Here is a 390,088-nt window from a genome sequence, read left to right as displayed (position 1 = left end):
GGCGGCGGCTCAGGTAGCTCGGGGGATATCGTCCAAATCCGCAAGGACGCGAACGGCTTCTTCGTTTTCCAGTGCTACTGCGCGGGCGTGAACTATCAAACGATCAACACGGCCATTCCGGTTCCTGCTGCCTCGTTCAACCTGGAGGTGATCAAAACCGGCGTTTGGTTAGCTATTAGCGTTGACGGACAGCAGGACACGACGCGCACGACGATAAAGTTGCTGGCGCACGGCGGCGAGTTCTTGCCAATGACCCGCTACTACGCTTTGGAAACCGGGCCCTGGACGCGGGTTAACCATGTCAATCTGGGCGAGCCAGCTGCGTATCGTCCGCAGCTGACATCAATCCAAGCATGGGGTGCGCCAAACCCGACCGCGACAACCTCGCTGCCTTACGGCGGCAACGGGCTGAACCACTTCTCGTCGCTGGGCTCGACACTCATTTATGGGCCGCTTCTGGATGGGGAGAATCTGCGGGCAACCTTCTACGGAAGCGGGCTCTATACGCCGGTCATGAGCAACCTGCAAAACCTCACTGCCGCAGTGCCGCGAGACCAGTTGATCTACAACCGAGTCGGAAACATGGTCACGGTAGCCGGCTGCATCACCCTGACGCCGGCGGTGGAATCCACGTTGACGCAGCTGCAGCTGTCTATCCCGATCCCTTCGGACTTCACCGCTGTGACGGACGCCGCTGGGTTCTGTGTCGGTGTTCAGGAACCGCTCATGACGGGTGTGATCTGGAGTGATGCAACCGCCGACAATGTGCTGATTCAGTTCAAGTCCACTGTGAAGGTCACGGTGCAGGTACGCATCAGCTTCAGCTACCAGATTAAATGAGGGTGATTTAGCTCTCGCCCACTTCGTCTTCTGACGGGATTAAGGGAAGTCCTGACTCTCTCAGTAGTCGGGTTAGATAATTCTCAATATCGGGGGTAATTCCTAAAAGCTCGGCTTCTAGTTTGCTCAAGTCAACGTCACTTTTTAGTGGGTTTGGATTTAGGTGTCCGACAGTGCTATCCGGACGTTCTACAAAGAAACCGCCTATGTGAGCGAAGGTGTTCCGAATTGAGAAAACTCGTCTGATCTTGTTATCCATAGCGCTCGTCGTGCCCGGATAACACTTCATGAACACACTTCGCTTGTAGTTAGCGCTCGCTGCCTCGTCGTTGAACAACTTGCTCATGAAATCCATGTTGATGGCTTTTCGATCTGGGAAGAAATAGACCGTTATCAAAATGGATACCATAGTTTCAATGTTAATGGCTTTGCTAAGTACATTGTTTCTATCAAATTCGCGCATTGGAAATCTCACCTTAATTTGGTTGGCTAGCGTAGTCCAAGATTCATGGCGTGACCACGCCGCCATACCGAGCTACTTCAAATACCACCACCCCGACAGTTTCGGGGTTTTTTACGGCTGGAGAAAAGTAATGACCGTGACTGAAAAAGACCGCGACGTCCTCGCGCGTACGCTGTGGGGTGAAGCTCGCGGGGAGGGGTTGGCCGGGATGGTGGCTGTGGCCTGGACGATCCGCAATCGCGTGGACGACGGCAAGGACAGGTCCTGGTGGGGCGAAGGTTATGCCGGCGTTTGCCAGAAGCCCTACCAGTTCAGCTGCTGGAACCGAAACGACCCAAACTATCAGTTCCTGAGCGGCGCGTGCGCGATCCCGTTCCGCGAGCTGGCGCAGTGCCGGATTGCCGCTGACCAGGTAATCGACAGCAAGGTACCGGACCCCACCGGCGGCGCGACTCACTACTACGCGATAACCATGCCAAAGGCGCCGGACTGGGCCGCCAAGGCGAAGCGGACGCTGAAGCTGGGCAACCATTTTTTCTTCCGCGACGTTCCGTAACTCCACCGCACCCCAGGGTGCTCCCAGCTGATTCAAAATTAGGAGATGAAGATGCAGTCTCAGCAATATATTGCCCCGGCGAGCCTGGCGCCGGTAACGCTTGCCGTCAAAGCGAACGGCGGAAGCGTGAAGGTGGAAAAGCAGGTGGGAACCGACTGGGTCGTATCTGATGTGTTCGCGCAGGACGGCGCCTGGCGTCTCGATCTTGGGTATTCGCAAACACGCTTTACGCCAGTTAGCGGCGCGGTATTCGAGATCTCGTCGTGAGTCTTCTCATCAGCACTGCGGTGCGTCGCCGCCGCATCCGTCGCGGTTTGGGCTTGCTAGGTGACAGTTTCAGCGCGAACTGCCACACGGTCGACCCCAAAGCGTACAGCACCGAAGCTTACGGCTACGCTGGCGCGATCGCGGCCAAGACCGGTCTGTTCCCGAACTACTTGGACAATCAGGGAAAGGTTGGCGACCACACTGGGCAGTTTATGGCGCGGCTTCCGGCTTGTCTGACTTCTGCCACTGCCGATTTGTGGATGCTGCTATCGCGCACCAACGACAGCACGACGCCAGGCATGACGCTGGCTGACAGCAAGGCCAACGTGATGAAGGCGATCACCGCATTCCAGAACACGCCCGGCAAGTACCTGATCGTCGGGACCGGCACGCCGCGATTCGGCACCAAGGCGCTGTCCGGCCAGGCGCTGACGGACGCGATCGCCTACAAGGATTGGGTGTTGAATTATGTCAGTCAGTTCGTGCCGGTGGTCAACGTCTGGGATGGGTTCACCGAGGACATGACGGTGGAGGGTCTGCACCCGAACCTGATCGGTGCAGACTTCATCCAGTCGCGGTGCGTGCCAGTGATCAATGCCAACTTCGAATTCTTCGGCGTGCCATTGCCTACGGATGCCGCCGATCTGTACTCGGCAATTCGCCCATTCGGCTGTCTCAACGCCAACCCTCTGATGATCGGCGTGGGCGGTACGCTGCCAGCCGGCGTCAATGCGGTGGCCGGTTCGGTGCTGGCGGACAACTACAAGGCGGCCGGCTCTGGCCTGGCTGGCGTCACCACTCGCTGGTACAAAGAGCAAGGCCAATACGGCGAGGTGCAATGCATTGAACTGAACGGCAGCATGACAGCCGCAGGCGGCTATATTTACCTGCAGCCGAACGCCAACGTCACGCTCGACAGCTTGCTGGCTGGTGACCTGGTCGAGATGGTATCGGCAGTTGAAATCGCCGGGACATCGCGCGCGATACTTGGCTGGGAGGCCGAACTGATCTTCACGAAGCCGGTGAACGGCGCCTCAACGGCGATCTACTACCGCTCGATGGACAAGTACCAGGAGCCTTTCACCTTGCCAGCTGTGTTCGCGGGAGCTCTTGAGACCCAGCGAGCCACGGTCGACAAATCGGAGACACTGGTGACCGCCCGGATGGGGTTGTATCTGGCGACCGGCGTCAATCTGGAGGGTGTTCGTGTGAAAGCTGGCCAGTTCGGAATCAGGAAGGTGTAGGGGGTTTGTACTCTATCCGGTGAGTCGAATGCGCGGAACAGATCCCGGCAGCAGGAGCCCGCCAGAGGAGGCAGGCGGGCCTGGCGGGCTAGGCCTCGTACTGCTGAAGCCCCTTTGAGAATAGACAAGGGGTCGGGAAAAGCCAGGTTCGGATATCACCAAGCTCGCTGGAGCGGATTGCTACTGACCGAGCGTCGGCGGCATGGTGCCGAACCGTACCGCGGCGCCCCACACAATTACGCGACCGCAGTGCCGAAGCGGGACTGAAGCGCCAAGGCTAAGCGGATGCTGGGTCTAGGTGATACATTTTCTTCTGCGATGTGCCCTGACCCCCTCCTGGTATCGAATACCCGGCCATCGGCAATGGCGGAGAGGCAGGGACAGATTGGTGTGTAGCTTTACGTTCTCTATGGCTTAGGCGAAGAGGTCAACGCAAACTGACTTAAGCAGATCTGCTCAGATTGAATCTGCTATGCCGAGTTCGGGGCGACTCTTTGTACCTCGAGCCATCGGGCGTAAAGTTGAAAGGTATTTCAAGTTCAGCGCCCGTCAGCCGCTATGCTCCTCATAGAACGGAATTTCTAATCCCTTTTGACCTATGAATGAGTACTCTATATGTCTTGGCTGAGAAAGCTGAAGTTGAAGTCCAAGCTGCTAATTGCATTTGGTTTGTGCGCGTTGATCACCCTTGTCGTGGCCGCGCTTGGCCAGTCCGGCATCGCGACTATCTATGGCCAGCTGGAAGATACCGTAACCAACAATCTGGTCTCGATCCAAAAAACTGATGCGATCAAAGGAAACGCCATTGCCACCAACCGTGACTTCTTCAAAGCCATCGTATTGTCTGCTTCGAATGCTGGCGCCGATGATATCAATGCCGTTCTCCAGTCATATCATGAGAATCAGTCCGAAGCTCAAAGCGCATTCCAAATCTACCGCGCCACACCCTTGCAGGCCGACGAAAAAGCAGCGGGCGACGATTTTGAACGCGACTGGCCTGCATACATCTCGGCGGTTGATACCGGCCTTGCTGCACTGAAAAATGGCGATATTGACCAGGCTAGAAAAATTGCCGCATTAAGCGTGACGCCCGCTTACCTAAAAGTCGTATCCGAAATCAAGATTATGGTCGAAGCTAACACTCGGCAAGCCGGGGAGGTGATGCAGGCCGGTCAGAGCACCAGCAGTCAAGTGACCTGGGTTCTGATTATTGGTTGTCTCATCGCCATGGTCTGCGCAGGTGCGCTTGGAGTTATTGTCACTGGCATGATAACCAGACCAATCCATCTATCGGTGCAAGGGGCTGCGCGAGTCGCTAAGGGCGATCTGACACAGGCCATAGAAGTTCGAGGCACCGATGAAACGGGCCAACTTCTTCAGTCCCTTTCCAATATGCAGAGCAATCTCAAGGGTACCGTGCAGCAAATTGCAGATGCCTCAAACCAGTTGGCTTCAGCAGCCGAAGAGTTGACTGCCGTTACAGAGGACAGCACTCGTGGACTGGTTCGGCAAAACGATGAAATTCAACAAGCGGCCACTGCAGTTAACGAAATGACGGCTGCGGTGGAAGAAGTGGCACGTAACGCTGTCAGCACATCTCAAATCTCCACTCAAACCGCTGAAGACGCGTCGAAAGGCCAGAAACAGGTGCAGCAGGCTGTGACGGCCATCAATACGGTGACTGAGGAAATTACTGACTCGACGCAGCGGGTAGAAGCGCTGGCCGGACAGATCCACGAAATTACAAAGGTTCTGGACGTCATTCGGGGCATTGCTGAGCAGACAAACCTCCTCGCGCTCAACGCGGCAATTGAGGCAGCGCGCGCGGGCGAGCAAGGTCGTGGTTTCGCAGTAGTGGCCGATGAAGTTCGTGCCTTGGCACACCGCACCCAGACCTCGACTGGCGAGATTGAAGCCATGATCAGCCGGGTTCGTAGCGGCGCCGACGATGCAGTGCAGGCTATGGGGAAAAGCCAAAATCTCGTGAGAAGTACTCAGCAGCTGGCGACTGAGGCCGGCTTGGCTTTGGAAAGGATTAACCAGGGCGTCAGCCAGATCAATGAACGAAACCTCGTGATAGCCAGCGCGGCAGAGGAGCAAGCCCAAGTAGCGCGCGAGGTTGACCGAAATCTCGTAAACATTCAGGACCTTTCCACTCAAACGGCGGCAGGCGCCAATCAAACGAGCGCTTCGAGTCAGGAGCTGTCGAGGCTGGCAATTTCGTTCAACACGTTGGTGGCACAATTCCGACTTTAACTCAGCTCCCAACAGCTCCATGATTTTCCAGCTGTAAAGTCGGCACGTCCTGCTGATGAATGCTTGCGCTCTTGGAGTAGGATTAGGCGGGTCCGAGCTACGTAGCTAGTTCGGTTTTCCAGCGGGCTTGGCGGTGACTAATATCATCGCCCTCGCCGTTGTTTAGGTTCGCTATCCCAAGGCTCCAAGAGCAAGCCCCGGATTGCTTGTCCTTCGATGTATGGCCTAAAATCGAGCGAAACGGCGATCAGCTGGCGACCGGGCCGGAGTTTGAGTCTCGGGTCGCGCCTGACTCTCTGGCGGATCTGTCAAATTTGGGATTGGGACAGTTTGAACTTTCGTCAACTGCTGATTTAGGGGACGTTGACTGGCAGTAATCCTGAGACGGTATGAGCGCCTTCGAACTCAACCGGCAGAGAAGAGCTGTATGGCGTACCGCTTGCTTAATTCGTCATCTGATCCGCTCCGCGTTATACGCGCGTTGCGGTTGGGCCACGATCTCCAATGGGGGCTGGAGTCTGGCCTCGAGCGTATTTGGAACGCGGAAACCGTCGCCGGTCTGAGCCATGCTCATGGCCGCGCGCTTGGTCTCGGCGTAGGGCTCGGGCTGGTGAAAGCCGTCACCCCGCAGCAGTTCAATATATTGGCTGAGGCGTACACTCGAGCTTTCGAAGAGCGCCTCGCAGTATTGACCGGGCAACCCCCGCCTTCATCCATCTCCATTTCGACCGAAAAAAAGCGCTCGGCCAGCTAGCGGCCCCTTACCTGATGCCTAGAGACGTTCAATTCGCCTTCGGTCGAATTGATTATCTCGACATGAGTCATCGCAGATCGTTGTAGCGCCCGATCGGCGAAGGGTGATATCCATTGATGACCAACTGCTCTGGGACAAGCTCCTTGAGGTAAGGGTTCATCGGCTCGTAGATCGAGCAGCGTCCGCAATGAGGTCACCTGTCGCAAATTGGCTTACACAGTGTTGACCGCATTCGTCCCGCTTAGTTAACTGTACGCATATACAGTATCACTAAGCGAAGCATTCCCATGTACGTCCTTATTACTCTGCGCCGCCAAATGGGCGTCGCCATATCGAAAGACCAGCTCAGCAAGCTCCCGCCCTTCAAAGGCGACGTGCAGATCGTTGAGTCTCAATGCTCCGCCCTCGGCCGCATTACCCGAGAAGCCTTCATTTTGAACTGCGTCGGGCACGCGCGGGATGCTTTGCCAAGGCTTATCGATGCCAGCGTGACGAGCATGGGTACCCAGGGCCTGATTATTTCCGGCATCGAGCAGATCGAAGAGGCGTTCTACTTCCAGTCGTGGTGGTGCCGCTTTGAATGACTATATATCCCTAGACCACCTGGATATCTCACTGGACCAGCTCCTGAACATCCGCGCGCCGGGCACTTACCTGGTGAAGGTTGAGGGCGAGAGTATGGAGGGGGCTGGCATCTTTTGTGGTGATCTGCTGATAGTCGACAAGGGGATCGATGCCAAGGCCGGGCAGGTCATCATCGGCGTGGTCAACCAACAACCGCTGGTCAAGTACCTCGCCTTTGTGGGTTGCCACGTGGTGCTGCGCTCCGCGAACCGGAAATACCACGACCGCTTCATCATGGAAGGGGACGACTTCGATATCTGGGGCGTGGTTACTCACAGCATCCGTGATCATGGGAGGAATTGAGCATGAGCCTGGAGGCGCGCGGAATTGAAATTCGGGATGACCTGATCGATATCGCGGCGCGGCGACAGATCGCCCGCAACCACTGGTCAGGCCACGCTGTAGCATTACACCGGATAGGCCTCATTGATGAGGAGGAGTTACGGGAGATGTTGTTGCACGCCGATGCAGCGTACGGCCATGTGGCAGAAGAGTGATTAGTAATCGTTGGCAGAACGCCGGGAAGGGGATGTAGCCCGCTGTGAGGCAACGGCGGGACTAAGGATCTCGTACCATCTTTTTGCGTATCAAACGGTCAAGGCGGGTAGATCCGGGTAAGTAAATTCCCGGAATTATTGCCCTAGTTTTCTGGGATCAACGCTCTCAGAATTATGTCGCATGCGCCGGTATCGCTTTCGAGACTGAAGCGCGTTCGGAGTCCCGACTAATCTCGTTTTTGACAAAGGGGCGTATGTTGACAATGCGCCCACATAGTTGCTTGGCTCGGTAGAGATAGGCTTAGCGAGCATAGTCGATTTCACGGGTCTGGCTTTGGGGATGTTCCTGCTGGTGGGCGAAATCAGTTCCGAAACTCAACGCACGCTCCGCGTTCATGCCGTCGGTAGCTCGGGGGATTTTAAAAAGTATCGGAACGCTAATAACGGCGCATGGGCCTCGAGCCACGCTTCAGTTACGTTAACTCGGGGGCGTCGCGGCAGGCTTCAATAGGTTTGCTCGAATTAAATGGATGCGTGCCTGATCGAACTTGCCGGAGCGCTCCAACTCAGCGGCCATCTCAAGATGCCAGTCCACCATCGCCTGAAGTTTCGTTATTTGATTCAGGCTTCGTCCGTTCACTTGGGGCATCCTGCCCTCCTTTATAGTGTGTGATCTTGTTGTCTGAAGCATAGCCGACCGCTCGCAAAGCTGGGATGAGACCTTGGTCTTAGGCGAAAAAACTTCTCACACATGACGTTACAGCGGCCAGAAAATAGGTCACCACCTCACCTCTTAACGTCAAATCAGTGACCGAGGCTGAAGGACGGCAGAGCTTTGGAAAAGGGGAGAAGAGGGTATACAGAACTCCTCGCGAGTGCGCAAAACCTACTCTGGAAGCCGCGTGTTTTCGTTTGCAAATCCACAAGAAGGGCCATCTTTTGCGACGCCGGTTAGGTGGGTATTTCCTTATTAAACAAAGTCTTGCTGGACTATGGTCCCCAGCATGGGGTGCTAGGGGTCGAGTGTTCGAATCACTCCGTCCCGACCATATTTTTCAATGACTTAGCCCAATCTTCTCAGGTTGGGCTTTTTCATGTCTGGAGATTTTCGGGGCTCATCCTGACTTCATTGTTGCAGACACGTCCCATCTCTGAGCTCACGGAACTGGCAATTCAGTCGATGCTCGGCGAGGCGTTTTTGCAGCCCCGGCCATGATTTTCTGATGCGCAGGTTTCAGGCTCACCAGGCAGCATCTTCCCGGAGGCCTCGACGATTTGCTTCCGAAGGGCCGGTGGCGATAGGGGCTGGATTCAGGTAGTAAGCGGCCTGCTTACTGAAAGGATTCGAGCTATGCGCTACTGGATTGGTTGTATGTTGCTCGCGGCCTCTGCCGCTGCATGGGCTGATGAAGCACAGATGAAACAATGGGCAAAAATGGATCGCTGCTCAAACGCAGCGTCCGTCGTCGTTTCGATAATCGAAGAAACCTCCGATACGTTCAAGCAAGCGCTGGCTCTTCAAGGCGCGATAAAACGACTTAGAACCAATTCGAAGTTGGGTGAGGCGACCCCTACACCCACTGAGGTGTCGGGCTCCTACAATATGGCGCTTCGGATATCTGCGGGGATGCCGCGGCCATTCGGAAAACGGGACCATGACTGGTTGATAGCACAATCTGCATCAGCGTGCTCATTGTGGATACCGGACGCCAAGCCTGAGTAGGTAGCCGATGATTGTTTCCGACGGTGGCGGATAGCTTGACGTGTGATGGGGTTTGGTGCGCGATAAGGTGCGAGTCGCTTTGGCTGCTAACGTGCGGGCTGAAGTTTCTATCAATAGGGAGTTTTTGAATGGTGTCGATCAGAATGTCTGCTCTGCCGCTTTGTCTGGCTCTGTTGGGCTATGCCGGCAACTCTTTCGCGAGTCCGGAAGAGGAAAAGCAGCAAGGCCTTGTAGTGCTGGTTGCAATGGAACAGGTCTGCGATAACGCGAATCCTGGCATGAAGAGCGATGTTGAGAACGTCATGGCGTCGGATTCCACCATTGATGAGGCAACCAAGGCGGAAGTGAGAAAAATCAAATCTGACCCTGCCTATAAATTCAAGGTTAGCAGCATGGCTGACAACTTGATGCACTCCCCAATGGGGGCGTATGTCGCCAAAGACATGTGCAAGAATTACGGCTCGAAATAGTCGGTTCCACCGCAGCGTACCCGAATACCGCCGGTATCATTGCTCAGTATTCGAGGCTGACGCTCAGTATTTCGTATGGAGGTGCTGTGCGTGATCTCGCTTCATGGCGCTGATGCGACCGAGCGTCCAGAAGGAAATTCCGAAGAAGAGCAGCGAAATCAGTACGCCGCCGCTCATGATGTAAAAACCCGGCCGAAAGCTACGGACGTTGGCTGCGACGGCGCTGTACTCCGGAAACCAACGCGAATAGATCAGGGTGATGTCTTCGTCTACTCCGCAGTTTTCCCTCTCGCCGCATCCAGTGTCCAGGTATTGCCCTTCGTGAGGTCGGTTATCTTGGTCCACGTAACGGTAGTGGACGATGTCAGCAAGTCGGTTTCTCGGGATTTCCTCCAGCTGCGTCACCGTGCCGGTCACTTGGGCCCCATTCCACTGAAGGGCTGCATAGGTGAAACCTTCATGTCTCGCCATCGCGGCAAATGCTAATAAAACACAGCATGCGATAGTTAGCAGGACGACCCGGTTGTACAGATGGTCTATTTCTGCCTCACGTGGATTAAACATCCAATGCTCCATGGCTTACGGGGGAATGTGTACCTATCGGCGAGGGACACAAGAACTTTATCGTCATGGCCAGCCAGGGCCAGGCCGCTTCTCTTCTGCTTCATGGCCCGCGCAGTGCACCTGAACCGCCAGCAAGTTGGAAACTGGGACCAGCCTGTTGCACCGACTGCTTGCAATGGTTCAGAGGGCGATGTACCCCATACAGAGAGTTGGTACTTACCGGACACCCCCTTTTCGATGCGCGGACGGGCAGGGGGGATCGCACCTTATATGAGCAGTAAGAGAAATGTAGCATTAGGCCATCTATGGGCGATTTAAGTGTGTACAATGCGCGGCGCTCAGTTCCAGCTCTGGCTGAGCATTATTTATATAGGAAATTCAGATGTACGCTCTTCGCAACTTGTCAGCCGCCGCTTTGTTAGTTTTGACTGCTGGCTGCGCCTCCGGTTTGGATCGCACACAAGAAGCTGAACTGGCTGGCTATCGTGCCAACCATCTTGACGTTCAAGAAAAAAGTCCAGGCTTGGCCGCAGGGCTGGGCCTCCTGCCTGGCGGTGGATCGTTCTACGGGCGCGCCTACGGCTACGGTGTTGTCAACCTGTTGCTGTGGCCGTTGTCCATTATCTGGGATCCTGTCAGTGGCTATGACGCAGCTGAGTCCATCAACTATCAGGCATCAAAAGCTCACGTAGCCAGCTTGAAGCGCCGGGACATGGATCGTCTTGACGCCAAGCTTTCAGCTAACGAGATTGATCTGAAAACCTACACCCTTGAAAAGCGAAAAGTCGACAATCTGTACTAGTCATCCTGAACAGGGGGAGAGTCTGCTGTGATGAGCTGAACTTCAGGCTCGGTACTCATCTTGGCCGAAATTGCCTTATCCTTTCCCAGCGGCAGGCTATTTGTTCTGCCGAGCTGGGTATAGCCTCCCCGATGAAAGCGCCGAGGCTCGTCGAAACGATATTGCAGTAAACCCTCGACGAGCTCGTCGACATGAGTTGCATGAGCCGGTTGAATGCATTCATCTTGCTGTGAATGAAGGCACCACGTATGCCTTCAATAACATCCTGGCTGATTCGGCGGTGTGCCATTGCAAGGAATGGTTCCGGCTCTGTGTATGCCCCGATAATCGCCCTGGCTAAAGTGGTTACACCCCGACAGCGTAGCGACTGCAATGACCAGTAAAGCCAGCATCCCAGATTTCATCGTGTTCTCCCTATAGGTGTAAGTTTGACTTGCATTTGCAACCCCTGATTCCTCACATTTCCCACTTCCGTCACACTTCGAACCCAGCGAATTGCTCCGCCGGCGTGCCGCACATCGTCATACCCTCAACACGAGCCGCCGGCGCAACGTCGTAAGCTTGATCAGCCAAAACTCGTGTCCATTAACGACCAACTGCTCTGGCGCAAGCTCCTCGGGGTAGTGATCCATCATCTCGTCGATCGAGTAGCGTCCGCGCCTGCGGTCACCCGTCGAAATTCCCTGCGCAGAACATTGACCTCCGGCGGGCTAAAACGTTAACTGTATATACATACAGTTTCTTACGGCAAGGCTTGCATCATGAGCGTCACTATTCTCGGCCCACTCTCGGCCTGCGGCGAAAAGCTGCGTTTCAACGCCTATCACGTACCGGCCGAGCGGGTGATCTGGGCCGTGGCGAAATACAGCGTTCGCGATCATGACCAAGCCTGAGCCCGTCTTTGCGTTGATCGACTGCAACAGCTTTTATGCCAGTTGCGAGCGTGTCTTTCGGCCTGACCTCGCCAAAACGCCCATCGTGGTGCTATCGAATAACGACGGCTGCGTGATTGCCCGAAGTTATGACGCGAAGCCCTTCGTGAAAATGGGTGCGCCTTACTTTCAGATCAAGGACCAGTTGCGCCGCGACGGTGTGATCGCTTTTAGCAGCAATTACGCACTGTATGGCGACATGAGCGAACGGGTCATGAGCATCATCGAATCGATGGTTCCCGCGCTGGAGGTGTACAGCATCGACGAGGCCTTCGCTGACCTGTCTGGCATCTCCGGCGACCTGACGGCGTTCGGCAGGCAGATTCGGGCGACGATCTACAAGCGTACCGGCATTCCGGTGGGCGTGGGCATAGCCCGCACCAAAACACTGGCAAAGCTCGCCAATCACACGGCAAAACGCTTGCTGGCGAAGACCGGCGGGGTAGTCGATATCTGCGATCCGTTCAACCGTGACTGGACGTTGCGCAACACCGACGTCGGCGAGGTGTGGGGCGTGGGCAAGCGTATGAAGGCCCATCTTGACGTCATGGGGATCAAGACCGCGATGGATCTGGCGAAGGCCGATCCCTGGACGCTGCGACAGAAATTCAGCGTTGTGATCGAGAAGACTGCGCGCGAGTTGTCCGGCACTCCATGCCTGGAGTTGGGGGAGGCCGATCCGCCGAAGCAGGAGATCTGCTGCAGCCGAATGTTTGGCAGCCGTTTGACAACGATTGAGCCCATCAGAGAAGCCGTCGCCACCTACACCCAGCGCGCTGCGGAAAAGCTCCGGGCACAGAACTCGCTGTGCAAGAGAATCCGGGTCAGCATTCGTACGGGGATGTTCAATCCCGAGGAGGCCAAATACGCCAACGGGGCCATGGTCGAATTGCCGTATCCCACCAATGACGTGCGCCTGATGACGAAGGCTGCGACAGAGGCGGTCAACCGCCTGTTCCGGGCAGGCTTCAAATACAGCAAGGCCGAAGTCCTTCTGATGGATCTGCGCAAGCCCGGCGAATTTACCGACGACCTGTTTGCCCATTCGCAACCTGTGGAAGCCGAGAAGGTGATGAACGTGCTGGATGAGATCAATGCCAAGTGGGGGCGTGGAACGTTGCGCGCGGCAAGTGTGCCAGCTGCCCCTGAGTGGGCCATGCGGCGGGATCTGATGAGTCACAGCTTCACGACGAAAATCGGCCAGCTGTGGATCGTGAGGTGCAATTAGGATCTACGCAGCCGAAGTCTGTCGCAAGCGCAGACTTGCTTTGAATATATGGATATTCGTATATTCGGTTGCCCGCATATGACAGTGCCCACCATGATCACTCCACCCGAATTATTTAAAAGCCTGGCCGATGAGACACGCGCCCGCGCCACCCTTCTGATCGCCAGCCAGGGCGAACTCTGTGTGTGCGAACTGATGTGTGCTCTCCAGGACAGCCAGCCAAAGATCAGCCGTCACCTAGCCCAACTGCGCAGCGGCGGGGTGTTGCTGGATCGCCGCCAGGGGCAGTGGGTTTATTACCGCCTGAATCCGCACCTTCCCGCGTGGGTGACAGAGATGTTGCAGTTAACGCTGAACGCCAATACCGAATGGCTGCACCACAGCGCGCACCGCCTGCTGAGCATGGAAGGGCGGCCCATTCGGGACGTTTCCTGTTGCTGACGTTTCGCCGTTCACCCTCGGTGCCTGGGCATTACGCCGGCATCGGTTTATCGCTAACGCCGGAGGAAAAAATCCATGCGAGTACTCTTCATGTGCACGGCCAATAGCTGCCGTAGCATTCTGTCGGAAGCCATGTTCAATCACCTTGCGCCGCCAGGGCTTGAGGCAGTGAGTTCCGGAAGCTTTCCGAAAGGACAGGTGTTGCCGCGCAGCCTCACCACGCTTCAGCAAGCTGGTATTGCCATAGACGGCTTGAGCAGCAAGGGCAACGAAGCCTTCGCGGACAACCTGCCAGATATCGTCATTACCGTCTGTGATAAAGCGGCGAACGAGAGCTGCCCGGTGTATTTTGGTTCGGCGCTCAAGTCCCACTGGGGCCTGGAAGATCCATCCGACGTGAAGGGGGATGACGCGACAGTTGAGGCGGCTTTCCGCGCAACGCTCGCCCGGATCGAGGAACGCTGCAGAGCGTTTATCACGCTTCCTTTCAGCACCCTCAGTCGCGATGAGCTCAAGCGCGAGCTTGATCGTATCGGCGGTCTTTGACAGGAGGACATATGCAAGAGCAAGTCCCCAACCTCGACCTCTCACTCTTCGACGGCATGCAGGCCGCGTCCCGCCTGAGTGATGACAAACCACGCATCCTCCTACTTTACGGGTCGACCCGGGAGCGCTCGTTCAGCCGTCTGTTGACCGAGGAAGCTGCTCGTCTGCTGGAGTATCTCGGTGCAGAGACGCGCTTGTTCAATCCCTCTGGATTGCCTCTGCCGGATGACGCTACGGTGGATCATCCCAAGGTCGAGGAACTGCGCGAACTGGTGCTGTGGTCTGAGGGCCAGGTCTGGTGTTCACCCGAGCGGCACGGTGCGATGTCGGCTGTGTTCAAGGCTCAGATCGACTGGATTCCACTCGAACTCGGAGCCGTTCGCCCCACGCAGGGTAAAACCCTGGCGGTCATGCAGGTGTGTGGCGGCTCACAGTCCTTCAATGTGGTTAATCAGCTGCGCGTACTGGGGCGCTGGATGCGGATGTTCACCATCCCCAATCAGTCCTCGGTGCCGAAGGCCTACATGGAGTTCGACGAGGCCGGCCGGATGAAGCCTTCCGCGTATTACGACCGTGTCGTTGACGTGATGGAAGAGCTGGTCAAGTTCACCGTCCTTTTGCGTGACCGCCAGGTTGAGCTGGTGGACCGCTATTCTGAACGCAAGGAAACGGCGGAACAGCTCATGGCTCGCGTGAATCAGCGCTCGATTTGAGGTCCTGATGGCGATTGAAACTGAAATTGAAATCCGAACGGCGCGACGGGAAGATGCGGCATCGATCCAGGCTATTTATGCACCGGTGGTAGCCGGGACTGCGATCTCGTTCGAAGATACGCCGCCCGGCGTCGAAGAGATGCAGCTGCGCATGGCCGCAACGTTGCAAACCTACCCCTATCTGGTTGCGGTTCGGGATGGCCGCGTGGTCGGGTACGCCTATGCCAGCCAGCACAGGGCCCGCGCAGCTTATCGTTGGGCGGTCGATGTTACGGTCTACATCGGCGAGCGCGAACGTAGAACCGGCGTGGGCCTTGCGCTGTATGAAGCGTTGCTGCCGATTCTGGCCCGCCAGGGCTTCCGTTCCGCCTATGCCGGTATATCTCAGCCTAATCCCGGCAGCGTTGCGCTGCATGAACTGCTCGGTTTCCGGCACATCGGCACTTACCCGAATGTCGGTTATAAACTCGGTCGATGGCACGACGTTGGCTATTGGCACCGTGAGCTGAGCACGAGCCCATCCCCGCCAGGCGAAATCAGCCCGTACCCGGAACTGAAGATCTGCTTGTCCGCTATGGGTCGCACTTGGATCGATAGATAAATTCGAACTCAATCATCAGTTTTAACGATGATCCTTTTGATTAACTTTTCAACTAAGGAGTCGATAACAGAGCATTACGAAAAAATCAAAGGTTAAAGGCGATGAAATCCAACTGGTTGGATAATTTGAAAGTAGGCAAGAAGCTCGGCTTGGGCTTCGGTGCCATTCTGCTGGGCGTTCTGGTGGTGACCGGGATTGGTTATGGCAGCGCGGACCTGCTGATCAAGCGACTGGAGAAAGCAGCCAGGGTCGCTGAAGTGAAAGCCGATATGCTCGACGTTAAAGTGGCGTCGCAAGCTTATGCCGCCAGCCCCAGTGCCAGCGCTGCAGAGGCTTATAGCGCAGCCCTTGCGTCATTGAACGGCACCATCGATAAAGGCTTGCAGATCCTGACCGTCCCCAAAAACGTGGAGATGCTCAAGGCGATCGATAATCAGGCAGCAGAACTCAAGAAAACCTTCGATCAGCTGGTCAGTAACAACCAGAAGATCGATGAGGCGATGAAGCCGTTGATCAAGGTCTCCGATGAAGTGAGCGCGACCTTCGAGAGCCTGCTGCAGAAGACGCTGGACGATGCTTCGAACTCGCCAGACCAGGCCGTATCGACCATGTAAAAATTGCAGGCGACCTGCGCAATGGTATGACCAACTTCCGCCTGGTATTCCGTCGTTACTTGAGCATTCCTACCGCAGACAATCGCCAGGCCACTTTCGCGACAGCCGACGCGCTGCTTAGCCAGGTGGCTGCGGCCCGAAGCCAGCTCCCCGCGCAGTCAAATGCAGCAGTCGATACCTCGCTTGTTGCGCTTCGCCAGTACAAAGAGAACATGGCGACCATCTCGCAGATGCTGCAACAAAATGACCAGATACGCGACGCGTTACAAAAGCTGACAACCGACACCGTTAAGAGGGTCGATGACTTGATGGCCTCCCAGGTGGTTGCAGCAAACAATGAAAAGAGCAATGCGATCATCCAGTTGTTCAGTGTCGCGTTAGTGGTGCTGTTACTGGGTGTTCTCGCCGCGGCACTGATCACTCGCCAGATCACTCGTCCACTGAATGACAGCGTCATCGCTGCCCGTCGCATCGCCGATGGCGACCTGACCTACGACATCGGCACAGACCGGAAGGACGAACTGGGCCTGCTGCAAAACACCATGCAGCACATGACGTCTTCCTTGCGTGAACTGATTGGCGGTATCGGAAAGGGTGTTACCCAGATCGCAACCGCTGCCGAAGAATTGTCGGCCGCGACCGAACAGACCAGCGCTGGCGTCACTCAGCAGAAACTGGAAGTGGATCAGGTGGCAACGGCCATGAATGAAATGGCTTCAACCGTGCAGGAGGTTGCGCAAAACACCGAGGACGCTTCGCGTGCAGCCCGGCAAGCCACCGAGCGCGCGGTCCATGGCAGCACCGTCGTGCAGCATGCAACCAGGGAAATCAGTCAGCTGTCTGGAGAAGTCGGGCAGTTGGGCGTGGCGATGCAGCGTCTGACCCATGACAGCGACAAGATCGGCAGTGTCATCGACGTGATCAAAGCCGTTGCGGAGCAGACCAATCTGCTCGCACTCAACGCCGCCATCGAAGCTGCACGTGCCGGCGAACAGGGTCGCGGTTTTGCGGTGGTGGCCGACGAGGTCCGGTCACTGGCCCAGCGCACACAAAGCTCGACCACTGAAATCGAAGCGCTGATCCAGGCCCTCCAGCACGGCAGCGTGGAGGCGTCGAGCTTGATGGACGCCAGCATGCGGCGGACAGAGGGCACCGTCGAGCTGGCGCGTCAGGCCGAGCAAGCGCTCGTAGAGATTACGCATTCCATTGGCACGATTGAGCAGATGAGCCAGCAAATCTCGGCCGCGGCTGAGGAGCAGAGCGCGGTGACCGACGAAATCAATCGCAGCGTCATCAGTGTGCGTGACGTCGCCGACCAGTCCGCCACCGCGACGGAGCAGAGCGCTGCCTCGACATTGGAACTGGCACGCCTGGGCAACACCCTGCAGAACATGGTGGCTCGCTTCAAGGTCTGACACCACCGGTGTCGGCTGTACAAAAGAAACCGCTTCGGCGGTTTTTTTGTGCGCAGCATTCAGTGCGTCGCTCAGTGTTCACGCGCCATTCATCTTCCACCGGGCACTAATCCTTCCTGATGCACCTCTGTCCTGTAAGCGCAGATTTCCTGCGACTCGTACTGGAGGTCATCATGGGTATCGAAGACAACGGGCCGGATAACGCGTATCAGGGTCCTGCCGAGCCGGGCAGCGAAGAAGAGATTTATCCCGACACCCACGCGGATACCGAGTCAGCCCGGCAAGGTGAAGACGCGGCAAGCGAAGCCCGAAACAAGGGGCTGGATGACATGGAGATTACTGACAATCCTCCCGTCGATGAAGACGAGGCGTCCTCTTCGGGCAACCGCTAAACCTGTCCGGTTTCATCAGACCCCACCATTGTGTGGGGTTTTTCTTACAGCTCGAACGGTTTATTACACAAAATAGCCACTCGTCGGAACGCGCGCACTATCAAGGGGTTGGGCACTCTATTCATTAATCAAAAAATAAGGTGCCCCGGATGAGACCTCAGATCCACGACATTCCCAACGCACTCGACCTGATCAGCGAGCTGGATCAGGCGACCGAGCAGATGATGTCTATCCCCGTCGAGCACATCGGCGGCGTGCAATGGGAAGAGGCTTTCGTCCGGCAGCAGAGCGCCTTTAGAAAATGGCGCGATTATTTGTACTGCAAAGCCGATGAACGCCCTGCGGTTCGGCTGTTGAACATCGCCTGATCTGCATCTGCGAAGACCTGATCTGCACACTGCGCTAACGACGCCCCGCAATTCGTTCCACCGCGGCCAGCACCCTGGGCCGCTGCGCCTGCCACTCACGTTTGGTGATACCCAGCAGCACCGCGCCGATCCGCTTGCCATCGCGCACGATGTGCTCCCGCCTTACTCCCTCAACCACGAAGCCGAATTTCTGATGCATCTTGATCACCGCCGGGTTGATCTCGAGCACTTCGCAGTTGAGTTTCTCCAGCCCTGCGGCACCGAACGCGTGATCGAGCAGCCATAACTCCACCTGACTGCCAAGGCCTTTGCCCTGCAGCGTGGTGTCGAGGTAGAAGGCCCACTCTGCCGTGCCGTGGGTGCGGTTGATGGCACTCAGCGACACAACCCCCACCGGTGCGGCTTCAAGCACAACGACAAAGACCTGCTGCCGGGAGCTTGAGCGCAGTGCCTCAAGCCAGTTCAGGTGCTCGGCTTCGCTGATTTCATGGTCCGTGTACATGAACTTGCGCACGTCGGGCTGATTGCGCAGTTGCCGCACACGGGCTTGCTGCTCGACGGGCAGCTCAAGGATCGGCACTACTTTCATGGATTCACTTTTGAACGCGTCATACGGCTGTTGAGTCCCTGCTCGGTCTGCGCGGCCAGCGGTGCTTGATCACGTGCCGTGCCGCATGGAGGGGTTTTTTCAAACTGGCTGGAACGAATCGATTGGCGTTTCAGTCAACCTTTCTCACACCCAGGAGGCAAAATATTATGGCAAGCGATATCACCGAAAAACTGCGTGACGATCTTTATCAGAAAACCCGTTCCGAGCTGAACACTTTTCTCGACGAGACCAATGCCTTGCTGGCGGCAGGGGATGCCTTGAATGAGGACCGCACCACTCAGGCCCGTGAGCGGCTGAAGGATTTTCTGGCCCGCGGTACCAGTGCGGTCACCGAGATCGAGATGGACGCCCAACCTGCGCTGACCCGTGCGGTGGGTAATGCGAAATCCTACGTCACCACCCATCCGTGGGCGGCCGTCGGTGTTGCAGCGGGCCTGGGCCTGGTGGCCAGCCTGTTGCTCAAACGCAACAGGGATTGAGGGGGCCATCGTGGTTCGCCGTCGATTTCCGGTGGATCCGTTAAGTCCGACCAGCGGCCGGCTTGCGTTCGCCGGCGCGTGCACGCCCGTCATTTACCCTCGTTATCGGCTGGTACTGTTCATGGCGGGTACCGTAGCTGACGATGGATTCGGCACCGCTCTGGCGCCGGCCAATGTCTTGCGAAAGCATAAATGGGGGATACGCATGAATGTCGACGAAGAAACTGTTCGTCAGTTGGCCCAGTTGATCTGGGAGACCGAAGGCAAGCCTGAAGGGCAGGAGTCCCGTCACTGGGAAATGGCCACACGCCTGGCGGAGTCCGCTGCCATGGCGCCGGTCCGCACTTCAAGCAAGCACAAGGTCGATACGTTGTTCCCGTCGCCCGATGAGGCTGACCCCAACCCGTGACAGGTCGAGAGCTCGCCCAGGCGCAGTGCCGGGGCGAAGCTCGGATCGACCTCGTATCAAACAGCTACCCGCTTCAGACCGACCCTGAGGCTTGCCGTGCAACACGGCGATCCGCCTGCCGCGCATCCATCAGCGCCCAATACCACATGCCCAGACCGCCCAGCGTCAATGCCGCTGCGGCATAGCCCGTGGCCGGCAGACCGTAGCCCGCCGCAATGACCACCCCGCCCACCAACGGGCCGATGGCGTTGGCGACATTGAACGCGCTTTGCACCAGCGCACCCGCCAGGGATTGCGCATGGGGCGCAACGTCCATCAGGCGGGTTTGCAGGATGGCCGCCAGGCCCACGCCGCAACCAATGAAGAACACCAGCGGAATGAGCAGCCAGAGGTTGTCGGTGGCCGAGGGATAGAGCGCCAGCACCAGTGCGGTGAAGCCCAGCGAGACACCGGCGGCGAGCATCGTGGCGCGGTCGGCGGCCCAGCCGCAGATCAGGTTGCCCACCGTGGTACCCAGGCCAAACACGGCCATCACCACCGGAATCATGAAATCGGACGCGTGGGTGACCTCGATCAGCGTGGCGGCCAGATAGGTGTACACGCAAAAGATCCCGCCAAAGCCGATGCCGGCGATACCCAGGGTCAGCCACACCTGTCGCGAGCGCAGTGCGTTAAGTTCGCGCAACGGGCTGGCGTCGGTATCCGCAGGGGAAGCGGGCGCAAGGCAGCGAATCAGCACCGCGGTGATCGCGGCGAGGCCGGCGACGATGGCCATGCCCCAGCGCCAGCCGATGGTCTGGCCGATCCAGGTGGCGAACGGCACGCCGATGATGGTGGCGATGGTCAGCCCCATGAACACGCGGGAGACCGCCTGGGCGCGGCGATTCTTCGGCACCAGCGACGCGGCCAGCAGCATGGCCACGCCGAAGTACGCGCCATGGGGAAACCCGCTGAGAAAGCGGAAAAACACCAGCCATGGCAGCGACGGCGCGACGGCGCTCAACGCGTTGGCGATTCCGATGAAAGCGGCGAGGGCCACCAGCAAGGCCCGGCGGGGCAGTCTGACGCCCAGGACCATGATCACTGGCGAGCCGATGACCACGCCCAGGGCGTAGGCACTGATGGCATGCCCGGCCAGCGGCTGGGTGACCTGAAAGTCACCGGCAATGAACGGCAGCAGGGTCATTGAGGCGAATTCGGTCGTGCCGATGGCGAAGGCGCCCATGGCGAGGGCGAACAGCAGCCAGCCCATGTTGAAATCATGCGGGGTGTGGGAGGTATTCATGGGGGATCGAGAAGGGTTTCCGGGAAGAAGCATGCTGTGATACTTGAAACCGATTTCAGTTCAACCCGGGAATGACTCAACACTGAAGTGACGCCGGCTGACGCGGGTGGCGCATCAGTCGGCGGTTCAGTTCGATCAGTCTTTGGGTTTGGTGTCGGGCAGGGCGGCGCCCTTGGGCCACAGCATCCAGATCTGGCCTTGCTGCTTCATGTTGCCGGCCAGTTCGCCCGCCGCGTCACCGGTACCCCAGAACATGTCGGCGCGGACTTCGCCGGCAATGGCGCCGCCGGTGTCCTGCGCCGCCACCGGGCGCACCAGCGGCGTGCCGTCGGGGCGGGTCGAGGACAGCCACAACAGGCTGCCGAGGGGGATCACCTTGCGATCGATCGCCACGCTGTAGCCGGCGGTCAGCGGCACATTCAGCGAACCGCGCGGGCCTTCGGTGCTGTCCGGGCGCAGGGTGAAGAACACGTAGCTCGGGTTGCTGCCCAGCAGTTCATTGACGCGTTCGGGGTGCGCAATCGCCCAATCGCGGATGCGGCCCATGGACACTTCGTCCTTGGTCAACTGGCCTTGCTCCACCAGCCAGCGGCCAATCGGCTTGTACGGGTAGCCGTTCTGATCGGCGTAGGCGATGCGCAGCTGGCGGCCGCTTTCCAGCTGAACCCGACCCGATCCCTGGATCTGCAGGAACTGCAGGTCGATGGGGTTTTCCAGCCAGGCCAGCACTGGGGCACTGGCGCCTTTGGTGCCAATGGTGGCGGCGTCGTCATAGGGACGCAGCACTCGTCCATCCAGGCGCCCGCGCAGGCGCTTGCCCTTGAGCTCGGGATAGATACTGTCGAGATTGACGATGATCAGGTCATCGGGCACGCCATACACCGCCACCGGGTGCGCGTCATTGCGCTGCTCGCTGCCTTTATAGATCGGCTCGTAATAGCCGGTGATCAGCCCGTTGGCGCCGTGCTCGGAGGAACGCAGGCTGTAGACCTGCAGCTGATTCTTGAGAAAGTCGCGCACCGCCGCAGGATTCTGCGGCACTTGGGCGGCGAGGGCGCATGTGCCGCCCCAGACCGGGTCCTTGGCCAGGCGTTTGCACGCCGAGAACCAACTGTTGTAACCCGCCATCAGGTCGGTGTCGTTCACCGCCGGCAGTTTGTCCCACTCGACGCTGACGTAGGTCGTCGCTTCGGAGGGCTTGGTCTTCGGCGCGCCGCCGTCGCAGGCAGCGAGCAGGGCGATCAGTGGGGCGAGGCAGAATACGAAACGGCGCCAGTGCAGGCTTGTGGTCATCACGCGGGGTGTTTCCTGAAAATCATGCGAAGGCGGCTAGCTTGGTGAAAGCGAAGGGCTGCGTCAAATGGATGAGGGAATCATTTGCATGAAAGCTCACATGGCGGCCCAATCGCCCTGGACGCGCTGCGAATTTGCCGCCGATATTGCACTTTTTCGCCGTGGGCCGTTCTGACCATGGCCAGGACGCGGCGATAGACGCGGCGTCCCGTTCGTTAAAGCTTGGGATTGATGCTCGCCGTGTTTTCTGTTTTATCCGTTTGCCGACGCCTGCGCCCGCTGTTTGCCCTGTGCATGCTTGGGCTCGGCGCTGCCGGGTGTACGCGCCAGGACGGCCAGGATGTCGCCACGCAGTTCAGCGAGACGCGGCCCCAGGAGTTCTTCCAGACCAGCGTAGACCGCATGGCGACGCTGGCGATGGCCGACAACCTCGACAGCCTTTACCTGCTGATGAACAAACTCTACCTGCGCAACCCTGGGGAGTGGCGCAAGTCCGGCTTCGTCGATGCCGCGGCGGCCGAACGCAACGTGCGGCAGGCCATCGAGCAGAAGAAGCCGTTGCCGCAGTTGGGCACGCGACGTGACCTGGCAGCGCTGAGCTACGCCCTGAGCCCTGAATTCCTTGGCGATCGCGTCGGCGCATTCATTTATGCCATCGGCAGCATGCTGGTCACGGCCCACGGCGGGCGCCTCGAATTCTTCATGACCGACCAGATCAACCCGACGTTCGTCAACAATGCTGCGCGCAATATCGAAAAGGCCACCTGGCTGCTGAGCCAGCGGCAGAACGCCAATGGCGAGTTGCTGCTGTTCTCCAACGAGATTTCGGAGGAGGGCAGCAACCTCAGTTTCGCCACCGAGTTCGGCAAGATCGTGGCGCGCCTGGACCTGCTCACCCAGATGCTCGACGAGCGATATAGACGCATCGGTTTGAATTACGCCCAGAGCCTGCTGTTCCTGAATTTCCTTCCGGTGCAATGACGCCCCGCTGTGCCGGAAAAAACCTTTGCGCTATCCCTCATCCTTGTCGGCTTACGGTCGATAGCTCCTCAGGAGTCTGCAAAAAACAACTATAAAATTCATGGCATGGGGTCGACGATGTTTAAAACAGTGCAGGCGCGCTATACGGTCATATTTGTGACCTTGATTGTGGTCATCGCAGTGATCACCGAGCAGGGCATCGTACATTTCGTCACGCCCAAGGTGCGAGAGACCCAGGAAAAAGTGGTGCTGAGCCAGGTGGACCAGATCGGCACGCGAGTTCTTTCGGACCTGGCGCGCGTAGAGGCTCAGTCCCGGGCGATCACCCAGGCGGTTCCGCTGCTGGACAGTGATGGCATCGACACTGTGCTGCCAGGCCTGGTCGATCAGTACGGCGATCAGAAAGTCTTCGGCGGCGGCGTCTGGCCGATGCCGGACAAGCGCACCCCGGGGCGCAACAAACACAGCTCGTTTTTCCACCGTGACGGCAGTGGCCAGTTGGTGGTGAGCACGTTCTGGAACTCCGACCCTGCGCCCAACTACTGGGAACAGCCATGGCACCGCGCCGGGCAGAACGCACCCAAGGGCAAATGCGCCTGGGCGGCGGCCTATCAGGACGAAGCCAGCCCGCAACCGCGCACCAACTGCGCGATGGGCATCTACAAAGATGGCGCGCTCTACGGCGTTTCGACCATCGACGTCACCCTGGGCTTCTTCAACGGCCTGATCCAGGACAAGGAAAAAGACATTCAGGGTCAGGTGATGATCGTCGAGCGCGACGGCAAGATCCTGACCAACCAGAGCCGCATTCCCGGCGAAATCATCCTTAAGAACGTCGCCGGCTTCAGCGGCCAGTCGATGTTCGCCAAGGCCATTCAGGACGGCCTGGGCAAGGTCTCTGGCGACGCTGTGTATTCCCGGGAATACATCGACCCGCAACTGGGTGACCTGACCTTCTTCCTGCGCCCTGTGGTGGGCACGCCGTGGATGATCGCCACCTCGTTGCCAACCGCCATGCTCACCGCCAGCAGCACCGAAGTGCTGAAGACCCTGGGCTGGCTGCAGATTCCCCTGGTCGTTCTGTTGCTGGTGGTGCTGGGCTTTGCCTTCCATCGCTTGCTGGCACGGCTGACCGTTCTGCGCACCAACATCGACGCGCTGTCTTCGGGTGAGGCCGACCTGACTCGTCGCATTCCGATCAAGGGCGAGGATGAACTGGACGCTGTCGGCCACTCGGTCAACAAGTTCATCGCCTTCCAGCAAGCGATGATTGTCGAGGTGCGCAGCGGCACCGAGCAGATCTCTGCCGGGCTGGTGCAGTTGCAGGATCAGTCGCGCAACATCAACCAGATCCTCAACCGCCACGCCTCGGAAACCGATCAGGCGGTGACCGCGATCAACGAGATGAGCGCCACCGCCGACAGCGTCGCCGAGAACGCTACGCAGACGGCGAGCTTTACCCAATCGGCGAACGATGCCGCGCAGCGCTCCCGGGACGTCGTCGACGAAGCGTCGGTCAGCGTGCGGGCGCTGGTGGCCGAGGTCGAAGAAGCGACGAAGTACGTTCAGGAAATGCAGGTCGATGCCAAACGCATCACCGATGTGCTCGGTGTCATCGGCGGCATCGCCCAGCAAACCAACCTGCTGGCGCTGAACGCGGCCATCGAAGCGGCGCGGGCGGGTGAGCAGGGCCGAGGCTTTGCGGTGGTGGCCGACGAAGTGCGGGCGCTGGCCGGTCGTACCCAGCAGAGCACATCGGAGATCAACGAGATGCTCGCGCGGCTGGAACAGGGCGTGAGCACTGCGGTGGGCGCGATGGAGAAAACCAAGGTCAGTTGCCAGTCGACGGCCGACCGTACGTCCCGCGTCAACGAAGGCCTGGACGGGATGGCCGGTTCGGTGCTGCGCATCCATGACCTGAGCGCGCACATTGCAACGGCGGCAGAGGAGCAGAGCGCGGTCACCGAGGAGATCAACCAGAACATGATCGCCATTCGGCACATGGTGGGTGAACTGGTGGGTTGTGGTCAGCAGACCGACACCAGCGTCGAGGCGCTGATGGCGTCCAACGAGCGGCTGGTGGCGATGATCGATCGCTTCAAGGTTCGCTAACCGGCGATCCATTCACTCGCGCAAAACAAAGCCGGAGCCCAAAAAGCGCCGGCTTTTTTGTGGGGCGCAGAAGGTGTCTGAGCTCAGTAACTTTCGCCGCGAATGTATTCCTGCATTTTTTCGATCAGCCTGGCCTGTTCGGCAATGGCCGCCTTGACCAGGTCGCCGATGGACAGCAAACCGATCAGTCGGCCTTCGTCCACCACCGGCAAATGGCGCAGGCGGCGGTCGGTCATGATGTTCATGCAGTGCTCGACCGTGTGCTGCGAACCCACGGTCTGTACGTCGTGGGTCATGATGTCGCTGACCGGGGTCCCGGCCGAAGCGCGGCCCTTGAGCTCCATCTTGCGGGCGTAATCTCGCTCGCTGACGATGCCGATCACCTTGCCATCTCGCACCACCGGGACAGCACCGATGTTCTTTTCGGACATCAGCTTGATCGCCTCGAGGACCATCTCCCCGGGCCCGACGGTGTGGACGTCAGCGTGGTGCGGGTCTTTCAACTTCAGTAGTTCGGCTACGGTCGTCATGCTGGCCTCTCCGGCGCGTTTCTTGTGAGCACGGCCAATCCGGCCGTGCATAGAGAATCGTCGAGAGATGGCATTCCGGCAAGTTTGAAAGCGCCATGCCCGGCCCTGAAAGCGTCACCGACCCGATTTCCCGTTGCCGCGTCGGTGGGCTGGCGCGAGCTTAGCCGATCCGCCGCGACAGGCCGCCCTGTCCCTGCCCATGCATCGGTGCTTTTGCCGGCGATGCCGCGCGCTGCTGCAGCAGACCGGCAACGTCACGGGTCTGCAGCACGAACCCTTGCACCCAGTCCACGAAGGTCATCTCGTCCAGTGCCTTGAGCGGCAGTTGCGTGCACAGGCGAACCGCCTGTTGCTCATCCAGGGCCAGCCAGCAGCCACTCATGGCGCCGCTGTCGAAGTTGAGCCGCATCAGCCGCTCATACAGGCTCGGGTCGGGGCGCAGCGACAGTTTGCAATGCAGAATCGCGACGTCGCCCGCCGTCGGCACCTCGATGATCACCACTTCGCGGCCCTCATCGAACAGCGCGCACACGCCGTTTTCGAGTTGCAAGGCGGTGCCCAGTCGTTTGCCCAGTGCCTGAATGCAGCCGTCTGCGTGTGTCGTTGTGTTCATCATTTGCGGTGTCCTGTCCGGGGTTTCGATTCGATCAATAGAGGGGCGGGCGCGGCGGCCTAGCGCGGCCGGAAAGCGCCATTGCCGGCCTGGCCCAGCTCGTGGGCGGGCTGCGAGTCGCCACGGTCGGCGATGGCGCCGTCGGCGGTGGCCTTTTTCGGGTTCCTCTGGTCAGGGCCGTAGTCGAAGGTGACTTCACCCATGAGGCGTTCGATGCTCAGCGCGCTGCCGCTCTTGAAGCTGACAAAGGGGAACGGCGTGCCGAACGCGTCTTCTTTCGCGGCGGTCCTGAAGACCGCGATGCTCTTGATGCGCAGATTGTTCTTGTCGCCGAGTATGTCCTTGAGCATCGCGTCGGTCAGCCGTCCACTCAATGCGCCGTCCTCGATGCGTTCTTTGACGTCGTCACGGACCTCAAGCTTGATTTCGGCGCGAGTGGTGCCCTTGCTGTCCTTCATCGCATCGAGCAGGCCTTTGAGCTGCGGGTCGGCGCTCATCATTTCGTGAATCCGCTCGGCGTTGCCCGGGTTGCAGTCACGGCCGAGCATCTGTTTGACGCGGTCGATCTGCCGCTTGGAAGGCGCGGCCTGATCCAGCCGGTTGACGTTGTTGTGTTTGACCACCATGTCCATCAGCGACATCAGGCTGGAGCCCTGGCTGGCAGCGGTGTTCTGCCGGTCGAGCTGGCGCAGGCTCTGGCGCGCGGCGTATTGCGCGTCGTTCTCGTCTGACGTGGCCTTCAGGTATTTGTCCTTGAGGTCCTGCAGCATTTTCTCAGGAGCCTTGCCGGCGGGCGACGGATTCTTGCTCATGCCGGGGAAGGCCTTCTCCAGTGTGTCACCCAGGGTTTTGACGTCGGCGGTTCGCAGCGGCAGGGCGTTCTTGAAGCGCACTTCGTAGCTCTTGCCGGTCTTGTTGTCGAACGCCAGTGTCGCGCTGACCCCCAAGGGTGCGCCGCCGGCCACGAACAGGTTGCTGGGGCGCGACGTAAAGACGGTGCTGAACATCCGCGCGTAGCCGGTCACCGAGCCTTTTTCGAGGAAGCGCGCGCGGTTGCTGCTATAGACGTCGGCGTGCAGGCCGTCGCTGCCGTGGCCCTCAGTGCGTTCCCGTTCGGCGCTGAGCAATGACACGGTTCCCAGCAGGCCGGCGCCGAAGCGCATGAAGCCGGCAACGGGTTCGGCATCGGTGCGGCCCTTGTTGGTCCGGGATTCAAGGTTGACCCCGGCATCCAGGTCGAACGCGTGCTTGCCCGTGGTGCGCACTTCCTTCTCGACGCCGCGATCCATCAACGCCATGGGTTTGAGGCCTCCCTGCGCCGGACGCTTGCTGCTGGCCAGTTGCGTCTGCATCAGGTCAATCATGAAATCATCGATTTCGTCGTCGCGAATGAAAAAGCTCAGCGCCGTGCTGTTGGCATACTTGTACTTGGCGTCCAGGCTGCCGCCGAACCAGCCGCCGTTGGTCTGGAGGTTGGCGTGGCTGTCGCCGGGCGTGGTTTTGGTGTCACTTTTGCCGCCACCAAAACCGAAGCTTCCTGTGCCGCTGATCGCGCCTTCGCGACTCATCGACACCTTCAGGCCGCGGTCGAATCGGGTGAAGGTCAGGCCGTAGGTCCGCTCTGGATCGATATTGCCGCGAAAACCCAGGAACGCGGGCTCGGCCGGCCCCGCGACGCCGCCGGTGACGCCGCCGCCGTAATTGCGGTTCAGCTTGAGGCTTTCTCGAGGCTCCAGATTCTGGAGCGCCTCGGTCAGGGCGAGCATGACAGCGGCGTTATTCGGGCCGGCAGGGGTCTGCAGCCCTTGCAGCACGTTGCGCTTGAGCGGGTGGTTGTCCTTGCGCAAGTGCTTGAGCAGGTTCTTGGTGGCGTCGTAACTGGCTTCGAGGGAGGCATGGTCACGGAAGCCGGCATCGGTGTAGCGCTTCACCGGGCTGCCTTCGTAGGCGTCGTTGTGCAAGGTGGCCAGCGCTGTGGCGATGGTGTCGAAATCCTTCGCCCCCGGTTTCTTCACTTCATTGGCGAACCCGTCGAGGGCGGCGCTGATGTCGTTGAGCACCTTGACGTCCAGCGCCAGGCGAGCGCGCAGCAGGGCCTGGTTATCGCCTTGGGTGCGAGAGCCATCCAGCGGCGATTGGGTGTTGCGCCGCTCCAGCGTGAAATGCGCGTTCTTCAGCTTGGTGAGCAGCTGCCCCAGTTCGTGAGCGTTGTCGATGCCGCTGTCACGAAGGACGCTGGCCACTTGCGGCAGCATGTCATTGTTGCGCGGCTTGCCCTGGAAGGCCGGATTGATCGCGCCATTTTTCAGCAACGCGCCTTCGTCCTGGGCCAGTTCGCGCAGCGTCTTCTGCAGGTCTTCGGTGACGCTGGTCTGGAACCAGTTGAATAGCTCCGCCAGCTCGCTCGATTCAGGTGACAGGCGAGGCGCCAGCTCATTGATACGCGCAGCCATGGGTCGCGGCGGCGTGCCGGTCGCCGCGCCAGTCGCCGCAGCCGCGCGGGTGCTCAGCTCGCGCAGCAGCGCGGTTTCTTCGGTGTAGATCGGCTTCAGGCCTTCGCGGCCTTTCCAGGCGTGCTGGAGGCTGTCGGCAGGCACTTTTACCGCGCCGGTCAGCGAAAGATGGGAGGTAAGGTAATTCTGCCGGAGGGAGGCAGGGGCGTACTGCTTGGCCTTCATGCTCTCGATGTTGTTACTGCCCATCACGTTGACGGTGACCTTGGCCGAGCCTCTGCGCAGGGTTTCCGGCTCGGCCGCCGCCAGCCGATTGAAGGCCGCATGGTCATTGCTCAGGCGCGCCGGTGCGGGTGTGGCGGCTTCCCACCCGGTTGCGGTTTTGACGAATTCTCCGGCGCTGGTGGTAGCCAGCAAACGTCCGTCGTGATTGGGGCGCAGGTCCTGAAGAACGGTCCCCGGTGGGGTGGTCGGGCCCTGAACCGCTTGCCAGGTCCGCTGAGGATTGAGCCTTCGAGCGTTGGCCTCGTCGCCGCTCAGCTGGAATACTGCGCCGCCGCGCAGGGCGAACCAGTGCTTGCCGCCGGTGCTGATCGCCTGGATATCGCCCGTTCCGGGCGGCTGTGGCAGCACCGCGCGTTCACCGTTCTGGTCGTGGAGGCGCAGCTTACCGCCGCTCAGGGTCATGAAATTCTGATCGTTCTGCACGGCCAGTTTGTCGGCGACCACACCCTCGGCACCGCGCAGGGCGGTGCCCTTGGCTTCAGTCCCGCGACCTTGCAGGGCCAGGTCGGCGCCGCGCCCCATTTCATGGGCGGCGGCCTGGGGCGCCACTTTCAGCTGTTTGAGCTTGCCATCCTTGTCGATGAGGTAAGCGAAGCCGTCCTGGCCAGCCTGCAGCGCTTTGATGTCCTTTTCGCTGGTCTTCTTCCATTCGTCGGTGCGCGGGTCTTGCACCAACAGCGTCTTTTCGATGGTTTCTTTCAATTCTTCAACGGGCGGGTTGTGCACTAACCGCTTGTCGAGAGGACGGACGTATTCGCCGCGCGGTGCCTGGACCCGCGATGAGCGCTTCTGCTCGTAGAGGGCGATTTTGCCGCGCGGCAGCTGAATCTGTGTGGCGGCGTCAGGGGTCAGGACAGGCAAGCCGTGCTGACGATCCATGACCAGCGGCGCCATGACCCAGCCAGGCACGAAGTCCTGTTTTGCCTGATCCCACGATGCGCTGTGCTCTACGCCTCGCTGGTCCTTGACGGTGGCGTGCAGCAGGTTTTTTTCGTCATGAAAAAAGCCGCTGACGGTATGGTGACCAAAGGCCGTCTGCAGGGCGGGCGAGGGGCGCACTTTCTGCAGTGTGAGCTCATTCACGAAGAGGTTGTTTTGTTGCGCTTCAGCGGTCGGCAAATGCGCCTCCAGGAGTTCGCCCGAGGCTGTCGTCGCCAGCAGACGATCACCGATGAGCGCCACGGATTTGGCTTTCATGGCCGCATCGTTATCCGTGCCGGTGGGGGTAATGAGCGGGAACGCATCATGGCGGTCGGCGCCAAGCCCGTTGCGCAGTTGGAGTAACTGGTTGCCTGAGGCGTTTTCGCTAAGCGCCATCAGTGCACCGGCGGTGGAGCGTCCGAGGGCCGTGACCTTTTCTGTGAAATCCAGCGGCTTGGTCAGATCACTCAGCTCGTACACCTTGCCTTCGTCGTTGAGCCCCAACAGGTTGCCGCCGCCAATGTTGTGCAAGGTTTTCAGCGTTGCTCCCTGGGTGTTCTCCTGCCATTGGCCCCCATGCAACGCGTACAACTTATTTTCGTGAATACGCCAGGCGGTGTTGTTCGCGTCCTTGTGCACGCCGGTGATCTGCGCGCGATGGGCATCGGTGGGCATCGCCATTTTTTTGCCGTCGCTGGCGGAGGCGACGCGGTTCTCGCTGCTCTTGAACAGTGAAATGGCGATATCGCTGGCATGGGCGTGGAGCAGCCGGTTCTGGCTGTCGACCATCAGGTATTCGGCTTTCTGCGCGTCCTGATTGAGCGGCGCGAGGTCCTGATAACGCTGATCGTGTTTGCTCAGAATGCCTTCGAGCAACCGCTCGGTGGGGTTGGGCTGGTCGGTGCCGCCAAAGGTCAGTCGTTGATTGTGCAGCGCCATGCTCAGCCGGGGTGTCAGGGCGTTGGCTGGTGGCTGGGCTGCCGTCGGAGCGCTGGGTATCGGGCCGATTGGCGGCACGGGCGCGTTCGCTTGTGGCGTGGCTGATGCAGCTGCCGTTGTTGAAGCCGGCGCCGCATGGGGGGCGAGCGCGGTCTGCGGGGGGGTTGCAGCGGCTGTGCTGCGGGGAATTGACGAGGCATCCCCCGGTCGGGCCTTGAACAGACCGCCTGCGAAGTGGCGGCTTTTCTGCAGCGTTGACCGGCTGGCAGTGGCCATGCGCGCCAGCACGTTTTTGCGCTGCGTGGGGCCGGTTCCGGGTGCTGCAGCTGGGTTCAGGTGGGTGGTGCCGACACTGGTGGTATGACCACGGAACACTGGAGGTAAAGCCATGCTGACGCCGTCCATGCAAGTGAGTGCTTGGTGGGGTGAGTGGCGTCAGGGCGGAGGGTGGTTCCCGATTTTCTGAAAAGATCAGGCGGGCCCGTCAGAGGGCTTGCGCCGTGGGCGGGAGATGACCGATTCGATGTTCTTGCGGCCGATCAGCAACGGGCTCTTGGCTTTGCGCGAGGCCGGCATGTCGGCCAGCCATTTGTACATCACCAGGCAGTCCACCAGCCCGAGCCGGGCATGGCGGTAAGCGCGAGGCAGACGGCCGACGGTCTCAAACCCGAGTTTCTGCCAGAGCGCGACGGCGACTTCATTGGTGGCCACCACGGAGTTGAACTGCATGGCCGAGAAGCCGCTGTCCAGCGCCAGTTGCTGGGAGTGCTCGCACATCAGGCGCGCGACGCCACGACCCCGCGCGGCCGGGGTGACCATGTAGCCGCAGTTGCTGACATGGCTGCCGGGGCCTGCCGCGTTGGCCTTGAGGTAATAGCTGCCGAGCAGCACGCCGTCTTCTTCGGCGATCAGCGTGTGCATCGGGTATTCCAGCCACAGGTGCCGGGCCTGCTCGCAGGTCAGGTCGGGGGCGTAGGCGTAGGTTTCCTGGGCCCGGACGACGGCCTGAAAGGTGGGCCAGAAGACCTCGAAATCATCGGTGGTCATAAGGCGGATGTGGATCATGGGTCGGTTCCGGAATTCGGGGAGGGGCAGGTTTTGCGCGTGATGACTTACCTGTGGGAGTGACCGGGGTGGCGCTCCACCTTGCTCACGAAGAGGCCCGTTCGGCCTGCGCATCTCTGGCGGCAGTGATGCCGCCTTCGCGAGCAAGCTCGCTCCCACAATTGGGCTCCCACAAGGGTGATGCAGTGTCATGCCTGAAGGGTGGCCTCAGGCCATGCTCCGTTAAGACACTACCCGATAACACGGCACATACGCCGCGCCGCCCGGCAGCTTCATCCGGTGCTGCTCGACGAAGGCTTGCAACAGCTTGTCCAGCGGCTGCATCACTTCAGCGTCGCCGTGGATTTCATACGGGCCGTGTTCTTCGATCAGGCGAATGCCCTTGTCCTTGACGTTGCCCGCCACGATCCCGGAGAACGCCCGGCGCAGGTTCGCGGCCAGTTCGTGGGGCGGCAGGTCGCGGCGCAGTTGCAGGCTGGCCATGTTGGCGTGGGTCGGGTCGAATGGACGCTGGAAGCTCTCTTCGATCTTCAGCAGCCAGTTGAAGTGGAACGCGTCGGCACGGTCGCGGCGGAACTGGCGCACCGAAGCCAGGCCAAGGGTCATCTGCCGTGCCACTTCCGACGGGTTATCGATGATGATCTGGTAATGCTTGTGCGCTTCTTCGCCCAGGGTGGCGCTGACGAACGCGTGCAGCTGCTCCAGGTACGGCGCGGTACTTTTCGGGCCGGTCAGAATGACCGGGAACGGCAGGTCCTGGTTGTCCGGGTGCATGAGGATGCCGAGCAGGTAGAGGAATTCCTCCGCCGTGCCTGCGCCCCCCGGGAAAATGATGATGCCGTGACCAACCCGCACGAAGGCTTCCAGGCGCTTCTCGATGTCCGGCAGGATCACCAGCTCATTGACGATCGGGTTCGGCGCTTCGGCCGCGATAATGCCCGGCTCGGTCAGGCCCAGGTAACGGCCGCCGGTGATGCGCTGCTTGGCGTGGGCAATGGTCGCGCCTTTCATCGGGCCTTTCATCACGCCAGGGCCGCAACCGGTGCAGATGTCCAGTTTGCGCAGGCCCAGCTCGTGGCCAACTTTCTTGGTGTATTTGTATTCTTCTGTGTTGATCGAGTGGCCGCCCCAGCACACCACCATCTTCGGTTCGACGCCGGGGCGCAGGGTGCGGGCATTGCGCAGCAGGTGGAATACGTAATCGGTGATGCCCTGGGAGCTGCTCAGGTCGATGCGCTGGCTGTCGAGCTCGCTCTCGGTGTAGACGATGTCGCGCAGGGCGCTGAAGAGCATTTCCCGAGTGCTGGCAATCATCTCGCCGTCGACGAAGGCGTCGGCCGGGGCGTTCAGCAGTTCGAGGCGCACGCCACGGTCTTGCTGGTGGATGCGCACTTCGAAGTCCTGGTAAGCCTCCAGGATGGTCTTGGCGTTATCGACATGGGCGCCGGTGTTGAGGATGGCCAGGGCGCACTGGCGGAACAGGGTGTAAATGCTGCCGGAGCCTGCGGCGCTGAGCTGCTGGACTTCACGTTGGGACAGTGTTTCCAGGCTGCCCTTGGGGCTGACCGAAGCGTTGATGACGTGTCTTGGAGCCATTCTTGATTCCTTGAAAGCGGTGCCGGCCGCCGCGAGGGGGCAGGGCACAAATACAGTAAGCGTTCGAGACGCTCACCCATGGGGCCATTTTTTACATCGGTTGGTCAGGAAAGCAAACGTTGTGAGCGCGAATCTGGAAATTTCCCGTGACCCCGGTATGCTGCTCCTCGACGCCCAGACCCATCGGCCCTCCCGACGCTATGATCTTCAACTTCATCATTTTTCTCCTGACCCTTGTCGCCATGGAAGGGGTCGGCTTCCTCGCCCACAAGTACGTGATGCACGGCTGGGGCTGGTTCCTGCACAAGTCCCACCACGAAGAACAGCTCGGCGCGTTCGAAACCAACGACCTCTATCTGCTGGCCCTGGCCCTGGTGGCGATCGCGCTGATCGTTGCCGGCAACAGCGGCCATGACCCGCTGCAATGGGTGGGCGCCGGCGTGGCGGCATTCGGTGTGCTCTACGTGTTTATTCACGATGGCATGGTCCATCGTCATTGGCCTGCGCGACCACGGCCGCGCAGCCGCTACCTCAAACGCCTCTACCACGCGCATCTCATGCATCACGCGGTGAAAGGCCGACGCAACAGCGTGTCCTTCGGCTTCCTTTATGCGCCCTCGGCGGCGACGCTGCAACACCAGCTGCGCGATCATCGTTCTGCCCCCCGTGACGAGCGTTGTCGAGACAGCGCCGGCGCGGCCATGGGCACGGATCTGCAGAACGGCTGAACGGACTCCACGCCGGACCGGTCATTAGTTTCACGTGCGTCACGCTGTTGCGCGTCGTGTTGCTGTCGTAGCACTGACGGTCAGTCGTCTCACGCTGTTAATCAACGCGAATTCCTTCTCCGGAGAACCCCATGACTCAAGCATCGACACAGGCAACGGGCAAGACCGTCACCTTCAAACGCCCCGACGGCAAAGAGTTGAGTGGCTACCTGGCCAGCCCGGCCAAGACCGACGGCGCACCGGCCGTGGTGGTGATTCAGGAATGGTGGGGCCTGAACGACCAGATCCGTGGCGTGGCCGATCGGCTTGCCGCCTCGGGCTATCTGGCGCTGGTGCCTGATCTGTACCGTGGCGAAATGACGGTCGAGGAAGAAGAAGCCCATCACCTGATGGACAAACTCGACTTCGCCGACGCCGCCACCCAGGACATCCGCGGCGCCGTGCAATACCTCAAGGGCCACAGCCAGAAAGTCGGCGTCACCGGCTTTTGCATGGGCGGCGCGCTGACCCTGTTGGCGCTGAACTTCATCCCCGAACTGTCTGCCGGCGTGGTGTTCTACGGCATGCCGCCGCTGGAATTCCTCGACCCTGCGGCGATCAAGGTGCCGGTACTGGCGCATTGGGGCACCCAGGATGAGTTCTTCCCGGCGGACGGCGTCGATCAGCTCGAAGCCAAACTCAGCGAAGGCGGCGTGGACCTGGAATTCCACCGCTACCTGGCCCACCACGCCTTTGCCAACGAAGAAGCCGTAGGACCTGGCCGGATTCCGGGCACGCAATACGACCCGGTGTGGGCGCAGCTGGCCATGGACCGCACGCTGACGTTCTTCGGCCGCACGCTGTGGGGTTGAAGAGAGCGGCGCTTGAGTAGCTGCTAGCGTTACTGCACCCCGAACAGCGCCGTCCAGTAAATACCGGCGTCGCTTTTCGGGTCGGTGGCGTACGCAGCGCCCAGGTCATGAAACTGCGGGTTCATGAGGTTGGCGCAATGGCCGGGGCTGGCAAGCCAGCCTTCGACCACCTTGCGCGCGTTGTCCTGGCCGGCGGCAATGTTCTCGCCGATCTGCTGGCCGATGTACCCGGCCAGCTCCGCACGGTCCCCCGGCGTCCCGCCGTTGCGACCCTTGTGGTCAAAATAATTGTTGTTGGCCATGGAACGCGAGTGGCTCTCGGCTGCGCTCATCAGAGTGTCGTTCCACACCAGCGGCGCGGCCGCAGGAAACGACTGGGCGCCACATTGCTGCGGCTGCTTGCGCGCTTCATTGATCAGCCCCAGCAGTTTCTGGCCCTCGGCCTGCGCATTACCCAACCCGCCCGCCAGCAGCGGACGTGCCAGCACGATGCGCCAGTCGCGGTCGTTGCGGCTGACGCCGATGTCGACGAACTGCGGATTGAGCACCACCTGACAAAAACTTTCCTGAATGGCGGCCATCGCCGCTTGCGCGTCGCGCGGGCCCGAAAGTGTGATCGCCTGGACGCTGACCATCGGATACGACGCCCGGGCCAGCATCGGCTGCAGGTCCACCGTGCCACTGGCCGGCAGGTTCAGGCGCGGGTCGCTGTTGAGTGGCGGCAGCTCGGTCGACGCCACATTGGCGCAAGGCTGGGCCTGGCTGCGGTAGGTATTGATTGACTGGATCAGCTGCGTTTCTTCGCCGGCCACGGCTGTCCCTGCCATCAGCAGCGCCAGGGGCACAACAGCGAGACACTGGATGAATGATCTGAAACGCATGGAAATCTCCCTCGAACTGACGCGCCCACGGTGCGCGATTTTACCTGTCGCGATTAGTCTGAGCTGCACAAACCGTGGAGGTTGCAGCGATGAGCAGGGTTTTTGCAATAGCCGGCGTGAAAACCCGGTGTTTCGCCGCATGCTGCACGCCGATGCGTGACTGAACGGGCGCGAAGGAAGAGGGCGTTTGTTTATTCCGGGCCCGGGCGGTAGTCGTCACACCGGCTGAGCCACATAATCAGCGCTCGACCCTGCGGTGCGACCTCGATGACCACGACCATTCAGCGACTGACCCCGGAATATGCCTCGGCGTATCGAGCCCTGATGCTTGAAGCGTACGCCCTCCATCCTGATGCGTTTACCTCCGACGTCGCCGAGCGCGAAGCCTTGCCGATCAGTTGGTGGGAAAAGCGGCTTGTGGTCGGGCGTGACGCGAAAGAGGTGGTGTTTGGCGCCGTTGAATCAGGCAGTTTGCTGGGGGTTGCCGGCCTGTCCCTGGAAACCAGAAGGAAAGCCCGCCACAAATCCACGCTGTTCGGGATGTACGTTCCCCACGCCCATCGCGGCAAAGGCATTGGCCACGACCTGATCAGCAGCGTGTTGGCCTACGCCCGTAGCCAGCCACCGCTGTTGCTGGTCCAGTTGACCGTCACCGACGGCAACCGCGGCGCGCAGGGCTTATACGAACGGATGGGCTTTGTCCCGTTTGGGGTGGAGCCGTATGCGGTGGCGGTGGGAGAGCAGTACGTGTCGAAGGTGCACATGTGGTCTGATTTGCGGCGTTCCGGGCCTGAGATCGGCTGAAGCCGGGCGCACTGTTGGATCACGGTCGATTAGTGGGACCGGCTTTAGCCGGGAAGAGGCCAGTGCGTGCGCCATCCAATTTGCGGTATGGCCTCCGACGCCTTCCCGGCTGAAGCCGGTCCCACTGTTGGATCGCGGTCTGTCAGGGGGACTGGCTTTAGCCGGGAAGAGGCCAGTGCGTACGCCATCCAATTTGCGGCGCGGCCTCCGACGCCGTCCCGGCTGAAGCCGGTCCTACTGTTGGATCGCGGTCGGTTAGTGGAACTGGCTTTAGCCGGGAAGAGGCCAGTGTGTGCGCCATCCAATTTGTGGCGTGGCCTCCGACGCCTTCCCGGCTGAAGCCGGTCCCACTGTTGGATCGCGGTCGGTTAGTGGGACTGGCTTTAGCCGGGAAGAGGCCAGTGTGTGCGCCATCCATTTTGCGGTATGGCCTACCGACGCTTTCCCGGCTGAAGCCGGTCCCACTATTGGATCACGGTCCTGCTTTAACCATCTAGCGCTCGATCGTGCGGCTCCAGCGGGCGTTCCATTCCGGGCGGACCTGGTTGACCTGATCCCAGTCGATGGTCACGGCGGTTTCCAGGTATTTGTTCATGGCTTCGACCTGGCCACGGGTCTTGTCCGTGGTCGGGGTTTTCGGGTTGGACGGGATCTGGTCGCCCATTTCCAGGGCCGGCGCCTGGGCTTCCGGGGTCAGCAGGAAGGCCGCGAGTTTCTGCGCCAGTTCCGGCTGGTCGTTGTTGGCGATGGTGCACTCGGCCACGTTCAACACCACACCGCCTTCCTTCGGCGGCGCGTATTCCACCGGCACGCCCTTGAGCTTGAGCGCGGTGACCTGGGTCGGCGTCAGCGGGAACAGCGCCGCTTCCCCGGTCTGCACCATCTCCGATATCTTCGCGGAACTGGCGATGTACTCCAGCACGTTCGGCCCCACCTTCTTTGGCCACGCCTTGAAACCCGGCTCGACGTTGGTTTCGTTGCCGCCCTGCAACCGGTTGAACATCAGAAAACCGTGCAGCCCAAAGGTGGAGGAGGCGAGCGACTGGAACACCAGCTTCTCTTTATATTTAGGGTCCGCCATGTCGGACCAGGACGTCGGCGCGCTCCAGCCATTGTCCTTGAACATCTTGGTGTTGTACGCCAGCCCCGTGACACCGAGGCTGACGGCCACCGCTTCGTCCTTGATCTTGCCCTTAGCCGGGATGTCCGCCAGGCTCGCGCTCGGATTCAGCTTGCCGCACAGGCCCATGGAGATGGCGCGGTACATGATCCCGTCGTCGAGGAACATCACGTGCATCTGCGGATTGTCCTTGCTGGCCTGAACCTTGGCGAGGATGTCCGAGGAGGTGCCCGGCACGATCACCACCTTGACGTTGTTCGCCTTCTCGAACGCTGGCAGCACGTTGTCGGCGTACAAGCGCTCCATGGTGCCGCCGTTCATGCCCAGGTACAGCGTCGGTTCGGCCTGTACGGGCATCGAAGCAACAAACACGGCAAACGGCAGGCAAGACAAGCCAGTCAGGGCAACACGTTTCATATGAGTCATGGGTTCGACCTTCCTCTGAGCAATGGAATGACGTTATCGGTGCCGGACGGCACGACGATGGCAGGCGATGAAGTGTGCGGTTGCGATTGAAAGCGTGTGATCGAGAACGGCGTCAGGTCGATGTTCGACGCCCCGGCACAGACCATTTGCGCCAGCGCCTCGCCCGCCGCCGGACCGATCTGAAAGCCCGATCCCGCAAAGCCGAAGCCGTGCAGTAAACCGGGTTGCGTGGAACTGGCACCCAGGACCGGTTCGCGGTCGGGCAGATAGCCTTCGGTGCCGCTCCAGGTACGAATGGCCTGGGCACCGGCCAGCGGCGGGTACAGCTCAACGGCGTTGCGCAGGATCTCCAGAATCGCCGCCTGACCGGGGCGCGCGGTGGCCGGGTCCAGCGGGAAACCCTGGCCGCCGCCCAGCACGCAATTGCCCCGCGCCACCTGACGGGCATAGATTCCGCCGCCCTCGACGCCGGTACTGACGTCCATGAACATCGGCAGCGGTTCGGTCACCAGCATCGCCGGGTGACCCGCGCGCATCGGCACCGGTTCACCGAACTGCTGGGCCAGTTGAGCCGCCCAGGCGCCGGCGCAATTGAGCAGCCAAGGTCCACGAAAGCACTGATCATCGGCGGTCCGCACGACAAACGCCTGACCGTCATGGCTGACCTCGCTGACGTGGGCTTGCTCGAACGTCTGCGCACCGGCCCGGCGCGCAGCAAAGGCAAACGCCGGAGAAACGAGGCGCGGATTGGCATGGCCGTCCTCAGCACACAGCGAGGCGCCCACCGCCACATCCCCGGCCCAGGGAAAGCGGGCGCGCAACTGGGCGTGGTCGAGCAACTGCAGCTGCATCCCAAATCCCCGGGACGCCTCTTCATAGGCGACCAGCGCGGCCATGTCCTTGTCACTGCGGGCCAGCTTGAGATGCCCCGAGCGTACGTATTCGCCGTCGGTGCCGATGAACGCGCGCAGGTCACCCCAGATTTCATGGGCGCGCCGGGACAGCGGCAGTTGCGACAGCGGACGGCCCTGACGGCGCACGCCGCCGTAGTTCACACCGCTTGAGTGAGAGCCGAAAAAGTCCCTTTCCAGCAGCGCCACGCGTTTGCCGCTCAGGGCGAGAAACAGCGCCGCCGAGGCGCCGACAATCCCGCCGCCAATCACCACCGCATCCACCTCGACGGGCTGGCTCATTGTTCTGCCTCCACGCCAAATGGCAGCGGCTTGATCGGTGCCTGCCCACGCAATCGACCAACGCAGGCAACCTCGCGGCCCGACGCGTGAGCGACGATTTCCGTCGCGGCCAGCCCACACATGCGCCCCTGACAGCGGCCCATGCCGACCCGGCACATGGCCTTGACCCGGTTGATTTCCCAGTGACCCTCGGCCACGGTCTGGCGGATCTCGCCGGCGCTGACTTCCTCGCAACGGCAGACGATCAGGCTGTCCGGCGCCTTGGCCGCCCAGTCCTCGGGGAACGGGAATGCGGTTTCCAGCCCCTGGCGAAACCGCTGGATGGCTGCCAGTTGGCGCTGTAATTCGATGCTGCGGGCGCGGTCGATACGGTAGCCGAGGTCGCCGAGCAAGGTCAGGGCCGCCAGTTCGCCGGCCATTTCGGCGGCGTCGGCGCCCATGATGCCCGCGCCATCACCGGCCAGATACACGCCCTCGACGCTGCTGCGTCCGGCGGCGTCGCGGGTCGGCAGCCAGGCACGGTTCAACGCGCTCCAGGCGAAGTCGCAGCCGAGCAGATCGGCCAGCTGGGTTTCGCTGCGCAGGGCATGGGCGAACGCGAGGGCATCACAGACGAGGTTTTTCCGTTGATTCCCCTGTTGCCAGCTGACCCCGCTGACCCGTCGCTCGCCCTGAATGTCCTGCAGATGAACGCCCTGATGCACCGGGATGCCGTGGGCCGTCAGCCAGGCGCGGTAATAAAGCCCTTTGGCCAGCGTCGACGGTTGCCCGAGCAGCGCGGGCAGGGCGCGGGTCTGGGCGGAGAAGGGCGAGCTGTCGAGCACCGCCGCCACCGTCGCACCGGCTTTGGCGTATTGATACGCCACCAGATACAACAGCGGTCCGCTGCCGGCGAAGACCACCCGCTGACCGATGGCGCAGCCCTGAAACTTCAGCGCGATCTGCGCCGCGCCGAGGCTGTAGACGCCGGGCAATGTCCAGCCCGGTAACGGCAGGATGCGGTCGGTGGCCCCGGTGGCCACGATCAGATGCTTGAACGGGACCTGCGCCGCGCGGCCATTGTGCAGGGTATCGAGGGTGCGCGATTCGGCGTTCCACACCAACGTCTCGGGACGGTAGTCGATCTCAGCCTGCAACTGATCGAGGGTGGTGTGAACCGACTCGGCCTTGCCCGCTTCGAAACCGTACAGCGCCTTCGCCGACCGTTTGAAATGCTCCGGCTGGCGTCGATAGACCTGACCGCCGCCGCGCAGGCTTTCATCCAGCAGACAAGGGCGCAGACCGTGGGCAAGCAGCGTCTGCGCCGCGCGAATTCCGGCGGGGCCGGCGCCGACGATGACCGTGCTCGCACCCGAGGTCGCTGGCGCGTTGACGGCCTCGCTGACGGCTCCGTTTTTCGCCCCGTTCATAGGCTGCGCCCCGGATCGCGGGTCACGCAGACATTGGCTTCGAGCAGCGTCGAGCAGGCCCGCACCCGGCGGCCGTCGCCCAGTTTCACCCAGCAATCCTGGCACGCGCCCATCAGGCAGAAACCGGCCCGGGGTTCGCCGCTGAAGTCGCTGCCGCGCAATGAGTCTTCTGCCGTCAGCACCGCCGTGAGCACTGTATCGCCCTGCAAGCCGCTGGCCGGCTGACCGTCGAGGGTGAAGGGCAGCACGGCGCGGTCGCGTTCGGCCAGTCGTTTCAGCAAGGCCATGGCGTGCGCTCCATCGGGCAAAGGTGGGTAAACCGAACAGTCATCAATGCCTCCCTACCAGTACACGGTCCAGCCCATACACCCGGTCGAGAATGATCATGGTCGCCGCCGTCAGGGCGATCACCAGCGCAGACACCGCCGCCATCATCGGATCGATGGATTCGGTGGCGTACACGTACATGCGCACCGGCAGGGTCTGGGTCGACGGCGAGGTGACGAAGATCGACAGCGTCACTTCATCGAAGCTGTTGATGAACGCGAGCAGCCAGCCACCGGCCACGCCGGGCAGGATCATCGGCAGGGTGATCAGGCGGAACAGCGTGAAGCGGCTGGCACCGAGGGATTCGGCGGCCTGCTCGGCGCTGCGGTCCATGCCGATGGAGGCGGCAATCACCAGGCGCAGCACGTACGGCGTGATCACCACCACGTGGGCGAACATCAGCCAGACGAAACTGCCGTTCACGCCCATCAGCGCGAACAGGCGCAGCATCGCCACCCCCAGCACCAGATGGGGAATGATGATCGGCGACAGGAACAGGCCGTTGAGGAAGTCGCGGCCGGGAAAGCGGTAGCGGGTGATCGCCAGTGCCGCCGGCACGGCGATCAACGTCGCCAGGGTGGCCGCGACCACCGCCAGAATCAGGCTGTTGTAGAAGGACTGAATGAAATCAGCGCGCTCGAATACCGCCCTGAACCAGCGCAGGGAAAACCCGTGCCACGGCAGGCTGAGCGTGTTCTCCGGGGTGAAGGCCACCAGGCACACCACCACCAGCGGCGCCAGCATGAACACCACCACCAGGGCGTGAAACGACAGGGCCAGAGGACCGTTCTTGGACATCGCTCATTCCCCCAGGGATTTTTTATAGCGGCCTTCGACCAGCCGGTTCCACGACAGCATGACCAACAGGTTGATCAGCAGCAGCGCCACGGCAATCGCCGCGCCCATGGGTCAGTTGAGTTCCGAGAGGTATTGGTCGTAGACGACGGTGGCGACCATCTTCAGGCGCCTCCCGCCGAGCAGTCCGGGGATGGCAAACGAGCTGGCGGACAGGCCGAAGACGATCAACGTCCCCGACAGCACGCCGGGCATGACCTGCGGCAGCACCACCATCCTCATCACTTGCGCTTGGGTGGCGCCGAGGGACAGCGCGGCCTGTTCAGCGGAGGCGTCGAGCTTTTGCAGGGATGTCCACACCGGGATGATCATGAACGGCAGCATCACGTGGACCAGCGCCAGAATCACCGCGAACGGCGTGTAGAGCATCTTGATCGGCCGCCCGCCGAGGGCCTGGATCGCTTGATTGATCAAGCCGTCGGCGCCCAGCAACAGACTCCAGCCAAACGCCCGCACCACCACCGAAATCAGCAGCGGCGTGAGGATCAGGATCAGAAAAATCGACCGCCACGGGGTGCCCATGCGGCTGAGGATATAGGCCTCGGGCACGCCGATCACCACGCACAGCAGGGTCACCAGCGCGCTGATCCAGAAGGTGCGCAGGAAGATCTCGTAGAAGTACGAATCGGTGAGCAGATTGGTGTACTGCGCCAGCGTCCACTCACCGCCCTTGACCCCGACTTCGTAGTCGAACACGTTGAACGACAGCACCAGCGTCAGCAGCAACGGCAGCACCAGCAGGCCGAAGAACAGCGCCAGTGCCGGCGCCGATAGCAGGTACCCGCGTCCGGTGTCGCGCAGCACACTCATGCCGGCACCTCGTCGACGCTCAACACCCGCAACAGGTCCGACGGCCAGTCCAGCCCCACCGCGAAGCCTTCGTTCATCGGCGCGTCGCCATCGTTGCGGCGCACCACAGTGATTTCGCCGATGGGCGTTTCGATGCGGTACAGCCACTGGCTGCCGAGGAAGTAGCGCATGGCCACGCGCCCTTGCAGGCGGCCAGTCCCCGCAGGCACCAGGTCGATTTTTTCGGGGCGCAGGCTTAACACCAGCTCGCCGTCGCCAGGCTGATGACGGACCTGGGCCGCGCCGCTGGCATCGCGATCACCGCGCAGCAGATTGGCCTTGCCGACGAAGCCCGAGATGAAACGCGTACGGGGGTGTTCGTAGAGGTGGTAGGGCTCGTCGATCTGGGTGATGCGCCCGGCCTGCATCACCACGACGCGGTCGCTGATGGACAGCGCTTCGGCCTGGTCGTGGGTGACCATCAGGGTGGTGATGCCGACTTCGCGCTGGATGCGGCGGATCTCGAACTGCATTTCTTCCCGCAGGTTGGCGTCGAGGTTGGACAGCGGTTCGTCCAGCAGCAACACCGGCGGCTCGATCACCAGCGCCCGGGCCAAAGCCACCCGCTGACGCTGCCCGCCGGACAGCTCGCGAGGGTAACGCTCGGCATGGGGCGTGAGGCGCACCAGTTCCAGCACCCGGGAGACGCGGCGCTCGATGTCGGCGGCGGAGACTTTGCGCATTTTCAGGCCGAAGGCGACGTTGTCGCGCACGCTCATGTGCGGGAACAGCGCGTAGGACTGGAACACCACGCCCAGGCCGCGACTGGCCGGTTTGGCGTGGGTGATGTCGCGGCCGTCCAGCAGGATGCGGCCGGCGCTGACGTCAACGAAGCCGGCGATCATTTGCAGGGTGGTGGTTTTGCCGCAGCCGGAGGGGCCGAGCAGGGAGACGAATTCGCCTTGCTCCACCGAAAGGTCAGTGGCCACGACCGCATCGATGGGGCCGTAGCGTTTGCACAGTGCCTGGAGTTGAAGAAAAGCCATGGCTGCGTTCCACCTTTTTTCGTGCACACCGAAGGCGTGCGTTTTTTATGGGCAGATGCGAAGAGAAGTGATGCGTGTGGCCGTGGACGCTGGCGCTCGATCAATGTCGGCTGCCGCTGTTATTCAAATCGCCCTGTGGACCGATCCTAGGCCCAAGACTAGGATGCGCTCAACGAGCAATTTCATTGAGTGAGTAGTTTTTGCAAATTCATTCATTCAGCGAAAAGAAACAAGGATTGGGGTGCTATGGATTCCACTGAGCGGAAGAGTGCTGAGAAAGAAACAGGGGTTGGTGCGGTCTCTCGCCTGTTTGCCGTGCTGCGGGCGCTGGGCAATTGTCCCGATGGCAGTGAACGGGTCACACAACTGGCGCAGCAGGTGGGTCTGTCGCAACCGACCACCCACCGTTTGCTGCGCAGCCTGATGGACGAGGGCATGGTCGAGCAGGACCTGCGCAGCAAGCGTTACCGCCTGAGCCTGGAATTTTTCGCCCTTGCCGCGCGCGCCGGACAGTCCGGCAACCTGCGCGACGTGGTGCGGCCGAGTTTGCTGCGCCTGTCGGCCTCGTTGGGGGACTCGTTGTTTCTGCTGGCCCGCAGTGGTTTCGATGCGGTGTGTCTGGACCGCAGCGAAGGGCCGTACCCGATCCGCACCTTCACCGGCGACATCGGCGGTCGCGTGGCACTGGGCGTGGGGCAGGGCAGTCTGGCGATCCTGGCGTTTCTGCCGGAAGAAGAACGCGAGACCGTCATCCGCTACAACTTGCCGCGCCTGCGGGATTTCCACCTCTACGACGAAGTAATGCTGCGCTCGGAAATCGACACAGTGCGGCGAACCGGCTACGCCGCGCGCAACACCGGCGTGCTGGAAGGCATGGCGGGTCTGGCGGTGCCGATTCTCGACCGCGATGGCCGGGCCGTGGCGGCGTTGAGCGTGGCCACCCTCAGCGACCGCCTCAGTGCCGACCGCATGCCCACGGTGGTGGACATGCTCAAGCGCGAGGCAACGGCGATCAGCCAAAAGATCAATCCCTTCGATCCGGTGCTGCGCCGCCCCTCTCAGGTGTTCGGTCAGCGAGAATGACTGCCGCAGCTGACACACTCATCTGAATGCCTTTCAGTACATTTAGATAGCCGTTTGATTGGGCTGCAGGCCTTGCTCTTGGGGCTTCTCAGCCGTTCGTCGGATCTGCCGGGCCGGCCTTCAAGAAGCCCTGCGCAGGGTCGAAGCACTCTGTGCAGGCGCCTCGTTTTCGGACCGCTCCGACGCGATGGCACAGGGATGTGGCAAGCCGCAAAAACTCCGGGTGATCCTCGGAGCAGGTTGTCCTCCCTTTTGAGATCCTCCTATGTCGAAATCCCTGAGATTGCAGATCCTCGCGCTGCTCAGCGGCAGCCTCGTGCTGGTCGTGCTGATTGCCCTGGCGTGTTTCCAGTTCCTGTCCAGCAACGTCCACGCCTATCGCGGTCTGCTCGAGGGGCCGTTGCACGCCTCGCAACTGGTCGATCAGGCCAACCTGCAGTTCAAGGTTCAGGTGCAGGAATGGAAAAACGTGCTGTTGCGCGGCAAGCAACCGGCTGATCGCGATAAATTCTGGGCGCAGTTTGAAGACCAGGAGCGTCAGGTGCAGGACACCCTCGGCAGCCTGAGTGCAATGGACGGGCTGGACCCCGCGACCAAAACCCAGGTCGACGCGCTGCGCAACGAGCACCGCACCCTCGGCGTGGCCTACCGCAAAGGCCGTGACGCTTACATTGCCTCCGGTGGCGATCCGGTTGCCGGTGACATGGCCGTCAAAGGCGTTGACCGTGCCGCCAGTGAGCAGATGACCGGCCTGGTGGTTGGCCTGCGCAAGCAAAGTGACGAGCAGTCGACGATCCTCAGCAGCACCGCCGACCGGACCATCCTTATCGGCACGCTGGTCATGCTCGCCTCGGCGTTGCTGGTCGGCGTGCTTACCCTGTGGATGGTCAACCGCAACATCGTCGGCCCGATCCGCATGTTGATCGAATACGTCGCGCAACTGAGTCAGGGCAAGTTCAGCGACCGCGTCAGCATCACCCGTCAGGATGAGCTGGGACGTCTGGCCGTTGCGGCGAACACGCTGCGGGATTTCCTTGCCGACACATTTACCCGCCTCAAGCGCAGCACCACCGACCTGGACAGTGCCGGCGGCGAGCTGAAAGCCATTGCCGCGCTGATGGCCCAGGGCACCCACGAGCAGTTCGAGCGCACCGATCAGGTCGCGACGGCGATGACCGAAATGTCCGCCACCGCCCAGGAAGTCGCCCGCCACGCGGCTCAAGCCGCCCAGGCCGCTGACGAAGCGGATCGCAGTTCCCAGGAAGGCAGCAAGGTGATGGGCGCGACCATCACAGCAATCACCCAGATGCGCACCGAGATCAGCAACACCGCCAATGTCATTCGCCGTCTGGAAACCGACAGCGGGCGCATCGGCAAGGTGCTGGAAGTGATTCGCGGCATCGCCGAGCAGACCAATCTGCTGGCGCTGAACGCGGCCATCGAAGCAGCCCGTGCCGGCGATGCCGGGCGCGGTTTTGCGGTGGTTGCCGACGAAGTGCGCACGCTGGCCCAGCGCACCGCGGCCTCGACGGCGGAAATCAACCAGATCATCAGCTCGGTGCAGACCGGCGCCGTCGATGCTGCCCAAGCCATTGAAAGCGGGCAGGCCCGCAGCCAGGAAAGCGTCGATCAGGTGGCGCTGGCAGGCTCCTCGCTGGAACGCATTACCAGTGCCGTGGAAGCCATCCGTGACATGAACCGCCAGATTGCGACGGCTGCGGAAGAGCAGACGTCCGTGGCCGAAGACATCTCCCGCAACCTGACGGAAATCACTGCGATTGCCACCACCAACCAGGACAACGTCCAGCGCACGCAAACCGCGAGTCAGGATCTCCATGTGTTGTCGGTGGGGTTGAATGACGTGATCTCGCGGTTGAGTGCCTAGAACTCGGATGTTCATAAGCCGGTCCCACTGACGCACTGCGATCACTCAGTGATGATCGTTCCCACGCTCCGCGTGGGCATGCAGACCTAGACGCTCCGCGTCCTTGTCGGACCGGCTTTAGCCGGGAAGGCGTCGGGCGTCACACCGCAGAATTGATGGCGTACTCAAGGGCCTCTTCCCGGCTGAAGCCGGTCCCACTGACACAGCGCGGTCACTTGGTAGGACCGGCTTAAGCCGGGAAGAGGTCGGAAGTCACAGCGCAGAATTGATAATGTACTCAAGGGCCCATTCCCGGCTGAAGCCTGTCCTACCAAGCCGCGCGCGTTGCGATTAGCCCTGGCGGAACACCAACGCTTTCAACCCACCCCCTTCCTCGGCATCGGCGAATTCAGGCGGGTTTTCCAACCGCTCGACAAACCGCAACCCCGGCGCTTCCCGGGTCACGCCTTCGATGAGAAAGTCCGCGCCCAGCAGCGGGTCGTTCATGCACGCCAGCACCGTGCCGTCCGGGGTCAACAGTTCCGGCAGTTTGCGCAGCACCCGCTGATAATCCTTGGTCAGCAAAAAGCTGCCTTTCTGAAACGACGGCGGGTCGATGATCACCAGATCATAGGGCCCCGTACTTTTTACCTTGCCCCAGGACTTGAACAGCTCGTGGCCGAGAAATGTGACCTTGCTCAGGTCATGGCCATTCAACCGATGATTGTCGCGGCCGCGACTCAGTGCAGCCCGGGACATGTCCAGATTGACCACACACTCCGCGCCACCCTCGATCGCTGCCACCGAAAACCCGCAGGTGTAGGCAAACAGATTCAGCACCCGCTTGCCCGCTGCATTGGCCCGCACCCAGTCGCGGCCGTAGCGCATGTCGAGGAACAGCCCGGTGTTCTGTTTTTTGCCGAAATCCACGAGATAACGCAGGCCGCCCTCGGTCAGCGTCCATTCCTCCAGCACCTCGCCCGACAGCGCCTCGGTGTGGCTGTCCGGCAGATAGCGGTGCTGCAACAACAGCGTATGGGCGCTGGATTGCTGCCACGCCGGTGACTCGATCAGCCTGGACAGCCGCTGCTTCAGGGCTTCCAGCTCATCGGCGCCTGGCGCCTTGAACAGCGACACCAGCACCACGCCCTGCATCCAGTCGACGGTCAGTTGCTCGAGCCCCGGCCAGCGTCGGCCACGGCCGTGAAACAGGCGGCGAGTCTCGGCGGGCGGGGCGGCGAGGGCGGTCTCGAGGTGGGAGTCGAGCAGGTCGAGGGCGTCGGCATTCATCGGTGGGCGGCAGGTCGGAAGTGGGAAAGGGGCGGCATTCTAAACCCATTTCCCGGCGAACGACGGCGCCATGCCGTCGAACGCCGTTCCCCCGACCTTCAACTCCGTGGATCAGGTAGCCGGCGCGCCCTCGGGTTGATCATGGGCCACGGCTTCGCCGGTTTCCGGCACCGCCAGCCACAGCAGCACGAACGCCACGGCCGCAATCGCCGCCAATGTCAGAAACGCCGCGCTGTAGCCCGCCTCGCGGACGACCAGTCCGGCCAGGCCGTTGCTCAGCGCTGCGCCCAGGCCAAACACTGTCGAGATCGCCCCCAGGCTGACGTTGAAGCGCCCGGTGCCGCGTGTCAGGTCCTTGACCACCAGCGGCAGCAGCGCGCCAAACGCCCCGGCGCCGATGCCGTCCAGCAACTGCACGCCCACCAGCCAGTACGGGTTATCCGACATCACATACAACACGCCCCGCAGCGGCAGAAAAATGAAGCCGGCGAGCAACAAGGGTTTGCGCCCCCAGACGTCGGCTTTCGCCCCCACCAGCCAGGCCACTGGCACCATCACCAACTGCGCGGCGACGATGCAGGCGGAGGTCAGCGGCGTGGCGAGGTTGACGTCGATCTGCGAAAGCTTCTGACTCACCAGCGGCAGCATCGCCGCATTGGCCAGGTGAAACAGCCCGCAGCAGATGGCGAATACCAGCAACGGTCGGTTGTGCAGCAATACCGCCCAGCCGCTGGGCTGGTCCTTACCCTGGTCATGGTTGGGGTCAAAGCCGCGGGCGACGTCGTGGTCAATCGCCGAGGCATCGACAAATGAGACGGCGACGATGCTCGCCAGCGCCATGAACGCCATCAGGTAAAACACCGCAATCGGCCCGAACATCCATGAAAAAATGCCGGCCAGCAGGGCTGCGCAGGCGTTGCCGGCGTGGTTCCAGGTTTCGTTGCGTCCGGTCCGGCGGGTGAAGGCTTTCGGCCCGGTGATGCCCAGGGAGATGGCGGCGATGGCGGGGGCGAACACCGAGCCTGCGATGGCGCTGATGCTCTGGGTGATCGCCACCCAAGTGAACGAGTGAATGAACGGCAGCACCAGACACCCGGCGGTCACCAGCAAGGCCGCCACGATCACCACCATCCGCTTGCTGCGGGTGCGGTCAATCAGCGCACCCGCCGGGGTTTGTGTGACCAGCGCGGCGATGCCGGCGAGGGTCATGACCAGTCCGATACTTGCCGGATCCCACTTGTGCACGGCCAGCAGGTAGATCGCGAGGTAGGGCCCGAGCCCATCGCGCACATCCGCCAGAAAGAAGTTAATACCGTCCAGAGAACGGTTGTTGCGCTGATCGGAAGGGTTGCTCAAGGTCGGCCTCATTCTGGCGATGCGCAGGCGGAACGGCTGCGGCATTGCTAAATGACCTGCCGCCGTTGCGTTGGTTCTCCACGCCGTTTCTGCACGCTGTTTCTGAACACTGTTGCGGCCGACGTAAGGGACTTTCTTGTCACGGCGTTTGAATCAAGGGCGGCGCAGGCATAAGCTTCGCGCCATTGATAGTGCCGGACCTCTCGGGCCCGGCAATCTTCCGGATATTTTTAGCTCAGGAACCGCCATGTCCAGTCTGTTTCCCGCTGCCCGTCCACGCCGTTTGCGCAGCAACGAGAGCTTGCGCTCGCTGTTTCAGGAGAACGAATTCACCCTGAACGATCTGGTGCTGCCGATCTTCGTCGAAGAAGAAATCGACGACTTCGTGCCGATCAACAGCATGCCTGGGGTGCAGCGCATTCCCGAGTCGAAGCTGGCGCAGGAAGTCGAGCGCTACGCCCGTGCGGGCATCAAGTCGGTGATGACCTTCGGCGTGTCCCACCATCTGGACGCCACCGGCAGCGACACCTGGCAGGAAAACGGCCTGGTCTCGCGGATCTCGCGGACGATCAAGGCCGCCGTGCCGGAAATGATCGTGATGTCTGACACCTGCTTCTGCGAGTACACCGACCACGGCCACTGCGGCGTGATGCATGGCGGCCATGTCGATAACGACGCGACCATTGAAAACCTCGGCAAGCAGGCCGTCATGGCGGCGCGTGCCGGTGCTGACGTGATTGCCCCCTCGGCGGCCATGGACGGCCAGGTGAAAGCGATTCGTGCCGCCCTCGACGCCGCCGGTTTCACCCAGACGCCGATCATGGCGTACTCGACCAAGTTCGCCTCGGCGCTGTACGGCCCGTTCCGCGAAGCCGGCGGCTCGGCGCTCAAGGGCGACCGCAAAACCTATCAGATGAACCCGATGAACCGTCGTGAAGCCCTGCGCGAATCGCTGCTGGACGAGGCCGAAGGCGCCGATGCGCTGATGGTCAAGCCGGCCGGCGCGTACCTGGACATCATCCGCGACATCCGCGAAGCCTCGAACCTTCCCCTGGCGGCTTATCAGGTCAGCGGCGAGTACGCGATGATCAAGTTCGGCGCCCAGGCCGGCGCCATCGACGAACACCGCGTCGTGCGCGAAACCCTCGGCGCCATCAAGCGCGCGGGCGCGGATTTGATCTTCACGTACTTCGCGATGGACCTGGCGTTGAGCGGGATCTGATTTCCACTCACTAGAGGTTTTGGGGGAGCAGACCGCGGTTTCAAAACATGCCGCAGACCTGTGGCAGTGACCGGGGTGGCGCTCCACCTTACTCACGAAGTCGGACTGTCATTCCCCAGAGAAAGTGGCCGGCGGTCCTGGCCTCTTCGTGAGCAAGCTCACTCCCACAAGTCCCACGAACCGGCCGAAACCCGGGGCGATCCACGATTTTGTGGGCGTGAGCTTGTTCGCGAATGGCTGCTGTTGTTTCAACGCCGATTGTCGTTGGGCGACGGCGTTTCATAGGCCGTGTCGATGGCAGCGATTGGCAGCGGTGATTTCAGTTAACAGGGCGTGCTCTCTAGAATCGACCCCTCAGCAATCAACAGACCTTAGGGAGCAACTCATGGCTATTGAAATCGGAATCAACGAGCAAGACCGTGCAGAGATCGTTGAAGGACTGTCCCGGCTGCTCTCCGACACCTACGTGCTGTACCTGAAAACCCACAACTTCCACTGGAACGTCACCGGCCCGATGTTCCGCACGCTGCACCTGCTGTTCGAGGAGCAGTACACCGAACTGGCGACCGCAGTGGACTCCATTGCCGAACGCATCAGAGCCCTGGGCTTCCCGGCACCGGGCACCTATTCCACCTACGCACGGCTGTCGTCGATCAAGGAAGAACCGGGCGTGCCCGCTGCGACCGACATGATCCAGCAACTGGTTGAAGGGCAGGAAGCGGTGGTACGCACCGCCCGCGACCTGTTCCCGTTGCTGGAGAAGGTCAGCGACGAACCCACTGCCGACCTGCTGACCCAGCGCATGCAAGTCCACGAAAAAGCCGCCTGGATGCTGCGCTCGCTGCTGGAAGGTGACGGTTTCGTTGGCTGACACCTTCATCTCGGCGTGAGACCTATTCCCGGCTAAAGCCAGTCCCACCAAGGCATCGCGGTCACTTGTAGGACCGGCTTCAGCCGGGAAGCTGTTGATTCATTCTTTTGATCTTCCTGCGCAACAAGCCCAGCCACCGCCAATCGTGACTGGGGTGCAGGCGTGACCGGACGAACCCCGAGAAACGAGGGGCCACGCCAGGCGCAAGCAGATCATCATCGCCGGTAGGGTGACTGATGTTTGCGGCGCTCACCCTCCCGAAACAGCGGCAATCGTGACAAGATTGCTCGCGGTTACCGCTTATTTAGAGAGGGCGCGGTCCCGCCACGCGATCCAGCGCTGGCTGACCGGCCGCTGCCCGCATTTCTGGAGAACATCATGGCTCAAGCATCTGCATCCATTCGCATCCCGGTGTCGGCCGAAAAGGTCTGGGCACTCACCGGTGGCTTCCACTCGCTGCACGAGTGGCTGCCGTTCATCAAGAGCAGCGAAGCAAAAGAGGGCGGACGCGTCCGTCACCTGACCACCGACGACGGTGCTGAAATCACCGAGCGCCTGCAGACCTACGATAATTCGGCTCGCACGTACAGCTACTCCATCGACAAAGGACCGTTTCCGATCAAGGACTATCTGGCGACGTTCAAAGTCAAAGAGGATGGCGATGAGGGGGCGTGGGTGGAATGGTCAGGCGTGTTCACCGCCGACGGTGTGACCGATGCGGACGTCGAGGAATTATTCAAGGGGATTTACGTGGGTGGGCTTGAAGCGCTGCAGGCCAATTTCTAAGTCATTGAACAGGTCTGCCGCCGATAATCGCGGTACCGCCAGGCCATTGCGGCCTGGCATTTCGGTGCCTTGCTTGAATCGTCGTGCGTCGGGCTGTCAGGCCCTCAGTGATGCTCTGACACCGTCGCTGCATTGATCAGGTCGTACAAGGCGAACGCGCGGTTGACCAGGAAAACGGTCACGGCGGTGAGGGCAAGGGCATTGATGATGTGCAGGGTCATGGTGGCAAGTCCGTGTCGTGTCTGGGATGACGCGATGTTACGCGAGCCCTGCCGAAGCTGAAGACAATAGCCTTCATGGTCTACATCACCGGCAATGATGGGCAGCAGGTTGTGAAGGCCAAGTCGAGTGACGGGGTGAACTATTGCCGCGGGATCCGGGTCGGCTCTACACACTTATCAGCCTGGAGTCTGCCATGCAGCCTTATGTCATTTGCCACATGATGTCCTCCCTCGACGGCCACGCCCTTACCGATGGCTGGGATCGCACGTTCAAGAAAGACGCCGGAGATTTATACGAAAAGCTCGCCCAGACGTTCGAGTTTGACGCCTGGATCTGCGGGCGCGTGACGATGCAGGAAATCGCCCACGACGAGGGCTATCCAAAGGGCCTCGCCAAAGGCCCCATCGAGCGCAGTCATTACTTCGCTGATCGCAGCGCCAAGGCCTATGCCGTGTCCATCGACCCCCAGGGCAAGGTGGGCTGGAAAAAGAATCAGGCGCTGGATTCCCACGTCGTCGAAGTCCTGACCGAAGGGGCGTCGGATGACTACCTGGCGTACCTGCAGTCGATTCAGGTCTCTTACATTTTTGCCGGGAAGACCGAGATCGACCTGCAGCAGGTGGTGCAGATCCTGTCGAGCGAGCTGGGCTGCAAGCGCCTGATTGTCGAGGGCGGCCCCCATGTCAGTGGCTCGTTCGTCAGCGCCGGGCTGGTCGATGAAGTCAGTGTGCTGATTCTGCCGCTGATCGACGGGCGAGGCGAGCATCCGGCGTCGTTCGAGGTGCCGACCGAGGCGTGGAAACAACCAACGCATTTGAAGTTGACGTCGGCGGATGTGCAGGACGGCGGCGCGGTGTGGCTGCGCTACACCAAGGCCTGACGATAAGGGCGCAGCGGGGCTGATGCAGTCCCGCTTCAGGCTGGGAGCGCCCGGGAAAAGCGATCGGAAACGAAAAAGGCCAGCTAAGCGCTGGCCTTTTCGTTTGCTTCTGTCTGGCTCCACGACCTGGACTCGAACCAGGGACCCAGTGATTAACAGTCACTTGCTCTACCAACTGAGCTATCGCGGAATGCGCGCTATCTTACTGATTGGAAAAGGGAAGTCAAGCGACCGTGATAAAAAATTTCGGGTTGGTCAGTACCGCCACGTCAACGATGCCGTCAGGTTGCGCGGCGCGCCGTAGTTGCTCGCCGTGCCGCTGTACAGCGAGGTCAGGTATTTGCGGTCGGTGACGTTGTTGAAGTTCAGCGCCGTGCTCCAGTTGCTGTCGATGTCGTAGCTGGTCATCAGGTCGACCAGCGCGTACGCGTTCTGGCGGATGACGCTGTAGTGGTCGTTCTGAATCCCGCTCTGCCAGCTCACCCGAGTGCCGATCCTGGCTTGGGGCAGACTTGGCAACCGGTAGCTGGCCATGCCGCGAAAAGCATGGGTCGGCACATAACGGCGGGCCTTGTCGCCGTCATCGTTTTCGATGTGCACGTAGGTGTAACCCGCCAGCAGATCGAGGCCCGGCAGCGCTTCACCCGACGCTTCCAGCTCGATGCCGTGGCTCTTGTAATCGTCGGTGAAATAGCGGAACTGCGAGCCCACCTCGATGAAGTCCGCCGACTGGACGTTGCTCTGTTTGGTCTTGAACACCGCAGCCGTCAGGTTCAGGCGATCGTCCATCACGCTGCCTTTGACGCCGGCTTCCAGGCTCTTGCCTTCCAGCGGCGCCAGCACTTTCCCGTCAACGCCGACCGTGCCGTACTGCGGATTGAAGATTTGAGTCCAGCTGGTGTAGACGCTCCACTGCGGGGTCAGGTCGTACACCAGACCGGTGTAGGGCGTGACCTTGCCGTGCTCGCGCTGGGAGTGATCGGTGCCATAGCTCTCCCCCGTGCCGTCGACGCTGAGCATGCGTGCACCGGCGATCCAGTGCAGGTCATCCGCCAGGCTGAAGCGCGCACCGGCGAACAGGCTCTTCTGGCGGTCCTCGAAGTTCTGCGTGTTGGTGACGTCACTGGTGTAGTCAAACTGCGGCGAAGGGGTATTGCCGGCGAGAATGCCGGCGAACGAGGTGTCGAAGTAGGTGCCCCCGCCAGCATCGTATTCACGGGCTTTCTGGTGCGTGCGGCCATAGGCGGCGCCGAAGGTCAACTCATGGTCGCGGCCGAACAGGCTGAAGGGCCCGGAGACTTTGGCTTCCCCCAGCAACTGGTGCGCCTTGCTGGAGGTATCAGCGGCGAACACCGAGGCGTCGTCATCGGTGACGCTCGACACGTACAGCATGTTGGTGTCCTGGTATTCCGTAATACCGGTGCCGGTGACCGTGGCATTCCAGCCGTTGCCGAAGTCATGCTTCCATTCGGCAAACGCGCGCTGGGTGTGCATGTTCCAGTAGGTCCACGGTTGGCCCACATTGGACGAGCGGCTGCTGTAGTGGATCGGGTTATTGTTGATGTCAACCAGCGGCAGGTTGCCCCAGGTGCTGCCGTTGGAATCGCTGTTGTGCTGGGTAAAACCCACGGTCAGGGTGTCGGCGTCGGACAGGTCGAATGCCAGCAGGCCGGCGGCGACGTTTTTCTCGTGGCTGTAGCGGTCCATCCACGAGTTGCCCTTGTCGTGGGCATAGATGAAGCGGCCGCGCACATTGCCGCTGTCGGTCAACGGCCCCGACACGTCGACGTCGATGCGTCGGTTGTCCCACGAGCCCACGCTGGTGTCGATCTGCGCCTGGAAATCACGGGTGGGTCGTTTGCGGATGAAGTTGACCGTGGCCGACGGATTGCCGGTGCCGCTCATCAACCCGTTGGCGCCGTGGAGCACGTCGATCTGCTCGAACTCGGCCATGTCCAGATCACCGATCATGATCGTCTGGGCGAAGGGCATGCCCATGCCGTCGTACTCGAAACTGCCGATGTCGAACCCGCGGGAGGTGAATTCGGTGCGATCGCTTTCGCTTTGCTCGACCGTCACCGACGGTGCCGAGCGCAGGGCATCCTTCACGCCGTTCATTTTGAAATCGTTCATCTGCGCGCGGGTGATGGTGGTGATCGCCTGTGGCGTCTGCTTGTTGGTCAGCCCCAGCTTGGTGGTGCTCGAAGACGGCTTGCCCTGATAGCCCACGCTTTGCCCGTCGTCCTGGGGAACGGTGTCCTGGATTTGCATCGCCGGCAAAGTGAGGTCGTCTGCTGCGTTGGCGGCAGACATGGCGGTGACGACACCAGCCAGAAGAAAGGAGGCGGGGAGGCGAGGGATCACAATGGGCGTTCCTGAGAGGGCGGTGAGGAGCGCGATTCTGAATCAAGATGCGAATCATTACCAGATGTGACTAATGTCATTTTCACATTTTTTTCACGCGATTAAAGGCTCTGGGACGAGCGTTTTGGGGGCGTGTGTTTCAGTGGGCTGGATATCACCTCGACCTTAGGATGGTTGTGAATACGTCAGGTGTCATACCGCAAATGTGAGGGTGCTCGCGCAGGCCGCTTCCCGGCTAAAGCCGGTCCTACTCGGGATCGCGTTCATTCAGGGAGGCGGTGATGGCCTCAAATGTAGGACCGGCTTTGGCCGGGAAACGTCAGGTGTCATACCGCAGAGGTGAGGGTGCTCGCGCAGGCCTCTTCCCGGCTAAAGCCGGTCCTACTCGGGATCGCGTGCATTCAGGGAGGCGGTGATGGCCTCGAATGTAGGACCGGCTTTAGCCGGGAAAGCGTCGGATGTCGCGCTATAAGTCCATGCTGCTGCAACTTGACATTGCGTCCATGGATGCAGATGGATTAAGGTTGCGTCTACAGAAATGACATCTGCCGTGATCAAGAGGTAATTCCATGACCATCGCCATTCCAGCGCGGCAACTGTCGAAGTCCGAGTGCGTGGTGGGTTTGCGGGCGGCGTTGCGGGTTCTGGACAAATGGAAGGCCAACAGCGAGCAGGCCTGTCAGATTCTGCGCATTTCCCGAAGCACCTATACCCGCGCCCGCCAGGACGACGCACAGTGGTCGGTGGCGCTGGATCAGGACCAGATGCAGCGCGTCAGCTTCGTGCTGAACATCCACGCCGCCCTGCGAACCCTGTTCGACAATCCCGACAACGCCTACGGCTTCCCGTCGATGGAAAACCACAACGAGTTTTTCAACGGCAGAAAGCCTCTGGACGTCATGGCCCAGGGCGACATGATCTCGCTCTACGAAACTTTCCGACGCATCGACACGCTCCGGGGCGCCCAATGGTGACGCCGGACTTGCTTCCCGCGCTCGCCGGTGAGGCGCAGCAGGGCTATCGCCTGGTCAATTCCAAATTCCCGCCGATCGATCTGTTCAGCGACGTCGCCGACGCCGCCGAGTTCGAGACCCTGTACCGGATTCAGGCGCTCACCAACCCGCGCCTGCAGAACGAAGTCGGCCGCATCGAGCTGATTCCCCTGGCCGAAATCCCTTTCGGCATTCCCGGTTGTTCCTACGCGGTCGCGCCGTTCACCCACGTCAATCCTGCGGGCTCGCGCTTCAGCAGCGGCGAGTTCGGCGCGCTGTACCTGGCCGACACGGTCGACACGGCCATCGCCGAGGTGCGTCATCATCAACAGCTGTACTGGTCACGGGTTGCGGCGCTGAAGTACGAGCGTTTTGTGTTCCGCTGCCTGAGTTGCAGTTTCACCGAGGCGGGCTGCGTCGACGCCACCGCCATCCCGTTCTCCGACCCCATTTACGCACCCGACGACTATGCGCAATCCCGTGTGCTGGGCAAGGCCGCGAAGCAGGCCGGGATTGCCGGGCTGCGGTACCAATCGGTGCGCTCGCCGGGCAATCATTGCTGGGCACTCCTGACTCCGCGGCACGTCACGTCCATCGTGCAGAGCGCCCACTACGAAATGATCTGGAGCGGTGAAGTCATAGGCATCAACCAGCTATCCAACGCCTGAGGGCTGTCGATCCAGACACCGCCCAAAAGATCGAACTCATCCGCCCCCTGAGAAGTCACTCCAGCAATGGAAATCGAGGAGCGGCCATGGGCAAGCACATTACCGCGCAAGAATTGGGTATCGACCTTGTGCAGGGCGGTGAACTGGCGCTGTTCAAATGGTTGCTGGCCAGTTTCCTGATGGGCAAGCGGATTCGGGCGCAGGCGGCGGTGCAGACCTACCACGTCATCGTCGACAGGCACGGGTGCGACACCCCGCGAAAGCTGGCAGCCTGCACCCACCGGGAACGGGTGAGGATGCTGGGCGAGGGCGGTTACGCGCGTTACGACCAATCCACCGCCGTGCGCCTGCTGGCACTGGCGAACAAGCTGACGGATGAATATGGCGGTGCGGTCAGTGCAATGGCCGCCGCCAGCGCTGACCGTCACGACTTCGAAAAGCGCCTGCTGGCGTTCGACGGCATCGGGCCCAAGACCGCAGAGATCTTCATGGGCGAAGCCTTGGAGATGCTGTTTTGAACAATGCCCTTTTGGACGGCGCTCTTTCGAAGGAGCCTGGCAGAATCTTCGTGGGCTGCGCCGGCTGGAGTCTGGGCCGCGAGCATGGGCCGGCGTTTCCGGGGGACGGCACCCACTTGCAACGCTACGCCCGGCACTTCAATACCGCTGAAATCAACAGCTCGTTCTACCGGCCCCATCGTCCGCAGACCTATGCGCGCTGGGCTGAATCGGTGCCGGCGGATTTCCGCTTTTCGGTGAAAGTCCCCAAGCTCATTTCCCATGAACACCGCTTGCAGCACTGCGCACCGGCACTGGATGAATTCCTCGCGCAATGCGGTGAACTGGGCGAGCGGTTGGGCTGCCTGCTGCTGCAACTGCCTCCGTCGCTAGCGTTCGAGCCAGGCGTGGCAGAGGTGTTTTTCACCGGGTTGCGCGAGCGCTTTGCGGGGCAGGTGGTCATTGAGCCGCGCCATGAAACCTGGGTGCAGGCCGAATCGCTGTTGACTCACTGGCGCATTACGCAAGCAACGGTCGACCCGTCGAGGCTCAGCAACGACAGTCAGCCGGCAGGTTGGCCGGGGTTGCGCTACTGGCGACTGCACGGGGCGCCGCGCCTCTATTACAGCGCCTATGAAGAAGACTATCTGGCGCGTCTGGCCGCCGCGCTGAAGGCCGAGGCCCAAGGCGGCGCGACGTCCTGGTGTATTTTTGACAACACTGCCAGCGGCGCCGCTACCGGCAACGCGCTTAGGCTGATCGAGCTGCTCGGTCCGCAGTCATGGCCCTCGCCCGAAACCCCCGTTTCAGAGGGGTTGGAGCCCTGACAGGCAACGATCGGCGACGCTGCTTTTCGTTAGGTGTGAGTTAATTGGCGCGCGAGTTGTTAAGCGTCATAGCACGATGCCACAATCGGCCCGTTTCCAGTGCCAGGGTCGGGCGAACTCGATGTACCTCCATGATTCTCAACCGGCGCGTGAGGCCCTGATACGAGCCCATGTGCGCAACGATCGATTGCAGCTGCTCCTGCGCCAGAGTTTTTTCTCGGTGTTCGGCAGCGCGCTGGCGGCTGTGATCCTCTCGTGGATCTGCTGGGAGCGCCTGGAACACTCGCTTATTGTCTGGTGGCTAGGGCTGCTGGGCGCGTCGACCGTCTTGCGCCTGGTGATGTTGGCCATTTATTTCCGGATGCCGGAAACCGCCCGGACCCCCGAGCGCTGGGAAAGCACTTACTGGATCACGCTGGTGTTGTCGGCCGGTATATGGGGCGGTGGCGCGCTGGCGCTGATGCAGGCCGGGGATCTGCTGATCCAGACGCTGGTGCTGCTGTTCGCCGTGGGCATGTCAGTGAGTGCGGTGTCCTGCTATTCCGCATACCGCTCGATGACCCTGGTGTCGATTGCGCTGGTGCTGCTGCCGTGCACGATCTGGCTGTTGGTTCAGCCCCAGACCGCGCAGCAGGGGATGGCGGCTGCGTCGCTGATCTTTGCCGGCTTTGTGGTCAGCGCGACGCGCAAACTGTCTCAGGCCATGGAGAAGGCCTTTCGCCTGAGTCGTGAAATGGAACACGCCCATCGTATCGCCGCCCACGCCGCGCAGACAGACGAGCTGACTGGACTGCAAAACCGCCGTGCCTTCTTCCATCGGGCCGAAGCCGTGTACGAGACCTGCAAGCAGGCCGATCTGCCGCTCTGCGCCCTGATGCTGGACATCGACCATTTCAAACGCATAAACGACGGCCACGGCCATCAGGCAGGTGACGAGGTCTTGCGGCAGATCGGCAGGGTCATCCGCCAATCCGTGCGCGACGCAGATGTCAGCGGCCGCCTGGGCGGAGAGGAATTCGCGCTGCTGTTGGCCAACACGCCGATCGACGCGGCGCAGATCATTGCCGAGAGACTGCGCTCGGCCATCGCCGACATCATCTGCCAGCACGACGAAGGGGTGACCGCGAGTCTCGGCGTCGCCGAGTGGGACCACGACGATCAGGATTTGCATGGGCTACTGGCCCTCGCGGACAAGGCGCTGTTCCGGGCCAAAGCATCCGGTCGCAACCAGACCGCGGTGGCCTGAACGCCAACTCTGGCACGGGTGGCAGACGGTTTTCGTGTCACCCGGACGTGACATTTATCTCGACGCTTTTCATTCGGCGGCGGCTGTGGCGTAGTGTGTCCAGCCTGTTTGGCACGATGACCGACTGGAAGAGGTAAATGAGATGACCCTGCAAAACCGCCTGGACAACCTGTACCCGCGCGCCGACGAGATCCCTGAGCAGTTTCGCGCAGGCCCCGCCATCGAGCAGCGCGATTACCTGGTCAATGGCGAACTGCATCAATGGCACGGGCCGTTGGCGCCGGTGTTGAGCCCGGTCTCGCTGAAGACCGACGCGGGCCTGGAATCCGTGGTGCTGGGTAGCACGCCGCTGATGGATGCCGACACTGCGATGACCGCGCTGGACGCCGCCGTCAACGCCTACGACCGTGGCCAGGGCGCCTGGCCCACCATGCGTGTCGCTGATCGTATTCATCACGTCGAGACCTTTCTCAAGCTGATGCGCGAGCAGCGCGACGCGGTGGTGACGCTGCTGATGTGGGAAATCGGCAAGAACCTCAAGGACTCGCAGAAAGAGTTCGACCGCACCTGCGATTACATCGTCGACACCATCAACGCCCTCAAGGAGCTCGACCGTCGCTCCAGCCGCTTCGAGCTGGAGCAGGACACCCTCGGCCAGATTCGCCGCGTCCCGCTGGGTGTGACCCTGTGCATGGGCCCTTACAACTACCCGTTGAACGAGACCTTCACCACGCTGATTCCGGCGCTGATCATGGGCAATACCGTGGTCTTCAAACCGGCCAAGTTCGGCGTGCTGCTGATTCGTCCGCTGCTCGAAGCGTTCCGCGACAGCTTCCCGGCCGGGGTCATCAACGTGATCTACGGCAGCGGCCGCGAGACCGTCAGTGCGCTGATGGCCAGCGGCAAGATCGACGTGTTCGCGTTCATCGGCACCAACAAGGCCGCCAGCGCCCTGAAAAAGCTCCACCCCAAGCCGCACCGTCTGCGCGCCGCACTGGGTCTGGATGCCAAGAACCCGGGAATCGTGCTGCCGGATGTCAACCTGGACAACGCCGTGACGGAAGCCATTACCGGCTCGCTGTCGTTCAACGGCCAGCGCTGCACGGCGTTGAAGATCCTCTTCGTGCATGAAAACGTGGTCGGCAGTTTCCTTGAAAAGTTCGAGGAGAAACTCGCACAGCTCAAGCCGGGCATGCCGTGGGAACCGGGCGTCTCGCTGACGCCACTGCCGGAGCCGGGCAAGACCGATTACCTGCAAGGGCTGGTGGACGATGCCGTGAGCAAAGGCGCCAAAGTGATGAACGAAGGTGGCGGCACGACCCACGGGCAGTTTTTCTACCCGGCGGTGCTGTACCCGGTCACCCCGGACATGCGCGTTTATTACGAAGAACAGTTCGGCCCCGTGGTACCGGTGGTGGCGTACCGCGATCTGGAAACGGTGATCGAGTACGTGCTGGATTCCGATTTCGGTCAGCAGTTGAGCATCTTCGGCAACGACTCCAAGCAGGTCGGGCGTCTGGTCGATGCGTTCGCCAATCAGGTGGGCCGGATCAACATCAACGCGCAGTGCCAGCGCGGCCCGGACAGCTTCCCGTTCAACGGCCGCAAGAATTCGGCCGAAGGCACGCTGTCGGTGGACGATGCGCTGCGGGTGTTCTCGATCCGCACCCTGGTGGCGACCAAGTTCCAGGAGAGCAACAAGGCGCTGATCAGCGACATCATTCACAACCGTGAGTCGACGTTCCTGACCACGGATTATATTTTCTGATTCATTTGCTCCAACCGGCCGCAGGCGTGTTGCACAGCGGATGCTGTTCAACCGCCTGCGGTTTTTTTATAGCTGTACTTTAAAACCCGCCGCCACTGTATTGCGCTGGCTGTTTAATTCTGCAGCCCTTCCTCTGTCTGAGATTATTTTGTAGGAAGGATTCTAGACTTCCGTAGGACACCTCTCTTCCTCTCTTTGGTGGGTAGAGTTTTTATTCGTAGGGAATTAGCCTTGCCGTTTCCCGAACTCGATGAAAACTTCATCAGCCCATTCGCTGCTCACACTTGTTAAAACTTGACCGCTTGGGGCGCGGGCGTTCGGCTGATACAAAGGCCCTGCGATCCGGATATTCCCCTTTGTGATGTGTTGCATTTTCGACGGAGGAGTTATGGCTTCAAACAGCTTTCAAAATGAAGTGCCCAAGGCGCGGGTCAATATAAAACTCGATTTGCACACTGGCGGTGCGCAGAAAAAAGTCGAATTGCCGCTTAAATTAATGGTGCTCGGGGACTACAGCAATGGCCGGGAAGACCGGCCCTTGTCCGAGCGCACCAAGATTAATATCAATAAAAACAATGTCGACAGTGTGCTGGCAGAATTTTCCCCTGCCTTGAAACTCACCGTTGAGAACACCTTCGCCGACGACGGTTCCGACGCTTCAGTGGATTTGAATTTCGAAAGAATGAAAGACTTCGAGCCGGAACACGTGGCCAGACAAATACCCTCATTGCGCGCGCTGCTGGCGACTCGCAATCTGTTGCGTGACCTCAAATCAAATCTGCTCGACAACGCCACCTTCCGGCACGAACTTGAACGCATCGTCAAAGACGAAACGCTGAGCGATGAATTGCGCGCCGAACTGGCGATGCTCGCCGCACCCACAGAGCGTTAATCACCCGGGTCTCTGATAGCAGGTATCAAACATGTCCTCGAAACACTCTTCCGCAGTCTCAGGCGGTGGCACCGTTTTGTCCGAAGAAAGCACGGGCGTTTATAGCGCGCTGTTTTCCAAAATCAACCTCAACCCGGTGTCAGCCCTGGGCGACATCGAGGCGTTCCAGAACAACGAGGCGCTGTCGGAGATCTCCGCCGATGAGCGCGTGACCGCGGCCGTCAGCGTGTTCCTCAACCTGCTCAAGGGTTCGTCGCGCAAGGTTCAGCGCCTCGACAAGACCCTGCTCGACGAACACATCGCCTCGCTGGACGCGCAGATCAGCCGTCAGCTTGATGCCGTCATGCATCACCCGGACTTCCAGCGGGTCGAGTCGACGTGGCGCGGAGTGAAGTCGCTGATCGATCAGACCGACTTCCGCCAGAACGTGCGCATCGAGTTGCTGGACATCAGCAAGGACCATCTGGTCCAGGATTTCGAAGACGCCCCCGAGATCGCCCAGAGCGGTCTGTATATGCACACCTATACCCAGGAATACGACACGCCCGGCGGTGAGCCCATTGCGGCGGCTGTTTCCAGTTACGAGTTTGATCGCAGTCCGCAAGATATCGCGCTGCTTCGCAATATATCGAAAGTCGCAGCGGCGGCGCATATGCCGTTCATTGGTTCAGTCGGCCCGGCCTTCTTCGGCAAGGAAACCATGGAGGAAGTGGCTGCCATCAAAGACATCGGCAATTACTTTGATCGCGCGGAATACATCAAGTGGAAGTCATTCCGAGACACCGATGATTCCCGTTATATCGGGCTGACCATGCCCCGGGTATTGGGGCGGTTGCCCTATGGCCCGGACACCATTCCGGTGCGCAGTTTCAATTATGTGGAAAGTGTCAAAGGCACCGACCACAGCAAATACCTGTGGACCAATGCTTCTTTTGCCTTCGCTGCAAACATGGTGAAGAGTTTCGTCAATAACGGCTGGTGTGTGCAAATTCGCGGGCCACAGTCCGGTGGGGCAGTCACGGACCTGCCGATTCATTTATATGACCTGGGCACCGGCAGTCAGGTGAAGATCCCGTCGGAAGTGATGATTCCGGAAACCCGGGAGTTTGAATTCGCCAATCTGGGGTTTATTCCGCTCTCGTATTACAAGAATCGCGACTACGCCTGTTTCTTCTCCGCCAACTCGACGCAAAAGCCTGCGCTGTATGACACCGCCGATGCCACGGCCAACAGCCGGATCAATTCGCGGCTGCCTTATATCTTTCTGCTGTCGCGCATTGCGCATTATTTGAAATTGATTCAGCGCGAAAACATCGGCACCACCAAGGACCGGCGTTTGCTGGAACTGGAATTGAATAAGTGGATCAGCGGGCTGGTCACCGAAATGACCGACCCGGGGGACGATTTGCAGGCCTCGCATCCGCTGCGTGACGCGCGGGTGACGGTGGAGGACATTGAGGACAACCCCGGTTTCTTCCGCGTGAAGTTGTACGCCGTGCCGCATTTCCAGGTGGAAGGCATGGACGTGAATCTGTCGCTGGTTTCCCAGATGCCCAAAGCCAAAACCTGACGTCGGCCATAGGTGAGCACAACATGAAAATCGACCGACCTCTCTGGGCTGCCGGGGCGCTGCTGTCCCAGCAGCAATTCCAGCAGCAAGCGCGCTGGGAAGCCTGGACCAACGAATGCATAGCCCATCTGTCGCGGGTCCATCCGTGGGGCGTGCAGACAGCGACGTTTGATCTTGAAGCGTTGCGGCTGGGCAAACTCAAGGCGTCCACGCTGCGCGTGCGGCTGCCGGATGGCACGCTGATCGACACCGACAGCGTTGATCGGCTGCCCGCCGCGCTGGCCCTGGAACACATCCTGATCGAACCGGGGCAGGGCGCCACAGTGATGTTGTGTTTGCCCCTGGAGCAGGCCAATGGCGGCAACTGCCTGTTCGAGGGGGCTCGCGCTGACCGACCGGTGCGCTACCGGCAGGAGTGGCGTGAGGTGCAGGATCTGTACGGCGACGATCAACAGTCGATCGGCGTGCTCGAGCACCTGCTCAGCCTGCGTCTGGCCAGCGATGACAATGCCGATTACCTGACCTGTCCGGTCGCCCGGCTGGTGCGGGACGGGCAAGGGCGCGCGTGCCTGGACGAGGCGTTCGTGCCACCGCTGTTGAGCTTTGCAGGGCACGCGGGTTTGCTGGTGCAACTGGACAATCTGCTGACCCAACTGGCGTCCAAGCGCCAGCGCTTGATGGGCATGCGCCGTGAGAGCAACCAGCGCATGGCCGACTTCGCAGTGGCCGATGTCTCGCTGTTCTGGCTGCTCAATGCGCTCAACACTTACCAGCCCGTGCTCGCCGATTTCAAGGCCTGCCCGGCGCGCCATCCCGAGCAGGTCTATCAGGAGTTGGTGAAGCTGGCGGGGGCGTTGCTGACGTTTTCCCTCGAACACGACGTTGAGGCGATTCCGGCCTACCGTCACGAAGCGCTTGAAACGGTGTTCCCGCCCTTGATGCAGATGATTTCGACGTTGCTCGAAGCCAGTCTGCCGTCGCGGGTGATCGCTCTGGCGCTGGAGCGGGTGCTCCCGGGGCGCTGGCAAGTGACGTTCAACGACCCACGGCTGCGTGAGGCCGACGCCGCTGACTTTTACCTGTCGGTGCGCTGCCGCGAGGCACCGGCGCAACTGCAGGCGCAGTTCCCGCGGCTGTGCAAGGTCGGCACGCCGGACGACGTCGATCGGTTGATCAACGCAGCCTTGGACGGCGTTCCGCTGCAGCCCCTCAGCCACGTGCCGGCGGCGATCCCGCTGCGTCTTGAAAACCAGTATTTCGCTCTGGACTTCGCTCATCCAAGCGGCCAAGCCGTGCTCGCCGAAGGGGTCTGTGCGTTCTACGTCCCGGCCACGCTGCCGGACGTCAAGCTTGAGCTGTTTGCGGTATTGCGCTCATGAGCCGGCCGATGAAAAGCCAAACGGCTGTGCCGCCCGTCAATGTCGATCAACTGCTGCAGGACAGTTACCTGCTGGTCGTCGAGTTGCGCCATGGCGCGGGCGCCCCGGACAGCGATGCGCTCTGGAACCTGTGCACCCGCCAGGTGGTAGAGGTTCGCGATGCCCTCAAGCAAGCCGGCGTCAGCCAGCGCAGTGTCGACTTCATCAGCCACGCTCAATGCGCGCTGCTGGATGAAACCGTACTGGCCCACGCCGATGCCAGTGCCCGCGCCAAATGGACCCACGAACCGCTTCAGGCGCATTACTTCGGACGTCATCAGGCGGGGCAGTTTCTGTACGAAGAAATGCGTGAGGTGCTGCACGAGCCGTCCCCGGACCCGAGCGTGTTGAGGGTGTATCACCGCGTTCTGATGCTGGGGTTTCTCGGACGCTACAAGGAACCGAACCACCCCGAGCGGCGACAGTTGATGGCCGAGTTGACCGCCCGGGTAGCGCCGCTGACCCTGGATCAGCCGCTGCCCACCTGGATCGACGCCAGGGGACGCAAACCCTTGCCGGCCTGGTTGCGCGCACCGCTGTTGCATCTGCTGGCGGCCGGATTATTGCTGGCGGGCATCTGGTGGTTGCTGGATTCGCACCTGGCGGCGCTGGTCGCTTCCCTTGTGACCGAGCGGGTGTGACGCGCCCATGACACTCAAGTTGATGCGCGCGCTTGCCCTGTGGTCGGGATGCCTGGCGCTGATGGTGATCAGCGTTTTGCCGCTGAGCCTGGTCGCTCAAGCGGTCGCTGTCTTTGGCGCCGTGATTCTGGTGGTCGTTGGATGGCTGCTGGCGGGGCGGAGGTCGGCGCGTGTCGGTGGTTCGCTAAGTCTGGATGAGTTCAGAGCCTTGCCCGGCAGCGAACATCGGCTGCCAGTGGTGCTGGTGTGTGGCGAGGGGGCGGCGGGGCTTTTTGCTGTTGAGGCCGATGCCGATATCGCCGGGCAAACCGTCGTACGGAAGACGGCTAGCGGGTGTTACGTCTGGGTGCCGAGCCTTGAACGATTGCCCGGTGTGGCCGCTGCGCTGCTGGCCGCCCGTCCGCAATGGCGTGCGCAGATAAGCGTCATGTTCGTCATCAACCCATCTCAACACGCTGACAGTTCGGAGCTGGATGGCCAGCTTCGTGCGCTGACGCATCAGCTGTTCGTGGTCCGCCAGCGCGCGCTGGTGTTGCCGCTGTGGGTCGTGAGTTATCAGCACATGTCCCAAGGGCCACCGTGACGCCGGTGCGTGGCTGGATGGGGATGTGGATCAGACGCGCGGTGATACCACGACTTATGGGGAGGCTTATCACTATGCCGAGCCGTACAAAGCGCTGGGTGACAAGCTCGATCAGGATGAAGATCTAGAGGGTGAAAGCGGGTTTTTCTTTGCCCGGTTGCGGCATGAGCGGTATCTCAATAACCAGACTCGGCTGACCGGGATTAGCAGCAGTGCATCTCTGGGACTGGCCCAGGTGCTGGCGATTTCCGGTGGGGCGCCGCAGGCGTTTGAGCCGGGAGCGGTGCTCACAAGGCTACGGTTGCGTGCGGCGCGGGATCGCAGTTTTGAGTTGAGCTTTGAAGCGATTCCTTATTCGGAGAACGTGTGTTTTCGGCCGCCGTTGCTGGCAAAACCGCAAATTGCCGGGACCGTTCCGGCGCGGGTCACCAGCTCGCTGGCCAACGATCCCTACAGCCACATCGACCGCGAAGGCCGCTACAAGGTCAGCTTTCTGTTTGACCGAGACAGCTGGGAAATCGGTCAGGAAAGCCTGTGGCTCAGATTGGCCCGTCCGTATGCCGGGGATACCCACGGCCTGCACTTGCCACTGATCTGCGGCACCGAAGTAGCCATCGCGTTTGAGCAAGGCGATCCGGATCGACCCTACATCGCCCATGCGCTTCATGACAGTCGCCATCCCGATCATGTGACGTTGCTGCGCAGTGATTACAAACGCAACGTGCTGCGGACCCCGGCGAACAACAAGCTGCGCATGGAAGATGATCGCGGCAAAGAGCACATCAAACTCAGCACCGAACACAGCGGCAAGAGTCAGCTGAACCTTGGGCATCTGGTCGACAACGAGAAGGATAAGCGCGGCGAAGGGTTTGAACTGCGCACCGATGGCTGGGGCGCGATTCGAGCGGGTCGCGGGCTGTTTATCAGTGCGGATGAACAGACCAGAGCCCACGGTCAGCAGCTCGACATGGACGCTGCAATCGAGCAGCTTGAAAGCGCGTTGTCGTTGGCCAGGTCCATGGCTCAAGCCGCGCGGAGTGCCCAGACCATTGCCGCCGATACCAGCGGCCACGAACAACTCACCGCGGCCCTGACCAACCTGACCGAGCCCGGGCTTTTGCTGCATGCGCCGGCCGGCATCGGCGTGGTCAGCCCCGAGGCTGTTTTGCTGTCCTCCGGCCGTGAAAGCGTCGCCATCGCGTCGTCGCGCTCGACCAACATCAGCGCGGGACATGACATCACCGGCACCGCCGAGGGTGCGATCAGCCTGTGCGCTGTGACCAAAGGCCTCGACCTAAAAGCCGTGGACGGGGATATGCAGCTCCACGCCTACGGCGGCGCGATGCACGCGCTGGCGAATGACCAGATAAAAATTGAAAGCCTGGCCGGCCGTGTCGAGATCAGTGCGCCCGAAGAAATCGTCTTCAGCTGCGGCGGCGCATTCATCCGCATTAAAGATGGCGATATCGAGCTGGGCGCGCCAGGGAACATCCATCACCGGGCCGCTTACGTCCTCAAGGGCGGTGCCACCACGCTGACCACCCCGGCGACACCGATACCGCCGGGCTATGCCGCGGGCTACACCCTCAGCGACCCGGTCAAGGGTTACGCCCCCTTCGTCCGTTACCTGATCACCACCCAGGAAGGCGAGCGGTTCCCCGGCGTGACCGATAAGGACGGCAAGACCATTCCGGTCCACACACTGTTGCCCGGGAAGGTAGTGATCGAGTTCCCCAATGACAAGCCCGATGAGCAGTGAGCACCGCTCAGGGGCCCCGTCGCCCAAATGGTTTGCGATCTGCATCGCAACGGCTACCGACACCGTGCCTGCCGCCAAGCAATCGGCCGCGACAATTTATCACCGCATCAAATCTTCAATCAGGAAGGACCCGGCATGAAAGACAGACAGCACCAGACGGACATTTTTTGCACCTACAAGCCTGTGGCCATCGGCCCCCAGAAAACCCATTGGGTTGAATTTCAACTGGTGGACGAGCGCGGCGAGCCGCTGGCTAATCTACCGTGGCGAGCGACTAATCAGGCAGTGCGGGATGGCTGCGTTGCTGAGTACTCGGGGATCACCGATGCCCAGGGTGTCATTCGAGTTGAGGATCTTCATCCGCTCGACGTAACACTGCTAATGCCGGCGGCGCCGTTGGCTGAAGTCCTGCAACAGCGGCGGTTGCGGGCGGTGAGGCCTGAGCCCGAACGGCCAGGTGCAAGCGACAGCAAGCCTCTGTACGGAAAGCAGCGGCCCGGGTTTTCGCCGGTGGAACAACAGGCACTTGAGCAGGGGCATGCCTATCACTACCTGCGAATAGGGCAACTGTGTGATGAGCTGCCGGCGTTCAACCCGCCGTGGCCAGAGCTGGATCCACCACCGGCTTATCATTTCCCGGACGCTGAGTTTTCAGGGTTTACGGTGCAATACGAAGCGCTGAACTGCCGGCATGTCTTGGAAGTTTGCCCACTGCGGGCTTGGTCGTTGGTGTTGCATCATCAGCCTGAGTACAGCCTGGCGAATGCCTACAACTTGGGGCTGATGAGCATCTTGTCGTACAGCAACCGCGCGGAGACTTTGTACGGTTCGCCTCAGGAATTTTTCGCGCAGCAGTGCCTTGATCTGTCGCGAACTCCCAAGGTATGGGACGGGGGGGAAAATTGGCCCTGTCTGGTGACTGACGTACTGTTCGATGATCGTTACCAGCGGTGCGAAGTATTTAACACCGCAACAGCAGACGTCCCTGAAGGCGATACCCAACTTTTCTACGTCAGAAATTCCACTCAGATGATGGTCGCGTGGCGGGGGACTGACTTTGATCGGATAAGCGTCCCTGACCTACGCACGGACCTGACCTTCCGCCCCGTCAAGCCTGAGCTAACGCCTGCATGCGCGCCTTCGGTTCCATGCGCGGATCTCGCACTTGACGGTCGTATGCATCTCGGATTCAGTGAGGCATACAGGGTCGTGCCGAGACTCTTTCCCTTCCGCTTTAAGGAAGATCTCCCGAGCCGTCTCGAAGGACGGAAGTTATACGTTTGTGGGCATAGTCTTGGCGGCGCTTTGGGATTGATCCACTCAGCGACACTTAAGGACCAGAATCCGCTGTTGTACACCTACGGAATGCCCCGTACGTTCACCCTCAATGCGATACGTGGTTTAAACGAACTCTGGCACTACCGTCATGTAAATGACACTGACACCATTCCCAGTGTTCCACCTGAGGCGGACCTCGATAACCAACTTTACAAACTATATGGCCCCTTAGGTACAACGTTGGGTTTTACATGGTCGATGGGCCAGACCCTCATGAACAATCTCATCAAATCCGGCGATCCGTACGGCCACCACGGCGAGATTGCCATGCTTTATCGCGTAGAACAGCACACGCAGAGGCGTGGCTCTTCCTACCCCGCATATCGAAGCAAAGATGGTCTCGGAGCGCCTTATTACAACACCATAAAAACGCGACTACCCGAGCGGCCAACCTTGTATCTAGTGCCAAGTCTCGACATGACAGCAAGTGAAAATAGCGAACAGTCACAGCTCCAGTTCATGAAAAGTATGAATGCCGAAATGCGTGAACAATATTTTCCACCTTACAAAAACCCCAAGCCGGGAGGGCTGCTGGGTATAGGTAACCACATGATGGGCGAATATATGGCGCACATAACCCGCCGACTACTTACAGCGATTAAACCTAATTGGAAACCGCTGCCTGCTGCACCGTCCGAGTTCGAGCGTTTCAAGAAACAGATGGAAGAGCATGGCAGCACTTCGCCGAAAGATGAACATAAGCGTAATCGCTGGTTCCTGCTGATGCACGAGGAAGTCGATGCGGCATTGAAGGAGACACGGCAGTTGGATGGTGGAGTCGAAGCGCTCGAACGCCTTGATTCCATTGCACGTGTGCGGGGATGAGCTAATGAACCATTTAGCGGTTCAATTTAAAGCTTCTCTGCTGTGTAGTGCGCTGTCAATCTCGGTGAGCGGCTGTGCAACGGACCGTAGCCTGTCACCACTACCAGACGGGGAAAAGGTGACGTTTACGATCAAGGTTCCAGCAGAATTAAAACCATACGATATCCGTGTTATGTATCGATCGGCTAAATGCCAGCGTGATGGTCATGATGCAAGCGGCAAACCTGAAATGCTGGACGGGCACAGTTCTTTTGAGACCGTCTTCCAGCCAGGTCAACCAGAAAATATGTATAAAGCGACGCTTTTTGTTAATGGTGGCGGGCCGTGCGAATGGCGTTTAAGTAATGTGATGTTCGGAGTGACCTACCGTGACCCCGGTCGCTTTGGCGAAAATGTTCTAGTTGGCGGGGGAGGCGGAGTAATAGTCGTATTCGATCATAACAATCCACAGCTTAGTTTGGGGGGGCGTGTGGCAGTTGAGGGTTCAGAGTTGAAAATCGTCAAGGATTACTATCTTTGGCTAAACGAGAGATATACCGGAGGATATGTAAAGCGTGCCAGCTTGTCGGGATACGGAAGCGGTTATCTTACATATGAAGCGAGGCAAGCAAGAAATATTTATTTTGAACCGGTGTTTCATCCAGAGTTTGTGGTGACGTCTGTAGCGCCCAAAAAACACGCAGTCGGAGATTTCATTAAGTTTTTTTATCCGGATGGGACAGTCGAGTCCGATCCGGAAGGAAGGCCCAACTTTAAAAAAATGCAGGAAATCCGCCTGAAGGCGGAAGCGAAGAGATGATGGGGCACACGGTAAACAGGCGCTTGGAGGGTGTCATGAAGGCCGTAACGGGATCCGTAAGGCCTTCAGCTTTGTTCTTTTTGTTGCTAACTGTGATTGGCGGATGCTCAAAGGACTACACAATGGCTCCATCGCCGGATGGCGAGAAAGTCACGATTACGATAAATGCTCCGCAGGAGTTAGCGCCTGAGGTGCTGCGTGTGATGTATCGATCGGCCAAATGCCAACGTGTAACCCATGACGCACATGGTCAGCCACAAATGCTTGACGGCAACAACTCTTATGAGGGGAGGTTTGAGCGTAGTGGTGAAACAGGTATGTATCATACAGAGCTATTCGTGAACGGAGGAGGGGCTTGCGAATGGCGCCTAAGTAATGTGGTATTCAGCGTTGTTTACCGCACGCCCGAAAGATTTGGAGAAGGCGTAGTGTCCGGTGTGGGCGCAGAAGTAATCGTGGTTTTCGATCACAACAGCCCCCAGCTCAGAGTTTCGGCGCCAATGGCGGTAACCGGTTCAGAGTTAAATGTCGTGAAAGATTTTTACCCTTGGATTAAGGAGAGTTACATTCGGGGGTATATAAAACGTGTGGGTCTTTCTGGAGGGGGTGGTGGTGATTATACCTATTACGCGCGTCAGGCTAGGACCGTATATTTCGAACCCATTCTGCATTCAGATTTTGTGGTGTCTTCTGTGGCACCCAAAAAACACATCGTTGGGGATTTCATAAAGTTTAAATACCCTGACGGAACAGTAGAGTCTGATGGGAGGTCAGAGCCTAACTTTGAAAAAATGCAGAAAATCCGCGCTGAAAGCGGAAACAAAAGAGTGAAGTCGCCCGCTGCCCCACCGCCTGTATTGAGAAATCTTCCATGAATCATGCTAAGTCATATTTGAAGACTTCGGTTTTGTGCTTCGTATTGCTCACCTTCCTCGGCGGCTGCGCGAAAGACTACAGTATGAATCCACAGCCGAATGGTGAGAAGGTCGAAATCGTTATAAAGATGCCTGAGGAACTGGAGCTGACACCTCTGCGAGTCATGTATCGCTCGGCTATATGCCGCAAAGTTGTCCATGACGGTGACGGGAGGCCTGAGTCCCTTGAATCATATAACGTTTATGGTTCGAAGCTAACGAAGCGTGGGGCCACAGAGTTCTATGAGGCGAGGTTGTTCATCGATGGAGGCGGTCGCTGCAAGTGGCGGCTTAGTAATGTCGTATTTAGCATCAACTACCGTATTCCTAGTCGCTTCGGGGAAAGTGTAACGCAGGGCATAGGCGGCACGGTCATCATAGAGTTTGATGATAACGATGCGCAGCTCAGTTTCGGAAGAACAAGGAATGTGGTGGGTCCAGACTTAATAATGGTCAAAGATTACTATCCATGGCTAAGCGAAAAATTTATCGGCGGTTATGCCAGGCGTGCAAATCTCTCTAGCGAAGGTAGTGGTTATCTTACTTATAAGGCTCGGGAGGCGAGGCGCATATATTTTGAGCCAGTTTTGCATTCGGACGTGGTCGTGATATCCGTGTCGCCAAAGAAGCACATCATTGGAGATTTCATACAGTTTTACTACCCAGATGGGACAGTAGAGTCCAATGGGCAGTCGGTACCCAATTTTACTAAAATGCAAAAAATACGCTTGGCAGCTGAAGCAAACAAATGAAGTCGCTCGGTATGCTGCACCCGTTTTTTAAGGAGCCTTATATGAGTAACGCGACGCTATACGCAAAAACTCCACTCTTATGCCTTACGCTGCTCGCACTCTTAAGCGGTTGTGTAAAAGACTATAAAGTTCTGACTCCGCCGCCCGACAGCGAAAAGGTAAAAATTGTTATAAAAGTGCCTGCAGAGCTTGAGCCCAAAACGTTGCGTGCCAGGTACGAGTCGACCAGATGCCGAATGTTCGTCGACTTGCCCACTGTGAGCCGTATGCAGTTTCCAGGATCAAACTTTAAAAATTTGAAGTTCACGAGGCGGGGAGAAACAGATCTGTACGAGGCGGAGGTATTCGTTGATGGCGGCGGTGAATGTGAATGGCAACTAGATAGCATCGAGTTTGGAGTCGTGTATCGTATGCCTAATCGTTTTGCAAAAGAAGTAATGGCTTATTTTGGCGGGACGGTTATAGTCAAGTTCGACGGGCAGCATGCGCCCTTTAATAGGGTTGATCAGTTTATCGAAGGGCCGGACCTGAAAATCGTAAAGGATTACTACCCATGGGTAGGGGAAGCCTATGAACTCGGTTACTATGATAAGAGTGTAAATCTGGCCAAAGACTATGAAAGTTATCGTACCTACAGGGCTCGGGACGCAAGAAACATATTTTTTGAGCCAGTGCTGCATTCAGATCTTGTAGTGACGTCGACTTCCCCGAAGAAGCGCAGCGTTGACGAAGTCGAAATTACAACATTTCGCTACCCCGATGGAACGGAAGAATCCAACTCTGGGTTAGAGCCAGACTTTGAAAAAATGCAGAAAATCCGCTTGAAGACGGAGGCGAAATAATGAAATTTATCAGCGCCGCGAGATATCTTCAGGACGATCAACCGAATCAGAAAGCATCAAGCTTCAGCGCTTTACTCATAAGTATCACGTTGTTGGCATCGCTCAGTGGTTGCGCACTTGACTACGAACTCCATCCGGACACGGAGGGGGAGAGAATTACGATGACGATTAAAGCATCGGAAGGGTTAGTCCCGCCGCCCATGGCCGTGGGTTATCTATCGACGATCTGCGAAAACGTTTATGAGGGGCCTGATGTATTCGGCAATATCAGGGAGCAGCGTGTAGCGTTCAAACGGCGCGGGGAGGGCAATGTCTATGACGCCGATTTCGCCGTTGACGGTGGCGGGATGTGTAGGTGGCGCGTGGCTTACGTGAAGTTTGGGGTACGTCCTCAATGGCCTGAGCGCATTGGCGAAGGTGCGGTAGTGGGAACGGGAGGTGATGTCCTGGTCGTGTTTCAGCATAACAATCCGGATTTTCCGTCTGAAGGGGTTAAAAACGTGGTGGGCACCCATCTTGATATAAAAAATAATTACTACCCATGGTTAAAAGATGTCCTAAAGAAGGATTACGTCAAGAGGCTTAATCTGGTGGGTGAAGCGGTGCCTTACCAGACTTACCTGGCTCCCCAGGTGCGAAACATAAACGCTGAGGCAGTGCTTCACGCCAAGTATGTCGTGACGTCAGAACAGCCAGAGTTCAAAGGCATCGGACTTCACCCTGCCTTTATTTATCCAGACGGGACTTCGGGCCCAGATGACAGCGATACGCCAGATTTTCCCACGCTTGAGGCCATTCGTTTAAACGCTGAAGCCAGACTATGAGGACAGGTAATAACTTAACGTGTCACGCCTGATCTTTATATCGGTCATCAAGTCGGTGAGTTCAGGCCCGCACCGTTAAAACCCGGCACGTATGACACGCACGCGCAACCCATGAGCTCGCCCAGGCATCCGCTCGCGCGGAATAAATACACGGCTTCATCAATTCATTGACAAAGGATCTTTCAATGTCACAAGGATTCGTATTGTTGGGTGACAAGACCACCCACGGAGGAGCGGTAATTTCCGCGTCGTCCACTCATATCACTCAGGGCAAAGCAGTCGCTCTGGTGGGGGATAGGGTCATGTGTCCCATACCCGGACATGGCGTTAATCCCATTATTGAGGGTTGTGCCGACTGTTTAGAGGATGGCCGTGCGCTGGTGGTCGATGGTTGCCACTCGCTGTGCGGTTGCCAGGTCATTTCCAGCGCACCTGACTGGGCGGTGGATTGAAGATGGCGTGGCAACGTGAATACGTGCAAGCAGGGCTCGCACCCAAACCGCCTTCACCGGTTCGCTGGCTGCTGATCGTGGTTTTAGCGGGGGCAGCGGCTGTGCTGATGTTCCTGCTCTACGTCGTGGTGCCTGAATTGCAGGCGTTAAACGTATGGGCGCTCACCGCCTCGCCGTTGGTGGTGGCGATTCTCGCGCTGGCGGCTCGGGTGCACGCCTACGGTGGCGCTCTGGATGAGTACAGGCTGCTGCAGGAGCGGTCCCGGCTGGCACAGGTCGCCTGGGGGGAATGGGGGCAGCGTTACATGGCGGCCATGGCCGGTCTGGTTCTTTTGCCCGAGCATTTGTCTGCGGTGGCGATGATGAAACCGCCCCACACGCCTGTCCCACACTCAGGCAAAGCCCGCCGCATCGTTGGCCTGCCGAAGGGCCAAAAGGGCCGGGCCTTGGCAGGTCTTGCCCAATTGATGGGTTCGCTGTCGACAGTGCTGGCGCCGCTGCCACCGAGTGAAAGTCTCAGTGTCACTGTCCTGACCGATGCGCCACAGGATGAGCATCCAGCACTGGCCGTCGCCTGCCAGCAGCACCTGTCCGATCTCACCCCGTCATCCACCCTCACCGGCGTCCACGTAACAAGCCAGCTCTCCTTCGCCTGGATGGAAGAAACACTTAAAACCCCACGCGACGCCGTCGAGCTCATCATCATCGTCCAGGCCCACGGCAAAGACGCTTACTCCGACGGACTGGCCGCCATCCTGCTCTGTCCTGACACAGTCGCCAAAGCCCACAAGCTGCCCATCGCCGCGCGCCTGTTGCGCCCGATGCCCCTCGACGTCGATTCCCTGGAAACCGACTTCACCACTTTCCTGCAGATTCAGGCCAAAGCTCGCGATGCAACAGGCGTTCTGGCCGACGGCGCCGACTGGCATCCGCAAACCACCCCATTACTGGCGGCAGCCGCGCGAGAGGGTGCAGCGCTGTCGGTGGACCACCGCTGGATTCTGGAACCCGTAAATGGCGTGCCGGGCCCCTGCGGTCCTTGGCTGCTGGCAGCCCTCGGCATCGAGATGGCCAAGCTTGCGAAGCAACCCTTGTTGTTACTGAGCAGCGAAGACAAAGGCCGCTGGATCAACACCGTCACACCGGGAGACATCGCATGAAATCCATGATCGGCAATGGCTGGCGTCGCGCGGGTGGCGCGGTATGGCTTGTCGCCTTCGCAGCGGCGCTGGGCTGGCTTGTTTACACCTATGGCGCAACGGTCGGACTGACGGAGAGACATCAGCAAATCACGGCGTTCCTGTTGCTGATGGTGATCGTCCTGTTGGTACAGACCCTTCCTCGTGCGCTGGCGCTCATGAAGGCCCGCCGCAGCGTCGAGCGGCGGCAGGGTGACGGCGTGTTCCCACCGGAGGAGTCGTCATCCACGTCTGACACGAAAAAACTCCCGGGCGTCGCTGAACTCCAGGAGCACCTCGACCACCAGTACAGCGCCTTCCAGCGCACCCGCACCCGGTTCATTCTGGTCGTCGGCGAGCCCAAACAGATCGAGGCCATCGCACCAGGCCTTGCCGACGCCCAGTGGCTCGAAGGCCAGAACACCGTGCTGCTCTGGGGCGGCAGCCCGCAAACCCAGCTCTGCAAAACCGCCACCCGCTGGCACGCGGTAACCCAGCGGCGCGGTCTGGACGGCGTGGTCTGGGCCCTTGATAAGCAGCAAAGCGCGAACGCCGCGACCATGGGCAGTGGCGTCGCCGGTCTGCAGCAACTGGCGCGAACCCTGGGCTGGCAGTTGCCGCTGCACCTGTGGGAGGTCTGCGAGAGCAATCGGACGCAGCAAAAGCACCCACGGGGGCCCGCCGGGTCGCTGCTGCCCCCGCGCTTCAGCGGCTCGCAACTGCAGACGATATTGGCCCCGATTGACGACTCTTTGCACCAGATGGGCCTGGCCGAGCTGGCGGTCTACCCCGACCATGACTTTCTCTCACGGTTGTCTTCCAACCTGAAAGCAGAGGGCATCTCGCGCTGGCGGCAGGCCCTGACGCCGTTGCTGGGCAAGTTCGCGCGGGGCGTGCCATTGCGCGGGCTGTGGTTCAGTTTGCCGGCCCCATCGACCGAGTCCAATGGCAATCAATGGCTGGCGGGTCCGGCGTGGGCCGGCGTGCTCGCGGACACACCTCGCGACGTCCGGCGCTTGAATTGGCCCGTCACGCGCATCAGCTACGCCCTTGCCCTCGGCGCCATGCTGATCTGGGCAGCAGGCCTGCTGCTGTCGTTCTCCACCCACCGCGCCCAGATCATCGACATTCAGTCGTCCCTCGCGGCCGTGCAGCCTTCAGGCAACGGCGATGAGCCGTTGCTCGCCCTCAACGCGCTGATCCTGGAAATGGGCAGGCTGAAGGACCGAGCCCGGCGTGGCGAGCCGTGGTACCAGCGGTTCGGGCTGAGCCAGAACGATGCGCTGCTCGCGGCGATGTGGCCGCGCTATGTGGAGGCCAACAACCGGCTGATGCGCGACCCGGCGGCGGAGAATCTGAAGCGCCAACTGGCATCGCTGGTGGCGTCGCCCGCCGACAGTTCGCGGCGGGCGAAAGGCGCCCACAACGCTTACGTACAGCTCAAGGCCTACCTGATGATGGCCCGGCCGGAGAAAGTCGATGCGGCGTTTCTGGTGACCGCACTGGGTCATGCCGAGCCAACGAGAATGGGCGTGGCGCCAAGGTTGTGGAAAGGGCTGTCGCCCACGCTGTGGCAGTTTTACGCCGAGCAACTGGCGGCCAATCCGCAGTGGCGCATCGAGCCGGATAACGCACTGGTGGCCCAAGCGCGGCAGGTCTTGCTGGTGCAATTGGGCCAGCGCAATGGCGAAGCCAGCCTTTATCGGCAGGTGCTCGAGGCCGCCGCGACCCAGGCTCCCGATCTCGGGGTTGAGCAGATGGTCGATGACAAGGAGGCGTGGCCGCTGTTTTTCACCGAGGCGAGTGTGCCGGGGGTATTTACGCGGCAGGCGTGGGACGGGCAGGTGCGTCAGGCGATCGATGACATCGTCGCAGCCCGACGCGAGCAGATCGACTGGGTGCTCAGCGATCGGGAAAGCAGCGCCTTTGCCGACACCTCGCCCGAGCAGCTCAGAGCGCGCCTGACCGAGCGCTATTTCCATGATTACTCCGGTGCCTGGCTTGAGTTTCTCAACAGTGTGCAGTGGCGACGGGCCGACAGCCTGGCCGACGTCATCGACCAACTGACGCTGATGAGCGACGTCCGTCAGTCACCGTTGATTGCCTTCATGAACACCCTGGCCTGGCAGGGGCAGGCCGGCAATCGCAGTCAGGGGCTGAAGGACTCGCTGGTGCAGTCGGCGCAGAAGCTGATGGGCAGCGAACGCTCGACCCGGGTGTCTGCCATCAGCCAGCAGCTCGACACGACGGCCGGGCCGCTGGATCCGACCTTCGGCCCGCTGCTGGGGTTGTTGGGCAAGGACCCGGAAGGCAAGGGCGGCGATGACGACCTCAGCCTGCAAGCGTTCCTGACCCGCGTGACCCGGGTGCGCCTGAAGTTGCAGCAGGTCAGTCACGCCGCCGATCCCCAAGGGATGACCCAGGCCATGGCGCAGACCGTCTTCCAGGGCAAGAACATCGACCTCACCGACACCCGCGCCTACGGCGAGCTGCTCGCGGCCAGTCTCGGCGAGGAGTGGGACGGCGTGGCCCACGCACTGTTTGTCCAGCCGCTGGATCAGGCTTGGCGCAAGGTGCTCGAGCCATCAACGGTGGCCCTCAACCGGCAATGGCAGCAAGGCGTTGTGGATGAATGGGACCAGGCGTTCCTCGGTCGCTACCCCTTTGCCGCCACCGGCAGCGACGCCTCGTTGCCGATGCTGGGCAAGATGATTCGGGCGGATTCAGGGCGTATCGAGCAGTTCCTCCAGCGGGAGCTGACCGGGGTGTTGCGCAAGGACGGCGGTCGCTGGGGGGTGGACCCGGCCCACGGTCAGGGCCTGCTGATCAACCCGAAATTTCTCGCGGCCGTCAATCAGCTCAGCCACTTGGCCGACGTGCTCTACACCGACGGGGGCATGGGCATCAGCTTCGAGCTGCAGGGCAAGGCGGTGCGCGACGTGGTGCAGACCACCTTCGTGCTCAACGGCGCGCGGCATCAGTACTTCAATCAGAAAGAGAGTTGGCAGCGATTTGCCTGGCCCGGCAGCAGCGATTACCCCGGCGCCAGCCTGACCTGGACCAGCGTGCGCAGCGGCGAGCGTTTGTATGGCGACTTTCAGGGCGCCTGGGGGCTGATCCGTTTGCTGGACACTACCACCGTCAACGCACTGGACGACAGTGACAGCCGCTACCGCATCACGGTGCCGGCGCCGGATGGCCTGGACCTGACCTGGCACATGCGCACCGAGCTGGGCGCGGGGCCGATGAGCCTGCTGGCGCTGCGCAATTTCAAACTGCCGCGACAGATCTTCCTCAACGGGATCGCCAGCGCACCAACGTCATCGCGCGCCGAGGTGATCGAATGAGCCTGCAACGGTTGATTACCACCACCCTGGGCGATCGCGACGCGGTTGAGATGGCCAGGGCCCACGCTGCGGAGTGGGCGTCATGGCTGAAACCGATCAGCGATCAGTCTCCCGCTGGCCAGGACCCGGGCTATGACGATGATTTCCAGAGCATGCGCGAGGAGGTCAACAAACTGTCCGGCGCGGACGCCGAGCGGGTGATCGTGCTGGCCGAGAAGCTACTGAAAGGCACGTGCAAGGACCTGCGCGTGCTCACCTATTACCTGTGGGCGCGTCTGCAGCGGGACGGCGAAGCCGGATTGGCGGCAGGCTTGAATCTGCTGGCCGCCATGGTTGATCGCTACAGCGCCGAGGTGCTGCCGGCGCGGCCAAACAGTCGCAAGGTGGCGCTGGAATGGCTGGCCAGCGCCAAGGTGCTCGACAGCCTAACGCTGTACCCGGAAGTGGTGAAGGCCGAGGCCGAACGCACGGTCGCCGCGCTCGCCTGGCTGGATCAGGTGCTGGAAGGCTGGCCTGCGCAGCAACGCCCGGAACTGGGCGCGCTGTACGCGGCGCTGTCGGCACGGCTGGCCCAGGCCGGCGGACTCGACGCCGTGGTGCCGCAGTTCAGCGCCAGCCATGACGCTGCGAATCCTCAGGCCACCCAACACGCCGCCACCCATGGCGTCGGCCCCGCGCCAAATACCATCCGCTCTGGCCGTGATCTGCTGGACAACGGCCGCACGCTGGCCAGCTATCTGCGCGAACAACCCCAGGGCTGGCTGGCGGCCCATCGGCTGATGAAAAGCCTGCGCTGGGACACCGTGCACCAGTCGCCGCCCCACGACGCGAGTGGCCGAACACGATTGGCACCGCCCCGGGGCGAATACCGCGCGCAGCTCAAACGGCTGTACCTGCAACAGAGCTGGAACGAGTTGCTCGATCAGGTGGAGCGCATGTTCGCCGAGGGCGTAAACCATTTCTGGCTCGACCTGCAGTGGTTTCTGTATCAGGCGCTGAGCCGGCAACCTGCGCCATTCGAGGGCTGGGCACGCATCGTCAAGGAGGACCTGGGCCTGCTCCTCGAGCGCCTGCCGAGCCTCGAAACATTGTGCTGGGACGACGGCTCGGCCTTTGCCGATGAGACCACCCGCGAGTGGATCGAACAGCACGTCAGCACCCAGGGCGCTGCTGCCTGGTTGCCCGCGCCGGCCGCGTCCAACCCAGACGACGCCGACATTCTGGCCCTCGAAAGCGAGGCGCTGGCCCAGGCCGACCGCGACGGCGTCGAGGTGGCGCTGGCCTGGCTCGACACGCGCCCCGACATTCACAGCGGCCGGCAGCGCTGGCTGCTGCGCCTGCTGATGGCGCGGGTCGCCGAGCAGTACGGCAAAAGCGAGCTGGCATTGCACCTGCTCGGCGAACTGGACGCCACGGCCCAGCGCCATGTCCTCGCCCAGTGGGAGCCTGCGCGTGTGTTTGAAGTCAAGGCGCGCTTGCTCAAGCTGCTGCGCCTCAAAGCCCAGCGCAGCGACGTCGACAAGGCTGCGCTGAGCAAACGCATGGAGCCGCTGCTGGCGGCTCTGGTGGCCATGGACCCGGTCCGCGCAGCAGTGCTGTGCGGCTGACACTTTCAACCAGGAGGTTTCTTTGAACACGGACAATCTGACCCTGCGCTATTTCGATGCCGAAATGCGCTACCTGCGCGAGGCCGGCAACCGGTTCTTCGCGCTGTACGCCGACATCCACCTGTTCACCCAGATCACCCTGATCCTGCAACCGACCGGGAGGAGCCTGCGATGGAGCGAAAACCACAGCCAGCGGATTCCCGGTTAAGACTCGTCGAATGGCTCGATGCCGTGCAGGGGCGGGTGGCAGAGGCGAGCGTCTACCGTTTCTGCCAGTTGCTGGAAAGCGCTGCGCCCGGCCAGCCGTCGTTGGGCAGCACGGAAAACCCGAAGGATGATCTGGTGCGTTTCCGGCCTGACCCCGGCATGGGCTTTCCGGCCAGTGAGCTCAAAGCCGTGGAGTGGTCGTCTGAGGATCAGCCACTGCCCGCGACCGTGCGCACCCGCTTGCTCGGCCTCTATGGCGTGGATTCGCCGCTGCCGACGCGCTACCTCGACGACATCGCGCAAAAGCGGGAAGGCCACGAGGCGCTGGAGGGGTTTCTCGACATCTTCAACCATCGGGTCTTCACCCAGTTTTACCGGATCTGGCGCAAGTATTCGTACCCGGCGTCGTTCTCGCCCGCGGGCGCCGACCCGACCTCGCAATGCCTGTTCGGGCTGATCGGGCTGGGCATCCCCGGCACGGCAAAACGTATCGCCACGCCGCTGTCGCGCTTTCTGGCGCTGCTCGGGGTGATGCGTTTGCCGACCCGCAACGCCGAGACCAGTACGTGCTCTCGGTGCTGGACAACCTGCAGCGTATTTTCAACAGCCGCGCGGGCACCCTCGCGCACCTGCCCGATTACGGCCTGCCGGACATGGGCACCGTGCTCGAAGGCTTGCCGTCTGCCGCCCATGGACTGATGCGGACCATCGCCGACACGCTGCTCAAATACGAGCCGCGCCTGCTGTCGCTGCACATCGAGCTGTTGCCGCAGACCGAACCGGGCCATCTGGTCTACGCCCTCGACGCGACGCTGGAAGGCGAGCGCATCGCGACGTTCGGCACGACGTTGAGCCCGGAGGGAAGGGCGGTGGTGCGTCATCTCAAGCGCCATGATGTGCGGGCCCTCCCGTGAGGCTGACAGCGCGCGCGATGACCCAGGGCTTCGCCATGGAGATCAAAGCCGGCGGCGATCCGCGGGAATTGCCGGACTACCGGAGGTTGTGCATTGAAATGGCCCGAATGGGTCATCCGGCCTGCCCTGATGTGGACTGGCAATCCATCGAGCAGTGCTGCCTGGCCTTGTTTGCCAGCCATGGCGCGGACCTGCAAACAGCGGCGGCTTATGCCCTGGCGCGCAGTCACCTGGCCGGAGTGGACGGGATGTTCGAAGGCGTGGCGGTGCTGGAGAGCCTTTTGCGGGCAGACGCCAAACCCTGGCCCCGAGGGGTATCGGCGCGGGCGGAAATCCTCGGCGGAGTGTTCGGCTCGTGGCAAGCGGTGCTGCGGGAACTGGACATCAACCCTTGCGATCGGGCAGGCCTTAACCTGCTGAGCACGCGGGTTGGGTCGCTGCGCCAGACGCTGGTTCAGCAACATCCGCAATCCCTCATCGCGCTGGATCGGTTGCACGAGCAGATCGGACAGCGGGTTTCACGTCTGGAGCGCGATGCCCAAGCCCTTGGCGTTGTCGGGCAGCAAACAGCGCGAGCTTCAACGCTGCCCACCTCAGCGGACTCCCCCGTGCAGCGCGCAGTGCAAGGCTCAACGCAGCGCAACCGGCCCGGCACGCAAAGGAAGGCCACGCCCCCCAATCCGCCCCTCCAGCAGCGTCGAGCGCTCCGTATCGGATGGCTCGCTGCCGCGCTGTTCGGCTGTCTCATCGTTCTGGCCGCAGGCTATTGAGGTGCGTTGACCTCACACTTTCCGCGGGGTCGGTCGCGCACGGAATGTACCGCCCGGCTGAACCTTGGCATTTACCCGTCGGCCATATTTACAGCCGGGCACTGACTCCATTAGTGTGCGCGCATCATCTGCCTCAACACCGCGGCTGCCGCATGTTCAGGCACGTCCGCTCAGACCGGACACTTTCGCCCTTGGTTGAAATCACCCCTGCGTTGCGCGACCCTTGCGTCCCGGCCCCCGTTGCCAGCGTCCTTCAGCAATTGCGAACGGCGACCGCTGTCCAGCACACGGCACTCGAAGCCCGATTGCCACTGACCCACCCACAGCTTGATCTCGACACCTACAAACGGATCATCGCTGCCTATTACGGTTTTCATCTGCCCCTGCAACAGTCGATTGAGCGTTTTCTGGCGCCCCAGGCCGTTGATCCTGCGCGGCAGAAAATCCCGGCGCTGATCAAGGATCTGCACGCCCTTGGCCTGGACGACCTGCAGATTGAGGCGCTGCCGCTGTGCACCGAGCTGCCCGCCATCGACAGCGTCGCGCAGTTACTCGGCGTGATGTACGTCATGGAAGGGGCGACCCTGGGCGGGCAGGTGTTGCGCCGCATCATCGCCGACAGACTGGGCGTGGACGCCGACAGCGGCGGCGAGTTTCTGGACGTCTACGGCCGCAACACCGGTCATCTGTGGAAAGCTTTCCTGAAACAACTGGCCGAGTTCGACACCCCGCTGTACAACACCGAGGTGGTGCAATCGGCCCGCCTCACCTTTGAATCCTTTCAAACCTGGCTGGAGCGAGCGGGAGTGCTGAACAATGCTTAACAACATGCAGACCATGGACGACCTGCTGGACACCTGCGCCAACGAACCGATTCGTATCCCGGGCGCCATTCAGCCCCACGGCGCTCTGCTCACGCTGCTCGAAGCCGACTGGTCCGTGCAACAGGCCAGTGCCAATGCCTGGCAGATGCTGGGCATTCCCGGCGACGTGCAGGCCGGCGACTCGCTGGCACGCTGGCTGGGCGAGGCGCAGGCCGACGCCTTGCGCGACGCCGTTCGGGACGCGGATCTGCACAGCCTCGATCCGTTGCCGATGCAGTTTGCCGGGCAGGCATTCGATGGCCTGTTGCATCGCCATGACGGCCTGCTGTTTCTGGAGGTGGAGCCCGTCGCCACCCAGGCATCGATGCAGCACTTGGGCCCGCGCCTCACGCGCACCTTGCGTCGCCTGCAATCGGCCAAATCACTGGACGATCTGTACGCCATCAGCGTCGCGGAAATCCGCGCACTGACCGGCTACGACCGGGTGATGATCTATCGCTTTGAAGAGGAGGGCCACGGGCAGGTCATTGCCGAGTCGGCGACGGCCGAACTGGACGCCTACCTGGGGCTGTTTTTCCCCGCCACTGACATTCCGCAACAGGCCCGCGAGCTGTATCGCCTGAACTGGCTGCGCATCATCCCCGACGCCGCGTATGTGCCTGCGCCTATGGTCCCGGCCCTGCGCCCGGATACCGGCGAACCGCTGGACATGAGCCACGCGGTGCTGCGCAGCGTGTCGCCGATCCATTGTCAGTACATGCATAACATGGGCGTGCGCTCGTCGATGAGCATCTCCCTGCTCAAGGATGAACGCCTCTGGGGCCTGATCAGTTGCGGCAATCGCGAGCCGCTGCAGGTTCCCCACACCCTGCGCTCAGCCTGCCAGACCATCGGACAAGTGCTGTCGATGCAGATCAGCCTGCTGGAAGATCAGCACACTCAGCGCCAGCGACTGGCCAAACATCACATGCTGGACCGGCTGTCCAGGGCGATGAACGAGTCCGCCGCCGACGTCTACAACGGGCTGCTTGAACATTCCCAGGCGCTGCTGACACTGGTCGACGCCAACGGTGTGGCGGTGATCATCGACGGTCAGGTGCACCTGATCGGCCAGTGCCCGAGCACCGAGCAAGTGAGCGCGTTGCAGCAATGGCTGCAGAACCGGCCCGGAGCGGTGTTCGAGACGTCCAACCTCGGCGCCGTGTTCCCCGACGCGCAAGGGTATCCACACGTGGCCAGCGGACTGCTGGCGTTCAGCTTGCCCAAGCCGGTGGCCAACGCGGTGCTGTGGTTTCGCGCAGAGGTCAGGGGCAGCGTGGAGTGGAGCGGTAACCCACAGGAGGCCAAACGGGTCGTCAATGACCGCCTGCAGCCACGGGAATCCTTTGCCCTGTGGGAACAGCAGGTCGAGGGCAAGGCCAGGGCCTGGAGCGCCGGCGAGGTCTACGCGGTGTCCGACCTGCGTCGCTCGGCGCTGGAGGCGGACCTGTCACGGCAGGTGCTGCGCGAAAAAGAGGCCGTGCGTGCCCGCGATGAGCTGGTGGCCGTGGTGTCCCACGACCTGCGCAGCCCGCTGACCGTCATCGTCATGCAGTGCGCCATGATGCAGCGGGTGATCAACGCCGACGCCACGGCGTCTACCAAACGGCTCAATTCGGCCATCGACATCCTGCAGCGCGCGTCCACGCGAATGACCAACCTGCTGGAGGATTTGCTCGATACCTCAAAGATCGAAGCCGGCCGCTACTTCATCGACGCCGAGCCGCTGGAAGTCAGTCAGTTGTTCGAAGACGCCTGGTCACTGCTCACGCCACTGGCGCTGAACAAATTCATCGACCTGACGTTCGACGCTGATCCCGACCTGACGATTTTCGCTGACCCGGAGCGCATGTTCCAGGTGCTCTCCAATCTGGTGGGCAATGCCATCAAATTCACGCCCAAGTCCGGCAGTGTGAAGGTGACGGCGTCAGCCGCGGGCGACAAGGTGGTGTTCGCCGTGGTGGACAGCGGGGATGGCATTCGTGGCGATCAGTTGCCCCACGTGTTCGAGCGCTATTGGCGCAGGCGTGAAGGCAATCCGAGCGGCACGGGCTTGGGGCTCTACATCTCGCAGGGCATCGTCAGGGCCCACGGCGGCGAACTGACCGCCGCCAGTGAAGAGGGCGTCGGCAGCGAATTCCGCTTCACGGTGCCGCGCGCGCCCATGGCGTCCTGACCCGGACGCGAGCGCCCCAGTGGCCGGGGGTTATTCCTGACTGGAATCCCCCGCGTGAAAAACATGAATTTTATTTATGCCTGTCAGCCCTCTACCGTGAGCGTGTTCCGTTCACGGTAGAGCCATCATGACCGCACACCCCCAATCCCAGGCTGAGCCCCTGCCATCCATCGTCGAAGAGCACTGGAAGCGCAATCTGGCCGTCTGTGTGTTCGGCGCGTTCACCACCATCGTGGCCATGACGCTGCTGCTGCCGTTTCTGCCGCTGTATGTCGAACACTTGGGCGTCAGCGATCAGGCCGCCATCGTGCAGTGGTCGGGGGTGGCGTTTGGCGCGACCTTTCTGTCTGCCGCGCTGACGGCACCGCTGTGGGGGCGGCTGGGCGACCGCTACGGGCGCAAGCTCATGCTGATTCGCGCCAGCCTGGGCATGGCGGTGGCGATGTCGCTGATCGGGCTGGCGGAGAACATTTACCAGTTGGTCGGGCTGCGTTTGCTGGCAGGGTTGCTCGGCGGCTATGCCTCCGGCGCGACCATTCTGGTGGCGACGCAGACGCCCAGGGCGCGCACCGGCTGGGCACTGGGCATGCTCTCTTCGGGGATCATGGCCGGTAATCTCGCCGGGCCGTTGATTGGCGGACTGTTGCCGCCGCTGATCGGCATCCGTCACACGTTCTTCTTGGCCGGGGGGGTGATCTTTCTGACCTTCCTTGCGACGCTGTTTCTGATGAAGGAAGCGCCTCGGCCCCGACGTCAGGCGGGTGCGGCGAAGGCGCCGGCTGTGCGGGCGTGGGACGTCATCGCGGACAAAAAACCGGTGCTGACCATGCTGGTTGTGGCCTGTCTGGTGATGTTTTCGATCATGTCCATCGAGCCGATCATCACCGTGTACCTGACCCAGTTGCACAGCGAAAACGTCACGCTGATGGCCGGGCTGGTGATGTCGGCTACCGCTCTGGCCAGCGTGTTGTCGGCGTCCCGCATCGGCAAGCTGGCCGACCGCACCGGCCACTGGAAAGTGGTCATCGGCTGCCTGACGGCGGCCGCTCTGTTGCTCATCCCCCAGGCGTTCGTCAGCCATGCCTGGCAATTGGTGCTGCTGCGTTTTCTCATGGGCATTGCCCTGGGCGGCCTGTTGCCGTGCATTGCGGCGATCATCCGTCATTCGGTGCCCGACGCCGTGGCGGGGCGCATGCTGGGCTATTCCACGTCTTGCCAGTACATCGGCCAGGTGCTGGGGCCGCTGACCGGGGGGTACCTGGGCGGGCATTTCGGGATGCCGGTGGTCTTCATCGCCACCTGCCTGCTGATGGGCGGGTGCGCGGTCGGGATGTTGCTGATGCGGCCTCTGATGTCCAGCGGGACCGGCGCCAGCCGGGCGGAGCGCGGCATTTGACAAAACCATGACATCCCGCACCCGATAATCGCCGCAGGAGGGGCGACGCCCCGGATTCGAGTACCGCCATGCACGGACCTTCATGGACATCAAACACAGCCTCAAGCAACGGATTGTCATCGTATTCGCCTTGATGAGCACCCTGGTCGCCGGGGTATTCGCCGCCGGTATCATTGCCACCGTGCACGTGGTCGAAAAGCGCCTGTCGATCATGAGCCTGAAGGGCAACATGCACCGTCTGCTGGCGGTGGACAGCATCAACGACTGGCGCCACCGGCCTGAAAAAGACGAATTGTTCTACGCCGAAGAGGGCGTTGGCGACCTCGCCATGAGCGATGACCTCAAGGGCCTGCCCCTGGGATTTCAGGAGTTCTTTCGCGGCAAGAAAGCCTATTACGCCATGGTCTCGGAAGTGAACGGGCGCCATTACGTGTTGTTGCGGGATCAGCGCAAATTCCAGAAACGTGAACGAATTCTGTTCGGGGTCGTGCTGGTCGGCTTCGTCCTCAGCGTGCTGTTGGCGGTGTTGCTGGGGCGGCTGCTGGCGTCCCGGGTGATCACGCCGGTGTCGCGCCTGGCCGGTCAGGTGCGCCATCGCGATCAGTTGCTGGAACTGGCGCCGGTGCTCGCCAGCGATTACGCCAATGACGAAGTCGGCGCACTGGCCCGATCCTTCGACGAAACCCTGGGCCGGCTGCGGGCCGCGCTGAGTCGCGAAAAGCTGTTCACCAGCGACGTCAGCCATGAGCTGCGCACGCCCCTCATGGTGCTGGCGACGTCCTGCGAACTGCTGATGGAATACCCGGCGCTGGACGACCGTTCCCGCACGCAGGTCAAGCGCATCGGCAAGGCCACCGCGGGTATGAACCAACTGGTCGAAACCTTCCTGCTGCTGGCCCGTACCGAAGGCAAGAACACGCCTCATGGCCAGCGGTCGTCTCTGGTGCTGATCGCCGACGAGCTGGCTGACACCTGGCGCACGCCCATCGAAGCCAAAGGCTTGCGCTTCAGCTATCAGCGCCTGGACGGCGACGACGAGGCCTACAACGCGCCCTTGCTGCGCTCGGTGATGGGCAATCTCTTGCGCAACGCCTGGCACTACACCGATCAGGGATTCATCCAGTTGACCCTGCGCAGCGACGGGTTCAGCGTCGAGGACAGCGGCATCGGCATTCCGCTGGAAAAACAGCAGGCCATGTTCCAGCCCTTCGTGCGCGGCGACGAACAGCGCGGGGAGGGCCTGGGCCTGGGGTTGTCGCTGGTCCAGCGCATCTGCGCCAATCAGCACTGGACAGTCAACCTGACCAGCCGTGATGACGGGGGATGCTGTTTTACCGTGTCGCTGAAGCCGACCCATGAGATGTTGGTGGCCACAAGCCCCAGCGCCGACATCAGCGATTAATCCGACGCTTTCCCGGCTGACGCGGGTCCTGCAGCCGGTCCTGCAGTCGAGGTCAAACCAATCCAACCGCGCCCGGTCCACAGGGCGCAGGCGACACCGCGCACGCCACTGGTCCGGTGCACCGCACGAGGGCTCGACAGTGCGCTCCAAGGGTTGTCTCCCTTATGGACCCGCGACCATGCATCCTTTCAGCCCATCACTCATTTGCATGCCTGCCGACGATCCCGCGGTAGGTACGGATGACACCCCTGAATACCCGCTGTCTGCCCCCATCAAACCCGACGATCCCGAGCGGCGCAGCGAGCAGTCCCAGGCCGAGACCGATGGGTGCACCCCCGAAGCCGGTGCCGATCCGGCCGAGTGATTATCATTCGTTCGGATGGGTGAATCGCTGCGTCTGTCGGCAAATGCGTGTGCATCTGTCATTGAAATTGATGATTGCGCTTGGAAAGCTTCTTCAAAAACGGAAGAATGCGCGATTATTCGCGCACCTAACTCGCAATATTCACCACGCCAATACCGTGGCGGAGGAAGCAAATTTGAATCAGCTAAAACGCCTTCAGAGCGGAATTGAAGGGCTTGATGAGCTGCTAATGGGCGGCTTCGTTGCCGGGTCCTCGTACATCATTCAGGGTCGACCGGGCTCCGGAAAAACCATTCTGGCTAACCAGATCGGTTTCAATCACATCCGCAATGGCGGCCGCGTGCTGTTCGCGACCCTGCTCGCCGAGCCCCACGAACGGCTGTTTCAGTTCCTCTCCACCATGAGCTTCTTCGACAAAGACCGGGTCGGCGACCAGATCCAGTTCGTCAGCGCGTTCGACACCATGGAAAACGACGGCCTTGATGAAGTCGTCAAGCTGCTGCGCCGGGAGATCGTCCGCCAGAAGTCCACGGTGATGATCCTTGACGGGCTGCTCAATGCCCGCTCCAAAGCCGAATCCACCCTCAACACCAAACGCTTCATCTCCGAACTGCAGGGCCACGCCGCTTTCGCCGGGTGCACGGTGTTCTTCCTGACCAGTTCGCAGCTGGACGACGGCAGCCCCGAACACACCATGGTCGACGGCGTGCTGGAAATGGGCGAAGAGCTGGTCGGCAACCGGTCCGTGCGCCGTATCAAGGCGCGCAAGACCCGTGGCAGCGGCGCCATCCCCGGCGCCCACGAATGCGAAATCACCGAAAACGGGCTGGTCGTCTACCCGCGCCTTGAAAGCACCATCACCCACTCGGCGCTGCGCGACAGTGCTGAGTTCAGTGTCGTCGCCAGCGGCATTGACACGCTGGACCCGCTGATCGGTGGTGGCCTGGTGGAATCGTCGGTGACCTTGCTCCTCGGCCCGTCGGGCACGGGCAAGACCACGTTCGGCCTTAACTTTCTCGCGCGCTCGACGCCCGACGAACCGGGGCTGCTGTTCGGCTTCTACGAGTCGCCACAGCGCCTTCGGGTGAAGGCGGCGGCGCTCGGCCTGGACTTTGAAGCGCTGGAACGCGCCGGTGCGCTGCACATCGCCTGGAAATCACCGACCGCCGAGTTGATCGACAAACTCGCCCTCGACCTGCTGCGGATCGTCGAGCAGCACGGCATCAAGCGCGTGTTCCTCGACAGTCTCGGCGGCATGGCCAGGGCGTCGTGCGATCAATCGCGGATTCTCGACCTCTTCAGCGCCCTGATGAGCGAGCTTCGCGCCCGTGGCGTCACGGTGGTCTCGAGCTGGGAAATCCGCGGCCTGATCGGTGGCAAGATCGACGCACCGGCCCCTGACATGTCGGGCATCGTCGACAACCTCATGCTGATCCGCTTCGCGCAATCGACGGCGGGGCTGACCCGTCAACTGTCGATCCTCAAAATCCGCGATAACCCCTACGACCCGGCCCTGCTGGACGTCTTGATCGGCGAGCAGGGTCTGACTGTGAAAAAGGCTGCGTTCCATGCCCTCGACGATTCAGGCAATGCAACGGCGTAGAAGTCGTCATCGAGCCGATGATCGCTCATTGGCGCGGAGGGCTGCATGACCACGATTCTGATCGTCGACGATGAATACCTCATCGCTGACATCCTCAGCTTCGCGCTGGAAGACGAAGGCTACCTGACGGTCACCGCCGGCAGCGGACTGAAGGCCCTCGGCATTCTCGAACGCGAGCGCCCGCAGCTGATCATTACGGATTACATGATGCCCGGGATGAACGGCATCGAGCTGGCGGAAGCGGTGCGCGTGAATCAGAGCCTGGGGCAGATCCCGATTGTGCTCATGAGCGGTGCGCAGTCGCATCTGGGCATCGCCCGGCCAGACCTGTTCAGTAAAGTGTTCGACAAGCCGTTCGAAATCAGCGCAGTGCTGGAAGCGGTACGGTCGCTGCTGGGCACGTAGGACCGGCTTCAGCCGGGAAGAGGCCGGTGTTGACGCCAGCAATTTTGCGGCGCGGCAGGTGATGGCGGGCGTGGATTAAAACTCAGGAAGGCAGGGCGGCCATGACGCCGCCCTGGGTGAATTAACGTCCGTCAGCGACCTTGCGTTCGATCTCAGCTGACTTTTTGTTCAGCTCCTCGGCGTCCTGTTCCTTTTCCCGAATGGAGGTCGGGGTGATGATTTCGTCCACCGCGCGGGTGTCGTTGTCAGGGTCATTGAGGTCTCGCTGTACCACGTTGACGGGTTTGCCAGCGCTGTCCAGGGTTGGCGCGTCCGGCTGGGTGACGTTGCGTGGGTCGACCGGGGTGTCGTTGCTCATGGGTTCATCCTCGCTGTGGGGTATGAGGGTTGGATGTGTCGACGGTCGCCGAGTTCGGGTTTTTTTCGGCCGCGTGCCAGGCGGGGCCGGAGCCGCTCAACGCTGCTCCACCAGATTAAGGAAGCGCCGCGTGCGCTCGTTGTCCGGGTCGACCAGCACCTCGGTCGGCGAGCCATCGGCGACGATGCGCCCGCCCTCCATGAACAGCACGCGGTCAGCGATGTCCTGGGCGAACTTCATTTCGTGGGTCACCAGCAGCATGGTCATCTGCTGCTCGTGGGCGATGGCCCGAATTACCGCCAGCACTTCACCGACCAGCTCGGGGTCCAGCGCAGAGGTGACCTCGTCGAACAGCATCACTTGGGGCCGCATGGCCAGCGCCCGGGCAATGGCCACGCGCTGTTGCTGGCCGCCGGACAGCTGCGCGGGATAGGCATCGGCCTTGTGGCTCAAACCGACCAGCCCGAGGTATTGATGGGCGCGCTCCAGAGCCTCTTCGCGGCCCAGCTTGAGCACCTGAAGCGGGGCTTCGGTGACGTTCTGTTGCACGGTCAGGTGCGGAAACAGGTTGAACTGCTGAAAGACCATGCCCACCCGATGCACCACCGGCGGCTTCTTCGCACCCGGCCAGTGCCAGCCGCCGGATTTGGCCGGCACCGGCGAGCCGGCCACCTCGATACTGCCGTGCTGATAGGCCTCCAGGCCCTTGATCAGGCGCAGCACCGTGGATTTGCCCGAACCGCTGGGGCCGATCAGGGCGACTTTCTGACCGGCGGGGATGCTCAGGTCGAGGTGATCGATGACCCGGGTCGCGCCAAAGTTTTTCACCACTTGCTTGAGGATGATCTGCGGCGATGCGCCGGGCAGAGCGTGTGCGAGATCAGACATGGCTGCGCCTCTCGAAATATTTGAACAACAGGGAGGTCGGCACGCTGATCGCCAGGAACATCAGCGCCATCACCGTGTAGGGCTCGTTGTAGCGGTACGTCATGCCGGCGATCTGCTTGGCCGCCTGGAACAGCTCGGGAATCGTGATCACCGCCAGCAGCGGGGTTTCCTTGAACATGCCGATCAGGTAATTGCCCAGCACTGGCAGCATCGGTTTGAGGGCCTGGGGCAATACGATCCGCCGCCACGTGGTGGCGCCGTCGAAATCCAGGGCCTTGGCCGCTTCCCATTGTCCGGCCGGCACGCCTTCGATGGCCCCGCGAAAGGCTTCGGCAATGTAGGCCGCGTAATACAGGCCGAGCCCGATCACCCCGGTGGAAATCGCCGGCAGGGTCAGGCCGGCCAGCGGCAGGGCGAAGAACAGTACGTACAGCTGGACCATCAGCGGCGTGTGCCGAAAGAAGCTCAGGTAGCCGGCGCTCAATCGTTGCACCAGCGCGTTTTTCGAGCGCTGGGCAATGGCCAGCAGCAGGCCGAGCAGCACGGCCAGCAGAAACCCCAGGATCACCACTTGCAGCGTCACCAGCAGGCCCTGAAACAGATCGGGGACGATGGACCAGGCGAAGGCGTAATCGAAGTTCATGGGGCCACCCCGCGACGCCAGTGGGTGACCCGCCGCTCATAGCGCTTGACCAGCCAACTGAGCGGCCAGGCCATGACGAAATAACACACCAGCACGATGCTCCAGATCAGCGTCTGCTGGCCCAGGGTGGTAATCAGCTGACCGCCGGAAAACGTCAGGTCGCTGAGGGTGATCAGTGACACCAGCGACGTGGTCTTCAGCAGCTCGACCAGTTGATTGCCCATGGGCGGCAGCATGAAGGGCAGGGCCTGGGGCAGGATGATTCGGCGAAATGCCGTGATCGCGTCGAAGTCCAGGGCCTTGATCGCGTCCCGCTGGCCCCGGGCGACATTGCTCAGGGCTGAGCGGACGATTTCCGAACCATAGGCGGAGAAGGTCAGGCCCAGGCCGAGAATGCCGGTGGTCATCGGCGCCAGGGTGATGCCAAACAGCGGCAGGATGAAGAACAGGTAGAACAGCAGCACCAGGGCGGAGATGCCCCGCAGGATTTCGACGTAGACCGTCGCGATCCAGCGCAGCGCGCGCCATGGCGACAGGCGCATCAGCGCGATGACAAACGACATCACCACCACAACGACTTGGGCGAAGAAGGTGATTTCCAGGGTGACCAGTGCGCCGTTGGCCAACTGGCGAGCGATGAAGCGCGCGGTGTCCAGGGTGGAAGCATCAAAAAGCATGGGCCGTACTCGTATGGGCTGGGGCCGTCATGTCGCGGGTGAAGGATCGAGAAGCTTCCCGGCTGAAGCCGGTCTCACTGGATGCGTGCGGTCTGTAGGACCGGCTTCAGCCGGGAACAGGGCCGTGGCGGCACCCCCGATTTCCAGTGTGCTCACCGACGCCTTCCCGGCTGAAGCCGGTCCTACAATGGCGCAGGCATCAGCGCAGGCATCATCATCGGCATCGGCATCGGCATCGGCATCGGCACCGGGATCAGCATCAGCGGTTGCAGCGTTGCTCGGCGGTGACGTCGGCGGGCGGCAGTTCGTTTTCGGTGTAGCCGTACTTCTGCAGGATCTTCAGCAGGTCACCGGACGCGCGCAGTTTCGCCAGTTGCTCGTTGAACGCCTGGGTGAACGCCGGATCGTTTTTCGGCAGGCCGTAGGCGTGGTAATTCCAGGTCGGTTTGCCATCGGCGTCCGGGATCTGCTCGAACGGCAGCGCGCGTTCAACCGGCGTGCCCTCGGCTTTTTTCAGCAGGCCGATGATTTCGGCATCGGGGAAGTACACCACGTCGACGCGATCGGCCTGCAGCGCGGCGAGGGCTTCGGTGTCTTTGTCGAAGAGCACCACGTTGCCATTGCTGATGCCGCTGTCCTTGGCTTCCTGCACCTGATTGCTGCCGGGCTGGGTCGCCAGCCGCGCCTTGCCGTTGGCCGCGACGTCCTTGAGGCTGTGCAGCTTCAGCGGGTTGCCGGCCTTGACCAGAAACGCGCCACCGGAGCGGGTGACCGGGTTGGAATAGCCAATCACTTTGCAGCGTGCCGGGTTGATGAACAGGCCGGCACCGATCAGATCGAAACGACCTGCCGCGAGGCCCGGCACCAGCGAGCCGAACTCGGTGATGGGCAGTTCAACCTTGCTGATGCCCAGCGGTTCGAGAATGGCCCGGAGGATCTCGACGTTGGCGCCGACGATGTTCCCGTCGGTGCCCACGTAGGCATAGGGCTGCTCGTTGGCGATGCCGGCGGTCAGGCCCTGAGTGCGGCCCTTTTCCAGCAGGTCGGCGACGGCGGAGAACGAAACCACGGCATTCAGCAGCAGGGCGGAGCCGAGTGCGGCTGACAATGACAGGGATTTTCCAGCGATTGTGCGAGGGAAGGGCATGGCGGACTCGTGGCGTCAGTGGGGGCAGGAGAGCGGAAGCCGCGAATCATAAGAGTCTAAAAAAGATTAGATAAATATCGTTTAGTTATTAGTTTATGCACTTGGGTCCGATGGATTCGGGCCGTGCCACGGCAACCGTATCCCCCTTGGACCGCTCTGGCAAGGCGGTCCGGGGGAACAGTCCGCGTCGATCAGGCCGTGGTTGAGGTTTCGCGGTGCGGCAGTTTCCAGCCAGCGCGAATAAAGTGGCAGGTGTAGCCGTTGGGAATGCGCTCTAGGTAGTCCTGATGCTCAGGCTCGGCTTCCCAGAACGGTCCGGCCGGGGCGATTTCGGTGACGACTTTGCCCGGCCACAGGCCCGACGCATCGACATCGGCCACGGTGTCCAGCGCCACGGCTTTTTGCTGGTCGTTGAGGTAGAAAATCGCCGAGCGATAGCTCACGCCCCGGTCATTGCCCTGGCGATTCGGGGTCGACGGGTCATGAATCTGGAAGAAGAATTCCAGGATCTGACGGTAGGAAATCTGTTCGGGATCGAAGACGATTTCGATGGCTTCGGCGTGGGTGCCGTGGTTGCGATAGGTGGCGTTGTCGACGTCGCCACCGGAGTAGCCGACGCGGGTCGAGACGACGCCGGGGTAGCGGCGCAGCAAGTCCTGCATGCCCCAGAAGCAGCCTCCGGCAAGCAGCGCGGTTTCGGTGTGGGTGGTCATGGGCAAGTCCTTCCAGCTGTTGAGCGGTGTGTGTCAGACAAGCGCCGCAGTGTGCGTGTCTGCGAGCTTGTTGGCGAGCGGGCGGCGCAACGGCCGCCCTTGAAGATCAGAGGATGGAGACGCGCACTCGTTCAGTCGCCGCCGAACTGCTGACGGTATTGGCCGGGCGTCACGCCGATGCGCTCATTGAATGCCTTGCGCATGTGCCGCGCGCTGCCGAAGCCGCAGCGACTGGCCACCACCTTGAGCGGCAGGTCACTGCCTTCGAGCAGTTTGCGTGAATGATCGATGCGGGCGTTGAGCAAGAATTGCATGGGCGTCAGACTGGCTTCGCGCTGAAACGCCCGGGCGAAATTGCGCGGACTCATCGCTGCCAGGTCGGCCATGCGCTGCACGGTGTACGCCTCATCAATGTGATCGACGACGTAGGCCTGCACCCGGGCGATCGCGCTGTCATCCCGGGGCACCGCCGCCAGCAGCGGGCCGTAGGGCGTTTGCCCGCCCTGACGCTTCATCACCACCAGCAGCACTTTGGCGACTTCGAGGGCGATCTCCTTGCCATGGTCTTCGGCGACGATGGCCAGGGCCATGTCGATCCCGGCGGTAATGCCACCGGAGGTGATCAGGTTGCGGTCGACGACGTAGATTTGCTCGGTTTCGACCCGGGTGGCGGGGAAGCGCCGGGCGAGTCGCTCGACGTAGTTCCAGTGGGTGGTGCAGCGATAGCCGTCCAGCAGGCCAGCGTCCCCCAGCAGAAACGCACCGGTGCAGATCGCCCCGAAACGCCGGGCGCCCTGGACGGCGGCGGGTAGCCAGGCGGTGAGCCGAGGATGGCCGACGCCGTACGCGCCCGGCCCGCCGGGGACCAGCAGCAGATCGATGTCGGCCGGCAGATCGTCCAGCGCCACATCCGCCTGGACCTTGAGTCCGCAGGAGCTGCGGATGAGCAGCGGGCGCTCGGCCACCGTGATCAATCGGTACTGTTCTTCCGGTGCCAGCAGTCGATTGGAAATCGAAAAGACGTCCATGGGGCCGGTCACGTCGAGCATGAGCACGTCGGTGAACAGCACCACTGCCACTGTTCTTTGCCTGGAAATGTCGCGCATGCCTTGATCGCCTTTCTGTTACCGCCACTGCCAGCGCAGGGGGCACGAGCCTGAAACCAGGCGGCATTCTAGGGGATTGTGCGGACGGATGTGAATGATGGGCGTTGGTTGACGTGCTGCCTGTTCAGTGCGGGCGATCGTCCCACTGAATGCGCGCGGTGTTTTTAGTGGGACTGGCTTTAGCCGGGAAGGGGCCGGTGCGAGCAGCCTCGATTTTGCGGTGTGGCTTCTGGCGCTTTCCCGGCTGAAGCCGGTCCTACAGTCGATGTCAGCGCCGGTCCCACCGGGGATACGCAAAGCGCAAGATTCTGCGAGTCCGCCAGTCCGTAATCAATGTCCGGAATCATTGCGGATCTGACATTGCCGGCTCTGCGGGTGCGCTTTAGACTCCCGGCCATCCACTAGACGACTGGTCTACGCCAGTTGATCCGGTCACCCTCTTCAACGCCTTGAACGGAGTTTCACCCATGGCTACGCAACCCCTGCTCACTCACGTCAACCTCGGGCGGCACGTGCTGAAAAACCGCATTGCCTTCCCGCCCTTGACCCGCCAGAGAAGCCTGCAACCGGGCGATATCGCGTCGGACCTGATGGCGACGTACTACCAGCAGCGTGCGTCCGCCGGTTTCATGATCACCGAAGGCACCCAGATCGAGCCGCGCGGCCAAGGCTATGCATGGACCCCGGGCATGTATACCGCCGAGCAGGTCGAAGGCTGGCGCAAAGTGACCGACGCGGTGCACGCGGAAGAGGGCGTCATCTTCGCCCAGCTCTGGCATGTGGGGCGCGTGTCCGACCACGCGTTGCAGCCAAACGGCGAAGCGCCGGTTGCCCCATCGGCGATCCCGGCGGCCAACGCCAAGGCGTTCATCGAAACCGCGCCGGGCGCAGGGCAACTGGTGGTGCCGCCGACGCCTCGCGCACTGACCGTGGAAGAAATCCGCGAGTTGGTGAAGCTGTACGCCCAGGCGGCAAAAAACGCGATCGAAGCGGGTTTTGACGGCGTGGAAATCCACGCGGCGAACGGTTACCTGGTCAACCAGTTCATCTCCGAGCACGCCAACCACCGCGACGACGAATACGGCGGCTCGCTGGAGAACCGCTTGCGCTTCCTGCGCGAGATCGTCACTGCCGTCGCCGAAGCCGTTGGCGGGGATCGTCTGGGCGTGCGCTTCTCACCGCTGTTCGCCAGCACCGACGAAGAACGCGTCTACATCGGCCTGGTGGAAAGCGATCCGCATCACACCTACGTCGAAGCCATCAAGGTTCTGGAAAACGCCGGCGTCGCCTACGTCTCCATCGCCGAAGCCGACTGGGACAACGCCCCTGAACTGCCGGAGACCTTCCGCAAAGCCATCCGCGACGCCTTCAGCGGACGCATCATGTACGCCGGCCGCTACACCGCCGAACGCGGCAACCGCCTGATCGACGCCGGCCTCGCCGACCTCATCGCCTTCGGCCGCCCCTTCATCGCCAACCCCGACCTGCCCGCACGCATCGCCAACGGCTGGCCCCTCAACCCCGTCAACCCGGCCACGTTGTATGGCGGGACTGAAGTGGGCTATATCGACTATCCGGTTTATAAGGCTGGCGAATAAAACCCCTCGCCTTATCCCGGATCGAGTACAGACGCGGACGCGGAGCGATCAGTGGAGGCAAAAGACGTTAGCGTTGTCCCGGGGACAGATTAATTTACGGTGAAGCGCTGTAAATAAATCAGTCCCCTATGCGCTATGGTGCACTCACTGGCCTCTTCCCGGCTAAAGCCGGTCCCACTAAAAGCGATGCGTTCAGTCAGTGGGACCGGCTTTAGCCGGGAAGCTGTTGATCTGACTTTGATCTTGATCTTCGTACACAAAAGGCCCAGTCACCGCCAATCGCGACTTGGGTGCAGGCTGAACGCAGGTCTCGCGCAGTGGGCCGAGCGGCATGGATGCCGCGAGAGCCGCCCCCCGCCATGGATGGCGGATGGCGGCGGGCCCACGGAGCGAGACCGGAGTGAAGGAACCCGACGAAGTCGGGCCCAACCAGGAGCAGGCACTTTTGCTTACTTTTGGTGCTTTTCAAAAGTAAGTCGCCGAAGGCGAAACAGTCTGCCCCCAGGCAGACGCTCTTGATCTTGACGTTCTAGCGATTTCCAGCGCGACTATTCGCGCGTAGCGATCTCATCCAGATGGTTAAGCAACGCCAGCGGATCCTCATACACCCGCAACGCCCCGGCGCGCTCCAGCTCGCTCACGTCATACCCGCCCGACAACAGCCCGATCCCCGTCGCCTTGCACCGCCGCGCCGCCAACATATCCCAGATCGCATCACCCACCACCAGACAATCCTCGATCCTCGCCTCAATCTTCTTCGCCGCCGTCACAAACAAATCCGGGTCCGGCTTGCCATTCTTCACATCATCCCGCGTGATCAGATTGATCTGCTCCGGCTCCAGCCCCAACGCCTTCAGATTGATCCGCGCCGTCGACATCTCCCCACTGGTCGCGATGCACCAGGGAAAACCCTCATCGTCCAGCGTCTTCAACAACTCCACGGCCCCCGGCAGCGCAATGATCTGATCCTGGGTTCTCTCGTACGCCTCAGCGTGCCTTTCACTCAACCGCTCAGCCTGCGCCTCAGTGATCTCCATCCCGGTTTCACGGGACAGCATCTTCAGCATCAAGCCGCCGCTCATGCCGATCTTGCGGTGGATGCGCCACATCGCCAGTGGAATGTTCTCTGAATCAAGGGCTTCCTTCCACGCCGTGACGTTTTGATAAACGCTATCGGTCAGGGTGCCGTCGAGGTCGAAAAGGAAGGAGGTATTGGATCGCATGGTGAGGCTCCGTTGGTCAACAGGTCATCCGCTGACAATGACTAAAAATAAAAGGGGAAGCGCCCGGCGTTCAGGCCGGGGCATAAAAGCGGTTCAGGACAACCCGAGTGTCAGCCGCTTCAACCGGCATTCCACGACCTTGTCGTAGAACTCGGAAAGCGCATCGGCCTGCTGCGCGTCAATGCCGCCGCAGCACCGCAGCCCGAGCACGAAGCCGTTCTTGACCGCGTCGATGGTCGAGCCCGACGCATGGATATCAGCCAGGATGCGCTCGCTTTGCGGTCGCAGTACGGGGGGCAGGTGGTCGAGGATGTCAGTCATGGGGAAGGCTGCCTTTCAGTTCTCTGTCCGGCTGTCTGTGTCTGCACAGCAGCGGTTGAATGCTCATGCAAGACCTGACCGGGAGAGGGGCGCAGCGGTTCCGACAAATTCTTCAAATGACCGCGAACGGCAGGGGTCGTGGGACTGGCTTTAGCCGGGAAGGGGTCGTGTGTTACACCACAACACTGATGGTGTACAAACCGGCCTCTTCCCGGCTGAAGCCGGTCCCACCAGAATCAATCTATACGCGGGTGCTGCTGAACCAGCGTCTCGCGCTTGGCTTGCAACTCGGCAATCTGCGTGTCGATGTCTTCAATCTTCTGCTCAATGTTGTCGTGATGCTCCTGCAGCAGCTCACGGGCTTCGTTGAGGTCCGACGCCGCCGGCGCGGCGCCACGCAAAGGCTTGTTCGCGGTTTCTTTCATAGTCAGGCCGGTGATCAGGCCCACTACCGCCACCACCATCAGGTAGTACGCCGGCATGTACAGGTCCTGGGTGGTTTCAACCAGCCAGGCGACCACGGTCGGGGTCAGGCCGGCAATCAGCACCGAGACGTTGAAGGCACTGGCCAGCGCGCTGTAGCGGATGTGGGTGGGGAACATCGCCGGCAGCGTCGACGCCATGACACCGATGAAAAAGTTGAGGATCACCGCGATCAATAGCAGACCGGCGAAGATCAGGCCCAACTGGCCGCTGTTGATCAGCTTGAACGCCGGAATCGACAGCACCAGCAGCGCGATGCTGCCAGCGATGATGAAGGGGCGACGGCCGATCTTGTCACTGAGGAAACCGATCAGCGGCTGCACGAACAGCATGCCGACCATGATCGCCACGATGATCAGGACGCCGCGGTTTTCGCTGTAATGCAGGTTGTGGGACAGGTAGCTCGGCATGTACGTGAGCAGCATGTAGTACGTGACGTTGGTCGCCGCGACCACACCGATGCAGGTCAGCAGGCTGCGCCAATGCTTGGTCGCGACTTCCTTGAACGAGACTTTCGGGCCGTGTGCCAGGCCTTCGCGGTCACCCTGTTCGAGCTTTTCAACGTGCTGCTGGAACGCCGGGGTTTCTTCCAGCGCGTTACGCAGGTAGAGGCCGATCATGCCCAGGGGCAGGGCGAGGAAGAACGGCAGACGCCAGCCCCATTCGAGGAACTTCTCCTCGCCGACCACGGACGAGATGAGCACCACCACGCCGGCACCCAGCACAAAACCGGCGATCGAGCCGAAATCCAGCCAGCTGCCAAGGAACCCGCGTTTGCGGTCCGGCGCGTATTCAGCGACGAAGATCGAGGCGCCGGTGTATTCGCCTCCGACCGAAAAGCCCTGGGCCATCTTCGCCAGCAGCAAAAGGATCGGCGCCCAGATGCCAATCGATTCATACGAGGGAATCAGTCCGATGGCAAAGGTACTCAAGGACATGATGACGATGGTCGCGGCGAGGACTTTCTGTCGCCCGTACTTGTCACCGATGGCGCCGAAAAACACGCCGCCGATGGGGCGAATCAGGAAGGGCACGGAAAAGGTCGCGAGGGCCGCGATCATCTGCACGCTGGGGTCGGCGCCGGGGAAGAAGATCTTGCCCAGTGCGTAGGCCACGAAGCCGTAGACGCCGAAGTCGAACCATTCCATTGCGTTACCCAGCGCGGCGGCGGTGATGGCCTTCCGCATCTTGGCATCGTCGACAATAGTGATGTCTTGCAACCCGATCGGGTTGACGGTTTTCTTGCGTGATCTCATAAAAGTCCCGGCAGCTAGAAGTGTGACGTTGCGACGTTGTGGCGATCGGCGTTGCGACCCACTGCAGCGCATCCACCCGAAAGAGGTGGTGTGCTGTCGTAATAGTGGCAGGCCGATCTGAATCAGATAGGACCCTGACACAATTAATTCAGAAAAATCCCTGGTTTTTTGAAGTTTATTCAAATGAGTGATTAATCGAGCGGCTCTATCGACCGATAAAGTCAAACAGGTTGGATCCAATGAATTAAATGCATCAGAACAAGACAGGCGGTAGTCTTAGCCTATTGATTAAGTGATGGCTCAATGACATATTCACTGCGCCTTCAACTCATGCCCACGGAAAAAAATGCGCCCCTTCAAGTCACTTGTTGCAGCCTCGGTGCTGATCAGCGGGTGCAACGGAATGCCCACCGCTTTCACCCAGGATCCTGTCTTTGACCAAGCCTTCGTCGTCCATTCCGGTGCGCCGCTGCCCTATCTGTTGATGGGCACCGCGATCCAGTGGAATGAAGATTACGCCGTCACCGTCAAGCACATCCCTTACATCTCCGGCGCGGTATTCCAGGGGCAAGGCGACGTACAGTTCTTCAAGCACAAGGCCGATTCCGTTCCGATGTGGCGCTCGTACCAGCCGGGTGAAGAACTCACCTCAGTGGGCTACAACTCCGCCTACATGTCGGTGAAAGGCACAGGCCGCGCCCTGCCGGCGATGATTCGCCTGGACGCCAAAGAAGGCAACGTAATGTATGGCACCCATGATGGCCCGGTGGCCAAGGGCATGTCGGGCGGCCCGGTGTTCGCGGCAGACGGCAAGGTGGTGGGGATCACCGTGGCATTGCTGACCTCCAGCGACCTGGCCAAGATCAAGCGCCCGGACCTGGCCAACCAGCCACGGATCAGTATTTTCATGCCGTACAACGAAATCAACCGCGAGTGGACCCGTTACATGGCTCAGGCCAAACCGGCCACGCCAGCGCCGACCCACCTCGCGGTCAACTGATCAACGCTCACGCAACGCTTCGCGGGCGCGGTTGAGGGGCTTGATGAGGTAATCCAGCACGGTTTTTTCACCGGTGCGGATGTCCACCGTGGCGATCATTCCGGGGACGATGGCAAAGCTCTTGCCGGCCTTGTTGCGCAGTACGTCCGAGTCCGTGCGGATGTACACGCGGTAGTAGAAGATTTCCGGCTTCACCTCATCCTGAATCGTGTCCGGCGAGATGGTCACCACCTTGCCGTCGAGGCTGCCGTAGATCGAATAGTCATAGGCCGTGATTTTCACCTTGGCCTGCTGCTCGGGGTGGATGAACGCGATGTCCCGGGGCGAGATGCGCGTTTCGATCAGCAGTTGCTCATCCAGCGGGACGATCTGCATCAGCTGTCCGTTGGGCGGCACGACCCCGCCGATGGTGCTGACTTCGATGTCCTTGACGATGCCGCGCACCGGCGAGCGCAAGGTCAGGCGAGACAGCGAATCGCTGCGGCCGCGGATCACCGCTGACAGCATCTGCGCCTCGGCATTGGCTTTGGCCAGGTCCTCGCGGGCATGCACCATGTATTCGGAACGCGCCTCGGTGGCCTTGAGCTCAAGCTCGGAGCGCTGGCGGTTCAGGCGCAGCACTTCGACCCGGCTCGACGCTCCGATTTTCGCCAGATTCTCGGTGATCGCCAGTTCGCTGCGCACCAGCTTCAGCGAGCTCTCGATGCCGGTGAGGGTTTCGCCGAGGCCCCTGCGCCGGGCGTTGAACAAGTCGGTTTCGGCGCGACGCAGCTCCGGGTACTTGTCCAGCGACGCATCGAACGTCAGCGGCTTCTCGCTCACTTCGGCCTGCAGCCGGTTGACGCTGGCCAGCGCCGCCCGGTACTTCGCCTCGCTCTCGCCGACGTTCGACTCACTCTTCACCGCATCGAGCTGCGCCAGCACCTGGCCGCGCTCCACCAGCGTGCCTTCGCTGACGTTCAGCTCCTTGATGATCCCGCCCTCCATGGACTGAATCAGCTGCTCCCTGGAACTGGGCACCACCTTGCCGGTGCCGGTGGACACTTCCACCACCTGAAACCAGGCCGCCCAGGCAAGGAAACACGCGAGCATCAGCGCGCACGTCCAGATCACCCGTACGCTCCCGGTGATGCTGCGTTCATCCTGGCCGTCGAGGTACGTGACTTGATCGCCAAGCCGTGGGGTTTGCTCCGTGGTCAGTGCGTTCATGCCTGCGCTCCTTGCGGCTGTCTGAGTCGGGTGAGGGCGGCGTCGCGGTGGTCATCGATGACGATGCGGCCGTTGTCCAGCACGATGATCCGTTCCACCAGTTGCAGCAGGCTGACCCGGTGGGTGGCGACGATCAGGGTGCGGCCCTGACACCAGGTCGAGAGTTTTTCCAGCAACTGGCGTTCGGTGATGTCGTCCAGCGAGGCGGTGGGTTCGTCCAGCAGCAGCACCTGGGGCTGACGAATCAGCAGGCGTGAGAGCAGCAGGCTCTGACGCTGACCACCGGACAACCCCAGGCCGCCTTCAAGAATCAGGTGGTCCATGCCCTTGGGCAACTGTCGGACAAATTCCAGCGCGCCGGTCACCGACAGGGCGGCGATGATCTCCTGATCGCTGGCCTGGCCGGCGCCGAGGGTGAGGTTGTCCCGCAGCGTGCCGTGAAACAGCCGCGCCTGCTGGGACATCAGCCCGACGTCCCGGCGCAGGTCGGCCGGATCAAGGTGGGCCAGCGCAATGCCGTCCAGTGTGGTTTCGCCACTGGACAAATCCATCGAGCCTGCCAGCGCCTGCAGCAGCGTGGACTTGCCTGCGCCATTGCGCCCGAGAATGGCGACGCGCTCGCCCGGCCGAATGTTCAGGTTGATGCCGCTCAGGGCAGGCGCGGCCTCTTCGCTGTGCTTGAAGCCGGCCTGACGCAACACGTAGTCACCACGAATGGCGGGCACATGCACGCGCTGACTGCCTTCGGGGTGATCGACCGGCATCTGCATCAGCCGGTTGAGCCCTTGCAGCGCAACCTTCGCCTGCTGCCAGCGGGTCAGCACGTGGGTCAGCTGCGCCATTGGCGCCATCATCCGCGAGGCCAGCATCGAGGCGGCCACCAGGCTGCCGGTGGTGAGGTCGCCGGCAATCACCATGGGCGCACCGAACACGATGACCACGGCAAACACCGCGCCCTGCACGTTCTGGGTCCAGGCCACCAGGCTGTTGGTCAGCGAGCGCAGTTTCAGGCTGCTGTCGGCCGACGCGGCGTTGTAGTGATTCCACTGCTGCTGGAAACGTTGCTCGGCCTGCAGCGCCTTGATGTCGTCCATGCCCTGCACGGTTTCCACCAGCATGGCGTTGCGCAGTGCGGCTTCGCGCATTGAGGCATTGGCCAGCCGCGCCAGCTTGCGTTGGGCAAGGACGCCGGGCAGCACCATCGCCACCAGCGCGACCAAAGGGATCAACACCAGTGGCCCGCCAATCAGGTAGAACACCAGCAAAAACAGAAAGAAAAACGGCATGTCCGCCAGCGCCGTCGCGGTGCTGGAGGTGATCAGGTCGCGGATCTGCTCCAGCTCGCGCAGCTGCGAAATGAACGAGCCGGTGGATTTCGGCCGCGCCGAGTTACGCAAGCGCAGGGCGTGGCCGAAGATCAGGTCCGAGACCCGCAGATCGGCGCGCTTGCCCATCACGTCGGTGATGCGCAGACGCATGATGCGCATGACGAAGTCGAACACCAGCGCCAGCATCACGCCGCCAAACAGCACGTACAGGGTCGGCAGGGATTCGGCCGGAATCACCCGGTCGTAGACCTGCATGGAGAACAGCACGCCCGCCATGCCCAGCAGGTTGGCGACCAGCGACGCCAGCATGACCTGGCGGTAGGGGCGCAGGTCGCTGAGGACGATGCGCCGGAACCAATGCTCGTCGTAGGGCTTGATGTAGTCGTCGGTGCGCACGTCGCTCAGGGGCTGAATCGGCCGCAGGACAACCGTGCGCAGGGCGTGCTCGGCGAGGACGGCCGGGTCGATGCGGCTCTGCAGGCCCTGGTCGCCGCTGTAGGCGATGCCCAGTTCGCCTTGCTCGCTGACGCTTTCGATCACGCCGACCTGGCCGTCGCGCAGTTGCACCAGCAGCGGCGTGCGCCAGCGGGACAGGCTTTTGCGGTCGTAACGGGCGAACTTGACGCTCAAGCCCGCCTGCCGCGCCATGTAGCGGACCACTTCTTCGACTCGGCCCTCGCTATTGGCCGAGGCCAGGCGGATGCTTTCCGGTGACACGTCGAGGCGGTAATGCCGGGCGACGGTGAGGATGGCCTCCAGCCACGGCGCGTAGTCCGGACGATCAGGGCCTGCCGCGGGGGCTTCAGGAATGACGACGGTCTCGGTCATGGCAGGATCTCCACGTGCTGGATGGTGCTGTGATCGATGCCGAACGCGCGGCGCAGCGCACCGCTGTTGTACAGGCAATCGATCTGCAGACGGCGCAGGTCAGCCTGGGTGTTGGCCAGGTCGAAGCGCGACTGGTGGATTTCCTGCTCGGCGTTGAGCAGGTCGAGCAGCGGCCGGGTGCCCAGTTCCAGGTACTGCCGCCCGTACAGCTCGCGGGCTTCGGTGATGCTGGTCTGCCGGGATTCCAGCGAGCTGAGCCGGCGCGTCAGGCCGGACGTCTGCGCCTGCGCCTCGCCCAGCCCTTGCCGCGCCTGCAGGCGTGCGGCGTCCTCGGCGGAATCGGCGGCGGTCAGGGCGTAGTTGGCGGCGCGGCTGCGGGCACTGGTGGCGCCACCCTGATAGATCGGCACTTCCAGGTTGAGAAAGATCCCCGCCTGGGTGCGATTGATCGTCGAGTTCTGGTCGTCGTAATGATCGTCCAGAAACTGGTTGACCGAGGGCTGCAACGACAGCGTCGGGTAGGCTTCCGCCTTGGCCTGGGCCAGTTCGGCCTGGGCCTGGGTGCGCTGGGCGGCGGCTTGCAGCACGGCGGGGAGGGCGTCTGTGCTGATGGGGGCGGTGCAGGCGTCGGTCATCGAGGCGCTGAAGGTGCTGCTGACCTGGGGCGGGGTCTGCCGACCGAGCAGATTGGTCAGCGTCGACTGCCAGCGTGCATACAACGCTTTGTACTCTTGCAGCGTCGCCATGCCGCCCTCGGCGCGGGACTGCGCCTGAACCACGTCGGAACGGGTGCTCGCGCCCATGTCGCTGCGCTGCCTGGCCAGCTCGACGATATCGCCGATGCCGCGAATCTGCTCCCGGGCGATGTCCACCAGACGCTGATAGCGCTGGACTTCGATGTAGGCAAACGCGGTGTCGCGGCTGACCTGATCGATCGCCAGCAGAATGCTCGCCTGACTGCGGGCGGCCTTGGCACGGGCCGCCTCGACTGCGTTCGAGACCTTGCCGAAATCGTAGAGCATCTGTTTGAGGGAGATGCTCACCGACTGGCTGCCGTCGTCGCTGCCATAGCCGCTGGTGTAGCCGCCTTTTATCCCGCCGGAGATCTGCGGGTAGTAACCGGCTTCGGCCACGTTGATGCCCTCGGCCTGTTGATACAAGGTGCCGATCGCTTCGCTGATGCTGGGGTGCCAGTCAACGGCGAGCCGGACGGCCTGTTCGAGGCCCAGGGTCTGACTGTCTTCCTTGACCCCGACCGCTCCGGGCCCGGAACTGCCTTTGGCATTGCTTTTGTGACTGCCTTCACGACCATCGCCCTTGCTCCGCTGATCCGCGGGCTTCGCCTGCAGGCGGGAAGGGCTGATGCTGCGCAGGCCGGGATCGATTTGATCCTCTGCCAGCGCAACGGAAAAAATCGGGTGACTCAGGCCGACGGTCAGGACGACCGCCGTCCATTTCTGCTTGCGAACGCGCTCCACATGGCTTCCTTACTGTACGAATACAGAGCTTCCCTTTTGTTGAATCAACCGGCCGAGCGCATTGATCGGCCGGTTGAACCCCGCCTCCGGCAGCGCCAGAGGGCGGGCTGATCAGACGACGTGAATACCGTTCTGCACCCACAGATGATGGGTTGGATCTTCTTGCGGCGTGTACTGGGTGTAATCGACGCCATCGGCCTGTTGCGCGCCGCCGGCGACCCAGGTGTTGGTCATGTGCACGCTGTCTCCACTGCCTCCCTTGATGATCAATGTGTTGCTGTCGGCCGAGGTAATGGACACCAGGTCCGCCAGGCTGATGGTCAGCGCGACGGCGCTGGTGTGGTTCAGGTCCAGCACCTCGATGTTGTGGATCCGGCGCTGCAGATCGCCCAGGTTAATGGTCGCGTCGCCCCCGGCCCACAGCAGGGTGTCGGTGCCCGTGCCGCCATCGACCGAGGCGAAATGCTGGTCGGCGATGATCAGCGTGTCGTTGCCGGCGCCGCCCTGCAGGGTGACCGCCCCACCATGGGACCCGTCCAGCGTGTCATTGCCGGCGGTGCCCTGGATCAGCGCGGCACCGGTGGTGGCGATGGCCGTGGCGCTGTGATCATCGCCGCTCGCTACGGTGGACAGCGCGGCAAACGAGGTAGTGGCGACGGCACCGGCCTGTTCCAGATCAATGGTCAGCGTCGCCGTGTCGGTGGTGCCGTTGGGGTGCTTGAGTTGGTAGGTAAAGACCTCCTCACGGCCGATGACCGCATCGGTCTGGCCCGGCGTCAGGGTGTAGGTGTAGCGCCCGTCGGCCTGCACCAGCAGCGAACCGTAGGTGCCGACAATGGTGGTGCCGTTGTAGCCCGGCGTCACGTAACTGCCGGCCGCCAGCACGTTGAGCACGGTGTACGCCGAGCCCAGCACATCAGCGCCGCCGCCGGCTGTGTCGGTGAGCAGATTGCCCGCCACCGGGGTGTAGCTGCCCACCACGAACTGATTGGTGTAGGTGGCGTCGTTGGTCAGGCTGATGTTGACCGTACTGGCGACACCGACGCCCCCGGCGGCGAGTTTGACCTGATAGCTGCCAGGTCCCTGGTCATCGAAGCGCGCGGCGTAATTGCCGCCGCCCAGATTGGCGAGCGAAGCACCACTGTAGTTCTTGACCAGCACGTACTGGCCGGTGGCGGTGTTGAGCTTGTACAGGCCCAGGGTCAGGGACCCGAGCAGGCTGAGCAGGTTGGAGGAGTTGACCACTACCGTCAGGTCACTGATCGCACCGGCCGCCACGCTGGTGGTCCATGAACCACTGCCGCCCAGCACCGGCACGATGAACGGGCCCAGCGCCGTGGTAGCGATGACCTCCTTGTTGACCAGCGTGATGTCACTGACTGCGACGTCGTTGGTGGCATCGACCACCAGGGCCGGGCTGGCCAGGCTGGTATCGCTCCACACCTCGGTGGCCTGTGGGCTGTCGATGCGCACGTACAGATTGGCGGTGTCGCTGAGGCCATTGGGGTGCACCAGCTGATAGCTGAAGACATCCACTTTGCCGACGCTGGTGACCGCGCCGTCGGGCCGGTAGCTGTAGTTGCCGCTGGCGTCGATGGTCAACGTGCCGTACAGGCCTTGCACTGTGGTGCCCGAGCTGGCGGTGACGTAGCTGCCGTTTTTCAGCACCTGCAACACAGCGCCGTTGTCCGGGCCGGTCACGTCTGCCTGGCCATCAATCCCAGGGTTGGTGATGACGTTGCCGGTCACGGGGGCATCGGCCACCCCGTTGAACTGGGTCAGGCTGGTGACGTCCAGCTGCAGCTGGGTGGTGACGTTGGTCACCACGCCAATCCCGGTGCTCGACACGACCAGCCGGTAATCGCCGCCCAGCAGATCGCCGATGTTCACCCGCACGCCCTGGCCGGTCAGCGCCACCAGATCGAGCAGGCCGCCGTTGCCATTGACGTCCAGGGTCACCCAGTTGCCGCTGGCGTTCTTCACCTGCAGCGTATAGACCACGCCGTCGAGCAAGGACACGGCACTACCGGTGGTCAGTGTCAGGGTCGGATCAAGGGTGGTGCCGCTGTTGACCGTAAACACGAACGCCTTGGAGAAACCGGCCAACAAGGTGGTGAAGGAGTCCGCAACGTTCTGCGTGGTCTTCACCGGCACGAGGCTGACGGTGGCGGTGGCCAGGTTATCGCTGGCGATCACCGGCGTGTTGACGTCGATGTCCGGCGCGGTGACGTTGGCCACCACCGACAGGTTGCCCTTGATGTCAGTGAGGCTGACCAGCAGGGTTTCGCCGTTGATTTGCGCGGGGGCGAGGGTGACGCTGAAGATTCCCGTGGCCCCGACGGTGCCCGTCCCGAGCACCGCGCCGCCGGTGGATTTGATTTGCACCGTCGAACCGATTTCGCCCGTGCCGCTGACGGTCAGGCCATCGACGCTGACCAGCAGCGCAGTGGGTGCAGCGGGGGGTGTCAGGTCAGGCGCAATGGCGCTCGCCGAAAGCGACACGTTACCCGCGGCATCGGCCTGGGTGATGCTCAGCACCTGGTTGTTGATCTGCGCGGCGTTCAGCGCCACCGAGAAGCTGCCGTTGGCGGCGACTGTCGCGCTGCCGAGGACGACCCCGAGTGCGTTGCGCACGGTCACCGTCGACCCCGCAACACCGGTGCCCGTGACCACCGAGCCACTGGCGTTGATGCTCACCGCCGTCGGTGCGACGGGGGCCGTGGTATCAGGTGCCACCAGGCTGCCGGCGGCCGACACGTTACCGGCAACGTCGACCTGACGCACCGTCAACGCCTGGCCATCCAGCTGAGCGGCATTGAGGGTGAGGCTGAACGTTCCGCCCGCGCCGACCGTGGTTGTGCCCAGCAGCGTGCCGCCGGCATTGACCACGTTGACCGTCGCGCCCACTTCACCGCTGCCGCTGAGGGTCAGTCCGTTGGCGGCCAGCACCAGGGCGGAAGGGGGATTAGGCGCCTGAATATCCGCAGCGGTGACCGTCGCCACGGCCGAGGCGTTGCCCGTCACGTCCGCTTGCTGGACGCTCAACACCTGACCGTTCAACTGGGCTGTGGAGAGCAAGACGACAAACCCGCCCGCGGCATTGACCACTGCGCTGCCGAGCACTGCGCCGGCCGCATTGGTCACACGTACGGTCGCGCCTGCCTCGCCGTTACCGCTGACTTGCAGGCCCGCGCCATTCAGGGCGACGTTGGTCAGCGCGGCGGGTGGCGTGGTATCGACGGCGCTGAGGTTTGCCAGCAACGAGACGTTGCCGGCGACATCACGCTGGCTTACCGACAGCAACTGACCGTTGAGCTGGGCCGCCGAGAGATTGGCGCTGAACGTGCCGTCCAGTGCAACGGTTGCCGTGCCGAGTACGACGCCGAGGCTACTGCGCACAGTGACCGTCGCACCGGCTTCGCCAATCCCGGTCAGGACTGTGCCGGCGCCATTAAGCACCAGCGCTGCGGGTGCATTCGGCGCGGTGATGTCGGGTGCGGTGACCGGCAATATGCCGGACTGCAAACCCACGCTGTCGGTCTGATACGCGTTGAGCACCTGACCGTTGGCTTGCGCCGGGTTCAACAAGACGCCAAACGTACCGCCGGCATTGACCACGGCGGTGCCGAGCGTAACGCCCGCGGCGGTGGTAACGGTCACCGTCGCCCCGGCTTCGCCACGTCCCGTCACCAGCGTACCGGTGGCGCTGACCGCGAGGTCGCTGAGCGCAGCCGGTGGCGTTGTGTCAGCCGCCACCACCGCAGCCGGCAAAGAAGCGCCACCTGCTCCGGTACTCGCCGTCACGCCAAGGCTTTCGCCGTTGGTTTGTGCGGTGTTGAGGGTCACCGTGAACGTACCGCCAGCATTGGTGGCCGCCGTCCCGAGCACGGCGCCTGTTGCGCTGTACACCGTGATGGTGGTGCCCGTTGCGGCGCTGCCGGTCACGCTCAGACCGTCGGCGCTGACCTGCAGATTGGTCGGCGCATTCGGTGGCGGGGTCACGGGCACGGTGAGGTTGAGCGTCCCGGACACATTGTTGCTGGCGTCCACCTGACCGACCGTGAGCACGTTGTTGGCCGTGACGCCGGGGGCCAGGGTGACCACGAAGGTGCCGTTGGCCGCCACTTGCCCGGTGCCGAGCGTGACGCCGAGGGAGTCTTTGACGGTCACGATCGCGCCCGCTTCACCGCGGCCTGCCAACAGCAGGTAATCGGCGCTGATGGTCAGGTTGCTGACAGGATCAGGCGCCTGAGTGTCCGGCACTGTGTAAACCAGCGGCGCGGAAGCGTTGTTGGCCGCGTCCGTTGCAGTCACGGAAATGACTTGCCCGTTGGCCTGCGCAGGATTCAGCCCGACTTCGTAACGGCCCCCGGCGTCGGTCCGCGTGGAGCCCAGCAACGTGCCGTCGGCGGACCTTACGGTCACCGTGCTGTTGGCTTCGGCAGTTCCTTGCAGAATCGTGCCATTGCCGGTCAGCGAGATGAACGTCGGAATCACTGGCGGCGTGATGTCCGGTGCGGTGACCGCCACCGGCGTCGAATCGTTAAGTGCTGCATCAACCTGCACCACCGACAGCGACTGGCCATCAAGCTGCGCGGGCGCCAGCGCAAAGCTGAACGTGCCGTCCGCGCGCACGATGGCGGTGCCGGGCAACGGCGTGCCCGCCACCGACACCGAGACCGTGGCCCCGGGTTCCCCGCGACCGCTGAGGGTCAGGCCGTCCTGGCTGACGGAGAGGTTGGTCACGGCGAGCGGATCGGTGACGTCGTCGGCCCGGTAAACCACCGTGCCGGACACGTTGTTGGCCGCATCGGTCTGGGTGACGTTGAGCGTCTCGCCGTTGAGCTGGGCAGATGACAGCGTGACGCTGAACGAGCCGTCGGCCAACACCGTGGTGGTGCCGAGGCTGGCGCCGGTGGCACTGGTCACTTTGACCGTGGCGCCTGCTTCACCGGTGCCGGTCAGGATCAGGCCGTCGCCACTCAGCGGCGCCAGGACCGGCAGCGCGGGCGGGGTGTTGTCGGGCGCGGTAACGGGCGCGCCAACGGACGGATTGCCCGCAGCATCACGTTGCACGATCGACAGCAGTTCGCCGTTGATTTGCGGCACCGACAGCGAGACCGCGAAATTACCATCCACACCCACCACGCCGGTGCCGACGAGGTTACCTGCCCCATCGGTGATCAACAGGCTGGCACCTGCCTCACCGCGGCCGCTGACCACTGCGCCGGTGTCATCGATTTGCACGTTGGTGACGGGTGCGGGCGGCGTCAGGTCGGGTGAAGCCAGGGAGCCCGCAGCCGACGCGTTGTTGGCGGCGTCGGTGAGCACGACAAACACCGGCTGACCGGCGTTTTGCGTCTGTGACAGGTTGATCAGGAACGTGCCATCGACGCCCACGGTGCCGGTGCCGACTAGCGTGCCATCTGCCAAGGTGATGCGCACCCCCGCACCGACTTCGCCGCTCCCACTGAGCACGCTGCCGGAAGCATTGAACTGCAGATCGGTGGCGACGGCTGGCGGGGTCAAATCCGGCGCGGTGACCGTCGCTGGCACGCTGACATTCCCGGGTGGGTCGGCCTGCTGAACGCTCAGCACTTGGCTGTTGATCTGCGGGGTGGTGAGGGTGACGCTGAACGTGCCGTCGGCCAGAACCAGGGTGGTGCCGAGCAGCGTACCGCCGGCGTCGCGGACGGTGACGGTGGCGCCGGCTTCACCGGTCCCGGTGACCACCGCACCGGCGGCGTTGATGCGCACGTTGTCCAGCGGGTCGGGCGGGGTGAAGTCCGGGGTGGTCAGGCTGGCTTGGGGTGACACGTTGCCGACGGCATCGCGTTGCACCAGCGTCAGCACTTCGGCGTTGGACAGCGCCGGGACCAGCACCAGGGTAAACGCCCCGGTGCTGCCCACCGTTGCCGTGCCGAGCACGGTGCCGAGGTCGTTGGTCACTGTGACAATTGCCCCGGCTTCACCGCGGCCGGTCAGCGTTGCGCCATCGCTGGAAATGCTCAGCTGGGTCAGGGCCAGCGGCGCCGTGGTGTCGACCGAGGTCAGGCTGGCAGGCAGGGAAATATTCCCGGCCGCGTCAGTCAGGGTCACCGCCAGCAATTCGCCGTTGGCTTGCGGGGTGGTGAGGGCGAGCTGGAAGGTGCCATCGATGCGCACGCTGCCGGAGCCCACCAGCGCGCCGCTGGCGTTGAACACATTGACCGTGGCGCCAGGCTCGCCGGTGCCCGATAGCATCGCGCCGTCTGCCGTCACCGACAGGGCGAGCGGCGCATTCGGGGCGATCAGGTCTCTGGCGGTCAGCGCGAGGCTGGCCGATTCATTACCGGCGAGGTCGGTCTGGCTGATGCTCAGGGACTGGCCGGCAATCTGCGGCGGGTTCAGCGTCAGCGAGAAGTTGCCGTCGAGGCCCACTTGCCCGGTACCCAGGATGACCCCGCCAGCGCCGAGCACCGTCACCGTTGCGCCCGCTTCGCCGTGGCCGGTCAGGGTGACACCGTTGGTATTGAGCACCAGATCGGTGAGCTGCCCGGGCGCGGTGACATCCGCCGCCAGGTAACCGGTGGCCAGCGAGTTGATGCCGTCGCTGGACGTGGCGATGGCCGCAAGCGATTCACCGTTGAGCTGCGCGGCATTGAGGGGCGCGCTGAACGTGCCGTCGCCGTTGACCAGCGCCGTGCCCAGCAGCACACCCGAGGCGGTGCGGACGCTGACGGTGCTGCCGGCGTTGGCGGTACCGGTCAGCGTCAGGCCGTCTGCGCTGAGGGCGAGATTCACCGGCGCCGGTTCGGCGAGATTGCCGGGCGCAACCACCGTGCTGGCGTCGGAAGCATTGCCGGCGGCGTCGGTCTGGACCACGGTCAACGTGCCGCCGGCCACTGCCGCCGGGGTCAGACCGAGGGTGAAGCTGCCATTGGCGGCCACGGTCGCGGTGCCCAGCGCGTTGCCATTGGCATCGCGCACCACCACTGTCGCACCGGGCTCGCCGATACCGCCCAGGGTCAGGCCATCGGCGCTGACCGCGAGGTTGCTGACGGCGGCGGGCGCGACGGTGTCGGCGGCTTGGTAGGGCGCCGCCACCGAGACATTGCCGGCCGCATCAGTGGCCGTGACACTGAGGCTCTGGCCGTTGAGTTGGGGGCTGGACAGGGTGACCTGGAACACACCATTGGCCCCGGCGACGCCTGAACCCAGCACGTTGCCGGCCGCATCGCGCACGGTGACGGTGCTGCCGGCTTCGGCGTTACCTGCCAGTTGCGCGCCGCTGCCGCTCAGCAGCAGAGCGGTCGGACTGTCCGGTGCCGTGAGGTCGACGGACGTCACGTTGACCGCCGTCGAGACGTTGCCGGGCGGGTCTTCCTGGGTGACGGTCAGCACTTCGGCATTGAGCTGCGCGGTCGTCAGCGTGACGCTGAACGCGCCATTCGCGGCCACCAGCGCCGTGCCCAACAGGGCACCGCCGGCCGTGCGCACCGACACCGTTGCGCCAGGTTCGCCCCGGCCGGTCACGGTCAGGCCGTCGGCGTTCACCGCCACTTGGGTGAGGGCGGCGGGCGGGCTGATGTCCGGCGCTGTGAGGTTGATCGACGGCGAGACATTGCCGCTCGGGTCGGTCTGGCTGATGTCCAGGGCCTGGCCGTTAGTCGGCGCAGGGGCGAGGGTCACGGTAAAGGTGCCGTCACTGGCCACAAGGGCGGTGCCAAGCAACGTGCCGGTGATGTCGAGGACGCTAACAGTCGCACCGGCCTCACCGGTGCCGGTCAGTGTGCTGCCGTTGGCGCTGATCAGCAGGTTCTGCAGCAGCGCCGGCGGGGTGGTGTCCACCGTGGTCAGGCTTGCGACGCCCGAGACGTTGCCCGCCACGTCGGTCAGGGTGACGGACAGCGGTTCACCGGTGGTCACGGCGTTCGGCAGCGTGACCTGGAACTGGCCGCTCTGGTTGACGATGCCGGTGGCGAGAACGTTGCCGGCGGCATCACGAATGGTCACGGTCGCGCCGGCTTCACCAACGCCGTTGACCACGGTGCCGACGTTGTTGATGGTCACACCGGTGGCGGCATCGGGCGCCTTCAGGTCCGGCGCACTGATGCTGCCCGATTGCGACACGTTGCCCGCCAGGTCGGTTTGCGTGGCGGTGAGCGGCTGGGCGTCCAGTTGGGGCGGCGTCAGTGCGATGGCGAACGTGCCATTGGGCGCAACCGTGCCGGCGCCCAGCACGGCGCCGCCACTGTTTGTAATGGTCACCGTCGCGCCGGCTTCACCGCGCCCGGTGACGGCGCTGCCATCGCCATTGATGGTCAGACCTGCCGGCGCGTCGGGTGCCGTGAGGTCATTGGCGACCACCAGCGCGGTGACCGAGGTGTGGCCAGCGTCATCGGTCGAGACGACGTGCAAGCTCTGCGCGTTCAATTGAGCGAAACGCATCAGGATGCTGAAGCGGCCGAAGCTGTTGACCCTGCCGCTGCCCAGGCTGACGCCGTTGCTGTCGAGGATGTTCACCGTGCTGCCCGGGGTTGCGGCGCCGGTGAGAATGAAGCCGTCGCTGCTGACGGCGAGGTCGCTGGGGGTCGCCAGCTGGGTGCCGTCCGGCCCTGGGAGGGTGACCGCGTTGGAGGCGTTGCCGATGGCGTCGGTGCTGATGACGTCGACGTTGGTGTTGTTTGCAGCAGGCGGAATGAGGCCGATAACAAACGTACCGTCCTGGCCAACCGTGCCGGTGCCGAGCACGACATTGCCCGGCCCGCGAACGGTGACGGTGGTGCCGGGTTCGCCGACCCCGGAAACGTTCGCGCCGTCCGGACTGATCGCCAGATTCGTCACATCGACCGGTGGTGTGGTGTCCGGTGCGAGCACCGGGGTCGCCAGCGAATCGTTGGCACCATCGGTGGCGACCACTTGCACCGTCTCGCCGTTGCTCAGGATCGGCGCAACGTTAAAGATGAAAATCCCGTCCGTCCCGGCAACGGCAGTGCCGATCTGAACGCCAGCGGCATCGAGAATTTTCACCGAGCCGCCGGGCACGGTGGTGCCGGTCAACAGCCCGGCGGCATCCAGCGTCAGGCCGCTTGGCACGGGCGGCGCGGTGAGGTCGGGTGCCGTGACCGAACCGGCCAGCGAGGGCAGGGTGCTGGCGTCGGTCTGGGTCACGCTCAACACCTGACCGTCCAGCTGCGGCGGGCTCAGGGTCACCGCGAAAATGCCGTTGGTTCCCACGATGGCCGAGCCCAGCAGGGTCCCGCTGACATCCCGCACTTGAACGGTATCGCCCGCAACGCCTGTTCCGGAAACGGTCAGGCCGTCGTTGCTGATGGTAATCCCGGCGGGCGCGCCCGGCGCAGTGGTGTCTGGCGCGTTGAGCGAGGAGGCGGGGGAGATGTTGCCGGCGGCGTCGGTCTGCTTGACCAGCAGCACCTGGCCGTCGGCCTGGATCGCGTTGAGGAGGACGTCGAAGCGGCCGTTCAGCGGGTCGGCCGTGGCGGTGCCCAGCACGTTGCCATTGACGTCGAGCACGTTGACGGTGGCGCCGGGCTCGCCCTGGCCGCTGAGCGTCAGGCCATCGGTGCCAAGAATGAGGCCGGTGGGGGCGTCGGGGGCCTGGATGTCCGCCGCCAGCAATGGCGTGGCGGGAGAGGCCAGGGCCGAGCCGTCGACTTGCGTGACGCTCAGGGGCTGATTGTTGATCTGCGCGCTGGAAAGCGTCACCTCAAAGCGCCCGTCACTGCCGACCACGGCGCTGCCCAGCGTTGCGCCGAGGTCATCCTTGACGGTGACGGTGGCGCCGCTCTGGCCGTTACCGGTGACGATCAAACCGTTGGCCGACAGATTGAGGTTGGTCACAGCTCCCGGTGCGATGACGTCGGGCGCCGTGACCGGAGCGGCTACCGACTGGTTGCCTGCAGCGTCGATCTGGGTGACTTGCAACAACTGGCCGTCGGTTTGAGCGGTCGTCAGGGTCAGGGAGAAGCTGCCGTCGGGCCCGGCCTGGCCGCTGCCAATGACGTTGCCGGCCGCATCTCGCACCGTGAGGCTTGCGCCGGCTTCACCGGTACCGGTGAGGACCAGACCCGTGCCGTCGAGGACAACGCCGGTCAGCGACGCAGGCGCCTGGGTGTCGGGGGTGATGAAGCTTACCGACGGTGCCAGGTTGCCGGTGCCGTCACTGGCGCCGATCAGCAGGGTCTGGCCGTTGTTCTGCGGGCTGTTCAGCGTCACGCTGAAGCGACCGTCGGCGGCAGCGATCGCCGTGCCGAGCACCGTGCCGTCGAGGGTGGTGACGGTGATCGTTGCCCCGGCCTCGCCGGTGCCGGTCAGCGTTGTGCCGCTGGCGTCGATGCTGATCGCAGCGGGCTGCAGCGGGCCGTCGAGGTCCGGCGCGCTGACGGCCGTGGCAAGGGACGGATTTCCGGCAGCGTCGCTCAGCACCACCTGCAATGCCTGGCCATTGGTTTGAGCAGAAGCGAGCGTGACGGTGAAGTTGCCGGTTGCGGACGTCACGCCGGTGCCGATGACAATGCCAAGGGCGTCCCGTACCGAAACGGTCGCACCGGGTTCGCCACGGCCGGTCAGGGTCAGGCCGTTATTGGCGACGCTGAGATCGGTGGCAGCGGAAGGACCGGTGACGTCGGGCGCGGTGACGGGAACGGTGACCGAGCTTTCGCCCTGACCGTCGACCGCGACCACGTCGAGCACTTCGCCGTTGGCCAGGCCCGGGTTGAGCACAACGGTGAAGCTGCCATTGCCGCCCACGGTCGCACTGCCGAGCAGCACGCCGTTGGCATCGCGCACCTGGACCACCGAACCGGCGCTCGCGGTGCCGGTCAGCTGGGTGCCGTCGCCATTGATGACCAGACCGGAAGGCGTGGTCGGGCCGATGGCGTCGGGCGCCGTGACCGCCAGCACGGTGGACGGCAGGCCTGCGCTGTCGGTCTGGATGACTTGCACCAGATCGCCGGGGTTGACCGGTGGAGTCAGGGTGGTGGCGAAGGTGCCATTGGCGCCGACGACCACCGTGCCGATTGGCGTGCCGTTGGCCACGAGGGTCACTGTCGCGCCGGCTTCTCCTTTACCCGAGACCTGCGTGCCGTCCGCGCTGATCACCACATCGGTGACCTGGTCGGGTGGCGTGGTGTCGGCAACGGTCAGCTCGGCGGAGGCGGAGTTGCCCGCCGAGTCCGTGGCGCTGACGTTGAGTTTTTCGCCATTGAGCTGCGCGATGTCGAGGGTCACGCTGAAGGTGCCGTCGAGACCGGCGCGGGCGACGCCAATGACTGCCCCCGACGCCGTGCGCACAAGGATTCGAGCGCCCGCTTCGGCAACACCTGTAAGGATCAGGCCGTCGGCCGACAGGACGAAATTCGAAGGCGTCACCGGCGCGGTGGTGTCCGGTGCTTGCAGTGCCACGTTGGCGGAGATGTTGCCGGCGGCATCGACCAGGGTGAGCTGCAGCAACTGACCGGCGATTTGTGACGCGTTCAGGGTGATGTTGAACAGCCCGTCAGTGCCCACGACGGCCGTGCCGAGTACGTTGCCGATTGCATCGATGACGCTGGCGATACTGCCGGCTTCGCCACGGCCACTGACGATCAAGCCATTGCCGCTGATCGCGATGCCGGTCGGCGCATCCGGCGGCGTCACGTCCCCGGTGGGGGGCGTGACGTCGATGTCCGGCGCCAGCGCTTGAGCCGGCGGGGAGACGTTGCCGGCGGCGTCGACCGCATTCACGGTCAGCGACTGGCCGTCGGTTTGCGCGGGGCTGAGCCCAAGGCTGAAAGTGCCGTCCGCTGCGACGATGCCGCTGCCCAGCAGGGTGCCGTCGGCGGCGCGCACCTGAATGGTGGCGCCGACTTCGCCGGAACCGGTAATGCGCGTGCCATCGGTGCTGACGGCAAGGTTGGCCGGCGCATCGGGTGGCGTGGTGTCGCCGGGCGGGGTGATATCGATGTCCGGTGCCAGCGCCTGAGCCGGCGTGGAGACGTTGCCGGCGGCGTCGACCGCATTCACGGTCAGCGACTGGCCGTCGGTTTGCGCAGGGTTGAGCCCGAGGCTGAAAGTGCCGTCCGCTGCGACGATGCCGCTGCCCAGCAGGGTGCCATCGGCGGCGCGCACTTGGATGGTGGCGCCGACTTCGCCGGAGCCTGTGATGCGCGTGCCATTAGCGCTGACGGCGAGGTTGGCCGGCGCATCGGGTGGCGTGGTGTCGCCAGGCGGGGTGATATCGATGTCCGGCGCCAGCGCTTGAGCCGGCGGGGAGACGTTGCCGGCGGCGTCGACCGCATTCACGGTCAGTGATTGGCCGTCGGTTTGCGGTGGGTTGAGCGACAGGCTGAATGTTCCGTCTGCCGCAACGATGCCGCTGTTCAGCAGGGTCCCGTCGGCGGCGCGCACTTGGATGGTGGCGCCGACTTCGCCGGAACCGGTAATGCGCGTGCCATCGGCGCTGACGGCAAGGTTGGCCGGCGCATCGGGTGGCGTGGTGTCGCCAGGCGGGGTGATATCGATGTCCGGTGCCAGCGCTTGAGCCGGCGGGGAGACGTTTCCAGCCGCGTCGACCGCATCAACGGTCAGTGATTGGCCGTCGGTTTGCGGTGGGTTGAGCGACAGGCTGAATGTTCCGTCTGCCGCCGCGGTACCGCTGCCGAGCAGGGTGCCAGCGTTGTTGCGAACCCGAACGGTCGCGCCGGCTTCACTGATGCCGGTCAGGGACGTCCCGTCTGCACTGACCAGCAGATTGCTCGGGGCCACGGGAGCTGACGTGTCAGCGGCATTTCCACCGCCGCCACCACCACCGCCACCTGCGACCCCGCCCGCTGCCGCCGCCGCACCGCCCGCGCCCAACAGACCCAGCCCGGCAATCGCAAAGGTGGGGGTCGTGCCCCCCACCACGCCGGCTCCGGCGATGAGCTCATCCAGAGAGCTGACTTCGTCGAAGGTAAAGCCGGTGAAGGACTGAGCGTCGTACTGCGCCTGCCACAGGGTGCCATCTTCGCCCTGAAACACCATGTCGCTGGTGGGGCCTTCCGGCGCGGTACTAAAGAAGTTGGCAACTTTGACCTGATCGCCATTCTTCAAATTAACCACCAGGTCTTGCCCATTGCGGGAGACCGAAGCGACTTGGCTGGGTGGAACGGGCATTTGAACAACGGAGGGTGAATTGAGTGAAAGATCGCCCCACGTGTTGGCAGTAAGTTCGGAGGTTGCTTTATTGGCTACAACAATATTGTCCATTCTGACAGTCCTTTTCTTCGCTTTTAGCACTACAACAACGCGGGTAATGGCGTGTCATACCAGCCACCTGATTCATCGAGTCAGGCGCAGCTTTGTTTCTTGTTAGGTGTGACGCTGTTTGCCAATAATTTAGATCGGATCTATTCGAGATCAATGGAAAATACTTTGACGTTTATCGATATGACGAAATGGATATGACGTAAGCCATTGCTACGTCAGCAAAAAATGTGAGTTAGATATCGATCTACCGATCGTCGGCGGTTTTACGCAAATGTGCTCGTACGAGTGGAGAACGTTTGCGCGTTACAGTCGATTAGTTGAAGCGCCACTGTGGCTGTCGGGACTGGGTGGATCTCGTTGCGCATATTCACCTGAATGTGCACACGCTGAAGGACGTGCTGCGTTTTATATTTCACGACGGCGGGCAGGGGGGCAGGCTCGGTCATCGGTACCCGATGATCGAGGTGCCGGCCAAATACTTGTTCGCTGATGTTGCAAAGGCTGTAAGGTGGTGAGTTAACACCGTACGAGGCTATTTCGCTCATTCAGGAAGCTCGCACTCCAGCCCCCCATTGCACCCACCGCTCCCTCGCGTGGCGTGAATTCAGCAGGAGTTTGCTCATGGAAAAGCTTGGATCGCGTTTGAGAAAAGAACGCAAACGGTTGGGGCTGACGCAAATCGCGTTCGCCAGAATTGGCGGCGTCGAACCCAACGCCCAGGGTCACTACGAAAGTGGCCATCGCTCACCCAAGGCCGATTACCTTCAGCGCGTCTGTGATGCTGGCGTCGACATGCATTATCTGTTCTCCGGCAACACCCTGCTGGGCACTGCGGACAGACTGGATGCCGAGGATCAGACGTCTTCAGGCAGAACGCTCCCCAGCAATAACCGCGAAGTGATCATTTCAAATCGCAATGCGGTGGGCATTCTGGGCACGCTGCACCAGACCCTCAACGACACGACCCAGGTCATCGCCGACGTCGCCACCTCTTTCAGCACGCGCCACGTTGACACCCGCGAAGAGCAATTTGCCGCCCAGGTGCGGGACTTCCAGGAAGACTCACGCCGCTTCATTGGCCTGGCCATGATGAAAGTCCAGCAAAGCGCTTGATCGGCAACGCCCGGTGCCCTCCTGTCAGCAGCGATGAGCGCCGCTGTTGCCCTCCCAGGCCGATTTCACAGAACAACCGCCGCCACGGGCATGCTCGGCGTTGAGCCGATCCACTCCAGCGTCTGCTCAAGGGGCATCGGCCTGGAGAACAGGTAGCCCTGAACCAGCGTGCAGCCGAGGGTCCGCAACGCCTCCAGCTCCGCCTCGGTTTCAACACCTTCGCTGACGCACTGCAATTCCATGTCCTGACTCAGGGCCAGCAATGATTTGACGATCTTGAAACTGGCGGCGTTCTGGTGAATGTCGGTGATGAACGAGCGATCGATTTTCAGCTTGGTCAGCGGCAAGGCGTGGAGCTGGCTCAGGCTTGAGTAGCCGGTGCCGAAGTCGTCCAGGGAAATGCCGCAACCCAGTTCACGAAACGCATTGATCGCCCGTTGCGCCTGAACGAGGTCTTTGATGACGGCGGTTTCAGTGATTTCCAGGTCCAGCCGCGAGGCGTCGAATCCGCTCTGGCGGATCACCTTGATCAACTGTTCGACAGCGTCCATCGACGAGCAATCGTGGGCCGACAGGTTGAACGCCAGCCGGACATCGGCCGGCCATAACTGCGCCGCGTGCAGCGCTTTTTCAAGCAGCGGCGGAGTTAGCCGGTTGATCAGGCCAATTCGCTCGGCCACGCCGATGAAGTGCCCCGGCGCGACGCTGCCCAGCTTTGGACTCACCCACCGGGCCAGCGCTTCGAACGCCACCGTTCTGGAGGTGCGGATGTCGACGATCGGCTGAAACACCAGGGTGAATTCTTCCGCAACATTGGCCTGGCGCAGGCCCTGCTCGGTCAGCATGTCGCGCTTGAGGCGCTGATGCTGACTCGGCGAGAAAATGCACAGCTCGCCAGGTGTTTCGCGCTTGCTGGTATAGAGCGCGTAATCGGCGAATTCATACGCCTCGGTCGAGTTGCTCGCCAGGTCCGGAAACACCACCAGACCCATGGAGGCGCTGATGCTGACGTGAATATCGCCGATCACGAAGGGCTGACGCATGGCGCGGCACAGCGACTCACCCTGTTTGATCAACTCACTTTCGTCACCGGCCCTGACGATGATGAGCCCGAACTCATCGCCGCCCAGTCGGGCCACGTGCAGTTGCTCGCTGGCAAACGCCCGCAATCGCTGGCCGACCTGACGCAACAGCTTGTCGCCTATGCCGTGGCCATAAGAGTCGTTGATCGGCTTGAAACCGTCCAGATCGATCATCCCCACCGCCAGCCGCGTGTCGCCGTGCCGCGCCTGTTTGAGCGCACGATCGAGCAAGGTGAAAAACTGCCGTCGGTTGGGCAGGCCGGTCAGGCTGTCTTCGTTGGCCAGCCGTTGATTGTCATCGCTGAGCTTTTCCGTGCGGATCTGCATGTTCACCAGCCGGGTGAACTCGCCGTAGTGGTTCTGCAGCACCACGATCATCGCCAGCGAGACGAGGAACACGTTGGCGGCCATGGCGGTGTAGGTAGCGTTGCCGGCATTGGCAAAAAACGCCACGAAGGCGATGTTGACCACCGCCGTGGTCATCATCGCCGAGGAGGGCAGGTGCATGAGGCAGAAGATGCAGACGATCACCGTGATCGCCATATAGAAGGCCACATGGGACTTGGTGTAGGTGTCACCGTAGGGAAACAGCAACAGCGCCCAGATCGTGAAGCCGAACGCAATGACCACCGTGACCTGATTGGTGCGGGTCAGTTTCTTGAAGATCTGCTCGGTGGTCAGGGTCTGACTGCGGCTCTGCCACCAGAGGACCGCGCGCACGGTACCCACCAGGGTCAGCAACAGCGGGATGTACACCGTCAGCCACAGCGGCGCGACGCCGTAATGGGTGGCGGCCAGGGCCAGGGTGTTGATCAGCAGAATGACGTACATCATCGGCAGCTGCCTGGACAGCGCGATGTATTGCGCTTCCATCAGTCGCGTGTTGTCTCGCTGGACGCAGACCAGCGCTTTCAATCGATCTAGAGACGGGAATTTCATAAATAGGGACCCAACGCGCGCAATTTCAAAAGAACGACCACCCCACAACTTGCAGCGCTGCAAAACGTTATGACTGTCCCGGGCTATCGGCGGCGCGGTGAGATTCTGTAACAGCGTGGTGCTTGCCACCCGGGCGTTTTATCACCGTGGGCTCTTGGCTGCCGGGCCTGCGTTGAAGAGTGGGGCGTAGGGGGAGGCATCTTGCTACGGGGCGAGTTGCGTTGCTACGGCCTACCCATTGGAACGGATGTCCGCGTGGATGGGTTCAGCCTGACCAGGGCTCGGCTGACGAACGGCGCAACGAACGAAGCGACGACAGGGCCTGTATCAACGGGGCGCCGATCTGACGGGGTCGCTGAATCATTCGCTGCCGCCCCAGTCAATGCTATTGACCATCTTCTATAACGATCAGGAAAAGGGACACGTTCATGTTTGCGCGCGGCGATGTTTATAACGAGTGGACGCAATCACCAGCGAGTGATGAGAACTATACCGAAGCGGCGGAGAATGGCTGTCAGCTGGAGGTCCGGGCGCGGGCCAATGGCGACACCCTTGACGTTATGGTTTGCGTTTATGCCGCTGATGGCGAAAGGGTGGTGGAACATCTGGAGAGTCTTCCGGCGTCCGGATGGACCGTCGAGCAAGGGCTTGTCAGGGGACGTGACCAGGCCGAGCGTATTGCCGCAGGTGACTCCGACGGCCTGCCGTTAATTGCTGATATCCGAAACTATTCGAATGAATGATTAGCGTCCGCCGACGCACTTAATACATCTTTTTGGTGGGTGCGCTAGATCAACTAACGCGTTGAAACAGCCATTAAACCGCTCGTCTCGAAATTTCAAATTCGCGATGAACATCCTTCAGCCAACTACGGTCAACTTTTTAACGGGCCGTTGTATGGCCTGTTTTATTGGCATTGAATCAATGTTCTTAGCGTCCCGGTTATAACGCGGCCTGCAGCCGCCCTTGAAAGCCTGAGGCCTCGATAATGGAGACTTTCAATGCGGTCATCCCCTTAGAAGAAGCTGCCACAGACTGATCCCTGGTCTGCAGCTCCACCCTGCGCGGTGAGTCAGTCGTCCACCCAGATGGAACCCAAACAACGAAATCGACCCTGTGAACGAGATCAAGACCATGCAACATACCCAACACTACCGCATTGAATACCTTTTCCATGGCAAGCCACGATGGTTCTACGTGTGCGCCAGGCAAATGGATAACGCTGAGGCGTGGCACTGGGCTGCAGTGGACGCTGGAGTGGCCGACATCCCCAAATACCGGAGTGACAGAGCCATCAAACTCTCCAAGCCCAAGGCCGAGCGATTGGGCATCGATGCGGTGAGTTGGAAGTCGGCTTGATTCAGACGTTTTCTCCATGGGGTACGTGTTGATTGAAGGGCGCGCGATCTAACTAAAGCCGCCCCTTGAACCTTGTTAGATCCCGTTAAAACTTGCCTGCCTGTTCCAGGCTAATAGCCGGTCCTCTGTGGAAAATTCCCGTGCATGACCGGCGTTAGTCGGGAAGAGATGAGGGGTCTGAATCTTTCACCGCTTTAAGATCACCGCTGATCGTTCCGACATTTGCACAGCCAAAACTTCCGGCGTCCAATCGGGTCAGCCTTAGACTCAAATCCCGAACCCCGCCACACCGCCGGAGCCAGCCCATGACATCGCAGCCGCCACAACCGAGCCCAGCACTGAAACGCGCGATTACCGGGCCGATGCTCTTGCTGTTCATCCTCGGCGACGTGCTGGGCGCCGGGGTGTACGCCCTGGCCGGGACCATCGCCGGTGAAGTGGGCGGGGCGATCTGGGTGCCGCTGCTCATCGCCCTGTGCTTCGCCATGCTCACCGCAGGCTCTTACGCCGAACTGGTCACCAAATACCCTCACGCCGGTGCTTCAGCCGTGTTTGCCGGCAAGGCGTTCAAATCGCCCTTGATCTCGTTTCTGGTGGGCTTCTGCATGCTGGCAGCGGGCGTGACCAGCGCCGCAGGGTTGTCTCTGGCGTTCGCCGGCGATTACATGGCGCCCTTCATCGACCTGCCACCCCATATTGTCGCGTTGATCTTCCTGGTGGTCATCGCCTTGCTCAACGCCCGCGGCATTAAAGAATCGCTGTCCGCCAACCTGGTGATGACGGTGATCGAAGTCTCGGGCCTGCTGTTGGTGATCATCGCGGCGGTCTGGTTCTTCCGCTCAGGCAACGGTGATTTGTCCCGCGCCGTGCAATTCAAGGAGGGCGTCAACCCCGCGTTTGCGGTGCTCGGCGCGGCGTTGCTGGCGTTTTATTCGTTCGTCGGCTTCGAGACCTCGGCCAATCTGGCGGAGGAAGTGCGCAACGTGCGCACGGTCTACCCCCGCGCGTTGTTCGGTGCGCTGCTGATCGCCGGCGCGATCTACATGGGCGTCGGCATCGCGGCCGCCACCGTCATGCCCATCGAGCAGTTGGTGCATTCTTCGGCACCGTTGCTGGAAGTGGTCAAAGCGTCGAACCTCGGCATTCCTCCGCGGCTGTTCGCCTTTATTGCGCTGGTGGCCGTGGCCAATGGCGCGTTGTTGACCATGATCATGTCCAGCCGCCTGGCATATGGCATGTCTCGCCAGGGCCTGCTGCCCAACGCGCTGTCGAATGTGCTGCCTGAGCGGCGGACGCCGTGGGTGGCCATCGTCGCGACGACAGTGGTCGCGATCATCCTCACCCTGACCGGCTCGCTGGCAACACTGGCGGAAACCGTGGTCCTGCTGCTGTTATTCGTGTTCATCAGTACCAACCTGGCCGTGCTGGTCCTGCGCAAGGACACCGTCGAGGCTGACCACTTCCGCGTGCCGACCTGGGTGCCGGTTCTGGCGATCGTGTCATGCCTGATTTTGCTGACCCAGCAAAGCGCCGAAACCTGGCTGCGCGCCGGGGCACTGATGCTGGTGGGGGTGGCGCTGTATTTCCTTGCGCGAGTGGGCGGGACACGGCCTGCGTTCAATACCCATACGGTGGACGCCGACGCCGAGTACTGATCTGGCGCCATGGGGATCGGCGGCGCAATGTTGCCGATCTCTGCCACATCTACGAACACCCTGTCGCACCTTGAACTTCCCGGTCATTCCCCATCGCCATCATGCGCAAGAAGTTGCGCAGTCGGCCGCCCCTGACTGCCTGCTTAGCGCCCTGCATGGCGCGTCGTTTGTCGCGTGCAGAGGAATGCGCAAGAAGTTGCGCAGGGGTGCGCAACTTATTGCGCACATTCCCCGGGACGTTTAACCCGACGTCACCCCAAGCCCGCAAAAATCCCCCGCAAACCCTTGTGGCATAAGGGCGGCGCTCCTTGTGGCACGGCCCTTGATATCTCCGTCGTCCTCTGGTTACGCGAACAACCCTGATTGATCGCGATTCCCAGACCGCGGAGAGCACCGCCGACCCCTGGCGGCTCGCTGTCCTTCCACGCATTCGCAGCCGCTGATCGCCTCCTTTGCATCGACGTCTGCCGCCTCAGCGCACAAGGAACAAGGGATGTTCGCACCGGCCAACCAAGCCCCATTCAGCCTGACCCTCAATGGGCAGGACACGCTGTTTCAAGTGCTGTCTTTCACCGGCCGGGAGCGCCTCAACCAACCGTTCGAATTCGAGCTGGAGCTGGTCAGCGAAAAGGCCGCGCTCGATCTTGAAAGCCTGCTTCACGGGCAGACGTTTCTGCAATTGGCCGACGACGGCACCGGGATTCACGGACTGGCGTACAGCATCGCCCAGGGTGCTGCCGGCAAGCGGCTGACCCGCTACCGGATTTCCCTGCGACCACAGTTGGCTTACCTGGCGCACCGGATCAACCAGCGCATTTTCCAGCAGATGACGGTGCAGCAGATCATCAGCCAGGTGCTGGAAGAGCACGGCATTCTCTCCATCGATTACCGGTTTCAGCTCGGTGCGACCTATCCCGAACGCGTCTACTGCGTGCAGTACGACGAGTCTGACCTGCATTTCATCCAGCGCCTGTGCGAAGAGGAAGGGATTCACTTTCATTTTCAGCACAGCGCCAAGGGCCATCTGCTGGTGTTCGGCGATGACCAGACGGTATTCCCGAAACTGGCGCCGGTGCTCTACCAGCAGGACACCGGACTGGTCGCCGACGCCCAGGTGATCAAGCGCTTCGGTCTGCGCATGAACACCCGCACCAGCCGCACTGCGCGGCGTGACTACGACTTCACCAAACCGAAGTTCCAGTTGGAAAGCAGCGCCAAAAGTGCAGCCATCCCGGACCTTGAAGATTACGACTACCCCGGCCGCTTCGCCGATCGCGAACGTGGCCGCCATCTGGCCCATCGCGCCCTGGAGCGCCACCGCAGCGACTATCGGGTGGCTGAGGGCAGCAGCGATCAGCCACGCCTGGTCAGCGGCCATTTTCTTGCCCTGACCGGGCACGCCAATCCGTTGTGGAATGACCTGTGGCTGCTCACCGAGATATTCCACGAGGGCAAACAGCCGCAGGTGCTGGAAGAAGTCATCACCAGCGACGTCACCGACCTGAAAAGTGACTTTCATCAGGGCTACCGCAACCGTTTCAGCGCGACGCCCTGGGACGTGCACTACCGGCCGCCGCTGGAGCACCCGAAACCGAAGGTGCTGGGCACCCAAAGCGCGGTTGTCACCGGCCCCGAAGGTGAAGAGATTTACTGCGATCAGCACGGCCGGGTGAAGGTGCAGTTTTTCTGGGACCGCGAAGGCCAGCACAACGACAAAACCAGCTGCTGGATGCGCGTCGCCTCGAACTGGGCCAGCCAGAACTTCGGCGCGATCAACCTGCCGCGGGTCGGCATGGAGGTCCTGATCACCTTCCTCGAAGGCGACCCCGACCAGCCCCTCATCACCGGTTGTCTGTACCACGGCGCTCACTTGCCGCCGTACAAGCTGCCCGATTTCAAGACCGTGGCCACGGTCAAGAGCAAGGAATACAAGGGCAGCCGCGCCAACGAATTGCGCATCGACGACACCACCAGCGAGATCAGCATTGCCCTGCGCAGCGATCACGGCGCCAGTGCCATCAACCTCGGCTACCTGACCCATCCACGGCCCGCCGGCGGCCAGCCCAGAGGCGAAGGTTTCGAGCTGCGCACCGACCGCCATGGTGCGGTCCGGGCCGCTGCGGGCTTGTTGATCACCACCGAGCCGCGTCCCAACGAATCCAGGCACCACAAGGACTTGCCGGAAACCGCGGAACGCCTGGCCACTGCCGCCGATCAGCAGGACGGCTTCGCGCTGCAAGCCAAGGCGGTGCAGGCCCAGGAACCCGGCGACCAGGATGACGTCGCCAAAGCCCTGCACGCCCAGCACCAGGGCGTGCTCGGCAGCGGTCCGGCGAACACGAGTGCCAACGAGTTTCCCGAGTTCACCGAACCCCATCTGGTCCTCGCCAGCCCGGCCGGCATCGCCCTGACCACGCCGCGTTCAAGCCACATCGCCACTGGCGAACACCTGGCATTGAGCAGCACGGGGCACACCAGCTTTTCCGTGGGTAAACGCCTGCTGGCCAGCGCCAGCCAGGGCATGCGCCTGTTCGTGCAAAGCCTCGGCTGGCGTCTGGTGGCCGCCTCCGGTGACATCGACGTGCGCGCCCTTAAGGACAGCATCAACCTGCTGGCCAAACTCAACATCACCGCCAACGCCGAGCGCATCACCCTCACCGCCAAAACCGAGCTGGTGATTCAGGGCGGCGGCAGCGCCACCACTTACAATGCCGCCGGCATCACCCACGTCACCACCGGCCCGTACACCGCCCACGCCGCCAACTTTGCCTACACATCGGCGAAAAACCTCGCCGGCGTGTTCCCCGAGCCACCGAAGCCGGGCGAGGGCGACCTTCAGCTGTTCAACCAGTACGCGGGTCAGCAAGGCATTCAGGGTGGCGGCTTCGAGGTGATCGATGCTCTGGGCCAGCGGCTCAAAGGCTCGCTTGATGCCAAGGGTTTCGCGGCGGTTCCCGGCGCTGCACCCGGGCCTGGAAGGGTGGCCTTCGGCAAGGACCCGGCCGACACCTGGGCAGACGGCAGTTTTATCGGCACGCCCGAATGGCCGGTCATGCCGCCGAGTGCGGGCGAGGCTCCGGCGCCGTTAGACGCGGCGGTTGGTGAAGGACTGCCGACCAAGAACTGGGATGTTGCGCACGTCATGACGGCTGCAGTTGACGCCGGGGCGGCGGGATTGGGCTTGCCGCCGCTTGCGACCGCGGCTCTGCCGATCGCTTCAGGCCTTCTGAGCGGGGTGATCAAAAGCGGGAAGTTTCCGAGCCTGCCAGTGCCGACGGTGGATGAGGACTTGCTTGAAGTGTCGGGCCTGCTGGCCGGCGAGAAGTTGTCATGAGTACGGGCATTGGGGAGCGCGATGCTCAGGTGGCGATCGTTCCGCTTGATCTGATTCTGCTTGAGGACGTTGGGGCTGGCGCGGCCAATGTCGATGCCTGGCTGCAGGAGATCAGCGGCGGGGTGGTTTCGCTTGAGAGGATCAAGAGCGCTGCGGGCTTTCTGCCTGTGGTGGGCAACGTCATGGCGCTGGTCGATGCGCTGAATGACATCGTTCGGCTGGCGACGAGCGAGAAGCGTGATCCGCTGGATTGGGTGAGTCTGGGCATCAATCTGATTGGCGTCTTGCCGACGCCGCCGACCATGGCGGCAGCGCGGATGAGCCTGCGACCGACGCTGTTTCTGGTGCGTCAGGAGATGCGGCAGGCGGGGAAGTTGGTGCTTGGGGATTCGCTGGTTGAGGTGCTGATTGGGCACCTCAACGCCGACATCGTTGGGACGCTTGATGATTTTGTGACCCAGGCGCAGGCCAAACTTGCTGGCATTCTCGATGACGCGGGGAAGCTGGGCGAAGGGGTGCTTTTTGAGATCGCTTCTGGTCTTGAAAAGTTGGTTAACCCGGGGCTAAACGCCAAGGCCGATTTGCTTGAGGCGGAGCAGTTAGTTCAGGCCGCTGGGGATCTCTGGGCCTACGATCCTCAGGCGGCGATTGGCAATATTTTTGCGGCGGCTGCGGAGGTTTGCGTTGCTGCGGGCAAGGGTGCTGTCAACGGCGCCGTTGAACATCTGTTGCCTGAAGCCGTTAAAAAAGAGGTGGTCAGACAGGCCAAATTGTTGCGCGCCATGGCGCCGGAGCTTCGGACCCAGATTACTGGTCTGGCTGATCCTGGAGTTCAGAATTCCATTGGTTCGTTGCTGCTGACGCTGGGTGATGCGGTCGTCAGTTGGCGGTCGCGCAATGGGCATGGCCAGGCCTTTAACATCAAGCCGGGGGTGGTTAATCAGGCCAAGCGCCGGGCCGGCGAAGGCAAACTTGAGAAGGTTCAGCGGGAGACGCCTGCCAAGGGGCGGCCTAACGAGCTGAAGAATTGTGCCTGTGCGGCGACCATCAAGAGCATCAGCTTTTCGATGGGCTCAGAGTCGGTCAGTCATACCGATTTCAGTCTGCCGGGGCCGTTTCCGATTGAGTGGACGCGCACCTACTGCTCGAGTCTGGATGCCTACGATCAGGACGTTATTGGTGCGCGGTGGATTACGCCGTTTACCACGCGCTTTGATTGTGTGGATGAGGGCTTGGTGTTTCATGATGCCGATGGCCGCAGCCATGAATTCCCTCTGCCCAAGGTCAAGCTGTTCCACTTCAACGCCATTGAAAACCTGACCGTTATTCGCCTCAGCAAAGATCGGTTAGTGCTGATGCGCGGCCTGGAGCACAGGGAAACCTACATCAGGCGGGGTCTGCGTTTTGTTTTGATCAACAAGGTGCTGCCCAATGGTGCCGGGGTGATGCTGCATCACGAGCATCGGCATGATGGGCATTCGGTGCTCTCTGAATTGGTGACTTATCGGGAAAAGGACGCCCGTAAAGTCCACTTGCGAATCGGCACGTTGATTGATGATCAGGGACGGTTGACGGGGCTTTGGGAAGTTCGTAACGGCGACGTCAAACGGCAACTGTGCGCTTATCAGTACGATGATTTTGGTGACCTTGTTCTGGCTCAGGATGAGAATGGCGCTGCTTGGCGCTACGAGTATCAGAACCACCTAGTTACCCGCTACACCGACCGCACCAATCGTGGTTTGAATTTGCAGTGGCAGGGATCTGGCCCCGATGCCAAGGCTGTTCGCGAGTGGGCTGACGACGGCAGTTTTGATACTCGGCTGGCGTGGGATGAAAACATCCGTCTGACCTACGTCACGGATGCTTTGGGCCACGAAACCCGGCATTACTACGACAGCCTTGGTTATACCTATCGCATTTGCCATGCCGATGGTCGCTCGGAGTGGTTCTTCCGCGACGCCGCGAAGAACATCATTCGCCACGTTCACACCGACGGCAGCACCGACCGTTATCGCTACGACTAACTGAGCAATCTGACCGAGCACACCCGCGCTGATCACAGCGTCATCAATTACGCGTACGACGATAAAAGTCATCTGATCAAGATCAGCGATGGCGAGGGTGGGCTGTGGAAACGGGACTATGACCTTCGCGGAAACTTGGTTGAGGCGATCGATCCGCTAGAGAACGTTACCGAATACGCCTACAACGGCTTCGGTCTTCCTACCGCGATCAAGGACGCTAACGGCAATACAAAAGCGTTGGCCTACAACGACGCCGGACAACTGGTTGAGTACACCGACTGCTCGGGCAAGGTCAGTGTTTGGGAGTACGACGAACGCGGCCAAATGATCCGCTTTACCGATCCGGCCGGGCACAGCACGACCTTCGAGTACAAGTTAGGTCAGTTAGTGCTGATCAAGCATCCGGACAAAACCGAAGAACGTTTTAGCCGCGATGCCGAAGGTCGTTTGCTGGCCCATTCCGATGGCCTGGAGCGCTGCGCCACCTGGCGTTACACAGCTGCGGGATTTATCGCCGAACGCGTCGATGCCGCCGAACAGACGCTGCGCTACCGCTGGGACAAACTTGGCCGCCTCGTCGCGTTGGAAAACGAAAACGAACGCAGCGCGCATTTTCACTACGACCCGGTCGGCAGGCTGTTGGAAGAACGCGGCTTCGACAATCGCTGCACTCGCTATCAGTACGATCCCGAAACCGGGCGTCTTGCCGAGGTCATCAACGGCCAACGCACCATTGCGCTGTCCTTCGACCCGATGGGCCGCCTGACCGAACGCCGCGCCACGCTTGGAGAGAAATCCCAGAGCGAAACCTTTGCCTGCGACGGCAATGGCCATCTGATCATGGCTACCAACGCCATCAGCAAGTTGCAATGGTTTCACGACCCGGCCGGCAACCTGCTGCGCGAACATCAGCACTACACCAGCCTGATAGAGCCGCTGGTTGCGGTCTGGCAGCACGAGTACGACGCACTGAACAACCGCGTCGCGACTATCCGTCCTGACGGCCATCGCGTCAGTTGGCTGACCTATGGCAGCGGTCATCTGCTGGGGCTGAAACTGGACGAGCACGAACTCCTCAGTTACGAGCGCGATGATCTGCATCGCGAAGTCGCCCGCCACCAAGGCAATAAACTGCTGCAAACCCAACAATGGGACCCGGCGGGACGCCTGCAAGGGCAACTGCTAGGACGTCCCGACGACAAAGCCACACTCATTAAACGTGCGTACACCTACGATGCCGCCGGCCAACTCACTGACATCAAAGACAGTCGCCGCGGTCCTCTCGCTTATAAATATGATCCCGTTAGCCGCCTGCTCAGCGCCACCAGCCGCCTCGGCATCGAAACTTTCGCCTTCGACCCAGCGAGCAACCTGCTCAACGAAACCGCCGAGCCCGTCCGCCGTCCACTAGACCCCAAGCCGACTCAAAACAAACTCGTCGACAACCTGCTGCGCGACTACGCCGGCAACCACTACGAATACGACGAACGCGGTAACCAGACAGAACGCTGGACCAACGGCCTGCGCAGCGAACTGCACTGGGACCTCTTTGATCGCCTCGTGCATTTCCGAGATTCGCTCCTGGCTGTCGACTTCGGCTACGACCCTCTGGGGCGTCGCCTCTACAAACTCTCAAAAGCCCACTACCGCCCGCGCCCCGAAGCCGGCACCGGCTGGAACGAAAACGAACACGCCCGCAAAGAACGCGAACTCGGCTGCGGCTTCACCCTGTACGGCTGGGATGGCGACAACCTCGCCTGGGAAAGCAGTCCGCCGCCCTATGCCGGCGCGCTAGGCCGCACGGTGCATTACATCCACGAACCCGGCACCTTTGTGCCCGTGGCCCAGGCCATCCGCCACGAAACCATCCACCTCGTCAGCCAGCCGGCATACGAAGGTCGCTACAACTTCAAAGAAGACCCGCTGTGGAACTACAAACCGGTGGCGCTGCCGATTGATGCGTTGGCCTGGTACCAATGCGACCACCTCGGCACCCCCCAGGAAATCACCGACCAGAACGGCCACACCGCCTGGAGCGCGCAATACAAAGCCTGGGGCGAAGCGCAAGAAAACCGTTCGGAGTTCGCACAACAGATCGGTCTGACCAACCCAATCAGATTCCAAGGCCAGTATCACGACCACGAAACTGGCCTGCACTACAACCGGCATCGGTACTATGATCCAAGGGTCGGGCGCTTTATCAGCAAGGATCCGATTGGGTATTCGGGTGGGCTAAACCTCTATCAGTACGTACCGAATCCGACAGGGTGGTTTGACCCGCTGGGGTTGAAACGAAAAAAAGGAATAACACCAAACAATAAGGGGACTCGTGGAATCATGGAGTTGCAACCGCCTTCAGAGCCTACTACGGGTTATAGCACCCAAGCGGGCGGTGAAGGTGCTCGCCATCCAGTTGTTAAAGAACTCTACGACTCAGTGCCTCTTGATGATCAAAACAAATATTTCCACGGTCAGTGCGCGGAGGCAGACGTGCTGAGTCAGATTGCATACCAACATAATGTGCGCTGCGTGGCTCAATTGAAAAAAATTACCGCTGGAGCAACGTTCACGGCTGTTAGAAACGATGGTAAGCCATTGCCATTTTGCGACTCCTGTTTACATGTTATGAATCGGCTTGGGGTGAGGGACGGGATCTCAGATGATTGAACATCAAGAAGTGCTCGAAATAGAGGAACTTGAAGCGCAACTAGTAGCTCGGGGGGTGTCGTTCGACCAGCTAAGGCGCCAGTACGCGAGATTCTTATTGGAACTGCTGAATGACGGAAGAATATGGGCGATTTCTGAAGAAAGACGTTTAGAACTTGTTTTTTTTCTGAGGGATTCAGTCGGTCGTGTGAAGTTGGATGTGGACGATAGTATCGTGAAAGCTCAAGTCTCGAAGCTCTGCGCTATGGAGCGAACACGAGGCACGCAGGAATTAGAATTATCGATTTTTGCTCGCTGCGTGATCTTCTGTTTCAGGGACGGAAAACAATGGGCAGCTGAGGATTCCGGTGATCCGACACCTCTTTATTTATATTTCATAACTCTGAAGAGAGTTCTTCCAAAGGTGAGGCAGGAGTTTGTGACGTTTATACGTGAGCTTTTGCACCCCGTTGGGGGGTGATAGGTGAGTGCGCAAACCATAGATTATTCTCAGGTAGAAGCAAGTTGAAGGGGACGGACCCCTTTAACTCTCTGAATTCGCGGAAGAAGTCGGCTCGACCGAGCTAAAAGAGACGGATCCCTTGAATTCTCAGAAAACCGCACTTGCGAGATCGGTATGTGAAAGTTGATAACTTGGAAGTCCGAGGATGAGCCATAAGGTCGGGCTCAGTGTCCAAGGGAAAAAGGGAAAGCTTTCTATGTTGAAGGATGGTGCCAATGAATATTGATCCTTATAAAAGAGAATTGCTGTACAGGAAGGCTCATGGCAACAGTCTGCGTGAAAGCTATAAAAAAAGCTTAAATCTTTTCTCGGTATCGACCCGGAAGAAAGACATTTTTTGAGCTTGACTGAAACAGATAATATAATTAATAAGCTGGTAAAAAATGAAGAAATATCTTTGGAAAATGCTGAATTTTCCGTTCTGGATGAATGTCTGAAGCAGTTCTTATCGAAAGCAGTCGGTGACGATTATTATCTGCTGATTGACGAGGGTTGGCGATATTGCGGTGCATATACTGGTCGTGGTCTTATTTTAAATATGGAATTCGAATTTAATAAATGTCAAAGCGATGAAGTCAGACTAATAAGTGCTGACCTTAGTGCGGAAATTACTATCGACTACATTGAAAGTTACAATGAAAAACCTTTTGAGTTTCGTCTCAGAAAATACGAACTGACTTAAATAAAAGGATTAAAGGGGATAACCCCCTTCAACCTCGCCGCGCAGCATTCGGAACGCAAATGTCGACGGCCGCTTGGCCGTCGTCACAACACGTGAATACCTCTACACCGCAAACCCAGTCCCACGCGTATTCACAAACAGCGAATAAATCGAGTGACTGCTCGCCATAAACAACCGATTCCCTTCACGTCCGCCGAAGCAAAGATTGGGGCAGCGCTCCGGCAGTGATATGTGCCCAATAGCCTTGCCCTGGGGATTGAATACCCGCACGCCGTCGAGTTTTTCCAGGTCGGCCTTCGGGTCGCCATTCCCACCCCAGCCGCACCACAGGTTTCCCGCTTCGTCGCACTTGATACCGTCGATGGCGGCGTAGTCCAGGCCTTCGATGTGTTTGCGGCGTTCGCCCAGTGTGCCGTCGTCTTTGATCGCGATGGCCCAAATCAGGCGGTTGGGTTTGGCGCGGCCTTCGACGACGTACAGGGTCTTTTCGTCAGGGGAGAAGCACAGGCCGTTGGGACCGGCGAGGTCGTCGATCACTCGTGTGACTTTCTTGCTCTCACCGTCGATGCGGTAGACGGCGTGGGGCTGGGTCGGGGTGATTTTGTGGCCTTCGTAGTTGTTGCTGGTCTGGAAGGGCGGGTCGCTGAACCAGATCGAGCCGCCGCTTTTGCAGACGATGTCGTTGGGGGAGTTGAAGGGTTTGCCGTCGAAGCTGTCGGCCAGCACGGTGATGGTGCCGTTGTATTCCGTGCGGGTGATGCGCCGGCCTTCGCTGGTGGTGGTGGAACCTTCGCAGACGATGAGGCGGCCCTGGCGATCGCGGCACATGCCGTTGGAGAAGTTGGAATGCTCGCGGTACACCGTGAAGGTGTCGGTAATTTCATCCCAGCGCATGATGCGGTTGTTGGGGATGTCGCTGACCAGCAGATAGCGACCATCGCCGACCCAGACCGGCCCTTCGGCCCAACGCATGCCGGTGGCGAGTTTCTCCACGCTGGCGTTGAAGACGCGCAGATCGAGAAAGCTGTCGTCGAGAATGTGAATGAGCGGGTCCGGGTAACGCTGGCTCAGGGGTTCCGCAGCCGACGCGAGGCGAGGAAGTGCGGCGGTGCCGACGGCAGCAAACGTGGCGGACACGGCGAGGGACTTTTTCAGGAAGCTGCGGCGCGTGTTGCCGCTTGAGCGTTCAGCGGTTTCAGCGTGTTCGGGCAAGGCGGACAGGGATGAGTCCATGTAGCGATCTCCGTTCTATTATTTTTTTACGGGGATCTAGTAATACCTCGTGATAAGACATCGTACAAGTTAATGATGGGAGGTGTATCCAGCTCGCCGCCAAAAAATATCGGTGCCCCGACCTGCCCATTCCCGGCTAAAGCCGGTCCCACTAAAAGCAACGTATGCAGTCAGTGGGACCAGCTTTAGCCGGGAATGGACGCGGAGCGTCAAGGGCTGCATTCCCACGCGGAGCGGGGGAACGATCTAAGCGTTGAGCCGCAAGAGTGATGGCGCCCAAACCGGCCTCTTCCCGGCTAAAGCCAGTCCTACAAAAGCAGCGCGTGCATTCAGTGAGAATGGCAGCAACCTCGACCGTGGAATTGGGTTCAGCCGGGAAGCAGCGGAGCTGCACTTGATCTGCTTTTGATCTTCGTACCCAAAAAGTCCAGACGACACCTATCGCGACTTGGGTGCAGGCTGAACGGAGGTCTCGCTCCGTGGGCCGAGCGGCATGGATGCCGCGAGAGCCGCCCCCCGCCATGGATGGCGGATGGCGGCGGGCCCACGGAGCGAGACCGGAGTGAAGGAACCCGACGAAGTCGGGCCCAACCGAGAGCAAGCACCCTTGGTTACTTGGGGTGCTTTTCCAAGTAACTCGCCGAAGGCGAAACGTCTGCCCCTCGGCAGACGCCCTTGATCTTGATCTCCAACGTAAGGCAAACGAAAAACCTACTTCGCCCTCAACCCCTCGCGCACATCCTTCACCTCCGAAGCCGAGACCGCCGGCGCCGCATTGCCCCACGTATTACGCACATACGTCAGCACATCCGCGACATTCTCATCCGACAGATTCCAGCCAAACGCCGGCATCGCCGGAGCCGTCGGCGCAGCATCGGTCGCGCCCGCACGACTGCCCGCCAGCACCACACGAATCAACGACGACGGATCGTCGCTGTTCACCAACGGCGCCATCGCCAGTTTCGGGAACAGATTGGCCGCGCCTTCACCCGTCGGCGTATGACACGCCGAACAGCGATCCGCATAAATCGCCTTGCCCGTTACCATCGCCGCATCGCTTGCCGAAACCGGCGTGGCGGCCTCGACCGGCTTGGCGCCATCCTTCAAATACACCGCCACCGCCAGCAAATCCTCATCCTTCCAGTGTTGCGAAGAATGCTCGACTTCCTCGGCCATCGGCCCGGACGCAATGTCGAAACGGTTCGCACCGGTCTTCAGGTACTTGACGATGTCCGCCTCGCTCCACGCACCAATGCCATCGTGGCCAGTGGAGGTGATGTTCGGCGCGACCCAGTTCTGCAGATTGGCACCGGTGAGGAACTGATCGTTCTTGTCACCGCCAATCAGGTTCTTTGGCGTATGGCACGTGCCGCAGTGCCCGAGGCCTTCCACCAGATACGCGCCGCGGTTCCACTGCTCGGACTTCTGCGGATCGGCCTTGAATTCGCCTTCCTTGAAGTTGATCAGGTTCCAGCCGATCAGGCTGGTGCGCACGTTGAAGGGGAAGGGCAACTGGTTGGTTTCCACCTTGTTCTCCACCGGATCCACCGTCTTCAGGTACGCGAAGATCGCTAGGTTGTCCTCACGCAGCACCTTGGTGTACGCGGTGAACGGCATGGCGCCATACAAGCGCTTGCCGTCCAGCCCGTGGCCCTTGGACATGGCGTTCTGGAAATCCTCGAAACTCCAGCGGCCGATGCCGGTGGCCGGGTCCGGGGTGATGTTGGCGCCGGCCAGCTTGCCAAACGGCGTATCAAGGATCACGCCACCGGAGAACAGCGGCTTGCCCGGGATGGTGTGGCACGCGGTGCAGTCGCCCAGGGTCGTCAGGTAGCGGCCCTTTTCCACGATGTTGTAGGAATCGGCGCCGGTTGCCGCATGGGCCAGGGAAACAGACAGGCCGATAACGCCTGCGCAGACCGTCAGAAGAGTCTTCATACGCTGATCATCTCCCCTGGACGCTTGAGGTAGCGGGTGCGGATGGCATCCGCCGCTTTGAAAGCCAGCGCCGCGACGGTGCCGGTCGGGTTGTAGCCCGGGTTCTGCGGGAAAGCGGAGGAGCCGACCACGAACAGGTTCGGCACGCCCCACACTTGCAGGTGTTTGTTCACCGAGCTGTTCTTCGGATCGGCGCCCATGATGAAACCGCCAACGATGTGCGACGACTGATACGGCGCGCTGTTCCAGTGCCCTTGCTGGGAGCTGGGCACCATCTGCCGCGGGTTCATGCTCTTGGCGATCTCGCCGACCTTGCCGGTGACGTACGCAGCCATCTTCCGGTCGTTCTCTGGGAAGTCGAAGGTGATGCGCAGCAGCGGGCGACCCAGCGGATCTTTGTAGGTCGGGTCCAGCGACAGGTAGTTGGTTCGCGTTGCGTAGCTGCTCGCTTCACAGCCGATGGACATGGTCGCGGCGTAGTTCTTCACCGTGGCTTTCTTCCATTCCGAACCCCAGGCCGGGGTGCCGGGCGGGAGAGGGCGCGAGTCGATGGGCGCGGCGCCGATCGGGGTCACGCGGGTGCTGCCGCCGCCGACGAAGCCCAGACCCGAGTGGTCGAAGTTGTCGTTGTTGAATTCGTCGATGCCCATGCCGATGGCGCCGCCACCGATAAACGGGTTGAAGTTCTTGTCATCGAAGAACATGCGCACGCTGTTGGCGGTCTGGTAAGCGTAGTTGCGGCCCGTGGTGCCGGTGTTGGTCACCGGGTCGTAGGGCTGGCCGACGCCGGAGAGCAGCATCAGGCGCACGTTTTCGAAGATGAAGGCGCTGATCACCACCAGTTCGGCAGGCTGCTCCCACTCTTCGCCGTTGGCATCCATGTAGACGATGCCGGTGGCGCGTTTGCCGCTGCTGTCCATGGTCACGCGCAGCACTTCACAGTTGGTCATCGCGGTGAAGTTCGGCTTGCGCACCAGGACCGGCAGTACGGTAGTGATGGCGCTGGCCTTGGAGTAGTTGGCGCAGCCGTAGTTGGTGCAGAAACCGCAGAAGGTGCAGGCACCCATCGCCACGCCGAGGGAGTTCACATAGGGCCGTGATTGCAAGGCGGACGGCACTGGAAACGGCTTGTAGCCGAGGTTTCTCGCGGCTTCGGCGAACAGCGTCGGCGCGTAGGTCTGTGCCGTCGGCGGGTTCGGGTATTCCTCGGAGCGCGGCCCTTCGAAAGTATTGCCGCCTTCCTGAATCACGCCTTTGATGTTGCCGGCCTTGCCGGAGATGCCCGCCAGGCGATCGAACTTGGCGTAGAACGGCTCCATTTCGTCCCAGTCGGTGCCCCAGTCCTGCAGGGTCAGTTCGGGCGACAGCTCTTTCCCGTACCGCTCGCTCAGGTGGCTGTGCAGCCGGAATTCGTGTGGCTGGAAACGAAAGCTGATGCCGGCCCAGTGATTGCCGGCGCCGCCGGTGCCGTTGCCCGGGTGAAACGAGCCCCAGCTGCGCATGGGTAGCGCTGTCTCGGTCACGCTGTTACGAATGGTCGTGGTGTTTTGCCGGGTCCTCACCATCAGGTCCTGACGGCGGTTGTAGCGCAGTTCATCCGCCGCCGAGGCAACGTTGAAGTCCGCCGCGGTATCGCGCCATGGGCCGCGTTCGAAGCCGATGATCTTCAGATTTTCATCGGCCAGTTCATTGGCGATGATGGATCCGGCCCAGCCGAGCCCGACTACCACGACGTCCGTGGAAGGTAGTTTTTTGGCCATGTCGAATTAACCCTTCTTGGTCCAGGCGGAACTGCCGATGATGGAGAGCGGCACCAGATTGAGCTTCTGGTTGTACAGGCCGATGTACTCGCGGTAGTCGTAGCGGGCACCGGGGAAACCGATCATTTTCCACGACACCATGTCGCGGTTGCCGCCGTAGACCGGGTCGGCGAAGAAGCCTTCCATGGTGTTGCCCAGCACCTGCTGGAAGAACAATTTGGCGTCGATGCCGTCCAGCGTGATCTCGGCCTTGTCCAGACCGGTCAGGACCTTGTCCTGCTGTTCGGCGTTAAGCGCGCTGAAGCTTTTCTGAAACTGCTTCTGGCAGTAGCCTTCCAGGCCGGCGAGGCCAAGACGGTAGCGCTGGCGCGGCACCAGTTCCGACTGGTCACCCTGCATCGGCGTGCCCTGAACGAAGGGGCCCTGCATGTACAGACGGCTGAAGGTGCCGTACTCGCCGGCCAGTTGGCGGTCGATGAACACCGCGCAACCGGCGTCCTTGCCGCTGACGCTGAGGTCATCGGCGGGGATCAGTCGGGCGACAATGGCTTCCACCGCGAGGGCTTCGGCGTCGGTGAAGAATTGCCAGCCGGGGGTGTCGTAGTGCATCGGTCCGTTGTGGTCGAAGGGCACCCACTGCGGCACACCGACGACGGTGGCGGCCTGGGCCGTGGCAGCAGCACCGACGGCCAGCGTCGTGGCTGAACCTTTCAGCAACTGGCGGCGGGTGAGGCCTTTGGATTGTTCTGTCATTCAGGGCTCCTGCAAAACCACGCCCCCACAGGCCATTGGGGAATGGTCCGTGCCGGGGCTGTGCTCTGCGTTCTTTATCACGGGTATTGCCGCGCATACGATGTGCACGGCAAGTGGCTCTTGGCGGGGTGTGACATTGGGTCTCTGGCACGCCTGCGCGCGAATGGCGCACGCTAAGCGGGGAAATGCCGTAACTGATCCGCATCTTTTCACGCCAGCTGCCATGATAGATGTGTTACGCCGTGTTGCGGCTGATGAAATCGGTAAATGACTCTTACCGATTGCGTAACAGTCGATCTGCAATCGGGTAACAATGGGTCAGATCAGGGGGGCGTGTCCTCCCGCCGAAGCAGCCCACGGGTACAGCCGTTCAGGGCTGACGTCGGCACCAACCTGACAGAATCTTCATCAAGCCAAGTCCTTTGCCAGGGCCACTTCTTGCTATCGTGCACGCCATTTGCGTCCCGCCTGTCCCTGCGGGTTGCTGACTGTGCCGTTTATATATTCACCGAGTAGCTGCAGAAATGCCCGATCCAATACCTTTAAAAGACCACGAGAAGGAAACCCGGCTGGTCAACAAACGCTTGATCGCCTGCGCCGTTTTCGTGGCCATGCTCAGCGTCGCGCTGGTGTGCCGCATGTACTTCCTGCAAGTCACCGAATTCGCCTACCACTCGACCATCTCCGAAAACAACCGCGTCCACGTGCTGCCGATTCCGCCGGAACGCGGACTGATCTTCGACCGTAACGGCGTGATCCTCGCCGACAACCGCCCCAGCTTCAACCTGACCATGACCCGCGAGCGCGCAGGCGACTGGCATGCGGTGATCGACGAACTGATGCAAATCCTCAACCTGCCCGACGAAGACCGGATCATCTTCGACAAGGCGATGAAAAACTCGCCCCACCGCTTTGTGCCGGTGACGCTGTTGTATGAGCTGACCGAAGAGCAGATCGCCCTGTTGGCCGTCAATCAGTTCCGCCTGCCGGGGCTGGACGTCGAGGCGCAGTTCGTTCGCCACTACCCTCTGGCGGAGCATTTCGCGCACTCCATCGGCTACGTCGGGCGGATCAACGAGAAAGAGGCGACCCAGCTCGATCAGGTGGAGTACCGGGGCACCCAGTCCATCGGCAAGACCGGCGTCGAGCGCTTCTACGAAAGCGAGCTGCACGGCCATGTCGGCTACGAAGAAGTGGAAACCAACGCCCAGGGTCGGGTGTTGCGCGTGCTCAAGCACACCGATCCAGTGGCCGGCAAAAACATCACCCTGAGCCTGGAAATCAAGCTGCAGGAGGCGGCGGAACACGCGCTGGGGGATCGTCGCGGCTCGGTGGTGGCGATTGATCCGGCCACCGGCGAAGTGCTGGCGATGGTCAGCAAGCCGAGTTTCGACCCGAACCTGTTCGTCACCGGGATCAGCTTCAAGGAGTATTCGGCGCTGCGGGATTCGGTCGACCGGCCGCTGTTCAACCGCGTGCTGCGAGGCCTGTACGCCCCGGGTTCGACGATCAAACCGGAAGTAGCGATCGCCGGCCTGGACAGCGGGGTCATCACGCCATCGACCCGGGTCTTCGATCCGGGTTACTTCCAGCTGCCGGACTTCGATCACAAATACCGCAACTGGAACCACAGCGGCGATGGCTGGGTGGATTTGAATGCGGCAATCATGCGCTCCAACGACACCTATTTTTACGACCTGGCGCACAAGCTGGGCATCGACCGCATGCACGATTACCTGACCATGTTCGGCATCGGCCAGAAGGTCTCCCTCGACATGTTCGAAGAGTCGGCGGGCCTCATGCCCTCCAAAGAATGGAAGCGCATCACCCGGCGTCAGGCCTGGTTCCCTGGCGAAACCGTGATCCTCGGCATCGGCCAGGGCTACATGCAGGTGACGCCGCTGCAGCTGGCCCAGGCGACCACGCTGATCGCCAGCAAAGGCGTGTGGCACCGTCCGCACCTGGCCAGGGAAATCGGCGGTTCGCCGCCGGTGGACGAGCACCCGATGCCGAACATCGTCCTGCGTGATCCCCACGAGTGGGATCAGGTCAACAATGGCATGCAAGCGGTCATGCACGACCCGCGCGGCATTGCCCGTGCGGCGGCGCAAGGTGCGCAATACCGCATCGCCGGCAAAAGCGGTACCGCTCAAGTGGTGGCGATCAAGCAGGGCGAACGCTACAACCGCAACAAGACCCTGGAGCGGCACCGGGACAACGCGTTGTTCGTCGGTTTTGCGCCGGCCGCCAATCCGAAGATTGTCGTGGCGGTGATGATCGAGAACGGCGAGGCGGGCGGTCGTGTGGCCGGTCCCGTGGTGCGGGAAATTCTGGATGCCTGGCTGCTGGACCCGGACGGCCACCTGAAGCAGCAATACGCCACGCCAAGTGCCACGCCGGTCAATCCGAAAGTGCAGATCGCCGCGCCGAGCAAAGCGGCGGGCCAGCCGCCGGTGTGAGATCCGGCGCTTGCGCGCGGGGGCGTTTCCCCAAGATGCACTGAACTGTGCCCGGCGTGACAGGTCGATTTGAGACCACGCGTGAGGTCTGTTCCGGCCTCGCGCGCTCATTCGACTCGACAAGGAACTTGCCCCATGTCCAGCAGAACCATCGCCGACTACCTCGCCCAAACCCTCGCCGCAGCCGGCGTCTCGAAGATCTGGGGCGTCAGCGGCGACAGCCTGAACGGCCTGACCGACAGCCTCCAGCGCCTGGGCAAGATCAAGTGGATGCACACCCGTCACGAAGAAGTCGCGGCCTTCGCGGCAGGGGCGGAAGCAGCCTCCACCGGCAAGCTGGCGGTGTGCGCGGGCAGTTGCGGCCCGGGCAACCTGCACTTGATCAACGGCCTGTATGACTGCCACCGCAGCGGTGTGCCGGTCCTCGCCATTGCGGCGCAGATTCCGTCCTCCGAGATCGGCCTGAATTACTTCCAGGAAACCCACCCCACCGACCTGTTCAAAGAGTGCAGCCACTTCGTTGAAACCGTCAGCACCCCCGAGCAGTTCCCTCGGGTGCTGGAGCGGGCCATGCGCGCGGCCATCAGCCAGCGCGGCGTGGCGGTAATTGTCATCTCCGGCGACGTCGCCCTGAGCGCGGCCCCGGACATCAAACCCGTGTGGGTCGATCACGCGCCTGCGCGGATCATCCCGGCAGAAGCTGATCTGCAACGCCTGGTGGACATGCTGGACACGTCCAAAGCCGTGACCATTCTCGCCGGTGCCGGCTGTGCCGAGGCCCACGATCAGGTGGTTGCGCTGGCCGAGAAACTCTCCGCGCCAGTGGTTCACGCCCTGCGCGGCAAGCAGTACATTGAATACGCCAACCCCTTCGACGTGGGCATGACCGGCTTGATCGGCTTCAGCTCCGGCTACCACGCCATGATGGCCTGCGACACGCTGGTGATCCTCGGCAGCAGCTTGCCGTACCGCAATTTCTACCCGGAAAAAGCCAAGGTCATTCAGATCGACATCGACCCGACCGCCATTGGCCGTCGCGTGCCGGTCGCCCTCGGCCTGGCGGGGGATATCGGTGAAACCCTCGATGCCGTGTTGCCCCGCCTCAAGGCCCACGCGGACCGCAAGTTCCTCGACAAGGCACTGGATCACTACGCCAAGTCCCGCGAGGAACTCGACGAACTGGCTACGCCGTCGGGCCACGGCGAGCCGATTCACCCGCAATACCTGACGCGCCTGGTTGACGCCTACGCCGACCCGGACGCGATTTTCACCGTCGACGTCGGCACACCGACCCTGTGGGCCGCGCGCTACCTGACCATGAACGGCAAGCGCTCTCTGCTGGGTTCCTTCAACCACGGCTCCATGGCCAACGCGATGCCCCAGGCATTGGGTGCGAAAGCGGCATTTCCGCAGCGGCAAGTGGTGGCGCTGTGTGGCGACGGCGGCTTGTCGATGCTGATGGGCGACCTGCTGTCGATCCGCCAACTGAACCTGCCGATCAAGCTGGTGGTGTTCAACAACAGCTCGCTGGGCTTCGTGGCGATGGAAATGCAGGCGGGCGGCTATGTGCCCCATGACACCGATTTCGACAGCACCAATTTTGCCAACATCGCGATCGGCGCAGGGATTCTGGGGATTCGCGTGGAGAACTCGGCGGACCTGCCCAATGCGCTGAAGAAAGCCTTTGAACATCCGGGGCCTGTGGTGGTGGATGTCGTGACCGCGAAACAGGAGCTCGGCATGCCGCCAAAGATCAAGCTGGCCCAGGCGAAAGGCTTCAGCCTGTTCATGCTCAAGGCTGTAATGAACGGCAAGGCCGACATGGTGCTGGAACTGGCGAAGACCAATTTGCGTTAAGCACCTGCGGGTCGAGTGGGCGCTGTGTGCAATGCACAGCGCCTGTTTTTCAACCCGGGACAATGCGGGTAGAGCAATCGCTTAACACTCAAACACTATCGGGTGCCGGTTTCATATAACCCGTATTTCGCTTTTTATATTTATTCGAAATCAGATCAGTTCCAAATAGTTCTATCCGCACGCAACGCTTTGTTAGTAAGGGAATTATGAGCGCGCCTCGACATTCGGCGAATCTTGCTTATTTTTTTGGCACAGCCTTCGCTTGCCTATACTGAGCAATCCGGAGTTTAGTTCAGCAAGGATGAGTGATCATGGACAAAAACAAACGCAACGGTATTAAGGGTTCCAACGTGGAATCAATGGCTGGGGATCAGGACCCTGTTTTCGGTATCGACGGACAAGTACTGGGTCGAAGGGCGCGCGTATTTACCGAACTTGGGGCAGGAACAGATCAGAAGTTCTACCTGATCACCAACGGAGAACACCGCACGCGTTCACCTTTTCCAAGTTCCATCTCCCGCCACTTAGCCAACGGGAAACCCGATCCCGACTTTAATAATGGAGAAACGTTGATTCTGCCGGGGTTGACGGATCAGCCGGGTCTTGTGGGCGGGGATATACGTATCCAGGGACTGATTTTCGATCAGCGCGGCGCAGTGATGTGTGTCGGTGATACGACGCTGGAAGTGCGAGAGCTTAATTATCATTACCCCGCAGCAATCCGGCTGACGTCGTCCGGTGCCCTGGATGTTGACTTCGGGGATAGAGGGCGAGTAGTTTACCCCACCGGTCAGCCGTCCAAGAACGCCCCTGAGGTTCCTCCTTTTCCTTTCACTTCGATTCGGCGGAGTCAACAACAAGAGAACAAAGACATTTTGTTCGTGTCTCAGATCCTCGACTATGACACTCAAATGCGGTCGTGTTATTTGGTAAAGACTAAGCAGAATGGGTTGCCCGATGATCAGTTTGGCCATGACGGTCTTCTTCTGATTGGCTCGGACGCCGATGGCCCTATCTGGAACGACTATGGTGTGGACGGGGGCGGTAATCTCTTGCTGATTGGCGAGAGCGCTGCAGGCGCTCAAGCTTATGGGGTGATAGCCAAGTACACGACAGAGGGCGTCCTTGACTCAAACTACGGATCCGGGGGAATACAGAAGATCCAAGGTGGAGAGGAGCCTCCTTATCTGGTTCGGGTTCACGTCATGGCAGACGGTAGCGTGACGATGCTTGTGGCCGTGTCCAGGCAAAACATCACTGCCTTGGCCTTGATGAAGCGTCTGGAAAATGGAGCGCCGGACACTTCATTTAATAATGGAGAGCCGCGGATACTTGATACGGTGTTTGCCACCAGCGGACGCTGGCCGGAAATGCATATCGATGACAAGGGGCGCTATCTCCTCGCCTACTATTCGCAGGAAAACGGCTGCGAACTTAAAAGATTCACACCCGACGGTATTCCGGATATCAGCTTCGGCTCGAATGGCACAGCCGGGTATCCAGATCTCTTGGCTTTGAACAATACGGCCATTCACAGGGGGGCCGACCTGCTCGCGAAAATCTACCGGAAACAAGGCGACGGGAATTTTTACGTCGTTCGTTACCTTGGCGAAAGCGTGCCAGGGCACTGATGTATCAAAGCTTCAGTCTGTTCACGCTCAAGGCCTTCATGACCGGCAAGGCGGACATAGTGCTGGAATTGGCGAAGAACAACCTGCGCTGATCTCATGTAGGGCCGGCTTCAGCTGGGAAGGCGTCAGTGGATACACCGCAAAAGTCAGGGTGTTCACACAGGCCTCCTCCCGGGTAAAGCCGGTCCTGCTCAGATAGGGTATGTTGTCTGTAGGGGAGGCTTTAAGCTATTTCAAACTTGCTGGGACTCTGCACGCACTTCATAGGGCATGTGACGCATAGCAATACATAATTGGCTGACAGTTGGTTGTGTGTTAAATAACTCTGATTAGATTGGTCTACAGATCCTTGTATTATTTTTCCGGCGCATGATAAACAAGCGCCAGTTCGGCAGGCGTATGCGGGTCGAGTGGGCGCTGTGTGCAATGCACAGCGCCTGTAGATCAGCCGGCGTGCTTGTTGCGAGCAGTGGTACGTTGCAGGATAAAAGGGAGTAGTACGGTGATTCTTATTTCGGTTATTTATAAGTCTATAGATTTTTTGGAAGTAAGCTCAATTGCGAATCACACTATTAATTTCCAAGCTAATGTATTTAAAGGGGTTTTCTAATTCGCAATAAATCAGGTGGGTTTCATCCTATTTGAACGTGATCGGACCAGGCGCTAGGCTCTGGAAACCGCAAACACATTCAAAGGATGAAACGTCATGGGTAATGACAGTCGCAACGGAAGGACCTCTCCTGCCAACGCCGCGCATGTTGCTGGGGATCAGGATCTACAATTCGGCGGCAGTGGCTATGTCAGATATGTTCGTGATCCGTTTATCACTGATCCAACCACGGATACTGATCAAAGGATCTATGTCATCACTTACGGGACGAGTGGCAGTAACCCAAGTGTGATAGTTGGCCGGCTGCCGACTGGCGCTGTTGATCCTGCTTTTGGGAACTTGGCCCTTCCATTCGTCGATGACAGTCTAAGAGCCGTTATGGATGTTCAGGGGTTGATTTTTAATAACGACGGCAAAATTACCTGTGTTGGCATCACAGACGTTACTACCGAATCCGGTAGATATTTTTACCCTGCCGCAGTCCGTATTGAGACTTCAGGCACCCCTGCCGCAATTGATGAGGGTTTCGGGAATAAAGGGCGGATGATTTACGAGGTCGACTTGTCTAAAGACGCGGCCAGCTGCGGCGTTGATTTATCTCACCCTGACGACTCGCGGGCGCCACACATTCAAGCTGTTTCCCATGGATTCGGCTCTATCCGGCGGACTGTACAGTCAAGTGGAGACATACTTTTCTGTTGCCGTCTTTTCAACTCCAACACCCAGGTTGAATCCTACCACCTGGTAAAAATTGGTGAGAACGGCGACCCCGTGACCTCGTTTGGGACAAACGGCGTCTTGACGATACCTGCGGGAAGTCCAGAACGCGGGCTGCAATGTTTAGACTATGGAATCGATAGTAATAGGAGCATCACGCTTGCTGGCAGGGGGCAGGTTTCCAATGCTACAGAGGGGGTCCTGGCTCGATATACCTCGGACGGTAAACTCGATTCCGGCTTCGGCAATAGCGGTGAGCAGATCATCAAGATCGAAGGGGCCAATGTTTATATTAAACAAGTCACGGTCCTGGATGACGGCGAAGCTATTCTCTTGCTTGCTGTGGATTACCTACAATCGCAGGGACGCATGGAATTTGCTGTCATGAAGCTGGACAAGAACGGGAAGGAGGACGCAAGTTTCAATGGTGGTGAAGCACTTTTGTTGAGTGAGATGGGCGGCATTTCAGATGCGTTTGTGTTCATGGAGTTGGATAACCAAGAACGAATCATCGTGGCTGGACAGGATGCGGTATCGGAGCAGCATGCACGCATGACGCGGATAATGCCTGATGGGACTCTGGACAGCGAGTTTGGTATTAACGGCTCCAGAACTTATGACAATCTTAATGGGTTCCGCAAGCTGGGGATTCAAAGAGGCACGGATATACTCGCGGTTGCTCAGGATCCGAACACGCTTCCCACCGAAGTTTTGCTCTTCAGGTTTTTCGGGGAAGCAGGCAGTTAAAACCCTCCAGCCTCTCGGGCGGGTGGAGAACTGGACCCCTACTTCGTTTTTAGCGGTCCAGTCCCTTTGGGAGTATTCATCGACCCAAATCCGGATGCCGGTCAACGATTTTACGTGGTCGGTCAAGGGGATCTACCTAGAAAGAATATCGATCAAGGGGGAACAAAGTGTTGAGAGGAAACGGAGTGAAAGAAAAGGGGCGGGCAGTAGCTTCTTCCTGTCGAGGATCCCAAGCTATGACGACCGACCTGAGTTTTTATCGGCGAGCTATCTTGTCAAAATAACGTCGGGCGGATTACCGCATACGGGGTTTCACGGCAGCGGCTTTCTTAAGGTGGATACGAAAGCCATAGGTAGCAACCGGAGTACATCTGGCTGATAGTCTGATATTCAAAGATGAAAAGTCGTCCAGAGGAGGACGGTAAAAACACGCTGGTGCTTACGACGGTCTCCGTGGATCGGCTAGATATTCGCCCTGCGCGGTTTCCGTCGGAGCCGGTGGTCAAGTTTGGGGCTCAAGTCTGCAGATGGTTCCCTTGAAGTGGTCATTCCGCAGACCATTGCGCTCCCGTAAGGTCATCCTGTATCAGTGAATATCGCCCACAAAAAGGGCATTTCCTCTCTCGTCCGCACCACCCTGAATCACCAAAATCCCCTGCCTGAAATCTCTTGAAAAAATCGTTGTAAGGCCGTGAGACAGGATGTTAATTTGCTAACATACTGTTGCAAAATGACCGCCGGATAACATTATCCCGGTCCATGCAACCCGGCTCCATCATCGGAATTCCCATGGAAAAGCGTCCCTTCCTCGATGCACTGGAACAACGGTTTAGCGATTTGACGCCGACGGGCAAGCGCATCGCCGGTTACCTGTTGGCCAATCCGCAAAAGCTGCCGTTCGAGACCGCTGACAGCATCGCCCAGCAGACCGGCACCACCGGTATTTCGGTGGGGCGGTTCCTGCGCTCCCTGGGCTACCGCAACATTGACGACGTCAAACAGAGCCTGCGCGGCGACACCGCCAGTCCTTGGGTGATCACCGATCGGCTCGGCGCGTTTCGTGAAGAAAACACCCAGGGTGATGCACTGGAACGTTCGATGAACCGTGAGCTGGAAGCGATCCAGCGGGTCTATGCCCTGGCCCGTGGCGAAACCTTCGCCCGCATCGTTGAACGGCTGCACAGCGCCGACGCGGTGTTTATCGTCGGCATTCAGACCACCCGCGGCATCCTCAACGCGTTTTGCAGTCACCTGGAGTACATCCGGCCCAAGGTGTATTACGTCGACAGTTTGTCCGGCACCTATGCCGAATCGCTGAACTCGCAATTCGAAAATCCCTACGCCGTGATCGCCGACTTCCGCACCTATTCCGCTGTTACGCGGACCTTCTGCGAAGTCGCCCATCAGCAGAACGTCGGGCTGGCCTTCATCACCGATTTTCACTGCCCGTGGGCCAGGGATTACCCGAGCGACCTGCTGCAGCTCGACGCCGACGTGGGGCAATTCTGGGATTCCCTGGCGCCGCTGACGTGCCTGTTCAATTTGATGGTGTCGGCGGTGGCCGAGCGCTATGGCGATCGCCTCGACCAGAGGCTGGCGAAGAATCGTGAGCTGCAACAACTGTTTGGCCAGTTCGAATAAACCGGATTGCCCGGTTGAAGCCGGTTTCACAAGGGCAACAGCTTCCCGGCTAAAGCCGGTCCTACGGGAGGCAGCCGGGCCCGATGCATGACTCGCTTTTAGTAGGACCGGCTTCAGCCGGGAAGCTCTACCCCCTCAATACATGATGAATGAAGAAGCTGATCTGGAGTGTCGTTACGTGAATAGCCCCCTCGTCGAAGTCGACGCCCACGCGCTGCAGGTCGAGGTCGACTTGATCTACGCCGGCGTCGACAACCTCGCCGGCAAGCAGATTTACCAGGACCCGCGCTGCCTGTTGCACCGCGACGCCGAGCGTTGTCTGCGCAAGGCCAGCACCCTGGCGCGCCAAGCCGGTTTGCGCCTGCGCCTCTTCGATGCTTATCGCCCGGCTTACGCGCAGTACCTGCTCTGGCAGGCGCTGCCCAACCCGGAATACGTCCGTGACCCTACGCTGGGTTCCCACCACACCCGTGGCGTGGCGGTGGACCTGACCCTGATCGACGCGAGCGGCACGGCCCTGGACATGGGCACCGGTTTCGATGACATGCGCGAGCAGTCCCATCAGTTTTTCGCTGATCTGCCCGCCCACGTTCAGCGCAATCGTCTGCTCCTGCTGGGGATCATGCTGGCCGCAGGATTCACCTACATCGACAGCGAGTGGTGGCATTACGAACTGCCCGACGCCGAGGACTACTCGCTGATCGACGACGGCTCGATCCAGCCCGCTAACTGAACACCAAACACGCAGTACGCAGCACATAACAAGACACACGAACACACGACCGGGACGACCACGAATCCCGGCTGAATCTGGCATCACCCGACCTCGCAAGAGCAGGGCGCGCCATTTCCCAGGCCTGAGGCCTGTGAGCTTTAACTGCCCGGTATAGCTTCAATAACAACCCTGACGAACTTCCCTACATCGACGATCAAGGAACCGGCATGAAATCAATCTTCACCCCTCGCACCCTGGCGATGGCACTCCTCTGCACCGCCATGGGCCTCGGCGCCTGGCAATCGGCCAGCGCAGCCGTGCCCCAGGACACCCTGATGATCGGCAAACCGTCCGACCCGCAAACCCTCGACCCGGCCGTGACCATCGACAACAACGACTGGACCGTGACCTACCCGGCGTACCAGCGGCTGGTCACCTACAAGGTCGAAAACGGCAAGGGCAGCACCGAAGTGGCGGGGGAGCTGGCCAGCAGCTGGACCACCTCGGCGGACAACCTGACCTGGGAATTCAAGCTCAAGCCCGGCAACACATTCGATGACGGCGCCGAGGTCAACGCCGAGGCGGTGAAGTTCTCCTTCGACCGGGTGATGAAGCTCAAGCAAGGCCCGTCCGGTGCGTTTCCCGATGACATGGCGGTGTCGGTGGTTGATCCGCTGACCGTGCGCTTCACCCTGAAAGCACCGTACGCGCCGTTCCTCTCGACGCTGGCCCACAACGGCGCGGCGATCATCAACCCGGACGTGGCGAAGAAAGCCGAAGGCGCCGACGCCTACCTGTCGAACCACACCGCAGGTTCCGGTGCGTTCAAGCTGGTCAACTGGCAGAAAGGCCAGGCCCTGACCATGGAGCAGAACAGCTACTACGCCGGCCCCAAACCGACCCTGAAAAAAGTCGTGGTGAAGATCATCAGCGAGGCCTCGGTGCGTCGGCTGCAGCTTGAACACGGCGACCTGGACATCATCGAAGACATGCCCGAAGACCAGCTCGAAGCGCTGGCGAAGAAATCCGGCATTGTCGTCGGCGACTACCCGTCGCTGCGGGTGACGCTGCTGTACCTCAACACCCAGAAAGCGCCGATGAACAACCCCGATGCGCGGCGAGCGATCGTCGAATCTCTGGATTACGACGGCATCATCAACGGCATCCTGAAAGGCAAGGCCAAGCCGCTCAATGGCCCGATCCCCCAGGGCGTGTGGGCGTATGACGAGAAGCTGCCGGCGTTCAAGCAGGACATGGACAAGGCCAAGGCGGACCTGGCGAAAGTGTCACCCAAGGTCAGCAACCTGACATTCATGTACTCCGACAAAGACCCGAACTGGGAGCCCATCGGCCTGACCCTTCAAGCCGGCCTGCAACCCCTGGGCGTGAACCTCAAGCTGGAGAAGCTCGCCAACGCCAGCATGCGCGAGCGCCTGGGCACCGGGGACTTCGACATCGCCATCGGTTCGTGGAGCCCGGACTTCGCCGACCCCTACATGTTCATGAACTTCTTCTTCGACTCGAAGCTGAAAGGCCTGGCCGGCAACCGTTCGTTCTATGACAACCCGGCCGTGGACAAACTGATCCGCGAATCGGCGACCACCAATGACATGGCCAAGCGCACCGAGCTGTATCAGCAGGCGCAGAAGATCGTGCTCAACGACAGCGTCTACGCCTACCTCTACCAGAAGGCCTACACCTTGCCGATGAGCGAAAAGGTCAAGGGCTACGTGTTCAACCCGATGCTGGAACAGGTGTTCAACGTCGGCACGATCACCAAGTAAGCGCTGCATCCCGTCAATCGCTGTGACTCACAGGGCCCTGCAAGTGAGGCAGGGGCCTGTGAAGCAGCGCTGTGTCCGCGAGCAGTTTCGCGTTATTGATCGACTGCGTGACTGAGGTGCCCCATGGCCTTCCTGAATATGCTGCGCAAACGCCTGGGCGGCCTGCTGCTGGTGGTGTTCGGCGTTTCCCTGATTACCTTTTCCATCTCGCACCTGATTCCGGGCGACCCCGCGCGACTGATCGCCGGCGACCGCGCCACCGACGCCATCGTCGACAACATCCGCCACCAGTTGGGGCTGGACCTGCCGCTGTATCAACAATACGGCCGCTACATGCTCGACCTGCTGCACGGCGACCTGGGCACGTCGATTCGCACCCATCGCCCGGTGCTGGAAGACTTGCAGGCGTTCTTTCCGGCAACCCTGGAACTGGCGCTGGCGGCGCTGACCTTGTCGATTCTGGTGGGCGTGCCGTTGGGCGTGCTCTCGGCGGTGTACCACAACCGTTTTATCGATCAGGTCGCACGCACCCTGGCGGTGACCGGGATTTCGACCCCGGCGTTCTGGCTCGGGCTGGGCCTGATTGTGCTGTTTTACGGCCACCTCAACTGGCTGCCGGGCAGCGGGCGGCTTGACGAGGGGCTGGACCCGCCCCGAACCGTCACCGGTTTTTACCTGATCGATTCATTGCTGGCGGGCGACACCGGGCTGTTCTTCAACGCCCTGCAGCACCTGATTCTGCCCACCATCACCCTGGGCTTCGTCAACCTCGGCGTGGTGGCGCGGCAGATCCGCTCGGCGATGCTCGACCAGCTTGGCGAAGACTACATCCGTACCGCGCGCGCGTACGGCCTGTCGAAATGGGCGGTAATTCTGCGTCACGCCTTGCCCAACGCGCTGATTCCCTCGGTCACCGTTCTGGGCCTGACCCTGGGCGATCTGCTCTACGGCGCGGTGCTCACCGAAACCGTGTTCGCCTGGCCGGGCATGGGCGCTTACGTGGTCAAGTCGATCCAGTCGCTGGATTTCCCGGCGGTGATGGGCTTCGCGATCATGGTTTCCTTCATTTATGTGCTGCTGAACATGGCGATCGATCTGCTGTACCGCCTGATCGATCCGCGCATTGGCGAGGTCAACTGATATGACTACCCCGATCACCGCGCCCGCCGTGGCGCCACTGCCGGCCGCCTCGCGCTGGCAGGATAAATGGGCCTACCTGGCCCACCAGATCCGCCGCAGTCCGCTGACTATGGCCGGGCTGCTGATCACCGTGATGGTGCTGTTGGTGATGGCCTTCGCGCCGTGGCTCGCGTCCCATGATCCTAATGCACTGAACCTGACCCAGCGCCTGGCCGCGCCGTCCGCCGCCCACTGGTTCGGCACCGACGAAGTGGGCCGCGACCTGTTCAGCCGGGTGCTGTACGGCAGTCGGCAATCCGTCGGCGTTGGCCTGTTCGTGGCCTTCGCGTCGTGCTTTGCTGGCGGCTTGCTGGGTTGCATGTCCGGGATCATTGGCGGGCGCTTTGACGGCGTGATCATGCGCCTGATGGACATCATGCTCTCGGTGCCGTCGCTGGTCCTGATCATGGCCCTGGCCGCGGCGCTGGGCCCGAGCCTGTTTAATGCCATGCTGGCGATCACGCTGGTGCGGATTCCGTTTTACGTGCGCCTGGCCCGGGGGCAGGCCCTGAGCATTCGCCAGATGGGCTACGTCAAAGCCGCCGAAACCTTCGGCGCCGGGCGTTGGCACATGGTCATCTGGCACGTGGCGCGCAACGCCATGCCGCCGTTGCTGGTGCAGCTGAGCCTGGACATCGGCAGCGCCATCCTCATGGCCTCGGCCCTGGGCTTCATCGGCCTCGGCGCGCAACAGCCGACGGCGGAGTGGGGCGCGATGGTCGCGACCGGGCGCAACTACATCCTTGATCAATGGTGGTACTCGACCTTTCCCGGCGTGGCGATTCTGATCACCGCCACCGGTTTCAACCTTTTGGGCGACGGCGTGCGTGACTTGCTCGACCCACGGCAGCAGGGGAAATGACCATGCAGGCTTCTGTTCAAACACCCCTTGCCGAGCAGGCACCGGTGCTGGTCATCGACGACCTGCGCATCGAATTCCCGGCTTACAAAAGTACCGTCAAGGCGCTCAACGGCGTCTCGCTGCACGTCAATCCCGGTGAGATCGTCGGGGTGATCGGCGAGTCCGGCTCGGGCAAGTCGGTCACCGCGATGCTCAGCCTGCGCCTGCTGCCGGAGCGTTCTTACGACGTGAAAGCCGGCAGCCTGAGCATTTTGGGCCGCGACATGCTCACCGCCAAAGAGAAAGACCTGCTGAGTGTCCGTGGCCGCGACGCCGCGATGATCTTTCAGGAGCCCATGACCGCCCTCAATCCGACCCGCCGCATCGGCCGGCAGATGCTCGACGTGATCATCCATCACCAGCGCCTGAGCAAGGCCGACGCCAAGGCCAAAGCCATCGCGTTGCTGCGGGACATGCACATCGCCGACCCCGAGCAGGTGATGAACAGCTACCCCTTCGAGCTCTCCGGCGGCATGCGTCAGCGGGTGATGATCGCTCTGGCGTTTTCCTGCGACCCGCAATTGCTCATCGCCGACGAACCGACCACCGCGCTGGACGTCACGGTGCAGCGGCAAGTGCTGTTGCTGCTGCGTGAAAAGGCCCGCGCGCGGGGCACGGCGATTTTGCTGATCACCCACGACATGGCGCTGGTGTCGCAGTTCTGCGACCGGGTATACGTGATGTACACCGGCGCGGTGGTGGAGCAGGGCGTCACCGCCCAGGTGATGGCCGACCCCCGGCATCCTTACACCCAGGGCTTGCTCAGCGGATTGCCGGAGATGGTCGAACCGGGTCAGGACCTGATGACCATACCCGGGCAGGTGCCCAACCTTTCGGCGTTGCCGGAGGGCTGCACCTTCCTGGATCGCTGCGCCTTCGGCACGGCTCAATGCCTGCAGCGCCCGCCAATGCAGACCATCGACGCCGCCGCAGACCGCAAGAGCGCCTGCTGGTTGAGCGCGCCTTCACACGCCACCCCACAGGAGTCGCGGCCATGAACCGTTCAGCGCTGCAGACATTGCCCGGCGCAAGCCCGACCATCCTCGGCCTGCAGGACGTACGCGTGCATTACCCGATGGGCAAGGACTGGCTCGGTCGCCCGAAAGCCCTGGCCCACGCCCTGAACGGCATCGATCTGCAGGTCCGCTCCGGCGAGACTCTCGGTGTAGTGGGAGAGTCTGGCTGCGGCAAAAGCACCCTGGCGCAGTTGTTGATGGGCTTGATCAAGCCAACATCCGGCCGACTCGACTGGGTCTACAACAGCGGCAAGGAACGCAGCAGCAACGTGCAGATTGTGTTTCAGGACCCGCAATCGTCCCTCGACCCGAGGCTGCCGGTGTGGAAAATCATCACCGAGCCGCTGTTCGTGCAGCGTTCGGCGCCGCGCCACGAGATGCGTGCCATTGCCGCGAAGTTGGCGGCTCAGGTGGGCATTCGCACGGAATACCTTGATCGCTTTCCTCACCAGTTTTCCGGGGGGCAACGGCAGCGTATCGCCATCGCCCGCGCCTTGTCGTCGAACCCGGACATCATCGTGCTGGACGAGCCGACTTCGGCGCTGGATATTTCGGTGCAGGCGCAGATTCTCAATCTGCTGGCCGAGCTGCAGCGCAGCCGCGAACTGACCTACATCCTGATCTCCCACAACGTCTCGGTGGTGCGGCACATGGCCGACCGGGTGGCGGTGATGTACCTGGGGCAGATTGTGGAGTTGGGGACGGCGGCGGAGGTGCTTGAGCGGCCGCGTCATCCGTATACGCAGCTGTTGCTGGAGGCAGTGCCGAGGCTGGGGGTGGCGGTGGACGATGGGCAAGTGTCGGCGCCGACCGAGCTGCCGGGCAATCGAACGTTGCTGACGGGGTGTTTTTTCCGGGATCGCTGCCCGAAAGCCACCCACGGCTGCGAAAAGCCCCAGGCGTTACTACCGGCAAAAGGCGGTGAGGCGTCCGTGCGCTGTCATCTCGAGTCGTAAGTGAGGAGGGAACTCGACTGGGGAGCGACTGACTGGGAAGGGGACTGATTTATTTACTGACTGGGAAGGGGACTGATTTATTTACAGCGCTTCACCGTAAATTAATCTGTCTCCCGGCTCGCTTCTGCCATCGGGGACAGATTGATTTATCAAAAAAGCGCGATAAATAAATCAGTCCCCTATAAACATTACACGGTCGACTCGCTGGCTTGCCGTTCAGGGGGGAGGGGACTGATTTATTTACAGCGCTTCACCGTAAATTAATCTGTCTCCCGGCTCGCTTATGCCATCGGGGACAGATTGATTTATCAAAGAAGCGCGATAAATAAATCAGTCCCCTATAAACACCCTAAAGATCAATGGCTGATCATCCACGGTCGGCCCGCTGGCTTGCCTTTCAGGGCGTGGGGATTGGCTTTGGTGGGTTCGAGCCGTTTCGTCGGGCCGCAGCAACTGCAACCGCTGGGGTGGCCCCGGCTTTCCTTGTACTGGTCCATGGTTTTTGGCGCGTGGGCGCTTTGCTCATTGCGGGCGATGGCGCTGCGGGTGTTGCCGGCCATGGTGCTCAGCCCCGGCGCGGAGAGAATCACCCGCAGGCTCGATGCGCCGCACGCCGGGCACTCGCACGGCAGCGCGCTCTCGGCCATGGGTCGCAGCGAGGTGAAATCCCCGCATTCAGGGCAGTCGTATTCGTACATGGGCATGGCTCAAATCCTTTAGTCGGCGTGGGTTCTGCAGGCGCGAATTCCTTCGCGACTGCAGGTCAGGCGTCAGCCCAGCGTTACTTATCCTGCGCGATCGGCAAGTCCACGGTGCCGTCGATGAATTTTGTCGGGCCGTTGGCGTTGGGGTTGATGTCGAATTTGAAGATCTCGGTCGGCAGCCACAACGTCGCGCACGCGTTGGGGATGTCGACCACGCCGCTGATGTGACCCTGCACCGGTGCCGAGCCCAACAGCGAGTAACCCTGGGCCGGGGAGTAACCGAACTTGGTCATGTAGTTGATCGCGTTCAGGCACGCCTGGCGGTAGGCGATGTTGACGTCCAGGTAGTGTTGCTGGCCGGCTTCGTCGACCGAGATGCCTTCGAAGATCAGGTAGTTGTTGTAGTTCGGCACGATAGGACTTGGCTTGAAGACCGGGTTTTTGATCCCGTACTTGGCCATGCCGTCCTTGATCAGCTCGACGCGCATGTGCACCCAGCCGGCCATTTCGATGGCGCCGCAGAAGGTGATTTCGCCGTCGCCCTGGCTGAAGTGCAAGTCGCCCACGGACAAACCCGCGCCGTCGACGTAGACCGGGAAGAACACTTTCGAGCCCCGAGACAGGTCCTTGATGTCGCAGTTGCCACCGTGCTCACGGGGCGGCACGGTGCGGGCGCCCGTGGCGGCGGCGAGGTCCCGGGCCGGGCCTTTGAGTTTGCCCAGGTGCGCCGTGCTGGCGCAGGGTGGACAGGCCAGTGCCGGGACGCGGTCCGGGTCGGTGTCGATCAGTTCCTGCTCACGTCGGTTCCACTCGGCGAGCATCTTGTGGTCCGGCAGGCAGCCGATCAGGCCGGGGTGAATCAAACCTGCGAACTCGACGCCGGGAATGTGCCGGGAGCTGGTCATCATGCCTTTGAAATCCCAGATGGATTTCTGCGCCAGCGGGAAATGCTCGGTGAGGAAGCCGCCGCCGTTCTGCTTGGAGAAGAAGCCGTTGAAGCCCCATTGCGAATCGGCCCGGGCGCCGATGTCCAACAGCTCCACCACCAGCAGGTCGCCGGGCTGGGCGCCGTGCACACCCACCGGCCCGGAGAGGTAATGCACGGTGGTCAGGTCGACGTCGCGGACGTCGCTGGCATCGTCGTTGTTCTTGATCGCGCCAGCGGTCCAGTCGTAGGTTTCGAGGATGAAATCATCCCCCGGCTTGACCCAGCAGGCCATCGGGATGTCCGGGTGCCAGCGGTTGTGGATCTGCTCGTTTTCGGTGACAGGCTGGTTGAGGTCGACTTTGATCAAGGTATCGGTCATGGGGGGTTCTCCTTGGGTTTCGGGTCAATCAAATACGTCGTGAAAGTCCGGGCGGGCGCCATCGCGGGACAAGGTGGATCGCCACCCCGGTCGCTCCTACAGGTGGCCGCATTCCTCTGTAGGAGCGTGGCTTGTCCCGCGAGAGGCCGTTACAGGCGCTGCACATCTCTGGCTGTTGCTTACACCGACAAATACCGACTGATCGTCGCTTCATCGACGTTGCCCCGGGTTTCTTCGATGACGAAGCGGCCTTTCTCGATCACCAGCAACCGGTCGGCGATTTCCAGGGTGAAGGACAGCACCTGCTCGGAGACGATGATCGTCAGGTTGCGGAGGGTGCGGATCTCTTTGAGGGTGCGGGCGATGTCCTTGATGATCGACGGCTGGATGCCTTCGGTGGGCTCGTCGAGCAACAACACCTTGGGATTGGTCGCCAGGGCCCGGGCGATGGCCAGCTGCTGTTGCTGGCCGCCGGACAGGTTGCCGCCGCGTCGGCTGCGCATGTCGAACAGCACCGGGAACAGCGCGTACAGGTCTTCCGGCACCTGGCCGCCCGCTGAGGCGGGGAGGCCGGTCTGAATGTTTTCCAGCACGCTCATCGATGGAAAAATCATCCGGCCCTGGGGCACGTAGGCCATGCCGTGGGCGACCCTGTTGTGGGTTTCCAGGCCGGACACGTCCACGCCGTCCAGCTGAACCTGGCCGCTCCATTGCGGCAGGATGCCCATCAGGCTTTTGAACAGGGTCGTCTTGCCCATGCCGTTGCGGCCCATCACCGCCACGATTTCCTGTTTCTGCACCGAGAGGCTCAGGTCGTGGAGGACCTGACTCTGGCCATAGCCACACGCCAGCTGCTGAATGTTGAACATGCTGCGCTCCTTAATGGCCCAGATAGACTTCGATGACTTTCGGGTTGTTCTGCACCGACTCCATGCTGCCTTCGGCCAGCACCTTGCCCTGATGCAGCACCGTGACCTTGTGCGCGATGCTCTTGACGAACTCCATGTCGTGCTCGATCACCAGCACCGAGCGGCCCTGGCTGATGCGATTCAACAGGTCGGCGGTTTGCGCCCGCTCGCTGACACTCATGCCCGCCACCGGCTCGTCGAGCATCAGCAGTTCCGGGTCCTGCATCAGCAACATGCCGATCTCCAGCCACTGCTTCTGGCCGTGGGATAACAGGCCCGCCTGCTGCTGCAGCCAGTCACCGAGGAAGATCTCGGCGGCCACTTGATTGACCCGGTCCAGCACCTCCTGAGTGCGCTTGAAAAACAGCGCGCCGAACACTGACCGGCCCGCCGGAAACGACATCTCCAGGTTCTCGAACACGCTCAGGTTGTCGTAGATCGACGGCGTCTGGAACTTGCGCCCGACCCCTGCGCGGACGATGTCGTACTCGTTCATTTTGGTCAGCTCGCGGTCCTTGAACTGGATGCTGCCGCCCGTGGCCCGGGTCTTGCCGCAGATCAGGTCGAGGACCGTGGTCTTACCCGCACCGTTGGGGCCGATGACCACCCGCACTTCGTTGCGGTCGATGTACAGGTTGAGGTCGTCCACCGCCTTGAAGCCGTCGAACGAAACGGTCAGCCCTTCAATGGCCAGGACCGGTTTGTTCATCTGAAAGCCTGTGGCGCGGGTCATGGCTGAATCTCCATCGGGCTGGCAGCTTGCTTGTCAGCGGGGGCGGGGGTTGGCGTGATGACCGGGGCAGGGGAGGCAACCACCGGTGCCGGCGTGCGCGTCACGCCCGACAACCATTTGCGCCCGTGGCTTTCCCACAAACCGGCCAGGCCGTTGGGGAAATACATGACCACGGCGATGAACAGCCCGCCCATGAGGTACAGCCACAATTCGGGGAACGACTCGGAGAAATAGGTCTTGCCGTAGTTGACCAGCAGCGAGCCGTACACCGCGCCCAGCAGCGACATGCGCCCGCCGACGGCGGCGAAAATCACCATCTCGATGGACGGCACGATGCCCACGAACGAGGGCGACATGAACCCCACCTGCAAGGTGAACATCGCCCCGCCGATGGCCGAGAAACACGCCGCGACGCAGTACACGAAAACCTTGAACGCCGCCACGTCGTAACCGGAAAACCGTACCCGCTCTTCCTTGTCGCGCATGGCCATCAGCAGCCGGCCCAGCTTGGAGGCGAGGATGAACTTGCCAAACAGGATGCAGGCGAACAGCAGCCCTGCATTGACGAAGTACAACAGCAGCCTGGCGCTGTCGCTGCGGATGTCCCAGCCCAGCAGTGTCTTGAGGTCTGTGATGCCGTTGATCCCGCCGGTCAAGCCTTGCTGGCCGATGATCAGCACCGTGAGGATCAACGCGATGGCCTGGGTGACGATGGAAAAATACACATCGCCCACCCGGCGTCTGAACAGCGCGACGCCAATGATCAAGGCCAGCAGCACCGGCAACACGATGATCGCGATCAAGGTGAACGCGAAGCTGTGAAACGGCGCCCACAGCCCGGGCAGTTCGGTGATCTGGTTCCAGTCCATGAAGTCCGGAATCCCGGGCGTGGACTGGATCTTGGTGCTTTCCGGATCGGAGGCTTCGAGCTTGAGGAACATCGCCATGCAATACCCGCCCAGGCCGAAGAACACCCCTTGCCCCAGGCTGAGAATGCCGCCGTACCCCCAGCACAACACCAGGCCCACGGCGACGAACGCGTAGGTCAGGTATTTGCCCACCATGTTCAGGCGAAAGGCGTCCAGGGTCAGGGGGAAGACCACCAGAATCAGGGCCGCAAGGATCAGCAGGCCGATTACGCCCTGGCGTCCGCCGAGCATTTTGTTTAGCGCGTTCATGGGGCTACCTCTCTGGCGCACACTTATTTACGAACCTTGCTGGAGAACAACCCCTGGGGGCGCATCAACAGGATCAGGATCACGGCGGACAGGGTCAGGACCTTGGCCATCGAGCCACTCATGAAGAACTCCGACAGGGACTGGGTCTGGGCAATGGCAAACGCCGAGGCAATGGTGCCGAACAGGCTGGCCGCGCCGCCGAAAACCACCACCAGAAAGGTGTCGACGATGTACAGGGAACCTGCGGTGGGGCCGGTGGAACCGATGGTGGTGAACGCCGCCCCCGCAACCCCGGCAACACCGCAGCCCAGGGCGAAGGTCATGCGGTCGACCTTGCGGGTATTGATCCCCACGGCGCGGCTCATGATGCGGTTCTGCACCGTGGCGCGGACGTGCAGCCCCCAGCGGGTGCGGTACAGCATCAGAAAAATCCCGCCGGTCATCAGCACAGTCAGGCCCATGACGAACAGGCCGTTGCGCGGGATTTCGATGGCGTCGCTGAGGTTGACCGCGCCCATCAGCCATTCCGGCGGGTTGGCGCTGACTTCACGGGCGCCGAAGATGGAACGGAACGCTTGCTGCATGACCAGGGACAGGCCCCATGTCGCCAGCAGGGTGTCGAGCGGCCGGTGGTAGAGGCGACTGATCATCACCCACTCCACCACCCAACCCACTGCACCGGCCACCACGAACGACAACGCGATGGCGAAGAAGAAATAGTACGGCTGCATCCACGGGCACCAGGTCTGCACCAGGGTCGACAGCAGATAAGTCGTGTAGGCGCCGATGGTGAGGAATTCACCGTGGGCCATGTTGATCACGCCCATCTGACCAAAGATGATCGCCAGCCCCAGGGCCATCAACAACAGCACGCAGAACACGGAAAGCCCGTTGAACCCCTGCATGGCCGCGATGGCACCAAATTCCGATAGCCATTCCATGGTGGTCCCTCCTCGGGAAGCTGTGTCAGTTTAGGATTGGGGGTCGGGACCAGCTGCAAGCTGTAAGCTTCAAGCGGCAAGTAAAAGCGAGAGCAACTGCAACGCACACCGCTTCCACTTGCCGCTTGCAGCTAACCGCTTACAGCTACCGCGCAGCGGCCTACTGATAGCCCTTCGGAAACGGATTCGGCTCGATCAGCTCCGACTCGTAAACCACTTTGAACTGGCCGTCCGCCTGGACTTCACCGATGCGGGTCTTGCTCCACAGGTGATGGTTTTCGTGAATCTTCACGTAGCCTTCAGGCGCGGTGTTCAGCTCGATGCCGGGGGAGGCAGCGACCACTTTGTCGACGTCAAAGCTGCCGGCTTTCTCGACCGCCGCTTTCCACAACCACGGGCCGAGGTAGGCGGCCTGGGTCACGTCGCCCATCACCGAATCCTTGCCGTACTTGGCCTTGAACGCCTCAACGAACGCCTTGTTGTTGGGGTTATCCAGGCTCTGGAAATACTTCATCGACGCGAAGAAACCCTTCATGTTCTCGCCGCCAATGCCCAGCAGTTCGTCTTCGGTGACCGACAGGGTCAACAGCGTCTGCTTGGTGGAATCGACGCCTGCGGCTTTGAGCTGCTTGTAGAACGCCACGTTGGAGCCGCCCACGACTGCGGCGAAGACCACGTCAGGTTTCTTCAATTTGACTTTGTTGATCAGCGAGCCGAACTGGGTGTTGCCCAGCGGGTAGTAGTCTTCGCCGACGACCGTGCCGTGGAGCACGTTTTCGATGTGCTTGCGGGCGATCTTCATCGAGGTGCGCGGCCAGATGTAATCCGAACCGATCAGATAAAAGGTCTTGGCGCCCTTGGTCTTGGCGATCCAGTCCAGGCTGGCAAGGATCTGCTGGGTGGCTTCCTGCCCTGTGTAGATCACGTTTTTCGACTGTTCCAGGCCTTCGTAAAAGGTCGGGTAGTACAACAGGCCGTTTTCTTTCTCGAACACCGGCAACACCGCTTTACGCGACGCCGAGGTCCAGCAGCCGAACACCGTGGCCACCTTGTCGTTGACCAGCAGCTTGCGGGCTTTCTCGGCGAAGGTCGGCCAGTCGGACGCGCCGTCTTCCTGAATGATTTTGATCTGGCGGCCAAGAATGCCGCCCGACGCGTTGATCTGGTCGATGGCCAGGCGTTCGGCCTGGATCGAACCGGTTTCGGAGATCGCCATGGTGCCGGTGGCCGAGTGCAGCTGGCCGACGGTCACTTCGGTCGGCGTGACGGCGAGGCCGGTGGTGTTGGCGTCATCGGCCAGGGTCATCTGGCTGAATACGCTGGCGGCGATCAGCGAAAGCGCCGCCGCCCCCAATGCCAGGCGTCGGGGGAAAAAGCGCGTGGGGCCTGTCAGTCGTGAATCCATGTTCCCGCTCCTGTGCTGGTGATTCGCGGCGTCCGGGTGAGGGTCCGTCGCGAGCTGCGAGCAAGCATGAGGCGGGCGCGGGAATCGAGGTATACGCAGCGTGACGTATGCGCGTACGTCATTTGACGTAGGGCCGGAAGCGCCGGACCGGGGCATGATTGCGCCCGCGGCACAGAAGTTGCTGCTTGAATATTCGAGGTCTCAGTTTCGCGCCAGCAAGGAAGGTGAGTGGCGAATTCGCTCTCTCTCATCAGGAACTACTCCGTGCGACCTTCCGGCTCTCAACGCATCATCAAGGTGCGCCGCGATTACAACCGTCTGGTCGCCGACGAGACCATGGAAGACTACGCGTTGCGTTTCACACCCAAGTCCTTTCGCAAATGGTCGGAATTCCGCATCGCCAACACCGCTGTCGGGGCCGTGTCGTTCCTGGCGCTGGAAGCCATCGGCGGCGCGCTGGTCATGAGCTACGGCTTCACCAACACCTTATGGGCCATCATCGCCATGACGGTGGTGATCTTCCTCACCGGGCTGCCCATCAGCTACTACGCCGCGCGCTATGGCGTGGACATGGACCTGCTGACGCGAGGCGCCGGCTTCGGCTACATCGGCTCGACCATCACCTCGTTGATCTACGCCAGTTTCACCTTCCTGTTCTTCGCCCTGGAAGCGGCGATCATGGCCCTGGCGCTGGAGCTGTACACCCACATTCCGCTGGCGCTGGCGTACGTGATCTGCTCGATCATCGTCATCCCGCTGGTGGCCTACGGCATCACCCTGATCAGCCGCCTGCAGATGTGGTCGCAGCCGTTATGGCTGACGTTGCTGATCGTGCCGTACGTGTTCGTGATCTGGAAAAACCCCGACGCGCTGGCCGACCTCACCACCTTTGCCGGCCGGGAGGGCGAGGGCGGCACGTTCAATCTGCTGCTGTTCGGCGCCGCGTTCAGCGTGGCGTTGTCCCTGGTGACCCAGATCGGCGAGCAGGTGGACTACCTGCGCTTTCTGCCGGAAAAAACCCGCCGCAACCGCAAGCGCTGGTGGGCCGCGCTGCTGATGGCCGGGCCCGGCTGGGTCATCCCCGGCGGCCTGAAAATCATGGCCGGCGCCTTTCTTGCCTTTCTCGCCCTGCAACACCAAGTGCCCATCGAACGCGCGGCCGAGCCGACGCAGATGTACCTGGTGGCGTTCAACTACGTGTTTGCCTCCCCGGAATGGGCGCTGGCGGCCATGGTGCTGTTCGTTATCATTTCCCAGATCAAGATCAACATGACCAACGCCTACGCCGGGTCTCTCGCCTGGTCAAACTTCTTCGCCCGGGTCACCCACAGCCATCCGGGCCGGGTGGTCTGGCTGGTGTTCAACGTCGCTATCGCCTTGATCCTCATGGAGCTGAGTGTGTTCGACGCCATCGAGGAAGTGCTCGGCCTGTATGCCAACGTCGCCATCGCCTGGATCGGCGCGCTGGTGGCCGATCTGGTGATCAACAAACCCCTCGGCCTCTCGCCCAAGCACATCGAATTCAAGCGCGCGCACCTGTACGACATCAACCCGGTGGGCGTCGGTGCGATGTTTATTGCGTCACTGCTGTCGATGTGTGCCCATTTCGGTGCGCTGGGGGAGGTGGCCCGGGCTGCGCCGCCGCTGATTTCCCTGACCAGCGCCCTGATCGCGGCGCCGTTGATCGCCTGGCTGACCCAAGGCCGTTACTACATCGCCCGGGACAGCGACCCCGGTTTGCTGTTCCCCCTCGGCCGCCAGACCAGCCTGCGCTGTGGCGTGTGCAGCAATAGTTTCGAAACCCCGGACATGGCCTGGTGCCCGGCCTACGGTTCGCCCATCTGCTCGTTGTGCTGTTCGCTGGACGCCCGCTGCGGCGATCAATGCAAAACCCGCTCGCGGCTGTCGACCCAGTTCGAGGACCTGATCGCCCGCCTGCTACCCCGCTTGCCACGCCAATACCTGCACACCCGGCTGGCGCAATACCTGGGCCTGCTCACCGTGTTGGTACTGACCCTGACCGGGGCGCTGACGATGATTTACAGCCAGGTCTCACACGGCTTGATCGATCAATCGCCGCAGGTGCATCACACCCTGATGCTGGCGTTTCTCAAGGCTTTCCTGACCTTTTGCGTGTTCGCCGGCGTACTGGCCTGGTGGGTGGTGCTGACCCGGGAGAGCCGGCGCGTGGCCCTGGAAGAATCCGAGCGGCAGACGGCGTTGTTGATGCAGGAAATCGAGGCGCACCACAAAACCGATCAGGCGTTGCAGGAAGCCAAGGAAGCCTCGGAGGCCGCCAACGCCGCCAAGAGCCGCTATGTCACCGGGCTTTCCCACGAACTGCGCACGCCGCTCAACAGCATTCTGGGCTTCACCCAGATCTTGCAACGGGACAGCGCCACCCCGAGCAAACATCTGGATTCCCTGGCGACCATCATGCGCAGCAGTTCGCATTTGTTGTCGCTGATCGACGGCCTGCTGGACGTGGCCAAGATCGAAGCCGGCAAGCTGCGGCTGGAGCCGACGGAAATCCTGTTCCAGGAGTTTCTCGACGACCTGGAGAAAATGTTCGCCAGCCCGGCCCGGGAAAAAGGCCTGCACTTTCGCCTGGAGCTGATCGGGCGCATGCCGGAAGTGGTGCGCGGCGACGAGAAGCGGGTGCGGCAGATTCTGATCAACCTGCTGGGCAACGCGATCAACTTCACTGACAGCGGGGAAGTCTGCCTGCGGGTCAGTTACCGGCGCGAAACCGCGACCTTCGACATCATCGACACCGGAATCGGCATCGCGCCGGATCAGATCGAACGGATTTTTCAGCCGTTCGAACGGGGCGGGCTGGTACGCCAGGACAACGGCGTGGGCCTGGGGCTGACCATCACGCGGATGCTCACGGCGCTGATGGGCGGCGCCTTGTCCGTCAGCAGTCAGCCGGAGGAAGGCACGCGGTTTCAGGTGCGGCTGTTCCTGTCCGAAGTGCGGGTGCCCAAGGCGATCATCGACGTCAACCACGACGTCATCGGTTACGACGGTCCGCGCCGGCTGATTCTGGTGGTGGACGATCACATCGAGCACCGCAAGGTCATCAGCGGCATGCTCATGCCCCTGGGTTTTGACGTCGTGCAGGCGGCCAACGGGCAAGAGGCGGTCAGGCAGGTGTCGCTGTTGCACCCGGACCTGATCCTGATGGACCTGTCCATGCCGGACATGGACGGTTGGGCGACCAGCCGTATGATCCGCCGCAACGCGCTGTCCCTGGCGCCGATCATCGTGCTGTCGGCCAATGCCAATGCCTTCGCCGATGACAAGGAACGCAGCCTGCAGGTGTGCAATGACTACCTGGCCAAACCCCTGCATTTGCCGCAACTGCTGGACCGGATTCAGCACCATCTGCAACTGACCTGGCGGCGGCGTTTGCGCAGCGCCCCGTTGCTCGTGCAAACGCCGGTAGTGTTGCCTTCACGGGAGGATCTGGAAGAGCTCTATGAGCTGTGCGGCCTGGGCTATATCCGCGGCATCCAACAAAAACTCGACGCCATCGAGCGCGAGAACACCCACAGCACCGGTTTTGTCACCCGCCTGCGAACCCTGGCGTCAGGTTTTCGCCTGGATGAACTCAGTCTTCAATTGAAGGAGGCCCTTAATGGACGCCATGACCCGAGCCGCTGAAAACGGCGTCATTCTGATCGTCGATGACGTACCCGATAACCTGGCGCTGCTGTCCGATGCCCTGGACGAGGCGGGGTACATGGTGCTGGTGGCGCTGGACGGGCACAGCGCGTTGACTCGCATCCAGCGTCGGCGTCCGGACCTGATTCTGCTGGACGCGATGATGCCCGGCCTGAACGGCTTCGACACCTGCCGCCAGATCAAGGCACAACCGGACACCGCCAACATCCCCGTGCTGTTCATGACCGCGCTGACCGACAGTGAGCACGTGGTGCAGGGTTTCGAGGCTGGCGCCATCGACTACGTCACCAAGCCGATCGAGTGCGCTGAAATGCTGGCCCGGGTCGCGTCGCATTTGCGCACCGCGCGCATCCTGCACACCGCCCGCACGGCGTCGCAGCCGGTGACGTTCGAAGACAAATCCGCCTACGGCAAACTGTCCCGCCGCTTCCAGCTCACCGACCGGGAAATCGAAGTGCTGCGCTGGGTGTCCTTCGGCAAAACCAACAAAGACATCGCCGACATCCTGCAACTGAGCCCGCGAACGGTGAACAAACACCTGGAACACATCTACATCAAACTCGGCGTCGAAACCCGCACCGCCGCCACCTCCGTGGCCATGGCGGCGATGACCGAGCGGGTGTGATCCCCGGGATACGAAGATCAAAAGCAGATCAAGAGCTTCCCGGCTGAAGCCGGTCCTACAGTCGGAGCCGGTCGCAATGCACGCACCCGCTGCTGTCAGTGGGACCGGCTTTAGCCGGGAAGAGGCCGGTTTGTGATTAATGGGGACTGATTTATTTACAGCGCTTCACCGTAAATTAATCTGTCCCCGTGTCCCCGCGCGTCACAGGTCTCACTGACGGGATGAGGTGCTTGTGCAGGACCGGCTTCAGCCGGGAAGGGACCAGGCTGCACACCCTCAATCTTTGGATCCAGTCACCCCGTAAACGCCCCGCGTTTGGATAGAAGCTGAATCGCTTAACCCCTCAAATAACCACTCCCGATCTTCATTACTCACCGGCCCTAAATTCCCCGTCTTCCCAGCCGAAACATGTTCAGGCCGTGCCTTCTCGTTCTTGCAGCCCTCGTGCAAAGCGCAGCGCACCTATCGGCATCGCACTCTCGTCGCTGTCATCTCTGGTTATGGACACACGCATATGATCAAACGTCTGGGTTTCAGCAAAAAGATCCTGCTGGCCGCTGCACTCATCGTGGTAGTTGCCTTCTCGTGTTTCATTCTGGTGAACGACTTTCGCCAGCGCGAAACCCTGAAGAACAGCGTCGCCTCCGAACTTCAACAGATGGGCAGCCTGACCACGCAAAACATTCAAACCTGGCTCGACAGCCGCACGCAGTTGCTCAACTCCATGGCCCAGCAGATCGCGGTTGACGGTCCGGCGGTGAGCAGCCTGCAACGGGCGATCGGTCTGCCGGTTTACCCGGACAACTTCCAGCTCAGTTATTTCGGCAGCAAGGACGGCGTGATGTTTTCCGTGCCCACGGGCAACCGCCCGGCCGACTATGACCCCCGTGCCCGTGGCTGGTACAAGGCGGCCGATGCGGCGCAGGGCATCATCGTGACTGGGCCGTACATCGCCGCCTCGTCGGGCAAGCTGGTGGTGACACTGGCCACGCCGGTGCGCCAGCAGGGGCAGATGATCGGCGTCGCGGGCGCGGACATTTCCCTTGACGCCATCAGCAAGACCATCAACTCGCTGAACTTCGGCGGGCATGGTTATGCGTACATTGTCAGTGCCGACGGCAAGATTCTGATCCACCCGGACACCAAGCTGATCCTGAAGAATGTCAGCGAGGCCTACCCGAGCGGCGCACCGACCATCGCGCCGGGCGTGGCGGAAATCGAGTCCGGCGGCAAGGCGCAGATCATCTCGTTCACCAAGGTGGAAGGGCTCTCGTCGGCTAACTGGTACGTGGCGTTGGTGCTCGACCGCGACGCGGCCTACTCGATGCTCAGCGAATTCCGCTCGTCGGCGATTCTCGCCATGGTCATTGCCGTGGCGATCATCATGGTGCTGCTGGGGCTGTTGATCCGCGTGCTGATGCAGCCGTTGCACCAGATGGGCCGGGCGATGCAGGACATTGCCGACGGCGAGGGTGACCTGACCATGCGTCTGGCCATCGTGTCCCAGGATGAGTTCGGCGCGCTGGCGCAGTCGTTCAACCGTTTCGTGGAGCGTATTCACAGCTCGATCCGCGAAGTAGCGTCGACCGCCGGGCAACTGGGGGAAGTCGCGGCGCGCGTGGTCGGGGCCTCGAACTCGTCGATGGGCAATTCCGATCAGCAGACCAGCCGCACCAGCAGCGTGGCCGCGGCGATCAATCAGCTCGGCGCCGCCGCCCAGGAAATCGCTCAGAACGCCGCGCTGGCGTCGCAGCATTCCAGCGACGCCACGCAACTGGCCAGCGAAGGCCAGGGCGTTGTCAGTCAGACGATCAAGGCGATGAACCAGCTGTCCGAGAAGATCAGCGAGTCGTGTGCCAACATCGAGACGCTGAACAACAAGACCGCGAACATCGGGCAGATTCTGGAAGTGATCACCGGTATCTCTCAGCAGACCAACTTGCTGGCGCTCAACGCCGCCATCGAAGCGGCGCGGGCAGGGGAAGCGGGTCGTGGTTTTGCGGTGGTGGCGGACGAGGTGAGGAACCTGGCGCACCGCACCCAGGATTCGGCGCAGCAGGTGCAGGGGATGATTGAGGAATTGCAGGTGGGCGCGCGGGACGCGGTGATCAACATGACCGAGAGTCAGCGCCAGAGCGAGAACAGTGTGACGATCGCCAATCAGGCGGGCGAACGGCTCAATAGCGTGACCCGCCGGATCAGTGAGATCGATGGGATGAATCAGTCGGTGGCGACGGCGACCGAGGAGCAGACGGCGGTGGTTGAGGCGATCAACGTGGACATTACCGAGATCAATACGCTGAATCAGGAGGGGGTCGATAACCTGAAGTCCACTCTTGATGCTTGTGCGCACCTGGAGCATCAGACGGCGCGGCTGCAGCATTTGGTGGGGACTTTCAGGATCTAAACGCAAGATCAAGATCAAGATCTAGAGCGTCGGCCTAACGGCCTCGGTTTCGCCTTCGGCGAGTTACTTGGAAAAGCACCCCAAGTAACCAAGGGTGCTTGCTCCTGGCTTGGTTCCTCCTTCGTCGGAATACCCTCACTCCGACGACGCTCCGTGGGCCCGCGCCGAACGGACATCCATGTCCTGACGGCGCTCTCGCCGCATCCCTGCGGCTCGGCCCACTACGCGTCGTCTACGTTCAGCCTGCACCCAAGTCGCGATGGGCGTTGTCTGAACTATTTGTGTTTCAAGATCAAAAGCAGATCAAAGCACGCGTAGTAGGATCGGCTTTAGCCGGGAAGAGGTTAGCTCAGACGCCAACATTGGATCGTTCCCTACGCTCCGCGTGGGAATGCATTCCCTGACGCTCCGCGTCACAGGCCTCACTGACGGGATGCGGTGATCTTGTGGGACCGGCTTCAGCCGGGAAGGGGCCAGCCTTTACACCCTGGATCTTGCGGCGTGACACCCGACGTCTTCCCGGCTAAAGCCAGTCCTACGGTCGAAATGCATTTCCATAGTGGGACCGGCTTCAGCCGGAAAGAGGCCAGCCTTTACACCCTCAATCCCGCAGCGCGCCATCCGACGCCTTGCCCGCTAACGCTGGTATTGCTAACCCCATAGCGTTGTGCCAACGGACCAACGGCACGAATTATTTGTTTCAGTCTTGGCATTGACCCCGCTGTCCTGCCTTCAACATCCGCGCAACTTGTCTAGCCCGCACGGCGGCTAGACCGCCGTTGCACGTCGACCTGTCCACAAGTCCCGCGAAATATCTCCCCTCAAACCGTCTCCGAAGTGCAATCCCACAGTCATCGTCGGTTCATGGAACTGCCACAGGCTGCCCCTAATGTCACTCGCACCGAACGCGGCCATGGACGGTCGTGCGGCTGATCATTCACTCCCGGCAGGACGCTGGAATCACAAAACCAGAGAAGCCCATGACCGCAGCCATCCACGTCGACCGCCTCAACAAGACCTTCGCCCGAAAGACCGCTTTGGTTGACCTTGCATTGTCTATACAACACGGGGAGATGGTCGCGCTGATCGGCGCGTCCGGGTCCGGTAAATCCACGCTGTTGCGTCACCTGGCCGGGCTGGCCTGTTGCGACCGCAGCAATGGCGGCAGCGTCCAGGTGCTGGGCCGTGAAGTGCAGGCCTCGGGACGGCTCAACGGCAAGGTGCGTCGCCTGCGTGCGGACATCGGCTACATCTTTCAGCAATTCAATCTGGTCAATCGCCTCAGCGTGCTCGACAACGTCCTGCTCGGCTGCCTGGGTCGCATGCCGCGCTGGCGTGGAAGCCTCGGCCTGTTCAACGCCGAGGAGAAAGCCCGGGCCATGGCCAATCTTGACCGCGTCGGCCTTGCCGATCTGGCGCCGCAGCGGGCTTCGACCCTCTCCGGCGGCCAGCAGCAGCGGGTGGCCATTGCCCGCGCGCTGACCCAGCAGGCCGAGGTGATTCTTGCCGACGAACCCATTGCCTCCCTCGACCCCGAGTCCGCGCGCAAGGTCATGGAAATCCTCGCCGACATCAATCGCCGGGACGGCAAGACCGTCGTTGTCACCCTGCATCAGGTGGATTACGCCGTGCGCTATTGCCCGCGTGCCGTGGCACTCAAGGGCGGGCGCATTCACTTCGACGGCAACGGCGCCGAGCTCAACAGCCAGTTTCTCAACGACCTGTACGGCGCCGACGCTGACACCAGCCTGATGTTCGACGGCAGCGCGCGGGACACCGAACGACCCTCGCGACTGCTGATGGCCCGCGCCTGACTCAGTGGCGGCACCGGTAACCGAAACACTCAACCCACACCCAAAACCCAGCTCCGGGAGTTCCCCATGTTGAACCGTATCGGGCGCGTCTTCGCGTCTGCCGCTGTCGTCGCCGGTTGCCTGATGGGCACTGCGCAGGCCGATGACAACGTCATCAACTTCGGCATCATGTCCACTGAGTCGTCGCAGAACCTGAAGAGCGTCTGGCAGCCGTTCCTCGACGACATGACGAAAAAGACCGGGCTTAAAGTCAACGCCACCTTCGCCTCCGACTACGCCGGCCTGATCCAGGGCATGCGCTTCAACAAGGTCGATGTGGCCTGGCTCGGCAACAAGGCGGCTATGGAAGCGGTGGACCGTTCCGGCGGCGAGATCTTTGCCCAGACCGCTGCTGCCAACGGTGCGCCCGGCTACTGGAGCGTGATCATTGCGCGCAAGGACAGCCCGATCAATTCGGTCGAGGACATGCTCAAGCACGCCAAGGAACTGACCTTCGGCAACGGTGACCCGAACTCCACCTCGGGCTATCTGGTGCCGGGCTACTACGTCTTCGCGCAGAACCACGTCGACGCCGCCACCGCCTTCAAACGCACGCTGAACTCCAGCCATGAAGTCAATGCCCTGAGCGTGGCCAAAGGGCAACTGGACGTCGCGACCTTCAACACCGAAAGCTGGGACCGTCTGGCAGTCACCCAGCCGGACAAGGCCGCCATGCTCAAGCTCATCTGGAAATCGCCGCTGATCCCCGCCGACCCGATGGTCTGGCGCAAGGGCCTGTCGGACGCGGACAAGAACAAGATCCGCGATTTCTTCGCCAACTACGGCGACACCGACGAGGAAAAGGCCGTGTTGAAGAACATGCAGATGGGCAAGTTCCTCAAGTCCTCGGACGACCAGTTGCTGACCATCCGCCAGCTCGAGCTGTTCAAGCAGAAGACCGAAACCACGGCCAGCACCACCCTCAGCGCCGAAGAGAAGGCCACCCGCCTGAAAGACATCGACGCCGGGCTGACCAAGCTGCAGGACCGTATTTCCGAGCTGGAAAAACAAGGCACCGCCAAGGCGGGTTGATGCCCGGGGCGCGCCTGCCTGTGGGGACCAACCCGTGCAGGCACGGCGCGCCAGTCATGACGCTTCATCCGTTCGCAACCGGACTTTTTATGACCACTCACGCTGCTTACATCGAAGCCGCCGGCAAGCGCAGCTGGCCGCAATACCTGGGCTGGGGCTTGTTCCTGGCGATGATGGCCTGGGCCTGGCACGGCGCGGAAATGAACCCGCTGGCGCTGTACCGCGACTCCGGCAACATGGCGACCTTCGCCGCCGACTTCTTCCCGCCTGACTTCCACGAATGGCGCGCGTACCTCAAGGAAATGATCGTCACCGTGCAGATCGCCCTGTGGGGCACGCTGCTGGCGATCGTCTGCTCGGTACCGCTGGGCATTCTCTGCGCCGACAACATCACGCCGTGGTGGATTCACCAGCCATTGCGCCGGGTCATGGATGCGTTCCGCTCGATCAACGAAATGGTCTTCGCCATGCTCTTCGTGGTCGCTGTCGGCCTGGGCCCGTTTGCCGGTGTTCTGGCGTTGTGGATCAGCACCACCGGCGTGCTCGCCAAGCTGTTCGCCGAAGCGGTGGAAGCGATCGATCCCGGTCCCGTCGAAGGCGTGCGCGCCACCGGCGCCAGTGCCTTGCAGGAAGTGATCTTCGGGGTCATCCCCCAAGTCATGCCGCTGTGGATTTCCTACGCGCTGTACCGCTTCGAATCCAACGTGCGCTCGGCGACGGTGGTGGGAATGGTTGGTGCTGGCGGGATCGGCGTAATCCTCTGGGAAAACATCCGCGCCTTCCAGTTCACCCAGACCTGCTCGGTGCTGCTGGTGATCATCGTGGTGGTGAGCGTCATCGACATTTTCTCCCAGCGCCTGCGCAAGCAGTTCATCTAACGACCACGACAGGAGAGGGTGCGAACCCTTTTTTTAGCCATGCAGTTGTCTAGACAAACCGAAACGATGAACCGCGGGTCATTGCCCCGTGAATCCATGACCCGTGAGCCCCTGCAGCGTGAGCCCCTGCAGCGTGAGCCCCTGCACCGTGAACCCAGATACCGCGAACTGGCGCAGACCCTGCGCAGTGAACTCGACCGCTACACCGCCGGCGAATACCTGCCCGCCGAAGTCCAGCTGGCCGCGCGCTTCGAGGTCAACCGCCACACCGTGCGCCGGGCAATCGACGAACTGGTGCGCGAAGGCAGCCTGCTGCGCCGACAGGGCAAAGGCACCCAAGTGCTGGGCCGTCCGCTGGTGTACCCGGTCGCCGCTGGCAGTGCCTACAGCGAATCCCTCGCCGCGCTTGGCCACGGCGTCGAAGCGGTGCTGCTGCAACGCCGGCACTGCACGGCGACGATGGAGGAGGCCGCGCATCTGGGCCTTGAACCCCACGCGCCGCTGATCGAACTGCAAACCCTGCGCCGCCTCGACGGCCAGCCGGTCTGCCTGATTCGCCACCGTTACTGCGCCACCCGCGCGTCATTGATCGCCGACTACGTCAGCGGCTCGGTGCGCCAGTTCCTCACCGAACGGCAGTTGCCGTTGACCCGGACCTTCAGCCTGATCGGCGCGCGCCTGCCCAGTCGCGAAGAGGCCAGTGTGCTGCTGATGCCGCGCCACTTGCCGGCGCTGACGGTGCTGACCCTTTCCCACGATGCGCACGGAAACCCGGTGGAGATTGCCCATTCCACCAGCCGCTCCGACCGCTTCCAGTATCAGATCGTCACCTGATGGAGATGCCCTCGATGACTGCCACACCCGTTTCCTCCAACGCGGCCGACGCCCCGGCAACCGGCCATGCCGCTCGCCAGCACTGGATCGGCGTGCTGTCGCGCAGCCGCCGCGCCGAACTGCAGGCCCACGAAGCCGCCCTGCGTGACGCGGACTACCAACTGATCCGCGCGCCGGAAATCGGCATGACCCTGGTGCGGGGCCGCATGGGCGGCAGCGGCGCGCCGTTCAACGTCGGCGAGATGACCGTGACCCGCTGTGCGGTGCGCCTGGGCGACGGCCGCACCGGCTTCAGCTACCTGGCCGGGCGCGACAAGGCCCACGCCGAGCTTGCCGCCCTGGCCGACGCCCATTTGCAGGGCACGCAACAGGCCCACTGGATCAGCGACCTGATCGACCCGCTGGCCCGTGCGCAGGACCTGCGCCGGGCCCAACAACAAGCCGAAACCGCCGCGACCAAAGTGGACTTCTTCACCCTGGTCAGAGGAGAAAACTGATGAGCACCTCTCTCGCCACTCAATCCTTGCCCGCCTCGCTGTTGCAGCCGGCATTCACCGATCCGGTGCTGGATGCCCAGCGCAGTTTTCGCGCCGCGCTCAAGGCCCTGGCCGGCCCCGGTGTCGCGCAAAGCCTGCTCGCTACGCAAACCCCGCCGCACCTTGAAGGCCTCGCCGCGGCCAGTCACGCCCTGTGCCTGGCCTTGCTGGACATCGACACGCCGCTGTGGCTCGCGCCGAAGTTCGACACCCAGGCCATCCGCGCCAACCTGACCTTCCATTGTGGCTGCCCCATCGTCAGCGACCGGCAGAACGCCCGCTTCGCGCTGCTCGACGACAGCCAGTTGCACGACCTCAGCGGTTTCGACCTGGGCAACGATCGCTATCCCGACCAGTCCTGCACGCTGCTGGTCCAGTTGCCGAGTCTGCAGGGCGGCACGCAACTGTCCTGGCGCGGGCCGGGGATCGAAAGCAAAAACCACGTCAGCCTGCCGTTGCAGGAGGCGTTCTGGCAGGAGCGCGAAGCGCGCAATGATTTCCCCCGCGGGATCGACGTGTTTTTCGTCGCCGGCAGCGAATTGCTCGGCCTCCCGCGCAGCACCCAAGTGCTGTTCAAGCCGCAGCCGTCCAGTCTGCAACCGTCCAGCCCTCAACCGTCGACAGGAGCCGTCTGATGTACGTTGCCGTCAAGGGTGGCGAACAGGCCATCGACAATGCCCACAAACTGCTGGCGAAACGACGCCGGGGCGACACGTCCGTCGCCGAACTGGGCGTGGAACAAATCCGCCAGCAACTGCCCCTGGCCGTCGCCCGGGTGATGACCGAAGGCTCGCTGTACGACGCCGAACTCGCCGCGCTGGCGATCAAGCAATCGGCCGGCGATCTGGTCGAAGCGATCTTCCTGCTGCGCGCCTACCGCACCACGCTGACCCGCTTCAGCGCCAGTCTGCCCATCGACACCTCGGCCATGCAGCTCAACCGGCGTCTGTCGGCCACGTTCAAGGACGTCCCCGGCGGGCAACTACTGGGCCCGACCTTCGACTACACCCACCGCTTGCTGGATTTCACCTTGCTGGCCGAGGGCGAATTCCCTGGCCCTGAAGGGCAGGCCGACGCGGCCGTTCAGGATTGTCCGCGGGTGCTGGGGCTGCTCGCCAAAGAAGGCCTGATCAAGGAAGAACAGGACGCCGGCGCGCCGGTCGCTGACATCACCCGCGAGCCGCTGGAGTACCCGGCCAGCCGTGCCGAACGCCTGCAAGCGCTGGCCCGCGGCGATGAAGGCTTTCTCTTGGCGCTGGGCTATTCGACCCAGCGCGGCTATGGCCGCAATCACCCGTTTGCCGGCGAGATTCGCGTCGGTGACGTGGAGGTGTGGATCGAGCCGGAAGAGCTGGGCTTCCCGATCTCCATCGGCGCCATCGAAGTGACCGAGTGCGAAATGGTCAACCAGTTTGTCGGTTCCGCCACCGAGCTGCCGCAGTTCACGCGCGGCTATGGCCTGGCCTTTGGGCACGCCGAACGCAAAGCCATGGGCATGGCGCTGGTGGATCGCTCGTTGCGCGCCGGTGAGTACAGCGAGGAGATCGTCTCGCCGGCCCAGCAGGAAGAATTCGTCCTTGCCCACTGCGACAACGTCGAAGCCGCCGGTTTCGTTTCGCACTTGAAACTGCCGCACTACGTGGACTTCCAGTCGGAACTGGAACTGATCCGCACACTGCGCACGCCCTCCAAGGAGCAGGCTCAATGAACGCTGCCACGCCGCCACGTCTTCAGCCACAGGCCCCCCGAGACGAGGCCTACAACTTCGCGTATCTGGATGAACAGACCAAACGCATGATCCGTCGCGGCCTGCTCAAAGCCGTGGCCATTCCCGGCTATCAAGTGCCCTTCGGTGGCCGTGAAATGCCGCTGCCTTACGGCTGGGGCACCGGCGGCATGCAGCTGACCGCCGCGATCCTCGGCGCCGAGGACGTGCTCAAAGTCATCGATCAGGGCGCCGACGACACCACCAATGCCGTGTCGATCCGCCGTTTCTTTGCCCGCACCGCCGGCGTCGCCACCACCGAGCGCACACCCGAGGCGACGATCATCCAGACCCGTCACCGCATCCCGGAAACGCCGCTGCACGCCGATCAGATCATGGTCTATCAGGTGCCGATCCCCGAGCCGCTGCGCTTCATCGAACCGTCGGAAACCGAGACCCGCACCATGCACGCGCTGAACGACTACGGCGTCATGCACGTCAAGCTCTACGAAGACATCGCCACCTTCGGCCACATCGCCACGGCTTATGCCTACCCGGTGACCGTCGATGAACGCTACGTCATGGACCCGTCGCCGATCCCCAAATTCGACAACCCTAAACTCGACATGAGCCCGGCATTGATGCTGTTCGGCGCCGGTCGCGAGAAGCGTCTGTATGCGGTGCCGCCGTTCACCCGCGTCACCAGCCTGGACTTCGAGGATCACCCCTTCGAGGTGCAGAAATGGGCGCACAACTGCGCCATCTGCGGCAGCCACGAGTCGTTCCTCGACGAGCTGATCCTCGACGACCAGGGCACCCAGAGCTTCGTCTGCTCGGACACCGACTACTGCGCGCAACGGGTCAGTCAGGGGAGGGCCGCGCAATGAATGCTGCTCAACAGATCGACCGTGATGCCGTCAGCGACCGCACCCAGCCACTGCTGAAAGTGCGCGGCCTGACCAAGTTGTACGGTCCGGAGAAAGGCTGCCAGGACGTCAGTTTCGAGCTGTACCCCGGCGAAGTGCTGGGCATCGTCGGCGAATCCGGCTCCGGCAAGTCGACGCTGCTGTCGCTGCTCAGCGGCCGTTGCCCGCCCGACCGGGGCGTCATCGATTACCGCCTCGCCGACACCCATAAAAATGCCGGCCAATGGCTGGACCTGTACAGCGCCAGCGAGGCCGAGCGCCGCACCTTGCTGCGCACCGAGTGGGGCTTCGTCGAGCAGAACCCTCGGGACGGCCTGCGCATGGGCGTTTCAGCCGGTGCCAATATCGGCGAGCGGCTGATGGCCCAGGGCGTGCGCAATTATCAGGCGCTGCGGGCGGCGGGGCTGGACTGGCTCAACCAGGTCGAGATCGACCCGGCGCGCATCGACGACTTGCCACGGACCTTTTCCGGCGGCATGCAACAACGTTTGCAGATCGCCCGAAATCTGGTCTCCGGCCCACGGCTGGTGTTCATGGACGAGCCCACCGGCGGCCTTGACGTGTCGGTGCAGGCGCGTTTGCTCGACCTGATGCGCGGGCTGGTGCGCGAGCTGGACCTGGCGGTGGTGATCGTCACCCACGACCTGGCCGTGGCCCGTTTGCTCGCCGATCGGCTGATGGTCATGCGCCGTTCCCGCGTGGTGGAAACCGGCCTGACCGATCAGATCCTCGACGACCCGCAACATCCGTATTCGCAGCTGCTGGTGTCTTCGGTGCTGCAGCCATGATCCGACTTTCGGGATGCCTTCAATGAACACGCTGATCGAGGTCCGTGACCTCTCGAAAACCTTCACCCTGCACCAGCAGAACGGCGTGGTGCTCAACGTGCTGCGCGGCCTGAATTTCTCCGTCAGCGGCGGCGAGTGCCTGGTGCTCCACGGCCATTCCGGCGCGGGCAAAAGCACGCTGCTGCGCACCCTCTACGGCAACTACTTGCCGGCCGGTGGCAGCATTCGCGTGCAGCATCAGGGCGAGTGGCTGGAACTGGTCGGCGCTGCGCCCCGGGAGGTGCTGCAAGTGCGGCAGCAAACCCTCGGCTACGTCAGCCAGTTTCTGCGGGTTATTCCCCGCGTCGCCACCGTCGACGTGGTCATGGAACCGGCGCTGGCCCGTGGCTGGAAGCGCGAAGACGCCCAGGCCCGCGCCGAGCATCTGCTCGCCCGGCTGAACATTCCCCAGCGCCTGTGGCAACTGGCGCCGGGGACGTTTTCCGGCGGCGAACAGCAGCGCGTCAACATTGCCCGCGGCTTCATGGTGCCATGGCCGGTAATGCTGCTGGACGAGCCGACCGCGTCGCTGGACGACGGCAACCGTCAGGTGGTCCTCGAATTGATCAATGAAGCGAAGAGCGCCGGTGCTGCGGTGATCGGCATCTTCCACGACCGTCTGGCCCGGGAAGCGGTGTCCGACCGTCATCTGGACATGACCCCGCCCGATCTTGACCCGCAAGCCTCAATGGCATCGATGGCATCGAGCCCGAAGGAGACCGAACAATGCTGAACGAACAGATCCTGACCCACGCCAAGATCGTCACCGCCGAGCGCGTCTTCAGCGGCACCGTGGTGCTGCGTGACGGGTTGATCAGCGAAATCGACGAGGGCATCAGCCAGTTGCCCCAGGCGCAGAACCTCAATGGCGATTACCTGCTGCCGGGGCTGGTCGAGCTGCACACCGACAACCTGGAAAAACACCTGAGCCCGCGCCCCGGTGTGGATTGGCCGTCAGCGTCGGCGGTCATGAGCCACGACGCGCAAATCATCGCGGCGGGCATCACCACGGTGTTCGACGCGCTGTCCATCGGCGACGTCAACCCCAAGGGCAAGCGCATGCAGCAACTGCCGGGCATGGTCGAGGCGATCGCCAAGGCCAACGCCGCCGACATGACCCGCGCCGAGCACCGCCTGCACCTGCGCTGCGAGGTCTGTCACCCGGACACCCTCAGCGTGTTCCGCGACCTGGTCGAGCAGCCCCTGGTGCAGCTGGTGTCGGTCATGGACCATTCGCCGGGCCAGCGCCAGTTCGCCCTGGAATCCAAGTACCGTGAGTACTACATGGGCAAATACCACCTGAGCAGCGAGCAGATGGACGCCTTCATCGTCGAGCAGGTCGCCAACTCGAAGACCTACAGCGACCGTTATCGCCGGGCGATTGTCGATATCTGCCTGGCACGCGGGCTGTCGGTGGCCAGTCACGACGACGCGACACTGGCCCACGTCGAGGAATCGGCGGCCTACGGCATGAGCATCGCTGAGTTCCCGACCACCCTTGAAGCGGCGCAGGGCTGCCGGCGTCTGGGCATGAGCGTGTTGATGGGCGCGCCGAACATCGTCCGTGGCGGCTCGCACTCGGGCAACATCGCGGCGGCGACATTGGCCGAAGAAGGGCTACTGGATATTCTCTCCAGCGATTACTATCCGGCCAGCCTGTTGCAGGCGGCGTTCACCCTGGGCGCCCAGTTGGATGAGTCGCAGGTGTCAGCGGACGACTCGACAGGCGCCGGGCTGGCGCGTGCGGTGACCACGGTCAGCCTGGCGCCGGCCCGTTCGGCGGGCTTGCAGGATCGCGGCGAGATCCGCGTCGGCCTGCGCGCCGACCTGATCCACGCCCGGGCTGTGGGCACACTGCCGATCATTCAACAGGTCTGGCGACAAGCGAAGAGGGTGTTCTGATGGCAGGCAGGTTGATCTATCTCATCGGGCCGTCGGGTTCGGGCAAGGACAGCCTGCTGGACGCGGCCCGGGAGGCATTGGCCGCGCGGGACTGCCGGATCGTGCGGCGGGTCATTACCCGCTCGGCAGAAGCCAAGGGCGAAGCGGCCCAGGCCGTCAGCGTCGAGCGTTTCGAGGCCCTGCAGGCCCAGGGCGCGTTTGCCTTGAGCTGGTTCGCCAACGGCCTGCATTACGGCATCCCCAACGAGATCGACCAATGGCTGGCCGACGGGCACGACGTCCTGGTCAACGGCTCGCGCGGCCATCTGCCCCACGCGCGGTCGCGTTATCCGTCACTGTGGGTGGTGCTGCTGACGGTGGATCAATCGGTATTGCGGGATCGATTGCTCAGTCGGGCGCGGGAATCGGCGGATGAGATCGAAACCCGACTGGCGCGCAATGCCCAGTTCGCTGACGATTTGCAGATGAGTGACCCGTCAATGATCGTGCTCGACAACTCCGGCGCCCTTGAGCAAACGGTCGCCCGATTGCTGCAGCGACTGGAGCGCGCCCCCGCATGCGTCTGACCCTGTTGGGCACGGGGGATGCGCGACAAGTGCCGGTCTATGGCTGTGAGTGCGCCGCCTGCCGCGCCGCCCATGCCGACCAACGCCTGCGCCGCCGTCCGTGCTGCGCGCTGGTGGCACTGGGCGACCAACGCTGGCTGATCGACAGCGGTTTGCCCGACCTGACCGAACGCTTCCCGCCCCGCAGCCTCAGCGGCATCCTGCAAACCCACTACCACGCCGACCATGCCCAGGGCCTGCTGCACCTGCGCTGGGGCCAGGGCCTTGTGATTCCGGTGCACGGCCCGGTCGACCCGGAAGGATTATCGGACCTGTACAAGCACCCGGGCATTCTCGATTTCAGCCAGCCTTTCATGCCCTTCGAAAGCCGCGCCCTCGGCGAACTCCAGGTCACCGCGCTGCCGCTGCTGCACTCCAAGCCGACGCTGGGTTATTTGCTGGAAGGCGGGGGACGGCGCATCGCCTACCTCACCGACACCGTCGGCTTGCCCCATGACACCCAGGCTTTTCTGCAGCGCGAGGCGCTCGACGTGCTGGTCCTCGACTGCTCCATGCCCCCTCAGCCGCAGACGCCGCGCAACCACAACGATGTGAACCTGGCGCTGCAGATCATTGAGGCGCTCAAGCCCGAACAGGCCGTGCTGACCCATGTCGGGCATACGCTGGATGCGTGGCTGATGGAACATGCCGCAGAACTGCCTGACCACGTTCGGGTGGCGCGGGACGCCATGGAAGTCTGACCGGGGCGGGGAGGGCTGACGTTAGGCGAGTCATCCTATGACCTCCTGTCGCTCAGGTCGCTTAAACACCTGTCCGGCTTCAACTTTTGCCTGTCACGGCCGTTGCAAATGTAGCCCTACATTTTCTTCGGAGCTTGATCATGTCGTTGATTCCTCGCCGCATCGCTGGACGAATGACCCTGGGAATCCTGACATTGCTGGTGCTGACGGCGGTGGCGATTTACGCGGTCATGACCCTGGGCGGCAAACCCCAGCTGGTGGCTGCCGGCACCGAGTCGGCGGAGCAGTCAGCCAGCGCCATCACCCGTCAGCTGGCGTTACCGTTGAGCCGCATCGAAGGGACGGCGGCGGCCATGGCGCTGCTGGCAGAGACGTTGCCCCACGACGAAACCCTGTACATGAACAATTTCCCCGGCCTGATCGACAGCCAGGGGGATTCCGCCATTGCCGGTGGCGGCGTGTGGCCGGAGCCCAACACCTTTGCGGCAGGCACCGAGCGTCGCAGTTTTTTCTGGGCCCGCGACCCTGCCAACCGACTGGACTTCTCGGACGAATACAACCAGGCCAAGACGCCGCCTTATCAGGCTGAGTCCTGGTACACCGGCGCCAAGTCCGCACCGGCAGGGCGTTGCGTCTGGTCCGATGCGTATCAGGACCCGGTCAGCGGCGTGGCAATGACCACCTGCAGCGTGCCTTACCGGGCCCAGGGCGCGTTCGCCGGTGTCGCGACCATCGACCTGAAGCTGGACGGTCTGGCGGCGTTCCTCAAAGACAAAGGCGGCGTCACCGACGGCTATGCCTTTGCGGTCGATCCGTCAGGGAATCTGCTGTATTTCCCCGATGCGAAGGGCACCAAGGGCCTGTTGACCATTACCGGATTGAGCCAGGAGCAAACCTGGTTCAAGCCGGTGGCTGATCAGCTGGCGAGCAACACCTCAGCCCTCTCGACCCTGCGGATCGAGCACGACGGTCGGCTCAACGGCCCGGCCTACGTCACCCTGGCGACCATGGCCGGCACGGGCTGGCGCATTGGGCTTGTGACCCCGGAAGCCCGGGTTGTCGGCCTGGCCAACCGCCTCACCGGACAGATTCTGTTGTTCCTGTTGCCGCTTTTGGGCCTGCTGCTGGGTCTGGCCTGGCTGGCCGGCAAGCGGCTGCTGGCGCAACTGGAGGAAACCACTGCTCAGATCTCAAGCCTGGGCCAAGGCGGTCAGACTGACACTCAACTGGCGATTTTGCGCGCCGACGAGATCGGCGCGTTGCGTGAGTCGGTCAACCGATATGCCGGTTCCCTGCGCGATATGCTGCACCGCATCGCCGAGGAATCGGTGTCTCTGGAGCGCCAGGCCAACGAGCTGGCGCAGCTGTCCCAAGGCGTCGCCGAACGGGCCGAATCCCAGCGTCAGGACAATACGCTGCTGGCCACCGCGATCACCGAGATGTCGGCCAGTGCCAATGAAGTCGCCCAGAACACCACAGACTGCTCCGACACCGCCCGCCGTTCCCTGGGCGATGCGCAGAAGAGCCAGGATCAGGTCAACAGCAACAGTCAGTCCATCGAAGTCCTGGCGACGGACATTGCCGGGGCGGCGGGCGCCATTACCCAGCTGGGCGATGACATCGAGCGCGTGGGCAGTGTGCTGGAGGTGATCAAGTCGATCTCCCAGCAGACCAACCTGCTGGCCCTGAACGCCGCCATTGAAGCGGCGCGGGCAGGGGAGCAGGGGCGTGGTTTTGCGGTGGTGGCTGATGAGGTGCGCACCCTCGCCGGGCGAACCCAGGCGTCGGCGAACGAGATTCAGGAGATGATCTCGCAACTGCGTCAGGCCTCCAGTGCGGCGGTCTCGACGATGCAAAACGGTGCCACGCGCACCCGCGAGTCGGTGCAGCAGGCGGTCAACGTCGCCGCCACGCTGGGCACGACCGTCTTCAGCTTCGACGACATCGTTCAGCGCGCCCATCAGATCGCCGTGGCCGCCCAGGAGCAAAGCCACGTCACCCACGAAATCAACGAACTGGCCGTGCGCATTCACGCCTCCAGCGAACAAGGCGCGCGGGACGCCGGCACCCTGCGCGAACTGGGCAAAGGCATGCAGTCGATCTCCGGTCGCCTGGGTGCACTGAGCCGCGGTGGCCGGGAGGGGTAAGGCACTTTGCGCGCTGTCCAGGCGGGGCGTGAGCACGATTAAATCTTCGGCGTCTGAAACGCCGTCTTCGTGAGCAAGCTCACTCCCACATGGGTTGTGTTGGCAAGAAATTGAGGGTGGTCAAGCCGACCTCTTCCCGGCTGAAGCCGGTCCTACTAAAGACACCGCGTGCCTGTAGGACCAGCTGAAGCCGGTCCCACTAAAAAAACCGCGTGCCGTAGGACCGGCTTCAGCCGCCGGTCATGTTCATGAAGCGCACCACCTGGACTTCATCGTTGAGCTCGAAGTTATGCTTCCACGGCTTCAACTGCATGGCGTTGACGATGGCTTTTTCGAGCTTGTCCGGCTGACCCGGATTGGCCCGGAGCACGGCTTTCAGGTCGGCGGAATGCTCGTTACCCAGGCACAGCAACAGACGTCCTTCCACCGTGACCCGAACCCGGTTGCAGGTCGCGCAGAAGTTATGGCTGTGGGGCGAGATGAAGCCGATGCGGATGTGCGGCGCCTCGGCCACCCGCCAGTAGCGCGAGGGCCCGGACGTGGACTCGGTGGAATGCACCAGGGTGTAGCGCTCGGCGATGCGTTCGCGCACCTGCTCGCTGGAGTAGAACGACTCGGCGCGGCTGTGCTCGCTGATGGTCCCGAGGGGCATCTCTTCGATAAACGTGATGTCGACGCCACGATCAATGGCGAAGGCCACCAGATCATTGATCTCGTGGTCGTTGCGGCCCTGCATCACCACGCAGTTGAGCTTGGTGCGCTCGAAACCGGCCGCGTTGGCGGCGTCGATCCCGGCGATGACCTTGCTCAGGTCACCGGTGCGGGTCAGTTCCTTGAAGCGCGCCGGGTCAAGGCTGTCGAGGCTGATGTTGAGGCGCTTGAGGCCGGCTTCGAACAGCGGCACGGCGAGTTTGTCGAGCTGCGAGCCGTTGGTGGTCATGCACAGTTCGCGCAGGCCGGGCAGGGCGGCGATGCTGCGAACCAGCCCAACGATGCCGGAGCGCACCAGTGGCTCACCGCCGGTCAGACGAATCTTCTTTGTGCCCAGCGCGACGAAGCGCTCGGCCAGTTGATGGATTTCTTCGAGGGAGAGAATCTGCTGACGGGGGAGGAACGTCATGTCCTCGGCCATGCAATACACGCAGCGGAAATCGCAGCGATCCGTCACCGACATGCGGACGTAATCGACCTTGCGTGAATAGCTGTCCATCAGGACTCGATCTGACATTGATTACTCTCGACAACGTGACGCGTGGCAGAAACAGGGTGCGCGCCTCGGGAAATGAGGCGCGCGGCTGCAGCGTTAAATCTGGCTACCGGTCTGCTGCTCGATGGACGCAGCAGTGACGCCGGTTGCCGACGCCTGAATGGCTTTCGAATAGGACACGTAATACGCGAGCCCGACGAAAATTGCACCCCCCACGGCGTTGCCCAAGAACACCGCAACGAAGTTTTCAACGAATTCGGTCCAGCTCAATGCGTCGGCAAAGATCGCTGCCGGAATCACGAACATGTTGGCGACCACGTGCTGGAAGCCGATGGCGACGAAGGCCATGATCGGGAACCACATACCGAGGATCTTGCCGGTCACGTCTTTACTCGCATACGACAACCAGACCGCCAGACACACCAGCCAGTTGCAACCGATGCCGGAAATAAACGCTTGGGCAAAATCCGCGCTGGCCTTGGCCTTGGCGATGGCCAGGGTTTTGGCCAGATACGCGCCTTCGGTCAGCCCCAGCACATGGCCGAAGAAGTACGCGACGAACAGCGCGCCCAGCAGGTTGGCCAGGGTCACCAGCGCCCAGTTGCGCGCCACCGCCGACAGCGGAATGCGCCCGGCGAACATGGCAGTGGGCAGGCTCATCATGTTGCCGGTCAGCAACTCACCGCCGGCCAGGATCACCAGAATCAGCCCGATCGGGAACACCGCAGCGCCCATCAGATTGCCCAGTGACGCCCAGGGCGCCGGGATCATCGTGCTGACATGGATGTCCAGCAAAAAGCCCAGGGCGATGAACGCGCCGGCGAGAAAGCCCAGCACCAGAATTGCCGCGGTCGGCATATGGGACTTTTTCACGCCGGCTTCAATGGTGATCTCGGCGATCTGCTGCGGTGTATTGATGGACATAGGCTTTCAGGCTCACAAGCAATGGACCGCACCGCGGCTGAACCCGCCGGCGGCACGAAAACGAAAGAGGGGTTCAAGCATCCAGTCTTGGTGCGCGGGGGTGTCAGCCGACACGGCGCCGATCCCTGTTGGGCGCTGCTGCGACGTTAAACCGCATTGCAGAGAACGCTCAAAAGACCTGATCAATTAGTGAGCACGCTACCGATCGCATCCTTGAGCGTCCAATCGCTTGTTCCGATAGGCTCATCGACGCTGTCTATCATGAGGCTTTTGATCGTGCAGCCGCTTCCATAAAGGGAAGCGGACGCGGTTTTGAGGTCAGTCTTTGGCGGCCCGGGTGATGCTGCGCTCGTAGCGCTCCAGCAGAGGCTGAATGCTGATGCCATGCAGCAGAATGCTCAGCGCCACCACGGACAATGTCAGGCTGATGGTGGTGTGGACTGACTCGGCCGGCAGACCGTGGGTCAGCGCATAGCAGAGGTAATACAGCGTGCCGATGCCGCGAATGCCGAACCAGCCCACCAAGGCTTTTTGCGGGCGGGTCAGCAGTTTGCCACTGATTAACAGCCAGACGCTCAGCGGCCGAATCACGCAGAACAGCGCCAGCCCCAGCCCGACCGCGCGCCAGTCCCAATAACTGGCGAGGGCGGCGCCGAGGAGGGTGATCAGCAGCACCTCCATCGCGCGCTCCACCAGGCTGCCGAAGACCATCATGTCGCCCATCATCACGCCGGCGGCGAGCTGACTGTCTGAGAGCGCATCGCGATCGCCCATGATCGCCGACTCCGGATCGCTGTGGGTGTGCCCTACCATCGGGATGGCCACGTGTTCCGACGGCACCTCCGACTGGGTGGCGTTGGATTCGGCGTGACGCACGCCAATGCCCGCCGCGAACACCGCCAGGAATCCGTAGGCGCCGAGGCCTTCGGCGGTGACGTAGGCAATGGCAATCAGCGCCAGGGCGAGGAAGTCGTTGGGCGACAGGGTGCTGTCGGCGTTCTTGATGCGCAGGTAGATCATCAGATGACCGACGCCACGGCCCAGGCCGTAACCCAGCATCAGCCCGACGGGTACGCCCCAGACGATGTTTTTCAGCAGCCAGCCCTGGGTCCAGTCGAAATCCGAAAAACCGTGGGTGATGAACATCAGGGCGAAAATCACGAAGGGGAACGCAGTGCCGTCGTTGAGCCCGGCCTCACCGGACAGGCCGAAGCGCACCCGATCCAGGTCCTGGGCGCTGTTGACCTGCACCAGACCGGCCAGCACCGGGTCGGTGGGCGAGAGCATGGCACCGAGCAGCAAGGAGATGGGCCATGACAGGCCGAACAGGTAATGGGCGACCAGGCTGACGCCGGCAATGGTCGCCAGCATCACTGGCCCTGCCAGCAGGTACGCCGAATACCAGCCGCTGCGATGCAGCGGCAGGCGCAGTTTGATGCCTGTGTTGAACAGCGAGAACAACACGGCGATTTCAGTCAGCCGTTCCAGCCAGTGGCGCGCATCGCGAATGTCGAGCTGCGCGATGTCCAGGCCCCAGGGCCCGATCGCGGCGCCAAACGCCAGGCACACCGCCGACGTCGTGACCGGCAGCCAGCGCAGATAGGAAGAAGTCAGTGCCAGCAGCATCAGCAGGACACCGAAGACGGTCAGGCAAAGAATGAAACTCATGCGGAAACATCATCAGTCAATGGGCGGGAATGACTGTGTGACTGTAGGAGGGGGGGATAGTTGAAACTAATGTGGAATGGATTCCGCGACCGGTGAGGCGCGACAGCGCGTGTTTGCCGACTAGACTGTGCGCGACCCCCTCACCTGGATTGAGCCCCATGGCATTTGACTGGCACAGCGAATCGCTTTCCCGAGACACCCCGGTTACTCACGATTACCGAAACACCCAGAACGTGCGTCGTTTCATGACCGCGCAGTGCGGGCCGGCCTTCAAGTTCGACCGTGACTTCATGGCCTGGATACGCAACGACAGCGCCAAGACCCTGGGCGATGTGGTCGATGAGTGGCAACGACGCCACGGCAATAACGCCTGATGAAAACGGGAGACAGCATGTTCACATTATTCGGGGCCGACAGATCCGGCTCGGCCGCCATCGAGATGGCGCTCACGGTGTGCGGCGCTGATTACCGCCTGGTGGGCGCCAGTTCGCAGGCGGCCGGCGCTGGGCGCGAAGAGCTCAAATGCCTGAACCCGTTGATGCAGGTGCCGACGCTGGTCATCCCCGGCGGCGGCGTGCTGACGGAGAGCGCGGCCATCCTCACCCACCTGGGCCTGGCCTTTCCGCTGTCCGGCCTCTTGTCTCACGACGTCCACGAACGTGCCCAGCAACTCCGGGCCCTGGCGTACCTCACCACCAACTGCTATTCGTCGATCGGCCTGATCGACTACCCGGAACGGTGGCTGCCGGACGGCGAGCCTGACCTTTTAGACCGCTTGGTCGCGGGGGCGACGCGCAAGCTGCACAGTCAGTGGGAGGTGTTCAGCGATGTGTTTGACAACCCGGTTGCCTGGCACCCCCATGCGCCCGGCGCCGTTGAGGTCCTCGCCTGCATGGTCAGCCACTGGAGTGGGGCGCGGGAGCATCTGGGAAGGTCGCGCCCCGAGTTTTACGCCGCCCTCGGGGTCATTGATCGACATCCCGTCATCCACGCGGTGCTGCAGCGGCACGGTTGGTGAACGCGAGGTCGGTCACGGCGACAACTGACTGCGCAGCTTCGCCGGGCTGATGCCCATGCGCTGGCGAAAGGCCGTTGCCATATGCGCCTGGGAGCTGAAGCCACAGCCGTGGGCGATCTCCGCCAGTCTCGCCGTTGAGTCACGCATCAGGGCTCTGGCCTTGGCCAGGCGTCGGTCGATCAGATAACTGTGGGGGCTTTTGCCGGTGGTGTGCTTGAAGGCCCGCATGAAATAGCCCTCGGACAACCCCAGCACCTGCGCCATCGCCTGGACCCCCAGCGGGCCGTCGAGACCGGCGTCGATGAACTCATCGAGTCTGCGCATCCGGCTGGCGTTTATCGACCCTTGCAGCGGCGCGTCGACAGCGCTTTTGTCGTCGAGCCGGTCGGCCAGGGCCAGCGCCCAGCCCTCCCAATCGTCTGCCGCCGACGTTTGCAACAGCGCTGCGCGCATCTTCATGGCGAGGGCGATCGCCTGGGGGTCTATGCGGTTATTGAAGGCGTGGTCGCCCGCCAGCGCCAGCCCGTCCGTGCGCAGCAGCCGCAGGTATTCACCTCCCGTGGGCGACGCCGACAACACGTCGCAACCGGCAGGCACGAACGCCAATCCATTGGGCACCGCGTCGAAGGGCTGCACCCGGTCGCTGCCGATGGCGTGCAGGCCGCGCTGACTTTCGAAGGCAAAGCCGACCGCCGCCTGGGTCGCCACATAGCGCGTGGCGTAAGCGGCGGCAGGGAGCAATTCGATCATCCACGGGCCTGCCTCGACACGGCGAACCGGTTCAGACGGGAGCGGGTCAGAGGCGAGTTTTGTCGGGTTCATGCCCTTGATAGTAATCAAGTGATTCAGCAAAAGTCAGGTCAGTTTTCTGAAAGCCGGCGCGGCGCGGGTCTGCCTAGACTGGGCCACCTTTTGGAGGACACGATTTTGAGGAGTAGTCGCCCCATGCACGGACTGACCCGCAATGATATCGAACAGGCCGCTCGCCAGGTGTACGAGGTCATGCCGCCGACCGCTCAATATGCCTGGCCGTTACTGGCTGAGCGGCTGAACAGCACGGTGTGGGTCAAACACGAAAACCACACGCCCACTGGCGCCTTCAAAGTGCGCGGCGGGATTACCTTCATGCACTGGCTCAAGCGTACCTACCCGAGCGTCAGGGGCATCGTCACGGCGACGCGCGGCAACCACGGTCAGAGCCTGGCGCTGGCCGCCACTGCGCTGGGTTTGAGTGCGTTGATCGTGGTGCCGGAAGGCAACTCCCCTGAAAAGAACAACGCCATGCGCGCGCTCGGCGCCAACGTGATCGAATGCGGCCGGGATTTCGACGAAGCGCGGGAGGAAGCCGCACGGCTGGCGGACGTGCATGGGCACTATTTGGTCCCGCCTTTCCACATCGAGCTGCTCAAGGGGGTGGCCACGTATGGGCTGGAATTGTTCCTGGGAGCGCCGGATCTGCACACGGTTTACGTGCCTGTCGGGTGTGGGTCAGGAATTTGCGGGGTGATTGCCGCCCGCGACGCGCTGGGCCTGAAAACCCGGGTTGTCGGCGTGGTGTCCACCGAGGCGGCGGCCGCCAAGTGGTCGTTCGAGGAAGGCACCATATTGCAAACCCCGTCGGCGAACACCTTTGCCGACGGCCTCGCTGTGCGCCGACCCGTTCCGGCGGCCTTCGCCATTTACCGCGCAGGGGCGGAGCGCATCATCGCCGTCAGCGAGGACGAGATTGCCGAGGCCATGCGCGTTTACTACACCGACACCCACAACCTCGCCGAAGGCGCAGGGGCCGCTGCACTGGCGGCGCTCATTCAGGAACGCCGGGCCATGGCAGGGAAAACGGTCGGGGTTATTCTGTCCGGCGGGAATGTGGACCGGTCGGTGTATGCGCGGGTAATTGCCTGAAGCGGTAAGCGGCAAGCCGACCGCTTCAAGCGGTTCAGCAGGGGCCGGTCAGCGGGGGATCGCGTGGAAGATGTAATTGTCGCTGGGTGAGTCGGCCATGGCCACGGACTGAGCGTGGAGATACTCCCTTAACGACGGGTCCTCTGCCTTGATCTGCCAGGGTTGATCTGTAGGGTTGGCATCGAACTCAGCGCTTTCGCAGGCGGCAAGCAGCGTCTCGACCGAGGGCTGGTGAATCACCAGACCGTTGCCTTTCCAGCCGGCGACGGTCAGGCCGAGGCTTTCGCACACCGCCACTTTACGCCGGGCATCATCGCGGTCGGTCTGGCGCGATTGCTGGATCAGCATCGCCAGCCCCTGATCCGATGCCAAGAGGCTGCCCTGCTGCCAGCTTTCCGGCGGGCAGTCCTTGGCTTGAGGTTTCAGCTCAATGAAAGGGCTGATCTCCATCGGGTAGATCCGGCACACCATCGGGCGCTCCAGGTACACCGAGCAGAGACCGTCTTTTTGCAGGTTCGGGCATTCAGGGATCGCATTGGCGGCCAGAATCACCGTCACCCGCAGCGTGCCCGAACCGCCAATGACCGGCGCAGACCGCCCGGCGTTGTAGGCATACTCGGGCGAATCGACGGGCCAGAGAGAATCGTCGAACGCCTCCAGCAACACCCCTACGGGGTGGCCGCGTTTGAGCCAGGTCACGGCTTCGGCCAGGGTCAAAGGGACGAAACGGCCACGGCAGCACGCGCCACACCCGACGCATTCGAATCGTTGGTCGGGCTCGACGCCTGGTGCGCCGGCTATTGAAACGTTTTCTGATTCTTGGCTATCCATGTCACCTGGGTCGCGTATCCGTTAAGCGGGAATGATTCGGACGTGGGCGCGATCGCGTGAGTCCTGGGGTTATGTGCCCTCTATCAGTGGGACCACCGCCGGCAACAATAGTGCGATCTTTAAGTGCGACCGGCTTCAGCCTGGAAGGGGCCCGTGTGAGCACCTCACTTCAGAGGGGACGAGGTCTGACGCTTTCCTGGCCAAAACCGATCCCGCAGTCACCCGGCGATGGATCAGCGACCCACGTTTTGCTGCAGGTGCGCCGGGTAACGCTCACCGACAACCTGGATCTGCTGCAGGGCCGATTCGATGGCGCCGAGGTCTGCAGCGCTCAGTACGATGTTGGCCGCGCCATTGTTCTCTTCGAGTCGATGCCGCTTGGTGGTGCCGGGGATCGGCACGATCCATGGCTTGCGCGCCAGCAACCAGGCCAGAGCAATCTGCGCGCGGGTGGCGCCCTTGCCGTTGGCGATCTGGCCGATCACCTCAACCAGTTGCGCGTTGGCGCGGCGGTTTTATTCGGAGAAGCGCGGCACCTTGTTGCGGAAGTCGTCTTCGCTGAACGTGGTGCTGTCGTCGATGGCGCCGGTCAGGAAGCCTTTGCCCAGCGGACTGAACGGTACGAAGCCGATGCCCAGCTCTTCGAGTACCGGAAGCAGATCGGCCTCGGGCTCGCGCCACCACAGTGAGTATTCGCTTTGCAACGCGGTTACCGACTGAACGGCGTGGGCGCGGCGGATGGTTTGGACACCGGCCTCCGACAGTCCGAAATGCTTGACCTTGCCTTCGGCGATCAGCGCCTTGACGGTGCCGGCGACGTCTTCAATCGGCACGTTGGGGTCGACCCGATGCTGATAGAACAAGTCGATGCGGTCGGTGTTCAGGCGTTTGAGCGAGGCTTCCGCCACGGCACGAATGTTCTCCGGCCGGCTGTCGAGTCCTTGGGCAACGTCGCCGTTCTTGAAACCGAATTTGGTGGCGATCACGATCTGTTCGCGAAACGGTGCCAGCGCTTCGCCCAGCAGGGTTTCGTTGGTAAACGGGCCGTAGGCTTCGGCGGTGTCGAACAGGGTCACGCCCGCGTCGAATGCCCCATGAATCAATTGGATCGCCGCGGCCTTGTACATCGCAGGGCCGTAGGCGTAGCTGATGCCCATGCAGCCCAGGCCGATGGCTGAGACTTCAAGACCGCTGGTTCCCAGAATGCGAGTTTGCATGGTGTTCTCCTTCGCTCAGATAAGGCGTTACCGTATATTGCTGTGATTGGTTCAACAATACGGTGCCTGCTGCAAGGGCTATTGAGGAGAATTCATAAGTGATCCGCGCAGACCTGCCTGAGCTGACATTCTTCATAGCGATTGCCGAACAGCGCAGCTTCAGCGCGGCGGCGCGCATCCTGGGAGTATCGCCCTCGGCGCTCAGCCACTCGATGCGTAACCTCGAAGCACGGCTGGAAATGCGCCTGTTCAATCGCACGACGCGCTCGGTTGCCCTGACCGAGGCCGGCGAGCAACTGCTCAATGGGGTGCGGCCCTTGATTGCCGACCTGGCCAACGTCGTCAACGAAGTCACCTCGTCACGGGTCGCGCCATCCGGTGTCATACGCATCAGCGCTTCGGAGTTATCCCTGCGTCCGCTGATTCGGCATGTCGTGCCTGACTTCACCCGGCGCTACCCTCAGATCCACATCGAATTCGTGGTCGACAGCAAGCTGCAGGACATCGTCGGCGACGGCTTCGACGCGGGGGTGCGGCTATTCGATGACGTGCCGCGGGACATGATCGCCGTGGGCTTTGGCCCGGACATGGAGTTGGCTGCCGTGGCCTCCCCGGAATACCTCGAACGCCACTCGCTGCCGCAAACGCCTCAAGACCTGAAACACCATCGTTGCAATCGGTTTCGCTTCACCAGCGGCGGGCTGTTTCGCTGGGATTTCAAGCGCGGGGATCAGAGTGCAAGCCTGGACGTGGACGGGGGGATCACCCTGGACAATGTCAACTTGATGGTGGAAGCCGCCCTCGCGGGTATCGGTGTGTCGTGGGTGCCGTTGTCCCTGGTGGCCGAGCATCTGCAAGGCGGGCGGCTGGTGCAGATGCTCGCCGAATGGAGCCCCAACTATTCAGGCCTGTGCCTGTATTACCCCGCGAACCGCCATCCGCCCATGGCCTTGCGCTTGTTTGTGCAGGCGGTGCAGGAGTGGGCGGGCCAGGCGCGGCGCGACGCACAGAGGTGAATGGGCTCGGCGAGTGGCGTCTTTTCAGGGCTCAACTCATCCAGTTGCCGCCATCGACGTTGTAGGTCTGGGCGACGACATAATCGCTTTCCGCTGACGCGAGAAAGATCGCCATGCCGGTGAGGTCTTCGGCGGTGCCCATGCGGCCGTAGGGCACTTCCTCGCCGACGAGCCTTTTCTTCTCGCCCAACGGCCGGTTCTCGTGTTTGGCGAACAACGCATCCACGCCATCCCAGTGCTCGCCGTCGACGACCCCCGGTGCGATCGCATTGACGTTGATCCTGTGCTTGATCAGGTTCAACCCGGCGGATTGGGTCAGGCTGATGACGGCGGCCTTGGTCGCGCAGTAGACGCCCACCAGTGCCTCGCCGCGACGCCCGGCCTGGCTCGCCATGTTGATGATCTTGCCGCCATGACCCTGGGCAATCATCTGCTTTGCCGCCGCTTGAAGGGTGAACAACGTGCCGGCGACATTGATCGAGAACAGCCGCTCGTAGCTCTCGCGGGTGATGTCGGTGATCGGTGCCAGATCAAACAGTGCGGCGTTGTTGATCAGGATATCCAGCTTGCCGGTGGTGGCGACGACGGCCGCAATCGCCGCGTCGATGGACGATTGATCCGTAACGTCCATCTTCACCGCGTAGGCGCTGGCGCCCAGTTCGGTGGCGGTCTGGGTCGCGCGCTGCAGATTGATGTCGGCGATGGCCACTGTCGCGCCTTCGCGGATATAGGCCTCGGCGTAGGCCCGCCCGATACCCCGGGCCGCGCCTGTGATCAGGGCGCTTTTACCTTCGAGTCGTTTCATTGAAAGAGTCATCCGTCATGGGGTGAGGTCCGGCCGACTTCCGTCGGCGGGGCGTTTATTGCTTCGGGTAACCGGCGCGCTTCATTTCCCGCTCCGTCGTCGACTGCGCGGCCGCCAGTGCCTGCTCGACGGAGGTCTGACCGGTGAGTGCGGCCGAGAAGAGTTTGGCCACGGACGTGCCGATGGCCTGGAACTCCGGGATGGTCACGTACTGGATGCCGACATAGGGCACCGGCTTGGCCGAGGGGTGCGCCGGATCGGCGTGTTTCATCATTTCCAGTGTCACCCTGGCGAACGGCGCGGCCTTGAGATAGGCGTCGCTGTAGGTAGATGTGCGGGTGCCAGGCGGCACGTTGGTGATGCCATCCTTCTGCGCAACCAACTGGATGTATTCCTTGGACGTGGCCCAGGTGGTGAAGGTCTTGGCGGCGTCCTTGTGTTTGGAGGTCGCCGGAATCGCCAGGGACCAGGCGTACAGCCAGGACGACCCCTTGTCGGTCACTTCAACGGGCGCCGGGGCGAATCCCACGCTGTCCACGACCCTGCTTTGTTCTTTGTCGGTGGTGAACGAGCCTGCCACGCTGGCATCGACCCAGATCGCGCATTTGCCGCTGTTGAACAACGCGAGGGTTTCGTTGAAACCGTTGCTGGAAACACCCGGTGGCCCATAGTTTTTAAGGGTGTTGACGTAGAAGTTGGCAGCGGCCGTCCACTCGGGGCTGGTCAGCTCGGGTCGCCATTGCTCGTCGAACCAGCGGGCGCCAAAGGCATTGGCCATGGTCGTCAGCAAGGCCATGTTCTCGCCCCAGCCGGCCTTGCCCCGCAGGCACATGCCGTACTGGCCCTGGTCCGGGTGGTGCAGCTTGGCGGCAAACTCACCGAGCTGGGTCCAGGTCGGGTGCTCGGGCATGCTCAGCCCGGCTTGCTTGAACAGGTCGGTGCGGTAGTAGGTCACCGTGCTCTCGCCATAGAAGGGCAACGCATACAGGGTGTCCTTGACCGACAGGCCCTGGCGCACGGACGGGATGATGTCGTCGAGGTCGTAGCTGGCCGGCAGGTCCTTCATCGGCTCAAGCCAGCCTTTTGCGCCCCACAACGGCGTTTCATAGGTGCCGATGGTCAGCACATCAAACTGACCGCCCTGGGTGGCGATGTCGGTGGTCAGCCGCTGGCGCAGGACGTTTTCTTCAAGCACCACCCAGTTGAGCGTGATGTCGGGGTGCTGCTCTTCGAATACCTTGGACAGCCGCTGCATGCGGATCATGTCGTTGTTATTGACCGTAGCGATGGTGATCGTCTCGGCAGCCTGACTGATGCCCGCCAGTGACAGACCGGCAGACAGCAGCAGCGCGTGATGGGTGATCTTCATGGTGATCTCCAGTCCGCGCTGGCAGCGCGGAATCGTTATTGTTGTTTTGAGCCCTGCCGATCAATCTGACGTGTCACCTCGGGGCAGTGGCGTGTCGATTACAGCAGCTTGGACGGCCTGCAACAAACACGCTGGGGATGTGCCGCTGATGCTTTTTTAACCGCACAGCCCAGCCATGCGCCAGGCTAAAAAAGTATCAGTGTGCAGTGACAGCCGAGGTGGAGCAGGGCGATGCGATGGGCGTATGGTGCGTCGATGCGTGCGCCAACAACGACAAAAAAGGGGCAGACCATGCCTGCGAGCCGAACCGCCTTATTCGAGCAGTTGCCTGCCGAGCTGGAAATCATCCTGCCGGCGCCCCAGCAGAGTTTTCGCTGGTACGAGCACGACTATCCCTATGCGCTTGCGCGCTGGAATCACCATCCCGAGTACGAGATTCATCTGATCCGCAAAGGCAGCGGCAAACTGGTGGCGGGCGATTACATCGGCGCCTTCGGCCCCGGCCATGTGGCGCTCATTGGCCCCGATTTACCCCATGACTGGATGGGCGATCTTGCGCCGGGGGAGCACCTGCAAGGCCGGGACGTCGTGCTTCAGTTTGACGGCGCGACGTTGCTGGCACTGCGCGAGTCGATGCCTGAGCTGGGTGAATTGCAGGGATTGTTCGACCGCGCCCGTCGCGGGCTGGAATTTACCGGCGAGACCGCCCTGCGGGCCGCCGACCTGCTCGAGCGCATAGGCTCGGCGAGCGGGTTACAGCGCTTGCTGCTGTTTCTTGAGCTGCTCAATACGCTGAGCGGAGCGTCTGACAGAGAAGCCCGTACGTTGGCGAGTGCGTGTTATGCGCCGACACTGGATGCCAAAAGCGCCGAGCGTGTACACCGGGCGTTCGACTACCTGCAGCGGGAGCTCACGGGGGATATCAGGCTGTCGGTGATCGCCGAGCGGTTGCACATGAGCGAACCGGGGTTCTCGCGGTTCTTCAAACGCGCCACGGGGCATGGGTTCATCGACCTGATGCGCAAGCTGCGCATTCAGAAGGCCTGTCGGCTGCTGCTGCAGACGCAGATGTCCATTGCCGATGTCTGTTTTGAGGTGGGTTACATTAACCTGTCGAATTTCAATCGACATTTTCGCTACGAGATGAAGCAGACGCCGTCGGATTACCGAAGAGCCACGGCGGCGGCTTTATTCAGCTTGAACACGTTCAAGGCGTCGTAGGCGATCTTTACCGTGTTGAGATGAACCCATGCCACGTCCAAACGATGGCTGGGCGCCGATAGGGAGGCAGCTGACGGTCAGTCAGCGCCGCCCCCCGGTGATCTCACACTCAGGCCAGTGCCTGACTCACGCCTGTTCGTCGTGCTCGGTCGCATCATCGTCGTGCTTGAGCGCCGGCTTCATGCCTGGCTGCGGCGCGTGCACGGCATCCGGCGCGACTTCTTCGCCGTGGTTCTTCTTCTCTTGCTGGACTTTTTTGTCGTGGGCGACGTTACGTGGATCGGTCATGGGAATTCCTTGATCTGGCAGATGATTCGAATGCCCACCGACGCAACACGTTAGCCGTGAGTGTCGGGGCAAGGTTTGGAGTCAGTGCCGGCTTCAGCGTTCAGTGCATTTCAAACCGCGATCACCGAGCTGAAATACCTGACTCGAAATAGCTGATCGGCAATGGCCGACCCACCATGACCGGGAAACCGCGCGCAAGAGGAGATTGCCAGCGCATGTGCCCGCGAACTTTCAGCCGGCTTGCTGCGCAAACGACGAATGGGTGTAGCAGAACAGGCTGGAAGCCGGCTTCGGACGGCCGTACAGATAGCCCTGGGCGTAGTTGCATCCGCTGTTGGCGAGCCACGACGGCAGGTGAGGCAGGTGAAACTCCTCGACGCCTTCAGCCGTGACTTGCATTTTGAGGCTGCGCGCCATGCCTAGAATCGCTTCGACCATCGGCAGGTGATCGGTCTGCCCGGGCTCAAAGAACGACCGGTCTATTTTGATCTTGTCGATGGACAGGCGGGTCAGGTGATACAGGCTTGAATAACCAATCCCGAAGTCATCGAGCGCTACGGTAACGCCGTGGTCGTGCAATTTGCTCAGGTTCTGCCGCGCCACGTCCAGGTTGCCGACCAGGGCCTCCTCGGTGATTTCGACTTCGAAGCGATGAAACGCAAACTGCTCTTGCCTAAGCTGCTCCAGCAACTGATCGGGAAACAGCGCGTCGGTCACCATGCCGGCGCTGACGTTCATTGATAAGCGCAAGCGGTCATCCCAACGATTGGCCGCGCGACAGGCTTGCTTGATCAACGAGTGCGTCATGGACGGGATCAGTCCCAGGCGTTCAAGCACCGGAATGAAGTCGGAAGGTGGGGCGGTGCTGCCGTCGGGCTTGAGCCAGCGCGCGAGAACTTCAAAGCCCACAACCTCTTGAGAAGGGAGCGCGACGATCGGTTGAAAGTACGGCACGATTTCGTCTGCTTCCACCGCCCGTCTCAGTGCCAGTTCCAGATCGGCCTGGGCCCGGCGCTGCTTTTCATATTGGCTGTCATAAAAGTTATAGGTTGAACGCCCGTCTTCCTTGCCCCGATACATTGCGGTGTCGGCACAGTGCAGCAATGCCGAAGCGTCCTGCGCGTCTGTCCACGACCGTGCAATGCCAATGGTGGCGCCCAACGCCGAATGTTCGACGGCGCCGGACAATGGCGCGCCGAGCCGGGACACAGCCGCCTCGGCGATCTGGCACAGCTCGGACTGGTGTTTGAACGTGAGAAACAGCAGGCAGAACTCATCGCCGCCCAATCGCACCGCCACGCCGCCGTTATCGTCGGCGATGGCTTCGAGCCTGCGCGCGATTTCCACCAGCACAATGTCGCCGGCGGCGTGACCATGCTGATCATTGACCGCCTTGAAGTGGTCCAGATCGATGAGCATGACGGCCGCGGGCCGTTTCAAACCGAGCTGATTTCGCACCATGTCCATGAAGATGCGACGGTTGATCAGCCCGCTCAGCGAGTCATAAGTGGCCAGGGTTTCAGTCTGCGCCTGTGCCTGTTTCAGCCTGAGGTAGCTGGACCGGGTATTGGCGATCAGGCGTCTGAGCAGAATGGTCGGGATGATCAGTGAAATCAGAGAAAACCCCGTGACGGTCAGGACGAATCGCCATCTTTCGGCATCCTCAAAGTCAGCGTCATAGGGCAGGGCGAGCCAGTGCATGACCCAGGCTTCGAGCTCGAATTCCCACACAATGGAAAGTCCGATCACTGTGGACAGCGTGATCAGCAGCAGTACTGGCAGGCGACAGGGGTTGCGGCGGTGCAGGTCATTCATGTCAGGCCTCACTGGGCCGGAAGGATAATCGTGATGTCAGACTGCCATCTTCTCACATAGGTTCATACCGTTGATCGCAGAGTCCCTGAATAGCTGATCAGCCGACAGACGCTCTGGGCCCCCATCTGCGCAGTAGCAGTAAGGAGGCGAGAACGCCTGCGAGCCCTACGCTTGCGAGCGCTAACCAGGTCTCGACAGGGCTTCGGTTCAATATGAGCCAGCTTCCCACGTAATAACCCCCGGTGCCGCTGAGTGCCCCTATCGCACTCATCAGGCCAAAGAACGTTCCCTGGCTGCCATCCGGTGCCAGCGATGCGGTCATGCTTTCAAGCGTGGGCAACAGGATGGTCTCGACAACGGTGTAGGCCACGATAAACAGCAGAAACCATTCGATGCCGCGCAGCATGGCGACACTGGCGAACGTGACTGCCGCTCCCAGATACGCCCAGGTTGTCAGTGATGCCGGATTCACTTTCGTCAGCCAGCGCTTCGCCAAAAGGATGAACGCCAGACCGACGACCCCGTTTACGACGTAAATGGCGGAAGCTGCATGGGGGCCGGCTAATTGCCCCGCGTACATCGGGAATGCGACGTAGAGCTGCGGGAACAGGAAAAACCATGGCAATGAAACAACGATCAATCGCCACAGCCCGCCGTCTGTAGTCGCAGTTTTCAGGCTTTTAAGGACGGGCTGCCTGCTCAACCTCACTGATGATCCATACGTTGACCGGCAGGCAACGGCGCTGAGACTGATGAACACTACTGCGCTGATGCCGAAGGCCACGCGGATGTCAGCCAGGCCGGCAAGCCCACCGATAATGGGCCCCACCGCCGCTCCGGCGTTCAACATCTGGTTGTTGGAAGCGAAGAGGGCCGAGTGGCATTCTCTGGGTTGCCGGCCGAACACCCCATAAACGCCACCCTCGTAGCAGGCGACACCGGAACCTGCGATCACCGCACAGCCAATCCATGCGCTCACTCCATCGAACGCGCTGAACCCGAGAAATCCCAAGCCCCTCAGCAGCAGGCCCAGGGTAATGACCCAGTGCGAGCCGAACCGATCAGCGATCGCGCCCGCGGCAAGTGGCAGCACTTGTGCGCACAGCAGATTGGCGGACATCACCGACGCCAGTGCAGCTGCGCCGAAATGGAGGTCGGCTGACATGTACAGCGCCAGCAGCGGTATCGTCATGAAATGGGAGGCGTTCATCAGCCCCTGCATCCACAGCAATCTGCGGATATCCAGGGGCCAGGACGGTTGTTCGGCTGGGTCTTCCTTGATCATATTGAGGACTCGTAACCATCAATGATAGTTTGATGGTTACTTAAATCGACGGTCTTCGCAACAGGAGCGGGCATGCAGACTCAGAATCAAGCAGCACCGGGCGATCTCGAATGCGTTCGGCGCTTTATCAATACCTGGTCGATTCCCAACCAGACGCGTGTGGAGACGGACGAACTGCCGCAGCTATGCCATAACGCCGAGCGATGGCGCGACGAGCTTTCGCTTCGTCCCCCGGCCGCCAGCGATACGCTGGACAGACTGCTGACGTTGCGCTCGGACCTGCGCAAGTCCTGCGAGGGTCTGGATGACGGGAGTCATTTGCTTAACGCCTGGTTCTCGCGCGTGGCTCTGTCAGTGCAGGTCAAGTCGGTGAAGGGCGTGCCCCGGATAGTGGTGATGCCGGCCGACGACAGCTGCAGCGCCCACCTATTGGCGGCGGTCGCCAATGCCCTGTCATCAGGGACATGGTCTCGACTCAAGACCTGTGGCGATTGCCGTTGGGCTTTCTATGACAACACTCGCAACGTCAGTAAACGCTGGTGTGGGATGACCAAGGGCGGCGCGGAGGGCAGGGCGTGCGGGACGATTGCCAAGGTCAGCGCCTTCAGAGCGCGCGCTGCAGCGAAGAAGAGCCCGGTAGCGGACAGAGGCTAGCGGCCAGCCTGGCCTGGATGAGAACGCTTGAACTGCAGGACCTGGCTCTTTCAGAGTGGGCAGACGATCGACCAACGCCTCGCAAAACATGACCGAATCATCGGCCGCATGCTTTAAGGTGTCCCTGAAGGCCGACCGATGAGGGTTGGCCCCAGACACGTCAAACCAACAAACAGGAGCCACCCATGACCGATTCTCTGTACGACATTCCCCTCAAGCAAATCGATGGCACGCCAGCCAATCTGGGCCAGTACAAGGGCAAAGTGCTGCTGGTGGTGAACGTGGCCTCCAAATGCGGGCTGACGCCGCAATACGAAGGGCTGGAAAGCCTTTACCAGGGCAAGAAGGACGCCGGACTTGAAGTGTTGGGCTTTCCGGCCAACAACTTCAAGGAGCAGGAGCCTGGCAGTGACAGCGACATTCAGTCCTTTTGCTCCACCACTTATGACGTGCACTTCCCGCTGTTCTCGAAGATCTCCGTCGCCGGCGACGACACCCATCCGCTCTACCGCGAACTGACCGCCGCCCAGCCCGCTGCCACCGGCGACGGACCGTTCCGTGAACGCCTCAAGGGCTACGGCATCGAAAGCGGCGCGGGCACCGACGTGCTGTGGAACTTCGAGAAATTCCTGATCGGGCGAGACGGCAAGGTGATTGGCCGCTTTGCGCCGGATGTGACCGCAGATGATCCACGGCTGACCGCGGCCATTGACGAAGCCCTTGCTGTTTGAAGCATGAATCGTCCGCTGTTCGTTTCGCTGGATGGGCCAAAGGGTGTCGGTAAAACCACTCTGCTGGAAGCCATCACCCAATCACTGAGGGCTGATAAGCACAAAGTGATCCGGCTGAGCGAAAGCAAAAGTGACCCTCACCGGCGTGAAACCATGGCCCTGGTTAACCAACTGGTCAGAGGGCCGGACCGGGATCTGGAGTGGGAGGTGTGCAAGCGTCTGGTCGCCAGCCGTGGCTGGATTTCACGGCACGTGCTGACCAGACAGCCACCTGACAGCATCATCCTGATCGACCGCTGGTACCCGTCCGATGCCGCGTTTCGCCGGACCGTGCCGTTTGCGGACATCCTGCAGTTGAACATCGACCAGGAGGTGCAGGTGCCGGATTTGCACGTCGGGGTCGTGACGGCGGCCGAGGTTTCATGGGCGAGGGCAGCCGCACGACGGCGTGGGTTGAGCAGCACGGTGATTCACAGGCTGGAGGAGCACGCGGCTTGCACTGAGGCGTTTGAGCGGGCGGTCTCTGATAACGGCTGGGTTTTGTGTCGAAACGAAGGGCGGATCGAAGACGCGACGATGCAGGTGGTCGCGGAGATACGCAAGGTGCTGTGATTTGCTTTGCCGTGGAAGGAACCGGGCTAAATGCCTCACATACGGCACGTTCCGGGCCTGTAAACGCAGTTCGGGACCGAAGGAGAAAATCCCCTCCGGTCCCGATCGCCTGTCAACGCGTGACGTCGACGTATTACCCGGCAGCGTTACGCCGAAGGCTTGAGCACCACTTTGGTCCAGCCGTCGTCGCGCTGATCAAAGTGCTTGTAGGCGTCCGGACCTTCGGACAGCTTCAGGCTATGGGAGATGATCTGCGACGGCTTGGCACGATCGTGGTGAATCAGCTCGGCGAGGCGACGGTTGTACGCCTTGACGTTGGCCTGGCCGGTACGGATCTGCTGACCCTTGAACCAGAAGGAGCCGAAGTCGAAGGCCATTTTGCCTTCCTTCGCCAGATCGCTCGCAGCGTTCGGGTCCTGCGGCACGAAGACACCCACGACACCGATACCGCCGGTGGGCTTGGTGGAGGCCACCAGGTTGTTCATGGTTTCGTGATTGGCTTCATGGCCGTGCTTGTCGCAGCACTGATAACCCACGCATTCGCAGCCACGGTCCGTGCCTTTGCCGTTGGTCAGGTTCATGATCTGCTCAACCGCCTGGGTCTGTGCCGTGTTGATCGGCGTGGCGCCCAGTTTGGCTGCCAGGGCGAGACGGTCTGGGTGGTTGTCGACCACAAAGACTTGTGAGGCACCTTTGATCATCGCGGCATGGGCCGCCATCAGCCCGACCGGGCCTGCGCCGTAAATGGCGATGCTCTCACCTGGCAGCAGGCCGGACAATTCAGTCGCGTGCCAGCCGGTAGGCAGGATGTCCGACAGCATGACGTAGTCGTCTTCTTTCTCCTTGGCATCTTCAGGCAGCACCAGGCAGTTGAAGTCGCCATACGGCACGCGCAGCAGTTCGGCCTGGCCGCCCTCGTAAGGCCCCATCTCGGCAAAACCATACGCGCCCCCAGCACTGCCGGGGTTGACGGTCAGGCAGTAGCCGGTGAGACCACGCTCGCAGTTTTCGCAGAACCCACAGCCGATGTTGAACGGCAGGCAGACCATATCGCCCACTTTCACGCGATCGACCGCGGCGCCCACTTCGATGACTTCACCCAGGTTCTCGTGACCCAGAATCCGGCCCGTCTCGAAGCTGGTGCGGCCTTCGTACATGTGCAGGTCGGACCCACAAATGTTGGTCGTGGTAATGCGGACCAGGACATCGGTCGCTTTTTCGATTTTGGCATCGGGAACGTTCTGAACGCTGACGTCGTAAGGACCGTTGTAAATAATGGCTTTCATGGGTTCTCCAGAAGAATGAGGTGCAGATACGGACATATATGCGCCAGATTTAGTACGACCGTGCCGGCCTGTCGTTCAAAGAGATTGGCCGGGAGTGACGAACGGTAAATGCTGGCAAAAGGCTCTGACACGCGGCTTGTGGCCAGTCGATGGCCAAAAACATCACGGCGTCTATGCAAGCCGTGGCAGGTCCAACAGGGTGAGCTCGGTCTTCCCACCTGGCGTTGAAACCCTGCTGCGGGTCGACGGCGGTGTGGTCAACGACACCGTGTGAGAAGCCTGAGCGATTGTGCGGCTGAAACCGGTCCTGCGCAGACAGACTGCGGGCACTCAGGAGGTCAGCGCCGGCGCCTGGTCATCGCCTGCTCGCAACCAGCAACGCCAGCACATCCTCGGCCAGCACCGGTGGGCTGAGCAGAAAACCCTGAGCATAAGGGCAGTCCAGCTCCCTGAGCTGGTCGAGTTGGCCGAGGGTTTCGACGCCCTCGGCAACAATCGCCAGGTCCAGCGCCTCGCCCAGGGACAGGATACTTTTGACGATGGCGACGCTGCGCTCATGTTTCATCATGCGCGTGACGAATGACCGATCGATCTTGATGGCGTCGATGGGGTAGCGGTCGATGTAGCCCAGGGAGCTGTAGCCGGTGCCGAAATCGTCCAGCGCAATCCGGATGCCTTGGGCGCGAAGGTCTTCGAGGGTCTTGGCGACCATCTCCGGTTCATGCAGGAACACTGACTCGGTGATCTCGATCTGCAAGGCACGGGCATCGAACCCGGTCTCTGCGATGATCTCGGCGACCTGAAGGGCGAAGTCTTTGCGGTTGAGCTCGACCCCTGACACGTTGACGTTCAGCTTGATGCCGCCCGAACCGGTGGCGGCAGCCCACTTCTTGACCTCGCGACAGGCGTTGCGCATGACCCACTGACCCAGATTGCAAATGACGCCAATGTCTTCGGCGACGCTGATGAACACATCAGGGGCGACAATCCCCAGGGTCGGGTGGCGCCACCTGACCAATGCTTCAACGCCCACTATCGTTTCAGTGGTGATGGAGAAGATCGGCTGGTAGACCAGATAGAACTCGTCGCGGGTAATTGCGTGCTTGAGCGCATTCTGCATCACCAGCAGGTCAATCGAGGCCTGGCGCATCGAGAGGTCGAAGACGGCCCAGCTGCCACGGCCTTTCTTTTTGGCGGCGTACATGGCCACGTCCGCGTCACGGATCAGGTCTTCGGCGGTGGTGTGCTGAACGTCCAGCGTCGCAATGCCAATGCTGCAGGAGATAAAGAGCTGTTGCCCGTCGATGGCGGTCGGCAGGCTCAGGGCGTGGGTCACGCGCTTGGCCGTCTCGATGGCCTGTTCCTGATGGCCTTCGTCGGTCAGCAGGATCGCGAACTCGTCGCCACCGATGCGGGCGATCACCGCCGAGGGATCAATGCACTCGCTCAGGCGTTCTGCAACGCTCTTGAGCAAGATGTCGCCCGCATGATGCCCCATACCGTCGTTGACGTATTTGAATCGGTCCAGATCCAGGTACACCACCGTGGCCGCGCCGGGTTGATCGGCGTTCCCCTTGCTCAAGGCCGAATGGATGCGGGCCATGAAATAGCCGCGGTTCTTGAGCCTCGTCAACTCGTCGTGGAACGCTGCGTAGGACAGTTCGTCCTGAATGCGCTCCCGCTCGATCAGCCGTGACTCGAGCGCCACGCGCTCCTCACGATCAAGCTGGGCCTGGCGAAAGTTCTGCTCTGCGTCTTTACGTTCTGTGATGTCGCGCTGCACGGAAACCCAATGGGTGAACCAGCCTTTCTCGTTGGCGACCGGTACGATACTGAGCTGCACCCAGAACTTGGTGCCGTCACGACGGGTGTTGATCAGCTCGACCTCGACGGGATCCCAGCGCTGCAGCGCGTCCCTGATCTGCTGAAGCGTGGCGCGGTCAGTCTCGGCGCACTGCAGAATCCGGGGCGTCTTCCCCATGACTTCTTCCAGGCTGAACCCGGTGGTGGTGAGGAACGCCGGATTGCAATACACGATGCGCGGGCCGGGCAGATCGATGGGTTCGGCTTCGGTGATCAGGATGGCGTCCTTCGCGTTGACCACCACCGACTCCAGCAAGCGCAGGCGCTCGATGACCGCTGATCCGCCAGCCGCCTGTGTCGGGGTCAACTTGAGGGAGTCGTAGAGATCGGCCGCATGGGTCTGCACGCCATAGATGTGCGCGGCGCTGAGACGTTTGTGGGGAAGGGGGATCGTCATCAAGACCGCGCCGGTCAGGGCGGCGTTGCCATCGCGAATGGCGACGCAGACCAGCGACTCGTTGACCACGCGATCCAGCCCGGCAGGCAGCGCGGCATCAGCGGGCATGGCCTCGCCAACGTCGACGACGTCGCCGTAGGACAACACCATCTTCAGCCATCCACCGGTGATTTCGTCTGCGCGCACCTCTGGTGCCGTGCCGTAGGTCGCCACGGTGCGCCACTGCTCTTGGTCTCGCACGATCAGGATGGCGCCGGTCGCCCCGGTCAGGTGGGAAGCCGCGTCCAGGAAATGACCCAACACTTCATGATTCTTCAAACCGAGATGAGCCTTGCCGGCCATATGCATTACCTGAAAGAGGGACGATGTACCAGGTGGACATTCGACACGCGTAGAGATCGGGAACCAGTAGCAGCCGCGCAGTAGAGCGTGTGCACCTGGCGCCGGTTAGCACTTTCGGTATCGGCGTGGCGACGAAGTTCAACAGGACCCTGTGGCAAACAATCTGCGCGAAATGAGGAAGTGACCAAGGGGTGGCCACTCCGTGATTTCACTATGACATCATCGAAGGGGGGCTCGATGGAAAATATCGCTCCATACGTGGTTGCAGCGAAGACACTACCACGCGCTGGACAGCTAAACGCTCCGTCTTTGGGACGGTCTTGTCATCCGCGACGAAGGTTCAAACCTATACAGCATTAAATAAATGTACAACCCTCGCTAAAGTTCATGGCATCCGCTGCCGATCGAATATCTGAAACGTTTAATCCAAGGCGAGCACCCGTAAGTCCGGCCTGAGCGCGCCTCTGTCCGAGGCGTTTCGCGGATAAAAAACAGCGGTCGCCTAACGCTTTTCAGGGAAGGAGCCCCGCCCACTCAACATCATTTAGCTAGCGGACCTGCGCCATGAACAATAAATCCAATGCCACTGCAGAACTCGCCCAAACCGGCGCCGACCTGAACTCTCTGCTGAGCGCGATTGACCGCTCCCAAGCCGTCATCGAATTCGATCTGCAGGGCAATGTGCTGTACGCCAACCAGAATTTTCTCGACTGCATGGGCTACGACCTCGATGAAATTCGCGGGCGCCATCACCGGCTGTTTTGCATGCCCGACTATGCGACCAGCAAGGAATACCTGATGTTCTGGGAGAAGCTGGGCACCGGCAAATTTGACGCCGGCCAGTACCAGCGTCAGGCCAAGGACGGGCGCCAGATCTGGCTGCAGGCCACTTACAATCCGGTGATGGACAACAACGGCAAGCCATTCAAGATCGTCAAATTCGCCAGCGACGTCACTGAAGTGCGCAATCGCAATGCCGAGTGGGAAAGCAAAATCGAGGCGATCGAGCGCTCCCAGGCGTTGATCGAGTTCTCCCCTGACGGCTATGTATTGACCGCCAACAGCAAGTTTCTCTCGGCCATGGGCTACACGCTGGATGAAGTCGTGGGCCAGCACCACCGCATGTTTTGTGAGCCGGAATACGCAGCTTCTCTGGTGTACCGCGAATTTTGGGAGAAGCTGGGCAGAGGCGAGTACGACTCCAACGAGTACAAGCGGCTGAGCAAAGACGGTCGGGATGTCTGGATTCAAGCGTCCTATAACCCGATTCTCGATGCCCAGGGCCAGACCTACAAGATCGTCAAGTTCGCCACCGATGTGACCGAGACCAAACTTCGCACGATGGAGCACGAAGGCAAGGTCAACGCCATTAACCGCGCCCAGGGCGTGATCGAGTTCGAACTGAGCGGCAATATCCTCTCGGCCAACGCTAACTTTCTGGATCTGGTGGGGTACCGGATGGAGGAATTGAAGAACCGCCACCATTCGCTGTTTTGCGAACCCGAGTACGTCAAAACCACGCCTTACCGGGAATTCTGGGGCGCACTCAGCAGCGGCAAATTCTTCACCGGGCGCTTCATGCGCATCAGCAAGTACGGCCAGAAAATCTGGATTCAAGCGACCTATAACCCGGTGTTCAACGCGACGGGGCAACCCTACAAGGTGGTCAAGTTCGCCACCGATATTACCGCTCAGGTCGAGCTGGAAGAAGCCATTGAAGCCAAGACCCAGGCGATGGATGAGTCAGTCACCCGTCTGATGGACGCCATTGCCGAAGTGGTCAAAACCACCGGCGACGCCAACGATCAGGCACGCATTACCCAGGATGAAGCTCAGCGTGGTTCCCAGACCCTCAACGAGGCGTCCGCAGCGATGGACACCATCGGCAAATCGGCTGAGGACATCCAGGAAATCATTGAGGTGATCAGTACCATCGCCGGTCAGACCAACATGCTCGCGTTCAACGCCGCGATTGAAGCGGCACGGGCGGGTGAACATGGTCTGGGCTTTTCAGTGGTGGCCGATGAGGTGCGCAAGCTGGCTGAAAAGTCTTCCCACGCCACCACCAAAATCAACAAATTGATCCAGGAGACGGTTCGCCGCATCAATTCCGGCAGCGAGATCTCCCGCAGCGCGGGCAGTGCGTTCGAGCGGATCGTGGCCGGGGTCGAAAAGACCAATGGTGCGATGAGTACCATCGGTGCCGCCACGCAGGAACAGCATCACCTGGCTGAGCGGGTATCGGAACTGATCGGCGAGCTCAACCGTATCAAGCTGGCGACCGGGTTGGGCAAGGGCTTGAGCGCCCCGGGCCAGGTTGAAAGCCTATGAGCGAGGCCCTTGCGTTTGGGGTAGTCAGGCTGGGCGGGCTGGAAGTCGCGATTGACGCCCAGGCACTGGAGCAGGTGATCAACTGGCCCGCGCGGCTGCAGCCTCATCCGCTGCAGGGCGGCGCCTTGCTTGGCATGTTCAGCCTGCGCGGCAAGGCCCTGCCACTGATTGAGCTGCGGTCGTTGCTGGGTGCGCATGACGTCTCCTGCCATGATCCGTTGGAGATGGTTGCCATCGTCAACCATCAAGGCCGGCGCCTGGGCATTGCGGTCAGCGGCGTCAGTGACGTGATGAAAGTCGAAGTGCGAAACCTGTGCCGTCTCGGCGGCGAGGGCACCGCGGTCGCGCTGCTGCCAGAACTCGTGCTGGTGGAAAATGAGCGAATGATTTACCGGCTCGACCTGGATGCGCTGTGCGGTTTGCCTCAGGTGTTGACTGCGCAGTCCAGGGACGTCGGCGACACGGCGCAGGTTCAGGACCCGTCCCGGGAGCTGCATCACTTGCTGTTGTTTGAGTGCGAAGGAAAGCGCTATGCGCTGGACGCGAGGGCGATTACCGAGCTAGTGGACCGCCCGGACATGCTGCCAAGCAAATTGGGTGGGGATTATTGCCTGGGCGTCGTCAACCGCCGTGGCATTGATGTGCCTGCCTTGAGCCTGAACCGGGTACTGGGCATTGACTCCCCGGCGACGGCGCAGGCGCAGGCGGCCCAGAACCAGAATCAGAACCAGTTGCTGGTGTTGACTTCGCGAGAAGGCTATCGCATCGGGCTGGTGTACGACCGGATGATTTCGATTGTGCGCAAGCGTGCTCACGAAATCCTGCCGTTGCCCCGCTATGGGTTACGGGAGCCGGGCCTGTTTGCCGGCGTTGTCGGGCTGGAGAACGGAGAGCAGGCGTTGTTGCTTGAGTACCGCGAGTTGCTCGAGCGCAAGGAGACGCTCAGTTTCGCCAGGATCTATCAGACCAGCCCGCCCAGCCAGGACGCGCCGGGTTCTCGTCTCATGCAGATGAACCAGACCTGCCTGGTGTTCCAGGCGGCCCAGCCGTTCGTGGTGCCCCTTGATCAAGTGCTGGAAATCCTCGACATGCCCGAGCACTTCGTGCGGTTTGCGCAAGAAGAGACGCATCTGCTGGGCAGTTTCAATTTGCGGGGCGAGCAGATCCCGCTGGTTTGCCTGAGCAGCTTGATTGAAGGCACAACATCTCCCGGCAATACGCTGGAGCGGGTGCTGCTGGTCAAGGGCGAACGTCATAGCTTCGGGCTGGTGGTCAACCGGACCGACTCCATCGAAACCTTCACCCATCCGGCCTCCGAGCACCCCGAGGGTTGGGAGCACGGCGCAAGCGTCCGGGGTTCAGTCAATGACCGCATGCGCAGCCTGGTGAGTATCGGCAAGGGTGATCAGGTCCGCTGGATGACGCTGATCAATCTGAGCAACATCGTCAGAGGGTTGGAGATGACCGGGACTGAGGTGCAGACCCAGCGCCTCGCGGGGTAAGCCAGGGGCATTTGCCTCGCTGACGCTTCACGCATCAGTGAGCTGAAACCGGTAGCCCACGCCATACAACGATTCAATGGGCGTCTCACCAGGGCAGGCCTGCTCCAGCTTGCGCCGCAGGTTGCGTATATGGCTGTCCACCGTACGGTCAGTCACTACGCGGTGGTCGGAGTAGAGCTTGTCGAGCAGTTGATCCCGGGAAAAGACCCGGCCGGCCGAACGCGCAAACGTGCTGAGCAACCGCAGTTCAAGGCGTGTCAGGTCCAGCTCGACACCATTGAGTGACGCGCGGTGTTGTGCGTCATCAATGATCAGCCGCGGCGCAGCGCCGGTCAGCAGTTGCGGGCCGCGGCGCAGGATGGCTTTGACCCGGGCCACCACCTCGCGGGGGCTGAATGGCTTGCAGATATAGTCGTCCGCGCCCAGGTCAAGGCCCCGGAGGCGATCCACTTCTTCGACGCGAGCGGTGATCATGATGATTGGCACGGTGCTGAAACCGCGCAGGTCCTGGCAGACCTGCATACCGTCGCGCCCGGGCAGCATCAGGTCGAGCAGAATCAAGCGCGGTGTCTGGGCGCGCACGGTCGGCACCACTTGCAAGCCGTTGTCCAGGCGTCGGGTCGGGTAGCCCGCGGCGATCAGATAATCCTGCAGCAATGCGGCCAGCTTCGGTTCGTCTTCAACGATCAGGATCGGGCAGTCGTCGGTCATGGTTCAGATATTCCGTGGCAGATGCAGGGTCAGCCAAAGCCCACCGAGGGGCGAGTGAGCGGCGCTGAGGCTGCCGCCGTGGGCGAGGGCGATGCTGTGACAGATCGCCAGCCCCAGGCCGGCTCCGCCACTGGCCCGGGCGCGTGACGATTCGCCCCGATAGAAACGTTCGAACAGGCGTGGCAGTTGCTCGTCCGACACCCCGGGACCGGAGTCGAGGAATTCGATGCATACGTCGTCGCGATCAAGGACGGCCCGGATGTGGATCAGCCCGTTTGGGTCGGTGTAGCGCACGGTGTTTTCCAGCAGGTTGGAAAACAGTTGCTGCAGGCGATTGGCATCGGCCGACAGTTCCAGAGGCTGGGACGGCAGGTCCAGTTCGACGCGCAAGTGCCGGGCGTTCAAGCGCTCCTGGAACATCGACACGCTGTCCTGCAGCAGTTGATCAAGTGCGCAGGGCTGTTTTCGGTAGGTCAGTGCGCCGACATCCGCCAGGGACAGCTCGTATAAGTCATCCACCAGTTTGCTGAGCATGCTGACCTCACCTTGCAATGACTTCATCGACCCCTGGTTGAGGGTGCGTACGCCATCTTCGATGGCCTCCAGCTCACCCCGCAATACCGAAAGCGGGGTGCGCAACTCGTGGGACACATCCGCCATGAAGTCGCGGCGCATCTGTTCGTTGCGTTCCAGGGTGTAGGCGAGCTGATTGAAGTCACGGGCCAGTTGGCCAACCTCGTCATTGGACGCCACCGCCACCCGCCCGCTGTAATCGCCGCTGGCCAGGCGATGCGTGGCGGCGGCCACCCGCTTGACCGGCTCCAGCAATGTGCGCGCGATCCACCAGGCAATCAGCATTGCCAGCAGCAGCGAAAAAGCCCCCATGACCAGGCTGGTGCGCAACTGGTATTGCTGGAACCGTTCGCCGCCGGCTTCCGTCACGCTCTGGAACGGGGTAACGGCCAGCCAGCCGACGGTTTCATCCGCCACCACGATCGGGCGTAACAGGGCGTCGTTGCCGATGTCCGGGTAGCCGTTCACGCGTTTTTTGTGTTGATCCAGCAACGCGATGCGAAACAGCGCGCCCGTCAGGTCCGAGGCCAGGGGTGTGCGCAAGTCATTCTTCGACGGATCCTCGCCGAGTTCCGGCCGCATGATGTCAAACCAGCGGTCCGGCTGGTTGCGCAGGAATTCCCAGTTCCCCTCACGGGCGTAGGCACTGGCCAGGCGCGGTAACACCGGCGCCATGCGGTCCAGCGCCTGCTCATTGAGATAGCCCAGAAAGCCCCGCCCGAAACTCCAGCTCGTCGCCAGGCCCATGCTCAGGATGACCAGCAGCACGCCAGCCAGTACGGCGATAAACAGCTTGGTGGAGATGCTCAACTTCATGGAGGCCGGCCGGTAAGAAGGGATGGGGCATTTAGGCCCTCACGAAAGAAAGATTCAAGCCGGCCGGGCAATCTTCAATTTTCCTGCACATTTGCCTTGCACGATGGCGCCGACTCAAGCCATTCCGTCTTGCAGAGGCAGCTATGTCGACGAAAATACTCGCCAAATTCCTGGTAACCGCCGCGGTTCTCCTGGCCCTGATCATTCTGGTTATCCTGGGCGGTTGCTCCGGCGGCGAACCTGCCCCTGAAGCGGTGATCCCGAAAGTCTCGGTGATCACCATCCAATCCCAGAGCCAGGTGCTGACCACCGAGCTGGCGGGGCGCACCCAGGCCTTCATGGTGGCGCAGATTCGTCCGCAGGTCGGTGGCATCGTCCAGCGGCGTCTGTTTGTCGAGGGCGCGGATGTGAAGGCCGGACAACCGCTGTACCAACTGGATCCGGCAACCTATACCGCCGCGCTGGCCCAGGCTCAGGCAAGTCTGGCCAAGTACCGGGCCACGCTCAACTCAGCCCAGGCCACGGCCAGGCGCAACGCCGGGCTGGTCAAAATCAACGCCATCAGCCAGCAAGACAACGAAGACGCTCAGGCGACCTTGCTGACGGCGGCCGCCGACGTAAAAGTCGCCGAGGCCGAAGTGCAGACCGCCCGGATCAATCTGGCTTACACCCGTATCACCTCGCCGGTCAGCGGCCGGATTGAAACCTCCACCGTGACCCCGGGGGCGTTGGTGGTGGCCAATCAGGACAGCGCATTGACCACGGTGCAGCAACTCGATCCGATTTATGTGGATGTGACTCAGTCGACCACCGAACTGCTGCGGCTCAAGCGTGACCTGGCCAGCGGCGCCTTGCAGTCCACTGGCGAGGGCGAGGCACGCATCAGCCTGACACTCGACGATGGCAGCACCTACACCCACGAGGGGCGGCTCAAGGTCAGCGGCGTCAGTGTCAACGAGGGCACGGGCACCGTCACCCTTCGGGCTGAATTCGCCAACCCGGATCACCTGCTGTTGCCGGGCATGTATGTCCGCGGGGAGCTGGAGCAGGCGCGCAATGACCAGGCCATTCTGGTGCCGCAAAAAGCCGTGAACCGCAGCGCCAGCGGCCTGACCACGGCGTTGCTGGTGGTGGACGGCAAGGTGCAACAGCGTGAGCTGACCATCGATCGGGCCGTGGGCAATCAGTGGTGGGTCACGGGCGGCTTGAAGGCGGGTGATCAGTTGATCGTCGAAGGCGGACAAAAAGTGCGTGCCGGTGCCGCCGTCCAGGTGCAGGACACGAGTGATCAGGCAGCCACACCGTCCACCCCCGTGAAGGAGGGTTGAACGTGGCGCACTTTTTCATTGATCGACCGATTTTCGCCTGGGTCATCGCGATCGTGATCATGCTCGGCGGCGGCCTGTCCATCAGCCAGTTGCCCCTAGAGCAATACCCGGATATCGCGCCGCCGACCGTCAAGATTTCCGCCACGTACACCGGGGCCTCGGCCAAGACCGTGGAAGACTCGGTGACCCAGGTCATCGAGCAGCAAATGAAAGGGCTGGATAACCTGACCTACATGTCGGCCACCAGCAGTTCGGCCGGCAGCGCCAGCATCAGTTTGACCTTTACCGCCGGCACCGACCCGGATGTCGCCCAGATGCAGGTGCAGAACAAGCTGCAACAAGCCGAATCAAGACTGCCGCAAACGGTACAAAGCGAAGGGCTGACGGTGACCAAGGGCGGCTCGGACTTTTTGATGATTGTCGCGCTGGCGTCGGCCGATCCCAGTGTCACGGGCACCCAGATCGGTGATTACATCTCCACCACCTTGCTGGACTCGATCAGCCGGATAGACGGTGTCGGCGACGTGCAGACGCTGGGATCAGGCTACGCCATGCGTATCTGGCTGGACCCTGCGCTGCTGGAAAAATACGCGCTGATGCCTTCGGACGTCAGCAGTGCCCTGGAGGCGCAGAACACCGAAGTCTCTGCCGGCCAGCTCGGTGCCTTGCCGGCCGTCAAGGGGCAGCAGTTGAACGCCACCATCAGCGCCCGCAGCAAACTGCAAACCGTCGACGAGTTTCGCAACGTGGTGGTCAAGTCCGACAGCGATGGAGCCGTGGTCCTGCTGGGCGACGTCGCGACCCTGGAGTTGGGCAGTGAAAGCTACGACATCAGTACAGCGCTCAACGGCAAGCCCGCTGCGGCCATGGGCGTGCAACTGGCGGCAGGCGCCAATGCGCTGAGCGTCGGCGACGCGGTCAAGGCCAAGCTCCGGGAAATGGAGCCGTTCTACCCCACAGAAATGCAGTTGAAGAACGTGATTGCCTACGACACCACGCCCTTTGTGAGCCTGTCCATCGAGGAGGTGGTCAAGGCCCTGGGCGAGGCGATCGTGCTGGTGGTGTTGATCATGTTTCTGTTCCTGCAGAACCTGCGCGCCACGCTGATACCGGCGATTACCGTGCCGGTGGTGCTGTTGGGCACGTTCGGCGTGTTGTCGCTGTTCGGCTACTCGATCAACACCCTGACCATGTTCGCCATGGTCCTGGCGATCGGCTTGCTGGTGGACGACGCCATCGTGGTGGTGGAAAACGTCGAGCGGTTGATGGGCGAGGGGATGTCGCCCATGGCGGCCACGCGACAATCGATGAGTGAAATCAGCAGTGCACTGGTCGGCATTACCCTGGTGCTGAGTGCGGTGTTCATCCCCATGGCGTTTTTCGGCGGCTCCACCGGGATTATCTATCGGCAGTTTTCCGTGACGATCGTCTCGGCCATGGTTCTCTCGGTGTTGGTGGCCATGACCCTGACCCCCGCGTTGTGCGCTTCGCTGCTCAAAGCGCACGACGGTAAGACGCCGGGTGCTCAGGGCGGGTTCTTCGGCTGGTTCAACCGCACCTTTGAACGGGCCAGTGCCGGTTATGAGCGCTGGGTCGGTGTGGTGTTGCGGCGGTGGGGGCGCAGCTTGTTGCTCTATGGGCTGGTGCTGGTGGTCATGGCGGTGGGCTACATGAATCTGGCCACCTCGTTCCTGCCGGACGAAGACCAGGGAATTCTGCTGGCACAGATCCAGTTGCCGGTAGGCGCGACGGACAGCCGCACACAGGCCGTGATCAAGCAGTTCGAGGAGTACATTCTCAAACAGCCCGAAGTCGAATCGATGATCAGCATCAGCGGGCTGGGTATGGGCGGTAACAGCCAGAATACCGCGCGGGCCTTTATCCGCCTCAAGGACTGGGCCGAGCGTGGCAGCTCCGGCCAGGATGCGGCCTCGATTGCCCAGCGGGCGACCATGGCGCTGTCCAGCATCGGTGATGCCGACGCATTCGTCATGCAGCCTCCAACGGTGCGCGGCCTGGGCCAGAGCTCGGGCTTCGACCTGCAACTCAAGGACCTTGGCGGTCTCGGCCATGATGCGTTAGTGGCGGCTCGGGAAAAGTTGCTTGAGCTGGCCCGAAAGGACCCGCGCCTGCAGGGGGTTCGCAGCAATGGCCTGGACGATGCGCCGCAGCTGAAGATCAGCATCGACGACCGCAAGGCCGGCGCCATGAGCCTGAGCACCAGCGACATCAACGCCACCTTGTCGACGGCCTTGGGCGGTACGTATGTGAACGACTTTCTCAACCAGGGCCGAGTGAAAAAAGTCTATGTGCAGGGGCAGGCCTCCTCACGCATGCAGGCGGCGGACCTTGATCATTGGTTTGTCCGCAACAGCAACGGCGAAATGGTGCCGTTCTCATCGTTTGCCAGCAGCGCGTGGAGTTACGGCTCGCCGTTGCTGGAGCGCTACAACGGTAATGCGTCCCTGGAAATCGTCGGCGATCCCGCGCCAGGGGTCAGTTCCGGGGACGCGATGAACGCGGTGCAAGCCATCGTCGGGCAATTGCCCCAAGGCATCGGCTACGAGTGGACCGGACAGTCCTATCAACTGCGGCTGTCCGGCTCCCAGGCACCGCTGCTCTACGGGATATCGGTGTTGTTTGTGTTCCTGTGCCTGGCCGCGCTGTACGAGAGCTGGTCGGTGCCGTTTTCGGTGATTCTGGTGGTGCCCCTGGGGGTGATCGGTGCAGTGCTGGCGACCCGTGTCGCCGGGTTGAGCAACGACGTGTATTTCCAGGTGGGTCTCTTGACCACCGTGGGGCTGGCGGCGAAAAACGCGATCCTCATCGTTGAGTTCGCCAAGCACCTGCAAGAGCAGGGCAACAGCGTGATCGACGCCACGCTGATCGCGGTGCGGCAACGCCTGGGGCCGATCCTGATGACGTCCCTGGCGTTCATGTTCGGCGTGTTGCCACTGGCCTTGAGTACCGGCGCAGGCTCCGCCGGGCGTCAGGCCATCGGCACGGGCGTGCTGGGCGGCATGTTCAGCGCCACGGCGCTGGGCATCTTCTTTGTACCGCTGTTCTTTTTGCTGATTCGCCGCCGTTTTGGCCGCGTACGCAACGCTAACCAATCTGCCCCGACAGGTGATGCATGATCAAATCACACTGGCCTCTGCTGGCCGCCCTGGCCCTGGGCGGCTGCGTGAATCTGGCGCCGCAGTATGAGCGGCCTGAAGCGCCCGTCTCCGAGCAATGGCTGCCAGCCGCCAGCCTGCCAAAAGGGCAGGTGAGCGCAGACATCAAATGGCAGCAGTTTTTCACTGACCGTCGCCTGGCACAGGTGCAGAGCTTGGCGCTGGTCAATAATCGCGACTTGCGCCTGGCCAGCCTGAACGTCGAAAAGGCCCGCGCGCAATACCGCATCAAGCGCGCGGACCTGTATCCTGCCATTGACGCAAGCGTCAGCGGCACCCACAGCCGCACGCCGGGAGGGCTGTCCAATTCCGGCTCTGCGGTCACCACCCACGATTACAGCGCTGAACTGGGGCTGAGCAGTTATGAGCTGGACGTGTTTGGCCGGGTACGCAACCTGCGTGACGAAGCGCTGGAAGACTACCTGGCGCTGACGGAGACCCGGCGCAGCACGCAGATCAGCCTGGTGGCCGAGGTCGCCACGGCCTGGCTGACGTTGGCCGCCGACAACGAACGGTTGCTGTTGGCCCAGGAAACCCTCACCAGCCAGTTGGCCACCTACGACCTGACCCAGCGCAGCTATGCCTTGGGCGGGTCTGCGGAGTTGGCCGTGGCCCAGGCCCAGACCACGGTCGAAACGGCTCGGGGCGATGTGGCCTTCTATGAGAGCGAGATTCTGCAGGACCGCAACGCCTTGCGCCTGCTGGTGGGCAGTGATGTGCCCGAGGCGCTTTTGCCGGGCACTCACCTGGAGTCGGCGGCGGTGTTGGTGGACATTCCGCCAGGCTTGCCCTCCAGCCTGTTGCAACAACGCCCGGATGTGTTGTCGGCGGAGCACACGCTCAGGTCCGCCAACATCGACATTGGCGCGGCCCGTGCGGCGTTCTACCCCAGCATCAGCCTGACCGCCAGCGCCGGCTCATCCAGCGCTGCGCTGGCCGGCCTGTTCAAAGCCGGCAGCGGGGCCTGGACCTTTGCGCCGAGCATCAGCGTGCCCATTTTCAACGGGGGAAGTCACCGCGCGACCCTGGATTCGGCCAAGGTCGAACGTGACATTCAGGTGCAGACCTATCAGCAAACCCTGCAGACCGCGTTCCGTGAAGTGGCTGACGCGCTGGCCGTGCGCAGTACCCTGGATCGCCGTATCGCCGCGCAACAGGCGCTGACCGACGCCAGCCGCAAAAGCTTCGAACTCTCGGATGCGCTGTATCGCGGTGGCTCGAAAAGCTACCTCGAAGCCCTGGATGCACAACGCTCGCTCTACAGCGCCCAGCAAGACCTGATCACGCTGCGCCTGACCGAGCAGAGCAACCGCATCACCTTGTACAAAGTGCTGGGGGGCGGCTGGTACTGAGGGTGACGGCGAAACGCCGCTGCCACGTGCACACACACACAACAACCGCAGCGATGGAACGGCGTGCGCACCACAAATCGGGTTACTTCACTCACTGGGGAATAAATATGTGCGCTTTTCGTTCCGCACTCAGCCGTCGCCTTCAAGGGCTCACCTGCGCCTGCCTGATCACCGTTTCACCGCTTTGCCATGCGGATCCGGAAACGGACCCATGGGAAGGTTTCAACCGGCCTGTGTTTTCGTTCAACGACACCCTGGACAGGTATGCGCTCAAACCCCTGGCTCAAGGTTATCAATTCGTCACCCCCCACCTTGTCCAGGATGGGATTCACAACGTGTTGAACAATCTGGGTGAGGTGAAAAATCTGGCCAACAATCTGCTGCAAGCCCGGTTTCACAGCGCCGGCGTTGATACGAGTCGATTTTTGTTCAACAGCACGATTGGCCTGGCGGGCTTGATCGACGTTGCAACGCCGATGGGCTTGCCCCGCAGTGACGAGGACTTTGGCCAAACCCTCGGTCGCTGGGGTGTCGCGAGCGGCCCGTACCTGGTGCTGCCGTTGCTGGGGCCGAGCACACTGCGCGATGCACCGGCGATCCTCCCCGATGCCTACGCCAACCCGATTCGCTACATCGGCGACGTCCCAACGCGTAATAGCCTGTATGGCGCGAGCATCATCGACGGACGGGCTCAATACCTGAAGTCTGAAAAGCTCATCACCGGCGACAAGTACAACTTCATCCGAAGCGTCTATCTGCAAACCCGAGCGTTCAAGATCAACGGGGGAGAGGTGCAGGATGATTTTTGATCCGCTGGACGACCCGCAAAACGGCGCGTGCCACAATGAGGCACCGCAACGGGCTTGCCAGATTTAAGGCCAGGGATCGAAATCCCTGGCTGGGCACAACCCTTTCAACTGGCCTTGGGCTCTCCCTGCCCGATTTGCCAGACATAGGGTGGCTCGGTGCCGTTGATACTCCAGTCACCGACGATCTTGGCCTTGTAAATAAGCGGGTTATGGGACGCGACGGTCCGCGCATTACGCCAGTGTCGATCCAGGGCTTTATTGACGCTGATGCCTGAGGCGCCAAGCGCATTGAACAGGTCGGTAGCGGCTCGCAGAATCAGGTCAGAGACGACGACCTGTGCTTTTGCCGTTTCGATTTCCGCCGCAATGTTTGCCGTTCGTTCTGCCTCGGCATTCCCCGAAAAGCGAGCCTCGTAGGCTTGCTGCAACGGCCTTGCAGAGCGAAGGGTGGTTGCCTGTGCAGCGTAAACCTGCGCGGAAATCTGACCGACCACTTGTTGGATCTGAACATCGGCGCTCACGCGGCTGGCATTGCCGTGGCTGTAAACACGTGTGCGCTCGCGGATCTGCTGGGTAATGTCGCGTTCTATCGCCCGGCCTGTGCCCGCCAATACGGCGAGCAACACCAGTTGGTAGAACGCGGTTTGATAGTTGAAACGGTTTTCAAAGGGGATGATGTGTGTAGCGGGAACCGGCACGTTATTGAACACTGTGGTCCCGCTGCCGGTAGTGCGTTGTCCAAAGCCATCCCAATCATCACTTTGTTGTACGCCGGCATGACGGGCATCCACGACCGCAATCACGTCCGCCCCAGTGTCGGAACGCTGCGCGTACACATCGATCCAGTCAGAAAACAGACTGCCGGTGCTGTAGTATTTTTTGCCGCTCAAAAGAAACTGCGCTCCGTCCGGAGTCGCTTTGGTGATGACTTCACCGAGCTTTACATCGCCTGTTTCTGTCCAGGCGTTACCCACTAAATCGCCTTCAACGAAGCGCCGGAACCATGTGTCGCGTTCGGCCGTCGGGGGCGAATTCAGTTGATCTTCTACGAAGGCAAAGTGGCCGCGCAGGGACTGCGGAATATTGGAGTCGGCTTCGGCCAGTTCGATCAGCAACTGGAACAGTTGCTCAACAGAAGCGCCGGCGCCGCCATATTCCTTGGGCACTCGGATGGCACCGAACCCGGCCTGTTTGAGCCACTTGATGGGCTCGTATGGGAGAGTACGAGCGTTTTCTCGCTCTACGGTGCCCGCTGCAATGTGCTGGAACAACGGCCGAAAACGATTGGCGAGTGCTTCATAGTCGGTGCCCAGAGAAAGCGGATTGTTTGGCGTGTCAGGCATGGGGAACTCCCGTGATGATGAAAGCCGCTCGGTGGTAACGGCGTTAAATACATCCGATGTGCATGCACCATGCCGAAACATAAATAGCCGAGTCATCGCGGTGAATCCGTTGAATCCACGGACGCTGCTGTTGATGCATCAACAGTTGTGCTGTTTCGCTGGCTGCCCCGCGACAGCGTTTCACGGCGTGCGGTAAAGACAACTGTTTGCCTGGAAACACCTGTTCAGCAAAACGTTGGTTGCCAGGCGCCGAATAAAGACATGGCCCGGTCGTAACGTATTGAAAAGGCTGGGTATAAACAGCTGGCACAGTTGCTGCTATTTCCTCATCAGGCAGGTAGACACACCGTACTTGGCGACCACGCCGGGCGGCTTCCTTGCTCTATTTGGAGATAGGCAGATGAGTCAGAACGCAATTAAATTCGCTTACTGGGTACCTAACGTCAGCGGCGGTTTGATCGTCAGTAAAATCGAGCAGCGCACTGACTGGGGCATCGAGTACAACCGCAAGCTGGCGCAGATTGCCGAGCAGTCGGGCTTTGAGTACGGGCTCACGCAAATCCGTTTCACCGCCGGGTACGGCGCAGATAACCAGCATGAGTCCGTTGCGTTCAGCCATGCGCTGTTGGCGGCGACCGAGAAACTCAAGGTGATCGCCGCCATCCTCCCCGGGCCCTGGACGCCCGCCGTCGTTGCCAAGCAACTGGCGACGATCGATCAACTCACGGCCGGCCGTGTGGCGATCAACATTGTCAGTGGCTGGTTCAAGGGTGAATTCCAAGCCATTGGTGAGCCATGGCTCGAGCATGACGAGCGCTACCGTCGTTCGGAAGAGTTCATCCAGGCGTTGAAAGGCATCTGGACCACCGACAATTTCACCTTCAAAGGCGATTTCTATCGCTTCCACAATTACACGCTGCGTCCGAAACCGATTCAGCAACCCCATCCTGAAATCTTTCAGGGCGGCAGCTCCCGCGCCGCCCGCGACATGGCTGCGCGCGTGTCTGACTGGTACTTCACCAATGGCAACACGGTAGAAGGCATCAAGGCGCAGGTGGATGATATTCGCGCGAAGGCAGCGGCCAACGGGCATTCAGTCAAGATCGGCGTGAACGCTTTCATCATCGCTCGCGAAACCGAAGAGCAAGCGCGCGCGGTGCTTCAGGAAATCATCGATCAGGCTGATCCTGAAGCGGTGAATGCGTTCGGCGATGCGGCAAAACAGGCCGGCAAGGCCAGCCCTGAAGGCGAGGGCAATTGGGCCAAGTCCACGTTTGAAGACCTGGTCCAATACAACGACGGGTTTAAAACCAATCTGATTGGGACGCCGAAACAGATTGCCGAGCGCATTGTGGCGTTGAAAGCCGTGGGCGTGGACCTGGTGCTCTCTGCCTTTCTGCACTTTCAGGAGGAAGTGGCGTATTTTGGTGAACACGTACTGCCACTTGTACGGGAGCTGGAAGCGTCAGATCACACTGTTTCTGTGGCTCAAAGCGCTTGAGGTACGGTTCACAAACCACACAATCAGCGCAGCGGCGCTGATGCAGGCGCCCAGCAGGCTCACGGCAGACCATCCCCAGCGCGCATAAGCCTGGGTTGCAGCCACCGCGCCTGATGCGCTGCCTATCGAGTAGAAACACATGTACGCCCCGACCACTCGACTTTGAGCATCGGGGCGCGCCGCGAAGATCAGGTTCTGACTGGTGACATGGACTGCCTGGACGGCGAAGTCGAGCAGGATCACGCCGCAGACGAAGGCCAGCAGTGAAGTCTGCGCAAAGCTGATGGGTAACCAGGAAAACGTCAGCACGCCCAGCGCAACGCCGGTGACTCGTTGCCCCAGCCCCTGATCGGCCCATCGTCCTGCTCGTCTGGCGGCCAGCGCACCTGCCACTCCGGCCAGACCGAACAGGCCAATGACCGTGTGCGAAAGCGAGAGCGGCGGGGCGCTCAAGGGCAGCACCATCGCCGTCCACAACACAGAAAACGCCGCGAAGATGAGCAGCGCCAGCACCCCGCGTATCCTCAACGCAGGCTCACTGATCACCAGCTTGAAAACCGACCCGATCAGGTTCAGGTAGGTGCCTGAGCCGCGGGGCGATGGGGAGTCAGGCAAGCCTTGCCACAGCACTGCGCAGAGCGTGAGCATCAAGCCCGAGGACACGAAATACACCGCACGCCAGCCCGCCAGGTCCGCAACGAGGCCTGAGGCAAAACGCGCCATAAGAATCCCCAGCACAATGCCGCTGGTGACCGTGCCAACGATCTGCCCCCGTTGTGACGGCGCGGCAAGGACGGCGGCATAGGCAACCAGCACCTGAACCACCACGGCCATCAAACCCACGACGATCAAGGCCCCCAGTAGCGCCAGCCACGACGGCGCCGCGCCGACTGCTGCAAGCGCAATGGCCGATATGGCTGTCTGACCCAGCACCAGGCTTTTGCGGTTGACCCGATCACCCAATGGGACGATGAGCAGCAAACCCAGTGCATAACCGGCCTGAGTCGCCGTGACGACGCCGCCGATAAGTCCTGCGTCAACGGCCAGACTGTCGGCCATGGCGTCGAGCAGGGGCTGGGCGAAATAAACATTGGCAACCGCCAGCGCACAGGTGACCGATAACAAAAGCGTGAGCCACGGCGACAGCGCCGGTTCTTGGGGGATGACGTCCGGACTTCTATGCGGCCTGGATGGCGGTGGACAAGATGGGGACAGCCGTCCCAGTCTCGAGTCAGTACCCTCTGTCATAACCCGCTCCTTGCCGGTAGACTGGTTGCAATATGCAACCTGCTTGGATTCTGGCTTAATCCTGTTTTAGTTTGCAACCAGATTTTTCAGGTGTTGCGCAGGGCTCCACCTGACTCACGGCTCGGAAGGTTAAAAATGCTCGACCACGATTCCTCACACCGTCACGAGTGCCCGGTTGCCAGAGCATCGGAGGTCATCGGTGACCGATGGTCGTTGCTCATCGTCCGCGACGCGTTCGACGATATTCGTCGATTCAGCGAGTTTCAAAAGAGCCTGGGCGTGGCCAAGAATATTCTGGCTGCGCGCTTGAAGGCGTTGGTCGAGGTCGGGGTGTTTGAGATTTGCCCGGCGTCCGATGGCAGCGCCTACAAGGAATACGTCCTCACCGAAAAAGGACGTGAACTATTTCCGATCGTGGTCAGCCTGCGTCAGTGGGGCGAACGTTTTCAGTTTGCACCCCATGAAACCCGCTCAGTGCTGATGGACAACGCAACCGGTCAGCCGGTGATGAGGATGGCGGTTCAATCTGCGAGTGGCGAGACGCTTGGGCCAGCGGATTGCCATCGCATCAGAGTCACGCCTGACGATGTTTGAATCTTGAAAACAGCGCGTGGCACCATCAGCTGGGCTGAATCGCTGACAGAAACCGCCCGAATCAGGCGGTTTTTCACTGCTCCCACGGCTTGACCGTCAAAGCGGCCCATTCGTATGTTGCCCATCCACCAGCCGCTGAATCCCCAACGGGTTAGCGTCTTGCAGCGCAGGGGGCAGCAAAGCATCGGGGTAATTCTGGAAGCACACCGGGCGCAGGAAGCGGTCAATGGCCAATGTCCCCACCGACGTCCCGCGTGCGTCCGACGTCGCCGGGTACGGGCCGCCATGCACCATGGTCTCGGTGACTTCCACGCCCGTCGGATAGCCATTCAACAGAATCCGGCCGACTTTTTCCTGTAAAAACTCGGTCAGCCAGCGGTATTCCAGCAGCTCATCGGCTTCGCCGAGGACGGTGGCCGTCAACTGCCCGCGCAGGCCATTGAGTGCTGCGGCCAGTTGCGCCTGGTCGGCAACTTCAATAACGATCGTGGCCGGCCCGAATACCTCTTCCTGGAGCAGTTCGTCACCCTTGAGCAGCAAGCTGACGTCGGCTTTGAACAACTGCGGTTGGGCTTGTGTACCCTGTTGCGGACGTCCCGCCAGATGCTTCACGCCCGGGTGCGCGAGCAAGTGTTGCAGCCCCTTGCTGTAGCTGGCGAGGGCGCCGACGTTGAGCATGGTCTGCGCCGGTTGATCGTTCATCTGTGCAGTGAAGCGCTCCAGGAACGCCGTGAAATCGGCCGACTGCACGCCGATGATCAGCCCGGGGTTGGTGCAAAACTGCCCGCAACCCAGGGTCACCGAGGCAGCGAGCTCGTTGGCGAGGGTGTCGCCACGCACCTTAAGGGCCTGGGGGAGAATGATCACCGGGTTGATGCTCGACATCTCGGCGAACACCGGAATCGGCTGGGGACGCTCCGCCGCCATCTTGCACAAGGCGTTGCCGCCTTTGAGAGAACCGGTGAACCCCACGGCCTGAATCGCTGGATGCTTGACCAGCCACTCGCCGACGCCCCCGCCATAGATCATGTTGAACACACCGTCGGGCATACCGGTGCGCGCCGCGGCACGCATGATCGCGTCCGCCACCCATTCGGCGGTTGCCATGTGGCCGCTGTGGGCTTTGAACACCACCGGGCAGCCCGCCGCCAAGGCAGAGGCGGTATCGCCACCGGCAGTGGAAAACGCCAGCGGGAAGTTGCTGGCGCCGAACACGGCCACCGGACCCAGCGCGATTCGGAACTGACGCAAATCGGGGCGGGGCAGGGGTTTACGATCCGGCAAGGCGCGATCAATGCGTGCCCCGTAAAAGTCACCGCGCCGCAGCACGTTGGCGAACAGGCGCATTTGCCCGCTGGTGCGACCACGCTCGCCCTGGATACGCCCGGCAGGCAACGCCGTCTCACGGCAGACAGTGCTGACAAAATCGTCGCCCAAGGCATCCAGCTCGTCGGCGATGGTGTCGAGAAATTCGGCGCGGCACGAGGCGGGCAGATTGCGGTAAATCGGGTAGGCACTAGCGGCCGCCTTGGCAGCCGCGTCGACTTCGTCTTGCGTCGCCTGGATGAAATGACCTGGGAGGGCCTCGTCTGTGGTCGCATCGAAGCTTTGCAACTGCACACTGCCGGCGCCGAGTCGCTGTCCGCCGATGTAGTTCAGACCGAGAATCTGAGTCATGTCAGGGCTCCTGATTGATTGAGTAAATGTCGGGACTCCCGCTGAGCCAAGCGGCTCCCCATCGTGCCGGACGACGGAAGCCGGAGTGCTGGAGTGAATGAAAGGTCTTACGTGATCGCCCCGATCTGCCACGGCACGAACTCGTTCTGGCCGTAGCCATGCTGTTCGCTTTTGCTTTTGTCACCCGAGGCGATGCGCAGCATCATGCGGAAGATGTAGTCACCGCGTTCCTCGATGGTCATGGTGCCGTCGGCAATCCCGCCGCAGTTGACGTCCATGTCTTCTTCCTGCGTTTCCCACAGACGGGTGTTGGTGGCGAGCTTGATGGACGGCGAGGGCGCACAGCCATACGCCGAACCGCGCCCCGTGGTGAAGGCAATCAGGTTGGCCCCGCCCGCGACTTGGCCGGTGGCAGAGATCGGGTCGTAGCCGGGGGTGTCCATGAACACCAGGCCGTGTGCCCTGACGGTTTCAGCGTATTCGTAGACATCCACCAGATCGGTGGAGCCTGCCTTGGCGACGGCACCCAGAGATTTCTCCAGAATAGTGGTCAAGCCTCCGGCCTTGTTGCCCGCGGAAGGATTGTTGTTGAGCTCGGCATCCATACGCTTGCAATAGGCTTCCCACCAGTGGATACGGGCGATGAGTTTCTCACCGACGTTCTGGCTGACGGCGCGGCGGGTCAGCAAGTGCTCGGCGCCGTAGACCTCCGGCGTTTCCGACAGAATCGCGGTGCCGCCGGCCGCCACCAGACGATCGACTGCATTGCCCAATGCAGGGTTGGCCGTGATGCCCGAATAACCGTCGGATCCACCGCATTGCAGGCCGATGATCAGGTGTTTGGCGCTGACGGGTTCGCGTTTGACGTGGTTTGCCTCTGCCAGCAGGGACTTGACTTGCGCGATGCCGCTGGCAATGGTTTTCGACGTGCCGCCCGTGCCCTGAATGGTGAAGGTGCGCAGCGAATGGCTGCTGGTCAGGCCCTGGGCCGCCAGCAGATCGGGGATCTGATTGGTCTCGCAACCCAGGCCGATCATCAGGACCGAGGCAAAGTTCGGGTGAACGGCATAGCCGCCCAGGGTCCTGCGCAACATGGCCAGCGCCTCGCCACCCGGATCGACCGCGCAGCCCACGCCGTGGGTGAGGGCAACGACACCGTCGACGTTGGGGTATTCAATCAGCGCCTCAGGGTGAATGTCGCGGCGAAAATAGTCGGCAATCGCCCGCGCCACCGTGGCCGAACAATTGACCGACGTCAGAATGCCGATGTAATTGCGAGTGGCCACACGGCCATCGGCGCGCACGATGCCCATGAACGTCTCTGCGGTGGGGGCAGGACTGCCTTTGGCGTCCACACCGAACGCGTAGTCCCGAGAGAAATCCCCCATGGCAACGTTGTGGACATGCACGTGCTGCCCCGCTTCGATGGAATGGCTGGCGAAGCCGATGGTCTGACCGTAGCGGCGCACGGGCTGGCCCACGTCGATATGACGCGCCGCGACTTTGTGACCGGAAGGCACAGGCTCAAGCACCTCGATACCTTCGGCTTTAAGCACCAGACCTTTGACCAGCGGTTGTCGCGCGATCAGCACATCGTCCAGCGCGTTGAGTCTGATCACGGCATTGGCAGCGGTTTCGCTGCCTGTTGTTGTTATGAGCTGCATGACGATTGCCTCGGTTATTCAGTGAGCGCAATGGGAATGGGGAGAGCAGGGCAGGTCAGGCCAATCCACGCTCGCGGTAATCAATCAGGCTGGAGAACAGCATCAAACCGGACGCCATGACGACGAAGAAAATCAGCGCCAGGAAGTACGAGCCGGTGTACTGCACGATCAGGCCAATCAGGATGGGCACAATCACACCGACCATGTTGCCGCAGAAGTTCATGCTGCCGCCCAACACACCGGCTTTGGACTGGCCGCCGAGGATCGCGGGCAGGCACCAGTACATGCCGCACCAGCGAATGAAAAACAGCGCCACACACAGCAGCGAGATAACAACGACGGCGTTACGGGTATAAGCCACAGCGAGAATGCAAATGGCGGCAATGGCCGCGGAGCCTGCGAACATGCTGCGCATGACGGTGTTGGGTTGGCCGCCGGCGGCTTTCCATTTGTCGGCCACCCAGCCGCCAAACAATTCGCCGATGAACCCGCACATGAAGATCAGAAAGGTCGCGCCGCCCATGGCCTTGATGTCCAGGTTATGGGCCTGGTGCAAGTAGCTCGGCATCCAGGTCAGCAGGCCGTAAAACACACTGTTGTAGCAAGCAAAGCCCGCGAACATCGCCAGCACGGAACGGCTCTTGAGCAATTCCTTGAGGATCGCCTTGCGCCCGCCCGTGGCTTTTCTGGCGGCCTCATTGGCGTCAGTGATGTACGCCAGCTCTGCCGCATTGACCTTGGGGTGTTCACTGGGGTGGTTTCTGATGTACCACCACGCCCAGACGCCTACGACCATGGTGCCCACGCCGGCGATGACGAAGGCGATCCGCCAGGAGTCAAACCAGGTGATCAGTCCCGCAATGAGGATGGCCCCCAGTGCAGTGCCCAGGGGTGCGCCGCCGTCGACGAGGGTCGCGCCGCGACCGCGCTCATTGGGCGTCAGCCAGGCACCGTTGAGCTTGGCCCCGGCCGGCATGATCGGCGACTCTGCGACGCCCAGCCCGATGCGCGTGATCAGCAGGGTGATCCAGTTGTGCGCGCCGCCCGCCAGCGCCTGAAACAGGCCCCAACCAATGGTGGCAATGCCGACGATATTGCGGGTCTGAAAACGGTCGAGCAGCATGCCGCCAGGAATCTGCATGAGCGCATACGACCAGAAGAACGCGCTGAGCATCAAACCTTCCAGCGCCGGCGTCATGTTGAAGTCAGCCGAGATCAGCGGCAGCGCAACGGACAAGGAAGCCCGGTCGATGTAGTTGATGGCGGAGAGCAGCAGCAGGAGCAGGAAGATCCTCCACCGCACCGTGGTGGGGCGGGCGCTCGCGGCACTCGTGGAAGCAGCAGGCGTGACGACCTGTACATTGCCAGTGGTCATGTTCATCTCACTCTTATGTTTATTATGAAATGCATCCGTTGCTAAGGGCCCGGTGCAGGGCCTCACCCGTCAGAGCGATCTTGTTTCTCCAACATTGAACGCTGAGTCGACGACTTCGAAGGAGTTGCACAGGGGTTTTCCGAACTCCTCCATGCTGATCTCGAACCGATCACCCGGCTGAGTTTTGACGTTGTCTGCAACCGAAAGGGTGGCCGTGCCGAAGAAGTGCACATGCACATCGCCCGGGCGCAGGAACTGGGTGTACTTGAAGTGGTGATACTCCAGGTTCTCCAGGCTGTGGCACATGTTGTCCTCGCCGCTGAGAAACTCTTTCTCCCATAACAGGTTGCCGTTGCGCCAGATCCGGCTGGTGCCCGCCAGGTGCCGTGGCAATTCACCGACGCGCAGCTCTGGCCCGTAGGCGCAGTTGCGTAGCTTGGAGTGGGCCAGATACAGGTAATTGCGCCGTTCCATGACATGGTCGGAGAACTCGTTGCCCAAGGCGAAGCCCAGGCGGTACGGCGTGCCGTCATGGCCGATGACGTAGAGGCCGGTCAGCTCGGGTTCTTCGCCCGCATCTTCAGCGAAGCTCGGCGACTGGAACGCCTGGTTCGGGCGTACCACAATCGAGCCGTCGCCCTTGTAGAACCACTCTGGCTGAGCGCCCACGGTGCCGGCCGCCGGACGGCCGCCGTCGATCCCCCACTGGAACATCCGCGCGGTGTCCGTCAGCGCACCCTGACTGTCGACGTTTTTCTGGTGCATCTTGTCGCGGGTCGAAGCACTTCCCAGGTGAGTCAGGCCGGTGCCGCTGATCAGGCAGTGAGCGGGGTCTTCATGGTCCAGTGGCGGCAGGACGCGGCCGGTGTCCAGCAGATGGGTATAACTGTCGGCACTCAGTACCGTGCCCACGCTCCGTACTTCCTGCTGCAGGCTGTGGCCATTGGCAATGGCGGCGAGGGCCAGGGTGCGGGTGCTGGCTGTGCCGTTGACCACCTGAATCGAGTCGCCCTCGACCACGCCGACACGGCGCTGACCCGTGGCATCTTCAAACTGGATTAAACGCATGGTGAGGCCTCGACGTGTTGTTATCGTTGAGGTCACTTTAAATTTCCAGCCTGCTGCTGCCTAATGAGAGTTACGACCCAAGCGATAACCTTTAGGTATACCCATGCTGCCGTCCCTCTCATCCATGGTGTCTCGTCTGCGACTCAAGCAGCTGCGGCTATTGATAGCGCTCGACGAGCATGGCTCGGTGCGCAAGGCATCCGAGATCATGGCGCTGTCGCAACCGGGCGCCACCAAGGCATTGCAGGAAATCGAGACTGTCTTCGGTTCAAGCCTTTTCGAGCGCACCAGCAAGGGTCTGGAGGCCAACGATCTTGGCCGCTGCGTGATTCGTTATGCCCGCCTGATTCACACCGACCTTGAGCACCTTCGCGAAGAAATGGTCGGCATCCTCAAAGGCCAAGGCGGGCGCCTGGCCATCGGCACCATCATGGGCGCCGTGCCGACGCTGGTGGACAGCCTGGCGCGACTGCGCGACAAACAGCCGGAGTTGTCGATCTCCATCGTCGAAGACACCAGTTCGCGGTTGTTGAGCTTGCTGGATCAGGGAAGGGTGGATGTCGCGATCTGCCGAACCAGCGTGAGCCCACGTCCGGGCGCTTATCAAACCCGCTTCCGGGCACAGGAACCGCTGGTGGTGGTGGCCAATCCTGCGCATCGCCTGGCCCATGCGCCGACGCTGCAACTGGACGACTTGATGGACAGCCGCTGGGTGGTGTTCCCGGTCAACATGCCCATGCGCTTGACGCTGGAGCGCGAGTTTCGCCAGGTGGGGTTGAGCTTTCCGCTTTATGCGATCGAAACCTCGTCGACGTTTACGACGTTGTCGTTGTTGCTGAAGGATCCGAATCTGGTGGCGGTGATGCCGAACGACGTCGCGCAGATGGCGCTGGACCACGGCATGTTGGTCAAACTGCCGCTGACGATTCAGTCCACCAGCGAGCCTTATGAAATCGTGACTCGATCGAATGTGGAGTACACGGCGTCGATGGTGTTGCTGATTGAGGAGATGACGGGGGTGGGTTTGGATTCAACAAGGGATGAGTAGGCTTGCCATCCATAAAGCATCAGCCTGGAAGGATGGCGTTTGGTCGGTCGCAACAGCTTGCAAGCTGAGCGGTGTCATCTGTGCGGTACAGGGTAGGCCTAAAGCCGGCGCTGCATCAGCGAATGCTCTTTGCCCCAAGCTTGAAATGACTCTAGATACTCCCATCCTCGCTTTGCGTAATAGTCACGTCGGTCATGTGTGTGCAAATAAAGTTTCTGATGTCCGACTTCTTTCGCGTTAGAGCAGACCTCTGTAATGAGTTGTTCGGCCAAGCCACGCTGCCTTGCCGCCGGTGCAACAAGGACACACGCAAGCCACGGCCCGAGTTCTGGGTAATCAGGCGAATCGTGCTTGGCCAGGGCGGCCCCTCCGAGGAGCTGACCATTTTCCAGAGCGATCACAGTTCGCCAGTTCCCGTCATTCTGGCCATCTTTGAATTCTCGCCGCCAATCATGGAGCGCCTGTGCAGCGAACTCATACGCGAACTGTTCATGCAGCCACAATGCGAATGTGTCGCTATAGTCCATGTGATCGCACAGCAAGGCCGTCTGGAACATGTGATTAATCCTCGAGAAGAGCAGGTTGTTAGTGTCTGCAGGTGAGGTCGTAGAAACCAAGCGGGGCAACCATAAGCGTTTGAAAGCCGGGAATCGCGCTGACGTGATCAGTGGAGGCTTGGAGACGCTTTTCAGGGCAGGACCTACCAAGCCTGCGTGTTTACCACTCAGCCCGCGAACTTGTAATCACCGCCTTTTTTGATCGCATTGATATAGGCCGGCCGCGCCTGGAACCGGTCGATCCAGGCGGCTAGGCCAGGGTAGTCGTTCAGCATGCCTTGGGATTTTGCAAACTCGCCAATAAAGCTCATTTGGATATCCGCGCCGCTGATTTCTTCACCCAACAAATACGGGGTAAGTTTCAACGCGGTCTCCAGATAACCTAGATAGTTAGCCAGTTCAGATTCAATTCGCGGCTGCAGCGGCTTGCCAGCGTCCCCAAGACGCCCGATATAAAGGCTGAGCATCAGCGGCAGCATGGCCGACCCTTCTGCGAAATGCAGCCATTGCACGTATTCGTCGTAGGTCGCGGTGGCCGGGTCAGGCTGCAAGCGGCCATCGCCGTGTCGGCGGATCAGATAATCGACGATAGCACCGGACTCGATCAGCACATGAGGTCCGTCCTGAATAACCGGTGACTTGCCCAGCGGGTTTATCGCTTTCAGTTCAGGGGGCGCCAGGTTGGTCTTGGCGTCTCTTTGGTAGTGCTTGATCTCGTAGGGCAGGGCGAGCTCTTCGAGTAGCCAGAGGATGCGCTGCGAGCGGGAATTATTGAGATGGTGAACGATGATCATGAAGTTCCCTATGAGGGGTAAAGGTGTGTAGGGACAGACTGTCGTGGCCCACTGAGGTTCTAAATGGTTGCGAAATCAGCAGTCAGTAGCACCGTCCCGAAGGCGGCGCCTCGATCATGATGCAAAACCTAATTCGCGAGGAATCCATCGGCTCATCCTCGCTGAACTAATCACTGCGCCCGTCCCCTAATTCTGCGCACGTTGCCCAATCCCAGGCTGATCCTGGGTCACTCACACACGAAGGTTTGGTGAATCATGAAGAGCGAACAGGTAGAAGGCGTTGTAGAGCAGGTTGCCGGCAAAGCACAGAGCGCAGTTGGGAAACTGTTTGGTGATTCGAAGCTGGAGGCGGAGGGTACCGGTCGCCAGGCTTCTGGTCAGTTGACCCAGGCCTACGGCGATGCCATGGAGAGCGTATCTGCGTTTGTTAAAGAAAAACCAGTCGCTGCAGTTGCCATTGGTGGAATTGCGTTGCTGATTCTGGACCGTCTCTTTCGCCGCTGATTGAGCAGAAAGGGAAGCTCCGATAGGGGCGTCCACGTTTGTTTACGTACAGCTCACCAGCTGGATCGATTCACAGGAATTTGATCAGTGGAAAGCAACCCTGAGAAAAGCAGGCATAGATGGGGCCAATAATAATCTGCCCATGACTAGGGCAGGTTATCTGCTGCTACGCTTTAATTCGACAGCATTCACGTTGCACAAAGACACCACCGTACGAGGTATCATTTTGGGCCGCGACAGATCCTCTGCACTGCAACCTTTGTACATTGCAGAGGCTGTCTGGGAGCTTAATCGTCGTAGCTAATGAAGCAGTACTCAAAGCTTCTTGAGTACACAACTACGTGTTCAACAAGCCCTCACACCCTATTCTATGCAGCCTGGAGATTTCAAATCGGTACCAATGGTCACAGCGGTAACAGGAACGCCTGCAAAGGCATTCTTCGCCCCAGCTGAGAACTGGGGGTCACAGTTAAAGGTCATATCTGTAACGAAATCCTCCCCTTTGGCTTTTACGATCTAGGCCTTCCATGCATCCGCAGCCGAGATCGCTTCATCTGAAGACAGAGTGACCTCCAGCAGGACCTGCATGTAGTTCACCGCATGGGGGCCTTCCCAAAGGGCGTAGACGGACGGATCGAAGGCGTTGCCACACATGGTGAGGCAGTCAGCGGAGTAGGCGAAGCCACCACCGGAGGACTCTCCAAACGCTCCGAAGGTAAGCGGCTTGCCTGGGGCCGGCGCGTAGCTGTCTACGAATTTCGTAAGATCTGCAGGGCATTTAGGCCCACTTTCGAGCCTAAGCCTGGTGACATTGCCACCCTCGATCGTCGCCGTAACGTTGCAGCCCTGGACCTTGAATTTGTGATCGTTCCCATTTGACGCACGAGGAATGCCGGCTATCGATTCAAAGTACCGTTGATTGGTGCCCAGCATATCGCCCGTAAACACTTCCGCTAGCGTCGCCGCCTGTGCTGTGCCGAGGGACGCCAGGACTGTTGCAATACCGAGACTGCTTGCTTTCAGCATGAGATGATTCCATTCACTACTGCGTTGATTGGTTCGCTTCACCTAATGGTGGGCGAAGAACGATTGTAATGGACTGGAGGTCAGCAAGGTCTGCTTTCTCCTTCGTTGAAGCTGAGGTGGACCGCCAAGTTGTGTCGCCCTCTCTCAAGTGCCCAATTCCTAGCGGCAGCTATATACCCATAGCTTACGCTCAGCGGTATGGCAGGAGGACTTACGGCGCCCGCGCCGCGTCACGCATGTCTAGATTCATACTGCTTAAGCAGATTGATAATCTCCTTGCAACACGCCACTTTCCCGCGAAGCTCTATCCTTTGAAGGAGCAGCCAAACCAGACCACAGAAGGCGACACTCGCAACGACCAGTTTCAGCCAAGGCGAGAGAGTCAAGCTGAAGAAGGCCAGCATCACCACAATCAGGGAGGCAAAGGTGGTAAAGGCATCGGCTTGATCACTGATGTATTCGCTGCGGTTACTCAGCGTCAGGCTTGCAAGGGAGAGGGAGTGTTTCGCTAATTCTCTTTTCTTCAATTCTGATAGAGCAGCGATGCTGAAATCAACCTCTTGGGACATGACCGATTCACAGTCCCAGTCGGCAAACGGCATCAATTTCCTTTTTAGCCAAGTGCTGCGGTCGATATAGACACGCTGGCAAAACTCAGCTCGGGCAGTGATGTACCACTTAACATAGCTATGCAGTGAAGATTCCATGAGGTCTGATAACTCCATTGAGGATGGGAACGATTGATTGCGCGGTTCGACCTGTTAACAGACCCGCTAACAAGGATGGAAGGCTAGTAATTGAGCACAGGGTAAAAAAGGAGCATGTCAAAGCGGGCTCGCGTTTCGCCTAGGCAAGAATTTTTCACGTACTAATCAGGTTCGCACAAGATTATTAAACCTTCATTTGGCAGCTCGAGCTGGTGGCTGCGGAATGCTTGTCCGGCGCTACCAGGTTGTTTGGAAGTAGGGATGCGTAGCGGGAAGGAGCAACCCAGGGCGAAGAGTTGGAGTATCAGCAAGTGATTCGACATTCAGACACACAATTTAACTTATGGGCGATGTCTTATGTCCATAAGAAGCTTACGGGCCTTGAAATTGCTCACTCAGCATCAGCACCCTAGAAATTAAGTCGATTGTTCATCGATTCATGTCCCTAGAACCAGTTTCCCAACCCGTTTAGCCTCGCTGCCCCAACCTCTGACGATCCCGATATTCCGCAGCATTGATCGCTGAGGGCACTTCGGAGAAAGGTTTGCACCCGAACGGTATAATTCCCCTATTAAGAGCCGTGCTTAAGGGGGTAGGGCTTCCGGGCGGGCGATCGCCAGCGGGTGAACTGGGTTCAGGAGTAGGGATTGAACAACGCGCCAAAGACATCAGTTTAGCCGCTTGGAAGTTCAATCCCCTCTGCGGGGTGTCGCGGAACTCCCCCAAATCTCTGGTCAACAAGAATCACTCAACGATACCTGAAATTCAGCAAAACATAACTGATCATGGTTAACGTTAGACCGATCAATATGTATTCGACACGAGGCAGCCATATAAATGAGCCACCTAAAGAAAATACGATCAACGTGTTTTGAAGTATGTATTTCCTGATCTTAGGTACGGCTATGAAGTAGCCATATTGCTTGCCTACGAAAAATAAGACCATGCCGATGACTGACATAATTTGAAAATCGTGTATCGCAATGTCGTTCAAGATCGCATGTCTGATCAAGTTAGCGAGTAGGGCCAGCCCTAAAAACAGGAAAAGGTGCGAGTAGATCAAGGAATGCCCACTCATGCTGCTTTCATTTCTGCTCAGCAGGTAAAAGCTATCAAAATAGATCCACCATATACTACATGTCATGACAAATCCGGTAATTGCCGCCATTACATTATAAGGATTCCATTGAATGTCAGATAACCCTCCAGCAAGGCTGATCACTGACTCGCCCAATAAGATAAGGGTAAGCAAGCCTAGTCGTTCAACCAAATGGTCTGTATGCGCTGGCAGGGGTTTTAGTTTGCTCCAGGGGAAAACAGGAAGCAGAATATCAAGAAAAATTCCAATGTAAGCTACAATGTATCGAATCGGAGGGTCAAAAATAAGGGATGAAAGACTGATCGCTGAGCTTACCAAAAGGGCGAAGCCAAGCCTGGAGGCGTATTCGCTACGGCCGTCGACCGTATTGATGGTCGAGATGTACATGATGCTGATGATGGCACGTATACCCACATAGCAGACGATAACAAGCGGGTAGTATACTTCCAGTTCTTCCCCAATCCGTGCGGACAGCACAATGAGCAACAGCATTATAAATAATGTTGACAGACGGTGAAGATTACTGTCCGTGTCAAACCTGTTGGAGTAAATAGTGTGGCTTGACCAGATCCACCATAATGGAACGAAAAGCAGTAAGAAACTCCATATCTGCTCAGGTTCAAAGTGGCCTTGATGTAGATGCCCGAGCGTATGAGTCACCTTGCCAATAGTCACGACAAAAATCAGGTCAAAAAACAACTCTAACCAGGTGGCGTGTCGATTTTGTTCATAATACTTTAAAGATTCCATTCGCTGCTGGCTCCGCGTGCATCTAGAAGAGTCCATTGCCTGAACCTTGATAGATGGGTGGTTAGGGCATGCTTAGCGGGATACAACGTGCCCGGCGGGATCACTCAATCCACTATCAGTGGATTCACAAAAGAAACGGGCCCTAATCTCAGCCTGAGCCTGAGTGTTTTAAGCAGCCAGACGTTCAAGTTTCGCGGGAAGAAGCATGAGGTAATCCTCCGTGTCTTCGCGGTATTGGATTGAGGGCCAAGTGTGTAGCAGAACGGTTGGATGCCTCTTGGCTCACCAGTGACTATAGTCGTGTTTGGCACCTACCGTAGCCGTAGAACGAATTTTCGGCATCCGAGACCACCAGCAGTTCGCGCACTTTTCTCGCTGCAGTTTTAGGCGACTTTTTTCAGTCGATGGTTTTTGCAGCTGTTTAGCTACCTAAGTCGAGGGTACTTCTGCATTCTGAAGGACAATCGCTGCCCGTTACGGCACCCAGAAATTGACCAGAGCCACGTCTCGAACGTGTGACGATCAGGTAAAAACCCTGGGCCAAGGTGAGGAAATTCGCGCACCTCTGCCTTGTTCATTCGATAGTGCGCTTCATGATGATCGTTCGGGCAGAGGGCGATCACATCGGCCGAATGGTCGTGGTCCGTTCACCGCCAAACGGCGTCAATCTGACACTGCTTTTTATGTCACCTCTGAGCCTTTCTTCAGCGGGGCGCCGCTGCCTACAGTGCGCGACCGACGCACTAGTGGACACTGATCGGCCGCCCATTATTTCTGGCTCTCTGTAGAGCGGACGACCTCGAGAGTCTTCAGGAACCACCATGAATACTCGTCCCGATTTTCACAGCAATACGTTCCCCGAGTCGCAACGTGACATTCTCGGCATGATCGCAAGCGACCAGCATCTGGACGAAATACTTTCCGCTATTTGCCAGATGCAAAACGCCCTGAGCCCCGATACGTTCTGTTCCATTCTCCTCACTGACGCCGAGGGTAAGCACTTGCTCAGCGGCGCAGCGCCCGGCCTGCCGGCCAAATACAGTGAGGCGATTCATGGAATGGCGATCGGTCCAATGGAAGGCACCTGCGGCACGGCAGCTTTCCGGCGCGAAATGGTGGTCACTGAAGACATCGCTCAAGATCCGAATTGGGAGCGTTTCCGCAGCCTGGCGCTTGGGCATAACTTGCATTCGTGCTGGTCGGTTCCTTTGCTCTCCCATGAAGGCAGCGTTTTGGGCACATTTGCCCTGTATCAGAATCGCACCCATACGCCAGACGAAGTACAGATTCAACAACTTGCGTGCGCGGCCCAACTGGCAGTCATCGCAATCCGCCATGAGCGTGACGGTCAGCGTCTGGAGGAGAGCGAGCAACGCTTTCGTTCACTGTTCACCTATAACCCCAACCCGGTGTTCGCGCTCGATCTGCTCGGCAACATCCAGAGTGTGAATCCCGCAGGCCTGAAGCTTAAGCCGCAGACTGCAACCCAGTTCATTGGCCATCACTTTTCCCGTCTGGTGCCTGAGGAAGACCTGATGCGGGTCAGTCGGCATTTTTCCGCAGCGCGCGCCGGAGCCCCTCAACGCTTCGAGGCACGGCTTCGAGACGAGAATGAAAAACTGTTGACCATGGACATTTCGAACCTGCCCATCATGGTCAACGGCGAGATCGTTGGTGTGTTTGGCATTGCCCGTGACATCAGCGATCAGAAGCATTTCGAGCGCCAGTTGAGTTTCAACGCCAGCCATGACCAACTGACCGGCTTGCTTAACCGTGTGTCGCTTGAAGACCAGCTTATTCTGGATTGTCACCTCAGTCGTCGGCGTAAGCGGCTGTTGGCGGTGATGTGCATAGATTTGGATGGTTTCAAATCCATCAATGATTCGATCGGCCACTACTTTGGCGATCAGGTGCTGGTCGAGGTAGCGCGACGCATGGCCGAGCAGGTTAGGCCCGGGGACACGATCGTGCGCATGGGCGGTGACGAATTCATCGTTCTGTTGCCGGACCTGCTGCGTGATGAAGACGTCGTGCCGGTGGCCGAGCGATTGATGGCCAGCATTGCCAGACCCTACTGCATCCAGGGCATCGACCTGCACGTAAGCGCAAGTGTCGGCATCACTCTGAGCGATGGTCACCTTGAGCAGCCGATGCAGTTGATCCAGCAGGCTGACATGGCTATGTACAAAGCCAAACAACAAGGGCGTAACAACTTTCAGTGGTACACCAGCGACCTGAATCAGCGAGTTTGCGAGCACGCCACGCTGCGCAATGACCTGCAAAAGGCTATTGAGACTCAGTCGTTACAGCTGCATTATCAACCGCAGATCGACGCACGCACCGGGCGTGTGGTCGGGATCGAAGCGTTGCTGCGCTGGGAGCATCCGGAAAAGGGATTTATCCCCCCAGCGGTGTTTGTACCGGTGGCCGAGGACAGCGGTCAGATCATCGCGCTTAGCCTTTGGGTGCTCGATACGGCCTGCGCTCAGTTGCGCCTGCTGGACGAGCAGGGCATCACGGGCATCTCGATGGCCGTCAATATCTCACCGATGCATTTTCAGCGTGGCCATTTCGTGCAGTATGTCCAGGCCACGCTGGACAAACATGGTCTGCGAGGTGAACAACTGGAGCTGGAGATCACCGAGTCGCTGCTGTTGCACAACGCTGAACAGGCGATCGAGACGTTGCACCGGCTCAAGGCATTGGGGGTGCGGATTGCACTCGATGACTTCGGCACCGGTTTTTCCAGCCTCAGCTACCTCAAGCGTTTGCCGATCGACAAAATCAAGATCGACCGTTCGTTCATCCGGGAAATCGCTACCGATCATCACGATGCAGCGATCACCCAGGGCATTATTTCCATGGCCCACCACCTCAGCCTCATTGTGGTCGCCGAAGGCGTTGAAACGGCGTCCCAAATGGAATTCCTGAAAGGCAGTCGCTGCGATATTTTTCAGGGTTATCACTTAGCCAGACCGATGCCGTTTGCCGCCCTCGAAGCGTTCCTGAGCCATCCAGAGTTTCATCGCTGACCGGCCGTTCGGTTGGTCAGCGTCTTGAACATCGGATGCTGAGGGAAAGGGCGCCGCTGTCGAGTAAATGGGCTGGGTGCAGCTAATGACGGGTGCGAGGCAGTCCGGCGTCTGCTTCTGGCCGTTTGCTCTGCCGGCGGAATGACTCGACGCTATCTCCCATCCCCACGACGCTGGAGCTTGCTGCCAAGTCGGCAAATATCCCGTTGGGCTTACTGGAAAGCATGGCGCATGATGACCTGGTCATAACAAGAGGACACACGTCATGGTCAACGTAGCGTTGTTCGTTCGTCTCGAAGCAAAACCCGGGAAAGAGAAAGAGGTTGAGAGCTTTTTAGTGAGTGGTCTTGCAATCGTGGCGGAGGAGCCAGCCACCACGGCCTGGTTCGCCATCCGCTTGGGACCTTCCACCTTTGGCATCTTTGACGCCTTCCCGGATGAAGCAGGCCGACAGGCTCATCTTTCGGGCAAGGTCGCCGCCGCGCTTATGGCAAAGGCTGCCGAGCTGTTTGCCGAACCGCCGTCAATCGAGAAGGTTGACGTCCTTGCGGCAAAGCTGCCCGGCTAGGCAAGCCCGACGAGGCATTCCAACCCGTCCCTGCCGCCGTTTGCCGCGTCAGGGACGCGGCTGAGTCTGGACGTTACCGCGGGTCTCTTTTCGCGGGGGAGGTGCCAACAGCGACTATAGTCATTGGTGCGTCAGATCAAATCAGCCGTTGTGCTGCCAACCTGGCCTCAACCCCGTTCCGCAAAAGCACGGCGGATCGCCTCGTGCTCGTTGATGCGGACCATAACCCTCGCAGCCGAAGACACTCAGGCTTGTATCGAGGCCTCTTCGCCACTCTGAATCCCTTGACGGTGGATGGAGTTATCCCGCCGGGCGAGTCGTATCCGGCTGAGCAGAACCCACCCCCATCTATCAGGGCTCAAGCAATGAACACTTCAGCATTGGATGATGCAAAAGAAACGACCGACGGCCCGGTTCAAGGACCACTTCCAGCCGGCACTGTCGCCCCCGATTTCTCCCTGTACGCCACCCCCGATCAGCGGCTGTCCCTGCACGAGCTAAAAGGAAGTCCCGTAATATTGGCGTTCTATCCCGCTGACTGGAGCTCGGTGTGTGGCGACCAACTGACCTTGTACAACCAGGTGCTCCCCACATTCAGAGAGTACGGCGCGACGCTGCTGGGTATTTCCGTGGACAGCGCCTGGTGTCATCAGGCCTTCGTCAAAGATCGTGGTTTTCACTTCAGCCTGCTTGCCGATTTCGAGCCCAAAGGAGCGGTGGCGCGACAGTATGGCGCGTACGAATCCCACCTTGGAGTTTGTAAGCGGGCGTTGTTCGTGATTGACAAGGAGGGGGTGGTCGTCTGGAGTTACGTTTCACCGATGGCAATCAATCCTGGAGCGGACGGCATTCTGGATGCGCTGGATGCTCTGGATGCTCTGGCGGATTCCCCACACAGCACGCCCTCCAAAAGCCAGTAGGTGATCACATGGCCACTCTCAAAGTCCCGGTAACTGCAAACGACCATCGCCAGGGAAGGGCGCATGCCAAGGTCACACTGGTGGAATATGGCGACTACGAATGCCCCTATTGCGGTTTGGCGTACTGGGTCGTCAAGAAGCTGCAGCAGCATTTTGGCGAGGATCTGTTGCTTGTTTTCCGCAACTTTCCACTAACCACTGCTCACCCGCATGCGCTGGGTGCAGCTGTCACCGCTGAATATGCCGGGAGTCGAGGATTCTTCTGGGAGGCCCACGACGAGTTGTATGAAAATCAGGATCGATTGGGCGTGCCGCTGTATGGCGCCATCGCACTGAGACACGGCCTTTCCAGCGATGAACTCGTTGTTGCCATGCAAACCGATATCTATCTGCCCAAAATACAATCCGATTTCAATGGCGGCGTACGTAGCGGGGTAAACGGCACGCCTGCGTTCTACATCGACGGGCTTCGCTATGACGGGCCTCCCGAGGTCACCGAGATGAGTCAGGCGATTGAGCTTTCCTCGATGCGTGGACTCAATCGCTAGCTAGCGCCTGGGTTGATAGCTAACGATAGGCTGTTTATTTACACGAAATGTCTGGTCGTCGTTCGTCGGTAATCAAGTAGCCGTGGCGCGCTTTCATGAGATCGCGACTATGTTGATCGGGTGGCATCGTTTCCCAAGGCTGCCATTCCCTCCCACGTCATCGTCTTGCCGACCAAGCTCAGCGTATTGCTGGTCTCATGCCCCTGTTTCCTGAGCATCGTTGAGGGCACGTAGATCCATCTGTATGAGTCCGTGTTATCCATTTTTGGAGACAACTCATCATGGCTACTCTCTGTGAAATATGTAACGCCAGACCCGCTGTCGCGCGAGTGACCGTGTCGCAAAATGGTCAGGCCAGAACCATGTCAATTTGCGACCACGATTACCGTCAACTTTTACGCCATCAAAGCATGTTGAACCCCTTCGACTCTTTGCTGGGCGGTGGAGTGTCCCGCTTTTTCGACAGCATTGGCGGAGCGGCGGAACAGGGGGGTGATGACTTAAGGCTCTCTGCGCATGTGCCTCGCGAATCTGTCGATGCAACTGATGCATTCAGCTCCCAGACGCTGGAAATCCTGCAACGCGCTGGAGATAAAGCCCATGAGTTCAACCGCAGCGAGCTCGATACTGAGCATCTGTTGTATGTGCTTGCCGATACCGACGTAGGCACAGCGTTGCTCAAAGAATTGAAGCTTTCTGCGGACGACATCAAAGGCTACATCGATCAACACGCTCAAAGGGGCGCAGCGCAGGCGCAGGCTCCGGTGGATCAGATGAGCATCTCGCCTCGACTGAAGAAAGTGTTCAATTTTGCGTTCCAGGCATCTCGTGATTTAGGGCACTCGTATGTTGGCCCCGAGCATCTGTTGATCGGGCTTTCCTCGGTGCCCGAAAGCATTGCCGGAACGCTGCTGAAAAAATACGGCGTGACCCCTGAAGCTTTGCGGCAGAAGGTGGTCAAAGTGGTGGGTAAGGGGGCTGAGGACGGGAGAGTCGAGACCCCCACGGGAACACCGACACTCGACAAGTTCGGTCGCGACCTGACGTCATTGGCTCGTGAGGGCAAGCTGGATCCCGTATTGGGCCGCGCGCTGGAAATCGAAAACACCATCGAGGTGCTGGCCCGCCGGAGGAAGAACAATCCGGTCCTGATCGGCGAACCCGGCGTTGGCAAGACAGCCATCGTTGAGGGGCTTGCACAGCGCATAGTAAAGGGCGATGTCCCGGAAATTCTGCGTGGCAGACGGCTAGTTGAAGTCAATCTGAACTCAATGGTCGCGGGCTCCAAATACCGTGGTGAATTTGAGGAGCGCGCCAAGCAACTGCTCGATGAAGTGGCTGCAAAGAGCTCGGAGCTGATTCTGTTCATCGATGAGCTGCATACGATCGTTGGCGCGGGGCAGGGAGGTGAAGAGGGCGGCTTGGACATTGCCAACGTATTGAAACCCGCACTGGCACGCGGGGAGCTCAGTCTGATCGGTGCGACGACGCTCAATGAGTACCAAAAGCACATCGAAAAGGATGCGGCGCTCGAAAGACGTTTTCAGCCCGTCCTGATATCCGAGCCCACTGTAGAACAGACCATCATTATCCTGCGTGGGCTGCGCGATAAGCTTGAGGCGCACCATCAGGTGACGTTCGCCGACGAAGCATTCGTGGCAGCGGCGGAGCTGTCGGATCGTTACATTACCTCGCGCTTTCTGCCGGACAAGGCCATTGACCTGATCGACCAGGCTGCGGCCCGCGTGCGCATCAGCGCCTCGTCAAGGCCCGCTGGCATTCAGGAGCTGGAAGCAGAAATCACCCAGCTCAAACGCGAACAGGACTATTCATCCTCGCGTAAACGCTTTGATGAATCCAAAGGCTTCCAAGAGCGCATCGGTCAAAAACAAGCCCAGTTGGGAGAGGAGACAGAAGCCTGGGAGCGCAAGACGGGTTCCGAAACCCTCGAGGTGACCCTTGAGTCGATTGCCGAAGTACTCTCCCGTCTGACCGGTATTCCGGTAACCGAACTCACCCAGGAAGAGCGTCAGAAGCTGCTGAACATGGAAGACACTTTGCGTGATCGGCTGGTCGGGCAGGAAGACGCCGTGCTTGCGGTCAGCGATGCGGTTCGTTTGTCCCGCGCCGGCCTTGGACAGGCCAACAGACCTATTGCCACGTTTCTCTTTCTTGGTCCAACCGGCGTGGGCAAAACCGAGTTGGCCAAAGCGTTGGCAGAGACGGTGTTTGGCGACGATCAATCGATCATTCGCATCGATATGTCGGAGTACATGGAGCGTCATGCGGTTGCCCGGTTGATCGGTGCGCCACCCGGTTATGTGGGATACGAAGAAGGTGGTCAGTTGACAGAGCGTGTCCGCCGCAAGCCCTACAGTGTGATTCTGCTCGACGAGATCGAGAAGGCGCATCCCGATGTGAGCAACGTATTGCTGCAGGTGTTCGATGATGGTCGTCTCACGGACGGCAAGGGGCGTGTTGTCGACTTCAGCAATACGATCATCATCGCCACCAGCAATCTGGGCTCACCCGTTATCATGGAGAATCTTGAGCGCCCGGAAGATGAACGCCTTACGGATAAAGCGTTACGTGATGAATTAATGGGAGTCTTGAAAGGGCATTTTCGTCCCGAATTCCTGAACCGTATTGATGACATCATCGTGTTCCATGCCCTTACCCGTGACAACATCAGATCGATTGTAGGCATTCAACTTGATCGGGTCATTCGAACCGCGGCTGCCCAGAACATCACGGTGAAAGTGGCTGACACCCTCATTGATCATCTGGCGGATGTTGGTTATCAGCCCGAGTTTGGCGCGCGCGAGTTGAAACGTCAGATTCGCCAGACCGTCGAAACGTGGCTTGCGAAGGAAATGCTCGCTGGCAAGCTACAGGCCGGCGACAGCGTTGAGCTGGGTTACGACAAAGCGCGTAACGAAGTGCTCTTCAATAAGCTGGATGCGCCAAGCGCCTCGGCAAACATGAGTCCGCCCGACCAGCCTGATGATCGCGTGTCTATCGCGGGGACAGGGACTTAGCTCAACGTGCTCCCGTCATTGAGTAGCAGGACTGTTGATGACGTCGTGCAATCAAGCACGGGATCTTCGGATGCCTGGACGAACCCGGCAGACGATGATGCGTGCTTGATGCAGGCTCAGGAGGTGCCTGGTCCTGAAGGTCCATTGATGGCACAGGGCGGCGAAATTGCGTTTGTGCCATTTGCCAGGCGCTCAAACTCAAGGTCATCAGTACCGAAGTCAACGCCAACATGACGGCTATCGTAGTGCTCTCCATGGCGCTGGAACAGCGCCAGCCTGGCAGGCTTCGCCTTCGGGTGAAAGCAACTCATGGTCACCCAGCCGTAAATCACATTACTCGGGCGTGGCGGTGGTGGGTGTATCAGTCCGCTTCAGGACGCGGCTGTACTGCGAATTCCGGAACAATGTGAGTACCCAGCTCCTCAATGACTTCCTCAGCAGGGCGCTTTCCGTATTTGAGGTTCAGGATAACGTGGTCCACCCCTATCTCCTCAAGCGACTCCAGCAAAAATCGCAGATGGTAGCGTCCCAGTCTGAAACCTAAATGAATGCGTGTAGGCGGCGTGGATGGAGTCTCGTCGAGGTCGATATAAAGCGACTGAGCGAAGGGCTTATAGACGGCGCCACATTGCTTCATGACCTCACGTCGCCAGTCTTCAACGATCAGCCGCTGCATGTTCGGTATGCGTGGATAGTTGATCCATCCGAGGCTTTCGCGCGCGATCCAGTCCAGCGACTGGCGACTGTTTCCAGTCACAAGCATTGGAATGGATTGGGTTGTGGGTTTGGGAATCAAGTCAGCGCCCTGCATCTCACCACTGCTCCAGCGGATGGGTTCGAAGCTGGTGCTGTGGGCGCGGCGGATCACCTCATAGTGCTCTCGAAAGATCTCTCCGCGCCTTTCGGGATCGACGCCGAAAGCTAAAAACTCCACCGGACGATCGCCGGAAGCCACCCCCAGAATCAAGCGACCTGCGCTCAGTTGATCGACGCTGGCAGATGCCTTGGCGGTATGCAGCGGATGGCGCAACGGTATGGCAATGGACGCAGTGCCAAGCGCAATCTCAGACGTATGCGCGGCCATGTAGCCCAGATAAACCCAAGGGTCGAACAGTTGGCCAACATCGCCGAAACCGGGATCCCGAAGAGGTGGTGTGACCGGTAAGCAAAAATGATAAATATAAAAAGTGACTATTTTTCAGTAAGTTAAAAGGCAATGACTTTGAAAAAAATAGATTTCGAGTCGAACGATAGGGAATCTATCGTTTTTTGAGTCGTAATTGGCCTGAGCAAAACACCATTTCGATGTAATGGAGTTCACATACTTGCGGAATATTTGCTGCACCTTGCTGATCTGCGTTCTGATTTGAGGTTGCACCAGCCGAAGGAATTATGAGCACATCGAATTCCGCGATTGTAATCTGATAACTTATTAGACCGGATCCAACATCAAATAAATGACTTGCGCAGCAGCAATGGCGGCTCACCTCGGAGGCCCGTTAAAGCCTCTGAGCAAGCCCACCCATTCAGACAAGCACCGTGTTTTTATAAGGGCTTATCACAAAAGCCTCGTCGAACATAGTGAGCATCGCGGTTGCCTGGATCACCATGAATCTAGGCCCGCGAAAACCCGAAATTGAAAGTTTCTCAGCCAATTTCAATCTGAACGCCCCCCTGTTCGTACACACAGGATCGAATGCGCAGTTGAAGGCAAACATGCTGGCATCATCAAACAAGGATTTTAGGCAATGCAGACACGAGGTCAGGAGGCCACCAGCGGCGTAATTCTGGGCAGACAATACATACAGGATGACCGAAAGATCCATTGTCATCAGATACTCTTAAATGCTCTTTGTAGGGTATCCGGGATGCTGGCAGGCTGTCAGCATTAGCGAGGGTTGATCAAATGTAAGCGCTCTATAACCCCCACCGATCCTAATATGGCAGGCGCGGTCAGCTAGGCGATGCGGGTGAGCAGTTCCACGGCAGCAAGGCTTCGTAATATTCAACCGATGTCGCCGTTGGCAGGTGTTACAGTGCGTGGCGAAGCCATGCATAGGGCTCTTGGCCGTTGGCTTTAGCGGTCTTGACCAGGTTGTAAAGTTGAGCACTGGCCGTCGCACCCTTGGGCGTGTCGCTAAACAGCCAGTTCCTTCTTCCGATCACGAAGTGGCGGATCGTGCGTTGAGCGGCGTTATTGTCGAGCGGCAGGTAGCCTTCCTCGACGTATCGCTCCAGCCAGCTCTAGTTACTGGCGAGGTCACTGATGGCTTTGCCCTGGGCGTTCTGAGCAGTGACCTGTAGCTGCGTCTTTTCGATCCAACTTTTCAACTGAGCCAGTATCGGCAGGCTTCGTTCGTGACGACCGATCTTACGTTCAGCGTTGCCGCAAGCTTTTCGGTAGCGTTCGATGCCGTAAAGCTTGTTGATCAGATTCAGCGGGATATCCGCGCGCCCCGTTTTACCTTTGGGCTGCACTGCTTCAACAAACGTGCGACGCGCATGTGCCCAGCATCCTCAACGCTCAACTCCGGCTTGAGCGCCCAGTGCGTTGTAACCGGCATAATCATCGATCATGACGTAGCCACGATAGCCATCGAGCAGGCGCGCATGCACCTCCTGCGCTCGACTGGTGGAGTAGTCAAAAAGGATGACCTGCTTATCCGGCGGGCCGCCGGTTTGCACTTACATCCATGGCTGGCTGCTTGGCTCGCGGTCAGGCTCTTTCAACACTTGTACCCGCGTTTCATCGCAATGGATGACCCGGCTGGCCAATAGGCTGTCGCGCGTTAAATTCAGCAATGGCTGGAAGTGTTCCCCGCATTGGATAACCCAGCGTGCCAAGGTCTGGCGAGAGATATCGATGCCGTGGCGGCCCAGTACTTTTCCAAAACGGTGAATCGGCAAACCGTCCACATATTTGGTGGTCAGCAGCATCGCCAGAACGCTCGGGCTCGCCATGCTTTTTTCAATCAACTGAGCTGGCTCGTCCGCAGTGACCGGTGCAGTCTCGCAGTCGCGGCAACCGTAGACTTCACGGAAGTGTTTGATCACCCGCATCTGCAACGGGACGACTTCGAGTTGCTCGCTGATTTCCTCGCCAATGGCGTGTTTGTGGCAACCGCAGGCGCAGGTCAGTTCATGCTCGGGCAGTTCGTGAGTGACTTCGATGCGCGGCAGATTCCCAGGCAGTGGCTCCCGGCTCCCACGGCGCTCGGCGGGTGCGTCGACCCCTTCTTCCGTGTCTTCGTCGGCAACGTCGGCAACGTCGGCGATGCTCTCTGCTTCATTGAAAAGGGCTAGCTAGCTGAGACCTGGCAGGATCAGGCGTCTGCTCGGACTTACGTCCGAACAAGCGCTGACACAGCAGCGCGTTTACTCTTCAAGAAAACCGACCCGCGACTGCATCTTCGCAAGCATCTGCTTGAAAAGTTGAAGATCGTCAAGGAGGTTTTCGGGCATAAAATTCATGCCCTGGATAATACGGAATCAGGCCACGAATCGCGGCGTCAAAATTTGATGAGGACGGTTACGCTAGAGGTCAAAACCGTCGAGCATCCAGTTGAGTTCCTAGACAGACGGTCAGGATAATCGCTTCGTCCGTCACGTCGGGCGACGTTTTGAAGCGCTCGGACTCCAGGCGTTTGAGCCAAAGCCAGAAGCCGTTGCGTTCCCAGTACAAGATCTTCTCGCGTTTACGTGGTTTATTGAGGAAGACAAAAAGCACTGGGTCGAAGACTGCGACCTTGATGTCCAACTCGACCAAGGCTGCCAGACCATCGGTGGATTTTCGGAAGTCGAGGGGTTTGGGGTAGAGATAGACTTTTTCGACTTTGATGTCGGGTCGCATCCTGGTGAGGGGCTCCTGAGATAATCGGGAGCACAGAATCGAGCATCACATGAGCGCTTGGAATGTGGGGTTTATGGAGCGCTTACGATCAAATGGAGCCGGTTGCAAGGAGCTCCCTCTGCCGGATTGCGATATGGAATCTCTCTAGCGGTCTTCCCAGGGTGCAATGCCAGTACGTGATAGTGACCCAGCAAAGCGCATGGCTAGCCGGCAGCCACCGGTGACATGATGGATTGAGGTCGACGAGACAAACTGTAAGGCCCAATAGCTGTTGTTTTCGTAGGTTATGCCTACCATTCGACATGGCTAGCACTCAATCCCAAAACGGTGTATTGAAAATGGACGTTTTCTGTCGTCATGCGATGCAATCGGTATAAAACCTCGCAAAATCTTTAAAAAAATCCAAAAAGGTCATTCAGCGATTTCAGGTAATACCAATAGAGGCGGCGACTTACTCGGGGCTGAGAAGAGTTTTCAGCATTTGAAAATGACAACCCAAAATGCGCACACAAAATCACCACCTATAGAGGGAGTGAACTAAAGCCTGAATTGCAAAGTAATCAGTATGCAATCCAGCTGGTCGACGATAGATCCTGATCACTTAAAAAAATTGATTGCAAAAACCAATCATTCTTTGGTAGAAAAGGCAGAGCAACTCATATCTTCGATAGGAGAATAATCCCGTGCCAACTGAACTTGTAGAGGGTCTTCAGGTGATTGCGGCAGGCAAGGCTGCAGTTGTAACTCGTGCTCTTGGGGGTGAGCATGTCGAGGTTGTGCTTGTATCGACTTCAAAGACAGTGGTTGTAAGACTTTCCGATATAGAGTATCTGAAGCCAACTAATCGTCATAATGTCGTTCCTTTGGGTACAGTTATGCCGTTAGATGTGCCCGACCAAGAAATGAAAGAGGCATGCCGTCGTTTCGAAATACTAGAAAAGTTAAGAAGTGGTGAATTTGATTTTACGGAAGCATCTTTGGAATTGGGAGTAGCTAAAAGTCATCTGTACAAACTGCAAAAAAATTTCGACAAAGAACTAGGTCCTATAGGACTTGTAAGGAGACTTCGAGGAGCAAAGCGAGGGGTAAGTCGGCTGCCGGAGCTCGCGCAATTTGAAATTACGAAATCCATAGCTAAATTCCAAAACGAGGAAAGTATTCCATTATCGACTGTCTGGAATGATGTGCAGATCGCATGCATGGAGAAGGGAATCGCCAGTCCATGTCAGCGGACTGTTCTGAGAAGAATAAAGGCCACGCTCACCGCACGACAGGTAACCCGGTTACGTGAAGGGAAGGCAGTTGCAACTCAAAAGCACGCTGCTAGACCCGGAAAACGCAAAACAGAACGCCCTTTAGAGCTAGTTCAAATGGATCACACGCTTGCAGATATTATTTTGCTTGCAAACGACCGTGTTCATATTATAGGTCGTCCATGGCTAACAGTAGTAATAGATGTGAATACGCGGGTCTTGCTGGGGTACTATTTAAGTCTGCATTCTCCTAGCGCTGTCTCGGTGGCCTCGGCTATGTCTCACGCAGTGCTAATGAAAAATGACTTTCTTGAAAGGCTTGATCTTGCTAAATACTCTTATCCTTTTTTTGGTGTGCCAGCGCTTGTCTATATGGATAACGCCGGTGAATTCACAAGCGCTAAGTTTCTGTCGGCTTTAATCCAGGCGCAAATTGCTTACGACCACCGTCCCCTTGGAGCGAAACATTATGGAGGACATGTGGAGCGCTATATCGGCACGATGATGAATAAGGTTCATCTGTTAAGCGGCACAACAATGTCAGATTCAAGGGCGCGGAAAGATTTAAGTAAGTGTGCTGCGCCTACCATGACATTCAGAGAGTTTAGTCGCTGGTTTTGTCTGCAGGTTTTCGAATACCACAATAAAGTACACTCTGGGCTAGGGAAGTCTCCAACCGAGGCTTGGAATAGTTATTTCAAGCCAGAGGGTATAACTCCGTATCCTCCGATTGTTACAGATCCGCATCAATTCCGACTGCAGTTTATGCCTGCTGACACGCGAGATGTACATCCATATGGTATTCAATTTAAAGGAAGGTTTTATTGGGATCCAATCCTTGAGCCTTATATTGGAACAAAAAAAGCAGTTTTTAAATATGACCCTTTTTCACTAAGCCAGATATGGCTCCGTGTTGATAGTAGCTACATCCCAGTGCCATTTTCAGATTTGAGCGAGCCTGACTATACGCTTGAAGAATATCGCGCAAGCTTATGTTTTAGTGGTCGTAAGATTCCTGGAAAGTTTACCGATCTGGCCGTCGTTGATTCTTATCGTGAGGCCGAGGGAATATTAGGGGAAAGTAAAAAGCTTACCGCGCGATCGAAAGCCCATAAGGAAGAATACCATCTTGCCCACCCAAGCCCGAATGTACCCGCTGAAAATGTATCAAATGTAGATTACACGCGACCACCTACACCATTCAACGGAGGGAAGAGTCATGGCAGCTGATCATATCAGACAGGATCTTAAGCATTGCTTAGATTTAGATGTTGATGCTAGGAAGGTAATAATGCTGCAAGATATGTGGATAGACTATGCTCCTAGTGAAAAGATTTTTCAAATTATGAATAACATCGAGATGGCTCCGAAGCGGATTACTGCTCCAGCCTTATTAGTGAGTGGCGTGGGCGGAACAGGCAAAACGGCGATTGTCAGGCAGATTGAACATAGAATCACCAATAGCAGCGGATTAATTTTTGTAAATATGGCCGCCGACCCTGACGAACTGGAGCGGAAAAAGGATTTAAAATCTGAAATATACAGAGAATTAGGTGTCCCTCTTTCATCTGCGGGTTCACGCGGAAAATCGTCAGTCTCACTGCCAAGAGAACTTGTGGAGGTGCTAAGCCTAAGGTCAAAGTGGGGGCTTGTCATAGATGAGTTTCACGATCTTCTGCTCGTTGGCAAGCATGAGCAGAGAATGAACGGGTCAATGTTGAAAACCTTGCTTAGCGACCCCTACGGAATGAAACTGTTCGCATTTGGAGCAGTTGGGGCACGAAGAGTCCTAAATGCAAAAATCGAAACCAAAAGGAGATTTACTGAGGTTCTATTGGATGATTGGTCGGAAAGCGAAAACTTCCGATCATTTTTATTAGGCCTGGAGCAGCGCCTTCCGTTGAAAGAACCATCTAGGCTTTATGAGAAAAAATTGACACAGTTAATATTGTTCTCTACAGGCGGTCGGATGGATAAGGTTATAGATTTAATACGCTCTGCTGGCTGTTATGCGTTGATGCGCAGACTTGAGCGTATAGATGAAGCCTGTATCGTAAGCGCTTCAGTTGACCCATGGGGCTTTTGATGAAGCACCTGAGTCAGTGTGTTAGTCCTTTTAAGGATGAGACTCTTAGCTCATGGCTCTACCGTATTTCTCTTCAACGAAAAATCAAAGGTATCAATCGAATAAATATTCTACCAAATGTAGAGATGCAATGGGACGGCCCGGTCCCACACAGTATTGACTTTGACTTCGATTTTACCTCTGATTTTTTCAAAAATGCTGCTCTAATTACAGGTTTTAGCAGTAAAACCATTACAAAAAAGTTTGAGCCACAAAACCATAAATTAGTTAGCTGGGCGCGTCGTACGCTATTTTGTAAGAGTTGCCTAAGCGCAGATATTGCTTCTGGTCAATTGCCGGGGTGGCGTAAAAGCTGGTGTTATAGAGAGTCCATGCATTGCGTTTATCACAGAGAAGAACTTGTTAGTTTGGAACAAGCCCCTACCATCTCTAAATCATGGGATGCGTTTGTACAGAACGTGCATGCCGTCCACCCTAAGCCCACTATCAATGTCGAACGACTCTCTCTGTTGTGTTTTAACCTGTCGCATAGGATTTTCAAGCGTAAAAAAGCGTGCTCACTTACTGAGTTAGAGTTATTTCGGAAATTGTCTGACGTATTTCTAATGGCTCGTACGTTCAGGTCACGAGCAGGAGTGGCACATTACACATTTGGCTCAAGATCGGTTCCGTTTCTCGAGCGCGTCACATCTTATGCTGATTCAATCGAATATGGTGCAGAGGTTTCTGGCGCAAGGGCTAAATATGGGAGTCTCTTCATGGCTGCGTATTTGATGGACCTATTGACAGATAGCGAAATAGACAACGTCGGAAAAGTTGCCGGAATGCTAAATATTTTTTTTCCATCCTCAAAATCCATTATTCCTACAATTTACTTTGGGTGTAGTGATGTTTCTGATTATGAGTATCTGCATGGATTCTTTGGAGTTTTTAAACGTATTCCTGGCAGCAAGATAGATAATTTGTTTGCTCGACTTGAAAGGGATGTCGGTCAGCGTATTTTTTGCCGAGACTTTAAATTTGGCTCCAGATAGCTGTTTGCTTTCACCTCACTATGACTATTTGTAGAGGATAGCATCATCTTATTTTTATATATTTTAGCGTTTATAAGTCTATTTTCCATAGAGTTTGCTGCCGATTGCTCGCAATCTTGTCATTGATAATAAAGCTTAAGTTGCTGGGGCTCTGATCTCGGCGCCTATAGCCTTGACTAACTTTACGGGTTCCTGGCTGAGCGGATTACTGCAGTACCCTGAGAAAGGACTAGCTGCCTCCTGACCTGTACCTGTATATCCACAGCCGCGGGGAGCTTTTCCTCATTTACCATTGACGACTTAAATAGAGTTGTCACTCGACTTTCGAGTAATGCACCCACTTGAAAGTACCCCATTACCGTAGTCACACTGCGGTGTTCAGTCATAGCCATCACTTCACCCAACGGAACACCCTGACGGCCCGCATCGCTCAAGAATCCTGAGCGTAGACTATGCGCTGCCCAATCGCCCTCGAGGCCTGCCAATTTGGCTCTGCGCTGAGCAATCCGCGCCACCTGGTCAGCGGACAGTTCTGTTGACCCAACTTTGTCTCCTTTATACATACGTCGAAATAAAGGGCCAGACTCCGCTGGTGCTGCCAATACCAAGCGGTGAGTGCATCGGCCGGTGGACCCCGTAGCGGCTTTTCTCTACGAACCCCGCCCGTATCGGTGTTGGTCACACCCAGTGCATACAGCCGGGGTCGGTATCCAGTTGGCGTACATCGCTGATTTGTAAATTCACCACCTCAGAACGCCGTCGGCCGCCGACGCTCTAGGCCAGAAGGAGGAGGGCGCGGTCATCCTAACCGCGAAGACCATCGGCGCAGGTGGCCAATAGCTCCTGTAACGGTTCAAGCACGATGGCGGTTTTTTTACGCACTGATAGCCCCTGACGTTACTGTGCCTTGCGTGCCTCGCGTAGCAAACTCTTGAGCGCTGGAGCATCGGTGGGGCTCTCCCAGCTATTTAGTCGATGCCATTTGCCCAGCACCGAAAGTCGGTGACTGACGGTGTTATAGGCCAGGACACTCGGCTTGGCTTTGACCATTGCTCGGCTAAACTCGGCATCAATGGACGCCGGCAATAAGTGCACCCATCTCCCGTCGCCCGTCGGACGGGCGAGGTGATCAACCACAAACTGGACCGCCACTGCGGCGGGTAAAGGCGCACCGCCTAGCGCCTGTTCGTAGCGCAGGTGTAACCACGCCGAGCAATAGGCGTGGGCACTGCGATAGCTGCGCACGGTATTGTCCGCCGTGCCCGCGGCAATAAATGCTGCGGCTGCATCCAGGGCGTTTAGTGTTAGAAGATGCAGGTCCAGCGGCGTTTCGTCGACCTGCGAAATCTGGTTTGTACTATTTACGTATTTTAAATCCCTATTTTGATAGATAAGGGCGGATAACACCGTGCTTATCAGATCCAAGTGCGCAGAGTGAAGGCATCCATTCAACGATCATATCGGGGCCGCAGTCGAAGGCTCGTCTGGCCGTCAGACGCAACCAAGGTTTAGTTCAAATTCCGGCGCAGCCTAGCGGCATCGGCTATAAATTGTGCCTGCATTTCCTCCTAGAGCCGTGCGCATTGGGAATGCTTGATCGATCCGAAGCGAACCGACTTGATCCGCTGGCGTCTTAACACAGGTGGGGGGTGCACTGGCGGAGACGCAGTTGATGAGTCGCCATGAGGCCCAACCCTACGAATTGGCCGCGCTAGTGAATCATCCATCCCCGACCCTCCATTGCGCTGGCGGTGGATAGCCATCGACAGTAAAGCTCCCCAAGATGCGTTTATTTTACATTAGCGACAGCGGCCTTGTATTGATCCTGCCCCAAAGTGGCAAGGATAGGTATGCCGTTCGCCAGACATCACCAGGTCTGGGACCTTGAGTTCTTTTAAGGTTGCGGACCAGTGTCGAAGGCGTATCCGCTGCCGTAGACGTGGCCGACCACGTATGTCGGTAATCAATTTGATCAGCAGGTGCAGGTTGTATGGCTGCCCTTGACGTAGGGCTTTATCTCGACCCTGCTGGTGGGCATTAAGTTTGTAGCGCTATGGGATATGCCGATTTGTTATTAGGCTTCGCCACTATGACTCTGGGACCGGACCGGTTCAGAAACGGTTCAACGGGATCTTCAAACTATGAAGACCGATTTCATCAGAAGGCGGAAGATTTCCTGCCCGAATATTTATTTGTAAAGCAGGCAGCAGCAACGCAGGAACCGATAGGTTAGAGTCCCGAGATCTACGCATACGCACGAAGGATTGCAGGTCAGCGGTGTCGTTGACATGGATGTTCTTTGCCTTCTGCTCCGCTACAGTTGTCCTCCAGAAAACGTCTCTTCCTTCCGGCGGATAGTCGTGGCACATGAAAAGTCTGGTTTCAGGTGGCAGAGCGAGTAGTCGTTTGATTGATACATAAAGCAGTACAGCATCGCCGCCCGGGAAATCGCATCTGGCGGTTCCCACGTCCGGCATGAATAGGGTATCGCCGACGAATACATCCTTGCGGTCGACTTGGTAAGCGACGTCCGCGGGCGTATGACCAGGTACATGCAGAACCTTAACTTCCATCTTGCCAATATGAAAAGTTTCGTCCGCTTCAAACAGTTTATCGAACTGCGACCCATCCAGCAGGAAACTTGGTTCAAGATTGTAGATATCCCGAAATGCGCTCTGCACCGCCGTGATCTGCGCGCCGATGCCAATCTTGCCGCCTAGCTTGTCCTTCAGATAGGCGCTGGCAGACAAGTGATCCGCGTGAGCGTGTGTTTCGAGTAGCCACTGGACGTGCAACTGGTGGCTTTGTACGAACCCGGCAATACGGTCCGCGCTATCCGTCCGGATTCGCCCCGCTTTGGCATCGTAATCCAGCACCGGATCTATGATCGCGCACGGCCCGCCTGCCGCCTCGAAAACGACATAGCTCACTGTGGCGGTGGCGGTATCGTAGAAACCTTCTATCTGAGCGGTCATGGTGGTCTCTTCAATCTATGCCATTACAATATATTGAAACATATACTATTTGATCGTAGACTGTCGACCATCAAATACCGAGGCTCTCCATGGCTGCTCAATTGTCTACCGAGGAAATCGGTCTATTGCGGGATTCGGCCTCCAAGGCGTGTGCCTTGTTGAAGGCCTTGGCTAACGAGGATCGTCTGTTACTGCTGTGTCAGCTGACTCAGGGGGAGCGAAATGTCGGAGAGCTGGAAGCCTTGTCTGGGATAAAGCAGCCGACACTGTCCCAGCAGCTAGGCGTCCTGCGTGATGAGGGAATGGTCAATACCCGCAGAATGGGTAAGTACATCTACTACTCGTTAGCTAGCTTCGAAGTTGTCTCGCTGATGCAGACGCTGTCAGGGCTGTACTGCGGTCAGGCACTCAAGAAGTAGACGTCCCCGATTGACCGTTATTTTGCTGATGTGAGTCTCGCACCGGCTGTAGCCGGGTGGAGGCACGACGGCTGAGTCATCACACGGTTATTTGCCTGGAGTTTGTAATGGAGTATGTGGTGAAGCGTATCGACTCACTGTTCTCGGTGTCAGGTCAGTTGACTCCTGATGATCTGCCCGATGTGAAGGCTAAGGGGTTCGCGACTCTGATCTGCAATCGACCGGACCACGAGGGCGGGGCTGACCAGCCAGATCATCTGACTATGGAGCGATCTGCCCTGGCTTCAGGCCTTGTGTTCAGATACGTGCCGATCTTGAGTTCCGGCGCAACCGACGAACAGGCCCATCAACTTGCAACGCTGATCGAGGGGCTTCCCAAGCCTATCCTGGCCTACTGCCGGACCGGCAATCGCTCTGCCAGGCTCTACGCTGCCGCTACCAAAGGGGCGAGTGAGAAGCCGTGCTATGACGTCGTGGTCATAGGCGGTGGCTCGGCCGGCATCGCGATCACCTCCAGTATGCTCAAGCGCGACGCCTCAATGCGTGTTGCGATCGTCGAACCGTGCAGCGAACACTACTACCAGCCCGCCTGGACACTGGTTGGTGGTGGCGCCTATAGCATTCAGGACACGGCAAGGCCTATGGGTAGCGTAATGCCCAAGGATGCCTACTGGATAAAGGCGTCGGTATCGGCGTTCGCTCCGCATCGCAGAGTCGTATTGCTCAGTGATGGGGCAGAACTTGGATACCAGCAGCTCATCGTCTGCCCTGGCCTTCAATTAGCATGGGAAAAAATCGAGGGCCTCGAAGAGACGCTCGGCAAAAATGGAGTGACCTCCAACTACCGGCACGATCTCGCTCCCTACACCTGGGAACTGGTCCGCTCGCTGCGCAGCGGCAAGGTACTGTTCACTCAGCCACCCATGCCAATTAAGTGTGCTGGAGCGCCACAGAAAGCGATGTACCTGTCTTGTGACCACTGGCGCAAGAACGGCGTTCTGGAGTCGATCTCGGTCGAGTTCAACCTTGCCGGGCCGGCACTGTTTGGGGTGGCCACTTTCGTTGCTCCATTGATGAAATATGTCGAGACCTACGGCGCGCAGCTTGCCTTCCAGTCCAACCTGGTGAAGGTCGACGGGCCTGGCAAGACTGCATGGTTCGAGGTTGCCGATGGCAATGGCAATGTCACCCGGGTCGAGAAAACTTTCGACGTTCTGCATGTCGTTCCCCCGCAACAGGCTCCTGATTTCATCCGTCGTAGCGAACTGGCCGACAAGGCTGGCTGGTTGGAAGTCGATCCTACGACGTTGCAGCATCCGCGCTATCCCGAAGTCTTCGGCGTTGGCGATGTCTGCGGCACAACCAATGCCAAAACCGCCGCCGCGGCTCGCAAGCAGGTCGTGATCGTGGCACAGAATTTGTTGGCGCTACGCAAGGGCGCCGAGCTACCGGGCCGTTATGACGGGTACGGCTCGTGCCCGCTAACCGTGGAGAACGGAAAAGTCATTCTCGCCGAGTTCGGGTATGGCGGCAAACTGCTGCCCACCTTCCCGATGGACCCGACGATCCCGCGCAAGTCGGCCTGGTTTCTGAAGGCTCGCCTGCTGCCCTGGTTCTACTGGAACGGGATGCTCAAGGGGCGCGAATGGTTCACCGACTGCTCGTCGAAGTAGGCTGATGCTGACTTTGATGATTGGCGCTTGTGTTGGCCTTGTGCTTGGGTTGACAGGGGCGGGTGGCGGCATATTGGCGATTCCTGCGCTCACCCTTGGGCTTGGATGGTCGGTCACTCAAGCCACGCCCATCGCCTTGCTGGCCGTTGGCGGCGCGGCACTGCTAGGCGCGATCTACGGCTTGCGCCAAGGACTTGTTCGTTACAAGGCTGCTGCTACGATGGCTTGTGCCGGCTGGCTCGTTGCCCCCTCGGGGCTTTACTTGGCACAGCAGGTAGCCGGCGATGTGCTGATGCTCATGTTCGGTATGGTCATGCTGATGGTTGCCGGCCGGATGTATTGGCAAGCCAGGCATGTGCGGGATGAATCGCAGGGCACCCTGCAGCGCAACTGTATGCTGGACCCCGCAACCGGCCGCCTCGACTGGAATGCCCGATGCCTGGCGACCTTGGCCGCAATTGGCGGAGCATCGGGCTTTCTGACGGGGTTGCTGGGCGTCGGCGGTGGATTCCTTATCGTTCCTGCCTTCCGCAAATTCAGCGACGTGCGCATGCACGGCGTTGTTGCAACGTCATTGATGGTTGTTGCGCTGGTGTCACTGGGCACGCTCGCTCATCTTTTCAGCAGGGGCCTGGTACTAGAGCCTGCAGGCGCGTCCTTCATTGGTGCGGCCCTTTGCGGAATGATCGGCGGCCGGTGGCTTGCGCCGAAAATATCCGCCCTTTTACTGCAACAGCTTTTCGCATTGCTGTGTGTCGCAGTAAGTCTGCTGATGATCAGCAAAGGCCTTTGACAGGGTCAGCACACTAGCCGCAGAAATTTTCGGGCGGCGGGGCATTTGTCAGAACGATATTTCACGACAGCGCCAGTGCTTCTGGCAAAAGGAAAAAACCTTTCATTACCGGCTCCCTAGACTATCCAGAATCGCTCATTGTCATTTGATCTGGATAGGCTCAACCGTGACCAACCCTTTGCTTCAGCATCATCCATTGCCGCCCTATGCCCACATACGGGCTGAGCATGTACAGCCCGCCATCGAGCAGATCCTTACCGAAAACCGCGCAGCCATCAGAGCCATTCTCGAGAGGGAGAAGGCAGCACCTTCCTGGCAAAGGCTCATCGTGGCACTGGACGAGGTCGACGCTCGACTGCAAAACGCCTGGCGTCCGGTGGGTCATCTGAACAACGTTTGCAGCAGCCCTGAACTCAGGGCGGCCTACGAGGCATGTCTTCCGGCCCTGAGTAAGTACATGTCGGACATTGGCCAGGACAAGGACCTTTTCGACACTTTAGTAGCACTGTCTAATAGTGCCGAGAGCGAAAGCTTCAGTCAGTCGCAGAACATGACCATCAGTTTGAAACTTCGCGCCCTGCGTCTTTCAGGTATCGACTTGCCTGAAAGTGACCAGCTACGGTTCAAGGAAATCAGCGGCCGGTTGTCAGAGTTGGCCAGCAGCTTCGCCAACAACGCCCTTGATTCGACTCAGGGCTGGAGCAAGCACGTCATTGATCCTACCTTGCTGGCCGGTTTGCCAGAGTCGATCAAGGCACAGATGGCGCGCCTGGCACAAACCAAGGACCTGCAGGGGTGGTTGGTGACCCTGGATCAGCCGGCTGTACAGGCGGTAATGACGTTTGCCGACAGCGAGTACCTGCGCGAGGAAGTTTACTGGGCTTACAACACGCGTGCCTCGGACAAGGGCCCGCAGGCCGGGATGCACGATAACACCCCGATCATTGCTGAAATCCTGGCCCTGCGTCACGAGATGGCCCGCTTGTTGGGCTACCCGCATTACTCGGATCTAAGTCTCGCGACCAAGATGGCTCCTTCCAGCGAAGAAGTGCTTGGGTTCGTTGATAAGCTGGGTGCGTCTGGTAAAACCAGCGCCTACCGAGAGTACGACGAACTGTTGAACTACGCCGCCATCAACGGCGCGCCGGATCTCAAGCCATGGGATGTGGCCTACACCAGCGAGAAAATGCGCAAAGACCTGCTCGACCTTTCACAACAGGTCATTCGTCAATATTTCCCGATTGAGGCGGTACTTGTCGGGCTGTTCGAGATCGCCGGTCGCCTGTTTGGGATAGAGTTGCGTGAGCGCTTCGATTTCGACCGGTACCACCCCGATGTTCGGTTGTTCGACGTCCTCGAAGAAGGCGTTCTCACCGGCCACGTCTATATGGATCTGTACGCCCGCTCAGGCAAGCGCGGCGGCGCCTGGATGGACGCGGTGGTCGACCGTCGCCGCAATGCGCAAGGAGAAATTGAACTTCCGATCGCCCAGCTGGCGTGCAATTTCGCTTCCGCCAGTGCTGACGAGCCTGCGTTGCTCGACCACAAGGACGTAATCACTTTGTTCCACGAGCTGGGTCACGTGCTGCATCACGTTCTGACACGCATAGATGAATGTGCTGTGTCCGGAATCAACGGCGTGGCGCGGGATGCGGTCGAGCTGCCCAGCCAGTTTATGGAAAACTGGTGCTGGAACGCAGAGGGGCTCAACCTTATATCGCGGCATCATCAGACAGGTGAATCGCTACCCGCCGAGCTTCTGGAGAAAATGATCGCTGGCCGCAATTTCCAGGTGGGTATGAACACCTTGCGCCAAGTCGAGATTGCCCTGTTCGACTTCGAACTTCATCTGAGTCACGGCGACGGACGTTCCTGCCAGCAGGTGTTCGAAAGTGCTCGCCAACGTGTCGCCGTGGTGCCGGCCCCGGCTTACCACCGGTTTCCTAATACCTTCAATCACGTGTTCGCCGGCGGTTACGCGGCGGGTTACTACAGCTATAAGTGGGCTGAAGTATTGTCGGCCGACGCATTCTCGCGTTTCGAAGATGTCGGTGGGATCAGTGCGCAGGTCGGCCGTGAATTCCGCGACACCGTTCTGGCCAAAGGTGGATCCATTCCTGCCATGGAAGTATTCAAGCGCTTCCGCGGGCGCGAGCCCAGCCTCGAGGCATTGATCAAATACAGCGGCCTGGAAACTGCAGCCTAGCCAGCTTCGGCAAACCCTGACCACCGAAACGTTGAAGAGGTTGTTTTGACTAAAATTCCCAAGATCGAATTTGCTCGCCGTCGTACCGAACTAATGAAGCAAATGGGCGCCGGCAGCATCGCCATCGTGCCTGCTGCTGCGTTGTCGTACCGCAACAGCGACGTGGGCCATACCTATCGTCAGGCGAGCAATTTCCAGTACCTGACAGGCTTTCCCGAGCCCGAAGGCGTCGCCGTCCTGATCCCGGGCCGTGCACAGGGGGAATATGTGCTGTTCTGTCGGAGCCGCGACCCCCAAATCGAATTGTGGGACGGCGCGCGGGCAGGGCAGGAGGGGGGTATCAGCTTGTATGACGCCAACGTCGCCTTGTCGATAGAGGACATCGACACGCAATTGCCCGAGCTGATGGATGGCTGCGAACGCGTCTTCTATGGCCTTGGTGCTGAGGAGGCCTTTGATGCGCGTGTTGTGGGTTGGATCAACGCTGTACGCGCCAGGGCCCGCCAAGGCGCCAACCCTCCCTCGCAGATCCTGGACATCGCGCCGATGCTCAGCGAAATGCGCCTGATCAAAAGCCCGGCAGAAGTGTCAGTCATGCGTGAAGCATCGAAGCTTTCGGCCAAGGCGCACGTCAGGGCAATGGCGTCGGTGCAGCCAGGTCTGTACGAGTACCATCTTGAGGCCGAGTTGCGTTACGCTTTCAGCGCTGGCGGGGCCAGGCATACCGCGTACGGCTCGATTGTTGGCGCAGGGGCCAACGCTTGCGTCCTGCACTACGTCGATAACGACAAGCGTATTGAAGATGGCGATCTGGTACTGATCGATGCAGCGTGCGAGTTGGATTGCTATGCCAGCGACATCACTCGCACTTTTCCGGCCAACGGCACATTCACTGCCGCGCAGCGGGCGCTGTATCAAGTGGTGCTCGACGCGCAACTCGCGGCCATCGCCCAGATCAAACCCGGTAACCACTGGAACGATGTGCATGACGCAGCGGTGCGCAGCCTTACAACAGGGCTGGTAGCGTTGGGGTTGCTCGAAGGCGATGTCGACACCCTGATCGCCGATGGTACCTACAAGGAATTCTACATGCATACCACCGGGCATTGGCTGGGCCTGGATGTGCATGATGTGGGCCGATACAAGATCGAAGGCGCCTGGAGAGCCCTTGAACCTGGAATGGTGTTCACGGTAGAACCGGGCTTATACATTGCGCCCGACAATCGTAGCGTTGACCCTGTATGGCGCGGTATAGGCGTGCGCATCGAGGACGTGGTGGTCGTCACGGCCGAGGGTGCGGAGGTGCTGACCCTGCAGGTGGCGAAAGAGGCTCATGAAATTGAAGCGCTGATCAAGCGAGCACAGACAACCGCGGGCAGTGATCGCCAAGCACAGAGAGCGACCGCCTTGTAATAGCGACCGGTCCTGCTCTGCACGGCGCCAAACGGCCTGCTTGATAATCAGGGAGTGATGAATTTGTTGCAGATCCTAGCCGTAGAGAACTACCGCTCCATCCAGCGTTTGGAGCTTTCATTGGGCAGACTCACCGTGGTCACCGGCGGCAACGGCAGCGGTAAATCCAGTTTGTACCGCACGCTACGGTTGCTGGCCGATACTGCCCAACGAGGCGTGGTTGCCGGTATTGCTCGGGAAGGCGGTTTGGAGTCCTGTTTCTGGGCCGGATCGCATGATCAGTCGGCGCTTGGATCGGGCGGGTCGCCAGCAAGGATGCGTCTGGGGTTCGCGGGTGAAGATTTTAGCTACGCGATGACCCTGGGCATGCCGAGCCCTTCACCGGGGGAAAGCAATCGATTTCGGGAGACCTTTTTCGCTCAAGATCCAGAGATCAAGCACGAGATCATATGGGCAGGCCCGGTCTATCGGCCAGCCTCGGTGCTGGTGGAGCGCAAGGGACCATCCGTGCGTATCAGGACGGACTCTGGGTGGCGGTCACTTACTCAAGAGCTAGCGCCTTTCTATAGCCTGTTCGATACAGGAGGTGCAGTCGATTCGCCAGAAATAGGTGCCGTGCGCGAGCTCATTCGAGATTGGCGTTTCTACGATCATTTCCGTACCGATGCTGCGTCGCCTGCCCGCCAGCCCCAGTTGGGCACGCGCACGCCTGTGCTGAGCGCCTCCGGGAGCGACCTGGCTGCCGCCCTCCAGACCATTCGAGAGATTGGTGATCCGCAGGCGTTGGATCTTGCAATCGACGATGCATTTCCGGGCTCGCGGATGGAGGTAATACGCGAAGGTGGGTTATTTACGTTGTCGCTGCACCAGACCGGTCTTTTCCGTCCACTGACTGCGAGCGAATTCTCCGATGGTACCTTGAGGTATCTTCTGTTGGTGGCTGCGTTGCTGACACCTAGGCCCCCAGGACTGATGGTATTGAACGAACCAGAGAACAGCCTCCATCCTGATCTCTTACCTGCGCTGGCGCGCCTGATCATCAACGCATGCACACGGTCCCAGGTCTGGATAGTTTCGCACTCGGAACTGCTAGTGCGAGCTCTGCGCGAGGCAAAAGAGCTGGTGAGTTTCGAACTGGAGAAGTCCGACGGTCGAACGCAGATAAAGGGGAAGGGCGGCTTGCTCGATGGCCCGCTGTGGCGGTGGCCTGCATGAGTGGCCGAGGCACAGCGGTCAGTGCAAGGCTCCCGCGGGGATCGGCATATCGATTTCGGTGGTGGCCGCTGTCTGCGCTGCAAGGCGCAAGGCGTCTGTCACCTGGTCTGCCGACATGCTGGGCGCGCCGGGGTACTGGGCTGCCTGCTGAGGCAGATACGGAATGTGTATGAATCCCGCCCTTGCGTCCGGTCGGTCACGTAGCGAATGCATCATGCTATAGAACACATGATTACAAACGAAAGTGCCGGCCGTATTAGAGACACTGGCCGGTATCCCCTTATCACGCAGCGCGAGCATCATGGCCTTTATCGGCAGGGTAGAAAAGTAAGCCGCGGGGCCGTCAGGGTCGATAGCCGTGTCAACCGGCTGTTGGCCAGCGTTGTCTTCGATACGAGCATCGTCGATGTTTATGGCCACGCGCTCTATCGAAATATCTGTCCTTCCACCGGCCTGGCCTACGGCGATTACGATGTGGGGTTGGAGGGCTCTAGTAGCGTCGATCAATACTCGGCGTGCCTCGTCAAATACACATGGCAGCATCAACGTAACGACCTGGTAGCCGGCCGCCAGTTCTACGCCATTCATCGACTTCACCGCCTCCCATGCAGGGTTGACCAACGCGCCGCCAAAGGGCTCGAAACCCGCCATTAGAATGATTCGAGGTGAGTCGGGTTTTCCCTTGTCCGGCGTCATACGGCGTAGCGTAGCGGTAGCGAAGTGGTGTATTTGATCTGCTCCATGGCGAAGCTTGAGCTGATGTCGAGCAGCCCGGGTATCTGAATCAGTTGCTTGTACACTTTGTCGTAGCCCTTGATATCAGGAACTACCATTTTAAGCAGGTAATCAGTATCGCCGGCCATACGGTACAGCTCCGTGATTTCGGCAATTTCCGCCACGCCGATGTTGAAAGACTTGAGCCATTGCGCAGAATGCTGGCTGGTTTTCAAAGAGACGAATACAGTTACGCCAACATTCAGTTTCTCGCGATCAAGAAGAGCAACACGTTTTCCAAGAATTCCGTCTTCTTCCAGCTTCTGAATACGCCGCCAGCATGCAGTATTACCCAGGCCTATTCGTTCGGCTATCGTCCCAATTGCAATGCTACAATCATGCTGAAGCGTTTCGAGAATTGCTTTGTCAAATTTGTCCAGCTGAAGAGGGGGTGAAGTGGCCATATAGGGCGCTCCTGACCAAAACGTTAGAATCCGAGCACCAGCGAGCCTGCGCCTCAATACGTAGAATCATAGTTCTAAGCATTGAGGCGCATGCGCGCGCAGTCGCGTTATTGCAAACGCAGCTCAGTGATAGTGACAACAATGACTGATGGGGGCGGTGCTATGCACTTGGCGATCTTTTAGAAACGATACTCAGCCGTTAACCGAGTCGTACGTCCTTCTTTCTGATTGATCCAGAGTGGTGAGGTACTGTAAGCGTAGATATCCCGGTCGAACACGTTTTTCACGCCCAGGGTGAGCGACCATTCTTTCTGTCGGTAGAAAACCGACAGGTCGGTTTGTGCCCGCCCCGGGTTTTTGAAATAGGTGCTGTTGCGAAACCCGTTCCACGAAGAGCTTTGCGCTGTGACGCCGATGCCTGCACCGAGCCCTTTAAGGAGACCTTCTTGAAGTTGGTAGGACGTCCACAGGTTGGCCGATTGTTTCGGTTGGCCAGTGATTCTGTTAACGCGGCCATTGACCATGGCCGGGTCCTCGAACTTCGAGTAGGTATAACTGAACGTCAGGTCCCACCCTGGCAGCAACTGCCCGTTCAGATCAAAGTCGAAGCCTTTGCTCATGCGTCCTTCGGTACCCAGATACTGCCCGAGCTGGTTGGCCACCGGTACGTTGGTCTGCTCGATATCGAACACTGCCGAGGTAATGGTCAGTCGGTCGTCAAGAAGGCTGAACTTGACGCCCAGCTCTTTGGCCTTGCTTTCGCTCGGTGCCAACTGAGTACCGCTGACGTCTACGTTGGAAGAGCCGCTGAACCCGTTCAGGAGATTGGCATAGACCGTGATTTCATCGGTCAGGTCGTAGGCGATCCCATAGTTAGGTACCCATTTCTTCTGATCGAATGAGGATCCCGCCCTTCCTACCACTTGGGTTTCATTTTGCCATTGGGCTTCTTTGCCGGCGAACAGCAAGTGGAGTTTGTCCATGATCGTTATCTGATCCTGGATCAGCAGGCCGCGCTGAATGCTGCGGCCTTCGTAGCTCTTGCGGTCGGTAGTGCTGATGGGTTGGTAGGATTGAGAATCAGGGTCATAGGCGTTGCCACCGATGAAAGGCCCTCGACCGGTAATACCGTCATACTGGGTGTTGTTGGAGTGCATGTAGTCGAACCCGATCAGCACTTCATGCTTCAGCGGACCCGTGTCGAAGGTGCCCCTGAAGTCGTTCTGGGTGCTCCAGTAGCGGACGTTGTTGACCGAGGTGAAGGGGTTGACCACCATTGTGCCGTTCGCTGCAATGGCGTAAGGCTGGTAGATCTGGAAATTGAGGTGGGAATCCGAATAGGTTGCCTTGCTGTTGAAAGTCCAGCCGTCAGCGAGGTCTTGGTTCAGCTCGTAGTAGCCAGTTTTAGTGATCGATGAAATGTGGTCGTCTTGGTCACCAAGCCGCGGCGTGGACAGATCAGCAATTTTTCCGGTACGGGTATTGTAGAAAGTACCTGCCAGATTCTGGGCGGAGCGGGAATCATTGAACTCCGCGCCTACCTTGATGCGGGTGGAATTCCCTTGCCAGGCTATGACCGGGGCGAAAAAGTCACCACGTGAGCCATTGTAGTCAGGATAGGTTTCGCTTGAACGAAGGCGAGCATAGTTCAAGCGGTAGCTCCACGCCTTGTCGTCAGTCAGCGCTCCGCCCAGATCAATGGCGGTCTTGTATTCGCCCCGGTCGGTGACTTCCTGGCGAATTACGTGCAGTGGGGTGGTGACCGGTGCCTTGCGCACGATGTTGATAGTGCCGCCAGGCGAAGAGCTACCGGACATGACGGCGGCAGGGCCCTTGATAACCTCAACGCTTTCGACACCGTCGATAGGCGCGGAGGGTAGCAGGACCCCGCCGCGCGTTTCCGGGCCGCTGACACCGTCGGTTGCGGTCTGAGTTACCTCGTAGCCACGAATGTAATAGGTGGTAGTACCGAGGCTGCCTTCCTGCGCGACCACGCCCGCGGCATTGCGTAGAGCGTCTTCAACGCTGGTGGTCTGGCGATCTTCAATCACTTGGCGCGTTACGGTCTTGATCGATTGCGGCGTTTCCTGCAGCGCAGTGTTGGTGCGGGTTGCACTGCTGGAGGCAGTAGCAGCGTATTCCTCGGTGATGGGAGCGCCTTCGACCGAGATTGCCGGGAGCATGGCGCCATTGCTAGGGGCGTATGCTGCAGCGACCGGGGCAGGGGCTGAAATCAGAAGGTTGCCATCCGGCGTGGTGCTAGAAGTCAGTGAAGTGCCTGCAATAGCCGCAGCCACCGCCTGGCCAGCATTCAAATTACCTTTAATAGCCGGTGCATTATAGTCGCCAATATTCGGCACGCTGACTTGAATGTCCAGTCCACTTTGGCTGCTGATGCGCGACAAAGTTTCTTGCAATGAAGCGGCAGGTAAGTCGTAGTAGCTCTGTTGGGTAATAGTGGCAGGTGCCGGTGCACCCAATGTCATTTCGGTATAACCGATGCTGCTCAAGCCCAACGATATACCCAATGCCAACGGCAAAGGTTTGAAACGCTTGAAACCTGCTGCATTCCCCATTCTTCACATCCCCGGATGAACTACGAAATTATCCTGCCATTCAGTGCAGTTATTACTAAAGTGCAATGAGGATCCTAAAGTGACAGTGCCGATCCCATTTTTTTTAACAATGGTTTATCGAGCGGTGCCGCCCACCAGTAGGTTATCGATCTTCAACGTCGGTTGGCCTACGCCGACCGGAACACGCTGGCCGGCTTTGCCGCACATGGCTAGGCCGCGGTCCAGTGCCAGGTCGTTACCGACCATGCTGATATGGCGCAGCGTCTCTGGACCGCTGCCGGTCAGGGTCGCTCCCCTTATCGGGGCGGTTAGCTTTCCGTCTTCGATCAGCCAGGCCAGGGCACTCTGGAAGCAGAACTGCCCGCTGACGATATCCACTTCGCCGCTGCCCAGGTCCTGCAGATAGACCCCGCGTTTCACCGATTCGATGATCTCCTGCGGCGCGTACTCGCCTGGCTCCATGAACGTATTGGTCATGCGTGGCATGGGCAAGTGCGCATAGGACTGGCGGCGACCGTTGCCAGTCGGGCGTTGCTTCATCAAGCGGGCATTCAGGTCGTCGTGCATATAGCTGCGCAGCACGCCTTTTTGAATGAGTGCGGTACGCTGCCCCGGTTCACCTTCATCATCGATGTTCAGCGAGCCGCGCGAGCCAGGTACCGTGGCATCGTCATAGATAGTGACGCCTGGAGCGGCCACGCTTTGCCCCATTTTCGAGGAGTAGATGGAGCTACCAGTCCGGTTGAAATCGCCCTCGAAGCCGTGGCCCATTGCCTCGTGCAGCAGCATGCCAGGCCAACCGCTAGCCAGTACCACAGGCAGTTGACCCGACGGAGCTTGTATTGCGTCGAGGTTAATCAAGGCGCTATCGACGATACGCTTGACCTCGATCTGCAATGTGGACGCTTCGAAATACAGGAAGCCATTGCGCCCACCCATGCCACCGGTAGCCGCTTCCCGTTTGCCGTTGTGTTGTACGGTGATGCGTATGAACAGCAGCACCAGCGGGCGCACGTCGGCAGCCAGGCGCCCATCGTGACGCATCACCATCATCATTTCATGCCTAAGTTCCAGTGTTGCCGAAACGTGAGTGACACGAGGGTCGGCGCTGCGAGCGTACTGCTCGACCTGTTCGAGCAGCGCGATGTTGGCCGATGCCGAGGAGCCCAGCAGGGGGTCGTCGGTGCCATAACTTGGGCGATCGATCATTCGCGTTTCCACAAGCGGCATCCGCGCGCTGCTGCCTTTGCCGGCAATGCTGCGAACCGAATCGGCAGCATTGCTCAGGCGTTTGTGGGTGATCTGTTGTGAATAGGCAAAGGCGGTCTGGTCCAGTTCGCTGGCGCGCAGCCCGAAGCCCTGATCGACATTGAAGCTGCCGGCTTTGACCTGGCTATTCTCCAGCGACCAGCTTTCACGGCGAATGGATTGCAGGTACAGGTCGGCGAAGTCCACCCGGTGGGTCATGACCTGGTCGAGCGTCTTGCGCAAGTCGCTCAGCTCCAGGCCATTGGGCACCAAGAGTTTGTCGCTGGCCAATGCAAGATTATCGGGGGTATTGGTATCGTTCATGAGGTTTTCCACGGTCACTTAACGCCCGCCTATTTGCATTTGCGAGATGAGTACCGACCCGCTGGTGAAGTTGCCTTGGGTCTCAAGGTCGCTACCCACCGCGGTGATTTGGCTCAACATCTCATTAAGGTTTCCAGCGATGGTGATTCCGGTGACCGGATGCACGATCACGCCGTTTTCTACCCAGAAGCCTTTGGCGGTGCGCGAGTAATTACCGTTGAGCAATTGGGTGCCTTCGCCATTGAGTTGAGTGACCAGCAAACCTGTGTCCAGACGAGCCAGCATCGCGTTGAAGCCGTCTTCAGGGCACGTGTGATGGCTGCTTAGCGCGACGTTGTACGGCCCGCTGGCATTGCCCGTGGAGGCTAGGCCCAGGCGGCGGCCTGCATAGGTGGAGAGCAGGTAACCCTGCAAGATGCCATTCTCCACCAGCGCTCGGCTTTGTCCCGATACGCCATCGTCATCGAATGGCGCGCTCGCCATGCCGCCCAGGATGTACGGATCTTCAGTCAACGTAAGGTGGTCGGCCATTACCTGAGTGCCAAGGCGGTCGCGTAGATAGCTGCTTTGGGTGAACAGGGCGCGGCCCGTGATACCGTTGGTCAGGTCCCCCAACAGCGAAATCGCCATATGGGGGTCGAACAGCACCTGGTAGCGCCCAGTTTGTACTGGACGATCATTCAAGTAACTCAGCGCTTTGCGTGCCGCTTTGGCACCAACCTCTTCGGGGGATTTCAACCGTTCACTTGCCCGTGCCTGGCTCGACCAGTAACCCAAGTGTCGGCTGGACCCTTCCCCAGCTAAGGCTGCGCCACCCAGGCTATGGCGTGACTGGGCGTAGCCATCGGCGAAGCCGCGGCTGTTGGCCAGAAAGGTGTGCATCTGGAAGGCGCTGACCGTGGCACTATCACTTTCCACGCCTTGGCCAACATCGTTCATGCCAGCCTCGATGCGCGCGGCCAGCTGCTGGGCTTGTTCCGATGTCACCTCCCAAGGTGTGTAAATTTGCAGGTCCCGCGGGCTAGAGCACATTGCCGTGGCTTCGGCGAGCCCGGCACAGGGATCTTCAGCCGTGTGCGTGGCGATAGCGCAGGCAGCCTCTGCCATCTCGCTCAAGCTTGTGTCGCTGAAATCCGTGGATTGTGTGCTGCCTTGCCGCTGCCCCCTGTACACCGTGAGGGTGACGCTGTTGTGCGCCTCTTCACGGCGAGCTCGCAATCGGCCTTGGCGCATGTTGACGCTCAGGCCTTGGCCGGTCGAAAGATGTACCTTGGCGTCCGTGGCTCCACCAGTCTTGGCCAGTGCGAGCAACTGCTCGGCGACGGCCGCCAGGCGCGCTTGTTCGAATGTAAAAGACATCTGGGTATCCTGTCTGCGTGTCACGCCGGGAGGTAAAGGGGAGCTTTGGCCAGTGCCTGGGCAAGGGCGGCGATGCGTCTAAGATTCGGCGCTTTGGCGTTCTCGCCGTACTGGGCGTGAAACGCTTGTTCCTTGATCAGAAACTCGGCGTTCTCGGCGTTCCACTGTTCGCGATGAGCTTGCAGCTGCTCCTTGCTGAAACCACCCAGTTCGCGCTCGTGGGTCTGGAACCAGTTGCTGCGCAGTGCCGGTGTTGCGCGCTCTACGGCGGTCCAGTCCATCGAGTCCATCAGCAGATGCAGACTGCACCACCCAGCGGCCTGGAATACCGCGCTCCATGCCAGGCCATCGCTGCTGGCAGGCAGCGGCGACACCCGCGTCAGTAGGTTGGCCAACATGCCTTGTAGTTGCCGATGAGGATCGTGCTTGGGGTTCTCCAGTGCAGCGGCGGCTTCACGCAGTTGCTCCCATTTTTGCGCCGCAGGAGCTTGCTGGGTCATCGCTTGTTGGCACAGCGCAAGCCATTGCACACGCAATTCGTCGAGTTGCGGCTCGCCGAGCACATCGGTCCAGCGATGCGCCGGGTCGCTCATCCAGTTTTGCAGGAGCTGCAAAGCCGCATGGTTAAGGTCCGTGTCAATACGCAGGTCATCGAGCAGGGCACTGACTTCCTGTTCGTTGCAGGCACCGACAAAGTCCAAAGCCGGAGCGAGACTTGCTGGCAGGCCTGAGACGCGTTCGAATACGTCGAGGCTCTCGCTGTGTACCAATGTCGCGGCAAATGTGCCTTTGCCTGCCATCCATACTGGTGCTCGGGAAGTGCTCACATCACCTTGATCGGCGTGTTGTTTCATGCGCGTCACAAGGAAATCGCGAAGTTGCGCATCACCGTAAAACGCGCCCCAGCGCTGGGCCGTCTGGGTAGGCCGGGCTGCCTTGGTCTCGATCGGCGCGCCGTGTTCACTCAGCCACTGTTTGAGCTTACTCAGGGGTTGAGTGCCGGAAAGGCGTGCCAGCTCGGTTTCGCCCTTGAGAAGGATCATGGTCGGAATGCCGCGCACGGCATACCGTTCACGTACCGCAGGGTACTCGTCGACATCTACCTTGAGCACGATGAGTTCATCGCCGGCTTCTTCCGCCAGTTTTTCCAAGGTGGGTGCCAGGGCACGGCACGGTGCGCACCAAGGTGCCCATAGGTCGAGCAGGATCGGAGCGTCTGCTTTGGCTAGATATTCTTTGAGCGACACGTCGGTAGCTGCAATAGTGGTGTGGGGCATGTAAATCTCCAAAGCAAATCAGGCGTCGGCGCGGCGAGCGAGATCGAGGTGGTGTGGATGGAAGTCTTCAAGAGACTTGCGATGGGCAACGCTGATGATGGCGCTGTCCGGTAGCTGGGTAATCAAGGTTTGGTAAAGACGTTGTTCGGTCGCTGGGTCCAGAGCGCTGGTAGCCTCGTCTAGGAAAATGAAGTCTGGTTTGTGCAGTAATACCCGCCCGATGGCCAAGCGCTGTTGCTCGCCGCCGGAAAGCACGTGCTGCCAGCGATCATTGGTCGTCAAAGAGTCCGCACGACTCTCCAGTGCGCAGTCGGTCAATGCCTGGCGACACTGCGCGTCACTGAATTGATCGGGGTCGGACGGGTAGCACAGTGCGGCTTTCAAGGTGCCAGCAGGGATGTAGCTCTTCTGTGGCAAAAACATCGATTGGGCATTTGCGGGTGTTTCGATGCTGCCATTGCCGTAGGGCCATAGGCCGGCGCAGGCGCGCAGCAAGGTACTCTTGCCGCACCCGGACGGGCCGCGCACTAGCCAGCGCTCGCCAGGGGCGACCTGCCAATCGGACAGCTTGGTGAGTGAGTGATGGGTAGGCGATTGCAACGTGAGCTGCTGACAGCGCAAGGTGGATGATTGCGTCTGCGTAACTGAGATATGAGTGGCTTGCGACTCGGCTTTGTTGAAGGTCCAGTGCAGATCCCTCAAACGGTTTGTCCACGCCATCCACTGCGCGTACTGCTGATAGGCCTGTTGAAAGAACGAAAGGCTGCTGGTGACCATGGCGTAGGCGCCAATCAGCTTGATCATATCGCCGTAGCTAATCTTGCCCTGCAACAGCAGCGGAAGTGCAAGCAGCGTAGGCAGCAGGCTGAACACATGAGAAAAGGTGCTCTGGCCGAACATCACCTTGAAGGTGCGTATCAGGACCTGCAGCGTGTTATCGCGTACCCGGGTAAAGCGCGCCTGCAGTCGACCGCCCTCGCGCGCACCGCCTTTGTAAAAAGCGATCTGCTCCGCGTTTTCACGCAGTTGCATGCCCGTGAAGCGCAGGTCGGCTTCGACCGTTTGTTTATGGTTGTTCAGGCCAATGAGCTGTTTGCCCAACCAGTGGGTTACCGCCAGATGGGCGATGGAGTACAGGTAAGCCGCGAAGACCATGTATCCCGGAATGGCGACGTCGACGCCCATCACCGTGAACTCTAGGGTCCCGGAGAGAGACCAGAGCACGACGGTGTAGGATATGACCCCGGCGACCACGGTAACGAGCTTGATGAAAAGGTTCAGTGAACTGTCAACAAACTCGCGGGTGTCTTCGGCGATGCGTTGGTCCGCGTTGCTGAGAAGGTCGTCGCGCTCAATCTTGTAGTAGGTCAGGCGACTGGTCCAGCGGTCCAGCAGTCCACGGGTCATCCAGGTCCGCCAGCGCAGTTGCAGATAATCTTGGACAATGGTGGAAGTGATGGGCATCAGCACGGTGATCAAGCCATAGCCAAACGTCAGCAGTAGCAATGGCTTGATGTGCGACCAGTCTAGCTTGATCAATGCGTCGGTCGTCTTGCCGTGAACGTCGTTCAAGGCAATGTGCGCGTATATCGTGGTAAAACTGATGGTCAGGATGACGGCCAGGAGCGTCAGTGCCTTCCAGCGATCAGCGCTGCGCCAATAAGGAAGCAATAGCCCGATAATGCTCGGGCGTTCGGCAGCAGGGGAGGGTGTGCGGCTCACTGAAGGTAATCCGTTTCAATGGAATTACCTTATATGTGCAATGAGATCGGGAAAGTGACAGCGCTGCGCGAAATTAATTCGCCTCTGGATTGCCGATATCCCAACACACCTGCAAGGCCTTGGCCATATATTGGCGGACCATGCTGGCCGATACACCCAGGCGTTCGCCGATTTCAGCGTAAGTCAGGCCCTCCAGCTGGCTTAAATAAAAGGCCTGACTCGCTCGCGGTGACAAACCGTCCAATGCCTGCTCTATGCTGCCTAATTCTTGCAGCAGCATTTGCTTGCGCTCAGGAGAGGCATGGCTGTCTTCGGGGCGCTGCGACAGATAATACAGGTGCGCACGCTCCAATTTTTTCCGACGGCGTACTTCATAGGCAACGCGGCTGGCGATGGTGATCAGCATCGAGCGCGGCTCGCGAACTTCTTCGAGTCGTGGCATGGCAGCCAACTGCGTGAAGGTTTCGCTGGCGACGTCCTCGGCGCTTTCACCGCACCCAAGCCGATAGCGCAGCTTGTGTGTCAACCACTGGTAATCACTACGGAAAACATCGTCCAACAGTTCCGTTGAGCGAAGTGTCTGCTCAGTCATGATTATTGATACCCGCGTAGATATATAAGTCTACAACCTCATAAGCAATAAGCGGGCCAAGGGCGAGTGGGAGCCGCGAATAGAAAAGCGGGCATCAGGACTTAGTCAAATCGGACGTTCAGCCGTTATATTTCAATTGTATTTCAATAGGTTGTGCGTGGGCTCGCGGATATCTGACCTTCCTCGGGCGTGCAGAGACTGGCCTTAAGACGTCGGCGGACAATGTTACGCAAGCGCTCATTAATGGGCGCCAGTGCACTGTTAATGTGCTCGAAGAAATACTCCTCTTTGGCGATATAGTCATGATCCTTGGGCAGGAGGCTCCACTCCTCTTGAGCGACCTTGAGTGTCGCCTCGGTAAACTGACCACCGGGTTCTTGTTTCTGCCGCTCGGTGAACCATTGGAACAGTTCGGTCTCCTTGGCGAAATCAGAAGTGGTCCAGCCGAGGGCGAACTGGGCCACCATGAATTTCGAATGCACGCCGCGCCCGAGCGTGATGCTGCGCCACCGTCCCGCACTGTTAGTGGCGGGGGGAGGGGATAGGGCGATCAGGCTTTCAAGAACAGTGTTCTGCACGGTGCTCATCGCATCGTTGGGTCTTAGCAGTGCGCGCATGCGTTGATTGAGTTCAGTGGCGTCGTCACTGTTTTGACCGGTCAGCCACTTCTCGCAAGCCGCTATCCACTCCAGGCGTAAGTCGTCCACTTGCTTGTCGTTGATCAGTTCAGACCACCGACAAGCCGGATCTGCGAACCAGTCCCGCATGACTTGCGCGGCTATATTATGGGTGGCGGTGCCTGCGGGCAGTGCGTCGGCAATGAAGTCGATGTCGTTCGAACTTGTGAGCTGAAGCATCTCCAGCAACATAGCCAGGGAATAAGGCAAGCCGGTCATCCGCTCGAATATTTCCGGGTCGGTGCTGTGAACCATCGCCGAGCTGATCGTGCCCTTGCCGCCGCTCCATGTCGGTTGTCGGGATACAAGAAGCTGTCCGGCTTTAGCATGCCAGCGAAGACGATTGAAATAGAACTGCGCAAGTTGCGGATCGCCGTAGAAGGCTGTCCATTGGAGGGAGGAATTGCTAGTGCAGGAAGATGCTTCGGCCATGTAGGCTCCGTCTCGCGCTGACCGTTTCGTCTTTTGCGTCTAACAGCGTTGATGGGCTATGGGGTGAAGCATACCATATTGTTCTTGGTGGGCAGTGCGCAGGCCTTGGTTCTCACACCAGCCAAAGGGAAGTCATTTCCCCTTGGCGAGGTACGACTGCCTAGGGCGAGGTAGCCTGGGTAACGAAGTCGATCTTGGACAGCCCACCGCCTTGTGCGGTTGCGAGCAGGTGAGCAACGCGGTCGTAGCGTACTTCCTTGTCGGCATACACGCGCAGGGTCGGGGCTGGGACCAATACGGCACTCTCGGCAACTTTCTGCTGAAGTTGCTGATCGTCCAGCGGCTCCTTGTTCCACAGAATGGTTCCGTCGGCAGTAATCGAGATATCGACTGCTACTTCCTGCTGCACCGAGCTCTGGGTATCGCCGCGGGGAAGGTCGACCTTCACCGCGTGAGTGATGACAGGCAAGGTAATGATGAAGATGATCAGCAGTACCAGCATCACATCGATCAGCGGCGTCATGTTTATATCGGTGACGAGATCATCGTCACCTTCGAAAGAGGATCCGGACATGCTCATGATTTGACGGCGCCTCGGATCGCATTTGGTGCTAATGAAAGATCAGCGGGCTTGGCGCTGAAAGGAGCGCCGGCGGTCAGGTTGACGCGGGCGCCGGTCAGGAAGAAGGCGTGCAGGTCGTGTGCGAAGCGGCTCAATTGGTGGATGACCGCCTTGTTGCGACGCGCCAGGGCGTTGTAACCCAGCACCGCCGGAATGGCCACGAACAGTCCGAACGCGGTCATGATCAACGACTCGCCAACCGGCCCGGCAACTTGTGCAAGCGAGGCGTCCCCGCTCGCGCCGATCACTGCCAGGGCGTGGTAGATACCCCAGACGGTACCGAACAAACCAACGAACGGCGAAGTACTGCCGATTGAGGCGAGGATCGCGAGGCCGGACTGCATTTTGGCGACCCGGTCGTCCAGGACGTCCTTGAGGCAGCGAGTAAGCCAGTCGCTCAAATCGAAGCGCGTGTGTAGCTCGGAGCTGCGTTCATATTGGTGCGCATCGGCGGCGTGACCGGCAATCGACAGTTCCACGAAAGGGTTGTTGTGCGCAGGGCCCAGTGCCTCGACACCTTTCTGGAAATTACTGGCATGCCAAAACTGGGTCCGGGCCCGGTGCATCATGCCGCGCACGCGCAGCAGTTGAAGGGACTTGACCACAAGCACGCTCCATGACATCACCGACATGATCATCAAGATGATTGCGATTGACCGCGATACGGCGTCGGCCTGAGCCCATGCCCCACTGATTCCAAATTCCTGCATTTTCGAGTACCTCTAAAGTCAATGAGTTCTAGCGAGTGAGACGGAAGCTGATCGGTTGTACGGCGCGAACCGCGACTGGCCGACCAGCCTCGATGTATGGCGTACACGAGGCGCCCAGCACGGCTTGACGCGCTGAAGCATCAAGATCGGCGTTTCCGGAGCTGCGAGCGATATTGGCCTGTTCGATTTTCCCCTGTGCGCTAACGACCAGGCTGATCAGCGTTTCTCCCTCGATCCGCAAGCGCTTGGCTTTGCGCGGATACTCCGGAGCTGGAACGCGGCAACCCACGCTTGCTACGTCCTTGGGTCCGGCAGCGGGAGGCTGCAGATTTTTTTCCGGCGACGGCGACGGCGCTGGCTGCGCACTGGGTGCTTGAGGTGCAGCGTCGACAGGGTCGTCCTTCGCTACTTCAGCCGGAGGCTGGGGCGGTGCCGGCTTCTGGGGCTTTACCGGCTTGGGCACAGGCTTGGTCACTTTGGGTACCACTGGCTTGGGCTTGGGCTTAGGCTTGGGCGGCTCCGGTGCAAGTTTGGGCGCAGGCGGCGGGGGCGGGGCGATGGTTCGCTCCGCATTCTCGCTGGTCATGACCGGAGGTTCTGGCGGTGGCGGTGGCTGAGCCTCCACCGGCTCCGGCTCGGGAGCCGGTGGAGGCAGCATGGTCACTCGCACGCTGGCCGGAGCCGCTGGAGCCCTCATCAGGCTGATCTTCTTCGGGGGCGGCGCCATCAGCAACGCGCCTACCAACAAGGCGTGGAGAAGAAGCACCGTCCCTGCCGCCAGCACCCACGAGAAGCGCTTTCCTTGCGGCGGAGCCTCGTAGGTGGATTCAGCGGTCCAGGTGGAGCGAAGTGAATGATTGCCTAAACGGACTTTCAGGCTCGTCATCTTGGTTTCTCGTTCAGTGGCCGACCTCACAGGGTCTCTCACTTGTTTATGTGCAACGAAAATCCGAAAGTGACAGTGGTGCGGGAAATTTTTTCGGCGGCTGGTTAAAGTAAGGGTGGCCAGGGTCGGGAAGCCCTCGGCGCCCATTCGATGTTTTTATCACCGGTTATTCTGCTGCAACCGGCTGCCAGGTGGTCCAAGCCATGCGTTCGCCTGCATCTGGATCGGACTTTATTCGCAGCTCTTTGTCGAGAATCGCAACTTGCCGGGCGCCGAGTTCATAGACGGGCCATATCGTCTTGGCATCGCTCAAAATCGGTTGGGCAGTGATAAAATCAATCCACAGTGAATGCATGATTCCACTCATTCGCTGTGCGGCTGGTTCGACCGGGCCTATGGCTTCGGCGGTCGGCAGCTGTACGTTGCCGAACACCAATGGCAGCTCCGATGTGTGTACGCATAATCCCCGGAAAGCACCCTGCTCGGGGGGCAGGTCGAAGCGGTACACATAGGCCGGTCGCCCTATCATGGCTCGCGCCTCGGCGATGCGCAAAGTCGGGACGCCATAGGACTCTGCGGTCAGAGCCTTGAACCTTAACGCTTCGGCCTTGAGGTGGGGGAACGTTTCAGGGTATCGGATCAAGATCTGATCGAACTCAGACAGAGACATGTTGGCAAGCTCCTGTTGCACGACTCCACCGTCACCATTGGCGGACGCGCCATAGAAGCCGGCCTCGTCTTTGTTCCATCCCAACAGCAACGGAATGTCTCTGCCAGCTCCATTGGCAATGGACGCAAGCGGTGCCTGTTCGAGAACGACGCCGTCGACGACCGCACGAAAGGGTGATTTTGCGGGATAGCTATCGACTAACGACGCTTGAGCTGCCAGCAACTGTTCTGGGGTAGCCTTCAGCAGCGCATCTGCCCTGGCAGATTCCCCACCTAGGTGAATTCGAACCCGCTGCGCCAGGTCTTCCGCCATCAGCTGATCGGCATAGGTCTGACCCCCTCCGCTTTGACAGATCGCTCGGTGAAAAAGGCCTTGGGCCCCCGGTGCAGTAAGCAGGCTGATCACGTTTTTGCCACCAGCGCTTTCGCCTCCGAGGGTAACCCTGTCCGGGTCGCCGCCCACGGCGGCAATATTGTGCTTTACCCATTCAAGTGCAGCGATCTGATCGCGTAAGCCATTGTTGCCGCTGCCACGATATGCTTCACCCAAGAGCCCGCTAACATCGACGAAGCCCAGGATGCCAAGGCGGTAGGCGATCGAAACAAAAACCACGCCGCGCCGCGCGAATGATGTGCCGTCGAAAACCGGCTGTGCAGTGGTGCCTGCCATATTGGCTCCACCGTGTATCCAGACGTAAACCGGATGTGGCCCGGGCGCAATGGGCGCCCAGACATTCAGGTAGAGGCAGTCCTCGCTGTAACCAGGATCATCGGGCAAAAGGGTAGGAGGCCTAGGCGACTGGATGGCTGCGCGCGCGAAGCTGTTTGCTGCCCGTATACCTGTCCAGTCGGCTAATGCTTGTGGCGCCTTGAAGCGAAAGTCACCTATGGGTGGCTCGGCAAAGGGAACGCCGAGAAATCGCTGGACGTCCCCAAGTCGTTGTCCCCTTAGCATGCCGCACGGTAGTTGTAGTGTGACGGGGTTGAAGGTCGAGAGCTGTTCTGTGGCCATAAATGTCCTGAGCTGATTGCCTTGCATCTACTCCCGACAAGTTTATCCAGTTACTCACTTCGCGGCGCGCGTAAGCCTTCCCCGTTGTGCATAACTGCTGTGCGGGCGGGGTACTTAATGCATGTTCAGGTCCACGCTTATAGTGGCATCACTTCACGCAGCGGCTCCTCGCCACTGCCTTCAGCCACGATTGAGGTGATGGTAATGAACAGCACATTCAAGCCCCAAGATGCCGATGCCGCGATGCTTCATCAGCGAGATGCCGAGTACTTCGAATACAGCAAGGCCGCCAACCCTATCAGTGCGAACCTGATTTCGCGGGTCCCGTACCAGACTTTTCCGGCCTCGCTTTACGACTCTGGCGCAAGCCGAGTGTTACCTCTTGATCTCAGCGAAGCAATGGGCTGCGCCGGGCCCGCTACTGGCCCGGGTCTGTGTGCCAACTTCATCCGCCTGAATGCCGGCGATTCGTTGAGCTTGCAACCCAACGCAACGTCCCAGGTGTTTTATGTGATCGGCGGCCAAGGTAGCGTTGCCCAAGGTGGGCAGACCATCGAATGGTCGAAGGGCGATTTCATGGCATTGCCATGTATGGCAGAAGCACAGTTTTCGGCGACCAGTGACGCTCGTTTGTACTACGTTCACGACGAACCCATGCTGCGCTACCTCGGCGTAGGGTGCACAAGCGACCGCTTCGCGGCCACGTTGTATCCTTCGGCCGTGGCCAATGCCAAGCTGCAGGAAGCCGCGAACGACCCTCGGGCACAAGATCGCAGCCGTATCAGCATTCTGCTCGGCAATCGCAATTTCCCGCAGACTCGGACTGTGACCCACGTGCTCTGGGCTATGTACGGCATCTTGCCGGCCGGTTCGGTCCAAAAGCCTCATCGTCATCAGTCGATCGCGCTGGATTTCATCGTCGATTGTCCGCAGGGCTGTTATTCGCTGGTTGGTACGGAGCTGGATGCTGACGGCAAGATCCGCAATCCGGTAAGGGTGGACTGGGAGCCAGGCCTGGCTTTCGTCACTCCACCGGGCTACTGGCACGCCCATTTCAATGAATCTGGCAAAGAGGCCTACCTGATTCCTATCCAGGATGCTGGGCTGCAGACACATCTGCGCTCGCTTGACATCCGGTTCAGCTAATCGCTGAGAAGCCACCCTTGTCGGCAGCGGCAAGGATGGCTTACTGAGTCCAGGAGGGCTTGACACCGAAACGCTCGATCATGAAGTCAATAAAACTTCGTACCTTGGTGGACACGATGCGCTTGGGTGGATAGATGAACCAGATCGAAGACGCATGAGCGCTAGGCTGCAGCTGTATCTGCCATGGCTCCAGCCACTGAATCAATGTCCCGCATGCCAGACCTTCAGCCACCAGCCAATTCGGCAGCACTCCATACCCCAGCCCATGATGGACCGCTAGCAGTTGAGCCTCCAGATCGTTGATCTTGATGGTTTTGCTGGGCACCACCGGATGCGTTTGCTGCTGTAGAGTAAATGTAGCGCTGGCAAGGCCACTGACGCCTACGACGGCAGGCAAGGTTTCGAGCTCGGTCGGTACATCCGGCTTTGAGTGTGTGTCTGCGAACCCAGCACTGACCACCACTAGATGAGTCTCAAACGCAATGCGTCGAGCCTTGAGCGTCGAGTCCGCCAGATGGCCCACTCGAATGGCAAGATCGGTTCCCGAATGGATAAGATCGACCTGGGAGTCATCTAGCGTCAATTCCAGTTCGATATCGCTAAAGCGCTCCTGGAATGCTCCCAGTGCCGGCAAGATGTGGTGCCGGGCGAAGGCTGGCGGCAGGTTGAGTCGCAGGACGCCACGAGGGTGCTGATTCAAGGCGCCGGCGGCGGCTTTCGCTTGCGCAAGCTCTTCCAACGCCCGACGTGCGTGCAGGAGAAATATCCGCCCGCCTTCAGTCAGGTGCAGCATGCGAGTTGATCGGTTGAACAGTGCAATACCTAACTCGCTCTCAAGGTCTTTAATATACCTGGAGACTGTCGACGCCTTGATACCGAGACGCTCGGCTGCGCGTGAGAAATTATTCCCGTTTGCGGCTTCAACGAACGCGTTTAATGCTGCGAAATAGTCCAAAGGCGAGCCTGCGGTATGGTATGGCTATCAATTCATGAATCGGGCTCATAGAACCTAGCGCGGTGGGAGGGCTAGTTTCAAGGGGTAGGTGCCGTTAAATTGCTCCTGTCCACGTTGAAGGTTCTGGAGCGAGGAACAGATGACCGCACCCAATGACCCCATGCGCCGCAAGGTAGTGGCGGCCTTGGCAAGCTTGCCACTGATAGGGTCGGCGCAACCAGCCCAAAGTGAGGAGGTCAGCCTTGGCGGCTCAAAAGTACTCGTCGCCTATTTCTCTCGCTCGGGCAATACCAAGGTCGTCGCAGGGCTATTACAGCGCGCTCAGCAGGGCGACCTATTTGAGATAAGGCCTGCCAATGCCTATCCCGAAGACTACCTGCAGACAGTAGAGCAGGGCCGTCAAGAGCGTGACAGCGGCTTCGAGCCTGCCCTGGCAGCCCATGTATCTGATATGTCGAACTTCGACGTTCTCTTCCTGGGCTTTCCAATCTGGGGTGAAACGGCGCCTCCTGTCATTCGGTCTTTTCTGTCTACCCATGACCTTGCAGGCAAGGTGATCGTGCCATTCATTACACACGGCGGCTATGGGCCCGGCAGCAGCTATCAGGTACTCGCACGTCATGCTCCTAAGGCCGTCCTGCGCCAAGGCTTTGAAATGCAGGCCGATCAAGAGCGCAAGACGATGGAACAGGTCAACGACTGGTTTAGCAGCCTGAACCAATCCAGTTGAAAACGGGTGTACTGCCGTAGTTCCAGCACCCGCGATCGAAACTTCATAGATACTTTGACCCAAGGAGCCACTCATGAAAACCCGCACGCTCGGCAATGGCCTGGAAGTTTCTGCTCTCGGCCTTGGCTGTATGAGCATGACGGCTGTCTACGGCCCGCCGGCCAATAGCAAAGACATGATCCAATTGATCCGCAACGCTCACCAGCGAGGCGTCACGCTGTTCGACACTGCCGAGGCCTATGGTCCCTTTACCAACGAACAACTCTTAGGTGAGGCACTCGCGCCAATCCGTGACCAGGTGGTCATCGCGACGAAGTTCGGCTTCGATATCGACCCGAAGACCGGTGCGCGCGGTGCGGGTACAAATAGTCGGCCGGAGCACATCAAAGCTGCGGTGGAAGCCTGCCTCACACGTCTGGGCACCGATCGCATCGATTTGCTGTACCAGCATCGTGTCGACCCACAAGTGCCTATCGAAGACGTTGCGGGTGCGGTGAAAGAGCTTATTGGTCAGGGCAAGGTCATGCACTTCGGGCTCTCGGAAGCGGGCGTCGAGACCATTCGCCGTGCACACGCGGTTCAGCCGCTCACTGCCGTGCAAAGTGAATATTCATTGTTTTGGCGAGAACCCGAGCTGGAACTGTTGCCACTGCTTGAGGAGCTTGCGATTGGCTTCGTGCCGTTTAGCCCATTGGGCGCGGGGTTCCTGACGGGCCAGATCGACGAGGACACAGTATTTGAGCCCACGGATTTTCGCAGCCATGTACCGCGGTTTTCCGTCGAGGCGCGTAAAGCCAATATGGCGCTGGTCAAGCTCGTTCGTGAGTTGGCCGAACGCAAGGGCGCCACGCCGGCCCAGGTGGCGCTTGGCTGGCTGCTGTCACAGAAGCCCTGGATTGTACCTATTCCGGGCACAACCAAACGCTCTCGCCTGGAAGAAAATCTGGGCGCGGTGGACGTGCAGTGGACGGAAGAAGAACTGGCGGCAATCGATGGTGCTGTGTCGAAGATTCAGATTCTCGGCGACCGCTTGCCCGAGGCGGCCATGAAAATGGTTGGGCGTTGAACGGATTGTCGTGGCGACTGTTTCGCCGTGTTTTCATATCGTGCTTAGCCTTATGGATGGAGCACACTCTGGATGCCTAGTACATCGATCGCCAGGTCTGCCAATGTGCGTTCATTACCTGCTGCTCTCATGACCGTGCTGATGACCGCCGGCTCCATGCTGCCAGGTATTGGCAATGCTGCGGCTGAGGAGCAGGAACCTTCACACCGATCCGAACGAGGTACAACCATGAGTACCGATAAACCCGTCGTGCTGGTCGTGGGGGCGAGCGGCAGTATCGGTCAACCTACGGTTGCCGAGTCGTTGCGCCGGGGCTATCAGACCCGTGCACTGGTTCGCGATCCATCCCAGGGCAAGCTGTTCGATCAGGGCGTGGAAGTAGTGCTGGGTGATTTGACTCGCGCCGAAACCCTCGACAAAGCAGTCGCAGGAGTGACCGGGGTTATCTTCACCCATGGCATCAGTGGCAACAATGCGAAAGGCGCCGAAGCCGTGAATTACGGTGCAGTGCGCAACGTGCTCAATGCACTGAAAGCGCCCGCTCGGGTTGCATTGATGACCACTGTTGGCGTCACCAAGCCGTCGGTGGGACATGACTGGAAACGCCGGGGCGAGCGCCTGGTGCGCGCCAGCGGTCTGCCTTACACCATCGTGCGCCCAGGCTGGTTCGACTATAACGCCGCCGACCAGCACCAGTTGGTGATGCGCCAAGGCGATACCCATTGGGCGGGATCGCCCGCCGACGGCGTGATCTCCCGGCAGCAGATTGCGCAGGTGCTGGTCGCTTCGCTGACCTCGCCGGCGGCAACTGACAAGACGTTCGAGTTGGTCGCCAACCATGGTCTGGCGCAGACCGATCTGGCCCCATTGTTCTCGGCGCTGCCGGCAGATCCTGCTGCCAGTACAGATGCCATCGGCGACCGTGACAACCTTGTGCCCGAGCAGGAGCCTGACTCGGTCAAACGCGACCTCGAGGCACTCAAAAGCAAATTTTCTCGGTAGTGAATCCTGCATCACTCCCTCGGGCAAAAGCTAAGGAAAATACAAATGGCTTCAAGCGTGGAAATCAGTCGTCGTCTATTGCTGGGCGCGATGGGAGGTGCGGCGATGGCGCCTGTGTTGGCAAGTGCCGGCACGACACTTGGCGCCGCATCGATAGATGCGCACCGTGCGCCATCATCCAGTACCGGCAGACGAAAGCTTGGCGCTCTCGAGGTATCGAGCATCGGGTTGGGCGTGCAGAACATGAGTCGCACCTACCAAACCACTATTCCCAGCCGCCCCGAGATGATCAATATCATTCGTACGGCACATGAGCACGACGTGACGTTCTTCGATGCTGCCGAAGCCTATGGGCCACTTGAAGTGGAGCGCATCCTGGGAGAAGGGCTGGCGCCGATTCGCAACAAGTGCGTCATCGCTACCAAGTTCGGTTGGAACATCGACCCAGGCACCGGAGAGCGTCGGCCAGGGTTGAACAGTCGGCCAGAGCACATCAAAACTGCGGTAGAAGGGATGCTGAAACGGCTGCGTACTGATCGGATTGACCTGCTTTATCAGCACCGAGTCGATCCGCAGGTGCCTATCGAAGATGTCGCAGGCGCTATCAAGGAACTGATTGCCCAAGGAAAGGTGCTGCATTGGGGGCTTTGCGAGATGGGGCTCAATACGCTACGACGAGCGCATGCAGAGCTGCCGGTCACTGCCGTTCAGAGCGAGTACTCAATGCTGTGGCGTGGACCTGAGCAACGTGTGCTATCGGCGTGTCAGGAGCTGGGCATTGGGTTCGTACCGTGGAGCCCGCTCGGTGTAGGGTTTCTGACAGGGGCGATTGATGGCAAGACGCGCTTTGCCGACGGCGACATCCGCAAGGTCGAGGGGCGTTTCTTTCCCGAAAACGTGCCACGTAATCTGGCCTTGGTAGATTTGCTGAATGCCTGGGCACAACGCAAGCAGGCGACGCCGGCGCAGATTGCGCTGGCATGGTTGCTGGCGCAAAAGCCCTGGATCGTACCGATTCCGGGAACCACCCAGATGGCCCATATGCTGGAAAATATCGGCGCGGCAGGAGTGCGGTTTACCCCCGCGGAGGTCGCCGAACTGAATCGGTCGGTGCAGGTGATCGAGATCAAGGGAGCACGCTTGCCTGATGCCGTGCTGGCATTTTCCGATGTGGAGGCTCCGGCCAAATGACAAGGGTTTTAACCAATGCTCGTGAGCTTCGCGCAGTTGCACTTCGCCAGAGCCGTGGCAACGTATTGGCGAACCATACTCGCGGAGACTCCTAACCGCTGACCAATCTCGCCGTACGTGAGCCCTTCCAATTGTTTGTAGTAAAAAGCCTGTCTGGCTTTCTCTGACAGTTCTTGCAGGGATTGGTCGATTGCGTCCAGCTCGGCGAGCACAAGATGTTTTCGCTCTGGAGAAACATGGTGGTGGCTGGGGCGATGAGTGAGAGTCGCCAGATGGGAACGCTCAAGCCGTTTTCGTCGCCTTACTTCGTAGACGACGCGGCTGGCGATCGTCATGAGCATCGCCCGAGATTCACGCACCTCCTCCAGTCGAGGCAGTGCCGCCAGTTGGGTGAAAGCTTCGCATGCCAAGTCTTCAGCGTTCTCACCGCAGCCGAGGCGCGAGCGCAGCTTATGGGTGAGCCACTGATAGTCGTTGCGAAAGACATCAGCCAGTAATTCAGACGATGCCAAGCTTTGCCCTGTCATCTAATTGCTCCTGCGCGCAGCTAACAATCCATGGCGAGGGGAAGACGAAGGCAGGCATTGCTTTGGTCTATCTCTTGCACCGGTCAGCCCGAAAGTGGGTGGGCTGAACGGTATCAACTGGTCCGGCTGGTGACCAATATCGTTTGGTTAGGCACTTATATCTGACTGCAGGCCGAGCGCGGTTTGAAGGCATCTGCCTGGCACGCACGGCTCATCAGATCCAGGCCTTACAGCGTACGGCCAAAAAACGCATCCAGTTTGGCGGTCGCTGCTGCCACGTACTTGGGAACCCAATAGGTTTCGATGTGCGTTGCACCCTCTAGCTTGAATAGCTCCTTGTCCTTCGCGCCCGCTGCCTTGGCAAACGCATCTTCAGTCATGTAGAGGCTGTCAGCTTTGGTCCCCGCGATCATGAGCAGCGGCTGCTGGATCAGATCGATCTGATTGGCTGCGTCAAAACGCATCAAGTCGATCAGGCTGCTGGTGGTGTACTTGAAGGTGGAGTTGGGATGGGCATGGGTTTTCCAGTAGTACTCATAACCTTGGCGATACAGATCGAAGGGCAACTTGGCGATTTGCTCATCGCTGAGATTGGCATCACCCGAGTACATCACTGCCCCGCCCGCAGCCTCCTGAGCTCTTGCAGCCGATGCTTGTTGCATGCGCTGTTGAATGGAGTCCAGTTGGGAATCGACATAGCCATTGCGGCGTACCCGGCCTGAGTTGAACATGCTCACAGTGGCCACCGATTTGAAGCGCTTGTCAGTCTCGGCAGCAGCCAATGAGTATCCGCCACCGCCGCAGATGCCTAGCAGGCCCAGACGTGTGCTGTCGGCTCCGCTGTACTGGCTTATGAAGTCCGCCATGCCGTGAATGTCTTCTATACGGTTGGCAGGTTTATCTACGCTGCGGGGTTGCCCGCCACTGGCACCCTGATAGGCGGCATCGGCGGTAATAGTGACGTAACCCAGTTCGGCCAGACGCTGCGCGTACAAGCCGGCGACCTGTTCTTTCACGCCCCCATTGGGATGGGCCACAACAACCGCAGGATGCTTGGCTTTGGGGTCAAAATTGGCGGGTGTGTAGACGTTCGCTGAAATATCCAAGCCGTTGAGCTTATAGGTGACCGGGTGAATGTTGACCTTTCCCGGCTCGTTTTTGGTAATGGCACCTTCGTAGGCCAGCGTGTAAGGGTTCTTCTTGTAGTCAGCCGCCATCAGCTCTGCACCTGAAGCACCGAGCAGCGCGGCCAGGGCGGTATGTCGTATAAGTTTGCTCATCGGTACAGTCACCTTTTCCAGTGTTCCGGTTTGGATTTATCTCAAGGCGTGGAAGACGTAATCGACGCTCTCGGCATCATCAAGGGCCAGCTCTCCACGGGCCAATGCTTCACCAAGTGACGACTGCGCGACCCGAAGTTTCCACCTGCCCAACGCTTGGGTGCCTGATTCAGGGATCGGCTCTTCGGCGTTTATTGCCTCTAGGAGTAGCTCCCGTGCCGGGAATTGGATGACCAAAGCTTCGGCTTTCCATGCCGCCACGTTGATGCCCAGTCGGTTGCAGATTGCGATCTTGGCTCGCGCATCGGCCCTGTCGGCGAGGCGAGAGACCTGGATAAGCGAATTCAGTGACGAGTCGGATCCCGTGGCACTGGCGATGATTTCACCGTGTTCCCACGCCTCGCGTGGGCAGTCCTTGTCTTGCGGCTTCAGCTCGATGAAAGGATTGATTTCCATTGGATAGATACGGCACACGAGCGGGCGTTCGTCGTAGATACTGCAGAGGTCATCGGCTTGCAGGTTTGGGCACTGGGCGAGCGCGTTGGCGGCGAAAATAGCCGTCACCTGTACGTGGGTATTGCCGCATGAGACTTGGGCCGAACGCAACAGGCTGTGCTGATACTCCTGCTCTGACGCTGGCCAATGGAGCTGTTTGAACGCCTCCAAAAGGATCGCCACGTCATGGCCGCGTTCCAGCCATTGCCGCGCCTCCAGCAGCGTAAGCGGGATGAAGCGTCCTTTGCAGCAGGCGCCGCATCCGACGCAGTTGAAGCGGGTTGGCTCATGCTGCATATCGACTCCACACAAAGGACGCCAAGGCATATTAATGTCAGGGGCGTAGTTTGATTAGTCGATGGGCAGCACTAAGAGTCATGAGGCCCGATCATTAATCAACCTTGGGGCCGGTAGCGCAGCGCCTCGACCAGCAGCGCGAAGGCCGGCGATGCCTGGCGGCGACTGGGGTAATACAGGTGAAATCCCGAATACCACGGACTCCAGTCTTCGAGCACGACCTGCAACTGCCCACTGGCAATGTAGGGGGCCGCGATGTCTTCGGGAATGTAACTGAGCCCGAAGCCGTCCAGTGCGGCATCGAGTAATTGGTAAACACCGTTGTAGGTGATCTGACCCGCGACGCGCACGTTGAGAGTCTCGTGGTCCTTGGCAAACTCCCACGCATAGACGCCGCCATTGGTCGGCAGACGGAGGTTGTTGCACAGGTGCTTCGGCAGGCAGCGCGGGGTGACAGGTACGTCGCGTTGGGCGAAGTAATCGGGCGTGCCTACCACCAGCATGCGCATGTCCGGGCCGATGCGGGTTGCGATCATGCCATCGGCCACGGCTTCGCCGAGCCTCACTCCAGCATCGAAGCCCTGGGCTGCGATATCCACGAAGCTATAGTCGCAGCACACCTCCACCGAGATGTCGGGGTACTGAGGGAGGAACTGCTTGAGGGCAGGGCGCAGTACCAATTCCAACGCGTGATCCATGGCACTGATGCGGATGTTGCCTGCGGGCCTGTCGCGCAGATCGCTGAGGTCCGCCAAGGCGAACTCGATCTCCTCGAACATCGGGCCGACCGTCCCGATCAGTCGCTCGCCCGCTTCTGTGGGAGACACGCTGCGGGTAGTACGCGTCAGTAGCCTGAGACCCAATCGTGCCTCCAGGCCTCGCACGGTGTGGCTGAGCGCCGATTGCGAGACCCCTAGCTTGCCCGCCGCCTTAGTGAAGCTGCGCTCCTTTGCAACCGCCAGAAAGGCAATCAGGTCGTTGGCGTTTTCCCGAAGCATTGATGAGTCCTGCTCATTGATTTATTTGGATTCTAGTGACTAATCGGATTGAAATGTAACTGATAGATTACAAAACTTTACTGAAGCCACCGGAGACTCCTGAATGAAGTCACTTACAGCAGCTGCTCTCTCAATGGCCTTGCTCAGCGCTGAAACCGAAGGAGCACAGCCCATGAGCGTTGTCGTCACCCCTGTAGGTTCCCAGCCATCGGCTGTTGGCCCCGCCGAGTATTTCACCGGGAAAGTACGTGTCGATGCGCCGTTTAAAGGCACCGACGGAGCCCGCATCGGCGGCGCGACGGTGACTTTCGAGCCAGGGGCACGTACAGCCTGGCATACCCATCCACTTGGCCAGACGCTGATCGTTACCGCAGGGGCCGGTTACGTGCAACAAGAGAGGCAGGCGCGGCAGGCGATTCGCCCTGGCGACACGGTCTGGATCCCGCCCCACGTCAAGCATTGGCACGGTGCTGCGGCTGACATGGGCATGAGCCACATTGCGATCGCCGAGGCTCTGGACGGCAAGACTGTCGAGTGGCTGGAGCAGGTGAGCGACGAAGACTACGGCCACGCACGATGAACCCTTTGTCGCGCAAACAGTGGGGTGTCCTGCTGGTCATCCTATGCAGTTATCTCATGATCGTGCTGGATACCTCGGTAGTCATCACCGCCTTGCCCCAGATCCGCCAGACGTTCGCCATGACCACTACCGGGCTTTCCTGGGTGCAGAATGCCTATACCCTGGCGTTCGGCGGGCTGTTGCTGCTGGGCGCGCGTGGCGGCGACATCCTGGGGCGCCGACGCATGTTCGTGATCGGCCTGGGCGTCTTCATGTTCGCCTCGTTGCTGGTGGCGGTGGCGCAGAGCAACGCTTTGCTCATTGCTGCCCGTGGTCTGCAGGGTGTAGGTGCAGCGATCCTTGCCCCTTCATCCCTGGCGTTGCTGCTGGTCAATTTCGAAGGCCACCAGCGCACGCGGGCTATCGCCTGGTATGGCGCCACCGCCGGCGTGGGTTCGAGCCTTGGTCTGCTGATCGGGGGGGTACTCACTCAGTGGGCATCCTGGCGTGTAGGCTTCCTGATCAACCTGCCGATTGGCTTGGCACTGATTATCACCACGTTGCGCGTGGTGCGCGAAACCCCCGTAAGGCCGAGCACATTTGACCTGGCTGGAGCACTGCTATCGACAGTTGGGATGACCTGTCTGGTTTACGGCATCGTCAGCGCAGCTAATACCGGATGGGGCGATACAAGCACTATTTGCGGGCTCATCGCCGGGGCGCTTCTACTCGCGTTGTTTGGTTTTCACGAGGCGCGGACTTCGGACCCGATCCTGCCGCTACGCCTGTTTCAGCACCGGGTGAGGGCGGGCGCTTACAGTGCTCGGCTGTTTTTTCTGGGTGCAATGATGAGCTTCTATTTCTTTACCACTCAGTACCTGCAGGAAGTGCTTGGGTTCAGCGCCAGTGAAGCAGGGTTAGCGTTTCTGCCAACCACGTTGGCTAATTTCGCTGCGGCAATGGCCATCCCCCGGCTTACCCGGTTGTTTGGCAATGGAGCGCTGCTGGCCGCCGCCGTGGCAGTAGGGTGTATCGGCATGCTTTGGCTGTCGGGCCTTGGCTCGGACACTGGATATCAGGCCGTGATCATGCCGCTGCTGTTGATCGGCTTGAGCCAGGGCGCTTGCCTCAGCCCGCTGACCGCAGCGGCGATGACTGACGTGCAACCTGCAGATGCAGGCGCGGCGTCGGGGCTGGTAAATGTCAGCCACCAGCTCGGGGGGACCCTGGGCCTCAGCGTGCTGACCGTCGCGTACAGCTATGGAGCCGGGTCTTCGGAATCGGTCCAAGCAGTCTCGGCGGGTATTTCCATGGCATTCATCTGGAGCGCTGTCATGCTGGCGTCAGCGCTGGTGGTCGTGCTTGTTCTGATCGTACGAGGCGCCCCGCAAAACGCTGCCCTTGCGCAGCGTCAGGGTTAACCCGCGTTCAGCCGATCAGTCTTTGGGTCGGGAATCGAAGACCTCTTTGAAAACTTCGACTGCAGACATCGCCTTCGGCCAACCAACATAGAACGCGAGGTGGGTGACCGCCTCCGAGGCTTCGGTTCGGGTCAAGCCGTTGTCCATCGCGCGATTGAGATGGAACTGCAATTGCGGGGCCTGACCCTGGGCGATAAGTGCGGCGACGGTGACCAGGCTGCGGTCCCGAGCCGTGAGGCCTGGATCGCGCCAGAGGTCGGCGAACAGCACGTCGTTGGTGTAATCACCCAGCTTCGGCGCTACGGCTTCGGTAGCCGACTGCACCGCGGCGCGTCGCTTGGTTTCACTGTCGGCATCGAATTCCAGCGGCTCGGCGGCTGCCAGCACTATGGCGTCGCGGGGGATCTTGCGTTCGGTGAACACCTTGTGCGCCACACCGGTGGCCGACATTGCGTTCGGCCAACCGGCGTAGAAAGCCAGATGGGTAATCAGCGCGCTGATCTCACTGGGCTTGAGCCCATTATCCAGCGCTAGATTCAGGTGCCCGGTCAACTGCGCGCTCTGGCCATTGGCGATGAGGGCGGACAGGGTGATCAGGCTCCGGTCACGGCTTTTCAGTTGCGGGCGCTTCCAGACTTCACCGAAAAGCAGTTGCGTAGTGTAGTTGTAAAGTTGGGGCGTCACTTCCTGAACATGTGGCGCAGGTTTGGGATCGGGTTTGGCAGTTGTGGCGCCGGCTTCGGTCATGGCGGCGAGGCACAGCGTGGCGAACGTGGGTGCAAGAAGTCTCATGGTAACTCTCAGCTGCTAGTGGCTATCGCTGGCAAGCGATCCAGAAATTTGTCGAGGGTGATCGGGTACTCGCGTACGCGCACACCGGTGGCGTTATAGACGGCGTTGGCGATGGCGGCGGCGACCCCCGAAATCCCCAGCTCGCCAACGCCCTTGGCCTTCATTGGCGATGAGTAGGCATCGACTTCATCGATGAAAATCACTTCTTGATGCGGGATGTCGGCATGCACTGGCACTTCGTATCCGGCAAGGTCGTGATTGACGAAAAACCCGTGGCGTTTGTCGACCACCAGCTCTTCCATCAACGCGCCGCCCACGCCCATGGTCATTGCCCCGATAACCTGGCTGCGGGCCATCTTGGGGTTGATGATGCGGCCGGCGGCGCAAACGGCAAGCATGCGGTCAATGCGCACCTCGCCGGTGGCGGCATCGACTCGGACCTGCACGAAGTGCGCACCGAAAGTCTGGTGCTCCCGTTCCTCACGTGCCTTGCCGAATTCCAGAATGTCTTCGGCTGTTAACGTACCGTTCTGCGCGACGTGCGCCAGGGACATGGTTTTGCCGCTACCGCGTACCTGGCCATCGGTAAACTCGGCCGTCGCGGGGTTGATGCCCATTCTTTCGGCGATGAGTGTCCGCAGCTTCATGCTTGCAGCATATACACCGGAGGTGGATGAATTGGCACCGCGCTGGCCAGCCGAACCTGCCGAGGTGGGGAAGGTGGAATCGCCCAGTCGCACCACCACCTTGTCCAGGCTTACGCCCAGGGTTTCGGCCGCGGTCTGGCCGAGAATGGTGTAGCTGCCGGTGCCAATATCGGTCATGTCGGTTTCGACGGTGATGATCCCGTTGGAATCCAGGTGCACCCGCGCAGCGGAGTCGCGGATCGGATTGCCGCGAATGGCCGAGGCCATGCCCATCCCGATCAACCATTGGCCTTCGCGACGGCTGGCGGGAGCAGCGGGCCGCTGATCCCAACCGAAGTGCTTCGCACCGGTCTCCAAGCATTCGATCAGTGCGCGTGTGGTGAACGGCCGGGACGGGTCACCAGGCACAACCTGAGTGTCATTGGCAATGCGCAGCTTGACCGGGCACATGTTCAGGGCGACAGCCAACTCGTCCATGGCGCCTTCCAGTGCCATCATCCCGGAGGCTTCGCCCGGTGCACGCATGGCGTTGCCTTCCGGTAGATCGAGTACGGCGAGGCGAGCACGGGTCATGCGGTTGGCCCCTGCGTACAGGACCTGGGTCTGGGTCACGGCTTTTTCGAACGGCCCGCCTGGCAGGTTGCCGGACAGGGTTTCATGGCCGATGGCGAGGATCCGGCCCGAGCGATCGGCGCCCAGCCGCACGCGCTGAATCGTGGCAGGCCGATGGGTAGTGTTGTTGAACATCAGCGGCCGGCTGAGCGCTACCTTCACCGGTCTGCCCAGTTGGCTCGCGGCAACCGACGCCAGGACCGCGTCGGCGAGTACCGACGCTTTGCCGCCGAAGCCTCCGCCGATGTACGGTGATATCAGGCGAATCTTCTCGGGCGGCACACCCAGGATAATCGACAAGTCGCGCTTGCTCCACGACAACAACTGGATCGAACACCACAGCGTCAGCTGGTCGCCTTGCCAGCGCGCTGTTGAGGCATGCGGCTCCATCATCGCGTGGGCCTGGTCGGGCGTGGCATAGGTCACATCAATCTGAACGGCAGCCTGATTGAAAGCGTCGTCGAACTGGCCGACGTCGGTATCGGGCCCAGTCTTGGGGATCTGCGCATTCGGGCGTTCGGCCGCCAGGTCGAAACGGCCCTGACCTTTCACATAGTCGACTTCGATGAGCTGAGCCGCAGCACGCGCCTGTTCAAAGGTCTCGGCGACGACGATCGCGATGGCCTGGTGGTAGTGATCAATGCCGGGCCCGCCCAGTGCGCGGGCGGCATTGAACTCGCTTTTGCCCAGCGTGCCTGCATTGGCTGCGGTGATCACGGTTAACACGCCGGGGGCGTCCTGTGCGGCATCTGTGCGCATCTGCGCGATGCGACCTTTGCCGATAGCGGCACCCAAAATGTAACCGTACACCGCGTCTGGAACCTGTTCGTGGTTCTCGTAGGCATAGTGGGCGGCCCCGGTCACCTTCAGCGGCCCCTCAATACGATTCAGAGGTTGACCGACGACTTTCAACTGGTCTATCGGATTGTCGCCCGTGGGCAGGTCGAATTTCATGACTGCGCCCTCGCTTGCAACATTGCCGATGCCACTGTTCGCTCCACCAGAGTGAGCTTGAAGGCGTTGTCATGTGACGGGGTTGCGCCACGCAAAAGGCTGCCAGTCACCGCCTTGGCGCCGTCGGGCATCAAGGCATCGGCAGCATCGACGCGCCATGGCCTGTGGGCGACGCCGCCAAGCGCAACGCGCCCCGTTCCGTCGGGTTGCAGGATTGTCGCCACCGAGATTAGGGCGAAGGCATAGGAGGCTCGGTCTCGCACCTTATGATACTGATGCACGCCTCCGAGCGGCCTGGGCAGTGTCACGGCGATCACCAGCTCATCGGAATAGAGAGCCGTCTCGATGTTGGGCGTATTGGCCGGCAGCCGATGGAAATCGGCGATGGGAATGGAGCGCACGTGCCCGTTGGCCCGCACCGTCTCGACGGTAGCATCCAACAGCCTCATCGCCACCGCCATGTCGCTGGGGTGAGTCGCGATGCAACTCTCGCTGGTGCCGATGATCGCCAGTTGCCTACTGAAACCGCCAACGGCCGCACAGCCGGCACCCGGGCTCCGTTTATTGCAGGCCATGTTGGTGTCGTAGAAGTACGGGCAACGGGTGCGCTGCAGCAGGTTGCCGGCAGTCGTTGCCACGTTGCGCAGTTGCCCCGACGCGCCTGCCAGCAAAGCCCTGGCCAGCACAGCATAGTCTGTGCGGACCCGCGGGTCGGCGGCCAAGTCGGTGTTGCGCACCAGTGCGCCAACCCTCAGGCCGCCGTCGGATGTAGTCGCGATAGTGTCCAGCCCCAGGCCGTTGACATCGATCAGATTCACCGGGGTCTCGATCTCCAGTTTCATCAGGTCCAGCAGATTGGTGCCGCCGGCGATGAAGCGAGCGCCTTCGAGTTGTGCAGCCTGCGCAGCAGCGTCCGCAGGGGAAGTGGCACGTAGGTAGTTGAACGGTCTCATGCGGTCTCCTGTGCGACTTCGGTAATCGCCTCGATGATGTTGGAGTAGGCACCGCAACGGCAGATATTGCCGCTCATGCGCTCCTGGATTTCCCGTGCTACTAGCCGTGGAGCTTCAGTGAGGTTGTCACTGACATGGCTGGGAACGCCCGCGCGGATTTCGTCGAGCACGGCCACCGCAGAGCAGATCTGTCCCGGTGTGCAGTAGCCACATTGATAACCGTCATGCTTGATGAAAGCGGCCTGCATAGGGTGCAGGTTTTGCGTGCTGCCCAGACCTTCGATAGTGGTGATGTCCGACCCCTGATGCATGACCGCGAGGGTCAGGCAGGCGTTGATCCTCGAGCCATTGGCAATGACCGTACACGCGCCGCATTGACCATGGTCGCAGCCCTTTTTCGTACCGGTGAGGTGCAGATGGTCGCGCAAGGCGTCCAGCAAGGTAGTGCGGGTGTACAGTTCCAGGGTGTGTGACGTTTGGTTGATGGTCAGCGCTACTTTCGCAGCATTTGGCCGTGCGGCGTTGGCAGCGCTGGCTTTGGCGCTGAGGAAAGGAGGTAGGGCGATTGCCGCAGATGACACCACCCCAATGATAAGAAAGTTGCGCCTGGTTAACGGCGTCATGTCGTTCGTATCCACGGTTACATTTCCTCGGGAAGGCTGTGCGATCTGTGCACCGTCCGAAGCGCTCTTGAACGACTCTCGCTTATGTCGAAGCGGGCGTTCATAGGTGCGGGTAATTGAAGACCTTAACGCCGTGGCTGACTGGCGACTATGCCGAATGGGCGTATAGCCACATGAGCGAGGTTCATGAATGGACGCCGCTACTGGTTTCGCGGGGGCCATGGAGAATACTGTCGTTGCAAGCGATACATTTCGAAACAGTCAACGGGTCAATGCACACTTCCGCGTGCATTGACCACGATTTAAAGGATCAACTGAATCCGTTGTAGCGGTATTTCTTGAAGTTGAAGATCATGATCAGGTTGATCACGGCAGCGCCCGCAATCGAGCGCAACAAGTCTCCCCATGAAACCGTCACCAGGGCGGCTAAGAGAATCAGGCAATCGATGACCAGCTGTACTTTTCCGGCACTGATCTCGTACTTCTCCTGCAAATACAGCGACACAATGATCACCCCGCCCAAGCTTGCCCCGTGGCGACAGATCAAGACAAGCCCGACCCCGATCAAGGCACCCCCAACCAACGCAGCGAACAGCGGATTGAGGGTGTCGTAGCTGATCATCCCGGGCAGAGCGATGCTCAGTGCCGCCAACGAACACACTGCCGCGCAGGTGCGCAGAATAAAGGCCCCGCCCAGACGCTTGTAGCCCAAGTAATAGAACGGCAGGTTGACCAGGAAGAAGCATGTGCCAACCGACCAGCCCGTGAGGTAGTGCCCCAGCAAGCCGAGGCCAGCACCCCCACCGGTTACCAAATGTGCGTCGGCATACAGGCTCATGCCGAAGGCAATCAGCAGCGTTCCTACTACGATGGACTGTATATCTTCAAGCAAACTGTGGCGCTGACGGGGGAGGGCTTGGTCCGTCATGACGCCGCAGTAGCCCGAGCAACCAAATATTCGGTCAGCAATTTGACGGGGCGGCCTGTAGCTCCTTTCTGCGCGCCGCTTTTCCATGCCGTCCCGGCGATGTCCAAATGTGCCCAAGAATACTTGCGAGTGAAGTTTTCCAGGAAGCAGGCGGCTGTGATCGCGCCGCCCTCACGGCCGCCGATATTGGCCAAGTCTGCAAAGTTGGATTTCAGCGAATCGTTGTAAGCGCCGTCCAGCGGCATCCGCCATACGGTGTCGCCGGAGGCTTGGGAAGCGGCGATCAGCTCTTCAGCCAGTGCATCTTCACGGGCAAACAGACCACTGTGTACGTTACCCAGCGCCACTACGCAGGCACCGGTCAAGGTGGCTATATCAATCACCGCCGCAGGTTCGAAGCGCTCGGCATAGGTCAGTGCGTCGCACAGAATCAAGCGCCCTTCGGCGTCGGTGTTCAGCACCTCGATCGACTTGCCCGCCATGCTCGTAATGATGTCCCCCGGCTTTAACGCTTCGCCTGATGGCATGTTTTCACAGGTTGGAATGATACCGACGACATTGAGCGGCAGATCCATCTCGATGATCGCCTTGAAGGTACCCAAGACGGCCGCCGCACCGCACATGTCGTACTTCATTTCATCCATTGCCTGCCCAGGCTTGATTGAAATGCCGCCGGAGTCGAAGGTGATGCCCTTACCGACCAACACCAGCGGCGCCTGTCCCTCTGGTCCGGCCTTGCGGTCCATCACGATCAGCTTGGGCGGTTGCACTGAACCCCGGGCGACGGACAGAAAGCTATTCATGCCCAGCGTCTGGATGTCTTCGCGTTCCAATACCTGAACCGTGGTTCTGGCACTTTGCGGTTGTGCCAAACCTTCCGCCACTTGGGCCAGATAGGTGGGTGTGCACTGATTAGGTGGCAGGTTGCCCAAGTCACGGCACAGGCTGACGCCTTGGCTAATCCCATCGGCGCGGCGCAGGATTTGATCCTCCGAGGCGACCTGTACATCAGCCACGACCAGCACCACTTCTTCCAAGGCGATTGCCCTAGGATCCGGCTCGCTCTTGAAGGCGTCGAAGCGGTAAACCGCTTCTGCCAAGGCCTGGATGGACTGGCCTACGGCGGTTTCCTGCTCGAGCGACTGTGTCAGACACCACAGCAGGCGGGCACTGCGCGTGGTCGTCAGCGCTTTCGCCGCGCCGGCGATCACCTTGCGTTGACGGGCTGCGTCCATCTCGACGGAACCGCCCAACTGCACCAGCAGGACTTGCCGGCTGGCCAGGGCCCTGCCGGTACGCAGCAGCAGGGTATCGCCGGGTTTCTCGCCCAGGTCCTTGCTTTCCAGGGCGTCCTCGATCAACCCCGAACACAGACTGTTGATCCAGTGTGCAGCGCCCTTGAGGGCAGCCGCATGTACGCCTACCACGATGCAATCGAATGCAGTGGTGCGCAGATACTCTTCGGTAATAGTGCCAAGCAACGACGTTTTCATAGGTTCTCTTAAGCGAAAGTATTCAATGGATAGCACGGGCCGGGAGGCCCGCGTTCAGGCGACTGCAACCCGCGGAGAGCGAGTCGCGATATCAAGTGCGCGCGTGAAGTCCTCGATGAGGTCGTCGACATGCTCCAGGCCCGCATGCACACGAACCACATAGCCCTGGCCTGCGCTTTGCTCGCACGAACGAAGCGGGGTGCCTACCGGGACAACCAGACTTTCGAATCCGCCCCAAGACAAACCAATGCCAAACAGCTTGAGGTTATCGAACAGGCGTCGTAGCACGTCGGTATCACAACTTTTCAAACGGATACCAAACAAACCGCTCGCGCCGAGGAAGTCGCGCTTCCACAGGTCATGCCCCGGCGTGTTGGGCAAGGCGGGGTGCATCACATCGGCCACTGCGCAATGCTGGGCAAGACTGTTCGCCAGGGCGATACCATTGCTCCAGTGCTGTTGCAGCCGAACAGGCATGGTCCGCAGGCCGCGTAAGGCCAAAAACAGGTCGTCGGGGCTGGCGATCTGACCGAAGTCATGAGCGCCGGCCTTTAGCTGGGCCCAGGCGCGCTTGTTTGCTGTAGCGGTGCCAAGCAGGGCATCCGAGTGTCCGACGATGTATTTGGTCGCTGCCTGGATCGAGACGTCGACGCCGTGTTCGAAAGGCTTGAAGTACAGGGGCGACGCCCAGGTGTTATCCAGCAGGACGAACGCACCCACTTCATGAGCGGCATCGCAGATGGCTGGCAGGTCTGCAACTTCAAAGGTCAGCGAGCCGGGTGACTCGGTGAACACCACTCGAGTGTTGGGTCGCAGCAGCTCTGCAATTTTGCCGCCGATTGCCGGTGCGAAGAACTCCACCTCTACGCCCATACGGCTCAGCACATTGGTAGTGAAGGATCGGGTAGGGCCATAAATGTTGTCCGTCATCAATACGTGGTCACCGGTGCTGACGAACGCGAGCAGGGAATGCACGCACGCAGATAGGCCCGAAGGGAAAACGCAGCAGCCGTGGCCGCCTTCGAGTTCGGCAATAGCATCCTCGAACGAGCGGGTGGAAGGGGTACCAAACCGGCCGTAGTTGGAATAAGGGTTGCCATTGACCTTGCTCGCTTCCCAGCTATCGAAGCTTTTCGCAAGTATGGTCGAACCCCGGAATACTGGGGTATTGACCAACCCACCGAACGCATCGGGGGTTCTACCGGCATGGATGAATCGGGTAGCGGCGTCGTACATCGCAGTCATACCTAAGAGCAAGATAGGCTGCAAATTTTATCGATCGGCCCGGGGAAAGAATTTCACTATGGTGATCGGAGAGGTTCGCTCTGGGAAAAATTCGTTCGATTTGCCTTCGCTGGTTGGAATTTTTTTTCTGGGGGCTGCCTAGTCCAACTACTCGCGCAGGAAGGTGAGCGGGCACCACTAGGAATAAATCAGCGCAATGAGCTCTCCAGTCCGGGGTAGGTTGGCTTGCCCATGGGCTGCTCGAGCGAGCAGTTGTTAGCGTTATCTAAAGCCGCACTATTGACACGTACTGGTTTCGGTGATTTTAGCGTGCGCGCCACGGGGGCCGGAAAACCCAACCAAATGTCGCAAATACCTGCGCAAATCCGGTGCTGATGAGGCTGGGCTTACGGCTACCCGAACCCTCTGGGCGCGCAGCACGTGCAGCCCACGGCGTCGTGTAGGATGAACCTGTTTATTAGCTATTGCGACGCTTATAGATACAGGGGGCGATTGTGATGCGGGAAATATAAACTAAGCTGTTAGTCATAAGCGATTATGCTTTTAGCATCGACGAGCACCGATCAGTACAAATAAAATCTGTGCTGTATTATTACTCATGTTGCGCCAAGCATGCCTATTTCCATGTTGTACAACCACATCATGTTTATGAAGTTGGATCTTTTGGCCGTTTCCAAGTTCAAGAACCAATTCACCCTCCAGAAGAATAGCATAGTCGATGCTCTCGGTTCTGTGCATGCCGGGCTCATTCACTTCAAAGGTGGATGCAAACTCAGGCATTTTTTTCAATAGTTCTTCCCCAAAGGCAGCACCGTCAAATGCAGCGTTCGCCATCGTGGAGTCAGGGGGGATCGACACAATATTTAAACGGGTTTCTCCAACCGATGGAATACTTCCGACGGTCATCTCGATGCTTTGTGGTTCCCCGGTGGCGACGATGGCCTGTGCGCTCGTTGACCAGAACAGGGCAGATTCGAAGCCTGGTAGCGCGTCGAGCGTAGTGCCTTGAACTGAAGCAATGTCGGAAACAATCTCCCCGTTACCGTTCTTACCGGTTCCTACAATGATACGGCGAACTTTCATTTGACCTCCAATACGCTCATAAAGCTCGGGCTAGGTAAGCTGACTTGTTAGCTAAAAAAATTACCGCGCGCCTGCAGATCATTTGCTATGAAAAACTAATGTTTCATCGAGCATTTGATACTAGACAGGCGCGTGTCAATTGCGAGCTTTCGATACTAGCCAACTCCATCAGTCGGTATTTCGGCGGCTCGGCATCCGACGTTAATCTAAGGCCTGACTACAATATTCTCGAACCCGCCATGCGTCCGGTTCTCGGCTGCAACCATCGCCTCATTGAGTTGCTCTAACTCGTAAATCTTATGCTCGAGTGCTGACAAATCAAGTACTCCGGAATCCACCATGCTAGCCATATCCTGCGCCTGTGAGGTAGTAAACCAGCAGGATCCAATAAATGAGATCTGCTGTACCATCAAATAGATTGGAGTCATTGGCAAAACGTGGTCCATACCTCCGATGAAAACCAGTCGACCACCACGGCGCAACGACATCAATCCATCCATGGTTGGATCAGAGCCCGAATGAGCGGATAGGCAATCGACGACAATGTCTACGCCTTGACCATCAGTTGCAGCACGCACTCGCTCAGGAAGATTCCCTTCTCTCGCGTTCATAATCTCTATACGGCCAGGGGCGAGGGCCCTAACTCGCTCGAGGAGCTCACTGTTGCGTGCCACCGCGATGATCTTCGGAACACCCATAGCCAGCGCCAACATGACCGTCCCGACCCCAAGCGTTCCCGTTCCCCCATTCACGAGAACAGTCGTGCGTACACCGGCTTTTGCATTGCACAGCGCTGAGTATGACGTCCCTAAGTAACCGAAACGCGCTCCGGCTTCGAAGGAAACCTTGTCTGAAAGTACGACCATGGAATCCGCGGGTGCAATCATGTATTCCGCAAATCCACCCCAAGGATAGCGCGCATAAATGTCATGAGATTTTGGGCCCATCCCGAAGTAGCCGGCCATCGTTTGATTGGCGCAGAGCAGTCCTGTGCCACTGAGGCAATGGTCACAGGTTCCGCAGTACCGTAGAGGGTTTACATACACACGCTGTCCAATTTGCAAACCGCTTGCGTTGGGCCCGACAGCTGCGACCTCGCCCACAGGGTCCAAGCCATAGATAGCGGGTAAAGCGGGGAGCGGCAGGTCAGGAAACCATTCAGGGTAATGATAAACAACATTGCGGAGGTTTGGCACCACGCCGCATGCTCGTACCCGAACTAGGACATCAGATCCTGTGGGCTCAGGAATGTCAATTTCGTCAACTTGAAACGGGGTAGCTACTTTATGTAATCGAGCGGCGCGCATATACTTCTCCCTTCTTATTATCGTGTGGTTACAAATATTGTTGTGTTTGATTTCTCACAGCATGCTTTTTATATTGGCATGCTTAGCAATAGTGTCCAAAAACTCGATTGTCAGCTCGGGGTGCGTAACAATGACGTTGTGGGGAGCGTCGATTTCGATGTAGTGCCATCCCGGCTGGCTGCGAGCAAAAGCAGCACTTTCTTCCACACCAGGGAATGCGGGCAGCGTGCATCTAAAATAGGTCGCCGGGATACCATTAGCGAGAGGGTTTTTTAACTTCAATGCGGACGTGTCGACGCCTAATGGCTGTGGTGTCAGATGTCTGCGTAGCCATCGGGCTATAACTGGGTCGCTCACCCCAAATGCAGAAGGGTCAGGGGGGGGGACACTGGTTCCACCATTGGCTTCAGCTCTGGCTAAACGTCTTTCTCGGTCCTCAGCTGTCATCCCTTCGAGTCGGCTCCGACCATCAAAGGGCAGGCCTCCATCGATAAACACCAGATGTTTTATTCGCTCAGGGATGATATCCGATACGCCGCATATAGACCGCGCGCCAAAGCTATGGCCCACCAAAATGACCTCATTCAATTCTTCCATTTCAATGGTCGATTGAATGTCACGGACAAACGTGGCCATGGTGATATCGGCGCTCATCAGATGACTGCGGTCGCCCAACCCGGTTTGCGTTGGAGTATAGACCTCATGACCCAGGCGACGAAGACCATCTGCCACCCCACGCCAGCACCAGCCTCCGTGAAACGCACCATGTACCAGGACGAAACATGCTTGAGCCATAGCAGCCCTCTATCTTTTTTGTTTTTTATCACGCGGGCATCGTCTTTTTGATGAGGATCGACGTCCCGCGGTTGGGGATACGCTTTGCCTGGATAGTTATGCACAAAACTAAGTTTTACGCAAGCTATAGGTCGTGGTCCATCGTAATTCCCAAGTGGCGCTTAGCGCTGATCGGGTTGCCTCTAGAAGATGTGTGCCGATCGGGCGAGAAGTGGCGTGCATTCCTGGGCGCTCGAGCAAAGGTCACGAAACGGGTCAGTCAGCCGCGATCCGATGTACTGCAAGGCCGCGAGGATAGTCATGCTTGCTACCGCACCAGCCACATCACGGGCGGCTTACGCTGGATTCCTGAAACGCTTTTTGTCCGTGGCGAATGAACGACAAGGCGACTTCGGCACTGAAGCTCAATGGCGACGGGCATCTGACTTTGCGGGGTTGCAGCATGATGTTCGGAAGCGATTAAGTGCAAATGTTCTTTCTTTGTGCATAATAAGTGCTATCCTACCGACAAACTTTCGTTGTCAGTAAAAAATGAACGCAAAATCTTCCGTTGACTCAGCGCAGACACTCCCTCTGGTCGATCAAGCGTGTAATGCACTACGCAGTGCGCTTATCAACTGTGAATTCGAACCCGGCGATCGCCTCCGGGTTGAAGTGCTGCAGCGTAGATTTGGCTTCAGTAGTAGCCCCCTACGAGAGGCGATGAATCGACTCGTGCGGGGGGGATTGATTACGATGGTCGAAAATAGAGGGTTTCGCGTCGCGCCAATCACCGTTGAAGCAGTCAGAGATTTGACGAGGGTCAGGCTCTTGATTGAAATCGAGGCATTGCGTGACTCGATCGCTTACGGCGGTGATGATTGGGAGTCCAATCTAGTTGCCGCGTTTCATAGTTTGTCAATAGTTGAGCAGCGGATGGGACCAGAGCCTGGTCTGGTTGATAACGCCTGGGTCAGCAGGCATCGTGGGTTTCACCTGTGCACTTACTCTGCATGCACCTCTCCGCTACTATTGGAAATGGTTGAAGACCTTTTCGATCAGGCTGAGCGCTTTCGAATTTTTTCCGCACGGAATCGCAAGACTAACCGCGCAAAAAATTCCGAGCATGAGAATTTATATAAAGCCGTATTGAGTCGAGACTTTAATGAAGCCGCTCAGCTCCTGACTTCTCATATCCGTAGTACTGAAAGATTTTGTTGTGAGGGCATACTTAATCCGTAACCCTTCGGTATGCCACGTTCGTTTGCATTCCTCTCGGGGCAGATTTCCATTTAGCAGGGCCTCCTTTCCCGCAGCGTTCCTTGCTCCCACGTTACACTTAGTTGGGCATGAAGCCAGCTAAGCTGTCTTCCGTGACGTTTCATTCGCACCGCGGTGCATAATCTCTATGATGATTGGCACGGGCGACATTAAGTGATCGCGCATCAAAGCTGCCACCCGAACGGAGTCGCGCGCTAGGATGCCCTCAACCAGCGCGGCATGTTCCTTGCGCTTAAGCTCCAGGGCTTCCGCAGAGAACATCGTTTGCGTCAGCCACAGGTGCCGATATCGCTCCGCTTGATCAAATAGGTACTTGCGCGCCTGTAGTAGGTGCCTGGAACCGCAGCCCGCTGCAATGGCACTGTGGAACGCTTTATGCCGCTCATCCCAAATCTCGAGTGCTTTATCCCGACTTGTGACGTCCCCGACTTTTGACAAGGTATGGGAATGTGCCAACACCTGGGCTTCCCAGGTGTCATCTCCCCTTTCGATGGCCAGGCCAACAATCATCGCTTCGAGGTTGGCACGGGCATCATAGATGTCCTGCATTTCCTGCAGCGAGATGGACGCGACTCGATAACCCTTCTGGCTAATGACCACAACAAGGTGTTCGGCAACCAATTGCGAAAGTGCTTCGCGGAGCGGGCCGACCCCCAGCTCATAGCGTTCCTTGAGCCCACCCATGAGCAGTTTTTCGCCTGGTTTGAACACCCCGCGAATGATATCCAGCTTGAGCCGCTCATACCCGCTGAATGCAGAATCAAGCCTGGGGCTTGGGCTTTCCAAAATGCCGCTCCTGAACGCGCTAAAACCCCATCATACCGAATCCTCCATCGAGGTAAAAACCTGCGCCAGAAAATAAATACGTCTACCATTTCGTGAAATGTAGACATTCCTACGTATTGGCGATATTTTTAGGCGCCTTCCAGTTCATTATCTTTCTGCCCAGGAGTCGCCATGAACACCTTTACCCAATGCCATGACCCTGTGATGTCACCACCGTCAGAAACCAAGGGATTCACCGTTTCCTCCTCCTGCCACTCGCAGCGCCTATTAGAGATAAAATTTACTCAGGAAACCGTCGATGCGTTCTTGGAGGTGGTGGCGCAATGGCCAGTACAGGCTCTTGAGTACAAATCGTTTCTGCGCTTTCGAGTTGGTCAGCTGCTCGACGAGCTATGCGGAGGTACATTGCGCCCGTTTCTCATTGACACCATCCTCGATCGCGCCACGGGCGGGATGCTAATAACCCCTGTAGGGTTGAGCGACGTGACGCAGGCCGATGACATGGTCAAGTTTTCCTCTGCCGTCGCGCACCTAGTCGGCCGCTCCAACTTCGATGCTATGAGCGGCCAGTTCTATGCGCGCTTCGTAGTAGTCAACACGGACAACTCTGACAGCTACCTCCGCCAGCCACATCGGGTGATGGAGCTGCACAATGACGGCACCTTCGTGCACGAGCGTACCGATTACGTGATGATGATGAAGATCGACGAGCAGAATATGGACGGTGGTAACTCTCTGTTGCTGCACCTGGACGACTGGGAAGATCTGCAGCATTTCTACGACCATCCATTGGCCCGCCGTGAAATGCGCTTCACCGCACCGCCGAGCAAGAACGTGCGTGAAGACGTTTTCCACGCGGTGTTTGACAGTGACGCCGAAGGCCGTCCAACCATGCGCTACATCGACCAATTCGTACAGCCCAAGGATTTTGAGGAGGGTATCTGGCTCAACGCCCTGAGCGAGTCCCTGGAAAACAGCCCTCAGAAGTTATCGGTACCAGTGCCGATCGGCAGCTTCCTGTTGATCAACAACATGTTCTGGCTGCATGGCCGTGATCGCTTCACCGCTCATAAAGGCTTGCGCCGCGAGCTGATGCGTCAGCGCGGCTACCTCAGCTTTCAAAAAAACCTGTACCAGCGTGGTCAGTAAGACTTGCATAGCGCTGAAGTGAGCAAGGCCACTACCCATGGTCCTGCTCGTTTTTACACAAAACCTGATCCAGGTAGGTGCAATCTAATGGCTGTGTACGACTTCATCATCATCGGTGGCGGCATTGTGGGCATGTCCACCGCCATGCAACTAATTCAAGATTACCCGGATGCCAAAATTCTCCTTCTGGAGAAAGAGGCCGGCCTGGCCATGCACCAGACCGGCCATAACAGCGGCGTTATCCACGCCGGCGTCTACTACACACCGGGCAGCCTGAAGGCGCGTTTCTGCCTGGAAGGCAATAAAGCTACCAAGGCTTTCTGCGACAAGCACGGCATCCCTTATGACGAATGCGGCAAATTGTTGGTGGCCACTAATGCACTTGAAATGGAGCGCATGCGCGCGTTATGGGAGCGCACCGCCGCAAACGGCATCAAGCGCGAGTGGCTGACGGGCACGGAACTGCGCGAGCGCGAGCGGAACATCGTCGGCCTTGGCGGTATCTTCGTGCCTTCCAGCGGCATCGTGAATTATGCGCTGGTGACCGCGGCCATGGGTCGGGAATTCGAAACCGCCGGTGGCGAGATCCGCTACAAGAGCGAAGTGCTCGCGATCGATGAGCATTCAGATGAAGTGGTGCTACGTACCGGGGATCAAGAACTACATGCCCGCTTCCTCATCACCTGCTCGGGCCTAATGGCCGACCGCGTGGTGCGCATGCTTGGGATCAAGCCTAATTTTGACATATGCCCATTCCGTGGCGAGTATTACCTGCTACCAAAGCAGCACAACCAGATTGTTAATCACCTGATCTACCCGATCCCGGACCCGGCCATGCCGTTCCTCGGCGTGCACTTGACCCGAATGATTGATGGTACGGTCACCGTCGGCCCCAACGCGGTCCTGGCGATGAAGCGCGAAGGCTATCGCAAGATAGATTTTTCGCTGACCGACATGTTTGACATGCTGGCCAGCCCAGGCATCCTCAAGGTGCTAAAAAGCAATCTGCGGCCCGGCCTTATAGAGCTGAAAAACTCGTTGTTCAAGGGTGGCTACCTTCAGCAGGTCCAAAAGTATTGTCCTAGTATCGTCAAGGACGACCTGACAGCCTACCCGGCCGGCGTCCGCGCACAGGCGGTATCACCGGATGGGAGGCTGATCGACGATTTCTTGTTCGTTAAAACTACCCGCAGCTTCAACGTCTGTAATGCGCCCTCGCCAGCAGCTACCTCGGCTATCCCGATAGGTGCATATATTGTCAATCAGGTGCGGGAGCAGCTCGCGACGTCCGGCGTCAGCTTCGGAAAGCCCCTTATACACCGCTTGGCCAATACCGATGTCTGCACGACTCACGAGTAACGATAGAAACGGGATCAAGCCAACTATCCGCGGCTGCTTCAACAGCAGCGCGGATAAGGCAACAGCGTGATCTATGCAGAAATTAATGCTGCGAGAACCCGAGGCGGTCGACTACGTGCACGGCCGGCCTTGTGAAAATGCGCAAATGGCGCGTGTGAGTACACCATCTAGGCCCTATAGCCACCACCGCCAAGCTGGCATTGCCTACTCGCAATGGCCAGCTTTATCCCGGTTGCCGAGGAAGATGACCTAGAAGGGTAGGGTAAATTCAAACCAGAAACGGTTCCCCTGTGACCGGTTTTCTACGCCAAATTCCTTTTGATATTTAACAAGCACGCCGCCATAGCCGCCCGCAAGATCATAGGATATCTGCGGCCCAATCCCGAATGCCTGTCCGCGGTTTCCATCTATTATCAGTGTGTCCCTTGCGGTATCGTCCGTAAATTGCCTTGTTGCAAAGCCTTGGAGTGCAACTTTGACTTTTGGATGTTTTTCAAACGGTTTATACGCGATTGCAGCATCTATTGTCGCATTGTTTCCTGACTTGTAGTGTGTAGCGCGATTTTCCGTATTGAACTCGGTGAAGAATGTCATGGAAAGCTCTGAGCGGGGTGTAGGAAGCCAGGTAAAGTTAAAGCTTGGCGCAAACGTCCAATAATTTAAGCCGTTATTTGCCAAGTCCTTTTTGTTATATTTTCCTATTGGAACGTAGATATCTACCCCTCCAAATGCAAAAAAATCTCCAGTGGGACTGACGTAATATAGATGAGCGGGAGCAATCACCGGATCACCAAATCCGGTACTCGTTTCCTGTCGTCCAAACGCTCGAAGACTGACCTTGGTTATAGGGGCTATGATGCCTGAGGATACATGAAAGGGGCCTATTCCCTCACTCCATGTGTGCACGATGCGCGGGGCCCATGCATAGACCTCGGCCTTGAAATCTGGAATGGCCGACCGTCCCTTCCCATCATTGAAACGATTACTCTCATAGTATTGTACATAGTGATAGTGGCTGGTCTCCCCAGGAGGGGGCATGGCGCCATTCATAATGGTGCCAACACCCATCGGGTAGTGTACCTGTCCGCTTTCTGAGCCCTTTCCCTCTGCCGAGCAGATCATCGCCGCGAGGAGAAGGCACGTGCGTGCCTTGGTGATTTTTTTTTGCATCAATGTCTTTCCCGTTGGTTTTTATTTTTGTAAGGGTCGCCGCACTCGTGGGCTGCAGAGCGTCTGCTCGCGCTGTAGAGAGGCTGCCGTTGGGTGAAAGCCCAGGGCGAGGACGATGATTGCATAAAATAAATTTCTGTGCATAATAATTCTCGTGGGCGTAAAACCGGTTGCCGCTGTGACCACCACGTCGTTGGCGGGTCAGTACAGTGGGTATGTCGCGCAGAGGGTTGCGAAAAGTCCGTAAAACAACACGAGAATTGCGAGGTGGTTATGACCAATCTGACGCATAAGGACGAGAATTTGACAAGGTTGCATCACTTTGGCTGCGTCGTACGCGACCAGGCGAAAACACGTTATTTAATGGAGGAGGTTCTGGGATTTCCACTTGTCGCGACGTGGATTGAAAAATCACGCTTAAGAGAGTTGGATGAAGAGCACGTATTTTGCCACACCTTCTACGCGCTAGGCGACGGCAGCGCACTTGCATTTTTTCAGTTTGCTGATCCAACCATGTTTGAGAAATGCCAGGCGCCAATTCCGCCGATCGTGAGCAGGTTTGAGCACTTGGCGCTAAAGGTCAGCACTGCCAAACAAGATGTAATAAAGCAAAATCTTACAGCAGCGAGCATCCCATTTCGCGAAATTGATCACGGCTACTGTAGATCTCTCTACATAAATACAACGGATGGGCTGGAATTGGAGTTTGCTGTCGATCCAGAAGATCTAGACCAGATCCTGGGGTTTCAGCGAGCCCATGCGAGTTCAGATTTGGATAGATGGATAGCTGGTGACGTAACCCCAAACAATACCCTTAGGCACCGCGAATAAAAATATTAAAAGGAGGTCGTAATGCGATTGGCTAGTTATAGTGTGGCTGGGGAATCCAGTTGGGGCGCTCTAGTATCGGGCGGCATTTATGATCTGAAGTCGCACATGCCCGAGTATGATACGCTGCGAGACGCCATCGAATGGCAGGCGTTTGAAGCGATCGATAAGCTAATCGAGGGTGACCCTGCGCCTCACTACTCGATTTCTGATGTTACATTCGATCCAGTCATTCCGAATGCCCGACAAATTCTTTGCATCGGTTTGAACTATGAAGAACATCGACTGGAGACGCGTCGGGAAAAACAAGGTTATCCAACTGTGTTTGCACGCTATGCAGCTAGTCAAGTAGGTCATGGAGCGCCTATTTTGCTTCCGCCTGAATCTACGATGTTGGACTATGAAGGTGAGCTCGCCATTGTCATTGGAAAAACATGCAGGCGGGTTCCGGAGGAAGATGCATTTTCAGTCATTGCCGGCTACGCATGTTATAATGATGCTAGTATCCGTGATTTTCAGAAGCACACTTCGCAGTTTCATCCCGGTAAAAACTTTCCGTCTACTGGCGCCTTCGGGCCATGGCTTGTTACTAAAGATGAAATTCCGGATGTTGAGCAATTGACTATTGAAACACGACTGAACGGACAGCTTGTGCAGTCCGGTACGTTGGGAAACCTAATCTACACATTGCCGCAGTTGGTCGCTTATTGCTCCACATTTACGGAGTTGCGTGCAGGCGATGTTATTGTAACGGGCACTCCCGGCGGCGTGGGAATGGCTCGGCAGCCCCAGTTGTGGATGAAAGCAGGTGACGACATTGTCGTTGACATCAAGGGTGTTGGGCTGTTATCCAACACTGTATTGCGTGAGTCTGTTGATGAAGTCATTGACGGCGCCTTGGTGACTAAAGATCAAATCCGCTCAGTCTGATTTTCTGATTAATGCATAAAAAAACAAGGTGTTTGCCATGGAGCTCGGAATTCGTAATAAAGTGGCATTGGTTTGTGCATCGACACAAGGGCTGGGGTATGCTTGTGCTGAGGCGTTGTCTCTAGAGGGCGTCGAGGTTTTCATTAATGGGCGTGATCTGCAAAGGCTACAGGCGGCGGTAGAAAGACTGCGCGCCAGCACAGGTGGAAAGGTTAGCGGTATTGCTGCCGACGTGACAACAACGGAGGGCAGGCGCGTTCTCCTAGATAGTTGCCCGCATCCGGATATCCTAGTCAATAATAACGCGGGTCCGGCTCCTGGAGCATTTCTTGACTTCGATGAAGAGCGTTGGATGGCGGTATTAGAGGCCAATATGGTTGCGCCGCTACAACTCTCCAGGGCTGTTATTCCCTCGATGCAGCAACGTAAGTTTGGCAGGATCATAAACATCACGTCGGCGATGGTTACCACCCCCAGGCCGCATATGACGTTGTCTGCTGGCGCTCGTGCAGGCCTCACTGCCGCCATGAAAGGCTTGTCAATTGAACTGGCGCGCTACAATGTCACGATCAATAATATGCTTCCCGAGCGGTTCGATACCGCTAGACAAGAGCAGATGGCCCGTGTCGCAATGTCTCGCGATAATATTGATTATGACGAGGCGCGACGTCGTCAGGTTGAAAGTATATCCGCCCGCCGGCTAGGCGAGCCAAGGGAGTTTGGTGCGATGTGTGCCTTCCTGTGCAGTAACCTGGCAGGATATGTCTCGGGGCAGAATATACATCTTGACGGTGGCTCTTACCCAGCGTTGATTTAAATGACAGAATCGCGACCACTTTTTCTCGGAGCGAGTGAAAAGTGGTCAACTATAAATGTGCGGAGGCATGCCATGCCGAGGTTAACTCTTACGTTTGATAATGGGCCGACGCCGGGGATCACTCAGCATGTTCTTGACGTATTGCATGAATTCCAGGTCAAGGCAACTTTTTTCCTGGTTGGCAAGAGCCTGCTGTCTCCCGGCGGCCTAGAGCTAGCTTTGAGGGCCAAAGCGGAAGGGCATTGGATTGGGAACCATACTTTATCCCACGGTACCCCTCTTGGTCTTCAGACTGAGCAGGGGCGCGCGAGGAAAGAAATTGAGGATATGGATGATCTGCTGGATGGCCTTTTACACGAAAAGCGGTTTTTCAGGCCGAATGGCCGTGGGAAGCTAGGAACTCATCTATTAAATAAAGAGGCAATCGACTACATTGTGGACTCTTGCGCTACTGTGGTTCTTTGGACAAGTGTTCCGCTGGATAGAAAGGTAGATGTGGATACCGCTGATGCGTGGTTGAGTCAGGCAAAGAACGATATACTCGAAAATGACTGGACACTTATGGTCCTCCATGATCGTCCCAGTGGTCATGAAGGTCCCCAGCCTATGGACTTTCTACCAAGTCTTTTACGTTGGGCAAGCGACAACAAAATCGAAATCGTTCAGGCTTTTCCGCCTTCCTGCATACCAATTTGTAATGGCAAAATCATGACGCCTCTCACGCATATTTCGAATTGAATTTCCGCCTTTTCGGTCGGCCGATTGACCGTCAGTTCGACGTGATGCCCGTGGTCGTACTTACTCTAAAAACCGGATACCTGTATCCAAGTCTCCTGACGGAATCTCAGACTTTGGTCAAAGTGCGACGTCGCTATTTGCAAAAAAACTTCTCGCTGACCAATGGCGTGTCGCCTTCGAGATTAGCTTGGAGTCCTTATTTGATGTTGATTGTCAGACGTCCTGTCCACGCAACAGCCGTTCAGCTTTCATAAGTAAGGGCTCCAAGCTGCTCTCGCCTATTTGTCCTGAGAGATAATCTCATGCCCCTTAGCGCATACGATTACTTCCAAAGCCGGTTGAGACGCTTTGCGAGATTAATAACATTTTGCATCTTGAAAATACAGAGTCGCCCATTAGTTTTCAATAGCGTCGTCATTCGAACCTCTTACCTTCTTACAATCTGAAGCATTCATGAAGGCCCAAGCAAGCCCGATACCACCTTCCCAGGTTTTCAACGTCAGCTGGAAGCCGGTGAGGATCGAATATTCACCTTTGTAACCTTGCTCGCGGATCGGCCGAAGAGTTCGCAGGTGCGCGTGCTGTGCGGGCCGGACAGGTCACTTCTGCGATCATTTCTCCCTTCGATGCGGCAGCCAAGCTTGAGTTGCTGCCTGGTCAACCTATCCTGTTGCTCAATCGCAGCTTTTACTCTGCAAGCGGTGAAGTCCTGCATCACGTCATCATGTGCGTGCGCCCGGATACTCATCCGCAAATCGTCAATTTCTATCGCCAGGATGAGATGCAGCGGCGCTTTTGAACGGTACTACGTGCCGCTTCTATCTTAGCGCTGGCCGGGGTCACCGGGCGTCAAAATTGTAGTGGCACTCCGGTGTTTGGTTCAGGCGGCGTTGCATCTCCTTGAGCACAGCTTCATGTTCCCAACCTCTTACTCGACGATTTGTGCTTGGCGTGCACTGGGTTTTCAGGGGCAACTCTGGCATTTTGAACTCCAGTAGCAGTGCATATTCACCCCACTGCGCAGCGAGTGCGCGCAGTTGTTCGGGTGTCATTTAGTCGAGATTGGGCGAGGAAGTCATGCCGTGGATTTTACCAAAGCGATCCACCTGCCACAGCTGAAAAGCAAGGCTAAATCACTGTGATTGTGCCGTTAGCGCCAACTCGCTGCCATGGCAAACCGAGCACCAGCGCTTGAAGTTGTTCAGCGTCGAGCCCGACTTCCAAGCCGCGATGAGTGCCAGGCCAGTGAAACTTGCCTTGGTTCAAACGCCTCGCGGCAAGCCAGATGCCCACGCCATCGTGCACCAGCACCTTCATCCGGTTGGCCCGGCGGTTGGCGAACAGATAAGCGCAGTGCGGCTTCGCCGCACCGAACACAGCGACCACGCGGGCCAACGCAGTTTCGGTGCCGGCGCGCATGTCCATGGGCTCGGTGGCTAGCCAGATGGCGTCGATGCGTATCATTGCGAGAGGCTGCGGATAAAACGTGCGCAGCCGTCCGGGTCGGAGATGGGCCATTTGACCGTGATGGATTTGTCGCCCAGCGGCAGTGCGATGACCACGGCTTCATCAGCGGGCCGTTTAGGCATCGGTTGCAGCGGTACAAACACGGGAAGCGGCGCGACGGGTTTATCACGGTAAATCGGCAGCCACTTGCGAATCACGTTGGCATTGATGCCGTGGCTGATGGCGACGCTGGAAACTGAGGCACCGGGTTTCAGGCATTCCTGCACGACCTGGGCCTTGAAGGGTTTGGGATAGGAGCTTCGTTGGCGCATGGAAATCCTGGCGATAAGGGTGATCGCGTCCGCTTAAAAATAGGCGGACACCATCGCCCTTAATTCCGGATTTTTGAAGGTGTGTTCGCTGGCCGCTTACGGAGGGCGTGCTTGCTGAATACGATGAGCGCCTGGGTGCGTTCTATCAGCGGGAAGGCATGAAAGCTTCCGGGTGGTCAGAGCAGGTGGTGAACCGGCTGCGAAGCGTCTCCAGCCTGCATGGTCGCGAAGAGCTGGTTGAAGAGTTGAAACGAATGGGATTTGGATTGCGCTAAAAATTGGGCCTGGGGCCCTGGGGCCCTGGGGCCCTGGGGCGCTCTAGCATCGGCACTGTCGATGAAGGTGCGCCCGAGGCGGCCAACCACGCTTTCGTCGTTGGCGTAGTGTAAAACTCCTCTCGCTTACCAGCGATGACTGCCTCTTCCGACGCTGAGCTCTACGCCTTCGAAATGGCTATGGATAGGTCGGGTGATGATGCACTCAGGTCGACCTTCCAAGAATAGGCCCACTTCGGCGATCGCCTGCATCAGGACTTCGGGGTCCCTCACAAGCTGCGTCGGTGGCGGCCATAAGAATTCCCTGAGGTTTCGCCTAGCCGGCTTCTTTTTAGGACTTGCGGAGCTGAGAGGAAAGGCTTTCATGTCGGATACGTTCAAGCAACGAGTCTAAATCCATATCAGGATCAAGGAGCAAAAAACTTTCGAGAAGAAGGGTTAGCGGATGTACGCCCATTCTGCCAGCAAGCTCCGATGCTTTCTCCAAAGTTACGTTCTTGAGCCCTCGCTCCAGGGTGCTGAGGTATGTCCTACTGCTGACGATTCCAAAATCCTCTTGAGTCAACCCGTGGCGAATCCGTGTGTTGCGCAACGCGATGGCAAACGCTTCCCGCAGCTCCATTTTGCTTAATCCACAAAAGGAACGATGAAGCCTTCTTGAGCTCTATAGCGCTACAATCTATAGTGTTCATTTAGTGAGGTTCCTATGGCAGGAGTACAGATGAGTGCCCGTGAGTTATCTGCCACGTGGAATGGGCGACGTCCCTCAACGATGCTCATTGTCGCAGTGGCGAACGTCTCTCAGCCGGAGCAGGGTGTAGAGATTATCAAGCGGATTTCCGGCCAAAACCTCATCGACCTGGTCAATGAACTGGATCGGCCTGATTCAGACAAGGCTATCGTTGGTGTCCTGCTGGCAGTCCCCCCAGAATTTAACGACTCTGAGCGATGGATCGCTGAAAATGTGTTTGATTTTGGCCGAGTGGAGCTAAGCATAGCGGATGGACCTTGCTTAGATACTTATGCCTACCGGCTTGCTTCAAAGGCTGTATTTAGAGATAACGCAAGGGTCGACCCAGCAGACATACTGGGCTGGAGATCACTCTATAAAACGCCCAATGCGGATGGTGACGTTGATCCAGAGCTCGTCGCCCACCAAGGCTGGTTATCTATCATCATCACTCAAATGCTCAACGCGGTGAATTTACCTGACGCGGAGGATGCCACTGAGTAGTCGTTGGCTCTTCATCGGTGCCGTAGCTCAATTCCAGAGGCGACCTAGGTGAGTCCAAAAGGGGAGGAGGGTGCGGATACTTTTTTCTTGTAAAATCATCTACTTCACGCTAATCATCGCTGGCGGCGATTGTGTATGAAGAACGCGACGACGACGTTCCCTCCCAACAGTATTCACAAGTGGTGCCCATGAAAGGAAGACGTAAACTCAAAACTTCTAAGTGGCTTTTAAAGGCTCGATTAGAGGCCGAATCCCGGCGCATGCTGGAAAATAGACCCAATGAAGCAGGTCATAGATTTCTTGATGCGGCCTTGCAATTTGGAGTCGAACATGAACCTATCGGGCGCCTTTCTGGTACTTAGAACAACCTATCATCCCCGGCATAGGATTGACCAGATGCTGAAACATTACTGATCCAAGCCTCTAGCTCATGAACCGTACCAATGCTGAGGTTGGGATGATTGGTTGGGGTCAGTGTGGCACTGGCTTGTGGGTCAGACATCGACGACCCCAACAGGAGTGCCGATTTTAGGCATATGCGGATATTTTACCGCCGGTAACTACGCATTAGCACTGCAGCGCTACCCTTGCGTTTATAGCCGCGAATGGAGCCATCCGTCAGCGTGATGTAAGCGAATGGTGGTGTTGATGGCGAGGCAGTTGACGGGCTCATCGCAGAGCCGATCAATTCAGACTCATGACGATTTTGTCAGTCAGCCTGCAAGTGCTCTTAGCGTGAGCTACACTTTATTTTGATTTGGACCGATTTATGGCTACGCCAATTCGCGTATAGAAACGATCCAGAGGCTGCGAAACTTGGCCGATTGCTGCCGAAACCAAAGATCTGCGATGGGCCGCTATCAGCCCAGCACTAAAGGCGATTAGCGGTCGATCAGGGATGCACTGGTTAGCGCGCTGAATTTTGAGCACCAAGTGCAACGATTGAGGGGAGAAGGATAACCGGTCAGCTCATATTGGCCTGAACCCTCCGTCTGCAAACCCGAAAACATATTTTATCGACCTTGGGAAACAGCTGGTTGCTATGGGAGGAACTCGCTATGAACAACACTTTGAGAATCGCCATACTCGTAGAGGAAGGCAGGCAACGAATTATATCTTCCGGGGACTGGCTGACAGTTGCCGAATTGAGTGAGTTGACCGCTCAGACGGTTGATGAGCTGAAGACTAAAGTTTACAGCTTGATGAGTGAGGGTCAAATTTTTTCCATAAATTACGAAGGCGTAGATTACTTCCCTACCTACGCTTTTGACGCTAGCGGGGGTTACCAGGTAGTCCCTGCACTAAAGGCTGTCATTGAGATATTGGCGACGCGCAAAGATGCTTGGGGGATGGCTTTCTGGTTCGGCTCCTCTAATTCCCACCTCGGTGGAAGACAGCCGAAAGAGTTGATACGAACCGACCTTGGCACTGTCCTGGATGCCGCGAGCGATGAGGTGTGTGGCATTTTGCATGGATGATAAGACTCATCAAACCTACAACGTCAATCCGTCGAATGCTGCGATAGCATCGATAGGGATGGGGCAGTCATGAGATTTGTCAGCTTTCATTGATCTTGGCCTGGCTACAGGATTTGCTCTCAAGGATTTGTGATACAGACAGCGCATTGTGGCTGACTATCGCAAGACGCAAAGGCCTGGAACAGATCGATTCCAACCAGTCGCAGGTGCGAACTTCGCTTGTCAAATTCAATGGAAGGACCCGGTCAGTTCTAATGCTAATGATGGTCAGGTGCGGTGCAATTTCCCATCTCCGGTGTAATCGTGACGTGATCCTGACTACCCTTGCATCTGAAGCTCATACCGAGGACTGATACCGCGATGCAGATAGCGACACCCCTGACTTTTCGACGCAGACGGACCTCGCAATTTCCGCCAATCCCCAAAGGCGGAAAATCTAGTATTAGGAGGAGGGCGGTAGTCATACTCACGCTACGGCAATAAATTAGAGTTCTTGCGACAGTGGTTGCAGCATTTGAAATGCTAAAATTCACAACCCGACCTGATCAGTAAAATTTATTTCCTTGAAAATTATCGGCATCTCCACTGAACGGCTCAACGAAACTGAAAGTGCGCTGAATTACTGGCCACACACTTTCATTCCCTAGTAGCTGCTGGGTCTCATAAAGTCCTCGCTCCGCCAAGCAACTTCTAATACTTGCATCCCTAAGTGAATAAAGTGTTGCAGTCCTTAGGATCGCTGCGTCCGACCTCGAATGTCCGGAACGGATCATCATCAGTTCTGCATGTGTTAAAACGTCTTTCACAATATTTCTAATTTGTCTCAGCGAAACACCCGAGCGACCGTGCTTTGTTATGAGCAGAGGCTCTCTTTCCAGATTATGCGACGACAACGATACCTGTCTGCTAATACAGTAACGCTCGAGGTAGGGAACGAACTCGAGCGGTAATTTTGATCTGCGAGATATACCTTGATCATTCCCTTCATAATACCAACAATCCTTTTTTACAAAACACCCCATAGAAGGCACGTGCTTTTTGGTCGCTGCCAACGCCCTTGCTGGAACTAGCAAGTACTTTGTCATTGCTATGACGAAAAGTGCTCTCTCAAATTCTGCGTCTCGCTCACATAACTCTGCAGCTGATAAGACAACAAAGTCAAGATGAGCTGCTCCAACACCTCTGCCAATTGCACCACTATCTCTTGACAGCTCTTCCAAAAATAATGGGGCGAGACCTATGGTAGGATTGTGAGTTTGAATTTTTCGACTAATCAAAAAATCAAAGAAAGCCGAAGATATCGAGCATATACTTACTAAATTACATCTTGTAGGCAGCATCGAACCATCTGACCTAACGCAAAAAGAGCGCCATCTATTGTTTATTAAATACTCCTCATCATCATCGTCATACACAAACCGGTGGCGAGGCGACGTTCCAATCCATGCAGAAGGAGGAGAAGAATTAAAATATAGAAAAGATTTAAACTCGTCAGACTCCACTGCACATACGGAGATTTTCTGTATTTCCCAACACCATAGAAGCAAGCGCTCAACAATTAATCTGCTGCTTCCAAATAAGGCTGGTGATTCGACTGTAGTATTCGCAGTTATAAGTTCCGATATAAATTCTCGGCCTAATTCAGCATAGCGAAGCGCGTCAAGTGACTCATCAAAATCCAAAAGATATCGTCGAACATCAGGATGCCGAAGATAATAGGAATCGGCATCCTTAGTGATGTTATCGAATCCTGAGAAGATAGGGCTCGGCGACCGCATTCCAGTTCCACCTCCTTACGTATTTGGTCAAAGGCTAGTCGTTTAAACTCATTCTAGCAAGCGCACTGTCACGGCTAAAAATTCCAGTCGTTATCATTTTTATTGTCTTCAGGAACTATCTTTTTTGGGGTCGTCAGCAGATTATAACCCATTGAGCTAGAAAGCTTTTTTCAACCACTGATAAAATCTTATCTTTATTTAAGTCGGAATTTTTTCAGGATAGGAATCGGATATTATCTTTTACAGGCGCCAGCAGTGGATCTCAAATAAAGACCGAAATGCGCAGCCCTATGAAAGTATTGTATTTTTTTAAATGTCCTTGCTTCTCAAAATTTCAGGCTCGTCACAGGTGGTGACATTTACAGCTTTGTCACCCTGACACATCATTTAACATAATATACATTATGCGTAACAAGACATTACGCCGCTGGGCGTGGTGTCAGAGAATCGTGTCAGGCTCAATCATTGGCAACAGAAAATTATCTATTGCCAATAAATACAAGGGAATCAGAAGCCTGCACGGTTTTTGTCTCCCTCTGTCGAGTCCTCTATCGTCAATGACTGGTAAAGATTGGTATGCCGTGCGCCATTGCCAAACCCAAGCCAATCTTGAAAATCTCTATCAAGAGGCTCTCGCCCCTCTGCGTTGGCGGACACCGGTGGTGAGCACGCAGTGAACTTGCGCATGGAGTTGCACCAGTGATAGACGGCATCGTGATCTCGCCACCTTTGTAGTGCACTCGCTCGCATTCCATCCCGCTGGAAAGTTGGACTTCACGTCGATCTTCCGTGTCTACCAGACAATAGTTCTTTTGAGAGCTCCAATACCTGAGCTTGACTACTCATTAAGTCTTGCTCTAGTTTTGAAATCCTCTGCGAATACATTTGAGAATCTGAATCTCTTTGTTGTAAAGCTTGAGCATCAAAGTGCTCTATGTTTTTTTTCAGGTTTTCGCACCGCTTTTGTAAGTTTTCAATGGTTTCTAGAAAATACTTATTTTCCGACTCTGCTTTTACTAAGCGCGCGATCAAATCAGTGATTTTTTCTTGATCTTTCCAGGCTTTGGCGGTTACATCTTTTAACTCCATTCTCATGTTGGCGGAGTGCTGGACCTCCGCCTCAAGGCTTCGAACAGCTCTAATTTTTTCTCTGATGTGAACGGCCCATCGAGCTCGTAGACCTTTTTCAAGCTCTTGAATTTCTACAATTCTTTTACGCTTTTCGGCTTCTACTTCATCGATCAGCTCTGTGTAGGTAGCCATAATTATCGCTTTAAATCGATCAGGAAATTTGGCGAAGCAGTCACTGCGATCTAATTCCGCTACCGCATATTTTACTTGATCAAGTGTAGTGTGCTCGGTGTTTCTGACTGTCATATTTTATCCTCCTGGTATATTTCGCCCCATCTTCAGTGATGGCATAGTAAGCCGTTATTTAGGAGTCTTAGTTTCAAGAGTGAAGCATCTGTAGAGTGACTCATTAGTCTCAGAATTTATCTGGGCGATGAACTGGTCGACGGTTTGCCATCGTCAAAGCCAGCGCCCTGCTCTATCCCTCACCTTTTCTGCCTAAATCATACCGACGTCCTCAAACGCGCTGTCTTGTGACCTCCGAAGTTCGATACTTTCCATTAGAACAGGCTCGAACCTAGACGCTCAATCGCCAAACCGTGTCGCTATCCTACGGCGAACCTACGGCGAAAAATTGGAACTCTTTGTTGCGAAGTCAGCGCCAGTTAACAATCGCCAAGGCAGACCAGACCAGTCCTCGTCTCCCCCGCCCATCGATCGACACGTTCTAACGGATGCCGAGCTCCTCAAGCTCCGTGTCGATTTGTTGGAGTAGGTCCCTACGAGTGACTGATCTCTCTTGGATAAGGAACGCTGCAACGATAAGCGTGACTGGGTGCACGCTCAGGACGTTAGCTAATTGACTCACCTTGTCAATCGTAGGGCTCTTCAAGCCGCGCTCTAGGGTACTCAGATACGTCCTACTACTAACGTCCGAGAAATCCTCCTGGGTGAGGCCTCGTTGCTTGCGGATGTCCCGAAGTGCCTGTCCAAACGCGATATTCAGTTCCAATTTTCAGACTCACAAAAGGAACGATGAAGCCTTCTTGAGTCCTATAGGGCTACAATCTATAGTGTTCATTTTGGAGGGGCTTATGTTCACTACCTACCGAAGCTCTGAGATTCAGTTACCCGACCTCGGCGATTCTCAATATGGCGACACGCAAATCTGGCCATACATTGAGCAGGAACTCATGTACCCATGGTTTTACCTAAGCGTGGTTCGGATTGGCGCGGTCGAGCAGGATACGTGCATGCTTATGATTCAGCATGCACAGGACGTAGTGTCTCTAGTGCGTCGTGAAACCTCTCGGATTAGGGTTGAACAGGTCCAAATTGTCACCCCTGCGCACATGAATGGTACTGATCGCTGGCTTATGGAGCCCGTCAAAAAAATATCTGTCCTCGAATCCCCCAGCTTAGGCGGTCCATGTGAGGCATTCGAGGTCGACGGAGGTAACTGCTATGCCCTTTCTGGATCGGGGGTTTTAGAGAATGCCACTTTGATACAGGTGATCTTCGACGCTGCAACCGACCTCGAGAAACCCCGATAGCGTGTTCGCCATCAGTGTGTAAGCCGCAAAGGATCGGATCCTGTAGCAGGCTACCCCGTCTAAACCTGCAAGGTGTGCGATGAAATTTCTAATACCGGACTCTACTCCCCGAGCTCGCCAGGCTCGGGGGCCGACAGAGACACTGACAAAGCGCCCACTTGAGGAGCTTGGGGACGTGGATCTAGTGAAACTCGTTCTAGAAGGGTTTGCGTTGCAGGACGTGCAGATGATGCTGTCCAGCTCAACGTTGTACACGAAACGAAATGTGATCGGCCTGATATTGGGAAGGTCTCAGCGGAAGGTTAACCATCCGCTGAGTTCCAGCTTGGGAATGGATCGACTCAATGCCCAACAGAGCGCAATGGCATTCCAGTTCGCTAAGACGCTCGAGCAGGCGATTGCAGTGTTTGGTACACACGCGATGGCGGAGGACTGGCTGTGCCGACCATCGAGATATTTATCGGGACTTACACCGGTTGAGCTAATCGAAACGTCAGTTGGGTTCGCTACGGTTGAGCGTTACCTTTGGCAGATTCACCACGGGGTGTATGTGTAAATGCAGCCGACCGCCAGTGATATCCTCAATTTCGATTTTCACAGGAGCGGCTGCATGCCTGATATGGACCGGTCAGTCGCTGCGTTGAAGGCGGCAAAGAGTATCGTGTTTTTACTGGTGCTGGTATTTCAGCGGAGTGGAATACCTACGTTTCGTGACAAGCTAACCGAGCTTTGGTCCACTCACGACCCCGAGAAACTGGCGACAGCTAAAGCCTTTCGTGAAAACACTGCTGTAGTCCGGGGGGTCTATCTGTGGCGCCGTAATCAGATGAATCAAGCGAAGCCAAACGCTGCCCATGTCGCGATACAACGCCTGGCAACTTCAGGCCGGAGCGTAGCTGTGATCACGCAGAATATCGACGACTTACACGAGTGCGCGGGATCGGTGGATGTCGCGCATCTTCATAGGAGTTTCAAAACTCCTGAATGCTTCGCATGCCGTAGGACTGCGGATTGCAGCCGTATCAGTTCGATTTTCCTCAGCATGCCGCCGAGCGCGACCCACCTCGATGCCCTCGAGGCAATAGCAGACTGCGCCCAAGCATCACATGGCTTGGTGCGGACATTTCCGACGTCGTTTGGAAGTCTGCGGTCGACCACTGGAGGAGCTGATCCTAGATCGTCATCTTGTCCGAGTTGCTGAGCTGTATTGTCGGCCGCGACTTTACGATCAAAAACTTTCTCTTCGACCGATATCGCGAGCCGGAATGGGGTGAAGTTTTTACGGCAAGGAATACAACCGGCACCGAGCACCGCCCGCCTGCATGTATTCTGTTCGCAGACTTTCCCGTCCAACAATCGTCGCCAACATCGGCCTCCTATCCCGCCTATCAGAGGCAAGCCTTTGCCATTCTGCGATATCCAAACCTGAGGGCGTAGGATGATCCTCAGGATGCGTGTGCCATTCCCCTACATACCTGATTAGCCCATTGCTTTCTCTCCATCGGCGTTCTGCAATGCTTTGATGGCCGTGGAGCAATCGCTCAAAAAAATACTTGAGCCTGCGGTCTTTGGGCGTGGGGACCGTCGCTTCCATAATCTCAAGGTGTATACCCCGAACGTGGCCAAGCAAGATACCGCCGGCCTCTGCATCTTGATCGCCCTGAACGTATTGTCCAAAGACGGCGATTACTTCTGGCGCGAAATACACAAGACGCTCGCTATTCGGATCTTTCCAAGTGCTCATGAACCGCATGCTGGGCATCCTGGTTTGGGCAGGATTGTAAGATCACCGTCCGGAGCCACACGCAATCGGCTGATCACAAGGGTTGACAGAGGCGCCCAAGGTGTCTTATTTGCCCACGCCAGCACAGCCTCTAGCGCCAAGGCAGCCGCTTGAACAGAGACGGACGCGGGATAGGCAACATACTGCCCTTCGCATCCTCCTCCCGCGAGGACTGGCCGCGCACCTCCAGGCACAGCAAGAAATTGTTTTTCAAGTTCGTAGTCGCAAAGACAACGGTAACACCCCTCGGACTCGTACCGCTTAAAGAGCGTACGGACAGCCTCTCCTGCTCCCTCGATCCACACATGAAGCAGTGGGATTACCATTCCATTGTTGAGCAGAAATCCGGATGCCTGCCGCCCAGCCAGCCAACTGCCAAATCCTTGTTCCCCGGTTGCATCAATCACGAGGTCTAATCCAGTGAAATCAATGGTGAACGCATCGAGAGGCAACGCCTTGACCTTTGCCGAGGGCATGGCCGTCCTCAGTTCAGACTGCAGCCCCTCTGCCTTATTTTTTTCAAGCCTGTTGATGCCAAGACGGTGACGGCCAATGTTCCCTGGCGCAAGTTTCTGATTGTCGATCAGCACCAGCTCTCCCGAGCCCATACCTCCTCCCGCCCGAACCAGTAAATCAGCCAGATAACCGCCGATGGTTCCGCAGCCCACCAGCGCTATTTTCCTGTCAGCAAAGGTCTTGTGCCCAGGGATGTTCCGCTCAACGATGTACCTGTCGTCCATCCTGACCACCTGTATGATTTCTATGGAGGCATCAAAGATAGGGATTCGCTGGTCCGACTTGGAGGCACGCTTGTGCTTCTGTAACTGCCTCACGAAGAAACCGTATTGCAGGCTTGGTGAATGGATGATTATGAGTACATCATCTTGTCCGGCACGATAAGCTTTGACCACCCGATTCAGAATCTTCCCGCGGCACGGATAATCCAGCTTTGATTGCCAGTTGAGCAGTTCGCTCACAGTCGTTGGAGGCCAAGAACCACTTGCCGGTTTAGGCCGCACCCTAGTGACGATTTTCGAAGCTAAATTCAGATGGCTCGTAACTCGGCCGGATCGATAAGAAAACTTTGCCGCCGTGCGCTTCGCGTCATCGGTCAACGCAAATCCTTGGCCACTGCCCAGCGAAAGCAGCACGACGTCTTCTGAATTCGGATTTGCCAAGTCTGTGTAGCAATAGTCACCACGCCAGAACGCAAAAAATTCCTCCTCCAGATCATCGACTCTTTCTTGAGCCATGATCTGATCGAGCACTGTCGCGGCGCGCTTCAGCGAAGCGATGATCTGAGTGACAGGTTTATACAAATCAAAGACCACGGTCTCTTCTGCCACGTAGCAGAGAAATCCATCGGCCCCGATATGCGGAGCAACTGGAAGCAGTTCCGCTGGAAGGGGCGCCCTTAGAACGACCCTCGGAAAAGAGCGAAGCATGCGGTCAATGAAAATTTCGCAAGGAACACTACCGAATCTCGTCTCTAGAGCACCCTCCAACATGAGATAGCCAGAGGCCTCCTGCGGTTCTGTCCGGCGAAACCCCAACGGTTTCACCGCTAGTTAGGTAGCATTAGAAACATCATTACGTATGCGCTCAGCAGCAGCTAAACGCAGCAGAAATGCTCAAGGATTGCCGCCTCAAATACTGATCAGCCGCAGCGAATTACTGACCTATCGGCTTTATAGAGACCAATTCCACGTATCTGAATTTCTTGCGAGCGGCCTTAGTGGCATCCTGCTCGGCCTGAAGGGTACTCATCGTGTCGGCCTCGTGGACAATCAGTTCAGTCTCACCTTCGAACTCATTCCCAACTCTCAACGTCACCCGCAGTCTTGGGGTGAACCCTGGAGGAGCCCTGCGCTTTGCAGCAGACGCTGGAGGCCTGACTCCAACGGTCGGCAGATCTTCCTGCTTTGGCGCAACGCGCACAGACTCAGCACCAGGCGTTGAGCCAAACAAAGCCTGACGCATCTCGTCTTCTGTCAGATCGGTGGTCATAGTGCTCTCGCTGTCGATCCGTTAAATATCCATTGCCGGCTCATCGTCATCTGCTTCCCTAAGCACCTGTTCTGATTCAACAGGCTTAGTCGCTGCGACCTTAACCACGTATGTACCTGTCTCGTACTGCTTGAGTTGTTCTTCTAGAGAGGGTTCTCCCGTCTCAGGCGATTGTTTCAGGGTGCTGGACCACAATCCGCCACGTTGTCAGCCACAAGTGTGACAAATCCTCTAACGCTCGTGACGAGCGATGCCGCCGCTGTCGATGCAGCAGCCACCATCACAGGTTTTATTGGATTCGAGTAACCGCAGATGTCCCAATTATTATTGCCAGGACAGCTACAGGCGCCATTTGCAAAAACACGGCATACCTGATTCCCATAGGTACTCGTAACATGCGCGCGTCTGGCACAAACAGTTAATCTGGGATTGGCCCATTTTACGGGAACTGACACATGGATGGTAACAGGAGTGCCAGGAGCCCCATTTGTCAGGGCTCCATAAGGCCCATCTGCTGACCAAGCTACATTGATGCCGGTGCGGAATATTACCGGGCCTGTGATCACTCCGTTATAAGTCACGGAATTGAACAGTGTCGGCCATGTGGTAGCTGGCACGGTTACAGAAACACCCGCATAGCGCGGTGGATATCCCGCTGGGTAAACCACCACCCCAGGATCGGGATCGGGGCCTGATGGTTTAAAAGGAACAAGTCCACCACCCTGACTATCGCCGCAGCATCCCACGCCTGTCATGAGGCAACTTGCAGCCATATGCATACATTGAAATCCACCAGAATCGGCGCTTGCACTGCATGCAAAAATGGAAAGAAACACTGTGAATCCCAACGCAGCTGAGTATTTCATGCTCTTTTCCGTTGTACGTAGAGCTGGTGATGGATGGGATGCTTGTCGCGTCTTGGCTCGGCCCCGTTATGAGTAGCGTCCCTCGACCATCTTGACCAGCATATGCACAACGCGGCCTACTTCTTGGGCGGCCACTCGCCAGGCCTCGCGCGCCCTGTGTTCCCCTGCGCGGGCTGCTTCGCAAGCGGGCTCGTCCTCATTTTCTTCAGCCAAGGCCAGCGCTTGCGACGCTTGATCAAAAGCCAGTGCGGCAGCATCCATGTCGGCCAACTGGACGTTACACGGAGATGTATCAATCATCGGCATGGTAGGGCTTCCTTGTGGTGCAGCCCGCACAACAATCCGGTTCAGTTGTCATTGGTCTGACCCCGCATGATCTGAGGCCCGAAAGTGCCCCTGTAATACTGACAAAGCCCGCGACTGGGCGGGCTTGTGGGGCCTAAAGCCTATCTCTCCTGTCTTCCCAAAGTACGTGTATGAGCATTACACCAGGGCCTAAAAGCCCTCCGATGAGAGCAGCGAGTGTCTGCCATTGGGCATCAGGCCCCCGCTCGAAAAGAAGTGGCATGCAGATCACGGCCGTGATGACAAAAGCGATCTTCGCACGCTCAGGAAAATCCCATCTCTTTGCCAGCTTAGCTGCTGCGGTGTAGTGGCCGGCAGCGTTCTGCACGACCAGGCCCACGTCGATCAGTTTGATCTGATGCCTATGTAGATCGCGAGGACAGCAAAGCGAAGAAAGGCGCTGCGGTCTTGGCTGCGGAAAACAAAAAGACCCGCTCAACCGAAGTTGAACGGGCCCACTCTTACGGCAAGAACTGATCGCGGAAACGCATAACGCTGTTATACACGTGACTTGCATCCACAATGAAACGCCATACCTTTACCCAGGACATAGCGACACCTCGCAGTGTAAGCCATCCCCCACGCAGCCTTACCGGAACTGCTGCGCTTGCTTCAAGAAACACCGTCGAATGCTTCTTGTGAGGTGACTAAGTTGTGGGTCCCGTTGCGAGTCCGGTGCGGCTTCGCAGGCCGCGTCGTTGGGTCCCGGCAGCGCTGCTACTCAAATCCGTGAGGGGCATCACATCTGCTCGGCTTACTAGATACCGCAAAACACGTGTCCACAAAAAGGACTTTAAATGTGTTTCTGTCTTTATTTCATATATCTACATCGAGACCTTGACCTGCATCAGAAAGCGAGGTAGGGGTGCGCTGTTACGATTTTCGGAAATTCGTTGTAGTGATGCGGAAAAGCCCAGAAACAGCCGATGATATCGGATTAACGGCAGTGATTAACGGCGGTATCAGCCTGACTTCACTTTGATATCAATTATTCCCAAGCACGCACCGAGCAATTGCGGAATAAAATAATTTTACAAACCGTAATTAACGACCTAGGATCGGCTCGTCGAATGCTTCTTGTGATTGCTTGTAGGGGAACTGCTTCATCGTATCCCCGGAAAAAACCGCCCCTCGCAAGGCGGTTTTTTTTCGCCTGCTGTTTGTGTCTTCGCGGCGCATTAAAGATCCGGCACACGCCGGGAAGACGTCGGCCGATTTGAAGGTCCGGCCGGCCGGCACGAATACGCTGCACAAGGAGCGAAAGGCGGAGCGCCGGCGCCTACCGTTCATCAGAAACAAACAGGGTTCGGACTTAACAGTATTTGGTTAACCACCTAGAGAGGAAAAATACAGACTGTATTGGCGCAAAAAACACGAAAGCCCCGTAATCCGTAGCCCGGCGCATTTTCGCTTAGCGCCGGCGCGCTGCGCCGGCCGCAGAAACGACAGAGCCCGCACGGGGCGGGCTCTGTGGCTGAATCTCGCCGGCCTGTGATTTCGTAAACACCTTAAAAAAAACGGTGTTAACATCAGGTCCAACGCGTTACAGGTCTTACTTTGTGCATCTAGACAATCGCAGGGTAGGACCTTACTGACTGTACCGTCAATAGTGGGTACATGACCCGGACGGAGGTAACGCGTCTGCCCCGTGCCAGTTTCTTAGGCTCGGATTCCTAATCATCACGATGAGGGAATCACCATGAATGCGCCCAAACGCTTCTGGTCCGAGGAACTGATTCGCATGCTGCAACTGGCCTACTGGTCCTTGCAGGTCTTGCGGATGTTCCAGAAAGGCTAACCACTGCGAAAGAAAGAACCGCCCTCTCAGGGCGGTTTTTTTTCGTCTGCTATCTGTCAGCGTGACGCGTCACAACCGCTTAGGTTCACTGCTCAGCTCGACGCAGTGCCAAAGGTAACGGCTGACCGTCTGCGCACTCGCCCAGGTGCGCGGGTTCTTCTCTCGCGAGCGGAACGGTAGCCAACGTGTGGCCCCGGTATAGCGCACGCTCAACACAAAGTTACAGGCATCGTCCTGGATGATCAGAAAGTCGGACGCGCCACGCCCGGCGATCAGCGTCTTTAGCGCGTTCTCATCAATCGCTTCACCCAGCGCCCAGGGCCTGCAACCTTGCCTGCACGGCCTCTTCAAACATCACATATAGCGCCTCGATGTCGCTTGCCCGCAGGTACTGCGCCGTTTCAACTCCACCTTCGAAGCCCAGCTCAATGGCCCCCTCGCGCTTGATCTGCTCGCGCGTTTGCGCGCTGGCCAGCGTGCCCATCAGCTTGTTCACCGCCAGACGGATCGGGGTCGACAGTCCACCATGACTTCCGCGATCTAGACCACCATCAAGCGGGCGCCCTCCAATCCCTCGGCGCTGCGCGCCTGTTCAATCTGGCCGACACAGTCCAGAGCTCGTACCTCCATGCGCTGCAATGCGGGCAAGGGCCGCGCTCAATGGTCGGCCGTGTAGGTGGAATTTGCGTTGTAAAGGCAGATGCCCAGCTCGTCGACCAACTCCACTAACACGGGCACATCGAGGGGATCTGTCACGTCGATCAGGCAGTTTCGGGCGGCCACGACCTTGATCGCGCCGGCCAACTGGTCACGCTCCAACAGCGCACGGTGCAGTCGCACAATCTCCGTGCCTTTGGCACCCTTCTCCTTATTGAGCTTGTTCATGGGCTCTTTTCTTTTGCGAGGTGGGTTTACGCTAAAATCGACTTACCGTAAATCGGTCACCAGCCTCCCCCAAGTCGGTAACCGAAAGGCATGAAAAATGCCCCTGGACTGGCAGAAAGTCCGGGGGCCTATTTACTATTTAACGGATATCCCGTTATGGAACGCGACATAAAAGCTTACGATCATAAGAGATACGTTTTTGTCGGGCAGATTGAGGCTCGCCCAGCCAGGCGTAGGAGCCGCTGGGGTGCACCCTGAGAGTTTGGCAAAGGCGCCGTACCGGGTAATCAGTTGGGTGCTTCTTGATGAACGCGTACTTCGGCCGCACTCTTTTGCATAGTAGGCGGCGGCTTTTTTTAGATGTCTCGCTCTTCATTCACACGCTTGAGTTCAGAGCGAAGTTGACGCATCTAGGCTTGCTGGTCATCGTCTTGCTGACGCTGCTCTTGGATGAGCTACGATTTGACCCAGCTGTAAGCCAAGGTACTGGCTGCTACGGTTTGACATCGCAGCAGCCAGAGGGCTGGTTAGAATGCTGCCTTCAGGCGAGCGCCGGCGTAGGCCTGTGCTTCCTGAGCCTTTTCCACCACCGCAGCGGTACCGAAAAACTCGTGGGTCACGCCGTCATACAGCTTGCGCTCCACGCTTACGCCCTGGTTTCGCAACGCCTGCTCCAGTTGCGCACCGTCATCACGCAGCGGGTCGATCTCGGCGTTGATCAGAGTCACTGGCGGCAGACCGTGAAGGTTGGCGTGCACAAGATCCAAACGTGGATCCTTCAGATCGGCAGAGCTCTTGGTCACATTGGCCACGAACCAAAGCATCATGGGGCGATTGAGTGGCTTGGCGTCAGCGTACTTCAAGTACGACTCAGTGTTGGTCGTGGTCTGTCCCACTGGGTATACAGCAATCACACTCTTGGGCGAGGTCAAGCCCTGGTCGCGTGCAGCCACAGCAGTGGCGAGCGCCAGATTGCCCCCGGCGCTTTCGCCGGCCAACGCTAGGCGCTTAGAGTCTCCGCCAATGCTAGCCGCGTTGGTAGTGAGCCAGCGGTAGGCAGCAACAGCGTCTAGATGGGCTGCCGGGAATTTATATTCAGGCGCGCGACGGTAGTCCACTGACACCACGATAGCATTGGCCTGCTTGGCCAGGCCGCGGGCGCCACCGTCATACACGGTGCGGTCCGCGATCACCCAACCGCCGCCGTGGAAATACAGTACTACCGGGAATGGTCCGTTACCAGCAGGGGTATAGACGGTTGCTGGCAAGTTCCCTGTAGCACCGGCTACGGTGATCTCACGGGTTGTCACGCCCGGGACCAGTGCTGTGGGGCTGCTGTCACGCTTCTGGTCGGCCAGTACCTGCTTTACACCATCTGCCACAGTAGGCTGCTTACGGGCTTCGTCCGGCGTGGTTTTTTCAATGGCTTTAGGATCGAAGGCCGCTTGGGCGTTGAGCACTTTCTGCATGTCGCTGTCAGTGCGGAACAAGCTCTTGGTCGAGCTGACAGCTAATTCCGACAAAGTAGGTTTTTCCGGATCGCGAGCGCAACCGGCCAAGGTTGCCAAGCTGACGGCGGTTACTGCAGCAACCAGGGCACAACGTATTGGATGGGAAGAACGCATGGTGAATCCTCGATGGGTGCAGCTATGGCCACGAAGTGGCGGCGGGCGCTGCAGAAGCCGCGCCTACGCTTTGTCCGAGGAAAACAAGTAGTGTTCAAGGCAGACAGCGTTTATACGGATCAGCGGTAGGGAGCTAAATCCAACGCTGCTGGCCGACTTTTCCCACTACGCGGTCGGCCACTAGTTGCCGTTTTCTAATCTTCCAATGCCAGGCTTTCCATACAGCCAGGGCATACCGCACGCCCGGTAATGATCACCGATTGCGGACCGATTCAGGTGGGCTGAGATAAGCCAGCCTCGCGCTCGGTTATGACTTCCTCAATCAGTCGGCAATCCAAACAATTGCACCTTAAAAGTTATGTTATAACATGTCCGATATTTTTCATTGTCCCCAAGGAAACCTGCATGTCTCGCTGCCCCAAATTGCAATTCTGGCGCCTCCCGCCCATTGCAACAGCTTTAATGATTGCATCGCCGGCCTACGCCATAGAAGTAGATCCACAAGTGATTACCGCGAATCCACTAGGTAGCGAGCAGCTGGCTTTGCCGAGCACTGTCCTCACCGGAGATAAACTGACCCTTGCGCAGAGGGGCAGTTTGGGCGAAACCTTGAACAATCAACCAGCCGTGTCGTCGTCTTATTTCGGACCAGGCGCCAGTCGGCCAATCATCCGCGGGTTGGACGGCGATCGAATCAGGATCTTGCGTAATGGCGTTGGCGAACTGGATGCGTCGTCGCTTTCTTACGACCATGCGGTGCCGCTGGATCCTGTCAATGTTGATCGCATCGAAATCGTGCGTGGCCCCGCTGCATTGTTATATGGAGGCAGTGCCATTGGCGGCGTGGTAAATACATTGGACAACCGCATTCCTGTTGAATCCATCGAAGGCATACACGGTTCCGGTGAATTGCGATATGGCGGTGCCGACACCACGCGTAGTAGCGCCGGAAAGCTGGAAGCCGGCAACGGTCAATTTGCGCTGCACATCGATGCCAATGCTCGTAATTTTAATGACCTGCGTATCCCGGGCTACGCTCGCACCTCTGATCAACGGACCCGCGAAGAGAGAGACGATGAAAAACATCGCCTCGGCAACAGCGACGGGCGCCAAGAAGGTGGTGCCGTAGGTGGCTCCTACATATGGGATGACGGTTATGCCGGAGTGTCCTACAGCAATTACGACTCTAACTACGGATCGCCTGCCGAGCAGGACGTACGCATCCGCATGGAGCAAGATCACTACGCGTTTGCTTCTGAGGTCCGCAATCTGTCCGGTCCCTTCACATCTGTGAAATTAGACGCAGGGTACACAGACTACAAACACATGGAGATTGAAGACGGCGAGATAGGCACCACCTTCAAAAACAAGGGTTATGAGACTCGGGTGGAGGCCCGCCATCAGCCGATAGGACCGCTTAATGGTGTGGTGGGTGCGCAGTTGACGCGCGGTGAGTTTTCCGCGCTTGGTGACGAAGCATTTGTGCCGCAGACCGATACCTATGCTGGAGCTCTGTTCATTCTCGAAGAACTGCAATCCAGTGACCGACTCATGCTGAGCTTGGGCGGTCGCCTGGAGCACACGACAGTCGATCCGGATGCTAAGGGCAACATGCGGTTTAATAGCGCTGATCGCTCTAGCAGTTTTACTACTGGTAGCTTGTCGTCAGGCGCGGTGTATACGCTTACGCCGGTCTGGTCATTGGCAGCAACTCTGGGCTATACCGAACGTGCGCCAACGTTTTACGAGCTGTACGCCAACGGTGCACACGTTGCCACAGGCACTTACGAGGTAGGTGACGATGACTTATCCAAGGAAAAAGCAGTGTCCAGCGACTTGGCGCTACGGTTTGACAATGGCGCCCATAAGGGCAGCGTAGGCGTATTTTATAGCCATTTTTCGAATTACATTGGGCTATTGAGTAGCGGCCGATCGCTCAACGACGAGGGTGAAGAGGACGCCGACGGCATCCCTGAATTCACCTACTCAGGCGTACGTGCTCGATTTGCCGGTTTCGAAGCACAGGATCATTGGAAGCTGGCTGAGACTCGCTACGGTAACATTGCGCTGGAGCTTTCCGGTGACTATACCCGCGCTAAGAATCTGGACACTGGCGAGGCTTTGCCGCGTATCGCCCCCCTGCGACTGAACAGTGGGCTGCTGTGGGAGCTGGACAAATGGCAGGCCAGGGTCGACGTCGAGCATGCGAGCTCGCAGCACAACGTGCCGGATAATGAATCCGGAACTGACGGCTATACGACTTTAGGCGCGAGTGCAGGGTACAAATTTGACCTGGGCGGTAGCCAATGGCTGGCATTCGTTAATGGTGAAAACTTGACGAATCAGACTGTGAGGTACGCCAGCTCAATTCTTCGCGATATTGCGCCTGCTCAGGGAAGAAGTGTCGAAGTTGGTTTGCGAACAAACTTCTAACCTGCTTTCACCCAACCGCCGATACCACGTATCGGCGACCTGAGCTCAGCATGTAAAATGGTCCGCACGCGACGGCCACTCTATCAAGCTCTGTTCTGATTGCATTCAAGATGTTTCCATTGTCGCGGAGCTGGTAGTGGGCAAGGTGACTTTTCGCCCTAAAAGGCATCAGCCCGCAAATCCTAGGACACATTTATCTGACTTCAAGCTCAGCCACCGAGCTTAGCTCGCCTCTGAGAATGCTTTGATGAAGCTGATTGATGTGCTCGACCGCGTTCTGACCTTGTGCCAGATGGTGCACGTAGATTTCGCTTGTCTTGGTAAAACGGTGGCCAATACGCACGGTATAGGAGCGGAACATCCAGCTGAGAAAACCTGTGTAATACATAGCATCTTCAATGTCCCGCCACTTCACGCCACGAACTCCTTTGCTCCAAGGCAAAATCCCCCGGTACAGCCAAACTCCAACGTCATCCGTGTAAACCCGCACGCTTCTGAGAAAGAGGATTTTGTAGATACAGAGAGGCAGCGAAACTACCAGAACAAACACGCTCACTGCCATGCCGAGCCGAAAAGCAGCATCCGTTTGCGCGTTGTGTAACGTCCACCCGCCAATGCTAATTGAAACAGCAATGAAAAAAATTATCGTCAAGACGGTGCTGACATAGGCCAACCAGGACAGTCGATACCCTGCATGTGCAGACTCAATGCTGGGGCTTTCGTATCCATTCATGAGGCATTCCTTAACAAGTTATGTGTGCCCTGCCCTTGGTTACAAGGATTGCCAGTACCCGGGGCTTGGGGTGCAGCAGAGTGTCTTTTCATCGGCCAATCCGCGTCTTGCATTGAAGAAGCCGCGCTGCGCTCGGCCTTGCCAATAACGTGGTGGACAATAGGAATCAAGGCAGATTGGGCATCTTCGTACGCCTGCCCGGTTTGGCTTATGGCTTCGTAAGTGCGCTGTAGCCCACCTGCGTCATGGGGGTGATGATTGCGCTCCCGTGCATAGGCTTGGCCAGCATCACTGTAAGCCGCAAAAGCAGCCTGCACTGAGTCGATCGTAGGCTTGATTTCGTCGGGGTCGATCATCGGCATGACATTGATCCCTTGTTACAAGGCAAGATAGAAATGCAATTTTGGTCAGGCGTTTGATCATTTTTTCTTTACTCAATCAGCACTTGAATGCGGGCCAGTACATCGTCCATCACCACCTCGGGGACCGCCTCTACGCGCTTACCCCCACGGGCCTCAAGGTCAACGGTGCGGATTTGATTACACAACACCACACCTTGCGTCTCGGTGCCGGAACCGCTCAGTGGCACGGCAAAGCCGGCATATCGGGCAAAATCCCCGCCTTGGGTGATGGGCGCGATCAGGACCAAGCCCGACACGTTGAACGCCGCAGGCGAAATGATCAGCGCCGGACGAAAATCGCCTTGCTGCTCACGGCCAGCGGTGGGATTCATGTTCAAGCGCACAATATCGCCACGGTTTAATTTGGCTCGCTTCACGCTTCACGCCCAACGGCTGACATCGCATTCCACGCTGCCATGTCGGCAGGATCCGGCGCGCTCAAGTCACACTGCGCCATGAGCTCGGCCAGCGCGTAATGCGGCTTGGCCTTCGCAGGCTTGAGCGTCATAACCTCGGCGGATACATCGAGTTTCAACACATCGCCACTAACCAGATTCATCAGCTTAAGCACGGTTGCAGGCAAGCGTATCGCCGCGCTATTGCCCCACTGCTGCACTTTGACTTCCATAACAGCCTCCTAAAAAGTATACACATTGTAGATACCAAAAACACTAACCGCAAGCTTTTTGTATAAACATAGTATCTACAATGCCAGCTCCAAAGCGCGTCAGTGACCTCGTGCCTTAAGGGCAGAAATGCGCTCGATCCATACGCCATGCACCTGAGCCTCGAGAAATAGGTACACATCGGGTTCGATTGCCTGCATGTCCTGCAGGGCCTGGATAAAACCGCGACAGAACTGATAGCCATATTCGACCTGAACCTCGGTCTGGCTGCTATACAGGTCGCGCAGGGCCACGCGCCAGGTGGCATAGGCCTGCTCACTCAAACCACGCGGCAGATCCGAGGTGTCCAGAAAATCGAGATCGGCAGGTGGCATAACCAGCTCCTAGGAGGAAAGGGACCAGGGCGCAGCAACAGGGCGGGCTTATGGTACGTCAATCCCAAGGCTTGTTACGTCTAGCAAGCAGCAAAAAAACCGCCTAGGCGGGTCCTGATGTGGGACCAACTAAACATAGTACCCGACATATCTAACCGCGATCAGTGGCCGTTTTGAGCATGTGCCTAGCTGTCTGAACCAGCTGGTCCAAACTCCAAGGCTTTTGCAGGAACGCGACTCCGGCAGGCAGATCATGACTCACTTCGGCTTCGTAGCCTGTGGTCACTATAAATGAGGGACTGGCATCTGGAGATGGCCGCCGAGCTGGAACGCTGCGGTAGGTTCCAGCAGGCCCGCATTCATATAACGCTCGCCAGTCTGTTAAAGCCCGCTGTGACACTTCCTGCCGTATGAATCAGTACAGAAAGCAGGCAATCGAGGTGGCTCAGATGGCAACAAGATCCGGTATGCGTTTGCGGCCATGATCAGCAGGACAGCACGGCTCCCCTCTTCCACCCGCTGCGCGGCCGCGCAACGGGTGCAGGGATCAGCGCCGACGGCCTCTATGCGGTGGTAGGGCACTACGCCAGAGCTGCAGGGGTAGAGGTTGCGGGACTCGTACACGGGCTGCGCGCAACGGCAGCCACCAATGCCCTGGAACACGAGGCGGATATCGCCAAGGTGCAGCCATGGCGTAAGCGGATGGCGAACACACCTACCGAACTCTAGCATTAAAGGGGATCGGGTCTGCCCGAGGGGATGCGCTTTATCTGCACACCGTCTCGAACACACCGCCATCTCGGCGACTTTGCTGCATTCAGCTCCGCCATCCTGCGCAGGGATGCAGCGCTGAGATGCACCTGTTCCAGAAATTATCGGGCGCGTCGGCGGCAAGGAAAATTAATCTCACGCCCGCGCGTGGGAGGTGAGCATTATCCTCGCGATCAGTTTTTTTCTAGAGCTTTGATATACCCAGGCACAGCTAAGGATGGGGCCTGATGGCGATCTTCAGAAGCTCGGGCTTCATGAGCCTCAGCATAGTCCTTATCAGCCTGAGCCTTCTCATCAGCGGCCTGCCCGGGATTACCCTCAACCTGTTTCTGATCAGACGCTTGTTAATGCTTGTTGGCATCTTGCGTGTGGTCTTCGGACGATTTTTCACAGCCAGGCAAGCCAAGCGCTAATGCGAAGAGTAAAGGTAAGGGAAGTGCCTTGATCATGGAAATGCCCTCTAGGTTATCAATAACCTATTGATCTGCATGGCACAATCTTAGTTCAACATACGCTTTACCTGATGAACGGAGTACTCGTAGTGCCAAACGTTCAGATCAGGCCCGATACGCTACCACGTGGTCCATTCGCACACCGCAAATCCACGGCAAAGTGCCTAGCGAGTAGGCTGAGGCGGCTGAACACAAGAACCACTTCCTAAGTGATCCGGCGGTTGCACTCTCTATTTGGCATCCGATACAACAGTATGTGGGGTAGCAAAAGGAGCGGACTTTAGATTATCGAGAACGTTGACTAATAATCTTAGCAGTAAGTTCAGTCAGTTACCTAACACTATATGAAGATGACAATGGGGCGCCAGCGACTGCGTGGGGGGTAACGAGTCACAAGAAAATGTATTCGGTTGAGGACGTCCAAGATAATACCCTTGCGCATGGTCATAGCCTAGAGTACGCAACAACTCGAGATCCTGAGCAGTCTCAACGCCTTCCGCTAACACTTTGAGATCAAATGCATGCCCCAGTTTCAAAAGGGCCGTCAACACCTCCTCGCGTTGGGCTTTGTTTTCAATTCTGAGTACCTGACGGTCAACCTTCAAACAATGGAATGGAAGCTTCAGTAAATAAGCCAAGTTGGCATGACCTTGACCGAAATCGTCCAGAGCCAGTCGTACGCCCAAGTTGCAGAGACCGGAAACTGTACTCAATAGTTGATCATTTATACGCAGAGGCACGCCTTCGGTTACTTCCAATATTAGCCGATGGCTCGCGAGACCATGTTTAAGTAATGCACCCGCCACTTTCATCGGAAAATCTGTGTTGGCAAGCTGTATAGGTGAAAGGTTCACTGATATGTTGACAGCGTCATGCCAGCGGCTGGCCGCTTCACAGGATTTATCCAAAACCCAGTCACCTACAGCATTAATCAGCCCGCTGCGTTCTGCCATTGCGATGAATAAATCAGGTGGCACATTTCCGAGCTTGGGATGCAGCCAGCGAATAAGGCTTTCGTATCCAGTGAGCTGATAAGGTTCGAGTTGATACAGCGGTTGGAAGTGCAGGTCGAATTGGTCTGTTGCTAACGCCTCTCGGATATCCTCCGGGGTTAGAAGCGACTCATCGTTTTGAGAAAAAATAAATCCCGTATCCTCTAGACGATTGCGGCCACCTCTTTTAGCTCGATACAGAGCTTTGTCAGCCTGATCCAGAAGTGAGGTGCTATCGGTTAGCGCACTACTCGCACTGTGCGCTAATCCGATGCTGACAGTGATGACCGAGATGCCGTCTGTACGTCCCAGATGGGCGATGTTTAGTTCACGTATGGTTTGCAATACGTGGTGAGCGATCCTGCGGGCCTCATCATGAGAGGTATCTGGCAAAACGGCAATGAACTCTTCACCGCCGAATCGTGCTACGGCGCAAGGCGAAATGAAGCAACTGCCCAGAGCCGTGGCAACAGCTCTCAAGCACTCATCGCCCATAAGATGTCCATAATGGTCGTTAAAGCGTTTGAAATGGTCTATATCGATCAAAAATAATGCGCCCTCGGACTGTCCATCCAAATGCTTTGCCGTAAGCGCATCCAGTTGCGGTTGTATGTGCCTACGGTTAGCCAGACCGGTCAGCGAGTCGGTCTCTGAAAGGCGTTGCAAGTCACTATTGGCATCTGTGAGACTAGAGGCTCTGGTTTCCTCACGTAGCCAATACAGGTAACTTCGTCTGGCTTCGGCGTTGGACCAGTAGTTGCCGAGCAATGAGAAAAAAGATGAGGATCCTATAGCGGTCATTATCAAGCCGCCAGCACTCAGGGAAATCGGGGCTGTATGCACACCCCAAGCTGTGATGGTTAAGCAAAATATGTTGTATATCAAAGCAATATTAAAAGGGCTTTTCATGCACGTATTGACATAAATAAGCATCAGCGGCCAACAAAACATGAACAGTGACTGCTCACCCGAAACAGGTTGTTCACCGTTAATTACTACGTTGTAAGCGGCTATAAATCCGGTGTATGAGGGCAACATGGAGACGTATTCTCTCCAGTGCTCCGATAACTTCTTTAGAAGCAACACACCCAGTAGAGTGCTTGGTACACATGTTCCGACCATCTGCAAAATTGCTGATACCAAATCCTTCGGATTTATGATGACCATCCATAGTGAAAAACTACCGAATGTGAAACCTCCCAAGATCAAGCACAGAATCAGGTGGTGCCGGCGGGTAGTATGGATATCGCTCTGATAACGTAGCTCCAATTGCTCAGAGAAGCGTGCAGCGCTAGTTGTTTTCTCGAGTTCTCGTTCAATCTGGCTAGCGTCTAACATAGAAAATTCCACAGCATGCACTAATGAGGCCTTGTCATGGCTATAAGCCACCATTCTACCTTGCTGCGGGTGTCGAGCCACTGGAATCTGCCCGGCGGTGATCTCCCGATTCATCTCCTGTGAAAACGAGCCTAGTTGAGATCTCGTCGATCAACTGACCGTCCGGGTGCACATTTCGCGAAACTGACTGAAGACACCGCCAATGATCGTGACTAATTCGAGCTGGACAATCCCCGGACAAGCCGTGCCTATCAAAATGACCTGGAAGGCTTTTGAGAGTTTGTCGATCTGGCTTTGACCGATGAGTTTCGTGCGGTGACCCGAACGTACGTGCTCGCTGGGCGCGTCCAGCTCAAACATCGCGGTTTGGCTATTACTGTAACCGTCGTGAGCGATTCATGTTTAGTCGAGAGTAGGTACGTCCCACATGACAGATGTCATGAGACGCCTGGTGATCAATTGCCGGTTCGCTGCAACCCCCGAATCGGGGGGTTTTCGTGCCTCCTAGGGGTGCAGTGGCCCAATTGCGCCAAGAAGAAATCGTGGTCGGCCCTGTGCAGGGCGCCCAGCTCGAGCGCTTCGCGCAACACCATCGTCAGTCGGCTGTGCCATTCCCCGCTCTGCACTAGGGCCACGTCCATGACCTTGTCGAGGCGCATGACCAGATCCTTTCTGCAGCGACCTTGAAGCTGTTCTTTGCAGATGTAGAAAAAGTACCGAACACGCTGTGGGTACAGCACATTGGAATAGACCATCATGGCTTGCATCGCTTCACTTGCGCCGAGGTCCAGCGGGATCACAAACACGTTTGACTCCTTTGATGGGTCATTTTTCGGGCAAGTCTAACGTTTCACTGACCGACCCATACCGAGTGCGGCGCTGGCTTCAGAAAGATTGACCTTTTGGGGCTCTATTCCAGAGTGCGACCTGGCGTCAACTATAGGAACCTTGGGACAGTGCTGGACAGCAGCTGCAATCGCCTGCAGGCAGACTGCCACGACGCTACCAATGATGCTGTCGTTCCTGTCGGGATGCGATTTCAAAATGCATTCATTCATTGAAGGCAAGAGTCTGCAACTGACGCTGGGGGTATTGATTATGACGTCATCTCCAAGCCTAACATTCCGACAGATCTGGCCAGGAAAGTCCCGCAAGTCATGCAGGCTCCCAACGGAGTAAGCTAAACGGAATGCTTCAGTGTTGGTAGTGTGCCCTGGAGATGCGAGCTCACCACGACCCGAAACGACCTAAGGGAGGGCAGCTCTCCGCCATAACGCCTCACTACCCTAGAGTGATCTATAGCGTTATCGGGCCTTAGCAGTACGAGACCTAGCCCGCCAGGCCTTCCTGCCTCCCCTGGCGTGCTCCTTCCTTGATGTTTCTTGCCTACAGATCCAGACATGTCGCCTGCCTGCCCTGCCCTACGTGCATGAGGTTGTTGTAGCAACACATCTCGCTATGCTTTTATCTATATAGCGATCAATTGTGGTGACCAAGACTTCGATGAGCGACAGAACCTACCCCTACACCGCATGGCTGCTGACACGGAATTTTCAGTTGCTGGAGGTCGAACTCGTGGACCAGGGATTCGCTAACAGCGCATATGACCGCACTGACAAGGGCCGCAATTACCACGTTGACGAACTTTTTCTTACGAAAGCCAGGGCCATTGCGTTCGGTGAAGCCAAGCTTGCAGCGCTTGCCAAGGAGCTGGAAAGACGTCAAAGAGGGTTACTGAAGCGACGATTGGAGTTGCAAAGATGCAAATGAAATTGTCTTGCACAAGCATCCGCAAGGGTAGATAGCGGGGCCCTTTGGTAGTCTCTGACCGGAGAGATATCTTGAGCTTGATGGCTTTGTCTAGCAATCGGGCGGTCAGGTGCGCATCTGGTCGGACGTGGTTGAGACCACGACAGTCTGCATTCACCTGCTGCGGTATCTGGAGGAAACTCCCAAGTTCCGGGCAAATCCAGTTGATCAGTGCGCGGTCAGCTTGTGGCAGATGGCTTGCAGCTGAGTCAAGGTGAAATGTCAGCAGTTTTGCTGCTTGACCAACTACACCCGCGATAGAACTGTTGAATCAGGAACTCCAGCGACGGAGCGTGAAACGTGAGCCTGGGGCCGACCGTAGTGATACCCCTGAGCATAATTACACCCATTGCTGGCCAGCCAAGATGGAAGGGAGGGTGAGTGAAAATCCTCGATGCCTTCCGCGGTTACTTTCATATTCAGGCTACGTGCCATCCCTAAAATGGCTTCTACCATTGGACGATGATCAGTCTTACCGATCTCAAAAAAAGATCGGTCTATCTTGATTTTATCAATGGACAAACGTGTCAAATGATAAAGACCTGAGTAGCCAGTGCCGAAGTCATCAAGTGCCACTGTGATGCCATGTGCGTGAAGTCTGTTCAGGTTGCGCTCGGCCGCTTCGATATTGCCGACCAAGGCCTCTTCGGTTATTTCGACCTCAAAGCGGTCAAATGGAAACTGCTCATGGCGCAACTGCTCCAGGAACCGATCAGGAAAAAGCTCATCGGTGATCATTGCTGCACTGACGTTCAGCGAAAGATGAAGGTGATCGTCCCAATCCCTGGCAGCGTTACAAGCTTGCTTAACGAGAGATTGAGTCATCATGGGGATCAACCCTAGGCGTTCAAGCGCTGGAATAAAATCAGCAGGCATCCCAGTGCTCCCATCTGGCTTGAGCCATCTGGCCAAGATCTCAAATCCGACGACTTCCTGAGAAGGTAGTGCAACAATAGGCTGATAGAATGGAACGATCTCATTCAGTTCCACTGCCTGTTTAAGCGCAGCGTCTTCATCGATTTGAGCCTGATATTGGAGCCCATGCTCTGTTTCGTAAAAATGGTAAGTTGAACGACCCGTAACCTTACCCCTGTACATTGCTACATCTGCGCAGTGCAATAGCGCTGAGGTTTCGGTAGCGTCGACCCACGAACGAGAGATGCCAACTGTAGCCCCCTGCCGGAAGGGTCGAAGCTTCTCGAGCATCGGCGCCCCTATTCGCGAAATCACATCTGCGGCAATGAGGCCCAGCTCGCGTTCCTCTCTACGGCTGGTAAATACGACGCAGAATTCATCGCCTCCTAGACGCGAAGCGATGCCGCCGTACTTGATTGCAATCTCTTCCAGTCGTTTTGCTACCTCAATGAGCACTGCGTCACCCGTTGCATGCCCGCGCTGATCGTTAACCGCCTTGAAATAGTCAAGGTCGATCAGCATCACAGTCACAGGTTCCAACTGAGCGAGTTGCTCGTTTACAAGCTCCATAAAGGCACGCCGATTGAGCAGGCCGCTGAGTGAGTCGTACCTTGCCAGCTTCTCAGTATGGGACTGCAACCCTTCCAGTTGAAGGTAGTTGCGTCTGGCATTACTGATCATTTTTATAAGCATCACTCCCGGCCCGATCATGGCGATCAGTGAAAAGCCCGTAGATGTCAGTACGAAACGTAACCTTTCCCCGTCCTCAAAAATGCCGTCATAGGGAAGGCCAAGCCCCCGCATCACCCATGCCTCCAGCTCGAACTCCCAAAGAATGGAAAGACCCATGACGGTAAGCAGAATGAGAAAAAGCAGCTGTATCAGACGGCATGGACTGGGTAAGCGTAAATAGGTCATGGGCAGCCTCACAGGCCAAGCTAACAGAGTGTAATATCATATGGCCATCATCCCATAAAGCCATGGTGTCGGTTTATAGAACCTGTTTATTCCTCCAATAAAGAAGAATGTCTTTTTCTGGGGAGCTTCATTGTTATGGGCCTACCAACGAAGGTTGGGGCTATCACCAAAAAGCGACGCTCTAGTAGTTTGCCCTGGGAAACTGCGCCTTGTGGGCAAACCACGCAACCGACCCGCTCTTCATTAAGTATCAGCCAGCGCCCGACCCAGCGTTCCACACATTGAGCAGCGCTGCTGCGTCCAAGTGACCGCCATGGGGTTTAGATCCAGATTCACTCTCGACTTGCTCAGGAGTCCTAAGCGGCTTTTCCCCTTGCTGGATTCTGGTTTGTAACCGGCAGATGGACATCCCAGACACTCGCATTGTCATGAAATGCTATCGACGGGACGAGGGAAACCTTGAGTATCACCCTCAGAAGCAGCGCGTGTGGCGAGCAGGTCTAGGTCTGCTCCTCAAGGGCATTGGCAGAATATGCGATGTGAAAAACTTGTGATTTCAACTGACTATCTCCTGAAGCTTTCTGATATCATTCTCACATGAGAATAGTTCGCATTGCCAAGGAGGCTTCAACCCGTTCTGATCACCTTGCTGGGTAGCCCGTAATGTTCCTTTCGCATCCGTTTCGCCCCACCCTGCTTGCGCTTTGCTGCTCTGCGAGCTTCATCGCCAATGCTGCCGACTCTGCGGTTGAGCTCGGTGCTACTGACATAAACGCGGATGCCGTCAAGGCCAATTCCAACACGCTGCCTGAGGTCTATGCGGGTGGTCAGGTCGCTCGTGGCGGGCAGATGGGTGTTCTGGGTAATCAGGACAACATGAACGTGCCTTTCACCATGACCAGCTATACCTCCCAGCTTATCGAGGATCAGCAGGCTGAAGATGTGGGAGATGTACTCCTCAACGACCCGTCGGTGCGCCAGTCTTACGGCTTCGGTAATCAGTCGCAGATATTCGTGATCCGCGGTTTGCCATTGGCAGGTGACGATATCTCCTACGGCGGTTTGTACGGCGTCCTTCCTCGGCAAATTCTTTCCACGGACGCGATTGAGCGGGTGGAAGTATTCAAAGGTCCCAACGCTTTTATCAACGGCGTGAGCCCCACCGGTACGGGCTTGGGTGGCAGCGTGAATTTGCAGCCCAAGCGTGCTGAAGACGTGCCGACTCGCCGTTACACCCAAGACATCAGTTCTGACGGCCGCGTTGGTGAGCACCTGGACCTTGGCCAACGCTTCGGCGAGGGCAATCGATTCGGAGGGCGGGTCAACCTTAGCCAACGTGAAGGCGACACTGCGATTGATGACGAAAACCAGCGCACCAAGTTGTTCGTCGCGGGACTCGATTATCGTGGTGACACCTTTCGCGTCTCTACCGACTTTGGCTACCAAAAACAGCGCATCAACGGTTTACGCAACACCGTGCAATTGGGTAATGCGACCAAAATCCCGACCGCCCCGGACGCCAGCCACAACTACGGCCAGGACTGGACGAATGCCGAAACCGAAGACACGTTCGGCATGATGCGTGGCGACTGGGACCTGAATGAAAACTGGACTGCCTACCTTGCCGGGGGCGCCAAGCATACGCGTGAAACGGGTGTATACGGCACGCCAACCCTCGTAGGTAATAACGGAGTTGCAACTGTCGGCGGCTCTGAGATCCCGCACAATGAGGACAACACCAGCTTTGCAGCGGGGCTTAACGGTCATGTTCAAACCGGGCCGGTCAGTCATCAGATCGCGATCGGCGCCTCTACCCTCTGGACCCAGCAAGAGAACGCCTACACCTTCTACCGATCGGTCACCGGGAATACCAATATCTACACCACACCTGACCTGCCCAAGCCCACGGCGGTTTCCCTCACCGGCGGCGATATGGGCGATCCGGGTGTCACCGGCAAAACCCGCAACCGAAGCCTGGCCGTTTCCGACACTGTTGGCTTGTTGGACGATAGTTTGCTCCTTACCTATGGCGTACGCCGTCAGCAGCTGCGCGTAGAGAACTACTCGTACGACGGCACCACCTCCAACGGCGTATCTAATCCGGCCAATGACGGCAGCCGTACTTCGCTTTACGACGAATCCATCACTACTCCGGTGTATGGCATCGTCTATAAACCGACTGACACCGTTTCCCTGTACGCAAACCGCATTGAAGGCTTGGCCAAAGGGCCGGTCGCATCCGGTACCAACGTCACCAACCTTGGGGAAGCCTTCCCGCCTGGCCGCACCAAGCAACTGGAAGCGGGTATCAAGCTGGACATGCAATCGTTCGGCGCAAATCTTGGCGTGTTCCGGATCGAGAAGCCCAGCGATGGCTACGTCGATGCGACCCAGCGCCTCTATATTCGCGACGGCGAGCAGGTGAACAAGGGCGTTGAGCTGAGCGTGTTTGGTGAGCCCATCGAAGGCCTTCGCCTGATGGCAGGCGGCACGCGCTTGACCTCGGAGCTGAAGAACACCGCGGGCGGGCTCACTGATGGCAATCATGCCATCGGGGTACCCACCTTCCAGTTAAATGCGAGCGTCGACTGGGACGTACCTGGCCTGGAGGGAGCTGCCCTCAGCGCCCGTATGCTACGTACTGGAGGCCAGTATGCGGATCAGGCCAATAACCTGAGCCTTCCCACCTGGAATCGGTTCGATGCCGGGGCGCGCTACACATTCAAGGTCGATCAAAAGGACCTGACGTTGCGCGTCAATGTGGAGAACATCACCGACAAGAATTACTGGGCCTCAGCCAACGGCGGCTATCTCAGCCAGGGCGACCCGCGTCTGGTCAAAGTCTCGGGCACCATCGATTTCTAAGTCGAATGGTTTGCGCCAAGTCCCCTTTTAATCGATCTGGTGCAATGTGCCCTGCAGGCCGGCGCGCCTTGCGGTAATGACGCAATGGCCGTCCTACGTCTTTCGCGTGGCCAGATCAGCGGTAGACGTTCTGCGCAAAACAGACAGCATTCAGGGTACGGAAACTGCATGCGTCGTTGTCTTACAGTCAATCTGATGACGAATCTATGAAGTCTTTCTACCTTGTATCAACAAGGCTCTCTCCCTCAGCGCTTACTAGAGCGCTGATCGGCTTCATTGCATTAGTGTGTATATCGCTGATCCTGGCTACAGCGTGGCAGATAAATCAGTCTAGGCACGAACGCATTGCTAACGCTAAAGTTGCAGTTTCGAATATCGTTCGAGCCGCTGAACAACAAGCTCAGGACACCATTCGCCAAGCTGATAATACACTGCGAGATCTTGTCGAACGCGTGGAACACGATGGTGTAGCGGAAGATCAGCTATCTCGGCTGGAGAAGCAAATGGCTCAAGACGTGGTGAACGTAGAAGGGATCCAAGGGTTATTTATCTACGATGCTCAAGGTAATTGGGTCGCTAACTCCTTTTCAAGTGGTGCGCAGACGCTGAACAACGTCGACCGCGCATACTTCGTTTATCACCGCGACCACACCGATGAATCCATTCACGTCGACTCCATTGTAAAGAGCCGCACTACGGGCGACATGGTCATACCGGTCAGCAGGCGTATCAATGCTGCTGACGGATCGTTCGCAGGTGTTGCTCTGGCAACCGTGCCTGTCACATATTTCCAAACGTTCTTCCAGCGCATGGATGTAGACGACAAGGGCGTTATTTTCCTTGCGCTCAACAACGGTGATCTACTGGCCCGGCGGCCTACGTTGACAGCGTTGATGACCACCAATGTGGCAAAGGGCGATATATTTACCCTCTATCTGCCACAGAGCGATCATGGCAACGCCGTGATTAAGTCAGTGGTGGATGGCGTAGAAAGGATTTATGCCTACCGGCGGGTATCTGGATTGCCCATCGTTGCCGCTGCTGGTGTATCCAGCCAACATATCTTCGCACCCTGGTGGGCTTACGCGTATAGGTCCATGGCGCTCATCGGTATAATCACTTTGGCCTTGGTTTTGTTGGGCGCCCTGCTGTACCGGCAGATCCAGCAGTTAATCACTGCGGAAACTGAGCTGAACATCGCTAGAACCGAACTTGAGATCATCGCCCGGACCGATAGTTTGACACATATGGCTAACAGGCGATGTTTCGATGCTACCTTGCAGCAAGAATGGGGACGGGCAAGCCGGAACAGATCAACCATAGCCGTTATCTTGCTAGATATCGACTGGTTCAAGCAATACAACGATCTTTACGGCCATCTGGGGGGTGACGACTGCCTGAGGCAAGTTGCGGAAATCATCGGCACCTGCGTCAATCGGCCGGGCGATCTTGCGGCCCGCTATGGTGGCGAGGAGTTTGTGATCCTGCTGCCTGAAACTAATCTCGCTGGGGCTTTAAACGTCGCAGCCAATGTCAGGTTGTCCATCGCCAATGCACTCATAGATCACTCAGGTAGCCCGTTGGGAATTGTAACGATCAGCTCAGGCGTGGTGGCGATCAGTTCACCCTTGAAGGAAGGCTATCGAGCGGCCCTGGAAGAGGCAGATCGACTTCTCTATTGCGCTAAAAATAAAGGCCGTAACAGCGTTGAAGGTCGATTGATAACCTGTGTAAGCAATCCACACCCAACGGCCGTTGTTAATTTTCCTCGGTAAGCCAGCATCATGACACGCTTAAGAAAGTGCCCGTTCAATCGCTGAGTAATGCTGACTGTACGCCAGTGCAGTGACAAGATTGGACTGTCACCGGATTCGTAGATGCTCTTTTCATGCCCTAAGCCAGTGGGCATACCACACGCTGTTAAGCCATTTCTTAGCGGTACCCAAAAAATATTTATCCCAGTATCAGTTACCATGACAGCGATGCTTGTTCTGTAGCAGTTGTTCACTCGGCAGCGGAGCGCCGCACAAAACAGCGGTTCACGCTGCGAAAGCATCGTGAACGCTCGTTGCGAACATCATAGATCAGCTGCATGGCCTGCTCTCCAGTCACAAGCCCCTCTCTTCGTGCCTGCTCGATCCGAATGAATAACCCATTACAGTCATCTTCCAGCTTGGCCCAATGGGCTGTATGCAGATTACGAATGGATTGCTTGAGAGCATCGAGCATGGGATCCCCTGAATATCACGCATTACCTTGTAGCAGCAAAGCTGCTGAACACGGAAGACTACAAATCCATCAATACCCGGCTTGACCTGAGAACTGCTCTACAGCAGTCACAACACTGTTGGCACCTTGCTGAATGTCCTTGATCACCTCGTCTGCCTCACTGGCCAAATCAAGCGCTTCCCCGGCCTGCTGCCTGCTTTTTCCAATAATGCTCACCGCAGTCGAGGCCAGTACCTGGTTCTTTTTTACCACCTCGACGATCTCTGCAGTTGCTTTAGTGGTTCGCATGGCCAGATTTCTGACCTCGTCAGCGACCACAGCAAAACCCCGGCCCTGCTCCCCGGCACGTGCCGCTTCGATTGCTGCGTTCAAAGCCAACAAATTAGTCTGGTCTGCGATGCTGCCGATGGTTTTCACGATGGTACCGATTTCCTGGCTCTGGGCATCCAGCGCTTCAATGCCATGGGCAGCATCTTCCATCAAGGCCGAAAGCGTATTGAGAGTGGTGACGGTGTTCTGAATGACCTCGCGACCTTGCTGTGCACTGGCGTTGGTTCGAACTGAGGTGCCGTGCGCCATGCCAGCTGCTTCGGAAACAGCGCGCTCTCGGGTGACCTGGTCGGTGATAACGGTGGCCAACTTGGCAATCTTGTACAGCTTGCCATTGGCATCCACTATTGGATTGTATGAAGCTTCCAGCCACACTTCCTTGCCGTGTTTATCCGAGCGGCAAAACCTTCCAGCAACGTACGATCCCTTTCGCAGGGTGTGCCAGAACTGTTCATAGTCTTGTGACTGAGCGTCAGACGGCAGGCAAAAGATCCGGTGATGCTGGCCCTGGATTTGGGGAAGCGTATAGCCCATAGCATTCAGAAAATTATGATTGGCTGCCAGGACTATTCCGTCCAGCGAAAATTCGATAACGGCAGTGGACCGCATCAGTGCCCCCACCAGCGCTTCGTTCTCTCTGGAGGCCTCGATTGTCCTTGTCAGCACGCTGGAATACACAACGATTCGTTCTACACGTCCGCTCTCACCCGCGAAAGGTATAACCATTGCCCGTAGCCAGACGTGCCGACCTTCACGGCTGCACAGACGCAATGTGCCGCTGTAATGCTTGCCCTGGGCCACTGCATCAAGAGCCCGACGCTGATGTACGTCACCGCTCAGTTCAGAGGGACTGAACTCACGCAGGGCGCGGCCTGACAATTCCGCCCGGGTGAATCCCAGCTCTGTTTCAAACAGAGCATTCACCTCCAGGATGACACCTGCCGCATCCAGGGTGACCGCCACGGTTTCGAGATCCAGAGTCGCCTTGACCTGCTCAAGAGCCCCCAGCCGTGTTTCCAATTGCTGGATTCTTTTTTTTAACCGGTTGTTGAACATGACAGTGACCCGCATTGACATAAAATACTATCGACGGGTCGAGGGAAACCTTGAGGATTACCCACCGAAGCAGTGCGCATAGCCACATCAGTAACAAGTCTGAAAAGCTGAGGTTGTTGCGACGAGACATTGCAACGGGATGGGTGTACGGATGGGTGTGCGCTTCGAGTCCATGTCTTGCAGATAGCTGCCCGGGCTTTATGGTCCAGTCCGCCTAGGGGTAGCACGCTTGATTTGGAGGTTAGGCGGCGCAGCAAAGAAAACCTAAAAAAGTCCGACGGCATTCTGCTCAGCGAAATTGCGCCTGGCGGGTGACTCGCAAGCATCAGACGTTATGAATCTAACTGGTTTGAGTTTATCACCGGCGGCAGCTGCTCCTTTAAAGATACAAGACGGTCTTCAAAAGCCCTTTCAAAGGCTACACCCAGCGCATTGAACTGCGCACCGGAGATTGCTTCAGCCACGCCCAGACCCGTGCTGAACCCTAAAGCGCGGCCATGGGCATGGCACAGCTCCATAATGCTCTCCGCGCTGCTAATTCGCTCAATACATGTACGTAGGCACTGCTGCAGATCGCGTGGTACCCCCGACATGCTAATCATACGATGCGGATCAAGACTTGAGTTGAGCAGGCGATAGCTCACGAGGCCTTCTCCTGATTTGAAACTCTATTTTTAGGCGTAATAGTTCATCACTGCTCGCATTTTGCCAACTGGAACTGCTGGACGATCAGCCTCCAGTTCAGCGCAGTTTAACGCCTAAAAACTCGATCCGCCATGTATCTTCGCGCTTAGACTGCACTCCGTTTGAGCGTCCGACATCCAGAGATATCGGACGAACTCGCCATCAGGTATGAATGCCTTAGACCTTGAAACGATTGACCAGCTGATTCAGGTTAACCGCAAGCTTCGACATTTCGTTACACGCACTTGCGGTCTGGCTGGCGCCTGCCGAGCTTTGGGAGGCAAGCTCTCGAATGCTGACCAGGTTGCGATCAACTTCCCGGGCGACATGCGCCTGTTCTTCCGAAGCGGTGGCGATCAGGATGTTGCGCTCGTTGATGCTCGTAATGGCGGTGGCGATCTGGTCAAAAGAACTGCTGGCATCGCCAGCGACACTCAGGGATTCAGCAGCCAATTCTCTGCTGGTGGCCATCGCTTTTACGGCCTGGTCGGAATCGTTTTGAATAGCCTGGATCATCTGTTCGATTTCTTGCGTCGACACTTGCGTGCGGTGAGCGAGGGCTCGAACTTCATCGGCGACGACTGCGAAGCCTCGGCCTTGTTCACCCGCCCGAGCGGCCTCGATCGCTGCATTGAGCGCAAGAAGATTGGTCTGCTCCGCAATGGCTCTGATCACTTCAACCACTGTTGAAATATTCTGTGCACGATTGGACAAGCCAGTGATTTGCTCGCTGGTGTCCTGCACATTGCTCGACAACTTCTCTATGGCCTTTAGGGTCTGCGATACGCGCTCCAGGCCAACCTCCGTGTAGCCCTGGCCTCGTCTGGACTCTTCAGAAGCCGATTCGGCATTGCGTGCCACTTCGTCTACCGCAGCGCTCATCTCGGTGACGGCAGTTGCGGCCTGATTCACTTCATCGTTCTGCGACACCAGGCCAAGACTAGATTGCTCAGTCACCGCAGTCATTTGTTCCGATGCCGCAGCCAACTGGGATGACGAGTCCCCGATCTGCATGATCGTGCTTCGAAGGTTCTGCTGCATTTTGGCCAATGCACTCAAAAGCCTACCTGCTTCATCCGTTCCGCTGACTTCAACCTCTTTTGTCAGGTCGCTAGAGGCAATGCGTTCAGCGACACCGAGAGCGTTTCCTAGGGGCGACGTGATCGTTTTAGTCAGTAGAGTTGCCAAACAAAGGGTCAGGAGCGCGACGAAGATAATCAAGCCGACGACGAGGTAAAAGCCTGAGTCATAAACTTGCGTCGCTTGAGCGCCGGCAAGGGTGGCGCCTTCGTTGTTAAATTGAGTCAGCTCCTCGATCTGATCCTCCATCTGATTTATCAGAGGACGGATACTGGTAGCGTCGAGCTTAACAATGGCGCTTGTATCGCCTGATTTCAGCAAAGGCTCCAGTAGGTCTAGCTGACCGGCGTAGTCGTCATAAGACTTTTTTACAGCCAAGAACAATTGCCGCTCACGATCACTCGCAATGAGCGGCTCATAGTTGTATACCGCATCTTTGGAAGCTTTGCGGTAGCCGGGAAATTTGTCGACTGTTTGTTGAATGGTTTGGGGATCCGCGAGTGCCCGCTGCGTCTCGAGGCGTATGCGAAGAATGGTCGAGTTCATCAGCGCGGTTTGCCGGATACTGGGCATCCAGTTGAGTTCGACATCCTTTTCCGTATCGCGAAGCTTGTCCATCTGCAGTATGGCGATGACGCCCAATACCACGACCAGCATAATGATGGCCGAAAAAAACAGGGTGGCGCGTGGAGCAAGGTTTATATTTCTGAGCCGCATTGGACTTCTCACTGCAAGATGGCCAGAGGCCCGGTCTTGAAGCTATCGGCTAGAAATCCTGAAGGATAATGGCTGCCCGTCGGCTCGTTGATACCACGTCCCCAGCGACGGCTCCCTTGTGACATCCACCCCCACTAGCGTCCTGGTGCTGTCTTTGTGAACGTGCTCAGGAGGTAGGATCAAACCGAAAAACAACGTGCAGCACCGCCTCGTAATTGTCAGCAGATCATCGACTGAAATTTCGCGTTTTTAACAGATACGATGTCAAATCCGAGCCCACAGCAGGTGGGTTGCACTTCAACGCAACGCCCTCACCCCCTTAATCCATGGAGGTTGTAGACCGATGTTGGACACCGTCGCAGTCTTTCTCAGCATCACCGCGGTGCTAGCGTTTCTCAACAGACGGTATGTGGGTTTGCCGCCCGCCATTGGCGTGATGAGCATTGCGCTAGCGCTTTCGCTCGTCAACATGGCGCTCAGTGGACTGGGTTTTGAAGCGTTGCATACATTCGAAACCTCACTGGTGGAGTCCATCGACTTTTCAGAGCTGTTGATGCAAGGCATGTTATCGCTGCTGCTGTTCGCTGGCGCACTACACGTAGACTTGTCGCAGCTACGTGCCTACCGATGGCAAGTTGCATCACTGGCGGTCATTGGAACGACGGTTTCGACGCTGTTCATTGGTTTTGCGCTTTGGGCGCTGCTCTCGCTTACTGACCTGGCTCTGCCCCTTTCGTACTGCCTGGTATTCGGTGCGCTCATCTCTCCAACGGACCCCATCGCGGTAATGGGCATTTTGAAGTCAGCAGGTGCACCCGCAAGCGTCGAGCTGGTGATATCGGGCGAATCGCTGTTCAACGATGGAGTCAGCGTCGTGCTGTTTTCGCTCATTCTGGCGATGATTGTCAGTGGTGACGCGCCCTCAGTGCTTGGTGCTTCACAACTGTTGGTCGAGGAGGCAGGCGGCGGCGCATTGGTTGGCGCGGTGTTGGGCTACATCACCTATCGAATGCTCAAGAGCATCGACAGCTATCAGGAAGAAGTGCTCATCACATTGGCTGCGGTACTTGGCGGCTATGCCTTGGCGACTCATCTGCACGTCTCAGGTCCGCTTGCGATGGTGGTAATGGGCCTCATCGTTGGCAATCAAGGCCGCTCCTACGCCATGTCGGAAGAAACCGAGAGGAACCTTGATATGTTCTGGGAGTTGATTGACGAGATCCTCAACGCGGTTCTTTTTGTGCTCATTGGCCTGGAAGTGGTGCTGATTCACTTCTCAGGTACGCTTGCTGTCACAGGACTGGCCGTTATCGTGCTGACATTGCTGGCCAGGTTGCTGACAGTTGGCGCTCCCGTCGCAGTGCTGGGCAAACGCTTTCGGCTGCCTGCCGGCGCCTGGAGCGTTATGACGTGGGGCGGATTACGGGGAGGGATATCAGTAGCACTGGCACTGTCACTTCCGGCGGGGCATGCCCGGGACGTGGTGGTATCGCTGACCTACATGGTCGTCGTGTTCTCGATTTTGGTTCAGGGCATGAGCATCGGAACGCTGGTGAAGCGCGTTATTCCTTGCAGGAAATGAGCACGGATCGCCAGGGCTGAGGGCCGGTTCACCGGAGCGAGGCGGCAATGCACGCTCTCAACCGCGCCTTGTCACCGTCAAGAGTCATCGCCGCCTCCGCCCGTTCGAGGACGACGCCGATGTGACGGGCGCTCAAGTCGGCGTACAAAGCCGGGCAGCAATGCGCAAGGCTTGCAAGCGCTTTGACAAGACGGATGTTGACCTCGATAAGTGCTGCGCCGTCACGCGCAATCGGCGAAAAGAAGTCGTCAAACATGTCTTCCACGGAGAGCCCACGCACATGCACGCAACTGCACTGTGCTTCAGGCTTTTCAAGCGTCCCAGACCTCGCCTGTGCATTGAACGCGCGAATTCCCCTGCCTATTACATCGATTGCTGTGCCTGGGTCATTTACGGCCGGCGAAAGCGCCCTCGATGCGATCTCCGACAATACGGACAAACCGAAGCGGGGGTCGTGCTCGTACGTTCTACTAACGCCAAGGGTGATCGCGGATAGGATTTGTCTCACCTGAGGTTCATCCAGCGGCTCGGTGTTCGATCTCATTACCCGTGCCAGCAGTTCGCCTTCGTTTACAAAACTGCCAGGCAGTATCTCAAGATAAATCAACGCAGCATGTTTCTGTGCGAAGGCGTCCAGCGCAGGCACGTCGATGTGCTGCACGTAGCCCACTTCCCGACTGTTGATCGATAGCACTCCCAGCACCTGCACAAGTCGCTCCGGGTAGGCGCAACCGCCCAGGTAAGGCAGTTGGCAGCGTTCAGTGAGCGCACTGATGGTGGCGGCCTCGACTCGGTCGATCGTCTCACCTACCCGGCCAAGCCTGGACAGATGGTCGATCCATCGCAGCAAGGTGTAGACGATCAGTACCACCACGGCGAGTGTGACCGCGAACAAGATGACCCGGCCCTGAGCACCATACGCACCTGTGCTTAGAGCGATGATGCCGACCAGGCTAAACAGAAAGGAGCCAATGAAGGTCGACAGCGCGTTCTGAGTGGTCGAGTCCTCCATGACCAGTGTTGTGGCGCGCGGGGTGGTGCCCGTGCTGGCTGCTCCATAGGCCGTGACCATGGTACTTAGAGAAAACGTCGTGACCGCCAGCATGCTGGACGCGATGATGCCCAGAATCTTGTCGACGGCATCAGCGCCTATCTTGCCAGGCAGGTCTATAGGAATGTGGTCTCTGAGAACGACAGCCAGCAACGCCGTCACAACGCCCAGTAGGGAAAACAGTCCCGCTCTGAACCACAGACGTCTGGTCGTGCGAATCAACAGCCATTGCCACCGAGCAACCATTGCGAAACTCCGCTGTTACGTAAGGGTGAGTTGGATGATATCTGTACCAACTAACGACTGGCCGGCTTTCTGAAGTTGAACAAGCCCCACAGCAAACCCACCACTGCAGACGCAGAGGAAGCGCATAGCACGCTCAGCTTCGCTGCTGCCAATAAACGGTCGTCGTCATAGGCAAGGCCCGCGATGAAAATCGACATCGTGAAGCCAATGCCGGCGAGCAGGCCTACCAGTATCACCCCGCGCCAAGTCACCTGTTCAGGCAGTTTGCAAAGCCCCGTGCGAACCAAGAGGCAAGTAGCGAGCACCACGCCGATGGGCTTACCAAATACCAACGCCATTACGACGCCATAGACGACCGGAACCACAGCTGCATCGCTTAGCTGAGCACCATGGACATTGACCCCAGCATTCGCCAGTGCGAAAAGCGGCATGATCACGAAAGCGACCCACGGATGGAGAGCCTCCTGAACTCGTTGCACAGGGGGCATCACTTCACGCTCGGCAAGCCGGATTTGCTTGAGTGGTGCTGAGACCTTCTTCTCGCCCTGGTCTACCCGGTGCGTGAGATCTCGGAATGCCTGAGACATGATTTCGAGTGGCCGCTCCCGAGACGGTGCCGACCATACAGGTGTTACAAGCCCAAGGATCACGCCGGCCAGTGTTGGATGCACACCGAGCTTGAGAAGGCCTCCCCAGACAATCGAGCCCGGCAGCAAGTAGAGCCAGGCCGAGCCGATTCCCATCCTTTGCATCACAAAGACAAGCGCGAGACCTGTGCCTGCGATCGCCAGCCCCACAAGATGCAGGCTTGCGGTGTAGAACAGCGCGATGATGAGGATTGCAGCAATGTCGTCGATGATTGCAAGAGCCAGCAGAAAGACTCGCAAGTTGGCTGGAATTGATTTGCCCAGCAGAGCAAGAACTCCCACGGCGAATGCGATATCGGTTGCGGTCGGGACTGCCCAACCGTGTGCAGACGCCGTACCCATGTTGTAAGCAAGGTAGACTCCTGCAGGGACTAGCACACCACCCAGTGCCGCACCTAACGGGAGCGTTGCCAGCTTTGCGTTCGACAGAGCGCCGTCTTGGATCTCTTGACGAATCTCCATTCCGACCACGAGAAAGAAGATGGTCATTAAGCCGTCATTGACCAAGAAGTGCAGCGACTGACCCACGCTGAAGGATCCGATGGTGATGGCGACTGTGGTGTGCCAGAAGGTTTCATAGGAAAGGCTGGGCGAGCTGTTGGCCCAGAGCAGTGCAGCGATAGCGGCGAGTACAAGAACGACGCCACTGAGGGCTTCGATATGACTGAATCGCTCGACCGCAGCCAATGCTCGGCTGGTGAGGATTTGCGGCCGGGGGATAACAGTCGATGCGGGCGTATTTGGCGCAGGCACGGGTATTCCTCACCGGCGGCCCGACCGATATTGGAATTTAACCTGCGGATCAGCACATCGCTTTACGCACCCAGGTGGATTGTACGCACGGGCTAATGGCTATCGCAAAGTTTAGAGAATTCCTGCTTCCTGATTCCTGCAGGAAATTGAGACAATGCAGGTCGGCCATCCGGCTGCATGCTTCTCAACGCACAGGTACACCATGGCGCTTAATTCTGATCGCCGGATTACACAAGGTCCTTGGAACGCTCGTTACAGCCAGGATCTGATTGAACACCTTCCCGTCGGGCTCTATATCTGCGATCGAAATGCCGTCGTTGTTGCTTACAACCTCAAAGCAGCAGAGATCTGGGGAGAGACCCCAGTCAAGGGTGATCCCGAGGTGAAGTTCTGCGGCGCTCACAGACTTTATGCAGGTGACGGCACCTACCTGCCCCATGACCAGACGCCAATGGTGCAGGTTCTGGCCACAGGTGAGCCCGCACTGAATGTCGATGTGATCGTTGAGCGGCGTGACGGTAGCCGTCGCAACGTTATTGCAAACGTCACGCCTCTTTTTGACGAAGGTGGAGACCAGATCGGCTTCGTTAATTGCGTGCAGGACGTCACCTTCCTTAGGCAGCGTGAGGAAGAGAGGGTCCAGATGATCAGCGATCGGTTTCAGGCTCAGAAGATGGAAATCGTAGGCCAGCTCACCACGGGCATCGCGCATGACTTCAACAACATGCTGACGGCCGTAACGGGCTCGGCAAGTCTCGCTGAGCATTACCTTAAAAACGATAAGCCCGACCATGCAAAGAAGCATCTGGCCAATGCACTGCGCGCGTCCCAGACCGCGAGTGCGATGACAGCCCGGCTTATGGCTTTTTCCAGACGGCACAAGCTGGGTTCAGAAGTGATCAATGTGAATCCGTTAATCACTTCGCTAATTGAGCTTGGTCGTGGAAGCTTGGGATCAAAGGTCTTATATGAGACTGAGTTGGCGTCCAACCTTTGGCTGACGAAGGTCGATCCACACCAACTGGAAAGCGCCGTATTCAATCTGATGGTCAACGCCCGGGATGCGATGCCAGCAGGGGGCACCATTTCGATTCGCACCTCCAATGTAGATGTCAGTGAACAGATGGCTGCCAAGGGCTCCCTACTGGTAACCGGTCAATCGTGTGTGCGAATTCAGGTGTCTGACACGGGCACCGGAATGCCTGTGGCGCTTATCGAGCGGATCTTCGAACCCTTCTTTACAACCAAAGAAGAGGGAAAAGGCACAGGTCTCGGCCTGACGATGGTCTACGGGTATGTCATCCAGGCGGGAGGATGCCTTACGGTTGAGAGCCAGGAAGGCCACGGCACAACTTTTTCGCTGTTCATGCCGAGAGACGTTCTTCCAGAGGTCGACGCGGTCATCTGAGACAGAGCAGGTTTGCCCGCAATCAATCAGGCTAGCTGGCTAGGCTGGCCTTACTTGCCGGTGTAAGAAATACGTTATCACCGATTATTACCGTTTATCCGATCTTCGTACGCCGAAATCTTAGCGCGGTGTTTTTGTGACTGGGATGACCATTAGTGATCGTAGCGGTGCCAACAGAGAGATAGATATGCAGGAACTGACGAAAACCGCCCAGAACGATCAGCGTAGGCTGACGGCGGTCGAATTTCAGGATTTGGCTCGGGTACCCGCTGCAGTCGAGTGGTTTGCCAACCTCGACAACCCTCGAACACGACGCGCCTACCAAAATGACCTGGAAGACTTCTGCGGTTTTGTCGGTTTGGCTTCGGCCGATGAGTTTCGTGTGGTGACCCGATCGCACGTTCTGGCCTGGCGCGCCCAGCTCGAGCATCGCGGTTTGGCCGGCGCCACGATCCGCCGCAAATTGGCCGCGCTGGCCAGCCTCTTTGATCACCTCCTGGAGAGCAATGCGATCGCCGGCGGCAATCCCGTGCACGGGGTGAAACGACCCAGGATAGAAAGCAACGAAGGTAAGACGCCGGCACTGGGTGATCACCAGGCCAAAGCGCTGCTCGAGGCGCCGGATGAAGCAACACTTAAAGGGCAGCGCGACCGGGCGCTATTGGCTGTTCTTCTCTATCACGGACTACGCCGTGAAGAAGCAGCGCTGCTGCAGGTGAGCGACATTCAGGAGCGCCGCGGGATCCAGCATCTAAAGGTGCACGGCAAAGGCGGCAAGGTTCGGTACCTGCCACTGCACCCGGTGGCGGCTGGACGCATTCATCAGTACCTGGAAAGCTCAGGGCATCATTTGGCGGACAGGAAGGTGCCGCTATTCATCCCGTTGCGGGGCAAGTTGACCGGCGCCGGTATCACAGCCAACGGCATCTATACGGTGGTCGCAGCCTACGCGAAAAAGGCCGGTATTGAGGTCGACGGCCTAGGCGTCCATGGACTCAGAGCAACCGCAGCCACCAACGCCTTGGAGCATGAAGCCGATATTGCCAAGGTCCAGGCCTGGCTGGGTCACGCCAATATCAGCACGACCAAGATCTATGACCGGAGAGAGAACCGGCCAGAGGATTCTCCGACCTATAAGGTGAAGTATTAATAGAAGGAGTTGAGGACTGAGCAACAACTCACCCACGCGCATTGTCGAGAATGTGGTGTAACGCTACCCAAGGATGATGACCTTCCACATCACTGCCTCCGCAGGTATCGGTGTGTAGAAATGGGATTTCGCAGTCTTCCAGTGCTTGGCTTTCCATGCAGCCAGTGCATACAGCACGTCCTGCAACGATCGACCATCGACCGTTCCATTCTTCAATACCTCGTTCAGTCTCCACTTCTCCGACTCCTCAGCGTACATTTGATAGATGCTGAAGGTAGCCCTGTGCGGGCCTGTTTGATACGCCCAAAACCATGCCCTTGTTTGGGGGTAAGCCATGCGCAACAACCAATAAAGCAACGCGTGTTGGTCGGCGTGTTACCGGCAGCTTTTGGCCAATTCTGTTGAAAAAGTCGTTTTTTCAGGAAACGTGACGCTGAGCTTGGCCTCATCAAAGAACCTATTCACCACTGTTAAGTGGTTTTTCGGTACTTCGTTGACCGTTGCTGCTTTGTCAGTGAGTTAATTTGAGGGTTTTTGCTGATTTCGGGCGCACCCATCCTGTGGTTGGCGGCCCGTGAGAGATGAGTTTGGCCAGTCGGCGCAGGTTCTGTACCGCAGCAGCTAATGTGAACTCATCAGTCGCGCCACTCATGCCGCGTAGTCGCAAGCGATCCAGTTTCAAGATGCGCTTGAGGTGGGCAAATAACATTTCTACTTTCTTACGTTCGTGACGAGAGCGCACATATTCCGGCGTCTTCGCGATTTGCCGAGCCACATCGCGAGCCGCTTCATGAACACTGCGGGCGATCTTACGAACCGCAGTGTTGGGGCAGCACTTGGCTTTCATCGGACATGTCGCGCAGTCGGTTTGGCTGGATCGGAAGTTGATGGTGTTGGCTTTCGTCACGTGTGAGCGCAGGTTCTTGAAAGCTCGCCATTCGCTACGTAATGCCTTAGCAGGACAGCGATACTCCTCAGCGTCTTTGTTCCAGTGGAAGTCGCTGATCGAAAAACTGTCGCCCTTACGCTCGGTTTTATCCCACACCGGCACATGCGGCTCGATATCTTTCTCTTCCACCATCCAGGCCAACATCGGTGCTGTGCCGTAAGCGGTAACGCCGATTAAGCGATCCGGTTTGATGTCGAACAACTCTTCGACTCGGTCAATCATGGTCTTGGTGCTCTCAACCTCGGCGGTTCGATGAGCTGGTGTCGGCTCTACGTCCATGATCACGCCATGCTCGACATCAATCAGGTAGTTCGTGGAGTAGGCGAAAAACGCTGGGCCACCCGGGGCCGCCGTCCAACGGGATAGGGGATCAGTCAGCGAAAAGCGCTTGGGAAGTGCTTAAGCCAGCGCCTCTTCATCGAGTGCTTCGAGGTACTCACGGACAGCACGAGTGCTCAGAGACGGGTCGCGCCAGTTGATCTCTTCATCGCCAGGCACGCCACGTTGCCGACTCGCGTCCGCCTTGATGATGCTGGCGTCCACGGCAAAGCCTTCGCCCTTTACCAGACCCGCGTCCATGCAGCGACGCAGCACCTCATTAAACAGCCAGCGAAACAGATCACTGTCCCGGAAACGGCCGTGTCGATTCTTGGAAAACGTCCAGCGATTGCGAACTTCATCCTCAAGGCTTAACCGGCAGAACCAGCGATAAGCCAAGTTCAAATGGGCCTCTTCACACAAGCGCCGTTCGGAGCGAATGCCATAGCAATAGCCCACGACCAGCATGCGGATCATCAACTCAGGATCAATCGAAGGACGCCCAATCGGGCTATAGAAATCGGCGAGATAGTGGCGCAGGTCGCTCAGATCGAGACACCGATCAATGCTGCGCAGCAGGTGATTTGTTGGGATGTGGTCTTCAAGGTTGAACGAGTAAAACAGCCGATCCTGCCCACTCGATAACTGTCCCATCATGCTGCGTACTCTCCCGCTGGCCGATGAGCAGATTTTGCCTCAGGCCAAGCAGGAGAGCTACTGTTTCAACAGAATCGGTCGATAGCGGACGGTCAGTGCAGCGTCAAACCTCTCAAAAAGAAAACTCGATGGTCACAGCCGTTAAGAACACCGTCACCGCTGTCTTCCCGGCCAGCGTAATGAGACGCGGGAAATAAGCCAATCCCACGCTAATAGTGCAGCTCAACACCGCGAATGTGCAGAACCACATGACCCATGATCGGCCATCTGGCGCACTCGCTATACAAAAGAGTAACGATCCCGCAATGCCAGTGAACCCCAACCAACGCAACGCCCGCTGGCTGGGCCATATCGGTCGGTTGTTAAAGACGTCACGGTAGTGTCTGTTTAGCGACAGGCACAAGGCCGTCAGGGCCGCGTATAGCAAAGCGCTCCATGTCAGCAGGCTCATGAATGCCTCTCGCGTCGGGGGGGGCCTTGAACCCGGCGCACGAGTTTGTGGTATGCACTGCTGCGCAGGTTGGTAGAGCCGCCAGGCCACAACCGCAAAACTCATTCCCAGCAGTCCGCAGACCAGGTTCAGCCCGTTTATTGGATTGGGACCTGTGAGGATATCGAGCACAGGTAAACCACCACACGTCAACGCACACAGCATTGCCTGCTCTCGCCAGGCATGTTGGGTCAACCGCATTTGAGCGTGCAGTAGCGTTAGCAGCCAGGTGCAGAAAAAGGCCTGTATTTCACGAATATCCCGAGCGGGCATATCGCCGGGCAGTAGCCGGTTGGCCCAGAGAAACGCAGCCATCGCCGTGGGCAGTCCGAGCATTGCCGCGATGTTCAGGCCTTCAATATGCCGATAGACCCCACGCCTTGAATTGCCTCTGTGTTTGACCACCCACAGCTGCAGCCCTGTGGCAATCATCGCGCAGCCGCCCAGCCCACTGAGAAATAACAACACACGCAACAGCGGATCGGCGAAATGCGCCAAGTGCAGCCCGTACATCACACCGTAGAAAGCCTTGACGGGCCCCGTTGACGGGTTCGTGCCGACCCACTCACCACCCACGCCGTCCAGCACCAGCCGTTGCGGCTGCGATGAGACGTGATCCAGGGTGTCCCTGAACAGCTCGACGCGGGCATTGACGGCTCCAGGCGCAGTGATCGACACACGAGCAATATGCTCTTGACCCCAATGCTGCCGGGCTTGCTGAATGAGGGTTTCGGGCGAGGCCAAAACGGCCCTCCCGAGCGCCGGCACCTGCGGGGCACTGAAGTCGCGAATGTCACGAAAGAACGCTGCGCGATCGGGGCCATAGACCAGATCGACGCCCCACGGGATGTACATGAACATTAAGGTGATCAGCCCGGTGTAGGTGATCACTGCATGGAACGGCAGCGCTAACACACTCAAAGTATTGTGCGCATCGAGCCAAGAGCGCTGGCCCTTGCCTGGCCTGAAGGTGAAGAAGTCCTTGAAGATGCGCCGATGGATAATCACGCCACTGACGATGGCGATGAGCATGGCCATGCTGGCAACGCCAACGATCCAGCGGCCGATCTGCGACGGCAGGCTGAGCTGAAAATGAAACCCGTAAAAGAAGTCTCCGCCAAAGGTTTTGCGCGGGGTTAGCGTCTGCGTGGAGGCTGGATCAAGCCACTCGCTGTTGTAACGCCGCTCCCCTGCACCTTGCCACATGACCTGAGTCACAGGCAGACGCGTCGTGGGCAGATCAATCAGCCAGGAAGCAGCATCCGGCGCACACTGCTCCAACCAGTCCATCGCTTGTTTGAGTGAAGCGGCCTCGCTGATCGGCGCCGAGGGGCGAATTTCCGGGTGCATCCAGGCGGTGATTTCACTGCGGTAATAGCTGGCAGTGCCGGTCATGAAAATAGCCAGCAACAGCCAGCCGACAACCAGCCCCGACCAGGTGTGCAGCCAAGCCATGCTTTGACGCAATCCTTCTTTCATCACGCATCACCGGGCAGGGAGACGGCGGACAACCACCCATAGACGCCCCCGAGCAGCAACATCGCGGCAAGCAGCCCCAGCCAGGCGCGCCTGGCCGAGCGTGCCGCGAAAACCCATATGGCTGCAAGGCACAGAATCAGGAAGGCAGGCAACGTCGCTGCCAACACGGTCTCGGCGCGAGGCTGTAACACGACAAGGGGCAACCCGATGGCCAGGCAGGCGGTGAACAGCGCGGTGACGGCGTACCCGCCTATCACCGCTGCGAGGATTCTTGAGAATACCCCTAACCTATAGCGAACGGACAGCTGGGGCCTGCCATGCCTCACCACTGGTAGCTCACAGAGCCGATGACACTGCGCTCGTCGCCGTAGCGGCACGAGGTATTGCACGACAGGTACGACTCATTGGTCAGGTTCTGGGCCTTGGCAGTCAACTGCCAATGGTCGTCGATGTCATAGCTGACCCGTGCATCAAAGCGGGTGTAGGCCGGGATCTTGCGATCAGTGACGGTCGGTGTGGTGCGGGTGGTACCGGTGTACAATGCGCCCACGCCGATCTTGACCTGCGGCAGACCGAACGCAGCCAGACGATAGTCCGTCCAGAGCGAGGCGTTGTGGTAAGGCACCCCTTCAAGGCGTTTGCCAATGTTGGTGACGACGTTATCTTCCAAGACATGCGCGTCGGTATAGCTGTAGCTGGCCGTCATGCTCACGGTGTCAGTCAGGTCGGTCTTGGCTTCGAGTTCCAGCCCCTTGGAGCGGCTTTTGCCATACTGCTCGTACTGCGCGTTCAGGGCGTTGTAGGTGATCGCGTTGGTCTGTGTCAGCTCGTAGACCGCCGCGCTGAGCACCGTGTTGCTGCCCGGTGGCTGGTAGCGAATGCCGACCTCGTATTGCTCGCCTTCGATCGGGTCGAACGTCCCCGCGACGCCAGGGTTGGCAACATCGGCCGGCTGGAACGACTGGCTATAGCTGACATAGGGCGCTACGCCGTTATCGAACAGGTACAACAGCGCGATACGGCCGGTAGGTTTCTGGTCACTGCGTGGCGTACGGTCGCCATTGACGAAGGAATAATTACGGCTTTCTGCCCAGTCCTGGCGACCACCCAACAGAAACACCCAATGATCGTCAAAGGTGATCTGGTCTTGAAGGTAGAGACCCACCTGACGGCTGTGGATATCCCACCCGGATTCGGGTGCGGTGTTCGCCCCTACCCCGGTGTAGGCAAAGGTCGAGAGGTTCAGGCGGGGAGCAAGTTGCGCCACTGTGGCGCTGATGTGGCGATGGGTGTCGTAGGTCTTGTGGTAGTAGTCCACACCCGCCAGTAGTGTGTGGCGCCAGCGGCCCGCGTCGATCTTCCATTCAACGTTGTTGTCGCTGGTCCAGCCGGTGGAGGTTTCTTCACGTTCGCTGTAACGGCGGTTCAACGTGTTACCGGAAATGCTGAACGGCAACAGGTAGTTCCAGGAAACCCTGGATTGGTAGTAGCGCAGGGCGTGACGTACTTTGAGCGTGTCGCTAAAGCTGTGTTCGAACACGTAGCCCAATGTATCGATGCGGCTGTTGAAATGATCGTAACCGGGCTCGCCCACAAAATCGTCGCGCCCGATCTTGCGTCCAGGGTTTGGACTGTAGGTGGTCATGGCGTAAGTTAGCGGCGGCGTCAGCCCGGTGAGTGCTTCGGTGTGGCTGGCGAGCACAGTGAGAGAGGTATCGTCGTTCGGCTTCCAGGTGAAAGAGGGTGCGATGTAGCGCTTGTCGTCGCGAATGTGGTCTACCTGCGTGTCAGCGTCGCGCCACAGGCCGTCGAGCCGATAGGAGAATTCACCCTGTTCATCCAGCGGGCCGGCCAGGTCGAAGGTGTACTGCTTGCGATCATGGCTACCGTATTCGACGCCGACCCGATGCAACGGGGTGTCGGTGGGCCGCTTGCTCACGGCGTTGATCATGCCTCCCGGCGACAGCTGCCCGTACAGCACAGACGAAGCGCCCTTGAGCACTTCGGCGCGCTCCAAACCAAACGGCTCAATGCCGCCGTCGTAGACGCTGGACTGCAATTTCATGCCGTCGAGCAGAATACTGCCAGTCCCGGAGCCAACGTTGAAACCGCGCAAGGTGTAATCGTCCGCCACCCGGCTGAAACCATTGGGCTGGCTTACAAACCCTGGCGTGTAGCCCAAGGCATCTGCCAAGGTGTCACTCTTGCGGTCGTCCATTTCGGCGCGGGTAACTACGGAAATCGATTGCGGCGTCTCAATCAGTGGCGTGTCGGTCTTGGTCGCACTGGCGGCACGTTTGGCCACATAGCCATAGACCGGACCGTAGGCCGACTCCTGATCGGACACTGCATCGATGTTCGACACACCCAACATCAGCGCACCGGTTTCCGGCTGCACGCTCAGCGCGCCGCTGCCACTAATCAAAAGCGACAGTCCGCTGCCCTGCAGTGCCTGCTCGACGGCCTGCTCTGCTGTCAGTTGGCCGGAAACTCCATGGGCCTGTCGCCCTCTGACGTCATCCGGCAGGAACACCACCTGGCGACCACTGCGCTGACCGATCGCGATAAGCGTCGCCTCCAGAGGACCTGCGAGCCAGGCGTACATCTGGCGCCCCGCCGCGCTGACCGGCTCTGCAGCAAAAATGATGTTTACAGGCGTAACGACAATGCTGACAGCAATGGCCAAAGGGCAAAGGAACTGAGGACGCATGGGTGAATGACTCTCCGGTGTCAGGACAGAACAGCTGCAAACGGCGCAGCACTGTCTTGCTTGTGCGATGAGCCAGCGAAATATTAAGAGCCTATTGAAAAATTTTTTCTTGCGGACCTCAGCTCAGGGACACACGGGTCCAGAACCCCAGGAAATGCTCGACCCGCAGCGGCAACACATCAGCCATTGCAGCCAGCGCCTGTTCACTTTGATCGAGGCTGAACACGCCGGAGATTTTCAGTCGCGCAGCTTTGGGGCTGAGGGTCAACACGCCTCGGTGATAAGGTCGCAACGCCTCGATGACCGTTGCCAGCGTCTGGTCGTGAGACTCCAGCATGCCCTGCGACCACGCTGAAGCACTGTTCGCGGACCTGCCGATCGGCTCGATACCTCTGCCGGTCAGCCGTACACCCTGCCCCTCTGCCAACGTCGCACCCGAGCCGTTGATGTGCGTTACCCGCAGGCTTTTCTTCAACGCCCAGATACGGGACTCCTCCGGCAAGAGCATCATCATGCAGCGTCCTTCGGCCATGCTCGCAGTACCTAGGCGAGAACACAGCCGCAGGGCATCCCGCTCGCTGGCCCGAACGTCGGCAATCACACCGCCATCAAGCAATTCAACATCACGCTTATGTGCCCCGAAACGCAGGTTCACTGCACTTTGCGCGTTGAGCAGCAGAGACGAACCGTCTGGCAGAGCGATGCGTTCACGCTGGGCGGTGCCGGTACTCAAATCTGAGCGCAGTCCCGCCAGCCCCCTCCCCGGGCCGGTCAGACAATAACTGCCAGCTGCCAACCCGCATAGCCCCAACGCCCCTCGCAGAAAGGCACGACGACGAACCAGTCGGTCCTTGGCCAACATTCGGCCCGACACACCGTCAACGCTGGCAAACGCTGCCTGCAACCGAAGCTGCAACTGTTGCCAGGCCTCCTGATGGTGTCGGTCGGCCGCAAGCCACTGCTCGAAAGACAGTTGCTGCTGCGCATCGAAAAACCCGGAACGCTGATAGGCCATCCAGGCAATGGCTTCATCCACAGCAGCAGGCAGTACAGCAGTCATAGCCGCGCTTCGAAACAGGCACGCAGCCCCTGGACCACGTACTGATGAACACGCGGCACGGACACGCCCAGCTCGCGGCCGATTTCAAGGTAAGTCATGCCATCGAGCTGGCTGTACAAAAACGCCGCCCGGGCCCGGGACGACAGTCCCTCAAGCATACGATCAATCTCGACCAGGGCTTCGACCGCGAGCGCTTGTTGCTCTGCTGACGGGGCAAACTGCTCAGGCTCGCCGGCCAACGTCTCCAGATAGGCACGCTCCAGATCGCGGCGGCGCCAACTGGCGTACACCAAGCGCTTGGCAATGGTCGTTAACAGTGCCCTAGGCTCGCGAATCGAATGTGGATCATCCAGTGCTACCACGTGAGCAAAGGTTTCCGACGCCATGTCTGCGGCATCGCTGGGGCAACCCAATCGCGCCCGCAACCGGTCGAACAACCACCCATGGTGATCGCCGAACAGCTGATGGAGCAGGCTTTGGCGGGCGGTCAAGTTGACGCTGGCGACACTGGAATTGACTGCCATCGAGAGCATCACTAATGGAAATGGTTCTCAATTCTGTCAAACCCAATCTGCTCTCGCAATAAAAGTCATTGGCAGGACAGAAAAAGACCGCCCAGATTGGCGGCGATACCGAGATTCGCTATCGCTTGACGATAATTTCAGACACCACAACAGGAGTTGGTCGTTCCACGCCTTGGACTCTGCCATGAACGCCCGCTAGAAGGCGTACCAAGTGCTAGAGCGGCGAAAGCCTTATCACCAGCAGAATCACCAGTTGGGTGTTTATATCCTCCATGTTGACGCTCTACTTGTAAAATCATGCCAAAAGGCAGCTTGACATAAACGATGGGCACCTCTGGTTGAGCCGGTCTGCATCTTGCGTAATTAATTTGCCTGAGCAACGCCTGGGGTGCCGCCGCCTTCGCCACGTTTAAGCATCCGGCGATAGGAGGACGGAACCATATCGACTATCAGAAAATTTTAATCGTGCCATGCACAAGCCTCATACATCGGTTTGATCACGCGCTACCCCACGCGCTCTTGCGTCTTTTCCTGTGTTCTTAGAGGGCTTACATGCTGTCAATAAAGTGCGATCGCTTATTATGTCATTGCGTTTACTTGCCGGGCTGATCGTGTCGCCTGTCAAGAGAAGAGAGAGAGGGGAGGCATACCCTAGTGCCGAAATACCCCTTGCGTGTCGATCGCCTTGATGGCTAGAGTTGGGCACCGAAAACCGCAGGTAACGCAATGGAACTGCTTGATATTTACCTCCCTCATTACCATTTTCGTGAGCGTCACGCCCTCGATATTCGCGCTACCGCTGCCCAAGTAATGGGGGCTGTCGAAAGCTACGATAGTACCGAGGATCGACTCGTTCGGGCGATGACCGCGTTGCGCGAGATGCCGCAGCGGTTAATTTGGAGGCTAGGTAATGCTCCCGCTAGCAATCGTCCGCCATTCAGTCTTGAAAACTTTACCAACCTTGGAACCATTCCTGATAAAGCTCTCGCATTAGGTCTGGCGGGGCGCTTTTGGAAGCTAGACTACGGCCAAGAAATCGTCCCGGATGCTGAAAGTTTTAAGCATTTCGAACAGCCTGGCGCGGCGCGTCTAGTGCTCGGATTCAGCGCCAATGAACTTGGTGACGGTCTCACCCGCCTTGTTACGGAAACACGCGTGCAGTGCCTTGATGCCGTTGCCCTGCGCCAATTTCGCCCGTATTGGTACCTGATACGCCCCTTCAGCGGGCTGATTCGTAGACGTGTGCTTAAAGCCATCAAACGGGAAGTGTGCAGGATTCATCGCTAAAATTCACCGCAACTTCGGAGGTATAGGTACCCGGCACTTCGAAGAACTTATAGCTGCCTTCATCCACTTATAAGATGTCGATGTTATCGCCGGCCGGTACGGTGCGCGGCTAACTCTTTTTCCTTAGTCGCGATGCTTGAGGCCCACTGAAAGCCGACAGTTGCGGGACTCAATACTCCCCTGCCTGAAAGGCCAGCACGCCCGATCTTTCATGCTGGGAGTTTGCCCGACGATCGTCAGCTTGACCTTCTGCGGAGACTCAGCCCGAGGAGGGATAGAGGGGCTGTGATGAAAGGTGACGATGTTGTGAGCGCCCGTGGGAACAAAGTTCTGGTTATTGAAGCTGGTTTGCCGAGGCCCGGGGTTAGGACCCGTGTCCAACGATGTTGGACTCGAGCGTATGACAGAGCCCCTGTCCACTTCTGCGTTCAACACCTGAGCTTTGGATTCCATCGACGCGACTCCTCGGTGGGGCTCCGATCGGGTTGACCACAGCAAAGCGCTGACTCCAATAACACTACCTATTGCTAGGCACGCGACAAGACTTTGCACGCAGGGCCTGTGGCCTCTTCGGGTAATTCGTTCCGGGGCATCACTGAGTTCTGCTTTCATCCATGACCTATCTATGATCTCTTTTTGCACATCGGCAACATTCTGGAAGCGATCTTCCCGTTGAACTCTCGGACGCGAAAGACGCGCCCTGCTACTGCCAAAGACATGTGGTGCACAGCAGACTTTTCTCTAACTTTCTGCCTGAACTTCCAACTTGGCGCACAGCGCTTTTAGCATGACGTTGTTTTCAACCACTAAATCGATTTTCTCAACCTCACGTAAGCTTGTCGCCAAACGTGCGATCATTTCTGCGTTGAGGCTGCGGTTATTCACCACCGCGCAGTGTTCCAGCCGTTCGCGCAACTCTGTCGGCAGTCGGAATGGATACGGGGCAGATTGCTTTTTCGTACTCATCGACTTTTCCTACTAACTTTCAAAAAAAGCCGCTACCCAGCCTTTTGCACCGTTGTATTCATCACCGCCTTCGGCAATGAAAATGTGATCTGTTTCATTCACAGCGTATACGCCTGGACTCTCATCGCTCGCGTCACGCAAGGAATCCTTCCAGCCGTACACTGCGCCTTGCCAGATCAGCACGACGCCGCCACGATGATCCTGGTTAGCATTTCGCCATTTTCTGGCAGTTGCACGAAGCGTTTCACTAAGATTGGTCACGGCTGATTTTCCTGGACGATCTGAGGTCCGATGATGCCCTGTTACTACTGACAAAGCCCGCACGGGGAGGACTTGTGGTGGATGCAGCGACATGTCCGTTATTTGTGTTGGTGGTGGACTGGGTGAATTGTCGCCGTGGTTACCATCAGCCATCAAGCCCTCAGGCGCGATAGCCGCTTTTCCTGCTCGATCACGGTACGATCACGGTATTCCTCTACGGCCACAGCCCCACTCGTGACGGGAATTGGGCGTTGCTCAATTTTTCTTACCTACACAGCTGCATCGCAATGGCATCGAACTCACGGTCAAAGCTAACTTTCTCTGCCGCGCTCAAGAAACCCTGCTGCTCGACGAACCGATTAGTTTCATGCCGGACGTTCTCTACACGCTTCACCATGCGCTGTGCTTCAACCTCGGTAATACCACGGCCTTTTTTCTTGAGGTACTGATATCGGCACTTAGAACATTCGCTCTTACTGAGATATGTGCTTGTCCTGGATCGCTGATCTGCCCGCCAGTCTCGCCGGCTGTTTCTTGTTGGTTTTAGATGTCACAGCTTGGAAGATTGAGGCTTTGCTGTGCAGCTGTAGCGGTCAGGCTAAAAACAAACAACGAAGTGAAGAAAATATGTTTCATGACTCATTCCCTTTGATCGGATGTCAATCACGCGTGCATGGCACACCACGACCTAGACGATGCTGCCCGGCAATTGATTAAGGCGAATCTGCTGCATGGGCTCGGCTAGGATATTTTCCAGAACCGGCATAGCGTTTGTCAGGGTCGGGGCCTTCATGTGCGCTTGCAGTGCCGCTTCATCGTCCCAGCTTTCGTAGGAAACAAAGCGGGTGGGGTCTTCGAGATCCGTCAACAGCGCATAGGCCTGGCACCCAGGCTCGTGCTGGAATTGCGGCAGGGCGGATTGCAGCAGGTTTTTCAATTGCGCTTCCTTGCCTGGCTTGGCTTTCATGATCGCGACGACGTTAAGAGGTGAAGTCATGTGGGGAGTCCTGGGAATGCCGGCGCCGGAATGGAGCCGTCAGCGCATGAGACATGCCACGTAAGGTATTCATTCAGAAAAAACAGCGAGGCTACTGTTACTGCGCCGCCACCCTTTTTCATTTTCGTGGAGTCGCTGTAATCCAAGGACTCCTTTCGCCTTGGATTACATCGGCCAGCCAGCGGAAAGGCACGTTGGTCACCACCCCCAGCTCCCAAAATCCCGCTAGAGTTATTTCTAACTACAGCATTTCAGTTGAGTCGATGGACGCGCTAATTACGCCCACCAAAGACACTTGCACCGTGGAAGCGAAGATCATGTCGGTATTGCCCAGGTCCTGGGTCCAGTCGCCGGTGAGGGCGATTTCGAACCGATGGCCTTGAGCGTCCGCTTCCACATCCTTCAGGTAGGTGCGGTCCAGATCGTGGTTATAGACCATCTTCAGCGTCGTCCCTGTGCCGTCTCCGAAACCCGTGTAGCCCAATGCCGACACGTCGATTTTGTCGTTGTTGTTGGCGAACCGGTCAATCAGGTCCACGAAGCTCTGGGTGTCGGTGCGGTAGCTGTCAGTGGCCGAGGTGTAGCGGAACACGTCAGCGTCATTGATGCCGTTACGGCCGTACACCGAAAGGTTCGGATCGTCGCCGCCGCTCAGATGGTCGGCACCCGCGCCCCCGATGATCACATCCGAGCCTCTGCCGCCGTCGATACGGTCGTTGCCAGCCAAGCCGTAAATGACTTCCGACATCGCGGTCCCTGTGATCACGTCCTTGGCAGCCGTTCCTTCGACGGTGGGGGCCGTGAACACCAGGTTGGTGCTGTTCAACTGCCCCGTCAGGTTGCCTTCGAGCGCCAGTTCAAAGCGCTGCCCGTCGGCGTTGGCATCGAAACTTTTCAGGTAAGTGCGGGTGCCGTCAGCGTTGGCCTGGATGGCCAGCGTGCCATTGTGGCCGTCGCCAATGCCGGTGAAGCCCAACGCAATCAGATCTACACGGTCTTGGGAGGCGTCGAAGTCCAGAATCCGGTCGCTGCCGGTTTCCGTAGCGGTACGGTAGCTGTCGCTGATCTGAGTGAAGCGGAAAATGTCTGCGCCCGTCCCGCCTGTCAGCACGTCACGGCCACCCGCGCCTTGCAGCACGTCGTCACCGCCCAGGCCGTGGATGATCTCGGCCGTGTCGTTGCCAATCAGGTGATTGGCCTCACTGGAGCCATCCACATGGTATTGGCCGTCCTGGCTGCCAAAGGTGGTGTCCAGGCTGCCATCGGCGTTCAATCGGGTGATCACGTCGCCGGCGATCAGGATTTTGCCATCGGGCTGAACGACTACCGAGTGGGCATAGTTCTTATCGCCGTGAGGCACCTGGACGGTGAGCTTGCCATCACCGCTAAAGGAGGTATCGAAGGAGCCGTCCGCATTCAGCCGCAGTACGTTGAAGGCGGTATTGTCATTGCTCTCGCCGGCAATGATGATCTTGCCATCGGCTTGCACGGTCATCGCAGCGCGGTAGTCCAGCCCCAGCGCGGTATCGAAGTACACCACGCCGTCCACGCCAAACGCGGTATCCAGGTTGCCGTCGGCTGCTAGTCGCTGAACGGCGTAAACCGGATCGCCCGGGTCGTGGGGACCGTCGGAGCCCACGTACAGCCAACTGCCGAGCAATACGCTGCCGTCTGGCTGCACAACTGTGGCGATATTGCCGGTGCCGTAATGCCCGGTCGGGTTGAGGACAAGTGCGCCGTCGGTACCGAAATCCTCCGCCGGAGCCCCGCTGCTGTCCAGCTTGAACACCACTGCTTGGGCGGTGCCGCGAAGGCTGACATACACCGAGCCATCCGCCGTCGCGTACATCACCAGGCCGTCGTAGTTGAAGGGCGGGACCATTGCTGCGGCGCCGTCGTGGCCGAAGGTGGTGTCCAAGGTGCCGTCTACATTGAAGCGTTCGACCTTCAAACCGCCAAGCCCCGGCTGCGCGGCGAGCACTTTGCCGTCAGCCTGCACCGCCATGACGTAGTCAGCATAGGCTTCCGGATCCAGGTTGCCGGGCACGAGGGCAATTCCGTCCTGGCTGAAACTGCTGTCCAGACTGCCGTCACTATTGAGGCGCACCGCCGTGAAGCTGCCGCGTGTGCCATAGCTTTCATCGCCCGGCGAGCCGGGGTAACCAATGGCGGTCTGGAAGCTTTCGCCACCGACGATAATCTTGCCGTCAGGCTGAAGAATGACGCTCCAGGTTTGATCGCCCCCCGTGGAGGGGTCGACCTGCACGGTGCCCGGACCGCTTCGTACGGTGTAATCGATGGTGGGCTTGCTGTCTGTTGAAGCCATGACATTGTCCTTTTGGCATGGAACCCGATGGATTGGGAAAAAGCTTGGACGGGTCCGTTGAATCTGACCTTGGTAGGATCTATTAATGCGAACTTTTTAGGCTCTGGCTCACCACACCAACTGCACCCCGCGGCAGAAATTCTCGGAAAATTGGGATCCCCGTCCTTCTGCAGCTGCTTTCTCGTGAGTCAGTTGTGGCCTTCCACAGAAGGCCCCCAGACTTCACGCAAAGTCCGGGGGACTATTTAACGGATATCCCGTTATGCGACGCCTTAGGTTGAAGTCGCTTGAGAACACTCCGACTGCCGTGACTGGTGTCACGGGACCGCGTTTAGAATCCTACGACGAGTTCTGGGCAAAGCAGAGGATCATGGGGCGCAGTGGCAGCAGAGGCGCTACAAGGGCCAGGGCACGCGAAGAGCCCCCTCAGTGACCAATAGATCGTCGGGTTTTGGGGCTTGAAAAAGGCCGGCTTTGCCGAGTACCGGCGCAGGTGTTGATAGCCTTGCTGTCAATTGAGAGGCGCCTAATCCCCTTTGGGCGAAAAAAAGCCGCCCCAACCGAAGCTAGGGCGGCTTTTCCCTCAGTTCAATCCTTTACAACAGATCGTTCCAATGGTCTCGCAAAAACTCATAGAGGTGATAAGCCCCTAATCCGTTTCTAACGAGGTCCCACATACGCTTAAATTTCTTATACATACTTTGGCCTCCTACAGTGAGGCCAATCCTCCGGTGGGCTTGTCCGGCTTACCACCCACCTTCGGGAATACATTGCGAATGCATCCACTGAGGCGGCCGGGGGTGAACCCTTCACAGCACCGGCCCGGATCTCACCCCGTTTGAAGAGTATGAAACCGTTATTTCCCAGGCCAGACCTCGTGGACGACTCACTTTGCAGGGAACCCGTCGACTGGCATGGTACTCGATTTTTAATAGCTCGCAGCGCTGTAACACGAAAATTTACTGCAGCCGCAGCCCCGCCTGCTGAAGATGCGAAACCGGGGGTTTAAGCACGCCAGAGGCGTTGTGCCCCTTGGGCTTCCCCCCCTGCCAGCCCCCGGCTTAAAACCGCTACCCTTTACCTAAAACCCAGGTTACCCCCGGGCTACTACAAGGGAATGCAATGACATAGTTGTTATCAACGTCAACCAGCAGTAAGATGTACCCATTGCGAATGCATCCACTGAGGATGTGCAGGAATCGGCCTCACCGAAGCCTGCGACAGAAAAACCGCCATCTCGGGCGGTTTTTTTGTGCATGCCGTTTAATTCCGCGCAAAGAAATCCCGCCTGAGCGGGGCCCGTATACGCCCGTCCTGGGCAAGGGGTTAGTAATCGTCGCTGGGTGGCTAGGCTTCCGGTCCCTTACAGCGGGCTCGCCAAGCCATAAACGCCAAAAATTCTAAGGTCAAGCATAAGGTATTGAGACCTAAGCGACAGCTCACCCTCGAGCAGTGTCGAGAATATGGTGGAATGCACCCCATGGATGTTTGCTTTCCTGATCGCTGACAGCGCATGCGTCGGCATGACAGAAGGCTTCTTCGCAATCTTCCAACGCTTGGCTTTCCATGCAGCTGGTGCACACCGCCCGACCGGAGACGGTCATCCATCGGGCGTTCCATTTTTCAATACTCCATTCGATCTCCATGATCCTATTCCTTGGCCTGCATTTGTCAGAGCCGACAGTACCTCCAGTGGAACCGGATTGATACGCTCGAAAACATACCCTTGGATGAAGACAATCCAGGGTATCCGTCCGGCCAAGTCATCTACCGGACTCCGCAAAGCCAAGACATGGTGTGCACTTAATTTTAAGTGGGCACCAGTTCTAGCCTTTTAAGCGGGTATTTTATGCAGCCGACACGCCGTTCCTACTCCAAATCCTTCAAAGTCCAAGTCATTCAAGAGTGCGCCCAGCCTGGTGCCTCGATTGCCAGCGTCGCGCTGAGCCATAGCCTCAACGCAAACCTCGTCCACAAATGGATTCGGGTGCAAGCGCAGAAAAGCACAGCGCTGCAACCTGCATTTATTCCGATGCCCATGCCGCCGACCGGAGCAAATTCGCAAGCTGCACCATCGAATTTTTGCGTTGAGATCCAGCACCCGCGTGGCACCGTCAGAGTGAACTGGCCCACTGAGCATGACTTCGCTACCCAATCTCGATCACCTGCCCCCTGAACAACTGCGCGCCTTGGCGGCGCAGTTGATGCGGCGTGTCGAGACGCTCAACCACCAGGTCGAAACGATGGGTAAAACCGTTGAGACGATGAGCAAGAAGATCAACCGTGATCAAACAGTCATTGAGAAACTGACTCACGAGATCGCTCAGCTCAAGCGTTTGAAGTTTGCCAAGCGCAGCGAGCAGATGAATCCTGAGCAGGCCAGTTTGCTCGATGACTTGATCGACACCGATATCGCCGCGATTGAAGCCGAGCTTCAAGCCTTGCAAACAGTACCAGCGGCGACCAAGAAAAAGCAGAAGCCCAAGCGCACTGCACTACCGGCTGAGTTTCCGCGCACACTGATCCATCACGAACCGGACAACACTCACTGCCCGTGCGGTTGCGCCCTCAAGCGCATCGGCGAGGACGTCAGCGAGAAGCTGGATTACACGCCCGGCGTGTTTACAGTTGAACGCCATGTGCGTGGTAAATGGGTCTGCGATGACTGCCAAACCCTCATTCAGGCACCCGTTCCGGCGCAGGTTATTGATAAGGGCATCCCGACTGCGGGCCTACTTGCCCACGTCATGATCGCCAAGTTTGCCGACCATCTGCCGCTTTACCGTCAGGAATCGATCTTCGGTAGAGCGGGCCTTGCGATTCCACGCTCAACCTTGGCTCAATGGGTGGGCATGACGGGCGTACAGTTGCAGCCTCTGGTCGATGCGTTGTGCGACGTAGTGCTTGGGCAGCAGGTTATCCACGCCGATGAAACACCGGTGCAGATGCTCATGCCGGGAACAAAGAAAACTCACCGTTCCTATGTTTGGGCCTACGCCACCAGCCAGTTCTCGGATGTGGCAGCGGTGGTTTACGACTTCAGCCCTAGCCGCGCCGGAGAGCATGCGCGCAACTTCCTGCAAGACTGGAGGGGCAAGTTGGTCTGTGATGATTTTGGCGGCTACAAAGCCAGCTTCGAACTTGGCGTTACCGAAATCGGGTGCATGGCCCATGCACGGCGTAAGTTCTTCGAACTGCACGCTACGAATAAAAGCACGCTTGCTGAGCAAGCCCTGCGCTATATCCAGTTGTTGTACGAAATCGAAAGTGAAGTCCGCGATCTGGAGCCGGATTTACGGCGCCGAATACGGCAAGAAAAAGCTGTCCCGGTGATGGACATGCTGCATGCTTGGATGCTCGCCCAGCGCGATCTCGTGCCCGAAGGCTCGGCCATCAGCAGAGTACTCGATTACAGCCTGAAACGCTGGGCAGCGCTGTCGCGCTACCTTGATGACGGGGCCGTACCCATAGACAACAATTGGGCCGAAAACCAAATCAGGCCATGGGCGCTTGGACGCAAGAACTGGCTCTTCGCAGGGTCGTTGCGCAGCGGGAGACGGGCGGCGGCGATCATGAGCTTGATCCAATCTGCGACTGAATGGGCATGATCCGTACGCCTATCTGAAAGACGTTCTCACGCGCCTACCGACGCAGCGGGCGAGTGAGATTATGGAGCTGCTACCGCATGAGTGGGCGCCCGTTTAACTGCGCAAGGCAGGTTCACCGGACACGAATATTGTTTGCTTGGGACAACATTCACAAGGAGTCCACTGGATAGGGTTTCAAAACGGCAACGCAGCTGCGCTTACTTATCCCCGGATCTAAATTTAGACATCAGTGCTGGATAATCCTGCGGATCCGGGAATGCTTCATAACTGACCGAAGCTCCGGTCGTCACCCAAGGTAATTTCTCTCTCGTCCAGGTTTCCATGAACGGCAGGTACTGCTGCGGGTTTTCCAACAGGCTACTTCGCACACCTACGTACTCGTCGACTCCGGCGGGCCGGGTGAATAGCCAAGTTAGACAGTGTGCGCAGAAATAGTGGCGAGTCGAGCCATGTAGACCACCGATAACAGTTTCGCCTTGGGTCACTGCGAAGCCTGCCGCAGGAAAAAGTGCCGTCAGAGAAAATGCGCTAGCGGACATTTTTTGACATCCGACGCAATGACAAGCAGTAGTCATGACAGGTGGGCAATCGGTCTCAAAAGTGACGTGTCCGCAACGGCAGGTTCCCGAAAATATCATGAATTTTATCTCGTGGTGCGCGGATGGGCGCTGGATGGCCAAAGTAGGGTTAGGGAAAGCATGCGCGAGTCTGGGTATGATTGAAACTAATCAAACTTACCTAGCAGCTCACAGGAAATGTATGAATACACCGCAGCTTCATTGGGAAACTCAGCGCGTTTTCCTGGCAGTCCTGAGAACCGGCAGCCTTTCCGCCGCTGCAAGAGCACTGGGCGTGGCGCAAGCCACTGCACGACGCCGTATAGACGAACTGGAGCGAAGCGTCGGGATGAGCCTGTTTGTACGCTCGCCAAAGGGGTTGATGCCCACTGACACTGCGAGAGAGCTGGTTGGCCATGCCGAGTCCATGGCCTTGGCCGCCGAGGCATTCACCCGTGCCGCTTCCGCCGAAGCCAGCGTGCCAGGGGGCACCGTGCGCGTAACAAGCAGTCGTTTAATGAGTGTTGAAGTACTGCCTCTTCTATTGCGAGATGTTCGTAATGCGCATCCGGAGTTGAGGCTGGAACTGAGCGTCTGCAATCGCCAAGAGGATCTAGCGCTGCAAGAGGCCGATGTCGCGGTGCGTATTCATCGCCCCACCGAGTCTGCGGTGGTGACCCGCCATGTCGGGGATCTTCGGTTAGGGCTGTACGCAACCGAAGAGCTGGTAGCGCTGAATGGCACTCCTCGCTATGAAAGCGAATTAGACAAGTATCCGCTGATTGGCCCGGATCGCAACCTGACGGAGGTAGCATTCTTGGAGCAACAGGGCTATTTGTGCACGGCGGAACGCGCGGTCATTCGTACTGACGATCATCTGGCCCAATTTGCAGCGCTGAGGGCGGGACTGGGAATTGGGATGTGCTCTAGCCAGTTAGCGAGTCGGCATGGGCTGGTGCGAGTGCTACCGAAACTGGTCGATTTTAAAGTAGGTGTATGGATTGCAATGCACCACGACCTCCGGCGAGTAAGACGTATCGCATTGGTGTTCGATGTCTTGGCGCAATCGCTGTCGCGGTTTCTGAAAGCCTCCGAATAGCCGCTATAGTTAGACACTGCCCGTCGAAAATCATAGGTTCTGGCCAAATACTGCTTCTCGACGATTCGTATCATGCTTTATCTATCGGCTCTAAATGTCGTAGGTGACTTCGCCAGACGCTTACTCTATATCCAGGTTGCCGGTGGAGCAAATGCCGCTGCAACTGACTTACTATGAAAAGGCCCTCGAACTGTCGGAAAGTCAGGGGGCCTATTTAACGGATATCCCGTTACACGCAGTCAAGACGCAGCAAGATGCCGAAGGGCTGAGCGACGCTTTGGATCGATAGCGGTCGGCCGTGGATCACTGCTTTCGACCCGCAGCCGTCTGTGACGATGCTTGAGGCCGATTGAGGCGTGGCATTTCGCGATTCGATACTTCCCTGTCTATAAGCCCAGCACGCACATTCTTTCATGCTCGGCGACTGCCGGACGATCGTCAACTTGGGTTTCTTTGGAGCCTCTGGCCTTGGCGAAAGATCGGAGCTAACTCGAAAAGCGACCACATTGTCAGCGCCTCTAGGAATGAAGTTCCGATCGTTGATCGGTCAATTTTCCATACTAGATTAAACGCTAATTTCAGGTCTTGAAGCGCGCTACCATCTGATTCAAGTTCACCGCTAACTGCGAAAGCTCATTGCTGGCGGCCAGGGTTTGCTGCGTGCCTTCGCTGCTCTGCAGCGCCAAGTTGCGAATGCTCACGAGCGCGCGGTCTACTTCGCGAGCTACATGAGCCTGCTCTTCCGCGGCAGTGGCGATCTGCTGATTGCGGTCATTGATCAGTTGCACCGAGTCGGCGATGACTTTCAGTGACATCCCGGCTTCGTCGGCAGTGCGCTGCGTGTTGTGTGCCTCGATGGTGCTGCTGCTCATCGAATCCACAACCAGTGACGTGCCTGCTTGGATACTTGAAATCATCTGTTCGATTTCCAGAGTTGAGGTTTGTGTGCGATGAGCCAGTGCCCGAACCTCATCAGCCACCACGGCGAAGCCTCGGCCTTGCTCACCAGCGCGGGCCGCTTCGATCGCGGCGTTCAAGGCCAGCAGGTTGGTCTGTTCTGCAATGGCACGGATCACGCTCAGCACCTTGCTGATGTCCTGCGCTTGACCAGCGAGGCCCTGTACCTGTTCAGAGGTCATTTCCACGCGGTCCGTTAGGCTGCGCATGGCATGTAGGGTTTCGCCGACTTTCTGGTTACCGGTGGCGGCAGCGCGTGTGGAGTCCTTGGCCGCTTCGGAGGTGGAGTTAGCGTTAAGCGCGACCTCATCGACGGCGGCGCTCATCTGGTTTACCGCCGTGGCGGCCTGCTCGATCTCACTGTTCTGCTGCTGCAGGGTGAGGCTGGCGCTCTCGGTGATGGAAGTCATCTCTACTGCGGCGGAACTGAGCTGTGCGGAAGCATCGGAGATCTGCTCTATGGTGCTTCGCAGGTTGCCTTGCATGGTGTTTAGCGCGCGCATCAACCGCGCAGATTCGTCATTACCCTTAACCTCCAGGATAAGACGCAGGTCGCCGTCGGCGATTTCCTCGGCCATTTTCAGCGAGGCGCTCATAGGCTGGACAATGCTGCGAGTCAGCAGGGTGGCGAGCACCAGCGTCAGCACCAGCGCGGCGAGTACCACACTATCGACGATGGTGATGCTGTGGGCATACACCTCAGTGGCGGTCACGCCTGCTGCTGCAGCGCCGTCGGTATTGTGCTGGCGCAACTCATTGAGTTTGACCTGGTACGCTGCGGCACGGTCGCGTTGTTCAGTGTTGGCGAATGTCACGGCCTGCTCATGCTGGGTAGCGTCAAGATCGACGACGCGTTGCAGTCCATCAAGATAGGTCTTCATCAGCGCCGCTGCGGCCTCGAATTTGGCCCCTTCTTCTGGGTCGGAAATGAGGTTATTGCGGTAGAAGTCGGTGCGCTCGTTGAGCATGCGCTTAGCGTCTTCCAGGTGCTGCACGGCGGTCGCTTGCTCTTGGGGATTCGAAGTCGCCAGAAGACGGATGCTCTCTAGGCGCGCGCCGAGCAGGGCGATCTGGATGTCGTCGGCGGTCTGCACGCTGATCAGCCAGTTCTTTTCGATGTCCTGCTCGGTGCCACGCAGCTTCCCTAGCTGCACGTATGCGAAGCCGCCGAGGGCAATGACCAGCAGCGTGATTAAACCGAAACACAAGGCGGCACGGGGCGCAATATTTAAAGAACGTAGGTTCACGGTGCAACTCCGAAGGGCAAACGCAGAAACTTTCTGCGTTCTGTACGGAAGCCATCGGCAATGAAAAACATAAATTTAGAACAAGGGTCAATTACAGCGGTATCAGTGCGGCCAGGTAGCAAGCAATATCGTCGAACCGTCATCGTTGTATCCGAATGTACATCAACAAGATCAAGGTTGTGCATCAGCGTCAGGGGGTGGGCCAGGGATTGCTCTGGCACCTTTGGCAGATCCATCGACTGCCGATCGTGCCACTGTACGAGTACGAGCTGTCATGCGGCTTCTGGGATAAAGCGCGTCTGCGATTCGACGCTGTAGGTGCCCAACTGCTCGATCAGCTGGCAAGCCTTCCCGATACGAATTAAGAGGCGTTACGTTGACGGCATCTAGTACCGAAATCTGACAAAACCCAAGGTCTTTGGGGGGCCGCTATCGACCCAAAGCGGCCATTGGCATCGAATGTCAAACACCTAAAGGCTACCGCGTAACGATGTGTATTGACCCGTTTCTTATCGCCGCTTCGTCGATACCGGCCCATTGCCCGCAACGAAACGGCGTTAATAGCGTTACACCACACGTGCTGTGGACCAACCGCAGATAAGGAACAGGTATGACCCAAATTTCCGGCATCAAGGAAGTCACCAGCTATACGGATTTACAGGTCACAAGTGCCAGTAGCCAGGTCAGCAAGAACGCGATCGAACTCATCGTGCAGGGTACTCCTGGCAATGACTACATACGTGGTGGGCTGGCCAATGAACTGCTAATGGGTGGGGGCGGCAACGACCAACTAGTCAGCGGGGGGGCAACGATGTGATGGTCTCCAGTGCCGGATACGACGGTATGGACGGCGGCGCCGGTAATGATGTATTCCGCTTCGACCGCCTCGGCGACAGCTATATCAAGGACGGAGGCGAGTATACCGACACCATCAACTATTTCGATCCCGCCCACGATATCCTCGACGTGTCGGCTCTGGGCTATAGCCATTTAGGCAATGGTTATGGCGATACCTTGCACATCCGTAGCGAGCCTCTGCGCGGCATTTACATTTTGGAAAGCTACGAGCGAGACGGTAATGGCAAACATTTTGCCGTGCAGTTTCTGGCCAATAGCGGCCTTATTACCGATGCCAACTTCCAGCCGCTGATCAACGGCACTTCGCACAACGATCTGCTCGAAGGCACACACGCCAGCGAATCCCTGAAGGCCGGCACTGGCCGCGATACCGTCGAAGCAGGTGCGGGCAATGACCGGCTATTCGGCGGCGCCGGCGGCGATACCCTGAGCGGCGGAGCAGGTGCCGACAATTTCGTGTATACCCGGCTCAGCGACAGCTACCGTAATGATGCCAGTGGTAGCTACAGCAGCCGCGACCTAATCACCGACTTCAGTGGCAGCGGCCATGACATGATCGACGTGTCAGCGTTGAGCTTCACCGGGCTGGGCAACGGCTACAATGGTACGCTGAAGGTGGTCCTCAACTTGGCCGGCGATACCACCGCGCTTAAATCGCTGGAGCCCGATGCCAACGGCAACCGCTTCGAAGTTCTGCTCAGCGGGAACCACGTCAGTGAGCTCAATGCCAGCACCGTGCTGTTCGCCCCGCCCAGTGACGCGACCACCGTGACCACCCCGCAGCCGATCACACCCGTGAATCTGGCCGGCGACGACAAGGCGAACATCCTGTATGGCTACTGGGGAAACGACACGCTGGCCGGCGGCGCCGGAAACGACACGCTGGAGGGTAACGCCGGCGACGATGTGCTGACCGGTGGGTTAGGCGCGGACAAGCTCACTGGCGGTACAGGCAACGACCGGTTCGTGTTCACGAGCAGCGCCGACAGCTATGCCGGTAGCAGCGACCTGATCACTGACTTCATCTGGGGCCAGGACAAGCTCGACGTCGCCGCGCTCGGCGTGACCGGTTTGGGAGACGGCCGTGACGGTACCTTGCGCATGACCTACGATGAAAACACTGATCGTACCTACCTGCGCAGCAGCGAAGCGGGGGCCGATGGGCACGCTTTCCAGGTCACGCTAGCCGGATTCGACTACACGCAGTTGATCACCAATGCCGATTTGGTGGTTGCTGATAAGGCAGAGGTGGTCCTCATTGGCCACGCCACTATTGACATTGACCACGTGGGCTAACGCTGCCTGAGCAACTGAGCTATCAGCACGCAACTTTAGCTTACGCAACCGCTACGGTGTGCGTGCTGAACGGCAGCTGTGGGGCGAAAGCGGTCACCCATGACCGACCGCTATCGACCGTAAGCAGCCACCAGCCGGGGCTGCTGCACGATATCAAGCCAAGGATGATCGTAGGTGCATCAGTATCCTTGTGCATTTGCTACGCAGAAAGTCCTGTTTATGATTCGCCCAAAGCCAGCCGCTCAGCTATACATTAGAAGAGAAACAGTGCCATCACCGGCACACCTACTGGAGGCTCAATATGGCTAGCAATGAAAAAACCAGCAAAGGCGTAGCGTCAAAAGCAGGTAAGCAATTGAAGGACGATAAATCTTCTGCTGCAGAAAAATCAGTCGCTGGTTCGGCACTGACTCAAACCCCAGACAAAAAGAAAAAGTAGACATTTGCTACTGAACGCGTCTGACCCCAGCATTTTCCCATGTCCGAGTAATCGCTGTAATCCAAGGAGACTTGAGCCCTGGATTACAGCGGCCAGCAAGAGGAGCGACACCTTGGGTACCCCTCCCCGGCCTCCCACAATCCCGCAAGAGTGATTGCCAGCTTCGGCCTTGTCATCGTTGTCGGCGAACCGGGCAATCAGATCCACAAAGCTCTGGCTCTCCGGTAGCTGTCAGTCGCCGCCGTGTAGCGGAACACGTCAGCGTCGTTGGTGCCATTGCGGCGATAGACCGAGAGATTGGGGTCGCCGCCGGCGATCAACAGGTGAGCACCTGTGCCTCCGATGATCAGATCCGAGCCTATGCCGCCGTCGATATGGTCCTTGCCGGCCAAGCCGTAAATGACTTCCGACGTAGCGGTCCCTATGATCACGTCCCTGCCGGCCGTTCCTTCGACGGTGGGGGCCGTGAACACCAGGTTGGGGCTGTTCAACTGCCCCGTCAGGTAGCCTTCGAGCGCCAGTTCATCGCACCTCCTGTTTGGGCCTCATGATGAGGCTTGGAGGTGTCTATGAAACCGGAGGCGACTCATACGGTAGCTACGATCTTACCCAGCTGTAAGCCAAGGTGCTGACTGCTACGGTTTGACATCGCAGCAGCCAGAGGGCTGGTTAGAATGCTGCCTTCAGGCGAGCGCCGGCATAGGCCTGTGCTTCCTGAGCCTTTTCCACCACCGCAGCGGTGCCGAAAAACTCGTGGGTCACGCCGTCATACAGCTTGCGCTCCACGCTTACGCCCTGGTTTCGCAACGCCTGCTCCAGTTGCGCACCGTCATCACGCAGCGGGTCGATCTCGGCATTGATCAGAGTCACTGGCGGCAGACCGTGAAGGTTGGCGTGCACAAGATCCAGACGTGGATCCTTCAGATCGGCAGAGCTTTTGGTCACATTGGCCACGAACCAAAGCATCATGGGGCGATTGAGTGGCTTGGCGTCAGCGTACTTCAAGTACGACTCGGTGTTGGTCGTGGTCTGCCCCACTGGGTACACAGCAATCACACTCTTAGGCGAGGTCAGGCCCTGATCGCGTGCTGCCACAGCAGTGGCGAGCGCCAGATTGCCGCCGGCGCTTTCGCCGGCCAACGCTAGGCGTTTAGGGTCTCCGCCAATGCTAGCAGCGTTGGTAGTGAGCCAGCGGTAGGCAGCAACAGCGTCTAGATGCGCTGCCGGGAATTTATATTCAGGCGCGCGACGGTAGTCCACTGACACCACGATAGCATTGGCCTGCTTGGCCAGGCCGCGGGCGCCACCGTCATACACGGTGCGGTCCGCGATCACCCAACCGCCGCCGTGGAAATACAGCACTACCGGGAATGGTCCGTTACCAGCAGGGGTATAGACGGTTGCTGGCAAGTTCCCTGCAGCACCGGCTACCGTGATCTCATGGGTTGCCACGCCCGGGACCAGTGCTGTGGGGCTGCTGTCACGCTTCTGGTCGGCCAGTACCCGCTTTACGCCATCAGCCACAGTAGGCTGTTTACGGGCTTCCTCCGGCGTGGTTTTTTCAATAGCTTTAGGATCGAACGCCGCTTGGGCGTTAAGCACTTTCTGCATGTCGCTGTCAGTGCGGAACATGCTTTTGGTCGAGCTGACAGCTAATTCCGACAAGGTAGGTTTTTCCGGATCGCGAGCGCAACCGGCCAAGGTTGCCAAGCTGACGGCAGTTACGGTAGCAACCAATGCACAACGTATTGGGTGGGACGAACGCATGGTGAATCCTCGATGGGTGCAGCTATCTCGACGAATGTGGTGGCAGGCGCTGCACAAGCCGCTCCTACGCTTTGTCCGAGGAAAACACGTAGTGTTCAAAGCAAGCAGCAGTCATCCGGATCAGCGGCAGGAAGCTGAATCCAACACTGCGCGAGTCGGGCGATATTAGCTGTACATCTTTATTACGGGCTGCGCTGCGAAGAAGCGTCTAGGACCATTCAAGTTAATGGGTGGTTGGTTTCCGGTTTTGTAAGAGCAAGTCCAGTCAGTTGCCCGAAACTATATGAAGATGACAGTAAGGGTCCAGGGTTTGGGTGGGCGGCAACGTGTTACATGAAAATGTATTGGGTTGAGGACGTCCAAGATAATAGCCTTGAGCGTGGTCATAGCCTATATCACGCAGTAATTCGAGATCCTGGGCGGTCTCAACGCCTTCAGCCAGCACCTTCAGACTAAAAGCATGCCCTAATTTCAAAAGAGCCATCAACACCTGCTCGCGCTGGGATTTGTCTTCGATTCTCAATACCTGACGGTCAACCTTCAAAGAATGGAATGGAAGCTTCAGGAGATAAGCCAGGTTGGCATGACCTTGACCGAAGTCATCCAGAGCCAGTCGCACGCCCAAGTTGCTGAGGCCTGAAACTGTTTTCAATAGTTGATCATCTATGCGCAAAGGCACTCCTTCGGTTATTTCCAATATGAGGCGATGCCCTGCAAGACCCTGCTTGAGTAATGCACCCGCCACTTTCATTGGAAAATCAGGGTTGGCAAGCTGTATAGGTGAAAGGTTTACCGATATGCTCACAGCGTCGTGCCACCGGCTGGCGTGCTCACAGGCTTTATCCAGAACCCAGTCACCTACAGCATGAATCAATCCGCTACGCTCTGCCATTGCGATGAATAGATCAGGCGGAACATTTCCGAGCTTGGGATGCTGCCAGCGAATAAGGCTTTCGTATCCAGTGAGCTGATAAGGTTCGAGCTGATACAGCGGTTGGAAGTACAAACAGAATTGGTCTGTTGCTAAAGCCTCTCGGATATCCTCCGGGGTCAGAAGCGATTCATCGTTCTGTGAAAATATAAATCCCGTGTCCTCCAAACGGTTACGGCCACCTCTTTTAGCTCGATACAGCGCTTTGTCAGCCTGATCCAGGAGTGAGGAGCTATCGGTTAGCTCGATACTCGCACTGTGCGCTAATCCGATGCTGACAGTGATAATGGAGATGCCGTCTGTACGTCCGAGGTGGGCGATGTTTAGTTCACGTATGGTCTGCAGTACATGGTGAGCGATCCTACGGGCCTCATCATGAGAGGTATCTGGCAAAACGGCAATAAACTCTTCTCCGCCGAATCGTGCTACGGTACAGGGCGATATGAAGCAACTGCCTAGAGCAGTGGCAACAACTCTCAGGCACTCATCGCCAAGGAGATGTCCATAATGATCGTTATAGCGTTTAAAATGGTCTATATCGATCAATAATACTGCACCCTCGGACTGTCGATTCAAATGGTTTGTCGTAATTGCGTCCAGTTGCGGTTGTATGTGCCTACGGTTAGCCAGTCCTGTCAGCGAGTCGGTCTCTGAAAGACGTTGCAAGTCACTGTTGGCATCGGTGAGACTAGACGCTCTGGTTTCCTCACGGAGCCAATAAAGATAACGTCGTCTGGCTTCGGCGTTGGACCAGTAGTTACCAAGCAATGAGAAAAAAGATGAAGAGCCTATAGCGGTCATTATCAGGCCCCCGGCACTCAGGGAAATCGGGGCTGTATGCACCCCCCAAGCCGTGATGATCAAGCAAAATATGTTATAGACTAAGGCCACATTGAAAGGGCTTTTCATGCACGTATTAACATACATAAGCATCAGCGGCCAGCAGAACATAAACAGTGACTGCTCGCCCGAAGCAGGCTGTTCACCATTTACCACTACGTTGTAGGCAACTATAAATCCTGTGTATGACGGCAACATGGAGGCGTACTCTCTCCAGCGCTCAGATAATTTCTTTAGAAGCAACACCCCCATTAGAGTGCTAGGTACACATGTTCCGACCATCTGCAAAATTGCTGATACCAGTTCCTTTGGATTTATGACAGCTGTCCATAGTGAAAAACTACTGAATGTGAATCCTCCCAAGATCAAGCATAAGATCAGGTGGCGCCGGCGGGTAGCATGGATATCGCTCTGATAACGTAGTTCCAATTGATCGGAGAAGCGTACAGCGCTGGGTTTTTTCTCGAGTTCTCGGTCAATCTGGCTAGCGTCTAACATAGGGATTCCACAGCTTGCACTAGTGAAGCCTTGGTGATGGCTATAAGCCACCATTCTACCTTGCCGCGAACGTTGAGCCACCAGAATCTGCCCAGCGGTGATTTCTCGAGGTTTGCTGGTGGAAGCTAACCCTCTAGACGATTTCGTGGATCAGCTTGTCGTCTAGGTGTGGACATTCGCGAAAATGCGACGGTTACTTGAGCACCTCGGTGGAGTTGCTGTTGCCCTCGGTCTGTTGGGCCCATTAGCCTGATCCAACAAAGGGGATCCTTACGACGGCTGATCTCCATCTATCGTACAACCCTCGCGCTGCATCTCTCTACTTGCACAAACGCCTTGCTCTGGCCGCCATTGCCCAGTCTTTGTCAGGTATTGACGACCGAAACCTGGTGATCGCCAGCGCGGCCGAAAAGCAGGCTCAGGTGGCCCGCGAGGTTGACCGCAACCTGGTTAGAATTCGTGGTCTCTCGGTCCAGGCGGCAGCCGGGGCTAAACAGACGCGAGCGGCCAGCCAGCAATTGTCGGAACTGGCGTTCGGACTCAACGAACAAACCCGTCGTTTTCGCGTATAGCCTTGGCCTCTTATCCAGACTTTATTTCAAAATCCCCTTCACCGGCAGTGCCAAACAGCCATTTTTAAGAGATTCACAACATGGACAGCTTTCCCGCTGGGACTGAGCAGTTTGTCGTGATCAGTGCCAACGGGTTGAAGTGCCTGACGAACTAGAGACCTTTCGTTTTAGCACAATCGTCTAGCCTCAAAGCGATGAGGTTTTGGAAACCTCGCCTTTCACTCAGGAGTTCCACCATGCGCAAGCTCGTTTCATCTGCCATGATCGCCTTTCTACTAACCGGCTCTCTTATCCCATTTGCATCTGCCGAAGACGATGTGACCAAAGGTATTCGCCATGACAACCGAGAGCTGGACAAAGGCGTCGACCACGACGCTGGGGAAGTCGATAAAGGCGTCAACAACGACGCCAGTGAGGTTGATAAAGGCGTGAAACATGACAATGACAAACGCCATAAGGCCGACAAGCATTTAGACAAGGAAGCCAAGAAGGATCTCTGAGCCAGGAAGTGGCCTCAAGCTCGTAAGAAGTACTGATGCGCTCACGAATGCGAAGAAGCCCTAGCCAAGTTGGAGACGGCCGTGGAGGGCTTGAGGCTTACACCTCTCAGATAGCGGCGTTAGGCACGGCCTCTCCAGAAAAAACTGCAGCCTGACGCTGGTTAGCATCGGCTTTAGCTTTGAACTGAACCTCGCATTTTTCACGTGCAGCGGCATAACACGCTACTAGATAGTCGGCTTGCCAAAGGGTTAACCGCCCGGCCACATTTAGTCCCAAAGCAAAGCCATCCGCTCGACCGTGCGTCCACTTCAGTTGCTCGAGCGAGTCTGCCATCTGGATTTTGTAAAGCAGAGTATCTGCCATGCTGTGCAGCTCCGGGGCGAGCTCCAGAGCGTTGATGTGGCTGGGTGGGAGACTTGGAAAGCCCATGGGCTGTTTGATCTGGTAGGACATGTTCGACTCTCGTTGATTGCGCAGGGCAAGACTGCGGCTTAGCTCAGCTAAGATGTGGCTCGTCTGATTATCAGCATCCATAGCCAGCCTCAAAGCACGAATGAGACGCTGCGGATCGGAGGCTGAGTTGAGCAGACGGTTGGCCATAGCGCTTCTCTCTATAGCAAAGAGACTGAACGGAAAATGCCTTAGCCTAACTGACTGACCCGCCGTGCATAAGTCGGTAACCGTTTTTTCTATACAGGCATCCGGACTGTCGGAACTCCATGAGTTTAACCGCAGCACTGGACTGACCGGCCGGCAAATTCCACTCGATTATTAGGAATCAACCACTGAAGATTCTGTCGGAGCAGAAACACTCTTCTGTAGAGCTACTGCGAATGGACTCCATCCTGGTTGTTGAAGACGAGCGTCTGATCCTGAATCTGGTAATCGACGTTTTGGAAATGTATGGCTACACGGCTACGCCTTTCAGCAATGCCAATGCTGCCTGGAGATTTATCGAAAACTGCGGCTATCCTCCGCGGCTACTGATTACGGATCTGCAGATGCCAGGAGAGATTGATGGCATTGAGTTGGTTAGGCGCGTCCGTCGGCTTCAGCCTTCGACGCCCGTCGTCGTCGCTTCCGGCTACCACTCCACTGCTGAATCACTGGCTGATCATCGCGTGCACTGGTTACCCAAACCGTTTGAAATCGATCAGTTGCACGCGATCTGTCAAAAACTTGCACCACAGCATTAAAGACTGTTTATATATACAGACTATTCACAGATAGCGTACTGTTTGATACAGGCCGGAGCAGCGATGGCGAGTCACCCAACACGTGTAAACGATAGCTCCACCGGAGACATCAGCGGATCAGATCACAACATCTTCTTCGCTGCCGTGGAGACCACGCGCATGCCGATGATCGTCACAGACCCCAAACGGCCTGATAACCCGATAATCTTCGCGAACAACGCATTCATCGACATGACCGGTTACAGCCGCGATGAAATCGTGGGCTCCAACTGTCGATTTCTGCAGGGGCCCGAAACCGATCCAGCTGCCGTCAAGCAGGTCCGTGAGGCCATCGCTGCCAATAGGGAAGTGGCTGTTGAGCTGGTGAATTACAAAAAAGACGGTTCGGCCTTCTGGAACGCGCTTTTTATTTCGCCGGTGTACAACGAGTCCGGTGAGCTGATCTATTTCTTTGCCTCGCAGCTGGATGTCAGCCGCCGGCGTGATGCCGAGGACGGGTTGCGCCAGGCTCAGAAAATGGAAGCGCTGGGCCAGCTCACGGGCGGTA

321 protein-coding genes, 1 tRNA gene and 22 pseudogenes (1 of these 344 only partly in view) are annotated in these 390,088 nt (G+C 59.0%); 183 read left to right on the top strand and 161 right to left on the bottom strand.

Annotation, left to right across the window (positions count from 1 at the left end):
- Nucleotides 1-840 (top strand): hypothetical protein (locus tag SLW75_RS05440; protein WP_410933773.1); only part of this gene is annotated, 840 nt, incomplete at its 5' end.
- 7 nt (nt 841-847) lie between these two features.
- Here the strand turns inward: SLW75_RS05440 and SLW75_RS05435 are convergent.
- Nucleotides 848-1,303 (bottom strand): hypothetical protein, encoded by a 456-nt coding sequence (locus tag SLW75_RS05435; RefSeq protein WP_410933772.1) that lies wholly within the window; start codon nt 1,301-1,303, stop codon nt 848-850.
- Between the two features lie 130 nt (nt 1,304-1,433).
- On the opposite strand from SLW75_RS05435, the gene SLW75_RS05430 reads away from it, so the two are divergent.
- The 8 genes from SLW75_RS05430 to SLW75_RS05395 all read left to right on the top strand — a co-directional run bounded on the left by SLW75_RS05430 (nt 1,434) and on the right by SLW75_RS05395 (nt 7,501).
- Nucleotides 1,434-1,859: a cell wall hydrolase gene (locus tag SLW75_RS05430; protein ID WP_410933771.1), complete on the top strand. Its 426-nt coding sequence runs from the start codon at nt 1,434-1,436 to the stop codon at nt 1,857-1,859.
- 51 nt (nt 1,860-1,910) lie between these two features.
- A complete protein-coding gene (locus SLW75_RS05425) occupies nt 1,911-2,126 on the top strand; it encodes a hypothetical protein (protein ID WP_192131231.1) in 216 nt (71 codons plus the stop codon).
- Nucleotides 2,123-3,370: an SGNH/GDSL hydrolase family protein gene (locus tag SLW75_RS05420; RefSeq protein ID WP_192131233.1), complete on the top strand. Its 1,248-nt coding sequence runs from the start codon at nt 2,123-2,125 to the stop codon at nt 3,368-3,370. The genes SLW75_RS05425 and SLW75_RS05420 overlap by 4 nt, the downstream gene beginning before the upstream one ends.
- Before the next feature lie 615 nt (nt 3,371-3,985).
- Nucleotides 3,986-5,626 (top strand): methyl-accepting chemotaxis protein, encoded by a 1,641-nt coding sequence (locus SLW75_RS05415; protein WP_410933770.1) that lies wholly within the window; start codon nt 3,986-3,988, stop codon nt 5,624-5,626.
- A gap of 427 nt (nt 5,627-6,053) precedes the next feature.
- On the top strand, nt 6,054-6,380 hold the full coding sequence (locus SLW75_RS05410) for a hypothetical protein (protein ID WP_410933769.1): 327 nt from the start codon (nt 6,054-6,056) through the stop codon (nt 6,378-6,380).
- Between the two features lie 287 nt (nt 6,381-6,667).
- Nucleotides 6,668-6,964 (top strand): hypothetical protein, encoded by a 297-nt coding sequence (locus SLW75_RS05405; RefSeq protein WP_410933768.1) that lies wholly within the window; start codon nt 6,668-6,670, stop codon nt 6,962-6,964.
- The gene (locus tag SLW75_RS05400) at nt 6,957-7,307 is read left to right on the top strand and encodes a LexA family protein (protein WP_410933767.1); all 351 of its coding nucleotides are present in this window, start codon (nt 6,957-6,959) and stop codon (nt 7,305-7,307) included. The genes SLW75_RS05405 and SLW75_RS05400 overlap by 8 nt, the downstream gene beginning before the upstream one ends.
- A 2-nt stretch (nt 7,308-7,309) precedes the next feature.
- Nucleotides 7,310-7,501 (top strand): hypothetical protein, encoded by a 192-nt coding sequence (locus SLW75_RS05395; protein ID WP_410933766.1) that lies wholly within the window; start codon nt 7,310-7,312, stop codon nt 7,499-7,501.
- A 478-nt stretch (nt 7,502-7,979) separates the two neighbouring features.
- On the opposite strand, the gene SLW75_RS05390 is transcribed toward SLW75_RS05395, so the two are convergent.
- Nucleotides 7,980-8,150 carry a hypothetical protein gene (locus SLW75_RS05390; RefSeq protein WP_410933765.1) on the bottom strand — a complete coding sequence of 57 codons (171 nt, stop codon included), beginning with the start codon at nt 8,148-8,150 and terminating at the stop codon, nt 7,980-7,982.
- Between the two features lie 702 nt (nt 8,151-8,852).
- Between SLW75_RS05390 and SLW75_RS05385 the strand changes: the two genes are divergently transcribed.
- Both SLW75_RS05385 and SLW75_RS05380 read left to right on the top strand, forming a co-directional pair.
- Nucleotides 8,853-9,224 carry a hypothetical protein gene (locus SLW75_RS05385; RefSeq protein WP_410933764.1) on the top strand — a complete coding sequence of 124 codons (372 nt, stop codon included), beginning with the start codon at nt 8,853-8,855 and terminating at the stop codon, nt 9,222-9,224.
- 143 nt (nt 9,225-9,367) lie between these two features.
- Nucleotides 9,368-9,694, top strand: coding sequence for a hypothetical protein (locus SLW75_RS05380; protein WP_410933763.1), 327 nt, complete (start codon nt 9,368-9,370; stop codon nt 9,692-9,694).
- A 63-nt stretch (nt 9,695-9,757) separates the two neighbouring features.
- Here the strand turns inward: SLW75_RS05380 and SLW75_RS05375 are convergent, their stop codons facing one another.
- Nucleotides 9,758-10,258 carry a hypothetical protein gene (locus SLW75_RS05375; protein ID WP_410933762.1) on the bottom strand — a complete coding sequence of 167 codons (501 nt, stop codon included), beginning with the start codon at nt 10,256-10,258 and terminating at the stop codon, nt 9,758-9,760.
- A gap of 382 nt (nt 10,259-10,640) precedes the next feature.
- On the opposite strand from SLW75_RS05375, the gene SLW75_RS05370 reads away from it, so the two are divergent.
- From SLW75_RS05370 to SLW75_RS05325, 10 genes and pseudogenes are all read left to right on the top strand, one after another.
- Nucleotides 10,641-11,060, top strand: a complete 420-nt coding sequence (locus tag SLW75_RS05370; protein WP_065991538.1) for a hypothetical protein — start codon at nt 10,641-10,643, stop codon at nt 11,058-11,060.
- Nucleotides 11,061-11,821: 761 nt separating this feature from the next.
- Nucleotides 11,822-11,953, top strand: a complete 132-nt coding sequence (locus SLW75_RS05365) for a hypothetical protein (protein ID WP_274605115.1) — start codon at nt 11,822-11,824, stop codon at nt 11,951-11,953.
- A complete protein-coding gene (gene umuC, locus SLW75_RS05360) occupies nt 11,940-13,220 on the top strand; it encodes a translesion error-prone DNA polymerase V subunit UmuC (protein ID WP_410933761.1) in 1,281 nt (426 codons plus the stop codon). Before SLW75_RS05365 ends, umuC begins: the two co-directional genes overlap by 14 nt.
- Before the next feature lie 93 nt (nt 13,221-13,313).
- The gene (locus tag SLW75_RS05355) at nt 13,314-13,661 is read left to right on the top strand and encodes a metalloregulator ArsR/SmtB family transcription factor (RefSeq protein WP_410933760.1); all 348 of its coding nucleotides are present in this window, start codon (nt 13,314-13,316) and stop codon (nt 13,659-13,661) included.
- Nucleotides 13,662-13,736: 75 nt separating this feature from the next.
- Nucleotides 13,737-14,207, top strand: coding sequence for an arsenate reductase ArsC (locus SLW75_RS05350; protein WP_410933759.1), 471 nt, complete (start codon nt 13,737-13,739; stop codon nt 14,205-14,207).
- 11 nt (nt 14,208-14,218) lie between these two features.
- Nucleotides 14,219-14,920, top strand: coding sequence for an arsenical resistance protein ArsH (gene arsH, locus SLW75_RS05345; RefSeq protein ID WP_296311564.1), 702 nt, complete (start codon nt 14,219-14,221; stop codon nt 14,918-14,920).
- 7 nt (nt 14,921-14,927) lie between these two features.
- On the top strand, nt 14,928-15,521 hold the full coding sequence (locus SLW75_RS05340) for an arsinothricin resistance N-acetyltransferase ArsN1 family B (RefSeq protein ID WP_410933758.1): 594 nt from the start codon (nt 14,928-14,930) through the stop codon (nt 15,519-15,521).
- A 101-nt stretch (nt 15,522-15,622) separates the two neighbouring features.
- Nucleotides 15,623-17,550: pseudogene (locus tag SLW75_RS05335) on the top strand (methyl-accepting chemotaxis protein).
- 173 nt (nt 17,551-17,723) lie between these two features.
- The gene (locus tag SLW75_RS05330; RefSeq protein ID WP_410933757.1) at nt 17,724-17,942 is read left to right on the top strand and encodes a hypothetical protein; all 219 of its coding nucleotides are present in this window, start codon (nt 17,724-17,726) and stop codon (nt 17,940-17,942) included.
- Nucleotides 17,943-18,091: 149 nt separating this feature from the next.
- On the top strand, nt 18,092-18,310 hold the full coding sequence (locus tag SLW75_RS05325; protein WP_065991542.1) for a hypothetical protein: 219 nt from the start codon (nt 18,092-18,094) through the stop codon (nt 18,308-18,310).
- 34 nt (nt 18,311-18,344) lie between these two features.
- Here SLW75_RS05325 and pseH read toward each other — a convergent pair whose 3' ends face one another.
- On the bottom strand, nt 18,345-18,899 hold the full coding sequence (pseH, locus tag SLW75_RS05320; protein WP_065991543.1) for a UDP-4-amino-4,6-dideoxy-N-acetyl-beta-L-altrosamine N-acetyltransferase: 555 nt from the start codon (nt 18,897-18,899) through the stop codon (nt 18,345-18,347).
- A gap of 167 nt (nt 18,900-19,066) precedes the next feature.
- Here pseH and SLW75_RS05315 point away from each other — a divergent pair, with 167 nt between their 5' ends.
- A complete protein-coding gene (locus SLW75_RS05315) occupies nt 19,067-19,399 on the top strand; it encodes a YqjD family protein (protein ID WP_192131310.1) in 333 nt (110 codons plus the stop codon).
- Nucleotides 19,400-19,409: 10 nt separating this feature from the next.
- Nucleotides 19,410-19,808 (top strand): DUF2934 domain-containing protein, encoded by a 399-nt coding sequence (locus SLW75_RS05310; RefSeq protein ID WP_410933756.1) that lies wholly within the window; start codon nt 19,410-19,412, stop codon nt 19,806-19,808.
- 73 nt (nt 19,809-19,881) lie between these two features.
- Here SLW75_RS05310 and SLW75_RS05305 read toward each other — a convergent pair whose 3' ends face one another.
- Nucleotides 19,882-21,093, bottom strand: coding sequence for an MFS transporter (locus SLW75_RS05305; RefSeq protein WP_410933755.1), 1,212 nt, complete (start codon nt 21,091-21,093; stop codon nt 19,882-19,884).
- Between the two features lie 135 nt (nt 21,094-21,228).
- Nucleotides 21,229-22,386: a murein transglycosylase A gene (locus SLW75_RS05300; RefSeq protein ID WP_192131965.1), complete on the bottom strand. Its 1,158-nt coding sequence runs from the start codon at nt 22,384-22,386 to the stop codon at nt 21,229-21,231.
- A gap of 294 nt (nt 22,387-22,680) precedes the next feature.
- Here SLW75_RS05300 and SLW75_RS05295 point away from each other — a divergent pair, with 294 nt between their 5' ends.
- The 3 genes and pseudogenes from SLW75_RS05295 to SLW75_RS05285 all read left to right on the top strand — a co-directional run bounded on the left by SLW75_RS05295 (nt 22,681) and on the right by SLW75_RS05285 (nt 25,479).
- Complete coding sequence (locus SLW75_RS05295) at nt 22,681-23,367, top strand: hypothetical protein (RefSeq protein WP_296309265.1); 687 nt, start codon at nt 22,681-22,683, stop codon at nt 23,365-23,367.
- A gap of 105 nt (nt 23,368-23,472) precedes the next feature.
- Nucleotides 23,473-24,606: pseudogene (locus SLW75_RS05290) on the top strand (cache and HAMP domain-containing protein); the annotation flags it as partial.
- Nucleotides 24,607-24,633: 27 nt separating this feature from the next.
- On the top strand, nt 24,634-25,479 hold the full coding sequence (locus tag SLW75_RS05285) for a methyl-accepting chemotaxis protein (RefSeq protein WP_410933827.1): 846 nt from the start codon (nt 24,634-24,636) through the stop codon (nt 25,477-25,479).
- 83 nt (nt 25,480-25,562) lie between these two features.
- Here the strand turns inward: SLW75_RS05285 and SLW75_RS05280 are convergent, their stop codons facing one another.
- The 5 genes from SLW75_RS05280 to ppnN all read right to left on the bottom strand — a co-directional run bounded on the left by SLW75_RS05280 (nt 25,563) and on the right by ppnN (nt 33,881).
- Nucleotides 25,563-26,009: a CBS domain-containing protein gene (locus SLW75_RS05280; protein WP_410933754.1), complete on the bottom strand. Its 447-nt coding sequence runs from the start codon at nt 26,007-26,009 to the stop codon at nt 25,563-25,565.
- A gap of 160 nt (nt 26,010-26,169) precedes the next feature.
- A complete protein-coding gene (locus SLW75_RS05275; RefSeq protein ID WP_410933753.1) occupies nt 26,170-26,625 on the bottom strand; it encodes a type III secretion system chaperone in 456 nt (151 codons plus the stop codon).
- Nucleotides 26,626-26,681: 56 nt separating this feature from the next.
- Entirely contained in the window at nt 26,682-31,610 is a 4,929-nt protein-coding gene (locus SLW75_RS05270) for an AvrE-family type 3 secretion system effector (protein WP_410933752.1), read from the bottom strand.
- Nucleotides 31,611-31,691: 81 nt separating this feature from the next.
- Nucleotides 31,692-32,285: a GNAT family N-acetyltransferase gene (locus tag SLW75_RS05265; RefSeq protein WP_410933751.1), complete on the bottom strand. Its 594-nt coding sequence runs from the start codon at nt 32,283-32,285 to the stop codon at nt 31,692-31,694.
- 222 nt (nt 32,286-32,507) lie between these two features.
- Nucleotides 32,508-33,881: a nucleotide 5'-monophosphate nucleosidase PpnN gene (ppnN, locus tag SLW75_RS05260; protein WP_065991552.1), complete on the bottom strand. Its 1,374-nt coding sequence runs from the start codon at nt 33,879-33,881 to the stop codon at nt 32,508-32,510.
- Between the two features lie 200 nt (nt 33,882-34,081).
- Between ppnN and SLW75_RS05255 the strand changes: the two genes are divergently transcribed.
- Nucleotides 34,082-34,609 carry a sterol desaturase family protein gene (locus tag SLW75_RS05255; protein WP_410933826.1) on the top strand — a complete coding sequence of 176 codons (528 nt, stop codon included), beginning with the start codon at nt 34,082-34,084 and terminating at the stop codon, nt 34,607-34,609.
- Between the two features lie 131 nt (nt 34,610-34,740).
- Nucleotides 34,741-35,460 (top strand): dienelactone hydrolase family protein, encoded by a 720-nt coding sequence (locus tag SLW75_RS05250; RefSeq protein ID WP_192131321.1) that lies wholly within the window; start codon nt 34,741-34,743, stop codon nt 35,458-35,460.
- Nucleotides 35,461-35,489: 29 nt separating this feature from the next.
- Here the strand turns inward: SLW75_RS05250 and SLW75_RS05245 are convergent, their stop codons facing one another.
- A complete protein-coding gene (locus SLW75_RS05245) occupies nt 35,490-36,287 on the bottom strand; it encodes a CAP domain-containing protein (protein ID WP_410929258.1) in 798 nt (265 codons plus the stop codon).
- Between the two features lie 321 nt (nt 36,288-36,608).
- Between SLW75_RS05245 and SLW75_RS05240 the strand changes: the two genes are divergently transcribed.
- On the top strand, nt 36,609-37,145 hold the full coding sequence (locus SLW75_RS05240) for a GNAT family N-acetyltransferase (RefSeq protein ID WP_410933750.1): 537 nt from the start codon (nt 36,609-36,611) through the stop codon (nt 37,143-37,145).
- Nucleotides 37,146-37,638: 493 nt separating this feature from the next.
- Here SLW75_RS05240 and SLW75_RS05235 read toward each other — a convergent pair whose 3' ends face one another.
- From SLW75_RS05235 to SLW75_RS05205, 7 genes and pseudogenes are all read right to left on the bottom strand, one after another.
- Nucleotides 37,639-38,691 carry an ABC transporter substrate-binding protein gene (locus SLW75_RS05235; RefSeq protein WP_410933749.1) on the bottom strand — a complete coding sequence of 351 codons (1,053 nt, stop codon included), beginning with the start codon at nt 38,689-38,691 and terminating at the stop codon, nt 37,639-37,641.
- Nucleotides 38,688-39,884 (bottom strand): NAD(P)/FAD-dependent oxidoreductase, encoded by a 1,197-nt coding sequence (locus SLW75_RS05230; RefSeq protein WP_410933748.1) that lies wholly within the window; start codon nt 39,882-39,884, stop codon nt 38,688-38,690. The genes SLW75_RS05235 and SLW75_RS05230 overlap by 4 nt, the downstream gene beginning before the upstream one ends.
- Nucleotides 39,881-41,293, bottom strand: a complete 1,413-nt coding sequence (locus SLW75_RS05225) for an FAD-dependent oxidoreductase (RefSeq protein WP_410933747.1) — start codon at nt 41,291-41,293, stop codon at nt 39,881-39,883. The genes SLW75_RS05230 and SLW75_RS05225 overlap by 4 nt, the downstream gene beginning before the upstream one ends.
- Nucleotides 41,290-41,580, bottom strand: a complete 291-nt coding sequence (locus SLW75_RS05220; protein WP_410933746.1) for a (2Fe-2S)-binding protein — start codon at nt 41,578-41,580, stop codon at nt 41,290-41,292. Before SLW75_RS05220 ends, SLW75_RS05225 begins: the two co-directional genes overlap by 4 nt.
- A gap of 43 nt (nt 41,581-41,623) precedes the next feature.
- Entirely contained in the window at nt 41,624-42,418 is a 795-nt protein-coding gene (locus SLW75_RS05215) for an ABC transporter permease (RefSeq protein WP_037010374.1), read from the bottom strand.
- A gap of 3 nt (nt 42,419-42,421) precedes the next feature.
- Nucleotides 42,422-43,285 (bottom strand): annotated as a pseudogene (locus tag SLW75_RS05210) (ABC transporter permease).
- Nucleotides 43,282-44,310, bottom strand: a complete 1,029-nt coding sequence (locus SLW75_RS05205; protein WP_410933745.1) for an ABC transporter ATP-binding protein — start codon at nt 44,308-44,310, stop codon at nt 43,282-43,284. The pseudogene SLW75_RS05210 and the gene SLW75_RS05205 overlap by 4 nt, the downstream one beginning before the upstream one ends.
- 246 nt (nt 44,311-44,556) lie before the next feature.
- Between SLW75_RS05205 and SLW75_RS05200 the strand changes: the two genes are divergently transcribed.
- Nucleotides 44,557-45,393, top strand: a complete 837-nt coding sequence (locus SLW75_RS05200; protein WP_192131341.1) for an IclR family transcriptional regulator — start codon at nt 44,557-44,559, stop codon at nt 45,391-45,393.
- Between the two features lie 265 nt (nt 45,394-45,658).
- Nucleotides 45,659-47,278 carry a methyl-accepting chemotaxis protein gene (locus tag SLW75_RS05195; protein ID WP_192131343.1) on the top strand — a complete coding sequence of 540 codons (1,620 nt, stop codon included), beginning with the start codon at nt 45,659-45,661 and terminating at the stop codon, nt 47,276-47,278.
- Between the two features lie 330 nt (nt 47,279-47,608).
- Here SLW75_RS05195 and SLW75_RS05190 read toward each other — a convergent pair whose 3' ends face one another.
- Together SLW75_RS05190 and SLW75_RS05185 are read right to left on the bottom strand one after the other, a co-directional pair.
- Nucleotides 47,609-48,547, bottom strand: a complete 939-nt coding sequence (locus SLW75_RS05190) for a class I SAM-dependent methyltransferase (protein ID WP_410933744.1) — start codon at nt 48,545-48,547, stop codon at nt 47,609-47,611.
- 111 nt (nt 48,548-48,658) lie between these two features.
- Nucleotides 48,659-49,903, bottom strand: coding sequence for an MFS transporter (locus SLW75_RS05185; RefSeq protein WP_410933743.1), 1,245 nt, complete (start codon nt 49,901-49,903; stop codon nt 48,659-48,661).
- A gap of 247 nt (nt 49,904-50,150) precedes the next feature.
- Here SLW75_RS05185 and hemB point away from each other — a divergent pair, with 247 nt between their 5' ends.
- The 4 genes from hemB (at nt 50,151) to SLW75_RS05165 (ending at nt 53,884) form a co-directional block, all read left to right on the top strand.
- Complete coding sequence (gene hemB / locus SLW75_RS05180; RefSeq protein ID WP_192131348.1) at nt 50,151-51,125, top strand: porphobilinogen synthase; 975 nt, start codon at nt 50,151-50,153, stop codon at nt 51,123-51,125.
- Nucleotides 51,126-51,510: 385 nt separating this feature from the next.
- Nucleotides 51,511-51,996 (top strand): Dps family protein, encoded by a 486-nt coding sequence (locus SLW75_RS05175; RefSeq protein WP_410933742.1) that lies wholly within the window; start codon nt 51,511-51,513, stop codon nt 51,994-51,996.
- Between the two features lie 378 nt (nt 51,997-52,374).
- Nucleotides 52,375-52,782 (top strand): SRPBCC family protein, encoded by a 408-nt coding sequence (locus tag SLW75_RS05170; protein ID WP_065991567.1) that lies wholly within the window; start codon nt 52,375-52,377, stop codon nt 52,780-52,782.
- A 415-nt stretch (nt 52,783-53,197) separates the two neighbouring features.
- Nucleotides 53,198-53,884, top strand: coding sequence for a RibD family protein (locus SLW75_RS05165; RefSeq protein WP_192131352.1), 687 nt, complete (start codon nt 53,198-53,200; stop codon nt 53,882-53,884).
- A 114-nt stretch (nt 53,885-53,998) separates the two neighbouring features.
- On the opposite strand, the gene SLW75_RS05160 is transcribed toward SLW75_RS05165, so the two are convergent.
- Nucleotides 53,999-54,074: transfer RNA gene (locus tag SLW75_RS05160), tRNA-Asn, on the bottom strand.
- Nucleotides 54,075-54,139: 65 nt separating this feature from the next.
- On the bottom strand, nt 54,140-56,197 hold the full coding sequence (locus SLW75_RS05155; RefSeq protein WP_410933741.1) for a TonB-dependent siderophore receptor: 2,058 nt from the start codon (nt 56,195-56,197) through the stop codon (nt 54,140-54,142).
- Nucleotides 56,198-56,817: 620 nt separating this feature from the next.
- Here SLW75_RS05155 and SLW75_RS05150 point away from each other — a divergent pair.
- The 33 genes and pseudogenes from SLW75_RS05150 (at nt 56,818) to SLW75_RS04990 (ending at nt 92,087) form a co-directional block, all read left to right on the top strand.
- Nucleotides 56,818-57,222, top strand: coding sequence for an antitoxin Xre-like helix-turn-helix domain-containing protein (locus tag SLW75_RS05150; RefSeq protein WP_065991569.1), 405 nt, complete (start codon nt 56,818-56,820; stop codon nt 57,220-57,222).
- On the top strand, nt 57,216-57,908 hold the full coding sequence (locus SLW75_RS05145; RefSeq protein ID WP_065991570.1) for an RES family NAD+ phosphorylase: 693 nt from the start codon (nt 57,216-57,218) through the stop codon (nt 57,906-57,908). The genes SLW75_RS05150 and SLW75_RS05145 overlap by 7 nt, the downstream gene beginning before the upstream one ends.
- Nucleotides 57,909-57,994: 86 nt before the next feature.
- Nucleotides 57,995-58,426 carry a DNA methylase gene (locus SLW75_RS05140; RefSeq protein ID WP_410933740.1) on the top strand — a complete coding sequence of 144 codons (432 nt, stop codon included), beginning with the start codon at nt 57,995-57,997 and terminating at the stop codon, nt 58,424-58,426.
- Nucleotides 58,423-59,232: a DUF72 domain-containing protein gene (locus SLW75_RS05135; RefSeq protein WP_410933739.1), complete on the top strand. Its 810-nt coding sequence runs from the start codon at nt 58,423-58,425 to the stop codon at nt 59,230-59,232. The genes SLW75_RS05140 and SLW75_RS05135 overlap by 4 nt, the downstream gene beginning before the upstream one ends.
- A gap of 121 nt (nt 59,233-59,353) precedes the next feature.
- On the top strand, nt 59,354-60,478 hold the full coding sequence (locus SLW75_RS05130; protein WP_410933738.1) for a diguanylate cyclase: 1,125 nt from the start codon (nt 59,354-59,356) through the stop codon (nt 60,476-60,478).
- A gap of 142 nt (nt 60,479-60,620) precedes the next feature.
- Nucleotides 60,621-62,246 carry an NADP-dependent glyceraldehyde-3-phosphate dehydrogenase gene (locus SLW75_RS05125; RefSeq protein ID WP_410933737.1) on the top strand — a complete coding sequence of 542 codons (1,626 nt, stop codon included), beginning with the start codon at nt 60,621-60,623 and terminating at the stop codon, nt 62,244-62,246.
- Between the two features lie 388 nt (nt 62,247-62,634).
- Nucleotides 62,635-63,138 (top strand): type VI secretion system contractile sheath small subunit, encoded by a 504-nt coding sequence (gene tssB, locus SLW75_RS05120; protein ID WP_065991574.1) that lies wholly within the window; start codon nt 62,635-62,637, stop codon nt 63,136-63,138.
- 31 nt (nt 63,139-63,169) lie between these two features.
- Nucleotides 63,170-64,708: a type VI secretion system contractile sheath large subunit gene (tssC, locus tag SLW75_RS05115; protein ID WP_410933736.1), complete on the top strand. Its 1,539-nt coding sequence runs from the start codon at nt 63,170-63,172 to the stop codon at nt 64,706-64,708.
- Between the two features lie 23 nt (nt 64,709-64,731).
- The gene (tssK, locus tag SLW75_RS05110; protein ID WP_410933735.1) at nt 64,732-66,087 is read left to right on the top strand and encodes a type VI secretion system baseplate subunit TssK; all 1,356 of its coding nucleotides are present in this window, start codon (nt 64,732-64,734) and stop codon (nt 66,085-66,087) included.
- 8 nt (nt 66,088-66,095) lie between these two features.
- Nucleotides 66,096-66,767, top strand: coding sequence for a type VI secretion system protein TssL, short form (gene tssL, locus SLW75_RS05105; protein ID WP_410933734.1), 672 nt, complete (start codon nt 66,096-66,098; stop codon nt 66,765-66,767).
- A 7-nt stretch (nt 66,768-66,774) separates the two neighbouring features.
- A complete protein-coding gene (locus SLW75_RS05100) occupies nt 66,775-67,350 on the top strand; it encodes a hypothetical protein (RefSeq protein ID WP_410933733.1) in 576 nt (191 codons plus the stop codon).
- Nucleotides 67,351-67,357: 7 nt separating this feature from the next.
- Nucleotides 67,358-69,085 (top strand): annotated as a pseudogene (locus SLW75_RS05095) (DUF2345 domain-containing protein); the annotation flags it as partial.
- Between the two features lie 159 nt (nt 69,086-69,244).
- Nucleotides 69,245-71,272 (top strand): lipase family protein, encoded by a 2,028-nt coding sequence (locus SLW75_RS05090; protein ID WP_410933732.1) that lies wholly within the window; start codon nt 69,245-69,247, stop codon nt 71,270-71,272.
- 4 nt (nt 71,273-71,276) lie between these two features.
- Nucleotides 71,277-72,071: a hypothetical protein gene (locus tag SLW75_RS05085; RefSeq protein WP_410933731.1), complete on the top strand. Its 795-nt coding sequence runs from the start codon at nt 71,277-71,279 to the stop codon at nt 72,069-72,071.
- A 35-nt stretch (nt 72,072-72,106) separates the two neighbouring features.
- Entirely contained in the window at nt 72,107-72,946 is an 840-nt protein-coding gene (locus SLW75_RS05080) for a hypothetical protein (protein ID WP_410933730.1), read from the top strand.
- Entirely contained in the window at nt 72,943-73,737 is a 795-nt protein-coding gene (locus SLW75_RS05075; RefSeq protein ID WP_410933729.1) for a hypothetical protein, read from the top strand. The genes SLW75_RS05080 and SLW75_RS05075 overlap by 4 nt, the downstream gene beginning before the upstream one ends.
- Before the next feature lie 41 nt (nt 73,738-73,778).
- Nucleotides 73,779-74,579, top strand: a complete 801-nt coding sequence (locus SLW75_RS05070) for a hypothetical protein (protein WP_410933728.1) — start codon at nt 73,779-73,781, stop codon at nt 74,577-74,579.
- Complete coding sequence (locus SLW75_RS05065) at nt 74,579-75,403, top strand: hypothetical protein (protein ID WP_410933727.1); 825 nt, start codon at nt 74,579-74,581, stop codon at nt 75,401-75,403. Before SLW75_RS05070 ends, SLW75_RS05065 begins: the two co-directional genes overlap by 1 nt.
- 185 nt (nt 75,404-75,588) lie before the next feature.
- A complete protein-coding gene (locus SLW75_RS05060) occupies nt 75,589-75,855 on the top strand; it encodes a PAAR domain-containing protein (RefSeq protein ID WP_369318046.1) in 267 nt (88 codons plus the stop codon).
- A gap of 2 nt (nt 75,856-75,857) precedes the next feature.
- Complete coding sequence (locus tag SLW75_RS05055) at nt 75,858-77,015, top strand: hypothetical protein (protein WP_410933726.1); 1,158 nt, start codon at nt 75,858-75,860, stop codon at nt 77,013-77,015.
- A gap of 197 nt (nt 77,016-77,212) precedes the next feature.
- A complete protein-coding gene (locus SLW75_RS05050) occupies nt 77,213-80,380 on the top strand; it encodes an ImcF-related family protein (protein ID WP_410933825.1) in 3,168 nt (1,055 codons plus the stop codon).
- Nucleotides 80,377-81,987 carry a type VI secretion system protein TssA gene (tssA, locus tag SLW75_RS05045; RefSeq protein ID WP_410933725.1) on the top strand — a complete coding sequence of 537 codons (1,611 nt, stop codon included), beginning with the start codon at nt 80,377-80,379 and terminating at the stop codon, nt 81,985-81,987. Before SLW75_RS05050 ends, tssA begins: the two co-directional genes overlap by 4 nt.
- 22 nt (nt 81,988-82,009) lie before the next feature.
- Nucleotides 82,010-82,195, top strand: a complete 186-nt coding sequence (locus tag SLW75_RS05040; protein ID WP_410933831.1) for a hypothetical protein — start codon at nt 82,010-82,012, stop codon at nt 82,193-82,195.
- Nucleotides 82,159-82,761, top strand: a pseudogene (gene tssG, locus SLW75_RS05035) (type VI secretion system baseplate subunit TssG); the annotation flags it as partial. The gene SLW75_RS05040 and the pseudogene tssG, both read left to right, overlap by 37 nt.
- Nucleotides 82,752-83,108: pseudogene (tssE, locus tag SLW75_RS05030) on the top strand (type VI secretion system baseplate subunit TssE); the annotation flags it as partial. The pseudogenes tssG and tssE, both read left to right, overlap by 10 nt.
- Nucleotides 83,105-83,878 carry a type VI secretion system ImpA family N-terminal domain-containing protein gene (locus SLW75_RS05025; protein ID WP_410933724.1) on the top strand — a complete coding sequence of 258 codons (774 nt, stop codon included), beginning with the start codon at nt 83,105-83,107 and terminating at the stop codon, nt 83,876-83,878. The pseudogene tssE and the gene SLW75_RS05025, both read left to right, overlap by 4 nt.
- Before the next feature lie 191 nt (nt 83,879-84,069).
- Nucleotides 84,070-84,702, top strand: a complete 633-nt coding sequence (locus SLW75_RS05020; RefSeq protein WP_244656927.1) for a biliverdin-producing heme oxygenase — start codon at nt 84,070-84,072, stop codon at nt 84,700-84,702.
- Nucleotides 84,695-86,917: an ATP-binding protein gene (locus tag SLW75_RS05015; RefSeq protein WP_410933723.1), complete on the top strand. Its 2,223-nt coding sequence runs from the start codon at nt 84,695-84,697 to the stop codon at nt 86,915-86,917. Before SLW75_RS05020 ends, SLW75_RS05015 begins: the two co-directional genes overlap by 8 nt.
- A 127-nt stretch (nt 86,918-87,044) precedes the next feature.
- A complete protein-coding gene (locus tag SLW75_RS05010; RefSeq protein ID WP_410933722.1) occupies nt 87,045-88,313 on the top strand; it encodes an MFS transporter in 1,269 nt (422 codons plus the stop codon).
- Between the two features lie 82 nt (nt 88,314-88,395).
- The gene (locus SLW75_RS05005) at nt 88,396-89,715 is read left to right on the top strand and encodes a sensor histidine kinase (protein ID WP_065991592.1); all 1,320 of its coding nucleotides are present in this window, start codon (nt 88,396-88,398) and stop codon (nt 89,713-89,715) included.
- 178 nt (nt 89,716-89,893) lie between these two features.
- Nucleotides 89,894-90,079 (top strand): hypothetical protein, encoded by a 186-nt coding sequence (locus SLW75_RS05000; protein ID WP_410933721.1) that lies wholly within the window; start codon nt 89,894-89,896, stop codon nt 90,077-90,079.
- 175 nt (nt 90,080-90,254) lie between these two features.
- Nucleotides 90,255-91,682, top strand: coding sequence for an ATPase domain-containing protein (locus tag SLW75_RS04995; RefSeq protein WP_083233208.1), 1,428 nt, complete (start codon nt 90,255-90,257; stop codon nt 91,680-91,682).
- Nucleotides 91,683-91,727: 45 nt separating this feature from the next.
- The gene (locus tag SLW75_RS04990; RefSeq protein WP_065991595.1) at nt 91,728-92,087 is read left to right on the top strand and encodes a response regulator; all 360 of its coding nucleotides are present in this window, start codon (nt 91,728-91,730) and stop codon (nt 92,085-92,087) included.
- A 121-nt stretch (nt 92,088-92,208) separates the two neighbouring features.
- Here the strand turns inward: SLW75_RS04990 and SLW75_RS04985 are convergent, their stop codons facing one another.
- The 7 genes from SLW75_RS04985 to SLW75_RS04955 form a co-directional block, all read right to left on the bottom strand.
- Entirely contained in the window at nt 92,209-92,445 is a 237-nt protein-coding gene (locus SLW75_RS04985; RefSeq protein ID WP_065991596.1) for a hypothetical protein, read from the bottom strand.
- 96 nt (nt 92,446-92,541) lie between these two features.
- Nucleotides 92,542-93,333, bottom strand: a complete 792-nt coding sequence (locus tag SLW75_RS04980; protein WP_410933720.1) for an amino acid ABC transporter ATP-binding protein — start codon at nt 93,331-93,333, stop codon at nt 92,542-92,544.
- Nucleotides 93,326-93,976 carry an ectoine/hydroxyectoine ABC transporter permease subunit EhuD gene (gene ehuD / locus SLW75_RS04975; protein WP_410933719.1) on the bottom strand — a complete coding sequence of 217 codons (651 nt, stop codon included), beginning with the start codon at nt 93,974-93,976 and terminating at the stop codon, nt 93,326-93,328. Before ehuD ends, SLW75_RS04980 begins: the two co-directional genes overlap by 8 nt.
- Nucleotides 93,973-94,653, bottom strand: a complete 681-nt coding sequence (ehuC, locus tag SLW75_RS04970; protein ID WP_065991599.1) for an ectoine/hydroxyectoine ABC transporter permease subunit EhuC — start codon at nt 94,651-94,653, stop codon at nt 93,973-93,975. Before ehuC ends, ehuD begins: the two co-directional genes overlap by 4 nt.
- A 259-nt stretch (nt 94,654-94,912) precedes the next feature.
- Nucleotides 94,913-95,800: an ectoine/hydroxyectoine ABC transporter substrate-binding protein EhuB gene (gene ehuB, locus SLW75_RS04965; protein WP_065991600.1), complete on the bottom strand. Its 888-nt coding sequence runs from the start codon at nt 95,798-95,800 to the stop codon at nt 94,913-94,915.
- A 191-nt stretch (nt 95,801-95,991) separates the two neighbouring features.
- Nucleotides 95,992-96,513 carry a peptide-methionine (S)-S-oxide reductase MsrA gene (msrA, locus tag SLW75_RS04960; protein WP_065991601.1) on the bottom strand — a complete coding sequence of 174 codons (522 nt, stop codon included), beginning with the start codon at nt 96,511-96,513 and terminating at the stop codon, nt 95,992-95,994.
- Nucleotides 96,514-96,644: 131 nt separating this feature from the next.
- Nucleotides 96,645-97,619, bottom strand: coding sequence for a GlxA family transcriptional regulator (locus SLW75_RS04955; protein WP_410929248.1), 975 nt, complete (start codon nt 97,617-97,619; stop codon nt 96,645-96,647).
- Nucleotides 97,620-98,086: 467 nt separating this feature from the next.
- On the opposite strand from SLW75_RS04955, the gene SLW75_RS04950 reads away from it, so the two are divergent.
- On the top strand, nt 98,087-99,217 hold the full coding sequence (locus tag SLW75_RS04950; protein ID WP_410933718.1) for an alkene reductase: 1,131 nt from the start codon (nt 98,087-98,089) through the stop codon (nt 99,215-99,217).
- Nucleotides 99,218-99,765: 548 nt separating this feature from the next.
- On the opposite strand, the gene SLW75_RS04945 is transcribed toward SLW75_RS04950, so the two are convergent.
- The 3 genes from SLW75_RS04945 to proP all read right to left on the bottom strand — a co-directional run bounded on the left by SLW75_RS04945 (nt 99,766) and on the right by proP (nt 102,500).
- Entirely contained in the window at nt 99,766-100,440 is a 675-nt protein-coding gene (locus tag SLW75_RS04945; protein ID WP_065991604.1) for an HAD family hydrolase, read from the bottom strand.
- 93 nt (nt 100,441-100,533) lie between these two features.
- Nucleotides 100,534-100,761 carry a hypothetical protein gene (locus tag SLW75_RS04940; protein ID WP_410933717.1) on the bottom strand — a complete coding sequence of 76 codons (228 nt, stop codon included), beginning with the start codon at nt 100,759-100,761 and terminating at the stop codon, nt 100,534-100,536.
- A gap of 236 nt (nt 100,762-100,997) precedes the next feature.
- Nucleotides 100,998-102,500 (bottom strand): glycine betaine/L-proline transporter ProP, encoded by a 1,503-nt coding sequence (gene proP / locus SLW75_RS04935; protein WP_192131440.1) that lies wholly within the window; start codon nt 102,498-102,500, stop codon nt 100,998-101,000.
- A gap of 403 nt (nt 102,501-102,903) precedes the next feature.
- On the opposite strand from proP, the gene SLW75_RS04930 reads away from it, so the two are divergent.
- The gene (locus SLW75_RS04930; protein ID WP_244160408.1) at nt 102,904-103,500 is read left to right on the top strand and encodes a serine protease; all 597 of its coding nucleotides are present in this window, start codon (nt 102,904-102,906) and stop codon (nt 103,498-103,500) included.
- On the opposite strand, the gene SLW75_RS04925 is transcribed toward SLW75_RS04930, so the two are convergent.
- The 4 genes from SLW75_RS04925 to SLW75_RS04910 all read right to left on the bottom strand — a co-directional run bounded on the left by SLW75_RS04925 (nt 103,501) and on the right by SLW75_RS04910 (nt 121,573).
- Nucleotides 103,501-104,709: an HlyD family efflux transporter periplasmic adaptor subunit gene (locus SLW75_RS04925; RefSeq protein ID WP_065991607.1), complete on the bottom strand. Its 1,209-nt coding sequence runs from the start codon at nt 104,707-104,709 to the stop codon at nt 103,501-103,503.
- Nucleotides 104,706-106,865 carry a type I secretion system permease/ATPase gene (locus tag SLW75_RS04920; protein ID WP_065991608.1) on the bottom strand — a complete coding sequence of 720 codons (2,160 nt, stop codon included), beginning with the start codon at nt 106,863-106,865 and terminating at the stop codon, nt 104,706-104,708. Before SLW75_RS04920 ends, SLW75_RS04925 begins: the two co-directional genes overlap by 4 nt.
- Complete coding sequence (locus tag SLW75_RS04915) at nt 106,862-108,343, bottom strand: TolC family outer membrane protein (protein ID WP_410933716.1); 1,482 nt, start codon at nt 108,341-108,343, stop codon at nt 106,862-106,864. Before SLW75_RS04915 ends, SLW75_RS04920 begins: the two co-directional genes overlap by 4 nt.
- A 111-nt stretch (nt 108,344-108,454) precedes the next feature.
- The gene (locus SLW75_RS04910; protein WP_410933715.1) at nt 108,455-121,573 is read right to left on the bottom strand and encodes a BapA/Bap/LapF family large adhesin; all 13,119 of its coding nucleotides are present in this window, start codon (nt 121,571-121,573) and stop codon (nt 108,455-108,457) included.
- Between the two features lie 621 nt (nt 121,574-122,194).
- Between SLW75_RS04910 and SLW75_RS04905 the strand changes: the two are divergent.
- Nucleotides 122,195-122,389, top strand: a pseudogene (locus SLW75_RS04905) (helix-turn-helix domain-containing protein); the annotation flags it as partial.
- A 362-nt stretch (nt 122,390-122,751) separates the two neighbouring features.
- On the opposite strand, the gene SLW75_RS04900 reads toward SLW75_RS04905, so the two are convergent.
- Entirely contained in the window at nt 122,752-124,707 is a 1,956-nt protein-coding gene (locus tag SLW75_RS04900; protein ID WP_065991612.1) for a putative bifunctional diguanylate cyclase/phosphodiesterase, read from the bottom strand.
- A gap of 428 nt (nt 124,708-125,135) precedes the next feature.
- Between SLW75_RS04900 and SLW75_RS04895 the strand changes: the two genes are divergently transcribed.
- The 8 genes from SLW75_RS04895 (at nt 125,136) to SLW75_RS04860 (ending at nt 136,930) form a co-directional block, all read left to right on the top strand.
- The gene (locus tag SLW75_RS04895; RefSeq protein WP_410933714.1) at nt 125,136-125,450 is read left to right on the top strand and encodes a hypothetical protein; all 315 of its coding nucleotides are present in this window, start codon (nt 125,136-125,138) and stop codon (nt 125,448-125,450) included.
- Between the two features lie 391 nt (nt 125,451-125,841).
- Nucleotides 125,842-126,066, top strand: a complete 225-nt coding sequence (locus tag SLW75_RS04890; protein ID WP_192131449.1) for a DUF6555 family protein — start codon at nt 125,842-125,844, stop codon at nt 126,064-126,066.
- 305 nt (nt 126,067-126,371) lie between these two features.
- Complete coding sequence (locus SLW75_RS04885) at nt 126,372-127,721, top strand: APC family permease (RefSeq protein ID WP_410933713.1); 1,350 nt, start codon at nt 126,372-126,374, stop codon at nt 127,719-127,721.
- 493 nt (nt 127,722-128,214) lie between these two features.
- Nucleotides 128,215-131,055: a type VI secretion system tip protein VgrG gene (locus SLW75_RS04880; protein WP_410933712.1), complete on the top strand. Its 2,841-nt coding sequence runs from the start codon at nt 128,215-128,217 to the stop codon at nt 131,053-131,055.
- Nucleotides 131,056-131,084: 29 nt separating this feature from the next.
- Nucleotides 131,085-133,079: a DUF6531 domain-containing protein gene (locus tag SLW75_RS04875; RefSeq protein WP_410933711.1), complete on the top strand. Its 1,995-nt coding sequence runs from the start codon at nt 131,085-131,087 to the stop codon at nt 133,077-133,079.
- A gap of 135 nt (nt 133,080-133,214) precedes the next feature.
- Complete coding sequence (locus SLW75_RS04870; RefSeq protein WP_410933710.1) at nt 133,215-135,746, top strand: RHS repeat-associated core domain-containing protein; 2,532 nt, start codon at nt 133,215-133,217, stop codon at nt 135,744-135,746.
- Nucleotides 135,739-136,206 carry a hypothetical protein gene (locus tag SLW75_RS04865; protein WP_410933709.1) on the top strand — a complete coding sequence of 156 codons (468 nt, stop codon included), beginning with the start codon at nt 135,739-135,741 and terminating at the stop codon, nt 136,204-136,206. The genes SLW75_RS04870 and SLW75_RS04865 overlap by 8 nt, the downstream gene beginning before the upstream one ends.
- A gap of 379 nt (nt 136,207-136,585) precedes the next feature.
- A complete protein-coding gene (locus tag SLW75_RS04860) occupies nt 136,586-136,930 on the top strand; it encodes a hypothetical protein (RefSeq protein ID WP_410933708.1) in 345 nt (114 codons plus the stop codon).
- Between the two features lie 102 nt (nt 136,931-137,032).
- On the opposite strand, the gene SLW75_RS04855 is transcribed toward SLW75_RS04860, so the two are convergent.
- The 4 genes from SLW75_RS04855 to SLW75_RS04840 form a co-directional block, all read right to left on the bottom strand.
- Nucleotides 137,033-138,163, bottom strand: coding sequence for an SMP-30/gluconolactonase/LRE family protein (locus SLW75_RS04855; RefSeq protein ID WP_410933707.1), 1,131 nt, complete (start codon nt 138,161-138,163; stop codon nt 137,033-137,035).
- A 711-nt stretch (nt 138,164-138,874) separates the two neighbouring features.
- Nucleotides 138,875-140,101: a c-type cytochrome gene (locus SLW75_RS04850; RefSeq protein ID WP_410933706.1), complete on the bottom strand. Its 1,227-nt coding sequence runs from the start codon at nt 140,099-140,101 to the stop codon at nt 138,875-138,877.
- Nucleotides 140,098-141,861 carry a GMC family oxidoreductase gene (locus SLW75_RS04845; protein WP_065991625.1) on the bottom strand — a complete coding sequence of 588 codons (1,764 nt, stop codon included), beginning with the start codon at nt 141,859-141,861 and terminating at the stop codon, nt 140,098-140,100. The genes SLW75_RS04850 and SLW75_RS04845 overlap by 4 nt, the downstream gene beginning before the upstream one ends.
- Nucleotides 141,862-141,867: 6 nt before the next feature.
- Nucleotides 141,868-142,614, bottom strand: coding sequence for a gluconate 2-dehydrogenase subunit 3 family protein (locus SLW75_RS04840; protein WP_410933705.1), 747 nt, complete (start codon nt 142,612-142,614; stop codon nt 141,868-141,870).
- 524 nt (nt 142,615-143,138) lie between these two features.
- Here SLW75_RS04840 and mrdA point away from each other — a divergent pair.
- The 3 genes from mrdA to SLW75_RS04825 all read left to right on the top strand — a co-directional run bounded on the left by mrdA (nt 143,139) and on the right by SLW75_RS04825 (nt 148,561).
- On the top strand, nt 143,139-145,073 hold the full coding sequence (mrdA, locus tag SLW75_RS04835; protein WP_410933704.1) for a penicillin-binding protein 2: 1,935 nt from the start codon (nt 143,139-143,141) through the stop codon (nt 145,071-145,073).
- Nucleotides 145,074-145,208: 135 nt separating this feature from the next.
- The gene (poxB, locus tag SLW75_RS04830) at nt 145,209-146,930 is read left to right on the top strand and encodes a ubiquinone-dependent pyruvate dehydrogenase (protein WP_410933703.1); all 1,722 of its coding nucleotides are present in this window, start codon (nt 145,209-145,211) and stop codon (nt 146,928-146,930) included.
- Between the two features lie 311 nt (nt 146,931-147,241).
- Nucleotides 147,242-148,561, top strand: coding sequence for a hypothetical protein (locus tag SLW75_RS04825; RefSeq protein WP_410933702.1), 1,320 nt, complete (start codon nt 147,242-147,244; stop codon nt 148,559-148,561).
- A 223-nt stretch (nt 148,562-148,784) separates the two neighbouring features.
- Here the strand turns inward: SLW75_RS04825 and SLW75_RS04820 are convergent, their stop codons facing one another.
- Nucleotides 148,785-148,988, bottom strand: coding sequence for a 2Fe-2S iron-sulfur cluster-binding protein (locus SLW75_RS04820; protein WP_410933701.1), 204 nt, complete (start codon nt 148,986-148,988; stop codon nt 148,785-148,787).
- Nucleotides 148,989-149,267: 279 nt separating this feature from the next.
- Between SLW75_RS04820 and SLW75_RS04815 the strand changes: the two genes are divergently transcribed.
- The 8 genes from SLW75_RS04815 (at nt 149,268) to SLW75_RS04780 (ending at nt 158,827) form a co-directional block, all read left to right on the top strand.
- Complete coding sequence (locus SLW75_RS04815; protein WP_410933700.1) at nt 149,268-150,635, top strand: hypothetical protein; 1,368 nt, start codon at nt 149,268-149,270, stop codon at nt 150,633-150,635.
- Nucleotides 150,636-151,424: 789 nt separating this feature from the next.
- On the top strand, nt 151,425-152,276 hold the full coding sequence (locus tag SLW75_RS04810; RefSeq protein ID WP_410933699.1) for a MurR/RpiR family transcriptional regulator: 852 nt from the start codon (nt 151,425-151,427) through the stop codon (nt 152,274-152,276).
- 178 nt (nt 152,277-152,454) lie between these two features.
- Nucleotides 152,455-153,009 (top strand): D-alanyl-D-alanine dipeptidase, encoded by a 555-nt coding sequence (gene ddpX / locus SLW75_RS04805; RefSeq protein ID WP_410933698.1) that lies wholly within the window; start codon nt 152,455-152,457, stop codon nt 153,007-153,009.
- 209 nt (nt 153,010-153,218) lie between these two features.
- Nucleotides 153,219-154,775: an ABC transporter substrate-binding protein gene (locus SLW75_RS04800; RefSeq protein WP_410933697.1), complete on the top strand. Its 1,557-nt coding sequence runs from the start codon at nt 153,219-153,221 to the stop codon at nt 154,773-154,775.
- Between the two features lie 123 nt (nt 154,776-154,898).
- Nucleotides 154,899-155,915, top strand: coding sequence for an ABC transporter permease (locus SLW75_RS04795; RefSeq protein WP_410933696.1), 1,017 nt, complete (start codon nt 154,899-154,901; stop codon nt 155,913-155,915).
- Nucleotide 155,916: 1 nt separating this feature from the next.
- Entirely contained in the window at nt 155,917-156,816 is a 900-nt protein-coding gene (ddpC, locus tag SLW75_RS04790; protein ID WP_410933695.1) for a D,D-dipeptide ABC transporter permease, read from the top strand.
- Nucleotides 156,813-157,853, top strand: coding sequence for an ABC transporter ATP-binding protein (locus tag SLW75_RS04785; protein WP_410933694.1), 1,041 nt, complete (start codon nt 156,813-156,815; stop codon nt 157,851-157,853). The genes ddpC and SLW75_RS04785 overlap by 4 nt, the downstream gene beginning before the upstream one ends.
- Nucleotides 157,850-158,827, top strand: coding sequence for an oligopeptide/dipeptide ABC transporter ATP-binding protein (locus SLW75_RS04780; protein ID WP_410933693.1), 978 nt, complete (start codon nt 157,850-157,852; stop codon nt 158,825-158,827). The genes SLW75_RS04785 and SLW75_RS04780 overlap by 4 nt, the downstream gene beginning before the upstream one ends.
- Nucleotides 158,828-159,183: 356 nt before the next feature.
- Here SLW75_RS04780 and SLW75_RS04775 read toward each other — a convergent pair whose 3' ends face one another.
- The 7 genes from SLW75_RS04775 to urtA form a co-directional block, all read right to left on the bottom strand.
- Nucleotides 159,184-159,531, bottom strand: a complete 348-nt coding sequence (locus SLW75_RS04775) for an FmdB family zinc ribbon protein (RefSeq protein ID WP_410933692.1) — start codon at nt 159,529-159,531, stop codon at nt 159,184-159,186.
- Nucleotides 159,532-159,608: 77 nt separating this feature from the next.
- Nucleotides 159,609-160,838, bottom strand: coding sequence for a formamidase (fmdA, locus tag SLW75_RS04770; RefSeq protein WP_192131491.1), 1,230 nt, complete (start codon nt 160,836-160,838; stop codon nt 159,609-159,611).
- Nucleotides 160,839-161,017: 179 nt separating this feature from the next.
- A complete protein-coding gene (gene urtE, locus SLW75_RS04765) occupies nt 161,018-161,707 on the bottom strand; it encodes an urea ABC transporter ATP-binding subunit UrtE (RefSeq protein WP_410933691.1) in 690 nt (229 codons plus the stop codon).
- 10 nt (nt 161,708-161,717) lie between these two features.
- On the bottom strand, nt 161,718-162,479 hold the full coding sequence (gene urtD, locus SLW75_RS04760) for an urea ABC transporter ATP-binding protein UrtD (protein ID WP_192131495.1): 762 nt from the start codon (nt 162,477-162,479) through the stop codon (nt 161,718-161,720).
- Nucleotides 162,476-163,657, bottom strand: a complete 1,182-nt coding sequence (urtC, locus tag SLW75_RS04755) for an urea ABC transporter permease subunit UrtC (RefSeq protein WP_410933690.1) — start codon at nt 163,655-163,657, stop codon at nt 162,476-162,478. Before urtC ends, urtD begins: the two co-directional genes overlap by 4 nt.
- Before the next feature lie 23 nt (nt 163,658-163,680).
- Nucleotides 163,681-164,598, bottom strand: coding sequence for an urea ABC transporter permease subunit UrtB (gene urtB, locus SLW75_RS04750; protein WP_410933689.1), 918 nt, complete (start codon nt 164,596-164,598; stop codon nt 163,681-163,683).
- 160 nt (nt 164,599-164,758) lie between these two features.
- Nucleotides 164,759-166,003 (bottom strand): urea ABC transporter substrate-binding protein, encoded by a 1,245-nt coding sequence (gene urtA / locus SLW75_RS04745; protein ID WP_410933688.1) that lies wholly within the window; start codon nt 166,001-166,003, stop codon nt 164,759-164,761.
- Between the two features lie 264 nt (nt 166,004-166,267).
- Here urtA and SLW75_RS04740 point away from each other — a divergent pair, with 264 nt between their 5' ends.
- The 19 genes and pseudogenes from SLW75_RS04740 (at nt 166,268) to SLW75_RS04650 (ending at nt 186,668) form a co-directional block, all read left to right on the top strand.
- Complete coding sequence (locus tag SLW75_RS04740; protein ID WP_410933687.1) at nt 166,268-169,669, top strand: ATP-binding protein; 3,402 nt, start codon at nt 166,268-166,270, stop codon at nt 169,667-169,669.
- Entirely contained in the window at nt 169,644-170,315 is a 672-nt protein-coding gene (locus SLW75_RS04735) for a response regulator (RefSeq protein WP_065991644.1), read from the top strand. Before SLW75_RS04740 ends, SLW75_RS04735 begins: the two co-directional genes overlap by 26 nt.
- A 514-nt stretch (nt 170,316-170,829) precedes the next feature.
- A pseudogene (locus SLW75_RS04730) lies at nt 170,830-171,864 on the top strand (cache and HAMP domain-containing protein); the annotation flags it as partial.
- Nucleotides 171,865-171,957: 93 nt separating this feature from the next.
- Nucleotides 171,958-172,722, top strand: coding sequence for a methyl-accepting chemotaxis protein (locus SLW75_RS04725; RefSeq protein WP_410930093.1), 765 nt, complete (start codon nt 171,958-171,960; stop codon nt 172,720-172,722).
- 980 nt (nt 172,723-173,702) lie between these two features.
- Nucleotides 173,703-174,536 (top strand): phosphonate ABC transporter ATP-binding protein, encoded by an 834-nt coding sequence (phnC, locus tag SLW75_RS04720; RefSeq protein ID WP_065991645.1) that lies wholly within the window; start codon nt 173,703-173,705, stop codon nt 174,534-174,536.
- Nucleotides 174,537-174,602: 66 nt separating this feature from the next.
- Nucleotides 174,603-175,607 carry a phosphonate ABC transporter substrate-binding protein gene (gene phnD / locus SLW75_RS04715; RefSeq protein WP_410933686.1) on the top strand — a complete coding sequence of 335 codons (1,005 nt, stop codon included), beginning with the start codon at nt 174,603-174,605 and terminating at the stop codon, nt 175,605-175,607.
- Between the two features lie 89 nt (nt 175,608-175,696).
- Nucleotides 175,697-176,485 carry a phosphonate ABC transporter, permease protein PhnE gene (gene phnE / locus SLW75_RS04710; RefSeq protein WP_074887601.1) on the top strand — a complete coding sequence of 263 codons (789 nt, stop codon included), beginning with the start codon at nt 175,697-175,699 and terminating at the stop codon, nt 176,483-176,485.
- A gap of 96 nt (nt 176,486-176,581) precedes the next feature.
- Nucleotides 176,582-177,319, top strand: a complete 738-nt coding sequence (gene phnF / locus SLW75_RS04705) for a phosphonate metabolism transcriptional regulator PhnF (protein WP_410933685.1) — start codon at nt 176,582-176,584, stop codon at nt 177,317-177,319.
- Nucleotides 177,320-177,333: 14 nt separating this feature from the next.
- Nucleotides 177,334-177,816: a phosphonate C-P lyase system protein PhnG gene (gene phnG / locus SLW75_RS04700; RefSeq protein ID WP_410933684.1), complete on the top strand. Its 483-nt coding sequence runs from the start codon at nt 177,334-177,336 to the stop codon at nt 177,814-177,816.
- Nucleotides 177,817-177,842: 26 nt separating this feature from the next.
- Nucleotides 177,843-178,490 carry a phosphonate C-P lyase system protein PhnH gene (phnH, locus tag SLW75_RS04695; protein ID WP_410933824.1) on the top strand — a complete coding sequence of 216 codons (648 nt, stop codon included), beginning with the start codon at nt 177,843-177,845 and terminating at the stop codon, nt 178,488-178,490.
- Nucleotides 178,490-179,563, top strand: a complete 1,074-nt coding sequence (locus SLW75_RS04690; protein WP_410933683.1) for a carbon-phosphorus lyase complex subunit PhnI — start codon at nt 178,490-178,492, stop codon at nt 179,561-179,563. The genes phnH and SLW75_RS04690 overlap by 1 nt, the downstream gene beginning before the upstream one ends.
- On the top strand, nt 179,560-180,447 hold the full coding sequence (locus tag SLW75_RS04685; protein WP_192131519.1) for an alpha-D-ribose 1-methylphosphonate 5-phosphate C-P-lyase PhnJ: 888 nt from the start codon (nt 179,560-179,562) through the stop codon (nt 180,445-180,447). The genes SLW75_RS04690 and SLW75_RS04685 overlap by 4 nt, the downstream gene beginning before the upstream one ends.
- On the top strand, nt 180,444-181,274 hold the full coding sequence (gene phnK, locus SLW75_RS04680; RefSeq protein ID WP_410933682.1) for a phosphonate C-P lyase system protein PhnK: 831 nt from the start codon (nt 180,444-180,446) through the stop codon (nt 181,272-181,274). Before SLW75_RS04685 ends, phnK begins: the two co-directional genes overlap by 4 nt.
- Nucleotides 181,275-181,296: 22 nt before the next feature.
- Nucleotides 181,297-182,046, top strand: a complete 750-nt coding sequence (phnL, locus tag SLW75_RS04675) for a phosphonate C-P lyase system protein PhnL (RefSeq protein ID WP_410933681.1) — start codon at nt 181,297-181,299, stop codon at nt 182,044-182,046.
- Complete coding sequence (locus SLW75_RS04670; RefSeq protein WP_410933680.1) at nt 182,040-183,215, top strand: alpha-D-ribose 1-methylphosphonate 5-triphosphate diphosphatase; 1,176 nt, start codon at nt 182,040-182,042, stop codon at nt 183,213-183,215. Before phnL ends, SLW75_RS04670 begins: the two co-directional genes overlap by 7 nt.
- A complete protein-coding gene (gene phnN / locus SLW75_RS04665; RefSeq protein ID WP_410930060.1) occupies nt 183,215-183,781 on the top strand; it encodes a phosphonate metabolism protein/1,5-bisphosphokinase (PRPP-forming) PhnN in 567 nt (188 codons plus the stop codon). Before SLW75_RS04670 ends, phnN begins: the two co-directional genes overlap by 1 nt.
- Nucleotides 183,772-184,521 carry a phosphonate metabolism protein PhnP gene (gene phnP / locus SLW75_RS04660; RefSeq protein WP_410933679.1) on the top strand — a complete coding sequence of 250 codons (750 nt, stop codon included), beginning with the start codon at nt 183,772-183,774 and terminating at the stop codon, nt 184,519-184,521. The genes phnN and phnP overlap by 10 nt, the downstream gene beginning before the upstream one ends.
- A 140-nt stretch (nt 184,522-184,661) precedes the next feature.
- Nucleotides 184,662-185,543 (top strand): annotated as a pseudogene (locus SLW75_RS04655) (cache domain-containing protein); the annotation flags it as partial.
- Nucleotides 185,529-186,668 (top strand): methyl-accepting chemotaxis protein, encoded by a 1,140-nt coding sequence (locus SLW75_RS04650; protein WP_410933823.1) that lies wholly within the window; start codon nt 185,529-185,531, stop codon nt 186,666-186,668. The pseudogene SLW75_RS04655 and the gene SLW75_RS04650, both read left to right, overlap by 15 nt.
- Before the next feature lie 229 nt (nt 186,669-186,897).
- On the opposite strand, the gene moaA is transcribed toward SLW75_RS04650, so the two are convergent.
- From moaA to SLW75_RS04635, 3 genes are all read right to left on the bottom strand, one after another.
- The gene (gene moaA, locus SLW75_RS04645; protein WP_410933678.1) at nt 186,898-187,896 is read right to left on the bottom strand and encodes a GTP 3',8-cyclase MoaA; all 999 of its coding nucleotides are present in this window, start codon (nt 187,894-187,896) and stop codon (nt 186,898-186,900) included.
- 75 nt (nt 187,897-187,971) lie between these two features.
- The gene (locus tag SLW75_RS04640; RefSeq protein ID WP_410930063.1) at nt 187,972-188,799 is read right to left on the bottom strand and encodes a formate/nitrite transporter family protein; all 828 of its coding nucleotides are present in this window, start codon (nt 188,797-188,799) and stop codon (nt 187,972-187,974) included.
- Between the two features lie 318 nt (nt 188,800-189,117).
- Nucleotides 189,118-190,467, bottom strand: coding sequence for a cation:proton antiporter (locus SLW75_RS04635; RefSeq protein ID WP_410933677.1), 1,350 nt, complete (start codon nt 190,465-190,467; stop codon nt 189,118-189,120).
- Between the two features lie 158 nt (nt 190,468-190,625).
- On the opposite strand from SLW75_RS04635, the gene SLW75_RS04630 reads away from it, so the two are divergent.
- Together SLW75_RS04630 and SLW75_RS04625 are read left to right on the top strand one after the other, a co-directional pair.
- Nucleotides 190,626-190,841 (top strand): DUF6434 domain-containing protein, encoded by a 216-nt coding sequence (locus tag SLW75_RS04630; RefSeq protein WP_296310846.1) that lies wholly within the window; start codon nt 190,626-190,628, stop codon nt 190,839-190,841.
- A 17-nt stretch (nt 190,842-190,858) separates the two neighbouring features.
- Nucleotides 190,859-191,485 carry a glutathione S-transferase gene (locus SLW75_RS04625; protein ID WP_410933676.1) on the top strand — a complete coding sequence of 209 codons (627 nt, stop codon included), beginning with the start codon at nt 190,859-190,861 and terminating at the stop codon, nt 191,483-191,485.
- A gap of 12 nt (nt 191,486-191,497) precedes the next feature.
- On the opposite strand, the gene SLW75_RS04620 is transcribed toward SLW75_RS04625, so the two are convergent.
- Entirely contained in the window at nt 191,498-192,307 is an 810-nt protein-coding gene (locus SLW75_RS04620; protein WP_410933822.1) for a helix-turn-helix transcriptional regulator, read from the bottom strand.
- A 123-nt stretch (nt 192,308-192,430) separates the two neighbouring features.
- Between SLW75_RS04620 and SLW75_RS04615 the strand changes: the two genes are divergently transcribed.
- Nucleotides 192,431-193,387 carry a threonine dehydratase gene (locus SLW75_RS04615; protein ID WP_410933675.1) on the top strand — a complete coding sequence of 319 codons (957 nt, stop codon included), beginning with the start codon at nt 192,431-192,433 and terminating at the stop codon, nt 193,385-193,387.
- 48 nt (nt 193,388-193,435) lie between these two features.
- Here the strand turns inward: SLW75_RS04615 and SLW75_RS04610 are convergent, their stop codons facing one another.
- On the bottom strand, nt 193,436-194,218 hold the full coding sequence (locus SLW75_RS04610) for a YkgJ family cysteine cluster protein (protein ID WP_410933674.1): 783 nt from the start codon (nt 194,216-194,218) through the stop codon (nt 193,436-193,438).
- 233 nt (nt 194,219-194,451) lie between these two features.
- A pseudogene (locus tag SLW75_RS04605) lies at nt 194,452-195,435 on the bottom strand (aldo/keto reductase).
- Nucleotides 195,436-195,533: 98 nt separating this feature from the next.
- On the opposite strand from SLW75_RS04605, the gene SLW75_RS04600 reads away from it, so the two are divergent.
- Nucleotides 195,534-196,451 (top strand): LysR family transcriptional regulator, encoded by a 918-nt coding sequence (locus tag SLW75_RS04600; RefSeq protein WP_410933673.1) that lies wholly within the window; start codon nt 195,534-195,536, stop codon nt 196,449-196,451.
- Nucleotides 196,452-196,482: 31 nt separating this feature from the next.
- On the opposite strand, the gene SLW75_RS04595 is transcribed toward SLW75_RS04600, so the two are convergent.
- Nucleotides 196,483-197,256 carry an L-iditol 2-dehydrogenase gene (locus tag SLW75_RS04595; RefSeq protein WP_410930070.1) on the bottom strand — a complete coding sequence of 258 codons (774 nt, stop codon included), beginning with the start codon at nt 197,254-197,256 and terminating at the stop codon, nt 196,483-196,485.
- Nucleotides 197,257-197,311: 55 nt separating this feature from the next.
- Nucleotides 197,312-198,625 (bottom strand): ABC transporter substrate-binding protein, encoded by a 1,314-nt coding sequence (locus SLW75_RS04590; protein ID WP_410933672.1) that lies wholly within the window; start codon nt 198,623-198,625, stop codon nt 197,312-197,314.
- A 291-nt stretch (nt 198,626-198,916) separates the two neighbouring features.
- Between SLW75_RS04590 and SLW75_RS04585 the strand changes: the two genes are divergently transcribed.
- The gene (locus tag SLW75_RS04585) at nt 198,917-199,846 is read left to right on the top strand and encodes a helix-turn-helix domain-containing protein (protein WP_410933671.1); all 930 of its coding nucleotides are present in this window, start codon (nt 198,917-198,919) and stop codon (nt 199,844-199,846) included.
- 126 nt (nt 199,847-199,972) lie between these two features.
- On the opposite strand, the gene SLW75_RS04580 is transcribed toward SLW75_RS04585, so the two are convergent.
- The 3 genes from SLW75_RS04580 to SLW75_RS04570 form a co-directional block, all read right to left on the bottom strand.
- Nucleotides 199,973-200,134, bottom strand: coding sequence for a hypothetical protein (locus SLW75_RS04580; RefSeq protein WP_141695236.1), 162 nt, complete (start codon nt 200,132-200,134; stop codon nt 199,973-199,975).
- A 231-nt stretch (nt 200,135-200,365) separates the two neighbouring features.
- Nucleotides 200,366-201,949: a putative bifunctional diguanylate cyclase/phosphodiesterase gene (locus SLW75_RS04575; protein WP_410933670.1), complete on the bottom strand. Its 1,584-nt coding sequence runs from the start codon at nt 201,947-201,949 to the stop codon at nt 200,366-200,368.
- A gap of 97 nt (nt 201,950-202,046) precedes the next feature.
- Complete coding sequence (locus tag SLW75_RS04570; RefSeq protein WP_410933669.1) at nt 202,047-203,234, bottom strand: MFS transporter; 1,188 nt, start codon at nt 203,232-203,234, stop codon at nt 202,047-202,049.
- 72 nt (nt 203,235-203,306) lie between these two features.
- Between SLW75_RS04570 and SLW75_RS04565 the strand changes: the two genes are divergently transcribed.
- The 3 genes from SLW75_RS04565 (at nt 203,307) to SLW75_RS04555 (ending at nt 205,231) form a co-directional block, all read left to right on the top strand.
- Entirely contained in the window at nt 203,307-203,888 is a 582-nt protein-coding gene (locus tag SLW75_RS04565) for a CGNR zinc finger domain-containing protein (protein ID WP_410933668.1), read from the top strand.
- Between the two features lie 185 nt (nt 203,889-204,073).
- Complete coding sequence (locus SLW75_RS04560) at nt 204,074-204,619, top strand: glutathione peroxidase (RefSeq protein ID WP_192131551.1); 546 nt, start codon at nt 204,074-204,076, stop codon at nt 204,617-204,619.
- Between the two features lie 3 nt (nt 204,620-204,622).
- Nucleotides 204,623-205,231: a dTMP kinase gene (locus SLW75_RS04555; RefSeq protein WP_410933667.1), complete on the top strand. Its 609-nt coding sequence runs from the start codon at nt 204,623-204,625 to the stop codon at nt 205,229-205,231.
- Between the two features lie 146 nt (nt 205,232-205,377).
- Here SLW75_RS04555 and SLW75_RS04550 read toward each other — a convergent pair whose 3' ends face one another.
- Entirely contained in the window at nt 205,378-206,517 is a 1,140-nt protein-coding gene (locus SLW75_RS04550) for a glutathione-independent formaldehyde dehydrogenase (protein ID WP_192174678.1), read from the bottom strand.
- Nucleotides 206,518-206,872: 355 nt separating this feature from the next.
- Nucleotides 206,873-209,119, bottom strand: a complete 2,247-nt coding sequence (locus SLW75_RS04545) for a putative bifunctional diguanylate cyclase/phosphodiesterase (protein WP_141695237.1) — start codon at nt 209,117-209,119, stop codon at nt 206,873-206,875.
- A gap of 564 nt (nt 209,120-209,683) precedes the next feature.
- Between SLW75_RS04545 and SLW75_RS04540 the strand changes: the two genes are divergently transcribed.
- The gene (locus tag SLW75_RS04540) at nt 209,684-211,450 is read left to right on the top strand and encodes a PAS domain-containing protein (RefSeq protein ID WP_410933666.1); all 1,767 of its coding nucleotides are present in this window, start codon (nt 209,684-209,686) and stop codon (nt 211,448-211,450) included.
- Nucleotides 211,447-212,952 carry a chemotaxis protein CheW gene (locus tag SLW75_RS04535; protein ID WP_410933665.1) on the top strand — a complete coding sequence of 502 codons (1,506 nt, stop codon included), beginning with the start codon at nt 211,447-211,449 and terminating at the stop codon, nt 212,950-212,952. Before SLW75_RS04540 ends, SLW75_RS04535 begins: the two co-directional genes overlap by 4 nt.
- A 27-nt stretch (nt 212,953-212,979) precedes the next feature.
- Here the strand turns inward: SLW75_RS04535 and SLW75_RS04530 are convergent, their stop codons facing one another.
- Nucleotides 212,980-213,663, bottom strand: a complete 684-nt coding sequence (locus tag SLW75_RS04530; RefSeq protein WP_410933664.1) for a response regulator — start codon at nt 213,661-213,663, stop codon at nt 212,980-212,982.
- Between the two features lie 3 nt (nt 213,664-213,666).
- The gene (baeS, locus tag SLW75_RS04525; RefSeq protein ID WP_410933663.1) at nt 213,667-215,052 is read right to left on the bottom strand and encodes a sensor histidine kinase efflux regulator BaeS; all 1,386 of its coding nucleotides are present in this window, start codon (nt 215,050-215,052) and stop codon (nt 213,667-213,669) included.
- Between the two features lie 143 nt (nt 215,053-215,195).
- On the opposite strand from baeS, the gene SLW75_RS04520 reads away from it, so the two are divergent.
- The 4 genes from SLW75_RS04520 (at nt 215,196) to SLW75_RS04505 (ending at nt 221,717) form a co-directional block, all read left to right on the top strand.
- Nucleotides 215,196-216,380 (top strand): efflux RND transporter periplasmic adaptor subunit, encoded by a 1,185-nt coding sequence (locus tag SLW75_RS04520; RefSeq protein WP_410933662.1) that lies wholly within the window; start codon nt 215,196-215,198, stop codon nt 216,378-216,380.
- Nucleotides 216,381-216,382: 2 nt separating this feature from the next.
- Nucleotides 216,383-219,517 (top strand): efflux RND transporter permease subunit, encoded by a 3,135-nt coding sequence (locus SLW75_RS04515; protein WP_410933661.1) that lies wholly within the window; start codon nt 216,383-216,385, stop codon nt 219,515-219,517.
- Nucleotides 219,514-220,908 (top strand): efflux transporter outer membrane subunit, encoded by a 1,395-nt coding sequence (locus SLW75_RS04510; protein WP_410933660.1) that lies wholly within the window; start codon nt 219,514-219,516, stop codon nt 220,906-220,908. The genes SLW75_RS04515 and SLW75_RS04510 overlap by 4 nt, the downstream gene beginning before the upstream one ends.
- 107 nt (nt 220,909-221,015) lie before the next feature.
- A complete protein-coding gene (locus tag SLW75_RS04505; protein WP_244656929.1) occupies nt 221,016-221,717 on the top strand; it encodes a VacJ family lipoprotein in 702 nt (233 codons plus the stop codon).
- A 104-nt stretch (nt 221,718-221,821) separates the two neighbouring features.
- On the opposite strand, the gene SLW75_RS04500 is transcribed toward SLW75_RS04505, so the two are convergent.
- Entirely contained in the window at nt 221,822-223,060 is a 1,239-nt protein-coding gene (locus SLW75_RS04500) for an acyl-CoA dehydrogenase family protein (RefSeq protein WP_410933659.1), read from the bottom strand.
- Between the two features lie 400 nt (nt 223,061-223,460).
- Here SLW75_RS04500 and sfnG point away from each other — a divergent pair, with 400 nt between their 5' ends.
- Nucleotides 223,461-224,561 carry a dimethylsulfone monooxygenase SfnG gene (sfnG, locus tag SLW75_RS04495; protein ID WP_410933658.1) on the top strand — a complete coding sequence of 367 codons (1,101 nt, stop codon included), beginning with the start codon at nt 223,461-223,463 and terminating at the stop codon, nt 224,559-224,561.
- Here the strand turns inward: sfnG and SLW75_RS04490 are convergent.
- Entirely contained in the window at nt 224,526-225,809 is a 1,284-nt protein-coding gene (locus SLW75_RS04490; protein WP_410933657.1) for an MFS transporter, read from the bottom strand. The two genes, sfnG and SLW75_RS04490, sit on opposite strands and share 36 nt — an antisense overlap.
- Nucleotides 225,810-225,944: 135 nt before the next feature.
- Between SLW75_RS04490 and SLW75_RS04485 the strand changes: the two genes are divergently transcribed.
- Nucleotides 225,945-226,403 carry a winged helix-turn-helix transcriptional regulator gene (locus SLW75_RS04485; RefSeq protein WP_410933656.1) on the top strand — a complete coding sequence of 153 codons (459 nt, stop codon included), beginning with the start codon at nt 225,945-225,947 and terminating at the stop codon, nt 226,401-226,403.
- 96 nt (nt 226,404-226,499) lie between these two features.
- Here the strand turns inward: SLW75_RS04485 and SLW75_RS04480 are convergent, their stop codons facing one another.
- From SLW75_RS04480 to araD1, 4 genes are all read right to left on the bottom strand, one after another.
- On the bottom strand, nt 226,500-228,080 hold the full coding sequence (locus tag SLW75_RS04480) for an aldehyde dehydrogenase (NADP(+)) (RefSeq protein ID WP_410933655.1): 1,581 nt from the start codon (nt 228,078-228,080) through the stop codon (nt 226,500-226,502).
- Nucleotides 228,081-228,187: 107 nt separating this feature from the next.
- Nucleotides 228,188-229,744: a UxaA family hydrolase gene (locus tag SLW75_RS04475; protein WP_410933654.1), complete on the bottom strand. Its 1,557-nt coding sequence runs from the start codon at nt 229,742-229,744 to the stop codon at nt 228,188-228,190.
- 55 nt (nt 229,745-229,799) lie between these two features.
- Nucleotides 229,800-231,119, bottom strand: a complete 1,320-nt coding sequence (locus SLW75_RS04470; protein WP_410933653.1) for an MFS transporter — start codon at nt 231,117-231,119, stop codon at nt 229,800-229,802.
- Nucleotides 231,120-231,188: 69 nt separating this feature from the next.
- Nucleotides 231,189-232,187: an AraD1 family protein gene (gene araD1, locus SLW75_RS04465; RefSeq protein WP_410933652.1), complete on the bottom strand. Its 999-nt coding sequence runs from the start codon at nt 232,185-232,187 to the stop codon at nt 231,189-231,191.
- A 103-nt stretch (nt 232,188-232,290) separates the two neighbouring features.
- On the opposite strand from araD1, the gene SLW75_RS04460 reads away from it, so the two are divergent.
- Nucleotides 232,291-233,235 (top strand): LysR family transcriptional regulator, encoded by a 945-nt coding sequence (locus SLW75_RS04460; RefSeq protein WP_065991691.1) that lies wholly within the window; start codon nt 232,291-232,293, stop codon nt 233,233-233,235.
- A 98-nt stretch (nt 233,236-233,333) separates the two neighbouring features.
- Here SLW75_RS04460 and SLW75_RS04455 read toward each other — a convergent pair whose 3' ends face one another.
- Nucleotides 233,334-233,792: a GNAT family N-acetyltransferase gene (locus tag SLW75_RS04455; protein ID WP_410933651.1), complete on the bottom strand. Its 459-nt coding sequence runs from the start codon at nt 233,790-233,792 to the stop codon at nt 233,334-233,336.
- 167 nt (nt 233,793-233,959) lie between these two features.
- Nucleotides 233,960-234,586 (bottom strand): glutathione S-transferase family protein, encoded by a 627-nt coding sequence (locus SLW75_RS04450; RefSeq protein ID WP_410933650.1) that lies wholly within the window; start codon nt 234,584-234,586, stop codon nt 233,960-233,962.
- Nucleotides 234,587-234,841: 255 nt separating this feature from the next.
- Here SLW75_RS04450 and SLW75_RS04445 point away from each other — a divergent pair, with 255 nt between their 5' ends.
- Nucleotides 234,842-235,090: a CsbD family protein gene (locus tag SLW75_RS04445; protein ID WP_065991693.1), complete on the top strand. Its 249-nt coding sequence runs from the start codon at nt 234,842-234,844 to the stop codon at nt 235,088-235,090.
- A 516-nt stretch (nt 235,091-235,606) separates the two neighbouring features.
- On the opposite strand, the gene SLW75_RS04440 is transcribed toward SLW75_RS04445, so the two are convergent.
- The 3 genes from SLW75_RS04440 to SLW75_RS04430 form a co-directional block, all read right to left on the bottom strand.
- Nucleotides 235,607-236,116 carry a hypothetical protein gene (locus SLW75_RS04440; protein WP_244160411.1) on the bottom strand — a complete coding sequence of 170 codons (510 nt, stop codon included), beginning with the start codon at nt 236,114-236,116 and terminating at the stop codon, nt 235,607-235,609.
- Nucleotides 236,117-236,346: 230 nt separating this feature from the next.
- A complete protein-coding gene (locus tag SLW75_RS04435) occupies nt 236,347-236,823 on the bottom strand; it encodes a hypothetical protein (protein ID WP_410933649.1) in 477 nt (158 codons plus the stop codon).
- 748 nt (nt 236,824-237,571) lie between these two features.
- Nucleotides 237,572-238,672: a low temperature requirement protein A gene (locus tag SLW75_RS04430; protein ID WP_410933648.1), complete on the bottom strand. Its 1,101-nt coding sequence runs from the start codon at nt 238,670-238,672 to the stop codon at nt 237,572-237,574.
- 821 nt (nt 238,673-239,493) lie between these two features.
- On the opposite strand from SLW75_RS04430, the gene SLW75_RS04425 reads away from it, so the two are divergent.
- The 5 genes from SLW75_RS04425 to SLW75_RS04405 all read left to right on the top strand — a co-directional run bounded on the left by SLW75_RS04425 (nt 239,494) and on the right by SLW75_RS04405 (nt 246,778).
- On the top strand, nt 239,494-241,704 hold the full coding sequence (locus SLW75_RS04425) for a putative bifunctional diguanylate cyclase/phosphodiesterase (protein WP_410933647.1): 2,211 nt from the start codon (nt 239,494-239,496) through the stop codon (nt 241,702-241,704).
- Between the two features lie 265 nt (nt 241,705-241,969).
- Nucleotides 241,970-242,272 carry a putative quinol monooxygenase gene (locus SLW75_RS04420; protein ID WP_062383845.1) on the top strand — a complete coding sequence of 101 codons (303 nt, stop codon included), beginning with the start codon at nt 241,970-241,972 and terminating at the stop codon, nt 242,270-242,272.
- A 365-nt stretch (nt 242,273-242,637) separates the two neighbouring features.
- The gene (locus SLW75_RS04415; protein WP_410933646.1) at nt 242,638-243,192 is read left to right on the top strand and encodes a redoxin domain-containing protein; all 555 of its coding nucleotides are present in this window, start codon (nt 242,638-242,640) and stop codon (nt 243,190-243,192) included.
- Nucleotides 243,193-243,200: 8 nt separating this feature from the next.
- Nucleotides 243,201-243,740: a DsbA family protein gene (locus SLW75_RS04410; RefSeq protein WP_065991699.1), complete on the top strand. Its 540-nt coding sequence runs from the start codon at nt 243,201-243,203 to the stop codon at nt 243,738-243,740.
- Nucleotides 243,741-244,018: 278 nt separating this feature from the next.
- Complete coding sequence (locus tag SLW75_RS04405; protein WP_410933821.1) at nt 244,019-246,778, top strand: AAA family ATPase; 2,760 nt, start codon at nt 244,019-244,021, stop codon at nt 246,776-246,778.
- A 361-nt stretch (nt 246,779-247,139) separates the two neighbouring features.
- Here SLW75_RS04405 and SLW75_RS04400 read toward each other — a convergent pair.
- The 4 genes and pseudogenes from SLW75_RS04400 to tnpB (SLW75_RS04385) all read right to left on the bottom strand — a co-directional run.
- A pseudogene (locus tag SLW75_RS04400) lies at nt 247,140-247,928 on the bottom strand (LLM class oxidoreductase); the annotation flags it as partial.
- Between the two features lie 376 nt (nt 247,929-248,304).
- Nucleotides 248,305-248,610: a hypothetical protein gene (locus SLW75_RS04395; RefSeq protein ID WP_410933645.1), complete on the bottom strand. Its 306-nt coding sequence runs from the start codon at nt 248,608-248,610 to the stop codon at nt 248,305-248,307.
- Nucleotides 248,611-248,731: 121 nt separating this feature from the next.
- Nucleotides 248,732-250,198: pseudogene (gene tnpC, locus SLW75_RS04390) on the bottom strand (IS66 family transposase).
- A 121-nt stretch (nt 250,199-250,319) separates the two neighbouring features.
- Nucleotides 250,320-250,628 carry an IS66 family insertion sequence element accessory protein TnpB gene (gene tnpB / locus SLW75_RS04385; protein WP_410933644.1) on the bottom strand — a complete coding sequence of 103 codons (309 nt, stop codon included), beginning with the start codon at nt 250,626-250,628 and terminating at the stop codon, nt 250,320-250,322.
- 683 nt (nt 250,629-251,311) lie between these two features.
- On the opposite strand from tnpB (SLW75_RS04385), the gene SLW75_RS04380 reads away from it, so the two are divergent.
- Genes SLW75_RS04380 through SLW75_RS04370 form a run of 3 tightly spaced genes read left to right on the top strand, consistent with a single transcriptional unit; the run spans nt 251,312 to nt 255,001 of the window.
- Nucleotides 251,312-253,111: a Mu transposase C-terminal domain-containing protein gene (locus SLW75_RS04380; protein WP_410933643.1), complete on the top strand. Its 1,800-nt coding sequence runs from the start codon at nt 251,312-251,314 to the stop codon at nt 253,109-253,111.
- Nucleotides 253,101-253,967: a TniB family NTP-binding protein gene (locus SLW75_RS04375; protein WP_410933642.1), complete on the top strand. Its 867-nt coding sequence runs from the start codon at nt 253,101-253,103 to the stop codon at nt 253,965-253,967. The genes SLW75_RS04380 and SLW75_RS04375 overlap by 11 nt, the downstream gene beginning before the upstream one ends.
- Entirely contained in the window at nt 253,967-255,001 is a 1,035-nt protein-coding gene (locus SLW75_RS04370) for a TniQ family protein (RefSeq protein ID WP_410933641.1), read from the top strand. The genes SLW75_RS04375 and SLW75_RS04370 overlap by 1 nt, the downstream gene beginning before the upstream one ends.
- A 182-nt stretch (nt 255,002-255,183) precedes the next feature.
- Here the strand turns inward: SLW75_RS04370 and SLW75_RS04365 are convergent.
- Nucleotides 255,184-256,348 (bottom strand): annotated as a pseudogene (locus tag SLW75_RS04365) (site-specific integrase).
- A gap of 764 nt (nt 256,349-257,112) precedes the next feature.
- Nucleotides 257,113-257,976 (bottom strand): MBL fold metallo-hydrolase, encoded by an 864-nt coding sequence (locus SLW75_RS04360; RefSeq protein WP_410933640.1) that lies wholly within the window; start codon nt 257,974-257,976, stop codon nt 257,113-257,115.
- Nucleotides 257,977-258,065: 89 nt separating this feature from the next.
- On the opposite strand from SLW75_RS04360, the gene SLW75_RS04355 reads away from it, so the two are divergent.
- From SLW75_RS04355 to SLW75_RS04330, 6 genes are all read left to right on the top strand, one after another.
- Nucleotides 258,066-258,395: an ArsR/SmtB family transcription factor gene (locus SLW75_RS04355; RefSeq protein ID WP_410930277.1), complete on the top strand. Its 330-nt coding sequence runs from the start codon at nt 258,066-258,068 to the stop codon at nt 258,393-258,395.
- A gap of 107 nt (nt 258,396-258,502) precedes the next feature.
- Nucleotides 258,503-260,068 (top strand): beta-lactamase hydrolase domain-containing protein, encoded by a 1,566-nt coding sequence (locus SLW75_RS04350; protein WP_410933639.1) that lies wholly within the window; start codon nt 258,503-258,505, stop codon nt 260,066-260,068.
- Between the two features lie 4 nt (nt 260,069-260,072).
- Nucleotides 260,073-260,861 carry a sulfite exporter TauE/SafE family protein gene (locus SLW75_RS04345; protein ID WP_410933638.1) on the top strand — a complete coding sequence of 263 codons (789 nt, stop codon included), beginning with the start codon at nt 260,073-260,075 and terminating at the stop codon, nt 260,859-260,861.
- Nucleotides 260,862-261,015: 154 nt separating this feature from the next.
- A complete protein-coding gene (locus SLW75_RS04340) occupies nt 261,016-263,067 on the top strand; it encodes a M3 family metallopeptidase (protein WP_410933820.1) in 2,052 nt (683 codons plus the stop codon).
- A gap of 45 nt (nt 263,068-263,112) precedes the next feature.
- On the top strand, nt 263,113-264,480 hold the full coding sequence (pepP, locus tag SLW75_RS04335) for a Xaa-Pro aminopeptidase (RefSeq protein WP_410933637.1): 1,368 nt from the start codon (nt 263,113-263,115) through the stop codon (nt 264,478-264,480).
- A gap of 63 nt (nt 264,481-264,543) precedes the next feature.
- The gene (locus tag SLW75_RS04330) at nt 264,544-265,695 is read left to right on the top strand and encodes an AAA family ATPase (RefSeq protein WP_410933819.1); all 1,152 of its coding nucleotides are present in this window, start codon (nt 264,544-264,546) and stop codon (nt 265,693-265,695) included.
- A gap of 18 nt (nt 265,696-265,713) precedes the next feature.
- Here SLW75_RS04330 and pcp read toward each other — a convergent pair whose 3' ends face one another.
- The 13 genes from pcp to SLW75_RS04265 form a co-directional block, all read right to left on the bottom strand.
- Nucleotides 265,714-266,391 carry a pyroglutamyl-peptidase I gene (gene pcp / locus SLW75_RS04325; RefSeq protein WP_410933636.1) on the bottom strand — a complete coding sequence of 226 codons (678 nt, stop codon included), beginning with the start codon at nt 266,389-266,391 and terminating at the stop codon, nt 265,714-265,716.
- Complete coding sequence (locus tag SLW75_RS04320; RefSeq protein ID WP_410933818.1) at nt 266,388-266,849, bottom strand: Lrp/AsnC family transcriptional regulator; 462 nt, start codon at nt 266,847-266,849, stop codon at nt 266,388-266,390. Before SLW75_RS04320 ends, pcp begins: the two co-directional genes overlap by 4 nt.
- Before the next feature lie 203 nt (nt 266,850-267,052).
- Nucleotides 267,053-269,449, bottom strand: a complete 2,397-nt coding sequence (locus SLW75_RS04315; RefSeq protein WP_410933635.1) for a TonB-dependent siderophore receptor — start codon at nt 269,447-269,449, stop codon at nt 267,053-267,055.
- A gap of 114 nt (nt 269,450-269,563) precedes the next feature.
- The gene (gene tldD, locus SLW75_RS04310; protein WP_410933634.1) at nt 269,564-271,021 is read right to left on the bottom strand and encodes a metalloprotease TldD; all 1,458 of its coding nucleotides are present in this window, start codon (nt 271,019-271,021) and stop codon (nt 269,564-269,566) included.
- Nucleotides 271,022-271,039: 18 nt separating this feature from the next.
- Nucleotides 271,040-272,380, bottom strand: coding sequence for a TldD/PmbA family protein (locus SLW75_RS04305; RefSeq protein WP_410933633.1), 1,341 nt, complete (start codon nt 272,378-272,380; stop codon nt 271,040-271,042).
- Nucleotides 272,381-272,400: 20 nt separating this feature from the next.
- On the bottom strand, nt 272,401-273,657 hold the full coding sequence (locus SLW75_RS04300; protein WP_410933632.1) for a thioredoxin domain-containing protein: 1,257 nt from the start codon (nt 273,655-273,657) through the stop codon (nt 272,401-272,403).
- 18 nt (nt 273,658-273,675) lie between these two features.
- The gene (locus SLW75_RS04295) at nt 273,676-275,379 is read right to left on the bottom strand and encodes an ABC transporter ATP-binding protein/permease (protein ID WP_410933631.1); all 1,704 of its coding nucleotides are present in this window, start codon (nt 275,377-275,379) and stop codon (nt 273,676-273,678) included.
- 73 nt (nt 275,380-275,452) lie between these two features.
- Complete coding sequence (locus tag SLW75_RS04290; protein ID WP_410933630.1) at nt 275,453-275,971, bottom strand: sigma-70 family RNA polymerase sigma factor; 519 nt, start codon at nt 275,969-275,971, stop codon at nt 275,453-275,455.
- Between the two features lie 143 nt (nt 275,972-276,114).
- Complete coding sequence (locus SLW75_RS04285; protein WP_410933629.1) at nt 276,115-277,080, bottom strand: hypothetical protein; 966 nt, start codon at nt 277,078-277,080, stop codon at nt 276,115-276,117.
- Nucleotides 277,081-277,240: 160 nt separating this feature from the next.
- Complete coding sequence (locus tag SLW75_RS04280) at nt 277,241-277,660, bottom strand: ExbD/TolR family protein (protein WP_410933628.1); 420 nt, start codon at nt 277,658-277,660, stop codon at nt 277,241-277,243.
- Nucleotides 277,657-278,340 (bottom strand): MotA/TolQ/ExbB proton channel family protein, encoded by a 684-nt coding sequence (locus SLW75_RS04275; protein ID WP_410933817.1) that lies wholly within the window; start codon nt 278,338-278,340, stop codon nt 277,657-277,659. Before SLW75_RS04275 ends, SLW75_RS04280 begins: the two co-directional genes overlap by 4 nt.
- A 100-nt stretch (nt 278,341-278,440) precedes the next feature.
- Nucleotides 278,441-279,298 carry an energy transducer TonB gene (locus SLW75_RS04270; protein ID WP_410933627.1) on the bottom strand — a complete coding sequence of 286 codons (858 nt, stop codon included), beginning with the start codon at nt 279,296-279,298 and terminating at the stop codon, nt 278,441-278,443.
- 166 nt (nt 279,299-279,464) lie between these two features.
- Nucleotides 279,465-280,979, bottom strand: a complete 1,515-nt coding sequence (locus SLW75_RS04265) for a carboxylesterase/lipase family protein (protein ID WP_410933626.1) — start codon at nt 280,977-280,979, stop codon at nt 279,465-279,467.
- Between the two features lie 204 nt (nt 280,980-281,183).
- Between SLW75_RS04265 and SLW75_RS04260 the strand changes: the two genes are divergently transcribed.
- Nucleotides 281,184-282,125, top strand: a complete 942-nt coding sequence (locus SLW75_RS04260; protein WP_410933625.1) for a cupin — start codon at nt 281,184-281,186, stop codon at nt 282,123-282,125.
- Between the two features lie 40 nt (nt 282,126-282,165).
- Here SLW75_RS04260 and SLW75_RS04255 read toward each other — a convergent pair whose 3' ends face one another.
- Entirely contained in the window at nt 282,166-283,080 is a 915-nt protein-coding gene (locus SLW75_RS04255) for a LysR family transcriptional regulator (RefSeq protein WP_410933624.1), read from the bottom strand.
- A 139-nt stretch (nt 283,081-283,219) separates the two neighbouring features.
- Here SLW75_RS04255 and SLW75_RS04250 point away from each other — a divergent pair, with 139 nt between their 5' ends.
- The 4 genes from SLW75_RS04250 (at nt 283,220) to SLW75_RS04235 (ending at nt 287,069) form a co-directional block, all read left to right on the top strand.
- On the top strand, nt 283,220-283,810 hold the full coding sequence (locus SLW75_RS04250) for a flavodoxin (RefSeq protein ID WP_410930295.1): 591 nt from the start codon (nt 283,220-283,222) through the stop codon (nt 283,808-283,810).
- Between the two features lie 73 nt (nt 283,811-283,883).
- A complete protein-coding gene (locus SLW75_RS04245; RefSeq protein ID WP_410933623.1) occupies nt 283,884-284,876 on the top strand; it encodes an aldo/keto reductase in 993 nt (330 codons plus the stop codon).
- Nucleotides 284,877-285,104: 228 nt separating this feature from the next.
- Nucleotides 285,105-285,878, top strand: a complete 774-nt coding sequence (locus SLW75_RS04240) for an SDR family oxidoreductase (RefSeq protein ID WP_410933622.1) — start codon at nt 285,105-285,107, stop codon at nt 285,876-285,878.
- Nucleotides 285,879-285,923: 45 nt separating this feature from the next.
- Nucleotides 285,924-287,069 carry an aldo/keto reductase gene (locus SLW75_RS04235; RefSeq protein ID WP_410933621.1) on the top strand — a complete coding sequence of 382 codons (1,146 nt, stop codon included), beginning with the start codon at nt 285,924-285,926 and terminating at the stop codon, nt 287,067-287,069.
- A gap of 8 nt (nt 287,070-287,077) precedes the next feature.
- Here SLW75_RS04235 and SLW75_RS04230 read toward each other — a convergent pair whose 3' ends face one another.
- From SLW75_RS04230 to SLW75_RS04215, 4 genes are all read right to left on the bottom strand, one after another.
- Nucleotides 287,078-287,596, bottom strand: a complete 519-nt coding sequence (locus SLW75_RS04230) for a sigma-70 family RNA polymerase sigma factor (RefSeq protein WP_410933620.1) — start codon at nt 287,594-287,596, stop codon at nt 287,078-287,080.
- Nucleotides 287,597-287,823: 227 nt separating this feature from the next.
- Nucleotides 287,824-288,876: an alpha/beta hydrolase gene (locus SLW75_RS04225; RefSeq protein ID WP_410933816.1), complete on the bottom strand. Its 1,053-nt coding sequence runs from the start codon at nt 288,874-288,876 to the stop codon at nt 287,824-287,826.
- 36 nt (nt 288,877-288,912) lie between these two features.
- Complete coding sequence (locus tag SLW75_RS04220; protein WP_410933619.1) at nt 288,913-289,668, bottom strand: YkgJ family cysteine cluster protein; 756 nt, start codon at nt 289,666-289,668, stop codon at nt 288,913-288,915.
- 98 nt (nt 289,669-289,766) lie between these two features.
- Complete coding sequence (locus SLW75_RS04215; protein ID WP_410933618.1) at nt 289,767-290,666, bottom strand: LysR family transcriptional regulator; 900 nt, start codon at nt 290,664-290,666, stop codon at nt 289,767-289,769.
- Between the two features lie 133 nt (nt 290,667-290,799).
- Here SLW75_RS04215 and SLW75_RS04210 point away from each other — a divergent pair, with 133 nt between their 5' ends.
- Both SLW75_RS04210 and SLW75_RS04205 read left to right on the top strand, forming a co-directional pair.
- Nucleotides 290,800-291,246 carry a cupin domain-containing protein gene (locus SLW75_RS04210; RefSeq protein ID WP_410933815.1) on the top strand — a complete coding sequence of 149 codons (447 nt, stop codon included), beginning with the start codon at nt 290,800-290,802 and terminating at the stop codon, nt 291,244-291,246.
- Nucleotides 291,243-292,646, top strand: a complete 1,404-nt coding sequence (locus SLW75_RS04205) for an MFS transporter (RefSeq protein WP_410933617.1) — start codon at nt 291,243-291,245, stop codon at nt 292,644-292,646. The genes SLW75_RS04210 and SLW75_RS04205 overlap by 4 nt, the downstream gene beginning before the upstream one ends.
- 15 nt (nt 292,647-292,661) lie before the next feature.
- Here SLW75_RS04205 and SLW75_RS04200 read toward each other — a convergent pair whose 3' ends face one another.
- The 10 genes from SLW75_RS04200 to SLW75_RS04155 form a co-directional block, all read right to left on the bottom strand.
- Entirely contained in the window at nt 292,662-293,438 is a 777-nt protein-coding gene (locus tag SLW75_RS04200; protein WP_410933616.1) for a carboxymuconolactone decarboxylase family protein, read from the bottom strand.
- Nucleotides 293,439-293,446: 8 nt separating this feature from the next.
- Nucleotides 293,447-295,651, bottom strand: a complete 2,205-nt coding sequence (gene paoC, locus SLW75_RS04195; RefSeq protein ID WP_410933615.1) for an aldehyde oxidoreductase molybdenum-binding subunit PaoC — start codon at nt 295,649-295,651, stop codon at nt 293,447-293,449.
- Nucleotides 295,648-296,604, bottom strand: a complete 957-nt coding sequence (locus SLW75_RS04190) for an FAD binding domain-containing protein (RefSeq protein ID WP_410933614.1) — start codon at nt 296,602-296,604, stop codon at nt 295,648-295,650. The genes paoC and SLW75_RS04190 overlap by 4 nt, the downstream gene beginning before the upstream one ends.
- Nucleotides 296,601-297,227 carry an aldehyde dehydrogenase iron-sulfur subunit PaoA gene (paoA, locus tag SLW75_RS04185; RefSeq protein WP_410933814.1) on the bottom strand — a complete coding sequence of 209 codons (627 nt, stop codon included), beginning with the start codon at nt 297,225-297,227 and terminating at the stop codon, nt 296,601-296,603. The genes SLW75_RS04190 and paoA overlap by 4 nt, the downstream gene beginning before the upstream one ends.
- Before the next feature lie 310 nt (nt 297,228-297,537).
- Nucleotides 297,538-298,155, bottom strand: a complete 618-nt coding sequence (locus SLW75_RS04180; protein WP_410933613.1) for a YitT family protein — start codon at nt 298,153-298,155, stop codon at nt 297,538-297,540.
- Nucleotides 298,152-299,648 (bottom strand): leucyl aminopeptidase, encoded by a 1,497-nt coding sequence (locus tag SLW75_RS04175; protein WP_410933813.1) that lies wholly within the window; start codon nt 299,646-299,648, stop codon nt 298,152-298,154. The genes SLW75_RS04180 and SLW75_RS04175 overlap by 4 nt, the downstream gene beginning before the upstream one ends.
- A 54-nt stretch (nt 299,649-299,702) precedes the next feature.
- Nucleotides 299,703-300,884 carry a cystathionine beta-lyase gene (gene metC / locus SLW75_RS04170; protein WP_410933612.1) on the bottom strand — a complete coding sequence of 394 codons (1,182 nt, stop codon included), beginning with the start codon at nt 300,882-300,884 and terminating at the stop codon, nt 299,703-299,705.
- A gap of 552 nt (nt 300,885-301,436) precedes the next feature.
- The gene (locus SLW75_RS04165; protein WP_410933611.1) at nt 301,437-301,976 is read right to left on the bottom strand and encodes a cupin; all 540 of its coding nucleotides are present in this window, start codon (nt 301,974-301,976) and stop codon (nt 301,437-301,439) included.
- 206 nt (nt 301,977-302,182) lie between these two features.
- Entirely contained in the window at nt 302,183-303,283 is a 1,101-nt protein-coding gene (locus SLW75_RS04160; RefSeq protein WP_410933610.1) for an alcohol dehydrogenase catalytic domain-containing protein, read from the bottom strand.
- A 54-nt stretch (nt 303,284-303,337) separates the two neighbouring features.
- Nucleotides 303,338-304,078, bottom strand: a complete 741-nt coding sequence (locus tag SLW75_RS04155; protein WP_410933609.1) for an alpha/beta fold hydrolase — start codon at nt 304,076-304,078, stop codon at nt 303,338-303,340.
- 531 nt (nt 304,079-304,609) lie between these two features.
- Here SLW75_RS04155 and SLW75_RS04150 point away from each other — a divergent pair.
- Entirely contained in the window at nt 304,610-305,299 is a 690-nt protein-coding gene (locus tag SLW75_RS04150; protein WP_410933608.1) for a GntR family transcriptional regulator, read from the top strand.
- Nucleotides 305,300-305,416: 117 nt separating this feature from the next.
- Here SLW75_RS04150 and csiR read toward each other — a convergent pair whose 3' ends face one another.
- Nucleotides 305,417-306,124, bottom strand: a complete 708-nt coding sequence (gene csiR / locus SLW75_RS04145; RefSeq protein ID WP_410933607.1) for a DNA-binding transcriptional regulator CsiR — start codon at nt 306,122-306,124, stop codon at nt 305,417-305,419.
- Between the two features lie 171 nt (nt 306,125-306,295).
- On the opposite strand from csiR, the gene glaH reads away from it, so the two are divergent.
- Nucleotides 306,296-307,273: a glutarate dioxygenase GlaH gene (gene glaH, locus SLW75_RS04140; protein WP_410933606.1), complete on the top strand. Its 978-nt coding sequence runs from the start codon at nt 306,296-306,298 to the stop codon at nt 307,271-307,273.
- Nucleotides 307,274-307,366: 93 nt separating this feature from the next.
- Entirely contained in the window at nt 307,367-308,632 is a 1,266-nt protein-coding gene (gene lhgO, locus SLW75_RS04135; RefSeq protein WP_410933812.1) for an L-2-hydroxyglutarate oxidase, read from the top strand.
- 249 nt (nt 308,633-308,881) lie between these two features.
- On the opposite strand, the gene SLW75_RS04130 is transcribed toward lhgO, so the two are convergent.
- The gene (locus SLW75_RS04130; protein ID WP_410933605.1) at nt 308,882-309,802 is read right to left on the bottom strand and encodes a transporter; all 921 of its coding nucleotides are present in this window, start codon (nt 309,800-309,802) and stop codon (nt 308,882-308,884) included.
- Between the two features lie 273 nt (nt 309,803-310,075).
- On the opposite strand from SLW75_RS04130, the gene SLW75_RS04125 reads away from it, so the two are divergent.
- From SLW75_RS04125 to SLW75_RS04105, 5 genes are all read left to right on the top strand, one after another.
- Nucleotides 310,076-310,633: a VOC family protein gene (locus tag SLW75_RS04125; protein ID WP_410933604.1), complete on the top strand. Its 558-nt coding sequence runs from the start codon at nt 310,076-310,078 to the stop codon at nt 310,631-310,633.
- A 21-nt stretch (nt 310,634-310,654) separates the two neighbouring features.
- Nucleotides 310,655-311,560 carry a fumarylacetoacetate hydrolase family protein gene (locus tag SLW75_RS04120; protein ID WP_410933603.1) on the top strand — a complete coding sequence of 302 codons (906 nt, stop codon included), beginning with the start codon at nt 310,655-310,657 and terminating at the stop codon, nt 311,558-311,560.
- A gap of 37 nt (nt 311,561-311,597) precedes the next feature.
- Nucleotides 311,598-312,377: an SDR family oxidoreductase gene (locus SLW75_RS04115; RefSeq protein WP_410930703.1), complete on the top strand. Its 780-nt coding sequence runs from the start codon at nt 311,598-311,600 to the stop codon at nt 312,375-312,377.
- Between the two features lie 72 nt (nt 312,378-312,449).
- Nucleotides 312,450-313,115, top strand: a complete 666-nt coding sequence (locus SLW75_RS04110) for a polysaccharide deacetylase family protein (protein WP_410933602.1) — start codon at nt 312,450-312,452, stop codon at nt 313,113-313,115.
- A 526-nt stretch (nt 313,116-313,641) separates the two neighbouring features.
- Nucleotides 313,642-313,914, top strand: coding sequence for a UTRA domain-containing protein (locus SLW75_RS04105; RefSeq protein ID WP_410933811.1), 273 nt, complete (start codon nt 313,642-313,644; stop codon nt 313,912-313,914).
- A gap of 67 nt (nt 313,915-313,981) precedes the next feature.
- Here SLW75_RS04105 and SLW75_RS04100 read toward each other — a convergent pair.
- From SLW75_RS04100 to tnpA (SLW75_RS04090), 3 genes and pseudogenes are all read right to left on the bottom strand, one after another.
- Nucleotides 313,982-314,142 (bottom strand): annotated as a pseudogene (locus tag SLW75_RS04100) (IS5/IS1182 family transposase); the annotation flags it as partial.
- A 101-nt stretch (nt 314,143-314,243) separates the two neighbouring features.
- Nucleotides 314,244-314,579 carry an IS66 family insertion sequence element accessory protein TnpB gene (gene tnpB, locus SLW75_RS04095; protein ID WP_410933601.1) on the bottom strand — a complete coding sequence of 112 codons (336 nt, stop codon included), beginning with the start codon at nt 314,577-314,579 and terminating at the stop codon, nt 314,244-314,246.
- Complete coding sequence (tnpA, locus tag SLW75_RS04090; protein WP_410933600.1) at nt 314,576-314,893, bottom strand: IS66-like element accessory protein TnpA; 318 nt, start codon at nt 314,891-314,893, stop codon at nt 314,576-314,578. Before tnpA (SLW75_RS04090) ends, tnpB (SLW75_RS04095) begins: the two co-directional genes overlap by 4 nt.
- 107 nt (nt 314,894-315,000) lie before the next feature.
- Here tnpA (SLW75_RS04090) and SLW75_RS04085 point away from each other — a divergent pair, with 107 nt between their 5' ends.
- Nucleotides 315,001-315,168: a hypothetical protein gene (locus SLW75_RS04085; protein WP_410933599.1), complete on the top strand. Its 168-nt coding sequence runs from the start codon at nt 315,001-315,003 to the stop codon at nt 315,166-315,168.
- 331 nt (nt 315,169-315,499) lie between these two features.
- Here the strand turns inward: SLW75_RS04085 and SLW75_RS04080 are convergent, their stop codons facing one another.
- Nucleotides 315,500-315,790: a helix-turn-helix domain-containing protein gene (locus tag SLW75_RS04080; protein WP_410933598.1), complete on the bottom strand. Its 291-nt coding sequence runs from the start codon at nt 315,788-315,790 to the stop codon at nt 315,500-315,502.
- Between the two features lie 99 nt (nt 315,791-315,889).
- On the opposite strand from SLW75_RS04080, the gene SLW75_RS04075 reads away from it, so the two are divergent.
- Nucleotides 315,890-316,402 (top strand): hypothetical protein, encoded by a 513-nt coding sequence (locus SLW75_RS04075; protein WP_410933597.1) that lies wholly within the window; start codon nt 315,890-315,892, stop codon nt 316,400-316,402.
- Nucleotides 316,403-317,460: 1,058 nt separating this feature from the next.
- Entirely contained in the window at nt 317,461-317,880 is a 420-nt protein-coding gene (locus SLW75_RS04070; RefSeq protein ID WP_410933596.1) for a hypothetical protein, read from the top strand.
- Between the two features lie 545 nt (nt 317,881-318,425).
- Here the strand turns inward: SLW75_RS04070 and SLW75_RS04065 are convergent.
- The 3 genes from SLW75_RS04065 to SLW75_RS04055 all read right to left on the bottom strand — a co-directional run bounded on the left by SLW75_RS04065 (nt 318,426) and on the right by SLW75_RS04055 (nt 321,741).
- Nucleotides 318,426-319,658, bottom strand: a complete 1,233-nt coding sequence (locus SLW75_RS04065) for a hypothetical protein (protein WP_410933595.1) — start codon at nt 319,656-319,658, stop codon at nt 318,426-318,428.
- Nucleotides 319,659-320,432: 774 nt separating this feature from the next.
- A complete protein-coding gene (locus SLW75_RS04060) occupies nt 320,433-321,035 on the bottom strand; it encodes a hypothetical protein (RefSeq protein WP_369305700.1) in 603 nt (200 codons plus the stop codon).
- A 421-nt stretch (nt 321,036-321,456) separates the two neighbouring features.
- Nucleotides 321,457-321,741 (bottom strand): helix-turn-helix domain-containing protein, encoded by a 285-nt coding sequence (locus SLW75_RS04055; RefSeq protein ID WP_369305699.1) that lies wholly within the window; start codon nt 321,739-321,741, stop codon nt 321,457-321,459.
- Between the two features lie 716 nt (nt 321,742-322,457).
- On the opposite strand from SLW75_RS04055, the gene SLW75_RS04050 reads away from it, so the two are divergent.
- Complete coding sequence (locus SLW75_RS04050; protein WP_410933594.1) at nt 322,458-322,838, top strand: antitoxin Xre/MbcA/ParS toxin-binding domain-containing protein; 381 nt, start codon at nt 322,458-322,460, stop codon at nt 322,836-322,838.
- Nucleotides 322,839-323,483: an SIR2 family NAD-dependent protein deacylase gene (locus SLW75_RS04045; protein ID WP_410933593.1), complete on the top strand. Its 645-nt coding sequence runs from the start codon at nt 322,839-322,841 to the stop codon at nt 323,481-323,483.
- Nucleotides 323,484-323,561: 78 nt separating this feature from the next.
- Here SLW75_RS04045 and SLW75_RS04040 read toward each other — a convergent pair whose 3' ends face one another.
- The 9 genes and pseudogenes from SLW75_RS04040 to SLW75_RS04000 all read right to left on the bottom strand — a co-directional run bounded on the left by SLW75_RS04040 (nt 323,562) and on the right by SLW75_RS04000 (nt 331,591).
- Nucleotides 323,562-324,026, bottom strand: coding sequence for a Mov34/MPN/PAD-1 family protein (locus SLW75_RS04040; RefSeq protein WP_410933810.1), 465 nt, complete (start codon nt 324,024-324,026; stop codon nt 323,562-323,564).
- A complete protein-coding gene (locus SLW75_RS04035; protein WP_410933809.1) occupies nt 324,023-325,510 on the bottom strand; it encodes a ThiF family adenylyltransferase in 1,488 nt (495 codons plus the stop codon). Before SLW75_RS04035 ends, SLW75_RS04040 begins: the two co-directional genes overlap by 4 nt.
- A 226-nt stretch (nt 325,511-325,736) precedes the next feature.
- On the bottom strand, nt 325,737-326,072 hold the full coding sequence (locus tag SLW75_RS04030) for a hypothetical protein (RefSeq protein ID WP_410933592.1): 336 nt from the start codon (nt 326,070-326,072) through the stop codon (nt 325,737-325,739).
- Between the two features lie 176 nt (nt 326,073-326,248).
- Nucleotides 326,249-326,938, bottom strand: a complete 690-nt coding sequence (locus SLW75_RS04025) for a hypothetical protein (RefSeq protein WP_410933591.1) — start codon at nt 326,936-326,938, stop codon at nt 326,249-326,251.
- Nucleotides 326,939-327,004: 66 nt separating this feature from the next.
- Nucleotides 327,005-327,244 (bottom strand): hypothetical protein, encoded by a 240-nt coding sequence (locus SLW75_RS04020; protein WP_410933590.1) that lies wholly within the window; start codon nt 327,242-327,244, stop codon nt 327,005-327,007.
- 2,141 nt (nt 327,245-329,385) lie between these two features.
- Complete coding sequence (locus SLW75_RS04015) at nt 329,386-329,577, bottom strand: hypothetical protein (protein ID WP_410933589.1); 192 nt, start codon at nt 329,575-329,577, stop codon at nt 329,386-329,388.
- A gap of 161 nt (nt 329,578-329,738) precedes the next feature.
- On the bottom strand, nt 329,739-329,966 hold the full coding sequence (locus SLW75_RS04010; protein ID WP_410933588.1) for a hypothetical protein: 228 nt from the start codon (nt 329,964-329,966) through the stop codon (nt 329,739-329,741).
- A gap of 169 nt (nt 329,967-330,135) precedes the next feature.
- Nucleotides 330,136-330,415, bottom strand: a pseudogene (locus SLW75_RS04005) (IS3 family transposase); the annotation flags it as partial.
- A 78-nt stretch (nt 330,416-330,493) separates the two neighbouring features.
- A complete protein-coding gene (locus tag SLW75_RS04000; protein ID WP_346631559.1) occupies nt 330,494-331,591 on the bottom strand; it encodes an alpha/beta hydrolase in 1,098 nt (365 codons plus the stop codon).
- 405 nt (nt 331,592-331,996) lie between these two features.
- Between SLW75_RS04000 and SLW75_RS03995 the strand changes: the two genes are divergently transcribed.
- Nucleotides 331,997-334,024: a TonB-dependent receptor gene (locus SLW75_RS03995; protein WP_410933587.1), complete on the top strand. Its 2,028-nt coding sequence runs from the start codon at nt 331,997-331,999 to the stop codon at nt 334,022-334,024.
- Nucleotides 334,025-334,217: 193 nt separating this feature from the next.
- Here the strand turns inward: SLW75_RS03995 and SLW75_RS03990 are convergent, their stop codons facing one another.
- From SLW75_RS03990 to SLW75_RS03970, 5 genes are all read right to left on the bottom strand, one after another.
- Nucleotides 334,218-334,757, bottom strand: a complete 540-nt coding sequence (locus SLW75_RS03990) for a hypothetical protein (RefSeq protein ID WP_065986131.1) — start codon at nt 334,755-334,757, stop codon at nt 334,218-334,220.
- Nucleotides 334,754-335,119 (bottom strand): hypothetical protein, encoded by a 366-nt coding sequence (locus SLW75_RS03985; protein WP_410933586.1) that lies wholly within the window; start codon nt 335,117-335,119, stop codon nt 334,754-334,756. Before SLW75_RS03985 ends, SLW75_RS03990 begins: the two co-directional genes overlap by 4 nt.
- A 68-nt stretch (nt 335,120-335,187) precedes the next feature.
- Entirely contained in the window at nt 335,188-335,535 is a 348-nt protein-coding gene (locus tag SLW75_RS03980; RefSeq protein ID WP_083232973.1) for a type II toxin-antitoxin system ChpB family toxin, read from the bottom strand.
- Entirely contained in the window at nt 335,532-335,786 is a 255-nt protein-coding gene (locus SLW75_RS03975) for an AbrB/MazE/SpoVT family DNA-binding domain-containing protein (RefSeq protein WP_369317936.1), read from the bottom strand. Before SLW75_RS03975 ends, SLW75_RS03980 begins: the two co-directional genes overlap by 4 nt.
- A 99-nt stretch (nt 335,787-335,885) precedes the next feature.
- The gene (locus SLW75_RS03970) at nt 335,886-336,158 is read right to left on the bottom strand and encodes a hypothetical protein (protein ID WP_346631566.1); all 273 of its coding nucleotides are present in this window, start codon (nt 336,156-336,158) and stop codon (nt 335,886-335,888) included.
- A gap of 477 nt (nt 336,159-336,635) precedes the next feature.
- Between SLW75_RS03970 and SLW75_RS03965 the strand changes: the two are divergent.
- Together SLW75_RS03965 and SLW75_RS03960 are read left to right on the top strand one after the other, a co-directional pair.
- Nucleotides 336,636-336,851, top strand: a pseudogene (locus SLW75_RS03965) (integrase); the annotation flags it as partial.
- Nucleotides 336,852-337,156: 305 nt separating this feature from the next.
- Nucleotides 337,157-337,342: a hypothetical protein gene (locus SLW75_RS03960; RefSeq protein WP_065986125.1), complete on the top strand. Its 186-nt coding sequence runs from the start codon at nt 337,157-337,159 to the stop codon at nt 337,340-337,342.
- A gap of 365 nt (nt 337,343-337,707) precedes the next feature.
- On the opposite strand, the gene SLW75_RS03955 is transcribed toward SLW75_RS03960, so the two are convergent.
- Complete coding sequence (locus SLW75_RS03955) at nt 337,708-339,825, bottom strand: putative bifunctional diguanylate cyclase/phosphodiesterase (RefSeq protein WP_065986124.1); 2,118 nt, start codon at nt 339,823-339,825, stop codon at nt 337,708-337,710.
- Between the two features lie 341 nt (nt 339,826-340,166).
- On the bottom strand, nt 340,167-340,517 hold the full coding sequence (locus tag SLW75_RS03950) for a hypothetical protein (protein WP_410933585.1): 351 nt from the start codon (nt 340,515-340,517) through the stop codon (nt 340,167-340,169).
- A gap of 697 nt (nt 340,518-341,214) precedes the next feature.
- Here SLW75_RS03950 and SLW75_RS03945 point away from each other — a divergent pair.
- The gene (locus SLW75_RS03945; protein ID WP_065986121.1) at nt 341,215-341,481 is read left to right on the top strand and encodes a hypothetical protein; all 267 of its coding nucleotides are present in this window, start codon (nt 341,215-341,217) and stop codon (nt 341,479-341,481) included.
- 285 nt (nt 341,482-341,766) lie between these two features.
- Here the strand turns inward: SLW75_RS03945 and SLW75_RS03940 are convergent, their stop codons facing one another.
- Nucleotides 341,767-343,353 carry a putative bifunctional diguanylate cyclase/phosphodiesterase gene (locus tag SLW75_RS03940; RefSeq protein WP_410933584.1) on the bottom strand — a complete coding sequence of 529 codons (1,587 nt, stop codon included), beginning with the start codon at nt 343,351-343,353 and terminating at the stop codon, nt 341,767-341,769.
- Nucleotides 343,354-344,016: 663 nt separating this feature from the next.
- Between SLW75_RS03940 and SLW75_RS03935 the strand changes: the two genes are divergently transcribed.
- The gene (locus SLW75_RS03935; RefSeq protein WP_410933583.1) at nt 344,017-346,218 is read left to right on the top strand and encodes a TonB-dependent receptor; all 2,202 of its coding nucleotides are present in this window, start codon (nt 344,017-344,019) and stop codon (nt 346,216-346,218) included.
- Nucleotides 346,219-346,424: 206 nt separating this feature from the next.
- On the top strand, nt 346,425-347,993 hold the full coding sequence (locus SLW75_RS03930; protein ID WP_369317940.1) for a diguanylate cyclase domain-containing protein: 1,569 nt from the start codon (nt 346,425-346,427) through the stop codon (nt 347,991-347,993).
- A 229-nt stretch (nt 347,994-348,222) separates the two neighbouring features.
- Here SLW75_RS03930 and SLW75_RS03925 read toward each other — a convergent pair whose 3' ends face one another.
- The 5 genes and pseudogenes from SLW75_RS03925 to SLW75_RS03905 all read right to left on the bottom strand — a co-directional run bounded on the left by SLW75_RS03925 (nt 348,223) and on the right by SLW75_RS03905 (nt 352,314).
- Nucleotides 348,223-348,447 (bottom strand): hypothetical protein, encoded by a 225-nt coding sequence (locus SLW75_RS03925; protein ID WP_122396755.1) that lies wholly within the window; start codon nt 348,445-348,447, stop codon nt 348,223-348,225.
- Between the two features lie 69 nt (nt 348,448-348,516).
- Nucleotides 348,517-348,948, bottom strand: a pseudogene (locus SLW75_RS03920) (methyl-accepting chemotaxis protein); the annotation flags it as partial.
- A gap of 108 nt (nt 348,949-349,056) precedes the next feature.
- A pseudogene (locus SLW75_RS03915) lies at nt 349,057-349,833 on the bottom strand (PAS domain-containing protein); the annotation flags it as partial.
- Nucleotides 349,834-350,165: 332 nt separating this feature from the next.
- The gene (locus SLW75_RS03910) at nt 350,166-350,477 is read right to left on the bottom strand and encodes a hypothetical protein (protein ID WP_369305685.1); all 312 of its coding nucleotides are present in this window, start codon (nt 350,475-350,477) and stop codon (nt 350,166-350,168) included.
- 217 nt (nt 350,478-350,694) lie between these two features.
- A complete protein-coding gene (locus SLW75_RS03905) occupies nt 350,695-352,314 on the bottom strand; it encodes a methyl-accepting chemotaxis protein (protein WP_369305684.1) in 1,620 nt (539 codons plus the stop codon).
- A 343-nt stretch (nt 352,315-352,657) separates the two neighbouring features.
- Between SLW75_RS03905 and SLW75_RS03900 the strand changes: the two genes are divergently transcribed.
- Nucleotides 352,658-353,896, top strand: coding sequence for a cation:proton antiporter (locus tag SLW75_RS03900; protein WP_369305683.1), 1,239 nt, complete (start codon nt 352,658-352,660; stop codon nt 353,894-353,896).
- Between the two features lie 28 nt (nt 353,897-353,924).
- Here SLW75_RS03900 and SLW75_RS03895 read toward each other — a convergent pair whose 3' ends face one another.
- Both SLW75_RS03895 and nhaA read right to left on the bottom strand, forming a co-directional pair.
- Complete coding sequence (locus SLW75_RS03895; RefSeq protein ID WP_410933582.1) at nt 353,925-355,193, bottom strand: DUF2254 domain-containing protein; 1,269 nt, start codon at nt 355,191-355,193, stop codon at nt 353,925-353,927.
- Nucleotides 355,194-355,243: 50 nt separating this feature from the next.
- Complete coding sequence (nhaA, locus tag SLW75_RS03890; protein ID WP_410933581.1) at nt 355,244-356,593, bottom strand: Na+/H+ antiporter NhaA; 1,350 nt, start codon at nt 356,591-356,593, stop codon at nt 355,244-355,246.
- Nucleotides 356,594-356,747: 154 nt separating this feature from the next.
- Between nhaA and SLW75_RS03885 the strand changes: the two genes are divergently transcribed.
- A complete protein-coding gene (locus tag SLW75_RS03885; RefSeq protein ID WP_369305680.1) occupies nt 356,748-358,001 on the top strand; it encodes an ATP-binding protein in 1,254 nt (417 codons plus the stop codon).
- Between the two features lie 187 nt (nt 358,002-358,188).
- On the top strand, nt 358,189-359,151 hold the full coding sequence (locus tag SLW75_RS03880; protein WP_369305679.1) for a tyrosine-type recombinase/integrase: 963 nt from the start codon (nt 358,189-358,191) through the stop codon (nt 359,149-359,151).
- Nucleotides 359,152-359,662: 511 nt separating this feature from the next.
- On the opposite strand, the pseudogene SLW75_RS03875 reads toward SLW75_RS03880, so the two are convergent.
- The 6 genes and pseudogenes from SLW75_RS03875 to SLW75_RS03850 form a co-directional block, all read right to left on the bottom strand.
- A pseudogene (locus SLW75_RS03875) lies at nt 359,663-361,075 on the bottom strand (transposase).
- 112 nt (nt 361,076-361,187) lie between these two features.
- A complete protein-coding gene (locus SLW75_RS03870) occupies nt 361,188-363,044 on the bottom strand; it encodes a DUF3325 family protein (protein WP_410933580.1) in 1,857 nt (618 codons plus the stop codon).
- Nucleotides 363,044-363,211: a DUF3649 domain-containing protein gene (locus tag SLW75_RS03865; protein ID WP_410933808.1), complete on the bottom strand. Its 168-nt coding sequence runs from the start codon at nt 363,209-363,211 to the stop codon at nt 363,044-363,046. The genes SLW75_RS03870 and SLW75_RS03865 overlap by 1 nt, the downstream gene beginning before the upstream one ends.
- A gap of 155 nt (nt 363,212-363,366) precedes the next feature.
- Nucleotides 363,367-365,754: a TonB-dependent siderophore receptor gene (locus tag SLW75_RS03860; RefSeq protein ID WP_369305676.1), complete on the bottom strand. Its 2,388-nt coding sequence runs from the start codon at nt 365,752-365,754 to the stop codon at nt 363,367-363,369.
- 118 nt (nt 365,755-365,872) lie between these two features.
- Entirely contained in the window at nt 365,873-366,814 is a 942-nt protein-coding gene (locus SLW75_RS03855) for a FecR domain-containing protein (RefSeq protein WP_032703268.1), read from the bottom strand.
- Nucleotides 366,811-367,338 carry a sigma-70 family RNA polymerase sigma factor gene (locus SLW75_RS03850; RefSeq protein ID WP_410933579.1) on the bottom strand — a complete coding sequence of 176 codons (528 nt, stop codon included), beginning with the start codon at nt 367,336-367,338 and terminating at the stop codon, nt 366,811-366,813. The genes SLW75_RS03855 and SLW75_RS03850 overlap by 4 nt, the downstream gene beginning before the upstream one ends.
- 726 nt (nt 367,339-368,064) lie before the next feature.
- Here SLW75_RS03850 and SLW75_RS03845 point away from each other — a divergent pair.
- Nucleotides 368,065-368,625: a hypothetical protein gene (locus SLW75_RS03845; protein WP_192173822.1), complete on the top strand. Its 561-nt coding sequence runs from the start codon at nt 368,065-368,067 to the stop codon at nt 368,623-368,625.
- Between the two features lie 741 nt (nt 368,626-369,366).
- Here SLW75_RS03845 and SLW75_RS03840 read toward each other — a convergent pair.
- The 5 genes from SLW75_RS03840 to SLW75_RS03820 form a co-directional block, all read right to left on the bottom strand.
- Nucleotides 369,367-369,591 (bottom strand): Arc family DNA-binding protein, encoded by a 225-nt coding sequence (locus SLW75_RS03840; RefSeq protein ID WP_369305674.1) that lies wholly within the window; start codon nt 369,589-369,591, stop codon nt 369,367-369,369.
- 12 nt (nt 369,592-369,603) lie between these two features.
- Nucleotides 369,604-369,852, bottom strand: a complete 249-nt coding sequence (locus SLW75_RS03835; RefSeq protein WP_369305673.1) for a hypothetical protein — start codon at nt 369,850-369,852, stop codon at nt 369,604-369,606.
- Between the two features lie 688 nt (nt 369,853-370,540).
- A complete protein-coding gene (locus SLW75_RS03830; protein WP_369305672.1) occupies nt 370,541-370,849 on the bottom strand; it encodes a putative quinol monooxygenase in 309 nt (102 codons plus the stop codon).
- A gap of 241 nt (nt 370,850-371,090) precedes the next feature.
- A complete protein-coding gene (locus tag SLW75_RS03825; RefSeq protein ID WP_369305671.1) occupies nt 371,091-373,175 on the bottom strand; it encodes a calcium-binding protein in 2,085 nt (694 codons plus the stop codon).
- A 1,439-nt stretch (nt 373,176-374,614) separates the two neighbouring features.
- Nucleotides 374,615-374,821 (bottom strand): hypothetical protein, encoded by a 207-nt coding sequence (locus SLW75_RS03820; RefSeq protein WP_369305670.1) that lies wholly within the window; start codon nt 374,819-374,821, stop codon nt 374,615-374,617.
- Nucleotides 374,822-375,024: 203 nt separating this feature from the next.
- Here SLW75_RS03820 and tnpA (SLW75_RS03815) point away from each other — a divergent pair, with 203 nt between their 5' ends.
- Nucleotides 375,025-375,351, top strand: a complete 327-nt coding sequence (gene tnpA / locus SLW75_RS03815) for an IS66-like element accessory protein TnpA (protein WP_369305669.1) — start codon at nt 375,025-375,027, stop codon at nt 375,349-375,351.
- Nucleotides 375,314-376,880 (top strand): annotated as a pseudogene (tnpC, locus tag SLW75_RS03810) (IS66 family transposase). The gene tnpA (SLW75_RS03815) and the pseudogene tnpC (SLW75_RS03810) overlap by 38 nt, the downstream one beginning before the upstream one ends.
- Nucleotides 376,881-376,980: 100 nt before the next feature.
- Here the strand turns inward: tnpC (SLW75_RS03810) and SLW75_RS03805 are convergent.
- A complete protein-coding gene (locus tag SLW75_RS03805) occupies nt 376,981-377,421 on the bottom strand; it encodes a GFA family protein (RefSeq protein ID WP_369305668.1) in 441 nt (146 codons plus the stop codon).
- Between the two features lie 121 nt (nt 377,422-377,542).
- Here SLW75_RS03805 and SLW75_RS03800 point away from each other — a divergent pair, with 121 nt between their 5' ends.
- Both SLW75_RS03800 and SLW75_RS03795 read left to right on the top strand, forming a co-directional pair.
- Complete coding sequence (locus SLW75_RS03800) at nt 377,543-378,439, top strand: LysR family transcriptional regulator (RefSeq protein WP_369305667.1); 897 nt, start codon at nt 377,543-377,545, stop codon at nt 378,437-378,439.
- A 151-nt stretch (nt 378,440-378,590) separates the two neighbouring features.
- A complete protein-coding gene (locus SLW75_RS03795) occupies nt 378,591-378,728 on the top strand; it encodes a hypothetical protein (RefSeq protein ID WP_369305666.1) in 138 nt (45 codons plus the stop codon).
- 289 nt (nt 378,729-379,017) lie between these two features.
- On the opposite strand, the gene SLW75_RS03790 is transcribed toward SLW75_RS03795, so the two are convergent.
- Nucleotides 379,018-379,806, bottom strand: a complete 789-nt coding sequence (locus SLW75_RS03790) for a methyl-accepting chemotaxis protein (RefSeq protein WP_407073268.1) — start codon at nt 379,804-379,806, stop codon at nt 379,018-379,020.
- A gap of 69 nt (nt 379,807-379,875) precedes the next feature.
- Nucleotides 379,876-380,643: pseudogene (locus tag SLW75_RS03785) on the bottom strand (MCP four helix bundle domain-containing protein); the annotation flags it as partial.
- Nucleotides 380,644-380,798: 155 nt separating this feature from the next.
- Here SLW75_RS03785 and SLW75_RS03780 point away from each other — a divergent pair.
- The 4 genes from SLW75_RS03780 to SLW75_RS03765 all read left to right on the top strand — a co-directional run bounded on the left by SLW75_RS03780 (nt 380,799) and on the right by SLW75_RS03765 (nt 383,236).
- The gene (locus SLW75_RS03780; RefSeq protein WP_192133378.1) at nt 380,799-381,008 is read left to right on the top strand and encodes a hypothetical protein; all 210 of its coding nucleotides are present in this window, start codon (nt 380,799-380,801) and stop codon (nt 381,006-381,008) included.
- A 245-nt stretch (nt 381,009-381,253) separates the two neighbouring features.
- Complete coding sequence (locus SLW75_RS03775) at nt 381,254-381,460, top strand: hypothetical protein (RefSeq protein ID WP_410933578.1); 207 nt, start codon at nt 381,254-381,256, stop codon at nt 381,458-381,460.
- 26 nt (nt 381,461-381,486) lie between these two features.
- A complete protein-coding gene (locus SLW75_RS03770; protein ID WP_410933577.1) occupies nt 381,487-382,797 on the top strand; it encodes a M10 family metallopeptidase C-terminal domain-containing protein in 1,311 nt (436 codons plus the stop codon).
- Nucleotides 382,798-383,098: 301 nt separating this feature from the next.
- Complete coding sequence (locus SLW75_RS03765; protein WP_166650636.1) at nt 383,099-383,236, top strand: hypothetical protein; 138 nt, start codon at nt 383,099-383,101, stop codon at nt 383,234-383,236.
- 197 nt (nt 383,237-383,433) lie between these two features.
- Here SLW75_RS03765 and SLW75_RS03760 read toward each other — a convergent pair whose 3' ends face one another.
- From SLW75_RS03760 to SLW75_RS03750, 3 genes are all read right to left on the bottom strand, one after another.
- Nucleotides 383,434-383,727: a hypothetical protein gene (locus tag SLW75_RS03760; RefSeq protein ID WP_244656991.1), complete on the bottom strand. Its 294-nt coding sequence runs from the start codon at nt 383,725-383,727 to the stop codon at nt 383,434-383,436.
- A 178-nt stretch (nt 383,728-383,905) separates the two neighbouring features.
- Complete coding sequence (locus tag SLW75_RS03755; protein ID WP_369305662.1) at nt 383,906-384,901, bottom strand: alpha/beta hydrolase; 996 nt, start codon at nt 384,899-384,901, stop codon at nt 383,906-383,908.
- Between the two features lie 367 nt (nt 384,902-385,268).
- Nucleotides 385,269-387,272 (bottom strand): putative bifunctional diguanylate cyclase/phosphodiesterase, encoded by a 2,004-nt coding sequence (locus tag SLW75_RS03750; RefSeq protein WP_410933576.1) that lies wholly within the window; start codon nt 387,270-387,272, stop codon nt 385,269-385,271.
- A 338-nt stretch (nt 387,273-387,610) separates the two neighbouring features.
- On the opposite strand from SLW75_RS03750, the pseudogene SLW75_RS03745 reads away from it, so the two are divergent.
- Together SLW75_RS03745 and SLW75_RS03740 are read left to right on the top strand one after the other, a co-directional pair.
- A pseudogene (locus tag SLW75_RS03745) lies at nt 387,611-387,844 on the top strand (methyl-accepting chemotaxis protein); the annotation flags it as partial.
- 236 nt (nt 387,845-388,080) lie between these two features.
- Nucleotides 388,081-388,344: a hypothetical protein gene (locus tag SLW75_RS03740; protein WP_410933575.1), complete on the top strand. Its 264-nt coding sequence runs from the start codon at nt 388,081-388,083 to the stop codon at nt 388,342-388,344.
- A 106-nt stretch (nt 388,345-388,450) separates the two neighbouring features.
- Here the strand turns inward: SLW75_RS03740 and SLW75_RS03735 are convergent, their stop codons facing one another.
- Nucleotides 388,451-388,945, bottom strand: a complete 495-nt coding sequence (locus SLW75_RS03735; RefSeq protein WP_369305659.1) for a hypothetical protein — start codon at nt 388,943-388,945, stop codon at nt 388,451-388,453.
- Nucleotides 388,946-389,178: 233 nt separating this feature from the next.
- Here SLW75_RS03735 and SLW75_RS03730 point away from each other — a divergent pair, with 233 nt between their 5' ends.
- Together SLW75_RS03730 and SLW75_RS03725 are read left to right on the top strand one after the other, a co-directional pair.
- Complete coding sequence (locus SLW75_RS03730; RefSeq protein ID WP_410933574.1) at nt 389,179-389,541, top strand: response regulator; 363 nt, start codon at nt 389,179-389,181, stop codon at nt 389,539-389,541.
- 63 nt (nt 389,542-389,604) lie between these two features.
- Nucleotides 389,605-390,088, top strand: the beginning of a protein-coding gene (locus SLW75_RS03725; RefSeq protein ID WP_133777123.1) for a histidine kinase famiy protein. It continues 1,112 nt past the right edge of the window; 484 of the gene's 1,596 nt are visible here — the first part of the coding sequence; it begins with the start codon at nt 389,605-389,607; its stop codon lies beyond the right edge, outside the window.

The organism is Pseudomonas sp. W5-01 (assembly GCF_046540435.1).
Lineage (GTDB): Bacteria > Pseudomonadota > Gammaproteobacteria > Pseudomonadales > Pseudomonadaceae > Aquipseudomonas > Aquipseudomonas graminis_B.
Note: the sequence above shows the minus strand (reverse complement) of the source record. Positions and strands in the feature narration are given on the sequence as shown.

What these genes read in the sequence shown, in the direction of transcription:
- SLW75_RS05435 (WP_410933772.1), bottom strand. Translation starts at nt 1,303, where the DNA reads ATGCGCGAATTTGATAGAAACAATGTACTTAGCAAAGCCATTAACATT.
- SLW75_RS05430 (WP_410933771.1), top strand. Translation starts at nt 1,434, where the DNA reads ATGACCGTGACTGAAAAAGACCGCGACGTCCTCGCGCGTACGCTGTGG.
- SLW75_RS05425 (WP_192131231.1), top strand. Translation starts at nt 1,911, where the DNA reads ATGCAGTCTCAGCAATATATTGCCCCGGCGAGCCTGGCGCCGGTAACG.
- SLW75_RS05415 (WP_410933770.1), top strand. Translation starts at nt 3,986, where the DNA reads ATGTCTTGGCTGAGAAAGCTGAAGTTGAAGTCCAAGCTGCTAATTGCA.
- SLW75_RS05410 (WP_410933769.1), top strand. Translation starts at nt 6,054, where the DNA reads ATGGCGTACCGCTTGCTTAATTCGTCATCTGATCCGCTCCGCGTTATA.
- SLW75_RS05405 (WP_410933768.1), top strand. Translation starts at nt 6,668, where the DNA reads ATGTACGTCCTTATTACTCTGCGCCGCCAAATGGGCGTCGCCATATCG.
- SLW75_RS05395 (WP_410933766.1), top strand. Translation starts at nt 7,310, where the DNA reads ATGAGCCTGGAGGCGCGCGGAATTGAAATTCGGGATGACCTGATCGAT.
- SLW75_RS05390 (WP_410933765.1), bottom strand. Translation starts at nt 8,150, where the DNA reads ATGCCCCAAGTGAACGGACGAAGCCTGAATCAAATAACGAAACTTCAG.
- SLW75_RS05385 (WP_410933764.1), top strand. Translation starts at nt 8,853, where the DNA reads ATGCGCTACTGGATTGGTTGTATGTTGCTCGCGGCCTCTGCCGCTGCA.
- SLW75_RS05380 (WP_410933763.1), top strand. Translation starts at nt 9,368, where the DNA reads ATGTCTGCTCTGCCGCTTTGTCTGGCTCTGTTGGGCTATGCCGGCAAC.
- SLW75_RS05375 (WP_410933762.1), bottom strand. Translation starts at nt 10,258, where the DNA reads ATGTTTAATCCACGTGAGGCAGAAATAGACCATCTGTACAACCGGGTC.
- SLW75_RS05370 (WP_065991538.1), top strand. Translation starts at nt 10,641, where the DNA reads ATGTACGCTCTTCGCAACTTGTCAGCCGCCGCTTTGTTAGTTTTGACT.
- SLW75_RS05365 (WP_274605115.1), top strand. Translation starts at nt 11,822, where the DNA reads ATGAGCGTCACTATTCTCGGCCCACTCTCGGCCTGCGGCGAAAAGCTG.
- umuC (WP_410933761.1), top strand. Translation starts at nt 11,940, where the DNA reads ATGACCAAGCCTGAGCCCGTCTTTGCGTTGATCGACTGCAACAGCTTT.
- SLW75_RS05355 (WP_410933760.1), top strand. Translation starts at nt 13,314, where the DNA reads ATGATCACTCCACCCGAATTATTTAAAAGCCTGGCCGATGAGACACGC.
- SLW75_RS05350 (WP_410933759.1), top strand. Translation starts at nt 13,737, where the DNA reads ATGCGAGTACTCTTCATGTGCACGGCCAATAGCTGCCGTAGCATTCTG.
- arsH (WP_296311564.1), top strand. Translation starts at nt 14,219, where the DNA reads ATGCAAGAGCAAGTCCCCAACCTCGACCTCTCACTCTTCGACGGCATG.
- SLW75_RS05340 (WP_410933758.1), top strand. Translation starts at nt 14,928, where the DNA reads ATGGCGATTGAAACTGAAATTGAAATCCGAACGGCGCGACGGGAAGAT.
- SLW75_RS05330 (WP_410933757.1), top strand. Translation starts at nt 17,724, where the DNA reads ATGGGTATCGAAGACAACGGGCCGGATAACGCGTATCAGGGTCCTGCC.
- SLW75_RS05325 (WP_065991542.1), top strand. Translation starts at nt 18,092, where the DNA reads ATGAGACCTCAGATCCACGACATTCCCAACGCACTCGACCTGATCAGC.
- pseH (WP_065991543.1), bottom strand. Translation starts at nt 18,899, where the DNA reads ATGAAAGTAGTGCCGATCCTTGAGCTGCCCGTCGAGCAGCAAGCCCGT.
- SLW75_RS05315 (WP_192131310.1), top strand. Translation starts at nt 19,067, where the DNA reads ATGGCAAGCGATATCACCGAAAAACTGCGTGACGATCTTTATCAGAAA.
- SLW75_RS05305 (WP_410933755.1), bottom strand. Translation starts at nt 21,093, where the DNA reads ATGAATACCTCCCACACCCCGCATGATTTCAACATGGGCTGGCTGCTG.
- SLW75_RS05300 (WP_192131965.1), bottom strand. Translation starts at nt 22,386, where the DNA reads ATGACCACAAGCCTGCACTGGCGCCGTTTCGTATTCTGCCTCGCCCCA.
- SLW75_RS05295 (WP_296309265.1), top strand. Translation starts at nt 22,681, where the DNA reads ATGCTTGGGCTCGGCGCTGCCGGGTGTACGCGCCAGGACGGCCAGGAT.
- SLW75_RS05285 (WP_410933827.1), top strand. Translation starts at nt 24,634, where the DNA reads ATGATTGTCGAGGTGCGCAGCGGCACCGAGCAGATCTCTGCCGGGCTG.
- SLW75_RS05280 (WP_410933754.1), bottom strand. Translation starts at nt 26,009, where the DNA reads ATGACGACCGTAGCCGAACTACTGAAGTTGAAAGACCCGCACCACGCT.
- SLW75_RS05275 (WP_410933753.1), bottom strand. Translation starts at nt 26,625, where the DNA reads ATGATGAACACAACGACACACGCAGACGGCTGCATTCAGGCACTGGGC.
- SLW75_RS05270 (WP_410933752.1), bottom strand. Translation starts at nt 31,610, where the DNA reads ATGGCTTTACCTCCAGTGTTCCGTGGTCATACCACCAGTGTCGGCACC.
- SLW75_RS05265 (WP_410933751.1), bottom strand. Translation starts at nt 32,285, where the DNA reads ATGATCCACATCCGCCTTATGACCACCGATGATTTCGAGGTCTTCTGG.
- ppnN (WP_065991552.1), bottom strand. Translation starts at nt 33,881, where the DNA reads ATGGCTCCAAGACACGTCATCAACGCTTCGGTCAGCCCCAAGGGCAGC.
- SLW75_RS05255 (WP_410933826.1), top strand. Translation starts at nt 34,082, where the DNA reads ATGATCTTCAACTTCATCATTTTTCTCCTGACCCTTGTCGCCATGGAA.
- SLW75_RS05250 (WP_192131321.1), top strand. Translation starts at nt 34,741, where the DNA reads ATGACTCAAGCATCGACACAGGCAACGGGCAAGACCGTCACCTTCAAA.
- SLW75_RS05245 (WP_410929258.1), bottom strand. Translation starts at nt 36,287, where the DNA reads ATGGCAGGGACAGCCGTGGCCGGCGAAGAAACGCAGCTGATCCAGTCA.
- SLW75_RS05240 (WP_410933750.1), top strand. Translation starts at nt 36,609, where the DNA reads ATGACCACGACCATTCAGCGACTGACCCCGGAATATGCCTCGGCGTAT.
- SLW75_RS05235 (WP_410933749.1), bottom strand. Translation starts at nt 38,691, where the DNA reads ATGACTCATATGAAACGTGTTGCCCTGACTGGCTTGTCTTGCCTGCCG.
- SLW75_RS05230 (WP_410933748.1), bottom strand. Translation starts at nt 39,884, where the DNA reads ATGAGCCAGCCCGTCGAGGTGGATGCGGTGGTGATTGGCGGCGGGATT.
- SLW75_RS05225 (WP_410933747.1), bottom strand. Translation starts at nt 41,293, where the DNA reads ATGAACGGGGCGAAAAACGGAGCCGTCAGCGAGGCCGTCAACGCGCCA.
- SLW75_RS05220 (WP_410933746.1), bottom strand. Translation starts at nt 41,580, where the DNA reads ATGGCCTTGCTGAAACGACTGGCCGAACGCGACCGCGCCGTGCTGCCC.
- SLW75_RS05215 (WP_037010374.1), bottom strand. Translation starts at nt 42,418, where the DNA reads ATGTCCAAGAACGGTCCTCTGGCCCTGTCGTTTCACGCCCTGGTGGTG.
- SLW75_RS05205 (WP_410933745.1), bottom strand. Translation starts at nt 44,310, where the DNA reads ATGGCTTTTCTTCAACTCCAGGCACTGTGCAAACGCTACGGCCCCATC.
- SLW75_RS05200 (WP_192131341.1), top strand. Translation starts at nt 44,557, where the DNA reads ATGGATTCCACTGAGCGGAAGAGTGCTGAGAAAGAAACAGGGGTTGGT.
- SLW75_RS05195 (WP_192131343.1), top strand. Translation starts at nt 45,659, where the DNA reads ATGTCGAAATCCCTGAGATTGCAGATCCTCGCGCTGCTCAGCGGCAGC.
- SLW75_RS05190 (WP_410933744.1), bottom strand. Translation starts at nt 48,547, where the DNA reads ATGAATGCCGACGCCCTCGACCTGCTCGACTCCCACCTCGAGACCGCC.
- hemB (WP_192131348.1), top strand. Translation starts at nt 50,151, where the DNA reads ATGTCCAGTCTGTTTCCCGCTGCCCGTCCACGCCGTTTGCGCAGCAAC.
- SLW75_RS05175 (WP_410933742.1), top strand. Translation starts at nt 51,511, where the DNA reads ATGGCTATTGAAATCGGAATCAACGAGCAAGACCGTGCAGAGATCGTT.
- SLW75_RS05170 (WP_065991567.1), top strand. Translation starts at nt 52,375, where the DNA reads ATGGCTCAAGCATCTGCATCCATTCGCATCCCGGTGTCGGCCGAAAAG.
- SLW75_RS05165 (WP_192131352.1), top strand. Translation starts at nt 53,198, where the DNA reads ATGCAGCCTTATGTCATTTGCCACATGATGTCCTCCCTCGACGGCCAC.
- SLW75_RS05155 (WP_410933741.1), bottom strand. Translation starts at nt 56,197, where the DNA reads ATGTCTGCCGCCAACGCAGCAGACGACCTCACTTTGCCGGCGATGCAA.
- SLW75_RS05150 (WP_065991569.1), top strand. Translation starts at nt 56,818, where the DNA reads ATGACCATCGCCATTCCAGCGCGGCAACTGTCGAAGTCCGAGTGCGTG.
- SLW75_RS05145 (WP_065991570.1), top strand. Translation starts at nt 57,216, where the DNA reads ATGGTGACGCCGGACTTGCTTCCCGCGCTCGCCGGTGAGGCGCAGCAG.
- SLW75_RS05140 (WP_410933740.1), top strand. Translation starts at nt 57,995, where the DNA reads ATGGGCAAGCACATTACCGCGCAAGAATTGGGTATCGACCTTGTGCAG.
- SLW75_RS05130 (WP_410933738.1), top strand. Translation starts at nt 59,354, where the DNA reads ATGTACCTCCATGATTCTCAACCGGCGCGTGAGGCCCTGATACGAGCC.
- SLW75_RS05125 (WP_410933737.1), top strand. Translation starts at nt 60,621, where the DNA reads ATGACCCTGCAAAACCGCCTGGACAACCTGTACCCGCGCGCCGACGAG.
- tssB (WP_065991574.1), top strand. Translation starts at nt 62,635, where the DNA reads ATGGCTTCAAACAGCTTTCAAAATGAAGTGCCCAAGGCGCGGGTCAAT.
- tssC (WP_410933736.1), top strand. Translation starts at nt 63,170, where the DNA reads ATGTCCTCGAAACACTCTTCCGCAGTCTCAGGCGGTGGCACCGTTTTG.
- tssK (WP_410933735.1), top strand. Translation starts at nt 64,732, where the DNA reads ATGAAAATCGACCGACCTCTCTGGGCTGCCGGGGCGCTGCTGTCCCAG.
- tssL (WP_410933734.1), top strand. Translation starts at nt 66,096, where the DNA reads ATGAAAAGCCAAACGGCTGTGCCGCCCGTCAATGTCGATCAACTGCTG.
- SLW75_RS05100 (WP_410933733.1), top strand. Translation starts at nt 66,775, where the DNA reads ATGACACTCAAGTTGATGCGCGCGCTTGCCCTGTGGTCGGGATGCCTG.
- SLW75_RS05090 (WP_410933732.1), top strand. Translation starts at nt 69,245, where the DNA reads ATGAAAGACAGACAGCACCAGACGGACATTTTTTGCACCTACAAGCCT.
- SLW75_RS05085 (WP_410933731.1), top strand. Translation starts at nt 71,277, where the DNA reads ATGAACCATTTAGCGGTTCAATTTAAAGCTTCTCTGCTGTGTAGTGCG.
- SLW75_RS05080 (WP_410933730.1), top strand. Translation starts at nt 72,107, where the DNA reads ATGAAGGCCGTAACGGGATCCGTAAGGCCTTCAGCTTTGTTCTTTTTG.
- SLW75_RS05075 (WP_410933729.1), top strand. Translation starts at nt 72,943, where the DNA reads ATGAATCATGCTAAGTCATATTTGAAGACTTCGGTTTTGTGCTTCGTA.
- SLW75_RS05070 (WP_410933728.1), top strand. Translation starts at nt 73,779, where the DNA reads ATGAGTAACGCGACGCTATACGCAAAAACTCCACTCTTATGCCTTACG.
- SLW75_RS05065 (WP_410933727.1), top strand. Translation starts at nt 74,579, where the DNA reads ATGAAATTTATCAGCGCCGCGAGATATCTTCAGGACGATCAACCGAAT.
- SLW75_RS05060 (WP_369318046.1), top strand. Translation starts at nt 75,589, where the DNA reads ATGTCACAAGGATTCGTATTGTTGGGTGACAAGACCACCCACGGAGGA.
- SLW75_RS05055 (WP_410933726.1), top strand. Translation starts at nt 75,858, where the DNA reads ATGGCGTGGCAACGTGAATACGTGCAAGCAGGGCTCGCACCCAAACCG.
- SLW75_RS05050 (WP_410933825.1), top strand. Translation starts at nt 77,213, where the DNA reads ATGAAGGCCCGCCGCAGCGTCGAGCGGCGGCAGGGTGACGGCGTGTTC.
- tssA (WP_410933725.1), top strand. Translation starts at nt 80,377, where the DNA reads ATGAGCCTGCAACGGTTGATTACCACCACCCTGGGCGATCGCGACGCG.
- SLW75_RS05015 (WP_410933723.1), top strand. Translation starts at nt 84,695, where the DNA reads ATGCTTAACAACATGCAGACCATGGACGACCTGCTGGACACCTGCGCC.
- SLW75_RS05010 (WP_410933722.1), top strand. Translation starts at nt 87,045, where the DNA reads ATGACCGCACACCCCCAATCCCAGGCTGAGCCCCTGCCATCCATCGTC.
- SLW75_RS05005 (WP_065991592.1), top strand. Translation starts at nt 88,396, where the DNA reads ATGGACATCAAACACAGCCTCAAGCAACGGATTGTCATCGTATTCGCC.
- SLW75_RS05000 (WP_410933721.1), top strand. Translation starts at nt 89,894, where the DNA reads ATGCATCCTTTCAGCCCATCACTCATTTGCATGCCTGCCGACGATCCC.
- SLW75_RS04990 (WP_065991595.1), top strand. Translation starts at nt 91,728, where the DNA reads ATGACCACGATTCTGATCGTCGACGATGAATACCTCATCGCTGACATC.
- SLW75_RS04985 (WP_065991596.1), bottom strand. Translation starts at nt 92,445, where the DNA reads ATGAGCAACGACACCCCGGTCGACCCACGCAACGTCACCCAGCCGGAC.
- SLW75_RS04980 (WP_410933720.1), bottom strand. Translation starts at nt 93,333, where the DNA reads ATGTCTGATCTCGCACACGCTCTGCCCGGCGCATCGCCGCAGATCATC.
- ehuD (WP_410933719.1), bottom strand. Translation starts at nt 93,976, where the DNA reads ATGAACTTCGATTACGCCTTCGCCTGGTCCATCGTCCCCGATCTGTTT.
- ehuC (WP_065991599.1), bottom strand. Translation starts at nt 94,653, where the DNA reads ATGCTTTTTGATGCTTCCACCCTGGACACCGCGCGCTTCATCGCTCGC.
- ehuB (WP_065991600.1), bottom strand. Translation starts at nt 95,800, where the DNA reads ATGCCCTTCCCTCGCACAATCGCTGGAAAATCCCTGTCATTGTCAGCC.
- msrA (WP_065991601.1), bottom strand. Translation starts at nt 96,513, where the DNA reads ATGACCACCCACACCGAAACCGCGCTGCTTGCCGGAGGCTGCTTCTGG.
- SLW75_RS04955 (WP_410929248.1), bottom strand. Translation starts at nt 97,619, where the DNA reads ATGCGCGACATTTCCAGGCAAAGAACAGTGGCAGTGGTGCTGTTCACC.
- SLW75_RS04950 (WP_410933718.1), top strand. Translation starts at nt 98,087, where the DNA reads ATGGCTACGCAACCCCTGCTCACTCACGTCAACCTCGGGCGGCACGTG.
- SLW75_RS04945 (WP_065991604.1), bottom strand. Translation starts at nt 100,440, where the DNA reads ATGCGATCCAATACCTCCTTCCTTTTCGACCTCGACGGCACCCTGACC.
- SLW75_RS04940 (WP_410933717.1), bottom strand. Translation starts at nt 100,761, where the DNA reads ATGACTGACATCCTCGACCACCTGCCCCCCGTACTGCGACCGCAAAGC.
- proP (WP_192131440.1), bottom strand. Translation starts at nt 102,500, where the DNA reads ATGAGATCACGCAAGAAAACCGTCAACCCGATCGGGTTGCAAGACATC.
- SLW75_RS04930 (WP_244160408.1), top strand. Translation starts at nt 102,904, where the DNA reads ATGCCCACCGCTTTCACCCAGGATCCTGTCTTTGACCAAGCCTTCGTC.
- SLW75_RS04925 (WP_065991607.1), bottom strand. Translation starts at nt 104,709, where the DNA reads ATGAACGCACTGACCACGGAGCAAACCCCACGGCTTGGCGATCAAGTC.
- SLW75_RS04920 (WP_065991608.1), bottom strand. Translation starts at nt 106,865, where the DNA reads ATGACCGAGACCGTCGTCATTCCTGAAGCCCCCGCGGCAGGCCCTGAT.
- SLW75_RS04910 (WP_410933715.1), bottom strand. Translation starts at nt 121,573, where the DNA reads ATGGACAATATTGTTGTAGCCAATAAAGCAACCTCCGAACTTACTGCC.
- SLW75_RS04900 (WP_065991612.1), bottom strand. Translation starts at nt 124,707, where the DNA reads ATGAAATTCCCGTCTCTAGATCGATTGAAAGCGCTGGTCTGCGTCCAG.
- SLW75_RS04895 (WP_410933714.1), top strand. Translation starts at nt 125,136, where the DNA reads ATGTTTGCGCGCGGCGATGTTTATAACGAGTGGACGCAATCACCAGCG.
- SLW75_RS04890 (WP_192131449.1), top strand. Translation starts at nt 125,842, where the DNA reads ATGCAACATACCCAACACTACCGCATTGAATACCTTTTCCATGGCAAG.
- SLW75_RS04885 (WP_410933713.1), top strand. Translation starts at nt 126,372, where the DNA reads ATGACATCGCAGCCGCCACAACCGAGCCCAGCACTGAAACGCGCGATT.
- SLW75_RS04880 (WP_410933712.1), top strand. Translation starts at nt 128,215, where the DNA reads ATGTTCGCACCGGCCAACCAAGCCCCATTCAGCCTGACCCTCAATGGG.
- SLW75_RS04865 (WP_410933709.1), top strand. Translation starts at nt 135,739, where the DNA reads ATGATTGAACATCAAGAAGTGCTCGAAATAGAGGAACTTGAAGCGCAA.
- SLW75_RS04855 (WP_410933707.1), bottom strand. Translation starts at nt 138,163, where the DNA reads ATGGACTCATCCCTGTCCGCCTTGCCCGAACACGCTGAAACCGCTGAA.
- SLW75_RS04850 (WP_410933706.1), bottom strand. Translation starts at nt 140,101, where the DNA reads ATGAAGACTCTTCTGACGGTCTGCGCAGGCGTTATCGGCCTGTCTGTT.
- SLW75_RS04845 (WP_065991625.1), bottom strand. Translation starts at nt 141,861, where the DNA reads ATGGCCAAAAAACTACCTTCCACGGACGTCGTGGTAGTCGGGCTCGGC.
- SLW75_RS04840 (WP_410933705.1), bottom strand. Translation starts at nt 142,614, where the DNA reads ATGACAGAACAATCCAAAGGCCTCACCCGCCGCCAGTTGCTGAAAGGT.
- mrdA (WP_410933704.1), top strand. Translation starts at nt 143,139, where the DNA reads ATGCCCGATCCAATACCTTTAAAAGACCACGAGAAGGAAACCCGGCTG.
- poxB (WP_410933703.1), top strand. Translation starts at nt 145,209, where the DNA reads ATGTCCAGCAGAACCATCGCCGACTACCTCGCCCAAACCCTCGCCGCA.
- SLW75_RS04825 (WP_410933702.1), top strand. Translation starts at nt 147,242, where the DNA reads ATGGACAAAAACAAACGCAACGGTATTAAGGGTTCCAACGTGGAATCA.
- SLW75_RS04815 (WP_410933700.1), top strand. Translation starts at nt 149,268, where the DNA reads ATGGGTAATGACAGTCGCAACGGAAGGACCTCTCCTGCCAACGCCGCG.
- SLW75_RS04810 (WP_410933699.1), top strand. Translation starts at nt 151,425, where the DNA reads ATGGAAAAGCGTCCCTTCCTCGATGCACTGGAACAACGGTTTAGCGAT.
- SLW75_RS04800 (WP_410933697.1), top strand. Translation starts at nt 153,219, where the DNA reads ATGAAATCAATCTTCACCCCTCGCACCCTGGCGATGGCACTCCTCTGC.
- SLW75_RS04795 (WP_410933696.1), top strand. Translation starts at nt 154,899, where the DNA reads ATGGCCTTCCTGAATATGCTGCGCAAACGCCTGGGCGGCCTGCTGCTG.
- ddpC (WP_410933695.1), top strand. Translation starts at nt 155,917, where the DNA reads ATGACTACCCCGATCACCGCGCCCGCCGTGGCGCCACTGCCGGCCGCC.
- SLW75_RS04785 (WP_410933694.1), top strand. Translation starts at nt 156,813, where the DNA reads ATGACCATGCAGGCTTCTGTTCAAACACCCCTTGCCGAGCAGGCACCG.
- SLW75_RS04780 (WP_410933693.1), top strand. Translation starts at nt 157,850, where the DNA reads ATGAACCGTTCAGCGCTGCAGACATTGCCCGGCGCAAGCCCGACCATC.
- SLW75_RS04775 (WP_410933692.1), bottom strand. Translation starts at nt 159,531, where the DNA reads ATGCCCATGTACGAATACGACTGCCCTGAATGCGGGGATTTCACCTCG.
- fmdA (WP_192131491.1), bottom strand. Translation starts at nt 160,838, where the DNA reads ATGACCGATACCTTGATCAAAGTCGACCTCAACCAGCCTGTCACCGAA.
- urtE (WP_410933691.1), bottom strand. Translation starts at nt 161,707, where the DNA reads ATGTTCAACATTCAGCAGCTGGCGTGTGGCTATGGCCAGAGTCAGGTC.
- urtD (WP_192131495.1), bottom strand. Translation starts at nt 162,479, where the DNA reads ATGACCCGCGCCACAGGCTTTCAGATGAACAAACCGGTCCTGGCCATT.
- urtC (WP_410933690.1), bottom strand. Translation starts at nt 163,657, where the DNA reads ATGAACGCGCTAAACAAAATGCTCGGCGGACGCCAGGGCGTAATCGGC.
- urtB (WP_410933689.1), bottom strand. Translation starts at nt 164,598, where the DNA reads ATGGAATGGCTATCGGAATTTGGTGCCATCGCGGCCATGCAGGGGTTC.
- urtA (WP_410933688.1), bottom strand. Translation starts at nt 166,003, where the DNA reads ATGGATTCACGACTGACAGGCCCCACGCGCTTTTTCCCCCGACGCCTG.
- SLW75_RS04735 (WP_065991644.1), top strand. Translation starts at nt 169,644, where the DNA reads ATGGACGCCATGACCCGAGCCGCTGAAAACGGCGTCATTCTGATCGTC.
- SLW75_RS04725 (WP_410930093.1), top strand. Translation starts at nt 171,958, where the DNA reads ATGGGCAATTCCGATCAGCAGACCAGCCGCACCAGCAGCGTGGCCGCG.
- phnC (WP_065991645.1), top strand. Translation starts at nt 173,703, where the DNA reads ATGACCGCAGCCATCCACGTCGACCGCCTCAACAAGACCTTCGCCCGA.
- phnD (WP_410933686.1), top strand. Translation starts at nt 174,603, where the DNA reads ATGTTGAACCGTATCGGGCGCGTCTTCGCGTCTGCCGCTGTCGTCGCC.
- phnE (WP_074887601.1), top strand. Translation starts at nt 175,697, where the DNA reads ATGACCACTCACGCTGCTTACATCGAAGCCGCCGGCAAGCGCAGCTGG.
- phnF (WP_410933685.1), top strand. Translation starts at nt 176,582, where the DNA reads ATGACCCGTGAGCCCCTGCAGCGTGAGCCCCTGCAGCGTGAGCCCCTG.
- phnG (WP_410933684.1), top strand. Translation starts at nt 177,334, where the DNA reads ATGACTGCCACACCCGTTTCCTCCAACGCGGCCGACGCCCCGGCAACC.
- SLW75_RS04690 (WP_410933683.1), top strand. Translation starts at nt 178,490, where the DNA reads ATGTACGTTGCCGTCAAGGGTGGCGAACAGGCCATCGACAATGCCCAC.
- SLW75_RS04685 (WP_192131519.1), top strand. Translation starts at nt 179,560, where the DNA reads ATGAACGCTGCCACGCCGCCACGTCTTCAGCCACAGGCCCCCCGAGAC.
- phnK (WP_410933682.1), top strand. Translation starts at nt 180,444, where the DNA reads ATGAATGCTGCTCAACAGATCGACCGTGATGCCGTCAGCGACCGCACC.
- phnL (WP_410933681.1), top strand. Translation starts at nt 181,297, where the DNA reads ATGAACACGCTGATCGAGGTCCGTGACCTCTCGAAAACCTTCACCCTG.
- SLW75_RS04670 (WP_410933680.1), top strand. Translation starts at nt 182,040, where the DNA reads ATGCTGAACGAACAGATCCTGACCCACGCCAAGATCGTCACCGCCGAG.
- phnN (WP_410930060.1), top strand. Translation starts at nt 183,215, where the DNA reads ATGGCAGGCAGGTTGATCTATCTCATCGGGCCGTCGGGTTCGGGCAAG.
- phnP (WP_410933679.1), top strand. Translation starts at nt 183,772, where the DNA reads ATGCGTCTGACCCTGTTGGGCACGGGGGATGCGCGACAAGTGCCGGTC.
- SLW75_RS04650 (WP_410933823.1), top strand. Translation starts at nt 185,529, where the DNA reads ATGGCCGGCACGGGCTGGCGCATTGGGCTTGTGACCCCGGAAGCCCGG.
- moaA (WP_410933678.1), bottom strand. Translation starts at nt 187,896, where the DNA reads ATGTCAGATCGAGTCCTGATGGACAGCTATTCACGCAAGGTCGATTAC.
- SLW75_RS04640 (WP_410930063.1), bottom strand. Translation starts at nt 188,799, where the DNA reads ATGTCCATCAATACACCGCAGCAGATCGCCGAGATCACCATTGAAGCC.
- SLW75_RS04635 (WP_410933677.1), bottom strand. Translation starts at nt 190,467, where the DNA reads ATGAGTTTCATTCTTTGCCTGACCGTCTTCGGTGTCCTGCTGATGCTG.
- SLW75_RS04630 (WP_296310846.1), top strand. Translation starts at nt 190,626, where the DNA reads ATGGCATTTGACTGGCACAGCGAATCGCTTTCCCGAGACACCCCGGTT.
- SLW75_RS04625 (WP_410933676.1), top strand. Translation starts at nt 190,859, where the DNA reads ATGTTCACATTATTCGGGGCCGACAGATCCGGCTCGGCCGCCATCGAG.
- SLW75_RS04620 (WP_410933822.1), bottom strand. Translation starts at nt 192,307, where the DNA reads ATGAACCCGACAAAACTCGCCTCTGACCCGCTCCCGTCTGAACCGGTT.
- SLW75_RS04615 (WP_410933675.1), top strand. Translation starts at nt 192,431, where the DNA reads ATGCACGGACTGACCCGCAATGATATCGAACAGGCCGCTCGCCAGGTG.
- SLW75_RS04610 (WP_410933674.1), bottom strand. Translation starts at nt 194,218, where the DNA reads ATGGATAGCCAAGAATCAGAAAACGTTTCAATAGCCGGCGCACCAGGC.
- SLW75_RS04595 (WP_410930070.1), bottom strand. Translation starts at nt 197,256, where the DNA reads ATGAAACGACTCGAAGGTAAAAGCGCCCTGATCACAGGCGCGGCCCGG.
- SLW75_RS04590 (WP_410933672.1), bottom strand. Translation starts at nt 198,625, where the DNA reads ATGAAGATCACCCATCACGCGCTGCTGCTGTCTGCCGGTCTGTCACTG.
- SLW75_RS04585 (WP_410933671.1), top strand. Translation starts at nt 198,917, where the DNA reads ATGCCTGCGAGCCGAACCGCCTTATTCGAGCAGTTGCCTGCCGAGCTG.
- SLW75_RS04580 (WP_141695236.1), bottom strand. Translation starts at nt 200,134, where the DNA reads ATGACCGATCCACGTAACGTCGCCCACGACAAAAAAGTCCAGCAAGAG.
- SLW75_RS04575 (WP_410933670.1), bottom strand. Translation starts at nt 201,949, where the DNA reads ATGAATGACCTGCACCGCCGCAACCCCTGTCGCCTGCCAGTACTGCTG.
- SLW75_RS04570 (WP_410933669.1), bottom strand. Translation starts at nt 203,234, where the DNA reads ATGATCAAGGAAGACCCAGCCGAACAACCGTCCTGGCCCCTGGATATC.
- SLW75_RS04565 (WP_410933668.1), top strand. Translation starts at nt 203,307, where the DNA reads ATGCAGACTCAGAATCAAGCAGCACCGGGCGATCTCGAATGCGTTCGG.
- SLW75_RS04560 (WP_192131551.1), top strand. Translation starts at nt 204,074, where the DNA reads ATGACCGATTCTCTGTACGACATTCCCCTCAAGCAAATCGATGGCACG.
- SLW75_RS04555 (WP_410933667.1), top strand. Translation starts at nt 204,623, where the DNA reads ATGAATCGTCCGCTGTTCGTTTCGCTGGATGGGCCAAAGGGTGTCGGT.
- SLW75_RS04550 (WP_192174678.1), bottom strand. Translation starts at nt 206,517, where the DNA reads ATGAAAGCCATTATTTACAACGGTCCTTACGACGTCAGCGTTCAGAAC.
- SLW75_RS04545 (WP_141695237.1), bottom strand. Translation starts at nt 209,119, where the DNA reads ATGGCCGGCAAGGCTCATCTCGGTTTGAAGAATCATGAAGTGTTGGGT.
- SLW75_RS04540 (WP_410933666.1), top strand. Translation starts at nt 209,684, where the DNA reads ATGAACAATAAATCCAATGCCACTGCAGAACTCGCCCAAACCGGCGCC.
- SLW75_RS04535 (WP_410933665.1), top strand. Translation starts at nt 211,447, where the DNA reads ATGAGCGAGGCCCTTGCGTTTGGGGTAGTCAGGCTGGGCGGGCTGGAA.
- SLW75_RS04530 (WP_410933664.1), bottom strand. Translation starts at nt 213,663, where the DNA reads ATGACCGACGACTGCCCGATCCTGATCGTTGAAGACGAACCGAAGCTG.
- baeS (WP_410933663.1), bottom strand. Translation starts at nt 215,052, where the DNA reads ATGAAGTTGAGCATCTCCACCAAGCTGTTTATCGCCGTACTGGCTGGC.
- SLW75_RS04520 (WP_410933662.1), top strand. Translation starts at nt 215,196, where the DNA reads ATGTCGACGAAAATACTCGCCAAATTCCTGGTAACCGCCGCGGTTCTC.
- SLW75_RS04510 (WP_410933660.1), top strand. Translation starts at nt 219,514, where the DNA reads ATGATCAAATCACACTGGCCTCTGCTGGCCGCCCTGGCCCTGGGCGGC.
- SLW75_RS04505 (WP_244656929.1), top strand. Translation starts at nt 221,016, where the DNA reads ATGTGCGCTTTTCGTTCCGCACTCAGCCGTCGCCTTCAAGGGCTCACC.
- SLW75_RS04500 (WP_410933659.1), bottom strand. Translation starts at nt 223,060, where the DNA reads ATGCCTGACACGCCAAACAATCCGCTTTCTCTGGGCACCGACTATGAA.
- sfnG (WP_410933658.1), top strand. Translation starts at nt 223,461, where the DNA reads ATGAGTCAGAACGCAATTAAATTCGCTTACTGGGTACCTAACGTCAGC.
- SLW75_RS04490 (WP_410933657.1), bottom strand. Translation starts at nt 225,809, where the DNA reads ATGACAGAGGGTACTGACTCGAGACTGGGACGGCTGTCCCCATCTTGT.
- SLW75_RS04485 (WP_410933656.1), top strand. Translation starts at nt 225,945, where the DNA reads ATGCTCGACCACGATTCCTCACACCGTCACGAGTGCCCGGTTGCCAGA.
- SLW75_RS04480 (WP_410933655.1), bottom strand. Translation starts at nt 228,080, where the DNA reads ATGACTCAGATTCTCGGTCTGAACTACATCGGCGGACAGCGACTCGGC.
- SLW75_RS04475 (WP_410933654.1), bottom strand. Translation starts at nt 229,744, where the DNA reads ATGCAGCTCATAACAACAACAGGCAGCGAAACCGCTGCCAATGCCGTG.
- SLW75_RS04470 (WP_410933653.1), bottom strand. Translation starts at nt 231,119, where the DNA reads ATGACCACTGGCAATGTACAGGTCGTCACGCCTGCTGCTTCCACGAGT.
- araD1 (WP_410933652.1), bottom strand. Translation starts at nt 232,187, where the DNA reads ATGCGTTTAATCCAGTTTGAAGATGCCACGGGTCAGCGCCGTGTCGGC.
- SLW75_RS04460 (WP_065991691.1), top strand. Translation starts at nt 232,291, where the DNA reads ATGCTGCCGTCCCTCTCATCCATGGTGTCTCGTCTGCGACTCAAGCAG.
- SLW75_RS04455 (WP_410933651.1), bottom strand. Translation starts at nt 233,792, where the DNA reads ATGTTCCAGACGGCCTTGCTGTGCGATCACATGGACTATAGCGACACA.
- SLW75_RS04450 (WP_410933650.1), bottom strand. Translation starts at nt 234,586, where the DNA reads ATGATCATCGTTCACCATCTCAATAATTCCCGCTCGCAGCGCATCCTC.
- SLW75_RS04445 (WP_065991693.1), top strand. Translation starts at nt 234,842, where the DNA reads ATGAAGAGCGAACAGGTAGAAGGCGTTGTAGAGCAGGTTGCCGGCAAA.
- SLW75_RS04440 (WP_244160411.1), bottom strand. Translation starts at nt 236,116, where the DNA reads ATGCTGAAAGCAAGCAGTCTCGGTATTGCAACAGTCCTGGCGTCCCTC.
- SLW75_RS04435 (WP_410933649.1), bottom strand. Translation starts at nt 236,823, where the DNA reads ATGGAATCTTCACTGCATAGCTATGTTAAGTGGTACATCACTGCCCGA.
- SLW75_RS04430 (WP_410933648.1), bottom strand. Translation starts at nt 238,672, where the DNA reads ATGGAATCTTTAAAGTATTATGAACAAAATCGACACGCCACCTGGTTA.
- SLW75_RS04425 (WP_410933647.1), top strand. Translation starts at nt 239,494, where the DNA reads ATGAATACTCGTCCCGATTTTCACAGCAATACGTTCCCCGAGTCGCAA.
- SLW75_RS04420 (WP_062383845.1), top strand. Translation starts at nt 241,970, where the DNA reads ATGGTCAACGTAGCGTTGTTCGTTCGTCTCGAAGCAAAACCCGGGAAA.
- SLW75_RS04415 (WP_410933646.1), top strand. Translation starts at nt 242,638, where the DNA reads ATGAACACTTCAGCATTGGATGATGCAAAAGAAACGACCGACGGCCCG.
- SLW75_RS04410 (WP_065991699.1), top strand. Translation starts at nt 243,201, where the DNA reads ATGGCCACTCTCAAAGTCCCGGTAACTGCAAACGACCATCGCCAGGGA.
- SLW75_RS04395 (WP_410933645.1), bottom strand. Translation starts at nt 248,610, where the DNA reads ATGACAATGGATCTTTCGGTCATCCTGTATGTATTGTCTGCCCAGAAT.
- tnpB (WP_410933644.1), bottom strand. Translation starts at nt 250,628, where the DNA reads ATGCGACCCGACATCAAAGTCGAAAAAGTCTATCTCTACCCCAAACCC.
- SLW75_RS04375 (WP_410933642.1), top strand. Translation starts at nt 253,101, where the DNA reads ATGGCAGCTGATCATATCAGACAGGATCTTAAGCATTGCTTAGATTTA.
- SLW75_RS04370 (WP_410933641.1), top strand. Translation starts at nt 253,967, where the DNA reads ATGAAGCACCTGAGTCAGTGTGTTAGTCCTTTTAAGGATGAGACTCTT.
- SLW75_RS04360 (WP_410933640.1), bottom strand. Translation starts at nt 257,976, where the DNA reads ATGACCGCTCAGATAGAAGGTTTCTACGATACCGCCACCGCCACAGTG.
- SLW75_RS04355 (WP_410930277.1), top strand. Translation starts at nt 258,066, where the DNA reads ATGGCTGCTCAATTGTCTACCGAGGAAATCGGTCTATTGCGGGATTCG.
- SLW75_RS04350 (WP_410933639.1), top strand. Translation starts at nt 258,503, where the DNA reads ATGGAGTATGTGGTGAAGCGTATCGACTCACTGTTCTCGGTGTCAGGT.
- SLW75_RS04345 (WP_410933638.1), top strand. Translation starts at nt 260,073, where the DNA reads ATGCTGACTTTGATGATTGGCGCTTGTGTTGGCCTTGTGCTTGGGTTG.
- pcp (WP_410933636.1), bottom strand. Translation starts at nt 266,391, where the DNA reads ATGACGCCGGACAAGGGAAAACCCGACTCACCTCGAATCATTCTAATG.
- SLW75_RS04315 (WP_410933635.1), bottom strand. Translation starts at nt 269,449, where the DNA reads ATGGGGAATGCAGCAGGTTTCAAGCGTTTCAAACCTTTGCCGTTGGCA.
- tldD (WP_410933634.1), bottom strand. Translation starts at nt 271,021, where the DNA reads ATGAACGATACCAATACCCCCGATAATCTTGCATTGGCCAGCGACAAA.
- SLW75_RS04305 (WP_410933633.1), bottom strand. Translation starts at nt 272,380, where the DNA reads ATGTCTTTTACATTCGAACAAGCGCGCCTGGCGGCCGTCGCCGAGCAG.
- SLW75_RS04300 (WP_410933632.1), bottom strand. Translation starts at nt 273,657, where the DNA reads ATGCCCCACACCACTATTGCAGCTACCGACGTGTCGCTCAAAGAATAT.
- SLW75_RS04290 (WP_410933630.1), bottom strand. Translation starts at nt 275,971, where the DNA reads ATGACTGAGCAGACACTTCGCTCAACGGAACTGTTGGACGATGTTTTC.
- SLW75_RS04285 (WP_410933629.1), bottom strand. Translation starts at nt 277,080, where the DNA reads ATGGCCGAAGCATCTTCCTGCACTAGCAATTCCTCCCTCCAATGGACA.
- SLW75_RS04280 (WP_410933628.1), bottom strand. Translation starts at nt 277,660, where the DNA reads ATGAGCATGTCCGGATCCTCTTTCGAAGGTGACGATGATCTCGTCACC.
- SLW75_RS04275 (WP_410933817.1), bottom strand. Translation starts at nt 278,340, where the DNA reads ATGATCATGTCGGTGATGTCATGGAGCGTGCTTGTGGTCAAGTCCCTT.
- SLW75_RS04270 (WP_410933627.1), bottom strand. Translation starts at nt 279,298, where the DNA reads ATGACGAGCCTGAAAGTCCGTTTAGGCAATCATTCACTTCGCTCCACC.
- SLW75_RS04265 (WP_410933626.1), bottom strand. Translation starts at nt 280,979, where the DNA reads ATGGCCACAGAACAGCTCTCGACCTTCAACCCCGTCACACTACAACTA.
- SLW75_RS04260 (WP_410933625.1), top strand. Translation starts at nt 281,184, where the DNA reads ATGAACAGCACATTCAAGCCCCAAGATGCCGATGCCGCGATGCTTCAT.
- SLW75_RS04250 (WP_410930295.1), top strand. Translation starts at nt 283,220, where the DNA reads ATGACCGCACCCAATGACCCCATGCGCCGCAAGGTAGTGGCGGCCTTG.
- SLW75_RS04245 (WP_410933623.1), top strand. Translation starts at nt 283,884, where the DNA reads ATGAAAACCCGCACGCTCGGCAATGGCCTGGAAGTTTCTGCTCTCGGC.
- SLW75_RS04240 (WP_410933622.1), top strand. Translation starts at nt 285,105, where the DNA reads ATGAGTACCGATAAACCCGTCGTGCTGGTCGTGGGGGCGAGCGGCAGT.
- SLW75_RS04235 (WP_410933621.1), top strand. Translation starts at nt 285,924, where the DNA reads ATGGCTTCAAGCGTGGAAATCAGTCGTCGTCTATTGCTGGGCGCGATG.
- SLW75_RS04230 (WP_410933620.1), bottom strand. Translation starts at nt 287,596, where the DNA reads ATGACAGGGCAAAGCTTGGCATCGTCTGAATTACTGGCTGATGTCTTT.
- SLW75_RS04225 (WP_410933816.1), bottom strand. Translation starts at nt 288,876, where the DNA reads ATGAGCAAACTTATACGACATACCGCCCTGGCCGCGCTGCTCGGTGCT.
- SLW75_RS04220 (WP_410933619.1), bottom strand. Translation starts at nt 289,668, where the DNA reads ATGCAGCATGAGCCAACCCGCTTCAACTGCGTCGGATGCGGCGCCTGC.
- SLW75_RS04215 (WP_410933618.1), bottom strand. Translation starts at nt 290,666, where the DNA reads ATGCTTCGGGAAAACGCCAACGACCTGATTGCCTTTCTGGCGGTTGCA.
- SLW75_RS04210 (WP_410933815.1), top strand. Translation starts at nt 290,800, where the DNA reads ATGGCCTTGCTCAGCGCTGAAACCGAAGGAGCACAGCCCATGAGCGTT.
- SLW75_RS04205 (WP_410933617.1), top strand. Translation starts at nt 291,243, where the DNA reads ATGAACCCTTTGTCGCGCAAACAGTGGGGTGTCCTGCTGGTCATCCTA.
- SLW75_RS04200 (WP_410933616.1), bottom strand. Translation starts at nt 293,438, where the DNA reads ATGAGACTTCTTGCACCCACGTTCGCCACGCTGTGCCTCGCCGCCATG.
- paoC (WP_410933615.1), bottom strand. Translation starts at nt 295,651, where the DNA reads ATGAAATTCGACCTGCCCACGGGCGACAATCCGATAGACCAGTTGAAA.
- SLW75_RS04190 (WP_410933614.1), bottom strand. Translation starts at nt 296,604, where the DNA reads ATGAGACCGTTCAACTACCTACGTGCCACTTCCCCTGCGGACGCTGCT.
- paoA (WP_410933814.1), bottom strand. Translation starts at nt 297,227, where the DNA reads ATGACGCCGTTAACCAGGCGCAACTTTCTTATCATTGGGGTGGTGTCA.
- SLW75_RS04180 (WP_410933613.1), bottom strand. Translation starts at nt 298,155, where the DNA reads ATGACGGACCAAGCCCTCCCCCGTCAGCGCCACAGTTTGCTTGAAGAT.
- SLW75_RS04175 (WP_410933813.1), bottom strand. Translation starts at nt 299,648, where the DNA reads ATGAAAACGTCGTTGCTTGGCACTATTACCGAAGAGTATCTGCGCACC.
- metC (WP_410933612.1), bottom strand. Translation starts at nt 300,884, where the DNA reads ATGTACGACGCCGCTACCCGATTCATCCATGCCGGTAGAACCCCCGAT.
- SLW75_RS04165 (WP_410933611.1), bottom strand. Translation starts at nt 301,976, where the DNA reads ATGAAAGTTCGCCGTATCATTGTAGGAACCGGTAAGAACGGTAACGGG.
- SLW75_RS04160 (WP_410933610.1), bottom strand. Translation starts at nt 303,283, where the DNA reads ATGCGCGCCGCTCGATTACATAAAGTAGCTACCCCGTTTCAAGTTGAC.
- SLW75_RS04155 (WP_410933609.1), bottom strand. Translation starts at nt 304,078, where the DNA reads ATGGCTCAAGCATGTTTCGTCCTGGTACATGGTGCGTTTCACGGAGGC.
- SLW75_RS04150 (WP_410933608.1), top strand. Translation starts at nt 304,610, where the DNA reads ATGAACGCAAAATCTTCCGTTGACTCAGCGCAGACACTCCCTCTGGTC.
- glaH (WP_410933606.1), top strand. Translation starts at nt 306,296, where the DNA reads ATGAACACCTTTACCCAATGCCATGACCCTGTGATGTCACCACCGTCA.
- SLW75_RS04130 (WP_410933605.1), bottom strand. Translation starts at nt 309,802, where the DNA reads ATGCAAAAAAAAATCACCAAGGCACGCACGTGCCTTCTCCTCGCGGCG.
- SLW75_RS04125 (WP_410933604.1), top strand. Translation starts at nt 310,076, where the DNA reads ATGACCAATCTGACGCATAAGGACGAGAATTTGACAAGGTTGCATCAC.
- SLW75_RS04120 (WP_410933603.1), top strand. Translation starts at nt 310,655, where the DNA reads ATGCGATTGGCTAGTTATAGTGTGGCTGGGGAATCCAGTTGGGGCGCT.
- SLW75_RS04115 (WP_410930703.1), top strand. Translation starts at nt 311,598, where the DNA reads ATGGAGCTCGGAATTCGTAATAAAGTGGCATTGGTTTGTGCATCGACA.
- SLW75_RS04110 (WP_410933602.1), top strand. Translation starts at nt 312,450, where the DNA reads ATGCCGAGGTTAACTCTTACGTTTGATAATGGGCCGACGCCGGGGATC.
- tnpB (WP_410933601.1), bottom strand. Translation starts at nt 314,579, where the DNA reads ATGATACGCATCGACGCCATCTGGCTAGCCACCGAGCCCATGGACATG.
- tnpA (WP_410933600.1), bottom strand. Translation starts at nt 314,893, where the DNA reads ATGCGCCAACGAAGCTCCTATCCCAAACCCTTCAAGGCCCAGGTCGTG.
- SLW75_RS04080 (WP_410933598.1), bottom strand. Translation starts at nt 315,790, where the DNA reads ATGGAGCTGCGGGAAGCGTTTGCCATCGCGTTGCGCAACACACGGATT.
- SLW75_RS04075 (WP_410933597.1), top strand. Translation starts at nt 315,890, where the DNA reads ATGAGTGCCCGTGAGTTATCTGCCACGTGGAATGGGCGACGTCCCTCA.
- SLW75_RS04070 (WP_410933596.1), top strand. Translation starts at nt 317,461, where the DNA reads ATGAACAACACTTTGAGAATCGCCATACTCGTAGAGGAAGGCAGGCAA.
- SLW75_RS04065 (WP_410933595.1), bottom strand. Translation starts at nt 319,658, where the DNA reads ATGCGGTCGCCGAGCCCTATCTTCTCAGGATTCGATAACATCACTAAG.
- SLW75_RS04060 (WP_369305700.1), bottom strand. Translation starts at nt 321,035, where the DNA reads ATGACAGTCAGAAACACCGAGCACACTACACTTGATCAAGTAAAATAT.
- SLW75_RS04045 (WP_410933593.1), top strand. Translation starts at nt 322,839, where the DNA reads ATGCAGCCGACCGCCAGTGATATCCTCAATTTCGATTTTCACAGGAGC.
- SLW75_RS04040 (WP_410933810.1), bottom strand. Translation starts at nt 324,026, where the DNA reads ATGAGCACTTGGAAAGATCCGAATAGCGAGCGTCTTGTGTATTTCGCG.
- SLW75_RS04035 (WP_410933809.1), bottom strand. Translation starts at nt 325,510, where the DNA reads ATGCTTCGCTCTTTTCCGAGGGTCGTTCTAAGGGCGCCCCTTCCAGCG.
- SLW75_RS04030 (WP_410933592.1), bottom strand. Translation starts at nt 326,072, where the DNA reads ATGACCACCGATCTGACAGAAGACGAGATGCGTCAGGCTTTGTTTGGC.
- SLW75_RS04025 (WP_410933591.1), bottom strand. Translation starts at nt 326,938, where the DNA reads ATGAAATACTCAGCTGCGTTGGGATTCACAGTGTTTCTTTCCATTTTT.
- SLW75_RS04020 (WP_410933590.1), bottom strand. Translation starts at nt 327,244, where the DNA reads ATGCCGATGATTGATACATCTCCGTGTAACGTCCAGTTGGCCGACATG.
- SLW75_RS04010 (WP_410933588.1), bottom strand. Translation starts at nt 329,966, where the DNA reads ATGAACAAGCTCAATAAGGAGAAGGGTGCCAAAGGCACGGAGATTGTG.
- SLW75_RS04000 (WP_346631559.1), bottom strand. Translation starts at nt 331,591, where the DNA reads ATGCGTTCTTCCCATCCAATACGTTGTGCCCTGGTTGCTGCAGTAACC.
- SLW75_RS03995 (WP_410933587.1), top strand. Translation starts at nt 331,997, where the DNA reads ATGTCTCGCTGCCCCAAATTGCAATTCTGGCGCCTCCCGCCCATTGCA.
- SLW75_RS03990 (WP_065986131.1), bottom strand. Translation starts at nt 334,757, where the DNA reads ATGAATGGATACGAAAGCCCCAGCATTGAGTCTGCACATGCAGGGTAT.
- SLW75_RS03985 (WP_410933586.1), bottom strand. Translation starts at nt 335,119, where the DNA reads ATGCCGATGATCGACCCCGACGAAATCAAGCCTACGATCGACTCAGTG.
- SLW75_RS03975 (WP_369317936.1), bottom strand. Translation starts at nt 335,786, where the DNA reads ATGGAAGTCAAAGTGCAGCAGTGGGGCAATAGCGCGGCGATACGCTTG.
- SLW75_RS03970 (WP_346631566.1), bottom strand. Translation starts at nt 336,158, where the DNA reads ATGCCACCTGCCGATCTCGATTTTCTGGACACCTCGGATCTGCCGCGT.
- SLW75_RS03960 (WP_065986125.1), top strand. Translation starts at nt 337,157, where the DNA reads ATGGCGATCTTCAGAAGCTCGGGCTTCATGAGCCTCAGCATAGTCCTT.
- SLW75_RS03955 (WP_065986124.1), bottom strand. Translation starts at nt 339,825, where the DNA reads ATGAATCGGGAGATCACCGCCGGGCAGATTCCAGTGGCTCGACACCCG.
- SLW75_RS03945 (WP_065986121.1), top strand. Translation starts at nt 341,215, where the DNA reads ATGAGCGACAGAACCTACCCCTACACCGCATGGCTGCTGACACGGAAT.
- SLW75_RS03940 (WP_410933584.1), bottom strand. Translation starts at nt 343,353, where the DNA reads ATGACCTATTTACGCTTACCCAGTCCATGCCGTCTGATACAGCTGCTT.
- SLW75_RS03935 (WP_410933583.1), top strand. Translation starts at nt 344,017, where the DNA reads ATGTTCCTTTCGCATCCGTTTCGCCCCACCCTGCTTGCGCTTTGCTGC.
- SLW75_RS03930 (WP_369317940.1), top strand. Translation starts at nt 346,425, where the DNA reads ATGAAGTCTTTCTACCTTGTATCAACAAGGCTCTCTCCCTCAGCGCTT.
- SLW75_RS03925 (WP_122396755.1), bottom strand. Translation starts at nt 348,447, where the DNA reads ATGCTCGATGCTCTCAAGCAATCCATTCGTAATCTGCATACAGCCCAT.
- SLW75_RS03905 (WP_369305684.1), bottom strand. Translation starts at nt 352,314, where the DNA reads ATGCGGCTCAGAAATATAAACCTTGCTCCACGCGCCACCCTGTTTTTT.
- SLW75_RS03900 (WP_369305683.1), top strand. Translation starts at nt 352,658, where the DNA reads ATGTTGGACACCGTCGCAGTCTTTCTCAGCATCACCGCGGTGCTAGCG.
- SLW75_RS03895 (WP_410933582.1), bottom strand. Translation starts at nt 355,193, where the DNA reads ATGGTTGCTCGGTGGCAATGGCTGTTGATTCGCACGACCAGACGTCTG.
- SLW75_RS03885 (WP_369305680.1), top strand. Translation starts at nt 356,748, where the DNA reads ATGCAGGTCGGCCATCCGGCTGCATGCTTCTCAACGCACAGGTACACC.
- SLW75_RS03880 (WP_369305679.1), top strand. Translation starts at nt 358,189, where the DNA reads ATGCAGGAACTGACGAAAACCGCCCAGAACGATCAGCGTAGGCTGACG.
- SLW75_RS03870 (WP_410933580.1), bottom strand. Translation starts at nt 363,044, where the DNA reads ATGAAAGAAGGATTGCGTCAAAGCATGGCTTGGCTGCACACCTGGTCG.
- SLW75_RS03860 (WP_369305676.1), bottom strand. Translation starts at nt 365,754, where the DNA reads ATGCGTCCTCAGTTCCTTTGCCCTTTGGCCATTGCTGTCAGCATTGTC.
- SLW75_RS03855 (WP_032703268.1), bottom strand. Translation starts at nt 366,814, where the DNA reads ATGACTGCTGTACTGCCTGCTGCTGTGGATGAAGCCATTGCCTGGATG.
- SLW75_RS03850 (WP_410933579.1), bottom strand. Translation starts at nt 367,338, where the DNA reads ATGGCAGTCAATTCCAGTGTCGCCAGCGTCAACTTGACCGCCCGCCAA.
- SLW75_RS03845 (WP_192173822.1), top strand. Translation starts at nt 368,065, where the DNA reads ATGGAACTGCTTGATATTTACCTCCCTCATTACCATTTTCGTGAGCGT.
- SLW75_RS03840 (WP_369305674.1), bottom strand. Translation starts at nt 369,591, where the DNA reads ATGAGTACGAAAAAGCAATCTGCCCCGTATCCATTCCGACTGCCGACA.
- SLW75_RS03830 (WP_369305672.1), bottom strand. Translation starts at nt 370,849, where the DNA reads ATGACTTCACCTCTTAACGTCGTCGCGATCATGAAAGCCAAGCCAGGC.
- SLW75_RS03825 (WP_369305671.1), bottom strand. Translation starts at nt 373,175, where the DNA reads ATGGCTTCAACAGACAGCAAGCCCACCATCGATTACACCGTACGAAGC.
- SLW75_RS03820 (WP_369305670.1), bottom strand. Translation starts at nt 374,821, where the DNA reads ATGGAGATCGAATGGAGTATTGAAAAATGGAACGCCCGATGGATGACC.
- tnpA (WP_369305669.1), top strand. Translation starts at nt 375,025, where the DNA reads ATGCAGCCGACACGCCGTTCCTACTCCAAATCCTTCAAAGTCCAAGTC.
- SLW75_RS03805 (WP_369305668.1), bottom strand. Translation starts at nt 377,421, where the DNA reads ATGATATTTTCGGGAACCTGCCGTTGCGGACACGTCACTTTTGAGACC.
- SLW75_RS03800 (WP_369305667.1), top strand. Translation starts at nt 377,543, where the DNA reads ATGAATACACCGCAGCTTCATTGGGAAACTCAGCGCGTTTTCCTGGCA.
- SLW75_RS03795 (WP_369305666.1), top strand. Translation starts at nt 378,591, where the DNA reads ATGCCGCTGCAACTGACTTACTATGAAAAGGCCCTCGAACTGTCGGAA.
- SLW75_RS03790 (WP_407073268.1), bottom strand. Translation starts at nt 379,806, where the DNA reads ATGACTTCCATCACCGAGAGCGCCAGCCTCACCCTGCAGCAGCAGAAC.
- SLW75_RS03780 (WP_192133378.1), top strand. Translation starts at nt 380,799, where the DNA reads ATGTACATCAACAAGATCAAGGTTGTGCATCAGCGTCAGGGGGTGGGC.
- SLW75_RS03775 (WP_410933578.1), top strand. Translation starts at nt 381,254, where the DNA reads ATGACCCAAATTTCCGGCATCAAGGAAGTCACCAGCTATACGGATTTA.
- SLW75_RS03770 (WP_410933577.1), top strand. Translation starts at nt 381,487, where the DNA reads ATGGACGGCGGCGCCGGTAATGATGTATTCCGCTTCGACCGCCTCGGC.
- SLW75_RS03765 (WP_166650636.1), top strand. Translation starts at nt 383,099, where the DNA reads ATGGCTAGCAATGAAAAAACCAGCAAAGGCGTAGCGTCAAAAGCAGGT.
- SLW75_RS03750 (WP_410933576.1), bottom strand. Translation starts at nt 387,272, where the DNA reads ATGTTAGACGCTAGCCAGATTGACCGAGAACTCGAGAAAAAACCCAGC.
- SLW75_RS03740 (WP_410933575.1), top strand. Translation starts at nt 388,081, where the DNA reads ATGCGCAAGCTCGTTTCATCTGCCATGATCGCCTTTCTACTAACCGGC.
- SLW75_RS03735 (WP_369305659.1), bottom strand. Translation starts at nt 388,945, where the DNA reads ATGGCCAACCGTCTGCTCAACTCAGCCTCCGATCCGCAGCGTCTCATT.
- SLW75_RS03730 (WP_410933574.1), top strand. Translation starts at nt 389,179, where the DNA reads ATGGACTCCATCCTGGTTGTTGAAGACGAGCGTCTGATCCTGAATCTG.